Origin of the sequence: Novipirellula artificiosorum, from assembly GCF_007860135.1 — a bacterium.
In the GTDB taxonomy this organism is placed as follows: Bacteria; Planctomycetota; Planctomycetia; order Pirellulales; family Pirellulaceae; genus Novipirellula_A; species Novipirellula_A artificiosorum.
Genome location: NZ_SJPV01000008.1, coordinates 82,274 through 437,847 on the forward strand (window position 1 = coordinate 82,274; position 355,574 = coordinate 437,847).

Here is a 355,574-nt window from a genome sequence, read left to right on the forward strand (position 1 = left end):
CGTAAATCATCCCGTCAACTCGGCGCCAAGTTGGCTCGATCGAGTCTCACCGCCCCCATCTCGACCAAAAGTGAACCGCTGGCCGTTGACGCTGCGCACAGCCTCCACACCTTCCGCGAATGTTTACTTTGAGAAGAAAGCAGACTGCGCACGTTGGAGTGGTAGGCTTTAGCCGATTCAGCAAGGATCCAGCACGCAATCGGCTAAAGCCTACCACTCCAATGATTCATCCGGGCTAGGGGACCGGGCGATCATATTCGACGCCGCTGGGATTGCTGCGATCAATTTCATCTGGCCAAACGAAGTCGCCACCATATTCTTGGCGGTGCAGTTGCTGCGGATCTTTGGTAGGCCGCGCCAGACGCATCGCGTTGAGATCCAGCCAGAGAATGATTCGGTCCAAGTCTTGCTGTGAAAAGGCGCCTGCGTGCAGAGCAGCCTGATGCGTCGGATTCATGAGCGCTTTGCCCATTCGAGATTCATTGAAACCAAAGCGGTAGGGAGTGGAACGGTAACCGCCGTAGGGGCCGATTCCATCGTTGTTGTTGCTCGAATCGAACCACCAGATGTAGTCGGAAAGTCGGTTCGTTTGACCTGGATCGGGAACCACTGGCTCGTTGTCGTTATAGGCATAGTCGGTCAATGCGATGTCCTGTTGTCGATGGCATTCAACGCATGATTTATCAAAAACGGGTCGGACAAACCCAAAGGTCATCGGGACGACGCCCCCCACATCCGGTTCCAAGGGGGAAGGGTCGCGTTGGAAGGCCATCGGGATTGCCTCGCCGCGTGGCGCGGCTTGCCATTTGTCTTCATGACAACCGACACACATCAGTCGCTCGCCAGGATGGACGTAAGTGAGCGACCGCATGGTTTGCACCGCAACACCGTTCTCGTCTAGAAGTTGGAACAACAGCCCCTTGTTGACCGGAGCCTCGCAGTACACGCTGCCGTCCTCCTCAACGGGCACGGTTCCCATCGAGGCGCGGCAGATACCTCCTTCACTCCATCCGGTGGAGGGGGCCTCGATGTTGCCGACTCCCCATTTGCGTGGAAAGAGCTGAACAATGCGCATCTTTGCGATCTTCACATCTTCCGGCCAATCAAAATCGGTCTGCCGGACATTCAGCACTGCCAGGGTGGCTCGCTGATGATCGGAAGCTTCAGCACGTTCACCTTGCCAAGTTCCCATCGGATGTTCAGGAGGCTTGGGGGTGGCACGCAGCGGTCGGGCCGTTAGGTAATGCCCACCCGCATTCAGATTGCAATCGCTAATCAATTCCCTGTTCCCGAATACGTCCAGCAGATAGAGACGCATGTTGGTTTCGTTGTCATGTTCTTGAAGCGAACCTGCTTTCCGATCCGAGATAATGCCCCAAGGAACAAGGAAAAAATCCTCACTCAGAGGCCACGGATCGAAATAGGCGGAATGGGGTCGTATCGGTGTGTAACGAATCCCCTGGTACAACCCCCGTTTTGAGTAGTCCCCACATTCCGAGGCGAACGGCAGGCAATCGGGCGTGATGGTTTCCACCTGAGACACTCGGTAGTCATCCCGAATGCCTGTGTTTATCAAGATAGGAATGCCATACGGGGGTGAATGATGCGACGAGGCAATGGCGATGTATTTGCTCGAATCTGGAATCGCTCGCATAAAGTACTCGGCAAAAGGCCGATCGCCGCGTCCGTCCACGCTTGTGCTCCAACTGCCATGCGGAAACGCGTAGTTTCCGTGAGGCGAGCGAGGATCCCTGCCGTCGGGAAAGCACCGCCACAGATTGTGTGCTGCGGAAAAATCGCGGTCGATGTAATCCCAGCGCATGTAGATCAGCATCCCGTCGTTGTCGACCGAGGGATACCGTTCATTCGTTTCATGGAAGCTCATTCGTACGACGTCGCTGCCGTCGGCCTTCATCGAATACAACACACATTGCTTCGTCGTATCGTTATTGTTGCAACGCACCGTGATTTCGGCGCGAGTCGAGACAAAGGCGATTCGTCCATTCGGGAGCCAGATCGGGTCCAGGTCTTCATACTTCCCCTCGGTCAACAAACGCAACTGGGTACCGTCCGCATTGACCGATGCAATCCGGTGAATTCTCGATTGACGGTGAACCCAGGCAAAAACGATTTTTGTTCCGTCATGGGACAGATCAAACGAGCGGACCGCTCTGCCTAAGTCGAGCAATCTCTGCCCTTGCCAAGGACCGTTCTCGAAACGTGAATCCTGCAGCAGATTTCTAACCCGTGTACGACCGCCCTGAAGTCCCGAAAGCACGTAGAGACCGCCTTCATCAAGGACCGTCGTGCCCCAGCATTCCTGGACATGGCCGTAGTTACTGGTCCAGCGGTTAAACAGAATGTCATCAAAATTCAGAAGTGGGTTGCTCAACACGATCGAGCGATTCAGACGACGCAGTTCCAGGTAGAGGCTTTTGTCGGCATCTGCATCCTTTTCCCCTTTGGAACGGGCAAACGTAGACGCCTTTTGGCGAAACCGTTCATACTGCTGCTGCAATTCATCAAGTTGTGTCCCCATCTCTGATGCATTGGGCGTCGCTTGGCGGATGGCATGCAGTTTTTCCAGCAGGGCTGCGGTGCGCCGCAGTTGCACATCCAGCGGACGACGGTCATTGACCCAAATATGTGCATGACGATTGGCAACGTTGTTGGCTTGGGTACTGGCTTGGGCACCAGGCGTGAACAAGCCCGCCTCGCCGCCGCCATCGGCAATCAACCCCTCCAGGTACGCATAGTCTTGCTCCCAAGATGCTTGGAGCTCGGCTGGCGAAGGCGTGAGGTCTTGATTCGGCAGTTGGCTTTCGCTTGCATCGGCCGCGCCACTCAGGAAAGCGATCACAATCCCGACGAGACAGGTTCTCATTGAGGTAACAAGAACTCGCCCGATTACTGATGAAGTCTGCATTCAAATGTTCCCTTGTTCGTTCCCATGTCGGAGCCCTGCACTTCGGTCACCCGTAAACTGCGATTGCGTTCAGAGTCACTCGGTTTGGATTGGACCGATGTAATCTTTCGCGACCACGACATCGTCAAACCAAACGCGATTGACATGTCCCGCCGTGCCTTTGGTGATGTACAAGTACAACCAGACGAAGTTCACGTTCAACGCTTTCGCGGTCCGAAAGCGGAAACCTTCAAAAGGATCACCGCCAGGCGAAGTTGCAAAATACTCGCGGTCGCCAGTTTTTGGATTCCAGCGAACTCCCTCGCCTTCTTGCCCAGGGTTAAACTTATCGAAAACCCATTTGCCACTTGGAAATCCTTTGCCCAAGTGGCTGACCGGTTTTCCTTCGATCCAGAGTGCCAACTCGCCGTTGGTCTCTCCGACATCGTTCATTCGGACCATCACTTCGATGCAAGTCCAATGTCCGCGAAGCACGCTCAAGGAATCGTCTTGAATGAACTTGTTTCCCCAAGTCTGGCCGCGAGGTGGGCTGCCTCGCATCTCGCACCAATAAGCGTAGTAGTCCCAGGTCCAAGTCTTGCCGAAGGGCTCAATGCCGACCCAGAACGATTTGTCGCCCGCGGTGGGTTGCCCCGCGCGGACCGAGGGCCATGCGGTCGAAGGGTTGTTGCCGCCAACACAGGTCCCGAAATGATGCACAGGTTCACAAGCCTCGTCGAACTTGACGTACATCCGCGTGTAAAGTTGATCGTAGCCGTCATCGAGCCTTCGATAGAGATCGGCTCCGGTTCCTGTTTCGGCCGTCTGACTCATCAACAGCGACTGCTTGCCAGAACTTGCAGCCGGCACATCGTCACTGATCGACATGATCTCGGGGTTGCGTACGGTTTCCCATCGCTGTCCGATCGCATCCAGGTCGCGCCGTTCAAAGTTCTCAGCGAACACAACACTCGGGTGTTTCTCGATTCCCTGATCGCGAGCATACTGTGATGCGATTCCCACGCCAGCGGCGATCTCCTGCGCAACACCGTGACCTGTCAGTGCCACCGTAACCGTCACGGCGACCATCGAGATTTCGAGCAGCAAGTGCCTGGAATTCGCTTGGGTAAGAAATTGCGAGAATGTCTTCATCGAGAGCGTTACCAATTAGGGGGCTACCGCGATCCAGTTCGAAACGACTTCATGTGCGAGCTGCGGGCAGGGTGTCGGACTCACGCTTGGCAGTCAAATGCTCGGCACGACAGTGCCCCGCCCCAACTGCCTGCCGTACAAAATAGATCGGGATGCCTCAGCGCGAGTGACACAGAACCTGCGCCGCCCATCGAGAATCCAGCGACAACTCTTCCGGACGCATTTGCCTTCGTCGGATACGACCAGTCAATCAATGGAATCAGTTCATCAACGATCATCTTTTCCACATCGCCGCGATAGCCACTCATTCCGCCATTCGGATTGACCCATCTCACTTCACGCTCTCGCTGTGCTGGAGCGTTATTTGTGAGGAGAAGCGTGGCCAGGATGAGAACGAAGGTTCGCATGATTGAACGACCTTGTGGTGCGGTGGGTCGGAGTGGCGGAGGGAGGTTCCATTCTATCTTGCGCGTAGGCTAACATACAGTAGGCCTGCATTTCTTCGCATTCCCTGACGGATTCAATGCGCGGCCATTGCTCCAAACTCCTCGGGCAGTTGCCAACGGCCAAGCGGCGAGGCGCGACGGACTGCAGATGGGCAAGGCCATCTGCGTCAAGGTCAATCGCAAGAATGCGGGCCCCCGCCTGCAAAAAAACAATCGACAATCGCACGTCCGATGCCTTTGGCCGCACCGGTGATTGCTATGGTTTGCTCTTCGAATGGGGGATTCATGATGTGTTGAGTCTCTATGCAAACCGATCGATCCAAAGACGGCCCTCGCGATCGGGAAGCCTGGTCCTTTGCGAACAACGACTGGCCGTCATGCACTTGATCAATCGTAACACATAAGTGGCCACCCAATTCTTAGCTGCAACAAATCGCATAGGCGTGAGCGCTGTTGCGGTAACGACACAACACCGGTGCAACGTCATGCTAGCGATGAGCCATCGAAGCGTTGAGGCGGCGGAAAGCTGCAATGCGATCAAGCAGCGTCATTCTGCCGCACCCCGATCCCCTCTTGATGTTAGCATTTCATTGGCGAAGAAAACTTAACGAAAAATATACGAAACCGTGTGTGTGCTGCTTTCATTCTTGCGCGGGAGCACTACATTGAAGTTTAGTGAAAAGAACTAGCATGAATGTCTCGCATTTCTGAACCGCTCATTTCGCAAACCAGGCAAGGGGCTTGTACCATGCCAAAGGAAACCGCCGCGGTCATCGAGCAAATTGCTCGTCAATACGACCATGATCCCACACGGTTGATGGATGTGGCCCGTGCCGTCCACGGACGACTCGGGCATCTCTCAGAACTTAGTATCGGCCTGATCGCCCAAAGCTTGGGGATTCATCGCGCCCAAGTCCGTGACATGGTCAGCTTCTACGCATTCTTCTCGCGTTCCCCACAAGGCAAGAACGTTATCCGCGTCTGTACGGCCGTTGTGGAACGCATGCAGGGCGCGGACGAGTTGATCGAAGCCTTCGAGAAGGAGCTCGGTGTCTTTCTCGGTGAGACGACCGAGGATGGGAAGATCACGCTCGAGAAGGCTTCCTGTATCGGCTTAAGTGATCAAGCTCCCAGCGTACTGGTTAACGGCATTGCGTTAACCAGTCTTCAGCCCGAGGATGTTCCTGGTATCGTTGCTGCGATCCGGGCGGGCGAGGAGATCGATACGCTGCCGCAAGCACGTGTGCGGAAGAATTTGCGGCAGAGTGGCCCCATCTTGCTTGGACCGTATGACAGCGGTGATGCGTTAAGGAAAGCGATTCGCAAATCACCAGCCGAAATCATCATTGAACTCTACGCCTCACAGGTTCGAGGCTGTGGTGGCGCGGGGTTCCCCACGGCTGCCAAATGGGAAAAGTGTCGAGTATCCGAAGGGAGTGCTCACTACGTGATCTGTAATGCGGATGAAGGGGAGCCGGGGACCTTCAAAGATCGCGTCATTTTGATGGATAATCCTGAGCTAATGTTTGATGGGATGACCATCGCTGGGTACACGATCGGTGCCGAAGAGGGGATGATCTACCTGCGTGGCGAATACGACTATCTGCGTGGCGATTTAGAGCGAGCGTTAGCCAACCATCGCCAGCTCGGGCTGCTGGGACGTAACATTTGCGGTCTCGAAGGTTTCAACTTTGACATCCGGATTCAAGCGGCCGCGGGTGCCTACATCTGCGGTGAAGAATCGGCATTGATTGAATCGCTCGAAGGCAAACGTGGCGCTCCGCGCGACCGGCCACCTTTCCCCGTTGAAAAGGGCTACAAAGAGCAACCGACGCTGGTCAATAACGTCGAGACTTTCTGCTGTGCGGCCCGCATTCTCGAAAACGGAGGCGAATGGTTCTCGCGTCTGGGGACGGTCGAGAGCAAAGGGACGAAGCTGCTGAGCATCTCGGGCGACTGCCAATTGCCGGGAGTCTATGAAGTCGAGTACGGCATCACGGTTGAAAAACTGTTACGACAAGTGGGGGCGGAGGACGCTCAGGCGGTACAGATCGGCGGTCCCTCGGGCAGTTGCATCGGACCGAAAGATTTCTCTCGGCGTATCGCCTTTGAAGATCTCGCGACGGGCGGATCGATCATTATCTTCGGGCCCGGTCGCGATCTTCTTGAGTACATGTATCAGTTCGGTGAATTCTTTGCCGAGGAATCTTGTGGCTGGTGCGTTCCTTGCCGTGTTGGCACGACCCTGCTGTTGAAGGAGATGCGTGCGGTCCTTGATGGGCACGCAACGCACACCGAGTTGCAGGCAATGCAAAAGCTGTGCGGGACGATCAAGACGATGAGTCAGTGTGGCTTGGGGCAGACCGCACCCAATCCCATCCTCAGTACGCTCAAGCAATTTCCTGAACTGTACGAGGCTCGACTGCAATCGGGCGATTACTTCCCACGCCTGGATTTGGCCAAAGCGGTGAGGGCGGGCTGCGCCAGCGCGGGTCGCGAAATGGTTCAACTTGAGCCACACGCCTCCAACGGGAATGGCAAACCATGTGATCCCGACCCAACACCGAAATCGGAGGGAGTCCAACGATGAGCGATAACACGATCACCTTCACCATCGACGGAAAGGAAGTTCAGGGCGTTCCGGGTCAAAAGATCATGGAGGCTGCGGACGCGGCCGGAGTTTACATTCCCCGGCTTTGTCACCACAAGGATCTACCGCCGCGGGGTCATTGCCGGCTTTGTGTGGTCAAGGTAGATGGCCGACCCAAAAGCTCCTGCACCATTCCCATCGAGGACGGCATGCAGGTCGAGAACGATACGGAGGAACTCAATGAGCACCGCCGCATGGTTTTGGAAATGATGTTTGTCGAAGGGAATCATTTTTGTCCCTCGTGTGAATCGAGCGGCAATTGTGAACTCCAAGCCGAGGGCTATCGGCTCGGGATGATCACGCCAACGCTTCCTTACATCGAGAGCCACCGCGAGATGGATGCAACGCATCCTGATATCTTCGTCAACCGAGATCTTTGCATCCTCTGTGGTCGTTGCGTGCGTGCCTCGGCGATCCAGGACGGTAAGACCGTGTTTGCTTTTGAGGGACGGGGCATCCACAAGGTGATCACCGTCAATGCCGAACATGGTCTGGGCGAGACGCTGATGGATGTCGCGGATGCTGCCGCCAGCGTCTGTCCGACGGGGTGCCTGCACACGAAACGCCTCGGCTACACCATCCCCGTTGGACAACGCAAATACGATCACCGTCCGATCGGATCGGACATCGAACAGGCAGCCCACTGACGCACCAAGCAGCAAAAGGGAACTTCCATGTCCAAACCGACGATCGCCACAGGGCACTTTACCGGCTGCTTCGGCTGTCACATGTCGCTCCTTGACATTGATGAACGCATCCTGCAGCTAACCGAGTTGGTCGAGTTCGACAAGTCGCCCATTAACGACAAGAAACGGTTTGATCGGATGGTCGATATCGGGCTCATCGAAGGGGGCTGCAGCAACGATGAGAATGTAGAATTCTTGCAGATGTTCCGAGACAACTGCAAAACGCTGGTTGCGGTTGGCGCTTGCGCCTTGACCGGCGGTGTACCAGCCATGCGCAACACCGTTCCGCTGCGCGAGTGCCTCGAAGAAGCATTCCTTAGCGGCCCGTCGGTTGTTGACGGCATTATCCCAAACGATCCCGACTTACCGGTTCTACTGGATCGGGTCTACCCGGCTCATGAAGTGGTCAAGATTGACTATTTCCTGCCGGGATGTCCACCATCGGCTGATGCAATCTGGGCTGCGGTCGTGGCTTTGCTCGAAGGGCGTGAACCGACGCTCGATTACGAACTCCTGAAATACGATTGACCTGAAAGGCTGAGACGATGACCGCAGCGACGCAACAAGGCACTCGAAAAATCGTGATCAATCCAGTCACGCGAGTCGAAGGGCATGGCAAAGTCACCATCCAGATGGATGAGGCCAACCACGTGCAACAGGCACGCTTGCACATCATCGAATTTCGGGGCTTTGAACGCTTCGTCCAGGGGCACTTCTATTGGGAAGTCCCGGTCCTGGTGCAACGTCTCTGTGGCATTTGTCCGGTCAGTCATCATCTTGCCGCGTCTAAGGCGTGTGACATGATCATTGGCGCTGATCCGATCACGCCCACCGCCGAGAAAATTCGTCGGTTGATGCACTACGGGCAGACCTACCAGTCTCACGCACTGCACTTTTACCATCTCGCCTCGCCCGATTTGCTGTTCGGATTCGACGCGCCGGTCGCGCAGCGCAATGTTATCGGTGTCATTCAAGCACATCCTGAGATCGCCAAGAAGGCTGTGTTGATGCGGAAATTCGGTCAGGAGGTCATCAAGGCCACGGCGGGTAAAAAAATTCATGGCACGGGCTCGATCCCCGGTGGCGTCAACAAGGTTTTGTCGCAAGAGGACCGCGACCGACTTGCCGCAGAGGTCGATACCATGATTGAATGGAGTGTTGAAGGCCTGCAACTCTGTAAGGAAGTCACGCGTGCGAATGCGGAAAAACTACTCCCCTTTGGCACGTTTGAATCCAATTTTCTCAGCATCGTTCGCGAGGATGGTTGCTTGGACTTGTACGATGGGAATCTCCGCGCCAAGGATGCAGACGGCGAGATCATTTTCGATCAGGTCACTCCATCAGACTATCTCGACGTGATTCGAGAAGGGGTCCGCGATTGGAGCTACATGAAGTTCCCCTTCATTCGTGATCTGGGCCAGGAAAAGGGATGGTACCGCGTCGGGCCGCTCGCACGGATCAACAACTGCGACTTCATCGACACGCCGATCGCCGAGGCCGAACGCCAGGAATTCATGACGCTTGGCAGCGGGCGCCCGATTCATGCAACCATGGCGTATCATTGGGCGCGCATGATCGAGTTAGTCCATTCGGCTGAAAAGATGCGTGATCTCTTGGCGGATCCCGATGTGCTCAGCGGTGAACTGACCACACAGGGCGAGCGTTGCGAAAGCGGCATTGCGATTATCGAAGCCCCACGCGGCACGTTGATCCATCACTATGACGTCAACGACGACGACCAGGTCGTCAGGGGCAATTTGATCGTTTCCACCACGCACAATAACGAAGCGATGAACCAGGCCGTCCGCGTGGTCGCCGATCAATACCTCGAAGGACAGGCTGAAATCAGCGAAGGGATGCTCAATTCGATTGAAGTGGGGATCCGGGCCTACGACCCCTGCCTCAGTTGTGCCACGCATGCGTTGGGCCAGATGCGACTGTGTGTGCAACTGATCGGTCCCGACGGGACGATCCTCGACGAGCGTTCTCGCGAATGAACCACCTGCCTTCCTTGATCATGGGATGCGGCAACCCCGAACGTGGCGATGATGGGTTGGGGCCGGCGCTAATCGATCGGCTGGCGAGGCTACACCGCTCGGATATCGAAACCGACGCCGACTATCAGCTCAACATCGAGGATGCAGCCGCCTTGGTGGGCCGCCAACGTGTCCTGTTTGTCGACGCCAGCGTCTCGGCTCCCGAGCCGTTTCTGCTTGAGCCGCTCGAGCCGACCTCCGAGATCGCTTTCACCAGTCATAGTGTCACGCCTGGAGCCGTGTTGGCCCTTTGTCAGGATCACTTTCATCACAGCCCTGAGGCTTGGGTCATGGGCATTCGCGGCTACCGATTCGAGATGGGTGACGGGCTCACCTCTGCGGCCCAGGCAAACCTTGATGCAGCTTTCGCACACGTGATTGAATTGCTGGATCGCTGGAAGGTGATCTCTCCCGAACCATGAAAACATCATGTCATGGTAACAAGCGACGTTGCGAGTCGAGCCAATCGAGCCAATCCTGCATCCCTTCTCCCGTCTTCGCGGAAACGCGTAAGACCTCCATCGAGGGTCGAACTCGATCAACACTCGCTCGCGCTGCCGGTTCATCAAATTCCACGGCGTCGGCAAGATCCATCTTGGTAATCAGGGTGGCATCCGCGGTGTTAAATATCGTCGGATACTTAATCGGTTTGTCCTCGCCCTCGGTGACGGAGAACAAAACGACGCGAAGATTCTCCCCGAGATCGTAACTAGCAGGGCAAACAAGGTTGCCCACATTTTCGATGAATAGAAAATCTAGCGGTACATCGCGCCAAGCCTCAATCGCCTCGCGAACCATCTCCGCTTCCAAGTGACAAAGCGTTCCGGTGGTGATTTGTTTCACCCTTGCTCCGCTGGTCGCCAATCGCGCAGCATCGTTTTCGGTCGCCAAGTCACCGACGACCGCTGCGACTCGAAAGGGACCATTCAGCATTTGCAGCGTCTGCTGCAGCAACTGCGTCTTCCCCGCCCCAGGGCTCGAGACCAAGCTAACAACGAAACACTTTTGCTCGGCAAACTGTTTACGAAGCTCCCTAGCAACCACATCGTTCTGTTTTAGAATCTGTGTCCGAACTTCAACTAATCGTGTCATGCAGATCGTCCTTCACCTCAAGTGCTGAAATTTCCATTTCGCGTCCGCCAACAATGCTTCCTGTCATCCTACCACACTCGCAACATCGAAGATCATTAATCGACACGGCTGCTCGGTGACCACCGCATTGGGGACAATCCAACATCAACTCGGTCTCTTCGATGACAAGAGCTACATTTGGAAACGAGGATTCGCGAGCAATCTCATAGGCTGGTTCAAGCGCTTCCCGCACGACTCCTGACATCGGTCCAAGTCGTATGTGAATTGCGACCAGTTCGGAATCGGGGTATTGATTCATCGTTTCTTGAGCCACTTCGAGAATGCTCAATGCGATCGAGAGCTCATGCATTTCAGGGCTCCTGGAATCCTTCGAATGAATTGAATAAAGAACGAGCGAGAAAGGCAAAAACTTGCGTCGTTTGATTCAACAGATTGGGGGGCATGTCGCCATGGTACCAGAACTGCAGTCCTGGCGATTTTCACCGCCATGCCACTGCGAGTGCTCTAGCATATCCTGGGAAGCTGCTCGCCAACGGGTATCGAAACGATCCGCTTTGTCCCCACCGCGGTACGGGAAACCACGAGTTGGTTGTCATCTTCGACCACGTGGCCGACGATCGCCGCGTCGCAACCGAGTGGATGAGCCCTCATCGTGTTCAGCACTTGATCAGCGTCGCTCTTTGCGACAATCGCAATCAGCTTCCCCTCGTTTGCAACCAGCAAGGGATCGAGCCCCAGGAACTCACATGCCGAGCGAACCGGCTCTTTGATCGGAATGCACTCGTCATCCAGTTCGATGCCACAACGGGATGCTGCAGCAATTTCGTTCAAGCTCATCGCGACACCACCTCGCGTGGGATCTCGCATGGCGCGAATGTTCGTTGATGTGTCGAGCATTTTCTGAACCAGATCCGCTAGCGACGCACAATCACTCAAAATGGGACTCTCAAAATCTAACCCTTCACGGACACTCATGATCGCAACACCATGATCTCCAACCGATCCGCTAAGGATCACGGCATCCCCCGGTTTTGCTTGATCAACAGCGATCTTGCGTTCTGCTGGCAAAACGCCGATGCCCGATGTATTGATATAGCATCCATCGCCGTGCCCGCGCTCGACCACCTTTGTATCGCCGGCGATGATCGCCACGCCTGCGTCTCTTGCCGCACGTCCCATGTCCTTGGCGATGCGAATCAATTGTTCCATCTCGAAACCCTCTTCGAGAATAAAACCAGCGGTCAGATACATCGGACGCGCTCCGCTCATCGCCAAATCATTGACGGTTCCATTCACGGCGAGATCACCGATGCTGCCGCCAGGAAAAAACAGCGGCTGAACAACAAACGAGTCGGTCGAAACGGCAATCCGTTGGCTGGGCAAACAAAGCGGGGTGGAATCACTCAGAAGCGTGACATGTTCGTTGGCAAACGCTGGTGCAAAAATGTGTTCGATCAGCTCTGCGGATAGTTTTCCGCCGCCGCCGTGAGCAAGAATGACTTGCGGATAATCTCGCAGTGGCACCGGACAAAGTGGCGATGCGATGTTCAACGTGGAAGGCTTCATAAGGTCCTCGAGTCAGCGATAACCCGAGACTCCGGGAATCGAGTGTTGGTGTGGCCGGGATGGATACGGAGCGAGGGTGACGCCGATTGCGAACCTGCTGCCTAAGGATGCACGAATCGTCCGTAATTGTAATACGCCGCACAGGCTCCTTCACTCGATACCATGGTTGCACCGAGTGGGGTCCTTGGCGTGCATTGCTTTCCGAACGCTTCACACTGGTGCGGCTTCAATGCGCCACGCAGCACCTCACCAGCACGACACGCATTGGATTCCTCGGGTGCAATGTCTTCAACCGCGAATCTCCGCTCCGCGTCAAACTCAGCGTACTTGGGTTTCAGGCGCCAGCCGCTTTGAGGGATCACGCCAATCCCCCTCCAAGCACGATCGGTCGTCTCGAAAACCTCATCAATCGTTGCTTGAGCCACCTCGTTACCGGCTTCGGTGACGACTCGCGGAAAGGCGTTTTCGACATGGGACTGACCGGCTTCGAGTTGGACCACGGCTCGGCGAATTCCGTCGAGCAAATCCAGCGGTTCAAAGCCGGTCACCACAATCGGAATGGAATACTGGCTCGCGAGGCGATGGTACTGATGAAACCCCATCACACTGCATACGTGCCCGGCCGCCAGAAAGGCCTGCACACGATTGCCTGGCGAATTCATAATGGCCTCGATTGCCGGCGGAACCAGCACGTGCGATACGAGCACCGAGAAATTATGGATGTCTTGCTGCTGAGCGATCTTGACCGCCATCGCGTTCGCCGGTGCCGTCGTCTCGAAACCGATTGCCAAAAAAACGACTTCACGCGTTGGATGTTTGCGAGCCAATTTGACAGCGTCGAGTGGCGAATAGACGATCCGCACATCACCCCCACCCCCCTTGATACGATAAAGGTCCGAAGTCGTACCCGGCACGCGAAGCATGTCTCCGAAAGAACAGAACAGGACATTGCGTCGGGCTGCAATTTCAAGAGCCTTATCAATCACAGAAATCGGAGTGACACAGACCGGGCAACCGGGCCCGTGAATCATCTCGATGTTCTGCGGCACGATCTGATCAATCCCATTGCGAATGATCGAATGGGTCTGACCACCACAAACCTCCATGATGGCCCAATTACCCTTACAAATCCGAGCAATCTCAGCAGCCAGTTTCAGAGCCTTTGCCCCGTCACGGTACTCGCTCAAATGCTTCATGAATCCTCTCCACTGACACGCAGATCCTCGAGTTCATCGTCCAATAACCCGAGTTCCGCAAAGGATTCCAACGTCGCTTGTGCGGACTCCTCATCAATCTGGTGGATCGCGAACCCAACGTGGACAATGACATAATCGCCGATTTGAACCTCGGGCAGGTAGACCATGCAAACCTCCTTGACCACACCGCCAAAGTTCACTTTGCCCATCGGCGTGTCGTTGTCGGCGTAGAGCGATTCGATTTGTCCCGGAACAGCTAAGCACATAATGGAAAATGATGGTGTGGGCGGAAAGGAAGCGACCAGTCCATTTGATTGTAGGGCAGTTGGCTGCACGCGACTATCCAAAATCCTCGCAATCAACTTGCCGTCCTATCCACGCCTGCCCCAAAGCGAGGCCGCCGTCATTTGGGGGGACCGTGGTGTGCGTTAAAACCTCGAATCCCTCGTCAACCAACCGTCGCCGAGCCAGTTGCGTCAGCAGTGCATTTTGGAATACCCCGCCCGTCAGCCCGACTTGATTGATCGCGGTTGCTGTCCGAGCCTTGATGCTGATTTTCACAATGGATTCGGCAATCGTCAGGTGAAACCTCGCCAAGATTTCGGACGCGGGACGTTGGTGATGAAGGTCAGAAACGACTTGCTCGATCAGTCGCCCGGAATCGACCTGTGTGACATCCGCGTTGATTACAGCAATCTCATAGGGCTTTATGGATGCTGCGTGTTCATTCATTGTGACGACACGTTTATCGGATCGAACCACACGATGGCCATCGTGCAGTGGCGAACAGGCTGAGGGCACACCCTTTCGAAAAACATCGCTCGCGATGGCCTCGGATTCCATGGCTGCTTGGCCTTCGTAGCTCACTTGATGACGTACACCACAAAGCGAAGCGACGGCGTCAAACAACCGCCCCATACTGCTGCTGGGGACACAATGAAAGCTTCGCTCCAGTTGTTGTTGAAGCAGCCGTCGCTGCTGCGGAGGAATCGATTTCACGCAGCGCAGCGAATCAGCCCAGTCGATTCCAGCTTGAAAGAGGTGAGCCAGAGCCATGCGGGCTGGATAGCGAATGCAGGCATCACCTCCGGGTAGTGGCACATAGGACAGATGAGCATACCGCTGAAAAGCAAATGCGTTTGCGATCAGCCACTCGCCACCCCAGATCGCACCGTCTGTTCCATAACCGGTGCCATCAAAACAGACACCGATGATCGCAGTTTCCGGTGCGACGGAATGCTCGGCGAGCAGTGAAGCGACATGGGCATGGTGGTGTTGTACTTTCCGCAGTGGCACGCCATGTGTTTTTGAAAAACGTTCTGCCCAAGCAGACGACAAGTATCCGGGGTGCATGTCGGCGACGACGATTTCAGGTTCAACTTGATACAATCGCAGCAGATGATGAACCACTCGTTGCATTGCCAGCAACGTCTGTTGGTTGCCCATGTCGCCAATGTGTTGGCTGAGAAAACACTGGGTCCCTTTTGTTAGGCAAACGGTTGCTTTGATCTCTGCACCCACGGCAAGCAGCGGAAGTCCGTCCGTAGGCAATGTGATCGGCAGCGGCGCGTATCCGCGCGATCGTCGGATCGGGAGTGATCGATCCTCGACAACGCGAATCACGGAGTCATCGCAAACCGTTTCGATTCTCCGGTCATGGAGCAAAAAAACATCAGCGATCCCCTTCAATCGATCCATCGCGTCATCGTTTTCGAAGGCGATGGGTTCGTCCGATTGATTACCCGAGGTCATGACCCAGACTTCCCCCCTGTCAACCAACAAGGCATGCAAAGGCGAGTAGGCCAACATCACACCGATGAAGTCGTTTCCCGGTGCGACGGATTCGCACCAATCATGAGTGTCCGGCTGTCGCCGCAGCAAGACAATTGGACGTTGGCGGCTGACTAACAGGGCACGTTCGGTATCGCCGAGAATCGCAAACCGCTCACAGGTGGCCAAATCGGCAACCATGACCGCAAAGGGTTTTGCGGCGCGGTGCTTTCGTGAGCGTAACTTGTTGACCGCGACTCGGTTGTGGGCATCGCAGGCCAAGTGAAAACCGCCGACGCCCTTGATGGCGACAATTCCGCCAGCGGCGACCCTTTGTTTGACCATTTCGATGGCATCGTCATCTCGGCAAACCGATCCTGAGTCCCCAGGAACGAACCATACCGCAGGCCCGCATTCGGGACATGCGTTTGGTTCAGCGTGGAATCGCCGATCCGCCGGATCGCCGTATTCATCGCGGCACGTAGGGCAAAGGCGGAAATCGGCCATGGTCGTCGCATCACGATCATACGGCAAATCGGTGATGATGGTGTACCGTGGCCCACAAGCAGTGCAATTGGTAAAGGGGTATCGGTAACGCCGGTTCGTCGGATCCTCGAGCTCTGCCAAGCAATCGGAACAAATGCTCACATCCGGAGACACCAGTGCCAGAGGATCACTTTCTATCTGACAGGTTTCGATGCGAAAGGTCGATTCATCGCCCTGCTTCTCGATCACCTCATGACACACATCGCTGACGATGGACAAGGGGGGGGCTTCCGCTTGGATTCGATCACAGAAATGCTGCAGCGTGCTTCGGGGGCCCTGGATCTCGATCAAAACGCCAAGTGAATCGTTACGGACCCATCCTGCGACTCCTTCGGTTCGTGCTAAATGCCAAACAAAGGGCCGAAACCCTACGCCTTGCACCACTCCTTTCACACGAACCCGCCAACGTTCGACTTGCACCATTGACCTCATTGAATCTCGGTTGTCCCGCAAGCATTGTACCCGATCTTTCGCTTCCCGCCTTTGGTCGTGACGGTGTCTCCCCGCCGCAGTTGGAAATGAGTGGCTGTGTTCGGAAGCCACAGCCACTTCAAGACTACGCAAATTCAAAGTCCGAGTTGCCCCAAGGAACCTCGGTTTCGGCGTCACAGTGGATCACCTGTAGCGTGTAGAATGGTGGAATAATAAAACGGCTATTGTTGACAACGAATTGGCAAGCTCGCTAGTAACAACCCACCACGAAAAGGCTAGTAATACTACGATGTACCGTAAAACCAAGTTAAACCTCACTGCATTGCCAAGTCGCTGCATTGTATGTTGGGCAACAGGGGTGGGCTTCTTTTTGGTAGGGGTGGGCTTCTTTTTGGTGGCTCTTCTACCCGTGGCATTGGTCGCCGAAGAGCCGCACCAAGCCACACGGCCGCATCCACAAGTCGAATCCTCGCTTGCTAAAATTCAATCGACGGTTGCGAAAGGACCGTTCAAAGCGGAATGGTCGTCCTTGGAAAACTATGAAATCCCACAGTGGTACAAGAACGCTAAGTTTGGAATCTTCATTCATTGGGGCGCGTACAGCGTTCCCGCCTTTGGAAGCGAATGGTATCCGCGGCAAATGTACATTGACGCCGAACGTCGCGGTGACAACTTCTTCCAACACCATCTTGAAACCTATGGCCCACAGAAGTCATTTGGCTACAAGGACTTCATTCCACAGTTCAAGGCCGAGCATTTTGATGCGAGCTCGTGGGCAAAGTTATTTAAAGAAGCGGGTGCTCGTTATGTGATCCCGGTTGCCGAGCACCATGACGGATTCCCAATGTATGATTGTACTTTCACCCGTTGGGACGCCTCGGAGATGGGGCCAAAACGAGATGTGATTGCCGAGCTTTCCAAGGCCGTGCGTCAAGAAGGCCTCAAGTTCGGCGTCAGCAGTCATCGAGCATTCAATTGGGTCTTTTATGTACGTGACGCATCCTTTGATAACGCCGACCCGCAATACGCCGACTTGTACGGCCGCCCGATGCCTTTTCTGTTCAATGAAGATGCTGCCGACTACCAGAAGAACTTTCCTCCGCAGGACCAGCAGTTCAAAGATGACTGGCTCGCTCGCTCGTGTGAGTTGATTGACAAGTATCAACCCGATGTATTTTGGTTCGACTTTGGGATCACACCGAGGCTTGAGGGTGACACTTACGCGAAGAATCCTTTCGCTGACCACTTAAAGCAATTTGCAGCCTATTACTACAATCAAACATCACCCAATCCGGAAGGGTTGGGAGTCATTAATTACAAATGGGGGGCGTTCCCGGAAAAAGCTGCCGTGCTGGACAAAGAACGTTCGAAAATGGCGGAGATCCGTAAACCGTTCTGGCAGACCGACACGGCGGTGAGTTCAAGTTCGTGGGGCTACACAAACAACCAGCGTTACAAGACGCCTGATCGTTTGATCGACGATCTTGTTGACATTGTGAGCAAGAACGGTTGTTTGCTGCTCAACATAGGTCCGCGTTCGGACGGCACGATTCCTGAGGAAGACCAAGCGATTTTGAAAGCGATCGGAGGCTGGCTCAAAATTAATGGCGAGGCGATCTATGACACAACCTATTGGAAGACATTCGGCGAAGGACCAACGGCGGTTTCGACGGGACATATTTCGGAAGCAAAGGATCAACCTTTCGTCGCCGAAGACCTGCGTTTTACAGCTCGCGGCGAGATCCTCTATGTCACGGGCTTAAAGTGGCCCAGTGACAATCGGGTCACGGTTACGTCGCTCGCGAAAGACGCTGAGTTTTTCCCCGGTCGTATCGATTCCGTTTCCCTGTTGGGTACCGATCAGAAACTCGATTGGACACGCGACGAGCAGGGCCTCACGGTTCAACTGCCGTCCGAAAAACCATCAGAGTTCGCCTATGTCTTGAAAGTGACAAAGTAGGGATCAAAATGAAGAAATCAGCAATTCAAGTCGGAGCCGTGCTGGTGGTGTTGGCGTTACCGCACATCGCCAGTGCAACAAATATGAATCCCGACAAACCCAACATTGTCGTGATCATGGCGGACGACATGGGATACGCGGACACTGGGTTTACCGGCGCGACGGATATTCAAACCCCGAATCTCAACGAGCTCGCCGCGAGCGGCGTGACCTTTTCCAGCGGATATGTGACGCATCCCTATTGTGGTCCACGCTGTGCGTGATCAGTTCTTCCTCGATTCCATTCCCAAAAAGGCAACGTCGGGTGGCTACCAACCTACGCCCATTCCGACGTTCAAGTAAGGTTCTTCCGCAGAATCGGTGAGTCACCGAATACAAGCTGACGACATTCTGCTCACCTCTCTCCCAACCGATGCTTAGTAGCGATAGTCTGCACCGTCTCGGCTGCGATCGCAACTCGCTTCAAGCTCAGCAAGCTTCTCGCTCAGTTCCTTGGCTCGGTCTGGCAATTCGGTGCAAAGGTCATGCTGCTCGAAGGGGTCGCTGCTTAAATCAAACAGCCGTACGCGTCCATCCTGCTTTGCTTCTTGAAGTAATTTCCAATCACCTGAGATAATCGCTTTGCCATCGATTCCTTGATGAAGACGACGGTAGCCGAAAAACAAGTCTTTGCCACGATCCGTCACTTTACCTTGAATCACTTGTAGCAAATCGATCCCATCGATCGGCCGTTTGTCTTTGTCGGGCATGACAAGACCGGCCAGTTTGATGATGGTTGGGAAGTAATCGACGGTCGCGCAGCGGGTGTCGGTCGACGTGCCTGCTGGAATCACACCGGGCCACTCTGCGCATGCCGGCACCAATAGACCACCGTCATACATCGTATGTTTGTGTCCGCTAAACGGCCCCGCCGATGCGACTCCTTTTTTTGCCAGTCCATCGGATGGACCATTGTCGCTACAAAAGAAAACGACGGTGTGTTTCTCGATTTCAAGATCACGCAACTTTTCACGCAACCGGCCAATCTGCTCGTCCATTGCTGTAATACAGCCGTAGTAGTTTTGTCTCGTACGACCCGATTTCGCGTAGAGCTTTTTGAACGCTTCCCCGGCGACAACGGGTTCATGCGGGGTGTGGAACCAAACGGTCGCAAAAAATGGCTGGTCTTTGTTCGACTCGACGAAGGGGATCACGCGATCCATGATCACGCGACTGTCATCACCGTCCAAGTTGTCTTTTGCCTCTTGTCCGTTGTGTACGTACGGAAAGCCACCTTTCCAAGGTTCGCCTTCCTGCCCGCCCCAACTGTCCCAGCCACTGGGTGTGACCGTCGGATTCCAAGTCGGAACCGCGCTCGTCGTCGCGAAGTATTCATCGAATCCATGGTGTGAGGGTGGCGAATAGAAACCTCGCGTGCCGACTTCCTCCGGCTTCACCCAACCGATATGCCACTTGCCAAAGAAACCCGTTTGGTATCCCTTCTTCTTCAGCATTTCGGCAATCGTGATTTCCCCGACGCGCATCCCGCCGGTATGGGCTGCGAGGATTCCGAAACGAAAGGGATAGCGTCCCGTCAAGCAACTGCCACGCGTTGGCGAACAAAGCGGCGCTGCGGCATAGAAGCGATCGAACCGAATGCCATTGGCTGCCATCTGGTCCAAGTGTGGCGTCTGGATCTGATCGTTGCCGTTGAAACCGACGTCGCCCCATCCTTGATCGTCACTCATCATCAGGATGACGTTGGGCGAGGGCGCTGCTGCATCGGCGGACATCGAGCCCACGAGCATGACGACGCCAAAACCGAGCATGCTGAGCACGCGGGACGTTGGTTTTGATAAAGATTGTATCGTTTGGATCACATTTCACCTCGTTGAGAGTTTCTTTTGCATCGGTCTGATCAAGCCACACCACTTTGAGTCTTTTTGCCTCCGTCAACGCACAGCGTTCTACGATCTTGACAAATTTCGCTGGAGCCCAGGCGTCTGACGCGGCAACACGAAAAATCAATTTGCTCGTCAAACCCTACTGGGATCACTATGTCGCAATAGGATCCGATCCAAATCATCGATCCTTAATGGCTTGACTAAGTGGTCATCGAACCCCGCATCGAGTACGGCTTGGTGGTCAGACGCCTGTCCGTAGCCAGTCAACGCAACCAGATAGATACTCATCGTGGATTGTTTCTTTCGTAACTGACGTGCTATTTCATAACCGTCAATTCCAGGCAGCCCAATGTCGACCAATGCCAAGTCCGGCATCTCTGACTCAATCAATCGCAATCCACTCGGGCCGTCCTCGGCACTTTTAACGCTGAATCCTTGAAGCTGCAAGATCCCTTCAAGCATCTCACGCGCGTCCTGGATATCCTCAACGACAACAATGCTGTTGATGTTGCCTGTTCTTGAAGCGGCTGTGATGGAGGGTGACGCCACTTCGGCCGGATCGGGCGTGAGGGTCAGCGGCAGACGAACGCGAAATTCGCTACCGCGACCCTGACCGTGACTAAAGACTTCGACGGAGCCGTCATGCATTTCGACAATTGCTTTGACAAGCGTCAAGCCAACACCGATTCCGCCTTGACTACGTTCGAGCGTATTGTTGGTCTGGACGAACATCTCAAAGATTTCAGGGATCATCTCGTTAGCAATCCCGACACCCGTGTCTTTCACGCGGATTTCGACCTCGTTCGCGTCGCGGCGTATCGTCAGTGACACTTTGCCCCCGGCAGGCGTGTACTTGCTTGCGTTACGTAACAGATTCACAACCACTTGTTGCAAGCGAACCGGATCCCCGTCAATGAACAGCGAACCCTCGTAGCAATCGAACGACAATTCCAATTCATACTGTTTGAAGGAATCCTCAAGGGCACGAACCGCCTCTTGCACCGTTTCGACAAGATCAAAGGTCTTTCGTTTCAATTCTATCTTGCCTAGCGTGACTCTTGATACGTCCAGCAAATCATCGAGCAAGCGTGACATTTGATCCGATTGTTGAATGACGACCTCGGTGGCTCGTTTTTGATTCACCTCACCTTCCGTCGTGGCGGCGATCAACCGTGCGGCATTGACGATGGCACCAAGTGGGTTGCGCAGTTCGTGCGATAGCATCGCTAAAAACCGATCACGTTGACGGACGGCATCGCGAATTTCGTCTTCCGCTCGCACTCGGTCACTGATGTCTCGGGCAATCACCGAAGCGGCGACCATGTCACCACGATCATTTCGTATCGGCGAAATCGATACGGCAACATCAACCGTCACTCCGTCCTCACGTAGGTGTTGAGTTTGTATGCGCTGGACGGTTTGTGAATTCGTCAAGCTGTTCAACACACCCAGGACTTCTTTTCGTTGGTCCATGTGGACAAGCAGCGATAGATGTTGGCCGATAATTTGCTTGGTCCGTCCATACAGTTGTTCTGCTCCGGCATTCCATGAGCGGATCATTCCAGCTGAATCCACGCGGAAGACTGCATCATCGGATTGTCGAACAATGTCGGAAAGCTCTGCGAGTTGCGACTCCGCTTGCCTAAGACTCGTAATGTCAATCAGAGTCAAAACGACTCCATCGACTGAACCTCGTGAAACATACGGCAAGATTCGCATCAAAAAGATGTACCCCTTACGGTCACGGACCTCGCGTTCATACGGGGCTTCTGACCGCAGTACTTGTCTGATTTCTTGAACAAGTTGATCGTTATCGAGGTTGCAAGTGCAATTCTCGATTCCTCGACCAACATTTTGACGTATCCCGCTGAAGATTCGAGTGATGTCAGGCGTGAATTTGCGGACTTTCAATTGGCGGTCAAGAAAGATCGTGTCGACATGAGTGCTGTTAAGCAGGTTGTCCATGTCATCGGTCAACTCTGTCAATTCTGCGATCTTGCGTTGGAACTCCGCGTTCGCGGTCAACAGTTCTCCCTTGACGCGATGCAGCTTTTCGTTCGCATGTTGCAATTCTTGGTTGGATGCAACCAATTCTTGATTGGTCGATTGCAGTTGTTCAATTGAGGCCTTCACACGCGCGTGTGCGCCGCAAAGTTCCTCCTCGCGTGCGGCAACATCTTCCGTTGCGGCAAGCTCGACTTCGGGTTCAGCGGCCGACTGCGGTGGGGTTTCGATACCGTCCCGGACATCGAACTCGATTAAGAACGATTTCTCGGAAGTGGCTGGATCCTGCAGTGGCCGAACCAATAGCTTCAGATTCAGTGGACCATCAGGACGCTCGAGGCGAAGGCCCGCAACGTTGACCGTTGTCTGCTCTCGCTTGGCACGCTGCACCGCGGTGACAAGAGGAACACGGATGTCGGCGTGAACTTGATCAGCGACATTGTTCGAGACCCGGCTGCCGATGGGCCGAAGGAATTGAGTCGCACCGGCAAAAACATGCAGTATTCGATTGCTCTCGGAAATCAACATGCTCGGAGGCATGTGGAGATTCAAAAGTTGATCGTAAGTATTCAGCAGCGGCAGATTTGCGTCGGGCCGATCCAACGCTGCCTTTGACGGATCCGAGAGCGAGTCTAGAAATACCTTTTTCGAATTGATGCTCGTCACCCTATTATCCAAAGAATGGATTGGCTTACCCCGTTCCCATCTTATCAGATCGCACTGGCGCCGATCAGGGCAGGTCTTTCGCCCTGGGGAGCTTCACGCCGCGGGCAGTGCAGCAAGCAACTCACGTCAAGTAGGGAACCCGTTTCGCCGTGTGGTTAAGAATGCTGGTGGTCGGGTACCCGCGAAAAATGCGTCGAGCCGTCACCGCATTGTTAGCATTGAGCCAGAATGTAAGCTTCGCTGCTTTGCCGGCTTGGCTGCCTGGATTCGCCGAAGAGGGTGTGGCTTAGTTCGAAGCCAACCTTTGTATCGCAGCGGCTGGTTGTTTCCATCTGGCGTAGCCGACATAGCCTTTTAGCCACTGGTTGAATCCGAGTCACATGGTAGAAAGGAGCGGTATTGAAACCCGAAGGAACAACATGGCAACGGAAATCGAAAGCCCAGCGCAGGGGAATACTTCCAGGAAGACCCAGAAGACGGTTGTTTTCTTGGTCGTTGCGGCCATCGTGGTCATTACGTACACGCAGTTGGGTGACCTGTTGAGCCTTGAAAACCTCGCCAAGCACGAAACCGGGCTCCGTGAATTCCAAGCCGATCACCCGATCCTGGTCTACGGAGTCGCGTTTTTCGTTTACGTCGTCGTGACGGGGCTTTCGCTCCCAGGCGCCGCCGTGTTGACGCTCGTCTACGGTTGGTATTTCGGACTGCTGCGCGGTGTGGTGCTCGTTAGCTTTGCGTCGACCGCGGGAGCAACGGTGGCATTCTTGCTGAGCCGGTTCCTGTTTCGGGATTCGATTCGGAAGCGATTCGGCCAGCGGCTACAGAGTTTCAATGAGGCATTGGAAAGGGAAGGTCCCTTTTTCTTGTTCACCATGCGACTCATCCCGGCGGTTCCGTTCTTTGTCATCAACGCGGTGATGGGATTGACGCCGATCCGAACTCTAACGTTTTGCTGGGTCAGTCAATTGGGGATGCTGGCAGGGACAGCCGTTTACGTCTATGCCGGCTCAAGCGTCCCCGACCTTCAAACGCTTGCGGAGGATGGCATTGGTGCCGTTTTCAGTCCGATCCAACTGGCTCAAATCATCATCGCATTTGCAATCCTTGGCATATTTCCTCTGATCGTCCGTTTGACCATGAAATGCATCAAACGGCCCAGTTCAAGCAAAGGCGTGAAGGCGCAAAGGAAACCAAGTGACCATGAGTGATCTCACCCAACTCCAGCCCTACGACGAATACAATCAACAACTCGAAGCGAACGTCCATCCTCCGCGTTGGAGCAACCCGACGCCATCAGGACGCTACAACTTGGTGATCATTGGGGCGGGTACGGCCGGTTTGGTGACCGCCGCCGGTGCGGCGGGACTCGGTGCGAAGGTCGCCTTGATCGAGCGCAGCTTGATGGGCGGCGATTGCCTCAACGTCGGATGTGTACCCTCGAAGGGAGTCATCAGCGCGGCCCGTGTGGCGGCGACCGTCAAGGTTGCAAGTGCGTTCGGCGTCGATGTACCTGGGGGAGTGAACGTCAATTTCGCTGCTGCCATGGAAAGGATGCGAAAGCTGCGAGCCCGCATCAGCCCAAACGATTCGGCGATGCGGTTCCGCGATCTTGGCATCGATGTCTACTTTGGACAAGGTCGTTTCATCGACTCCAGCACGATGGACGTCGAGGGTACGAAGCTGAACTTCAAGCGAGCCGTTATCGCAACCGGCGCCCGAGCCGCCGCCCCACCGATCGCTGGACTCCAACACGTCGAGTATCTAACCAATGAAAGCGTCTTCTCGCTGACCGAACTGCCGCGACGATTCGGGGTGATCGGTGCGGGCCCCATCGGATGCGAAATGGCACAGGCGTTTGCCCAGCTTGGCTCCGAAGTATTCCTGACCCTGTCCAATCGCGGCATCTTACCTCGCGAAGATCGAGAAGCAGCCGAGATCGTGCGGAAGTCGATGTTGCGTGACGGTGTGAAGCTGCTTTCCTTTGGGCGATCCGTCGAAGTCAAGAGCGAGGAGGGGCTGCGACTTGCGGGCCAACTCAACGGCGAGCGCCACGAGCAAACGATCGACAAATTGTTAGTCGCCGTGGGTCGCGTTCCCAACGTCGAACATCTGAACCTTGAAGGTGTCGGTGTCGAATTCGACAAAGCGGGCGTAAGAGTCAACGATCGAATGCAAACGACCCACCCACGCATCTATGCAGCGGGCGATATTTGTTCGCCTTATCAGTTCACTCACGCTGCGGATTTCATGGCTCGCATCGTCATTCAAAACGCCCTGTTCAAAGGCCGTAAAAAGTCGAGCTCGCTCACGATTCCTTGGACCACCTACACATCCCCAGAGCTGGCCCATGTTGGACTGAACGCTATCGACGCCAAGCAGAAGGGAATCGGCATCGACACGTACGTGCAGCACTTTAGCGACGTGGACCGCGCCATCCTCGAAGGGGAAGACGAAGGATTCGCAAAAGTTCACGTCAAGAAAGGCACGGATCAGATATTGGGAGCCACCATCGTCGCTCGTAACGCTGGCGACATGATCTCGGAAATCACACTGGCCATGACGCACGGACTCGGCCTGTCCAAGATCGGTAGCACCATTCATCCCTATCCGACGCAGGCCGAGGCCATCCGCAGGCTTGGCGATCAATACAGCCGGACCCGGCTCACCCCATGGGTCAAGACGTTGTTCAACAAATGGCTGGCGTGGACCCGCTGATCAAACCGCCGGTTGGAATCTCACCAAGCCGCTGGTGAAGTCGCCGATGCTATGTTGGCCCGCCCCTTTATGAGCGGCAAGACGCTAGCCAGCTAGGGTATCGCATGAGCAAACGAGATCGCATCATGACGCTGAAGCATGGCCAAGGTTTCACGGCAAATGTCGTAACGAGTATCATCGTGATCGGAGCCAGTCGCTTCGGCTTGCTCGCATCGTCGCCCCATGTTCGTTGTGGAGCGTTGTGCAAAATTTTTTGGAAACAGACAGGAGGGTAGGTGTGTCACAAGTACTCAACGCAACGTTCCCGTACTACCTTGCGAACGAGCCGATTGCCGCGAACGCGGAACTCGCGGTCACGGACAAATACACGGGTCAAGTTGCCACGCGCGTTGCGATGGCAGACAGCATGACGATTGATCGAGCGATCGCAGCTGCGGTCGAAGCGGCAACGCCGATGCGCCGGATGCCACCGTATGAACGCCAGGCTGTGTTGAACCACTGTGTGTCGCGTTTCACGGAGCGGTTTGATGAATTGGCCATGTTGCTCTGCATCGAAGCGGGAAAGCCGATCAAGGACAGTCGTGGCGAGGTTGCCCGCTTGATCGACACGTTTCGTATCGCGGCCGAAGAGTCGGTGCGGATCGGCGGTGAAGTCATCAACCTGGAAATCGCTCCTCGCGCCCGAGGCTATCGCGGCATGTTCAAACGGGTGCCGATTGGACCCTGTTCGTTCATCTCTCCATTCAATTTCCCGCTGAACCTGGCGGCTCACAAAATCGCTCCCGCGATCGCTGTCGGTTGCCCGTTTGTTTTGAAGCCTGCCAGTCGCACACCTCTCGGCGCCTTGATCATCGGTGAGGTTCTCGCGGAAACCGACTTACCCAAAGGAGCGTTCTCGATTCTCCCCTGCCACCGTGACGGAGCCGATTTGTTCACAACCGACGATCGGCTGAAGCTGATCAGCTTCACGGGCTCACCAGCAGTCGGTTGGGATTTGAAGGCTCGTGCTGGTAAAAAGAAAGTGGTCTTGGAACTTGGAGGCAATGCGGCCTGTATCGTTGACGCCGACGCGGATTTACAGGACGCAACGGAGCGGCTGATCGTCGGCGCTTTCTATCAATCGGGCCAAAGTTGCATCGGTGTTCAACGTATCTTGGCCCATGAACGCATCTATAGCGAACTGCGTGATCGCCTCGTCGAAGCCACCCGCAAACTGGTGGCCGGCGATCCCAAGGATGAAGCGACCTTCATTGGACCTATGATTTCGGAGACGGAAGCCGCTCGGCTCGCATCGTGGATCACAGCGGCGGTCGATGCGGGTGGGAAACTTCTTTGTGGCGGAAAACGAGACGCCGCCATGCTCGATGCGACACTGCTCGAAGATGTCCCAACCGACCAGGCCGTTTGCAGCCAAGAGGCATTCGGTCCCGTCGCGGTACTCCGTCCATTCAGCAACTTCCAAGATGCGATCAACGAGGCAAACAATAGTGCGTTTGGTTTGCAAGCGGGCCTGTTCACACGAGACCTCTACAAGATGCAATACGCCTGGGACGAGTTGGAAGTTGGCGGAGTGATTGTCGGTGATGTCCCTTCGTGGCGAGTCGATAACATGCCTTACGGCGGCGTCAAAGACAGCGGTCTGGGCCGTGAAGGTGTTCGTTTCGCCATGGACGACATGACGGAAGTCCGCAATCTCGTCATCCGAACTCCGCACAACAACACTCTATGATGTTCGATCACGGTCGCCGGTGATTCCGAACCGAGAAAGTCGTCCATGACGACGACGCGGCCACGCATCTCGTCGTGGCGAGCGAATGGCGGTGTGCGACCCGCCGTATAATCTGTTACAAAAGGATCCCGATACGGGATCGTCCGATCCAATCGAGCTTCGAGCTGGTAGGAAGATAAAAGTGGCGCAGTCCAGCCAATCCCCCTTGAACTGGAATTTTGATCGATGCAGTTGACCTTACTTCGACAGAAAGCGGAATTGGCCAACGCAGCCGTCCAGCGAGAAATCCTGGAGGGTGAGTTCACGCCACGACGGCAACCTTACTTCGACCAGAAACTGCGTGACAGCGGGCTTGATCCGTTGCGGGCGACCGGTATCGAGGTATTGCAAATCAACGTTGGGAAAGTGTGCAACCAGACTTGCACGCACTGTCACGTTGATGCTGGGCCGGACCGCCGTGAGGCCATGTCGCGTGAAACGGCCGAAGCCGTCATCGACGTGCTCGCAGCCACCGACATTTCGACACTCGACATCACTGGCGGTGCGCCGGAAATGAACCCGAATTTTCGTTGGCTGGTCGAGCAGGCCGCGCGGCTGGGTCGCCGTGTGATCGACCGCTGTAACTTAACCATTTTGATGGCAAAGGGTTTCAAAGACTTGCCTGAATTTCTTGCGGAACATGGCGTCGAAGTCGTCGCCTCGCTGCCATGCTACCTAGAAGAAAACTGTGATCTGCAGCGTGGAAACGGTGTTTTTCGACGGTCCATCGACGCCTTGCGGCGTCTCAACACGCTCGGTTACGGCCTTCCCGGATCGGGACGCAAATTGTCGCTGGTTTATAACCCGATCGGCAGGACGCTGCCGCCACAGCAAGACGAGTTGGAAGCGACGTATCGTCGCGAGTTGAAGTCGCGTTACGAGATCGTATTCTCGGAATTGCACACGATCACGAATCTACCCATCAGCCGATTTCTGGATGACCTGTTGCGGGCAAACAAGCTTGAGGAGTACTTGCAGACGCTGATCGACAACTTTAATCCGCTGACCGTCGAAGGTGTGATGTGTCGTACGATGTTGTCCGTTGATTGGCAAGGCCGGCTATTCGATTGTGACTTCAACCAAATGCTGAACATCGGGCTGGAGCAGGGGATGCCCCAATCGATTCACGATTTTGACGCGGCGTTGCTTTCCACGCGGGCCATCATGTCTGGCCGCCACTGTTTCGGTTGTACTGCTGGCAGTGGATCGAGCTGCCAAGGTGCCGTCGTAAACGTCAAGCCGAAGGCGTCCGCAGATCACTGAGTCGTTGGCCATCGTCCTCAGACGGTTGGGCCGAGCGAGGCCCTCGGGTGTGCTTTTCTTTTTGTCACTCGGGTGCAGACAGGTCGGCACGTGGCATCTGAGTCTGACTTTGCCAATCGTTGTCGTTCTGCTGGATCATGTCGGGGAAGTAGCGGTAATAGTTGCCGTACGTAAACACATTGTTGCTGCTACTCTTTTCCTGGCCCATCGCCTTCATCCGATTTCTGGCTTCGGCCTGATCACCAATCAGCAGCATGTATTGGTTCTGCGAGAGGCTCTCACCTTCACGATCCAACAGCGAGAGTTGGATGTGGAATTGTGTTTCCACTTGCCCGGCAATCTTCCAATGGATTTCCGTCAACTCGCTCGAGCTGTCCTTGCGAATGTGCGCGACCTCCATGCTCTGTTCGTGCAATCGCGTGCTGTTTTCATCCAACACCTCTAACTTGATCTTGCAGTCATTGTATTCCTGGTACGTGTCATTCACGATCCATACTTTGCCAATGAAGGTTTCGTCCTGCTTCCATCGGCGACGATCAAATTGCAGGTTCACAAGCAACGGTTGATAACCTCGCTGCACATAGCGGTAAGAACGTTTGGGCTGTTGATAGTTGTCGACAATCGCCCATTTCATATCGGGCCAATAGGTAATGAAGTGGCAAAGGGCGATGCCGCTGCAACGTGGTTTCGCTCTGCGAAAGTGTTCCACGGACAGCTGGAAAATGGTCCCCTGCGCGTCCTGCGTTGCAGCGACGAATTCTTCCAAGGAACCTGTCCGTTGGTCCCCGAACGTATCAAAGTTCTGCATCCGGAGCCGATGGAAATCGGCCCAATGATGCCCCCAACTGGGGCCGGGCGGCCAGAGTTCGTCCTCGGGAATGAACTTCTTGAGACTCTCAACCGACGGCACCGAGGTGATGGCAAGTTCCGGGACAATCGGAAAATCCAGGCTGCTGTACCAATCCTCCATCAACCACTTTCCCATCGAATAGAAATAGGAAAGAGCATGGACGGCCTCTTTCGGCTTATAACCTACGCTCTGAGCGATCGGGCACGTGAGCGGTGAATCGGGAACGTAGGGGAGGTCCACGTGTTGTTGCAAGCGACGTCCGAGTTCTTCCAGAAATCGTTTTGTGAATTGCGGATCGGACGCGCGTAAGAAGGCCTCTTCGCCACCTTCGATCAGAATCAAACTGGGATGATTGCGACGTTCCTTGATCGTCGCTTCGGCCTCGGCATAGATGCGTTCGACAAAGGCCTTCTCTTGCGAAATGTTGGCGGTCCCCAGCGGAATCACGTCTTGCCAGACGGTCAGTCCTACCTCGTCACAGTATTGATAGAATTCGGGGATTTCCGGCGGGTGCCAACCAAAGATACGGATGTTGTTCATGTTGGCGGCCTTGGCCAAGTCGATCAGCGTCTTGTATTCCTTGGGCGACGTGCGTCCGACAAAAATATCAGGTGGTCCACCCCAGCAAGCCGATCGAATGAAGTGATTCTTGCCGTTGAGCTTGACGGTTCGCGGGTAGCTGACTTCGTCCCTGGTGAAACCAGGATTCCAGTCCATCTTGATTTGGCGAATACCGAACGTCGTTTTCGACCGGTCGTGGACCTCGTCACCTTCTTCGACACGCAGTTTTGCTGTGTACAGGTTGGGTTTCCCCAAATCCCAAGGCCACCAGAGTTCAGGCTGGTCAATAGGAATCGAGGTCTTCAAAGTCTGCAGCCCCGGTTCGACGCTGGCCTGGATCTTGCCCGTGTGTTGGGGACCAGAGAAATTCTGGCCTTGCAGTGTGATCGGTAGGGAAACATCACAATTCCGGTCACTATGATTTTCCAACGTCACTTCAACCTCAACATCGGCTGAGCCGTCTGCGTTAAGCTTCGATTTGACATAGAGGTCGTCGACACGAACCTTCCCCGTCGCAACCAATCGCACGGGACGCCATATCCCAAACGGCACCAAGTCTCGCCAGTAATCACCGAACCACGGCGTCTTTAGCCCTGCCACTTTGTGATTGACCTGAGGAGGTGGATCCAGCTTGACCATCAGCATGTTACGGCCCTTGTGCCAGTCTTTGTCGGCATCAATCAGGTGGCTGACGTCAAAGGAGAATGGCGAGAACATCCCTTCGTGGCGTCCCAGGGCATGACCGTTGAGCCAGACTTCACAGCCGTAATCCACGCCGTCGAATTCCAGTCGCACAACCTTGCCGGACAGATCTTCGCTGACGTTGAATTGCAACGAGTACCACCATTCGTCGTACATCACCCACTGGGCCTTGACGCTATTGCGGCCAAAGTAGGGATCGTCCAGAGCGCCGGCCTTCCAAAGGTCCGTGTAAACATCGCCCGGGACTCGCGCTGGCATCCAAACCAATGTTTCAATGTCCGCTTGGGGCAATTCGTGTAGTCCCTCGCGGATCCCCTGACCGGGACGCATGCGTTTGAGCTTCCAACGATATCCGCTCAGATCCTGAACCAGCTGACCTTCACTCTTGACTTGATCCCCCGCTCCGGGCTGTGCCAGAGCCGAGTTGGAACTCGCAAACGAAGCGAGCACGATCCAACAGCAAAGATTTCTTCCCATGATATTCTCTCTCATTCCTGCCAAGTTCATTTCTTCAGCAGTCCTCGATGCGACGTCAACGCCTCTGCTAGTCAATCAGTCCAGTCAATCAGTATAGGTTGTCGTGCTCGACAAAGGCATCGTCCAGGCCATCCCGAGTGATTCACGCTCGACCATCTGCGGCAGAGAGTTCATCTTGCCGCTTCTCGCCCAACAAGCCAAGGGAAATCCTCCGAGAAAGCGAAATCGTCGTGAAGTCTGCCCCGCGTGCGTTTCAGTCGGTTGAACCGATTCTATCGCCATCCGCTTGCGAACGGTGCCTTTCGCCGAGGGAAAGTTACCATCGAGTGCGTTTTTCATGTGAGAATCATGAGCATCCGATCGAATGCCGTTTTTATCCAAATCCATGTATTGTCTACGGCATGCGAGTAAAATGGAGGCATCATTCCGTAACACCGATTCTGTGGCGATACCGGATCTGTGGTGCAAATGCTGGGTTCACTACACGCTTGGTGAATAGCGAGACTCACAATCATGTCCTTCCACTCTGTCCTCCACTCGACCGCGATTCGTCTGCTTGGCGTTTGCCTGTTGTCGGTCTTCGCAGCCAGGCTGGACGCACAAGAGAACCCGCAGCGAATTGAACCGATCAAGTTGAAGCCGGACGACGCTCCTCGACGCGGGCTTTCGAAAGTGGTCGCGGGTTCTCACGTCAAGGTATTTATCCCCAGCTTGCCCTATCTGTACACGTCGCATTCGATCAACGGTGCCCTGATCAAACCCTCGGACCATGATCAGGGTTGGGAGTATGACATGGCGGTTTCTCATCAGCAAATTGATGAGACGACCTATGAGTTCAAACTGCGGCAAGGCGTCAAGTTTCAAGATGGATCGCCTTTCAACGCAGACGCCGTCGTCATGAACATGGATGCCTTCAAGGAACAACCGGTGACGTACAGCAAGATCAATCAAGTGTTTGACTTCGCCGAAAAGATCGATGACGAAACCGTTCGGTTTCATTTGACGGAAAAGTACGGCTGTTTCATGAACGATCTGATTTGGATGCAGTTCTACACGAAAGAGTATCTCGATTTGAACGGCGGTTGGAACGGAAAGGCCAGTTGCCCGAATCTGTCGCGGGCTGGTCCTTACGGTTTGGGCCCCTATGAGTTGACCGAGGGATATATCGAAGGCGATCGACATAGCCCCAAGGCCGTCTTGAAAGCGAATCCCTACTACTGGGACCCAAGTTATCCGAAGGTTGAGACGATCACGGTTTACACTCAGTTGGATACGCTGCGTGCGAAGAATGCCGCATTGTATGAAGAAGGAATGGTCGACATTGCGTCAATCCCGCCTGAACATAAAGTGGAGACGATTCTTTCGCCTCATGCCAAGCTTGTGGTGTCGCCGTCTAACGACAACATCGCGATCCACATCAACATGATCAACGGTAATCCGCGTCTCCGCGAGACGGCTGTCCGGCGTGCCTTGAACGAGGCCCTCCACCAACAGAATTTGCTGGTCTTTGCTTTTGAACGCGAGGGCGTGTTGTCGCCCACGCTGGCGTCGCCCCACTTCCCCGGCGTTCGGGAAGTCGCTGAGAAACTTCGTCCCTACTCTGAAGTCGAATCCCCCTACTCCCAGCGGAAGAGGGCGGAACTGCAACGCATCCTGCAGGGCTTACGTTTGAAGGTACTCACGCAGGATCGTTTTCTGTCGATGTGGCGAGGCATCGAAACACAGCTCGGATACGTTGGGGTGACACTGGATGTCAAAGTCGTTTTGAGCGAGAAGGAAATCTTCGAACCTCTTTTGTCGACCAATGCCGGCCAAAACGAGGAGCAATGGGATTTGCTTGTTTGGGGAAACGATGATTGGTTTTTTAATCATCCGTTCACCGCATTCTTTGTTTACCGGACCCACAATGTTTGGAGCACGGTTTACCCCGATTCGATCATGGACGAGTACATTGAAGAGATGTTTCGCGCCAGCGTCGGCACTCCGGAGTTCGTTGACATTTCACGAAAGATCATGCGCCGCGCCTACGACGAGGCCTACATGTTGTTCGTGCCCACACCGCACAAGGTCTTTGCGGTAAATAAAGAAGTGGTATTTCGGCCCTATAAGATGGCTTGTTTTCCGTTGTGGAAGGTCCAAGTCACTCCGGATCATTGGTCGCTACGCAAGGGAACCATGGACGAGTCCATGAAACAGCCGGTCCAAATTACCCGGATTCAAGTCAAAGAAGGTGGATCGTGAGAAAACGGGCTTTGTTATTGAAGTTGCTGTTGTTGGTCTGCATCCCGGTCATCACGCTCATTGGGATGGGAATCTACGGGATGCTGATCACGCGATCTACCTTTTCGGATGCAGAAAATGTGCAGCGTGCAACGCTGGATATTTCGGGCCCCTTCAACCAACTCCGTCAACTTAGCTTGTTGATGGTGATCGCGCCCAACGAGGAACTACAGTTCGATTTCGATCAGCAGCAACAGACGGTCACCGCTCAGCTTGATGAAACCATCGATCTTTGGTCATCCGATTCTGGAAGCCTGCAAGGGAAAACGGCCTTTAAGGATTTGGCTGCAAGTTGGCAAGAGTATGTGCGGCTGAAGGATTTTACGGTTGAGAAAGTGAGAGAGGACTATCGCGAGGAAGCTTTCATCAACGCCATTGAAGCGGAGCAACAGCAGTTCGTCGACGTCGGTACGAAACTCAAAGCATGGACCGATGCAAAGATTCGCGATACCCGACAACGGTACGTTTCAGCGTTGTGGGTTTACGGTGCGATCGTTGCGTTGGTCACGCTTTGTGTTGCCTTGATTGGCATGGTGACGGCACGGCGGATTTTTCGTCCGATCGAGGCGTTAAAAAACACGGCCACACGCATCGCTCAGCAGGCCGAGTCGGGGGCTGACACGGAAGCCATGCAATCGCAAATCGACGTCACTTCTCAAGATGAATTGGGACAACTGGCTTCCGCACTGAGCCAAATGGTCGAGACACTGCGAACGGCGTTGCAAAATATTTCCCTCGAGCAGAGTCAAACCGAAGCCATTCTCAACTCGACGGCCGACGGCATCATCACCATCGGCCCAGGGGGGAATGTTCATGGATTCAATGCCGCTGCGGAACGTTTGTTGGGTTATGGACGCCAGGAAACAATCGGCCGAAGCATTTCGCAACTGCTGCCGGAATTGGATCGTCGACGTGGTGATGATTTCTCAAACGGGCACTATGGGGGCGAGCGAGAAGTGGCGGCGGTGACCAAAGGGGGTGAGCGAGTCCCGATCGCATTGCGCGTCAGCCGAATGGAAGACCAGGGTGAGCGGCTCACGATCGCGACGCTCCAAGACATCACTCAGCGAAAACAGGCCGAAGCGGATCGGCTTCGGATTTCGGGTGCCATCCGAAATGCAGTCAATCGACTTTCCGAGGCTAGCCGTCACATCTTGTCCTCCACCGAAAGCCAACTCTCGGATACACAACAACAAGCCGCAGCGGTCACGCAAACACTGACATCGATGGCCGAGGTCGCGATGACCTCGGAACAGGCGGCCGAACGGGCCGATGCGGTCGCCGAGTCGGCGCGTCGCTCAGACGAAGTGGGGCGGGCAGGACGCGAAGCGATCGAGAATTCGATTCAGGCGATGGGGCTTCTGCAACAAGAAGTCGAATCAATCGCCGAGACCATTCTGTCGTTGGCAGAACAGGCTCAAGCCATCGGTGAGATCACCGCGACGGTCAACGACATCGCGGAACAAACCAACGTGCTGGCGCTCAACGCCGCCGTCGAGGCGTCGCGTGCCGGTGAGCACGGCCGAGGCTTCGCGGTGGTCGCTAGCGAGGTCAAGTCGCTTGCTGGCGAGGCGAAAAAAGCCACCGCACAGGTTCGACACATTTTGGGTGAGATTCAAATGGCGACCAATAACTCGGTACTTGCCACCGAACGGGGGACCGGGGCGGTGACGGAATCGAGTCAGGTGATAAAGCAAGCGGGTGAAACGATCGCGTCACTGAACAAGACGCTGACCGATTCCGCACGGAACGCAACACAAATCTCGGCATCCGCCCGCCAGCAAATGATCGGCATTCAACAGCTCAACGAGAGCATGAAGGATATCGAAGACGTCGCCTCACGAAATGTCACTTCGATCGAACAAATCGAACAGGCGGCGAAGAACTTAAGAGAACTCAGTGACGAACTGGAATCATTGACGGCTCAGCATGCTCCCGATGCCTAGCCCCATGGCGTGAGATGCCGCCAGACAGAACCCATTTTGCGTGATCGCAGTGTCTTGATCGATTATACTCGTTTATAGCAGTGAACCACCAGCCCGAGATCAACGTGCGCATCGTCTACAAACTACTGCTAGCGACTGCTCTACCGGCAGCCCTTATCTGGCTGGTTGGAATCTATGCAACGAGTGTCAGCCAGGCTAGTTTGCACGATGCGATCGAAGCGAATTCCGTCACGCGCGCACGTGAGGTCATGAATGAGATTGATTGGATCATTCAGACCCGGGCCACCAACTGGCAGGCGTATTTGAGGTCCGAGCTCGTTCGCAGAACACTGTTGGAATCGAATGAAGAGTTCGCTGCCCAGCCTGATCCGCAAGCAGTGATCGATCAGCGGGATCAAGCGTGGCAATCGACGCCTGACGGTGTCGAAACCAGCCTGATGCAGCAGTTGTTGAACAACGACTTGGCGCGGGATCTACGAAACCGACTGATCGATCTTGATCAATCTGCGGGCTATCCGGTTTTCGGCGAGGTCTTCCTGACGAACCGTTTCGGCGCCAATGTTGCTCAGACCAGCCGGACATCGGACTATCAACAGGACGACGAACTATGGTGGCAACAAACCGCCGACGAAGGGGTCTTTATCGGTGATGCCGCCTATGATAACAGTGCCGGTCAGTATTCGATTGATCTCTGTTTGCGATCGGTAGACGATGAAGGCAAACTGATGGGTATCTTGAAGGCGGTGATGAACATTCGCGAAGTGGTGGACATCGTCGACGACACGGAACATCGCAGTCAGACTGATAGTCAGTTGATCTTGTTTAATCGTCAACATGCCATCATCCGCAGTTCTAACGTGTCGACACCAGAAATAGAGGACGGTTCTGCGTATTTTTCGGGTGTTACGCTGGCCCCTGACACGACCGAGTTCACGACCAGCTTGATGGATCCGGACACGGGGGAAGAACTGCTCTGCGCCTTCGCGATCTCACGCGGCCACGGCGACCTTGGCGGGATTGGTTGGACGGTGTTGGAAGCGAGAAAGCACTCGGCGGTCTTCGCACCCGTCGTTCAATTGCGGAGACGGATCATTTGGCTCGCGATCCTTGCAACCCTCATTGTGGCAGCCACGGGCTGGTGGATTGCTCGTTCGATAACGCGACCGATCGGCAAAGTGCTCGAGGGTACCACTCGGATTGGGCAAGGCGATTTTGATCACCGCATGGCAGTCAAAAGCAACAATGAAATAGGAAAGTTGGCTTCGGCTTTCAATCAGATGACGAACAATTTGCAGCAGAAGATGCAGCACCTCAAGGAACAGGAAGACGTGTTGCGTGTTCAGAATCTAACCCTTCTGTCACAGAGCAAAACGCTCGCGTCTCAGGAAGAAATGCTCGCTGCCCAAAAAGAGAGAGACAGGTTGTTTCATGCTGTGGGTGACGCCGTACGTCGATTGAATGCGGCCAGTGATGACATTCTGGAAACAACCTCAAACCAAGCGAGAGGGTCGCAAGAACAAGTTGCTGCGGTTTCGCAAACCGCTGGAACCGTCTATGAAGTCGCACAGATTGCCCATCAGACTTCGGAGCGGGCCAACCAAATGGTCATCGAAGCGAGTCAAGCCGAAGCGGCGGCCCAAGAGGGTCGCGACGCAATGTCAAAATCGATCCATGCGATCCAATCGGTCCGTACGCAAAGTGAGTTGACTGCCCAGACGATTCTGTCGCTCGCGGAGCGGGCACAAGCAATTGGTGAGATGACCGCGACCGTCAATGACATCGCCGAACAGACGAATGTATTGGCACTAAACGCAGCTGTCGAAGCTTCACGAGCCGGCGAACTCGGCCAAGGATTCGCGGTTGTTGCCAGAGCCGTCAAGGAACTAGCGGGCCAGTCGAAAGAAGCGACCGGACAAGTCCGCAGGATTCTCTCGGAAATCCTGAAAGCAACTGGAGAGGCTGTCGCGTCGACCGAAAAAGGCACGATCGCTGCCGGTGAAGCTGGCAATATCGCTGCAGAGACCGGCCATTTGGTCAATCGCTTGCTGACAACGATTTCAGATTCGGCACGCAGCGCGACGAAAATTTCGGAATCGGCAAGCGAGCAAGCATCCGGTGCGATCCAATGGAAGGAAGCGATGTCAAGCATCGAGTCGGTAGCGGTAGACAACGCGAAAGCGCTGGAACAAATTGAACAGGCCGCGATGGATTTGAGCAACTTGAGTGCCGAATTGGCAAAGCTCACCGCAAATACAACGATGCTGATCGACCAGGATACCCGCAAACTTTAGCATCTCATTGTGGTTCGATGCGGAATCACGAGGCATTCACCTTCGCGATTTGAAGGAGATGCGTGGCGATATCATCGAGTGGAAGCACCCGGTTGATGACGGTTTGCTCAATCGCTGCCTTGGGCATCCCGAAAACCACGCAGCTGGATTCGTCTTGGGCGATTGTGTACCCACCGAAATGATGGATGCGTTTTAGGCCAAGCACGCCGTCGCTTCCCATGCCCGTCATGATGATACCGATAGCGTTCTCTCGATACGTTTCAGCAACCGAGGCGAAGAGGTGAGTTCCGGCAGGCCGGAAACCGTCCATCGGCGGAGAGTCCGACAGACAAACTCGTTTTGCGCGTGACACGCCTAGATGATGGCCATGCGGAGCGATGTAAACCGTGGAGGGCATTAGGCTTTCGTGGTCCAAAGCGACTTTTACATGGAGCGGAATCACACCATCAAGCCAGCGAGCGAACCCCTCAATGAAACTCGGGACGATGTGCTGGACAAGCAGAATGGGAATCGGAAAATCCACCGGCAGCTCCCCAAGCACTTTAGCCAGCGCCGGTGGCCCGCCGGTTGAAGCGACGATCGCGATCACCTTCGAACGTAACGATGGGTCGTCAAGGGGAAGAGCTCTGATTGTCGATTGCTCGCTGGCCCGCTGGGAGGTGGCCTTTGGCGATGTGACCCCGCGGCGATGATGTCGAATCACTGCAACTTCTGCCATCGCCTTTACGGTGTCGGCGATCTCCTTTGCCAAAACATCAAAATGGGGGTGCAGAGGTCCGAGCGGCTTCTCCAACACCGTCAACGCGCCGGCGCGAAGTGCCAACATCGTTGTTTCAACTTCTCGAGCGCGAGCGCTTGCCGAGATGATGACAATCGGCGTTGGAACGTCGATCATGATTTCTTTCGTTGCGTCCAATCCATTCATGTCCGCCATGTTGATGTCCATCGTGATCACATCCGGACGCAACAACTTGGTCTTCGCAACCGCTTCCCGTCCGTCTACAGCAAACCCCACGACCCGGATTTCAGGGTCCGAGGTAAGAATCGCATCCAGAGTCTGTCTCGCCGTTGGCGAGTCATCGACGATCAATACATTTGGCATCCGTCACACTTAAACAAGTTGTTCCAATGTTTCAAGTAGAACCTTCTGGTCAAATGACCCCTTAACAATGTATGCGTTTGCACCCACCGCGATGCCTCGCTCCTTATCTTGATCGGACCCTCGGGCGGAAACCAGGACGACCGGCAACTCGGCCGTTGCCTCTACGGCTCGCAGTCTTTCTGTGAGTTCGAAACCGCTCGCACGCGGCATATCGACATCGCTAACGACTGCATCAAAAGTGTGCTCTTGGGCTATCTCCCAAGCTTCCTGACCGTCCGCAGCCATCATCACGATGTATCCGGCCGTTTCGAGGATGTTCTTTAGCAATAACCGTGTTGTCATCGAATCATCCGCAAGCAAGAGCTGTCTGCGAATGCGTTTGGGTGGTGCTGTGGGTACGATTTGCGAATGATGCGTTTGAAGCCCCAAGGCGGCGCGAACTAAGTTCGCTGCATTGATCACCAGAGCGATTCTACCGTTGGGAAGTAACGTGCATCCGGAAAAATAGCGGAGACGCCGGATTCGAGGACCGGGGTTCTTGACCAGAACCTCGCTCTCGGACATCACGTCGTCAACCGCGATGGCGACCCGCTGTTCACCTGCAGCCATCACAACGGCAAGCCTTTTGTCGGAGAGGTGGCTTTCGGACTCTCTCCCTTGTAAGCCCAGGATCGTCTCGAGTGCAACCAAACGGGTGGGGGATTCTCGAAGGATCAGCGTGTCACAGCCCGCTGATGATTTTAAATCCGAGCCTTCGAATCGAACCAATCGGCCAACGGAGGTTGTTGGAATTGCGTAAGTCTGATCGGCAACTCGAACCATCATGCAGCGGATGGTTGTCAAAGTCAGCGGCACCATCAGTGTGAAACGGGTTCCCAAACCCACTTCAAAGGAGACATCCACGTCGCCATGCAATGATTCCACCTGGCTATGGACAACATCAAGCCCAACCCCACGACCCGAAATGTCGGTAATCACCTTCGCGGTGGAGAAGCCCGGCGCAAACACCAACCTCGCCTGCTCGCGTGGGTCTTCGGGCACCTCGATCGCTCGCTTGCGTGCGACCGAGCAGATGCGTCCAAGGTCAAGCCCTGCCCCGTCATCCTGCACACGGACTTCGACTTGGCCGCCACGGAGCGATGCGGCAACCGTGATCGTTGCCTCCTTGGGTTTGCCAGCGGCAGCACGAACCTCGGACGCTTCGATACCGTGGTCGACCGCGTTCCGCACCAGATGCATCAATGGATCTTTCAGCCCTTCTAGCACCGATCGGTCGACTTCAACATCGGCGCCCTCAATTCGCAACGTCACCTGCTTGTTGCTTGATTTTGCAATGTCGCGAACGGCCCTCTCGAGACCGCCGCAGGCGTCGAGAAACGGCAACATGCGGACATGGTAGATCTCATCGTCCAACAAACCGCAGGTTTGCCCGAGCAAACGATTGTCCGCTTCCATCGCACTGGCAAGCTGGTCGACCTTGGTAGCAATCTCTGCGAGTCGAATCCCAAACTGTTCGGTGCGCGGCGACGCAGAACCCGCACCATGCAGCCGATGAGCGACTGCAGCATCGCGATCCTTGTTGGTAGATTGGAAATCGAACGCTTGACGCTGTGATCGGTCGCCGCTACGAGCGGGCTTTTTTCGTTGCGATGCCCTCCAAAACGACTTCAGGTCCGACATCATGTCACGCAGGTCGCTAGCGTCCTTGGCACGCATGTTTAGTCGCCCTCGAGCCACCAGCAATTCGCCATTGTGAGCCAGTAAGGCATCCAGCTTTTGAGCAGGGACTCTTATCGAGGCCACTTTTTCCGTCGGGTGTGATTTCGAATGCGACGGAACTGACCGCTTCGGCGTGGCCGCAACGTTGGTACCGGCTGGCACCTGCTTCTCCGGTTGCTTTCGATGCCGAGGCTCATCGCCCCCATGGTTTGCGAGGTTTGCCACAGGCGGCTCGACAGGCTTGTTGGGTCGTCCTGTCGATCCTTTGAGAGACCGGTCATCGGCGGGCAAATCCGCTGCTGCTTGGTTAGAGAGTGGCTGGTCCCAGTTGGACAAAACCACTTGGATTGGAGACGATTCCATACTCTCACCCCGACTCAGTCGATCGCCAGCATCGGAGATCGCATCGGTCACGACGAGAATCCGTGAGACCAGATCGGCATCAGCGACCGTTTTGCCATCGCGAACCTCCGACAACAGATCCTCCAAACGATGGCAGACTTCCTGGACTTCACCTAACTTCACCGCTCCGGCCGCCCCTTTCAAACTGTGCGTGACGCGAAACATTTCGGTTAACGCATCGGTGCTTGCTTCGGGCGACTCTGCTTTCTCCATCGCGAGTGCTTTCTCCGAGAGCGTTGTCACGTGCTCGCCTAATTCCTCAATAAACACAGGTAACAGCAAATCCAACATCGACTCTTCGCGGTTGCCAGCGGTTGAACTCGGGGGGACATCGAGCGGATTGGAGTCATCCTTATTCGCGTTCGGCGGACCGTCTGTCAGCACATGCTCGTTCATCGCGTCACTCGCAAGACGCTTTAAATCGGGGATCAGATCGTTCAGTCGCACTTCGTCAATTGGCTCGCCCAAACGCAATTGTGATCCAATCTCTTCAAACGCATCCATGGTCGCGAAAACCGTTGAAATCGCATCTTCGCTTGGCATGGATTGTTGTTCGCGGCAGCTTCCAAATATTTCCTCCAATAGGTGGCATGCGTTCCGGATGGGTTCGACGTTGGCCATTCCTGAAACGCCCTTCAATGTGTGAATCACACGGAAGATGTTGGTCATCGCCTCGGCTTGTTGGCCTGGATCCGGTCGCTTCTCTAAGCGGAGTAACTCACGGGTGATGTTGCTGATGTGCTCATGGAGTTCCTCGATGTAGGTCGCCATCAAGCATTCCGCGATTTTTTGTTTGTCCATGATGTTGATGCTCGCTAACTACGGGTGAACTTCCGTCAATGACGCGAGTTCGTTGCTCAGACCACTCAGGTTCTGAGCGGCTTGTTCGATCTGCACCAGCGCTTCCACACTACGCTGGGAAACCGAATCGATGTTACGAATTCCCTCGTTCAGTTGGCCGACACCCGCAGCTTGTTGGTTCGCCGACGCCGATATTTGAGATGCCATTTTCGCGGACTTCGCGAGCGTCTCGGAGAGTGCGTTGATTGTGTCTCCCGCTTTCGTGATGACGTCACCGGCATCGCCCACGGTTCGCGTGCCATGTTCCGTGGAAAGCACGGCCGCATTGGTTGCTTGTTGAATCTCACCCAGGATGGTTCGCACCTGTGCAGTCGCGCGCTTGGATTGTTCGGCAAGCGATTTGACTTCCGCTGCAACGACGGCGAATCCTTTTCCGTGCTCCCCTGCCCGCGAGGCCTCAACGGCTGCGTTGAGCGCCAACACATTTGTCTGTTCGGCGATGTCATTGACGGTTGCCGTGATTTCACCGATCGCTTGAGCACGGTCGGCCAACGACAGCATGTTTTCTGCAATCGATTCAACCTGATTCTTGACATCGTTCATCGCGGCGATGGAATCCTCAATCGCTTGCAGCCCGTTGCTACCCACGTCTTGGGCATGCTTGGCCGCCTGTGCGACTTCGCTGGCACGCTGCGCCGCCTGTGCTGCGGTCTGCGCAATTTCTTCCGCTGTTGCGACGACTTCAGCAACCGTCGCAGCTTGCTCTTGCGAGCCGGTTGCCTGCTCACTGGTTGTCGCAAGTATTTGTTGACTCGCGCTGGCCAGTCGCTGGACGGCCCCGCGAACTGCACTGGATAACTGATTGCGTTCCAATTCGTTTTGCTTCCGTTCGGAAACGTCTTGTAGCGTCGCGATGTAAAGCTGCTCGCCAGCGTAGTTGATCTCGGCGACCCGGAGTGCGATTGGGATCTTCAATCCATCGCGATGCAGGCCCGTCACGTGGGATTCCGAACCAAGGCTGCGAACCTCACCGGCCACCAATTTGCGTGATTCACATGTTGCTCGGTTGTCAAAAATCTGTGGGCTAAGAATCGATGAATTTTGTCCGATCAATTGAGATGCCGTGTATCCAAAAAGACTGGTCGTAGAAGCATTGGCCGACAGCAGTGTACCTTCGCGATTGATGGTCACGATCGCATCGGCCGTCGAGTCCATAATCGCATTGGTCCGGGCCTGCTTGTCCTCTGCGTCGGTAACGGCGTTTCTTAGTTTTTCCGCCATCAAACGGAACGAGGCGTCAAGCTGTCCGACCTCGCCAATTCCTCGAATCGGAGGAATATCCGCCGCCAGCTCTCCCCCAGCAATCTTATCTGCGGCTCGCGAGAGCGTGCCCAGAGATGCGGTCAGCACGCCCGCCGCAAAGTAGCCCACCAACAAGACGCCCAACAGTACCGACAGTCCAAACCATAGAAAGTAACGGCGAAAATCGGCAACGCTGGCCAACGCCTGCTCCGCAGGCTCGCTGGCCGTCACAACCCAGAATCGCGAAGGGTCAGCGGTTTCGAGTTGAAGCCGCTGAAAGGTTCCCAACACTGCCACGCCGTCGGGTTGTGAATTCCCAGGAATAGACTCTGCATAAGAATCGACTTCCGCTCCACGTTTGTCACGCAAGATCGCAGCTCGCACGGGATGTCGTTTATCAAATCGATCGTTGCTGAACGGTTTTGCGCTGGAAAGATCACTGCAATACACGAACTGCATGGTATCGTCGATGACCTCAATCGCATGGGGCGACGCCGCACGGCCGGCTCGATTGGTCTTGCTTGCGGCTGCAAACACTTTGGCGGCATCGACCACGATGACGAAGATTCCTCGAACTGCCGCAGGGTTTTCGCTTGACGCTTCCGAAAAGAAAGGGGCACAAATTCGGAACAAGGTGTTTCCATCACGAGTTCGCTCCACAGGCGTGACATGAAATTCGCCCTGATCAAGTTTGAGCCCGCGGCGGAAGTATTGCTCACCAGCGATCGCCGCCAAGTTCTCGGTATCCACATCGTACCCCGTCCCTCGGGCTCGGATACGAAGCACGCCGAGTCCGGCACGATCAAAAACGTCGCACTCGATACGTTCAGGGTTGCGTTCCATTTGCGCCGACACGATTGTGGCGAGCCTTTGAATCCAATCCTCGGTTGTCGACCCCTTTTCAACCGGGTCCGTTCCTGGATCCTGAGCATTGTCCCAACATCGAATCATACCTGGCAGCGGAGGGAATCTCGGAATCAGGACGGCGTCCGCGGCCGTGTCGATCAAGACCGAATCAAGGGCTCCTGCAATTTGATGGGTATGCGACATCATTTGGTCGAGAGTCATTTGCGTCACAATCTCGCGATTTCGCTGATACGCAAACGAGCCAATCATGGACATGGCAACGACAATCGCGATTCCAAGTAAAACGCAAATTTGCCAACGCAATGAACACCTGCGAATTCCATCCATCAAAACCATGTTGTTGCCTCACGTAAAACTGCGTGGTCGCAAGGGAGCAAGCGACCGGTCGGAACATCAAGGTCATGCAAAGGAAAGTGACGAACCCAAAGCGGATACAGGAATTGTTCGCTGATCGCGAATCGTGGGCCGACGTGGGGATTTGATCTTCGTCTAATCGGATTGGTCAACATACAACTCCTCGCAACTGAGAATCGCTTCACCGTTAAAAACCATCAAGCCCTCATGGGTGCAACCAATCATCAGCTCTCGATGCCCGCCGACAACCGCAGCAGGTTCGACCAAGTCTGCTCGCTGCAGAATCCTCACATGTTCGATTGCATCCACTGCGATTCCAAATTCGATGCGATCGATTCCAAGCACCAAGATCTGAGAGTTCGAAGCCTGTTTCCCGGGGATTCCCAGAAATGCTCGCAGGTCGACAATGGCAGTCACTTCACCACGAAGGTTGATCAGCCCAATAAAGTGGGCTTCGGATTGAGGGATCGGAGTGATTTCACTTGGTCGTGTCAATTCCAATACGAACTCTGTTTCCACCGCATACATTTCATCGCCGAGCCGGAACCCGACAACTTCGATCACTTCGGTGGAGTCCAAAACTTTTTCGGGCACGCGTGCCAATTGCCGAGCCCGGGCTTCAAGCACCCGTGCCGAATCAATCGAGGAAAGGTCCTCCGCCCGATCTAGTTTCTGCTGCGCTTCTTGCAAACGGAGCTTGGCGGCATTCCAATCGAATGGGTCGTTTGAATCGGCATTCTTGGCAATCATGAATTCACTCCCGTCGCCTTACTGATCGATTCTTGCCAAACATGCATTCACGTCTGCGATGATCTGCGTTGCAGTTGCCCGATCCGAATAGGGGACCATTTGATCGGGCGGAATTCGCTGACACAGTTCTCTGGCGTTGAAAAAATGTTTGCGAGCAGCATCCAATTGTCCTCTCTTGTGTTGGATTGAGCCACAAAGAAAATGAACCATTATGGCGGAACGGTCCAAAAACAGGGCGCGTTGCACCGCCAGAAACGCTCCTGTCGGACTGCCGGTGGTCAACAGCAACTTTGCCTGTAAAAAATGCAATTCGGCGACGAGTGGGTTTTTTTCGACGGCTGTCGAGCAAACTTCGAGTGCCGCTTCTTGGTCCGAGCGAGAAAGAGCTTGGATTTGACGGACAATGGAGTCCGAACCCCTTGGCGTGCTCGATGCAGGTTGGGGTGGCGGTGGCGGTTCCCTTTTCGCTTTGTTGGTCAACCGAGGAGCCGCTGATGGATCTGCCTTGGCCGATTTCATGTCGGGCAGCAAAGTCAGTCGGCGCTGATAGAACGAGCCGAACTCTGTCATGGTCGGCACAAAGTCCGCCATGTCGGACAATATCGGGTCACCGGAGGCCGTGACCAACCAACCACCAGGCCTCAAACATCGAAACAACCGGTCGGCAATTGCAGCGTTCGTGCTCGCGTCAAAATAGATCAGCACATTTCGACAGAAGATCAAGTCCAAGTTCTGTGTTCTCGACGCGCCGCTTGGGTATCCATCCGATGCAAGGTTCAATTGAGCGAATTGAACCCGCTTTCGAATGAGTGGATTCAGACGCAAGCAATCGTTATCGCATTGAGTGACGTAGGGCCCGACATGCGACATCGCCTCGCCTCGGAAAGACCAACGTCGATACGTTGCCTCGCGAGCGTTTGCAATCGCCTCACGCGAAATGTCAGTTCCGAGAATGGAGGCAGGCTGGTGCGTCTCCTCGCAAACGATAGCGAGTGAGTAGGCTTCTTCACCCGAAGCACAGGCCGCAGACCAAGCGTGAAGCATGGTTTGATCACCACGACGCATCCGCAACTCGGGGATCACTCGCCTGCGAACAAACTCAAAGTGCTTGGGTTCGCGAAAAAAATAGGTCTCTCCAACCGTAATCTCTTCGACCAATTCGTGGTAGATCTGCTGGTCATGCTCGATCAACCGAGCGAATTGGACAGGGGATCGAACCTCCACTCGGTCCATCACTCGCAAGATCGTCGCCCGGATCGCATCGGTCTGATCCGAGCGGAAACGGATTCCTGTCAGCCGTTGAACCGTCTGAAGCACTAACTCCAAATCGCGATCGGTCAGCATCGAAGTCATTGCATCGAATGCCCCGTTGAGGTGCCGGACGATGAAAGGGACAGCAATTCAGCGAAATGGTTTTGAGTAACCATGTTTCTTAGATTGATAACGGGAACCAGCCCCACGTCCGTCTTGGTGATGAATTCGATGTTGCTCGGCGGGTCAGCCACTTCGGATTCAATCGCCGTCACGTTGCCGCCGCCCTCGGAGTCGACCTGGGCCAATTCAACCGCGCGGTCAACATGCAACGCAATGACAAGTCCCCCGGCGTCAACCACAATAAAGTGATGCGAAGGGTGTAGCCGAACCGTTGGCAGTCCCAATAGATGACGGGTGTTCAAGACTGGCAGCACCTTGCCACGGAGATTGGCGACACCAAGCAACACCTCTGAGGATTGGGGAACGACTGACAACGCTACGGACCGCAAAACTTCCACGACGATCTCCGAGCGAAGTCCGAAGTAGTGATGATCACATTCAAAGAGGAGGATTTCTGTAGCCAATCGATATCTCGTGCTCGCCGAATTCGTTACTCCTTCCATTCTATACGAGATCCGAGGGGCGGTTGGAAGATAATTCGGTGGATCCTCAGCCTGATCCTCGTAACGACCCAACCTACGGCGGTCTTCACGGAACAGGGTTCTCAATGGATCGATGAAGCCATCGATTGCAAGGAGTTGGAAAACCAACGGACGGAACGGATTCGGCAAAGGGTCGGTGAAGAGGCGTTTTCGTTGGATCACCTCCGCTGAGGCGAAACGGCTACAATAGGAGCTTCATCTTTCCCGGGCGACATTCACGCGTCCCAAACATCAATACTCGGACCTGGCTGAAAAGTACAACGTCCGTCCTCGCTTGAATGGGTGCGCCTTGATTGAAGTGATTGATTTCGTTAAACGCTACGGAGACCTTGTCGCCGTGGGAGGCACGTCGTTTTCCGTTCCGGCAGGCGCGGTTGCTGCGCTGGTCGGCCCCAACGGTGCCGGCAAAACGACAACGATTCGGACGCTTTGTGGGATACTCCGTCCAACCAGCGGACGGCTGCGGGTTGCGGACGCGGATCTCGCAAGCGAGCCGCTTCTGGTCAAGAAACGCACCGCCTACGTGCCGGATGATCCGCCGCTGTTTGACACGCTTACGGTGATCGAGCACCTTCAATTCATCGCGTCCGCCTATCGGGTGATGGATTGGCGAGCCGATGCAGACCTGCTTCTGCAACGGTTTAACCTAAGCGAAAAAGCAAATACACTCGCCTCGGAGCTTTCGCGTGGAATGCGTCAAAAGGTGGCCATCGCCTGTGCTTACCTGCGACAGCCAAATGTCTTATTGCTGGATGAACCGATGACGGGATTGGATCCTCCAAGCATTCGCACACTCAAGCAGACGATTCGCGAACAGTCGCAGCGGGGGGCCACGATTCTTGTTAGTTCGCACTTGCTGTCGTTGGTGGACGATCTTTGTGACTTCCTGGTGCTGATCCGGGGAGGCAACGTTGTTTTTAGTGGGCCAATGATAGAGGCTCGTTCACAATTTGGCGGAGTCAGTGGGTCGCTGGAGGAAGTGTTCTTCCGATTGACGGGAGAGTCCGAGGACGCAGAAGTCGGGGCAGTGAGCGATGATTGATCCCGCGTTGACGACTTTGATGCGAATGCTGATGCGTGCGGGGCTCCGCCAAGCGGGACGATTGATCAGGAAACCGTCGGGAGCCATCTTGACGCTGGTGATGCTCGTGATGGTGTCGTTCGGACTGATTCCTAGCCTTGTGTTCGCATGGACTTCGGAGGATCCATCCCATTCGATTTTTGCAACGCTCTTGACCGGATCGATTCCACTTGTGATGTATGCGATGGCCGCGGCGATGATCGTCACGGGGGCTGGCGACTCGCTTTTGGAACTCAGGCCGCCGGAACTGCAGTTCGTTCTTGCCGGGCCCTTCACGAACTCACACATTCTTTCTTATCGGCTGCTGACATTGTTGCTCGGATGGATCCCACTTAGCGCGTGTCTTTCGCTTTTCATGCTGCCCTATTTCGGCAGCTTCCTGGGTGGTTTTCTTTGTCTTGCATTGGGTGGACCGTTCATCGTCTTGATCAGCTTTCAATACACGCTGGTCAAACCCAACCTGTCATCGGTGACGATCAAGGCGATCCGTTGGATCTCGCTCTTGAGTCTGTTGGTTGTTGCACTTGAGACATCAAGAAGCCTTTGGAACGCGGATGAAGAGTACTCCGTTGCGATGATCTCCCAATCGATCAATGATGGATGGGTGGCCCAATGCGTCAGCGTTCCTTTTCTACCTTTCGCAAAGTTGCTACACGGCGAATTCAGCGTACGCCTTTTGCTCAATGCGTCCATTTGCACCGGATTGGTTGCTTTGGTTGCACTCTGTTGCTACCAGACCAACAGCGGTTTTGCCGAGCTAGCCGTTGAAGGGGTTGCCAGACGACAAAAGAAGTTGGAACGAATTCGAGGCGGAAATGTATATGGGGTTTCCTCGCGCAAAATGGAACGCGTGCGGCGGGTTCCCGTATTTGGATGGTTTGGTGGTGTCGGACCGGTCGCTTGGTCACAGATCGTCATGGCAATACGTCGTACGGGACGGTTGATTCCTGCTGTCGTCTTCGTTGGCGTGGTCGCAGCGGTGTTAGCCGCCACGTTGATGCGTGTCGATCCCAACGTACTCAGTTCGGTGCAGCGGTCCTACGCCGTGCCGATCGCGCTCGCCGCATCAGCCTATTTGGGATTCCTGATTACGATGACGGCCCAAACCGGGTTTTCTGCAAACCGACGTTTGCTGACATGGTATCAAATGCTGCCCATCCAACCGATCTCCATCGCCATCGGAATGGTCGCTGGAACGGGCCTGCTGTTGGTTGCCCTTCAATTGGCGCTTTGTCTTCCCGCCCTCGTCGTGACATCGCAATCCTGGATCGAGTGTGCGTCCCTTTTCTTTGCCGGTGTCGCGTTTAGCATTGCATTTGCTTCGACCATCAATTTTGTCTCTGCGACCACGGGTTTGCGGCCAATGCCCCAAGGGACGCCTGATGTATTTCAGGGCGCGCGCGCAATGATCTATATGTTCGTGCTTGCGATCGCGCTGATTCCGACAATCCTGTTCGGGGGCGTTATGGCCGGCCTCGCAGGCGCGATGTTGGGTTTGTCGTGGACCGTTTGCTCCATCGCTGCCGGATCGGCCATGTTGAGCCTTCAACCGATCCTCTGGTGGTTCGCTGGCGAACGTTTCGTCCAAAGCGAACTCGACGGTGACTAGCTGGGTAACGCCACTTTCCTCTTCCTACAAGCTCGACGAGGGTCAACCAGCCCAAGCCGATCCATCCGACGAAAGGACACGCTTCACCGACTGTTGCCATCGCTAGCGATCGTGCTGCGTTTCAATTCCGAAATGGACTCGAACAGGGCTGACCTTCGACGGTCCCATTCTGCTGCGTCAATCGCCTTTGCCGTTTCGGTCACGCGCGGATCGACCGCCCACATCTCTGCAAGAAGCGCTTTCGCTTTCTCAACGGCGGCGGCTTGCTCAGGCCCAGCACTCTCGATCGCGTTTTCCAGCGTCGTGATGTACTGATGGTCGGTCACTCCCTCACGAAGATTCTCCCAGTCCAACGTGCTGACCATCTCCATTTTGGTTGGGTGGGGTGCGGCCAATGCGAAATAGGGAGCCAAGCGTTCGCCTTCGCGAACACCCACCAAAGCATCTTGGTCGCCCCAGAAATAGGTCCAGTGCATTTGTGCATTCAGTGGTGTTTGCCATAGCCATAAACCGTTGCAGATTCGGGCGTATTCCGGAGTCACATCGGTTCGCGTGATGTTGTAGTACGCCAAGCCCACGCCGCCTTTGCTTTCAAGTCTTTCTCGCAACGTCTGGTACGTTCGTTCGTCGTTGTCGATCCAAGTGTCGAGATTTCGGCCGTGAAAGAAGGGTGCTTCGACGAGCGGTTCGACCAACCGCCACTTGTCCTCTTGCCTTGGGTCAAACGTCAAACCGATGGGATTGTCCGTATATTCTCGGACGATGTTCGCTGTATACATCCATGGATCGAGACGCTCGCCGATAAAGACTTCATCGCTCCAAAACAGGACCAACGATTTCGGTTTGAGCGCAAACTTCTTTTCCAAATCTCTGACTGCCGCCGCACCACGGCTAACGGCATCACGAAATAGCATTTCTTTGGCCTGCAGCGACGGGATGTCGATCGCATGGGGTTCCTTGAACTCCACACCGATCGTGCGGGCAAGTTGTTCGACCGAGAACTTGATCGCATAAGGCGGGCTCATCGAGTGCTTCATTTGCATCCGAAGCGAATGCTCTGCCGCCTCGGTGATGGGCTGGCCAGACGAATCGAAAACGATTCCCTGCCAGAACATCACAGTCCTGGCGCCATGGGCGGCCATGTCCGCGAAGACGATCTCGGCCCAGCGAGGATCGGCATCGTCGAGTGAGCCACGCTTGATGTTCAGAAACGCTCCCGCTCGCTCCGCAGGTTGGTCCAACTTAAAATCACCGACCGACAAGTTGATCGGAATCGTCGAGACGAGTTGGTCTTTTGATTTCAAAACAAGATCACCTGAATACTCTCCGCTTTGGGTGTCCTCTGGAATGTCGATCTTCACAGTGATTAACCGAAGCTGCCCACGGTGGAACACCTTCGGCGGCTCGTTCCAGACAAACCGCCACACGAACAGGGCGTCGTCTTGTGGCCCCTGGTAGTGGACCGGTTTGAGCATCCGTTGCACCCAACCGATCGAAATGCGATCACCATCGATCACCCCTTTTCGACCTGATAAACGGGTCAGTTGAAGATCGGGGTGATCAAGCATTTGATTGGCAAATAGCGAGACCGCTACCGCTTTGGTTTCCCCCTTCGCGGCGTGCAACAAGATCGACTGGACCAAGTCGGCACGACCAGGCTGCTCTCGCATGTTCGGTGGCTCGGTGATGGAGCCATGGATCCAACCGACGGCGTCTCTTCCAAGAGGGCCTGTGAAATCCGGTTGGAATGGGTCTCGACGTTGGACGGTTACTGGGGCGACATTTTCAAGTTGGTTGGTGATCGAAACCTGGCCGTGCATCTCGGTATGCTTGGGTGACAAGATGCTGATGACATGTTTGCCGCCAGGAACGTCGTCGAATACGTAGACGCCATGAGCATCGGTTCGTTCAATACGACCGAAAGCCTTCACGGGAACATCTTTCAGCGGCTGTGCATCCCCATCGATGAGTGTTCCTCGCAGTGTGTGCGTGTTTTCACCTGCGAGATCGTCCTCAGCAAATTTGAGAATGCCAAAACGCTTCGGCCTGTGAAACTCACCACCCGTGGATGACCAAGCATTCCAGTTCCGCTGGCCCGGTACCTCCGTACGACAAACATTCGCACGCCATAAGGATCCCGGCGTGGGGAAACGGATTCCGAGATCCGAGAGGGGAATCTTCACCTCGACATTCCAGTAGTCAAAATGGTGGTACCCACCGACGATTACGCCATCCGCATCCCAAGCGGTTTCGTTGCCCGGGCCTATCCACTTGCGATCGTAAATGCCGCCTGCTGGATTGACCGCGATTTGATAGTAGGCATCGCCCGAAGTCGGAGGCTGCAGGAAAATCTCAATGCTATCGCAGCGGTGAATCTCTGGGGCATCATGTCCACTCGGTCCGTGGTGATGCGATTCCTGGCCTCGTTCCACCGCGCGAACAAACAGATAGAGGTTCTCGGTGTCATGAGCGATTTGAAACTCGGTCGCTTGGGGTGCCCTGCCTCCTGAAATTGCGTTGACGAGGAGGTTTTGTTTGCCGTGTTGCCATACGGGATCATCGGGTTTGCCATCGATTTTCACTGCCGTGTCGATCTTCGGAACGGTTGCTTGTGGTAAACCGAATCGTGAGGCATCACCGTCGACTTGACGAAACTCGCTCGTGTGCTCGTTCGGAACGGTGCGGCTACGGACCGTGTCGTTAAAAAGCCCGACGTTGTCAATCTCGATTGTGCCCGCGTCATAGAGGAAAATCGAAAGCAGCACCGAATCGACCTTTGATTCCGCAGCGATCGTGAAGGAATAGACCGCGGCTGTCCACGTGTCGACGATGGGTTCTTTGTTCCGAGTGGAGCTGTAGACGTAGTATTTGCCGCCGGCTTGGTTTGGAAGATTGTTTCCATCCGCGTCACGAAAGATCACACGCAACGAGGGTGATGCCCAGCGCAGATCGTAGAGTGGCATGTACCAAGCTCATCAAGCTTATCGAGCAGTCGACCGATGGATGCGTCTAAGTGCTCGATTGCAGCCAGATACATCGCGTTGTGAAAACCCACCTCGGGAGCACCTTGGTCACGATACTTCTTTACCAATTCGGGCGGTGCGGAAACCTTGTTGTGCAGTGTGTGGTGCGACAGGTAGTAGAACCAACGGCGGTCTCGATTCGCTTCGAAAAACTCACAAGCCGAATCGGTTAAGTGATCCACCCATTTGTCCCCTTCGTTCTGTGATCCCTTGTCTGGCCGATGGAGCTGCTTCCTTTCCATACAAACCTTCGGCTAACCGCGTGAGCACTTCGTTCACATTCGATTCCGGATCCTGCGAAAAGGCTTGAGCAATGGATAAGTTGGGCAATGAACCAAACCTCTTTGGGCAACTGCTGAATGATTTCCGTTCCATCGCCATGCCCTCGCCATCCCCAATCCCAGACCATCACTTTGGCCGATGGGTTTGACCGATGCACCCCATTGGTGATTGCTGTATTCACTTCGGCAATGATCTCCGCATCGGTACGGTCTCGGCAACGTGAACTCCTTGATGTCGGCAATGAACTGAAAGGCCGGTTCGTGCGGTTGGTTCAGCGATGGTCCAAAGTGTTCTGCGACCACTTGTTTGATTTCGGCAGCTCGTTGCTTCGCCGATGCGCTCGGGTTCTCCCAACGCACCGGAGCACATTTTGGTTTGAGCGAACCGAGTTTAATGAACAGAAAATCGTCTTCTCTCAAGGAAACGGCTAAGTCTTCAGCGGTCCTATCGAGGAGTATCAGGATCTGTTCGTAGGGCAGCAGGTGCCAATTTCGGCGTAAGATCGTGATGTACCCGCGATCTCGCCAATCGGGAAGCACCTTCTCGACTCGTTTGAGTCAAACATGGATGTTAGCTTGGTAGCGCCACTTTGTGTACGATTCACCGTCATTGGCTGAATCAATCTCGGTCGGAGTCTGGCTTGCACTTCCAGCCCCGGATGCGCTCACGCGATCCGGCCAATGGCTGAAATGCCTGCGGCATGAAAGATAACACAAATCCATCCGTCATTTGATTGACAGTGTAATACGTTGAACTTATGTGTTTGCGCGATTATTCGGGCTAGGATCTCGAGAAATGGAATACACCCTGAGCATTCAACAAATAGCGTGGTTTTTGGCCGGTTCTATGAAAGCAATTTGCCGTCTGCTATAAAAGTGTTTCCTTCCGAGTGAACGTAGATGCTTCCAGACAACGTTCCCAAGTCTCCCGCCCGCTAACGGTCCAACCACGTTAGGATTCGATTATGGATGGCCGCCAACGTCTCGATGCCACATTGAATCATCGGCAACCGGATCGCGTGTGTGTTGATTTTGGAGCAACCTTTGTCACGGGCGTTCATGTCGCCGTTGTCGACAAACTCCGTAAAGCCGTTCTTGGTGATCCCGAGTACCGAGTTCGAGTCATCGAACCGTATCAAATGCTGGGTGAGATTGATGACGAACTTCGTGATGCACTTGGTATTGATGTCGTTGGACATTTAACACGAAAAAGCATCTTCGGTACGGACGAGTCGGACTGGAAACCGTTCACCATGTTCGATGGCTGCAAAGTCCTGGTGCCTCACAACTTCAATACGACCGTTGAACCCGGTTCGGGTGATCTGCTGATTTATCCTGAAGGCGATCGATCCTGCGCACCGTCGGGGCGGATGCCGAAAGGCGGCTATTTTTTCGACTCCATCATCCGCCAACATCCGATCGATGAAGCGACGTTGGACCCCAACGACAACTTGGAAGAATTCAAACGGTTTGATCAACAGGACGTGGCGTTTTACCAACAAGTCAAGCATTGGTTCGATCAACGAAGCCAAGCCGGCAGCATCGTCATCGTTCCAGGCTCTGCCATGGGCGACATCGCTTTGGTTCCCGCGCCGTTTTTGAAAGACCCCAAAGGCATTCGCGACATTGCCGAATGGTACATGTCAACCGCAATGCGGACCGATTACGTCCATGCCATCTTTGAAAAACAATGTGAAATTGCGTTGGAGAACATCCGCCAAATGATTGATATTCTGGGCGACAGCGTGCAGTCGGCCGTCATTACGGGAACCGACTTTGGGATGCAGACCGGCGCAATGATTTCCAACGCCAGCTACCGCGATCTGTTTCAGCCCTATCACAAAAAGATCAACGATTTGATCCATCGTGAAAGCAACTGGAAAACGTTTATCCATTCCTGTGGCAGCGTATGGACGCTCATTCCCGACTTTATCGAAGCGGGCTTTGACATTCTCAACCCGGTACAGTGTTCTGCGGCCGAAATGGATCCTCGTCGGCTAAAAGCGACCTTTGGTAACGACATCGTTTTCTGGGGTGGTGGAGTTGATACGCAGAAGACACTTGCCTTCGGTACACCCGACGAGGTCTACAACGAAGTTCGCGAGCGAATCGAGATTTTTAACGACGGAGGCGGGTTCGTCTTCAATGCGATCCACAATGTCCAAGGTAACGTGTCGATTGAAAACGTTCGAGCGATGTTTAATGCGATCCACGACAGTTGACACCCACGACGGGCCCTTAAGATCCGATGCAAACGCAAGCACCCAAGTCAAAGATTGTCTCGAGCGACCACGGCAGTCTGTCTTACCTCATTCGCATTGTCCTTGTCGCGACGCTCGGCGGGCTGTTATTTGGCTATGACACGGCCGTTATCGCGGGCGCGATCGGCTTTCTACAAACCCACTTTGAACTGAACGCAGCGATGAAGGGCTGGGCCGCGTCGAGTGCGCTCGCCGGTTGCGTACTTGGGGTGCTTTGTGCCGGTCCGCTCAGTGATCGCTTCGGAAGGCGAAAGACGTTGATCTTCGCCGCGGTCATGTTCTTTGTCTCTGCGATTGGGACTGCCGTTCCTCGTACGCTCACGGAATTCGTCGTTTTTCGATTTCTCGGCGGAATGGGCGTCGGAGCGGCATCGATGACAAGCCCCATGTACATCGCCGAAATCTCGCCGGCGCGATTACGCGGACGGATGGTCAGTATCAATCAATTCGCGATCGTCTCGGGGATGCTTGTCGTCTATTTTGTCAATTACTTTATCGTCGCCTATGGGGAAGGCATCGGGGGAAATTGGAATGACAGCCAAGCTTGGCGGTGGATGTTCGGTTCCGAAGCGATCCCCGCAGTGGCTCTTTTTGTCTTGCTTTTTTTCGTCCCTGAGTCGCCGAGATGGCTGATGGAAAAGGGACGCGAGGAACAGGCGAGGTCCATTTTGACCCAAGTCGACGGGAGCGATAACGCGGAGAAGGAGCTTGGCGAAATTCGCAGAACCGTTGCATTGGAACCGACCCGTTTGTCTGAATTGCTGACGTCCCGACTGCGAACCGTGTTGATGATCGGAATCGCCCTTGCCGTTCTGCAGCAAGTCACAGGAATCAACGTGTTTCTGTATTATGCACCTGAGATTTTCAAGAGTGTCGCGGGGGCGAAAGCAGACATTGCGATGTTGCAAACTGTCGTTGTCGGTGCCGTGAATCTTGGGTTCACCGTCGTTGCGATTTGGTTGGTGGATAAGGTGGGGCGAAAACCGCTGATGATCGTCGGCACAACCGGGATGGGGATTTCGCTGCTTGCACTCGGGTGCGCCGCCTGGTTGGATCAATTGTCTGCTTGGGCTTTGATCTTTATTCTTGCTTACATCGCTAGTTTCGCGCTGTCGGTCGGGCCAGTCACCTGGGTCATCCTGTCGGAGATTTTTCCAACCAAGTTTCGAGGCCGAGCACTGTCCATCGCGACCGTTTGGCTGTGGGTCGCCAATTTTGGCGTGAGCCAGACGTTTCCAATGATGGATGAGAATCCATGGTTAGTGGAGACGTTCAACCACGGATTCCCATTCCTGCTTTATGCCGCGTTCTGCGTCTTGTTGCTGGGAATCGTCCTGTTTGCGATTCCCGAAACGAAGGGACAAACGCTCGAGCAGATTGAAAAACGCTGGCTCGGTTGAACGTCGTTACAAGCGATTAAGGGAAAAGCCGACGGCTCGAATATCCGGCACTGCGAGAACCAAGATTCTGAGCTGACAATCATGCTTTCCTGAGATTTCGGTTGGCTTCTCAGTGAGTTCCCAGCAGCGAATGGAAGGGGAACACCAGGCTTGCGTCATATAGAAACTTGCCCCCGAAACCCAGCAACACGACTCCACAGACGGCAGAGACCACAAATTGGGCACGCTCCCCAAAGATCTCGGAGCCTTTGAATCCCGCCATGGACAAGACTTCCAACCATCCCAGGTCGCATAACCAGTGGACGATCGTGAACAGCGCCAAGACGACGATGCCGAGCGTCAATGCCTCGGTTGCCAGGGTCAGCCCCACCGTCGCCCACCAGACCAGGAAGTAAGGATTGGCTGCGGTTAGAACGATACCAATGACCAGAGGATGTCGTTGAACGGGAGCTTCGACGAGGTTGTTCTTCTGTCGGAGGCTCAGGAGAAGTTGCAGCCCCATCAGCAGTAGTACCGCTCCACCCGTCAGACCAATGACCGCCCTTGCCGTGGGTGAATCAAGAAAGTTGGAAGCGCCAAAGACGAGCAGCAGAATGAGCGGAACCTCGACGACGGCGTGTCCAAGGGCAATCATCGCCCCAGCGTGTCGATGCCGAGCACCTGCGGCCAATGTCGCCGCGGTGATAGGCCCTGGAGCCATCACGCCCGAGAGAGAGATCGCGATTGCGGAAACAAAGAAGGTCAACATGGTCCCGTCACATCGTCCCTTCCAATCGCTGGCTGCGAGTGGGGTCTCGGCCAATACAAACAAGGCCCTGAGATTTCCAAGATCACTTTAGCAAGAATGCTAATTGTCTCGGGGGTTTCCGGGGTACGCAAGGGGCATCCGTCGACTCTCGACAAACCGGCTTTCCGCGCGAGGGCGGTATGTGCAATTCGGACTGGTCTCTCCGCTGGGTGGCCATTTCTTGTTTACCGATGAAATCGAAGTGTTTCGCGGTCCTGCTCACTTGCTCGACCAACCGGCATCGACTCTCGCGGTGACGATGCAGCAGCTCTACCGTACCCTGCGAATTCGCCATGCTACGCATCGGCGATTGACCACCGATGCAGACGCCGTAGAAACCGCGATTCGCCGGGCGGCATCACTTGCTCGCCCGCAACAAAAGGAGCTGCTTGATCGCGTGCTTGTGATTCAATCGCAAATCCAGGAACTCGATGCCGCAAAAAAGCTTCCTCGTAACGCCGTACTTCCTTTGAACCCAACGCACGCGGATCTGTATTCCGTCCAGGCCGATTTATGGCGGCGACAGAATCACTCACCCTTATCGGTAAGTGTTCCTCCAACATGGGATCCAGTGGATCCACTCACTCCGCCGCCCGACGAGCCAGTGAGCAAGATCGAAGTGCATTCGATGCGGGGTGAGTTCCGTGCGGCGGCATTCAATTTGTTCAATAGCACAGCCGAGACGATGGATGTGCAATTGCAGATCGCGGGTATGCCGGGTGGTACGGCGCCGAGCTACTTAACACTGCATGAAGTCCAGTGGACCGACACTTCCGAAAGCCAACCCGTAGCAGCTGCGTTGCCACTGGCAAAACGGTCCGCCGATGGATGGACGGTATCGGTGTTGCCGGGATTGGTGCGTCAGGTCTGGCTTACGTTTCATGTCACCGACTTGCCAGCGGGAACCTACCAAGGTCGCGTTGAGGTTCGTGGTTCCGAAAACCCCTCCCAAACGATTCCGTTGGAACTTCGTGTCTGGCCCGTTGAGTTCCCCACACAAACAACTCTGTTGGTGGGTGGTTGGGACTACAGCGACGATGATGCTCACTTCGGAATGACAACCAAGAACCGGCAAGCATTTCTACGGCACTTGCAAGCACGGTTCGTCAACGCCCCCTGGGCAACCGCGACGGTCCTGCGATCGTTCACGATCGATCCAAACGATCGTAAAAAGATCACGCTCGACACCGCGCAAATGGATAAGTGGATCGATCGATGGCCTCCTGCAAAAGCCTACATGGTGTTCTTGTCGGTTGCGGATTACACCGGTGCCATTCGTGCCTCGATGGGGAATACCGAAATGGGATCGGCCGACTTCAATCAAAGCGTTGCAACCTGGATTTCTGCATGGGTACGACATCTTCGCGGCAAGGGAATCTCGCCTGACCAGTTGGCGATCTTGATCCTTACAGCTACTATCGTTTGCAGGCATGGAGTGCTTGGCAAGAAGGAGCAACGGGGTCTTTTTTCTGGGCGTTCGGTGACAACAGCAATGCATCAAGTTGGAATGAGTACTTGGCTACCAGCGGTCCGTACACGCCGCTCTTTATCGACGACACGAACGTTACAGCGGGGAAGCAAATGGAAGCGATCCGCGAGAGCGCCGAAGACTACGAGTACTTGGCCATGCTCCGCAAACGCATTGACCAAGCGACTCATGATGGTCGTCAAGACGAAGTCGTGGTCAACGCGAAGAGGGTTCTCGCCAAGGCGACACGTGACGTGCTCCATGCAGAGAACGCTGACCGACTTCGTTGGCATGAATCCAAAGATCGCGGCATCGCCGATCGCGTTCGCGTGGAACTACTCGAGGCGATCAGCTCCCTCTGAATAGCCGGATTTGCTACGCACGACTAACCCAATCCCTAGGACTCACAAGAATTGGGAGAAGAAGCCCTTAAAACCGGTTCAATCGGAAGTGACAAGTTTCACTTGTTGACCGTGGCACTATGATGATGCGGAGATCCGCATGCTCCCGTTCAACGGATCCATCAATCGCCCTTCGCTACCGGAGTGAATTCCATGCACCGTTTCTTAAGGTTTTCGGCCATCGCCCTGTTTATGATCTGCGTGACGATTCATTCGGGCCAAGATGCGAAGGCCCAATATCCGTCCGTACAAGCTGTTGCGCCTGCGGTGGTTGGTTATGTCCCAGAACGTCGCGGATTGTTTGGGTGGAGGACCACGTATCGACCCGTGATTGCTCCGGTCTCGGTCGCAGCCCCGGTGGTGACAGCACGCCCCGTCGTCGTTGCACGCCCCGCGATCGCCTCGCCACCTGTCACCGTCCGATATGCACCCATGCCAGCTCCGGTAACAAGCTACTACGCACCACCAAGCGTTGCTGCGCCGGTGAGGTCGTACTACGCACCACCGACGGTTGTTGCCCCGGTGAGGTCGTACTACGCACCACCAGCGCCCGTCTTGGTTCCGTTAACGCCATCGATCCCGGTGCTGGGGTATTAGTGTTGTATTTCGAAGCCCCAGTGTGAATGCGCTGCGTTTGATGCCACCGAGCGACTTCACCCAAGTTCCTAAACAAGAAGAACGGCCTGATGACATTGTGTTGGTTCCGGATCTCCTGCGTGTTTGCACCAACGTTGATGGCGTTGGCACTCAGTCTTTCCGCGATGGCGGTGGAACCTGAGACAACATCAGACCCCGACACGTCGGCTCATCCACTTGCTTCAACCATCCGCTTTGCGAAATCGCACAGTCAGTACATACGCGAAGCTGTCCAGGACTATTCCTGCTCAATTGCAAAACGCGAGCGGATCGATGGTGAGTTACAGCCCTACCATTACATTCGAGCCAAGGTTCGCTGTGGCCAACGACAGCAGGATCGTCTGGTGGAACCCATGGCCGTCTTCTTGCAGTATCGGGCGCCGAAGCATCTGAAAGATCGCCGCGTCCTCTACATCGAGGGCAAGAACGATGGGATGATGCTGGTGCGAAAGGGCGGGAACGTCATGAAGTATTTGCAGCTGACGGTCGATCCAGACAGCAGGTCGGCGAGGCGGGATAGCAACTACCCCATTACAGACTTTGGTTTAGACAGGGTGATCGATCGTCTTGTAGGGCAAGCCGAAAAAGACATCGAGAACGACCCCACGGCTTCAAACACGCAGGTGTCCTACTTTCGCAATGCAAAGGTCAAGGACCGAGTTTGCACTCACATTCGAGTGACTCATCCCGCGTCGGGTGATGGGTTTGGTTTTCACACAGCCAACCTCTACATCGACGACGAATTGCATGTGCCCATTCGGCTCGTCGTCCATGGCTGGCCGACGCGTGCCGATGAACCGCCACCACTGAACGAAGAGTACAACTACATGAACCTACGGCTAAATGTCGGGTTGACGGACGCTGATTTTAGCGAGTCACATCTCGAGACCCTGCCAAGCCAGCCTTCAGAGTGGGCGGCCCCATAACAGACGCGTCTGAGCAATCGGGGTGATGGATCCATCCAGCTCCGGTCGATCAACCGACTGTTTGGATTGAGGCTCTGTTGCATTGAGGGCGTTGCTTCTCGCGATACTCGGCTTCGCATCTCGCGAGAGGTCATCAAGGGCTAGTATTCCGCCGCAGCTCAATTTCCGGGAAGGGCCGTTTCCTACCGGCCACACTCTCAATTGATTTGGCCGGTGGGAACCGGCCCGACTCCGAACGCCTACTCGCAATCCAAGCCGAGTCGGAATACTAGTGGCACCTGTCATTCTCGCCTTGGTGTTGTTTCCAGTACAACTTCCAAGGGGCCCTGCTGATCATCTTGCTTCCAATAGGAGTGACGAAAAGGAAGTGAGAATTGGATGCCGTTTTTTTCAAATGCCTCGAAGATAGCCAGATTGACCTTCTCGTTGAACGCCTTGAATGCCCAGAGATCCGGAGGCCCGTACCAGTAGATCATTTCGATGGTGAATGCACTGGGAGTGATGTCCCCAAAGAAGACACGCGGTGGATGTTCTGGATCCATTCCCTCGTGGTTTTCTAGCAGGGCACGGATGCGATCAACCGCCATTTCGACCTGCACACGGGACGTATCGATCGGGATGTGCAGTTCGCTCGAGCGGCGAATAAGCTCTCGTCTGGCGATATTCTCGATCTCCGCGTCGGCCATCTGGTCATTTGGAATCGAAATCAGGTGACCGGCTAGCGTTCGGATCTTGGTGCTGCGAAGTCCAATTTCTTCGACAAATCCGTCGTGTCCTTTGACCACAATGCGCTCGCCAACTCCGTAGGGTTTGTCGAGTAAAACAGCGACCGTTCCGAACAGACCTTTCACCAGACCTTGTGCTGACAAGGCAATGGCCAATCCGCCGATGCCCGCACTGGCGATCAGGGTGGTGAGCGGAAATCCGAGATAACGGCCGCCTTCCAGGAATACAATGACGGCGGCAACAATGCCGAGCACGCGAAAGATGATCCGGATCAAGTTTGCATCCAGACTTCCAGGTGCCACCTGCGGCAGCGCAACCATTGTTTCCGCTGCCCGGCTACTCACACCCACGATCAGTCCCAGGATACCGAACAGGAAGGCGAGATCGGAGCAAAAGTTGACCGTATAGATAGCGCCGCCACGGACACTTAAGTACTCCCACACGAAATACTTAAAGCCAATGGGGATCAGCGCTGCGACAACAAAGAATCCAAAGCTCAACCAATATTGCGGCAGGCTGTGGCCACGCGCACGCTGGCCCCGACATCGTCCCCAGCGAAAGAAAAGCAGCATCAACGTCAAGCAAATCGGGATCATCAACAGCACACTGATCCATTGCCAAATCGACATTCCAAATTCACGTCGTTGAAACGACTTCGGCATCCATTCCACCAAGGCAGCGACGACCGGATTGCCAGGACTTGATAGCCAAAAATCGTAAAATCCATCGGAGACCGCCGGCTCGTCCGATCGGTAGGCGTGCATGCGTACTTTTTCATAGAGTTCAGGCGCACGGGATACCGTTTCCGCAGAGAACAGGAATTCACCGCGACGAGGACCCTCTTGCATTTTTGAAATCGCAATTTGTGTACGGGGAACCTGCCAACGAAACAGCGTCTCCGCTCCTTCGATCGATTCAACGGATTCGATTCCGGGAATCTGCTCCGCGGGAGGAAGCGGAATACGATCGAGAACTTCTTTGAGACAAACGGCTGCCTCCGCGTCATAGTAATCACGCGAGTAGTCAGGCAGTTGGCTGCGATCCAAGCATGAAATAATCCGCTGACCAAGCCGTTGAATCTCTGGATCGGCTCGTTTGATATACCGTTGTTTTTGGATCAGCAGGTAAAGTTCGTTACAGGAATCGAGAAATAAGGTGAGCGTACCGCGCGGGCTCGACGTGTCGGTCGACTGCGTTGGTTGCTTCTTGGTCGCAGCCGTGTATGCATCATAAAGACCGGGTGATACGCTGCGTCCAGTGTCTCGGTACGGCAGGCGTTTTGCCACCCTATAGAACTCAGCTGCCCGGCGCACCGTTTCCGGAGTAAACAAAAATGTATTTGGTCGAGATCTCTGCTCCGGACTGGCGATTGCAAGGCGAGTGCCGGGTATCTGCCATCGAAACGGCGTCCCGGCTTGATCCAATTCCGGTCCCGCCGTCGGGATATCCACGTCGTCCGGCAAGTCAATGCGGTCAAGTACTTCCTTGAGGAATAAAGCAGACTGAATGCCCGCGGTACCACGAAGTTCGGTTGGTAGCGCGCCTAAATCGAGGCAGTCGAGAATCCGTTCCGTCGTCGGCAAGACCTCTGTCTCGCGTTCTTCCACAACCGCCCCGTCAATGACCAGTTGTTGGAGTTCATTGCAGGAGTCGATCAGGCTATTCAAAGTTGCGGATGGAGTTGAAGTGTCCGATGGTTCCAGCGGGTGCGGGAGCATTGCTTCCTGAGCACGACCGATGTCAGACAAGAAAGCGATACACAGAACCGTGACCCCAAAGCGAATCATCGTATCGACCTCCGTATTGAGCAGGCCGCCTCGGAAGCGGCAGACGAAGTACTCACCTTATCATCTTACACTACTTCAGCACGCGGTTTGTCTCCGTCTTCAAGATCCGGCAAAACTACGGAAAGGACACTCCTTTTCTAAATCTCACGTTCCCAACGTCGATTGAAAGGGTCTTGCAGATAGTTGGCGACCTTTTCAATGAGTAGGATTCCGTATGAGGGCGTCAACGCGGTGGCTTTACAAAATGGGGCCTAGAGTGGCGAGCGTGTTATTGAAAAGCCGTCGCGCGAGCGACCACGATTCCACCGTTTCGCGAGTGACGGGCCGAGCCTGAGAGAGGTACTCCTGCTGGCGCGCTCGCACCTTGTTCGTCATCTCCGGATCGTAAAACAGGATGTTATTTTCGTAGTTGAGATCGAAACTGCGACGATCCATATTCGCTGAGCCGATCAGCGTCATCTCGCCATCCAAAGTCAAGGATTTGGTGTGCAAAAGTCCGCCGACGTATTCGTAAACTTCCACACCCGCTTCCAGCAATTCCGGGTAGTAACTGCGACTGGCCCCAGCCACGATCCACGAGTCGTTCTTGGCGGGAAAGATGATGGTTGTCTTGACACCTCGTCGGGCCGCGGCGCAAAGCGAATTTTGCATCGTCTCATTGGGCACATAATAAGGCGTCGAAATCGTCAGTTCGTGTCGGGCCGCATGAAACAACGATGCAAAAACTTCGGGCATCGCCGAGTAACGCACGGTTGGTCCGGTGCCAATGACTTGGGCGGGAAAGCCCGAATCGGGCGCGGCAATCGGTGATCGTAGAAGGTCGTCGATGTCTTCGTCTGCGTAACTCATCCAGTCGGTGGCGAACAAATGTTGGTTCTGTCGGACGATCGGTCCCTCGAATCGCAGCACGGCGTCTACCCAGGGAGCGAACTTTGCCTTGACCAAAAATTCCGGGTCGGCACAGTTCTGGCTACCACAATAAGTCACCCGCCCATCGATCACGAGAATTTTGCGGTGGTTTCGCAAGTCGATGCGACCATGAAACGGACGCAACAAGGGATTGCCGATCGGTAAAGCCCGGGCGACGTGAACGCCCGCATTCTGCATGTCCTTCCAATGTTGCGAGTGAACCATGGTCCGCGACCCCAGATCGTCGGCCATGGCACGGCACGTTACTCCCCGGGCCGCCGCGCGCTTCAACGCTTCAACGATTTTTAGCCCGTTGTGGTCCGGCAACCAAATGTAGAACAACAGGTGCACGTGGTTCGTTGCGATATCGATATCCGACACCATCGACTCGATCGTGGCATTCGAATCAGCCATCAAGCTGGCCGAATTCCCCCCGACGACGTCAAATCCATTGATGGATTGGCCGGTCCGAAACAGATGTTGGAAACGCTCGGGCACTTCCGTTCGGGCGTTGTTCGCATCCTCCGGGCAGACCGCGGCAACGGCCGGCATCTGCTGAATCACTTGCTTCATCCGTTGAATTCGACGACGACCGATGTTGGTCTCGCCGAACAGCAGGTAGATCAGCATTCCCAGAAAAGGCAGCGCGGCGATCACGGAGATCCAAGCAATGCGAGACGCTGGGTCACGGTGTGGACGGGTCATCACGCGTACGATCAGTAGCACTTCGATCAGAAGGTGGACGATGATGCCAATTGTGCTTGCGTTCAATGATTCACCTCATAGGATTCACCTCAAATCGGTTTCGTAATCCTACTATTCTTCACGCAATCGAGCCTCCTTGATAGGTGTCTCGAGTTGAAGTCTGTCGGGTCGAATTGCCGCTGGGTACCGCCCCAGGCAGAAGTCGGCTGGCAGCAAAGCGGAACCGAAGAGCCACCACAGCGACAGACAAACGTCAACCGCCCCTTGATCAAATCCAAGCTGTGCCAAACAATCAACCAACCCAAAGGAGCCCAATATGTCTACACCTGAATTTGTCTATCAAGAATTGTTCGAGTACGGCGACGATGACACGCAGTATCGACGGTTGACGGAAGATTTCGTCGATGTCGCAAACTTCGACGGTCGTGAAGTGTTGCAGGTCAAGCCGGATGCGTTGACGCTGCTCAGTCGACAGGCGTACCACGATATCAACTTTTTTCTCCGTCCTGCTCACCTGCGACAAGTTGCCGCTATCCTGGATGATCCCGAAGCTTCGGACAACGATCGAATGGTCGCGCTAACGATGCTCAAGAACGCAGATGTTGCCAGTGCAGGGGTGTTGCCTTTCTGTCAGGACACGGGCACGGCGATCATCATGGGCAAAAAGGGGCATGCGGTCTGGTCACAAGGTGATGAAGCGGCACTGGCGCATGGTGTTTACCATGCCTACACCGAAAACAACCTTCGCTATTCGCAAAACGCTCCGCTGACGATGTGGGACGAAGAGAATACTAAGACCAACCTCCCCGCCCAGATCGACTTGGCAGCGTGCGATGGTGACAGTTACAAGTTTTTGTTTGTTGCCAAAGGTGGCGGTTCCGCCAACAAGACCTACCTGTATCAAGAAACGCGTGCCATTCTGAATCCCAACACCTTGGTTGATTTCTTGTCGGAAAAGATGGCATCGCTCGGCACCGCAGCATGCCCGCCGTATCACTTGGCTTTTGTGATCGGTGGCAGCAGCGCGGAAACCAACCTCAAGACGGTCAAGCTTGCCTCGACCAAGTACCTCGATAACCTGCCCACGACGGGCAATGCGCTTGGGCGGGCTTTCCGTGACGTCGAGCTTGAAGCCGAAATGTTGAAAGCGGCGCAGAAGTGCGGGATTGGTGCGCAATTCGGCGGCAAGTACTTTGCAATCGACGTTCGCGTCATTCGGTTGCCGCGTCACGGTGCGTCCTTGCCCGTGGGCATTGGTGTTTCGTGCAGCGCGGACCGGCAAGCCAAGGGCAAGATCACACGAGACGGCGTGTTCTTGGAACAGCTTGAGTTCGAACCGTTGAAGTATATCCCCGAAGAGCTGCGCCACCGCAAGGACGAAGGAGCGGTTCGGTTGGACTTGCGGCGACCGATGGACGAGATTCTGGCTGACCTCAGTCGCTATCCCGTTCAGACACGTCTGCTCTTGTCCGGGCCCATTATCGTTGCCCGCGACATCGCCCACGCAAAACTCAAAGAGCGTTTGGACTCGGGGCAGCCGCTGCCAGATTACCTGAAGCAGCATCCGGTGTATTATGCTGGGCCCGCAAAAACGCCTGTGGGATTGCCAAGCGGATCGTTCGGCCCAACTACTGCAGGGCGGATGGACGCCTACGTGGATCTGTTCCAAAGCAATGGTGGTTCTTTGGTGATGATCGCGAAAGGCAACCGAGGCCGCCAAGTTACCGAAGCGTGTCACAAGCATGGCGGTTTCTACCTCGGAAGTATCGGTGGCCCCGCAGCGATCTTGGCGAAAGAGAACATTCGCAAAGTCGAAGTCGTGGAGTTTGCGGAATTGGGGATGGAAGCGGTTTGGAAGATCGAAGTGGAAGATTTCCCTGCCTTCATTCTGGTCGATAACAAAGGCAACGATTTCTTCGAGCACGTCGGCACCGGTTGCGCCCATTAGTGCCAGAAACCGTAATTTCCGTCCTGTTTGTGAACCAGCGGCTCATCTCCCTGTCGCACGGGACCCTTGTGTCTCTAAGGCACATGCGCGCCTGTGCTGATCCTGAAAGGGATCTCAGAAGGTAGCCGGGGGTCGCTGCGATGCGGCGCACCCCCGGTACACGTAACAGCCAACAGGCCCGACCCTGGAAGGGTCGAAGATCACGGATCGCTGCGACCCTGTCAGGGTCGGAAGGGAGAGTTTTTCTCGTTGGCCGTTGGTATCGCTGCGCTTAACCAACGGCTACCGTCTGCGATCCCTTCCGGATCAATTACCCACCGTGCCAACAATACCGTGTCGATAAGCTGGTGCTGTGACCGGACGGTACTTATGGTTCCTGACACTAGCCGCCGGTTGCGCCCCTGAAACGCCGGCAGGCGGAACGGCGGATCACGTCGATCGAGGACCGTCGATTGTTGGCGGTTTCGCCATCGGCGGGTTATGCTGAATTCTGATAGAATGGTGGCGCGCGATCTCCCCGCGTCCGCCACAGCACTTCCCACCTACATCCCTATCCCCCATGATGCTTCGGCCCCCCCCATTTCCAGTGCGTTGGTTTCTGCCTTTGGCTATGCCGGTCCTGGGGGCGTTGTTGTTGTTGTTGTCGCCGCTCAACGGCTATGCGCAACCCAACGCCGACCAAGCGATCGATTCGCTGCAGCGTGAATGCACTGCTCTCGGATTGGCGATTGATGATCTTGTCGACACGTTCGGAAGTCGTTATTCGGGTGGCCGGAACTACGCGGCACGCTGCGAATCGTTCCAAGGGGAGTTGATGCGGATCACGGACCCGCCAAGTGCCGAAGCATTGGAACGATTGCAGGTTGTGCTTGCTCAATTGCGTCGCGACGCGTTATTGGCAAATCCGCTGGTTCGCGAGCAACCGATCCTGTTCGTCACAAGGCATCAATATGCAAAAGATCATCACAACAGCGCGACGATGTTCCAAACGGGCGAAATCAACGAATCGAGTTTTCGAGGGGGCGGGACACTGAAGACGATTGATTTGGCCCACAACGAACAAGTCACCACCTTGATCGATTTGCCCGAGGGAATCGTTCGTGATCCGGAGGTTCACTTCGATGCGAAAACCATTTTGGTGTCCCTCAGACAGAATCCAGATGACGACTACCATCTTTTTGAACTGTCCCTCGATGATCTAGAAAAACGACAACTCACCGCGGGTGCAGGCGTTTCAGACATCGACCCCGTCTACCTTCCGGACGGGCGAATCCTGTTCAGTTCCACGCGCGAGCCGAAGTACTGTCAATGCAACCGCCACATCATGTGCAATCTGTTCACGATCGATGCGGAGGGTCGGAATCTCGATCAAATCGGGCACAGCACGCTTCACGAAGGTCACGCTTCACTGCTTAGTGATGGGCGAGTGCTTTACGATCGCTGGGAATACGTCGACCGCAACTTTGGTGATGCCCAGGGACTTTGGGTGGTCAATCCAGACGGCACCAATCACGCGGTCGTTTATGGCAACAACACGGCCTCGCCCGGCGGAGTCTTGGAAGGACGCGGTGTCCCCGGTACCGACTATCTTCTGACGACGTTTTCTTCATGCCATGATCGCCCTTGGGGAGCATTGGCGTTGATCGACCCCAGTCGTTCCATGGATGGAAAGCAGGCGGTGCTGCAAACCTGGCCCGCATCCGCGATCGATTTGGTTGACGTCGGCAACTACGATACGTTCAAAAAAGTGCATCCCAAGTACGAGGATCCCTATCCGCTTTCCGCTCACCATTTCTTGTGTTCTCGAATGGTGGGTGACACAGAGGAAATGGGAATCTATTTGCTGGATGTGTTCGGCAATGAAGTGTTGATTCACCAGGAAGGCCCCGGTTGCTTCGATCCTATGCCGCTTGCACCGCGTGCAATGCCAGCAGCGTTGCCGTCACGAATCGACGTGACCCAACAGAACGGCACCTTTTATGTGGGTGATGTCTATGTGGGCTCGGGAATGGAACAGATCCAACGCGGGACCGTGAAGTGGTTGAGAGTGATTGAGGTACCGGAAAAGCGATACTGGACTCATGAATCATGGAACGGCAGCGGTACGCAAGCACCGGCGATGGCGTTTGACGATTTTAACAATAAACGCATTCTTGGGACGGTTCCCGTTGAAAGCGATGGTAGCGCCTACTTTTCTATCCCAGCGGACCGGTTTGTCTATTTCCAACTGCTTGATGCCGACGGGATGATGGTCCAGTCGATGCGCAGTGGCACGATGGTGCGTCCAGGAGAAACAACCGGTTGCGTCGGATGTCACGACAATCGACATCAAACGCTTGCCCCCGGCAGCGAACGAATTGCGATGCAACGTCTGCCAAGCGAACTGATTCCGTGGTATGGTCCGCCGAGAAATTTCAGTTACACGCAAGAGGTCCAACCGGTCTTTGACAAAAACTGCATCTCCTGTCACGACTATGATCAAATCGCTGGCGATCCGTTGAACCTTGCCGGCGATCGTGGCTTGGTCTTCAACACTTCGTATCTTGAACTGCGCAACAAGAACATGGTCCGTACGGTCGGTGCGGGACCCGCGACGATCCAGTCGCCGAAAAGCTGGGGGGCTCACGCGAGCCGTTTGGCCGAGGTGCTTCGACAGGGGCACGGTACCCCGGAGATCGACTCGACCTATCAGCTTGATCCCGAAGCGATTGATCGCGTGATCACATGGATCGATATCAACGCACCTTATTACCCGCAATACGCCAGTGCCTATCCGAAGAATCGATATGGCCGATCTCCATTGACTCGAGACGAGCTTTCGCGGCTTAGCGAATTGACTCAAATGGACCTCTCGAAGCAGGAAAATGCGTCGCAGATCAGCTTCACACGCCCGCAGAAAAGTCCTTGCTTGGCGGTGCTTCGCCAGCGCGATGCTGCGGGCTATCACGAAGCGATCGAGTTGATTCAAGAGGCCGCAAGGCGGTTGACCGAGCGGCCTCGTGCTGACATGCCTGGATTTCGTTTGGGCGGTATCGATGCGGAACGTGAGCGCAAGTATCAAGCGAGCCGACTTCGTGATTCCACGTCCCACGTCTCCTCGGCGTTGGGCACGCAAGGACCGTAGTCACCGTTCCGTATCACCGTTCCGTATCACCGTTCCGTATCACCGTTTCGAATCACCGTTTCGTCTAATTGTCTGCACCGTCGACCACACAAAATGGAAGCGGTCCGAGGTGGATCGCGTCAACCACGATTCAGCAGCCGTACAATTGGCTCAACGGAAGTGTCGCAAATCATTACTCTCGTGCCGCAAAACCTGCTCGCTTTCTTCCTCTGAGCTGGCGACAATCCTAGGTCCATCCGGAAACAGCCAACCCGCTTCAACTCCTACCCAGCAACGCGATGTCCCCCCTCCTCAACCTTCAACTTGCACTGCTCTTGGCGGCCGTTGTCGGTATCGCTGGCCAGACTACGGCAGAGGAGGCAAAACGTCTGCCGAACCTCGTTTTGATTTTCACGGATGATCAAGGCTACCAGGACCTTGGATGTTTTGGGTCCGCAACGATCAAGACACCGCATTTGGACAAGATGGCGGCCCAAGGTTTGCGGCTCACAAGCTTCTACGCCCAACCCGTGTGTGGTGTATCGCGTGCGGCGCTGATGACAGGATCGTATCCCATTCGGATCGCAGAACCGGGGAACATCAAACGACTGCACACCGTACCGCATTCAAAGGAAACGACGATTGCAGAAGTCCTAAGAAGGGCCGGCTACGCCACGGGGATGATTGGTAAATGGCACCTGGGCTTGGACCAAAAGGGCGTGCCCGGTGGCATGGATCCCGAGACCACACCCAATGCCCAAGGCTTCGATTACTTCTATGGCACGCCGAAGTACAACGGGTACACCGTCTACGTCGATGACGTCGACATGCGAGTTCCCATTATGCGGAACCAGGAAGTCGTCGTCGAGGCGGTCGAAGACTGGGATCACATCACTGCGACTTACACAGACGAGGCGATTCGCTGGATCGAGGCACACCAACAGCAGCCCTTCTTTTTGTACCTCGCCCACAACATGCCTCACATTCCTCTCGGTGCATCGGAAAAGTTCAAGGGCAACTCCGATGCGGGTTTTTATGGCGACTGCATCGAAGAGATTGATTGGTCGTGTGGAGAGATCCTCAAGACGCTGAAGCAGCTTGGCATCGACGACAACACGTTGGTGGTGTTTACTTCCGACAATGGCCCTTGGGTGGAAACGACTCGTGCAATGGAACCCCGCGGCGAAGCCTTCATTCCTCGCGATCACTCGGGTAACGCGGATCCGCTGCGCGGTTGGAAAATGTCGGCATGGGACGGTGGTTGCCGTGTTCCCTTTATCGCGCGTTGGCCCGGCAAGATTCCCGCTGGGTGGGAATCCGATGAGATGCTCAGCACGATGGATTTGATGCCTACGTTTGCGTCCCTCGCGGGCGCAATGCTTCCGGATGTCGACTTAGATGGAAAAGATGCAACCGATTTCTTGACCCGAAAGATAGAACAGAGTCCCCGAGACGAATACCTTTACTACTCAGGGTGTTTGTTGACGGGGGTAAGAAGTGGTTCGTGGAAATTGGTCTTGCCAAGATCCGAATCACCGGCGGGACTGGGTTGGTGGGGCCGGATGATCGAAGAGGTGCCCGACCCACTGCTTTTCAATTTGGACGACGATCCTGGTGAAGTGTCCAACGTCGCAAACGATCATCCCCGTATCGTCGCGTCGCTGATGAAACGAATCGAACGGGCGCGAAGCGAACTGGGCGACATCGATCATCCAGGGAGCAGCGCTAGGAGTTTTGACGACGGCCCCCGAAAACTGCAACGGCCCCTTCACTAAGGCAACCGACCAATCCCCCCCCCAAAAAAACCCGTAGATGGGTTCACAAGGAAAACGTTCATGAGCTATCGCTTCGCACTGCCTCTAATTCTGCTGCTCAGCGTGACGAGTTTGCGGGCCAGCGAGAAACCCAATATCGTTTTCTTGTTCGCGGACGACCAGTGTACCTATTCCGTTGGTTGCTACGGCAATCGGGATGCAATCACGCCCAACATGGATAAGTTAGCGCGCGACGGTTTAGTCTTCCACAAGCATTACAATACGACAGCGATTTGCATGGCGAGTCGTGCCAGCGTATTCACCGGAATGTATGAATACAAAACGGGCTGCAACTTTAGCCATGGCGATATGCATCAGGATGTGTGGCAGAACTCCTACCCAAAACAACTGCGACAGGCCGGGTATCTGACTGCCTTTGCCGGCAAATTTGGGATTGTGGTTCAGGGCCAAGGGCTGTGCGAAGAAGACTTTGACTTTTGGGGTGGTGGTCCGGGGCAGACGGATTACGAGACGGCCAAGAACAAGTCGATGCAAGCGTACGCTCAGCAGTACCCCCATTCAACCTTGTCGTATGGTGCGTTTGGGCAGGATGTGATTCGCGAATCGGTCAAACAACAGAAGCCATTCTGTCTATCGATCAGCTTCAAAGCGCCCCACAAGCCTGCAACGCCGGATCCACGGTTTGACTCCATCTACGCAGGCAAAACCTTTGTCAAGCCTGAAAACTTTGGACGAGCATTCGGCGATCACCTTTCGCCACAAAGCAAGATGGGCCGTCAATACCCTCGTTTTACCGAGTGGCACTACGACACCGAGTACGATGGCGAGATGGCAAAGTATCATCAACAAATCTACGGAATTGATGTAGCCGTTGGAATGATTCGTGACGAGTTAGCCGCACAAGGTATCGCAGACAACACGGTTGTTATCTACACCAGCGACAATGGATACATTTGCGGTTCGCATGGCTACGGTTCCAAAGTCTTGCCGATGGAGGAATCGTCTCGTGTGCCACTAATGATCTACGACCCACGCAGTCCAAGCAGTGGTAAGCAGCTCCGATGTGACCAATTGACTGGGAATGTCGATTTCGCACCGACCCTTCTCGAGCTGGCTGGCTTGCCCATTCCAGCGAACATGGATGGAAAAAGCCTCGTTGGGCTATTAGAGAATCCACAGCAAGGAGGACACGATCAACTCCCTTTCATCAACGTATTTGGTCCAGTCGCGACGCACAGCTTGAGCTGCCTGACGAAGCGATACAAGTACACCTACTGGTGGTATGGAGACAAAACCATCGAGCCGGTCGAAGAGCTGTTCGACACTCAGGAGGACCCGCTCGAATTGAAAAACCTGGCAAGCAGCCCTCAACACCGCGAGATACTTAAGGCGATGCAAAAGGGATACGACCAGGAGCTGGCAAAGTGGAAGAATCAGGCTGTGGATTACAATGACTATCGGCGCTACGGTACGCTTTTCGATCGGAACATCGCCATGGAATCGAAAACTCAACTGATGGCGGTTCCAGCAACCGATCGAAACGCTCGAAAACAACGTAAAAAGTAATAGGTTTGATGCTCAAAACACATTGTGGAATCCTCTTCTGCATGGTCGCCACCTGGTTCATCGTAGGGCGGGTCGATGCGACACCTCCGCCCCATTCCCTGCCTAATGTGGTCGTTATTTATACCGATGACCAGGGCTACGGAGATGTCGGTGCGCTGAATTCGAACGCGAAGTTTTCAACGCCGAACCTGGATCGCCTTGCTCGTGAAGGAATTGCCTTCACCAACGCACATAGTGCGGATTCCGTTTGCACACCTTCTCGCTACGGTTTACTCACCGGACGTTATCCATGGCGCACGACGAGGAAACGAGGCGTCATGGGGGCCGAGGGAGAATGCTTGATCTCGCAGGGACGCATGACGTTGGCATCACTATTGAAAAAACATGGCTATCACACTGCAATCGTTGGCAAGTGGCATTTGGGGATGGACTTTCCTGGAACGGAAAGGAATCGTGACTGGTCTGCGCCGATCAAGGACATGCCGCTCGATAAAGGGTTCGACTATTATTTCGGTATTCCGGCCTCGCTGAACTATGGGGTGCTTGCCTGGTTTGAGGGACGGCATGCCAAAGTACCACCGACCATGCTGACGTCGAAGAAGAAGAACGATCGTCACGTCGACTACCGCATCATGCCGCCTTACGACGAGATCCCTGCGCGAAGCAGCGAGAAAAAGGTTGCTGGCTTTGAGGTCGCACCCGATTTTATTGACAATCAGTGTCTGACGCGATTCACCGACAAAGCCATCGATTGGATGGAGGGCAAGGTGAGCGACGCAAACAACGGTAAACCGTTCTTCCTTTATTTGCCCTATACCTCGCCGCATTATCCGGTCTGTCCCTTGCCAGAGTTCCATGGCAAAGGTGATGCCGGAGCCTACGGCGAATTCGTGGTGGAAACGGACTACCACGTGGGGCGCGTCCTCGATTTTCTCGACCGCAACGGGCTCGCTGAGGACACGCTAATTGTCTTCACAAGCGATAATGGGCCAGAGAAGTCATGGACCCAACGGCTATCCGATTATGGTCACGATAGTCGAGGGGGTTTCCGAGGCGGCAAGCGTTCCGTCTACGAAGGCGGCCACCGGGTGCCGTTGCTCGTTCGTTGGCCTCGCGGAATCGCACAACCTGGGAGAACATGGAACAAAGCGGTGGGGCAGGTCGATCTTCTCGCGACGATTGCGGATTTGATCGGCGAGCCGTTGCCGCAGGATGCGGGAGAGGACAGCCAAAGTTTTGCGAGCGTCTTGTTGGATGCGAAGCGTGACTACAAGCGTCTACCGCTCGTGAACCATGGCAACGGCGGTGGCGGTTATCGATATGCGGTTACCGATGACAACTGGAAGTTGGTCCTGGCGGATAGCAAAAACGCTGCCGAACTCTACAACCTTGAAAACGATAGGTCCGAACAGACCAATCTGGCCTCGGAATACCCCCAAACCGTCGCTCGGCTAACGATGCAGGTTAACGAATTGATCGCTCGCGGACGAACCACTCCTGGCGCTCCCCAAGCGAACGACACCGAGTATTGGGAAGACCTGAAATGGATGACTCCAAGCCAATACGACGAATTGGTAAAGAAGGCAATGCAGGAGGTCCATCCGTGAGCTTCATTGAATCGGCGAGACGACACAATAATAGGTTTTAACATGACATCCGATTTGAAGGTGCGATTGCTGCTGGTGGCGCTTTTGTTGCCCGTCAGCCTCGCGGCTGCGAGTGGTAACTATACCTTTAGTTGCTGGAAGAATGGATGGAGGAAGAATGCGGAGGATCACAGTGCCGATGTCTTCGTCCTCGAAACCCGACATTATGGATTTGCGTTGGATGTCGCTGACTTCCGTAACGTGGGACTGGGAAGGCTGAGCAATCCGCCGGCTTATGAAGAAGCATTGCGGCGTCGTGCCGAGGAACTTGAATCGTTGGCGCCTGCGGACTTGTTGATTGAAATTGAAATCGATGGCACTTCCTACCGAGCCAAAACGTGCGCGGCCGGGCAGACCGACGCCGTCAAACATTTGGCGTCTGTCCGTTTGTGGGAATCGGGGCGTTTCGTTCAGCACTACGACTTTCTTCAGCTCGACTTCCGCGACGACCAGGGGCATCGTCTGGATTGCGAATCACGTTTGGATCTGGTGGCATGGCCCGAGAGCCTGACGTTGAATCTGCACGTGTCCCCCAAGTTTGACCATTCCCGTGCCACGCTGCGACTCGCGTTAAACAGCGAAGTAGGCAACTGGGCGCAAGAAACGAAGATCGATGGCCCGTGGAACGTGGGCCAGGAAAAGGGCGTGTCGATGACCTGTGCGGTTGCGTCGGTGAATCAACTTCCGAAGCCAGCCATTGCGGTCCGAACAGAGAACGGACAGTCAATCCCGGTTCACTTTGACGACGAAAAAAACTGTTACGTCGCCACGGCTAAACGTCTGAAACGAGATTGGGAAACCGGATACACCGACATCCGTCACTATGATGACTTCCTCGTTTCGGTCGCGGGATCCCGTTCCAACCAAACGGTCCCCTTCCTTCTTGATTTGCGTCCGCCAGCGAATGTGACCGGTGTCTGTCCGATCCTATGCGATCAAGAGGGGTGTCCGTTAGGCATACCGGTACAGTTGAGTAAGAACTGGCATTACGAACCGATGGGTAGCTACTTGATGGCCTATGCGATGTTGCCGGCCGACAAGTCCACCACCTATCGGCTACGCGTCGTGTATGGTTTTTATGGGACGTTGCCGTCCGCCAGTCACGCGCAACTCAGTCTGGTGGGCTACAGTAAGAGTGGTGGCAACGGACGCTGGGACCAATTGGCGATTGGTTGCTGGGGCGAGTCGATCTGTTTTGATATGGACATGAGTCTCGTGGATGTGGCGATTACCGATACTCGAATGCTGATGGCTCGTCGGGGCCTTGAGGGAAGAAAATGGAGTTGGACGAATGCCGGTTGGGGCGGCGATTGGTTGAACATCGAGGACGATGGCCAGGCGAAGTACTTTCAAAACAACTTGCGGACGGCCTATCTTTCGCAGGGCCCCTGTCTGACGAATGTTCAACACGAGGGGTACTATGGCGCGAACCAGGAAGTGGATTTTTCGGCAGGGATCCAAACCTTGCGAACGGATGATTACTGCCGCACGTTTCAGAATCTAAGCTACACATTTAAGGGTGATGTTTCCGCAAAGAAGATTTCGCTATTCAAGCTTGGCCGAACGCACGGTTATCAAACGCCGCAAATCGCCTATGGCAATCTCGACGGACTCGTTGAACAGAGGGCGTTTTCCGAGTCCGTCGACCAAGCCCCCGTCTTTTTGGAAGCCTTCGAATTGCCAGGCGACGCCCCGCATTGGGTCGCGTTGACGGGAGCCGCGGAGGCGTCTGCCAGAAATCCAAAACCGAACGGCTACCGTGCTTTGATCATTAGAAAGTACAAGGCGGTCCTCGGAGCAGAAACCTACAAGAATCCGACACTCCGCGTTCCGGTGCACCAATCCAAACCGGCCAATCTTGATATCGAATTGCTACCCCCCCGGGGGATTTCCCGATTTCGCAGGGGGGATCGCATTGAATTGGCCGTGGAACTGATCACGCTGCCGCGTGAAGCGGATGACTACTATGGCCCCAATGAAACCTTCCGCAAACATCTCACGGAAAATCCGAATTCTTGGAAAACGACCTATCGCGAAGCCAAAGGCAATCGGCTTGACGTAACCGTCACTGGCGGGAAGGAACTCCAAAACTATCCGCTCGTCATTCAGGTGAACAAGCCAGAAGTGAGCGTGGCAATCAAGGGTGGGGTCGGCGCGGTTCCGATTTGTTTTGAAGGTTTGGCGAGCTGCGAGGGCGTTCGTCTGCATCGCATTGTCAATGGCAAGCGGATCCTTTTCGATCAGGCGGTCCATGGCAATGATTTCTGGCAGACGGATTTCGATATCGCATCGGGAACTTACAACATGACGTTCAATCTCCCTTTGGATGAATCGAAGGAGTCGGAGTGGATCTTAACGCCATAACGCCATCCGTTATCGCTGAAAGACCACTCCACACCTCACTTCTCGGACCAGCTCTCGGCGTACGGTCGTCCCCCGATTTTTTTGGTGGCGGGGGCTCGCCAAAGCGGAGATAGCAAGCAAAACGCTTCAAATTGCTGTCACCGACCACGTCACGCGGCATATCTCGAGGGACATCGATTTAATTACTGCAAGGCTTGTTTCATTGATCATGCCGAAGGGATGTTCGATATATAATTTGCGGAACTCTATTTACCGCGAAGCGGTTTGACTCCAGAGCCCAGGGTCGACGCACAGCGGCGCACCCTGGGGGGCCAAGGTGTCAACATCGTGATCCTACGCCGCAGGCGTTGTACAAAGACGCCGGCGCCGATTGGCATCATTTTGCGGCGTCGATGCCGTTCATTGTAAAACCTCTTCGAGGTATGCCGCGTGACGTGGTCGGTGTCCTAGGGTGCGCTCTGCGGCTTCGCCGCGGAGCGACCCTAGGCTCTGGAATACAACGCCGTTGGCGTAAGAGCATTCCCCAAACCCAAGATCTATTCAATCCATTAGCAAGCATCATTGTGACACACAGATCGAATCATCCCGCTCGGTGTTGGCAAGGCAGTTCCGCAACTTATAAATCGAACGTCCGCCGCGGCTCCACATGCGTATTCTTATGTTTACACTACGCTAATGTGCACATCCTTGACCGTAAGCCGGCGCGCCGAACGTAGAAACCCCCACGAAAATCGATACGGCTCCGGAACATCGATTCCATTGCGGTAGGACGGTGGGATTCGAAGTGCGAAGCGTTTGTGAGGTGGTCAGTGGACTTTGCGTTTGCCGCTAACGGGCTTTAGGAGTATCCTAAATGTTATGAAGCCGATTCTTGCCTTGTTGTTGATCGTCACTTTGTTGGCGTGCCCGCTACGTTGCCTTTCGTTCCACGCGGGTATTGTGATCGAGCAGACCTCTGCCGTTGAGTCCACTGCTTGCTGCGAGAGTTGTTGTTGTCGTGCCGAGGGTGAATCGCCGGCTCCCGACCGACCCGTTCCTTGTCATCCCGGTGATTGCGATTGCCAGGATTGCATCTGTCAGGGTGCTGTTGTTGAGGCGGATGTCGAGCTCCCCGCAACGCGAGTCGTTTGGTGTGGGGGGCGCCAAGATGGAGCGGCTTATCAGGCTGCCTCGGTTTCCTCCTTTTGCCCTGCGGAATACTTGCCAGACGCTTTTAACCCGTTTTCCAGCGGGCGCGCTGCGCGCATCGGTCTGCAATCTCTGCTGATTTGATTCCGCTTTCTTAGCACTCTGCGTCGAGCGTTTCGCATCGTCCTCTTTCGCTGCGGACGTTGCTTTTATTCCTGAGGTAGCGGAACTCGTCAAGAGTTTCGTCCGCGCAGGAAAACGAAAGTCACGCACGACGTTCGCTAACACCCGATGCGTCACTTATAAAATCGACGTCCTGCGCGATGAACGACTTGATCGCAGGCTCCGACGCTTGTCTCGGGTTTGATTCAATTGTCAGCAAAAACCAATCTCCGTTCCGTGGTTGTGATTCAATCCTATGCTGCTTCCTTGGGAATACGGTGTTCGCAATTTGGCCCGACGGCCGGTGCGGACGGCATTGACGCTCGTTGCTTTGTCGACGGTCGTGATGTTGGTCTTCGTTGTTGTCGGATTTATCCGCGGGCTGGAACGATCGCTGGCTGAGAGCGGTGATCGCGAGGTCGTGCTTGTGTACTCGGTCAACTCAGAAGAGAACATTGAGAATTCGTCCATTGCTGCTCGCACTCCAACGCTGCTAACGGCAAGTCTAGACGGCACGGTCGAGCGTTTTGGTGTCATACATGTCTCCCCCGAAATGTATTTGGGAACGCGTGTGTCGACGGGACAAGGTGAAGGTGGGTTGGGCTTGGTTCGCGGTGTCACTCAAACCGCACCGCTGGTTCGCCGGTCGGTCCAGTTGATCGAGGGGAATTGGCCAGGTGAAGGCGAGGTGATGGCAGGACGATTGGCAGCTGCGAAGTTGGGCAGCCAGGATGCGGCACTGGCAATCGGCAACCGGATCACAATGGAAGGACAAGATTGGACGATCAGCGGACGATTCGTTGCGGGGGGGGCTGCGTACGAGTCCGAACTGTGGTGCCGATTGAGCGATTTGCAAATCGCGACCCAACGCCAGGATTTGAGTTTGGTAGCGATGTTGATGTCGCCGGGAAGATCGCCTGCGGAAGCTTCGTTGTTTTGCAAAGAGCGCACGGACTTGGAACTTCGAGCGATCCGCGAAACGGATTACTATGCATCGCTTCAACAGCACTACAAACCCGTCCGACTTCTGGCTTGGTTCGTCGTCCTGCTCGTCTCGGGCGCAGGCGTGTTTGCGGGGCTGAACATGATGTATGGCGCGATTGCGGGGCGGACTCACGAGATTGCGACGTTGCAGGCAATCGGATATCGTCGCCGCGCGATCTTGATCAGCTTGATTCAAGAGGGCGTTTTGTTGGCAGCGGCCGGTTCGTTGCTTTCCGGTGCGATTGCAATCACGGTGCTCAACGGCATGGCGGTGCGATTCACCATGGGCGCATTCACAATACGAATTGACAGCACTGCAATCTTGATCGGATGCGGCGTTGGCTTGTTGCTAGGAGTCTTGGGCGCGCTGCCACCGGCGCTGAAGGCTGTTCGTGAATCGGTGGCGATCGGTTTGAAGGCAGTCTGAGACTCTCTCGTCGAGTGACGAGAGTCGAACAGGACGCTCATGCTGTCCGTTTTCTCATTTACAAAGAGCGATAAAGATGAAAGTATTGGCAGGAAAGATAGTATTGGTAGGAAAGGTTGCACCGTTTCTTGGTTTGGTCCTTAGCGTAATCGGGTGTGGGCAGTCGAAAAACACACAACACGCGGTCTCCCCCGAAAAGGTGTCGCGATACGTTGTTGAAGCCGAGCCAGACGGGGCCGTTGCCGTTGGAGAAGCACGGAAAACGGTGCAGGGCGAGCAGCTGATCACGTTGATTGGTACGATCGGCGGATCCTCCGAACCCTTTGTCGAAGGCCTCGCAGCTTTCACGATCGTCGACCGCAAGGTCCCCTATTGTTCAGCGGACGAGGGTTGTCCTACCCCGTGGGACTACTGTTGTACTCAGGACCAAGTCAAAGACAACATTGCGACCGTCAAAATCGTCGATCAAGATGGCATTCCTGTTGCTGAGGACGCACGGGAATTGTTGGGCGTCATAGAACTGTCAACGGTTGTCGTCAAAGGAAAAGCCGAACGTGATGATCATGGCAACTTGACCCTCGCAGCCAGTGAAGTGTTTGTTAGGGAATAGCCGAGTGACGCGAGGTCACTCACAGCTTTCAATTCACGATGCTTGTTTCTCGACTCCCCCTCATGCAGAAATCGAAAATTGATCTTAGCCAACTCGCCCTGGAACGCAGTGGCTCCGCCGAATCGTCCGCTCGGACGCTACGACCCAGGCGGTGGTTTTCGCGTTACGTTTTGCCCGTCGCCATCCTGCTGGGCTTTGTTGCCTTGCTCGCTGCTGCGGGGGGCCGGCAGTGGTTACCCGCACCGTCGGTGACGGTCACGCCCGTGATCGTGAAGCGGACCTCGCTTCAACGCGCGGGAACGGCACTTTTCCAAGCCCCAGGTTGGATTGAACCTCGCCCCACCGCGATTGCGATTGCCTCGCTGGCTCCGGGCGTGATTGAGGACCTCTTGGTAGTCGAAGGCCAATACGTTGAGGCTCAGGAACCGATCGCCCAATTGATAGCGATCGACGCGGAGTTAGAGTTAGAGCAAGCCCAGAACTTGCTCGCGATCCGTGAAGGGGAACTCAATCGTGCGAAGGCCGAATACGATGCGGCACGGGTTCGCTTGGATAACCCGGTTCACTTGCAGGTTCAGCTCGCCGATGCGCAGAGCAGCTTGGCCAAGGCGCTCACCGAGCTAGCGAAGTTGCCGTTTCTGATTGAAGCCGCCAAAGCAAAGGACAAGTTTGCCGCTGACAACGTGGAGCGGCTGCGGGCTGCCGGAGATGCAGTCGCCGGTCGGATGCTGCTGGAATCTGAAAGTGAATATGCTGCCGCACACGCTGAAGTCCAGGAGTTGCAACAGCGCGGTCCAAATCTGAATCGCGAGACGGAGGCGTTACAGGACAAAGTCGACGCGATTGAGAAGCAATTGCGATTGTTGATTGAAGAGACACGGCAGTTGAACGAAGCCGAAGCGAAGGTCCAATCTACAACGGCATTGCGTGACGAGGCGAAATTGAACGTGCGTAAAGCCAAATTGACATTGGATCGAAACACGATCCGGGCACCTGTGGCCGGTCGTATCTTGCGTCTCGTTGCTGCCCCCGGAATGAGAGTGATGGGACTCGATACGACCGCAGGCCAGAGTTCCAGCACGGTGGTCGAAATGTACGACCCCGCGAGATTGCAGGTGCGGGCGGACGTCCGTTTGGAGGATGTTCCGATGGTGACACGTGGCCAGCCCGTCAAGATTGAAACCGCATCCTCCAATGGCGTGATTCAGGGGCGTGTGCTGCAAGCGACCAGTTCGGCGAATATTCAGAAGAATACGTTGGAGGTGAAAGTTGAATTGATCGATCCGCCGACGACGGTGAGTCCCGAGATGTTGGTGAGCGCGACGTTCTTGGCGTTGAGAATTGAACATGCGTCGAACGAGGCAACGGAAACCGAAAGAATCTTTGTACCACAACAACTGATTCAATCTACCAGTTCAGGTGCCTTTGTGTGGATCGTCGACGGAGACCATATCGGCTGGCAACGTTCCGTTGAAAGGGGGCCGTCGAGCGGTGACGGATTGGTGGAGATCCAATCTGGTCTGAAGGTAACGGACAAGCTGATTGCCAGCGGTATTGATCAGTTGACGTCGGGGCGCCCGGTGGTGGTGGTTGGCGACGATCAGGTATTGGGGATGAACTGAATGGCGATCGCGGACCAAAATCGAAAAACAGAGGAGCAAGGCATGGCATTGGTCGAACTTCGCGGCGTTTGCAAACGTTTCTGCAAAGGCGACGAGACCATCACGCCGCTGGACGAGGTTGATTTGGACATTGACGCGGGTGAATTCGTGTCACTGATGGGACCGAGTGGCACCGGAAAAAGTACGCTACTGAATTTGGTCAGCGGCATTGACCAACCGGATTCAGGAACGATCACGGTCGCCGGTACCGTCGTGACGCAATTGTCGCGCGGCAAGCTTGCCGATTGGCGGGCTGCGAACCTTGGCTACATCTTTCAGACACATCACCTGATTCCCGTGCTGACGGCTTACGAAAACATCGAGTTACCGACGCTCTTGTTGAAATTGACATCGGCGCAGCGTCAGCAACGTGTTGAACTGGCACTCGAAGCCGTTGGATTGTGCGACCGAGCCAATCACTATCCGCGGCAGCTTTCTGGTGGACAAGAGCAACGTGTCGGAATCGCTCGTGCGATTGTTGCGCACCCGAAGATTGTCGTAGCGGACGAACCGACCGGCAGTCTGGATGCCGAGACGAGCGAGCAAGTGCAGGACTTATTGCAGCGTCTCAACAAGGAACTCGACATTGCCTTCTTGATGGTCACGCACGATCGCGACGTCGCGAGCATCGCAACGCGTCAGTTAACGCTGGATCGCGGAAAGTTCATAGAAACACGATGATCAAATACGTTCTCCGCACGCTCTGGCGTCATCGCACGCGTACGCTGTTGACCCTGACGGGCACCGCGGTGGCGATGTTCGTCTATTGCCTTGTGGGTTCGGTGCAAGAAGGATTGCATCGGCTAACAACAGGTGTCGACGCCGATCGCAGTTTGATCGTCTTTCAGGAAAACAGATTCTGTCCGACCAGCAGTCGTTTACCCGAAGACTATGCCCGAAAAATCAAGAACGTGCCGGGTGTTCGTGAGGTGATGCCGATTCAGGTGTGGACAAACAATTGCCGAGCAAGTCTTGATATCGTTGTTTTCAACGGAGCGAACCCCGAACAAATCCAGAAGACCCGGCCCCTCAAGCTAACGTCTGGCGATTGGAAACGGTTTTCCTCGCAACGAGATGCGGCGATCGTTGGTCGCAATGTGGCACAACGGCGTGGGCTAAGAAGCGGCGACACCTTTTCGATCGGGGACATCTCGGTCCAGGTTGCAGGCATTTTTGAGTCGATGGTCCCTTCGGAAGAAAACTTGATTTACACTCACCTCGCGTTTTTGCAATACACGCAGGGACTTGACGCCGCAGGACGCGTCACGCAGCATGAAGTGTACTTAACGCATGATGCCGATGCCGATCGTGTTGCTGCGGAGATCGACGAAGCCTTGCGAGCAGGATCGGTGGCCACCAAAACGCGTCGTAAAGGTGCGTTCCAAGCGAGTACGCTGGCTGACCTGGTTGATCTGATCGGCTTTGCTCATTGGCTCGGCTATGCCTGCGTGGGGCTGGTCCTGTCCTTGGTCGCGACCACGACAGTGATGAGTGTTCAAGATCGGATCAAAGAGTACGCGGTGCTCCAAACCATCGGTGTCCGACCGCTGCATACGATGGGTTTGGTGTTGGCGGAAAGTACCTTGCTGAGTCTGGCGGGCGGTGTGTTTGGAACCGCACTTGCAATGAGCATGTTGTCGCTCGGCGGTTTTGCGATGGGTGCCGAAGGAGCGACGATCGCCTTTCGCCCTTCGGTTAGCCTCACCATGTCGGCCACGATCGTATCGCTCATCGTAGGTGTCATGTCTGGATTGGCGCCGGCAATCCAAGCCGCAACGGTTCCGATCGTCGACGCACTTCGACAGCCGTGAAGAAAAACCAGATGGGACGATTTGCATGGACAACCTGCCGGCTCGCAGCGGGTAGAATAAAAGTCTCGGGACATCGAGTGCATTGCAGAGCAGGCTCGTTCAGCGTTTGCTAACCTTTTGAATCATCGGAAACCAGGAGAATACATTGCGTCCTGAAACAATCGATTCGCAACCACGTCGGCAGTTTCTCCGCACCCTTTCGGCCGCCGGCGCCGCGGTGTCACTCCAGCAATTCGGTTTTCTTCGTCGCCTTCCACAAGTGTCTGCGTCAGAAACACAGCTTGCCCCCAACGCCGTTCAGTTTTCAGCGGACATTGAACCGCTGGTCCGACTACTCGAAGAGACACCTCGCGACCGGATCGTCAGCGTGTTCGCGGCGAAAATTCAATCCGGCACGAGTTATCGCGAGATTTTAACGGCGCTGCTGTTGGCCGGGGTCCGAAACGTCCAGCCGCGACCGAGTGTGGGTTTCAAGTTTCATGCGGTCTTGGTGGTTAACTCCGCTCATCTGGCCAGCCTTGCTGCACCCGACGGGGATCGATGGCTGCCAATTTTCTGGGCATTGGACTACTTCAAATCGTCGCAGGCTCAGGACGAACGTGAAGGTGACTGGACCCTGGCGGCGGTTGACGAATCAAGGCTTCCACCTTCCCATCGAGCCCGTCAAGCTTTTCGTGAGGCAATGGACGCTTGGGATGTTGAGGCAGCAGATGTCGCCGTGGCATCACTTTGTCGGTCCGCGAGCGCGTCGGCTGTGTTTGACTTGATGGCCCACTATGGATGCCGCGACTATCGCAGTATCGGACACAAGGCCATCTACGTGGCCAATGCCTTCCGAACGCTGCAGTGCATCGGTTGGCGTTACAGTGAACCGGTGCTGCGGTCGCTCGCCTATGCACTGCTGAACCACAGCGGTGAACCCAACCCGGCGACCAGCGACCTCGCCGCCGATGCGGCCTGGAAAGTCACCCAGGCGAAAATCGATGCCCTCGACGAGCAAGCGGACGGTGGTCGTGTTGATTCGGCAGCGACCTTGTCGTTGCTGGATACACTCCGGACTGCCACACCCAGCGAAGCCGTCGCGGCAACGGTGGAATTGTTATCACGCGGCGTCGCATCGCAGTCGATCAGCGACGCTCTCTTTTTGTCTGCCGCAGAGATGCTGTCGCAGCAACCCGGCATCATCTCGTTGCACGCCGCCACGACGACGAATGCGATGCAATTCGCTTATCGCACTGCCCACGAAGAACCAACACGCCGCGAGTTGATGCTGCAAAACGCAGCTTTCATTCCCCATTTCCGAAAATCCATGGAGTCACGCGGCGAAGTCGGCCTGGCACGAATCGATGCCACGGTCGAAGAAACGCCGCAACAGACACCACTTGATGTCGATGAAATCTTCACCCTCGTTTCGACGAACCGTAATCAGGCAGCGTCGGCCATGCGATACTATTTGAACGCCGAGGGACGTCCAGAAAGGTTGATCAACGCGGCGCAGCGGCTTGTTTTCCTGAAGGGAACCGATTCACACGACTACAAATTTAGCTCGGCAGCGCTCGAAGATTACTACGCCGTCTCGCCACCCTTTCGCAACGCCTATTTGGCGAGCGCCGCTCACCTTTTGCACGGCAGCGAAGATCGCGACAATGGTTTGATTGCGCAAGTCCGGAGTGCATTGGAGTAGGTTGTTGGCGAAGGAGCCAAGCGTACCGAAATAGTGGTCGTACCTTGGCTTTCTCGTTTTCTTGCGGTTTTCGTTTTTGTCCCCGAACAACGCATCCTGTGCGTCAGCAAGCTAGCCCTCTGGGACGGCTTCCGTTTTCTCGGGGGCCGTCCAAATGCGATAGCGAACGTTTCCATCCTTCGGAACATAGATAACCACAGGAATTCGACTGTTGTAGGGGATCATTTTCGACGTCGAAACAAATTGCTTGCTGCGAGGTGTGCCTGGTGGTACCGCCATCAGCGTTGAAGCCGCGGGTCCAAAACTTGTAACTTCGTAATAGGTGAACCCCCAACCTTCGAGCGGTCTTGCTTCAATCGTTGCACCCAAGCGGACCTGGTTGACGCCGTCGGTCAGCATGTCCTTGCCAACGAAAATTTCTACTCGAAAGTTGCCTTCCTCGTCTCGTTCCTTGTGCGGCAGCTGGAGCACGTATCGCAAACCACCCTGCTTGGCAGGCGGAAAAGCCTTTAAGTTTTGGTGGTCCTCGGCACAAGCAGCCGAAACGGGCAAGCAGAGCAATGCTGTGCAGAAAATTGTAAAGACTTGTCTCATGTTTTTATCCGAATGAATCACGGGGATCTCCCAGGGAATGGGCGGTTGAATACGTTTCGATGATTACACTTGCTCGTGTCAGCAGCATGGGAACGTCGCTCCCACCCCAAGAAGACGACTTTGACGAAAGCAGCGCCGACCTTATCCTATCGCGTCAAAAGGGCCCTACGACACGCTTGTCAGCGCTCCGCTGCATCAATCGATGATGCCGCATTGGCGTCCCGCGCGAGCGAGAACATCCAGGGCGAAGTCGAGATCCGACTGCTGATGCGTTGAAGTGATGCAGGTCCTCAAGCGAGGGGCGTCCATTGGAACGGCTGGGTAACAGACGGGAACGACCAGCAATCCTTCGCCCCGGCAAAGATGTGTAAACGCCATTGTTTCGTCGTTCGATCGAGTCATGATGGGAACGATCGGTGTTTCGCTAGCGCCCGTGTCGAACCCGAGGCGTTTCAGCCCAGCGTGATAGTACTCGATGTTCTTCCAAATTTGTGCCACACGTGACGGTTCACGCCGCAGCACCTCAAGTGCCGCGATCGCGACGTTTGCATAGACAGACGGCAATGCACCGCTGAAGATGTAACCACGGGCATGATGCCGTAAATAGGTGATGATCTGGCTGTTGGCCGCAACGAAACCACCGCTGCCAGCGAGCGACTTGGAAAGCGTGCCCATTTTGATGTCGACATCGTCGGCATCGAGCCCAAAATGCTCCTGAATCCCCGCGCCGGTCTTTCCCAGCACACCCATGCTGTGGGCTTCATCCACCATCAAAAGTGCATTGTTCTTTTTGCAGATTTCAACGACGCTCGGCAAGTCGACGATATCTCCCTCCATGCTGAAGATCGCGTCCACAACGACCAAAGTGCGGCGGCCACCGCTGTGGAGCAACAGACTCACCAAGTCATCCATGTCGTTATGCTTGAACTCTTTGAAGTCAGCCCCCGACATGCGGCATCCATCGACAATACTTGCGTGGTTTAGCTTGTCGCCGACGATGTAGTCACCGGGGCCTACCAACGCCGAAATCGTGGCGAGGTTGGCAACATAGCCGCTACTGAAGACAATTGCGTCGTCGGCTCGCATCCATTGGGCAAGTCGGAATTCGAGATCACAATGATTCGACGTGGTGCCGGTCAAGAGACGCGAACCGTGGTGCCCCGTTCCAAAATCGAGGATTGCGTCTTCGGCGGCACGATTGAGTTCCTCGTGGCCCAGCAATCCAAGGTATTCATAGGAAGAAAGCATGAGCATGCGTTTCCCTTCGCACTGCACCCAGACACCATCATGGGCGCTGATTTCCGGCTCGAACGGGTAAACCCCCTGCTCCTTTGCGGTGTTGACCTTGCGGTTCAAACGCGTGTAATAGCTAATTGGATCCTCCGCGATCCAATCGCCCTCACTTGGATCGGCGGGGCAATCGGGTTCCGTCGCCGCCACGCTGCCCAGGCCATTGCTAGACAAGTTGCCATGTGACACGGCCCCCGATGCTGAAACCTCTGGCAAGGAATCGAGGTGTGCAGCAAGATCACGAATGGAGTCAAGTTCGTAGAGGAGTTCGGGATTCATCCGTTTCTGGAAAGCATCCTCGATCTCTGCGGTGATCGAGATGGCACCGAGTGAATCGATCGCCAGGTCTAAGAAGGGCATGTCATAATCGATCGCTTGAAGGTTCATCGACATTTCACGCCGAAGCCATTCGCGTACGATCTTTTCAATGACTTCACACGATGTCGGTTTGGTCATCGCGATCTCTTTTCTTATTTGCCCCAAAGCCGTGCCCTCGAAGATAAGTACTCAATTTCGTCGTAGCGAAGGCCGAGTTCTTCGCAGATAAGGACCGGCATTGTAGCAACTTACGGTCCGTTTACGAGGGACAAAAGCGGTCAAAGGTCAGCAATTGAGAGCGATTCCAAGCGGTGGTCTCCGCCCGGAAATCAGGATGATTTCTGCGTAAAGAGCCGGTAACAGAAGTCCTTTCGGTTGTGGCGGCCTTCACTCCAACTCGCTAAAATCCCTGACATACACAATGCGGATGCGAGTCGGGGAAGGTTTGCGTGCTCCGAAACGCAAAGATCTCTGGTGCTTTTCAGGAGTTTGCTCGATACTGTGCTGAGTCGCGAATCGACTCGAAGTATCGAGAAAAACCTCACACCTTATCGTTTCATGCTTGAAGAGAATTCACCATGCGTGCGCTCGTGACAGGGGCCAGCGGTTTCATTGGGCCGCATCTCGTTAAGCAACTCAATCGCCTGGGGATTCACGTTCGATGTCTTGTCAGAGCGACTTCGGATTTGAGTGCACTGAGGCAACTCAACCCGGAGCTTGCTTACGGCGACCTGATGGATCCGGCGTCCCTAGCGTCAGCCACCTTAGGGTGCGATGTGGTTTACCATGTTGCGGGTCTGACGAAAAGCGTTCCCGCAGAAGTCATGTGGCGAGTCAATGAGATTGGGGGCCGGAATATCGCGCAAGCGTGTGCGAACCAGGGAACTCCCCCGGTGCTGGTTGTTCTGTCTTCCCTTGCAGCAATGGGTCCGGCAGGCCGGGAAAGGCCGCTGACCGAATCCGATCCTGCGAAGCCCGTTTCCAAATACGGCATGAGCAAGCGGAAAGGTGAGATTGCCGCGTTTGAATTCGCAGATCGTGTGCCGATCAGCATTGTTCGCGCGCCGATTGTTTTCGGCGAAGGTGATCTCGATGGATTGAAGCTATTCAAGTGCATTTCGAGTTGCCGATTGCACATGTTGCCGACGATGCGCAACTATCGGTTCTCATTCATTCATGCAACGGATTTGAGCAACGCAATGATGTTGGTTGCCCAGAAGGGGAATCGCATTTCGCAGTTGCAGTCGGACAAGGGAATCTTCCTTGCAGCTGCAGAGCAGAATCCAACCTATGGCGACTACGGACGCATGATCGGTAGGGCGATGGGGATCAAACGAGTGGTTACTTTGCCGAACCTTCCAACGACGACTTGGTTGATTGGCGCTTGCTGCGAGTTGTACGCCCGCGTTAGCGGACGAGCGCAGATCATGAATTGGGACAAGACCCGTGAGGCACTTGCCGGATCTTGGGCGTGCTCGGTACAGCGACTCCAAGCGGAGGTTGGGTTCCATCCTGAATTGCCCTTGGAAGAAAGACTGAACCAGACCGTCCGCTGGTATGTTGACCAAGGCCATCTGCCAAAACGCGCAATCGTGAACTGCACGGCTGATTCAACTGCGGGTTCCGGTGCTTGATCAACCGAGCCTCGCCACCAGCAGATTGGTGAATCTTAGGATTCCGTCGTCGGTGGGTGCGACAAAAGAGCACACTTGCCCTGCAATGCTGCTACGACGAGCAGAGGACAATCCAAAACCGCAATAATGCAACCGTTTGATAGAACTTGCATTTACGGAAGGAATAGCTGTGGACCGTCGTGATTTTACCAAGCAAGCACTGCTCTTCGGTGTGGGGGCTCAAGTAACGTTCGCCGACTCAGAGGCAAAGGCACAAGCTCCGCTCAGTGAAGCGATGTATGAAGAACCACCGAAGAGACTGCCCGTGCGGAACGTCGATGTGGTCGTCGCCGGTGGCGGAACCGCGGGTGTGTTTGCGGCGATTGCAGCAGCTCGCAGCGGTGCCAAAACCATGCTGATTGAATCGAAAGGCTATTGTGGTGGTATCGCCGTTGAAGGGGGGACGGCCATCCATAGTTTCTTCAATCTTTGGAAGGCCTTTGAGAATTGCGAGAAGTTGCAAGTTGTGCGAGGGATCCCCTCGGAATTTATGGATCGGTTGACAGCGATGGGAGGAGCAAGTGGCTATCCCGAAGTCGAAGTCGGATACAACTATGATTCCGTCTGTACGAACGTCGATACCGAAATGTACAAACTGCTGGCCTTTACCATGTTGGAAGAGGCCGGTGTCTTTGTCGCCGTCAACACCATGCTGACGGGTGCCATTGTGAACGAGGGTCATATTGATGGCGTGATCACGGAGAGCCGATCAGGCCGCGAGGCCGTGATGGCGAAGAGTTTCATTGATAGCACGGGGTATGGCGACTTGAGTGCTCGAGCCGGAGCTAAGTACACCGAACCTAATGATTACGCCTGCTGCAACAGCTTTGGCATGGGCAACGCCGACATCGGCGACTACTATCGATTCCTCAAGTCGCATGACTCCGTTGGCCAGGTCTGTCGCGACACACGCAGCGACGAAGAAGATCGCTTCTTCCGCATGGGGGCTGAGAAACTCGATATCCCCGGGCTGGTTGACGAAGCCAAGAAGATCGGCATGTCGATGGTCACCACAACCGTGCGTGACAACTATCTGATGTACATCAAGTGCAATTACAAGGTCCCGGGCAGCGTGCTAAACCGAGACGACGTGGCCAAAGCCGAGATTGAAATCCGCAAACGCATGGGCAAGGCCGTCGAGCTTTATCGCAAATATGTACCTGGTTTTGAGAACGCCTTCATTGCACGTACCAGTCCCTCGCTGTGCATCCGACGCGGACGTTGCATCGAATGTGACTATGACCTGTCGAACGAGGAGATCAGGGACGCCACCCACTTTGACGATGACGTCTATAGTTACAGTTTCCACGACATGGGTTGGAAAGAACACATCCGGGACGGCGGCTCTTTTGGCATGCCCTATCGAGCATTGTGTGTGAAAGGGATCGATAACCTCTACGCCGTCGGTATGCTGGTCACGTCCGATCACAAGGCCCATATGTCAACACGCAATACGGTCAGCTGCATGGCAATGGGACAAGCGGCCGGCACGGCAGCCGCGCTGTGTGCAAAACAAGGTGTCCGTGCACGTGAACTGGATTACGTTGACCTGAGGCTGGCACTCGAGAAGGCAAACGTGTATTTCGCCTTCTAAACGAAAGCCTCTCGCGTCTAGGCATACCACTCTCGTTTGCGGTCCTTTAAACGCTGCAACACGTCCAAGGTGATGTTGACGTCGTTGACGATCTGGAAATCGAACATGCCGACACAGATGAAATCTGCGCCGTGCTTGAAGGCCCACTTGAATCCGTCTTCAGGGGCGATCGCACCTGCGGCAAGCACTTTGAAGCCCATCACGGGGACCTCGGCCTGTTCAACGAAGGCGATGGTCTTTTCTTGGAAGGGACAAAAACAGTTGTCATGGAACTGATTGTGATCTGAACTTCGTGCCCCATCGACTTCGAACGGTTTGCGGTTCTCTCGCGGATGCGCGGACCAATAGTTATCGTGATGCATGGTCTTCATGTAGTAGTCAGGGATAATGCCCTGCTCTCGACACTCGATCAAGGAATCGACGGTGTGTGCTCCCAGACCCGCGACGTAGCCTTGCTCGCGAATGGTGTCGAGCATCAACGCGATCTTGTCGTACTTCTTATCACGGACCAGCCAATCACACCAATTGCCTTGTACTTGGATGATGTCGACACCGAAGTCGATGGCCTTGTTGATGTTGACCAGATAGTCATCGGTTTTCTTGTCAGGAGCGACCTGGCAAATTACCTTGATTTTACCACCGGTAACCTGCTTGTACTTTTGCATCAAGGCATTGGACGGGAAACCAATGTTGATCGCATTCACGCCAGCTTGCTCGGCCAGCATCAGGGTTTCAAAGATCTTCGCTTCGGTGTTGTAGGCTCGGAAAAGTGAAGGCACGTATCGCAAGTCGCGAGAGTGTGCCCAACCACCAATCAGGTTGCCCCCTAATACCAAACGGCTGATGCGATGATCGCCCAGCTTGCCTTGATCCAGCTCGCCTTTGAGTTCGCTCAGGTCGGCAGCACCAATCTTGATCGTAGCGCCGGACATGGCATCGACGTCCTCTGGCTTGCGCTGGTGGAAGGCCCCCCACCCCATCACGCCCAGAGCAGGCAATGTCACCAAATTCTTCAGGGATTCTCGGCGTGACGAAACGGTTGCAGGAGCGATGGATTCAAGAGGATCGGACGTCGTTCGCTTGAAGAACGAGAGCAGGAATTCTTGCAATCCGTAGCCCTCTTCTTTGATCAAGACCAGCGCCAACAGGGTCAGTGCTTCGATGAAAACCTTATTGACAATGAACAGGTTGCCGTCGGTGGCTCCCATCACGGTCCCACCGAACGGTGGATAAGCAAAGTAATAGAGAGTCAACAACAAGACCCCGAAAACCGATGCAAGTCGCGTGGCAACTCCCAGGAAAAGAGCCAGCCCAATGGCAATCAGACCGTACACATTGGCTGGATTCACAATGGCCATCAATGCTTCGGAGCCAGCGAGCCAGTGATAAAATCCCGCAAAAGGACCCGTTGCATGAGCGAGGTAACCGGCTGCGGTCCAATCACCCGCCAGCCATTTTGTGTAACCTTCGTATAGAAAATGCCACCCAATGGCCATTCGCAGGAGGGTGACAGCCAATGGTTTGCATTTTGCGGTGTTCATGGTCACTCGATCCTAGGCGGGACAAACGGGTGCGAGGACCTAAACGGTCAGCGTACCGCCCCATTTGATAGGATCTATCTTAGCCGATCGGCACAGCGGGAGCCATGCATATCCAGCGGAACGCGGGGGCAACAAGACTACTTTGGGGCCTGGACGTTGAACGCAAACAGCAGATCACCGTGGCGAACATAGAGTCGGCCGCCGCAGACAACCGGATGCGCCCACGATTTGCCCTTACCCCCAGCGGGAATCGTGAACTCACTGATCAATTCGTGGCCCGTCGGAGTTGGCTTGACCAATCCCATGCGCCCACGATCTTCCGACAAGGTGTAGAGTAAGCCGTCCGCGCAGGTGAGTGATCCCTTCCCCACACCACGATCGGTATACTTGGTTTCGCCCGTTTTCCAATCGAAACAGACCCAATTTCTACTGCTGTCGGCACCATAGATGTATCCATCCAGATGAATCACCCCACCGTGATGGTTGTCCATGTCTTTGGATTCCCAGGCTCTTGTGGCGGTGATCTCGCTGCCCGTCGCCGTGAGCTTGACCATTTCGGAACCGGCCTTGTAACCCGAACTGATGAAGACTTGGCCGTCAGCATAAACGGGTTTCAAGGCATTGACATCGTATTTGGTAAGGTGCTCATAACGGAAAAGCAACTGTCCCGTATCGGCAGCGACACCGACCATCGCCTGGCCGCTCATGGCCAAAACGATGCGTCGACCCGCGAATTCCACGATCGTGGGAGTCGCATATCCTGCTTTGTCGTCGACGGCTTGCGCAGCCCAAACGGTCTCACCCGTCATCTTGTCCAACGCAACCACACTTCCTTGGGAGCCGAAGGGACAGCAAATGAGGTTGTCACCATCGATGATCGGAGATTCTGCCAGCGCCCACTTGATGTTCTCTCCCCCAAACTCTTTGAGCAAGTTCTTGCCCCAGAGCTGTTTACCCGTTTGGGCATTGAGGCAAACGAGATCACCCAGCGGCGATTCAAAATACAGGCGGTCGTTGTCAAGGGTTGGCGTTGATCGCGTGCCTGGGAACGACTGCGTCCAAGCGGGGCCGCACTTCGACTGCCACTCGATTTCGCCGTTCAGGTTCAGCGCGAAAACAACCGTCTGGTCCTCAATGTTTCCGGCCGTATAGATCAATCCGTTTGCCAAACTGACACTTGAATAGCCCTCGCCCATTCCCTCGGCTTGCCAAAGCAGTTCGGGACCTCCCTCAGGCCACTGGCTCAACAATCCCGTTTCGGTTGAGATATTGTCACCGATGGGGCCGTGAAATTGTGGCCAATACGGCTGGTCGTCGCTCGCGAAGGTGAAGTTGACTAGCAGAATCTGCGTCACAACAAATCCGGCTATCCATTTCTTTGAGAACTGCATTGGGAAGGCTCCTGGGGATATTTGAGGAAGGTTCCGGTACCACAGTGCGAGTCCAAATCAACGAACAAACAGGCCCAACGCTTGCGAAAACCGGCAAGGCACGATTGTACTTGCTCATGGCATCCTTCGGCAAGCGTCAGCCTCGATCCGTATTGGCCAAAGTCTTGTTTTCGTGCGACGGCGTTGTCTCCCGGTAGAGGCTCGCTACCGCAGGTCACGCCGCCCTAGAGCATTTCCAGGTATGAGATAGGTTCCCACAGGCAAGGGAGGTCAGGTAACAAGAGTGCGAAGCACCCTTCGGGCCATTTGGCTGTTGCTACCTGACCCCTTTTCCGATTAGCTCACATTATTTGCAAAAATGCTCCAGGGATCAAAAGTCGCTGAGATTGTACTTGAGACCCAGTAGGACCACAGCAGATCCGTAGAAGGCTGCAAAGGCAAACAGGGTCAGCGAAAATTCGGCCAACAGAAAAACCGGTCTGTTGCGAGTGGTCATTACACGACTGAAGAGCAAGATTGGGCACGAGGCGGCGAACCCGCACAAGAAGACCCATTCGGTCACCAGACTGAGCCGCCGACAGGCATAGTAGTATGCGAAGCAGACAGCAAGAAAGAGGATTGCGACGATACGGTCTTGCCACTTTTTCAGTCGCGTTGTTGGTTCCTTCCTCCTGCGCATGGCCGATTGGTAAACAGCGATTTGAAAAGCAAAGAACAACGTGACCGGCCAGGTGAAGACAAAGTCTCGCGATGCAAGACTGGCGACGCTCCCGACGATTAAGCCAAGCACCATCGCAGTCGCCCAGAACCACCATCGAATACGGTGGCTTGATAACGAACGTTTGCATCTCCAAATGAGGCAAACGAACAATCCAGCGCTGCCAAGAATCGCAAGAGAGCTCAAGAACCAAATTCGCAGCCACCGATAGGTTGGTGGGTCCATCGAATAGTCTGGTTCGACGCCGAGAAGGGATGCAAGGTCGACCACACTGGATTGCGGAAGATCGCTGACCGACAGGGGCTCGCCGCGTGCGACCGTTGCCATCAAGGCTGGCTCTCCGATGTAAATACAGACTGCGCGGGTGTGATTCCGGAGGAAGAGACGGCCTCGATCGAGTGCAGGCGACGTCCAGCAAATATCACCCTTGATCGCTGGCGTCCGCGCCAGCTCAACGTATTTGTCGGAATCAATTTTGGCGAGGATCAAATCGCCCAGATCATTCAGCACGATCAACTTGCCATCCGCCGCGATCAGACTTGCTTGCCCTATGGTTTGACGCCGCTTGTTCTCCTCGTAGTCGGTACTGCGACGAAGCTTGGCGTCACCGTTGGACCAAGAGGTTTTCCCGGAAAGCCAAGTGATGGAGCGAAAGGCTCCGCGTGACGGTCGATGCGCTTTCGATTGTGCTTCAGCTAAGTCGAATCCGTACAAGTGCTCGTCAACAAGAACGCTAGACGAGACGTCGTTCGACATCACCAAACTGTCCCAAACACGCTCGAACGACGCATTTTGGCCACCGCTGAGCCGCAGCAATTGTGAGCCCGCTTGGAAGGGGGCAGAGGTCCACAGGTACGGCTCGCGGAAAATTGGCCATGCAGCGTGTTCGTCGTAACCATTCGACAGGTGTTGTCGCCATAGTTCACGACCGGTGCCCAGGTCGAAAGCGGCCAAGTCGTTTTCCAGATAACCGATCACCTGGCGATGACCGTCAACGGTGATCGGAAGTGCGGGCGTGTAACTTGCAGAGGCGTCGCCCGATGCCCAAAGGATGGAACCATCGGCCGCGTCGAGCGCCACCATACAAGCACCTGCTCCGCCAACAGGCATAATCACTTTTCCATCGAAAACCGTCGGAGAACAAGCGTATCCAAAATCAGTCCCCTTTCCATCAAACTTCGTCTTGAGTTCCTGCTGCCAAATCAGTTTTCCGTATTCATTCAGGCAGCCGACGGCGCCCAAGGGAGTTGAGAAGTAGATGCGGTTGTTGGCGATCGTGGGGGTGCTTCGAGGGCCCGGGTAGAGTCCAGTAGCCTCGAACGGCCAATCATACCGGTAACGCCAAATCGGCTGGCCATCGGAAGCATCGAGACAGATCACGAATTGCCCAGCCAAAGATTGATACTGTGTGTAGGCGCGATTGTCTTTTACAACCCACGATGAATACCCCTGACCAAGCTCGGTTACCCACAGAACAGGCGGACCATCGTCAGGCCAAGAGTCCGCGAGCCTGGTTTCTGACGAAATTCCGTCGTAGTTCGGGCCACGGATGTGTGGCCACCCTGTGTCTACGACGTCAGCGTCGAGGAAGGGATTGTCGTGCGTTGCAGGTTCTTGACCCGAAAGGATGATGGGTAGGATGCAGTGCGCCGCAAAGATTAGCAATCGGTAGGCGTGAACGCGACACATTTTAAAAACCAACATTTCGCGGCTGAGCTTTTCTTTCAGCATACACGCATGGGTGTGTCCGTGCTCGGCAGCCCCATTGGCATCGATTAGAATTAATCGATGACACATTTTGACGAGACAATCGCCGGCCCCCCTCTACCACCGTCCGACCCTTCACCTAACGCTTGTCAAACGTGCGGAACCAAACTGGCAGCGAAGTTGGTCAACGGTCGCTGTCCCGAATGCCTGCTTGCACCAACATGGGTCGAGCCCAAGAAATCGTCTTCGCTGGATTCAGACATCGCAGAAACGATGGAATCGAAATCCGCGGGAAGTGGCGTGGACGAGCCAACTCCTCTCGAACTCGGCTCAAAAGCAAAATCATTCGGCAATTACATTCTATTGGAAGAGATTGCGCGAGGCGGGATGGGAGTGGTCTACAGGGCGCGACACCAAACGCTAGGTCGAGAAGTCGCTTTGAAGCTGATCCTGAGTGGCCAATTTGCTTCCGACAGCGACATCCGACGTTTTCAATTGGAGGCGGAATCGGCGGCCGCATTGGATCACCTTGGGATCGTCCCCATTTATGAAATCGGCGAACAAGACGGGCACCATTTTTTTACGATGAAGTTGATCGAAGGTGGTTCGCTCGCCGATAGGATGACCGAGTTTCAAGGCGACATTCGCAACTTCGTTGATCTACTTGCCAAAGTTGCCAGCTCGATTGACTACGCACATCGTCGGGGGATTCTGCACCGGGACATCAAGCCAGCAAACATCCTGCTCGACCGCCAAGGCGCCCCCGTGGTCACGGATCTTGGTTTAGCAAAACACATGCAGGCCGACAGTGACTTAACGGGGACCGGTGCGATCGTAGGGACGCCAGCCTACATGCCGCCCGAACAAGCAACCGCTTCCAAAGAAATCACAACCGCCGCGGATGTCTACTCACTTGGTGCCATCCTTTATCAGGCATTAACCGGCCGCCCACCTCACCAAGCGGAATCGGCGGTCGCGACGCTGATGCAAGCAGCCAAGGGCGACATCCAACCGCCAAGTGAGAGAAATCGCAACGTTGATCGAGTGCTGGAATTGATCTGCATGAAGTGTTTGTCGCGCGATCCAGATGACCGATACGCATCAGCCGGTGCCTTTGCCCAAGACCTTCGGCATTGGCTTGCCGGCGAATCGGTTTCAGTACGAGCAAAATCGTTCACGTCGATCTTTGGCGACCTCGTTACCAACCAGCTTCGATCCGCTATCGGTGCCATGCTATTTGGCGTCCTCGGTGGCATCTCGCTGGGCTTGCCCATCTACACCTCGTTCGCCAACCGGTTCTTCAGCAATGAAGGAGCAAGGTTCCATATCGGTCGACTTCGCGAAACGCTGCCAGGTGTCGACCTACGAGATCCCTGGTGGCTGTATCCTCCCTCACAGCTTTTTGGCCCTATCGCACTGCTCGGTATCCTTTTCTGCTTGATACTGGGAATTCTCATCCAGCGAGTCGTGCGTCCCAAGGACATCCGCCAAGCGGTCGCGATCGGCTTGGTTGCGGGATTGCTGATGACGATTGTCGAGTTTGGCATGTATGGTATTTCTGCGAATTGGCAAACCTTCGCCGTGGCGAATGCTGGACAGATCGAAACACTGGCTGATGCTGGCTTCGCAGGTCCAAAGGAGCGTCAAGAAGCCGTCGAGGAATTGCACCAGCGGTATCCAGACTTGCGAGCCTTGCCGGATGATCAGAAATCTCAAACGATCGCCCAACTCATCTCGACCCAAATCATGATTGCCAGCCCCCCGGTCGCGGTGAGTTGTTTGTCGGGATGCTTGATATTCGCCACGGTTTTTTGTCTGTTTGGAACGGTCCACGCCCATCGACTGGATCACACCGATTTTCATTGGGCGAACCGACTGCTTCGCTATTTGGAGGTGATGCTGCTGCTCTTCGCCGGCGGGCTGTTCGCCGCCATCTGCGTTTTTGCGTTCAACGGCATGCTTGACGACGGCGACCATAAGGTCCCCCTTTCCCTGCAGTTGCTCGGGCCCCTTGGTTTGTGCATCCTTGCCGTGCTGCCGGGCTGGTTGCACGCGCGGTGGTACCTGCGATGGAGCGGCTACGCCCTCCTCTACGGCATCGTGCTCATGGCATAGATAGTTGCACGAGCCCTGCGCTGACAGAAATTCGATTCCATGAAAAATGCCGGCCCCGTATCGCCGAGGCCGGCATTCATCAATTACATCTGCTTCGCTGGACACAAACTACATGTTGATTTCGTAGCCCTTGCGGTATTCGCGAGACAGGAACGAGTTGGCTTCGGCGTCGCCGATGATTTCTCGCTTGGTGGGGTCCCAATTTAGCTCGCGATCCAAACGCATGGCAATGTTAGAAAGGTGACAGATTTCGAGCATGCGGTTGTGCGACCATACGTCCGAGATCGGTTGCTTGCGTGCCTTCATTCCCTCGATGAAATTGGCCGTGTGGTTAGCGCTTACCTTTCCGCCATAAACCTCCTCGATCGCTCCTTCGGGAAGCGGATTGGACTCAAGATCCTCAACCGGTTTGCCAACGATCTTGCCGCGGTTGACGAAGAATCGCCCTGCGGTTCCTTCGAAAAGAATCCCATTGTCACCTTCGCTGGTGATAATCATTTCGACATCATTGGGCATCGCAACTTGGATATTGAATTGGGTGGCGACGTTGTACTGGTCATCCACCACTGGGAATCCATTCTTGTACTCGACCGGCAACGTGTAATCGAGCGGCGTTACTTTGCTGGGGCCTGTGTCATCGGCTCCCAGAGCCCAGGTCGCGATGTCCACATGATGGGCACCCCAGTCGGTGAGCTTACCACCAGAATACTCGTGCCAGTTTCGGAAGGAGTAGTGGCAGTTGCTGTAGAGCGGCACGCCTCCACCATAACCCTCTCGCAGTTCGGGGAGAGCACGGTAATCGACTTTCGGTGCCGGACCGAGCCAGAATTCATAGTCGAGCTCTTCAGGCACAGGAACCACCGGAATGACGGGCGAAGCCACCATGCCGTTAATGCCGCACGTCACTTTCTTGACCGTACCGATCCGTCCCTGCTTTACCAATGCGATGGCCTGAAGGAATCTCTCATCACACTCAGAACGCTGCATGGTTCCGACCTGGAACACACGACCGGTCTCTTTCACAACCTTCTCAAGCAACTTGCCTTCCGCGATCGTCAGCGTCAACGGCTTTTCACAGTAGACGTCTTTTCCCGCGTACATCGCTTCGACCGCAATTTTGGTGTGCCAATGGTCGGGCGTGGCAATCATCACCGCGTCGATGTCTTTGCGATCGAGTACCTTGCGATAGTCTTTGTAAGCATCGGGGGCCTTGCCCTGCTGCTTCTTCGTCTTCTCTACGTTGGCTCCGAGGACGTTCGAGTCGACGTCGGCGAGTGCCGCGAAATCCGCAAAGCGGAACGACTTGCTGGTGATGGTCCATCCCTGGTTGCGAAGGCCGATGGTCGCGAAGACCGGACGTTCGTTCGGTGACTCCGCACCGAAGGCTCGGTTTGCTGCGGGGTACAGCATCGTTGCGGTCCCTGCGGCAGCGACGCCCTGGAGGAAACGGCGGCGTGAGGTTTGGCGAGACATTGACATCAATGGAAATCCTCTTGGGGGGAAAACAGACCCGAAGTCTATTGGGGTAAAATGTAAGCCATTTTAGGATAACCAAAGTCGTCGCCGTTTGCACTCACCGGTCCTTTGGAGACCAGGGCAATCCGTTCTTGATCGATAGGCGGTGAGCGACGATCCATCTGAATCATCGTCACATCGGCCCGATATTCTGCTCGTCACCCTTCGGTAAACACGCCTCCCCCGACGGAAAGTGGACGTCTGTCTCAATCCGATCCCCCCCTGCAAACCGCCATCCCGATGAGGCGGCCCCGGGGCAGAGCGGATTCATTTGCGACCGATGAGGATACCTGGGATCGCGAACCGTCAGCCATCGTTGTTGACGCGATTGTAATTGGGCGATCCAAATCGAACCGCGACATGCACCTGAGCCTCGATGTAGTGGTCGAGTTCACGGCCAGGTGGACAAACGAGGCGTGCCGCAGCAAGCGAAGCGATTCGCTCGACATGGTCAAAAGCCAGTTGCTCGTTGGGCGTTAGCATGATCTTTAGCCAAGTGGACGGAAGTGCTCGGTTGCCGCCAGGCTCGAATTGCAGTTTCAGTTGCAGGCGATTGCGGCGTTGATGGCGGCTTGACCTGTTTTCCTATCCGTTGGTTCGATACCAAGCCTACTCTGTGCCTTGTTCTGCGGCACCTTTGGCTGCGGCACGTTATACTCAACACTCAATCCCTTCGTTCAAGTTCTCTGGTTCCAACCACGGTTAGGCAAATCGCCATGATCTCAAATCCGCTGCCTCTTCTATTCCCCCTCTTGTTTCTGACGTTTTCGGCAGCGACTTGCTTTGCTGCGGACGCGCACAGTATCGCTCGGCTTGGCGGCCAAATGGACGCGAAAGCCAAGACGACGGTCGAGCAGCAAGTCGCGAAGAATCCACAAGATATTGAATCACGGACCAAGCTGCTCGGATACTACTTCATGAACGGGCGAATGGATCCTGATGCCAAGTCCGAAAAGCGACGTCATGTGTTGTGGTTGATTAAGAACGCGCCGGAGTCGGAAATACTGGGGCTACCCTACAGCCTCCTTGACAAGCATCTCGATCCCGAGGGATACGGCAATGCAAGGGAGGCTTGGCTGAAGCTGACCGAACAGTCGAAGAATCTCCAAGTGTTGGCGAACGCCTCGCAATTCTTCTTGCTTGGGGACCGCTCCATCGCAGAAGAGTTACTGCGGAAGGGCCAGCGACTTGATGCGGAAAACCCAAGTTGGTCCAAATCGTTAGGGCAGTTGTATTCGCTGGGGCTCTTCTCGGTGACGGACCAAGGACAACGTAAACAGCTTGCCGAGAAAGCATTTCAGCAATTCGATATCGCTTACCATCGCTCCTCGACGATTGAAAAGGATTCGTTATTGGAAAGCCTTGCCAAGTCTGCCTTGGAGGCTGGCCGGATGGATGACGCCAAACGGTTTGCGGAAGAGATGCTCGAAAATGACGAAGCGGGCTGGAATCGAGGAAATCGAATCCACCACGGAAATCTCACTCTTGGTCGCATCGCGTTGCGTGAAGGCGACGTCAACGAGGCGAAATCTCGCCTGCTCAGCGCCGGCAAGACGCCGGGGTCGCCTCAATTGAATTCTTTCGGCCCCAATATGCAGCTTGCCAAAGAGTTACTCGAACAAGGAGAGACCGAAGTCGTGCTCGAGTACTTCGCTCTTTGCGATAAATTCTGGAAGTCGCCACAACGCAAACTTGAGCAATGGATCGAAGACGTCAAGGCGAATCGCACGCCTCAATTTGGAGGCAATCTCGCTTACTGAGGGACAAACTCGCTACCAACGACTACGGCTAACCATCAGCGACGTTCGTTGGCTTGCAAGCGTTTCCTCCAATTTCGTTTCGCAATTGCTGCAGATGAGCAATCTTCTTTTGCATGCTTGCGATCTCTTCATCGATTGAGGCAACGCTACGGAGATCGATGGGCATCAGCAAGGCGTCGCTGCGAGATTCCATCCTGCTAATCCGGTGCAAGATCGGGATCACCAGCGAGATGGCCGCCGCTACAATCGACATCGCAGCAACAAAACGCCAAACCCCTTCCGAGTCAATCTCTGCAAAAATGATGACAGACAACAGTGCGGCCAATCCAAAGATGATCTGAGTCCCGATAAAGTAGACCCACCGAAAACGTCCGGCTAACTTCGCGATCGACAACAAGCAAACATGCACGGTCGCGACTGCAGCGATGCAAATCACGATGGCTGACTTCCAGAAGAGTTCGGACTGAAGATCGCCCCACATCCCCAGCAGCAACATCACGGCGGCAATCCCCGTCATGACCAGCCCTGACCGGGGCAGCAGGTTCATGCCAAACGGTGTCTTGGACAAATCACAAGCCAATCCACACAAACTGGATACAGCGATGATCACCGTCGTCAGCATCACGCGCACCTCGAACCACCCCCATGTGTTGCGAAGCACAAGGATGATGCCGAGAATTGCACCGGCAATCACTGAAACAATCAGAGCATAGAGCAGCGGCTTCTTGAAACTCGGTGACTCGGACATGGAAATCGTTCCAATTTATTGGAGTATGGCCAGTGAACCGGCTGTCCAGCTAGAGCCCACTTGAATTCGAAATGCGCGCGGAAATCGGGAATCGAAAAAAGGAGTGACCATTGACCGCGTGCTACTGCCATGAGGTAGCGGCGAATGGTTCGGTTCTAACCGTTACGAATTGGAAACCTACTTGTCGGGAGATTGAGTCAGGGTGATCGTTGTCGCGATCGTTTCACCGTTGCTGACGATGCTGGAAACCATGGCGAGTTCGCCGAGCGGAATATGGAGCAATGAGTCAACTTCCGACGTCCCGAAGGTCGGTGTCCTGTCATCAGGAATGTCGCCGACAACACGCGAGGATTCGTATTTGAGTTGTATACGAACCCTGTCGTTTTGGGCGGTTGCCAAAACGTGAAGTATCGTGCCAACTTCCATCGTTTCCATTACCTTTTGCGCGGGATGGCTGCCATTTGAAATGATCCCGGTTACCACAGGCACTCGACGTGTGAATTGGGCGGTCGCTTCAACACCGTCCGCGACCGATAAACCAACGGACTGCAAGTGCGTAACGGTTTCACCTTGCGGACCTTGCTTCAGCATCTGCAGAACCTCGGCTGTACGGAGCGAACCGAGTCGCGGCGTCGTGATTCGATATTCGCTGACACTCACGAAATAGCCATGCGGGGCACCGATCTGTGGCGGTTTCATCGGTGTCCGATCCGGATCGCTGGACTGGCCGATTGCCTCGCACGTCAGGATCGCTAAAGCGAGAAGAGAGACTGTCAGTCGATTCATGGAAAGCTCAACTTGATTGTTGGAAGTGACGCCGATACCGATAATCGCTCGGTACAAATTCGAACATCATCATAGCACTCTGCTCCTGGCAACGCAGCCAAAACCAAGACCGGTACGGTATTCCAGCGAGCCAAAACCCGCAGAACCGACCGACAAACACCCCAACGCAACGGCCCGATTGATCCCGCCCCCGCGTGAACCTAGATGGACCGTCAGCATTAAATTTTCAGGGTAGTGGATTTCGCCAGAAATCCGTAACTCAAATGTTCTTAGGGACTTCTGGCGAAGTCCACTACGCGCCAACTCGCAGTTTTAACCTTGACGGGCCACTGGGTAGGGCTCGTCTTCCGCAAATCAGCCTCTCCCATCGCTCACGGTTTTTGGTTCTTCGAGAACCACTTCAGCAGCAACTTTTGTCGATCGGTGGGCTGCGTCTTTGATTCGTGATCGTTCGGGTCGTCATTGTGTTCGACACTCCATCCGTCCCATTCGCGGTAGGCGTGGTAAGTCCAGTCCCAATCATATTCTTCGAACAAGTCGATACAGTCCGACAGGTACTGAGCCGCACCGGGTGCCCAGCGGATTGCACTGAACTCGCCGACGTAGATATGCACGTTGTACGCCAACTGAAACTCACGCACCGGCTTCAATACGGCGCGCAGTGCCTGTTGATTCCATTGTTTGCCCTCAATCATCCCTGGGTAGGCGATTCCGGTCACCTCGTTTTGGACGCCTTGGTGAGTGAACGAGTGCGGGTCGTAAAGATGAACTTGGTAGATAACCCGAGGTACATCGACCGGTTCCAAAAATGGGTAGCCTCGAGCCGAGTCCCACTCGCAAGCTTCGATAAAGATCGGCACATCCGAATCGATCGTTCGAATGGCTTTTGCCGCTCGAACTTGCGTCCCCAAGTAATCGGGTACCCCGGGTGGCGATGGATCATTTTGTACCGGCTCATTGACGAGGTCATACCCCCACACCGCCGAACGTCCCTTGTAACGCGAGGCGATCTTTTCCCACAGCTTGACGTAATGATCTTGGTAGATGGGTTCATGGAAAATCGCTAAGTCACGATTTTCATATCGGCCACCGGGAGGGGAGTGCATATCGACAACCACTTTGATTCGGTAGCGCTGGGCAGCCTCGAGCACCTGGTCAAGGTCGGCCAATTCCGCATCGATCCAGCGATCGTATTCGTCGAGTTCGCGATCGGTTCCGGCTTGGTTCCAATTGCGAGTGATTTGCCAGCGTATCACGTTGGCGTTCCAGTCTTCGGCAAGGGTGCGTAGATCCTGGTCACGAAACGTATTGGGTGACATCACGCCACGCAGCCGCGGTAAGTGGTGCCCCTTGAATACAGGACCCCGATTGAGGGATGGCGTGGGCCGCCTCGGCAATGGCTTTCGGAAGACTCGAATCTGAATCTCGTCAAAACAAACTCGGCCGCTACTGCCTTGCAACCCCAACTGAATCACCCCTCCTTCGGCGTCGGGGGCGATGGTTGAAAGGAATCCCAGGTGTCGCCAACCGAATGTGCCGTGGACATTTTGTTCATTCTGCCACTGCGGGCCATTGGATTCCGACTGATAGTGCAGCATGAACTTGACGCCCAAGTGGGGCTGGTCGGGCTGCGTCACCTCATCCGCTTTCGCCATACAATCAAATACCAATTGATAGCCACGATAGGGCGTCAAATCAAACGGCATTGTGATCATTCCCGATCCCGTGCTGCTTTCCTTCGGAACGGTGATGCAAAGGGACGTCGAATCTCGCAGGCCCGGTTCCCATTTGGCAAAGTCCGCATCGGACCAAACAGCTTGCTGGTCCGTTGTTTCAAAGTTCATTTCGAACACCACGTCGCCCGGTTGCGGCGATGGAGACGGTTGGCCGTTGGCAAGCGAAACGCAAAGGAACACCAACCCAAACGGAGCGAGAAGCGAAGGAGCGAAACGTCGTAGGGCGGTACGGCGGCAGCCAAGCGAGCATGCGTTGAAAAAGAGGCTTGGAGTGAATGTTGTCATGACGGGGGGCGTGGAGTGAGTGGAGGGAAGGGGGTGGGAAGGGGGTGGGAAGGGTGAAATGCTATTCGATCATTTTGATCAACCGATCGTCGGTTCCGATCAGAACGCGAATGGAAATCCGATTTGGCCAAGCTCGCTGCGTTGTTTGTCTCGATCTCGGATTTTCGTGGCTTTTCGTTTGACCCAGCTTGGTGCCATGTCGCGCACATGGTGATAGGTCAATTCGGGATTCTCAGCATAACGGTGCAGGAGGTCCAGCATCTCGGCGGTGGAACGTTTTGTTGGCGCTGTCCAAGGATCGATTCCTTCGTCGCAAAGGAACAGTGGTTGGCGATGGTGACCGTGCTCCATTACATACGTTGACGCTGGCCGCATCAGAAACGCCATCGTGTGTTGCTCGTGACGATGATCCGGCGACTTCCAAACGCGATAGATCCCTGCGACATGCAGCAAGTCGCCCTTGGGACGTTGGAAGGACACCTCGCTACCAGCGGTTGGTCCCCAATAACAGGGTTCGCGGAAGGAGTTCAGCGGAAGCACGCATCGGGTTTCCCTGAATGCGTCTTTCCATGGCCATTTTCCGGCAGATTCGATCCGAGCATTATTGAGTGGCCGTTTCGGGTCCGAGGGAGTTGGGCAACCGGGTGGCGAGAAAGAGAACTGCATCGGACGGAGTTCACGCTGCCCCTGGGCGCTGCTCATCACAGCGGGGGCGATGCTACCGGGAAAGACATCGTTGGCCGGATCTCCATACGCTCCCGCATCGCCAAACAACGAAGCCTGATAGCGATTTGCGAGTTCAAAGGGCGAAGTGCTGATGGAGTACCGATTGCACATTGAATCATCTTTGATCACAGAACAGCGTTAGCTGAAATCCAAAGTAAAGATAGGGGCAACGCACTAGGATCGCCAGCGCCGCCGATCTAGAATGCTGGTCAATAACCTACCCGAAATTCTTGGAGCAAACTACGATGAAGACCACCCGCCGCACGTTTTTGGCATCCGCTGCCGCCGCTGGCACCGTCGCTGCGATCACCCATCGCGATGCCGTCGCCGATGAAACGTCCCCGTTGAAGATCGGCGTGATTGGCGTGGGATGGTACGGCATGGTCGATGCGAAAGCTGCCTTGAAGGTTGGCGGAGTCGAGATTGTCGCAATTTGTGATGTCGATCGTGACCACTTGACGAAGTCAGCGGATGAGCTTGAGAAACTGCAAGGGAAACGGCCTGCGGAGTATAAGCTCTACGAAGAGATGCTGGAAAAAGCGGAGCTCGACGCCATGATCATCGGGACGCCGCCTCATTGGCATGCCTTGCAATTGCAAGCAGCGCTGGATTATGGGCTGAACGTTTACTGCGAAAAACCGTTGTCGTACGACGTTCGCGAAGGCCGGGCGATGGTGGATGCCGTCGCAGCCAGCGGCCAAGTGGTTCAAATTGGTTTTCAGCGTCGCCAAAGCAAAGCGTTTCAACAAGTCAAGGAGTACATCGAGTCAGGAAAAGCGGGCCGGATCGTTCAGGCCGAGGTTCAAATTCACTATAACGCTGGTACCGGCGACGCAACGCCTCAAGATCCACCCACCTCACTCGATTGGGACTTGTGGTGTGGTCCCGCGCCAAAAATCCCCTACAGCCCCCAGGTGGGGCACAAGAAATGGCGGCTGGAAAAGACAACGGGCCACGGTCACATGGTCGATTGGGGCATTCACAACCTTGACGCGACGAGGATGATGCTTGGCCTCTCGATGCCGAAACAAATCAATGCATCTGGTGGTCTCTACCAATACGCAGGCTCCATCACAACGCCGGATACGATGACGGTCAACTTTGAGTTTGATGAGTTACCGGTTGTATGGCGGCATCGATTGTGGGGTGCTACCGAATATGATGCGGATACGACCAATGGCGTTTTTCTGTATGGCGAGAAGGCGACCATTTTTGTTGCCGATCAACGCTGGGTGGTGATTCCCAAAGGGAAGTCGGCCCCGCGAGAAGTCAACGAAGTCAAAAGCGATATGGGAACGCTTCAGATGGCGAACTTCTTGGCGGCAGTTCGCGGTGAAGAAGAGTTGGCATGCCCGATCATCGAAGCCTTCAAATCAACGGCGATGGTTCAATTGGGCATGATTGCCTACGAAAGTAATTCCGTGGTCCGTTGGGACGAAGCGTCCGAGCAAATCGTCAACAATGAAGCGGCAGCGAAGTTGCTGAAACGTGAGTACCGTGAACCATGGAAGCATCCCCACGTCACCTCGTAGGGAACGATCCGAACAGGCATTTCGGTCGACCGCCTCGGCGCAACGCAAATGAACGACATCAACCCTTTTGAACCTTCGCTCGAACAGGCGGATGCCGAACTTCACGACGAGTCAGCGTCGGCATCGAGGCAACGCAGCCTGGTGGCGTTGTACGTGCTTACCGCGGTATGTGGCGCTGTCCAGGTCGTGACTTACGAAAGCTCGGCGATCCACTATCTGTTCTCGCTATCGATTGCACTTGCGGCAACGAGTTGGGCGGTTGCGGATTCGCGGATTCGAGGTCGACGATTCATTGGAATCCTGCGAGTTGTCTATCTGCTTGTTTGGCCCCTCGCTTCACTCGTTTACTTGCTGTTGACTCGAAGACTGCGAGGGTTGGGATGGTGGGGACTCAATGGAGCTGCTCTGTTCGCTACACTGATGTTGACGTTTTTCTCGATGTACTTCTTGCTTCTTGCGATCGGACGATTGGACCTGGTTGATCCTACGCTGTTTGAATGAACGCCAACGCCTCGCAGCCATTCCCTTGACGCGTGCTTGAGAACCCTTTCACCGGATGCTATTTCTGTTCGATGGCATACAAGCGTTTGAGCGTGGCAACATACAGCACGCCGTTCGCCGCGACGGGGCTGGTGTGAATCGGTGAATCGAATTGGATGTGGGCGATAGGTTGCTTCACTTTGTCGGCAGCGAAGATCCAAAAATCACCGGCGCGCGTCCCGACGTAGACCTTTCCGTCTGCGACGAGCGTCGAGCCCCACACTTCGCGTCCAATATCCTCGGTCCAGTAGGCTTCGCCGGTTTCCGCATTGATGCAGTGTAGCTTTCCGCCGCAATCCGCTACAAAAACCATGCCCTTGTAGACCGACGGCGTCGAACAGACGTGTTTTTCGAGAGGATAGGTCCAAAGACGCGCAGAGTGGGTGACCTCGCCTTGCCCCGTCGCATCGACGCAGACAAGCCAGGCCTCGTTCTTCCCCCACCAAATATCACCTCCATAGGTCACGTACAATCGCTCACCGTCGAGAACCGGCATGCTTTTGACGTTACTTGGGCTCACCTTGCGATTCCGCAAAAAGCTGTGGATATCCTGTTTGGGAGCCTCGGGGTCGCAATCGAAACGCCATGGTCGTTCCAATGCCACAGGTGCCGACGGGCCGCCACGGGGGTCGAGTGCCTTGAAGCCGTACAGGATCCCGTCACCGCCCGCGAAGAAGGCAAGCCTTTGGCCATTGATCTCGCCCATTGCAGGTGATGACCACGTTGAATGAAAAATCTGAGGCCCAATCCGCTCGACATCTTGTGCCACTAAGCGTCCCGTGGATTTGTCGAGCACCACCAAACTGGGTGCTTCCGGCGAACGAATCACTTTGTGCGTGTTGTCAACGCCGTTACATGTGTTGACGTAAAGATTCTCACCATCTATCAGCACGCTGCAGTGGGAACCGTCATGAGGATAGGATCCGACTTCGGCAAGCAAATCAAACATCCAAATGATGTCCGCATCGATGCTGGTCACATCCATGGGTCCGGTGTCAGAATCCAGCGATACCATGTGCTTGCCTTCATCGAGATAGGGGCCGTCGTTGCCGTTCGACTGACCATGCAGGTCGAGGCACACCACCTCAAAACGATTCGTCATCGTGTAGACACGGTCTCCTTCGATCGTGGGTGGAGACGACATGCTGATGTTCGGCCAATCTTTGAAGATGTCGCCACCTTCGATGCGGGGAACGACCAATTGCCAATCCATGCTGCCGTCCTGCTCGTCTAAGCAGAGCAGCACGCTGCGGTCCCCCACGTGTCTGGGGTCGCGCGGTTCGGCATTGTTGGCTCCAATCAAGACTTTTCCAGACGCGATCGTAGGCGAACCATAGCCGTGGGTCCCGAGCGGCGCGGACCACTTGATGTGATGACCTGTTTCCGGATCGAAATCGGATGGCAAGCCCGTTTCATCCGACACCATGTTGCGAGAGTGGGGACGCCCCCATTGAGGTTGATCTTCGGCCCGCCCGACCAGGGCGAAAGGGCTGAGCGAACAAATCGACGAAACAAGCATCACTCGGAGACTTGCAGAGCAGAGCAGCCAACGCATGGTGGGGAACCCCTTGAAGGTGGCTCTTCGGTGGTTGCGAAAGAGCGGTAGGAGGGCAATCGATCGGGTCAACGATCAATTATAGCGACTCGTTTCTTAAAGGGGTACGCGGATCAACCGGTACAATCCAGCTCCGTGAGATGGGATTTCCATCGAGAAACGGTCGCTGTGTTCTCCCAAATCGGTCCCAGACCACAGATCGCGGACACGATGATTCCCCGACAAATTCTCAGCCGAGAATTCGAATTCGACGTCGAGGTCGGTCTCGGTCAGGTTGAACAGCGCAAGGTACTTGTCGCTGGTTGCGGCATCATCCGCGATCCAGACCACATGAGCGTCATCGCGGGCCACTTGGTGGTTGTTCAAGCTCTGTTGGTTCACCGCGATCACTTCGGGATTGCTGATCAGCCGTAGCGAGAGTGGATCACTCTCCGGTAAATGCCCTCCGAACATCAGCGGCGATCGAAAGATGCACCATAACGTCATGAGCGTGAATTGTTCCGCTTCGGTGAAGTTCGTAAACCGAGGTTCTCCGACCTCACCGCGAATCCCCACCCTGCCCAGTGGCAGCATGTCGGCATCAGGCCAATGTCCAGCGGTGACATAGGGAGCCCAAGCCGCACAACGATCGAACTGTTTTTCGAGCGCCGACCAATCGTCCCAAAAATCAAACGAAATACGCCACATGTTCGCGTGGCGGCGAAGATGATTGGCATTACAGATTCTTGCCGCACCGGGCGACAAACTGAGGGCGATGGGACGTTGGGTCTTCGCGATTGCCGCGGCCAAACCTTCGATTTCATCAGTATGGTACGGTTCCTTGTTGCCTTCGCCATCCCAAGAATTCATGTCGTCCGCCTTGATGAAGTCAACATCCCAGGACGCATAGAGTTCCGCGAGCGAGTCGTAATAGGCTTGCCCGCCAGGACGAGTCATATTGATGCCGTACATGTTCGGATACCACAAACAGACATCCGTCGGAACGGCAACGTCGGCCGCTGTCTCGGTGCTGTTTTTGATAGGCGACTTCCGATCCGCAGCTTGCCATGGCAAGCCACGCATGATGTGAATGCCGAATTTGAGCCCCAGTCGATGAACGTAATCTGCCAGCGGCTTGAATCCGGCGCCACCCGCAGAAGAGGGGAATTTCTTAGGATCCGGAATCAACCGCCCGTAGTCGTCGATCCGCTGATCGAGCCCGAAGGTTTTGTAGGTGTCGGTTCGCGCGTCGGGAGCGAACCAACACAAATCGACGACCACGTATTGCCAACCCAACTGCTTCAGATGCTTCGCCATGAATTCAGCATTCTGACGGACATCCTCTTCGGTCACGCTGACCCCAAAACAATCCCAACTGTTCCACCCCATCGGTGGCGTCGCGGCAAAATCACGAAGGCTCATCGATATTTCCTATCCCGATTTCCGGGCGTTTACAGCACAATACTAAACAACACAACAAACCCAATCATCGACAGCAGGCTAATCGCCCACCATAGCGTGACACTCGAATACCAATGATCGCCGAGTCCACCACCGAGTCGCAATTCCTTCCAGTTGAACGTCAAGTCATCGGAAACGTTTTCTCTCGGCGGTGGTGCCGTGATCATTGCCGATACGGCGCAGACCACCATGCACAGTGCCCAACAAATCATGCCTTGGTTAGCAAACGGGATCATCCAAGACGGCAACGCGAGCCAATCCGGTACATCCGCCCAGCCAAGCAATTGCTCCTTGAACTCCAAAACCTTCAGCAAAATCGCGAAGACGAACGTCACGATACTTGCAACCAAGGCATCCGTGCCACTGACTCGACGCCACAATGCTCCCAATAAGAACGTTGCAGAAAAGGGGGGGGCAAAGAAAACGTAGAGTGCTTGGATCCAAATGAACAAGTTCACTTTGGTAACCGTTGCCAGTAAAATGCCAACCAAGATCGAAATCGCCAGGATCACAGCACCTGCCACTTGGCCGACGACGACTTCTTCCTTCTCGGTGGCGTTCTTGCGAAAGAACATTTTGTAGAAATCCATCGTGAAAATCGTCGACGTTGAATTCAGCACCGAGCAAACGGTTGATTGAATGGCTCCGAAGAGTGCGGCCAACAGCACGCCTGTTAGGAAGGTCGGCACCAGTTGTTTGATCATCAAGATGTAAGTGGCATTCACCGCATCGCTTTGCTCACTAAAGCTGCCTTCCATCAAAAAATCAGGCTTCATGGCGAAGAAGATGAGTCCAGGGACCACGACAATAAAGGGAAGAAGTAGTTTAAGGAAACTTGCGAACACCATTCCCATTCGAGCATGGTACATGTCTTTCGCAGCCAACACTTTTTGGATCATGTGCTGGTTGATCACCGTGTACCACAAACCAATGTAGAAGAAGCTGAAGACCCAGTGCGTCCAGGGATTGGAATAGTGATTGATGGGCTGTAGCACGAGCAATCGGTCATAGCCATCGCCCGCCTCGGCGCCTTGCAGAATGTTTGGCACATTTTCGCTGATCCAATCGGCTGCCCAGGGCACGTCACCGCGATTGACCTCCAACATTTTGCCGACACCCGCAATCATGCCATCACCATCGCCGAGGTGGACCAGACCCAGGTAGGTGACGCTTAAGCCCCCGCTAATCATTACCACGATGGTCAACACGTCCATCAAGGCGATCGACTTCAATCCGCCCCAAATGGCCCAGATCCCTGATGCAATTCCGATTACGATCACGGCGGTAACACGGTCAAAGCCAAACAGCTCCACCAGCACCAATGCGCCACCATAAATGACTGGCCCCATGAACGCGACGACATTTACCAACAACGTCACCGAGGCGAAGATGAATCGCATCGATTTGTTGAACCGTTTTTCAAGAAATTCTGGCGCGGTGTAGACCTTCGACGTTAACAGATAGGGAATAAACAGCCAAATCAAAAAACTGAAGGCGATGACCGTGCTCCATTCCCCCGTTGCAACGCAGATCCCATAGATGACGGCGGCGCCAATCAGCCCAATAAAGTGTTCGGTCGAGATGTTTGCAGCAACATAAGACGATCCAACGACGTACCATGGCAAGGAACGGCCCGCCAGAAAGTAATCGGCGGCCGTCTTGTTCTTTTTTCGTCCCGCAAAGTAGCCAATCAAGCAGAGCCCGAAAAAGTAGCCGAAGAAGGCCACGTAGTCCCAAGAGGTCAAGGAGAACTCGATCGCGGCGAAACAGGGCAGGGGCAGCGGAACAGGCATGGTTCGGAGATTCGATGAGGGAGGAGGGATTGGCCTTTCGACTGCAACGGGCACGTTGAAGCGTGAACTCCAGCGATCACTCTTTGAGGGTTGCCGGCAAGAAAATATCGCCATCGGCGTCTTGCATCTCGAACTGTTTCGAAATCTTGCCGTCGGAAAGTCGCTTGTGTGGCGTATCGAACGAGAACACGGCTTTCTCATTTCCAAAATGGTTGTACACCACCACGCCACCTTCAAACGATCGCTCCGCGACTCGGTTCTTTGGCATCTTCTTGCGTACGCAGTCGTTCAAGGGGCGTCCTAAATCGACGTTCCAAAAGTCGTACCAGTTGTGCAAGTGATCGGGGGTCTTCAAAGGGTTGGGGTCCGCGTACAAAAGGTAACCGTTGCTGTGCGTCAATCCCAATGTGGTTGCCGCTCGCATCCGTCGCAAATCATCACGGGATCCCCAAACCTCTAAGCAATTGATTTGAGGATTCTGGAAGTGTTCTTCAAAGAAGATCAATCCATCTCGCAGGTCATCCCATGAGGTGTAAAACGACGCCTTCGGTGCTCCGGGGCCATTCGGGTTGCATTCCATGAAAGAACCATTGATCAGATCCTTGTACTCTTCTCCATCTTTGACATCGTCGTGGATGTTGACGATGATCAAACCGTCTTGCCCAATCTCGGTTCGTACCCTCTTGATCAGGTCCAGTCGACCGTTCCAATCAAGCATGATGCCGTCGTAGACACCTGAATCGAGAGCGATTCGGCATTGGCGGGAAACGTTTGCGCGAAACGCCTCATTTTCGTAGTCCAGCATGAAGTAAGGTTCGGGGCCCCCAAGCCAACCCTCGACGCGGGTGCCGTTGGGATGGCGTTTCCAAAACGGGCTGTCTTCGGGTAGAAAACTGCCCGGCGCATCGCGCCATCGAACCTCCAACAAGAAAGCCATGTCCGGGTTCATCTTGAGCATCGCGGCGCGATTCGCAATCGCCTGTTGCTGACTCTCGGCGGTGAACCCCGTCGCCAATCCACCATGTTTGTGGTCCCAAACCGCACCGAGAACCAACTTCACGCCGTATCCGAGTTGGCTGACCGGCTCTTCCCAAATCAGGTCGTGCTTCGCGGCGGCTTTCAAGCGCTCCTCCAGTGAATCCTGTGGCCAGGAGGGCATGTCTATCGGGTTCCAAGCCTGGAAAACCGAAGGAAACGATTTTTCGGTCACGCGATGGCCAACGGATCCAGGTTCGGGCGGCCCCGTTTGAGCAAGCGATGCGGACGCCGTCAAGGAAAAGAAGATGCCGGTGATCCAGAGGAGTGGTTGCTTCATGTTTGAATTCCATGGGATGGATGAGGCAGGGGACGCGGCGGGGTACCCACCGGATTCAACGGCGTTGCGTCAACAGGTCATTTTTGAGCGAACGGGTCTCAGGATAAGGCAGCTCTCTCATCGCAACAAGTCAATATTGCGCAGAAAAATGTCATGAATGCGGAGCGATTGAAATGCGTCACGACGCGTCGTTACTTGCTTGTCGAGATCGCATCCGATACCTTTGCTTGTTCCCACCCCTGAGCGTTGCGAGCTGAATCCCCAAGAGGTCCCCCGCCATGAACGCTTCGAATGACTTCCGTGCAAGCGAGGGTTTGCACGCCGCCTCGAAGGCAACCCTGTATGCGGAACGCTTTGCCCGCTACACGACGGCGATGCGGAACGAAATGCCCGATCGTGTTCCGATTCGACCGTTTGTCGCCGAGTTTACCGGCGTCTATGCAGGCTACAACTGCCAAGAACTCACACACAACTACGAGAATGCGTTTGATGCAGCTTGTCAATGCGCGTCGGGATTTGAGTGGGACGCCGTGGTTGCCAACATGGTTTACGTCTGGACCGGTTTAGCGCAATCGATGGGACTGAAGTACTACGCGATTCCTGGGATTGATATTCCTGCCGAAACGGGCTTTCAGTATCGGGAACCGAAGCAAGACGATGCGTTCATGAAGGCGGACGAGTACGATGCCTTAATCGAAGATCCCACCGGTTTCCTGTACAACGTCTGGCTGCCTCGCGTTGCGGACTCGATTGTGCCAATCGGACAACCGAGCACGACGCAAAACAACCTGGCTTTGGTCAAGACCGGGATGGCGATGATGCAGTACTTCACAGCGTTTGGGCCTCAAGTCGATCGATTGCGGACGGAGTGTGGCACCGTGTCGGCGATCTCAGGCATTTTGAAGGCTCCGATGGACATTCTGGCCGACAAACTGCGAGGCTACTTGGGATTGGTGGACGATCTGTTCGAGCGTCCCGAAAAAGTCTTGGCTGCTTGCGAGGCGTTGGCACCGCATCTTGGTCATGTGGCGAAGGCGACCGCGGATCCGAACAAGGGTGTTCCGGTGACGATCTGGATGCACCGCGGTGGAGTTCCGTTTGTGTCACCCAAAATATTTAAGGAGATCTATTGGTCGACGCTCAAACCGATCATCCAGGATCTCTGGTCCGAAGGGTTGCAAACGTTGTTTTACGCCGAAGGCAGCTGGGACTACCACCTCGAATCGTTCGCGGAATTGCCCGATCGCAGTATCATTTACCATGTAGATCAAGGAGACATTTTCAAGACGCACGATGTCTTAGGCGATAAATTCTGCTTGAGTGGTGGTGTGGCAAACACGCTGTTGTCGATGGGGACGCATGACGAGATCCGTAAGCGTTGCAAGGAGATCATCGATCGTGTGGCCCAAGACGGTGGCTACATCATGGACGCAAGTGCCATCGTGCAAAACGATGCGACGGTGGATCGAATGCGTGTAATGACCGAGGCGACACTTGAATATGGCGTTTATTCGCGCGGTCATAGTGCCGCCGAGTTGAAGGCTGGTGGCCCCAAGCCGCTAGCCGAAGATGCAAAACCAGGCACCTTCTTGCCGCCTCCCCCGGTCGGCCATCTGCAACCGGGCGAGTGTTTCCCGTGGGACCAGAAGCGTTTAGAGATCGGTACCATCCAAGGCGATGAAGCGATCTGCAAGCAAACATGGCAAGAAATGGATGCGCTGAGCAATATGTTCATCTGGCAATTGCTACTGTCGTTCTAAATGCGACTTTCATTCCGTCGCATCGATTAAAGAACACGCGCCTGGCGGACCGTCAGCATTAAGTTTTGGGGTAGTGGATTTCGCCAGAAATCCGTGACTCAATTGTTCTTAGGGACTTCTGGCGAAGTCCACTACGTCCCGAGTCGCAGTTTTAACCTTGACGGTCCACTAATCTGCCGAGGGCTTGATGCGTCGGCCCACCATTCCGGTAACGACGGATCCAAGGACCAAGCAGCAGAGCCCTCCGGCAACGGTCACGCCCATGACGGCCAGTCGATCGCGAACTTGAACCTGTTTCCAAGCTTTGCGAATGTCGGCTTTGGTTTGTGGGTCGAATACCAATTCGGTCGCGTGCTCGTGCAGCAACAGGTCCCCTTGGGTCACTTCGCCATCGTAAGATCGCCGCACCAACTGCTCATCAATCCATCGGTCGGTGACAGGGAAAAAATCGAACTGATTGCCGGCGTCCACTAATCCGCGAACGTAGGTTGACACTGCGGCGTGCTGCATCAAACGTAAATCCTCTTCACTCTGCTGGACGGTCTCGGCAGGCGTGGAAACCACCACCCAACGGTCGACCGAGCCATCGCGGGTCGGCGGATCGCCAAGCCAATCAGGGCGGTCCTCGGGATAAGTGATTTGGTCCAACGGGGCGACGGATAGCTCCACCGATTTCGGTGTTTCCTGGGTGACCGCATCGACCGCCTTGGCTACCGAAGAACCCAACAGAGCGATCATCACAATCACGATCCAAGGCAGATCGCCACGCAATGGCCGACGTAACTCTCGAAAAAACGACTCGAAAAACGGACTCATACGACACCTCCTGCTTGGCCAATCGGCTCGCTTGCTGGCGAGGAACCGGGTGTTGACGGTTGCCGCAATTTGGAACGTTCCGCGACGGTGGATTTTCGGGTCGGGTTGATCCAAGGTGCCGATAATTGGATCGCGATCGCGATACCGCCAGCGACTAACATGCCCGCGGGCTGCGGAATTGGCAACACTTGATGGATCGCCCATTCGACGACCACGGCAACGGCGACGCCCCATAAGCTCAGTCGTCGCCGCCGTAGCGGATCGACGGGCTTCCACCACCGCAGTGAAGCGAACAACAACGCAAAGTGTGCGACCATGGCCGATGCCCGAGGGATTTCATGACCCATGTACAAGGCTTGAGGTAGCGTGGTCGAGTCAATCTCGCGGGCCAATCCAACATCGAGCGGCAGCATCAAGAACTGATTCACAGCGTAAGCCGTAACGCCGACGCCAGCGCCAATCCCAGCGAGAGCCACTCGTCTTGGCAAGCTTTCGCCCTCGTCGCGTTCCCACAGTTTCCCGAGCCCCAAAATGGCTAACGAGGCAATCATCACGATCGCCATGATCGAGCCGTAGGGGGCGAGGGTGAAGGCATCGACATCACCACTGCGAAGCCCGATCACACCGGCGCCAATTCCGAGGACCAACGTTGTCAAGATGGCTGTGATCCACGATGTGCTGAGTTCCGCAGCGCGATGTATCGTATGCTTGGCTCGTAGATCGGTTCGCATGTGAGCACGCCACTGCGATCGTGTCAGCGGTCGGCTTGGAACCGCGTGGGCAGAGGCCAGCCGTTGCGCCTGAGCATAGGTGGGTTGTTGGCTGACGTGTAAGATCATCTGCCGCACGATGTAATACGGAACATAGATGAATCCGATGAGGGTCAGCAGAGGTAATAACCAATGGGTGTTGATGATCAAAACGAACACGGCCACCAGCATCAAGAATGCTTTTGCCCCGGGCGAATGATCGAGCGATTGCCACCATCGCTCCAAATCGGAAAGGCTATCCCGAACCGCTCGTGCAAACGGTTCATCCCGGTGTCGGGTTTGCGGGCCCCGGTTCGGCACGGCTGGATGCGTTGGAAGCGTGGGGGTAACGACGGCTGGTTCGGCGTGACTCGGATCGGCCACGTCTTTTGTGGCACGATGTTCTCGGGCATTAGCGAGGGTCGCTTGAATGGGCTCTTCGATCGCGTTGCTCCCCCGCGGCTGGATTCCGATCGCGTTAGCGCGGCCGGGCAAGGCAACTCCGATGGCGTCGGTCATTTCGACAATTCGCTGGTACCGTTTGGCCGGATCCTTTTCCAAGCACTTGGCAATCACCGTTCGATATGGCTCGGCAATGCGAGATAAATCAGGGCTTGCCGTCATGTGTTTGACGATGATCTCGTGGCAGCTTTCGCCGTCGAAAGGTACCGTTCCCGTCTGCAATTCGTAGAGCACGATCCCGAGAGCGTAGATGTCGATTTCGCGACCATACTCACCGCGACCGATCTCAGGTGCCATGTAATGGAACGTGCCGACACTTTCCGTGTGACCGCCGCGGTGCGATGCAGAAATGAATTTGCTGAGTCCGTAGTCACCAACCTTGACGATGCCTAAATCGTCGAACACATTGCCTGGTTTGAGGTCGCGATGAACCAATCCGGCTCCATGCAGATGATCGACTCCGGCCGCGATCGCAGTGAACCAACGCCGAACTTCGGGTTCCGTAAGACCGTTGGGGGATTCGTCGAGAACCTGTCGCAAGTTCTTTCCAGCGACATACTCCATCACCACCCAAGCTTGGTTCGACTCGTCGCGGCAAATGTCATAGAGCGCCACCAAGTTCGGATGCTTTAGATTCAGACAATGGGAAACGCCACGCAGTTCGACATCCAGGTTGCGTTGGATCCGTTTCAAGGCGACTTCTTTGCCCGCGTCGCTGACCGCGAAATAGACCTCGCCAAACCCACCGATCCCGATGCCACGACGTATCGTGTAACGGGGCAAGGGGGTCGATCCGGGAGGATAAGCAAATGACATGGTTTTTGAGTGTGGACTCGCCTGGCTGGCGTGGGTTTCCTCGAGTGACGGTGAGCCGCTTCGACTGGCCGAAGCGGCGGTGGCCAAAGTGTCGGGGGCCGGCGCGACGCTGGATGGCTTGGCATTTCTTAGTTTACCGAGAAGAGCAGTCATGATTCGATGTTTCCTCGTCGAAAAACAATGATTTGAGGCATCCGGCTGTTGGTTCCAGGCACCATGCTGGTCGCGGGCGGGCGCGACATATCGGCCGGAATCGTTTTTCCCGGCATTTTTGCTGCGCCAACCCATGCGATTCCCAAATGCTGTGTTATTCGTCTTCGAAAGTAGCTCGTTCCAACATCATGGCGATCGAACCAAATTTGGCTCGCTCGCCAAGCGGCAAAACCCGCAATTCTCGGTCGGCAACCGATTTTGCCATCCAAACGTCGTCGCGCCGGGTCATCACGACTTTGTCGGTTTCCGCCATCCAATGCCCGCGAGCGTGGCAATCGTTCGTGGATCCCACCAACAACGCCTGCTCCGCCAAAATCACGGCGTCGACGTGACCGGTGAACCGGTGGGGTGGGCGAAGGGTCAACACACCGGTCGGGCTCAGCGGACTCGGTTGAACCAGGTTCATTTCCGCTGCCCCGTCAATCGGCAGCGATCGTCCGCTGCTGACCGCAATCCTGTCCGTCTTTTGTCCTTGCGACCAAGCTTGCCAAAAAAAACAGTCCTCGCTGCGTGAGAGGGTTCCCGCGTGGCTGGGCCAATCCGTGGCAACGCAGATGTCGGTCTTGGTTTTCTCTCCGTTCGATGAAAGCCCGCCAAGCCGACCGGTTGGCCCACCCACAGTCCAGCGGTCGCCACTGAGGATCAGGAATCCTCCGCAGCCATCGACCCAAAGCCTCCAACGATTCGCTAGAGGCTTTACGGTAATTTGTTCGTCCATCACTGACACGGAATCAGCCTTTTCGGGTGTCAAGCATTGGGGAATAAACAACGGTCGTTCGCGGAAAAGGGAGTCGCCCTTTTACCGAAAACGCTCAGTCAAGCTGGATCGAGACCAGTGAATCGGCCTTGTTGTCTTGGCCAAAGTACGAGGTGATTTCATCGAGCAGGTTTTCGTCGCTCGGTTCGTCCAGGTCAATTTCGCCAAAGTACTCCACGTCGACGCTCATCGTCTCTTCGGCCACGTCGATGCGTGTTGCGATCTCGTCGAGCAGGTTTCGCGTTTGTGACAATTGGCTGTCGTCGAGCGACAATTCGCTGCTCGTTTGAGCGACTCGGAGTGCTCCAAGACGGGCTTGCAGATTCTCGACCTCGACTTCCAATTGACGTTTTGCGTTCAACATCGCATCCATCCGCTCGTGAGCTGCGCTGAGCGTCTGCTTGCGAGCGGTCAACATTTGGTCCAACTTTTCCGCGGTCGCTTTCCGCGTTTTGAAGCGTTTGAAGCGATTGTTCAAGTCGCTTTTGACCTGAACCGACGTGTAGGTGCGACCGGCGTAGGTGTAGACGGGGCTGTCATTTCGAAGATCGTCGCTGAGTCGTTCGATGTCCGATTGCGTCTTGGCTAACCGCTGTTCGGTTTCGTTTCTCTGGGTTTCCAATCGCGCGACTTCGACTTTCTCCATCGCAATGCGCCGTGCGTTGACTTCGATTTCCGGTTTCAAATCGGCAATCATCTGGCGCGCACGTTTCAGTTCCCATTCCAAGGGCATCGAATCCGACGCCGAGCTTCGCAGCCAGTTCACGCCGCAGCGGGCGTAGCTGAACAACGGTGTGCCCATCGCCATGGTGGAAAGCAGTGCAGCAGCACCACCAGCAAGAATCATTTTTTTAAACATCGAGGAGTCTCCCCTAAGAACCAAAGTGGCTGATCGAGCGGAGCGGAGTGCCCATTTGCATCCACAATCCAACCCATACACCCAATGATTCGCAGGGAATTCCCGATTCTTGGTAAAGATTTCAAAAAAAGATTCTCTTGCCGACCCTGAGAACCTATCCGAAAAGGGGTCTGACCCTTTGTCGACCGACGTTTCGATTGCTCAACAACTCGTTGTTTTCCAATGGAATCGCTACCGATACGCTCAGACCAAGAGAGGGTCAGACCCCTTTTCGGATAGGTTCTAAGGTTGGACCTTTTCGCTGCCGTAGGGACGGGTGCTAATCACCCCTTCCTCAGGGCTGCTGGCGCTACCGTAGAGTTTTCGCGGGATACGGCCCGCCAAAAAGGCTTCGCGGCCGGCAATCGCCGCATGTTTCATCGCTCGGGCCATCCGCACGGGCTGTTTCGCGTAGGCGATGGCCGTATTGAGCAGCACACCGTCGGCGCCAAGTTCGAACGCTTCACTCACGTCGCTCGCCGTACCTACCCCCGCGTCGACAATCACAGGATAATCCGGATCATCCTGTTTCAGGTATTCCATGATGATTCGAAAGCTGTTGGGATTGAGCATCCCTTGGCCGCTGCCGATCGGGCTGCCAGCCGGCATCACGCTGGTCGCACCAGCCGCCTTAAGCTTTTGGGCCGTGACGGGGCAATCATTCGTGTAACACAACACCTTGAACCCTTCGGCGGTCAACTCTTTACAGGCAGAAATCGTTTCGACCGGATCAGGCAACAGCGTCTTGCTGTCACCGAGGACTTCCAATTTGACCCAATCTGCACCTGGATTGCCGAGCGTCTTGAGGATTTCACGTCCCAATTTTGCGGTCCGAATCGCATCCTCGGCCGTGAAACAGCCCGCCGTGTTCGGCAGCAACGTGTAGCGATCCAGGTCAATGAAATCGAGGATGTTTTGGCCGAGCCGATCGTACAGCCGCTCGCGGCGAACCGCCACGGTGACGCACTGGCTGCCGGATTCGGACAGCGAATCTCGCATCTGCTCCATCGTGTCGTAGCGGCCGGTTCCCACGAAAAGCCGACTGGTGAACGAGTGGCCCCCGACGGTCAGTGTGGAATCAGGTGTGCTGAGATCGGTTGGGGGGGAGGTAGCCACGGCGGAAATCTTTGCGGAGGAGGGTGAGGGAAACGGAAAGCGGCAGGATACCAGATGGACCAAAGTTCGAAAAAGGAGGCCAAGACGACTCGACCCCACATTGATTATGATAACGTCCTCCGCTTCGATTCCCCCGCCGCATTCTTGAGGTCACCTTGATGTTGCCACGTCCCCGCCTGGTCCTGCCCCTGCTCGTCGCGATGACCGCGATGCTGCCCGATGTCTCGGCACAGCTTTCGGCTCCAGCATCGCTGTTGAAACCCGTCCTTGAGGCCGACGGAAGCGCCGGCTTCAAGGCGATGCAAAGTCTTGGCTACACGCCACTGTTTAACGGCAAGGATTTGAGCGGATGGCGCAACCCCTACCCGCATGGTGAAGCCAAAGTTGTCGATGGTGAAATCCATTTGACGGGTAACGACAAGTTCTTTTTGGTCACGGAAAAACAGTACACCGATTTTCGCGTCAGCGTCGAAATCCACCTTCCCGAGGGCCCTGCGAATTCGGGGGTGATGGTCCGATGTCATGTCGATCCGACGGAGAAAAAAGCAGTCTTCGGTTACCAAGCAGAATGTGACGGGTCCGATCGTCGTTGGTCGGGTGGCCTTTATGATGAAGCGCGCCGAGGATGGATTTGGCCCAGCACACCTGGGCGGTCGGAAGAGGTGTTCTTATTGCACGAAGAAAAGTCAAAAGAAGCGTTTGCACAGCCCGCCATTCGCGATGCACTCAATCGTAACGGTTGGAACCGTTTTGTGATCACCTGCATTGAGGATCGCATCTCGATCGAAGTGAACGGCGTCAATACAGTGGACTTTCGAGACAAAACCGACGCCGCAGGTTACATCGGTATCCAACATCATGGCGAGGATGGACAAACCTACCGATTCCGCAATCTGTTCATCAAAGAACTGCCGATCGTTCCTGCATCCAAAACGGTTGATTTGACCAATCAATCACCGGTGAGTATCGAAAAGATCGATGATAGCGTTACGTTGGTCGATTTTGGAAAAGTGGCTTTTGGTAACCTCTCCCTCCGCAATCCGGAAACAGGGCCCTACACCGGAACCATTCACTTCGGTGAGAAATTGAAGGAGGGGCGAATCGATCGCAACCCACCGGGGACCGTGCGTTATGGTGCCAGCAAGCTAAACGCCGGATCTGGCGGACAAGGTACATCGATCGTGGCAGCACCGGTCCATCCTCGCAACATCGAGCAAACCGGATCAAAGGGCTCGCATCCCCCAGCCGCATTGACGCCCGAGTCTTGGCAGCCCGTGATGCCATTTCGGTGGGTCGAAATCGAAGGATGGCCAGGCGAGCTGAAGGCGGAAGACATCACGCGACGCGCTGCATTTGCGAAGCGCTGGAACGAGGACGCAAGCTCCTTCGAATGCTCCGATCCCGTCTTGAACCAGATCTATGGCTTGTGCAAGTACAGCATCAAGGCCACGACGTTCGCTGGCGTTTATGTTGATGGTGATCGCGAACGGATCCCCTATGAAGCCGATGCCTACCTGAATCAGCTCAGCCACTATGCGACCGACGACCACGTTGAAATGGCGGCCGTCACCTTTGATTGGCTGATGGAAAACGGTACTTGGCCAACGGAGTGGGCGCCTCACATGGTGTTCATGGCCCACGCCGAATGGATGGACAAAGGCGATGTCGATTGGCTTTCGGCCCGTTATGAGTTGCTGAAGACAAAAACATTGCTTCAGCGCAGTGCTACCGACGGCTTGGTTCGCAGTGGCAAGCTCGACCAAACCAAGAATGACATCGTCGATTGGCCCAAAGGCGAACGAGATGGGTTTGTCTTTACTGAAATCAACACCGTGGTCAATGCGTTTCATATCGAAGCGATGAAGCGAATGGCTGAATTAGCGCGTGCGGTTGGGAAAGAAGCAGATGCAAAGGCCTTTCAAGACCGTGTCGCAGTTGCCAAAGCCGCATTTCAGAAGACGTTGTTCGACCCACATTCGGGTCTCTATCGCGACGGGATCGGCACCGACCACAGCAGCGTCCACGCCAACTTTATCCCTTTAGCATTTGGGTTGGTGCCGGACGAGAATGTCCAGGGCGTGGTCGCGTGGCTTCGTGAGCGAGAGATGGGTTGTTCGGTCTATGCCGCTCAATATCTTCTCGACGCCTTGTTTGCTTACGGCGCGGAAGCCAAAGCAGTCGATTTAATCGTGGCCGATGGTGATCGCAGCTGGAAACACATGCTCGACAGCGGAACCACGATCTCTTGGGAGGCTTGGGATCTGAAATACAAACCCAACCAAGATTGGAATCACGCCTGGGGAGCGGCGCCGGCGAATTTGTTGCCTCGCCATATCCTCGGCGCACAACCGGCCGAGGCGGGTTGGACCACCGTGACCATTCGTCCTTGCCCCGCGGGACTAACGTTTGCCAAGGGCAAGGTTCCAACAGCACTCGGCCCGATCGAAATCGACTGGACAAACGAGTCCTCGTTCCAACTCGATTTGAAGCTCCCCGAGGGAATGGCAGCCAAGGTCAATCTCCCCGCGACCCACGGCTCATCGGGGGTTTGGGTTGGTGGAGAACAAGTCGATGCAACTCGAGCAAAGGGGCGTTGGCTGCTTAAGCAGGAAATCACCGGAAGCAACCGCATCGAAGTGAAATGAAGGATCTCGCTTCGACCGGTCACCCGGTTCCAAGAAGCATCTGTTAACCTCGAACCCCTCGCAGCCAAACCGTGAATAGAATCTCAGCGATCACATGCCTGTCGTTGTTGGTCATCGCATCCCTGTTGCCGCAACCCGTTTTGGGCCAGGCTTTGGAAAGCCAGTTCAAGTCGCCGCCGCAGTCGGTGCATCCCGAGACGTGGTTCCATCTGATCGGAGGCAATGTCAACAAGTCGGCGCTGACGACGGATCTCGAAGCCGTTGCAAAGGCGGGATTCCAAGGGATCCAGCTTTTCCACGGAAAGGGAAGCCCATGGCCGGAGGTTTCGCCACAGATTGAAACGCTCAGCGCTCCCTGGGATGACATGATTTCGCACGTCGGGGACGAAACAACTCGATTGGGTCTGCGATTCACGATGCAGAACTGTCCGGGGTGGGCGATGTCCGGGGGACCTTGGATCACGCCGGATAAGGCAATGCGTCATCTGATCAGTAGCCGAACGACGGTGCAGGGTGGTCAACCGGTTTCCTTGCAGCTGGCCCGACCGCAACCAAGTGACGAGCCTTGGCGCGATTACCGCGACGTTGCGGTGATCGCGTTTCCCACGCCACTTGATGATTCCGGTGAAGACTTGAAGCCCATCGCTGTCGACAGCAATCGCGATGCATCGGGTTGGATGGCGTTGTGGAAGCAAGCCTCTCCAAAGCCCGTCACGATCGATCCCGGTGAGGATCCAACATGGCTTGAGTTGAGTTTTGCTGAGCCAACGCACTTGCGTTCGATCGAACTGCCACCCGTTGAATTGTTGATGAAGCGACGGAATTTTGACCCCGCGACTCGCATCGAGCTCGATGCCTTTGTCGAGGGGCAATGGCAAGCCGTTGCGAAAAGGGATATCCCACGGGGCAACTGGCAAGATCGCCAACCGGAGCACCCACTCGTGCTGGCGTTTCCTGACACGCGGTCGACACGGTTTCGCTTGACGTTTGTTTCGCAGCATCCGCTGGAGCTCTCGTACTTGCGATTGTTCGCGACGGCTCGAATCCATGATTGGCGTGGTCAAGCTGGTTATGCGCTGCGCAGCCTCGACCGCAGTGCGCCGCCGGTTCAAGACCCCGCCAGTTGGATCGCGTCGGATTCGATCGTCGACCTTTCCGAGAGGCTGCAAGCGGGCGGCCAGATGAGATGGAACGCACCGCCCGGGGATTGGACGATCCTGCGATTCGGCCACGTCAACACCGGAGTGAAGAACAAACCTGCGCCTCCGGAAGCGACTGGCTTTGAGTGCGACAAGCTTTCCACCGCCGGTGCCGACCAGCACTTTGCCGGCTACATCGGCCGCATCACAGCAGCTGGCGGACCTGCCGACGGGCAGTTGAAGGGGATGTTGATCGATAGCTGGGAATGTTACACGCAAACCTGGACCCCCTCGATGGAACGTGAGTTCGCTGCGCGATGCGGGTACGAGCTGCGATCGTGGTTTCCGACGCTCGCTGGCTACGTCGTTGAGGACCATGAAACCAGTGAGCGGTTCCTGCGTGATTGGCGAAAAACCATCAGCGACATGTTGGTGCAAAACTACTTTGGGCGACTCGCGGAACTTGCACGTCAGCGTGGACTCCGTCTTTCTTTTGAAACCGCACTGGGCGATGTGTCGCCCGGTGATATTTTGGAGTACTTTAAGTCCGCGGACACCCCAATGTGCGAGTTCTGGCAACCGAACGATCCGCACCAGGGAGGTCTTGAGACGAAGCCGATTTTGCCCGCGGTGTCTGCGGCACATCTGTACGGAAAACAAACCATTGCCGCTGAAGCGTTTACCAACATTGGCCTTCGCTGGGACGAGCACCCGTACCGACTGAAACACATGGCGGATCGTCATTTCACGTACGGAATCAACCATCTCATCTTTCATACGTACACGCACAACCCGCGCACCGATGTCGTTCCGGGAACCTCATTTGGCGGTCGGATTGGCACGCCGTTTTTGCGAGGCCAAACTTGGTGGCAGCAGATGCCACGGTTTACCGATTACATCGCACGTTGTGAGCTGATGCTCCGTCAGGGAAATCCCGTGGCGAGCGTCCTCCGCTATCTCGGCGATGACGTCGATCACAAACCGCGTCAAGATGCACCCTTTCCAATCGGTTACAAGCAGGACTACTTGAACGCCGATGCACTGCATCATCGGATCAGCGTCCGAGAGGGTGAGCTTGTCTCTCCGGAAGGTATCCGTTGGCGTGTGATTTGGTTGCCGACCGAAGAATGCAAACGGCTTACCACGGCAACCCTCAAGCGGCTGCACGAGCTGATTTCCCAAGGTGCGATCGTCATCGGAAACCCACCCGAATCAAGCCCAACCCTTCGCGACGCGTCCCCCCTTCGCGACGCAGAGGGGAAGCAAGACGACTTCGATTCGTGGGTGCGCCGATTGTGGGGTGATGCAAACGCCAAGACCGGTGACCGAACCGTTGGCGCCGGCCGATTGCTTTGGTCCCCGCAAATCGGGTCCACGCAAAACGAAGCCGCATCGTTTCAAGAGTTGCTCTTGCGATTGGAGATCCCTCCCGATGTTCTCGGGACGCTGGATGCGACCTGGTGTCACCGACAAACCGAGACCTCGGAGATCTACTTCCTCGCCGCCAATCGTGCACGGGGTCTGGATCGCAATGTTCAGTTTTCCGCAGTCGGTCGCCCCGAGTGGTGGGATCCGATGACCGGCGAGACGACCAAGATCGAGGTCTACCAACAAACATCGTCTCACACGACGATCCCACTTCATTTGCCCGCTGCGGGAAGCCTGTTTGTGGTGTTTCAAAACAGCAAAAAGCAGCCTGTGGCAACGCGGATCGAGCACGATGATGACGTGGTTGTCGATGCCAAGACGCCGGTCGATTCCAGTCCTCCGACGAATGAGTTTCCGTTTGGGCTGCAACCGGGTGACGAGCTTCAACCTTGGGTCGACCCTCCATCCCCGCAACCTCGTGTGTTGGATGAGCACCATTTGTTGGTTTGGGAAGACGGGCAATACCGAGTTGTTTGTGACGACAAGCCCCTTTTGACCACGAAAGTCAGCGGACTTCGTGTGCGCGAAGTTGCTGGGCCTTGGAAGTTGGATTTCCCGGCTGGCTGGGATACGCCAACACAAGTGGCCATCGAAGGCGTGAAGCCTTGGTCCACCCTCGATGACCCTACGGCTCGAGCGTTTTCAGGGTCGGCCATGTATCGGGCCCCGTTGAATGTTGAGGCGTCCGAGTTGGGCAGACCCCTGCAATTGGACTTGGGGCAGGTCCATGTGATCGCGGAAGTCTCGATCAATGGGAAACAAGTCGGCACGCTCTGGGCTCCGCCCTTCCGAATGGACATTGCAGCGCACGTCCACGAAGGCGAAAACGTGCTTCAGGTCACCGTGACCAATCCCTGGCATAACCGACTGGTATTCGACGCTAACTTACCCGCCGAAGAACGCAAGACGTGGACCTACCAAGCCCCGGACAAGAACGCGTCCCTGCTACCAGCCGGTTTGAGTGGGCCGGTGGTGGTTCGCGTCGGGCAAGTGGTCGAGTTTTAGCCCGGATGATTCGTTGGAGTGGTAGGCTTTAGCCGATTGCGTGCTGGATCCTTGCTGGATCGGCTAAAGCCTACGACTCCAACGTGCGCAGTCCGTTTTTTTCTCTATCGGTGTAAGTTGATTGCATACGAAGGGTTACGGGAAATAGGTTTGGACTGATGAATAACCCGGGCTAGTCTTCTTCACGGAGTTGTTCGAGTCCGCGTTTGGCTTGTTCGACGGCGGGGGCAGCCCAGGGCTGATCCGCATGCAAGTCGACAATTCCCTCCAGCGTGGTTCGCGAGGTTTCGGCAGGGGCTTTGCTGAGAATTTCTTCGATGCGGTTGATCAATTCGGTTGCTCGCGGATCGACATACACTTGCGGGGATCGTTTCTCCAATTGATCAAACTCGCTCTTCGCCAAGTGGATCATTTGCTGCAACGAGTCCTCTTTTTGAATCGTATCGCTGTCATAAATGGCAAGCCACTGTTTCAATCGTTCCCGAGCATGGTGTGGATCCTGTTCGCGTCCTTTCATTGCGTCGACAAACCCCTGCTCGACGGCCGTCAGCGGCGTGATCCCGAGCTTGTTCTGAACGTCCAAGCGACGCAGAACTCGTTGCAGGTGTAGCGAATCATCGAATTGCTGGACGAGATCCGAGCGTGGGTCTTCCGGAAAGCGGCGTAGGAAAAGGTCGATCTCGGATTGTGCTTGTAGTAAGTCTCCCGAATCTCGTTTGGACTCGATGGCTTGATACAGATCGTCAGCCGAAGGTTGCTGCGTTGCTTTGAGAAACAAGATCGCACAGGCGATCAGGACGGCGGCCATCGATGACACCGAAATGGCGGTCTTCCATCGGTCAGCGGGCGTTGCGTCCGCTGCGATCGGTCGACGCGATGGGTCGTGTCCAGCATCAACCGATTGGAAATGGGTCTTGATCTCGGTTGGTTCTGGCGCTGCGACTGGTGATGCTTCGAAGTCTTCGTCGTCCGGACGAACGGTCGCGTCGGTATTGCGTGAATTGACCGTGACGGCGGCATTGGCACCGGGGTGTGCGGCGCCCCCGTTGTTCACCACGGGTGTGACTCCCTGATCGTGGCCCGTGGTTGCGTTGTTGGTTGATGCGTTGTCCGTGGGATTGGAGCGATTCGAGTTCGTATCGAGTGCATTCCGTTGCATGCTCGACTCCAATCCCTCGTCGCTTCGAGTCTTCGACGAATCAAGTCGCATCGTTTGCTCTCGCTGCAACCCAGCACGCATTGCTTTCAATCGGTTCATCACCGACAAGGCCGTCGGCGGTCGGTCAGCAGGATCCTTTTCAAGGAGTTGATGAACCAGTTCCACAAGCGCATCGGGAAGGGACGGATCCACCAGATCTAATGGCGTGACGGGATCGGTGCGAAGAGCCTTGATCACGGCGGTAACGTTTTTGCCTTTAAAGGGAGGCCGGCCGGTGAGCATCGCGTACATCACGCTGCCGAGAGCGTAGAGATCGGTCCGCACCGTCACGCCATGGCTATCCGCTTGCTCGGGTGCCATGTAGTCTGCGGTCCCCAACACGCTTCCCGCCAGCGTTTGCTCCCCGAAACCAAACAATTTTGCGATCCCGAAATCGACCAATTTGATGGAGTGATCGAGAGTCAGGAGCAGATTGGCTGGTTTCAAGTCGCGATGAATCACGCCGATGTCATGGGCGTGCTTTAGCGCCGAACAGATTTCAATCGCGATATCGATGGTCGATTGCCAATCTATCTTTTTTTCTCGGCGGATTCGCTGCTGTAACGATTCGCCTTCGACCAGTTCCATCGAATAAAAAAGTTGCCCCTCTTCTTCTCCGTAGCCGACCAAGCGAACGATGCCCTTGTGACGGAGTCGCTTGAGCGTTTCGACTTCCGCAGCAAAACGGCGCCGGAATCGGGGTTCATCCGCAATGTGTTGTGAGATCAGCTTGACGGCAACTTTTTCGCCTGTTTTTGCATGCACGCCTGAATACACCGCGCCCATTCCGCCGCGACCGAGAGTTTCACCGATACGGTAGGGGCCAAGGAACTCGGGTGATGTCATGGCGTTAGCATTTTCAAAGGGGAGAAATGGCCGTGTTCAAGAAAAGGGGGCAACGCGTTTTCCCCAGGGGTACGGGGTGCATTATAGGCGACACGTCTGGTTCACGTCATCTCGCCGGACCGTGGACTTGGGAAGCTTGAGAAAAGCCTGGAAAAAGCCCGGAAACTGCGATTCTACTTTTCCGCTTCAATCCGTAAGATCCCGGTCATGAATGCAATCCAATCGATCTTCCGCAGTCAATCGTCTCGTGGCCGGTTTGCGCTGGCCTGTTTGAGCCTGTTGCTGCTCTGGCTCGCACAACCGCCGTTGAAACTTTGGCCGCTCGCGATGGTCGCCTTGGTGCCCTTGCTGAGTTGGATCGCCACATTGACAACGCTCTGCCGGCGAGACGTCTTCGCCATCTGGGCCGTCTCGGCATGCTACTGGATGGTGTCGCTACAAGGAATTCGGCATGCGCACCCGATCATGTACGTCAGTTTGATCCTTTTGGCGGCGTACCTTGGTGTCTACGTGCCTCTTTTCGTACTGCTCTGTCGACGTCTTCTTCGTCTTCACCTCCCGCTTGCCCTTGTCGCGCCGGTTGTGTGGGTTGGGTTGGAGTGTTGGCGGAACTACTTTGCGACCGGGATCTCCGCTGCAATGCTCGGGCACACTGTCGTCGATGTTCCCGCATTGATTCAAATCGCAGATCTGTTCGGCTCCTACGGCGTCAGTTTCCTGATCGTGTCGATCAACGTCGCCATTTTGTCGATTCTGACGAGAATCACTGCCCCGGACACCCCGTGGTTTGTCCCCTGTGCGACGGGGGTGGGTCTACTGTTGGCGACGCTTGTTTACGGTCACCATCGCTTGGGCGAGACGCCAACCGACGAGCTTGCGACGTTTGCGCTGATCCAAAGAAGCGAACAAGTGGAGTACCAACAGGACGCTCGCCGCGAAGATGAGATCTATCGAAACTATGCGGGTGAATCGATTCGTTCGCTCGAACAATCCCGCACAGCGGTAGACGTGGTCGTCTGGCCCGAGTCCATGTTCACCGGCGGATTGCCTTGGATGATGATGGACACGGACGCCATCGTTCCGCCTCAATTTCCTGGGCCGCCATCCGATTTCCCGAGTGCCGTGGAAGGGAATCGCAGGTACTTTCTTGATCGCACAGGCGATGTCATGAACCTGCTGGAGTCAGCGAATCCCTCGCATGCAGCACCGCACTTGGTGGTCGGTTGTGGGGTGGTTCATTATGGCGATGTGCCGAGCGTTTATAGCGGCATGATTCATGTTGCACCGGTTTCGGAGTCGTCGCCAGAAGTAAAACAGTGGTACGGCAAGAATCATTTGGTCATGTTTGGCGAATATGTTCCACTGATTCATGCGATTCCTGGGCTTCGGTCGCTTGTCCCCGATGGGTTGATGGTCACACCTGGGGACGGACCGACCGTGTTTGAGGTGGACGGAACGAATGTGTTGCCGCTGATTTGCATCGAAACCGCGGTCGAACGAGTCGCAGTCGATCATCTCCGTCGCTTGCGAGCCGAACAGACACCAACCGATGTGATCGTCACCGTCACCAACGATGGTTGGTTCGATGATTCGAGCGTGATCGAGCATCATCTCCGCTGTGCTCAAATGATCGCCGTCGGAACCCGCCGACCGGTGCTGTCGTCAGCCAACAATGGCCCAACGGCTTGGATCGACAGTTGCGGCCGAGTCGTTGAAGGATTGTCGATCGGAAGCAACGGAGCCGTCATCGCAACCCCGCTTCGCGACGCTCGGGTATCGATCTATTCGCGAATCGGGGACCTCCCTGCGAAAGGGTTCGCGCTGCTGTGCCTGATGCCGGTGTTGGGAGCCGCCGTCGCACGCGTGCGCAAGGGCGAATTCAAGTTGCGTCCAACCCTTTTGTAATCACTCGAGGATCAAGCGGAAAATAAGTGGCACGGGCTTCCAGCCTGCGATGGGAAAAACACAGGCTGGAAGCCTGTGCTACATTGCAAATCTGACACTTGTTTTCCGCTCGATGCGAACACTTTACAGCACCGATTTTAACAAACCGACGAGCTGACGCGAAAGCTGGGCCAATCGCTTCTGTCCCAATTGGTTGTAGAACGCCTTGAGGACCGCGGCGGCGTGAGCTTCGTCGAGATGCGTGACCAGTTGTGGGATCACTTCGTCGACGACGCTTGTGTCCGCCGGATGCGTGTTTCCGGTGTAGACGCATGCATACCCGTCGACCGAATCGCCGAGCAATTCACGCGTGTACTCCACTGCGGCAGCCATGGACTCCTCTTTCAACCGATGCGGGGTTCGCCAATCGTAGGGTGGATCCCACTCTTGAACCGGACGTAACAAGTCGATGTGAGTCAGTACGGCGATCACCTTGGGCGGTCGCAGTTGCTTGTTTGTTTTGTAGTACTCCGAGAACTGCTGTACCATCTTGACATCCGCTTGGCGCGCCGGGGCATTTGCAGCGAGCACCAGCAAAACGATATCGGCGGCCACGACCGCGGTTCGAATTTCGCCTGCCTGTGCGGCGGACGTATCTGCTTCGCTGTAGCCGGGGGTGTCAAGCAGTGTGAGCTGATTGGTCGATTCGGGAAGCGAAAACTGATAACGTCCGACTTCGCGAGTTTTCGGCATCACACTGGTAGCGGCCAATGGGTCATGCGTTAACGCATTGATCAAACTGGACTTTCCCGCCTTGACTTGCCCCATCACGGCAATCGTCGTTTCGGCGTCTTCGAGCTTCAAGAACGCGTCAGCATCCCCACCACCGACATGAATGCCGCTTGCCATTGCTCCAAACTTCGATCGATAGACTTTCGACCCCGCTCTCAGCCGACCGCTATACATCTCGATCAAATAATAACCGAGCTGTCGAAGGTATCGCTGATAGAAGCTGCGCACCAATTCGTTCTGGAGCTGTACGACCACTTGCCCCGATTTGCGCCACAAAGGATACGCCAACAGCTTGGTGGGATTCAAAATGGCCGAGGCAACGTAAACGATCTTTTGGGCCGTGTCGAAATGGGTCGCGAAAGTGGGGACTTGCGTCAATTGCCCCATCGTTGCCATGTCACCGCCAGGAACGTTTTCGAGTACCCACGATTCGAGGTCTTCGACAGCCATATGGATCACCGAAAGGATTTCCACCAGCGTCAGCGGGTGCAACAGGTTGTCACCGACACCCGCATGATAATGAGAGGCCAACCGCTCGGCCAAGATCCTTGCATCGGAAACAAAACGATTGAAATCGGCGAGGGTGTGTGAATTGACGTCATCGACTTCCGTTCGAAATTGCTCGACGACGGCAATGGCGTCGGTATCGGTGGGGGTCCAGAAATCAGCAGCCTTCAATGGCTTGCCTGCGGCGACTCGGTTCAATCGTGGTCGTGGCCAGCACTTGCCAACGAGCCATGCGGATATCCAAAACAATGGCAGCGTCGCGACGATCCATTTGAGCCAACCGGTTTGATAGACCGCTACCAAACCCATTCCGACGTAGCACAAAAGCGGCAGGGTCCAAAGCAGAAACAGGACCGCGATCCGGGGGCTGATTGAAGGCAACAGACTCTTGCGGAGTCGCTTCAGTCGGCTTTCCATAATTCATGCCCCCGTTTCAGTTGTTCCACAAAAACATCACGCAATTGATCGGGATCGGGGAGATTCCCTTCACGAAGGTCCGCAAAATACCAATCCCACGACATCCCCAGCGCGTAGGTGAAGGCGAATGAGCTTGCGGCCCCCGCAGCCATGCCAACAAATGGGATGAACTTAAGTGCTCCGCGCAGTGCAAACCGAACGGCGATTCGAGATCCCGCCGCACTGCTGAGCACCGCCCAGCGTGCAGGAGTGATTTCTTGTTCATAGATTCGGGCGACCTTGACCGCCAAGTGGGCTTGAATCGCGAGCACCGCAGGGATGTCGACCCAAGGGACGGGCACCGCACCCGCGGTAGCCGCCATCGCACTGGAGGCCAGAATCTGGCGTCGAGAGTTCTTTTGCCGCAAACTGGTGGGGTCACCGTCGGTGTCCTTCAACGCGAGCAGCGCTTGGCGGTATGCATGCGGCAGTTGCGCGAGGATGGCGTCCTTCAGTCGCCGTCCCCCAAAGTTTGGATCGGCGAAACCGTCTTCGATTCGTGTCAAGTCAACGGGGACGATCCCATCACAGAGCCCAGCAAACTGCTTGGTCTTTTCATCCACCAGTGATTGCAACGAAGACGGCAAGGGAGACATCGAGTCAAAGGGATCCGCACCCTCCGACACATCAACCCGTCCCGTCGCCTCGTGCAGGCAGGTCAGCACCAAGATGACTGGACGCTCAGGTGCATCCTTGCGAATTCTACGCAACGGTTCGATCAAAGAATCGAGTGCATGGTCAGCGACCCGAGTGGTTACAATCATCAATTGAGTCGACTGCGAAAAACGACGGAGGTCATCGCGCGGGTCGTACCCCGCTTCGGCGAGTCCTCGGGTATCGAGGAAGCTCAACAGCGGTTCCAACGAATCCGGAAAATCAAATCGCCGTGAGGTCTTCGTTTCGGGACGATAGCCTTCTCCGATCGAAGCTTCTTCGGCACCGGTTAAAAACTGAACGATGGAGCTCTTGCCGCTGCCGGTCTTGCCGAACAGCCAAATCGAAGGTATCGGTGATTTCTCTCGCAGCTCATCGATCTGTTTCGCGTATGTTTCGTCGTCGCTAGGACCCTTGGAACGCAGGTTCCACCATGAAAATGCCATTGTGTTGCTTAAGCCGTTCTAAATCATTTGGCTTGGTCGGATTGATGCGACGTCAAGAAGTCGACCGCGAATTTTCGGGCGTCCGCGTTGTTCATCAGAAAACTGTGTAGCACGGGAACCGTGTGGAAGGCCTTGCTACCCTCAAGCGAAGCTTCTTCGATGCTGACCACAAAATCGCTCGCACCGTCGACCAAAGGGTTCTGGACCGAGTTGTCCGAGACGTCGCCTGCGATGATGGCAAACGGAAACGGCGGTGTCCCCAATTTCTTTTCGAATGTTTCCCATTCGGGGCCAAGCTCCAAGCCACCTTTGCCTGTGACCCAACCATACAAGCTGTTCGTCGACAACCGGCGAGCAATTGCAGCTCCGTTGTTCGGTGGGCCAAGCATGACCATCGCTTCGCAACGTGGCAAAATCCCTTTCGGATCACCGTCACGCTGAAGATCGCCAATCAGGTGCCGGACCACGATGTTGCCCATGCTGTGCCCGACAAAGTTGATACGCGTTTCGTTCGGCAAACCCTCGACCACTTCACGAAGTGCGGCGGCATGCTCACCGATCGATTCACGCGTGCTGGCGTAGGCAAACCGAATGATCTCGGTGTCGCTCTGTTGTAGCAAATCGTGTTCGAGTGATTTCATCGAGTGATGGGTTCGCATCAGCCCATGCAGCAGCAGGGTGACGCGTCTTGTTTCCGTCTTCGAAACCGCTTGTTCGGTCAAACAGGTGTCACATTCCGCTCGCGTGCCCCACGTCAAACGGACGTCGTCGGGGTCGAGTAGACGCCAATGCTTGGTTAACGTGTTTTGTTGGATGCGATATCCGTGATCCCATAGGTGGTCGGTCCACCACTGGGTCCCCCCCGCGGTTTTGTTTAGCAAGTTCATTGGATTGGCAAACCCTGTTTCGTCCGATTCGTCTTGTTCGTTTTGTTCGTTTTGTTCGTTTTGTTCGTTTTGTTCGTTTTGTTCGTTTTGTTCGTTTTGTTCGTTTTGTTCGTTTTGTTCGGGGGGATTCTGCACCGTGTGCTCCGTCAGGAAGGGATTGAGAGTCGGCTGCTGCGAGTTCAGTGCGTTGGGCACCAGCAGGAGAATCAAAAGGATCAGCGGGTAGATTCGGTGCATGACATTGGAGCGTTGGAGTTCGGAAGGTTGGCGTAAGTGGCTAGAGCCCATCGTTCCCGCGATTCTTCGCACAGCGAGTCCTGTAGCCGTTGTCACCGAAATTTGTGTTATTTCAACACGATTCTAGCGACCAACGGGAGCGGGCAAACGCAATTCGAGGGGTAGCTCGCTTCGCTGCGGCCGTGCCGCTTTAAGGTGTTTTAGCAGGTTTATCGCTCGGCGTTCGCCACGATGTAGCCGAGAAACTCTTGCTCGGTCACAATCCGAATCGGACCGCCTGCGGCTTGGTAAGCGTTGGCGGTTTCCTCCTTGACGCTGAGGGTTCGACCCGCCACGGCGGTCTGCGGTGCACGATTTCCTACCACCAGCATATCGGTTTCCTTGGTGACCTTGTTTTGGCATAGGCCTCCTAATCGCGATGCCAACTGCTCGGCATCTTGGCGGTCGAGCGATGCCAAATGGCCGGTAAAAACAATCGTTTGCCCTGAAAGCGGGCGAATGAACTCGGCACGGACCAGCAGCCGCTGCAAATCTAACAAGGACTGCAAGCCGCTCGATTCATCCTCACTGGGTTGGGATGCAGTGGGGGGCGGCTTCATCTTCCTCGGGCTGCGCAGCTTCGCAGGGCCCTTTTTGCCCCATGGACCCGCCGTCCCACGCGACAGTTTTAGCGACTGCTCCAATTGCTCGAGCGTTGAAACTTGACGAGCAATCCCGGCGGCGAGCAAGATTTTGGCGCAGGCGATGGAATCTTCCAATGCATCATGATGGCGGAATTCGACGCCAAGCCAATCCGATAACGGCTTCAGCCCAAATCGTGGCCGTTTCGGCCAAGTTTGCCGAGCGATCGAACGGGTGCAGGTGTAATCCAGGTCAGGGACCGCCAATCGGTGGCTCTTCAAGCACGCGCTGAGCACGCCAATGTCGAACGCCGCATTGTGAGCGACCAAGCAACGTTGTCCGGGGCCCTTAGCGCCGAGACCCAAGAACGCCGCCATGCTGTCCCATTGGTCGGCAAAGTTGCCTTCATGCTCGACGTCATCGGGGACGATCCCGTGGACCTCGATGTTGAAAGGGCTAAAGTAGAAGGGTTCCGGCCGAATCATCCACATTTTCGAGTCCGAAATGACGCCATCGCGAACGACCACGGCTGCTAATTGGCAGGCGCTGTCGGGCCTTCGATTAGCGGTTTCAAAATCAATGGCGATAAAGTTAGCCGCGAACGTCATGTCGAGATTTTATGACTGAAGCAACGTGATTGTCCATGACGGATTGTAGCGAAACGAATGTCCAGCTGGCTCTCCAGCGACTGGTTGACCCCGCGATCCGCGTCCTGCGAATCCGCGAAGTGGGCGGCGGTTGCATCAGTGCGTCGATGCGAGTCGACTTGGATCCAGACTCGTTCTCTGCCTCAACGGTTTTTGTGAAAACAAATTGTCCCGAATTTTGCGACAACTTCCTCTGCGAATGCGACGGATTGGACTCCCTATCGAGTGCGGAAGCGATCACGGTGCCCCGCCCGCTTGCATCGGGGGAAGCAGTCGGTGGATCATGGCTGGTGACACCGTGGGTCGAAACGGGCTCACGGCCTCAGTCGTTTTACCCTGAATTCGGCCAACAATTGGCACGGCTGCACCAGACCACCGCGGGGGACCCAATCGGATGGCCGCGAGATAACTATTTGGGGGCAGCGAAACAGAAAAACGGAACGGCTGCGACAACTTGGCCCGACTTTCTTTCTGAAAATCGCATCGGTTTCCAACTTCGCTGGGCGGTGGATCAACGTTTGGCGGATCACCGGTTAAAAACCGACTGCCAAGCGATTGTGGACAAAATGGGGGACCTGCTCAAGGGGCGGCGGGAAGAGACGTCACTCTTGCACGGCGATCTGTGGAGCGGCAACTACCTTTGTGACTCGGCTGGGCAACCGGTCCTGATCGATCCAGCGGTCTATCGAGGATGTCATGAAGCCGAATTCGGCATGATTCGGCTGTTCGGGTCTTGTCCCGAATCGTTTTACGAAGCCTATCAACAAACGTGGCCGATGAGGGATGGTTGGCAACGCCGAACAAGCGTCTATGTTTTATATCACTTACTGAATCATTTGAACCTTTTCGGCAGCGGCTACGCAGGGCAATGCCGAAGCGTTGCCGCCGAAGTGTTGCGGGCGACTTGATTGATGGAGCGACGGACCGTTCACGGGCTGCCTACTTCCGAACGAATTCTTGAGAGACCAGCATTATGCTCGCAGCGCGGGTGATTCCTTGTTTAGATGTTCACGGCGGTCGTGTGGTGAAGGGGACCAATTTTGTTAACCTTCGCGACGCGGGCGATCCGGTGGAAGTCGCTCGGCGCTACGAAGCCGAGGGGGCCGATGAATTGGTGTTCTTGGACATTACGGCTAGCCACGAGGATCGCGACATCATTCTCGATGTCGTTCGTCGTACGGCCGAGCAGGTGTTCATGCCGCTGACGGTCGGTGGTGGCATCCGCACGATCGAGGACGTGCGTGCGTTGCTGTCGGCGGGATGCGACAAGGTATCGATCAATTCAACCGCATGCAAAGAACCCGAGTTTGTTCGCCGAGCCGCCGACCGTTTTGGCAGCCAGTGCATCGTCGTGAATATTGACCCCAAGCGAGTGAAGCGGGATGGCGAAGAATTCTGGGAAGTCCACATCAATGGGGGGCGAACGCCAACGGGGCGTCAGGCAGTCCAGTGGGCCAAGGAGGTCGAGCAACTTGGGGCAGGCGAAATCGTGCTGACCAGCATGGATGCCGACGGAACCTGCGACGGTTATGATTTGCCGATCACGTCGGCTGTCAGCGAGGCGGTGAATATCCCAGTGGTCGCGAGTGGTGGGGCCGGCTGTCCTCAGCATTTGGCCGATGCGATCAAGATTGGAAAAGCCGACGCCGCCTTAGCGGCCAGCATTTTTCACTTTGGCCAGTACACGATTTCGGAAACAAAACAGGTGATGCGAGAGGCAGGGATTCCGGTCCGATTGCCGTCACCCGGTTGACCAAAATCATGGGCAATGGGAAGTTTGTAGCAATTGTTGAACCCACGTTTCCTTCACTATGGTCAAGTCACCGTGTCTGACATCGTCCCTGTAAAGAATGCTCTGATTAGCGTAAGCGACAAACTTGGCTTGGCCGATTTTGCCATCGGGTTGGTCCAGTCCGGCGTCACGATCTATAGCACCGGCGGCACACGAAAACACCTTGAAGAATCCGGTGTGGCGGTGAAGGACATTGCCGAGTACACCGGATTCCCCGAGATGATGGATGGCCGCGTGAAGACGCTGCACCCCAAAGTCTTTGGTGGAATCCTTGGAATGCGTGACCGCCGTGACCACACCCAGAGCATGGCGGATCACGGAATGGTTGCTTTCGATGTGGTCGTCGTGAACCTGTATCCGTTCGAAGCCACTGCGGCACGCGTCGGTGCGACGCGTGAGGAATGCATCGAGCAGATCGACATCGGTGGCCCCAGCTTGGTTCGCGCGGCTGCAAAGAATCAAAATGACGTGGCGATCGTGACAAGTGCTCAGCAATACGGCGACGTCCTCGAACAGATGCATTTGTTCGGAGGAACAAACATGGAAATACGGCGGCGATTGGCTGCCGAAGCGTTCGAGCATACCGCCTGCTATGACCGCGCGATTGCGGACTACTTGCGTGGCGATGCGATGACGGGCGAGTTCCCCTCGTCGATGCATCTTTCCCTTTCGCGAAAAACTTCGCTTCGCTATGGCGAGAATCCACATCAACGAGCGGCGCTCTACAGCGACGCGTCGGTCAAATCGGCAAACTTGGTTTCGGCGCGCCAAATCAGTGGCAAGGAGTTGTCGTACAACAACCTGCTCGACCTCGACGCAGCGTTAGAAATTGTTCGCGGATTCGCTGAGCCGGCGGTGTCGGTGATCAAGCACAACAATCCCTGTGGTGCAGCAACGGGACCGAAGATCGCCGCGGCTTGTCAAAAAGCGATGGCAGGCGACCCGCTCAGTGCTTTTGGTTCCGTATTGGGGTTCAACCGAACGGTGGATGTCGAAACCGCGGAATTGTTGTGCGAGCCTGGTTTATTCTTGGAAGCGATCGTCGCACCCGATTTCGAAGCGAGTGCGGTGGGGTTGTTGACCACGCGGCCGCGATGGAAAGACAACGTACGGCTGATGCAAGTGGGACGACTCGACGGCACAGGGCCGGCGATTCAGCGACGATTCATCAGTGGCGGGATGTTGGTCCAAGATGCCGATCGCATGACCAGCGCCCCGCTGCAGTGGAAAACCGTCACCAACACGCAAGTGGGCGATAAGTTGTGGGACGACATCTCGTTTGCCTGGGAAATGGTTCGCCACGTCAAGAGCAACGCAATTGTGTTGGCCAAGGACGCGTCACTGATCGGTGTCGGCGCAGGACAGATGAGCCGTGTGGACAGCGTCGAAATTGCGATTGATAAAGCGGGCGACCGAGCGAGCGGTTCGGTGTTAGCATCCGATGCGTTTTTCCCCTTTCCGGATTCGATCGAAGCCGCCGCCGACGCGGGAGTGATTGCGGTGGTCCAGCCCGGTGGATCGCGACGGGATTCCGAGGTCATCGACGCTTGCAATCAGCATGGCATTCCCATGGTCTTGACCGGTCGGCGGCACTTTAAGCACTAATGTCCATCCTCGACAAAATCATCACCGAAACGCGTAACACGATTGCTCGCGACAAAGCGGTTCAATCGGAGCAAGAGCTCGAGGCCGCGATCCAAACGTTACCCCCATGTCGTGACTTTCTGAGTGCCTTGGCTGCGGGTGAGTCGGTTCAACTGATTGCGGAGGTCAAGCGAGCAAGCCCATCGGCCGGCATGATCCGCGAGGACTTTGATCCGGTCACGATTGCGAAGCACTATGCGGATGCCGGTGCCGCTTGCATCAGCGTGTTGACCGACGAGCCTTTCTTCAAAGGTTCACTCGAATTCTTGCGACTTGTCCGCGCAGCCGTGGATCTTCCGGTACTCCGTAAAGATTTCATCGTCGATCGCTATCAGTTGCTGCAAGCTCGGGCGGCTGGTGCCGATTGCGCGCTGTTGATTGCAGAGTGCTTGTCGCCAAACGAATTGAAGGAACTGCACGAGCAAGCCGTCGCCATCGGGCTGCAAACGCTGATCGAGTTGTTCGAGCCGTCGAACTTAGACGCTGTGTTGGCGACCGGGACACCCTTGGTGGGAATCAATAACCGCGATTTGAAAACGTTTCAGACCGATTTGAATCATACGATCCGCTTGCGAAAATCGATCCCCAACGACCGGTTGGTGGTTGGGGAAAGTGGCATTCGAACGCATGCCGATTTACTGCGTCTCGGTGCCGCAGGGGTCAAAGCGGTGTTGGTCGGCGAGTCGTTGATGCGGAAGCCCGATGTCGAGCAGGCGACGCGAGAGTTGCTCGGGGCGTAGCCGTCGGCAATCCTTCGAGACGGTTCTGGGGAGACTCAGGCGGCCAGCCTTGGTGACGGTACCGATCCTCAATAAACGGATCTTCCGCAGATTCGGTGGATCATCGCGTGGCTTATCGAAAAATTGGCTTATCTAAAAATTCTGTGGGTGAGGCCAAAACAATCGCTCCACCTTGCAACTCGCAGCGATTCCCCGAAAATGAGCCTCTTCTATCCAAATCACTCCTTGCCCCCTGGCCCCTCGATGCCTCAACCACGTCGCGCACTCTACGGTTCCCTCGAATGCATCGTTGTGGATGGAGGAGAAACGCCGACGATTCCGGTGATTCTCTGTCACGGGTACGGGGCACCGGGGACCGATTTGGTCGGGTTGGCCTTTGAATGGATCTCACTCCTCGGTGACGACGCCGGTGCATTTCGCTTTGTCTTTCCCGCCGCGCCGTTGTCGCTTGCTGAAATGGGGATGCCTGGGGCGCGAGCTTGGTGGCCCATCAACATGGCCCAGTTGGCTGACGCGATCCAAGCGTCACGCTTTCGTGACATGCACGATCACGAACCTGACGGAATCACTGCGGCACGTGAAGCTCTGTGCCAAGCGGTCCGCGAAATCAAGGCGGAACTCGGAAGTGATGCGAATCCATTTGTCTTGGGTGGTTTTTCGCAAGGTGCGATGTTGACGCTCGATGCGTCATTGCGCGGATTGCCCGAGTCGCCGGCGTTGCTGTTGCTCTACAGCGGAACCGTCATTTGCAAGCCGCTATGGGATGCCACGCTTGGTCGGCTTGGGGACACGCATGTTTATCAAGCTCACGGAACGCTTGATCCCATCCTGCCCTTCGAAAGTGCGGAAGAGCTGTCACGCATGCTTATCAAGGCTGGCATCGATGCAGAATTCCACTCCTTTGATGGCCCCCACACGATCGATACCGATTCGATCGCTCGAACCGCCCAGCTGCTGCGTGATTTGCTCTAGCTGCTGACGTCAGGTGTCCAATCGATGAGCGATCGCCGATCCAGATCCCTACGGATGATCTTGCAAGCCATGCCTGGCAGCAACAACCGGGCGAATGCCGACATCGTGATTGCAGATTGGTTGTACGTTAGCATCGCAGCATAGGCTTGCGTTTTCGCGTCCGTCAAACCTCGCATGCAGCCTGCGACCGTTGCCCGATTCGCAATCGATTCGTCTTTCTGTATCTGTTCGACCAAGCGATCCGTTGCCAAGCCCAATTCACACTCGGTTTGCGACAACGATTCGGCAAGCGTACGACTATTTGAATCGTCGCGTAGCTGAGCGAGCGCTCGAGAGGTTCGTTGGCAGAAAACGGAAACCCGTGATTGTGTCGAGGCCTCGAAGTCACTTGGCAAAGAATCAAGCAGGTGCTCAATGATCAGATGTTCTTTGGCGATCGCATCGGCCAGCCCTTTGAATGCCAGATCACATCGCCGCTCCATTTGATGAATAGAATGGCAGGTCCAAAGGAGCCATCCGACGAAGACGCATCCCAATATCGCGATCAAGAGAATTGCGACTTCCGCCACGTTGTACTCCAATAGTGAATAGGGCGTCATCGCCTTGGATGCGTTTCGATTCCAGCAACATCGTTGCGCACCTCGGTAGGGACGCTACAATACCGCCAAGCCTCTACTTTGTTCAATCCTCTAAACATTTGCTCATTTCTTTCGAAATAGCGAATTGCTAACCACCCATCCGTAGTAGTACAGGTCTGTCACATCGCATGAATCGAATCGTCGGCCGTCGTCCCGCGCCAAGCGAAACCCCTTCCGAGTACCAGCAAGCCTTGATTGCGAAACTGGATGGCGATTGCGTGCTCCAACTGCTCGAGAGTCAACTTTTTACCCTCTGCGAGTTAGCCAGCAACGTCTGCCCCGAACAGGTGGATAAAATCCATGCTCCCTACGGTTGGACGATTCGTCAGGTGGTTGAGCATTGTGCCGATGCAGAACGGGTCTTCGGATATCGCATTTTGCGATTTGCAGCAGGCGACACGACGCCGTTGGCGGGTTGGGACGAGAACACGTATGCAGATCGTCGCTTCGGCTTAGGGAACTTTGGGCATTTGGTCAGCGAAATGGGCTCGTTGCGTCAAGCCAACCTCTTGCTATTACGGCGAATCACGCCCAAGGCATGGAATTCCAGCGGGACCGCCGACAACCAAACCGTCTCGGTGCGCGGGCTGGCGTGGCTTGCTGCCGCCCACCTTGATCATCACATGCGAATCGTGGCGAAACGATGCGAAGTGGAATTGCCAACGCGACCGATCGACGCTCACTAGACCAACCCAGTTGGTTGTCGTATTCCGTTGAAGTCGAAGCCATCGGTTTTTCCGCCCTCGCTACGCCGATCGTTGCAACTCACCGCCACAGAGGCTTTGATAGAAGCGGTTCTGCGTGATCAGTTCGTCATGGCGTCCGGCATCCGCAATCATTCCACTTTCGATCACCACAATGCGATCAGCCATCGACAAACTGGTTGGGCGGTGCGTGATCATCACTCCGGTGCGATCAACGAGGAATTTGGCCAAGGCTTGATGAATCAGACGCTCGCTTTCCAGGTCGATAGCGCTGGTGGCTTCATCCAGAATCAAGATATCCGGTTCGCGCAAAAACGCTCGTGCCAAGGCGAGTCGTTGCATCTGGCCGCCGGACAGCCGCATGCCGTGCCCTCCCAGCATGGTTCCATAGCCATTCGGCGTTTTGCGGCGAATGAAGTCATCTGCGAAAGCCAATTTTGCGGCCCGGACGACTGCATGCGTGTCGGCCCCCGGCGTCCCGTAGCGAATGTTGTTTTCAATCGTATCGTCAAACAACACCGTGCGCTGTGTCACCAACGCAATACGGCGACGGAGGTCTCGCGTCTTCATTTCGTTGATCGGCGTATCATCGAGCAGCACTTGGCCGCTTTGTGGGTCATCAAACCGGCACAACAAGTTCACGATCGTACTCTTCCCGCTGCCATTGGGTCCGACCACCGCAATGGTCTCGCCTTGCCGAATCGTCAAGTTGACACCCCGCAAAACCGTCGGACCCGAGGGGTATTGGTAGACGACATTCTGCAGTCGGATTTCCTTGTGCGGCCGCGGCACCGTTTTTCCAACCGCCGGTTCCGTAACGCGAATCGGTTGGTCGATGATTTCGTAAACACGGTCGGCTGCGGCGATGCCTCGTTGCAAGCCACTCCAAACATCTTGCAATTTTCTGGCGGGATCCGATGCACCGATCAGCAGCGCAAAGAACGTCAAGACCTCGCTCATCTTCAGCGGTACGGTGCTCATGGGAATCCCGAAAATCGCCGTTTTTTGTTTCACGACCAAGTAGCCTCCCGCCAGAACCGCGAGCCCGACAATCGTCATCCCCAACAATTCGCTGACACTGCGCGCCGCAGTGTTGTAGAACGCCATCTTCATCGATTTGCGGAAATAGGCGGTGATTCCTCGATGGAACTTGGCCCGCTCATAAGCCTGTGTGTTGAACGCTTTGACGACGCGGATGCCTGCATAAGAATCGTTCAGCATTCCATAAATCTGACTCATCTCTTCCATCGCTCGCCGACTGGCACGGCGAATCGCCCGGCTGAGGTGATGCATCAACAATGCCACCAACGGCGTTACGACCATGACCAGCAACAGAAGTCGTGGGCAAACGAACAAGGCACCGCCAAGGCAAACGGCCATCTTAAGAGGTTCGCGAAGCAACCGGCCCATGAGAACGCCAACCCCACCCGAGACGTCGGCCGCGTCATTGGTCAAACGGGATGTCAAGTTGGCCGATCCATTTTCGCCGAACGAGTCAAGATCCAACCTCAAGGTTTTCCGAAAAAACTGACCTCGCAAATCGACCGACGCTTTCTCAGCAACATATTGAACCAACATCAAGTTGACGAGCAGGGCGACCAGTTTGATCGCGGTACCGCCAATCAACAAAACGACAATGACGAGCAGGGTTTTGTATGCGTCCGATGGGGCGTAGCGATCTACGTACGGTTTCGCCTTGACGAGGTATTTGAGCGTTTCGGCATAAGCGGTTTGTTTTGTTTTCGCCGTATCAATCTTCAGTTCGATTTTTGGTTTCTCGTCGGGCTTGGCAACGACGAACTGAGCCTTCAGGTCAGCGGCTTCTGCATCCAATGCCGCAATCAATTCTTCTGTTTTCTTGATTTCCTTGTCGACGTGCTGCGGAATGCTATCGCCAGCGAAAACCACTTCGACGATCGGGTACAGGGTTCCGATATTGGCGCCCCACAAGACGGCAATTACGACCGATGTCAATACAATCCCTAGGAATGACCACCGTCGGCGTGCGGCTAGAAGAAGTACGCGGCCAAAGTTTTTCATCGGTAGTTCGTCGTCCCTGACGAGAGTAAGTGGAATCGTCGATCAGTCGAATAATGCATTTCCGATGCACTTGTAGCCAAGTTCAATGTCTCGGGCTAGATGAATTCCCTCTCGGGAAAGCTAGCAAGGTCATATTCGCGGCGATTTTCGTTTTCCGTCCACTCCCGCGCTCCGCCTCGTAGGTGATAAATTTCAAATTTTGCGAGAAAAGGGCGACTTGGCGTGAACGGGTAAGCTAGCTTTTCTAATAGCGATGTCGTCCGTTATCTCGTGTTCGGCCAACGGCTCAACCGGCCGCGACCGATACGGTGGAAAAAGCGGCCGCATCCTACCACTCCTCTCTTCTCTTCTCCACAAAGTTTGGAAATACCGATGATGCGAATGGCAATGCGCATGGAAAACTTGCGCCAAATGGTCGTTATCGGGGGGCTCTTTTCCGTACTCGCCGTGGCTACTCTTGGCTCAAGCAAGGCATCCGACCCTTCGATTTTCAAAGTCGAAGAGGTTTGGGAAATGGTGGTCAATGAACCTGACCCGGCGAACATCTCACCTCAAATTACCTTTTTTCTATCCCCGAGCACCGACATCGACGATTGCTACTTTCAGTTGCAAATGAACTACGAGGCTGATGACGACTTTTCCGGCGGTGGTTTTCATGTCGGTGCCATCGACCACGGCAAAATGATTGATGAAGCTCGAAGTGGCACCCATCGCGTGCTGGCCACAAAGGGAGATCACGTCCGTTGGACAAACGTCGTTGCGGTGGTTAACAACAAATTGCTATTCGCCGTCAAGGATGGACTTGGAGCAGAATGGGGTGGCTTTGGAGGTCCCGAATATCTCGTTACGATTCCGTCGAGTCCGGTCACCGATCTGTCCGCATATGACCCTCAACAAAGCCTCGATGCGATTGATATTGGTTTTGGTGCAAATCGGATCGATAGAGTGACGTTAGTTGAAGTTCGCGTGTTCTACTCCGATGGGCACGCCCTCACCTTGCCGATCAATCGACAACCTTAAAAACGTTCGGTTGTCCAACTTTTCTCCCTCCTTCTCAAGCCAATCCATTGGGGCAATATCAATGCATGCGCTAACCTCGTTTCTTCGTCTCTACTTTCATCCCGCCGACGGCGGTGAAGGCTCGACCCTCCAGCGTAAGCGGTCCCCCGACCAACGTCGAGGTTCGGCCATCGTGCTGGGATTGTTTTTGACTGTCGGACTGATATCGCTTATGGCGATTGTTTTGGACTTCAGCTACATCCACGTTGCGAGGACCGAGATGCAACGAACTGCCGATGCGGCTGCTTTGGGGGGGTGTTGGGAAGTATTTGACCGCCAGGTCAGCGGAGAGGTAGCGACGGATCTTGAAGCGGCTGCTCAAAGCGAAGCGAACCAGATCTCGAATGTGAACCTTGTCGGGCGAGATTCGCTACAGCTGTTGAGCGAAGATGTTGAGGTCGGAACCTATGGCATTGACAAATCGTGGGATACATCGGAACCGCAGAACTTCAATGCGGTTCGAGTGGCTTTGAAACGCCATGGTGAAAGCAATCGTGAGTTGCCGCTGTTCTTCGGGGCATTGACTGGACGCGATACGCAATCGTTGGAAGTCACGGCGACGGCAGCGATGCTCAGCAGCATCCGTGGGTTCTACGCGCCTTCGAGTCATGAGGAGCGCTTGGAGATTCTGCCGCTAGCGTTAGACCGGCCCAGTTGGCGTGCCGCTTGTGCCAAAGCAACTGAAGACAATTACGCATATTCCAATGGCCAAGTCGTTCCCGGGTCGGATGGCATCTTCGAGACCAATCTGTATCCCAAAGGGACGGGGGCACCGGGAAACCGTGGGACGGTGGACATTGGCGGAGAGGACAACAGCACCAATGATTTGTCGCGTCAAGTGCTGCATGGTATTTCGCTCCAAGATCTGATTGATCTGAACCGGCCGCTCGAATTCGATGACAGTGGTGTCTTGCTACTCAATGGGGACACGGGCATCAGCGCCGGAATCAAGGACGAACTGGCCACCTTGATTGGCAAGACTCGCATCATTCCGATTTATGTCTCGGTAAGCGGCAACGGGAACAATGCCATGTTTACGATCGTCCAGTTTGAAGGCGTCAGGATTCTCGACGTGAAGCTAACCGGAAAAAAAGACGACAAGGTCGTGATTATCCAGCCGACCAAGGTGATCGCGCGGAATTGCAAAATCGATTTCACCGGAAAACACACCAGCAGCCATTTGGTGGCTCCGGTGATGCTGGTGAACTAACTCTTTTCTTTCGACATCAAGCCCATCACGCTTTACTGGAGTACATTTCGATGCTGACGAGAGTCGCCTCCGTTGTGGCGAGAAGACGAAAATGCCGAGGGACTTCGGCGGTGGAATTCGCCCTGATTGCTCCGTTGATGATTGCCTTTACCTTCGGAATTGTCGAGATCGGACGACTAAGTCTCGTCAAACAATCAGCCACTCACGCAACGCGTGAAGGAGCTCGAGTTGCAATCCGCCCAACCGCGACCGGGGGGGACGTGATTGAAGCGGTTCAAAAAGAACTCGCGATCCTAGCGATTGACGGTGCGGCGATCGAGGTCGAACCAGCGTTGGTCGAAGAGGCTGCCCCGGGATCCCTGATCACCGTTCGTGTCCGAATTGGCATTGCATCGGTTAGTTGGGTTCCCGGGTTCCTTGACTTTGGAACCACCGATCTGGTCGCGGAGTCCTCGATGCGACGTGAAAGCACCAACTAGCCAAAACGGTTGGTGGCGGCGTAGAATCTCCGTAGTTGATTCCTCTTGGACACATCACGGCTAGAGACTCTATGACGCGACGACGACGGACTCTGATGATCACGACGTTCTGTCTGTTTTTTTCCCTCGCCACATCCTGGTCCTGTGCGGAAGATTGGACACAGTTTCGAGGGTCCGATTATGGTCGGACGGCGGAGGTCGATGTCGCCCAACAGTGGGATTCCGGCGGCGTGGCTTGGAAAACTCCGCTTCAGGGACGAGGAGCATCGAGTCCCGTTGTGTTCGGCAATCGCATCTATTTGACTGCCTACACCGGATACGGCATCGATCCAGAGTCACCTGGAAACGCAAGCGACTTGGTTCGCCATGTCTTGTGCATTGGCGTTGAAGACGGGAATCTGATTTGGCAACAGTCGGTGCCAGCAATTTCGGACAAGAACGAGTTCAACACCTGGGGCGTGGGTCTTCATGGTTACGCTTCAAGTACGCCCGCGGTTGACAACACCGGTGTCTACGTTTTCTTTGGAGCCAGCGGCGTTTTGGCTTTCGACCATCAAGGAACCCAACGTTGGCGTGCCGATGTTGGATCGGGGACCCATGCGTTTGGTTCGGGGACGTCGCCGGTCCTCCACAACGAAATGGTGATTGTTAATGCGTGTGTCGAAAGCGGTGACCTCGTCGCATTGAAGAAAACGGATGGCAGTGAGGTGTGGCGTCAATCGGGAATCGACGAAGCGTGGAACTCCCCGGTGATCTACAAAGCATTGGATGGTTCGGACGAATTAGCGGTGACCATGAAGAAAAAGATCATGGCCTTTAATCCGAACACGGGTCAACCGCTTTGGACCTGCGACGGAATTGACGATTATATCTGTCCTCACATCACCGTCGAAGATGGCATTTTGTTTGCCGGCGGTGGCCGTCGGAGTCGCACCCTTGCGATCCGCAGTGGCGGACGTGGCGATGTGACCGATTCCCATCAGTTGTGGGATGTCGCAAAGGGATCGAACGTCTCCTCAGCGGTTTATCACGATGGCTTTCTCTACTGGGCCAAGGAGAAGAGCGGGATTCTTTACTGTGCGGACGCATCCACAGGAGAAATCCAATATGAGCAACGTATCGATCCATCGCCCGATTTGATTTACGCTTCGCCGTTATGGGCCGATGGGCGTCTTTACTATGTCAGCCGCAAGAACGGCATCTTTGTGGTTGCAGCAAAACCTCGCTTTGAGTTGCTTTCCCATACGCAACTTGACGGTGACGATTCCGCCTTCAATGCTTCTCCCGTACCGCTGCCCGGTGGTGCTGTGTTGCTGCGTAGTGACAAATTTTTGTACCGGATCAAGCCCGCCACTTAGGCAACAGCATCGATCAGGCTGTGAATCGCATCGATCAACTCCCGCATCGATTGATATCTCGCGGAGGGTTGTTTTGCGGTCGCGCGGGCAAAGATGTCGTCTGCGATTTGAGGAATGCCAAGCCCTGGGGATCGTTCACACGGAGGCGTTGGTGCTCGGGAGCAGATGTTGTCGAACGTTTCTTCTTCGTTTATCCCGCGAAAGGGCTCGGCAATCGCCATCGCTTCGTAAAGGCAGACGCCTACGGAGAAAATGTCGCTGCGTTCGTCAATGTTCTTGTTGCCGATTTGTTCCGGCGACATGTAGGTGGGTGTTCCAATCAATTGTTGAGCGGGCGTGAGCGGTGAGATCTCGAAATCGCCATCGCGATGCCGGACCGATCGGATGACGGCCCCGAAATGGCCTGATCTTGAGGTTGGCAGTAGGGTGTCCGAGTTGTCCAGCGCTGGTAGCCCCCATACTTTGGCGGATCCCCAATCAAGCAAGGTGACTTCGCCAAAGTTTCCGACGTAAATGTTGGCAGGTTTGACATCGCGATGCACGACGCCGCAGGCATGAGCGAACGACAGTGTTTGGCAGATCTCCGAGATCACCTCAAGACGCCTTTTTAACGGGTACGCGGCAACCGTGTCCTGTTTCCGTTGCGCGATGCCTCGTAAGACGTCAAAGAAGCTTTCGCCAGAAATGCGTGCCATTGTGTAGTAAATGCCAAGTTCTTCATCGTCGCCGACATCGTAAACCGCAACGGTGCCTGGATGCTCGATTTGCGCCGTGACACGTGCTTCGCGAAGCAACCGCCGGCGGAATGATGGAAGGGAGCGATGTTCCGGTAGCAGCATCTTGATCGCAACCGAGCGACCGATGATCTGGTCAAACCCGGATTGCAACATGCCATTGCCGCCGCGAGCCATCGGTCGACGATCGCGATAGCGAGCCAATCCGGTGGGGATCCGCGAAGGGACAATGGGCGAGTCATCGAGCGTGATCATCGAGTCCCCCTTCTCGGCCGATTAGGGCTTCGTTTCGCGGATACAGTAAAGCGTCGGTCCGGTGCGTACTAAAATGCTTCCCTTCGTTGCAATGGCAGCATATTGGATGGGGCCAGCAAAACTCGCTGCGGCTGCTCGCCGCTCCTCGGTTGCCTCCTCTGCCATCGGCCCGCGGACTCGCCAATCGACTTCCATTTCCCACTGACCCTCCATGTGATTTACCCTGATAGCCAAGTTCGATTCACGCGCAGCCGCTTCATCACTACCTTGTCGTCCGGGTGATGCCCCCAAACCAAACTTCGCTTCGATGTCGCCATAGTCTTTCGTCAAGGATCGTTGCCACCGGGTTTGTCCGGAATGATCGATCGAGACGCAATCACCACTCTCAAAAAATACGTAAACTCCATTCGAATCCACAGCTGGCGTCGGAGCCGCACGACTGGTGTAGTAGCTGTTCTTGACTTGAGTCGACGCGGCAAACGATTTGGTCCAGAGCGTGTTGCCATCCGTGATACGAATGGCAGTGAGGTGAAACTGTTCTTTGTTTTCACCTTCCACGCTGGTGACGTAGACGCGATCTTGCCAAAGCACGGGGCTCGATTGCCCGTAACCCGGAATCGGCGTTTTCCAAGCGATGTTCTGTGTCGTTGACCATTCCATTGGCACCTCGCCGGCATCGGTAATGGGGCGTCCACCATTTAGGAAACACTCCCAATCCGCTTGGCATCTGCCGAGGTCCGTCGTCAAGCAGCCAAGCAGACATGCAACGAAAAGTCGGTAGGCGTTCGTATTCATCAAAGGGGTCTCGGGGGGCAAAGTCAAAGGTGATGGACATTTTAGCGAGGAATCTGAGCCATGTGCAGCGTCAGCGTGGTCGCATAGCTGGTGTAGTCGTATTCGTTCGATTTTTCGTCTTCCGCATCGTGATGAGCGACGACCAAGTAGAGGTTGCCTTGGGCAGGTGTGAACGTTGCAAACCCGTTTTCATCCGTCTTGCGTTCATGAAGGGGGTCAAAGCCCTCGGCCAATTCGGTTCCTTGCGGGATAAAACTGACAACCGTATTGCTAAGCGGATGGCCGTGCAGCAGCAATTGCACCTTCACCGTCTGCCCAGCCACGGTGCTGTTGAGAATGCAGGACTTCACGACCAACTCGATCGGTAATCCGATTGGCTTTGATGCGTTCATCCCACAAACCGGTTTGTCAAGCGAATCGGCTGCGGTAAACACTGCCTTTGCGGTCCTAATCGCATGCACCGCACGGGTGTGCTGCATGACTCGGTCGATCTCATGTGAAACACAGTAAACGCCGGGTGACTTGGGGACAAAGGTCGTGGTCCAGTAGCCTTGTTTTTCATCACGAGCGGTGCTCGACATGCGGTCCTTCAACGAGGTCACGGTGCCATCGGGACCGACGACATCAAACGTGACCCAAGCAGGGTCAACGATTCCGGATAGCTTGAAATCGCGGTGATTGTTGCCAAGGTTTCCAAGTCGTAGATCCGCATGAATCACATCGCCGGTGCGAACAACGGCTGTGTTGGTGTTGACCCACGTGTCGTGAGCCGAGGCTTGCGTTGTCAACAACAAAAGGGCGGCAACGTTCGGTATCGCTTTGAAAAAATGTCTCACGACTTCTGAACTCAAAAAGCAAGGATTTGGAATAGGAAACTGGGTGCAAATAAGTCAGCAGCTATCACTCGAAGTCACCCACGACGTTCCCGTCGTTGATAGCGCCAAGGTTCTGCCAGAGTTCGTGGTCAATCGATTCGGTGATGAAGTGGACCGATCCATCCACCATCAACACCGTCGCGCCACCGACATGTCGACTGCGGGCGCTCTTCTGTGCGGCGTAGCGCGAGTAGCAGTCATTTTCACGTGCGTTCGGTTCACGGTAGTGGTGATAGCCGGTATCGATTACGGCTCCATCGGCCCACCGTTTACCGCGATCGAAAACGACGGGCGAGGCATCATTCAAACACCAGCTGTCGTCGATGGATTGTGCTGCCGCATTCCAGACGGATGCCAAGACACCCTCGGATCCAAAGTTCGCTTCGCCGCGAGTGGTGCCGGGCAACCCGGATCCAATCAGCGTTTCCGCGAAGGCAGCTGTATTTGATGTGCCATCGAGAACATCGCGAAACTTTTTACGCGAGTCGGTGAAGAAGAGCCCATCGCCATCTTCATAACCACCCCCGTTGTTACCGGTTCCGTTATTGGCCACATAGTTGGTCGCTCCCCAATCTTCATCGATTCGAACATGAACGTCGCTGGGGCAAAGGAACGTTGCGACGGAGGCCGAAACTTCGTTGGCGAGGTCTGGATGCGTGATCACACCTGGCGGTGGTCCCATCGTAAAGAGGTAGAGCGGTTTCTTTAGATCAATCGCATTGTAGATACTCGATTGTTCCAAATAGGGCGTGAGCAAGGCGAATGTGGACCAGCGATAGAACGATTGCTGGTTCGCCGGGACGGGCGCTTTGGCGTTATCACGTTGCGAGGGGAAATGGTTCTGAGTGTCGTGGTGCATGTGAAGCGCCAAACCAAGCTGCTTCATGCGATTGCTGCAGCTCATCCGGCGCGCTGCTTCGCGAGCCGATTGAACGGCCGGCAGCAACAAGCCGACCAGTGCGCCAATGATGACGATGCACCAAGGTAATCCGCCCCACGATGCCGATTGCCCCGCACACTGAATCAGCATGCTGGTCAAGACGTAGTCGGTCGATCGCGAACGTTCCGACGTAGGGAGGGGGCCGTTAACCGGTTCCTTCGAGCAACACGAAGACGTTGGTTTTGACGCTGCTTTTTCAGTCGGTATTGGTTTGTTTCCGCAACACCCGCCACAGCAGTTACTTTCGACTGGAGCAGCCATTTTGCCATCAAGCAGAGCCGACACTGGCGGTGTGACGTCGTTCTCCCTCGCCCAACGAAGTTTCTCTGTGGCGGTTGTCGGGAGAAATCGTGGCAAGGATGCTCGTATCCCAAAACAAAAAAACGCAGCACGCCAAACTTTGGCGAGCTGCGTTCGATCGAAAGGTGGCTGCTCTGCCTTACGGCGAGAAGTGGAAGGCTTCGGAATAGCCATAGCCGCCGAAGGCCGCTCCGCTGACTGCCGAGGCACCCGATTCGTGGTAGCCGCCAAATCCAACACTGTAGGCACCGCTGTTGCTGATCGCCTGGCCACCGAAGATGGCGTTGGAGTTTGCCGACCCATTCGCGATACCGACGCCGTAGTCGACGGCGCTGATTGCGGTGTTGTTGGCTACCGCCTGGCCGCCGTAATAGCCCTGGGCCAGAGCCGAGCCATTGGCGACGGAGTAACCACCGGTCGTGAAGGCACCACTCATGCTATTAGCGTTGGCGTTGCCATAGGCTCGAGCGGAATCGTTTGCGATCGCGACACCGTAGTTGGAGGCCGCGACGGCGTTGCTGTTGCTGCGAGCGTTCCAGCCATTGGCGACACTCTGGCCGTTGGCGATCGCCACACCGCCGTTGCTCGCCGCGATCGCGTTGCCGGTCGCATAGCCGCCGTTGTATCCCGACCCGGTCATGTTGGCGCTGGCGAAGCCGCCATTGGATGCCGCGGCTCGTGCGTTGAGTCGGACGTTACCGGAGCCCGAGGCCGATGATCTCGCCACCCCTCCGGTGGAGTAGCTGCTCGAGGAAACTTGTGCCGATACGTCCGATGCGACGAGCGAAACGGTCAAAGCGGCTGCCAAACAAGCGAAGGTGTTGAAAAAGCGTTTCATGGAATTGTCTCCGGAAAGGATCCTGCGATCGAGTGCAAGATGAGGGTTTCGAGGCGACCGAATCAAACATCGATGCCGGCCAACGATGTACTGGGCGAGACTGATCCGCCCGAGGGGACAAGAAAATTTTCAAACCCGGAGATATTTCGAGGGAGGCCCTCTTGGTTCGCGAATTGCGACACCAACGAGAGGAATCACGACCGACTTGGACTCCGAAAGCGAGGCTGCTGCAGCCGAAACCACGACCTGTTTCCACCGCCAACGTGCAGGGGTCAGCGAGTATGATGGTGGGGCAGACCAGACCACCAACTTTCCCACTAGACGCTCAGCGATTTCCCCCTCTTGTCCAAGACGAAGCTCGAAATGACAGCGACCGATTCTGGCAGGCCGAGCTTTGCCGTATTGGCGGGCGTTTGTGCGCTATTGCTGGCGGGGATGTTGTTTGGTGCTTCGTTGTGGGTCTTGGCCGCGATCGCCGCGGCCATCTTGCTGGTGGCTAACGCTTATCTCGCCAAGACATGGTCGACGTCGGTGGTCGCGGTACGCAGTAGTGGTGACGTCGAGCTTAAGATCGGCTCACGCGTGGACGTGCAGATCAACTTGACCAATCACAGCCGATTGCCTGTGTTGTGGGTCCTGGTCGAGGACCTGCTGCCTCACCGTGCGACGATGTTCACACCGCCGGCGCTTGCCGTTGACGGAGACCGTATCCAAGTGATCATGCTTTGGGCTGGGCAGACGAAGGCGCTTTCGTATCAGATGACCTGCAATCGTCGTGGCTACTTTCAAATCGGCCCGACTGTGTTGGAAACGGGGGACTTGATGGGATTGTATCGTCGCTATCGAGTGGGAACGCAGCCCCAATACATCACTGTGTTACCCAAAATCGTTGCCCTGTCGACTTATGAAGTGGGCTCGCGGCGACCGATTGGTGAGATCCGGATGCGAGAAAACGTGATGGACGACCCAACGCGGCTTCGCGGGATCCGACGCTATCAACCCGGTGATCCCATGCGCAGCGTGCATTGGGCGGCAACGGCTCGGACGGGAGTGCTTCACAGCAAGATTTACGAACCTTCGTCGATTGCGGGAGCCACCTTGCTGCTCGATTTACACATCGACACCAATCCAAGAATTCAAGAACCGGTGCGAAGTGATTTGGCGATCACGGCCGCAGCGTCGATTGCCTATGCATTGCACGACGCTGGAGAGCCATTCGGGTTGGCAACCAATGGCCGCGACGCCGCCGACCGGATTCGCACCGAAGGTTGGGTGGGAGACTATCGGGTGCGTGACGAAGTCACGTCGGCAGCATCGATGCAAAGCGAGAGCGACCGGTTGCGACCGATTTTGCAACCCGCCTCACGCGGCCCCGTTGCGCTCCGTGAAATGGTCGGCACGCTGGCTCGATTGGAGCGGACCGATGGATTAACGTTGCCTGAACTGCTCACCGAAAGCGAATCCAAAATATCCAGCGAAACCACCGTGCTGATCATCCTTCAGCAGTGTCCGGAAGCATCGCTGGCATCCATTTTGGGGCTGGCCAAGCGAGGGTGGGCCGTGGCGGTGATTATCAATACGCATGATATCAATGACTATTCGGCCATGGCAGGGCCGATGATCGCTGGTCGCATCCCCACGTTTCACCTTGCATCCGAAGAGGCAATTATGGATGTCTGCCGACAAACACTCACTCGCTAGTGCTATAGTAGCACGAGAGCGTTGTGGACACCGAATGCGGTTCTGGTTGATCGAGAAGGAGGTCCGAAAAGATCATGTTACCACTGAATCAGTGGATTATCGTCTCCATGATACTTGCGTTGACGATGTTCGTTGGCCGAGCCTTTGATTCGTGGCCGACCGTCTTCGTGCTATTCGTCCTCGCCATGCTGGGGCTGAGGGTTGCCCATGGGCGTGAGCGACGGACGTTGGGCCTACGACAACGCATTGAGGGTCCGCCACGCCCTGCTGGGGGCTCGTGGCGCCGTTCGTTCGTTTTGGTCGTCTTGTTCGGATTGGTGTTGGTCGTTGTGGTCTCGGCGACTCGATGGGTTCCCTACCTAACCAGAGCGTCGTTCAATCCGTTGGACTTGGGGGCGGATGTTCTCGCCCATGCTGCGCTGACCACGATTTTGATCCTGTGGGTCATTGGCGGCGCTCAAGGACATCCGGTGATGTTGGGGCTGGGGATGTCGATCGTGTTACTGACGGTTGCGGTCGGTGGGGCCAGTCAATCGATCACCGGGCAAACCACCGTTGCATTCTGTGTCTGTACCGGCTTTCTGTTTTCCTCTCAAGCGATCCTTGGCAGCGGGAAGCTGTCGGATCCCAACCGGTCAGTGGCGTTTACAGAGCAGTTGACTTTGCTACGGAACTCACGTTGGCGTCGAGTTTCACTTTTGTTCTCCGCTTTGACGCTCTCGTCGATCTTGATCACGACCGGAATGGTCGCCCGAGCGACAAACGATTCCTTGCCGGATGTGCAGCGTTTGCTTCAATCGTCGCTGAAGGATTCACTTGATCACGCGGTCGATCAGTTGACGTTTTCAGGAACGCGCTACGTTCGTGGCGCAACGCTCGGGGCGGTCCGTCGAGATATGATGAGCAACCCCGAAGAGATTGCGTTGCGAGTGTTCGCGGATCAATCGCCTGGCTATTTGCGGGGCACCGCATTCGATTTCTATTCGCGACGTAACTGGTATCCCGCATCGCGTCATACACTCGATGCAGAATACTTTTCGCCCGACATGGACGATACCGCAGTCGAAGCGAGGGGAAGGGCGACCACGGAGTTACGAAGCGGATCCCGTTCGGAATTGCGGCGATTCCAGATTGAGGGTGCACCCAACGATGTGATCGGTACGATTGAAGTACGCAACATCCCGATGAAGGGAAATACGGTTTTCATGCCGTTGGCATCCAATTGGATCGAAGCCCGAAGCGGCCGCGTGACCCTCAGCCGAAATCGGACCGTGCGTCATGGCGTCAACGTTTTGAGCCCCTACGTGCTCGGCGTTGCGCGCACGTCGGAAACGGATGCAATGAGTGAGACGCGGCGGCGAACGCTATTGTCGATACCCGAAAACCTACGAGCGGTCGTTGAGCCATTGGCACAGCGTCTTTGCGAGGGTGTCTCGGAACCCCGCGACAAGGCGAAACGCGTGGCCGCTTTTTTTCAGTCAACCTTCTCGTATTCCCTCGATCTGCCCCAGTTGTCGCAGTCTCAAGATCCGATCCGCTACTTCCTTGAAAACGAGCACCCCGCGCATTGCGAACTTTTTGCATCCGCCACGGCAATGTTGCTTCGCGCCGAAGAGGTTCCGACTCGTTACGTGACGGGCTATGTCGTGAGTGAACTTCACGAGGACCAAGTGTATTGGGTCGCTCGTAATCGTGACGCTCACGCTTGGGTGGAAGCGTACGACGAAAGATCGCAAGTTTGGTTCCCTGTCGAAGCGACCCCCGGGCGCCAATACCGGACCGTTACGGTCGACGAGAGCCAATTGAGTGATACCTACGCGAGCGGTCAGGATGGCGACGACGAAGCGGACTTCGCCCAGTCATGGCTCTCGTCGACTTGGGCATTCCTGGCTACGCTTCGAGCCAGCAACCCGTTGTTGAAGGTTTTTCAATTTGCCCAGGGGCCGTTGTTCTTGCTCGTTTCGGTTTTATTGTGGAAACGATATCAGATCGCCAATGCTTCGTCGGCAAATCCCGTCGACATCCTCAGTCGTAAGATGTTGCGACAAGTCGATCGCCGAATGAAAAGGGCTTCACTGGTTCGGCAAGGGAATGAAACGATGCATCAGTTTGCGGCTCGCATCGAAAACACTTTCCCACCGTCGAAGACTCCGGTGCAACCGTGTGTTGACGAGGTTGCGGATTGGTACCGACGATTTGCGGAGGCTCGTTATCGAGGCGAAACTCCAGAGCCCTTCACAGGGGCACCCCCGAAGTTTCGAAAGTAACCCGGCAAGGCGCCGACGTAGCGGCTACAGTGCGTGCAGACGTGCGAGTTCACGGAAATCGTCGCGCCACAGGTTGGACAAGGACGCGTTACCGGGTGCCCAAGGGATGGTGGAGGTGGCAGCGGTTCGACGGAGCCGAGAATTTGCATCACACCCGAATCCGTGATCGCAGCCGATTGTGGCCGCTCGAATAGAAACGTCTCCCTGCAACGCGGGCACCTGACCCTTTTGCCTAAGAGTTCTATCCCCCCTCGAACGTGGTGTCCCGATGGACACTGAACTTCGATTTTCTCTGAATGCATGATGGTCTCCCTAATCCCGTTTGGTTACGTAGCGTCCGTGCCCTGTCGCGGCCTCTGTTTTGAACCCCTAACGCACCAGCCTGGTTTCGCACTATTCTGTTGTTTCGATCAGATCCCCGTTCTTGAAGGAAGAAGGAAGAGAGATGAGTTCAACCATGCGATGTTTTTGGGTCGAAAAGAGCGAATCGGGCGAGATTCGTGCTGAGGTGACCGAGAAACCCTGTTCGGTGCTCGACCAGGCGAAAAGTGATGCACCGCGAGTCCGGATCCGCGTCAATCTGTCCTCACTCAATTACAAGGACGCGCTGGCAGCTACGGGACATCCAGGGATTGTGCGGCATTTTCCCCATATTCCGGGCATCGATGCGGTTGGGGCCGTCGTCCACAGTGATTCCAGCGACTTCTCCGTGGGGGAGGAAGTCCTTGTCACCGGCAACGATCTAGGCGTGGGGCACTTTGGGGCTTGGGCGGAAATGATTGATGTTCCGGCTGAGTGGGTGTTACCCTTGCCCAAAACCCTGTCGCCGCTCGAAGCCATGACGCTTGGGACCGCTGGATTCACTGCGGCACAGTGCGTTCAAGCGTTGATCGCCCATGAAATCACACCCGACCGTGGCAGCATTGTTGTGACGGGTGCGACCGGCGGAGTGGCGAGTGTGTCGATTGAGATTTTGCGTAAACTCGGCTACTCAATCACCGCCGTCACGGGCAAGCAGGAGCATCACCAGGCTCTGCTCGATCGTGGCGTCGACCAGGTGGTGACTCGCAGCGACTTTATCGATCAAACCAAGCGACCTTTGCTCGGTGGGAAATACGCGGGCGGCGTCGACACGGTGGGTGGGTCGATGCTTGAAACCGTCTTGCGATCGACCGCGTACCGTGGATGTGTGACGGCATGTGGGCTTACCGGTGGCGCCGACCTAAATATAACCGTCCATCCCTTCATCCTTCGTGGGATCACGCTCTGTGGCATCGATTCGGCAATGTGCCCGCTGCCCAAACGCAAAGTCATTTGGGAGAAGCTCGCCGGTGAGTGGAAGCTTGCGGGGCTCGAATCCTTGGCGACCCAAGTTCCGCTCGAGCAGACCCCGGCATGGGTACAGCGGATCTTGGCCGGGGGCGTATCCGGACGCGTGGTCGTCGGGCTTTAAGGATCAAATCGCCGATTTGCAACACTTGCACATCCGTTCGTACTACAATGCGAGGTGGTCAGCCATTTCTCTTTGCCAAGCGACTGACTTTTGGCGATCGATTGCTTGAGAGGACCGTGTCGATCATGAACGCGCAACGTCCCCCCACCCCGCTGCGACCACCGCGAGAAGAGATTCGCGTGTTGTTGGCGTTTGTCACCAAAAGCGACGCGTCCGATCTTCACCTCAAAGTCGGCTTGCCGCCTTTCATTCGTATCGGCGGGCACCTTCGTCAACTCGACACACCGCCACTGCCATCCTCGGAGTACATTGCCGAGATGATGGCGGAGTTGATGCCCAAGTCACGCTTGGAAGAATACAAGGAACTCGGCAGTGCCGACTTTGCGGTGTTAGCGGAAAGCGGTGATCGATTTCGCGTGAACGCGTTCCGATCGGACAGCCAGATGCATGCTGCACTGCGTCGGGTGCAGTGCAAGATTCCTGACTTTGAAAAACTTCGACTTCCGCCGATCTATGAGCGGACCATCGCGCTGACCCATGACGGATTGGTCTTGGTCAGCGGCGTGACGGGCAGTGGAAAGAGCAGCACGTTGGCCGCGATGCTTGATCACATCAATTCGCATCGGAGCATGCATGTGATCACGATTGAAGACCCGATCGAGTTCCGCTTCGTTTCACGGAAATCGATCATTTCCCAAAGAGAGATTGGCATCGATGTTCCGACCTATGCTCATGCGCTTCGCTATGTGGTGCGTCAAGATCCCGATTGCATTCTGATCGGTGAACTCCGCGACAAAGACACGATCCTTGCCGCCTTGCAAGCTGCCGAAACCGGTCACTTGGTTCTCGCATCCATGCACTGCAGCGACGCAGAACAATCGTTTAGCCGCATCTTGGAGTTTTTTCCGCAAGCGGAGCATGCGTTTATCCGATCGTCCCTCGCGAATAGTTTGCGGGCGATCATGGTCCAACGGCTTGTTCCCGGCGCTGTCGAGGGTGAGCGTTTCCCCGCGACCGAAGTTTTGCTGAACAATTCGCTGGTCCGAGAAAAAATCCTGCATTGCAAAGATGACGACATCCCTGCGATTTTGAACGTTTGCAAGGACGAAGGGATGCGAGATTTTACCCTCTCCCTTTGCGAGTTGGTCAACGCGGGATCGATTTCGAAAGAAGTTGCAATGGAGTACGCGCCGCATCGCGAATCGTTACTCTCGTTGCTGAAGGGGATCGATACCGCCGGAGCCGGATTGGTTTCTCGCGTCTAGCATCGTGCGGGGCGGGCTCGCTTGCCCAACCCCGATCTACCGAAACCCAAAGCACGTCGCTTGCGGCTTCGGCTAGTCTTCGCTCACCATGCTGCCCCACCATGACGGATCGGGTTGCCAATCGGGTGCAAGCATGGCTGCGTGACTTCGCTCGAGATTCGCCTTGTTGGCGGTTTGAATACGATGGAATTTCGCTTCGGTCTTCTCGGGATCGTAGCGTGGATCGGGTTCGGGAAGCTTCGCCTTCACCGCCTGAAGCCATTCATCCAACTGCTTGGCCATCGACGCGGTCCGAACGGGCATCGCGAGCGACAAATCACTGGTTTCATAGGGATCCTGCTCTAAGTTGTAGAGTTCGTTACGACCATCCTCGTAATAGTGGATCAACTTCCATTGCCCATCACGGAAAAGCGAACTCGGCTCGCCCCCTTGATTGTCATAGTGCGGGTAGTGCCAATACAGCGGACGAGGTTGGATCGAACCGTTTTCGAGCAATGGGACCAAACTGACTCCATCGACATGCTGTTCAGGTTTCGAAGGAACACCACAAAGGTCGAGCAAGGTCGGGTAAAAGTCCGCGCCCGTTACGGGGGTATCACAGCTGGATGCTTTCGAAATACGTTTGGGGTACTTGATGTAGAACGGTTCGCGAATCCCGCCTTCCCATTGCCGCCCCTTGCCACCTCGCAGTGGCAAGTTGCTCGTGGCGTAAGCGTCGCCGGACGATACCCCACCGTTGTCACTGGTGAAAATGACAATCGTCGATTCGCTGAGCCCCGCGGTGTCGAGAGCGTCAAGGACGTGGCCCACGGATTGATCCAGCGTTTCCATCATGCCGGCATAGATCGGATGGTCTTGGACTTGGCGGACAGGCAAGGTGCGGTCGACTTTGAATCGCGATTGGCCAGCGGGCAACTTCGGAGCGGCCTTGCGATACTTTTGCCAAAGTGCTTGGGTGGTTTGAACCGGTCCATGAACGCTGTAGAACGACAGCATCGCGAAAAAGGGCTGTTCTCGATGGGTCTTGATGAACTTTGCGGTTTCGTCCGCTAACCGAAGCGGCAGCGATTCACCGTCGGGACCATCGGTCATGAGCGGATTTTTATAGGGTGAGAAATATCCTCCCGGAGGGCTGCCGCGATCATGACCACCCACGTTGATGTCGTAGCCGTGGTCGGTCGGCCAGGAGCCCTGCCCGCCCAGATGCCACTTGCCGGCAAAGAAAGTCCGATAACCGGCTTCCTGCATCGCTTCGGCAATCGTCACATCCTCGTGCGGTAAAGCGTGCAAGTACTCGGCTGGCAACAACCGGTCTTCGCGTTTCCATTTCAGCCCCGAGGCCGCCCCAATCCACTGGGTGATCCCATGCCGAGCAGTGAATTTGCCTGTCTGGATACTCGCACGCGAGGGGCTGCAAACACGGCACGTTGCGTAACCTTGAGTGAACCGCATTCCATCGCGTGCCAATTGGTCGATCCGCGGGGTGTGATAAAAACGGCTGCCTTCACCCGAAAGGTCATGAAGCCCTAAGTCGTCAACCAAGATGAACAGTACGTTGGGACGCTCGCTTTCGGCGGCAACGGCACTCACGTTGCATAACAAAAGACTGAGGCAAAACATAACACAGCGTGGCATGGTTATTTCCAAACAAGCGGATGGATGGCAGGAACGAGATGTGCAGGTCGCAAGTCAATGCGTCGCGGGCAGGACCGACAATGGTGGCCGGTGCGGATTCTATCTTACACCCTTTTGCCCGCCACCGCTGACGTTTTTTCTGGCACTCGGTCAGGCTCCATCACCGCTCGGAGCCAACAACTGAGCAACTCGATCCACCAGCGCAGAGGGGTGGTCGTGAGTGTACGCGACCTGCTCCGATTGCTTGGTCGCCAAGACTTTGAGTTGACATTCGCCCTCTGCCCATTCGGTCCCACCCGCAATGATTGCGATCGTGAATCCGTGGGCATCGGCATATTTCAACTGGGCCCCCAGCTTCCGCGGTTCAGGATACACCTCGACGGCAATTCCCGCCGATCGCAATTGGTGAGCCAACCGCAAGTAGTCGTCACGATGGTCTTTGTCGAAATAGGTCACCAAGACGGGCGCCGGGGTGGATGCGGTGGGCAGCAAGTTCAGTTGCTCCATTGCCGCAATCAACCGATCGAGCCCGAGCGACGCTCCGATGCCCGGCAGATGCTGTTTCGTGTACAGGCCGGCTAAGTTGTCGTACCGACCACCGCTGCAAACGCTTCCAATCGTGGGCAAATCATCGAGCGTCGTCTCAAAAATCACTCCGGTGTAATAGTCCAGTCCACGCGCGATCGAAACGTCGAGCCGTAACCGTTGCTTGGGAACACCCGACGCGAGCGAGCCTTCGTAGATGTCTCTTAGCCGCGCGATTCCCGTCATAGCCGTTTCGTTGCCACCACTGATTTGGGTCAACGTCGCGAACACGGAATCGGCTTCTCCGGTGCAATCTGCAAGCTGCAAAACGGCATCCGCCTGCTCGCTCGTCACGCCAGCGGCCGAGATCATTTCGTCGGCCGTCTTCTTTCTGCCAATCTTTTCTAATTTGTCCAAGCTGCGAAGGACTGCGACGCTGCGGTCGGCAAGATCCAAATGCTCAAGCAGCCCGGTCAAGATGGCGCGATTGTTAATGCTGATGGTAAACCGATCGAATCCAATCGTTTCGAGCAAACGATTGATCACCGCGACCGCTTCGATGTCCGCTAACACCGACTCGGTACCAATCGTATCGAAATCGCATTGAACGAATTCGCGATAGCGACCTTCTTGCGGTTTTTCACCTCGCCACACTGGCGCGATATGGTAGCGTTTGAAGGGAACTCCAAGCGATCCAATGTGCTGCGCTGCAAAGCGAGCCAGAGGGACCGTCAAGTCAAAACGCATGCCCACGTCACGGCCACCGTTGTCGGTGAACCGATAGATCTGGCGATCCGTTTCCTCGCTACCTTTCCCCGTCAAGATCTCCAAATGCTCCAGCGTTGGGGTGTCGATGGGCGCAAATCCAAAGGAACGAAACACTTCACGCGCCGTTTGCATCAACTGTTCGCGAGGGATCATCACGGCTGGCAGGTAGTCGCGAAACCCCTTCAGCGTTCTCGGTTGGATCAGGGACATTGGGTGTTCTTGCAGAGAGAGTGGGGAGAAAGAAGGAAGTCCGATGACGCGGACGCAGCCAGGGTCCGTCCTTTGACGTTCGCGAGTTTTAGTGGACCGTCAGCATTAAATTATAGGGTAGTGGATTTCGCCAGAAATCCGTAACTCAAATGTTCTTAGGGACTTCTGGCGAAGTCCACTACGTCCCAACTCGCAGTTTTAACCTTGACGGTCCACTAGGCGATCGGCAGCGCCGTCGGACGTCGGCTGCGAAGTCGATCATGTTTCTTCGTGTTCGGATCGGGAAATTGTCGGCCGAACAACGCATCGGCGTACTCGTCAAGTTGTTCGGGGGTTTCGAAATACTTCTCGTAACACCAGTCGTCTTCGAATTCGCACTCGTCGGTCGTGTAATCACGGCAAATTTGTGGACGGGTCTCATAGATCCCGCATCGATGATCCTGTTGCAAATGCTTGCAGGTGGTGTACACCAACAGGTACCAAGTTTCGCCTTCGACAAACACTGTGGCGTGTTCGTGCAGCAAGTACCAGCGGATAAAATCGAAGTCACGACGAGTAACGGGTTCATCGATCGCCAGTGCGAAGTAATGACAACATTTCGCGCTACAATGTTCGCAGAGGTTCGCATCCTTGGGGAAATCTCGACGGCGGCGAATCGTGGTTGACAAAGCGGCTTGGGACACGTTCGGAAGATCCTGAAAAAGCAAGTGGTGGTTCTGTCGCACTGGAAAATGCAGTAAAAACTAGCATCGCCAGCGTCGTTGGCAAGGTATCATCCTTCGGAGTCGGATTCAGTGGAAGTCGTCATCACCGCACTTGGGCCAGATAATTCAGGATTGGCGGACCCGATCATTCACCATGTGACGGGCCGCGGTGCCCGTATTTCTGAAATCCAAATGTATGACCATGACGAGGAGCAACTGTTTGCGATGCTGTGTCGGATCGATGTTCCCGATGCGGAACTCGACAAATTGACCGATGCGATGCGCCAAATTGGCGAAGTCACAGGGCTTGCGATTCGCGTCTGGAGCAGCGAGCGACGAGCGGCACGCCCTCGATTGGCTGTCTGCGGTACGTTTCTCGAACACACTCCGCGAGCCATTTTGCAGGCCGTTCGGGATGGAATTATCCACGCAGAAGTTCCCGTCCTGATCTCCAACCGCAAGAAATTGGCTCCACTGGCCCGTGAGTTTGGTGTGGACTTCGAAATGATTGGCGACGCACAAGGTGCCGCGGATGATCATAAAATGGTTGCAACACTCGATCGCCACGATATCGACTACGTCGTTCTCGCTCGCTACATGCGAATTCTACCTCCGTCGATCTGTTGGCAATTTGCAGGTGGGCGAATCATCAATTTGCACCACGGCTTGCTACCGGGTTTCCCCGGCTTTCGCCCCTATCACGACGCGTTCAATGCCCGAATGCTCACCTATGGTGCGACTTGCCATTTCATCATTCCGGAACTTGACGCAGGGAATCAAACGATCAATCAGCGTACCTTCTCGGTGGCTCCGGGAACTCGAATCGAGGAGGTGATGCGGATCGGTGAAAGTGAGAACGAGCCGGCCTGTTTAGTGGAAGGCGTTCGTCGGGTGGTCGACCGCGAAGTGTACTTGCATTTTCACCGTGTCGCTGCCCGAAGCAAACCCTAATCGCTGCATGCGGTTGCCCAGTGGCCTTCGGCTGAAGTCCCCTTACCGAAACGCCCCCTTACCGCAAACGCTCTGGCATCTGGCTGTAGCGATGGACCATCGCCGCACTCGTACGGACCACAAAGTCGAGGTCACGCGGATCGTTCTTCAACAAATGATCCGCACCGGGAAGGGAAAGCAAGCTGCAGCAGGGAGTGGAGGCCTCCCCTTGGGATTGATTGATCAGCATCATGATCCGCAGTGCATGATCAAAGCCCACCGTTTCGTCGATCGGCGAATGCAGCAGCAGGGTTGGCAATTTGATGCGACTGATCCGGCTGGCCAGGTCGTATTGGCGATAGTTATCGACCATTTGTTTGCGAATCGTCCATGCCACGCCGCCGATGGTGACCTCCCCCATGCCATCGATATCGATCCGAGGGTTCATTTTCGTCAAACGCACCGCCAAGTGCCATGTGTCACTCGGCGATCCAAGCGAAATTACACTGCGCAGGCTCGATAGAACCGGTTCGGCGGCATCGTCAGGGTGATTCGATCCGGCCAAAGCCAAGGATGCGGCGCCTCCGAAGCTGTGACCATAAAGGGTGGTGACTGGCCCAAGTTCGCCAGCAGCAAAACGAATGGCGGCACGCAGATCCTCCAGATTGGTTGCGAAATTCGTTTGCGAAAAATCGCCACGACTGCCACCAATTCCCGTCATATCGAACCGCAGAACAGCAATCCCCCTTTCGGACAGCCCTCGCGAAACGCGAACAATGGCTTTCAGGTCCTTGCTGCACGTGAAGCAGTGACTCAGTACGACGACGGGGACTGGATCGGTCGTATCGGGGCGATCGATGATTCCCGCAAGCGAATCTCCCATCGCACCTTGAAATTTGACACGATAGGACTTGCGAACCACTTGCAAGCGATTGTCACGCACGTCGACTAAGAACCGTCGCTGAGGTTCTGATTCGGTGCCGTGATTCGGCCCGCTCGAAACGCGTCGGCCATGGCCATCGGCACTTTGGCTTCGGCCAGCACCAACTGCGACCGGTTTTCGGCGACCTTCGCTTTCATTTGCTGCTCTTCGGCAATCGCTTCAGCGCGACGACGTTCCGCTTGAGCCCGGGCCACCCGCGTGTCCGCTTCCGCCTGGTCGCTTTGCAGCCTCGCTCCGATGTTTTCACCCACGTCGATATCGGCGATGTCAATCGAGACGATCTCAAACGCCGTCTGTGCGTCCAACCCACGCGACAACACGACTCGTGTGATCAGGTCGGGGTTTTCAAGGACTTTGAAATGATCTTCCGCAGAACCGATCGAGCTGATGATGGCTTCCCCAACTCGCGCGATGATGGTGTCTTCGGTTGCGCCACCGATCAATTGTTCGATGTTCGTTCGCACCGTCACCCGGGCGCGGACTCGAAGCTCAATCCCGTTTCGCGTGATCGCGCTGAGGGTCGTCTTTCCGCTTCGCGAAGGATCAGGACAATCGATCACTTTGGGATAGACACTCGTTTGAACCGCATCAAGAACGTCACGGCCAGCCAAGTCGATCGCAGCAGCTTGATCAAAATCGAGTGGGATCTCTGCACGATGAGCCGCGATGATGGCGTGAATCACGTTCATCACATTCCCACCCGCCAAGTAGTGAGCTTCCAATCGTTTGGTGCTGATCCCATCTCGACGATTGATGCTCAACCCCGCTTGTGCCGACATCACCTTGGCTTGCACGATCACGTTGGGGTTGACTTTGGTGAAGTGCATTCGGATCAGGCTCACCAAGCTAACATCCGCCACCGACATGTAGGCCTGGAACCAGAGTTTGCCGTAGCGAATGAAAAAGAACCCGAGGACCGCCAGCAAGAAAAGGACGAATAGCGAACCGGCGAGCGTGACCACTTGCCACGGACTCGCCTGAGCCGTGACCAGCAGATTGGATTGGCCGTTGACGAGGAGGACGTGAAAAGCCAAGGCGGATGGCATCATCATGGCATGTTCGGGGAGAAAGGGTTAGCGATTTTTGTTCTCGATGCAACGCATTCCTGAGCATATGATCATAGGGTTTCCTAGCGGCGTTGCAAGTAACACAGATCACGTCATGATCGACGCGAGCGATTTCCCGCTGGCGGATTCGCACTCCGCTTGCTTCAAATCCGACAAGGCCCGCCAGGCAGGGTGGTTGTTGTTCGGCTGCGATTGGTGAGCAAGCGATAGAATTTCACCGAGATCAATCAAATCAGCGGGGCGAGCCAGCGTCAAGGCATCCCCCTCGCCCGCCCCCTTGGAAACACAACGCAGCAACTTGGCTTCGACCAACAGCGTCGACATCTCATGGACCACGCTGCCGCCCAGTCCGAGCCGATCCGCTAATTCCTGGAAATCAACGGCATCGCCGCTCGAAAACGCCTCGGCGACCTCGACCATGATGGGTAGCATCCAATCCGGATCGCCATGCAGCAGGCCCGATTCCTTCCAATCCTTCTGGCCAGGACGCCGCCCACGTAGTGTTTGTAGCGTATGAGTCAGGATCAATCCAAATAGGAAAATCCACCACGTCACATAGATCCAAAATAGAAACAACGGGATTAGGCCTAGCGATCCGTAAAGCGCGGAATAGGGAAGTGCTGTGGCAACGTAGATTTGAAAGATCAGCTTTGCCGCTTCCCACAAGATCGCGCCGATAAACGAGCCAATCATCGCCGCACGAACTGAAACGTGCGTGTTGGGCATGAGCGCATAGAGCAAAAACAGCAGCACCCAACTGGCAACGACCGACAAGCAATGGCTTAAGAACACTCGCACATCCGCTCCAATGCCAAATGTTGAAACCCACTCCACCGCCTGCCCCGAAAGATACAAACTGATCGCAAGCAATCCGCTGCCCAGTGTGATGATCGACCAATGAATCGCAACGCGAATGTGCAGGGGGCGATGCGTGGGAGCTTCAAAGATCAAGTTGAATATCGATTCGGTTGCATTCGCTAAGGCGATGGCCGCATAGATGAATAGCAGCAAACCGATCACTCCGATCGATGCAAAATCGAGGGAGGCAACTTTGGCCGTCGCTTCCCGCAAGGCACGGCGAATGCCAGCACGTGTTTGTTGCCGAGAGGCTTCCTCAACCGACGTTTTGTCGACTTCCTCGTTCGCCACGGTTACGGAATCGGTCGGCACCGATCCCGTGTCGGCTGGCAACGGTTGGGACGAGATGGGGCGGGATGCCTCGATGGTATCCATCGTCCCTTCCGACGCCGGTTCGCTACCGACTGAGTCGCCGGTGGCCAACTCCTGCACGATGGGATGGATAGGATGGGTGTATTGAACCGGAATGTCGGGAACGCCAAAGAAGGAATACAGTTCGTCTTCTACTTTTCTTTGGACGTCCTCCAAGCCGCCCACGATCCGAAACATCACCAACCCCAGCACGACAACGGGGATCAACGAGAAGATGGTTCGGTACGTGAGTTCGGCTGCCATGCCCTCCGCCCGATGCCGAATGAGCTGACGCCAACAATGCGCCGTCAACTCCCAGGCATAGCGAAGTTGGTGCTGGCGCCGACTCAACTCATCACGAGGTCGCCGGACCGCGTCGGAAACGTATTTGAAGAAATGTCGCAAACGAAAACCTCGCAATCGCAAACATCGAAAACGTAATCGTACAACGTCCGTTGTAGCAGGGGCTGTCTTGACGCACGGGCGCCCCGTGGGTGGAAAGTATTGAAACAGAGATTTCGCTTAGAGCGAAGACACACGGTTTGCCGTTCACGCCCGAGCAGTGGTGAAGTCAATTAGGCACGGCTATCCAAACGGGGGGGCAAGGAATCGGACGCCGCGACAAGCGTCGGTGTGGTGGGCGGTGGCATCGGTGCCGATTTGGATGCCTTGGACGACGGATGCGGAAACGAAAAAAACCCGCGAAACCTAGGTTTCGCGGGTTCTGGTTTGACGCCGATTGGCATTGGAAGTGACCCCTACGGGACTCGAACCCGTGTCGCCGCCGTGAAAGGGCGGTGTCCTAGACCGCTAGACGAAGGGGCCGTCTATTTTTGCTTCACATCCTGCTCGGAGCCCAACGATTTTGGTGTCGGCACTGCCTGGCTGTGAGGGACAGTTTTTAGCGAAGAAGTGCTGGTCTCGTCAAGGGTTCGCGTCACGAGGATCGTTGATCTGAGCAAAAAAAAACAGAACAACCCAACGCGTCGGGTTCGAGGGCCGCGATTTGCCGTGTTTTGAGGTCTCGTCCGGTTGCTTCCGAAAGATCACCGCGTCGTTCCTCAGGGAAGCAGCTGGAATCGATACAGCCGCAGCGAGTAGGCGTGAGCGAGCCCAAAAGAGATCAAGCACCCTTACAGAGAGCGGGTAACTTGATCGATTGGAAGGTTCAAGATTCTACTTGAGCGTCTTGCGCATCGCCGGATTCAATACTTCGTTGAATCGCATCATAGACTTCGCGGCGGTGCACCGGCACTTCTCGAGGTGCTTCGACCCCCAATCGCACTTTGTCCCCGCGTATTTCAACAACAACGATTTTGATATCGTTATTGATGATGATGCTTTCGTTTTTCTTTCGAGATAAAACTAACATGTTTCCAGTCCTTTCCTAACCGGCCTTGAATCTCAAACATTTCTTTTGCCTACAGTCCCGGTTTTTTCGGTGGAAGATCGAACTCCCGTCATCACCGCCGTAGGCCGGTTGTGTCTGCAGGATCGCTCCGTGTAAGCCCGCTTTCCTGACGCAATAAACTCTAAGTCAAAAATGGCTAAGGTCAAGGAAATATGCCTTGACAAACTCGCTTTTTTGACCTTTGAGGCCCTGTCTCACCACTCAAAATCGCTATTTTCCCTAGCTCTGCCGGAATCCTTGGGCAGGAAAGTTAAAAATACACGCGTTTTCAAAGGTGCCTTTTTGTCCACACTCGTGATTACATCGAGACACTCGGATTTCAAGAAATCGGAACAAAAGGGGCTTACCCTTCGTCATAGATTCATATAGACACCCTTTCACAAGCTCACTTTGGGCGAGCATCCGGTTTTCAAGCGACGGCGACCATGGTCCACGCGATCCACCCTACCGATGATTCTCAGCACCGCACCCGCAGTGCTTCGCGGCATTGTTTTACTCCCAACGGTGCGACGGCCATGTTGCCGCTAGTGGGTCGGATTCTTGCCGATGCAGCGAAGCTGAGTCAATCGATCGAGAACCAGCGACTTCAGCTGAACGGGCTCTACCCTTTTCGCGAGACGATCCCGCGGAACTTCTACGACGACGAGTTGCACGACATTCGCAGGACGATCGAAGCTAGCGAATCAAGGCTAAAGGCGTGTCATGATGAATTGGCAATGCTGGGGGTGGTGGCACATGTTCCGTTCGACGGCTCTGTCGATTTCCCTGCCATCGTCAATCGTCAGCCTGTGATGTTGTGTTGGAACCCGAACGACGCTTCGGTAGGATATTGGCATGAAGCCGGAGCTGCGGTGACGCATCGTCATCGACTGCCGGTAGAGCTGAAATCCAAACCATCCAACTGATTCGGCCGGCACGCACACGGTGAGCGGTCGATTGTGGAAACGGGGCTATCGATGAAACCAAGCGACAAGGAAGAGCTGCTCTTGACCGGCGCTCGCTTTAATGTTCATGCGATGAACTTGGTCGGCAGCGACGGGAAGACGTACGTGCGCGAAGTGATTCGCCATCCTGGTGCGGTCGTGTTGTTGCCGATGCTCGATTGCGACACGGTGGTGATGATCGAGAACCACCGCCCGACCGTTGCGGAAACGTTACTGGAGCTTCCGGCGGGGACACGCGAGCCAAACGAGGCGGTTGAAATCACTGCTGCTCGAGAATTAGCGGAAGAGACAGGCTATGTTGCTGAAACGTTAACGCTGCTACACGAATTCTATTCTGCGCCAGGAATTTGTGACGAACGCATGTTCTTGTACGTTGCGACCGGCTTGACTGCGGGCGAAAGCCAACGCGAAGCGACGGAGCAAATCGAGAATCGAATCGCAGATCGTGACCAGATTCGCAAGTGGATTGCCGAAGGGAGAATCTGTGATGCAAAGACGTTGGTTGGGTTGTATGCGTTTCTCTACAACCCGCTTTGTCAAACGACCACGCCATAGCATGGCGATGTTTTAGCGGCCGAACAGTCGCTCAATGCCTTTACCCACTTGCTTCTGCAAGTAGTTTTCGGCATTGCTTTGGATCGTTTGGATGCCGAGCTGGCTGACGACTTTGCGTACCCCCGAGGAATCCAGGCTTGGCCGCGAGAGAGTTCCGTCGACGGGCAGCGTCACCGGTTGACCGGCTAAGCCGCGCAAGTCGCTGCCGAGCCAACGCTCATCAAGCGGAATCTGTGCGACAAGATCGAGACGGCCATCGAGCGTCACATTGCCGCTGGTGACAACATTCGCTCGGTCAATATCAAAGTACATGCGTTTGTGGTTGACGACACCGTGATCCAAAACGAAGTCGACGGTTTGGGCCGGCATGCGGATCAGCGTGGAGGAGGCTGCGGCGGTCGTTTGTGGAGAAGTGGCTTGTGAAAGCGCCCTCAATTGCTGCATGCCGCCAATGATCTGGCTGCCCATCGGCCCCGCATCCATCTGCAAAGCTTCAATGTTCAATCGGCCGACGACGCGGCTCTGAGAGGGAGCATCGAAGACGACAATCGCTTCGTCGATTTCGGCTCCGAGTGTCCCCTCGATGCGGGTTGCTTGGCTCGCCAGTGGCGCAAGGTACTTTAGCCATCGATCGGTCATTTCAGGTGTGACCCGTACCGACTCGGCAATTCGGCCGGGTTCGATCCGCATCCAAAGCGGGCCGGGCCGATAGTTTACATCTCCTGCGAGGTTCAACTTGCCACGGCCCACCGGAACGGCGGATCGTGAAACGAACACGGTCGTCTCGGTCAAACGAATCGGAATGGTGGCTTCGCCAAAGTCGACTCCTGCGACCTGACCGGATTGCCATCCCAAATGACCAGAAATGTCCAACGCGATTTGTCCATCCGGTTTGCGAGAGACGTTGATTTCAATGGGCGTTTCATGCACCCCATACACGTTGAGCGCCACTCCGGCTAAGGGGCTGACTCGGGTGGCGACTTCATCCATCTTGATCCGCGCCGGCCCTTTCATCGCCAGGCTGCCCTGTTCGGCATTCCATACGGCATGTCCGGATAAGTTTGTGGCGAACCAATCCGATGCGACTTGTAGCGAATCGGTAACCAGCTTTCCGGTCTTGGGGTCCAGCGCCACAACGCCGTTGACCTTGACGTTCGGCTCCGCCCAAACGACATGTGATGCCGCAGCGGTATTGCGTTGTGGTCCTTGTTGCATCGCGGGAACAAGGGGGCCCGTTCGCTGAGCCGCCGCACTTGCGGTTGCCGGCTGAACGATTGCGAACCGTTTCCCGACCAGCTCGGTTTCCACCCGCAGCAGGTGATCCTGTTGGCTGATGATAAACCGTCCATCACAATCGCCCATCACCAACCAATTTTCGGAGTCAACTGATTGTCCGCTACGGTATCCAACGGAAGTCATGGTGGGCATCGGTTGCGAGACCATTCGCTTTTTGACACTGCTCTGAACGCGTTGCAGCATCGCTTTCCAGGCGATTTCAAGGTCGGTGTTTTCGGCGGTCCATTCGCCCTGAACCGCTGCCGAGACCGCGTCCCCCTCGACGGTCATCGTTTGGCATTGCAGTTCGGAGGTGATCCAGTTGTAGTCGCCTTCGAATTGCAGCTTCAACCAGGGTTGCCCCAAATCGAGCTCACCATAAGCGATGCGTGGTTCGGTCAAGTTGACAACGGTTGCCGTCAAGCGACCGTCACCGGAGGCAGAAACATCGGCGCGAGCGTTCATCGTAAATCCGCCATCAAGACCATGCACTTCAGCGGGCATCCAGGGTGCGAACGTATCCGCCAAGTTCTCGAGTCGTCCCTCGCCTTGGATGCGGATGGGAAATGCCGCGTTCGCATCGGGATCGAGGATGGCTTGAACCAACTCCGCACGCAGGCTGAGACCAGGACTCGAGAGCGTCGCGTGGGCAACATCGAGCGAATCGAGTCGCGCTGCGTTCCACTTCCCCACGGCGTCCACTTCAACACGGAGTGATTCTTGTCGCAATTGCTTTCCGCTTGGCATCGCAATCGACAATTCACGTGCGTCTGCGGAGCCAATCAAACGCCACTCGTTCTGTCCGGACGCAGCCCACTTGATGGTTCCGCGGGCCGATCCGGCCAGCGTCGAATCGGGAATGTCTACCATGGGGCGAAGGGTGTCGGCGAGACGACCAAAATCAACCTCGATGTCGGTCGATCCGGTTTGGAGGCCTCCTTGGCCGGATGCCGTAGCGAACGAGCTGCTCAGGTTAAACTGTTCTGCGCGGATTCGCTCGCTGTCACTCGAAACGATCGCGGTCAATTCGAGCGGTGCGACCATCACGGGTTGGCCGTTCGAACGGCCACGAATCGCATCACTTCGTAAGCTCAATCGACGCCGGCGAAGATGGTCCGAAGGCAACGATTCGATCACGGCGACGATCCGGCCCGAGACGAGTTCGGCTTCACGACGGATCGGCAAGACCCCCGGCATGGCACGGTCAAAGGACGCCAGATCCAATTCCGCGCTCGCGACGCCTTCGAGGGCATCGAGCCAACGTAGCGGGTTGTTGCTGGCGCCGACCAGGGTGATGGAGGTTGAGAACGCGCCGTCAAGCTGAATCGAAGCGAAATCCGTTGTAGCGACCAAGCCATTCCCGATCACATAGCTGTCCTTGATTTGCAAGCGTCCGTCCAATGTGGCCAGTTTGTTTGTCCATTGCTTGCTGCTGGATTGTGGATTGGCGGCGGCAAGGTTTCGAACTTGGAATTGCTTGACCATCGCCTCGATCTTGCCATCGGCAGCTCCTTGAATCTGGATGCTTCCGGTGGCGTCGCCGGTGAGCTGAGCAGGGATTTGCGCGGCCAAGTCGGTGAAGCGGCGCCGCAGCAACGAGGAAACCGACAAGGGGAGCGAGTCGGCAACGATCTCGAACTGCCACACCGAATCGGAGGAGGTCACGCCACGTGCCGCGGTATCGAATGCGACCGATCCCTGTAGCGATCCTTGACTTCCGCGCGGTTCCGCAAGCACGCCAGCAAAACGGGTTTCAACTTGATTCGCAAGCCATTCCATTTCGGTGCTCGCCTGAGACAAGATCCAGGTTTCCTTCGTCACCGTGTCGGTTACCGCCATCGTCAGTTCATGGACGTTGACCGTCGCCGTGATCGCCTCACCGCTGCTTGGCTGATCCCAGAACAGCTTCAGGTCCTGTTCGATCGAGCTCTGGCCGTCCTGAATGCTGCACTGCACGTCAACGCCACGCAGCGATAGAACACCGAGTTCGCTCCCCGCTTGGTTGACCAAGTCCATGACGGTTAGCTCGGTATCCAGTTCGGCGATACGGATCGTGCTTCCTGCTTGACGGCCGGTCAAGGTCAGGTCACTGATCCGCAACGGCGTGATCCAACCCACCCGCAGGGCTCCCACCTCCGCATCCACACCGTATTGAGCGACGACGCCTTCGGCAAGGGATCGGCCGATGGGGGAATGGCTGATCAGGCTTGGGCCGGCAAGTGCAAGCAAGGCAATCCCAAGCAGGGTGCCGATCCAATAGAGACGCCGTCGCCGACTTTGGTTGTCACGACGTTGTCTGGTTTGTTGTCGTTGTGAACGCTCGATGGAATCAAATCGGTAGTCGTCGTTCTTCACGGTCACATCCTTGCAGCCGATTGCATAGCGAGAGAAGAGAATCTGGTTGGCAGTCTAGCGAAATTGAGTCGATCTCACCAAGATCGCTTTTTCGCACCCCGGTTGAAGGGTTCCACAAAAAAAGCCCCCGCCAAGTGAGTCACTGGGCGGGGGCCGACGTTTCGTCATGGAGCGAAGAGAGCGTTGCTTATCGAGTCGGATCGTATCCGGTTTGAGCGATCTCTTCCTCTTCTTGGATGATGATCCGTGGTGTGACCATCAACATCAAGCTGCGAGCGTCACGTCCCGTTGCCACGTTGCGGAACAAACGGCTGACGTAAGGAATCTTGCTGAGGAACGGAACGCCTCGCTCCGAACGACCCTCGGACAATCGCTTGATCCCGCCAAGCAGAATCGTACCACCGTCAGGAACACTCACCGTCGTGCTCACCGAAGTGAAGGCGAACGTCGGTAGTTGGACCGTGGTGCCCGAAACAAACTCGCTGGAGGCATCTTCGCTTATCGAGTCTTTGTCATCAACGACACCGTCGCCGTTGGTGTCCTCATTCTGCTCACGGCTGGAACTGCTCGTCGAGCGGCGTCCTTCGAAGGTGAAGGTATCGACATCACCGATTTGGCTAAAGAACGGAACGAGCGTCAATCGTACAAATCGTTTATCATCGCTGACGACGCCTTGCACGCTTAGCTGGGTTCCTTCGTTGAGCACCATGATGACGGGTTGCTGTGCGACGGCGAAGTCACCCACAACCGGCGTGATGCTGGTAACGAACGGTCGTTGCGTTTGATCCTGGATCGTCGCAATTTGACCATCGAACAGCGTCACTTTGGGAGCTTGCATGACGTTGTTTCGGTTGTCGCCTTGCGCGGCTTGCAGGAAGAAGAACGCTTCGATGTCGCTGAGGATCGCGAAGCCAAGCGTTGAGAACGATCCAGCGTCCGCATTGCTAAACGGTGGCGTTGCACCAAAGCTGTTGTTATCGAATTGGATGTCCAAATCAGCTGTTGGCAATCCGCTCAGTCCGTTGAAACCAATCGTCACGTCGGGACCCCCATCATCGGTCGGAAGGGCTTTAGCGTGGTCGTCGAATTGGACATCAAAGTCGACACCGATTTGCTCAAAGAAGGTATCCGATAGGGTAATGAAGCGAACCTCGATGGTGATTTGCAGGTTCTGCAGTCGACGCAATGTTGTCAGCAAGGCCTCGATCTTGTCATGCACTTCGCTGGTCGTGCTGATCACCAGGCTAAGGTTCTGAGGATAGGGAGCCATCGTGCTGGTCCCACCCAGATCTTGCCAAATCGTGGGTTCGACCGTTTCTTGAATCAATTGCATGAGCGATTGGAAGTCGGCCATCGAGTTTCCTCCTTGCCCGCCTCCCAGCGGACTCGGGTTACCGCCGAATCCGTTGCTGACGCCCATCGGGTTGTATTGGCCAAGCATATTTGGATTCATGCTGCCGGGCGACGCGTTCCTCGACATCCCTGAGCCCAAATCCATTGCCGAAACCGGCATGATGTGAACATCGGTTTGAGGGTTGGTCATTTGGTACGCGGCACGGAGTGCTCCCGCCATCCCGTCGTCATAGCTGGCGACAAAGTTTGGAATTGGAGTGACCAAGTCCGTCACACGATAGGTTCTTGGAAAGACCTTCGAACGAGTCGCTTCGACGCTGGTGATGTTCAAAACGTCGTTGTCGATCATGTAGGTCAGTTCAAGCTCGCCGAGGATAATGCTGAGGGCACTCTTCAGCGGAATGCTCTTTTGCAAACTCAAATTGACAGGCGTATCCACCGTGACGCGAACCGCGGAAAGCGCTCGGTTGTCCATCACGATCGGTACACCGGTCATGGCGGACAAGTCTTCAAGCACTTCGTGGATCGGACGATTGTTGTACTTGACGTTCACATCGGTGGACAACGCTTGTTTGATTTCCTTCTCGCGAACACTCAGTTCCGTGTCCGCGTCCGTACCGGCTGTGCGCCGTCTGGAAAGATCAGCCCAGCCTTTTACGTCGCCGAATTCAAAGTCTCGGTCGGGATGCAGGCCAATCGCAGCGCGTTCGACTCCAAGCATCTGATTGAGAAAGATATCTTCTTTCTCGTCACGAATCTCTTGGTCCATCAAACCGCGAACTTGCATTCGAGCATTGTGGAACATGGTGATCGCGATGGGGGAACCAGGCTTTAATTCTTGAACCTGCTTGGCGATGATCTCTGCTTCGTTGAAACGTCGCGCGTCAATCAGCTCGTTGAAGTTTTGAACCAGGTTCGCAATTTCATCATCGATACGAGCTTCTTGTTGAGCTTCGGTGGCCAAGTCGGTCCGAACCGATTCGTTTTGTAGGTCCAGATTGATTTGGGCGCGATTGGCTTCAACGTATTGCTTCTGGTCACTGAGGGCTTTGGTCACCATCGAAGCGAGTGAGCGTTTTGCCGCATCGTCCACGTCCGATCCTTCGACCCGGCGCCGGAGCGTTTCAAGCTGGTCGAGTGCGTCCAGTGGAGCCGATTCGTGTTGGCCGCTTGCGGCCGCCAATTCGGCGGTCACTTCGCGATACAATCGTCGCGTCTTTTCTTGGTTCTCCAATGCCGCCTTGTCAATCGCGGTCATCGGTTTGTCCGATTCCGATGACATGGCCGAACCAAGACGACTGGGTTGAAGCAGCGTCAGTTTGTCTTTCAGTTGGCGGCGCGTATCCAAATCCAACGTGGATTCGTACTTCCATGCTTCCGAAAATTTATCGCGAGCGAGCTGTTGGTTACCGTCGCTTAAAGCTTGCAAGCCCTCGCGGTAAATGTCTGCGGCGTAGGTGGAAGATGTTGGGGACGCAGGCAACGGCGTTGGCGTTTGGTTCTGGACCTGCATCACTTGACTTCCCAGGCCGCCATTTTCCATCGCACCGGGGTTGAATACCGTTTGAGCGACGCCACCGGGCGCGTTGGGGTCGATCGTGCCAAATGCTTGTTGGACGCTGCCTGTGTTGGTCCCGCTGGTCAAAGCGATGCCGCTACGACGAGCTGCGGATTCGGCATCGAGCAGCAATTGCCAGACACGGGGTTCGCCGGCTGCAAAGTCCTTTTCTGCGACACCCAACGACTGGGCTTGGCGAGCCAAGGCCACTGCGGTGGACGCGTCACCCCGGTCGAGTGCGGCACGGCCAATTGCGATGAGTCGCAACGCCTCGCGTTTTAAATCGTCCGGACGGGCGGCTGCCGAAGCACCCCCTATGGGCTGAGCACCGGAGACCAAAGGCAAACGCTGCATGGTGGTGGAGGGGAGGGTTGGCAGTGGACCGGTTGGTGGCAGAGCCAACAAGTCGCGATCAATTCCTGAGGCAATCAGTTCGCTGCGGAGCGTTTCAATTTGCGATGCCAGCTGTGGAGTCTGTGCTCCCAAGGCTGCCGCATGTCGAAAGAGTTCGACGGACCGAGTGTAGTCCCTGCGGGTCATCGCCGACCGGACTTGGGGAATCAATTGCTCGGCCGACGTCATGCCTTGATGAGGCGAGGCGGTGGTGCCGGGAGGCAGGGGAAGTTGGGCAGAGACGCTCGTCGTCAATGCAAACAGGGTCACAAACGTGAGACGTTTCACGGTGACGAGACTGGTTGCACGAGTGGCAAAATCTGCACACGGGCCGTTTGCGGTTAAGAGGCGGTTCAACGCGACTCTCCTTCTTCGCGGTGAGACTTCAATGATAACGGTCGCTCCGAAATTGAGTTACTTTGCAAGCATCTCAATCCCAGCTTACCGGCTGTGAATAGGTTCCACAGGCGTTCAACGCATTGCCCAAAAAGCGGTCCTGCAATGGATCGCATCCTGCAATCTTTGCCATCGAGTTTTCGGGTTTGGGTTGGGAATAGTCAGTTTTCGATTCGGCTGTCAACACTGATTGTGCTCCGAGTCAAAAAAAATTGCTTCCTGCTTCGCCTGGACCTTTCCTTACAGGCCGACGACCTCCAAGGAGGAGTGGTGGTTTGCCTCGCCCTTTGGGAGAGGTCGAGCGCAGCGAGGGAGAGGGTTTCTTGGCACCCAATGGACTTGCTCCCTACGACCCCTTTCGAATCGGTGATACTTTCCATCGGTCTCCAAACCCCCACCGATTCGTCAGGCCACCGTGGGGGACTCTTTTCTAAGAGACCATTGGACACTGGAGAAATACCTCCAAAAACCTCGAGTCTGGGTTCCGCGAGCGTTTCCGTCGGATGACCCAAAAAAGTCAGATCAATCGGGAGTGTCCAGATAGGGATCCTGGCCGATTTCCCTTTGCATCTTCTTACGTTCCTTTTCGTGGTGCATCAGCACCATGCGGTCACGGAAATGCTTGCGTTCGACCTTGCGCTGGGCTTTGCGGAACAAATTGGCCTGTTTGTCGGCCGATCCCTGTAGCACTTCGCCTTTGTTCTTGAGCCGCTCGGCCTTATCGGGGCCGAGGCCGCTTTTGAGAATGTCGTCGTCGAGAGACAAGTATTGACGGTAGGAACCACGATCGCCTTGACGCCCGCAACGGCCGATCAATTGGCGGTCGATCCGCGCGGCATCATGAAGTTCGGTACAAATCACGTGCATCCCGCCAAGTTGCTCAACGTCATCGGCCAACTTGATGTCGGTACCGCGACCGGCCATGTTGGTCGCCACGGTGACTTTGCCATTGCCACCGGCCGCCGAAACGATTTCGGCTTCTTTGGCCACGTTATTGGCATTGAGCACCTGATGTTCGATCTCCAGTTCCGTCAACATGCGAGACAAGATCACACTCTTGTCGATCGACCGTGTTCCAATCAGAACAGGCCGTCCTTCGGTGTTGATTTGTTGGACCTCTTTGGCAACCGCTTCGTACTTTGCCAGCATCGTGCCGAAGACACGGTCGGGCAAACGTTTGCGTTTGGGCGGTCGGTTGGTGGGAACCCGTATCACCGGGGTCCGATAGATCCGGCGAAGTTCCCGAGCGCTGGTGGCTGCGGTACCGGTCATGCCGGCAAGGTTCGGAAATCGCAAGAACAAATCCTGAACCGTGATGCGTGCGGCTTGGCCCGTTGGAACGCTGATCTCGATTTCTTCCTTGGCTTCGATCGCTTGATGGATTCCGTCTCGCCATTTTCGACCTTCCGCCAATCGACCGGTGAACTCGTCGACAATCACAATTTCGTCAATGCCTTTCTCATTCGGACGAACAACGTATTGCCGGTCGAGCAAGAATTCTCGATACACTTTCACCGATCGTTCGATGTACTCGTAGAGGTCCACCAACCCCATCGTGCGAACCAGATCATTTTTCGGCAAGGCACGCACCTTTTGCCGACCTCGGCTGGTCAGTTCGTACTGCTTTGTGTCGTCGTCAATTTCAAAGTGCTCGTCCAATTCAAATTCCGCAGCGTGAATCGAAGCCCAGCGATACGTTTCGACAATCTGGTCACGGACGGTGTCTTCGATGCTGCCAATGATCAGCGGCGTACGGGCTTCATCGATCAGAATGCTGTCCGCTTCGTCGACCAGGCAGAAGTGCATCCCTCGCATCACCACTTCATCGCCGCCACCCGAAAAACCACCGCCGCCGTCGCCGAGCATCTCGGTTTGCAGTCGGTTTTGAGCGCGCAGTAGCAAGCGATCGCGGAGGAAGTCGAACCCGAATTCCTTGGCCGTTCCGTAGGTCACCGCACACCCATAGGCGACACGCCGATCTTTTTGCTCATCGGGAGTTTGAATGATGCCGACGCTGACGCCAAGCATCTCATAGAGCGGTTTCATCCATTCCGCATCACGTTTGGCCAAGTAATCATTCACCGTTGCCAAATGGGCCCCCTTGCCCACTAGCGAATGCAGGTACATGGGCAGCGTTGCCGTTAAGGTTTTTCCTTCGCCCGTTTGCATTTCGGCGATACAACCTTCAAACAATGCAATGCCACCGATCATCTGCACGTCATAGTGACGCATCGACAGGGCCCGACGGCCCGCTTCTCGGACGAGTGCATAGCCTTCGGGAAGCAGGGCCGATAACTTCTCGCCAGCCATGGCTCGATAACGCAGCGCCAAAGATCGTTTGCGCAGCGACAAATCGTCCTCGGTTTTGAGGGTTGCTTCGAGCTCGTTGATCTGGTTCAACTTCCGCCGCCAGCGCATCATCCTTGGACTGATGCCTTGACGCGAAAACGGCGACAAGGCCTTGTGATTTCCACCGATGTGCCGGTCGCTTGTGGCTGGTGAACTTGGCGAAGGTGGAGGGATGATGGGATTGAAATCGCCGGAATCGACCAATTCGCCTTGCACGACCGGCTTGGTGGGCGGACTCGACTCGGGCAGCGATTCCAGGCCGCCTTGAACCTGCAGGCCGCCTTGATTCCCCAAGCCGTTACCTGCCTCATTGAGCTCGTCACCCACAGGGGGCATTCCCAAGAACGGTTCGATCTTGGGCTCGGTTTCTCCAGTAGCCATAGCGTTTTCTTCGCGTTTTTTTTCGGTCATAAGCTCGTCAGTTTTCTCCCTCACGCACCCGATCCGCGTGAAACATCCATTCTAACGTTTAATTCAGTGATGTTAGTGAAACTTTGCATGCTTTCTGGATCAAGCTAGGCAGTCTGGGATGACTTTTCTCGGTGTTCCGGCGGTTCTACATCTGACGGTGAATTCAGTCGATCGAGTTATACCAGTCAATCCTGTGTTCCCGGACTGTACGAGATTTCCTATGAAAACGAATTTACGAGGCCTGACCCTGACAGCGTTGTTGCTGTCTGCCTCAAACATGAGCTTTGCTCAACAGGGCGCGTCAACGAGCATCGGTGATCTTCCTGGTTATGATGAAGATGCCTACTTTGCTGAGGAAGCGACCTACGCTCAACGAGTCAGTCCGGTTGCGCCGGCCGCTCACACCGATGAGGATGCCCACGTTACGGATCAGGGCGCTTACGTTACGGATGAAGTGTACCCAACCGCCGCATCGGAGGAAGCACCACAGCTGTACGCACCCATGGATTCGAGCGAGTTGCAACCGGTTGGATTCTTTGATGGCAGCTTGCTTGGGATGAACCAATCAAACTGCGATCAAGTTCAGGTATGCGAAGCGGGCTGTGACGGCGGTTGCAGCAGTTGTCGCGGTAGCAGTTTGAGCAGCCGACTAGGGCTTGGAAACCTATCCGGTTGCGGCAGCAATTGCTGGGGGACCTCCGAGGCCTTGTTGTGGTTCACGCCTGATCGTGATATGCCGGCCTTGATTACCGTCAATGCACCGGGTGGAGACCCAATCGGTCCAACCGCGACGACCGTCTTCGGCGACGGGATCGATGGTGATCTGACGGCTGGTTTCCGCGGTGACTATGGTAAGTACGTGACCAAGAACATCGGAATCGGTGGCCGTTTCTGGATCGTCGGAGACCAGACCGAATCGTACAGCAACGCCAGCAATGGTGACATCACGATCGGTCGCCCCTTCTTTGACACCAGTGACTCCTTCTTTGACTCGCCCAACCCCGGTGAGAACGCCCTGTTGATTGGGCACAACGGAGTGGGTTTGCTGCCGCTCGTGGATGGCAACATTCAGGCCGAAAGCAAGCTACAGATGTGGGCCGCAGAAGCCTACGCACGGATCAACTTGGGCTGCAGTAGCACGAGTAAGCTGGAGTTGCTCGGCGGCTATTCTCACTTCAGCATTGACGATTCGTTGTACATGCACAGCCAAAGCTTTATTGGTGGCTCGGCTGCCGCATCCAGCTTCTACGACTTCACAGACGCCTATGAGCTTGAAAACCGTTTCGATGGTGGTCAAATCGGATTCGAAATGAGCAAGACACGTGGCCGTTGGACCGCTCGATCGTTGACCAAGGTTCACCTTGGGAACATGAGTCAAAGTGCCAAGGTACAAGGGACGTCGACCTTCGGAACTCCGTTCCCTGCGACCACGGGCGTTGGCGGAGCGTTGCCATTCGACAGCTACGTTGATGAAGATCGCGACGTGTTCACCTTCATCCCTGAAGCCAACTTCAAGTTGTCGTACCAGTTCCGACCGAACGTGGCATTGAGTGTAGGTTACTCGTTCATGTACTTTGACAACGTGGCTCAGGTCGGCGATGTGATCAACCCGATCTACGACGGCCCGTCACTTGGTGACCCGGCCCAATTCGGCGGCCAACCGTTCAAGTTTGACGATTCGAGCCTCTGGGTTCAAGGCATTGATCTGGGCGTGGTCATCAATCTCTAAGCTACCGAGAAACGTGATTCAGTACGAAGCCTGATACAATAACGTTGGCCCAGCGGCTCCGGCAAATCGACTTTGGTCCGGAACACCGCGCCGGAGTCCGCTAGAAGAGTCAAAACGAAAAAGGCGTGAAGAGGAAACTCTTCACGCCTTTTTTTTCGTTCATGGGAAGTTACTGGCGACTACGAATCTTTGTCGTTCGATTCGCCTTCGCCAACGCCGGCGCCCACTGCCTCTTCGGAGGACTCGGGCAGACCACGCTTCTCGCCTCGGAACGTCAGACGCGTTGTCTTGCCGTTTTCGTCCTTGAAGGCATCGATCACGATGGTGTCTTGACCTTCGAACGCGCCGCGTAGCAATTCTTCGCTGAGCGGGTCTTCGATTCGCTGCTCGATCGCTCGACGCAGCGGGCGTGCCCCATAATCGAGGTTGCTGCCCTTTTTGACCAAGAACTCTTTCGCGTCGTCGGTCAAGATGATGGCCAAGCCGCGATCGGCCAAACGCTCGCGAACCTTCGATAATTCGTAATCGATCACCGACTTCAGATCTTCGGCGGTCAGATGACGGAAGATGATCGTGTCGTCCAACCGGTTCAAGAACTCGGGGCGGAAAACGCGTTCGATCTGGTCCATCACTCGGCTTTTCATCGAGTCATAGCTGGCGTCGCCATCCGGTTTTTGGAAACCGAATGCCGATTCGTTCTTGATCGCCTCGGCCCCCGCGTTGGTGGTCATGATCAAGATCGTGTTTCGGAAATCGACGTTGCGTCCGAACGAATCGGTCAACCGTCCCTCTTCCATGACTTGAAGCAGCATGTTGAAGACGTCGGGATGGGCCTTTTCGATTTCATCGAACAGAACCACCGCATACGGTCGGCGGCGAATCTTCTCGGTCAATTGGCCCCCTTCCTCGTAACCAACGAACCCGGGAGGTGCACCGATCAGCCGGCTGACGTTGTGCTTTTCCATGTACTCGCTCATGTCGATATGCACCAATGCGTCGGCGTCGCCGAACATGTATTCCGCCAGTGCTTTGGCAAGTAACGTTTTGCCGACGCCCGTCGGGCCTGCGAAGATGAACGATCCGGTCGGTCGTTTCGGATCTTTCAAACCGCTGCGACTGCGGCGAACCGCCTTCGCCACGGCCGTGACGGCTTGTTCTTGGCTGACGACTCGCTTGTGCAGCTCTTCTTCCATCTTCATCAACCGCATGCTGTCTTCGGTCGACAGTCGCGTGAGCGGAATGCCCGTCATTTTGCTGACCACTTCCGCAATGACTTCCTCGTCGACGATGCCATCGGTTTGCTGGCTCTTCTCTCGCCATTCTTGCGTGATTTGGTCTTTCTTCTTGCGAAGCTTTTCGGCCTGATCACGAAGGTTGGCTGCTTTTTCGAAGTCTTGGTTTGCAACCGCGTCTTCTTTTTCCTTATTCAGCTTTTCCACTTCCTCGTCGATTTCTTTCAAATCGGGTGGACGAGTCATGGTGCGAAGTCGAACCCGAGCCCCGGCCTCGTCGATCACATCGATTGCCTTGTCGGGCAAGCAGCGAGCGGTGATGTAACGTTCGCTCATCTCGACCGCAGCAACGATCGCGTCGTCCGTGAACTGAACGCGATGGTGTTCTTCGTAGCGTTCACGAAGACCCTTCAAGATTTCGATCGTTTCTTTCTTGCCGGTTGGCTCGACGATGATCTCTTGGAAACGACGTGCCAAGGCGTTGTCTTTCTCGATGTACTTGCGGTACTCGTCCAGTGTGGTTGCACCGATACATTGAATCTCACCACGTGACAGGGCAGGTTTCAGTACGTTGGCCGCATCGATCGCTCCTTCTGCCCCTCCGGCGCCAACGAGCGTGTGCAGTTCGTCGATAAACAGAATGGTGTTTTTCACTCGCCGCACCTCGGTCATAACGGCCTTGATGCGTTCTTCGAATTGACCACGGTACTTGGTGCCCGCGACCATCATGGCGAGGTCCAAAACGACGATACGCTTGTCGGCGAGAATTTCGGGGACTTCGCCCGAAATGACTTGCTGTGCAAAGCCTTCAACGATCGCCGTTTTTCCCACGCCTGCCTCACCCAACAGAACGGGGTTGTTCTTGGTTCGGCGACAGAGGATCTGAATGGCGCGTTCGATTTCGTGTTCGCGGCCAATCACTGGATCCAGCTCGCCCTTCTTTGCCAACTCGGTCAAGTCGCGGCCAAAGCTGTCGAGAGCAGGCGTCTTGCTCTTGCCACTCTTGCCTGAGGGGCTGCCGCCGCTCTCGCCATCGCCACTGCGCCCGCCTCGCTCACCGACTTCGGCACCTTCGAGCCCGTGCCCAAGCAAGTTCAAGACCTCCTCACGCACATCCTCAAGCTTTAAACCCAGGTTCATCAAGACTTGAGCCGCAACGCCCTCCTGTTCTCGCAGCAAACCAAGCAAAATATGCTCCGTACCGACGTAGCTATGATTCAAATTGCGAGCTTCTTCCATCGAATACTCGATGACCTTCTTCGCCCGCGGCGTTTGTGGCAACTTGCCTACCGTGACCATTTCGGGCCCGCTTTGAACCAGTTTTTCGACTTCGAGCCGAATCTTCCGCAAATCAACCTCCAAATTTTTGAGGACGTTCGCGGCCACGCCACTCCCCTCTTTGACAAGGCCGAGCAGGATGTGTTCGGTGCCGATGTATTCGTGGTTAAACCGTTGAGCTTCCTGATTGGCCAATTGCATGACTTTTCGGGCACGGTCGGTAAATCGTTCGTACATTTCAAATTTTCTCGTTACGCAGGCTGTCAGACTGGCGACTCATGGATCGCGACTAACGTTAACTAGCAAACCGTACGCCACATCCGCTCTGGCGCACCACAATCGTGTGGAACATGGGGCATGGAAGACCAACAAGTCGCGATGACTGTCTGGTTCCTCACTATTCTACCGGTTAGGTCAAAACCAGGGGATAGGAGACAGGAGGGCGATAAACGCCAAAACACGTCAACTGACAAGAAACTGCGAGAAAAAATGCGAACAAGTTTTTCCGTGGAACGCCGCGAGGCATTCCACTTTGCGCAGTTTTAAGGAATGTCGGGGCGAAGCGACTACGCCACTTGCTTCGTCGCCTCTGTCATATCGGCAGCGGTGACAGGTTCGTTGGAGGAGCCGCTTTCGGCAGCCACGCCGCCCTGCTGTTCCTCTTGTTTTGTAGCGATTGCACGCTGTAACCGTCGACGCTCGGTCGCAATTTCGACCCACCATGCGTCGGCAACTTCCAATCGACCGATCTCACCGAGCAACGTCTCTGCGTCTGCGAGCCGCGATTGATGTCGGTAGACCGCTGACAACATGATCAAGGAGGGTGGGTCACGAGGTTCAATTGCTAGCACTCCCGTCAGCAATTTTTCGCAGCTTCGCCAATCCGCCTGCAAGTAAGCCAAGTGAGCCTCGGTAAATCGGTCCGGCTCTTCACTGACCTGGCGTGGATGGATCAATTCGGGCAATTCACGGATTCCGCGGACGACGTAGTAACCCCACACGACCAGTCCGACCAACGAGCCCATCCAGAACAATCCTCCAGAGATCCAACGGGGAAAGACCCAGCCCGTGATCAGGAAGAGGTTGAGCGCAATCGCGAACCCCACCGCCAGCGGCAGTGACTTCAATCGGCCCCGCCACCAGATTTCGGGCAATCCGGGCCACAAACACGATAGATAGAAGCTCGAACCCATAAACCGTTTCTAGCGGGTTTTCAGGATGGGAATCAAGGACAAACCGAAATCCAAGCGAACGGCTAATGGGAGAACTGCGGAATCTTCATCAATTCGCCGTCTTTCAAAGCCGATTGGTGTGCGACCACGCCGGCAACGGTCATGTTCAAAGCACTTGTGATATCGACCAAGGGTTTTCTGTTTTTGAGAATCGCCGTAACAAATTCTTCGGTCAGGTGTCCGTGTGATCCACCGTGTCCCCCCGCCGAAACGCCTGGGGGCAGCGGTGGTCTGGCCAAATCGGGAAGTGCTTTTTCCAGTCCTTGGTACTGCCCTTCCAATGACCCTTTCTCTCCCCGTACTCGGCCTTTTTCTCCACCGTAACCGGGTGTATCCCAGCTGACGGCCATCCGTGCCATACCGCCCTCGTTGGTGCGGAACAAAGCGACCTCGGTGCCCAGTGGATTTCGGTAGCGATTATTTTGGGGTTGAAAGGCTTCGCGAGTACTGGGAATCCCCATACAAGAAACCTCCGTAAAGCTGTTGCCGGTAACGCCGACGTAATAGGCATTCGAGTGGGTTGGGTACCATTGTGGTGGCAACCCGATTCGCCACCCTTTGTAAGAGTCGATCTGTTCGATGGAATCGTGATAGTATTCGCCTTCACAATAAATGAGTTTCCCAAACCCACCGGCATTGTAGATCTGTCGCATGGCATAAAGATCCTCGTGAAAACACGATGTTTCAAACATCATGTATTTTTGGCCCGATGATTTGACGGCGGCGAACAACTCGTCCGCCTCTTCGAGTGAACCGAACACAGCGGGCACCGCACAGGCGACATGCTTACCGTGCTTGAGAATTTCGATGCAATGCTTTGTGTGGCTGGGAGCATCGGTCGCACAGAAGACCGCTTCAATCGTATCGTCCTTGACCAACTCCTCAAGCGACGGATAGGTCTTGTCGCAGCGACAAGCCTTCGCCAGTTCGGCACACCGCTGCGGAATCAAATCGCTCACGGCGACCACTTCGACATTGGGATGATCTTGAAATCCAAAGGCTGCACCAAAACGACACACGCCGTAACCGACGATTCCCATTCGGATCTTCCGGTTCGATACGGGTTGCCATGCTTTCGACGGCGTCGTCGTTGGCTCGGTCTCTTCAAATCCCGGGATCGTCGCGTTTTGTTGGGCGCTGAGGGATCCGCTGGTACCCGCAGCGATACCGAGGCCAAGGGTTTGTAAGAAAGAACGTCGGGAGGGAGTGACCTTCATGGCGCAAGACCTTCGTTGGAGAGGGAGGTGGTGATCGTCATTGCGGGACGCGCTGTGTCGATTTGGTATGATAACGCATGGATCCGATACCCGCCGCGACACCCACCCCACGGACAGGCAACCACAGACCATGCCCCACTTCCACCTCCGACTTCTGGCCAGCACGCTGGCCTGGATCTTGACGCTCACCGTCCCACTGCTCGGCTTGTTTGCGGCCGATCCGATCAAACCCTACGAAAACAACCCTCGCTATTGGCAGTACCAAGGCAAACCCATTCTGTTGCTGGGCGGAAGCAACACGGACCATCTCTTTTTGATGGACGACCTGGAAATGCACCTCGACGAGATGCATGCGGTTGGAGCCAACTACGTCCGAAACACGATGAGCCAGCGTGAGGGTAAGGAACTCAAGCCGCATCAGTTACTTCCCGATGGCAAGTTCAACCTCGATCAATGGAACCAAGCATACTGGGACCGTTTTGAGAAGATGCTGAGGTGGACCGCCGAACGCGGCATTATCGTGCAGATCGAGGTCTGGGATCGTTTCGATTTTTCGGTGGACCATTGGGAGACCAGCCCCTGGAATCCGGGGAACAACACCAACTACACCTATGAGCAAATCGGTTTCGCCGTCCATTATCCAAAGCACCCCAGCCAAGACGCACAGCCCTTTTTCCACACCATCAAAGGAATGCCGCGGTATGACACCAAGCTCGAACAAGTTCGGGCGCATCAAGAGGCTTTCGTGGCCAAAATGTTGTCCTATAGCCTTGCCCATCACCATGTCCTTTATTGCATGGACAACGAAACATCCACGCCTGCTGCGTGGGGGCAATACTGGATTGAGTTCATCAAAGCCAAGGCGGCTGAAAAGGGGGTGTTCGTTTGCACAACGGATATGTTCGACGACGCATTTGAAGCCGAAAAGGCGAAGCATACTCCGCTCATCTTCGAAGACCCGAAGCACTACATGTTTGCGGACATCTCGCAGGTGAACAGCCGGAATTTCGATGATACCCATTGGGAAAGGTTGCAATGGCTTCTGAAGCAAGTGAATCGGCACCCCCGCCCGAGCAACCACACGAAAATCTATGGCAGTGGCTACATGAGCTTTGGAACGGGTGGGCCAGAGGATGGTGTCGAACGCTTTTGGCGCAATCTTCTCGGCGGCTCGGCAAGCGTTCGGTTTCACCGACCTGATGCTGGCAACGGACTGAATGACTTTGCCAAAGGGAGTATCAAAGCCGCACGTCTACTTGAGAGCCAAATCAAGCTTTGGAATGTTTCGCCACGGATGGACCTGCTATCGAATCGCGAGCCCAACGAGGCCTTCGTTGCGGCGAAAGAGGGGCAGAGTTATGCACTCTACTTTACCCATGGTGGGTCCGTAGGACTTGATCTGTCGAACGCAAAAGGGACCTTCGAGGTGACGTGGATCAGTGTCGCGATGGGGATCACGACACAGACGTCCGCTGCGGGAGGCTACCGCCCAATGAAAAAGACGATTCAGGGCGGTGGTGTCGCCACCCTGACCGCACCCTATAAAGGCGGTTGGGTCGTTGCGATCGTGAAGAAATGACTCAAGCGGACTCGTCGCGATCGATTGTTGCTTCAACCGCTAAATGGAAAACGACCACGAACGATCCTCTCCCAATCGGGCCCCTAAGAAGATGAAGGCGTCGCTCTCCAGCTAAGCATCGAGCGGAAAACAAGTGTCGGATTTGCAATGTAGCACAGGCTTCCAGCCTGGTTCTCCTCCATCACAGGCTGGAAGCCTGTGCCACTTCATTTCCGCTTGATCCTAAGCCTCCGGCGGACTCTTCGTGGGTGGCTCAAAATTGAATTCTTGCCATTTGACGTTCTTATCCATCGGCTCGATTCGCATCACCAGCAACCCATTCTGATACAGTCGCACCGTTCCGGTCGATTGGCTCACAACGACCGAAATGGCCTTGGTCTTTTGGCTGATTGCGGCGGCGGCCCAGTGTCTTGCCCCAAGCCCCTTGCTCATCGTCAGATCTTCGTGCGAGACCTCCAACATCTGGCGGCTCTTCTCGATCACACCGTCACTGTTGATGATAAAGGCTCCATCCAATTGAGCGACTTCCTTGGCGTCTTCTTGGACCTTCTTATCGAGCAAGTTTCGCTGTTTGCGGTTGTAACCCCGGAAGGGATCCACACCGCTGTCGTTGGCATGTTCCAGGACACGCCGAGTATCCCCCACGACGAACAGTGTTCCGACGGGTTTCCCTTCGCGACCTTCCCGGCCGATTTGAGCGGCCAGATCGATCACCGCTTTGATCGTCTTCAGCGGCACACGGCTCTCAATCGATTGCAGGTCGCGGACGGTCAATTGGCGCATCCGCTCATCAATTTGCAGATGGCTGATGGAATCGAGGCGTCCCTGCTGGAAACCGCTGTAAAGCGCGATCACTTCGCCATTGGTGCGAATGTACTCGTCCGCAGCGGACTCGAGCAGTGCGTGCTGCAGACGCTCCAACAATGGAGCCTTTTCCTTGTTCAGTGCGAGTGGTTTTAGACCGGCCTCCGATGCCCCCTCGAGGTCTTCTGGCGAATCGACCGCGACGATGATCGGCTTTTCAAGCGGCTGCGCCATCTCGGCAATCCGCTTCCAATCCGTCGAACCATCCAACAACATCAACATCGCGTCGGCACCTCGATCTTTCAATAGAGCGATGGCCGCGCGAATCATCGCAGCGTTGTGTTTGGTGAGGCGTTGGGTCGCCATAGCGGGCGATCCTCGAAGGAAAAAGGGGATCCAAGGAAAATAGAACCAGTGAATCCCAAGTATTGACGACAGAGCCGAAACCGGCAAGCAGATCGGCTGCGAATTCTAGCTTTTCGGAGCGATCTTTGTCTCCCTTAGCGTCGGTTTGACCGCTGCCCTTGCGCCACGGCGGGGCGTTGCCACGCCGCACCTGACTTGTAGGCTCGTTCGTAGAACAGCGCCAAGGTCCGAAGCGCGTGCCCCTTGGGGCCAATCTCCCATTCGTGATCACGATCGTTCCACATCGACGCCAGCAGGAAGCGAACCGCCTTAACCAGCCGAGGGTCTTGCAGTTCCGAGTCGGGAACGTTGGTCAAGATCCATTCCGTAATGTGGCCCGTCGTTTGAATCTTGCGATCCAAGTCGCCATTGTCGCCGCGGCTTTCAAACCAACTCGTGCTCATCGAACCATCGCGATTCTGCAAGGTGTAGGCGTAATTCAGAAAGTCTCGCGTGAACAATTCGGCTCGACGCCATTGGCCCGAAATGGGCTTGCCCTCGACACGGCGTTTACGAAGTGCGTGATCGTACGCCATCAAGCGATGCGTTCCGCCACAGGTCCCCCCCACGATCGGCTGAGATAGCTCTTCGCGAATCAATCGCTCAAAGTCCCAACGCTGACCGTCGGCCCCGATCCACGTCGTATCGGTGTCTAAGTAATGTGACAACGCAATCAAGTTGAACGTCAGCTCGTCGCCGCTTTCGCAATCGGCCATTTCCAAGTTCACGACATCCCGGACCGAATATTTTTGGCGGCCGACGTACAGCGGGTAGTCGATCGGAACTCCGGTCAAGGCACAAACCGTTAGAAACTGCGATTGGTGGCCCTGCAGCCCGATGCCACTTTTGACCTCCAAACCGCCCCGTGGCCCCGGGCCGAGCAGCCGCTGGCCCCGACATGCGTTGTTACCCGCAATCCAGGCAATGGCACTGTATTCACGGTTGTTGGCAAGGATCTTCGTATCGATTCCCCAAACCATCATGGCATGCATCATGCCCCAATTGCTTCGACCGTTGGCGATCTCGGTTTGCTGATAGTAGTACTGCAAACACCGTTGAATGGGCACACGCATCTGCTGCACCGATGTCGAGAGCCGCAGCGGTTCGGTCGGTCGGCCTGTGTAATCACGGATCACCGGTCTTTCCGGCTCGGCAACTTCGGGTTCCGCGATCGCATCCCCCGCACTGAATTGATCTCCCACCGAATGACGCGTGACTGCCTTTGAGCTTTCGACCGCAATGCTCTCTCGTTTCGGCGATTCAACGCTCTTGGGTGTTTTGATTGCCGTCGTTTGGCTTCCGACCGAGCGTGGTGTTCCGTCGCGATCGATGCGAAGTCGACGAACCGCGACCTCTTCGGTCGATGCCTGCGCCTCGTCATCCCTGCTGCTCTCGGCAAGGTCTTTATCCCCGCGGCTCTCGGCAATCTCTTCTTCGGGCGACTCGGAAGCGTTTTGAGGAGCCTCGTAGCTTTCCAGCGTCGGAAGTTCTTGCTCCGCTTGCATCGTTTCGCGTGTTGCTGCCAATTCGTCTTCGCTTGGGGGCATCAAAGACAATTCATCTTCCGCCTCAACTTCAACTTCCGCTTCAACGGCATCGCTGACGCTCTCGTCGCTCTTCGGCGACTCCACCTCGACTTCCGCAAAGGAATCGTCCGTTGGTTGCAACGCCGCGGCGGATGGCTCTGCCTTGACGGGCCCTTGCTTGGTGACGATTGCGGGCCTCGGTTGTGTCGTCGGTTGCTGGAGCGTCGGGACCGATGCAATCGTCGATTTTGCACTGGGCGCCGGTTGAGCACTGGGCGCCGGTTGAGCACTGGGCGCCGGTTTTGCAATGGGCTGGGGATCGGTCAAGGGCTGTCGACTCGTCATCGCATCACGAGCGACCCAACCATCATTCAAGACGGTTGCGGTCGTCGCTGGCGGCTGGATTGGATTGCGTGAAGGTGCTGGTGCCGTGGCCGCCGCTTGGGGCGAGCGAGGCGGAAGCGACGGCGGGTCGGACGCAGCTTGCGGTGCCCGCAACGGGCGCGGAGACGGTGACGTTTGCCCGAGCTCTTCAGGGGTCTTTTTGATCGCATCGATCAGCCATGGCCGGCGCGCAATCCGAACCTCTTCGAATTCGATCGCCGGATTCGATGCGGGGAGCAGTTTTAACTCCGGTGCGGATTCCGCAACTTCCAACGGTGACTCGTCAGCAAGGATGCCGCTCTGTAGACCAGCGAAGGAGCAGGAGGTTGCTAGCAAAAATGCGAGGTGGGATCGCCGGCGGGGGCGATAGGTTCTATTGGTCACGAATAACTCCGAGGTGCGAGTGAGCCTAGGAGAGCTATCGGAAATCCACCGCGCCGAGTTCACTCAGAAACTCACTTGCAGCGCGGTACCGCAAGGTTCGTGACCCTGTCTGTTGCGTTGGTGAGAAGTTGGAAAGAATAGGAAGGAAAACGGCGATTCGCTAAAGGTCGAAATCGTCAAGTGAATCGATCAATTGATCCAACGGATCCTTTGGCTTGCTGGCTTGATCGGCTTGTCGTTTCTTTAATTTCTCATCTAGACCAACCGCGTCACGGCCCGTCAGAAGCAGTTGCTCATCCCTCTCGCGAGCAGCCGTTGCAATAGGATCGTCGCTTCCACTCGGTGCGCCAAACAATTGTGAAAGGTCGATCTTGAATCCTTCTTCGCCGTCCACTTCGGCACCTGCGATTGCAGGTGCTTTGTGTTGTGGAAAAATGATCGCGTTCTCGGGACACACTCGACTGCATGCCGGACAACCTTTTCGACAGTTGTCAGGTTGTTCCACCAAGATACTCTCAACGCCATCCACGCCGTAGACGCCGAACAAACAGAAGTCGATGCACTCCATGCAATTCGTGCAGCGATCAAAGTCAATCACCGGGTACCAACGCCGCGACGTCGTTTCATTGACTTCGATCAACTGTCCCCCCACGATGGGCAACTGTCCCGCCGAACCTTGCGAATCTTCGGATGCTTTTGCGAGTCGGATGATCCGTTGCATTTCGTTGAGGAACGTTGTCGCCTCGTCGGCGAGTTTCAAATCCACACAGTGAATCGATCGATTGGGGCGTGGATAAAGGTGACTTACGCGATCTACTACGTCTGCATCAGGTTCCCCCTGATAGGACTCGCTGGGCAAAGCCTGATCGTCGTCCTCGGTCTCCTCAAGCAAGACTTCACCGACTTGTCCTTGGATGCCATTTCGATCGAGAACCCAGTGAGCCGCGCGCGAGTAAATCCACGAAAAGACAATCAGATCGCCATCGATCTCTGACAGCTGGCGATACGAGTCGCTGGATTTGGGAAGGTCATAAAGATGAGGCAGCACGATACAGTCGACACCGTCGATTTTCGTCGCTGCTTCTGCGATCGCTTGCTCCATCGCACGCTTGTCCGGATTGCGAGATTGCCCGCGCGAAATGACAACGGTGATCGATGCTTTTTGAATGGCTGAAATCATAGACTCTTGTCGCGGGGTGAGGTTCGACTACCAGTTGAGCGGTTCAAGCCATGCTTGTTTTGCCGTTTTCAGCTCCACGTTCAGCAAGGTTTGATCCGCCGAACGCACCACGAGGTTTTCGATGGATTCTATTGTACCTAGGCGGCGGGCCGTCACACCCGATTCTGAAAAATGCCTTTCAAAAGCGGTGGCATTTTCGGGGGTGACTTCACACAAGAATCGGGTGTTCGATTCGCTGAACAGGATCTCGGTCGCGGACAAACCGGAATCGGCAAACAACTCCAGTTCCAAGGTCATGCCCAGTCCACCCGCCATCGCCATTTCTGTCGCGGCAACCGCCAAGCCACCTTCACTCAGATCGTGGCACGAGCGGACCCATCGATTCTTGATTGCTTGGTACATCGCATCGAATGTTATCTTGGCCAGCGGCTGATCCACGGTTGGAACTTGCCCGCCCGAAATCCCGAGTTCCAACAGCAAGTGCGACCCCCCCAGTTCGGACTTGGTTTCACCAATCAGGAAGACAGCATTGCCGGCTTGCTTGGCGTCCATCGTCACCGCATGGCCAACATCGTCGATTTGCCCCATGGCGCTGATCAGCAAACTAGGAGGAATCGCGATCGTCTGCCGTTTTCCATCACTGTCGCTGTAGCTGAACTCGTTGTTCAAACTATCTTTACCGCTGACGAAGGGGGTGCCGAGGGTCATCGCCATGTCTTGACATGCTATCGCCGCACGTACCAGCGAGCCGAGTGTTTCCGAGCGATCCGTGTAGCCCCAGCAGAAATTGTCGAGAATCGCAATTTGACGGGGATCGGCTCCGACAGCAACCGCGTTGCGAATCGCTTCGTCGATCGCCGACGTCGCCATATGGTAGGTATCAAAGTCACCGTAATGCGGGTTCATCCCACACGACATCACCAAGCCTCGACGACTTTGCAGTCGCGGTTTCACGACCGCAGCATCACTGGGCCCATCACATTGTGGACCGACCAGTGGTTTGACGACGCTGCCGCCTTGGACCTCGTGATCGTATTGGCGAATGATCCAATGTTTGCTGGCGACGTTCAGACTGCCCATGACCTTGAGCAGTACGTCGGCATGTCCCTCCGCATCAAGCGAAGGCAAACAGGCCGCTTCGGTTGGCCGTGGATGGTAGACGGCATCGCGGATGATCGGCGGGCGTCCATCGTGCAGAAACGACATCGAAACATCGCCGACAACGTGACCCTGATAGGTCAGTTGCAGCCTTCCGGTGGGTGCGAATCGACCGAGGATTGCTGCTTCGACTCCCTCACTTTCACAAAGCTCGCGTAGCTCATCCCACGATTCCGGCGGCACGGAAACGACCATTCGCTCTTGCGCCTCCGAGATCCAAATTTCCGTGTAGGTCAAACCGTCGTACTTCAGCGGTGCCTTCTCCAGCCACACTTCCGCACCGATCTTTTCCCCCATCTCCCCTACGGCGCTCGAAAAACCACCGGCGCCGCAATCGGTCACCGCGTTGTACAAACCACGGTCACGGGCTTGCATCAATACATCAAGGACCATCTTTTCCGTGATGGCGTTACCGATTTGAACGGCGCCGCCCGAAAGCGACTCGGACTCGCTGGTGAGTTCGGCCGAGCTAAAGGTCGCGCCATGAATCCCATCACGCCCCGTGCGTCCACCAATCGCGACAATCAAATCGTCGGGCATGACTTCCTTCTCTTCCATGCCGATGGGAATCATTCCCACGTTGCCGCAATAGACGAGCGGATTGCCGAGGTACCGCGGGTCGAAATAGACCGCGCCGTTGACCGTGGGGATGCCCATCCGATTCCCGTAATCTCGCACCCCCGATACCACACCCTTCATCACACGACGGGGATGCAGGACTCCCGGCGGCAAGGTTCTGGGGTCGGTGTCTGGCGGCGCGAAGCAGAACACGTCGGTATTGCAAACGGGCTTGGCTCCCATCCCCGTTCCCATCGGGTCGCGGATCACGCCGCCAAGCCCGGTATTCGCACCGCCATAGGGCTCCAGTGCAGACGGGTGATTGTGTGTTTCCACTTTAAAGCAGACGTGAAATTCGTCGTCGAACGTCACGACACCCGCATTGTCCTTAAAGACGCTGACGCACCAATCGTCTTCACCAAGCGATTTGCGAATCGACTGCGTCGCCGCGAAGATCGTTTCCTTCAGCATGTTGTCATATTGACGCTCATCGGCTTCGGGAGTGCCGTCAGCGCCAGGGCCACGGTAGTGGATTCGCCCTGCCAACGTCTTGTGACTGCAGTGCTCAGACCAAGTCTGGGCAATCGTTTCCAGTTCGATATCCGTTGGATCACGTCCGATCGAGATAAAGTGGTCACGAATCGTCTCCATTTCGACAAGCGTGAGGTAAAGCTGCCCATCACGCGAGAGCTTTTCGAGTTGCTCTCCCTCGAGTTCAAGGATTGGAACGGTCACCCGTTGAAACGCGTGGGGTTGGCCCACGTCGAGTTGGTCCATTTCGAGCGGACCCACGACGACTTGCTCGATCGAGTCATTCGAGAGGGCGCGACGGCAGATCGAATCAAGCATGGCATCGTCAACGTCACTCAGCCAATACTTGCGAAGAGTCCGCACCGCGTGAACGTCAAAACCGATATCGCGGGCTGCCGCAATCGTACTGGCAGCAACAGGATCCATCACTCCCGGTTTCGGCAACACATTAACGAGCGTCATGTTTTCGCCTGGGGGCTCGTTGAGTGCGTCTTGACCGGCAATCGCGACCACCGATCGCTCGGTGACGCTATCGGCCAACAAGGTTTCGGCCAACTGGATTGCTTGATCGTGAGCAAAGTCGCCTTGGACCAAAAATCCGCGAGCAAAATCAACCTTCAGTGAATCGTGCAGCCCAAGCTCATGAATCTCTTCTTGGGTCCGCAGAGCTTCACGGTCGGTTTGTCCGTCCGCAGGGTAAATATCAATCTGCCAAAGCGGCATCGTCGCGTTCCTCAAGAATGGTAAACAGTGTTTCTAGCTATCGTGCTTGATCTCGAATGCTCTTGGCTTGCTGAAGCCAACGCAATAATCCAACGTCGTCGGAGTCTTTCAGCATCTGCTGCAAATCGTCGATCGAACCGGCGAGTTGTGCAAGTTGCCGTCGGATCGCTTGGCGATTTTCTTGGCAAATCGCCAACCACATCCCCGGATCGCCTGCGGCAACGCGAGTGATGTCGAGCCACCCGCTGCCGACCAGGTTTGCGGAATCTGCAGCAACCAAGTTGGCAACCGCCGACGATGCCAAGTGTGGCACATGGCTGACGGCTGCCAAGTGGTCGTCGTGTTCTGCGGGCGTCATGGTCACGGTTCGCGAGCCGGTCAATTGCCAAAACCGTTCCGCCCGCTTGAGTTGTTCGACCGAGGTTTGCGGATGCGGAGTTAAAACGGTCATCTTGCCACGAAAAAGGTCGGCACAGGCATAATCCGCCCCCGTCTTTTCGCTGCCCGCGATCGGGTGAGCTGCGACGAACTTCTGGATCGCGTCGTGGTCTTTTGCAACGGCATCTACAATCCCTTGCTTGGTGCTGCCGACGTCGGTGATCAGACAGTCTGCGGGCGATGCAGCGGAAGCACGCAAGGAAAAATCGGCGATATGGTTTACGGGCGTGGCCACCACCACGACGTCCGCATCGCGGCTGGCGGTCTCAATCGAATCGGTTCCCGAATCGATCACGTGGTTCAGCAGCAAGGATTCGCGTTTGCCAGGATCGCGGACGACACCGGTGACATGAAGGTCTTTGATCGTGGCACGTACCGATTTTGCCACGCTCGCGCCAAGCAGCCCAACGCCAACGATTGCGATTCGACGGGGCCAATCATTCACGGCAATCGATGTCCCATCTTTTCTCGTTTGGTTTCCAAGTACTTCTTGTTGTAAACGTTTGGATCTGACACGATCGGGACTTGATCCACCACTCGTAAATCAAAGCCTCGCAAATTGAACGCTTCCGTCTTCTTGGGATTGTTGGTCAACAACCGGATGTCGCTGAGTCCTAGGTCCTTCAAGATTTGCAGCCCAATTCCATAATCCCGCATGTCTGCCTTGAACCCGAGCGCATGGTTGGCTTCCACGGTATCGAGCCCTTTGTCTTGCAACGCATAGGCACGGATCTTTTGGGCCAACCCAATTCCACGTCCCTCTTGAGGCAAATAGATCAGAGCCCCGCGACCCTCGGCACTGATCATTTCCATGGCCATGTGTAATTGATCGCCACAATCACATCGTAGCGAGGCCACTAAATCGCCGGTAAAACAACTGCTGTGCATCCGCACCAAGGGGGCGATTCCGGGTGCGGTCAAATCGCCACAATACAGCGCAATCGGTTGCTGGGCTTCGTATTCCACCGAGTACACCACGATCCGAAAATCGCCGTACATCGTTGGCAGAGACGTTTCGGCAGCGCGACTGATTAATTTCTCGCTGACGCGGCGATGCGAAATCAATTGCTCGATGCTGATGATTTTTAGGTTCCGTTGCCTGGCGATCGCCGCCAAACCATCTCGGGTCGCCCGGTCGCCCGTTTCGTCGAGCACCTCACAAACGACCCCTGCTGGTTTCAGCCCTGCCATTCGAGCCAAGTCGACCGCCGCTTCGGTGTGCCCGGCCCGTCTCAGCACCCCACCTTGCTTGGCGAGCAAGGGGTAAACGTGCCCGGGGCGAACAAATTCGCTTGCGCTCGCGCTGTCGGCTGTCATCCGCAGGATCGTCTCACTTTTTTCCCGTGCTGTGATCCCCGTTCTGGCCGTACGGATGTCGACCGGCGTCATGAAGGCGGTTTTCAGGGGGGCGTCATTGTTGGCGACGATCGGTTGGAGTTCCAGTCGCTTGCAGACGTCAGGCAAAATCGAAACACATAGCTGTCCACGGCCGGACAGCATGAAATTGACCACCTCTGGAGTCGCTTTTTCCGCAGCACAGACGAAATCACCTTCGTTTTCGCGATCTTCGGCATCAACGACGATGATCACTTCGCCGCGACGGATCGCCTCGACCGCTTCCGGGACAGTGTTAAGCTCAATGGCCATGGGGAACTTTTGGTACGCTTCGTTTACAAAGCTGTGGGAAATTTGACGGATCAACGAGTCGACAGTCTCCTATTATACGTCTGAGGGCGAAACCCTCCCACCGCCCAAAAAACGCTTCCATCGAACAGGATTTGAACCCTTGCCAGCGGTTTTACGAAAACGATATCCCCTGCGATTTCGGCGCCTCCCTTTCTGTTTTGCCTTCGCATGCTTATTGGCCTTCGAAAGCTGGATGGTCGGCCAAGCTGTCGCCACCGATCCCTCTTACGAGCTTCGCGCATTTCCAGACCAGCGATACAACCAACGCGTGGATGGCAACGCGGGCCTTTGTGATGTTCTTTTGCCCCCTACCGAGCCACCCACGGGTGGCTACCCAACCGTTCTGGTCGTCCATGGTGGCGGATGGGTCAGCGGCAGCAAATGGACCATCTCGGGCTACTCGCGATTCTTGGCAAACCAAGGCTATGCGACCGTCACGATCAACTACCGGCTCGCTCCGCAGTACCGGTTTCCTGCTCAGCTCGACGATCTCCGCCAGGGGTTGGTCTGGATTGCCAAGCATGCCGAAACCTATCACTTCAACCTTGATTGCGTGGGGCTGTTTGGCTACTCGGCGGGCGGTCACCTTGCGCTACTGTTATCCGCCTTACAAGACGAGCCAACCGAAACGAAGGTGGCTACCAGCGAGTGGAAAGCAAACGATCCTCGCTGGATCGCTTTACCGGCGATCCTCGCGACCTGTGTCGGTGGCCCCCCCTGTGATTTCCAAGACTTGCCACTGGACAATACAACGCTCGCCTACTTCCTGGGCAGCTCGCGGCGCGAGAACCCCAAAGTCTACCAGTTGGCTTCACCGATCGCTCATGTTTCCTGCAAAGACCCGCCCGTCCGAATCATCCACGGTGAAACCGATGCGATCGTTCCGATCCAAGGCAGTGTCGCATTCTCCGATGCAATACGAAACGCCGGAGGGCAATGCCGATTGACAAAACTCCCCGGACAAGGGCACCTGATGACGTTTTTGAACCCGAAAACAAGCGAGGCGGTCCGGGAATTTTTTGCTGAAGCACTCACTGCGAATGACTAAGCGATTGACCACCAAAAGATGTTGGTCGTCGGCACCTGTCGCCAAGTGGGACAAGCAATGACGAAAAATACCGGAAGGTGTATACTCGAACCAACGATCACCTGAAGCGTCGTCGGGAAATCGTTACTAACCGTTGTCGACTCGAACCATCACCTCTGATCAGGTTTTCATGAGCGCAAGATTTCGACTGATTCTCGTTGCAGCCTTGTTGTTTTCAGGATGCAATAAGCGAAATCCGGATACCCCGAGCGGCGGTTCCTCTGGCGCAGGGAGTACCGGTCTCAACGAGCACCACGTCCCTGCGGACGCTGGGCAAGCCCCTAATCTGAGCGATCTGATTCGCTCGCCACAGCCGGAGTCATCACTGGACGGGGAAGCATCGGCCATCGAACCCGAGGCTTCTCCGTTCCAGTTTGAAAACATTGCTGCCGAGGCTGGAGTGCAGCATGTCTATGAGAACGGTGCCACGGGCGACTTGATGATGTCCGAAGGCTTCGGGGGTGGCGTCGGTGCGTTGGACTATGACTTGGATGGGAACTGGGATCTGTTTTTCTCCCAAGGGGGCGACGCGACGAAACCGGCGGGACCTTCGCAACCGTCGGTAGGACTGTTTCGAAACCAATCGCAGTTGGCGTTCCGCAACACGACCAAACAGGCGGGGTTTGGCCGATACGATTACGGTCAAGGCGTTGCGGTCGGTGACTACAATGACGACGGTTTCGACGATCTCTACTTGACTTGCATCGGTCCCAATGTGCTGTTGGAGAATATGGGGGATGGGACGTTTCGCGATGTGACGGTTGCCACCGAAACCGTGGATGGGTCACAGTGGAGCACCTCAGCCGCCTTTGCCGACGTCACAGGGGATGGGCTCTTGGATCTTTATGTCTGCAACTACCTCGAGTACGATCCGAAGCACCCGCTGGATTGTCGCGATTCGAGCGGTGCACGGCGGATCTGTCAGCCTCGTGAAACACCGCCGATGCAGGATGCTTGCTTCATCAACCTCGGCAATGGAACGTTTCGCGACGAGGTTGCGGAGCGAGGTCTGATTGCCGATGGCAGCAAGTCGCTGGGAGTGGCTGTCGCCGACTTTAATGTCGATGGAAAACCGGACATCTATGTTGCCAACGATACCACCGCAAACTTCTTGTTCATGAACTTAGGCGACAGCACTTTCCAAGACCGGGCACTCTTGAATGGATGTGCGGTCAACTACGAAGGACTCTACCAGGCTGGGATGGGCTTGGGGATCGGAGACTATGATGGTGATGGGCTGCAAGACATCTACGTCACTCACTATTACGATGAATCAAATACGTTGTATCGAAACATTGGGCCGGCCGGTTTTCAAGACGTCACCAGCCATCTCGGGCTGCATACACCTACGGTGCAACTTCTCGGTTTTGGTGTCGTGATGGATGATCTCGACCAAGACGGTTTACAAGACATGTTTTTCACGAACGGGCACGTTGAGTATTTCTTGGAAAACCCGCTCTTGAAAATGCCGCCCGCCGCGTTTCAATTTGATGGCAAGCGTTGGCACGATCGAAGCCGGGGTAGCGGATCGTTCTTTTCCGAAAAACATGTCGGCCGTGGTGTCGCGTCAATCGATCTCGACAACGATGGCGACACCGACTTTGCGGTGGTGCATCAAAATGAGCCTGCCGCAGTGCTGAGGAATGACTCGCAGCGAGGTCACTGGTTGAAGGTGTCACTGATCGGTCACGCCTCACCGCGTCGCGGCATTGGGGCGCAGGTCAGTGTGACCGCTGGCGATCGCGTTTTGGTTGAGCAAATGGTGGGGGGCAGCAGTTATCAATCAACCCATCAACCGATGCTGCTGTTTGGGCTCGGCGACTTTAGCGGTCACTGCGACATTGAAATTCGCTGGCCCAGTGGCGAGGTTCAAACGATCGAAGGAGTTGGCATCGATCAGGAGCACGTGATCGAAGAAGGTTTTGGGCGTATCGATGAGTCTTGATTATGAGGTTGAGTCGTTAAGCTTCGCCCGCCCCGAGGGTGGCCTGACGAATCGATGGGGGTTTGGAAACCGATGGAAAGTATCAACCATTCGAAAGGGGGCGTATGGAGCAAGTCAATTGGGTGCCACGAAACCCTCTCCCTCGCTGCGCTCGACCTCTCCCAAAGGGGCGAGGTACACCACCGCTCTCCCTCGCTCTGCTCGACTCTCGCAAAGGGCGAGGTACACCACCCCTCCCGATCGCGGGCTCGTTGTACCTCGCATCTCGGGTGGTGTCTAATGCATCTGCGGGGTAGGTGACGAGATTTCGCTCTGGTCTTTCGACAAACCGCTGCGAATGATTGTTGCCTTGCGGTTCGCGCTGGTGCTGCGAACATGGGAAAGCCTGTTGCACGGAGGTGCGGTTCATGGGTGCGGTGGCTCTCGGACTCCTCGGTCAAAAAACCGGCTCATCCGACCGAAGCGCGCGGAACCCAGACTCAAGGTTTTTTGGAGGTATGGCTCCGGTGTCCAATGATCTCTTAGAAAAGAGTCCCCGACGGTCGGTCGTCCGCCGGGAACCGATAGCACCCTTGGCGTACCGTCGACCGGGATATCCCTTGTCAAGTTGCACCTCTGCAGAGCTCGACTCCGTTTCTACCGGCAACTGCACGATTCTACCGGCAACTGTACGATAACAAGTGAAAATAGCTCCTGCCAGCAATGATGGGACACCGGAGAGATGCCTCGAAAACCTCCTGCGCACGCTTCCGCCGGATGAGCCGAAAAACCTAGGTGCGCAAGAGCCTCAGCAAGCTTACACCTTCGCAAAAATCGGACAAGCGACGTAGACCTTGTGGATCGGAATGCAACGCTGCCACGACCTGTCCAACGCATGGAACACATTCGGACCAGGAGCCAAAAAAATTTCACCGGATTAGGATGTGGGGTACAACGAGCGATCGCGGGAGGGCCCACAACGCGCGGCCAACTTTGATAAGAGGATGCATTAGCCCGGTTCTTCCGCAGGAGCAGAGTCGAGTAGGCTGATGATCAGCGGCAAGAGTTGCTTTTTACGGCTGACCACTTCTTCGAGTTCGTAGAGATTCTCTTCGAGTTCGGGGTAATTGATGTCGTCCCAACCCTCCGGTTGTCGGCTCATCAGCAGCAGGCTGCCGTTGCTGGCAATGTTGGTCACCAACAGTGCCGAGAAATCAAGGCTGTGCTCGGAAGCCAAATTTGCAAGCGCCTTTGCGAGTTCGTCTTTGCGTTGCCAGAACAAATCAAAGCCAATTTCTTCAATTTGAGAAATCGAGAATCGGCTATTCGCCTCATGGAATTCCTTGCAATCTTCACGCACCACTTCGTCGGGCGTGCAAGACCGTAGAGCGGAACCGACTTCGAAGAATTCATTCGCGTAGGCTTCCAAATCCAATTCACAAAACTGCTGGAGCCACTCTAGGAGATCTCGGTCGATCTCGGTGGTTGTGGGCGACCGCAGATACAAGGTGTCGCTAATGATTCCCGACGCCATGCACAACGCGACCGCGGGGGAAGGGGACATTTGTGCTTGGCGGAATTTGCGAGCCACCAACGTACAGGTTGACCCAACCGGTTCGAGCGTGAAGCGAATCGGATCCGACGATCTCAGCGATCCACCGAGGCGGTGATGGTCAAGCACTTCGGCGATATCGGCGTCCTCGGCTCCATTGACCGCTTGTGACAATTCATTGTGGTCAACCAAGACAATCTCTGGTTTGGGTGGATTGACCAAGTCGCTCTTGCTGATCACGCCAATCAGTTTTCCGTTATCGAGTACAGGGAAAACGGTTTGAGGTGCGCGAACGATCTGTTGTCGGGCCGTACAAACGGGCAGCTTGGCGGGCAACGTGACAAAATCCCGCTCGATGACCGAATCGACCAATCTTGCAGCTTTGATTCGCATCGTGGTCGTCGCGGTATCATACGGACTGATGATCACCGAAACGCCGCGAGCTTGTGCGAGTTGCATCAAGCCGCTGGACAGCTCAAAACCGCCGGTGACCACGAGGGCCCTGGCTCCCATCTCCAGTGCAGGCAGTTGGATCGTTGGTCGATCTCCGCTGACGACCAGCAACCGCTCGGAGGGAAAACCTTTCAACCGAGTGGTAAACCCTTCGGCGCTCATCGCGCCGACGGTCAGGATAAAATCGTCGGTGCGGTCGGGTTCAACGGCGTGCGCCAACCTGCCGCCAAGTACCGACGCGACTTTACTGAGGTTGCTGCAGACCTCACGTGAATGCAGCGGATCGACGCCCCCCTGAAACACGAGCTCCAACAGATCCAAAAGCGAAACGATGCCGACCAACCGTTCGTCGTCATCCAGCACGGGGATTGCACGCAGGGAATGCTGCTTCATCAACTGATAGACTTCGAAAAACGCGTCATCATGCCGTGCAGCGATCACGGACCGTTGGCAAACATCCTCCAATTCGGGGCGGATATCCATGATGATTCGGGGATGCGTTAAATGCGCTTTGCGGAGCGCGAACTCGGTCCGTTGGTTCGGCGCCCCGCAACTGGCAGCGACCGCATCGGGGCGCGTCGTCCGTTTTAGAAAGTCCGCGTACGCAATCGCGCTGCAAATCGAATCGGTGTCAGGATTGCGATGTCCGAAGACGTAAATCGTCATGAAAAGCTCTTTGACGCGAAGAAGACAGGTAACAGCCAAGCAGGGTGGCGGCATCGGAATCGAGGCCATCGATCAGCCAATGGATTACCACGGGGGCCTCGATGGCTATGCTTCCAGGATCGTTCGTGCTGCCTCAATGATGGCTTCCGGTTCGCTCATTCGGCCCTCGCCCCTTACCCGGCAACTTAGCCATCCGGTATCGGGACCCACGACGTGACAGCCATCGCGCCGCAGTGTAGCGATGTTACGCTGCACCGATGGTTTCCCCCACATGGAAGCACTCATCGCAGGAGCCAATAGCACGGGACACTCGACTTGCAAATACAGCGTGCTGACCAAATCGTCCGCCAGACCGTTGGCGAATTTGGAAAGCAAGTTCGCGGTGGCGGGGGCGACAATCATCAAATCCAAGTCTCGGCTGCATTCAATGTGGCCGCCTAAAGGCTGCTGGTTGCTGTCGAACGAATCCATCGCCACCGGTTTACCGGACAAGGCAGCAAACGTCGTGGGGCCGACGAACCGGGTCGCAGAACCGGTCATGGCAGTCCGCAAATCGTTTCCGGACTGCACCAATCGGCTGCACACCACCGCGGATTTGTAGGCGGCAATCCCGCCACCGATAGCCAACAAAATGGCGCGACTGCCGGTGGTCATAGATCCGATGCATCCAAATCAGGCCCGTCGGAGGACGCCTCGGCAGCAGCGGTCAACTCTTCGAGCGATTGCACCTCATTGTCCATGTTCAAGACGATTTTGTCTTGTACGATTTCCTGCAGCACGATCGACATTTTGTCGTGCGTGTCGACGTTCACCAAGGCTCGGCTGCCTTGGTTTAGCTGAACCAACCGCTTCTGGATCAGCGTGCTTAACTTAAAGCGTCCACCGACCTTGTTGACGATTTCTTCTTCTTTTAGCTCTTCGAGCATCTTTGTTTTTCCTTTTGGTCTTTCAAAATTTGGCAGATATCCGAGACGGCGCGATCGACCGACTCGTTGATGATTTCGTATTGGTAGCGATGCAGGGACTGCATTTCACGATGTGCCGTTTCCATTCGCGATGTGATGGCTTCCTCCGATTCGGTACCTCGATCCCGAAGCCGCCGTTCCAATTCATCCATGGTCCCAGGGTGAAGGAATAGCGAAATGGGGCTGAACGCTTGTTGGTCCAGTATGGCCAGTGCGCCTTGAACGTCGATCTCCAAAATTACCCATTTCCCAGTATTTAGACCAGTGGCGACCTGTTCTTTCAGGGTTCCGTACCAATGCCCGCAGCCGAAAACCTCTTTGTGTTCCAAAAAGTCGCCGCCACGGATCCGATCTTGAAATTCGCCATCCGAGAGAAAGAAATAGTCCTCACCATGCTGTTCGCCCGGCCTCGGGGCACGCGTGGTTGCGGAAATGCTCAGCTGAAGCGGCAGATCGCATTCGCTCAACAAGCGGCGCACGACCGTCGACTTCCCCGCTCCACTGGGACCGGAAATGATGACCAATCGGCCTGCGGGGGATCTGTTGTTCATTGTCGTTCTGCGGCGAAGATGTCCCGTTCGCAAGCGGCTGGCGCCAAGCTCGAAACGTCCCCCGCCCCGCTCTCTCGGGGTTACTCTAAATTCTGAACCAATTCTCGGATGCGTTCAATTGCGCATTTGATTTCAACGACGTGAGCTGAGATCTCGGTGTCGGACGCCTTGCTGCCGATCGTGTTCGTTTCTCGGAGCATTTCCTGGACGATGAACTCCAACTTGCGGCCCGTCGGCTCGGCGCCATTTTCGCCTCCGCTGCCATCCAAGACGCTCTGGCTCATTCGCAAATGACTGCCAAGCCGCGTGATCTCTTCACTGAAGTCGGACCGATCGGCATAGATTTGGACCTCTCGCAGCAAGTCGATTTTGGACACTTCGACTTCATGTTTTGCAAGTAAACGCTGTACCTTCGTCTCCAAACGCCTCTGGTAGGCTTCGACACAGCGGGGAGCAAGTTCGGCGATCTGTTCGACATGCTTTCCGATTGTTTCGCACTCGCTGCGTAGCGTTTCGGCCATGTGTGAACCTTCCTGCGCTCGCATCGCATTCAGATTCTCGATCGCGGCCATGATCGTTTGTTCGATCACTTTCCAAAGCGTTTTGTTATCCCGTTGGTCGCTTTGCGACTGGATGATCACCCCCGGAAGCAGCGCGAGTTGGGCCAAGTCAATCGTCACGTTGCTGCCGTCTCCCGGTCCCGCAAGGTCGGAGCGTGCGATGGATTCACGAGATTGCTGCAGTTGTCTCAGGTAGCCCTGCAACACCTCTTGATCAATTTGGGGGACCGTATCGGCCGGCGGCCGTTTCCATGAGATCGACAAACTGACGCTGCCGCGATGGATCAAGGAACGCGCAAGCGACTCGATCCGACTTTCGAACGCCGAGAGCGAATCGAGCGAACGCAGGATGCACTTAAACCCACGGTTATTCACCGTCCGGACCTCGACGAAGATCGTCCCCAGATCCGATGGCTGCGAAGCATGGCCTTGTCCGGTCATGCTGCGGATTTGATGGAACGTATTGGGATTCATGCGGCCGCTAATTGCCGTCTCCGGTTTCCGGGGCCGCTTCTTCCGGGGCCGCTTCTTCCGGGGCCGCTTCTTCCGGGGCCGATTCGTCGCTGGCTTCCGCCGATTCCGGTCCATCGGTGGATTCGGCTGTTCGCGACGATTCCGCTTCGGAGGTTGCCGGTGTCAGTTCGAGCGAACCTTCGCTTGACCCTTCCGGGCTGCTCAGTCCCGCATCCAAGCTGGCTGCTGGCGCTGCCAAGTCTTCGTCGCTGATCGGTGGAATGGAAATGTCGTCGGCACCACGATCACCAGGCCCCGATTCAACTGACGGGGAACTCGTGATGGTCGCGGTCGGTTTGTGTGTCCCGAGCAACCACATCGTGAATGCGCAAGTGAACGCCCAGACGGTGGCGACCACAACGGTGATGACCGTGAACGTGTCGCCCGCTTTGCTGCCGAATGCACTTTGGCCGCCAGGTCCGCCGAGAGCCCCGGTCAATCCGCCTCCCTTGCCCCGTTGGATCAAGACCAACAGAATCAGAAAAAGCGAGAGAAAACCCATCAACCAGCCCAGCAATGCGCCGGTGATCGTTCCGATGATAAAAGTGTTGGTCATTTACTTGGTCCTAATGGAAGGCGCCGCGAGTCCGTTGATCAGGCAACCCGGGGCGTTTGGAAATGAGCGATCCTTCGTCTTGAGGGAATGGCTCGTATTTTAGCCAGCGGCAATGATTCTATTAGCCAGCGGCAATGATTCCGGCAAAATCCTCGACCTTCAGACTGGCACCGCCGACGAGTGCGCCGTCGATATTCGGTTGGCTGAGCAATTCTTTTGCATTGCCGGGTTTGACACTGCCACCGTATTGAATCCGGATTTGAGCGGCGACATCTTCGCCAAACATCTTGCCGAGTTCTTTGCGGATGAAAGCATGAACTTCCTCGGCTTGCTCGGGTGAGGCGGTTCTTCCCGTGCCAATCGCCCAAATCGGCTCGTAGGCGATCACGATGCCCGCAGCACGAACTTCGTCAAGACCAGCGAGCGATCCGTTGATTTGTCGCTCAATCACTTTCTCGGTTTCGTTCGCTTCTCGCTGTTCGAGCGATTCGCCGACACAGACGATGGGAACCAAGTGACCGGCGAGCGCGGCATGCAACTTCTTGCTGACGTCCGAATCGGTTTCGCCCATCAACGTACGGCGTTCGCTGTGGCCCAAAATCACGTAGTGGCAACCCACATCGGTTAACATCGCGGCGTTGACCTCACCCGTGAAGGCGCCGTCGCCATCGGCATAGAGGTTTTGGGCACCCAATTCAACGGGCGTTCCCGCCACAGCATCATTGACTTCGGTTAAATAGACCGACGGCGGGCACAGAACCACTTGGACCGACGGATGGTCGCCCACGGCAGCGACGACCCCTTTTGCCAGCGCGACGGCACTGTCGCACCGCATGTTCATTTTCCAGTTTCCAGCAATCACAGTTTGGCGAGTCAAGGTATCAGCTCCGGTAGAGGTAAAATGGTTTTTCCAACAAGCTCGGCTAAGCCAGGCATTGGCCCGCGAGCTGACGAGATTGATCGTTTATAGGTGCCTGAGGGCCATCGCTCCTGGCTCGCGTCGGACAATCCTGAACTTCATGTTGCGCACGGTCCGCCCCAGCCCCTCGAACCGGTTCAAGACCTGGTCGATGCGCGTGTCGGTTGCGTTACGTTGCAAGATCACAGCGGGGGCCAGGGGGTGGATGTGCGTACATTTCCGGGCGTTCTGGTATCCCGGCAACGGACAAGCGGGGCAATGTAGCAGGCGACGAGCAGAATCGTCGAGGCCAATGGAGTCGTTTGGCAGCGAAAATGGGTTGATTTGTGGTCAATGGGCTCGTTTTCGGAACGAGCGAGTTTTCGCCCGCAGGTTACCAAGCAAGCAGCTGTAGAAATGCTGTTTCCAGAGCAACTCGGAGATCGTCGGCATTTGGTCAATCGGCTTGCCAGGGCCCGTGGACAGTTTTTCCGAACACTTTTTGACCTGGTGGGAGACAACTTCAAAGGTCTCAACAGGGACCCACGAGAGGTTGAGCGTATTGAGCCGAATCGATTCTCGAGATTCCGCATCGAAGCAAAAGAACTCGCCTCGGTCCGAGCAACGAACCTTTTTAATTTCCTTTTCCGTAAAAATCCGTTCCATTTCCATGCCGTGTTCCTGGCATAGACAATCGTCAAAAGTGCTTCCGTCGATGGTTGTGTTTAGTCGAATCGATTTGACCGTTTGCCTTTTCTTCAGTTCCGCGAAGGCCGACATCTCGTTGAAAGAAAAAGTGGGTTCCTGCTCGTCAAAGAACCGCTGCTTTTGTTGCAAAAAGGCTTCGTCGCCAAACAAGACGTTGATGAAGTTCAGAAACCGCAGTAGGAAGGAGGCATCGGGCACAAAACCGTTTAAACAATCTCCGTTGCACTGCTCGGTGCAGTCATAGGCATCAAACTTGGATTCATGTTCCCTCAATGAAACGAGAACCATCGTGTCAGAGTCGAAATGCCAGAATGATGGGTGGTCGTGTTCGACGAGGAAGTTGTAGACGTAGAACCACCGTTTGAATACAAACTTGAGCCAATCGACGCGGCCACGCATGTGCCGGTGCAACGGACCTTGGACCGTGCGATAAAGACGGTCAAACTGCTCGATCAGGTGACCATAGTCAAAATCACGGTAAAGCAAATGGTCAATGCCCTTGGCGGGCCCTATCCAGCGGTTTTTTTCATCGCCAAGCAGGATGATCGGCTTGTCAGGATTCGTTAGCCGAGCTGTTTCCAAGACATAGGGTAAGTAGCGACTGTTGTCGAAATGGCAAAACAGGATCGGTGAATCGGTCATGGAGTTCTTCGGACGTTCCTCTACGCGGCGCGCGAATGCGGAACGGGATTCGATTGGTAATCGAGCCGAAAACGCTTCCAAAATGGTCGTCTCTTTTTTCTCGACTCGTCGTTAAAGATATGCTCAAACGAAAATTTGTCAGCATCGGTGTCTTGAACGACATCGTCACAGTGGGTGATTTCGGCCAAGGATGATCGCTTCATGTTTGCGTACGGGGTGCCTTTGGTGGTGTGTGTTGCATTGGGACCAAAGCCAATATTGGTCACCAGATTTTCGTTGGGGTGAGCGTTCAGACCACCGAGTGACCAGCAATGAAGAAGCCACTGGAAATCCCATGTGTCGATCTTTTTTTCGTGAACCGAATCAAGCAGTTGAGTCCAGTGCTTCCGTTCTTTCGTCGTTGGAAAGACGGATTCAAGGAATCCCGATTCCCGAAGGGCCGGCCACTTGGAAATCGATAGATCGTAGTTTTGCCATGCTCGGCGCCACGTTGCCCAGCCCCAGCAGTGCAGGTACCGCGAGAAATAATAGCTTGCCGACCCACGAGCATGGCCCTGTTGGAAATTGTTTCCGCTAATCCCCGTGACTCGCGTGTCGTCTTGGTAGCGATCAAGCAGGGATTTGCAATAGGAAAAGAAGGTCGGATCGGGGATGCAGTCGTCTTCGAGGATGATCAAGCGATCGACATGCTCAAAGGCTTCGGTGATCCCAGAGCTGACTCGTCGACCACAGCCCAGGTTTTCGCTGGCATAGATGCGAACGACTTCGCAGTCCCAGTCAACGTTTTCGGCGATCCGGCGCGAAGCTTCGACCTTTTCGGCTTCACCCGGAGCGTTGGGTCGGGCGGCATCGCTGATCAAGAACAGTTTGCTGGGCCGTGCCTCGCGGATCGATTGAAAGGACTGAGCCGTTTCCGTTGGGCGGTTGAACGTGATGAACGCCACGGCCGCATCAAGCGATTCGTTCCGTGTTGGAATGGACAAAGTCGGCGAGACGGTTGCCAAACTCTGTTTGGCACTGGTTGCTTCCAAGGCAACCTGGTAGTCGTTTTGCAACAGCGACTTTCGCCGTCGCATTCGTTGCAAGATGCCCATGGCACGGCCGCGAAGCAGTTGGTTCGCTAAGAACGGGCTGACCGGACTTCGGCTGAACAGGTGCAGTCCGCCACGAGCCGAAACGAGTTGCCGACCGTACTGCTGAGCGATTGTTTGAAGTGCTTTTTCAGACCAGAGCGCTACATGTTGACCACCTTCGGTCGCGTAGTACCACCACTCGCCCGGCCGAGGTGCGGAATCGGGTTGGGCGACGGTCGAGATCAACCAATGGTCAGCCAGTTGGTCCATCTTGGCGATTTCGACTTGGGGATCCGCCATATGCTCCCAGACTTCAAACGCCGTCAAGAAATCATAGTGCTGCTGTTCGGCATCGGCCTCAAATCCTTTGGCAAACAGGTTTTGGCAATAGGGATCGAGGTGAACGAAGTCGTGTCCGAGGTCTCGCATCATTCGAGTGAACATGCCATAGCCACCACCGTAATCGACACAGCGCGATGCAGTGGGATGCAGATAGCGAAGGGTCAGCGAAGTGATCTTCGAAAACGTCTGATTGCGGCGGACTAAGCCGACATCCGTAGGAATGATCGCGTCTTGGTAGGCTTCGTCGAGCCAGTAGGGTTGTTCCGTTTGGATGAACCGGCACTCACAGCAGCGAAAATACTCGATGTCGTATTTTCCCATGATCGTAGCCGCTCCAAATGATTTGGCCGAAGCGGAACAGACGCGACAAGTTTGGGACATGGAACAAGCCATCAATATGGGTTTTCGTACATTGCTCGCTGCTGTTTAGCAAAGTTATCCGCCGGGTCGAAAGAGCGGATAATCACACCCGCGCACGCTGGGATGGGGCTTGGAGGTGACTACGGCAGACCAAGTGATGCTATCAAGAGGATGTCTGAAGTTGACACAAGGTGGTGAAACTCGATACATCCGACTTCATCGATTGAGCGTCAAGCTTCACGATCTCATTTCGTTCGCTTCCTCTTTTTACCCGTTTAGACTTTCTGCCTTCGAGCCGTTGGAACGACCCATGCAAACTCGGTATTCCCAAGAGGCACCGCCAGAACTGTGTCCACGAACATCGATACGGACACATCCTAAAAACCTAATCGCCGAAGATTTGCACGTTTTTAAGTCTTGCCTTGCTTACGACATGCCTGCGGCAACCGTGCGGGTACTGCATTCGGTCGAGGCACACGGTCGTGGCCCACTTCGTCAAAACAGCGAATACTTGGTCGAATCGTTCGTTTGCGAGGATCATGCATTCACGTGGCGTCGACGACGCGGGCATTGGCGAGCGGCACTGGAACGTCGGTTGCAAAGGAGAAGTCACCTTTCGGATCCTGTGATTTGGATCACTGACAATTGGAGTTGTGGGTACTATCACTGGATTTGCGATGCTCTGCCGAGATTGCAACTTGCGTCGCGAGCGTACGACCTTTCGAGGCTAACGCTGTTGCTTCCTTACAAATATCGACGTCACGCGTACATGGTGGAAAGTTTAAAGCCGTTCGGACTGGGGGGGGTTCGCTTCTTGAAGCGTTTTGAAAGAATCGAATGTGACGAAATGGTTTTTCCGTCACACCTCGCTGTCACCGGGAATCACGAAGAGTCGATCATTTGGGAATTGCGAGACCGAATTCTGCAATTTATGCAATCCAACGCAGTGGACCATTCAAGTGCGGCGACTCCAGTGGCAATCGGTGGTGACCGCGTTTACTTGTCACGGAGACTGGCTGGCAAGCGAAGAATTCAGAACGAAAGCGAAGTGTTGTCGGTTCTCAGGAATCATGGATTCGTCGAGTTCGTAGCGGAACAGTATGACTGGGAGACTCAGGTGCGAGTGGCCTCGAACGCAGATGTGTTGGTTGCCAGTCACGGAGGCGGGCTGGCGAATATCATGGTGATGAAACCCGGAAGCCAGGTTCTTGAAATGCGAGATGCGATTGGCCCCATCCCCAATTGCTTCTTCAATCTTGCTTCTGCGGCAGGACTGAACTACTACTACATGTTGTGCCAACGCGCCGACATGAAAAAGGACGCGCACTGGGCCGATATCGTTGTCGATTTAAAAAAGCTGGATCAAACAATTGACCAAATGACAGTGGGCTCCGAGGTGGACGCCAGCAAACCGCGTCGTATTGCTTAGCGCAGCAAAACAAGGACGTTCACGTTTGACTCGGCTAGCAAAGCAGAGGTGCTTCGAGCTTCTTGGCTTCATTGGGGATGCGACTTGGATACGGGTAACGGATCGCTTGGTGATGAGCGAAAGGTTGACGTGAAATTCAGGAATTCCTAGACTTGCCGGCGCAAGCAGCATCATTCAATGGACATGAACGAGGAGCAAAAAGTGGGAACGATTCGGCGATGGGTTGGTGCGTTTAGAAAACCACTGGCAGGACAACGAAATGCGTTCGCGCAAGAAGGCGAAGACCTAGTTTTAGAGAGTTTCCTCTTTCGGCAAGCAACGGGATACTATGTCGATGTCGGAGCGCATCACCCTACTCAGTATTCAAATACCTACTTTTTCTATCTCAAAGGTTGGCGAGGAATAAACATCGACGCCGCCCCGACAGCGATGGAGGCATTTAAGCGGCTTCGACCACGGGACACCAACCTAACCGCTGCCGTCGGCCGTCCGGGCGAAGAACGCGACATGGTTATCTTTGCCGAGGGCGCCGTAACGACCCTTTCGCCTGAATTCGCGAACCGCGTTTCACAGGAAATGGGCTGCGAGACTTTGGGCACCCAAAAAGTTAATCCTCAATCACTCGCCTCAATCTTGGATCAACACCTTCCGGACAATCAGGCAATTTCATTCTTGACGGTTGACGTCGAAGGACTCGATTTAGAAGTGCTTCAGAGCAATGATTGGACGCGTTATCGGCCAACACTGGTTTTGGCCGAGCATCATGGCGCTAGTCTGGACAACACGACGATCCAAGAGGCAATCGAATCACCTGTCGCCGCATATCTAGGTGAGCAGGAATATGAATTGGTCGCAAAGACCGCGAGGACCATTTTCTTTCGTGATCGATTGGGCATATCGTGAAAATCTTCTTTCCCGAGCCTGGCGAGGTTGAACAGTATGTGCATAACCAGGTCGGGCCCCACATGTCCGTTCATGCCCGGTTCTACGATCGGTTAAGGGTGTTCCTTCATCAGGAATATCAGACATCCGATCCTGACGAGGCAGACTATGTTTTTTTACCCATCAATCTCATTCTGTTTCAGTTCTGTAACCTGCAAAATGTTGTCTGGGAAAACACGCTGCCCGATCCTGGCCCAACCATCGAACGTACGGCCCAACGGTTTCCTGGCAAGCGTTTGTTGTTATTTGGCTCAGGTGATTTTGGGCAGCGAAAACGTAGCGTCTGGGAGTCGAAAGCATCCAATCGAGCATACCCAAACCTCTATGAAGGGTTGGACGAGCGAATCACGTTAATCGCTTTCGAGTCGACCGACGACCTTTTGCCATGCGACATCGGTGCGATCCCCTATGTGACGCAAACTGCCCCTGCGAAAATGCCGTTACTACACGCTCTGTTTCGGCGTCGAGTTGATCCGCCTGATCGAGATCTACTCTATTCCTTTGCTGGAACGCTTGCCTATCAGGAACTTCCGAGGGACCACGTTCGAGGAGGGAAACTGCTTGACATCGCTGGCCGAGGACCTGACTGGTTCGTCGGCACGGCGAAGGATGCGAGGAAACGCTACGGCAAAGTAGCGGGCTCTGACATTGGAATGCTGCGTCGGTCGACCTTTACACTCTGCCCGGCAGGCTTCGGGAGATGGTCGTTTCGACTATTTCAGGCCCCCGTGTTCGGTTCCATCCCCGTGCTCCTTGCTGACGGCTACCGATTACCATTCGCGGGCCAAATCCCGTGGCAAAATTTTTCGATCGTGCTTGCCGAGAGTAACCTCGCTGATATCAGCGGGATACTGCGAGAGATCCCCGACGAAAGGATTGAGGAGTTGCAAGCAGGAATGAAGGCGAATCGCCACCATTTCTTTGAGCAAGGAGCTCACCAGTTGATCGCTAATCGGCTTGCGTCGATGTCGCTTGACTCGCAAGGCAAGGCCGCAATGCGGGCAAGTTAGAGCAGCTTCGTTTCCACCACACGATTAACCGACGACACCTCACCCTCAAACCAACACCTCTGGCGTCGCCATGTAGAGTGCGTTGTAGACGCCAATGGATTGTTGTTCGTGAACAAAGTCGGTGTAAAAGCTGATCAGCCGATAACCCTGTGAGCTGAGAAACGCATCAACAGGGCAGTACGTGCCGTTTTCGGTTATCGGTGATGTCGGGCAATAGAACTCGAAGAGCACGAATCCGATACGGTGGCTGGCTAGCATTTCGGAGGCGCCTTGAAGCGTGCGCAGGTCCGCTCCCTCGGTATCGACCTTCAGCAAATCGATCGAATCAATCTCAAATTCCCGGCAGACCGAATCCACCGTACGCAACTGGATGGTTTCCGTTCGTTCAAAGGCTTCGCAGTCAGACGAAAGGATTGGGGATCGATCGCAGGTGGAGGCGAGCACGCTCGCGGTGTAAATGTTGATCTGTGCTTCCTGGTCGTTGTCACTGAGTCCGTAAGGCAGACATTTCACCGATCGAAGATTTTCCGTATTGGACCGCAGTTGCTCGAACGTCGATGCCACGGGCTCAAACGAATAGATCGTACGCGGGCATGCACGCAGATGAAGTTTCCGTGCTGTCTGGCCAATATTCGCACCAACGTCAAAAACCACCTCCAACGAACGGAACTGAGGGTGCCAGCCTTCGGACGCGATTCTCAGGCAGTCATCGAGCCAATCGACCCCCCATTTTTTCGTTCTTAGCAATCGATAGCCAACGGTCTTTTGAACACGATGCCCGGCACGTTTCGCCAGATTCTTGACATGATGCATGATTCTGAATTCCGTATCGGATCGTGGTGTTCTTATCGCAGAACAATAAATAGAGGGTGTTTTTGTCAGCAATCCGAAGTTGGCCGATCTTCCGCTTGCATTCTCCATCTCATAGCCGATTTCGCGATGACGGGGCAACAGGAAATGGGCAGCGAGAATTCTTGGGGGTGCGAGCTGCGTCCGCTGTTAAACGTGAGAGGAATACGTCAAAACTGCTCTGGTCTTGATGCTTCGGATTTGATTAGGTTGCTTTGCATTGGGTCGTATTGGGATGCGATCCGTTTGATTTCTAATGTACCTTGATGCCCATCGTCGACTCGGCAACTTGCGAGTCGGTTTTTTGGAGGACAGTCGTGCAAACGCTGAAAACTGCTGCCGTCGTCGTATTGCTGATGACGGTCATGTACGGGGCCTACGTCTCGCTGACCACCCCGCCGGAATCGTTGCCTCCTGAGGTCGCCGAATTGGTGCTCGATGAGGGTGGCTTTGATATCGAAAGCGGTTTGCCCGAATCGTTGGGTTCACTGGGGATCAGCAGCGGCAGTCCCGCGGCAACGGCGTCGATGAACGATTCGGCCGATGGCATTTACCGTAATGAGATGAACCAGATCGGCGGGCAATCGTACAACGTGTCGGATGGTGTCTCGGCCCAGATGTCCGATTCCGGCAGCGTTTCAGATCTGACGATCTACCAACCGGACGACGCCGCGCTGCCGCAACGAAACACGCCGGCGAGTTTCGCCTCGGCCAGCCTCAATAACACGCCCCCCAACGACGGAATGAACTATCCGTCGACGAGCATGTCGTTTGATATGCCGAATCCTAGTCAGATGGATGCCTCGCTTGACGCGGGGGGGGCACCGACGGATTTAGGGGCGACGGATATCGCCGCGTTTGATCCAAGCCTCGACAGCACACCTGCGGTGACCGCAGTCGCTTCCGGTTCTGGAACCTCCACTTCACTCAGTGACCCAGTTTCGCAAACCGGCGCCGTTGCAGGATCCGAATTCCCCGGCGGACCGTCCAAGCCCAACCTCGGTTTGACCAACGCCATCCGAACGGCGGATCAGCAATACGCAAGCGACCAACGCAAAGAAGCGCTCACGACCCTCAGCCTTTTCTACAACACCCCCGATTTGAGCGTCTCAGAACGCTCGGAACTGCTTGGCCGACTCGATCCGTTGGCAGCCGAAGTGATCTATTCCAAGCGACATTTGCTTGAACAGGCCTACCGTGTCGGCCATCACGAAACGCTGATGCAAATTGCGGTTCGCTACGAGGTACCATGGCAATTGCTGGCAAACATCAACGGAATCGAAGACCCGATCACGGTGTTACCGGGAACGGAATTGAAGGTGGTTCGTGGCCCGTTCCGCGCCGAAGTGAACCTGTCAAGCAAAGAATTGACCTTGTTCCTCGGCGATCTCTACGCTGGCCGGTTCCCGATTGCGATCGGCAACGATCCTTCGCCGAAACCAGGGACCTTTACCGTTCAAGACAAACAATCCGAGCGAACCTACTACGGCGCTTCGGGTGGTACCATCCCCTCCGGGAATCCGAACAACCCTTACGGCAACCTTTGGCTTGATCTTGGCAGCCAGCTTTGCATTCACGGCAGCCCCTATGCGACCAAGCCGAGTGAGCAGGGGTGCATCAGTGTCGCCGCGGATTATGCCGATGATTTGTACGGCATCTTGACCCAGGGTTCCTCGGTGACAATCCGCCGCTAAACTTGCTGTCCGAAACGTTTTCCGAAAGACACGTGCCAATTGGACAAGCATGAGCTACGACCGTAACGCCTTAATGGATCTTCTTCGCAGTGAGTCACTTCAGCGGGGTGATTTTACCCTCGCCAGTGGGAAGAAGGCCTCGTATTACCTTGATTGTCGAAAAATCACCTTGCACCCCCAAGGCGCAAACCTAATTGCTCAGGGGATGCTGAGTGTTATCGAATCCTCAGGCGATCTGCCGGACGCGGTGGGAGGCATGGCGATCGGCGCCGATCCGATCACGGCATCGATTGTCACCGTTGCTGGGCAGCGTGACTTGCCGCTCAAGGGGTTCATGGTTCGAAAAGAAGCCAAAGGTCATGGGACCGGGAAACAAGTGGAAGGCCCCGTCGAGTCTGGCCAACGCGTTGTCATCGTCGAAGATGTGATCACGAGCGGCGGCAGTGCAATCAAAGCGGTTGAGGCTGCTGAGGCATTTGGATTGAAGGTGCTTTACGTGATCGGCATCATCGATCGATTGGCCGGTGGTGCCGAAGCTTTTGCCGCCAAAGGACTCGAGCTCAAAACGTTGACGACCATTCGAGATTTTGGCATTGAGCCTGAATAGATGGAAACAACGCTTCATCAACAGCTGAAACGTTGTTACGCACCTGACGAATCCGACACCGAAGTCGTTTTGGGTGCGTATCGGATTGACGCGGTTCGAGGCGATGAGTTGATTGAAGTGCAGTGCGCGGGGCTCTCTGCGATTCGCGACAAATGCCACGATCTGCTCAAACGACATTCGCTTCGCGTGGTCAAACCGGTCGTGGCTCGTACACGTATCGCCAAGGCCAAGAAAGCGGGAGGGCCCATCTACAGTAGCCGAATGAGTCCGAAACGCGGTGATTTACTCGATATTTTCGAAGACCTGATCTACTTCACCCGAGTCTTCCCGCATCGGAATTTGGTGCTGGAAGTCCCGATGGTGCATGTGATGGAAACGCGAATCCCGAGCAAACGTCGGCGTCGAAGATGGCACAAGGAGTACAAGGTTCACGACGTCGAGTTGGAATCGATTTCCGAGACGCATGAATTTCGCTTGTCCAGCGATCTGTTGTCACTCGTGAAGGTCCCGCCGGGAACAAGCCAGTTCAACACGTCGGACCTCGCCGGCTGGATTGATCGACCTCGCTGGGTCGCCCAAAAAATCGCCTATGTTTTGCGGCACATTGACGCGATCGACACGCTTGACCGAAAACGCAGCGGGATCGTCTATGCGTGCAAACCGTTGCACCAAGCCGCCGCATAACGTAGCGCCCCACCCCGCTTATTTCGATGCATCATACCAATCCGCTCTTTCGAATTCGTACTCGATCTTGATGCCCAGGTAGCGGGACTTGCCATCTTCGTAGAAAAGCTCTGGAGCCCAAAAATCGTCGGAGGTCCACTGTGGGGGACAAGAGCCTCATGTCGCCTCCCGGCGCTTCAGACGCCGGTGTTTCCCAAAGGTATTGTCCTTACACCCTTCCTCTCTGGCTCCCATCTCCCCCAATTTTTGAGGTCGTCCGGTATTTAAGTTGTGACGAACACAGTGTTCAGGTATCCAACCACCCCTGCCCGCGCAGCGCTCGTTGTACCCCACATCCTAATCCGGTGATATTTTTTTGGCTCCTGGTCCGAATGTGTTCCATGCGTTGGACAGGTCGTGGCAGCGTTGCATTCCGATCCACAAGGTCTGCGTCGCTTATCCGATTTTTGCGAAGGTGCAAGCTTGCTGAGGCTCTTGCGCACCTAGGTTTTTTGGCTCATCCGGCGGAAGCGTGCGCAGGAGGTTTTCGAGGCATCTCTCCGGTGTCCCATGATTGCTGGCAGGAGCTATTTTCACTTGTTATCGTACAGTTGCCGGTAGAAACGGAGTCGAGCTCTGCAGAGGTGCAACTTGACAAGGGATATCCCGGTCGACGGTGCGCCAAGGGTGCTACNACCGCACCTCCGTGCAACAGGCTTTCCCATGTTCGCAGCACCAGCGCGAACCGCAAGGCAGCAATCATTCGCAGCGGTTTGTCGAAAGTCCAGAGCGAAATCTCGTCACCTACCCCGCAGATGTATTGGACACCACCCGAGATGCGAGGTACAACGAGCCGCGAGCGGGCGGGGAGACCAGTATTCTAGGTGAAACGAAATTTGCAAAGTCACTCCAACTTGCCGCGCAGGCAGGGTCCCCGCCACGCGCGCCACAGCAAGGGTGAGGTCCGTAAACGCCTATTGTTCAAGTACTTAAAAATTGCACGCCCCCTCGAAAATCGGGTGGAAGCAGGGAGCCAGATCGATTTCGGTTTGCTGCTTGGATAGGTTCACCGCATTTTCATCCGTCCCGTGCGAACGACCGTTCCGTTGACCGAACCTAGTCGTGATCGTGACCCGCATGAGCGTCATCATGAGCATGATCATGATGATGGATAATGTTCCCCGTGAACGACTTGCCGTTGATCGTGAGCGAAAGATTGCCCTCGGCTCCGGAATCCATCCACTCGGCCAACGGAGGTTCGGCCGAGGTGAATCGCGACACTTTTCCGATCTCCTCGTCTGGTAGCGGGTTCGCCTCGAGTTCAAACGAGCTGACTTTGCCTTTGTGTTTCAAACTGACCGTGATGCTCGGTGCATCAATCGTGACCGGTTCGATCGCAACTCCGTCAAGGACATAGACCGTGATGCCTGCGTCATCGCCAACCCATTCAGCGTGGTACTGTTCGTTGCCAAGCTCCACCAGTTCGCCACCGTGAGGCCCATGTACGGGATGAGCATCGAGGTCATCGAACTCAGGCGGCCCCCCCTCGATGGTGACTGCAATCGCGGAATCTGCGTCGTCACTCGGTTGACCGCAGCCCATAACAAATACAAACGAAAGGGTTAAGACCAAGGTGGTTGTCAGAGCAAATTTCATCGTGCCTGCTAGCGTGTTGAGGAAGAGGATCCATTTCAGCGAGAACGCCTTACGGACGCTGCAGCTTATTCGACCCGCGAATGGCGTGTCGGTAATAGCTTTCCAAGCATAACGCGGCCATCGATGTCGTGTACACCCTGCCTCCGTATCCACCCCAAACGCTTTGGGTCGGCCAGCGACCGTCGGGAAGCTGCGTGGACAGTAGCCTACGCTGCAGCGCCTCGTTCCACTCTTCCCAAGCATCGTCTTGCAATTGGTGCAGAGCGAGTGTTGCGTAGTACCAGTAGTAGTAGTTGTCTTGTCCGACTCCGGGTTTCTGCTGCAACAGCGACTGCTCTGCTTCGGCAATCTCCGAAGCGGTGATCGGTTGTCCGATCAGCAATCGGGTCGCGAGCGCTTCGGCCGTCATGGTTCGACTCGTTGCTTCACCCGCCCGATAGGTCGCCAATCCACCAACGCGTCCTGCACGAACACTCTTCAGGAATCGGCCGATGCCTTGTACCGATGCGGTCCCTGGCGGAATGCCTGCTCGGCTTCCCGCGTCCAAGACCATGGCTTGCCATCCGAGTTGGCTGAGATCTCCGGGGTCGTTTTCCGTATAACGCCAACCTCCCGTCGAAGGGTGCTGCATCCGCCGGGTGAACTGCATCGCTCGCCGTGCCGACTCCACTGCGGACGGATCCTGGGTGATCGCGGCCGCCTCACACATCGCCAGCGCTGCCATCCCGTGGCAGTAGTTGGCCTCGTAAATCGTGCCACCGCCGGCCAACGATCCATTTGCTTTTTGTTGCCCAATCAAATAAGCCAAGCCTCGGTAAACGTTGTCGGCATAGTCACCCTGCTGATGTGTGTTTCCAGCGCCAATCATCGTCAGCAGCGCCAATCCGGTGATCGCCGTTTCACATTGGGTTCCAGCGGCCGGACGTGCCATACCCAACGGTTGTCGTTCGACGCCTGCATCGCTGGAACGCGGATCCCACGCGCCATCGGCGCGTTGGTTGGCCGCCAAGAATTTCAATGCCGCAGCAACGGCGGCTTCTGTTTCCCATGTTCCACCCGTTTGAAGAAGCGCTTCCGTCTTCGCAGAGCCGACACGGTTGGCAAAATCGCTTTCGCGTTCCCCCGCGACCGTCGCCGGGTTGGCCGTACTCTCCACCGTGGCGGTTCGCACCGATGCTGGTTTGGCTGCAACCGATGGAGTTTGAGTGGCCGGTTCCTCCGTGGGCACTTCGGGGCGACTTTCGACTGGATCCGTCAGTTTCGCGAACTCCGCATCAAGGGCATTGAACAAATCCTCCATGGCGGCAGGTGGTGCGGAGGCAAGCGATTCGGGAACCACCGTTTCGCCGGCTGAAGATTCGTTGGTTACGTCGAGGGGAGATTTGACAATCGGTTCTGACGCCTCCGCAGGCGTGAGGGGGTCGGATTCCACTGACGCGATCGCTTCGCCCTGCGTCGGTTCCAAAAGGTCTGCGATGGCCGAAAGCGGCAGCGGCGCGATGTCTGCTTCGGGCGATTCCGCAGAATGGTCCTCCATCTCCATCTCGGGATCGAAGGATGATAGAGAGATCTCATCAACGCCGACCGCATTATCCGGTTCCGTCGAACTCGACGCAGCACCACCGTTGGGCTTCGGAATCATCGGAATCAAGATGACCAAGGCGACATGCAACGCGATCGACGTGATCAGGCAGATCACACCCGCTTGCCGGCCTTGCCGTCGTCCTCGGCGAAAGAGCCAAATGGTTGCAATCAGTAGGGTCACCGCGAGCAGCGCCACGGTATAAACCAACCGCGGATCCGCCCAAAGTGAGTTGGGGATTGCGACGACCAGAAGAGGAGAAGGATCGAGAAGCAATTCGGCACCAAGTTGACGTGATGATGAGGCGTTTCGATTCGTTCGTCGCTAGCCCAATCAGCGACGCATGTTGCTGCGCGCGGACAAGCCGACTTGTTCCACCCCGCTGCTACGAACCGCATGCAGCACTTCGGCAACCTGCTGAAACGAGCTTGCTCCGTCGCCTCGCACGGCGACTCGTAGCGCAGGATAGTTTGCGTGTTGGGCTCGCAGCGTCTCGCTCAGCTGTTCGAGGGTCACTGCTTGATCGTCCAACGACAAACTGCCGTCATTCCCAACCACCACGATGCGTTCGTCGGGGACTCGCGTCATCGAACGCATTTCACCGATGGACGGCACATTGACATTGATTCGGCTCTCGGCCTCCGAAAACTTGCTGCCGACCATAAAGAAAATCACGAGCAGAAAGACAACATCGATCATCGGCGTCAAGTTGATGGTCGCCTCTTCGGTTCGTTCGCGTCGAATGGCCATGGGGACGAGGGGGTTGGAGTTCACGCGTCAGCGTGTCGGGTGTCAGAGGTCACGCGGAAGCGTGAATTCCAATCTTAGGCTGCTCGCCTTTTTTTTGCGGCACTTCGCTGGGATCCTGAGTTTTCGAGTCCTTCGGCCGAGATGCAATCGATCACCCGTTGGCACAGCTTGTCGATTTCACCAAGGTATCGGTCCGATTTGCTACTGAAATACATGTAGGCCAAATAAGCGGGAATTGCTACGCTCAAACCACCTGCGGTGGTCATCAACGCGACACTGATTCCTGACGCCAGCATCTCGGGGCGACCGATCGATGCTTGGCTGCTGATCGTTTCGAACGCTTCAATCATTCCTAGCACCGTCCCCAGCAGCCCGATCAGCGGTGCCACGTTGCTGATGGCATGAAAAACTCGGAGAAAGCGTTTGAGTCCGTCGGCAACGCGGTCCCCGGCGTCCATGACCGCTTGCTCGATCTCGAACATGGGACGCCCCCATCGCCGTACGGCCGCTTGAAAAACCTCGGCAACGGGACAATCAAACTCTTCACACAACTCGGTCGCTTCTTCGTAGCTAAGTTGTCCATCTTCGACGCATTCGGTAAAGCGGCGAACGAAGGGGCGTGGAATCACGCGTCCCCGACGCAGCGCCACCAACCGCTCGAGTGACAACGCGAACACGATCAGCGAGCAGATCGCTAACGGCACCATTAACCAACCGCCCTCGGCGATCTTTGCCACAAACGCGGGTGCCTGCCACGTGGACTCGGCATCCTCGGGTTCGGCCGGTATTGGGTCGTTCGATGGAATCGTTGCCGATGCAGGGATGACGGGAATGCCACCGTCGTATTGAGGTTGTGTCGAACGGAAATTTCCCGGTTGCCCTGGGATTGGAGCCCCGGTTTGATAGCCTCGCGCCGAATTGTTTTGCGGGTATTGGGCGAAAGCCACTTGCAGGTGCGTCATCCAGACGATTGCACCGACCGCGAGAACGGCGGCAGGTATCAGACGCGACAACAGACCGGCTACATGAGTTCGCTGATGCCGTCGCAATGGGGTTTTCGTGTGATCGCTCATCGTCGTAACGTTTTGTTTGAATTCGATGGTGACCCAGGTTTCGTGGGTTCGGCTGGCGCCAGTGCGGCCAATCGGCGGCTCGCCAATGCGGCATACTGGCTATCGCTATGTCGGCTCACTAATGTCGAATAGCAAACCGCGGCGTCCCGTGTCCTCCCCAATTGTTCAAAACATTTCCCCGCTTCCGCCAGCGCCGCCGCGACCCATTCGCCATCGGGGTCGATTCCCGCGACCAACCGATACGCATCGATCGCTTCGGTGTACCGCTGCTGTAGGTAAAACGTTTCACCGATCATCCACTGAGCTCGGCCACGTAGCGATGTGTCCAGTTGACCGGTTCGGACCACCGATTCCAATTCACCACGCGCTTCGTCAAACCGCGTGCGACGAATCGACAACTCGGCTGCTAGCATTGCGACAAGCGAACGCCGGAATCGATCTTCCCCGGCAGCCAATGCTGCTGCGGCGATTCGCTTCGACGCCCCATCAACGGTACCCAGCGACGATTCGGTTTCGGCACACCGAAGCAATGTCGCGAAATCATCGACGCCACGGTGGTCGACCAATTGGGTCCACCACCGATGGGCCTCATCGCGTTGACCCATCTGCATCAGGGCTTCGGCGAACAATCGCTCCATCGTCGCCGTTCGCGATGCATCGTCGATTTCGACCGAAGTCGACTCCGCGGCCATCGCCAAAAGCGACCATTTTTCGCCTCGACCCGCCCAACGACAGGCGGATTCGCGAGCCAACGGTCCAATCCCACTGCTCGTTGGTGGTGCCAATAAAAACGCCACGAGGCGTTCGGCATCGGCCGGGGGCAGCGCGGCTAAGACGTCTGCGGTCGTTTGGCCCGTTTGATCCTTTTGCCCAAGCTGAAGCTGGCACGCTTCCCAGATTTCGGTATGCGATTCGTCCGACGCGATTCGCATCGCCATCGACACGAGGTTGGCATCGAGCGACTGGCCATCCTCTCGGATGATTCGCTCGACAACCCAGCGACGCACCGACGCGGGGATCTGGTCAACGGTTTGATGGCTGTAACTCGCTACGACCTCAGCCGCCTGTGTCGATTCGGGAAAACGACGCAACAGTTCGGCGGTCACCTTGTTCTGCAGTGGCGCAGCGTCGTTCTGCATCGGTACAGCTTCGGGCAGGGCTTTCATTTGAGTCAAGCAGGTGATCCCGGCACGCAGCGAGTTGGCGGCATCCGGGTGCGTCGGAAAGGCATCGACGAACGCCAACATGCGGTTGGCTGCTTCGATCGGCCGATCGCCAGCCAAGGCGGCCGAAAAAGCAGCCCCGAGCATTGGTTTGGCCCGTTTCTCCGATGGTGTATGCGCCATCGCCAGCTCATAAGCTTTGCTGGCAACGTCCGTTCGATTGTGATGCAAGCAATAGTCACCCAATTCCAAGCAAAGATCGACCGCCCCCTGTTTCTGCGGGACGGTCATCACCGCTGCGTCGGCCAGTGACGTCTCAAGTGCCGTGATCGCATCGTCCACTTGGTGGGTTTTGACGAATAACCAAGCGGCACTCAATCGGATCAGACTTGCTGTTTCGGCAGCCATTTGCCCCGCGGCGGGGCGATCCAATGCGGCGCAAGCGCGGCGAAAAAGGTCGCTGGCCGATTCATGGTCGCCCAGACTTTGGGACGCACGAGCGATTTGAGCGAGCGACAAGGACAAATCGACATTGAGCGGCGCAGCTTCATCAAGTTGGCGAGCCAAGGCGGCCGCTGCGGCGGTTTCTCCCTCACGGATGTGCTGGTTTAGCTTCGCAACTTGCTCCAAAACCGACTCGGTTTCCGCGACTTCGCCCGCGCGCACACTCGTCGAGCGAGTCGCGACCATACCGGCCAACAGCAAAGTCGACCCCAGGAAAACGATGCGATAAAGCATGTTTTCGAGCGAGGCGCGTCGATGCGTTCGTACCGGTGGGGCGAAGAAAACGTTGAATTTCATGCCTTCCAAATACCCCATTTTGCGAATTCACCGCAATCCCGTCTTTGCCGTCGACAAAGCCAAAAGGAACGGAAAAAGCGGCAAAAACAGAGCTAGGCTCGGGGCCAGGTTTCATCTACTCTGTAAGCAGGCATTCCTCGCCATTCACGCGTTTTTTTCTTCACTTTCGTCCGTTTTCTTGATCCCGAGCAGAATACACTTCGCATGCTGAAAGCACTCGAACTGGCCGGGTTCAAAAGTTTCGCGGATCGGACTCGTTTCGACTTTCCCGACGGTATCACGGTCGTTGTGGGGCCCAACGGTTCCGGAAAGTCCAATATCGTTGACGCGATCAAATGGGTCCTTGGCTCTCAAAGCGCCAAGAGTCTGCGCGGGAAGGACATGTCGGACGTCATCTTCAAAGGCTCGCAAACTCGCGGCCCCGCGGCATCGGCCGAAGCGACGATTATCTTTGACAACGCCGATGGTTCGCTGCCGGTCGACGCCCCCGAAGTCCACGTGACTCGACGCGTGTATCGTAGTGGAGAAGCGGAATATTTGATCAACAACGCCCCCGTGCGTTTGAAGGACGTGAAGAGCCTGATTCGTGGCACTGGGATTGGTATTGATGCGTACAGTCTGATCGAACAGGGCAAAGTCGACCGGATGTTGCAGGCGAATGCCAAAGACCGCCGAGCGATTTTTGAAGAAGCTGCCGGAATCAGTCGTTTCAAGGCCAAGAAGATTGAAGCGGAACGCCGATTGGCTCGAGTCCAAACCAATCTGACTCGGCTCGGCGATATCGTCGACGAGGTGGCGTCGCGACTTCGAAGTTTGCGGAGCCAAGCGAGCAAGGCAGAACGGTATCGCCAAGCGACCGAGCGATTGAAAGAGCTCCGGACCCAAGTTGCATGGACCGATTGGGCCGATTTGAGTCGTGAGCTCGAGTCAAGCGAACAACAGCTGGCGGGTGCGATCGAAAAGCACCGAGAGCTCGAATCGTTGCGTGAACAGATGACCGAGCAGCGGCAAGCGGCCGACATGCAGTTGCAGCAAATTGCTGACGAAGCCCGTCAAGTGGAGGACAAGCGGTCAACCTCGCTTCAGCGGATCGCCGAACTCAGCGGTCGCCGCGATGCGGACGAGGCGGCGGTCGCGGATTTGCGAAGCAATGTGGCAAAATCGTTGCGGCGAGTACGACTCTTGCAATCGCAAGCGGGTTCGGCTGCGGCTGAGTTGCGAACCGCAAACGAGCGATTGGCACAGTACGAATCCGATCTTGCCCGCGTTCGCCAACGAAACAACGAAGCGGAATCCGAGCGGGATCAGGTCCAGACGGAAGTCGACCACGTGGGCCTCCGTCGGGATCAGGTTCAGCAAAAGCATCTTGCGACCGTTCGCCGAGTGGCTGACTTGGAAGCGTCGCGGCAACGAGCCGAACAACAGATCGCCGAGGTGGGTCGGCTGCTTGCCAATTTGAACAAACGCGTTGCATCCGCCAAGGTTTCCTTGGACGAAGCCGAACAGGAAGCGATCGTGACGCGGACACGAGTCGAATCGCTCGAGCTCGCGATTGAACAAGCGGCCAAGGAAGCGGAACTTGCTGACGCGAAATTGCAAGAAAGCAAACGCACGCTCGGTCGCCGCCGCGAAGAAGTGTCGGCGCTGAAGGTTCGCCTGCAAGGCGTCAGTGAACGATTAAGTGTGTTGCAGGACCTGGATCGTCGACAAGAGGGGGTCTCGGGGGGCGTCCGCAACATCTTGGACCAACTGCGGAACTCCGAGGATCCGCTCGCGAAATCCCTGCACGGGATTGTTGCCGAGTGTTTTGAAGTCGACATTCATGTGGCACCCTTGATCGATGCGGCTCTCGGGTCGCGTAGCCAATATGTGATCGTCAGCGGCGGTGAATTGCAAGACGCGATTTTGACCGGCAAATTACAAATCAACAGCCGCGTGGGTTTGATTCGGATCGATGAATTGCCCCGTCGGCGGCCAGGTGACCGGATCCGGCTCGATGGTCTAAAAGGTGTGATCGGTCGTGGCGACCGGATGATCAAGTGCGAGCCTCGGTTCGAGCCGTTGACACGGCATCTGCTCAGCAGCACTTGGTTAGTCGATTCCTTGGCGACCGCTTTGGGCTTACGGAAATTGAGCGGCGCGGGACTCCGGTTTGTCAGTGCATCGGGCGAATTGTTGGAAACCGATGGAACGATCGTCGTCGGTCCTGCCAGCACATCGACAGGGTTGGTCAGTCGCCGAAGCCAGATCACAGCGGCAGAGCAAGAGATCAAACACTATCAGTTCCAACTCAACGAAGCCGAGAAAGAGGCCGAGCGATTGGCTTCTTTGGTCGATGATCAGGGCGCTGAACTAGGACGCATCGAGCAACGACATCGTGGCATGATCACCGATCGAGCCGCTGCCGTTGCCGAATTGCGTCACGCGCAGGAGCGACGGCAGCAATTCCAAACGGCCCACGACGAAATCGATGCCGAGATCGTCGCAACGCAGCAGATGCGGCAAACGTCCGAAACCGAATTCCAGTTGATGGGGAACCGGATCGCCGAGGGCCAACACCAAATTGAGACCTTGGAAATGGAGGCGGCCGAGGTCGACGAAATGTTGTCGGGCGCCCATTCGGCTTTGCAAAATGCCACCAGCGGGGTGATGGCGATCTCAGTGGATTTGGCTCGAGCCGAACAGAAATTTGAGGCCTTGTCGACGACGATGCAGCAGCAACGTCGTGACCAGGGCGAGCGAGAAGCAGCGGTTGCCGAAGTCCGCAGCCAGGCGGAACAAGGACGGTCACGAATTCGCGATTTGACGCTTCGGATGCTTGAAGCGACCAGCCGTTTGGCGACGCTGTATTGGGAATCCGAGAATAACACCAAGCAGTTGGCTCGCTTGGCCGAGGCGGCGGCATCCGTTCGCAGCGAGAATCGCCAGATTGTCAAAGCCAGCGAAGTTGCGATCAAGCAAACCAGTAAGGCAAGTGAAGCGGTTCATGCGATCACCTCACAGCGTGACAATGCAAAACTTCGACGGGACACTTTGGCCGATCGTCTATTAGAGGATTACGAGATTGATCTTCGTCACAGCGAGCCACCTGAAGATTTGCAAGAACCCGAAGATCGCCAATCGGTCGAGGATGAAATCGCTGGCTTGCGAACACAGTTGCAGCGGACCACCTCGGTCAACATGGAGGCCCTCGAAGAACTCGAAGGTTTGCAGACGCGGTACGATGAGCTGCACGGACAGTATCAGGATTTGACTGCGGCAAAAGATTCGTTGCAACGGATCATTGGCCGGATCAATGCCGACAGCCGCCGGTTGTTTCTTGATACGCTTGAGGCGATTCGGCAAAACTTTCAAAAGCTCTATCGGAAGTCCTTTGGGGGCGGGCAGGCCGATCTGATTCTCGAAGAAGGCGAAGATCCGCTCGAAGCAGGTGTTGAGATTGTGGCCACGCCGCCCGGAAAACCGAGTTTCAGCAATTCGCTGCTTAGCGGTGGTGAGAAGGCGTTGACGGCCGTCGCGCTGTTGATGTCGATTTTCCAATATCGCCCAAGTCCGTTTTGCGTTCTGGACGAAGTCGATGCACCCTTTGATGAGGCGAACATCGGTCGTTTTGTCACCGTGTTGAGTGAGTTCTTGGATCAATCCAAGTTTGTTGTGGTCACTCACAGCAAGAAGACGATGACCGCAGCGACAACGCTCTACGGAGTGACGATGCAAGAGTCGGGTGTCAGCAAACAGGTCTCGATCCGCTTCGAAGACGTCAGCGACGATGGCGAAATCAGCGAAGGCGAAGCTGCCTGAAGTGAGCGTCCGGCTTAGGAAGTCCGGTCACACGGAGAATAACGACCACGGAGTGTGGTCGCTGCTTTCCAGCTGGCCATGCTCATCGAATGGTCAAGGCATACCGATCCGACATTTGGCTCAGTTCCGGCGGTAGCCCTGGGAACCGAAGTCGACCGTCGTTTGCCAAGTAGACTTCACGGCCGTCGTTTGCCACTTGGTACGAGAAGGGACGATCATCGTCGCTCCAATCCGATGGAGACAATCCCACTTGGGTCAACTCGTCCAGCTTCTCTGGCCAATGCCCCTGTTGCAATTGAAACAGCTTGATGGCGACCGCGGTTCGCGTCCAGCGACGGTCAGTCGCGTCCCCCGCAAGGATATGGATCGAACGGATGAACCACCCGTTTCGGTACACCCCCGTTGGATACCCGAGTGGCTCGAGCGACGCAAAGGGCAGCGCAGTGATTGAAGACGACCGAGCGTTTCGATCTTGGTCCCGGTACTTTCGATCGAGCGCATTGCGCTCATCGGCACTGCGGAGCAATCGGAGCACATCGGTTTGCTCTGCTTCTTGCATCGATGCGAGCACGTGTTTTCTTGATGTTGCGGGGACTCCATAGGGCAAGAGGCGATGGAGTTCTTCGTCCGCCATCGGCATGCCCTCTTCGCCGCCAAGCATTCCCATCATCATCGCTCGCTCCATCGCAATGCTCTCTTCCCACCGCTGCTCAGGGTTTTCCGGTCCCGTGAGGGAATCTCGAAGCCTCTCCAGCATCGCTTCGTCGCTCCAAAAGGCAAGCTTGAGCGATTGGCGGATCAGAAAGTTACGGTCGCGTTGAAAAACCGCTTTAGAATTCTGGCTCCAGATCGACGACTGGAAAGCGGCAACACCAGCAAGGCCATCGATCAAATGCAGTGCGTCAAACGCGCGCGGCTGATCGTCTTCATAGACCGCGATGCGAAACTCATCCGCAATCAGTTCGACGAGGGAGCGAAGCCGATATCGGTCGGGAAAGTAAGTTTGGATTCCATTCACCATCGCGGGTTGCCAGAACGGTGAACCCTCTTCTTGAATCAAACCTTTGGCGGCCTCAATGATCGGTTGGGCCTCTTCGACGAGTCGCCGCTTGATCGGCAGCGCGACCCAGGGTTGACCGGGTCCGACCAGTTTTTCGGGCAGATTGTCGTCGCGGTCGGGCTCGCGCATCAGGTCGGCGAATTGCGTTTTCAAGCCGTCTGCGGCATCGATCACATCCATCCAGTCGCCGCTGTGCTCTCGCGACATCCGCTCGTCGAGCCATTGAACCATCGAGTGATCGTCAATCGGTTTGCCTGCGGTTTGCAAACTCGCCAGCTCCACACGGACTTCGGACGCAGCGATCTGCTCGCGCACCGCGCCGACAATCAGCAAAACACCGAGCAACAAAATGGGTAAGCCGACCAAGAACAAGTAGAAGGACTCCGAACGATGTTTGGAATCAGGTGGAAGGGCCATTGGATTCATCGAATGTCTCGTTGGGCTCGGGTTGTATGGCGGATACGACGCAACTTCCTAGCAGGAGCGAGATGCGTCGGTCGCAAGCTTAGAGGTTGAACTCCAGCGCCAAAGCTTTTGCTTGGGCTTCCCATGGGGCGTACCACTGTGTGGCCGGGACGGTTGTATGGAAATTGAAATAGGTGATTGGCCGATCGGGTTGGATTCCCAGTCGCAAGCGATCCGCGTAGAGTCCGTCCACGAAGGGGTGCCCTGGACCACTCACCAACTGATGCAACTCTCGGAGGATCGGTTCGACCGGTTGTCCTGTTGATCCAGCTTGAATCAATCGCAATCCCGCGTCGGCAACTCGGTCCTTCAGCCAGGGCTGCGTCCAAGCGGTGGTCGGATCGGAGGACGCCGCCCCCGAGTCGTCCCACCACGACGATGGGTAGCCACCGAAATGATGCAGTTGACGGATCCTCGACGTTTCCTGGGCCAGCCAAGATCTCAAGATCGCTTGGCGACGTGCTTCGTTTCTCGCCGATTGGTCTGCCAACATGGCCATGGCGTCTTTGCTAAACCCGCGATCTCGCAGTTCGCGAAACGATTCATTGCCGATTAACTTGGTTAGCCAAACTTCGATCAGATCCGCACGGTCCTGATCGATCCACCGCGGACTCTGACGTAAGCCTTTGACTATATCGGTCATCGAACGAATCCACTGACCGGTCCGTTCAATTTCCTGTTCGTCGGTCGGATTGGCTTCAAAACGAACCTTCTGGTAGCTGGCCAAGTGCAGCATCGTGACCAGCACATTCGAGTCGATCGACAACGCCTCCGCATCCGTGATTTCACCAGATGGCGGCCGGAATAAGTCGTAAGGATTGAACGTCCGTTTTTCGTAAAGGGCGAGTTCTTCGTCGCCGGGTCGTGGTTTAACGAGGGATCGTTGGTACGAATCGAGGTATCCTTCGATGGCATGCATCGCAATCGGCTGTGGGGCTTCCGTGTTCGGTAGCAATTTCGCCGCAGCAAGCGCCTTCGTTTTCACCTCGGTCGCAATTCGAGGGTAACTCGCAATCTTGAATGCGGGCCGAACCATTGGCACCGTGACGAACAATCCGACACCTGCGATCGAGACCAACCATGACAAGATGCCTCGATTGCCGTCCATGTAGCGTCGCATCATCAGCCACGTTGCAACCATCGGCAACGCGATCAATAGCAACAAGACCAGCCATGGCAATTCGAACATGGCCACACCGTAGGCCAACCAGTAGCTGGCAATCATTGCGATCACGGGTGCTAGCACCGACGAAACCGCCAGCATCCGAGTCAATTGGCTTATCCACTGCGAAACGCTGTAAATCACGGCTGCGACCAAGGTGACCGTCATGACCGACAACAATGGCGATTGCGTCTCTGAGGAAAACGAGCCAAGTAAATGGTACGTGACGATCCAGTACAACAATCCCGCACTCGACAGGATGCTGATGCCAACCAAATGACGACCGATCCAAACCACCGTCGGCGAGGCACCTCGATCGGCCAGAAAACGAAGCCGTGTTGCACTGCCATCGCCCGTGAAGGCAAACACGCCCAGCCAAGAAACACCGAGAATGCCGGCGAGTACGAGCAGCACCGACATTCCACGCGTTGCAACAAACCATTCGTGCTGCGCGAACACGGCTGCGCCAACCAGTCCACAAAGGATCAACGACGTGATGCCTAGCAAAACCCAACGGCTGTGGTGAACCGACTGCCACACCAAGGAACTGATCGAAAACCGATAGGGATCGCCACGATCTGCACCGACGTTTGTCGGGCGCCATGCATCGATCCACGATGAAGCTCCACCCTCCAAGATCCTTTCAGGTTCGACAGGGGCAAGTGTTTGGGTTGCGACGCGATAGGCCAATCCAGCGACAGCAACGATCGCCAAAAAGAGGATGCCGTAAAGGGAGAAAGCCGTGTTCTCAAAACGCACATGCGGCGAAAATAATCCGTTTGCAGACTCGTTGACGACTTGCAGCACGACAAAAGGCAACAACGAAATGGGGAGGATCGCCAGCAGGCCGGCAAATGTGTTGTTGAATTTCCACGTCGTGTAGAATCCGACGACCATGATAAAGAAGGATTGAACGATCAAGAAAACGTAACCGCTCGTCCCGATTGAATGGCCGTAGGAGAGCCATTCCAGCGACGAGTAGCGGGTGTTGCTTTGTGTCAACCCAACCAAAGCAATGCAAGCGATCCACATGATCACCAAACCCACGACCGCTACGGCGAACTTTACCAAGATCAATCGTCGCGGATGGGTCGGTAGTGAAGCCAACCACCACAACGTCTTCTGCTCTTTCTCTTGTCCCACCAACACTGCTGCGGCACCAACGGCGAACAACGCGGGCAAGATGAAGGGAATCAATTGGCCAGCATATTGCATTGCCAACGTATCACTCGACAGCCCAGCCCACAAAAAGACCAATAGCAAACCGACGCCGAGTAGAATCAACACCAGTGGCAGCAATTGTCGCGATTCTTTCCAAACTAATCCGCGTAAGGCTCCATCGTTCATACTTGACTCCCCGTGGCGAGGCTCGGTTCGGCGGTTTCGGATTCGTTAGGTATCGGTCGGCTTGGCCCCAAGGACCCTTTGGTGTACGCGATAAAGATTTCCTCGAGCGACAAGGGCCTTTCGCTGGTGCCAACGACACCGTCACGTGACGTGAACAGCGAGTGCATCTCGGCAGTGAACCCGCGCACGACGATGCGTCGTTGTCGGCCATACGTTTCCTCGCAAAGCGTTTCGACCGATTCGGGCAACTTCGGAAGCGCCACCAATGGATCGTCAAGGTTGACGGTCAACTCGATCATCGAATCCTTCAAGTCGACCAGCGGGCAACACAGTCGCAACTTGCCTTCGTGCAGAATCCCGATCGTATCGGCCACTCGCTCGACTTCCGAGATCTGGTGACTCGACAAAAACACGGTTCGCCCCGAAGCGGCCCGATCGATCATGCTTTCAAGGAAATCACGGCGCACCATGGGGTCCAGACCCGATGTCGGTTCATCGAGAACCAACAGCGACGGATCATGAGCGAGGGCAAGCGACAAAGCGACCTTGGCACGTTGGCCTTTGCTGAGATTGCGAATCTTGCGATCGAGCGGAATTTCATAGCGAAAGACGCTTTGGCGATAGGAGTGATGAAAGTTTCCCCGGTAGAACGAAGCTGCAAACCATCCAATTTCAGCAACCGTCATCCAGTCATACAACGCGGGAGCGTCGGACACATATCCGATTTGGCGCCGTACTCCGATCGCGTTGGAAACGGGGTCCATGTCACAGACCCGGCAAGATCCCGACGTTGGTTTTTGAAATCCGGTCAGGATGCGGATCATCGTGGTCTTGCCCGCTCCGTTTTCACCCAACAGTGCGAAAACGGTTCCGGGCTGAACCGCCAAGTCAACGCCGCGAAGGGCATCGCATCCGCGGAAACGCATCGTCAAGTCGGTCGTGGTGATGACGTGATTCATGGTGATTTGCTGCGAAGAGGATCAAACGGAGTTCGTGAAAGAAAAGTGGCACGGAGCGGAGGCTAGTCCGGTACGGGCGTCGCAATCGTGGCGACCTTCCCATCAAGTTGATTAATCTTGGATTCGACGATCTTGCGAATCTCGTCGGCGGTCAATCCGCCGTGAAACGCTTCGCTGAGCACGCCCGAGATCCGCTCGGCAATGACCGTTTTGCGTTCGCGCCGACACGGATCGACCGCGCCGGAGCAAACGACGACGCCCCGGCCACGCAGCGTTTCAATCACGCCATCGGATTGCAGTTCCTGAAACGCCCGAGCGACCGTATTGGGATTCACTGTCAATTGTTGGCTCAATTGACGAACGCTCGGCAGCAACTGCCCTGGCCGCAGCGTCTGCTCGGCGATGGCGTACTTGATTTGGCGGACAATCTGCAAATAGATCGCGACGCCATTGGATGGATCGACCGTAAAAAACATTGAACATGTCCCGTCACGTTTCTATCGTTCTGGTGTACTAGATAGATAGTAAGGCTCCGGCAAGCGAGAGTCAAGTGATTTTTTAAGAAATTTGCCACGCCTCGGTGATCGTCACGACCGTCTACGAGGTCGTGCAGTGGATCGAATCAGCAATCGCCTAGCACCACGACGTGGTTGTCCGGCGTTGGAAGGATTTCAACGATAGAGCGCGCCAATGGCGATTTGGCTCCACGTTTCCAATCGATCGATGTCCGCTTTCAGTTCATCGACACGGACGAAACCACCCTCGGCTAAGTCGGCTTCGTTGCTCTTCACATCGGGTGACTGCAGCACGAACCGATGCACCACGCCGAGGTGGACTTTGCCGACGTCGTTGGAGGGATCGTAGAGCAGTCCCTCGATGGTTTCCTGATAGTTTGATCCAAGCTGGATTTCTTCGGCCAATTCACGGTGCATTCCGGTCGCATAGGGATCCGCTCCCTCCGCAGCATCCTCGCGGCTGATGTGCCCGCCGATACCGACACTTCGTTTGGCGTGCAGTCGCTGCTCACCACCACCGCCACCACGCGTGTAAGTGAACAATTTCACCGCGCCGTCCTCACCGGTCCACTCCAACAACACGTAGGGAATCAACTGCTTGAAGCTGGGGTCGGTTTCCATCGCCCCACGTGGTTGAAATGAAAGCTGATCGCTTGACAACAGGGGCTTCAAAAACCGATCCACGTCGGATTCAAACCCGTTGATGGCTCCAATTTCAAGAATCACCGACTCGGGAATCACCAGAATATGTTCTTCGCTTGGCATCGATTGGTACTCAGGAAGTGTCAGTAGGGAAGATCTAGGCAGAGAGCGTTAAACGATCAACATTGCGTCGCCATAACTAAAGAAGCGGTACTCTTCGCGGATCGCGATTTGGTAGGCTTCCATGATCAGATCGCGGCCAGCGAAGGCGCTGGCCAGCACCAATAAACTGCTGCGAGGCAAGTGAAAATTCGTCATCAGGGCATCGACGGCCTTGAAGTCGTACGGTGGCTTGATGAAGAGATCGGTTGACCCAGTCCACGCGTTCAATCCGCCATGGTTGCCCGCCGCCGCACTTTCGAGCACTCGGACACTGGTCGTCCCAACGGCGATGCACCGTCCATGCTCACGTCGCTCGTTGATCGTGTTTGCCGTCGCGGCATCGATGCTGCCCCACTCGCTGTGCATCGTGTGGTCTTCGAGCCGATCGACCGCGATCGGCCGAAACGTGCCAATGCCGACATGCAGCGTCACTTCGGCAATCTCGGTGGCCCCGTCACGAATGTGTTTCAGTAGCGGCTGGGTAAAATGCAATCCTGCAGTCGGTGCCGCGACACTGCCGCGACGGTCGGCAAAGACGGTTTGGTAGTTTTCGACATCCGCATCCACCATGTGGCCATCACGAATGTAGGGCGGAAGCGGGATGCGACCATATTGTTCGAGCCAATCAGCCGGTTCCGTTGGCGGCAGGGAGGCGTCGCCAGCCCGCATTCGAGGCGTGACAATCAGGTGTCCTTCGTCGGTACGTGAGACCACGACCAGCAGCATGCCATCGCGTCCTTCACGGTCTTGAATCGTTAACGTCTCACCAGACTTCAACGATCCGCGTGTCTTCGTCAACACTTCCCACGCTCCTGTCGCCGCATCGGCTTGCAGGAACAGTCCTTGCCAGCGGCCACCTGTGTCCGTGCGATAACCGACAAGCCGAGCGGGGATCACTCGCGTGTTGTTGAGGACCAACGTGTCGTCGGCGGTGAGCAGTTCGGGGAGGTCTCGAACATAATAATGGTCAATCGATTGGTGTTTTCGATCGACCAGCATCAGCCGCGCGTCGCTGCGCGTGGCCAAGGGCTCTTGCGCGATTCGCTCGCGTGGTAGCTCGTAGTCGTAAAGCTCTATATCACTCATGGGCGAAAGTCTAGCAGTCCGCCGTGAAGTTGCACAGTTCCAGCCTCGGCCAATGGCAGCGGCGCACCACTACGGACTTGGCGGTGTGACCTTCATGTGTTCAAAGCCTTTTTGTGTCGCCATTCGGCCTCGACGCGTTCGGACGATCAGTTCGCTCCGTAACAAGAAGGGTTCCACCTCGTCTTCAAGCGTATCGCTGCTGACGTTCATCGTATGCGCGATCGCTTCCAAACCAGCGGGGCCGCCAACGAACACTCGCATCAACGTGTCCAAATAACCGCGGTCTTGTTTGTCCAGGCCGAGTTCATCGATGCCGATCATGTCGAGTGCCGCCACAGCAATCTTGGCATCGACTTTCCCTTTTGCTTTACTCTGCGAGTAGTCTCGCAGCCACAGCAACCGGTTGTTGGCCAGCCGCGGGGTGCTGCGGCTACGGCTAGCGATCACTTGGGCGGACCCGTCGTCGATGGGGACTTTCAATTTCACGCTATTGCGGCGGACGATCTCGCACAATTCGGCGTGATTGTACCAGCCGAGATGCTCGCGGATTTGGAATCGATCTCGCAGAGGCGCACTCAGCATTCCCGCTCGCGTCGTCGCTCCGATCAAAGTGAACGGTCGCAGCTCGTAATTGAGCGTCCTTGCGCTAACCCCTTCGCCCAAAATAATGTCGATCCGAAAATCTTCCATTGCCGTGTACAAGTACTCTTCGACCGGCTTGGGGATACGGTGGATTTCGTCGATAAACAGAACCGCTCCTTCGGACAGATTCGTCAAATAGGGCAGCAAATCCTTGGGTGCTTTCAATCCGGCACCGTTGGCCATTTCCACCGTGGTGCCCATTTCGGTCGGAATGACCGTCGCAAAGGTCGTTTTTCCTAAGCCGGGCGGACCATCGAAGAGGATGTGCCCAAGCGGTTCGCCGCGACCTTGAGCCGCATCGATCGCGATTTTCAGACGCTCGATCACGTCGCGTTGACCGACCATTTCGTCCATTCGCCGCGGCCGCAGCGAACTGTCGTGCTCCTTCGGCATTAACGCTTCGGTAGCGGACTCGGGATCGGTTTGTTGGTAGACTGCTTCTCGGGCCATAGGTATCAAACTCCGTTTGCTGATCGCTCGGTGCCACACTTTAGCGAGTTTTCACTCGGCAGCGTACCGCAAATTGTTCCACATGGACCCGCAAATCGTTTCTCCATCCTTTCCTCCGCAACCCCGTCAAGGATTATGTCGCTGCAAATGGCCGACGATCGTCCTCTCGCACCCTCCCGATCGGTTTGTCGATCGGCCCATTGGCAAGGGTTCACGCAGATGGCCGAGTACGAAAAGCTGGTGATTTCCGAAGCGGAGGGCTGTTGGCTGACGACCACGACCGGCCAGCGTTTGTTCGACGGCGTCGCCAGTTTATGGTGCAACGTGCATGGTCATCGCCATCCGAGCATCGACGAGGCGATCCGAAACCAGCTCGGCCGCGTCGCTCACATCACCACATTGGGCATGTCCGCCGACATCACCGAAGCGCTTGCGGAGCGAATCGTCGAAATCACCCCTGGGGATCTGTCGCACGTTTTTTTCAGCTCGGATGGATCGTCATCGGTCGAAGCCGCATTGAAGATGGCCCTTCAATACTGGCACCAACGCCAAAACCCGCGGCCAAAGAAAACGCGATACTTGGCAATGTCATTGGCGTACCATGGTGACACGACCGGTGCTGTCTCGCTTGGCGGGATCAAGTACTTCCACCAGCTTTTTGCCCCGATTGTCTTCACGCCGATCCGTGGACCGTTGCCGTGTAGTTACCGATTGCCGGATGGCGTTTCGGTGGACGAAGCGTGTGATCACTATGCCGCAGAAGTCGAGACCCTGCTGAAACAGCACCACGAAACATTGGCTGCGATTGTGATGGAGCCGTTGGTTCAAGGGGCGGCGGGAATGATCACGCACCCGTCGGGATTCTTGTCGCGTGTCCGCCAATTGTGCGATCACTACGAGGTGCTGTTGATTTGCGACGAAGTCGCCACAGGCTTTGGACGGACCGGACGGATGTTTGCCTGTGACCACGAATCGGTCACACCGGACATCATGACGATTGGCAAAGGACTCACGGGTGGCTACTTGCCGATGGCCGCCACCGTGGCTCGGCCGCACCTCTTCGAAGCGTTCTTGGCAGCAACAGCCGAGTCGAAACAGTTCTTTCACGGACATACGTTTGGCGGAAACCCGTTGGCTGCCGCTGCGGCGATGGCATCGATCGATTTGTTCAGCGAAAACAATCTGTTAGAATCGGTGGAGCAAAAAGGAAGGGTCTTGCGTTCGAGTTTGGCTGGCATTGCCAATCATGCCAACGTCGGTGACATCCGCGGCCGAGCGATGATGGTCGGCATCGAATTGGTCAAAGACCGTGAAACGAAAATGCCGTTCGATTCGGCCGAGCTTGTCGGCAAACGTGTTTGCCAGCGGGCAACCGAGCTTGGTGTTTGGGTGCGGCCGCTTGGCGATGTCGTGATTTTGATGCCGCCGCTAATCGCAACCGATGAAGAGTTGCAAAGGGCAGGGGCCGTCGTCTGCCAAGCGATTGGTGAAGTGCTTGAGGGCGAATCAACAGGCGGGAAATACGTGAGCGGATTGCCATGACGACCAACGAATCCAATGCAGACAACCAACCCATTGACGTCAGTGATCCTGCTGTCGTTGCGCAGTATGAACCCTACTTGAGGATGCTGGCGCACGTGCGGATGCGTCGGGCGCTACAAGCCAAAGTGGGGGCGTCGGACATTGTTCAACAAACGATGATGCAGGCGGTCCAGGCGATCGACCAGTTTCGTGGGGGGACCGAAGCGGAGTTTCGCGGCTGGTTACGACAGATTTTGGCGAGATGCCTGTGCCATGTCGATCGTGACTTGCACCGCGACAAACGCGACGTCCGGCGCGAGCAATCGATGGAGCAAAAATTGGCCCAGTCCTCCATGCGATTGGAAGGACTGCTGGCCGGCGACGGCCCCACGCCAAGTCAAAACGTTGCACTCGGGGAAAACGTCCTACAGGTTGCGATGGCGATCGAGCGACTTCCCGACGCCCAGCGTGAAGCGGTTCGATTGCACTATTTGGAAGGAATGAAGCTCAGCGAAGTTGCCGTGGAGCTAGATAAAACCACGGGCGCGGTCGCGGGATTGTTGCATCGCGGCATGAAGACGCTTCGCGATCAATTGGGCGGACTCGGGCCGTGAGGGATCAGGCCGAGAATGACCTACAACGGGCGGTCGCGAGATTGGCCGAACGGCTTGAGAACACACAATCTCGAATCGTATTTGCCGAAAGCTGTACCGCAGGATTGGTTTCGGCCACGTTAGCGTCCGTGCCAGGTATTTCACGCTGGCTTTGTGGGTCCGCCGTCGTGTATCGAGAGGCGACCAAGTGCGAATGGCTTGGGATCACGCCAGAGACGCTGAAGCAGCATACGGCGGAAAGCGGTCCGGTGACCGAGCAATTGGCGATCGCAGTTCTCGAGAAAACACCGGAAGCCGATATCGCGGTTGCCGTCACGGGTCACCTCGGTCCGGCAGCCCCTGCGGAATCCGATGGTTGGGTCTTCATTGCGGTGTCTCGGCGAAACCAACCAACCGCCGAGGGGTTTGCGAAGTCGTTTTTCTTGGTCAGTCAAGAACGAGTCGAGCGGCAACGAGAAGTGGTGGCATTGGTCCTTGCGGAAGCACTGGCCGCCCTCACTCGCGGGTAACGCACGCTTCAACCAACAAATCCTCGATCGCGCGTGTTGTCTTCGCGACGTCGTGATGCTCTCGCACATACCGGGTCGCGGCAGCGGTTCGTTTCTTCGTTTCGGCTGGATCCGTTGCGAAGTCCAAGATCGCACTCGCCAAAGAGGGCGGATCGTTGGGTTCAGCGAAAAACATCGTCGGTTCGTCCTTTTGCAGTTCGATGGTGCCCCCCGATCGAGTTGCGATCACGGGAAGCCCAAGAGCCATCGCTTCAAGAACCACATTGGGCATGCCTTCAAAGATCGACGGTAACACCAAGGCATCGGAGTGCCTCATTCGGTCGATCGCGGCAGGGTCGTTGCCAACGAAGTCGATTTGCTGACGATGAATGGACTCGCGGGCCATCTCTTCCAACTCGTGTCGCAGCGGTCCATCGCCCACCATGGTGAGAGACAATCTTGGCATCGTTTCGGGCCACTTTGATTTTTCGGGCCCATTTGATTCGGTGAACGCGATGGCTCGAATCAAATCAGCATGCCCCTTTTCGGTGGTCATCCGTCCGACGCAGATCAGTTGAATCGGATTGGCTAACGACCGATCCACGGTGGCCGTGGTTTCGTCCGTTTTCCCAAACTCCACGGGATTCGGTATCACACGGACAGAGCCCGAATGGAGTCGATAGTAGCGTTCAGCTGATTGGGCCGCCGCGCGACTGACCGCGACAAGGACGGCTGCTTTTTTGTAGGCGTTGGCCAATCGCCAGCGTTTGAAACGCACAAAACGCTGTTCCACCATGGGCAACGCTTGGTGAGGCGGGCTGACCATTGTTGAAACTCGGGGGATCCCCATCCGGTCGCAGGCTGGCCCCGCGACAAGCGTCATATGAAAGGTACGGTCGTAAACCGCCTCAATCCGGTTCTCGGCCAAAATGGCCCGAAGATGCGAAACCTGTTGGTTCATGATCCGGCCCGGATAATACAAGCCGCCCCGGCCAACATGGTCATCGAACGAGTGAACAGGGACATCACTTGGAATCTGGCTTAGCAGGTTGCCTGCCCGCTCGGTCAGATACAAATGCGGCTCGATGCGAGTCCGATCAACATGTTGAAGTAGCAGCAAGGTTTGTCGTTCGCTACCGCCACCCCGCATCGAGCTGATCATGAAGAGGACGCGTTTGGGCATTTGGGATTGCATCGGGCGAGCAGATGATTGAAGTTGATGGCCGATCTACAGTCTAACGTTTTCGTTCCCCAACGTCGTAGCCCATCATGAATCCACGATCGATCCCACAAATCGAACTGCATCGGTACCTCGGTGCCCAATGTGTCAACGAAAAGCAGACGCGTTTTCTCGTTTGGGGAAACGAGGCCGAGCGGATCGAAGTCGAGTTGCCCGACCAAGGCCTTCGTTTCCCCTTGGCCAAAGACCGATACGGCTACCATCACGGCGTCATCGATGATTGTGACGCGGGTCAGCGCTATTGGCTTCGCATCGATGGCGGTCCACGCCGACCCGATCCCGTTTCGCACTATCAACCGCTCGGCGTCCACGGTCCAAGCGAAGTGGTCAACACGACCTTCGATTGGACCGACGCCGAATGGAAACCGCCAAGCACCGACGACTTGATCCTCTATGAATTGCACGTCGGTGCCTTTACCGATGAGGGGACCTTTGCCGCAGCAATCGATCGGCTCGATGAGTTGGTGGAACTGGGCGTTACGGGTATCGAATTGATGCCGCTCGCCGAGTCGGCCGGTCGATGGAACTGGGGCTATGACGGAGTGGGGCTGTTTGCCCCGAGTCACAACTTTGGTTCCCCTCACGATTTGAAACGACTTGTTGACGTGGCGCACCAGAAAGGGTTGGCCGTGATCGTTGACGTCGTCTACAACCATGTCGGCCCCGAGGGCAACTATCTGGGCGATTTTGGTCCCTACTTCTCCTCGGCACATTCGACGCCGTGGGGTGAGGCGCCGAATTTTGATGACCCCGATTTTGGGGAAGACGTTCGCCGGTTCATCATCGCCAACGCCATTTACTGGCTCGATACATTTCATTTTGATGGGCTCCGCGTCGATGCGATCCACTGCACCCGGGATGATTCGGATCCCCATGTGGTTGCCGAAATGGCCGCAGCGGTTAGCGAATACTCCCGTGCCAATGCTCGCAACGTCTATTTGATTGCGGAATCGAACGTCTACGATCCCGAAATGCTTATCCCGTTGAACAAAGGTGGGATCGGCTTCGATGCTGCCTGGTGCGACGATTTCTTGCATAGCGTCTTCGCGACGCTTCGTCCCGGCGAACAACTTTCGAATCGGGCTTATTACCCTGAAACCGACCTCGCACAGACGCTCTCGAAGGGCTATGTCTATGAAGGGACGCTGCGAACGACTCGCCACCGCAGTGAACCCTTGAACCGAGTCAAAACGGATGGCTTGGTCTATTCGATTCAGAACCACGACTTCATTGGCAACCATCCACTTGCCAAGCGGTTGCATCAGTTGACGTCGCGAGAGACTCAAAGGGCTGCTGCCACGCTGCTGATGCTGACACCCGCGATTCCGATGCTGTTCATGGGTGAGGAGTTTTGCTCGAATCGACCCTTCTTGTTCTTTGTTGATTTTGGGGATCAGCGGCTGCGTGATGCGGTCGTCAAAGGTCGGCACAACGAATACCCACAACACGATTGGTCGCAAGGCATGCTGCCGACGGAACCGGCGGCGTTCGAAGCGTCCAAATTGGAACCTCGAAACGAGGGCGACTTGGAGGTATGGAAGTACTACCAATCGCTGATCGCTCTGCGAAAGGCATGGCGAGGCTCGGGATTGCTGTCGGATGAAAATCTTGAATCGGAATACGATCCCGAGACGGGGATTTTTGTGCTTCGCTACCACAACGATGATGAAACGGCGACGGTTTTGTCGCGGTTGTCGCCTGCCAAGCGAGATGCGCCGGCCGCGATCATCGCACCGTCAGGTGAAAGAATTCTCGATTCGCTGCCGGGTGCGACGCCGGACGATCAATTGCTGATCAATCACGCCAAGGTCTTCATCGAACGCCGAGCGTTGTAAGTCTTCACTTGACAGATCACTGCCGTTTGGAATAATCGGCGTGTTCGGTTACTTCTTTCTACGATACCGTCGGGTTTGCATCGTCGAGCCCCGTCCATGTCTTCGTCTTCGCCATCGAGAAAGCTTCGCCGCCAAATTGCGTGGGAAGCGGCCCGTTTGATGTATTCTCGCGAGGTTGCAGAGTATTACGTCGCGAAACAGAAAGCGGCCAAGCGAGTTCACAAAGGCTGGGTCAAACCCTCCGATTTGCCCAGCAATGCAGAGATCCGCGAACAAGTTCAATTGCTAGCCCGATTGAACGAAGGGGCGGACCAGCATAGCCAGCGGTTGCGGGACATGCGACTTCGCGCCGTTTGGTGGCTCAAGAAACTGATGCCGTTTCATCCCAAGCTGATCGGCAGTGTATTGACGGGTAGCATTCGCGAAGGATCCGACATCGACGTGCATGTCTTTGCCGCCAATGTCCACTCGATCACGCTGCTGCTTGACGAGCTTGGCGTGTTTTATGAGATGCAGCGGAAGCGTGTCGTCAAGAACAACGAGCAACGAGTCTACACCCATCTGCATGTCAAAGATGTTTTTCCAATTGAGTTGACCGTCTACCACCCATCGCAATTGGGATTTCGATTCCGCAGTTCGATCACCAACAAAGCGATTGAGCGTGCTGGCTTGAGCGAGCTCGAAAAGCTGATCGCGATGGAACATGGTGTCGATCCCGATCAACAGACCGATCGGCTGATCCAAATGGATACCTTGCCGGATCGGAGCGAAGTCTTCTTGGCGTTGTTGGTGCCACTTGAAAACGTACGGCAAAGTCCCCGCTATCATCCCGAAGGTGATGCCTTGTTTCACAGCATGCAGGTCTTTGAGTTGGCCAAAGATGTGATGCCCTACGATGAGGAATTTCTGCTGGCGGCGCTTCTGCATGACATTGGCAAAGCGATCGATCCCGACGAACACGTCGCCGCGGGGCTCGAGGCGCTCGAGGGTTTCATTTCGGAGCGAACCCGATGGCTGATCGAGCATCACATGGAAGCCCACAAGTTAGCAGACCACACGCTCGGAGCGCGGCGACGGAAAAGGCTCGCCGCACATCCATGGTTTGACGATTTGCGTCTACTTGGCCAATGCGATCGTGGCGGTCGCGTCTCGGGGGCCCTCGTCGGATCGCCCGAAGAAGCACTCGACTACATCGAACAAATTGAAGAGATGTTTGGTTAACGCGACAAGTGACCAACGAGCGGTCGAGGGGATCAACATCGGGTCTGATCCCGTCAGGGCTCGCAGAGGGTAGCCGTGGGCTGAACGCCAGCGATGGCCACGGACAATGGTAGCGCCACGCCGATCCTGGAGGGATCGCAGAGGGCAGACGGAGGTCCTGCGACCACTCCGCGGTCGGTGTGCGTGGGGGACGCCTCCATGAGTCCGCGATAGCCTCAAACGGAAAGGCGGAAATCCTTGTCTGTTTTGCTTGTTTGCAAACAGGAATTCCACCGGCGATTGAAGATTCCAATCAAACGGATAGCCCGAAAAATAGGTTCCCGCAGGCAGAATGCTAACCATCGATTGTTGAGCGTTTCTTGCATTCGGCTGATAAGTGAGGAACGTCATTTGATTTTGGTGGGGACTTAGTCTTCGAGCAGCCACCAGGAAGGTGTCGCAGGTTGGGTCCGTGAAAATCAAGTCAGAATAGAAAGGGCCAGTGATTTCTATTGCCCGCTCGCGATGCTGCGTATCGAGTTCGTCGACCCACTTTGCCGTGGCTGCGTCATAGACTTGGATCTGTCCATCAAGGAATCCGGCGAGAAAGAACCGAGATTCCTCACTGCATCCCAACGCCGTGACCGGACCGGGGATCGACGTGATCACCTCACAAGGAAGTGGCGGAAGAGATTGGCCGTACCGACTCGCCTAAAGGCTAAGCTCCAACGTGCGCTGGAGTTCAGGCTTCAGCCGCAAGCGGAGCGACGATCTGTCTACTCCGCTTTGTTGTCTTCAGACGTCTATTCAGGCCCACGTCTCCGGTTTGAAAAGCCGAGTTCCGGATAGAATACAAGGACGGTATAGGAATATTAGTTCGCCGGTTCAGCGACAAACGGCAAAAGCCGGTGTGTGCTCAGGTCTCGATACCATGCATTTTCCGGCGGTGTTAGCGTGAAGGTCGATGCGGGAAGCGGCCGGGTTCGTAGTTCGCACTGCTCCGTTGTAACGTGGTAACTCAAATGGTACCGGTCGTTAAAGAAGCTGAACCGATTGACCGTCAGACGCGAAACGTGATCGTCGGCCGTGCTGGCGGCGCCGGCGTACTGAATCTTTGCCGTCTGCACCAACTTGCCATCAATAAGGATCTCCATTTCGTTCACGCGATATTCGTTCTGAAGGTCGCAGTGAACTCGCGTCTTGCTATTTCTCATTCGGTTGCCTTTCAAGTACTGGGTATCGATCATCGGTCCCCAAGTGCCATCAAGTTGGTACCAGGTGAAATTGGAGTGAATCAATAGGTTGGGAAATGATGGTTCATAAATGAGCGTCCGTTCAATCGGGTCGCTGCGATCTTCCGGGGGAACCGTTTTGCCGGTCAATTGGAAATTTGCGTCATCGAGCTCGATCGAGTTCGCCTGGGTGATCGCCGTTCCGTTCAGTTCATAGGTCATGGAAACGGCGCGGCAAGCACGATTTTTCCAATCAGACAACGCGCGATCAAGCGAGGAGTGTTCCTCGTCGGCATGGCAAAACGAACCAGCGAGGAGGGTCAAGCCGAGCGGGAGGAGGAATCGCGAAAGGTATGCGGCGAGATAGGGTGGGATGTTCATTTTGATGCAGTTCATGGAGAAGGCTCCGTATAAACGCGGCGACAATCGCAACATTGGGCGCTGACCGTAACAAGTCCAAGCAGCAGAGTTCCGGCAATCATTACGGTCGCCACATAGACGCTTGTTCCCACGCGGACTCCTTCGCCGAGCAATTTGTCTAGCACGGTCAGGTCGATGGGTGGGTCGGGCATGTCGCCTGCCGTAGTGGAACCGACAAGCGATTGACTGGCGGCCGAGGCCGTAGAACTTGCCACTGCGGTGACCGTGGCCGCTGCGAAGGCGAACACGGGGACGACACCACGGCTGCGAAGCCGCCGCGCGAGGATTTTTTTGCCTCGTTGCAGCCGCCCACGAATCGAACCGGTCGAGGTGCCAAAATCGTTCGCCACTTGTTCGAGCGTGCGGCCTTCGTAAACATGCATCACCAGGGCGCTGCGATAGTGCTCGGGCAAATCGGCGAGTTCTTCATCGAGCACCATCGCTTCGTGCCGTCGTGGCAACTGCTCAAATGGATCCAAGAACGTTGAAGTGGGTTCGACCATCGGCTCGGTCTCTCGTTTAGCGATTTGGCATGCCGCCACCGCGGCTCGCTGGGCGACTCGGTGCAGCCATCCACCGATCCGCTCGGGATGGCGGATTTTCCTAGCATTTTTTGCGAGATACAAAAATGTCGACTGGAAAGCGTCGTCGGCATCCGCATCGCAGCGGCATCGGCGCCGACAAACGCTCAAAACCATTGCGCTGTACCGCTGGATCAGAACCGCCAACGCCGCCCCTTGGTGATCGCGGTCCCAGGCGTCGAGCAAATCCTCGTCGGACGCTTGGGCGAGCAGGGCACGTTTGGCGTCAGACAGCCCCTTCGGTTCGTTTCTTTCAAGGATTTCCATTGCATCTACTAGGATAGAGCGGCGAGACGCCAAAGTCGCGCGCGGAAAATCAAAAAAAGGACACGTCTCCTCTCTGGCTTCCTTGTCCCCCGATTTCCAAGGTCGTGCAGGTTTTAACTTGTTTTTCCGTGGGAGCTTAGCGATGTCACCTCCACCACGTTGAGGTCGTGCAGTTTTTAAGTCGTGACTAACACAGTGTTTAGGTATCCAGCCACCCCTGCCCGCGCAGCGGGAGGGGTCGAGCGCAGCGAGGGGGAGGGCCGGTATAGAAACCGTGCTGGAATTTCATGTTGTCATCGCAGCCTGTCTTCCCTCTCCCTCGCTTAGGCTCGACTTCTCCCAAAGGGAGAGGTAAATCTTGTAAGTCTTTTTCAATCAACAACTCAATAACTGCATGACCTTTGGCGGGATGGACAAGTTCACGAAGCATTTACCGCACGGCTGGGCTGCAAGGCGGCGATCAATTGTGCCATCAACCCCATCCCCATTTGATAGATGACGCGATAATCACCCCGCTGTAACGATTCGCCTCCTTTGTTTGATTGCGCCACGCCGTCGAGAAATCCATCGGGGGTTAGATGATGCTGCAGGCCAGACAGTGTTTTCGTGGCGGCGGCGACTGCATCCTGCTCGAGCCAGCCCTGATGGGCGGCGATCGCGAGCGCCGCAGCGATCCCGGCACTGCCACCCGTGTCGGGAGCAAGGTTCGGCTTGTCGGCAAACACGCTCCACAGCCCGTCGTCACGCTGCATCTCAATCGTCCATTGTGCAAACGGTTGCAGCATCGTCACCAAGTCCGCAATGTCCTCTCGATCCTTGGCCACTCGAAGTGTGCGCACCAAGCCTAACATCTGCCAAGCGATCCCACGTGCCCAGTTTCGATTGCCACGAGTTCCTTCATCACTCAGCGTTCGGTCGAATGCCGTGCCATCAAACAGCTTTTGCTGCCGGATACGTGATTGTTCCAGGGCGATCCGCATCAGCTCGTCCGATCCACGTGCTTTGGCAACCTCCGCCATCGCGTAGCCGACTGTGTAGGCACCTTCGCTGGTCAGAGTCCCATCGCTAATCTCGCCATTGTCACGACGACGTGATCGCCAAAATTCGATGGCAATCTCCAACAGCGGGCTATCCGGCTGTGTCCGCGCCAGTGCTGCGAATGGCAGCGAGCCTTCGATCCCGTAGACGCGCCCATCCATTGGATTCGAGCGAGGACCGTCATAGATCAGCGATTCGTTTTGAATAAACATCCCCAAATGCTGATCTGCCGACGCTCTCAAATTGTGGTACGGGGGCATTTCGGACAAATCGAGTAGCCCGTCCAGCACGCATCCTTCCATCCACCCAAACGATTGGATCACCGCAAGCGAATTCATCCTGGCCAGGTACTCGTCCTGAACACGGGACGTACCAGGAGTGAGCAGATGCGGTCTGAGGGTCACCGGTAAGGAATCGCCGGCACGAAAGACTTCCAAGTCACTTCCCTTGGTGACTCGAAGTCCAATGCCCTCGCTTCGAATGTCTGCGGCATCCATCGGATCTAAGGCAAGCTGATGCAATTGAAACTGGGCTGGAAATCGAATGGACATCGTGCCGAGCACGCGCTTCGATTTCGGCAAAAATGCTTCGATGATCTTTTCGTCACGCTCGTCGAGTGCGACGGCGATTCGCAGGTGGGTCGGTACCTTTCCTTCTGGAAAACTCGGCCAAGACAATAACAATGGTTCGCGACTCGGACTGGCAATCGTTGCTGTCGTCCAACCAAACGGCGCTCGCTGCGATGAGGGAACCGAAACCTCGGGAGCCGAATCGATCGTTGCGGGGTAATGCTTTGATGCCAGCGGTTGAAATGCCCAAAGTGGTCGCATCGATGTCAGCATGGCTGAGCTCATGCCGCTGAACAAAAGAAATTGTCGCCGTTTCATTGGGTGGGTTCGTGGGTCAGGGTGGGATGCCGTCTTTTCAGCCCCATGTTACTTGATCGGGGCTCGCCATGTGGAGGCCGCAAGGCCGTGATCGAGCGATCAAAACGCCTGCGAGTGGGTTCCCTACGGAAAATTTTGGAAGAACGGTTATAGGCGGTTTTTGCCTTTTGGATTACGATCTTGGCCGTTTGCGGGCTGTGCCACGTCCGCTGCCTTTCACCCTCAATTTCCCAGTTCTGCTATGACTGCGTCCGCAAAAAACACACCCGCCTCGCAACGATTGGCCTCGGTTTCGACCGCTCCACCCGATTCCATCCTCGGCTTGACCGAAGCGTTTTTGGCCGACACGAACCCCAATAAAATGAACCTCAGCGTCGGGGTTTATAAGGATGCATCGGGTAAAACTCCCATTTTGGAATGCGTCAAGGAAGCCGAGCGGCGGTTGATCGATGACGAATCGACCAAGGGCTATCTCGGAATCGATGGATTGCCGGCGTACCGGGAACACGTTCGTCAACTCGTGTTTGGTGACCGAGTCGAGGCCGATCGGATCGCGGTGCTGCAGAGTCCAGGCGGTACAGGGGCTCTGCGTGTGGCGTCGGATTTCTTGGTGACTCAATTGTCGCCGATCCGGATCTGGATGTCCTCGCCGACCTGGGCCAACCATCCAGCGATTTTCAATGCCGCTGGGTTGCCGAGCGATACCTACCGTTATTTGGGTAGTGATCGAACATCGTTCGACGTCGATGCGATGATCGAAGACCTGGACACCAAGACATCGCCTGGAGACGCGATTCTGCTGCACGCTTGTTGTCACAATCCGACCGGGATCGACCCGACGCCAGACCAATGGAAGCAGATCGCCGAAACGGTTGCGATGCGTCAACTCTTGCCGTTGATCGATTTTGCCTATCAAGGATTCGGGGACGGTTTGACCGAGGACACCTTGGGGCTGTACACGCTTCTTGATGCGGTCGACGAAGCGATCGTTTGCACATCCTTTTCGAAGAATTTTGGCCTCTACAGCGAGCGTGTCGGTGCGGTTTGCTTGATCGCGGCCGATGCGGGTGCCATGAAAGCATCGCAGAGCCAATTGAAAGCAATTGTGCGATCCAATTACAGCAATCCGCCACGGCATGGTGGTGCAATCGTGGCCACCGTGTTGGACGACGCCAAATTGACCGATCAGTGGAAGGGGGAAGTCGAGCAGATGCGTCAGCGAATCACGCGGCTTCGAACCGATTTTGTCACGACCATGAAAACGACGGGACAAGGGCACGATTTCTCGTTCCTGCTTCCGCAGCGTGGGATGTTCTCGTTCAGCGGTTTGACGCCGATGCAGGTCGACCAACTCAAGCAGAAGCACGGCATTTACATTGTCGGCAGCGGCCGGATCAATGTTGCCGGCATGAGTGAGGAAAAAATGCAGCAGCTTTGTGACGCGGTCGCCGCGGTTTTGGAGTCGTAAATCACGCGATTCTCGGCGGAACAGACGCTCGGACTTCAAGTTTTTTATTTTTAGGCCCTTTGCCGTTGAGCCGAGCAGGCGATAATGCTTGGACGAGCAACGAGATCGATGGCGGATGCCGACTCGGGTTGTCCATTGATCTCGTAGCGAAACCTTTTCAGATCGAATCTCACTCTACTTTTCGAAAATTGGAGAACACTGCATGTCACGTTTGTTTTATGGATCGATGTTGGCGTTTGCGATGATTGCCACCCCGGCGCTGGCAGACGAATCCGCAGCAACCTGCGACGATTCCTGCTTGAAGGCAGGCGACTCGATCGGTGCCTTTTACGTTACCAAGGTTGCGGGTGCAGAAGACGATGGCGTCGAGCAGGGGCAAGAACTCTGTTACCGCTGCCGGTACGGTTCGCGTCCGATGGTGATGGTGTTTGCTCGCGACACCGGCGGTAAGATGCCTGAGTTGTTGAAGCAATTGGATTCGGCAGTTTCAAAGAACGAAGATGCAAAGCTGAAGGGTTTGGTCACCTTGTTAGGTGATGACGCAGAAGCCTTGAAAGCGAACGCAGAAAAGTTGGCAGCAACAACTTCGGCCAAGCACGTGCCTTTGGTGGTTGCAAAGGATTCGAAAACCGGCCCAGCCAACTACAAAATCTCGCCCGAGGCGGTGATCACCGTCGTTGTGGCCAATGATAGCCAGATCATCTCGACCAAGACCTTCGCGGCCAACGAGATCGACATCGCAGGAATCATGAAGGACGTTCAGGGCATGTTGAACTAAGCGGTTTGACCTGCGACATTGCGAATCAACGAACAAGCCGGCCGATAAGGTCGGCTTGTTTTGTTGGTTTTCAGCCTTCCGCTGGGTTCGAAGACGCGGAAGCGATTTGCAGCGGACAATCCTTGTCAATCGACTCGCCTCGCCGGTAACGGATGAGCAGCTGCTTGGATCGCGCAGCGAGCATGCGGCGGACCTCTCTCCGCTTGCCCTTGACCCTCGGGATGACCATCGAATCGTAGGCGGTGGTTTGATGCCGCATCCAGGCGATCACAGCCGCTTCGGCCCGTTGGTCGACCGAGATACGCTTGGTTCGAGCAACGGTGCCACTGCCGACGGGAGTCGCATGGGTGGTGATGGCGCGAGCCATCCGTGCTGCGGTATCCGCATACCTGGGATGGAAGTCAAGAAAGTTCAAAACGGAGTCATAAAACTCATCGACATAGGCAGCTTGTGTTTTATCGCGACGCTGCTTGTCGGCAGCTTTCCGTTTGGCGTAGCTTTCCGTCGATCGCTCTACGTCCAATTCACCGCGAATCCGCCCAATCGTATCGGCCGAGGCCCAGATTCCCTTTGAAAACGTGCGCCGACCTTTCCTTTCCTGTACGATCCAATGGTCTCCGGCAGCCTTCACACGTCGTGTCAGGGCTGCGTCGCCGGGGGGAAGCAATGCCCAATCGGCAGGTGGCCGATGGACATTGCCTTCGCTGTCACGGACGGTGTCGACGGTTGATCCTGGAAGAAACGTCTGGTTGCTCATCAAAGGGTTGGCTAAGCTGGGGGAGAAGCGAAAGACAAAGCGTCCGACCCTATTAACAAAATCACAGCTCCGCAAGAAAGAGTGTTTTTATGTACCTGCGAATGGCCCGTCGATTTCTCATGGAAACCGATAAGCGGCTGCTGGCGAAAGCCGCGTGGACGCTGGGCGTTCGAGGCCTTTGGAGTGTCCACAAGCACAAACGTCGGTTAAAGCGTGGTGAATTCTTTCCACCCTTTATCTACTTGTCGGTGATCAATAGTTGCAATCTTCGCTGCCAAGGGTGCTGGGTCGACGTCGGTGCGAAGCAGCATCGGATTGAATTGGACGCAGCAAACAAGGTGATCGCGGAATCGAAGGCGATGGGCAACTGCTTTTTTGGGATCCTTGGAGGAGAGCCCTTCATGCACAAAGATCTCATGAAGATCTTTGAGGCGAACCGAGACGTCTATTTTCAGGTCTTCACGAACGGTCACTTCATCACCGACGAGGTGGCCAAAGAACTTCGCCGATTGGGCAACGTCACTCCGCTGATCAGTGTCGAGGGTTCGGAAATCGTCAGCGACACACGGCGGGGGCGTGGTGGCGTGTATAGCGATACGATGAATGGGATCGAGGCGGCGCTGCGAAACAAATTGCTGGTGGGGGTTTGTACCAGCGTCTGCAAGACCAACATCGACGATCTCGTGAGGGACCAATGGGTCGACCGCTTGATCGAGATGGGCGTCATGTATTGTTGGTTCCATATCTATCGACCCGTGGGACCCGAGCCGAACCCTCAGTTGGCGCTTTCGAGTGAAGAGCAGCGTCGCGTGCGTCAATTCGTTGTCGACACCCGAGTCAACAAGCCGATTATCGTCGTCGACGCGTATCATGACGATGCGGGTAACGCGTTGTGTCCGGCCGTGACCGGGTTTACCCATCACATCGGTCCATGGGGTGACATCGAGCCCTGTCCCGTCATTCAATTGGCCAAGGAATCGATCCATGATCAGCAGTCGCTTGCCGATACGTTCAATCAGTCCGAATTTTTGCGAGACTTTCGTCAAGTCACTGCGGAGCACACTCGCGGATGTGTGATCATGGAGCGTCCCGATCTGTTGGTTGATCTGGTGGAAAAGCACGGAGCCCGTGACACCACCGCACGAGCAAAAGTGATCGAAGAGTTGAAGGCGATCTCTCCACGACGGAGCCAATACCAACCGGGTGACGAGATCCCAGAGCGGAGTTTCGTTTATCGCTGGGCCAAGAAGTACGCCTTCAGCGATTTTCAGACCTACTCAAAACACTTTGACACCGCCAAGTATCGAGACCCGGATGCGGCGCGGGACGAGGCAAAGAGCGAAAGTGACTTGCCGATTTTGTGAGGGCTAGCCCCGAAAGCCGCTCTCGGCCAAACGCTGTGCAGCGGTAGCGTAGCGCCTGTACTGGGCCTGGTCGCCCAGTTTCTTGTAGAATTCGGCGATACCGGCAAGGATCACGGGAGAATTGGGATCCAGCTGCAGAGCACGTTCGAGCCACGGCTCGGCTTCATCCCATTTGTATCTCAGGTAGCCTTGTGCAATCGCGGTGTAGAGATTGGGATCGGGCGGTTGATTGCGTCCTTCGAATTCCAGCCGCGTCAACTGATCGAGCTGAGCTCGCCCGTTGAGGTACTTGTCCATCAACTCGGTTGATCTCGCCAAGTTACCTCGCTCGGATTCGGCGGTTGCCATCAAGTAGTTCAGCGAAATGTCGTCTGGGAATTTGGGAAGAATCGGCTCAATGACCTCGATGATTTTTCCACTCTTGTTCTGTTTGGCATACTCGGTCGCCAATAGAAAACGGGTAGCAAAGTTCATCGGCACCTCTTGGACCAGTTGTTCCAAGTCCGTGATGACCGGATCGGTTTCACCCATATCCAATTGGATCTTTGCTTTTTCCAGACGGGCTTGCAGCAACATGTCAGCGCCCACTGCGGATAGGTCTCCCAGGTCGACGAAGTCGCCTAAGCGTGAAATCACCGATTCGTATTGAAGTTTGGCTTCGCTGCGTTGTTCGAGCACGTTGAGCGTACGTGCAAGACCGCTAATCGCGGGCAAGAAATCGGGATTGATCGCAAGGGCTTGTTCGAATAACGGTCGGGCTGCTTTATCATCGCCATGCTCGCTGAGCAACTGGGCCTTCAACCAATAGGGCTCGGGGCGGTCCAAGGATTGGTCGATCCATGCATCGGCGACCTCGATGGCTTGTTCGTAATTGCCAAGGACGGACAACCCAATGATGTAAGCTTGTTGACGATCGACTTCCGCCTGAGTGAGTTGTTTCCTGGGGTCAATGCGCGTGTCCGGCGATATACCGGCTCCGCTTTGCAGTTGCAACAGATTGCGTTGTGAGGCAATTGCGGCAGGTGAATAGCCGAGATTCTCGGCGACGACGAGCAATCGCTTGGCTTGATCGACATCACCTTCACGGCTTGCGACCCTCGCTAGCCCGAACGTCGAGTGCGACTTCTTCCATTCCCAGCGACTCGCCTTTTGAAACCAATGATTTGCTTTAGCAAGGTTGCCATTGGCAAACGCTCGCTCGGCCCGTAAAAACTGAGCCCGATAAACTGTCCAGTATCCGCCAAGACCTGCGATCAAAAAGACGGCCGCGATCACGCCGATCTTCCGCGACAAACGCCACTTCGTTGATGGATGCTCCGATGATGTGTGGCTAGATCTCTCTTTCGATTTCATCGTGGCTCCTCTGCGTCGATCGGTGCGGTTTCGGAATCCGAAGTCCCTTGATTGAGATAGACCGTCAACTCGGTCCGGGGTTGATATTGGGTGTCACAGGGAGGAACCAGAAGGTCCATGGCTCCATCCCCATTCCAATCCAATGCCATGCAGGTTGCTGCCTCGCAGACATTCAACAAGATGCTGTGCCGGACAAAGCGATCGCCATCGATTTGTTCGAACCATGCGATCCCGTCGAACGTGTCCTCCGCATAGCGACCGACCTCTTGCTTGCTCAGCAGTGCAACGGCGGCAACATCGAGGTCCCCATCGCCATCGAAATCGGCGGTCGTTGCATGATAGCAACCGGGCATGGATGCGATCAGGTGCGGCTTGAATGGAAAGTTGCCCTCGTTTTCGAGCCAAAGCACTTCATGAAATGGTTTCGCAAACGTGTCGTCAAAGGTGTCGCCATTGGTGTAGAGCACGTCCAAGTCGCCGTCGCGATCAAAATCGACGACCTCCATGCTGCTTGATCCGGATGCGGGATCCCCGGTCGTGTGAATCAGTTTGGTTTGATAGCTTCCGTCGCCCAATTGATGGTGCAATTCCACCATCTCGTATTGTTGGGTCACCAACGACAAATAATCGACCCGTCCATCTTGGTCAAAGTCAAGAATCGGCAACGCAATCGTCCCGGGTCTCGGATCGGTGACAGACCATTCAAACCGTGGCATTCCTTGCTCGATGGCCGTGTTGATCCCAACGGAGATGTCGCCAACAAAGTGCAGTCCAAAGTCACCGATCAACAAGTCCTGGTCCCCATCGCCGTCGTAATCGATCGGCCGCGCCTCGGCGACTCGAGCCAAGCCGAGTCGCAACGGCAAGCGTTTGAGCGATCCGCTGCCATCGTCGCGTAGCCACCAAACACTGCCTTGCCGCTCGGGTTGAGGATTCAACGTGCCCAGGTCGGCGACGACAAAATCGGTCACACCGTCGCGATCCAGGTCGGCCGGTTCGATGTGGGCAGGATGAGCCAAGCGAGCAAGTTGCTTGACCTCGATCGAAGCGAGCTCCGCACGTTGCTCCGAGGCAGGTGGAAGTTCGAACTGGGCGACCAGGCCCGTCCACATGTCCGTCAACAGCAAGCCAGCCGAAAGGTCGTCCGCATCGATCGGGACGACACTCGAAACCGCACTGAGCGAATCGCTGATTGGCCATGGAATCGCCAAAGCGTCGAAACGCGTGTCCAGGTTGCGTTCCGGAATCGGGATCTGAACTTCCTCAGGTGCAAGATCGCGGAAAAAGGCAAGGGTCGCATCAAAATCGGGCGGCGTCAGATCCGTGCGGTGGGAATCTCGATAGATGCGAAAGCCAAGTTCAACTTGTTCCTGCCAGCGGTCTTTCGCAAACCGATTGGGATTGGGGAAGGGATGGCAATCGCTACAGAACAAGGTGATCGCAACGGCATCGGTCGGTGCTTTCGCAACCGCACTTCGCTTCGCCGCCCCGGTTCGTGAAGCGGTCTTCACGTCCGATCCGCCACAGCCGATCATCAGGCACGAAACCAGGCCGATGATTGTCAAGTCCAAGCACTTGTCCATGGAAGTTCACATGCAATTTTGGAAACACAGTATAAAATGCTCTGATAGAATACCGAACAACCGAAAACCGTACCAAAGCCGTCCACGCTATCGTACCAGCATCGTGTCGAATCGAACAAGGAAATCACTCGGATGCAGTCCCCGCTGGCTCTTTTGTGCACGCTGTCGCTGACCGTAGGCTTGCTCTGTGGTGGGTGCAGCAGCGAGGATGCGCACTCGACCGCCGTCGACACGTCGACTTCGCGTTCAAGCGTTGCCAGCCGTCCCGACGATCGGTCGCTCGAAACCCCCAATTCGGCAGTGGAGCCAAGCGACGATGCCAAGATCGAAAAGCTCACCCAGGCACTGGAAAAACAAGGATCCAACGCTGCCTTTCACCATGAGCTTTGGCGACTGCTGAACCGCCAGGGGCGCCGCTACGAAGCATCGCTGCATGCCGACATCCTGACCGCAGCCGGGCAAGCGACGTTGGACGAATCATTGTCGCTGATTCGGCGCCATCTGGCCTATCCGCCGGAGCCGCCGATCACCGCAGCGGACTCCATGGTGGCATCGAGTTTGGCACAGGACGAAGTGGAGCAAGGGCTTGCAGCCGCACTTCGCTATTTTAGCCGCCGCCAATATGCTGCCGCCCAGCTTGCTCTTGAATCGGAAGCGTCCGCAGGATTCCAATCCGCCGCCGCGGAGGCTCTTTATGGTCGGATTCTCGGTGAGTCGTCAAAGTTCGACGCGATCCCTGCGTGGCTCCTCAACAGCGATAAAGCATCGCGAGCCGAACCCAATTTCTGGGCTGCCGTCGGGATCTGGCTCGCCAGCGAGCAAGAACACAAAGCAGCGATCGGTGCAACGCTGGAGGCGATTCGGCGAAACCCCACCGACCGAGTCAGTTATCAACGCATCGCCGCGTGGTTTCGGTCGATCGGCGAGATGGAGGAAGGAGAACAGTTTTGGCATCGAGGCTTGTTGCTCAGTGAGGCCGAGATCCTGAGCGAATTGGATAATCCTGGATTCGATCTGTCAGCCCACGCGGACCAGCAACGGCAATTGGCGATGCGAATCTTGAAACTTGGCCGGCCACTCGAATCGTTGCAGTGGACTCTCCGATCACTCAGCACCGCCAATGTGGCGCAGCGACGGCAGGTGCTTGAGCAGATGAACGACTTGCGGATGAGGCAAGACTTGCAACAGACACTCACGGAACACCACTTCATTGCCCTGAATCCCAACGATTTTCCCTATCAACCCGCTATCACCGCTCGGCTTCGCGAGGCCTTGGTCCGGAGCAAAAGCCCTCAGCAACAAACCGATCCGATTTCGAAATCGCAGGACGATGCCCCGTTGGCCAAGCAGATCAACCCGGTTCTCGACGAAGTCGCGGCGAAGGTTGGATTGCTTTTTACGTTGCTGCCCAAAGACCCCGAAGACGATTCGCCGCTACGGATGCACGAAGCACTCGGATCGGGCTTGGCGGTGATTGACTATGACCTCGACGGGCGACCCGACGTCTATTTTGGGCAAGCGGGATGCAGCCCACCTGACCTGGAAACGGATCATTCCAATGTCCTGTTTCGGAACTTGGGTAATCAATTCGTTGCCACGACCGAAATGGCTGGCGTGATCGATACGGGCTATGCGTGTGGTATCGCAGCAGGCGACGTCAACCAAGATGGTTTTGCTGATTTGTTCGTCGGTAATCTTGGCGTCAATCGGTTGTACATCAACAACGGAGATGGCTCGTTTTCGGAACGTACCGAACGAATCGGTTCTCAACGTGCCTCCTATTATGATCGGCTGGTTGAAAAGCTAGGTCAGCAGCCCTATCTCGAGGGCCTCTACACGATGTCTGTCGCCATCGCGGATGTTGACGGTGATGGTCTGCCGGATCTGTTCGAATCCAACTACGTTGAACTGGATGATATCTTCGTGCGAGCGAAGCCGGATCGTGAAGGGCGGGTTTTCCAAAAGACGCCGCGGATGTGCTTTGCGGAATCGGATCGCGTCTTCTTGCAACAACCGGGCGGTACCTTTAAGGGGCAAGCGATCGATCCGGCGGTGGGAACCCCTGCCAGTTCGTTGGGTGTGTTCATTACGGACTTCGACAGCCGTGGTGGCAACGAAGTCTTCGTTGGTAATGATGCGAGGCCAAATCATTTGCTGCGAAGGAGCAAGGACGGCCAATGGAGCAATCTGGCCGATTTGCTGGGGATCGCAAATTCGTGCGAAGGGGTCAGTTCTGCGTGCATGGGAATTACGGGGGGTGATTTTGATCGTAACGGGACACTCGATCTGTTTATCTGTAACTTCGCGATCGAGCCAGCAAGCTTCTATTTGCAGAACCCGATGGGGACCTTCACCGACCAACCTGCTCGTTTTGGCCTCGATGTTTTGACTCGCTCCTTGCTAGGTTTTGGGTGTAAAGCAATCGATTTGGACCGCGATGGTTGGCTCGACTTGGTTCTCACCAATGGGCACATCGACAACCTTCGCGACGGTCCGTATGAAATGCCCCCCCAATGTTTGATGCGCCGCGGGAAGACCTTTGAACCCGTCCGGCCCGAGGCGACGTCGGACTATTGGGCTGGCGAATACTTGGGTCGCGCGATGGTGTCACTTGACTACAACCAAGATAAGAAACTCGATCTGTTGGTCAGCCATGTCAGCGAACCCGCCGTCTTGTTAGAGAACCAAACGATCAGCAACGAGAACATGCTGCAGTTTGAGTTGGTCGGCACGGAAAGCGAACGGGATGCCATTGGGGCGATCATTACGGTCACCTTCGATGGAAAGCAACACAAACAATGGGTCATCGCCGGCGATGGGTACCTGTGCACGGACGAACCCGTGTTGGAGATTTCGCTCGGCGACCCTGCCAACTTCGAGTCGGCCCAAATCGATTGGCCATCGGGTGCAACGCAAGTCTTCTCGGAGGGTCTGACCCTTGGTCACCGCTATTTGATCATCGAAGGGGAGCCACCGTTCTTGAGATTCTAGAGCATTTTGATCTTTAACGTAGCCACCGTCGCCAGATGGTGGACCACGTTAAATCGCCCACGACGTGGCCCTGTCCAGCTAAGGCAACCACGAAAGCTTCGACAGGACGCCGAAGCCGTTTCATCGATTTGCCTGAGACAAGTCACAGGTGCTTCGAGCACTCAAGAAACACCTGTGCTTGGTCTCTGGGATGGCGTCTACTCTTGACCACCGGCTCCGAACATGCTGTCGAGCGTATCGCCGCCGCCCGAGCTTGGGGTTTCCCCCGTGCCAAGGTCACCGGGGGCCGTTTTGGCAGCCGGTCCCGGCTGAGCAGAATCGGTCGCCGTTTCGTCCGCAGCGTTCAGCAGTGGGAAGCTCTCTTCCAAACTGGCAACCGGTGCTGCGGAAAGCTCTTCGAGTGCTTCGCGACGATAGTTGACTTCGCCTTCTTGGAAAATTCGGAAACCGGTACCAGCGGGAATCAAGTGCCCCAAGATCACGTTTTCCTTCAAACCAACCAGCTTATCGACTTTGCCGGCCAACGCTGCTTCGGTTAGCACCTTCGTCGTTTCTTGGAACGACGCAGCGCTAATGAAACTGTTGGATTGGACCGCCGCTTTCGTGATCCCCAACAACTGCGTGCTGGCTGTGGCAAACTTGGGTCGCTTGCCCTTTGCAAGCGTTCCCCCTAAAGCTTCGATTTCTGCGTTGGCTTGCTCGAGCGCATCCTTCGGGATGATCGTGCCTTCGCTGTAATCGCTATCTCCAGGATTCGAGATCTTGATGCATTTGGCGAGATCTTGGTTTGCCTTGCGGAACTGGAATCGGTCCATCACCAAGCCTGGCAACAGATTCGTGTCACCCGGGTTTTCAATCTTCACCTTACGCAGCATTCGAGCGATGATGATTTCGCAATGCTTGTCATTGATTTCCACACGTTGAGACTGATACACCTGTTGGATTTCATGCAACAGGTATTGCTGAACGGCTTCTTCGCCAGAGACCCGCAAAATGTCATGCGGAACAAGCGGACCATCGACGAGTGCCTGCCCGGCTTTGACGATGTCTCCACTGTGGACTTGGAAGTGCTTTCCGTGAGGCACCAAGTGCTCGCGTTCGATGCCGGATTCGCTTCGTACGACGATCGTTCGCTTGCCACGTTTCTTTTCGGCAAGGATTTCGACCTCGCCGTCGATTTCGGAAATAACCGCAGGGTCCTTCGGTTTTCGAGCCTCGAAAATCTCCGTGACTCGCGGCAACCCCCCCGTGATGTCCGAGACACCGCCCGTTTCGCGTGGCATTTCCGCCAGCACCATACCGGGTGTGATCTTGGTGCCTTCCTTGGACATGATGGTTGCCCGTTCGGGCAAGTATTGAACATCCAGTGCCTTGCCTTCGTTGTCTTCCACCACAATTTGTGGGTGCAAGTCACCCTTATGGTCGACAATCACCATCCGGATGTTACCGCTCGGTTCACGTTCTTGACGCATCGTTTCGCCTTCGACGACGTCCTCGAAGCGAACCTTGCCTTCGACTTCCGACAAAATCGGGATTGAGTAGGGGTTCCATTCGCAGAGCACTTGGCCGTCTTCGACGGTGTCGTTTTCTTCGACCATCAGCATCGCTCCGGTGGGCACCGGATAGCTCTCGATTTCACGACCGCGGTCATCGACCAGCGAGATTTCGCCGTTTCGGGTCAGCACAATGCTGTGGCCTTCGGTGTTCCGCACCGCTCGCATGCGGGTGAACTTGACGATCCCCGCTTTCTTGCTCTTGATGTCGGACTCTTCCATCTGCTTACTGACGCTACCCCCGATGTGGAACGTCCGCATGGTCAACTGGGTGCCCGGTTCACCGATGCTTTGTGCCGCGATGATCCCAACCGCCATACCTTCTTCGACCATCGAACCGGTCGACATGTCCATGCCGTAGCAGCGACGGCAAACGCCTAAGGGGGCGTCGCAAGTCATCGGCGTACGCACTTGGATCTTTTCCAAGCCCATCGCCTCGATCTTGCGAGCAATCTCAGGTGTGATCATTTGGTTTTCCGCAACGATCACTTCGTCGGTCACTGGATTGACGATCGATTGTCGGCTGATCCGACCATTGATCGAATCGACCAAGCTGACTTCGACCTTTTCCCCTCGGTAGACGACTCCCTTGGTAATCCCTTGGGTGGTGCCACAGTCGTCCATCGTGATGACTACGTTTTGGGCCACGTCCGCAAGCTTACGTGTCAAGTAACCGCTGTCGGCTGTCTTGAGTGCGGTGTCCGCCAAACCTTTCCGAGCACCGTGCGTCGAAGAGAAGTACTCCAACACCGACAAGCCTTCGCGGAAGTTTGCCTTAATCGGCGTTTCGATGATCTCGCCGGTTGGCTTGGCCATCAAACCACGCATCCCCGCCAATTGTCGAATTTGCTCGATACCACCACGAGCACCCGAGTGTGACATCAGGAAGACCGGATTAACGTACCAGCCGCCTTCGCGGATGTCGTTTTCCATCGCAGTCATCATGTCGGTCGTGATCGACTCACGTGCTTTGGTCCATTCGTCAAGCACTTGATTGTAGCGTTCCTTACCGGTCATCAAGCCGCGGTCATACGCTTTCTTGTGCTTCATGACCTCTTTCTCAGCGTCCTTGATGAACTGCTGTTTCGTATCGGGTGTGACGAGGTCGTCGGTCGCGAAGGACAAGCCGCTGCGGGTCGATTCACGGAAGCCCATCTGCATCATGTCGTCGAGCAGGTGAATCGTTGCCTTGCGGCCCAAGCGTTGGTAGCAATCGCTAATCACCTTGGCCAAGTCGCCACTTCGCATCGGGTAGTTGTAGAAATCCATCCCCGTGGGAAGCATTTCGTTGAAGCGGACACGTCCAGGGGTTGTATCGATGACTTCGCCATACTTGGCGGAATCGTCTTTTGTTTTCAGTCGTTGGAACTTGGGCAACCGCATCTTGATCTTCGCGTGAACGTTCAAGATTTCTTGCGAGGTGGCCAAGTCAACTTCGTCATAGCCAGAAAAGACCATGCCTTCACCGCGACGATCCGGCAATTCCATTGTCATGTAGTAACAACCCATCACGATATCCTGCGAAGGACTCATGATTGGCTTACCGTTGGACGGAGCGAAAACGTTGTTGGTGCTCATCATCAAGGTGTGAGCTTCGACTTGCGCTTCAATCGAAAGCGGCAAGTGAACGGCCATTTGGTCACCGTCGAAGTCAGCATTGAAGCCTTTGCAGACCAGAGGGTGCAGGTGAATGGCGTTGCCTTCGACCAGCGTCGGTTCGAAGGCTTGAATCCCCATTCGGTGAAGTGTCGGTGCTCGGTTCAGCAGCACAGGATGGTTGGTGATCACCTGTTCGAGAATGTCCCAAACCTCTTCGTCCTTGCGTTCAAGCATCTTCTTCGCCGATTTGATCGTATCGGCGTGCCCGAGTTCTTTGAGGCGTCGAATGATGAACGGTTGGTACAGTTCCAACGCGATCTTCTTCGGCAAACCACATTGATGCAGCTTCAAGCGGGGCCCCACCACGATCACGCTTCGTGCCGAATAGTCGACTCGTTTGCCCAGCAGGTTTTCGCGAAAACGCCCCTGCTTGCCTTTGATCATGTCGGTCAAAGACTTCAGTGGCCGATTCGATGACCCGAGTACAGGCCGCTTACAACGGTTGTTGTCGAACAACGCGTCAACCGATTGCTGGAGCATTCGCTTTTCGTTACGAATGATCACTTCCGGAGCATTCAAATCGACCAGCTTGCGCAAGCGGTTGTTGCGATTGATGATTCGGCGATACAAATCGTTGAGATCGCTGGTCGCAAAGTTGCCGCTGTCCAACAGCACCAACGGGCGCAGATCCGGAGGGATCACTGGAATCACGTCCAGTACCATCCACTCGGGTCGGTTGTCGCTATCGCGGATCGATTCGACGATCTTCAAGCGATTGATCAAGTCCTTCTTTTTCTGTTTCGATCCCGTTTCGTGGAGATCCACGCGAAGTTGGTCGGACAACTGGACGAGGTCGAGTTTGTTGAGCAGTTTGCGAACCGCTTCGGCACCCATGTCCGCTTCAAACGCCTCATTACCATATTGAGCCCGTGCGGCTCGGTACTCTTCTTCGGTCAACAATTGCCGGGGTTCAAGTTCCGTTTGGCCGGGTTCAATGACGACATAGTCTTGAAAATAGATGACCTTCTCGAGTGAGCTGGTCTTCATGTCCAACAGATTGCCGAGCCGTGACGGCATCGCTTTGAAGAACCAAATGTGGACAACCGGCGCGGCCAATTCGATATGGCCCATCCGTTTTCGTCGCACGCGACTGTGGGTGACTTTCACTCCACAGCGGTCACAGATCATTCCCTTGTACTTCATGCCCCGGTACTTTCCACAAGCGCATTCCCAGTCCTTTTCAGGTCCAAAAATTCGCTCGCAAAACAGACCGTCTTTTTCGGGGCGATAGGTTCGGTAATTGATCGTTTCGGGCTTTTTGACTTCGCCGAAGGACCAACTCTTGATGTCTTGAGGTCGCGCCAATGAGATGCGAACCGATGCGTAGTCGTTAATGCGATCGTAGTTGCTAGTTTCGCTAATCGACATGTTATTGAGGCTCCTAGCTAGGACTTTTAGCTGATGGCGGTGTTGGCTTGCTGCTGGTTGGAGGGCCAAAGTCGGAAGACTTCGGCTAGTTGTGATCATGACCGAGGTCTTGTCGACGTCGGTAAGGGGCTTGTTGCTGAAAGCGAATCGCTGACCGCAGGTCGCTTGCCTAGATCGGTCGTTTTTCGAGTTGCATGTTCAACGCGAGACCGCGGATCTCGTTCGTCAGTACATCGAAACTCGCTGGCGTACCGGCTTCGAGCGTGTTCTCGCCCTTGACCATCGACTCGTAGATCTTCGTTCGACCTTCGACATCGTCGCTCTTGACCGTCAACAACTCCTGCAAAATGTAGGCGGCACCATAAGCTTCGAGTGCCCAGACTTCCATTTCGCCAAAGCGTTGGCCACCAAAACGAGCCTTTCCGCCAAGCGGTTGTTGCGTGATGAGCGAGTACGGACCGGTGCTACGTGCGTGAACCTTGTCATCGACCAAGTGATGCAGTTTCAACATGTAGATGTAGCCGACGGTGGTTTCTTGTTCCATCGGTATGCCGGTTCGACCATCGGTCAAACGGATTTTGCCGTGAGCCGGTAACCCTGCTTCGGCAAGCGCCTGGTTGATGTCCTCTTCGCTTGCTCCGTCGAAGACGGGAGTGATCGCTTGGAAACCAAGCTTTGCCCCCGCCCAACCGAGGTGAGTTTCCAAAATCTGTCCCACGTTCATCCGGCTCGGAACGCCGAGTGGGTTGAGCATGATTTGGATGGGGGTTCCATCCGGCAAGAACGGCATGTCCTCGATCGGCAAGATCTTGGCAATCACACCCTTGTTACCGTGACGCCCCGCCATTTTGTCACCGACGCTAATGACTCGCTTCGTGGCAATGTAAACCTTCACCATCTGCAACACGCCGCTACGAAGCTCATCGCCCCGCTTCATGCTGTTGAGCCGGCGATCGCGAGCATCGATGGACGCTTCGACATTCGACCATTGCTGGTCGTAGACCTTTTGGACTTCTGATTTCTTGTCGGCCGATTTGACTTGGTCGAGGATATGGTCGATCCGGAAATTGATCGCCCGCTCTGCCACAAACTTCGGGTCCTGTCCATCGGCCAGCGGTGTGCCGGTCGCATCGGACAGCTTGACCCCCGCCGCCTCTTCAAGCTCGCGTACGAGCGACTCAAAGGTGCTTGCGACTTCGGTGTTGCCTTCGCTCTCGACCTTCTTAAGATCCGCTTCGAATACCTTTCGCTCATCTTCCGAAAGACTCATTCGACGCGAGAACTTTTGGGTGTCGATGACAATCCCTTCGATCCCGGAAGGAACTTCAAGCGAATCGTTTTTCACGTCTTCGCCAGCACGCCCGAAGATGGCGTGCAACAATTTCTCCTCAGGAGTCAGTTCCGTCTTGCTCTTGGGGCTGACCTTCCCGACCAGAATGTCACCTGGTTTGACGTAGGTTCCGACGTTGACGATCCCGGTTTCATCTAAGTTTCGCAGCGCCTTTTCCGATACGTTTGGAATGTCCCGCGTGAACTCTTCTCGACCCAGTTTGGTTTCGCGGATTTCGACATCGAAATCTTCGATGTGAATCGACGTGTAGGTGTCGTTGCGAACCAATTCCTCACTGATAATGATCGCGTCTTCGTAATTGAATCCGTCGAACGACATGAAGCCGACCAACACGTTTCGTCCGAGCGCCAATTCGCCGTTTCGAGTGGCTGCACCATCTGCGATGATCTGGTTCTTTTCGACCTTGTCACCGACGTTGATGATTGGCTTTTGATTCAAGCACGTTCGTTCGTTTAGGCCTTGGTACTTCTTCAGCTCATAGTGATCGCTGCCAATTTCGATTCGCGTCGAATCCGCATAGGTCACCTTGCCGGCTCGACGAGCACGCACCACCATCGCACTGTTGCGTGCCACTTCGCGTTCCATTCCGGTGCCAACAATCGGCGGCTCCGCAACCAACAACGGCACCGCTTGCCGCTGCATGTTCGATCCCATTAACGCGCGATTCGCATCGTCATGCTCGAGGAATGGAATCAAGCCGGCGGAAACACCGACCATCTGGCTCGGTGCGACGTCCATGTAATCGACCTGCTCGGGCTGAACGATTTCAAAGTCGCTGCGGAAGCGGGCAATCATGTTCGGACCCGCAACCAAAGCCCCGCCGACCACTTCGGTATCGGCCGGAGCGACGTACGATTCGCTCTCTTCATCCGCGCGAAGCCATTTGACCTCGTCAGCGACTTTGCCGTTTTTGATCAAGCGGTAGGGCGTCACCAAGAAACCGTAGCTATCGACGCCAGCATAAATGGCTAGCGAACTGATCAGACCGATGTTGGTGCCTTCCGGAGTCTCAATCGGACAAATACGACCGTAGTGGGAAATGTGGACGTCGCGGACTTCGAAGCCTGCGCGTTTTCGGTTCAAACCACCCGGACCGAGGGCCGACAAACGGCGTTCATGCGTCAGTTGGCTAAGAGGGTTGGTTTGGTCAACGACCTGTGAGAGTTCGCCACGACCGAAAAAGAAATCGATCGCCGCCGAAACGCTCTTTGGATTGATCAGGGAACGAGGGGACATATCCTGAGCATCCTTGATGCTCATCCGCTCTTGAACCGTTCGGCGAAGCTTCAAGAAACCTTTGCGAAGTTCTTCGCAGGCAAGTTCGTCGATGGTTCGAAGGCGGCGGTTCCCCAGATGGTCGATGTCATCAATCTCGGCGCCCGAATCGGGGTCGAACAAGTTGATCAAGTATTTCATCGCCGAGATCATGTCGTCGGGACGCAGCGTCATTTCCTCTTCGCTGATCTCCATCCCCAGTTTGCGGTTCAGTCGGAAACGCCCAACCTTGCCCAAACGGTAGCGGTTCTCGTCAAAGAACTTTTCCTGGAACAGCGTGCGTGCCTTTTCGAGCTGCGGAGGGTTGCCCGGACGGAGCCGTTGGTAAATCCGCAGCAGCGCCTCTTCGTGGCTGGCCGTGTTGTCATCCATCAACGTATTGAAGATCAGCGGGATCTTTGGCGATTCCATGCAGTCGACGCTTTTGACGCCGGCGGTACAAATGGTCTCGGCCACTTCCTTCGTGATCTTGTGGCCCGCTTCGACAATGATCTCACCGGCACGATCCGAATCGCTTGAGTAGATCACGTCGTCGACAGCAATCTTGCCTTCGATCTTCGCAGCGCTTTTGCCGCTGCTGATCTTGATGGTCATCGTCTCGTAGAAGGCGGAGAGCAAATCCGCGTCGGTGGAAAAACGCGGGTCCATCGCGCGAAGCAGCGTGGTCGCGGCAAACTTACCACTTTGGTCGATGCGGACCGTCAAGGCGTCCTTCTTCGTGACATTCACTTCGATCCAAGACCCCCGCTCAGGGATCACGCGGCAACTTGGCAATTTGCGGTCCGTTGTCGTGTCTTGTTCGAGAACAAAGTCGACGCCAGGGCTACGGTGCAATTGACTCACCACGACCCGCTCGGCACCGTTGATGATGAACTCACCTCCGCCCATCATGATCGGCAAATCGCCTAAATAGACTTCCTCTTCGACCGGTTCTTCGCGGTTGAGTCGCAACCAAATCCGTAGCGGACGGCCATAGGTGAGCCGAAGCTGACGACACTCCTGACTGGTATAGCGAGGTTTCCCCAATTCATAGTAGAGATAGTCCAGCGTGATGTTGCCGTCATAACTGGCGATTGGGAAAATCTCTCGCAACACGCCTTCCAAACCGGCTGCGTCACGCTGCAGCGACTCAGAGTCCGCCTGCAGGAAATCTGCGTAGGAGGCCGTTTGAAGCTCGGTCAGATCGGGAAGATCAAAGGTAGAAAGTCCAGTTCCAAAGTGACGAACGCTGGTGGGTTCAAGGCGACGCTTGGTCGTAGTTGCCATCTTGAGTGAGTGCTCCTTAGGAGGCCAAATTTGGCGGCCCGGATGAAATGAGGTTGCGTTTTACACGAAACGTTTTTCGATCAAACGGTGCCGAAGCGAATCGCAAATACACAAAAAGGCCAGTCGAGACGTTGAGCGCAAACCTTCAGACGCGAGAAAGTACTCGGGCCGAGGAATCAAGAAATTGCCGCATCCACTGGGCCAACAACACCAGAAAAGCGGTAAAACGGGGAAGATTTTGACGCGAAACGCAACAGCTAGGCCTGTGATCACTCTGAAACCGTAACAGATTCTCTGGATGTGGAAAAGGGCATCTCCGATAATTTGGCCCGGTTAATGCAGGAGTGGAGATTCGGACGCGGTTCGGTCCGCCGTCCGAACAGGAACAGCCGCCTTGGGACGGAACGCAAACCCTTCACTCAGCGAGATTTCCGACGACCGAGTGGCTTGGCGACGGCCGATTTTCCGCTGCGACCGACCCGATGCACCCAAACGGCGTCAATCGCTAGCGGGGGGCGAGAATTTGCGAAAAAGATTCGACAAATTGCCGGCTCCCTTATCGCGTCACCGTCCCCAAGTTCCACCACCACCGTTGCGGTTCGAGTTGCCCGCCCCGTTGCGGGGGAATTCTCCGATCCTGCCCTTCACGCTGACGCTCGCCCGGCGAGACTTCCGGGCCGAGGTCGGCGATCGTGATGGTTTCGGGGATGGTCTCGCCGAGGCGGACCAACACGCCACCGCTGGCCACAAGAATATGGTGAATTTTCCGGCCAAGTCGCGTCTCGTGCAGCACCGCCATGGTTTCAACTTGGCCCGGTACCGCCAAGGTCCACGGACGGTCAGAACCGAGTCCGGCAATCTCGTTGGTCAGCGAATGTTGCGGGGCGGTGGTTGCATACCGACGAGATAGTTCTGCGATGGCCGCGGTACGAAAGACCGACTCCAAAGCACTGTACATAGGATACTCGTCACAGATCGATTGCCAGTGCTCATTGAATTCGGCGACCCACTGATCACTCGCCGGATCGGTCGTCAAAACGCCTCGCTGACCCGTCGCGAGTGCCCGCTCATTCTGGCCGCTCAGACGAACCGGTCGCCCGCTGACAAAAAACACATGCTGCGAGGGATCGCAGAGTACTTCGTGCGGCGATGCGGTGAACCAAAGCCGAAGTAACAGATTGTGGGGTGGGCCAGCAGCCAGATTGGAGTCGATTGCGTCGAGGTAGTTGCTGGTCGCCTCGGGCATGGCACGTTCGCCGAGCGCCAATTGCTTCATGTGACGGTCCGCTTTGACCATCAAGTAACTCAGCATCGAATCCGCTGCAGTTCCAAACACCTCGACTCGCTGCATCCCGATCGCATCACGCAAATGCCCCGGAGCCTCACGGACGGGGATGTCGTTGCTGCGTATCTTCACCGCAAGCGAAGCCGCTTGTTGCAATCCGTCGGTGGTCGGATCGATGGTGCAACCAAAGGGTGCCTGTCGAATTGCCGACTCGAAACAGGCTTGCAAGAACTCGAGCCGTAGCGTACTGCGACCGGTTTTCTTGTCGCGGAACCAGCCTCGATGGTTCTCGATTCCGCCTACGGATCCGGCCAACACGATGTCATGGTCGTCTGAGAGAAACACAAGTTTCACTTCCGAAAGCCCTGCTAAGCAGAGAATCGAATCGGACAGCGGAGTCCCGGAGGCTTTCCGTTGGGCGTGCTCATTTGCCAGCCGTCGCAGCGATACAAAACGAAGATCGGCTGGTTGTTGCCATGCAACAAGATCAGCCGGCTCCGTGCGACGTGGTTGCATCACCCCGGCGGCTTGGTTGGCCAAATCGGTCAATTCGTCCGTTTGGTGTAGCTGAATCGTGTCCTTCGAGTTGACCCAAACGCCTTGCGGGTAGGGCGCCATCGTGCTGGTACCGCCCAGGTCTTGCCAAATCGTTGGCTCGACCGTCTCCTGGATCAACTGCATCAGTGATTGAAAGTCTGCCATCGAATTACCGCCCCGCGGGTCACGCTCGTTGGACGTGGCGTCCTGCGTCACAGGTTCCGAACGCGTCGATTGCGCGAGCAGGATCGGACTCGAGATCCATAGGACGCTGCAAAACGCAAGGCAGAGTTGGCCGATTCGTTGAACGCTCATGTTTAGCTCCATCCCCATTTGAAGGGTCCTCGCCCAAGGGCCCTACGACAATCGACCGGCAGACGAGTAAAATACCGGCTTCGTCCATTGGTTCTCGCATCCCCCACTCAACAAAACAAGCAAAATCACCGTGAATGTCTCTGAATTTCTGGAAAAGAACTTTCGCCACTTCAATGCACGCGAATTGCTTAGCGCTGCGAAAAGCTACCGAAGCTTCGTTTCGAGTGAGCAAAATGGCAAGATGATGGTGACCTTGGCCGGTGCGATGAGTACCGGGGAGCTTGGTATTTCGCTTGCTGAGATGATCCGCCAGAACAAAGTCCATGCAATCACCTGCACCGCGGCAAACTTGGAAGAAGACATTTTTAACCTTGTCGCCCACGACGAATACCGCATCATCGAGGATTGGCGGGCGTTGTCGGTTGCCGATGAGGTCGCGCTTCGCGACGAAGGGTTCAATCGCGTGACCGATACTTGTATCCCGGAAACGGTGATGCGGCACATCGAGCGGAAATTGTTGGTGCTGTGGCAACAAGCTGCCGACAGCAAGGCGATGAAGATGCCGGCGCAGTTCATGTTCGATTTGCTCGACGATGAAGACCTCGTCCAGCACTACCAAGTTCCACGAGAGCATAGCTGGGTGGCCGCAGCGAAAGATGCGGGGATTCCCGTTTTTGTGCCTGGTTTCGAAGACTCGACCCTCGGCAACATCTACGCAGCTCGTGTTTACGAGGGTAAAGTCGCCAACCACCAAGCGATCGCTTCCGGCACCCAACAGATGGAACAGCTGATCCGCTGGTACAAAGCGACGTCACCGCAAAACCCGATCGGTTTCTTTCAAGTGGGCGGCGGGATCGCGGGTGACTTTCCGATTTGCGTGGTCCCGTTGATGATTCAAGATTTGAAACTCGACATCCCGTTGTGGGCTTACTTCTGCCAAATCAGTGATGCGGTCACCAGTTATGGTGGCTACAGCGGGGCGGTACCGAACGAGAAGATTACCTGGTGCAAGTTGGAACCCGAGGCGCCAAAGTTCATGATTCAAAGCGATGCGTCGATTGTCGCGCCACTGATCTTTGCCTATGTGATGGGAATATGATCTTTTACAGTTCTGTCAAGGCTTGAATGTGCCTCGGTCCGGTACCGCAGCATCCACCGATCAAAGTTGCTCCGATTTCGACCCAGGTTCGAGCGTATTGTTGGTACTGGGCGATGCCCGCTTCGGTGAGCGGTTCCCAGCCGATTCGCTCTTGCAGGGAACCGGCGTTGGCGTAGACGCCGATTGGGACGGCGATTCCCGTGTTCGCGATCGCTTGGAGGAAACGAGCGGATTGGCTTGCCGGCGTGCAGTTGACCAGAACCGCCGCGGCGCCGGCCTCGACCATTTGCAATGCGGCCTGGGCCATTTGCGGTGGTGTCATCAAATCGGTATTGGGTCCGGCCGTCAGCGCAACCCAGGTTTCCAAGCCGGTTCGGACAGCTTCTTCGGTTGCGATTCTCGCCTCGCGCGGACTTGGAAAGGTTTCACAAATTAAGAGATCGCACCCCGAGTCGACCAGTTGGGTTGCCATTTCACGGTGTTCGCTTCGAGGGTCCCGCGGCGACAAATCGGGACGGTAACAATCATGGATCGGGGCGATGCTGCCCGCGACACGATGGGTCTTCGGCACCGATTGCTTGGCGATTTGAACGGCTCGATCCGTCATTTCTCGCCAAGGCCTGCCGACCGCTCGGCGGCGAGTGCGAAACGTATTGGCCGTGTGAATGGTCGCGCCGGCCGCGACATAGTCGCGATGGATTTGGGCGATCGTTTCGGGGGCCATGCGAATCGCCTCGGCACTCCAACTTGGGGAATCGATCGATACGCCGCGAGCACTCAGTTCGGTTCCCAGCGGGCCATCGAGAATCGTGAGGGGTGACTCGCTCGCAGAGGGCGACATCTCATGGTTCCACTTTCGGGCCAAAATGCTCCAACGCAACCACTTGAGCACCTTTGATGTCGAGCTTTCCCGTTCCTAGCAACGGGATCCGATCCACTTCCAGGAAACTGTCGGCCGATGGGATGAATAGGTTTGGCATGCCCGCCTTGTTCAATGCCGCTCGCACTTCGTCGTAGTCTTTGGCCGGTGGCTTGAATAATACCACCAATCGCTCGCCCTTTTTCAGATCCGGAACTGCCGTGACGCAAACACGTTGACCATCTTCCTCGTCGTTGTCATCACCATCGCTAAACAATTTGGCCAATTCGTCTTCAATTCTCACATGCGGCACCATTTCGCCGCCGATTTTTGAAAATCGACTTAGCCGCCCCGTGATATGCAAAAATCCCTGATCGTCGACGTTCGCGATGTCGCCGGTGACGTACCATCCATTCTGGATCGCTTTCTCGGTCAATTCGCTCTGGTTTGCATAACCTCGCATCACGTTCGGCCCGGTCACCAACAACATGCCGTCTTCGCCGGCTCTCCGTTCTGTCCCGTCATCGGGCGAAACAATCTTTGCCGAGATTCCTGGCAAGGGACGGCCAACACTTCCTTCGAGGCGATCCGACTGGTAAACGGCATTGGAACGAGACGGTGGAATGTTGACCGACACCAATGGGCTCAGTTCCGTCGTGCCATACCCTTCGATCGGTCGAACGCCAAACTTCTTTTCAAACTCATCAAACAGATCGGCTGGCATCTTCTCGGCACCCGCAACCACCACATCGAGCGATTTGAATTGCTCGGGGGAAACCCTGCGAAGGTAGCTGCGCAAAAACGTGGGTGTCCCCAGCAACACCGTGGCTTGATAACGCTGAACCAGTTTGCCGATCTGTCGTGAATCGAGCGGGTTGAAATGGTAAACGCCCGCGGGCCCAAGCGTGTTGACCGCCCACAGCGTGACGGCGTACCCAAACGAATGAAAGAAGGGCAGGATGCCCAACACGACGTCACGGTCGTCAAGTTTGATGGCGCGCTCAATCGCGTCTACATTGTGACTAATGTTCGCCTGGCTCAGCATCACGCCCTTGGGCATTCCCGTGGAACCGCTGGTGAAGATGATGGTCAGCAGATCGTCTTTGTCGATGCGCCCGAGTCCCAACCACCAGTCGAGCACCCGTGCCGGCAGCAGCCGCGCTTGCAAGAAACCAACGACCTTGTCCAGGGTCGTGATCTTCTCTCGCAGTGAATCCAAGGCGACCGTCTTGGCATCGAGCTTGAGGTCCAACTTGCTGAGGAACTTTTCGCTTGTCAGAACATGCTTGATGCCCGTGTCTGCAATGCAATGGTTCATCACGTCACTCGAAACGGTGTAGTTCAAGTTTGCGGTGATCCGTCGATCCAGTGCCAAGGCGACATTGGCGGCCACTCCTGCAACACTCGGTGGAAGCAAGATGCCGACATACGCTTCGTCTTTCGATAACACCTCGCGGCGCAGCAGCCGGCGAAGGACCAAGACTCGGACGAGCATGTCGCGAGCGCTGACTTCGGTACCCAGCGAATCGGCACACTGAAGCCTGCGGCCACGTCGTCGCCAGACCCGAATGATTCGACGGGCAAGAACAGGAAACGCATCGCGATGTTCGATCGTCGCTCGGGCGCCCAATTGTTGGACCTGCGAGCGGATCAATTCCAAAGGAGTCCCGTTTGGCTGTGGCGTGCCGATATAGAGCGTTAAACGCCGACGCAATTGGGTTGGCCGTTTCCAGAACAGTTTGCCGCCGGAAAAACTAAACAGACTGCCCCACATGCCATCGAGCCACATCGGGACGACCGGTGCATCCGTTCCTTTGGTGATCTTGCTGATCCCCGCCTTAAATGCTTGCAGTTGCCCCGTCCGCGAGATGGTACCTTCGGGAAAAATGCCGATCGCGTCCCCTGAGTTGAGCCCCTCTCGAGCGGCTTTCAGGGCTCGACCAATCGATTTCGGGTTGGTCGCTCGCATCAGGATCGTGTCGAACCCAGCACCCAAGTACCGCGTGATCGGATGCTCGAAATTCTCGGCATCCACCACGAAACGGACATTTTTGGGGAGCATCCAGAGGATCAGAATTCCATCGATCCAAGAAACGTGGTTGCTGGCGACGACGTACCCTCCCTCGGACGGCAAGTTCTCGAGTCCGATCACTTGTTTTCGATACAGCGTCGCGAGCAGCGGGGCCATGAACCCGCGAATGAACTTTCGTGGGAAAAAGATGGCGGTCGCGATGATCAAAACCATCAAGACCGCGACAATCAGTAGGCCAATTTGCAATCCACTCACGCAGTTCTTCTCTCGAAAAAGTGTTTTCTGGGTTTAGCCAAAACAGGGCTCCCCTCGGTGGTGATCCGCGTTTCCACCCACTACACCATAAACCACCGGGGCGGTCTGTGAAATTACAGGGAGTTGCCAACCCAGAGACAGAGAGCCCGTCAGGCCGGGTCGAAACGCGAATCGAACGAAAAAAATCAATGACCCGCTTGATTGCTTGATCGGCTCGTTTTGCGGTAGTGGGATTCGCCAGAATTCCTGCGTTTTATGGCGTGATGGAATTCTGGCGAATCCCACTACGTCAGAAATCAAGCAATCAAGCGGGTCATTGAAAAAAATCAGGCCGCGTCGTTGAACAGCCGTCCGCCGCCACGCTGCCTTTCCTCGCTGCTGCCAACCCCGCCTACGGAGGATTGGTAGGTGGGCGGAGCATCGGCACCCGAAAGCAGTCGCAACACGTCACTGGAGAAGCTGGCCAAGTGATATTGGCATACAAACAGCGACAGTGCGCAATGGTGAGCCATGGAAACGGTCGCGGCAACCTCCTTGCAGCGTTGCATCAGTGCCAAGTCCGATGCCGTCCCGGTGCTCGCCAATTTCTCGATCAACGTCGTTCCTTTGGCGGGAGCGTCGGCAGCGGACAACAGCGTCTCACGCTCGGCCACCATCGATTCGAGTTGTCCAACGGCAGCGACCCATTCGCTGATCTGGTCCGGCAACGCGGACAGATTGACCGCAGACGTACGGAGTCGAGCTTGTGACAGAGACATTTCAAGGGTCCCTGCGATCTGTTCCAGTTGGTCCACATACGTGGAAACGCGATCAAGCCAGGCGGTGTGTGTCATCGAGGTGGCGAGGGTGAGTGAAATCGGTTTCTGACAGGAAGCTTGCTGATGACAGTCACGCCGCCCTACGGCAAGCGGTTCATCTGAAAAAGCTCAAACATTGGATCGGCGAGGGTGCTGGCAGAGGATTCGGTGAGATCCTCGACGATCAATTGGTCCATTTGTTTCTGAAAGACCTCTTCAGTGCGCCCCCCATGAAAGTAGGCTGGTTTGCCGACGGTTTTTCGCATCGACGCGAGCATGCTGCCAAACATGGTCTCACCGACAAATTGAGTGAACGCTTCTTTCATTTCATCCTCGCCGCCAGCAGATGGCAATTTTGGCGTGGATGCGTGGTCGTACTGGGACCGTAGCGTATCAAACGACGATGAGGGAATGTTCATGGAAAGCCTTTGACACTATTGGAATACAACTTCGCCATACAGATCGCCTTTGCGTTTCAGCGTCTTGATGATCGCGATCAGATCTGATGTCGGGACATCCAATGCGTTGAGTGCATCGGCCAAGTTTTTGAGTTTCGCCGTATCTTTTTCACTCACTTTATCATTGACTCCCACCAAGCCACCGACGCCGCCCGCTTCGATCCGCAAGTTGCGATGCGTGACCAAGACCGGCGCGACTTCAACATCTTTGCCGATGACCACAATGCCTTCGCGTTCGTTGATGACCACACGGGACGAATGGCTTGCCAATTGGATCTGTAGATTCAGAAGCAATGAGATGAACTTGATCGGATTCTCGCGGTACAGCGACGGAATCTGCACCCGGACGTGCAATTGGTCAATGGCCTGGGCTCCCCCCTGTGTCGCCGCAGAGGAGGAATACCGATTGGAAAACCGTCCGGATTCGCCGAGGGTCAGTGCCAGTAAACCGTTCACCTCGTCTTCGATCCGCTGCGTATTGTCAAAGCTCGCGAAATCGCGATCGAGGATCAAAGTGATCTGCCCATCTTGCTCAAACGCAGCCGGTACGGTCGCTTCCATTTTTGCACCGCCTTGGATCGTCGCGGTCGTCGCCGGTCCCTCAAGGGTTAGCCGCATGGGGCCTTGCGCAATCGCATACACCGTTGGGTTATCCGCTCGAGGCCCAAGCAAGGGCGTCATCATCAAGTAGCCGCCTTCGAGGCTTTTGGCGTTGATCGCGTTCACCGAGACGTCAAGCAGATCGCCGTTTTGGGATCCGACGGCTGGGATTCTTGCAGTCACGAATACCATTGCGACATTTTTCGCGTCACCCACGTCACGGAGGTCGAGTTGCCCTAAGGAGTCGAGCGCCATGGGGCCACCCATCAATTGCATCATTCGAGAAAGCGCTCGCGCCGTGGGAGCCGCATCACTGTCGCCCGTTCCACGCAGGCCCACGACCAACCCGAGTCCTTGCAGCGTATTGATTTCTTGGCCTTTGAGACGGCACATGTCCCCCAGCCGTAAACTCGCAGCTTTACCGGATCGCTGAAAACCCATGCAACCGACGAACACACAAACGACGGCCAGGATACTCCAAGGTCGTGATGAAAGCGTCTTGCTATTCGTAAAGTTCATCCGTATCGAAATCCTAAAAGGGTTGCACGCGATCGAACCATCGGCTGAACCAGCCACGTTTGTATCCGTCTCGCAAATGCCCCTGATCTTCCTTGCGGATTTCGAGATCAATCACATCGCGACTGAGCACGGTATTGTCGGGAGCGATATCTTCCGCACGACAAATCCCCGACATCGATGTTTCCCAAAGGTTGTCGTTCACTCGGATCGTCTTGCGAGCTTCGAGCACAAGGTTGCCGTTGGGCCGGATGTCAACAATGGTCGCGGCGATATTGAAGGACAACGATTCTCGTGATTCGACCGACGACTCACTGCGAAATTGATTGTTTGATTCGGTCGCAACACTCGGATCACCGCCCTCTTGTGGGTCCGGTCGCAAGCTAAAATCTTCCAACTGAATCCAATCGCTGACGATCGCTTCGTACATGGTCCGCTTGCGGCTGTCCGCACTCCCTTCGGCCATCATTCGCGTGATCTCGTCGATGCGAATCGCAATGATGTCATTCTTTTGAAAACGTCGTAATTGTGGCGGCGGCTGGTACGTCCAACTGACGCCACTTAGCATCGTAGGCGGAGCGCCCGGATTGCCTTGCGTCATCGACCGAGACGGTGGCTGCGGTGTGTAGGCGTCGTTGGAGGATTGCAGCGGCTGCATCGTCGCGGTTTGTCCGGGCGCCGAATAGGCAGACCCTGAATAAGCAGGGCCCGTGTGCTGGGGCAGCGGTTGCCGTAGCAGCGAACTGTCTTGGGCAGCGGCAATGGGCATTGCCAACAACGCAGCGCAAAGCAGCAACAGGATGGATTTGAGTTCGCTCATTCGTTCTTACTCCGTCCTGGGGGCACGAGTGACGATTTCAACCAGTCCGCTGCTGACAACACGTGCGACAAGACGTTTACGAGGATCGAGTGTTTCGATTTCAATCAGATCGGATTCCGAGCCATCACATTGGGCTTTTGCATTGGTCGTCACACTGATGGCTCCATTGATAACGCGGACTTCCAACAGGTCACCGCGTCGAACCAAGGTGGGTTTGCCGACGCTGCCATATCGAATCGGTTCGCTCGCACGCAGACTGCCCTTGCTTTCGGTGCCAATCAGATCGGAGACGTCGGTGTAGTACGCATCGTCCCATTCGGCGAGAGGAATCGGTTGCTTGGTCAGGTCGCCTGGACCAAGTCGGACGCCGCTCCGAATGCTTCGGGTTGGCACGATCGCGACAGGGTTCGCGACGATCGTTGCAACCAACTCGGCTTCGATCGGCCCTTCGAGTCCCAGCGAGACGACTCGCAAGACAACCTCGCCTTCTTGGATGCCCGAAACGAAGGTTGCCTGCTGGATTCCTCGAGCCCGCACGAGCCCATGCATTGCAGGCTGAGTTGGATCGATCGTCAACTCGTAACGATCTTGAAAATCCCGGTCGTCGCGATCGATGGTTTGCTTGATCCAGCGGATGATTCGCTCGGCGAACGCGAGATCAATCGCGGGCGTGTCCGCATCCACTGCGACTCGGTATTGGGTTTGTTGTACCGCTTGTGATCTCGATGGGTTTCCCTGTTCATAGTGAACCTGTGAACGATTGGATCCAACCCAATGGATCGTTCGTGGGGTCGCTTCGGTATGCTCAATCACCTTACTCAAACGGTCTCGATCGACCTGCATCGGTGTTCCATCCACAGGAACCAAACCAACGGCGGTCCGGGCCAAACGTGGCCAACCCGGCGTGTTCGGATCGAGTGGCACGATGACGTCGCTGAGTCGCACGATTGGCGACTCTACGATCACGTCCGGCTTCATTCGAAACGTCCACGAAGTGTCCTGGCCAATCGTCGTGTTTTGAGTGGACGGTTTTCGCACGGGGACGAGCGAAGCGGTTTGGGCAAACGTGTGCGGCGTCACACCGAGCATGCCGAATGCAGCGGCCGCGATCATGGCCCAGGATCGATTACGAGCATGCATGAAATTCAAAGGAAAGCTGTCACGAGTAAGAGGGGGTTCGATTAAGATCACGCTCTCAAGACGGTTGCGTTTTGCAACGAACGTAAAAGAAGCGTGCTAAGCAGCGAGCACCAAGGCCTGCGTTAGAATCGTCTTAGATTCGAGATATTCTGCATCACTTGATCACCGGCTTGGATCGCTTGGCTGTTGAGTTCAAACGCTCGCTGTGTGGTGATCAAGTCAATCAATTCTTGAACGGGTTCGACGTTCGATGCTTCGAGGTTCCCTTGCACCAACGTACCAAGCCCTTGTTCACCTGGGTTCCCTGAAATCTCTTGCCCAGATGCATCGGTTTGCAAGTACATGTTTTCGCCCATTTTTAGCAACCCATCGGGGTTAATGAACTGAGCGAGCTCAATTTGCCCGACGGTTGAAAGTTCCGCATTGCCCGGTTGCCGGACCATGATTTCGCCACTGCCGTTGATCGTTATGGCTGAGGCGTCTTGAGGAATCGTGATCGGTGGTTCAAGCAGACGGCCCGTTTGCGCGGAGCCAATCACCAGTTGCCCGTTAGCATTGATATCGAGATTTCCTGCTCGTGTGTACATCGTGTCTTGCGTCGATGGATCGATCGTCTTCAAATAGCCGGAACCGCGGATCGCAACGTCAAGTTCGCGACCGGTTTGTTGAAGCGTTCCTTGGCGTTGGTCGGTTTGGGTGCTCGTCACTCGCACGCCAAGTCCGACTTGGGTTCCAACTGCGGTTGGGTTCTGGCTTGCGTCTTTCACGCCCGGGTAGACTTCCGTGCGATAGAGCAAATCCTCGAAATTGGCTCGGTCTTTCTTGAAGCCCGTGGTGTTGATGTTTGCCAAGTTATTGGCAATCACATCCAATTTGGTTTCCATTGCCCCCATGCCGGTGGCAGCGGTGTACAGCGATTGAACGCTCATCTGAAACTCCGTTTCAATCCATTGAATTTTGGTTACGACTGCAACACACGGCTGATCAGCGTGCCCATCACACTGTCTTGGTTTTGGATCATTCGCACGTTCGCTTCGTACGCACGTGATGTCTCGATCAATTCCACCATCGCCATCGTCGGGTTGACCGACGATTGCTCGACCTCCCCTGCTACTACCTTTCGCTGGTCGCCGGGGACAAGATCAAAGTCGGCAAGCGGTTTGAACAAATTGCCACCGACGTGAGAAAGGTCGCCGAGGCTTTTGGGTTTCGCTAGCATGATCTCGAAACGATTGCCACCCTGTTGAATCCGCCCCTCGGGAGCAACGTGATAGGGAACACCCGGTTCAATTTGGATCGCTCGGCCGTCGCTGCCGAGTACTTGATCGCCGGCGGGATTGATCATTCGGCCGCGAGAATCAAACACGAACTCTCCCGCTCGCGTCATCATTCGTTCGTCGCCACGCTGGACGACAAAAAAAGAATCGGCGTCATTGATCGCAAAATCGGTTTCATTTCCCGTCCATTTCAGCGGGCCTTGATCGAACTGGGTCTGGGCATGCTGGATCGTCACGCCACCTCCAATGTCGTCCGCACCCCCGAGACCGGGTTGCACGTCGCCTTCTTCGATCAATTCCGCGAAGCGTGCCTGCAGAATGGTTTGCTGAGGCTTGTAGCCGGGCGTTTGCGTGTTGGCCAAATTGTTGCTGAGTACCTGCAATCGGTGGCTCTGAGCATTCGCACCAGAGGCCGAGAGATAGACACCGTAGGGCATAGGTCACCAGAATGGATCGGGATCGAAAACGATTTACCTAGAGCCCCCGATGTTGGGGTAGCACTTCCATCGCGGTCGAAGCAAGGGCAATCGGTGAAAGTCCGTGGTCGTGGGGGGGCGTCTCGTTTGGCCGATCGGATCAAATCAGCGAATCGAGCTCTTCGGTCAACGTCTTGAATCGCTTGAGCGTCGTCGCCACCGGTTCGGGGCTGGTCATGTCGACGCCCGCGTCACGAAGCAGGTCCAGCGGATCCTTGCTGCATCCGCCCGACAAGAACTGCAAGTAATCGTCTAGTTCCTGCGGACCACCTTCGAGCACCCGTCGCGAAAGCGCCACTGCGGCGCTGAGCCCCGTAGCATACTTGTAGACATAGAATGCTCGATAGAAATGGGGAATACGAAAACACTCGCGTTCCAATTCCTCGTCGACGACGAAGTCCGGTCCAAAGTAAGCGTCGAGCAATTCACGATAGACACTTCGAAACGCTTTTACCGTCAACGGTTCACCCGCTTCGGCCATTTCATGAGTGATCTTTTCAAACTCCGCGAACATGGTTTGACGCACGACGGTCGCACGAATCCCATCAAGTTCGTTATTGATCAGGTAGGCTCGCTCGTTATCGTCCGTCGCATGCTTGAGCAAATGGTCCGTTAACAGCTGCTCGTTGAACGTGCTGGCGACTTCGGCCACAAAAATCGTGTAGTTGTAGTACTCGAAGGGTTGGTGCCGTGCGGAATGCCAACTGTGCATCGAGTGGCCGGCTTCATGGGTGAGCGTGAAGACATCGTTGAGCACTTCTTCCTTAAAGTTCATCAAGATGTAAGGGTCGGCATCAAAGGTGCCACACGAGAAAGCGCCGCTCTGCTTACCTCGATTGGGGTAGCGATCCGACCAACGGCCGCGCAAGCCCTCTTCGAGAACCCCCAAATACTCCGAGCCAAGCGGGGCGAGAGATTCGAGGATCACCGCAACGGCTTCCTCCCAGCTGTGGTGCTTCTTGATATCGCTCAGAATCGGCACGTACGTGTCATAGTGGTGGATTTTGTCGATGCCCATTTTTCGGCGTCGAACGTCAAGATAGTGGTGGACGTTGGGCAGCGAATCTCGAACGGCGGCAATCAAGTTGTCATAAACATCGACCGGCACGTTGTCGGGAAACAACGACGATTGCAGGCTACTTTCATAATTCCTTGCCCGGGCGTAGTAGACGTCTCGCTGGATGTTGCCGCCAAGGGTCGCAGCGAGCGTGTTTTCATGTTGGGAGAACTGCTGATAGTATTGATGAAATGCCTTGCGACGAACTTTGCGATCCGGGCTGATGAGCAATTGGCCGAACGTCGCGTGCGACAATTCGATTTTGCGGCCGTGATGGTCCTCGATCTCGCCAAATCGTAAATCGGCATCGTTCAATTGGCGAAACGCATTGCTGGCGGCCGATGCCATTTCTCCCTGCATCGCCAACAACCGTTCTTCGCTATCGGACAACGTGTGCGGCCGATAGCGGAGCAGTCGTTCGAGTTGTAAGCGATAGAGCGAAAGGGTTTCGTCATCCATCAACTGTGACATCCGTCCTTCATCGACCGACAGCAACTCGGGACGCATAAAACTGGCGGCTTGCCCTGCTCGAACGGCCAGGTTTTGAAAACGCATTTTCATCCCCTGGCTGTGGCTGTCTCCCTGGTCTTCGGTGGTCTTCAAGAACGCATACGTCCCAATTCGCTCCGCCCTACGATCAAAGTCACTGTCAAATGCGAGCGCTTCAGCCAAGACCGTCGCCGATTCCGCAAGCCGACCACGATAAGTCTCAAAAACGGCAATCTGTTCCTCTAATTTCTTGAACTCCGTTTCCCACGCCTGATCGTTCGGAAAGAGGCTAGACAGATCCCAGCAGTATGCTGGATTGACATCGGTTCGGGCCGGCAGCGTCTCGGTCGTCATGAATTCAATTTGGCTTGAAAAGAGGAAGAAAAGGGCCCAAGTAATCAAAAGATCAGCAACTTGGCCGTTTGGCGGTCATTGTAGCGAACAAGACCAAAATGGAACGCCCCACCCACAAGAACCGGGGCGTTTGAGAAGACGTTGCCCGTTCAATCTTCCTGATCGAGCAACGAGCGGTGGATTTCCGGCCGTTTGCGAGATTGATATCGAAGCGTTCGGATCGCGTCGAGTCCAGCCAACAGGACGATCGTCATCAAGCTTAACGCAACACATGCCCAGGCCCCCATCCAAACAGTGCCGGGCCCAGCGATTGCCGCAACGATGGAAAAAAAACCAGACATCCCAAAAATCAGATGCACCCAGCGACGCGAACGTCGGCGTCGCGAAAGGTATTGACGATCCAATTCACCGTCGAAGGACTCGTGTTGCCAGCCGTGTTGGTCGTTGAAATGCAACCAAACCGCAAAGCCAATCAAGGTGAAGCCAATCAGAACACTACCAGCAAACATGGGGGACCAACCAAAATCGTTCAATCGAAGCGGGAACCCCCAATCATCGGCTAATCGAGGGCTCGCGCCAACAACGCCCCGATCATGGCAGCGCCAAGGCTACGAGTTTCCACTCGCTGGCCACTTGGGATCGTGATCACTCGCCCACCACGCGCATCCGCCGACTGCGGACCGAACCGGTACGGTGAGGCATCGCCATAGGGCAAGGGCGTCCGTCGCAGCGATTCGTATCGCATCGCCGAACTTCCGTAAGGCTGACGATCGGAATCGAAGCCAGAATAATCACGCGAACGTGGCCTCACGGGACTTACGGCAGCCGATGGGGCGACCGGAGACAAACTCGGTTGTCGCTGAAAAATCGGTTCTCCGTACGTCGGGTCCGTGGGTACCGGCCCAGTGGGCACAGGCTCAAGGTACACAGGCTCTGCGGGCAGAAGTTCACGTGCCTGAGCGGAGTCGCTGTAGCTTCTGTATTCATACTCAGCAAATCGGAACCGGATCGCAGCGGCGTACTGAGTGTATGCACACTCGACCTCTTGCCAGCAAACCGCCAATTCAGGGTTTCGCGGGTAGCAGGGGCGTCCAAACAAGGCACTGCGCACGGTCTGATGAAGCAGCTGGATTTCTTCCCATCGATACAGCAACCGGTTCAAATCGCGTGCGTGCCTCGATTCACTTCGCAATCGGCTCGTCGCGTCCTCCAATCGGTCGACCAGACGCTTGTCATCGCGATGGACGTATCGTAGCCGCAGCACGTCGCGCTCGAAGTGGACCACGGCATCTCGGTAATCATCCGCTGCTCTGTACAGTGTCGGCTCATGGCCTGCCTTGGCAAAGGCAGCGACGAACAGGGTGGTCGACAAAAAAACAGATGTCATTTTTAGGAAACGGTGCATGGTCGGTCAGGGCTTTCATGGGGGGGAAAACAAAATGGGAATTTGGTCGATGTGAACGACACTCTCCTAACCTTGCATCAATGATGCCAAAACGGCATTCCACGCGATCCTGATTGGAATTGCACCGTGAAACACGGTGTTTTCTTTCCGAATTACGTATAGAGTGTGGTCATTTGAGCGCTTTCAAACCGACAACACTCCGGTTCGTTCTGATACGAGAATTCGTCTTGCCCAGAGGATCCGGCTGGCGGTATAGCTAGTTCGGCAAAACCGTTTATCAGACAAGTAGACAAGAAATCGCGAAATTTTACCCTCAAGGACGATGGGATGAATGTACGGCTCTCAAGCTTAGTGGCCCTGGTTGACGGCAAACTGATTGACGGCACGGCAGTGGGCCATCGCGATTCGCTCTGTACCGGGGCATTTCCGCTTGGCGACGAATCGAGTGGTCAGGTCACGATGTTGGACGATCCGCGGCGCGTCAGCCAATTGGCGGATTCCGATGCGGTAGCGGTCGTCACAGCGACCGAGTTGCCGTCCGCGCCGATGGCGCAGCTGGTCGTTAAGAATCACCATGCTGCGTTTTCCAAAATCGTCTCGTTCTTTCGCCCACCCCTTACGCGTGAGTTGCCCCTTTCCGGGGCGGATCGGTCGGCAACGGTAGCGGAATCTGCTCACGTGCATCCCTCTGCGATCGTCGGTGCAAACGTCACCATCGGCCAACGCACGCGAATCATGCCTGGCGTGGTGATCATGCCTGGCTGTGTGATCGGCGAGGATTGCGTCTTGTTTCCGGGTGTCACCCTTTACGAATACACTCAAATTGGTGACCGGTGTGTGATTCATTCGGGCACGATTCTTGGCGCCAACGGCTTCGGGTACCGCCAGGAAAACGGTCGACACATTCCGACCGCACAACTCGGCTTTGTCCAACTCGACAATGATGTCGAACTTGGGGCCTGCGTGACGATCGACCGAGCGACCTACGGACGGACGCGAATTGGTGAGGGGACGAAAATCGATAACCAAGTCATGATTGGCCACAACTGCCGTATTGGTCGTCACAATCTGCTGTGTAGCCAGGTTGGAATCGCCGGCAGTTGCACGACGGGTGACCACGTGATCTTGGCCGGCCAAGTGGGATTGAAGGATCACATCCATTTAGGAGATCGGACGATTGTCGGTGCCCAAGCGGGCGTGATGGAGGATTGCGTAGGGGATCAGGTTTATCTCGGATCCCCGGCAACGCCGCAACGAGAACAGATGCAAATCATGGCAGTGGAGCGTCGATTACCAGAGATGCGACGTGAACTCAAAACCTTGCGGCGGGACATGGAACGTATTGTCGACACATTCGAACCGGTGCCCCCAGCAGAGCCGATCGACCGCCGCAGCAAACGAGCGGCGTAAACGATTTCGGCTGCACCCACTTTTTTGAAACCAAGAACAGCTTACCGATCATGCCACGCCCCGAAACAAAGCGAATTACGCCACCGCCGATTGGATTGATTGCCGGATGGGGGCGTTTTCCGATTGAGGTTGCTCGTGCGATTGTCGCTGGCGGTGGCAACGTCTGTTGCATCGCGATTCGGGGTCACGCCAGCGACGAGCTCGAAGCCATTTGCGAAAGCGTCAAATGGTCGGGTGTGGGTCGAGTCGGCGGCCACATTCGGCACTTTCGTCGTAGTGGTGTTGAGCAAGTGGCCATGGCGGGGAAACTGTTTAAGTCCGACTTGTTGTTTAGCGGTTCGCTATGGCTACGGCATTTGCCTGATCTTCAGTGTTTGCGAACGTTCGGCCCGTTGTTGTTTGGACGCAAACGGGACGCGCGTGATGATCGCTTGTTGTTGGCAGTTACGAACACTTACAACCGTAGTGGGCTGCAGGTTTGTGCCCCAACCGATTTTGCACCGGAGTTACTTGTGAATCATGGCATGTTGACGGGACAACGTCCCAACGCGGGTAGGTCGCGAGACATTGAAGTGGGGTGGCGTGTTGCTCGACAAATGGGTGGCATGGATATCGGGCAATCGATCACCATCAAAGACGGTGCGGTCATCGCCGTGGAAGCCATCGAAGGGACCGATGCATGTATCGATCGGACCGGTGAATTGTGCCGGCGTGGTGGGTGGACGCTTGTGAAAGTGAGCAAGCCGAACCAAGATATGCGCTTCGATGTTCCGACGATTGGTCCACAAACGGTCGATCGAGTCCACAAAGCGGGCGGCACGACGATTGTGATCGAAGCCGACAAGACGATTTTGGTGGATCGTGACGAGACCCTTGCGAAAGCGCGCCAAGCGGGAATCGCGATCGTTGCGATGAAGGAAAGTGATTTTCAATGCAACCGAGTCGAAGCGGCCTGACGTCTCCGCTGATCGCGCTGACGCGTCCACCGGCAAAGCTCAATCTGTTTCTCGAGCTGTTGCGAAGACGAGAGGACGGTTACCACGAGATTGACACCATCATGGTCCCCATCGATTGGTCGGACACGCTGAGGCTACGTCGGATCGAGCGTTGCGGAATCAACCTTTCGGTCAACTGGTCTCCCTCGATTGAAATCGTCGCCGCTCGATTGGGCATCGACGCCAAGTCCGAGCCCGACCGGTTCGATCAGGTCTTGGCGATCCCCACCGATGGACGCAATTTGGTCCACCAGGCATTGGGCCGATTCCTCGATCATTTTGATGTCAGTGGCGGGTTTCAGTGTGAGTTGGTCAAATCGATTCCAGCCGGTGCAGGGATGGGCGGGGCGAGTAGCGACGCCGCCGCGGCGCTGCGATGTGCGGCCCAGCTACACGGGATCCCCCTCAATCACCCTGATCTGTCCCGTTTGGCATCGGACCTTGGAAGCGACGTGCCCTTCTTTCTTGGAATCGATGGCCAATCCTGTCTAGCCGCGAGAGCCACGGGGCGTGGAGAGAAGGTTGCCCCTATTGGCTTCTCTTCGCAAATTGACGTCGTTGTCGTCTTTCCTGCGATCAGTTTGTCGACCGCTCGGGTTTACTCTCAGGCGACCGTTCCGAGCGATATTGAGACGCCAGACCGATTGATTGATGCCCTCCAGGGTGGGAAGTTGGAGGGGATTGCCGGTGGTATTTTGAATCGGTTACAGGGACCCGCCTTAAAAATAGCGTCTCAAATTGAGGAAATTCTAGAATCGATGTGGCGTTGTGGGCTGATAGGGTGTCAATTAACGGGAAGCGGGTCGGCATGTTTCGGCTTCGTACCGTCGCGAGTGGATTCGGTGCGAGCAGCAGAATGGCTTCGCAGCCAGTTGGAACCGGGGGCCATCGTCACTTCGGCCCGTTCGGTCCCCGTGCCGTCGTTGATCGAATTGCATCAAAGCGCATCGCATTGAGATCGCTCAGGATGCGAGTCGATTCGGATTGAGCCAAGTTGAACATTATCAGAAGCATCATTCGCCGAGTCGGACTCTCGAGGTCGCTTCACTCAAATCGGGCGCTCACGCCCAACGGTTAGGGAGGGTTGAACCGTGGAAATTACTGAAATTCGTATCAAGCTGATGGAATCGTCCGAAGATCGACTGCGAGCGTTCTGCTCGATCACGATCGATGGGTGTTTTGTCGTCCGTGACCTGAAAATCATCGACGGTGCAAACGGTCCGTTTGTGGCAATGCCAAGTCGGAAATTGACGGGACATTGTCAACGTTGCAGTCATAAGAACCATTTGCGTGCGACGTACTGCAACCATTGCGGGGTCAAACTGCAAGTCGACGCCGATCTGGATTCACCTCAAAAGCTTTATGCTGACGTCGCCCATCCAATCAACAGCGAATGTCGCGAGAGCATTCAATCAGCAGTGATCGAGGAATTTGATGCCGAACTTGCCCGTTCTCGCGAACCGGGGTACCGGTCTCGATACGACGATGATTTTGGTTACGAGGAGGGCGACTCGACCGAAACCGCAATCATCGATAGTGACGAGTCGGAAACCGAGGGCTCGAGCGGTCCCCGTCGACCGCACTTTCTCGATCCGCCGACCCGAGAGCGTGTCAGCATCGAGGAGGACGAAGACGATTTCGGTGCAGGGATTTTTTAGCGGCTCACCTTGGATCTTGCCCTGCTGATGTTGCCATTGCGATGACCCACCCTCCGCTTCGACGACGCCCGCCTCAGATTAGCCTCGGTTTTATGATGCTGATGATGCTGATTTTTGCATTGATCTCGGCCGGGATTCTTTACGCCTCGCGAGTCCCGGCGGTGCGAGATGAGCTCAGCCTGTTGATCAAGGGAACACCTTCCGGAGCGATCGGCAGCAGCGAGGATGGCCGCTTTGCCCATATCGTCTTTATCCTGTTCACGTTCACGTCGCCGTTAATCCTTGCCGGCGTTTTGTCGAGTGGCATGGCGGCGCTTCGGTGGTTCCAGCAGCGTGGGTGATGCGAAAGCAATCGACGTATCCGACTTGGCCGCGGCCCTCGGCAAATGGACCTTTTCGGCTGACGAACTGACCGAGTTGGCAACGTCGCTTCGACGCAGGCACTCAAGTATTCTGCGGCTTCGCCCCGAGCTTGTCGCCGCTTCGCTTGAACTGTCGCTGGCGCCGATCGAGTGGTACTCGTTTGGCTATCGGCCGACCGATCCCTTGGCTCGACCGTCGCGATGGTTGCCCTTTGCCGCTGGCGACTATTACCTCCAAGATGCGGGATCGCTGCTAGCGCTTGCTGCCGCAGAACTCGATTCTCAGCGATGGCATCCCGCCAATCTTGTTTGTGATTTGTGTGCAGCCCCTGGTGGTAAGGCATCCGCCGTTGCCGAACAATTGGGGCCCGCCGGTTTCTTGCTTGCCAACGAACCGATCCGATCTCGCCTTCCCGCATTGGTTCACAACCTCGCTCGTACCGGATCGGATCGGTTTGCGATCAGCAGCAGGGACCCCGCCGATTTGGCGAGTGAGTTGCCGGGGTGTTTTGATCTCGTCTTGGTTGACGCCCCGTGCAGCGGGCAAGCGCTGTTGTCACGAAAACGCCAATCCACGACGGCGATGCAATCGAGCCAGATTGAGCATAGCGCGGCACGGCAGCGTCGGATTTTGTCGTCCGCCAAGTCGCTGCTTCGCCCCGGGGGACGGCTCGTCTACAGCACCTGCACGTTTGCGACCGCTGAGAACGAAGATCAGGTCAACTGGATGGTCGATGAACTCGGCATGACGGTGGACCCTGTCGACCGGTTGCAGGCGTATGCATCGGATCTCGCTCCGGCCAGCTACCGATTGTGGCCACATCGACATTCGTGTGCTGGCAGCTTCGCCGCATCGCTGCGTCGAGGAGACGAGGCCGTCGAACGGAGAACCTATCGGACCCAACCATCGGTCAAGGTTGAGAGGGACCTTCGCCAGTGGTTCGACTTTTCCGACGAGGCACATCGTTGGTTCGGTTCCAATGCGAACCTCTATGCGATTCCGAGTGATGCACCCGAGTGGGTCGAACGCGTTGCCGATCAAGGTTGTGAAATCGCCTATCGTACCGGCAAGGTTTGGAAACCGTCGCATGCCGCTGCCTTGCGCCGCAGCGGTCCGCTACGCAGCCAACAAGCGATCGATGTCGACGCGACCCAGGCTCGATCCTATTTGGCGGGATCGCCGATCCCGTGTACCCTTCGCGGATGGAGCGTCGTTCGGCTCCATGGGCGACCGCTCGGTTGGATTAAATCGGACGGGCGAACGGGAAAGAACCATTTGCCGGCTGCATCACGATTCGCGAACCTCGACAGCGGTCGGTGATTTCCTGCGATGGCCAGCGAAAATCGCCCGTGCACGCTTGAAGCGGATCAACAAAAAAAACACCGTGCGTCCCATGGGACACCCGGTGCGATAAACTTCAATGAAGGAATCGAAAGATCAGCATTTCAGCCGATCAAAGCGACTACTCTCCAATAACCTGCACGTTTTCCGCGCGCGGGCCTTTGGGGCCTTTTCCAACGTTGTACGAGACAAGTTGACCTTCTCGTAAATCGTCGTAGCTGACGCCTTCAAGCGCCGAACTGTGAAAGAACATGTCGGTACCGGTGTCGGTTTCAATGAATCCGAAACCTTTGTCAGTAATCCGCTTGATCTTGCCTTCTGCCATCTTCTCTACCCAATACTCTCTAAACAGGAATGCGCTTTGGCCAAGTGAAACGCTCACTGACCGCGACCGCATTTGGAATGGATCAAGACCCATTCCGATACAAAATTGCCCCCCTCACGCTATCTATGTCAAAAACGACGTGGACAGGCATGTGGGGAGTATACCCTAACCAACGCTGGTTAGGGCCCTCTAAACTCGCCCAATATGGAATCCTACGAAAATTGCAGGATTTTGGACGAGAAATTGGTTCCTTCTAAGTGCTGACTTCGTCGTTGACGTCGTCTGCATCGGTATTTTCTAGCTCGCTGAGGCCTGTGCTGGCTTCAGGATTTTGTTTTCGCTCAAGCCGCCGTTTCCGTTTTTCATCGGCTTTGTACTTCTTTTCCATTTCGCGTTGTCGCTTGGCGAAAGTATTTTGATTCTTTGCGATTGCGTCTCTCCTTGGCGGTCGATGGTTTGGAATGGATTCACGAATTTATCAATTGGAGCCACTAACTGGCTTGGACGACGCTTGCTCGTCGCTGCGTCCCTTTGCGTCGTGGCTTTCGTTTCCGGTTGCCCCCCGACAGCGATTCGCTGCCGGCTGCAGCCCGCTTCGGACGACTCGGTGCAGAATCGGCCCGCTGCGAGCCGAAACGGCGTTGGCCGCGTGTTGGTTTTGAGGCGTGTGGTCGGCGCGATCCGTGGTGGGTACGCGAATCCGCTCTGGATGGCGGATTTGGTTGGCTTGGATCGAGTGGGATCTTTTGGCCAATGAACTTTTCGATTGCGCGAAGCTCGTCGTATTCGGCTTCGGAACAAAAGGACAAAGCGATGCCTTCGGCGCCTGCGCGCCCCGTACGTCCGATGCGATGAACGTAGCTTTCGGGCTCTACCGGGATGTCATAATTGATCACATGCGTCACGCCATCGATGTCGATTCCTCGAGCGGCAACATCGGTCGCCACCAAGACTTGAACCTGTTTTCGCCGAAATGCCTCGAGCGCACGTTGACGAGCACTTTGCGATTTGTTGCCGTGGATCGCGACGGCTCGGACGCCATCTTTGGTCAACTTTTCAGCCAACACGTTTGCACCACGTTTTGTACGAGTAAAGACGATTGCACGCTCGGCGCCGTCGCCTGCAAGCACCTTTTGTAACACACCCAGTTTGCCATTGCGTTCAACAAAAACCACTCGCTGCTCAATCCGTTCGACACTCGTCGTTTTCGGAGTCACATTGACCGAAATCGGATCGTCAAGCAACGATCGCGAAAGCTCAACGATTTTGGGTGGCATGGTGGCCGAGAAGAACAACGATTGACGGTCCCGGGGCAACTTGCTGATGATCCGCTTCAAATCAGGCAGAAAACCCATGTCGAGCATGCGGTCTGCTTCATCGAGGACAAACATCTCGAGCTGGTCGAGTTCGATGAAGCCTTGATTCATTAGGTCCAGCAATCGTCCTGGGGTCGCTACCAAAATATGGGCACCGCGGTTCAGTGCACGGACTTGATTGCCTTGGCTAACGCCACCGTAAACCAAGACTTGGCGAAGTCGCAGGTGTTTGCCGTAAGTAGCAAAGCTCTCGCCAATCTGTATGGCAAGTTCTCGCGTCGGCGCCAACACCAAGACCAGTGGGCGATTCGGTGAAGCTTTGCGTTTTTGGCGTCCCAGTTCGTCTAGGATGGGCAGGGCGAACGCGGCGGTTTTCCCGGTGCCTGTTTGGGCACATCCGAGCACATCACGCCCTTCGAGGGCGGCCGGAATGGTTTGCGATTGAATTGGCGTGGGAGTGGTGTATTTCTGGTCCGAGATTGCGCGTTGAAGCGGCGCGATCAGGTCAAGTTCTTCAAAAGTCGTCAAAGGTGATCCTTCAATCCTGGCGATGACGGTCCCGCTATCAAAGGCGGAGCACCGATTTCGCACACAAGTTAAGCCCTGCCGCGAATTGCGCAGTCATAGGCCGGGGGGTTTCATAACAGGTCGACACCGATCGCAACGCAGGATATCGCGTAGAGCGATCGGAGCGAACGAATCGATTTTGCCACACACAGTGGCAACTCTGGACAAACAAGAAAGTCACAGAATCCGGTGCGTCCTTGATGACGCCGGCAGCTTTCCAGAGCGGTCAACACAACCGATAGTTGGCAGCAAAAGGTGCAGCAATCGAAACCGCTACGTTTTGAATTGAGGTGTGTGAGTGTCCAGGTTACTCTGTTAGAAAACCCCAATTTCGCCAGGAAACACGGCCCATTTGCGCCGTGCTACTCGCTTATTCCCAGCTTTCGTGTTGACTCATTTCCGATAGAAAAACAGCCAACGTTCAAACGAAGTGTACTCCCCTGCGGGAATCCTGCCAAGTGGTTTTTCCACGGATTCCCTTTTTGCAGCGGTGCTTGGCGAAAAAAGGCTCGTCCAGCGACTTACCCTGTCCCACCGTTGACGCTTGAATCGGAGCACCTAGTTCCTACTCCACTCCTGTCTCCTGAATTTGAACCTCGAGCGCGAAGTCAGGGGCGATGGAGAAGTAACCGCTGAGGGGGGGCTCCGTTTTGATCCATACGTCATCGATCACACCGCTGGCTGCTGCTTGAATGTCCAACTGCCACCATCCCACTTGCTCTGCCGAAACCTCGATCCTCTGACGGTCCACGGAGATGATGCTGCAATCAAAGCTGGCCACCTGCTGACCGCCTGGATCTCGTAGCATCGCACTGGCGGTTTCGCCGGGTGGCGAGGCTTCCAACGAGAGAGGAAATGAAGCAGTTTGATCGGGCACATAGAAATACAGAGGCGTTACTTTTCCAAGCAGGTGCAATCCTTGGTCGCTCAGCTTACCATCGACCGCCCATGCGGCTCCCGAAACGGTCACCATCAACGAGGCGGTGTCGGCGGAGATCACCAGATGGTAGTAGTCCGCCTGATCGGACTCCCATCCAATCGGTTCCGTGTCACTCACTAAGCCGCTGGCAACCTCCGATGCATCCTGACGATACACTGCATAGTGGACCAGCTTGCCGCGCTTCGAAACGCGACTGAATTTCAATTCGACACGGTCATCGCCCAGGGGACGGAGCACAAGGTGTTGGTCTCCACGCAACTGGAAGGGCTTGATCGGATCACGGTGCTTTGCTCTTGGGGCAACTGTCACCTGGAACTTCGATCGGACACTCGGTGGGGGGTCGTTCACCATGGTAGGGCTGAGCGCAAGCGAACCGCGGTTCGCCGAAAGGAATGCTGAGAACGCCTGGTCCGAGAGGTGAAAGGTTGATTCTTCGGCAGCCTCTAAGACCCCTTGTTGACGCAGGTTCCAGTGCAACACAGTCAGGTTGTCGCCGATCATGCTCAAGCGAACTTTGGCATCGGAGTCGCGCACCTTTGACTCTGCCGCTCGGTAAAGTTTTTCAATCGCGGCAAAGTTTTTCGCATAGATGTCACGCATCATGTCGGTCGTCAGTGTGTAGCGTGCCTTGGGATACTCTCGATAGTGCCGAGCCACTTCGCGATCAAGCAGGCGGAATAGTTGATTGATATCATCGCCACCGCCTTCGTAGGCTTTTGCACAGTACTCGTCGAACAAGGCTTCAACATCTGCTGCCGGGTTCCAGGCTAATCGAGCCAACAAGTAATTCAGCGGCGCCGCCCGTCCCCATGCTTCGATGCCGTAAACATAGACGCCTTTCATCTTGGCTCGTTGCAAATTCGGATAGATCAACTTCAAAATCTCTAAACCGGGCGGATTCAACGCCCCGGCTTCGGTTTCAATATGCATCGGCAAGTCATAGTACGACAGGTTGCTGGTGACCTGCGTCCATTGTGAAAGCAATTCTCGCCACTGCTGCTGAAGTTCCGACCGCGAAAGTGTGAACCCGTAATCGAAACTTGGCGCCCAGGTCAGAAAGACATTGGGTTCGAGCTTGACTGTTTTTTTCGGAGGGAAAACGTAGTCGGCATAGACATAACCGGCCAGGATTTTTCCTGGATACTTCTTGCCGACCCTTTTTGCGACGCCGTTGTAGAACGCCAAAATCGCAGGGGTAACCGAAAGGTCTCCGTTTGGGTCCGTTTCATAAAGCGCTGAGCACCGGTCGCACTGGCAATAGCCGGCGGAATCCGAAGGCGACAACGAATAACAGCTTGCCGCAGGTTTCTGGTCAAAGTACTTGATGGCCGCGTCGGCATAGGCTCGTATCAAACCAGGATTCGTCGTGCACAGTTTGTATCGACCCGTCGGCGGTATTCGCACGCCGCCCCGTTCAGCAAACCAATCGGGGTGTGCGTCAAAATGCGATGCGGGGATCGTGCGGCGCCAATTGTGTGAATGATTCAAGTACAAACTGGCGCCAAGACGTTGCTGCATGCACCATCGCTTCACATCCGCTCGATGCTGCTGTAGGTAAGGAACACGGCGATTGAGCAATGCGGGAGCGTCACGGAGATCGGTTTCGGGGATCCATAGATCCGCCGACTTCGGTACATAGTCGCCGTGTTCACCCGGCATCAGCCAGCGCACGCCGAGAAACCGCTCCAAGAAATCGTAGGTTGCGTTGAGCGAACCGTTCGACGTGCCTCCGTTGGGAGTCAGTTGTCCCGCCTCGCAATCGCGACCGACCAGAAAGACATCCGAATCCCTTGTCACGATTCGATAGCCTTCCCATGGAATCGCCGCAAGCGAAACTCCGGCTTGCCGTGCAGCCAGATTGTCGCCAATGGATATCATTTTATCGCCGGGACGATTGACGATTGGCAGTTCCGCACCAGTAACTTTCAGCACGTAGTCCTGCATCTGTGACGCAGCTAACGCTACCGAGGAAGGAGCGTCCGCTTCATGATAGATGACGTAGTCACTCGTTCCCGCGTTAACCAGGTGCACTGACGCGGGATGGGCCTTGGTGGTGAGCAGCAGCAACACTGCGAAGACGCAGAACCGAGCGTTCATGTTTAACCTGTTTTAAAAATAGTTTAACACGGGAAATCAGATGGCGGCGTTTTTGTCTTGGCGACGTTTTTGTCTGAGTTCGCGTGGGAGTGTCGATTCATTCGCCTACTGCCCCGTTTGCAACGTAGAGCCTACGTGGCGATGGACCCACTGCCATGCTCGTTCTCGTTCGTCACTGGGTTTGAGCAACCATCGATCGGTGTGGGGTGCGGCGGCGGTTTCGTTGGGGAACGCTCCGAAAATGTGATGAACGTTGACGTCGAGAAACGTAAATGCATCAAGCGAGCAACGTGACCGCAGATAGTTTTGGATTGCTTCGGTGGTGCCTGCTTGGCAAACCAAGTAAGGCCGTCCCGCAACTCGCTCGAGTCGTTGTTCCGCCGCAAGGCGATAGTCCTGCAGCGGAGACCCCCAATTTGTTTTTCGCCATTCTCGTTCGCCGTCAAAGTGATCGTGCGTTACAAAGCCGCACCACAATTTCGCGATTCGATCATCATGCAGTCCGATCAAGTTGACCGCTATCGCACCGCGAGAAAAACCACAGAGCAAAACTTGTTGGGGATCGCCACCGAAACGCTGACAGATGCGAGGTACGTTCACGAGCGCGTATTCGACCGTCGCGTCGATATCGCCCCACCATCGGATCGCGTTCTTTTGATGATCTTTGTCGACGAAGGGCAAAGTGATCCAAATGAATTGCCCGCTCGAAAGCCCAAAGCCAAGTCCAGCATCTTCGACCTTGCCGGTCGAAAAGGATTGGGGGAAATGGTTGCCCGTGTATTCGACGATGACCGGATACCGGCGACCCTGGTTCACCATGTCTTGGCTCCAATTCGATGGCAAGTAAACCATGTGATGGACCGCAGTCCCCAGGTATTCCGGGGGCGTGATAGGCACACGCTTTCCAGATTCTGGCGGGACCTGTGCTACGCTTGGCAACGCCAACTCTCGACTGGCGTCTTGTGAGAACGATTGGCCATGAAAGCTTGCGAGGGAAAAGCCCACAGCCAGAATCGAGAATTCCAACACATGTCGGGCCTGGCACAATTGCATGGTTTACCTATTGGGATCTTCGCTCGTACGAAGTAGGCACCCGGGGCCTGAAATTCATTTCACCTGACGACGAGTGCGGGACCGAGGGTTTACAAGGACCCTATCTTACACAATGGGCGAGACAGATTCAGCAGGTTGATCGCGCAAGACAGCCAGCCCCCTCAGGAGTGATCCACGGGCAAGCGAAAAACGGAGTAGAAAAGACCGTTACTACGGTTTGCGATTTGCGACGAGTGTCATCTGGCCAAGCACTTCCGTACGCGAGTAGCGGACCTCAGCGAAACGCTGCATCCACTGTTGTCTTTCGTACGCCGAAGGTACGTACCCGATCACTTCGGTAAACACTCGCTCAAGCCAGGCGTTGTTATTGTTGCCACAACGGTCAAAGTACTCTTGGGTTGCCATCAATTCATTTGGCAGCCGGCTCATGCGATACTCGGGATCTGGCACCGAGTGCCAAGCCGCCAATTCCATGGGCGTTGGATTCCTGCTGAGGTATCGCTGATAGGCCGCGGTCACTTGCGTGGTGATGTTATCATAGGAGGCGTAGCCCGCTGCAACGACACCGCCGTTCGGTTGACCAGCAAATGCAAAGGATTTTGGAGCCAAAAGTAGCTGTGCGGTATTGGGATTGCCCTGTGTCAACACGTACGTCGGTTGAGGGGTCTCGTAGATGGTCTTGCCGTTGTACGAGATGAAGGCACGCAGACGATAACGATCGGTGGCAGTGATGTAGCTCGGATCAAAATTGATGGTGAACGGAATCGCTCCTTGAGAGATCGACGGTGCACGGAAGGTTTGTTGCCCATTGCGAATGGCAAAGTACGGTCGCGTTTCGTTTTCTAGCTGCACTGTGATGATCGAGTTCGCCGGCACGCTGCCGTTCTGCACGATCAAGCTCCCTGACAAGCCGCCCTGATGATCGTCAAGCTGAACCGGGATTGTCCGCAATTGCCCCGACCTACGGTACTGCACCAGCAAGCGGACGCGACCCGACACGTCGGCATGATGATTCAGTTCTTCGGCAATGTCAAAGATTTTGGAACCAACCAAGCCCACTTGATCCCCGTTGACACAAACCACAAGGTCACCAGGAACCAGCCCCATGCGGGCAGCTGCAGACCCCGGTGCCACCGAATCGATTGCGACGCCGACTTCGGTGTTCTTGCCGGTCACGCCGAGCAGCCAAGCTTTGTTCGGCCCACTGCTTCCCGCCCAACCATCGCCATTCCAGCCGTTACCATTCCAGCCCTCGTTCCATCCGCCGCCATTCCATGAGGCTGATGTGAAGGAACCGCTTCCTTCGAAGCCTTGGCCGCTCGCGACCGGAGGGGAAATCATTGCCATCACCAGTGAAAACGCAAACGTAAAACGAGTGAGTTGGTTTGGGATCAGGCAGTTCATGATGAGATTCCTTGGAGCGGATTCGTTCAAACGTTGATGATTTGAAGGCACGGGAGAAGGCCTTCGTGGTAGGAGAGAGAGCGAGTTGGATTAGGAGTTACTTGTCCGAACCGTCGGATTTCTGTTCCAGTTTGGCTCGTTCGCCACGCAGCGTTGGCGGATCAAAAGGAAAGAATCCGGCTAAAATGCTTTGGCTTTGTCCGGCTTGGTGTAATGCGTAGCGAACGAATTCTCGATTCGCGTCCGCGCGAGCTCCGGTTTGTCCGAGATCGAGGACAAGCGTCAGCGGGCGAATGAGCGGATAGCGGCCCATCAGAACCGAGTGATCGTCACAAGGAATGATTGTGTCGTTTGCTTGCAAACCGAGAAGCCGCAAGGAGTGGCTACCACACTTTAAACCACAGATTCCAATCGCGTTTTTGTCTTCTTCGAGTGCTTGAACGACCTTTGCGTTGGATGCATAAGACGCTTTGGCTTCACGCATCACTTGTCCACCAAAGACATAGTTCTGCAGGAAGATCTGGGTTCCACTGTTCTGGCCACGTGCGATGATCTCCACCGGTTCGTTCGCGATTCCTCCGCTGGCACCGAAGGAACTCCACACCATCGGCTCGGACGGCGTCTCGCCATCGGGAACGCAAAAAAGAGTTAAGAATTGTTCGCGGTTGATCGATTTAAGCGGATTGCTTTCGTTCACAAAAACCCCTAACGCCTCTCTCGCAACCATCACTGCCGCGGGGTTTTCAAGTCCCGCCAACTTCAGTTTTTCGAGTTCCTCCTCCGAGACAGGTCTCGAGAACATACCGATACTTGCTGGGTTCTTGGTCAGGCGATCCACCGCCGTCTCGGAGCCTTCGGCGGAGATCACGACAGTTGCCTTGGGGTGGAATTTCTTAAATCCGCCGGCCCATCCATGGGCTAAAGCATCCATGCTGGTGGAGCCGAAAATATCGACTTCCGCACTAACTTCCTGTCCAGGTAGATAGGGCGTGATCGAATTCAGCAGAGAACGAATTTCCTGGACCGAAAACGATGTAGACGACTCGTCGCCTCGGCAGTTAATGGGTACGGAAAACGAGAAGACGGCGAACAGAAGGAGTGGGACAGCAGGCGTCTTAAACAAGGCGTATCTCCGGCGATTGAAATTCGAGGGGGCAGGGATCATAGCCGACGCGATTGAGTTGGCAAATAGCAGTTTGAATTCCCCGCGTGGAGGTTCTTCTGGACGAATCTCGATTCCCTTTGCCGCGTTTAGCAAGTAGGATTGCGCCCGGCCCAAATGCTTTAACCATTGCGTATCCAAGGACGGAGTGCTTTGTCATGCTGACTCGCAACGATTGCTCGAGAAGAATGGATTGCCAATGGATTGCGCGATCCGCCGTGGCTGCGTGGCTGCTGTTGGTGCTCTCCTCAATCACGGCTGGAACGGCCGTTTCGATGGCTGGACCTTCAGCCCGTTCGGCAGCGAGTGATGAACGTCAGATTGTTTCGGAGGAACTTCTCGCTACAGTGAAACAGTGCGACCAGAACGTGGTTCGTTTAGGTCAACAACTTGAGGTGATCGATGCCGTGGATGTCGCCACACGAGCTCGACTTCAACAGGAACTGGAGCTCTGGAACCAGCTGGCGTTGGTCGTGGCGGAGCGGACCACGTTGCACGACGACCTTGCCATGGATCAGGCCCAACTCGATGACGCCGTGCCTCCGTCACCCTATGGTGCTTCGCAACGGATGTCGTTCCTGGAACTGGATGATTGTCGAAATCAGTTGCAAACGGCGAAAAATGAGCTGGAAGCGATTTCCATTGAGCGACAATCTGAAAAAGTGATGCTGGATGAATCGCGACAAGCATTTCGTATTGCGGAGCAAGTAAGGCGTCGTGCGTTAGAACGATTACAAATCGCGACACCTCGTGAGCTCCCCGAGCGTGAGCGTGAGCATCAGCTGGCATGTCTGAGAAGTCGTGTCGCTGAAAGCCAGCTCAACCTTCAACGCGAGCGGATTGCCCGGTTTGATTTAGAACAGCAACTCGGCGAGCGAAAACGATCGAACTTGCAGGCGACGATCGCCACGCATTCTGAACAGATCACGTTCTCGCAGGCCGAGTTGGACGAGCGATTGAAGTTGATCGACAGCTACATTGAGAAAATTGAAAGCCAAGTCAGGGCAATTGATTCGCGAAGAATCGAGATAGGGTATCAAGCAAAGCAAGGCGTGAAGGAGCAAACCGTTTCAGCTCTCGAAAACGCTCGTGAGGAGAAGGGATTACTGCAACGATTGCTGTCCGAGGCGGAGGCAACCAAGAAGTGTTGGCGGCGACGATACGCGTTGGTGAACTCTCGTCCGTCCGCCGTCGAGATCGCGGACTGGCTGGCAGAAGCGATTCGAGCAAAAGAACACATTGAGTTACTCTCGGACCAGCTTCGATTGCGAAGCGATCTCCGCACCGAAGCAATTGCCCCCCTACTGCGTCGCCAGCTCCGTGGGGATTTCCGCGACGGCAACGCTAGCGACGTGGACGAGCAAATCGAGGAACTGCAGCGGATGGTGGATGTTTACGGGAGCATCGAAGTGGTGACGAGCGCAAATCTCCGTGTCTGTTCGCGCTACATCGAAGAACTTCAGAACCGCCAACACGAGTTTGCATTTTCGGAATGGTGGCCGGTAATGCGGCAAGCCATCGGGTCTGTGTGGAATTACGAAGTGATGAGTGTGGATGACGCATCGATCACCGTTTCGAAAATCTGTTGTGGGCTTGGCCTGTTCCTGCTTGGTTTCTTTTTTTGCCGCTCTGCTGCCGCCATCATTGCCAATCGAGTCTTGCCCCGTCTCGGGGTGAGTCCTTCGGCGGTCTCGGTCTTTCGAACGCTGATCTTCTATGCTTTCCTTGTGACGTTGAGTTTGTTTGTGTTGGATGTCGTGCACGTTCCTTTGACCGTGTTCGCGTTTCTCGGAGGCGCTATTGCGATTGGAGTGGGCTTTGGCAGCCAAAACCTGATGAACAACTTTATCAGCGGGCTGATTCTATTGGTTGAGAGACCGATCCGAGCGGGCGACTTGGTCAAAATCGATGGCATCAGCGCCAACGTGGAGCACATCGGCGCTCGCAGCACCCGAGTCCGTACAGGCGAGAACCTTGAGATTCTGATTCCCAATAGTAAGTTCCTCGAAGCGAATGTGACCAATTGGACCCTTTCGGATACTCGCGTGAGGACGTCGATTACGCTAGGTGTTGCCTATGGATCCCCCGTTGCCAACGTGATTTCGGAACTCGATCGCATTGTTCGACGACACGAATTAGTGATTCAAACGCCCGAGCCAATCGTGCTCTTTCGCGATTTCGCCGATAGCTCTCTGACGTTTGAAGTGCATTTTTGGATCCACCAGCGACGCATCATGGAAGGTAGGATCGTCCGCAGCCAATTGCGTGTCGCCATTGATGAAGCGTTTCATGCTGCGGGAATCGAGATCGCGTTCCCTCAGCGTGACGTTCATCTCGATGTGCGTTCGCCCATTGAAGTCAGAATGGAAGCGAACCCAATCGCCCACCGACGGGATGACCGTATCCGAGAGGCAGCTTAAGCAGCCGTTCGTGCCGCGGGGGGGGGAGCTCGAGCATGTCTCGAACAGGCGAGCATGTCTCGAGCAGGAACATCAAGCCGGACTGGATGAAGCATGAACCGGTCCGTCTTGTCAAACGGATGCCCCCTGTTGTCGACCCGATCCCACCGTGTCGACCGATCGAGGGCTATGCTAAGCTAACGGGGGAAGTTGTTGAGTAACGCATCAAGCTTGAGGAGACGATTTTGGAGATTTGGCCAGCGATTGACCTTCGGCATGGCAAGCCGGTTCGGCTGCGTCAGGGTGATTATGATCGCCAAACGGTATTCGGCGACGATCCCGTTGCATTCGCGCAGCGCTGGCGCGACGCGGGCGCCAAACGGTTGCACTTGGTTGACCTCGATGCTGCCCGAGGGGACGATGCGACGTTGAATCGTGCTGCGGTAAAAAAAATCGTCGAAGCGACTCAATTGCAATGCGAACTCGGGGGTGGCGTGCGTGATGAGCAAGCGATTGAAGAGTTGTTGGCGCTCGGGATTTCACGTCTGGTGGTCGGCTCGGCTGCGCTGAAGAAGCCCGATTGGTTTGCCGAGATGTGTGACAAATACCCTGGGCAACTTGCCGCGGGTATCGATGCCCGTGACGGCATGGTGGCGACGGACGGTTGGTTGGAAACCAGCAGCACACCCGCGGTGGATTTGGCGCAGGAACTGCGAAGTCGTACCGACAAGATTGCCGCGATCATCTACACCGATATCGCTCGCGATGGCATGATGCGTGGCCCCAATTTCGAGGGGCTTGCGCAAATGGCCGCCGCAACGGATATCCCGCTGGTTGCGAGCGGTGGCGTGACGACCCTGGACGATGTTCGCAAATTGGTGATGGTCGAAATGCCTGCCGCCATCGTAGGCCGTTCCATCTACGATGGGGCGATGAAACTCGAAGAGGTGCTCGACGTGGCTGGCGACCGCTAGGGCGGTGCCTTGCAGATTCGTTTCACTTGCCCTCCAACGGGCACCCATGGGGTGGCTACCGCTTGGAAAGCCGACGTTCAAGTGCCCTGCGAGACAGAGGCATGATGTCGGCAGCACCACCGGGATTGAAAATCAAGTCATCACGGCTTGGCGACGCATCGGTGTTCTCGTATTGCACCAAGTAGGCGCCGACTTGCATCCCGCCATGTTCATAAACGGGCGGCCAGAACTCTTCGCCACGAATTGCAAGCGTTTTCGCCAGCAACCGGGTGGCTCGTCCCGAGAAGCCACTGAGCACCATGTCAAGTCGTCCGAGCGCTTCGCGGTAGATGTAGAAGACCAACGCTGCGTCGTTGCTTTTGCCACCCGCGTATGCCCAAGTGCCGTCGTCCTTTTCGTAGTAAAACCCTGGCTCCGGCGCATCCTCATTCTTGCTCAATCGCATCCCCGCCGACGCAGCGCCCGGTTTCGGATCGCTGTCTCGGTACCGCAAGAAGAAGGGGCACGAACGCGCTGACACGTCGTCCACGTCGTCCTCGGTGACAAAAGGCGTGCATCCGAATGCGTCCGAGAACAGCAATTCAACAACGGGGTTGCTTTTGACACTGCCAATGCAAACGATGCCGCGGTCGTTTTGCGCTTCCACAAAACCATCGAAGACTTCGGTGGCCCGTTCACGAGCTTCTTCGAGTGTGACTTGACCCGGGCTCCAAACCAACGTTTGCTGCAACCGATCCGGCATCGGCAACTCGGTCGTTTTGCCATCTTCGCCTTCGGAGGATGACTTGTGTTTGGCGGCACCGCCGAGCGTCGAAACGCCGTTGAGCAGTTCACCAAAAAGCACGGAGTCGCTGGCGACGACCGTCGCGTTCTCGGGCGAATCTCCATCATTTTGCCGGACACCGACGACGATCTCGATATCACTGCGACGAGCGAGGAGCTCCCAAAAGTTCTCGGCGTTGACCGCAAACAAAGCGCCAGGCAATTGGTCGGCGGTCGCATAACCGTGATCAATCAAGTAATCGCAAAGCCGTGAAAGTGCATCGAGTGGTATGTATTTTGCTTCATTTTTCAAAAGTGATGCGACTTGATGTCGATCAAGTCCGGTATGTTCTACAATCGACTTGATCGTCCCAGGACGCTTGCGTCGGTCCGGAGTATGGCCAAGTAATTCCGCCAAACGGAATGCGTATCTCATTGTTCAGTGTCGAAAAGGAGGGTACGGGTGAAAAGTCGCGAGTCACCATTGTAACAAGAAGTGGAGCCGTGTTTGCCGTTGTAGCCCATTTCCATTTGTGCGGTGATCACTCGTTACACCAATGAAACATTGGAAAAGCGATTTTGCATAGTTTGGGCAATTTTGTCACCTCCATTGCGGTTCCGGTTGCGGTGAAGTCGTGGGTCCTACCGATCAGCCGATCGAACCAGCACCCACAGCGAGAGCGATTTCGCCACGTTTTCATTTATCCGATCCATTGCCGGGCTATAATAAGAATGTATCCGAAAAGGGGTCTGACCCTTTGTCGACCGACGTTTCGATTGCTCAAAAACTCGTTGTTTTCCAATGGAGTTTGCTACCGATACGCTCAGACCATGAGAGGGTCAGACCCCTTTTCGGATCGGATCTAAGTCATGCCCCGCTTTTGTCTACCTTTTCCCCTCGAGCCCTATGTCGTTATCCGCTCCCCCCACGCCGGGACCGACACCCGCTTCAGCCCCTAAGGCGAAGTCGTTTGACCCTGTCGCGTCGCTGCTGGACGAGCGGATTTCTGAGGCGCAAAACGCACTGTGGTGGGCCGAACTCGTTCGCGGAACGCTCAAAACCGTGCTGGGATCGTTTGCTGCCATCGGTGCATGGGTGATTTTCGACCAGTGGGTGTATTCGCCGGGTTATTTGGGCCGAGTCCTGTTTTTCTCACTACTCGTCGCTTGGATGGTCAGCCGGTTTTTCTATCGCATTCTGCCCGTCCTTCGCAGCACGATTCGACCCGAGTATGCCACTCGATCGATCGAGCGGGACAACCCCGATATGCGTCAGGAGTTGACCAGCTATGTGACCCTTCATCACCAACAAGATGATTCCGCACTTCGCGGCAAAGTGATTCGTAGCGTTGGCGCTCATGCCGCCAACCGGCTCCGTCAGCACGACGCCTTGCCGACTGAGGCCACGGGCACACTCACGTGGTGGATCGCCACGGCATTGATGATGGGCGTCATTGTGGTCTATGCATTCGTGTCCCCCAAAAGTAGCGTCCAATCCGCCCGGCGACTGTTTTCCCCCATCGCTTCGATCGCACCTGCGAAACGCGTCGCCATCGCCGACGTCGTGCCGGGCAACCGCGACGCAATCGCTGGCCGTTCTGTCGCTGTTTCCGCCAGGGTCAATGGCCTTAGGCGGGACGAGCCGGTGTGGTGTCGTTGGCAGTTGGCTGATCGGACCGACGAAGTGGAATTGCTCTATGACGCAGAGAGCGGACGGCACTTGGGAGAGATTTCAATTGACCATTCCGTCTCGGGGGTCGTTCCTTACTGGCTTGTTGCCGGTGATGACCAAGCGGGCCCTTTCCGATTGCGTGTTCAAGATGTTCCGGTCGTCGCGATTGAGTCGATTCGTTATGCCCCGCCCGCGTATACAGGCACTCGGCCTCATACCAGTAGCAGTGCGGCGATCACGGGGGTCGATGGAACCGTGGTCACGATCCGTGCGAGAACCAATCGAGCCGTCGAAAAAGCCTACGTCCAATTCAACCCAAAACCACTTGGCGACTCGGTCAACGCGACCGCAGGCACGATGGAAATGGCAATCGATGATATGGGGATGCTGGTGACGGCGTCGTTCCCGCTGCGCCGCGTCAAAGAACGATCTGCGGCGGTTCAGCTCGAGAGTTATCGGATCCAAGTGTCGGATTCGGGGGGGCAGACCAATCCCACGCCGATCGTCTATCCGATTCGTGTGATCGCTGATCTGGCACCAGAAATCACGATCGCGCTGCCTCAGCAATCACCCAAGGATCTTTCGATCGAGGATCAACAGGTTTTCGAAATCCATGCCGCCGATGCTGATTTTGGGCTGAGCAGGATTGACTTAGAAATTCGTCGCGGGATCGATGTTTTGGCACGACCAACGCTTTGGCAAAGTGACGTTGGTGCGAAAGGCAATCAGATCGCCATTTACCGTTTTCGCCCGATTGAACATTTCTTGCGAGTGGGGGATGCCGTCCGAGTCGTCGCGGTTGCCAAGGACAATCGCCGTGACGAGAACGACTCGAAGTTGGAACCGAACGTAACCAAGACCGATCCGGTCGAACTGCGGATCACGATGAGCCAACCGCTTCCAGATCAACCTGACGCAAGTGATGGTGTGTCCGCGGCTGACGATCAACCGGCGGTGGATCCCTCCTCGAAGGAGCAGCAAGGTGAATCGGGGGGCGGTGCGTCCGGTGGTGGCGAGGGCGCAGCGGGCCAACAGCAGGCAGGTGATCCGCAGTCAGGCGAATCAGGAAGTGGGGGCTCTGGCAATGAAGGAGAGTCGCAGCCGTCGTCGCCCCCTCAGAATGGCTCGGATGGATCGCAAGACGCGTCCGAAAACGAGTCGCAACACGACGGTCAGGGCGGTGGTTCGAGCAATGGCGGCGATGCGGGATCGGATCGTTCCCATGCCGAGTCGAATGCGTCAAACCAGGATCAAGACGGCAGCGGTGATTCGACCGGTGAACCCTCGATGGGTGAGGAATCGCCCGCTGAGGATGGAGGTGAAACGACACCGGACGACGGATCGTCAAACCAGAATGGTACGGGGGCGAGTGATTCCGATTCGAGGGGACCTCCGTCGCAAAATTCCAATGCCTCACCGTCCGACCCAAGCTCAGGTGGCCAACCCTCCGGCGACCCGCTCTCGGACAACGGATCATCGCAAGCTCCGAAGCACGATGGCGAGACCATTGAACGAATTCGTGATTACCTCGAAAAAAAACGCCAAGAACAGGCTGGCGGTCAAGCAGCCAAAGAGGAATCGAACCAACAAGGCCGGCCAGAAAACGATCCCGCCGCGACGCCCGATACGGAAGGGATGCCCTCCGAAGATGCTGGGACCGAGCAAGGTGAACCGCCCTCGGATCCCCGTTCATCCGCCACAGAGAACGCCAGTGGCACGTCGGGCGACGAAGGACAGCCGCGACAACGAAATGGAAACGCCAGCCAATCAAGTGAATCTGCCAACTCGGCTCGGACAGGTGGCGACACCGCGGACGCAAGCCAGCAGTCCGACTCGGGTTCCGCCGATGCGGCGCAGGACAGCGAACAGGGAGACAGCGAACAGGGAGACAGCGAACAGGGAGACAGCGAACAGGGAGATTCCGGTCAGGAAAGCGAATCGCCGGATGCAGGTAAACCGTCGGGCAGTGACTCGTTAGAAAAACCGGATCAGCCGAAGGGCGATTCGATGGCCCACGATCCGCAGGATCCATCGCCACCAGGTCAGTCAACTCCGAATCCATCGGCTGACGAGTCCTCGTCGGCTGGGGCGGATGCCGCCTCGGGGAGCAACACCGCAGCTGCATCCGCCGAGGGTGCATCGCGTGAACCAGCGGAAACGTCCGAGAATAGCCAAGCCGAACCGAGTGAATCGGACGAGCGAAGTGAGGCGTCCCGATCGCAGGCCAACGAGGGTCAGAGCACGCGATCCGACCCACAATCCGACGAGCGCCGCTCGGAAGACCCCCGTGCGGCTGCTGCGATGCCATCTCAAGGCTCTGGTGGAGACGGGGCGGGAACCGAGGGGGGGGACGAAACGAACGATCCGCCCCCGCCGCCTGATCCTGTCGATCTTCAATATGCGAAGCAAGCAACCGACATGGTGCTGGATTATCTCGAGGAAACTCGCGACGAGCCGGATCAAGCGTTACTCGAAGACTTGAATTGGACCGAGCAGGATCTGCGGCAGTTCGCCGAAAGGTGGAAGAAGGTGCGTAACCTCGACCAAGCAAATCCAATCGATCCACAGACTCAGCGGGATTTCAGCGAGACACTCGAAAGTCTTGGGATACGCAAGCCGGGAAAGACGACCAGTCAGCGCCGTGAGCAAGCGGATGCACTACGAGGCCTAAAGGATTCTGGAAATCGCACACCGCCACCGGCCGCGTACCGCGATGCATTCGAAGCATTTCGTCGCGTGATCGGTCGGCAGACACCGTAGTTCGGCAGACACCGTCGTGCGGTGCGACCACAAACGGAGCGAGCTACCGTTCCGGTCACGTTGGTCCTCCGTTCAGCCCGCCGTGGAGCAGGTTCGGGTCACTTCTTCGGCCAAATCATGGGCGAACTCAGCAGGCTTTAGCGGTTTGGAGAACCAATGGTCGACACCGGTGTGCCCCATCGGCAATTGGAGCGTGGCCTGTTCGGCTCCACTGACCGCAAACAGTTTGATCCCTTCATACTCAGGATTGCTGCGGATCGCAGAAACGGTTTTGGGCCCATCCATCCGCGGCATGTTCATGTCGAGCAGGACGATGTCTGGGCGAGCGTGAGATTCCAAGTACTCCATTGCCGCCACCCCGTCTTCGACGGCATCCACTTGGTAGCCGCAAAGTTCCAAGAACCCAACCATCAATTGACGTTCGTTTTCATTGTCTTCAACAATCAGCGCGCGACAGGTACCGTCCGCTTTGATTTCGCGGCGAGTTGAAACGGGTTCGGCAGCCAATCGATCAAGATCCGCCAGTGAGTCGACGGCTCGTGCCAACGTCTTCTCCGCGTCACTGACCCGGCCCAGATCCAATTGGCGTTGCAGCAAATGCAAAGCGAGACTCGCCGTGTTCAGCCGATTGCGAAGCTCGTGCCGTGCCTGACTTGTCGCCTGTGCCTCGGCCTCTTTCTCTGCCTGGGGACTTTGTCCCAATGACCCCGTTTCGGCCATTTCCGATTCGGGCAACTCACCGCGAAGCACACGGATATCGCGAGGAGCATCGACACCCACGCGGACGGTTTTGCCGTCGACACGGAGAATCTCAATCGAAATACCGAGATTCGGGAAACGCAAGCTTTGATTCTTTTTGCGAGAAAGTACGAGCATAGAAGGGTCTCCATTCCGAGGCGCTCAAGTAGAAATCGTCTCTGCGGTGTATCCCCAGAGATGCCTGTCGACCCGCAACACGTCTAGCAAATGCACTAACGTCTGTGATACTTAACGATCGACAAGGCAAGCGCCCGACATCTTGTCGAGCACGTCCACGAGACGCACAACAGAATCCTTCCCCGCAGCTTGCCATCTAACCGAGTAAAGATATCGCATCGGTGGAAACGTGCAAATGCCAGTTTTTCAAGTATTGATAAAAACCAAATGCTAGCAACGGTTGCAGGCTTGCCTAACGAAAGTCCCGCGATCGTTGGTCGAGCTTGAAGGAATGCTCCGCCAGATCGGAAATCCGCCCCACAATCACATGAATCACTCCTTGCCGGTTTTCAAGCTTGCCATCGACCAACCACGCGTTGCTGGATTGGGCGATCCGGTAAAAGTTCTGCCAAACCGCGGCAAAGAACACCAAATTGATCGATCCGGTTTCATCCTCGATCGTTACGAATGTGATCCCCTTGGCGGTTCCTGGTCGCTGGCGGATCAAAACCAAGCCAGCGACGCGGACATGACGTCCGTCACGCAAATCGGGTAGCTCTGCTGCGCAAACGCAGCGTTCCGCTTTGAGCTTGTCCCGAACAAACGAAAGCGGGTGAGCTTTTAAGCTCATGCCCGTGGTGCTGTAGTCCGCCTGCACCTCCTGCTCCGGCGACATTGGGACCAACTCTTCGGGGATGGCCTCGTCATGCACTTCTTGCATCTCGAAAAGTGGCCGCGGTTGTGGTTTTTTTTCTTCTGCAAGCGACTGCCAAATGGCGGCGCGGCGATCCCCCGCAATCGATTGCAAGGCATCGGCATCCGCCAGCGTTGCGACGATAGCGTTGCTGATTTGCGTTCGCTTGACGAGTTCCGAAATGCTGGAAAAGGGGCCCTGCTCAGCTCGGTTTTTCAAAATCAACTCGGCCAACGATTGGTTCAGCCCACGGATCATCTGCAGCCCCAATCGGATCGCATGCTGAGACCGATTCGGATCCGCTCGGAGCGTCGACTCCCAATCGCTTTCGTTGATGTCGACGGGCAATGCTCGCACGCCATGTTTTTTTGCATCTGCGATCAATTGTGCCGGCGCATAGAACCCCATGGGTTGGCTGTTCAGCAGGGCCGCACAAAAGGCGGCGGGATAATGACGTTTTAAGTAGCAGGATGCATAGACAAGTAACGCGAAGCTGGCGGCATGTGATTCGGGAAAACCGTATTCCCCGAAGCCGCGAATTTGGCTGAACACATGTTCCGCGAACTGCTCGCTCAGTCCCGTTTCCCGCATCCCTTCAAGCAGCTTGATTCGAAATCGATCGATCACACCGGGGCGTCTCCAGGCCGCCATTGCGCGGCGAAGTTGATCCGCTTCACCGGGCGTGAATCCAGCTGCGACGACAGCCAGTCGCATGGCTTGTTCCTGAAAGATGGGGACGCCCAGCGTTTTCTCGAGAACACCACGAATGCGGTCGTTGGGGTAGACAACCGAATCAGGGTTTTCGCGAGCACGCAAATAGGGATGGACCATATTGCCTTGAATCGGTCCAGGTCGCACGATAGCGACTTCGACCACCAAGTCGTAGTAACATCGCGGCTGAAGTCGCGGCAGCATGCTCATTTGCGCGCGGCTTTCAATTTGAAAAACGCCGATCGTGTCGGCAGCGCAAATCATGTCGTATGTCGCTTTGTCGTCTTGTGGGATCGTTGCCAGCGACAAGGACCGATCATGATGCTTGGCAACCAGTTCGAAGCAGCGCCGAATGGCTGACAGCATCCCTAGCGCTAACACATCCACTTTCAAGATACCAAGATCGTCCAAGTCGTCTTTGTTCCACTGGATCACCGTGCGGCCTTCCATTGCAGCGTTTTCGATGGGGCACAATTCACACAAATCGCCCTGCGTCATCACCATGCCACCGACATGCTGAGACAAATGCCGCGGGAAGCCAACAAGCGTTTGCACCAGATAGACGAATCGTTTTCCGATTTCGGTGTCGGGATCGAGGCCTGCGCTGCGGCAGCGGTCAGCAAGATCGCCTGTTCGATTGAAACCGCTGACGTATTTCGATAAAGAATCAATCTGATCGGATGAAATGGCTAACGTTTTGGCGACCTCGCGAACGGCACTGCGAGTTCGGTAGCTGGTCACCGTTGCAGTCAACCCCGCACGATGGCGTCCGTACTTTTCGTAAAGGTACTGCAGCACTTCTTCACGACGCTGGTGCTCAAAATCGACATCGATATCAGGAGCCTCATTTCGCTCGCGACTGATGAAACGTTCGAATAGCAAATCGCTTTGGCTCGGGTCCACATTGGTAATGCCCAAGCAATAGCAAACGGCCGAGTTCGCGGCTGATCCGCGCCCTTGACACAGAATGCCTCGCTCGCGGGCAAACCGGACCAAGTCCCAGACGGTCAAGAAGTACGATTCATAGTTCAGCTCCTCGATCAATCCGATCTCATGGCGAAGCGTTTGCAGCACCTTTTCGGGAACGCCATCAGGCCAACGTTGTTTGGCACCTTCCCACGTCAACCGTTTCAAGTGATCGATCGGGGTGATCCCGGCGGGTGCGACTTCGACCGGGTACTCGTAGCGAAGTTGGTCAAGCGAAAAATTGCATTGCTGCGCGATCTCGATCGTGCGGGCAACCGCATCGGGCCAATCGCGAAATACGTCGGCAATTTCGATCAGCGAGCGCAGGCCATGCTGGCTGTTGGCGAACCGCTGTTGGTGAACCTGTTCGAGAGTCACGCCACAGCGAATGGCCGTGACGCAATCGTGCATCAACATCCGTTCGGCCGAGTGATAATGAACATCACCAGCCGCCACCAGCGGCACACCGCTTGCGAGCGATAGCTGCTGCAGTCGATTCGCCTTTTCTCGATCGTCGACACCACGAAGCAATTCCAAAAGCAGATACGCTCGGCCCGCAAAGGCATCCTGGAAGGGGCCTCTCAGAAAGTCGCTGTCGCAACGATCGGTTGGTATCACCGCAGCGATGAGCCCCTTGCTGTGTTCGGCAATGTCTTTCCACGCCAAATCGCAAGATCCCTTTTCCGCTCGCATCCTTCCAAGCGAGATCAACCGACACATGCGGCCATAGGCTGCTCGGTCAGTCGACCAGGCCACGATCGGCGGCGCATCGGAGGGATGAAGTTCCGTGCCGACAATGTACGGAATCCCTTGTTCTTTTGCCGGTGTATGGCCCCGCACAATGCCTGCCAGCGAAGCACGATCGGTGATCGCGATTCCTGCATACCCCAGCTCCGCTGCGCGCTGGACCAGCTCGTCGGGATGCGAGGCGCCTCGCAAAAACGTGAAGTTGCTTTTGCAATGCAGTTCAACGTACTGCATCTTCATAGCTGCCTTGGCAAGAGCATGAGCTTTTCGTGCAACCGCATTTCCCAAAACAAGATTCGGTTTGTTGCGGATGCGTTCTTGGGCGAAGGGGCGATCGGCAAAGTATCCATCCTTTTCGAAAACACGTGTTTAAAGGAGGTCGAGTTGCGCGAGCCAGATCATGCTCCAGCAGGCAATGCTGATTCCGTTCAATAGCGATGCAAGGATCAATCTTCGCTGCGAACGTTTCGAGCGATAGGTCCCCGCAGGGACACTCAGCGTGACGTAAATCGAATAGAAATTGACGAGCGGTGGGAGTACGAAAAAACCAACGATTGACGAATAAAAGGCCCGTCGAGTTTCCTCTTCGATCCGCGCGGATTGGTCGATAGGAGCCGGATTCTGAGCGTTGCGCGCATCGTGTCGGTCACCCACATCCGCAGGGGGAGCGTAGGGATTCTGAGAATCTGCTGTCGCGGCAGCCAACGGGGCTGACTTCACGAACTCGCTTGAGAAAGCGGACCTTTCCAAGACCGGAAGACCACCCTCGATGCGGCCCGCTTGATCCTGATCATCCCGTTTCTTGTTGCAGCTCCAACAGACCTCGAATGCGGGTTCATTCTGCTCGTCACAACGCGAGCAGATCCAAGGCGTGGCCTGATCAAGCAGCAGTTCATCGGCCTTGAGGATTTCGATGGCCCTCCGGTAATCTTTTTCAGCGACCTCGACGCGAGGCATCCGGTTGGTTGGCGCGCCGCCCAACCCTAATGCCGTCACCGGATCGGTCCCGGTCACGATCGACGAAATGCCTTCGGTCGCCAAGCGATTGCGGATCGTTTCCGCCGAAAAAGCATCCGCGCAAACGCGGACAATGCACATCGAATGCTGCAAGTGAGATCTCCTTAGACCTCTCCGGCTACTCGATCCCGAGCAATTCGACTTCAAAGATCAACACCTCATTGGGGCCGATCGCACCTTGGCTGCCGCGCTCGCCATAAGCCAATTCGGATGGGATGTACAACATCCATTTGTCGCCGACTTTCATCTTTTGAAGTGCCATCGTCCATCCCTTGATGACTTGGCCAACACGGAACTCGGCCGGAGTGCCGCGTTGGACGGAGCTGTCGAATACCGAACCATCAAGCAGTTTGCCGGTGTAATGGACCTTGACCGTGTCGGATGCGGTTGGTGAAGCGCCATCCCCTGCTTTGATCACCGAGTATTGCAGTCCCTCGCCAAGTTGCTTGACCCCTTCCTTCTTGGCGTTCTGTTCAAGCCATAGCTTGCCTTTCTCTTTGTTCCGCAGCAGCATTTCTTCTTGGCGTTTTCGGAGCAGGGCTTCGATCTTGCCTTGGACGCCCTTCAACTGCTCGTCGGTCATCGCCGGTTCCGTGTCGTTAAGCCCATCCGTTACGCCTGCGACCAACGCTTTTAAATCCAAATCCTCGGCCTGGAATCCCTGCGATCCCATTTGTTGGCCAATGGAAACCCCTAAGAAATACCCCATCTCTTCCGAGACGGTGTTGTATGTTCGTGCTGCAGTTTCTTGTGCCATGAGGGACCCTGTTGTCGAGAAAAGGGTGACAAGAGCCAGCCCGGAAAAAAGAGAAGGGATACGCTGCGTCATTTTGGAAGTCCTATTTTGCAAAGTACATGTTTAAACGCGGAGTATACCGGCACAACCCAAATCGCGTTAGGACGGCGCCCCCGGAAACGCTCAGCCCCAAAATCGAAGCTGGCCTAAAAATCGAAGCTGGAACCAAGCACTAACCCTTGGGCCCAAAGATCGTGGCCAAAAGGATCACGCCACCAATCAACAATGCCAACGCAACCAAGCGTCCCCAGCCGATTTGCGGTTGCTCGCGGCCTCGCAGTCGATCGGCGATTTGTTGCTGCAGCAGCAGGCGTCCTCTTTCGGTGACCGCGTCGGCACCCACGTCGGATGATTGGCCGTCCGAACTGCGTTCGACGTGCAAGTCATACTTCTCGCCCAGTTGAAGCATGGCCCCTTGGACCTTTCTCGCATTGAACGGCCGATCCTCGGGGTCCTTTTCGAGCAATTGGTCGATGATCGCGTCAAGTTCCTGCGGGCATTCAGGAACCAATTCTCGGACATGCTGAGGTTTCTGGCGGAGATGCTGCTCGAACAATTGAGCGAAGTTTTCTCCCAAAAACGTTTTTCGCCCGGACAGCATTTCGAACAGACAGCACCCCAAGGCGTAGAGATCGGTCTTGCCCGAAATCATCGCGTCGCCGGTGATCTGCTCCGGCGACATGTACGCATGGGTTCCGACGGTCAATCCGGTGGCGGTCAAATCGCTGCTGGTCAGATCGCGAGCAATTCCAAAGTCCCCCAATTTGACATCGGCCGACTTGGTGAGAAAGAGATTGCCTGGCTTTAAATCGCGATGAATCACACCGTGATTGTGAGCACACTGTAGGGCAGAGCAGATTTGGCGAGCGACATCCACGACCACCTGCCATGACAAATGGCCATTGGCTTCGAGCAGTTCCTTGACCGTGCCGCCTTCCACCAATTCCATGATGTAATACAGCAGCCCGTCATCCGCTTCGCCGCCGCCGTAATAGCCGATAATGTTCGGATGTTGAAGCCGCTGTAGGATCGTCATTTCCCGCTGAAAACGAGCGCGAATCAACTTGTCGCTACTGATCCCGGGATGCAACTTCTTGATCGCGAAACGCTGGCCCGTACTCGATTCGATCCCTTCGTAGATCGTTCCGACGGTTCCGACACCTAGAATGGCCCCGAGTTCGTAATCTGCGATTTGGGACGATGGCACGTCGAAACCTCAGCAGGCAGTCGAAAAAGCAAGCGTTAAGCCGCCTCCGCAGATACTAGGCGCCGATTTTCTCGATCTTCACGCGAGTATGAATTTGACGATGGCCGGTTCGACGCTTGCTGTGCTTGCGACGTCGGAACTTCTGGATGAAGATTTTCTTGTCCTTCTTGGGGCCGATGACCGATGCCGTTACCGTCGCGCCATCGACCGTCGGCGAGCCGAGTTTCAGCCCTTCGCTGCCGCTCAATGCGAGCACTTTGTCGAACGTAATCTCAGCGCCTTGGGAGAGGTCACGAAAATCAATATCGACCTCCATCCCAGGTTCAACGCGGTATTGGCGGCCACCATCAACAACGATAGCGTACATAGATGCACTCACAGTGGAATTCAAACGGTTTGCAGTTTGTCGAGCGGCGCAGTGTATCGGCGGACCGATCCCAAGTACAGGCCTCGGGAACAGCCGATCGAGGAATTTTTGCCGAATTCCGCCGCGTGAAGCCGGGGCCCGTGAAGCCGGGGCCCGTGAAGCCGGGGCCCGTGAAGCCGGGGCCCGTGAAGCCGGGGATTGCACCCTGCAACTTCCCTTTCCCTGCGATTCCCTCGTAACGGAAAAATAGGATTGGTTCGCACTACCGGTCTGTTTTGACTATTCGGCACCGGATTGGACAAGTATCCTTAGTAATAACCCCCCAGAGGGGGCGATGATGCGAGGGCCGAGACTAGACTGGGCCATCAGGGACAAAGCACTAGCTTCGGCTCCTCGGATTTGTGTACTTTTGGGTTGTTTGTGTATTTTGGGTTTGAGCGGACTCGGGTTCGTTCACGTAGCTCAGCAACCTCGTTTGGCCAAATAGAAGGCAAGTGGAATGTGTGGAATTGTCGGATACGTTGGCAGCGACGAAGCAGGCGAATTCTTGATCGACGGGCTGCGGAGACTCGAATATCGAGGCTACGACAGTGCCGGGGTGGCCATTCATGGTGGGGCGACATTTAGTATCACACGATCGGTCGGCCGGATCGATTCGCTGGCGGCTGAACTCGGTGCCACGATACCGTCCGGTTCGCTCGGGCTGGGGCACACCCGGTGGGCAACCCATGGGCCGGCAACTCTCGAAAACGCTCATCCGCATCTTGGGGGTAGCGGCGAAGTGGTCCTCGTGCACAACGGTGTGATCGAAAACTTCCAAGTGCTCAAAGATGAGCTGATCCAAAAGGGTTACGTGTTCGCTTCCGCAACGGACAGCGAAGTGATTGCCCACTTGATCGCGGAAGGCTTGAAGCAGACACCCGCCAACGAAGAACAACCCAATTTGCGTTACCTGGCTGCGGTCCAATGGGCCGTGTCTCGGCTCCGCGGCACCTATGGGCTAGCCATCGCCTTTCGCGATCATCCCAACTTCATGATCGCCGCCCGTTTCGGCAGCCCGTTGGTGATTGGCGTTGGCAGAGGCGAGTACTTTGTTGCCAGCGACGCGTCCCCCTTGGTTGGACGAACCGATCGGATCGTTTACTTGGCCGACCATCAATTGGCAGTTCTGACGCCCGAAGGCTTCTCGGTGCTGCACCGCGACCAAGGCAAAGTGAGAGTGGATATTCGGCCGCTCGAGACCGATTCGGGGGAAGCAAGCTTGGAAGGCTTCGACCATTACATGCTCAAGGAGATCTATGAGCAACCGGAATCGATTCGAAACGCGATGCGAGGCCGATTGGATGACGAAAACGCGACCGCGGTTTTTGGTGGGTTGAACCTCACACCGCAACAACTTCGCTGTGTTGAGAGGATCATTTTGACCGGCTGTGGCACAAGTTGGCATTCGGCGCTCGTCGGTGAATACTTGATCGAAGACGTTGCTCGGATTCCGGTCAGTGTTGAATATGCCAGCGAGCTACGATATCGCAACCCACCCATTGAAAACAACACCTTAGTGTTCGGCATCACGCAAAGTGGCGAAACCGCGGATACTTTGGCCGCGCTACGCGAAACCAAACGCAAAGGCCACCGAACGTTGGCGATTTGTAACGTCGTCGGCAGTTCGATTGCCCAGGCGGCGGACGGTGGAGTCTACCTGCATGCGGGACCAGAAATCGGCGTGGCCAGCACCAAAGCTTACACATCCCAATGCTGCGTCTTGGCGATGTTGGCGTTGTACTTTGGGCGTCTGCGTCACGTCAGCTTCGAAAGTGGCAAAAGGATCATCGACGAGCTGCGGCAACTGCCGGCGGCGGTCCAGCAAGCCTTGTCGTGTGACGAGCAAGTTCGTGACGTTGCCAAGAAATACCAAAATGCTTCGACCGTCTTGTATCTAGGCCGGCAATATAACTTTCCCACTGCACTTGAGGGTGCACTGAAGCTTAAAGAAATCAGCTACATCCATGCCGAAGGCTATCCAGCCGCCGAGATGAAGCATGGGCCGATTGCTTTGGTTGATGAACAGACACCAAGTGTGTTCATCATTCCGCGCGGCACGACCTACGACAAAGTCATGGCCAATATGGAAGAAGTCAAGGCGCGTGGTGGGCCGGTCATTGCATTGGCAAGCCGCGACGACCCACAAGTCGAATCGCTGGCGGACGACGTCATCCATGTCCCCCAGGTGCCTGGGTTCACACAGCCGATCGTGAATGTCATCCCGCTTCAACTCCTTTCCTATCACATTGCACTGCTCAGGGGCTGCGATGTTGACAAACCACGCAATTTGGCGAAAAGCGTTACCGTTGAATAGCCCTCATCTTATCACGGAGAAATCATGAACATGAAGAAAACCACCTTGAGTGAAAACTCACGTAAGGCACTGATGATCAACATTGGTGAAACCGCAGGCCGCGAGATTGCCGATTTGATCACTCAAATGGCTGCTGAGATTGAAGAACTTCGACGCAGCAAAGTCAGTGTGACGCGGATCGTTCCCGGTACCATTGAATCGGTGACCATGGTCGAGGAACCTGTCTAGCAACGTCACGGCGATACCGGCTGGCTCCACGATTTCGAGAAAAAGCAATATGAAAACTCATCTGGTCACCGGTGCAGCCGGATTTATCGGCTACCACCTTACGCTTCGTTTGTTGCGGCGTGGTGAAACCGTCGTCGGATTTGATAACGTCAACGACTACTACGGCGTCCAGATCAAACGCGATCGTTTGTCACAGCTTCACGCCTTTGATGGCTTCACCTTTGTCGAGGCGGATTTGGCGGATGCGAAAGCACTCAACGCGGTCTTCGCTCGACATGATTTCGACCGAGTCGTTCACTTGGCCGCTCAAGCTGGGGTGCGTTATTCGATCGAGAACCCGCACGCCTACGTGACCAGTAATTTGGTGGGATTCATGAACGTGCTGGAGGCTTGCCGGCATGCGAAGACACCGCATTTGACCTATGCCAGCAGCAGTAGCGTTTACGGCGGCTGTACCGCGATGCCTTTTTCGGTTCATGACCGCGTCGACCATCCGCTCAGCCTCTATGCGGCGACAAAAAAGAGCAATGAATTGATGGCTCATACCTACAGCCATCTGTATCGGCTGCCGACCACGGGGCTGCGTTTCTTCACGGTCTATGGTCCTTGGGGACGTCCCGACATGGCGTTGTTCTTGTTCACGAAAGCCATCTTCGAGGGCAAGCCGATCAACGTTTTCAATCATGGGAAAATGCGACGCGATTTCACCTACGTTGACGACATTGTGGAATCGGTTGATCGTGTTTCCGAGCAGGTGGCCCAGCCGAATCCCGATTGGGACAGTGATGCCCCCGATCCGTCCACTAGCCAGGCGCCCTACCGAGTCTTTAACATTGGCAATCACTCGCCCGTGGAATTGTCGCGATTCATCGAAGTGATCGAAGAACAGATCGGCAAGAAGGCAGAGAAGAACTACATGCCGATGCAGGACGGCGATGTTCCAGCAACGTATGCTGACATCGAAGCCCTTGAAAAGGCGGTGAATTTTCGCCCTGCGACGTCGATCGAAGAGGGAGTCAAACGCTTTATCGATTGGTACCGCGAGTACTACAAGGTGTGACCCCCTCTTGAGCCGGAATTCCGCCGTAGACCGGAACAAGGAAACGGGGCCGTGAGCCGATCGAGTTTTGGACTGCGGTGAAGAAAAAATTCCCGATGTTTACGTCAAAGTGAACTCGCAAGACCACGCGCGTGTCATGCACCGCGTCGGAGTGACCAAGTCGATGTTTCCCAAGCGAAATTCTGCGATCCGTTTAGGGACATCGCTGGTTGCCGGCACCGATGATGCCCTCGCCCGAGCCGCGAAGTTGCGGTAAATTAAGCTGTTGTCCCCCAAATCACCCCCCCATTGCCCTTTTGTCCCCAACACCTTGCATGCTCACTGTGCCCACTTTTTCAACTGCGCGAACCGAAATCGCGGGACTCGCGATCACCGAATTGGTCCGCACCTTCGGGACACCGTTGTACGTTTACGATCAATCGGTGATCGACCAGCGAATTTCCGATTTATCGGCGTTTGACCGAATTCGCTATGCGCAAAAGGCCAGCAGCAATCTTGCGATCCTTGATCGGATGCGACGGCAAGGGGTTGTGGTTGACGCGGTCAGCGCAGGGGAGGTTCGTCGAGCCATCATGGCTGGCTTCTCACCCGATCCCGCGAAGCATGAGATCGTCTACACGGCGGATATCTTCGACCGCGAATCCTTGGAATTGGTCGTTGAGCATTCGTTGCATGTCAATTGTGGTTCGCCTGACATGATCGGCCAATTAGGAGCACGGCGCCCAGGAGCCGAAATCACGCTGCGGATCAATCCTGGCTTTGGCCACGGGCATAGCCAAAAAACCAACACCGGCGGTGAGCAAAGTAAGCACGGAATCTGGCATGAGCAAGTCGATCAGTGCCTGCTCGAGGCCGATCATCACGGCATGATGATCACGGGCTTGCACATGCACATCGGTTCCGGAACCGATCTGGAACATCTCAGTGCCGTCTGTGAATCGATGGAACGGGTGGCGATGAAGGTGGGCCGAACCGTGCGAACGATCAGCGCCGGCGGCGGCTTGCCGGTTCCCTACAAGCGTGACGAGACGTATGTCGATTTGGCAAAGTACTTTGAGTTATGGGACGCGACACGTGACCGACTCTCCAAAGCTTTTGGGCATCGAGTGGAACTGGAAATTGAACCAGGACGCTATCTCAGTGCCGAAAGTGGTTTCTTGATTGCGGAAGTTCGCAGCGTCAAGAAAGTTGGCAACAATCTGTTCGTGCTGGTCGATGCCGGTTTTAACGATCTCGCTCGCCCGGTGATGTATGGTGCCCATCATCCGATCTCCGTTTGCGGCGCTCGCGGTGACGTTTCTTCTCGCGAAAGCGTTGACGTGATCATCGGAGGACCGCTGTGCGAATCGGGTGACATTTTCACTCAGCGCGAGGGTGGCTTTGTCGAAAGTCGCCCGCTGCCGATGCCGTTTGTCGGGGACTTCATTGCAATCGAAAACGCTGGAGCCTATGGGTTTGTGATGTCTAGCAATTACAACAGCAAGACGCGAGCCGCGGAGGTGCTGATTGAACAGGGGCAGCCCAAGTTGATTCGCAAGCGAGAAACCTTCGACGATCTCGTCCGTGGCGAAGTGATTCCCGATTAGGGCATCGGGACCGCGTCGAACTCGTCCAACGTGATGCCTGTGTCGACGTCGGTTTCCAGCATCTTGACTCGATAGCCCCAAAGGTTGGCCACGTGCCGAAGCGTTCGATTGCATTCCTCTTTGTTGAGCAGTTTGCCATTTCGAACGCGATGCGTGAGCACCAAGCGACGGCTGCCTTTTAGGTCGCAATCGGTCACTTCGATGTCGGGTTCTTGATTCGACAGATCATACTGTGACGCCAATTGGCGGCGAATGTCACGATAACCCGAATCATCATGAATCGCATCGACGGTAACGAATCGCGACTCGGCTCGGTTGCCGACTAAAAACAATCGCATTTCGCGGATCAGTCGGGGGCTGAGGAATTGAAGCACGAAGCTTTCATCGCGAAACTCGGCCCAGGCATTGCGAAGGGTCGTCATCGCATCGCCGTTGCCGGCAAATTCAGGAAACCATTGGTGATCTTCGTCATCCGGGGCATCGCAAATCCGCTGAATGTCACGCATCATTGCGAAACCGAGCGCGTACGGGTTGATCCCGCTGTAGGCTTGGCTGTCAAACGGTGGTTGCGTGACGACGGCCGAATGCATGTGCAAAAACTCTAACATCGCGCCTTCGTCAATCTGTCCGCGGTCGTACATCCGGTTCATGATTTCGTAATGCGTGAACGTGGCACAGCCTTCGTTCATCAACTTGGTCTGACGCTGTGGGTAAAAATATTGCGCCAAACGGCGAACAATCTCCAACACCTCTCTTTGCCAGTCCTTCAGCTTGAGTGCGTGTTGGGCAAGAAAGCCAAGCAGGTTTTCTCGCGGCAAATCCAACGCGGCCCGTTCGATTTGCGTCTTCTGATTTGACTCACGGACGGATTCGGAATCGCTCGCGTTGCGGGCACTGGGTACCGTCCGCCACAAATCATTGTAGTTCGCCTCGAAGTGATCACGACGTGCCTTGGCCTTCTGCTCTTGAGCGGCGAGCGATTGTCTTCGCGGCGCATACCGGTCGACCCCCTGAGACATCAAGGCGTGAGCCGAATCGAGCAAGCTCTCGACCGCCTCGATTCCATAGCGTTGCTCACATTCGGCGAGGTAGTTCTTCGCATAAGTCAACTCGTCGAGCACCCGATCGGCCCGTGTCCATTGACGAAACAGCTGGTTGTTTTTGAAAAAATGGTTGTGTCCGAATGCCGCGTGGGCAATTACAAGTGCTTGCATCGTGGCCGTGTTTTCTTCCATGATGTAGGAAACACAGGGATCCGAATTGATCACCAATTCGTATGCCAAGGATTGAGCCCCTTTACGGTAGAGCAATTCCTCACGGGCAAACTTCTTGCCAAACGACCAATGCCGGTACATCAGCGGCATTCCGATTGCCGCATAGGCGTCGAGCATCTGTTCGGACGTGATCACCTCCATCTGATTGTGATAGACGTCGAGTCCAAGTTCATCCAGTGCGACCTCTTCGATCGCATCATGAAGGCGTCGAATCAGATCAAAGTTCCACTCCGAGCCGCGATAGAGAAGTCGTGTTGGGTTCATGAATTTTCCAATCCAAAGCGACCTATCCGCGAAGGGTGGCATGGCCAAACAGGTCGTGGAAAACCGGGAAGATTTCCGATGCTTCAATGACTTCGGCGCGGGCAAAGTTTTTGTGTCGTTCGGTCAGCGGCGTGTAACCTTCCCACAAAATACTGCTGCCCGGAAAGATCTCGTCGCCCACTTCGATGTACGCATAGTATTGGCACAACGGCAAAACGTGCTGTTCGAGTAACTCCAACGTGTGTGGCATGTCATAGTCAAAGTTGTGACCGTCGGACACTTGAGCGGCGTAGATATTCCAGTCCTCAACCGGGTACCGGTCACGAATGACCTTCAACATCTCTTCGAAAGCCGATGAGACGATGGTTCCGCCGGTTTCTCGGCCGTGGAAAAAGGTGTCTTCATCCACCTCGCTGGCCGTGTACGTGTGCCGAATGAAGACAAGCTCAACAGCACCGTAATGGCGATTCAGGAAAAGGTGCAACAGCATGTAAAAACGTTTCGCCAGATCTTTCAATTCCTCCGTCATCGATGCGGAGGTATCCATCAAGCAAAACATCACCGCTTGCGTCGTCGGACGCGGCACGCTTTCAAACTGCCTATATCGCAGGTCAACGGTGTCGAGGTACGGCACGCGCTGCAGGCGGATCCGTTTCGAATGGAGTAGTGAAGTGATTCGCTTGACTTCTGCATCATCGGCTTCGAGTTCCGCCTTGTGAAGCAACGCTTCGAGTTCCGCCATTTCTGATTTGGAGGGGCGTCCGAGTGCGATCCGCCGCGACAAGCTGCGCCGCATCGTTTGCCGCAAATTCATTCGCTGAGGCGCACCCTCTTTGGAATACCCCGCTCGAACGCGCGCCGGAGACGTCATCGACTTGAGCTTCTTTTTTGCCAGATTGGGCAGTTCCAGATCTTCGAAAAAGAGGTTCAAGAACTCGTCTCGCGTTAACACGAACGAGAAATGGTCTTCGCCGTCTCCGTCCGGACTTCCCTTTGATCCCCTTCCTCCACTCGTGTCGGGTTTGGCGATCCGATCGCCTTGTTGATATTCCTGATTGCCCGGCAAGACGTAATCACGATGGCCAGCGCCCGCGTCGTGATGAAACGAGGGTTCCCGCAAATCCTTGCTGCGGATCGAGACCTCTTGGCTCCCCTCCAAATCCGCGATCTTGCGGGATCGTAACGATTGATTGACGGCTTCTCGAATGTGTGACTTCATCCGCCGCAGAAAACGCTGGCGGTTTCCCAGACTCTTCGATTTTGGGTTGCGGCGGCGGTCAATAACGTGCATGGGTCTCTTTTGATGACAGATGACAGATGACAGATGACAGATGACAGATGACAGATGACAGATGACAGATGACAGATGACAGATGACAGATGACAGATGACAGATGACAGATGACAGATGGCAGTGTCTTCTAATGCTCTACCCCGATTTGCTCACTCGCATGTACCAATCGACCAGTCGCCGAACTTGGCGTGGTGTGTAGCCTCGCTGGGTCATCCGATCGACAAATTCATGATGCTTTTGCTCGGCATCGCTGTCTTTCTTTGCACCAAAGCTGATCACCGGCAGCAGCTCTTCGATTTGGCTGAACATTCGTTTTTCAATCACATCACGAATCTTCTCGTAAGAAGTCCAACTCGGGTTTCGCCCGTCCTTCTTGGCTCGGGCTCGTAACGCGAACTTGACAACCTCGTAACGGAAATCCTTGGTATTCGCGATGCCAGCGGGATGCTCGATCTTTTCGAGTTCCCCGTTCAGTACCTCGCGATCCATCAATTGTCCGGTATCCGGATCCTTGAAATCCTGGTCATCAATCCACGCGTCTGCGTATGAGATGTAGCGATCGAAAAGGTTTTGACCATAGCTATGGTACGATTCGAGATAGGCTTTACGAATCTCATTGCCGATGAAGTCGGCGTAACGCGTGGCCAATTCCTCCTTCACGAACTCGATAAAGCGTTTTTCGACGTCTTCGGGCAATTGTTCACGGCGGATCGATTGTTCCAACACATACATCAAATGAACAGGATCCGCTGCCACTTCGGCGGTATCAAAGTTAAAGGTTTCCGACAGTATCTTGTAGGCGAAACGGGTCGAGACACCCTCCATCCCTTCACTGACTCCCGCCGCATCATGGTATTCCTGAACCGTGCGAGCTTGTGGGTCGGTGTCCTTCAGCGATTCGCCATCGTAGACTCGCAGTTTGGCGTAAAGGCTGGAATTCTCGTGTTCCTTCAAACGTGTCAATACCGAGAATCTCGCCATCATCTCAAGCGTGTCCGGAGCACAGGGTGCCTCGCCGAGCTCGCTGTTGGCGATCAGTTTGTCGTAGATCATCCGTTCTTCGCTAACGCGTAAACAGTACGGTACTTTGACCACACAGATTCGATCCAAAAACGCTTCGTTGTTCCGATTTGCCTTGAAACTTTCCCATTCTGATTCGTTCGAGTGAGCGACGATGATGCCTTGGTAGGGCATCGCCCCGACATTCTCGGTTCCCACATAGGTCCCATCCTGTGTCGCCGTCAAAAGCGGGTGCAGCATTTTGAGTGGTGCTTTGAACATCTCGACGAACTCCATCAAACCTTGCGTGGTTCGATTCAATCCGCCTGTGTAGGAATACGCATCGGCGTCATCTTGGCCAAAGTGTTCGAGTTTGCGAATATCGACCTTGCCAACCAAAGAAGAGATATCCTGGTTGTTTTCGTCCCCCGGCTCTGTTTTCGCAACACAGCAGCGGCGCTGTTCCGACGGCGTGACGCGCACAACCGAGAACTTGGAAATGTCGCCACCGAATTCATCGAGACGCTTAACGGCCCACGGGGACATGTAACCCGGCAATCGCCGCTGAGCAATTCCATATTGGTCTTCCAGCAGCGAGCCCATCGTGGCGCGGTCGAAGAGCCCAAGGGGGCTCTCATAGATCGGGCTGATTTCGTCGTCGGCACACAAAACATAGACCGGTTGCTTTTCCATCAAACGCTTGATCTCTTCCGACAAAGAACTCTTGCCACCGCCAACCGGCCCGAGCATGTAGAGAATCTGTTTGCGCTCTTCCAGACCTTGGGCCGCATGCCGGAAATAGCCGACGATCCGTTCGATCGTTTCCTCAAGTCCATAGAAATGGCGAAACGAATCGTACGTCTTGATCGTCCGGTTCATGAAAATGCGACCGAGCCGCGTGTCTTTGGACGTATCCACCAAGGTCGGTTCACCAATGGCGTTCACCATCCGTTCGGCCGCTGAGGCGTACAGCAACGGATCCTTGCTGGCCGTCTCGAGATACTCCTTCAGCGAAAGCTTGACCTGCTTGCTCTTTTCGTACGTTTCGCTGTACAGCGCCAATATGTCGTTTTGGTTCGTCATCGTTCACAGACCTGTGTGTCGAGATCCTGCACAAACCCAAGACGTCCATGCCGATTTGGCGAATCACAGTCTTCACGACCATGAGGGCCACGCCAGCGGAGGGGTTCTCGTGTCGGCGAAAGAGGAGGGCGGGATCGAACTTGTTCCCTCATTATAGGATCGTGCTGCAACAGACCCCAAACATTTGACCCGGGATTGGTCTGAGTGCGCAACCGCAAGTCTCGATAGGAAAAGAGTTTGCGAAAGACCAGAAAATGGAGGATTTGTTGTCTTTGAACAATCGGTTTATGGCGTTTCGTCTTGCTTGCTGAGTTCCAACCTGCCCGCGATCGCCTGGGCGACTTGTCGATCCGGTCCGAGATACTGGGAAAGATGGATCGTAACGTCCGGAAACTGATCGCGAACTTCGTCAACCTGTTGTGCAATGGCATGAAACAACCGCCCCTCAAACAGCAAATGAGGGTGAACCAAGATCGACTCGCCGGATTGTCTTGCCGTGATGGAGGTGGCGATTTGCTTCAGCACCCTTGGCAATCGTGGTTCGGCCATCGCATAAAAAGCAGTCGCTCGATTCGTCACAGCAAGCCGGTTCGCGACGATTTCACTCAACACACGCATGTCGGCTTGAGCACATGGGTCATAGCTGCCGCGACCGACCATCACCAACGCCATCCGCTCCGCGGGCCGTTCCATTGCATCGATGCTGTGTTGCAATCGGTCGCAGACCAATTCGATGATTGCGGGATGTCGCGAGATCGGACGCGCAAACGAAAACGAAACCCCAGGCGTCGTCGCTTGGCATTGTTGCACCAAACCGGGAATGTCACTCTTGGCATGCCCGGCAGCAAACAACAACAGCGGTGCAACCCGCACATCCGTGACACGCTGGCGGCCAAGCCGATCCCAGCCCTCCGCAATGCTTGGCGATTGAAATTCCAACAGGCATGGCTCGACCGGAATCGACGGCAACTGCCGCTTTAGTAGCTCGGCAAGCTGAAAGAATTGCTCGGTCCCAATGGAATCACGGGTCCCATGACCGACGAGCAGGACGCCAACGTTTCGTTTGGTCAAGCGAGAATTAGCTAGTTTGCAACGTCGGATTTTGCAAAACCTTCTTTTGCAAGCTTTGCAATCGCTTGGTCGACGTTGAAACCGGGATGAAAGTGCACGATCACTTGACGGTTGTCGATCACGCCTTCTTCCTGCTGTTCCGCCAATTCCACCTCTTCGACTGCTTCGGAGCCTTCGAGCAATTCCTTGACTCGCGGGTAACACGAAAAGGGACAATGCATGTCAGGAACTTCAAGCGTCAATTCGCCCTCGGTGTCCATGACCCGGGCACTGGTCAAGACGGTGCCCGCGTCGGTGGTCAGATTGGCCCCCGCGCCCTCGCTGCCGACCTGGGCAGGCATTTTGGCGATCGCGACGATGATGATGACCGCGGCCAATGCCGCGACGGAGTAAGCGATACCTCGCATGTTTCTGTCTCTTGTTTTATGGGAAAGGAAGTACTAAGCGCTGAGTTTGACGTTCGGATCGTCGGCGATGATGACGCACACCTGAACAGCAGGTGCGCCACGATCGTGCCATACAAAGGCAGGACCTTCAAGCCGCCCATTTTTCCAAACTTCGTCGTTTCCAATATCGGGTCGGGGTTAGGAATGCGTCAAGTCCCGCGTTGAGGATCAAAACGTGGCTCCACGAGCAGGATCTGCCAAGCATCCGTATCAAGGTATCAATGTCGTTTCCGTTTCTTTTGCCGTCAAATCCTCCGCAATGGAATCGGATTTGGTCCTGGTTCCGGATCCTTTCGCCGACTTTTCTCGGTTGCTGTTTGCAGGTAAACGGTTAAATTTCTAGTTATGACTGCTACTACCAATCCGCTGCCGACCATTCGCCAATTGCCTCCCAACTTGGTCAACCAAATCGCCGCAGGCGAGGTGATCGAACGTCCCGCGTCGGTGGTCAAGGAACTGCTGGAAAATAGTGTTGACGCCGGAGCATTTCGGATCGAAGTGACCATCAACGGCGGTGGCAGCGAGTTGATTCGGATCAGCGACGATGGTTGCGGGATGACGGCCGAGCAACTGCCTTTGGCCGTGGCCTCGCATGCGACCAGCAAATTGCCTGACGAACAATCGCTTTTCCACGTCGACACGTTGGGATTTCGAGGAGAAGCATTGGCGTCGATCGGAAGTGTCTCACAGTTAACGATCCGTAGTCGCACGGTCGATGACGATTGTGGCTCGGAACTCAATGTTCGCGGCGGAATCGTTGAATCCCCTCAGCCTTGCGGATGCCCCGTCGGCACGGTGATGGAGATTCGCAATTTGTTTTTCAACACCCCCGTTCGCCATCGATTCTTGAAGACCGCACAAACCGAACGGGGGCACATCATGGAAGCGTTCACGCGAATCGCCCTGGCCAACCCGAAAACTCACTTTGTGATGACGTCCAACGACAAGAACGTCTACGATTTGCCGCCGACCACGCGCTGGTCCGATCGAATCGAGGCCTTCTTTGGTGGCGAGATCGCCGAGGCGTTGATTCCGATCGAGAACGATGATGGCCAAATTCGCATCAATGGTTACGCCTGCGACCCATCGGTCAGCCGCGGAAACAACCGGATGCAATATTTGTTTCTCAATGGGCGCCATATTCGCGACCGGTCGCTACAGCATGCACTCGGCGAAGCCTATCGCGGGTTATTGATGGTCGGTCGTCACCCGGTTTGCTTCTTGCAAATGGAAATGCCAGCGGAGATGGTCGACGTCAACGTGCATCCGTGCAAATTGGAAGTGCGATTCACCGATGGCGGCCGAGTCTACGGTCGGCTGTTGCAAACGTTGCGATACCAGTTCCTGAAAACCAACATGACGCACCGTGTTGGACCGCCTCCGGCTTCGGAAGTGGTACCGGATCAGGTCATGACCGCGGGCGAGAGTGTGTTGGGTTTGCCTCAGCGGACTGAATCCGAACAGCGACAAGAAGTCATCCATTGGGCAAGAACCGGATCGACCTCTTCGATGCCATCGCCCACTTCAACCGTTTCCCCTTCACCGTTCCCCTCGCTGACGGTACCTGGATTCCGCCCTTATCCTGGTACCCGAGGCAACGACCTCTCCAGCCCTGCGGCGGGCCCTCCCACCGAATCGCCGCTGTCATCCGAAGCAACCCGTTCGGTGGATGCGACCTTAGCCTCTGATCCGCAGCCTGCGTCGGGAAATCACCAACTCGATCCAACAAGCGATCCGCGCCCCGTCGTGTGTTACCTGGGATTTCAGGTTCACAATCGGTACTTGGTCACGCAAGATGAGAAGGGGATGGTCGTCATCGACCAGCACGCATTGCATGAACGTGTGCTCTACGAACGGATCAAAGACAAGGTACTCGGTAGCGACGAGAGCTTGGAATCGCAGAGATTGTTGGTTCCTGAGCCGGTCTCGCTGACCCCCGCGGAGCGGACGGCCGCTTTGGATGCAAAGGAGACCTTGGCTCGAATCGGTATCGAGATCGAAGATTTCGGCGGTGAGACGATTCTCGTTCAATCGTATCCGGCGATGCTTGGGAAGACGTCACCGGGCGATATGCTCCGCACCGTGTTGGAATCGTTGATGTCGGCCGGCAAGCAGCCCGACGCCCAGGATTTACTCAATCATTTGCTCAGCACGATCGCTTGTAAAGCAGCGGTCAAAGCAGGGGATCCGCTCACGCGAGAGGAAATCACGGCGCTGTTGGAACAACGCGATCTGTACCAAGACACGCATCATTGTCCCCACGGTCGACCCACGGCGCTGTTCTTCAGCCGTGACGAACTGGATCGGATGTTTGGCAGGCTTGGCCCCCGGGGGCGCGCGAAAAACGAGACCCGATGATCGCCGACTGCTGCCACGACCGTCCTCAGCCGACAGAGGATCAAATCTTGGCGGGAGTTTTGGTTCGAGAATGAACCCGCCCGGCAAACCAACTGTCTTTACCGGTGGTTTCTTCCTATGTTTTTGATTCGAGCCTAATTTCGTCGGTTTGGCGCGCCGGTTGCCCCTCTGTCTCCGAGTAACCCCTTTGGGAGTGCCAAATTGGCAGTCCCCTGACCTCTCTCCGAGCGAACTCATGACGGAAAATCTGACTGGAAATCTTCTGGTTGCTTCCACCTTGGTGGCGGACCCGATTCTGTCTCGTGGTGTCTGTCTGCTGGTTCACGATGACGAAGACGCCGTGATTGGCATCATGTTGAACCGACCGATGCAACCGAATCCCAAAGCGCTCATCGCGATGCTGAACCAGCTGCAAGAGGATTCCACGGATGAAAAGGATCCCACCGAAGAAGGTGGATCGGCGGTGGAAGCACGAAGCAAAGCGACACCGAACCCTCGGTTGGGGGAACGGAATTCGTCCGACCCCTCATCGATGATTGCAGCGGGGGCGAAGTATTCGCCGTCGGGGATGGTGCATTTTGGGGGGCCTCTGTCGGGGCCCATCGTCGCGATTCATCAACTCAGCCAATACGCTGAGGCGGAAACGGGGCAGGGGATCTACGTGGCGGCTCAGAAGCAACATCTCGAGGACCTGGTGAAACAGCAGCCTGGGCCTTACCGATTGATCGTCGGGCATTTAGGATGGGAGCCTGAGCAATTGAGCGCGGAGATGGATGCCGGGCTTTGGCACGTGGTTCCTGCAACGGCGGAAATCGTCTTTGAGAATTCCGAGCAAATGTGGCCTCGGTTGATCCGCCGTGCGACCTCACACTCACTGGCACGCTGGATCGGTGTCAAAGATCCAGGGCACCATGCCGAGTGGAACTAGTGGAACGTCAAGGTTAAAACTGCGAGTTGGGACGTAGTGGACTTCGCCAGAAGTCCCTAAGAACATTTGAGTTACGGATTTCTGGCGAAATCCACTACCCTAAAATTGAATGCTGACGGTCCACCAGCACTTCCGCGCAACTTGGTTTTCGGTTTGTCCACGGAAAGGGGGTCCCCCTTTCCGATCAAACCGCCTCGCTTCAGTTTAGAGATTGAAAAAAAGCACGAGCAGCCCGTCGAGAGACGTTTGGAGAAAAGAGCGAAATGGGGCGACACGACGATGACGACGAAAAGAAGATTCCTTATCGAATTCAGAAACGCCGTTTGGGTACGATTCGGTTTATGAATCCGGAGGGCGAGTTCGGGTTCATCGACGCCGAGGATTTTCGCGACGACGTTTTCTTTCACCGCACCGTCTGGTTGGGATGGGCAAGAGGCACTCCCGAGAAGGAGATGCCGCCACAGGAAACGATGTGGGTCGAGTTCGAACTCGATGATGAGTATTTTGAAAAGGAAGAACGTTTACGTGCCAAGTCGGTGAGGCTGAGTCGACGTCCGGAAGGAAAGAAACTCTCAGGTCGCGACGCACCCCATCTGGTGATCAAGCACCACCCCAACGCTCGCAAGAAACGGCCAACGTGGCGAGGCTAGTTTTTCCATTTCCAGGTCTTGCGAATTTGTTCCATGGTGGCGTCTACGTCTGTGTCGCCTTTCGCCGCGGCCATGACCAGGTAGGCTTTGCCGCCACGGAACAGGATCGTTAAGCTTTTCGGCTTGTCCAAGGTCGTGCTCGATGTTGTGACGCAAACGCCATCGACGCCATCGAAGCTCTTGGTTTTCCCGTCGACCGTGCCCCCATTTTGTTTGGCGAAGGCTTCTGCGAGTTCCTTCGGGCTTGGAGCACTGGGATTGCCGACGTCCACTTTGATCATGGCATCGGATTTTTGCCATACTTTTCCACCGAGCAGCAGCATCGCTGCCGTTTTGCTGCGATCGGTTGAGACAGCATTCCAACCATTGGGAACCGAGAAAGTAAAATTCCCAAAGTCGGCCGACGGGCTCATTTCGGCTGAACGGGTTCCGGTGGGTTTTGTCGTGTCAACAACCTTGTCGTCATCTTGATCGTCCTCGGCTTTTTCCGGCAAACGCCCGCCGTTCTTTCGGGCGGCAATCAGATCGGCGTCAAGATCTCGTAACTTCGCCGGGTTGATGTGCTTGGACAACAACTCGCGAGTCTCGCTAAACATCTCGTCGATCTTTCGACGTTGGCTCACGTTTCGCGACCCCAATGCCTTCAAAAACGCCGTTTGCTTTTTCCCCATGTCATCAGCCAACCGCTCACTCGTTGGTTGTTCGCGAAGATCGTTGAGCAGATTTTCAGCTTCGGCAATCTCCCCATTGCGAAGCCTTAATCGAATTCGTGCGGCAAACAATTCGCGAATTGCGATCAAGTCAATGATCGCGTTGCGAACGCCATGGATGTACGCTTCGGCTTCAAGACGCATGTCATCCCCACGAAGGTCGGCCACTTCGAGGGGCGTTAGCCCAGGGACGATCGGGAGCCGAGCCAAAATCGCGCCACCGTTCTTGACATACATCAAACGCATCGGCTTGTCGGACCTGCCGACTTCAAGACGCCCGTTCCAATCGGTTCGACCGATCAAGGAATAGACGCCCGTTTCGAGATCCTTGTCGTAGATTTCATAGCCGATCAGCGGAAAACCCTCGTCACCTTGGGCATGCAGCCGAACCACGGTTGCATCGTCAACCGGACGGACTCGAATCGCCGTTTTGAAGGTTCGCCGATTTCGCCGCCCTTGCAACGTGATCGGGCGACCGGCGAAATAGTCCATCTCGACTTTCGAGTGATTGTGAACGACCTCGGTCTCCTGCTGCTCCTTCTTCGCGTCGACCTCCGAGTCCTCCTGCTCGACACCTGAGGCTTCCTGCTCGGGCTCCAAGTCCTGCTTCGGTTCCTTGACCAACAAATAGGCCCAATCGATGGGACCAATCAGAATGGGATTTCCATTCCGGTCGTCCTTGCGAATCATCGGTTCCAAGGCGTCACCGGGATGGATCATCGCCGGCGAATTCGGATCTAAAATCAACCCGCCCGCTCGAATTAATCCGCGAGCACTCCGTCTTCCCGCGTCTTCAATTCGGACCATCGGACCAAATGCATCGGTCAACGCATCCCCCACGGCAGCAGGAATGTCGGAGCGTTGCAAGCAGGTGTGGGTTGCGACCGTGCCGAAGTGGCGCATCAACGTATCGAACTCGATCGCACTGATTTGGGTGGGCACGTCTCGGGTTTGAATTCGAACCACAAAGATCTTGTCATAAGCCGCAACGGCATCCATGACCAAGCCACTTTGTGGGATCGGGATGATTTTGGCATCCGGATTTTCTAACGTCATCGCCATCCCTCGCGACACCAAAATCGCCTCCGTCGCTGGATCGGACCAGCGGTCGCGCACCGTGATCGTGTCGCCCTCGACCGCTTTCAATCGAGACTTGACTCCGTCGATCGTCGGATTGCCAATTTCTTCGGCTCGACGCTCTACCTCGTCAATCCTTCCGCGCGTGGCGAGAACGTTTTGGCAATAGTCTCCGACGTTCGCAGCAATCCGCAAACGCACGGCATCGGGGTGGTCTCGTTTGACAGCGACAACCGGATCCGATGCCGAAATCTCTTCGAAACGCATGGTGGAAAGATTGCGAACTGCCGCCGTCTTGACCGACGGTGGCGCATCAACAATGTCCATTTCCCAAATGGACATAAAATCGCGATCAAGGAATCGACGCAAATCGGCTTCGATCGCGGTCGTATCCAGGTCGGGGTTGTCCGAGACGACCCAAACAAGAACACGGTAAGGAGAAAAATCCCAGGGCTGTTCATCTTCCAACGCTTCAAGGTCAGCTGCTTGGGCTGCGGCGTCAGCCTGCGATGGTGTTGCAGCGGTGTCCACCGCGCGGGCGATCGACGAAGTCAGTACCACCACGCAAACCAGCGAAAACGCCCTGCGCAAGCAACCCGTGATGCCACGTACGTCTTTCTTCCCTACCGATGGATTGATCATTGCCAGCGCCATTTCCCTGCGTTTTGATAAAGCGAAACGATATCGCGGCCGATCCCCAAAAGATTTCTGCGATAGGCGTACGAATCGACCATTTGCCAAAGCGGCAAAATCGGCAGCTCATTGTTTGCGATGAAGTGCAGGATGAGCAGTTGGTCACGTACCTCACGCCAGTTGCGGGCTTCCTCAAGCCGGCGTAGCCCCAAACCAACCAATTGATCCTCGCTGCCGGCAAGTCCTTTTGGGCCAAGTAATCGGCGTGCATCGATGATCGGTTCCCACACGGCAGCAGAGACATAGACCAAATCGGCTGTGTCCGGGTCGGGGTAAGTACGACCGACCGGCAACTCGACCAATTCGACTTCCAAACCGAGCAATTGCCATTGAGTTGAAATCGCTTCGCATGCCACACGTGAAAGATTGTCAGCCGGAAAGGCCAATCGCAGCGGTGTCATCGCTGGTAGCTCTTCCTTTTTCACCTCCGCGCTGCCCTTCATTTGGCTCTCGTTCACCGTGATCAACAACTTCGCCAATCGCGGCTCATAATTACGAGGAAGGATCTCGCGATCGTAAGCGTAACCCAGCGGATCGTCCGGTTCGATGCCTGCCGGGAACGGTCCCGAGACGACCTGGCAACCTGGCGATTCAAGGCCTTCGAGCAGTTCGCCTTGTAAAATGTCCTGGCGGTTGATTCCGTACAGCAGCGCCCGCCGAAACGTTGGCTCGGCGATGTAAGGATGGTCTGAACAGGGGACCAACATGTGGACCGTCGGGAGCGGATAATTTTGAACACGAATGTCTCGACTTTTTCGCAGCCGAACCGCGTCGGCTGGGAACAATTGATCGAGTACATCCAATTCACCTTGCAGCAACAGTGACACGCCATCACTTGCCGAAGCGGTGCGAATTTCAACGATCTCTTTGATTTGTTGATCGTCTTTGGGTTTGCGAGCAAGCACGTAGCGAACGAGGTCGTCCGAGGTCTCATCCCGTCGATACGCACCGGTCGGATCGCCCGGTTTGCCGCCAACCCAACTGCCATCCACTGGGATTTGCAACAAGCAAGTTGGCAGCACGTGAGATCGTCGCAGCAGACATTGAATTTGTTTGGGGCCGTCGAGGCCGATCGCTTCGACCGCCGCTGCCCACGCCGAGAAATAGTCCGGCGAATGCCGTTGGGCTCGTTCTGTCAATACATCGGCTAAGTAATAACCTTCAATCCTATTGAGCGGATCTTCCAGTTTTTCGGGTTCAATCATCAGATCCAATTGCCGTCGATCGGGCGTCATTTCGGTGTCGCCAAAAATAAACTCGTATTCGCCTCCCTCGGGGCCGGCACCTTGGACTTCAAACAGCGTTCGATAAACCAGTCGGCCGGCTCGTCGAGAAGCCCAATTGTCGATTCGAGTGGGGTCGAGGACGGTGGCAGATTGCAGCACGCCGACTCGCACCAAGGGATAGATCTGATCGATTTCTCGAACCAACGCTTGGCCACCGACAATATCCGGTTTGACCGCAATGCTCTCGCGAGCGAGCGTTCGAGCTAGACGGTAATCCTTCGCGTCCCTGGCTTGAATGGCTGCATCACGTTTTTCTTCCGCCATTTGCTGGAACGTACGGCTCCATTTTCCGATCGATGTCAACTTGTCCGTTGGGTATTCCTTTTCAAGACGACTCAGCATTTGTTGAGCGAGTTCCAAACGATCCTGCTCGACCAGCTTCGCCATCAAACGGTCGGTCACACCACTCAGTGCACGCAGCACTGCGTCGCTTTGATACTCCGGTGCATAGCGTCGTAGCTCTTCAAGCATTGCGAGCGTTGCTTCAAAATCTCCTTCTTTCGCTCGTTTGATGGCGTCTTTCCAGAGGAACTCGGAGCGAAGCTTTCGTAGTCCGGGTCTTTCAGGGTAATCGCGAATCAAAACGGACAAGAAAGGGAAGGCGCCTTGAAAATCCCCCTTGGCGATCAGGTCGTCCGTTTCTCGTTCGAGTCGTACCTCCCAGAAATCAATCTTTTCGATCTCTTCCCATTTTGCGGTGAACGACTTGGTGTCGAGTCCCACGATATCGAAGCGAAGCGATCCTTTTGGGTTGCGCGGCATCCGTCGCTGCGGCAAGTCCAACAACCGGGCTTTGACCCATCCTCCACCCGCCTTTTCGGTAAAGAAAATAAGGTCGTGTGGATCTTCTTGTAACAGTTCCAAGCCGACGCGATCCGGAACTCCGGATTCGGCATAGTTGATGATTTGGGCCGATGCGGGCAACGCCTGTACGACCCCAATCGCAAGCGTGGCGACGAGCCAAGCCATTTGTAGGCGACGTCGTTTGGCGATGCGGTTGGTCAAGTTGCAGTGGAAAGTCACGATGTTCCCCCGGGAAAGATTATGGTTGAGATGGAACATCGGTGATGTAAACGACCCCCTCGCCACCTGGAACGAGTAAGCGATCGTTCACCTGCAGCGGTGATGACGAAATCGGTTGCCCGATGTCCGCCCTGCCCTTGATTTCGCCCGTCGCAGGATCGAAGGCTACCAGCCAACCTTCCTTTCCAGCCAACAGCATCACGTCACCCACTTGGATGGGTGCCGCGACTGGCTCTCCTTTTGGAAGTTCCAATTCAAACCGTTGTTTTCCATCGGCACCGAAGGCTCGCAAAACGGAATCGTTGGTCACCAACACGCAGTAATCGTTCGCTGCAACGGGCCCCCAGACGGAACGTCCATCGAGCAAGATTTTGAACGTTTCACTTAAGTCCGCGAAGCTGTGACCGACGACGAAATCCGCTGATGGTCCTGCGACCGTGGCAACCAGCGTATCGCCGACTGCGGCGACCGGACCCAGGAACGGGTTGTCGATTTTAACCTCGTCAAGCGGGCGAACCTGATCACCGACGCGAATGCGATAAAGAAGCTTTCGGCTATCCGCGATGACGACTTGATTGGGGTCACCCGGCAACGCCACCGGTTGGCTCCATTGCACGATGCCTTCGGGGGCGGCAGCCGGTTGAAATGGGCTGCCCTTCATCGCTCCGGTTTGCCAATCCATCAAAACGGCTCGCCCCGTGTTGAGCGGAACAAACAACCCGCCCCCTGCGACAATCGCCGCGTTCGCATTCTTCACCGTGTTCGGCTTTCCCGATCCAAAACCTAACTGCAAACGTCGGAGCTTTTCGCGTTTTCGCGACGGATCCAATACGATCGCTTCGCCTGAACCCGTTTGGTTGAGCATCAAGACCCGTGAATCGTCAATCCGGATGGGTTTTTCAAAACGCATCGCAATCCCAGTCCCACCCGGGTTTTCGATCGGGCCTTGTTGCGTTGAACCCGTTGCCAACGATTCTCGATCGAGCTCAAACAACGTCGCTTGGGTCGTGATTGCGTAGAAACCACCCCCATTGGGCACGGGCGTGATCATGGCGATTGGCACTCCCACGTCCGTTCGCCAAATCTCTTGGCCCGATTTCGCGTCGGCAGCAGTCACTCGGATGGCCGAGGTACCACGTAGCACTCGCGCGTGAACCAAGGTGTCATTGCTGGCGAAGGGTTGGCCAATGAAATTGTCCGCTGGGTACTTAAACCAATCTTGAACCACACGACCGGTATTGATTTGAAGCTCGTAACGACCAATTCGTGTTCCCGTGACCCACATTTGACTCTTGCCAACCGCCATCTGAGTCGACGTCGGCTCGTCGTACGAGGCAACCTGTTCGGCGACCACACGAACCTGTTCGCGTTCGGCCCCGGGTTCGACTTCGAGCACCATGACTTGCCCACGGTCCGTTAACACAATCACCCGACTTCCTTGCACAATCGGTCGGATCTTGACGTTACCGGTCACTCGAATCGTGGCTTGCGCGGGTTTAAGTTCGTCGCCAGTTTTGTTGGTCCGCAAAATATGGATCCGGGCGTAATCGGATCCCGCGTTCTCAAACACGAAGAGATGTTCGTACAAGGGAACCGGTGGCACCGAAATGGTGCCCTCCGCGTGGCCGATGTAATAACTTTCCAGGCAAGAACCATCACGACTGTTGAGCACGTACAGATTGCTGTGGTTGCCGGGAAGGTAAGCACGATTGACTCGCGGATCGACCCCCGGCCCCGTGTCGAGGGGTTGGGGGATCAGCGTTGCCCATTGAGCTTCGCCCGAATCGCTATCGAGCGCCGCCAACCGCCCCGAAACGCTCGAAACGAAAATGTCGTCGCGTTCGGCAATCGGCTCACTGAACGGCTCCCCAATTTTCGAACGCCAGCGAATCACGCCATCTTGGCCGTCGCAGCGTTGAACTTCGAGCTTCTTCGACTCGCTCAGCAGGACCCCCGACCCATCATCGAGTCGCACGGGCAAATGATCTTGGCCATAGCCGACAAATTTGCGCCATAGCAAACGTCCCGTTTCCCCATCGAACGCCAACATCGATCCGCCCGCATCAAGGTACAAGATTTCACCGTCCAAATCGGCGGCTTCCTCTCCTTCGACGGTCGTCAACACGATCGAGCGATTGGTGCTTTCGGGCTCCGACTCATCCACGAGTTCGGGAAGATCGGTCGCAGGCTTGACCAGGGCTTGTTGAATCTCGCTCGCCTTTTGAATCAATACCATCAACCGATCGTTGTTGTACAATTCAGGGAACTCACGCAGCAAACCGAAGCGAATGTCGTAGGCTTCCTCGGTCTTTTTTTCATCAAGCATCTTCTGCATGGCTGCAACCGATTCGTCCAGCCGAATGTTGCGATTGATGTCACGGCGGACGCGGTCGCGTTCTTCGGTGACGGCTTGGATTTTTCCGGACAACGTTGTCTTCATCGACCCGGTCATGTAGTTTGCGTTATCCATCAACGCCATTTGATCTTCCAGCCGGCCAAGCAACCGTTCTTTCTCGCTGGTGTCCTTGGCCTTGGCCGCTGCGTCCGCAATGTTCTCGGCAATGTCGACCAGCAGTGCAGCCAAGTTGCCGCGTTCTTGGTTCAAGCCCGGTTCCTGCTCGATCGGTGGCAGCTTCTCCTTTGCCAGATCAAGGGCACGCGTCGGATCGGACATGGTTTCGGCACGATACAATTCGATCATCACCAATCGCGTCCGAGCAAGTGACGAGTACTGGTTCCCGTCACCAAAGGTATCGATGAACCCAAGGTAACGTTCTTGAGCGGGAACGAAATTCTGGGCATCGTACAAACCGTTGGCTTCGCTGATGTACTCGTCCGCGCTTTGCCGAGTCAGCATGAAATACAAGCCAACGAACGAAAGCAGCAGTGCGATAATGATCCCGGCATAGCCATAGATCTTGAACGAGTCCCAAACCGATTTATGCTGCATCGGTTTGTGCTTTTGACGCACAGGCCGTGACGGGGGTGGTACGTCGGCTGCGGGGATTGATTCGGCGGCAACCGGCTGGGCAACCGGTTCGGCGTAAACTTCCGCGACCGGTTCAGCTTCGGCAACGGCTTCGACCACTTCTTCCTCATCGTCCTCGGGGACGATTCCCAAGTCGTCAAAGCCAGCTGCGGCCTCTTCGGATTCCTCCTCCTCCTCGTATTCACCGCTACGGATTTCGCCAATCAACTTGGTCGCTTGATAACGTGTCAGTTGGCCGTTGTCGACCAACAACTTTGCGACCGCCTCAGGCGTCACACGCGTCCCCTGCTCAAGCTGTTCACGCAGCGCTTCGATGATTTCCTGATCGAGCAGTCCGCGGCGTTCGAGCCGATCGATCAATTCGTTTGCAAGCATGTTCTAAAGTAGTTTCAGTGGATGAGAATGAATTTGCGATAGAGAGAAGCACGTCAAGCGTTGGGTTAATCAAACTCCTCGACCTGCATCACTTTCAGTTCCGTGAATCCTGCGATCGTGCCCGCATCCATGGCGTCGACAAGGTATCGTAGTTTTGCCAATTCATGAACCTTGATATTGAGCGTCATGCCCTCGTTGACGGCCGTCATCGCTTCGCGAAGTGCGAGTGTTAAATTCTGTTTGCCTGGCGTTTCGCGTTCCCAATCGACCGCCAAGACCAAGAAGGATCCTCGTTCATCGACTTGGACTTCCACCGAATCGAGCGGATCGTCGATATCTTCTTTCGGCGTCACGCTGGCCTGGTCCGTTTGTTGCCGAGGCATCTCAATGGATTTCTGCAAGCTAAAACTGGCGGTCACCATAAAGAAGATCAGCAACAGGAATGTCACATCGACCATCGGGGTCATGTCGAGGTCTTCGGTTTCCCGTGGCTTGCGGCGAGGAACTTGGTCGCTGTCTTCGTCGTCCGCCAAGACGGGCGTCGAGCCCGTTGCGAAGACAGGAATCGAAACCGATTCCACCGGCACCGCGGAGACCGGTTCCTCTTCGATGGCATCAACGATTTCGTCAAAGTCCTCCGTTTCTGAGGGGATCGCCGCCAGCACCGCCTGATCGGCTTCGGGCACGTGCACGGCGGTGTCACAGTGCGGACACCGGACGCGACGTCCGGCCAAACGATCATTCACATTGTGAACACTGCCGCACTGGAGACATTCAACTTGAATTGCCATCGTCTAATCCTCCTTCACCGCGATGTAGGTTTGTTCGATGTCCTCGAACGCATCGCCGATGACCTTTTGGATACGTGTCACTTGCCCCACTTGAACATCTTTGTCCCCAAGAATCATCACGTGGTTCTTATTGCGGCCCTCCGACTTTTCAAGTTCATTCGTGACGTAATCGACAATTTCCGATGCTTGCGTCGCTTCATCACGACTGAACTGGGAACCATCCAATCGCTTGACGATCACTTCGTCGGCACCGCCCGGTTCGATAAAAATCACAGCCGAATCCTTTGCGGAAACGGCTAAACCATGTTCGGCTTCGGGGATCGTTCCAATTTGTGTCGGGTCCATTCTGGAGGCAACGACAAAGAAAATCAAAAGCAAAAAGACGATGTCGATCATCGGCGTGATGTCCATCTCTTCTTCATCACGCTTGGCGCGTGGCAGATGAAAGTCCTCTTCCTCGTTGTCGTCTTGGTCGATCAGCGAAGGATCGGTCAGTGGTGCACTGCTCATGGTATTTCGGCCCCTACTTGGGTGATTGCATCGCCGAGGATGCGGTGGGGTCGGTGGATGCCGCCGCTACCGGTGCATTTGCTTGGTTCGGGTTTCGCGACAAGGCTTCGCGGAAAACGGTCATGAAGCGGCCCAGCCCCGATCCGACCAGATCTTCCATCTTGGCGATACGAATGTTGACGTTGGCGGTCAAAATCATCAGCGGGACGGCAATCGCCAACCCACACGCTGTCGTTCGCAGCGCGATGTTGATGTTACCGGCCAAGTCGGAGGGGTTCACGTTCGCCGACGACGCCAAGGTATTGAATGCTCCCATCATCCCGAATACGGTCCCGAACAGCCCAATCATCGGAGCGGACTTGATCACGGTGCTGACCCAGCTCAGCCGATACTCCAAGTCGCTCATCACGTCGCGTTGGAAGCGGTCCATCACGAATTGTCGGGCTCGTTTGTAGCCGAGATCACGGTGGTGCATCGCCATTTCGACGATTTGAGGGATCGCACGGGCATCCCCGTCACAGTATTCCGCGACCCCTTCAAAATCACCTGCCGTCACCATCTGCTCCACGTCATCCATAAAGACATCTTGTTCGTCTTCATTCTTAAATCGTTTCTGGCTCACGCGGGTCCAGACCACCACGATGCAATACAGTCCCCACAGGGCCACGCCCGCAAGTGCGCCGTAGGTGGCGAAGGAAATGACGTCAAAAACAGTTAAAGCGGCAAAGAGCATCGAGAATCTCTTCTTTCGAGTGCGAAAGATAAGGGGAAACGAGAGACGAAAACACGGCAAGCCAACGCGGCCCTGCCACGAACAGGCGGGGCCGTTCTAACAAGAATTACCCAGCAAGGACGTGAATTCCAGCCATATCCTAACGAATGGAAGCTTTTTTGGGGCGAGGACAACGCAACAATTCTTGTTGAAAAACCAATCCAAGGTGGATTTGTAAGAGTCCGACGATTTGTTCGAGCTTGATGGGAGGTGGCAGCCTACTTCGGTGATCCGTCGAAAGTCTTGCCCACAACGATTTTGTCGCTGAGCGGCTGATCACCCATCGCGAACAAGCCGACCAACGTTTTGACTATCGGACCTTCCTCGATTTTCGGTAACGCTGGTCAATCACTTCGAACTTGAATCCGTTGCCATCCGCCTTACTTTCGAAGATCGTCTTTGCAACTTCGGTGATCGATGGGTGTCCCTTTGCGGTCGCATACTCGATCTCGATTTGGGCAAGCTGGTTTTCAAGCTGTTCGGGGATGAACTTTAACATTTGCCGGTTTGGCAGGGGGATTGCGGCTTTTTGAAGCAGCTGGCGGTCGTACTGCATCAAGGGGCTGGGCGTGGTCCACATGAAATACAGCCGCTTTTCGTTCTCGGTGTCTACAATTCGACGTTTTTGCGGGGATCCCGCTAGGTTGCCTGCGACATCGACCCCTTGGATGGAACCGCCAATGGCACCGAGTTCAATCTTGTAGAAATCAAGCTGGCCGGCATAGTTCGCCAAACTGGTGGCATTGAAATTCAATCGCCACCGTTCGCCTCGCGGCACGATGTCCGCCCCTTCCCCCATCGGTCCCGGCGGGCGGCTGTCGCCACGCCCCGACCCCAGCGTGTCCCCCGACAAGCTGGTGTTCATGGTGTCGAGCGAGGCGGCGATGTTGCTGATCGCATCGGTGACCGCCTGGATCGTGTCTTGTAGCGTTGGTTCAAGCAGTTCTTCCACCTCTTCGGCACCCGGCGGCTCAAAGTCCCGCTCGAAGCCTTCGGCATTTTCACCACGACCCGCGGGGTTTTCAATGATCGGCTTGATCGGCTTGGGCGGGAACTCCAACCGGCTGAAGACCCAGATCAAAAACATCATCAACACAAAGGTGCCGATGAACAAGATCAACGCCATGAACAAACTCGTCACCGCGTCAAAGCGACTGGTGCGCAGCTTTTCACGCTCCAGCAAACGTTCGGTCCGACGCTGATCGATCGATTCGGTTGGCTGCTCGTCGGTTTGGACGCCGGAAGACATCGTTGGCCTGTGTTTTTTAGAAGGGAATGGGTTGGTGGACCGGGCGTGAGCCGGCCTTGCAGTCCGTCAAGGTTCGTCAACGCGAACCCTGCGTGAAGACTACAAATCGTAATCCAGGAACACGTATCCGGGGTCCATTCGGCGGTACCAAGCTCGCCACTGACGTTGGGCCTCGGTCACGTCGGCTGGGGTCGCCTCATCCGGCATCCCGAATCCTTCGAACCGTCGTGAGATGAACCGCAGTCCGTCGCGAGCATACCGTGGCACCATCGGATCGGGATCGGTGAGTGCGAAAATCAGCGTCGGAACCACGCGTGGATCGTCACTTTGGCCGAGCAACCGGGCCGCAACCCGGCGTGCCTGCCACGATTGGCTGCCGCGGACCAAGCGTTCCATTCGGTCGATTTGGGCCGCTCGCTGTTTCGGATCGGTTGCCAATTTTAGGTTTTCGGGAATCGATTTGCCTTCGATCTGGTCCGCCCCATCGGATTCCAGCAACGCCAACATCGAATTGACCTCCGCCGCGACCGGTTTACCCTTGATCTGGGTCCCATCGACGGTGATTTGAGTCGTGTCTTTTGGCAAATCTCGGCTGCCAGCCAAGGATCCGCTGCTGCTCAGCGCGATGGCTTTTTGCGTGCTTCGAATCAGGAACAGGACGGCAAAGGACGTTTCCACCGAACTCGTCACATAGGAAGTCCAACCCCCGTCGGGCCGCTCGGTCGATTTCAAGTACTCCACGCCCGACAAGAACCAAGGGGGGCTTGGATCCGGCTTTTTTCCCAACGCAACCTCGCGAAAACTCTCGTATCGTTCGAGCGAGTAGAGTTGGTAGTAGGGCCACTGGGATCTCAGCTTGCCCGGGTCGGGCGAGTTTGAGCTGAGGTAGGATTGGCAATTCTCAATCGCCGACAACAGCGGGGCTCCCGAGACGGACGGTCGGCGAACATTTCGGTTTCCGAGTTCGTCATCCGGGATGTAAAGTTTCACCGCTTTGGGGAGCCCGGGGATTTTGGGGTCATTCCCTGACAAGGCATCACCCCAGACCCGCAAAATATCGGCGCCAATTAGCAGTGCACTCCCGCCTGCGACCGCCATCGATGCCGTAACCCCTTGTTGACGAATCCGGGTTCCGGGGACTCGGGGTTCTTCGCCTTGGTAAGGCCATCCCCCCTCCACATCCTGGACCCGCATCAACCACGCCAGCGTTCGTGGCACGGTGTCGTAGTCGATCCGGACGCCGGAATGATCCATCGTCCACAGGGCCAGCATCGCATACTGTGTTTGGGAGACGTCGCCGGTTTTTTCGTGATAATAGCCATAGCCGCCGCTCGGGTATTGGATGCGTTTCAGGAAATTGGCGATCTTTTCCAATTCGCTGCGATATTGGTTTTTGTCGACTTCGGCAAACAGCATCGCAGCAACGCTGACGGTGTAGACGGTCTTGCTGATATCTCCGCCGGGGTCTTCTTCGCCTAATTTGGTGAGCAGCGTTTTTGCGGAAGCAATCCCCTGCTGGACGACGGGGTGATTGGGATTGTGTTTGACTTTCATGTGGGCGTAGCCGATCAACGCATGCTCGCCATACCCCCCGGCCTGAACTCCCGCAAACCCGTACCGCGTACTTTGTTGGTAGTTGTCCTCGATGTGCTTGATACCGCGATCGACCAGTCTTTGGACGTCGGGATTGTCGAATTCCGCATCCACCTGAGGCGTCGTGAAGACGCAGCACGCGGCGGCCAATGCAGCGCAGAGCAGGAATCGGACGTTGGGGGCGGTCCTGCGGTCGTCGCCGCAAATGGCCCGGCGGGCAAAGCCCCAGCGAACTTTGAACATGGCAGAAGGGTCTTGTTCGAGGACGAGAACGACGGCACGTTTCAAGGCGACGTGGACTCCTTTTTTCTTTTTTCGTCGAACTTCATCATACCCTTGCACGAATAGGATGGAAGATAGTAACCTTTGCGATAGGGGAAACGAAATTGATTTCGGTTCCCGTTTGGTCAGATAGCTCAGTTGGTAGAGCACGGCCCTGAAAAGGCCGGTGTCCGCGGTTCGAGCCCGCGTCTGACCACTACCTTCTGCCTATGGCCCGTCGCCACGGAGTTTTGCTCCCTCCTCGCACCGCTATATGGCCTCTCTTGACAACGAATCGCCTGATCCTTCTGTAGTGGGCCACCGGCCTACGGCGGATTCGGGTGATTGGGATCTTGTCATTCGCCCCGATTCGTCGCTGTTGTCCTTACGGCTTGGGGAAGTTTGGCGCTACCGCGATTTGTTGTACCTGTTCACCCGACGCGACATCGTTGCGTTCTACAAACAAACGATTCTTGGCCCGCTTTGGTTTTTCATTCAGCCGCTGTTCACCACGCTTGTTTACGTGTTGGTGTTTGGCAAGATCGCAGGTTTGTCGACTGACGGGATTCCGCAAGTGCTGTTCTACCTGTGCGGGATCACCTTCTGGAACTATTTTGCCGAGTGTTTCAGTAAGACGGCGACCGTTTTCAAAGACAACGCCCACATTTTTTCGAAGGTCTATTTTCCCCGTCTGATCGCTCCCCTATCGATCGTGCTCTCGAATCTGGTGCGGTTTGCCATCCAGTTCGCACTGCTTTTGGCTTTCCTGGCTTGGTATCTCCTGGCGGGCCAGGTTGCGCCGAACGCAACGGCGCTTTGGTTACCGGTTCTCGTCCTGATCATGGCAACCTTGGGCTTGGCGATGGGCATGCTTTTTTCAGCCATGACGACCAAGTACCGTGATTTGGTGTTCCTGCTGCAGTTCGGTATCCAGCTACTCATGTATGCGACGCCCGTCATTTACCCCTCCTCGGAAATGCCGCCGCAGGTTGCTGCGGTTTTGCGGTGGAACCCTTTGGCCCCCCTTTTTGAAACGGCACGTTATGGGTTGCTCGGTGCCGGCGAGCACGACTTGGGTCGACTAGGCTATTCCGCGTTATTTTCCGCCGTGGCACTGCTGTTTGCCACGGTGGTTTTCAATCATGTTGAGCGCCGTGTCATGGACACGGTCTAAGACGGATCTCCTTTCCCGACGCAGTTGCATGTCGCTTGCCATTCAATTTGAGAACATCTCGAAGCAGTACCGGCTCGGTGAGATTGGGACCGGAACACTTTCGCACGATTTGCACCGAGCCTGGGCTCGCCTGCGTGGGAAGCCCGATCCGTTTGCTCAGGTCGGGAGCGAAGATGCGACTGGGCCGAAGCAAACAGCTGGGCCGAAGCAAACGGACCAGTATGTTTGGGCGCTTCGTGACGTCAACCTTGACGTGGCTCAAGGCGAGATTCTTGGAATTATCGGCCACAACGGTGCGGGCAAGAGCACGTTGTTAAAAATGCTTTCTCGGATCACCTCTCCCACGACCGGCACCATCAAAGCGAGGGGGCGGATCGCGAGTTTGTTGGAGGTGGGGACGGGATTTCATCCCGAACTGACCGGCCGCGAGAACGTTTTTGTCAATGGCGCGATTCTCGGGATGAGTCGTCGGGAAATTGCCAGGCAACTTGACCAGATCGTTGATTTCAGTGGCTGTGAGAAGTATCTCGACACACCCGTAAAACGCTACAGCAGCGGGATGATGGTACGGCTTGGTTTTGCGGTCGCCGCCCATCTGCCCTGTGATACGCTGATTGTCGATGAGGTTTTGGCGGTTGGGGATGCGAGTTTTCAGGCTCGTTGCTTGAAGAAGATGAACGAGTTGTCCAATGAATCGTCTCGCACGATTCTGTTCGTCAGCCACAACCTCAACGCGGTTCAATCGCTTTGTACCTCGGCAGTGCAACTCGATGCGGGGGCGATTGTTTGCCATGGCGCGACCGATCAAACCATCACCCACTACCTTTCGAGCATTCAGCGACGGCCGGATCGCATCCCGCGAAAAACGCCCGACACGGATGCGTACATTGCCGAGGTTCGACTACAGAGTGACGAGACAAACCGGCCGGATTGCATTGGGTTTGAGTCGCCGGTGCGATTCCAGCTTCGCACGGTCTTACGGCGTCCGCTTCAGCACACGCATCTTTTCTTCGAAATCCACTCGCCACGCGGGTTGGTGTTTTTGTCGTTTGATACGGACGAATCCCCCAACCTGCTCGATCTGCGACCCGCCGGCGAGACAATCTATTGCGTCGAGATCCCTGCGAGAGTCTTGAAGCCGGGCCACTATTCGGTGACTGCGGGGTTGGGCGTGCCACAGGGCGAACGGCTTGATACGCTACCGGATGCCTGTTCGTTCGAAATCTCTTTGACCGAGGGCAACGAATCACTGCTGAGCTACGCGGCGCACCGCCCGGGGCTGGTCGCCATTCCCATTCGATGGATGATAGACTGATGGTCACACACCTCGGTGAACCAACAACCAAGCGATCGAACCAATGAACAACACATTTGAATTTGTGGCACTGCTGCCCATCAAGGCGCATAGCGAACGGGTCAGCGGGAAGAATTTCAGGGACTTTGCTGGAAAACCGCTGTTTCAATGGATTTTGGATTCGTTGCTGTCTGTCGATCGAATCGATCAGGTCGTGATCAATACCGACGCCCGTGAAATGCTCCTCGAGCATGGTTTGGTGGAATCCTCGCGAGTGTTGCTTCGAGATCGCAAGCCAGAAATCTGTGGCGATTTCGTCAGCATGAACCGTGTTTTAGCCGACGACATCGAAAACATACGCGCGCGGACCTATCTGATGACGCACGCCACGAACCCACTGCTGAGTGCTGCGACGATCAATGCGGCGCTGGATGCTTACGAACAAGGGGTCGCAGCCGGAACCGCCGACAGTTTGTTCACGGTCAATCCGTTTCAAGCGAGGTTTTATCGAGCCGATGGCTCGGCGATCAATCACGACCCGAATAACCTGATTCGCACACAAGACCTTGAACCCTGGTACGAGGAAAACTCGAACCTCTATCTTTTTTCCCAACCGAGCTTCGCGAAGACCAACGCGCGTATCGGTGCAAAGCCGATGCTCTTTGAAACGCCAAAATTGGAGTCCTTTGACATTGACGATTCCGAGGGTTGGGATTTGGCCGAAACGGTTGCCAAGGGGCAATGGCGGAGCGAGAACTCGTGATCGGGTTGTCGCTGGACATGCGATACCAAACCTTTCTTGTCACTGGTTCGTAAAACGATCAGGCTCGTGGCCTCTCCCCTTAACCTGCTAAAGGCTTTGCTTTGATGGATCGTACCGACAGCCAACATGTCGCACAGGTGCTTGTGACCTGCCCCCCGATGCAACGCGCGATCGCTCGCTACCAAGCGATTCTGGAAAAAAATCGAATCGAGGCGACTTGCCCCGAAATGGTTCAGGAGCTGAGCGAATCCGAACTGATCGCGATGTTGAAGGACTACGATGGTTGGATCATCGGTGACGATCCTGCGACCGAACGTGTGTTTCGGGCAGGTACCAATGGCCGGCTGCGGGCGGCGGTGAAATGGGGCGTCGGGGTTGACAACGTTGACTTCGACGGAGCGAAGGCGTGTGGACTGCATGTCCAAAACACGCCAGGCATGTTTGGCGATGAAGTGGCCGACGTGGCAATGGGTTACGTGATTGCTTTAGCTCGTCACACGTTCGAAATCAACCATGGAGTCCATCAAGGACAATGGCCGAAGCCGACCGGGCTCAGTTTGCGTGGTACCACCGCGGCAGTGCTGGGATTGGGTGACATTGGACAAGCAACCGTGCGGCGGTTGCTGGTCAGTGGCGTCAAGCCGTTGGTTTACGACCCCAACGCCCAGACACCTGTGGATCTGCAAAATCAAGTCGAAAGGTTGGAGTGGCCTCGCCGAATCGGGGAGGCCGATTTCTTGATCGTTTGTTGTGCGATGAACGCTGCAAACCGCGGACTCATCAATGCGGATCTGTTGAGGCAATGCAAGCGAGGCGTTCGGATCGTGAATGTTTCGCGAGGTCCCTTGATCGATGAATCGGCATTGTGCGATGCACTGGCGAGCGGCCAAGTGCAGTCAGCCGCCTTGGAGGTGTTCGAGCGAGAACCGTTGCCGTCGGATAGCCCGCTGAGGCAGTTTCAGCATTGCTTGTTTGGCTCCCATAATGCATCCAACACCGCGGAAGCGGTCGATCGGACGACTCACAAAGCGGTCGCGTTGCTGGTGGAACAATTGAAGCAGCCGTCTCGATAAGGTGAAAAAGCGAGCGAACGAAATGAAACGAATTGCGGTCTTGATCGATCCCGAATTGCCGAGCGAGACGCGCGCCGTGGTGCGACGAGCCGCCGAGAGTGCTGCATCGTTGCAGGTTGCGAGGTTCGATTGCTTGGAACGCTCGCCGAACCGGGTGGGAGTCAGCATGTTGCCGCTGTGGTACGACGTGCTGCTGACCACGGGGGGGTACGATGATGCGGCCACGACTTTTCCGGCTCGTCGACGCCCACACTTTTCCGTAGACCCTCTGACGAATCCCCTCGCACAATGGGGCTGGTTTCAGGGGATGGATGCGATTCGTCCTTGGGCGGAATCGGACCAGCGAGAGAATCATGAACGATTGCGGCGTTGTTTCGATCAGATCAAAGCCGATCCGTTGTCAAAAGCCTATGTGTTTGGAACCGGTCCCTCGCTCGATCTTGCGTACTCCCACGATTTTTCAGACGGGTACCGTGTGGTTTGCAATACGATTTGCAAAGATCCGGAATTGTTCTCGCATCTTCGCCCTGATGTGATTGTTGCCGGCGATGCGCTCTACCATTTTGGTGATTCGGGTCATGCGGTTGCATTTCGAAACGACTTACATGATCGGATGAAGGAAGGCACGACCGTCTTTTTGTATCCCGATCTCTTTCGGTTTCGCATCCAAGCTGAGTTTGCGGATGTGGCGGATCGATGTGTTGCGTTACCGACGGGCCAGGGGATCGATTTCACGAGGGACATCGCGGAAACCTACGAGTTTGCGGCGACCGGCAATGTGCTCGGCCAGATGTTGGTCCCCGTAGCCTGTTCGCTCGCCAAACAGGTTCATCTGCTCGGATTTGACGGTCGCAAGCCCAACGACAAGCATTTTTGGGCAAACTCAGCACGGGTTTCTTATCCAGGGATGATCGAAACGATGCGTGGCGAGTATCCTGCGTTTTATGATCATCATGTCCCCGCCAGCAACCCGCTCAAGTATGTCAATGCGGTCCAAGGGGACGCCCTATCCGAAGCGTTTGACCATGCTGAAGGCGCGGGTTGGCAGTTTGCGTTACTGAGTCCATCGACCTCGCCTGCGCTCGCGAATCGGCGGTTGATTCCGATTGCCGAATCTCGCTGAACCTCCAACACGAAACGTCGTCCATCATGAGTATTGAGCAGATCAAGCATTTGGATCAAACGATCGCGATCATCATCCGATCCGATTTTCGCTCCGAGGGAATTGAGTTCTTCACGCCCAGCATGTTTTCCCAACAACTTGGCTACATGAACCGGCCGACGGGGCATAAGATTGACCCGCATGTTCACAATCCGGTCGAGCGAGAAGTGCTTTGGACCCAAGAGGTCTTGCTGATCCGATCGGGCAAGGTTCGCGTTGATTTCTATACCGATGGGCGACACTACCTGGAAAGCCGCATCCTGTTGGCTGGCGATGTGATCCTGCTGGCCGCTGGCGGTCATGGTTTCGAGATGCTTGAGCCGAGCGAGATGATCGAAGTCAAACAAGGGCCCTATTCAGGTGACCAAGACAAGACACGCTTCGATCCGGTTTCGGAGGAGAAAATTAAGTTGCCGCCAACCGATAGCGAATCATCGTGAGCGATACGTTTGCTGCTTATAGTCGCTACTACGACCTGTTGTACAAGGACAAGGATTACACTGCCGAAGCGGCCTACATCCGCACGTTGTTCGATCGCTTCGCCTGGGGGGCTCAGGATAGTTTGGAACTTGGTTGCGGAACAGGCAAACACGCTTGTCTGCTTGCCGAACAGGGCATCAGTGTTACCGGGATCGACCGCAGCGCTGAAATGATCAAAGCCGCCATATCACGCGCGGCAACGGTCACCTCCGTGGCAAGCGGAAAGTTGCAATTCCTGCAAGGCGACGCCAGAACGGTTGAACTGACGCAGCGATTCGAAACCGTTATGTCGTTGTTTCATGTTGTCAGCTACCAAACGGCGAACGACGATGTCACGGCGGTCTTTCGTACGGCATCGAATCATTTGAAACCGAATGGAATCTTTGTCTTCGATGTCTGGTACGGCCCGGCAGTGTTGAGCGTTTTGCCGAGCGTCCGGGTCAAACGTATGGAGGACGATGCGGTCAGGGTGCTCCGAATCGCGGAACCGACGATTGACGTCAATCGAAATCGGGTGGAGGTTTGCTACACGGTCATGGTGACCCGCAAAGCCGATGGCCGAACGGAAACATTCACGGAAACTCACCCAATGCGATACTTCTTCGCACCCGAATTGGCATTGTTCGCGGATGCGGCAGGGATGGAGCTCGTCCACAGCGAACAGTGGATCGACGGTGCGACGGCATCCTCCGACACCTGGGGCGTCACCTTCGTGGCGAGGAAAAGGTTAACACCATGATTCCGGTGAACACGCCGTTGCTTGACGGAAATGAAAAAAAGTACCTGCTCGAGTGTATCGAGACCCAGTGGATTAGCAGCGAAGGACCGTTCGTGAAGCGATTTGAGGATCAATTCGCCGCCACGGTTGGGCGCAAGCATGGGATTGCCTGTGCCAATGGCAGCGGCGCATTGGATATCGCGGTGGCCGCTGCGGGGATCGGGCCAGGCGATGAAGTGATCCTGCCCACGTTCACGATCATCTCGCCCGCTGCATCGATTGTAAGAGCAGGCGGTGTGCCTGTGCTGGTCGATAGCGATCCGAACACTTGGAACATGAGGGTTCAAGCGATCGAGCAGAAGATCACCTCCAAAACCAAAGCGATCTTAGTCGTCCACATTTACGGGCTCCCCGTCGAGATGGATGCGATACTCGCGCTGGCGGAGCGACACAACTTGATCGTGATTGAGGATGCGGCAGAGATGCACGGTCAAACCCACCGGGACCGCCCCTGCGGCAGCTTTGGTTTGATCAGCACGTTTAGCTTTTATCCCAACAAACATGTGACTTGTGGCGAAGGGGGCATGGTCGTATGCGATGACGATCGGATTGCCGAGCGGTGTCGGAAATTGCGCAACCTGTGCTTCGAGCCTGAGCGACGATTTGTCCACCATGAACTGGGTTGGAATTACCGGATGACCAACATGCAGGCGGCGGTTGGACTTGCACAGCTTGAGAAGTTGCCACAGCATGTGCAGCGAAAACGCGAAATGGGATTGCGATATCAGCAGCGACTTGCGGACGCATCGGAGATTCAATTGCCGCTTACTCGCAATGACGCTGCTGAGAATATCTATTGGGTGTTCGGGATCGTGATATCAGATGCGGTCGCTTTGACTCCGGAAGATCTTGCCGCAGGCCTAGCGAAACGAAAGATCGGCACTCGACCCTTCTTTTGGCCAATGCACCAGCAGCCCATCTTTGAATCGATGGGGTTGTTTCAAGGGCAGTCTTTCCCCGTAGCGGAACGATTGGCTCGGCGTGGTTTGTATTTGCCGAGTGGACTGGGAATCAAGAATAACGAAATTGACGAAGTATGTGATGCGGTCAAGTCGATCTTGTCGGGTGCTTCGCGTATCGATGGGTGAGTCAAGATGAAGATTGGAATTTACCCGGCCGAATACTCTCGGAAATTGGGAGGAAGCGCTCGTTTTGAGTTTGAAGTCGTCAACGCGATTGCGAAAGCCCAAAACGGCAAGCATGAATTCTGCATCCTCGGTGGCACGGATCGTCGAACGGTCGATCTTCCTCATGTCGAGGTTCCGCAACCGGTCCCTGTCACTCGGACGAGTTTGCTGCTTCAACGGACCGGTTTCGCCAAGGATCCATCGATTGCCATTCGAACCTCGCTGCAGGCGGCTGGAATTGACTTGGTGTTTTCCGCTCACCCCAGCACGCTGTGCGAAGACGTTCCCTACATCGTTACCTGTTGGGATCTCGAACATCGAGTGCTGCCGTTTTTTCCCGAAGTCTCTCATCAGGGATGGACCTGGAAAAATCGTCAACAACATTACCGTACCGTTCTACGCCGTGCCGCGGGCGTGATCACGGGAACCCAACGCGGCCAACAAGAGATCGAACGCTTTTTTGGTGTCGATCCCGATCGGATCTCGATCATCCCGTTTTTCGTTCCACAAACGCTCGTCGCATCGGAGTCGATCAAACCCGATTGGGCTCCTGAGTCACCGTTCCTGTTTTATCCTGCCCAGTTTTGGCCTCACAAAAACCATGTGACAGTGCTTCATGCTCTCAAACGGTTACAAGACAACGGTCATAAGAATTTGACCGTTGTATTTTCAGGGTCGGCGAACCTTGATCATTATTGTACAAAACAGTACGTGGCGGACACCGCCGAAAGTCTCGGCGTGTCCATTATGACACCAGGGTTTGTCAGCGATGAGAACCTCCGCTGGCTCTACGAGCATGCCCAAGCACTCGTCTACGCAAGTCTTTTCGGTCCCGACAATTTGCCACCTCTTGAAGCGATGAGTTTGGGCTGTCCCGTTGTTGCATCGGAGGTGTCTGGAAGCAAAGAGCAATTTGGGGATGCGGCTCTGTTGGTACCTCCCGCGAATGAGAATGAAATGGCGGCGGCGATTGATCGATTGCTGAAAGACCAAGCGGAGCGGACGCAATGGGTTGAGCGGGGACGCAAATGGGTCGAACACTTGACGATGGATCACTATGTCCGCGAGTTGTTCGAGTTGTTTGACCGATTCGCCACCTATCGACGTTGTTGGCCTTCTACCCGATGAGCAGTGAAGGTCGATACACAGCGATGCCAATTCTTGCAGCCAAGTCTGATTCGACGCCACGGATAACCGTGGTCACGCCTAGCTACAATCAAGGCGACTTCCTTGAACAGACGCTTCAATCCGTCCTGCAGCAAGACTATCCGAACTTGCAGTACATCGTTGTGGATGGTGGCAGCAGCGACCAAAGTGGCGAGATCTTAGACAAATACAGCGAGCAGATCACACAGGTGATTCGAGAACCCGACGAAGGGCAATCGGATGCCATTTGCAAAGGGTTGAATCTGGCGGATGGCGATTTTTTCAATTGGATCAATTCGGATGACTTGCTAATGCCGGGCGCTCTTCATGAACTCGCGGCCAATTTTACCCCCGACATCGACTTGTACACGTTTCCGGTGTCGGTATTTGGTCAGGACACCGAATCGTACCCGATGCGAAATGAGAACCTCTCGGCGAAGGCAATCCTGCGTTCGGATCGCTACTCGTTCTGCCAACCCGGGCTTTGGTTTCGCACCGCGATGCTTCGGGGATGTGGTGGGATCGATCGATCGCTGAACTATGGATTCGATTGGGACTTGCTGATCCGCTACCTCGCGGCACATCCGCGGGTTCATTACAGTCAAGCCGTCGGTGCAGCCTTTCGATTGCATCCCGATTCCAAGACCGTGGTCGAGTTTGCGAAGGACGACGTGCAAGCCAACCGGTTCTTGATGGAGTCGGCTCAAATTCGTGACAAGCTCGAGTCGGCTCTGTCGCCGAAATTGGCATCCGCCTCGCGGCTTGGCCGCCGTCGGCAACCGTGGAACGATTACCTGATCAAAACGCTTGACGATCGAGACCGGTCGCCGCTGGGGGCGGCCTGCGAGATCTTTTGGCGATCGTTAAAACAACCTCGCGTTGCCTGCTCGACACGTTCCCTCGGGGCGCTCGCTCGATTGCTTTCACGCTACGTGCGTCCCAAATTCTACCAAGCATCGCGGGATCAATAACGAACGCGTGGACGAGGCCACGAGTCCTGCAACACGGGACTCGTGGCCTCGTCCACTTCTATGAAATGTTTGCTGCTGTCAAGTGACTGTTGTGTTGGGGTGGTTGTTGATTGAGTTTGCGTTTAAACGATCCGGTTCCCCATTCTTCTATCCGAGCTCTGATGGCCCAAGT

At 55.5% G+C, this 355,574-nt stretch carries 258 protein-coding genes and 2 tRNA genes; 111 read left to right on the plus strand and 149 right to left on the minus strand.

What is annotated here, in order from left to right; genetic code table 11:
- Positions 1–235: 235 nt before the first annotated feature.
- The 3 genes from Poly41_RS20820 to Poly41_RS20830 form a co-directional block, all read right to left on the minus strand.
- Positions 236–2,884 carry an HzsA-related protein gene (locus Poly41_RS20820; RefSeq protein ID WP_197231490.1) on the minus strand — a complete coding sequence of 883 codons (2,649 nt, stop codon included), beginning with the start codon at positions 2,882–2,884 and terminating at the stop codon, positions 236–238.
- Positions 2,885–3,001: 117 nt separating this feature from the next.
- Positions 3,002–4,057, minus strand: coding sequence for a hypothetical protein (locus Poly41_RS20825; protein WP_146528667.1), 1,056 nt, complete (start codon positions 4,055–4,057; stop codon positions 3,002–3,004).
- 80 nt (positions 4,058–4,137) lie between these two features.
- On the minus strand, positions 4,138–4,464 hold the full coding sequence (locus Poly41_RS20830) for an alpha/beta hydrolase-fold protein (RefSeq protein ID WP_146528668.1): 327 nt from the start codon (positions 4,462–4,464) through the stop codon (positions 4,138–4,140).
- A gap of 787 nt (positions 4,465–5,251) precedes the next feature.
- Between Poly41_RS20830 and Poly41_RS20835 the strand changes: the two genes are divergently transcribed.
- The 5 genes from Poly41_RS20835 to Poly41_RS20855 are packed head-to-tail and all read left to right on the plus strand — an operon-like array spanning position 5,252 to position 10,297.
- On the plus strand, positions 5,252–7,093 hold the full coding sequence (locus Poly41_RS20835) for an NAD(P)H-dependent oxidoreductase subunit E (RefSeq protein ID WP_146528669.1): 1,842 nt from the start codon (positions 5,252–5,254) through the stop codon (positions 7,091–7,093).
- A complete protein-coding gene (locus tag Poly41_RS20840) occupies positions 7,090–7,800 on the plus strand; it encodes a 2Fe-2S iron-sulfur cluster-binding protein (protein WP_146528670.1) in 711 nt (236 codons plus the stop codon). Before Poly41_RS20835 ends, Poly41_RS20840 begins: the two co-directional genes overlap by 4 nt.
- A 27-nt stretch (positions 7,801–7,827) precedes the next feature.
- The gene (locus tag Poly41_RS20845) at positions 7,828–8,367 is read left to right on the plus strand and encodes an NADH-quinone oxidoreductase subunit B family protein (RefSeq protein ID WP_146528671.1); all 540 of its coding nucleotides are present in this window, start codon (positions 7,828–7,830) and stop codon (positions 8,365–8,367) included.
- A gap of 17 nt (positions 8,368–8,384) precedes the next feature.
- On the plus strand, positions 8,385–9,836 hold the full coding sequence (locus Poly41_RS20850; RefSeq protein WP_146528672.1) for a Ni/Fe hydrogenase subunit alpha: 1,452 nt from the start codon (positions 8,385–8,387) through the stop codon (positions 9,834–9,836).
- Positions 9,833–10,297: a hydrogenase maturation protease gene (locus tag Poly41_RS20855; RefSeq protein WP_146528673.1), complete on the plus strand. Its 465-nt coding sequence runs from the start codon at positions 9,833–9,835 to the stop codon at positions 10,295–10,297. Before Poly41_RS20850 ends, Poly41_RS20855 begins: the two co-directional genes overlap by 4 nt.
- 10 nt (positions 10,298–10,307) lie before the next feature.
- Here the strand turns inward: Poly41_RS20855 and hypB are convergent, their stop codons facing one another.
- The 6 genes from hypB to hypF all read right to left on the minus strand — a co-directional run bounded on the left by hypB (position 10,308) and on the right by hypF (position 16,468).
- Entirely contained in the window at positions 10,308–10,967 is a 660-nt protein-coding gene (gene hypB / locus Poly41_RS20860; protein WP_146528674.1) for a hydrogenase nickel incorporation protein HypB, read from the minus strand.
- On the minus strand, positions 10,951–11,316 hold the full coding sequence (locus Poly41_RS20865; protein WP_146528675.1) for a hydrogenase maturation nickel metallochaperone HypA/HybF: 366 nt from the start codon (positions 11,314–11,316) through the stop codon (positions 10,951–10,953). Before Poly41_RS20865 ends, hypB begins: the two co-directional genes overlap by 17 nt.
- Positions 11,317–11,471: 155 nt before the next feature.
- Positions 11,472–12,533: a hydrogenase expression/formation protein HypE gene (hypE, locus tag Poly41_RS20870; RefSeq protein WP_146528676.1), complete on the minus strand. Its 1,062-nt coding sequence runs from the start codon at positions 12,531–12,533 to the stop codon at positions 11,472–11,474.
- A 101-nt stretch (positions 12,534–12,634) separates the two neighbouring features.
- Entirely contained in the window at positions 12,635–13,729 is a 1,095-nt protein-coding gene (gene hypD, locus Poly41_RS20875) for a hydrogenase formation protein HypD (protein ID WP_146528677.1), read from the minus strand.
- Positions 13,726–13,995 (minus strand): HypC/HybG/HupF family hydrogenase formation chaperone, encoded by a 270-nt coding sequence (locus tag Poly41_RS20880; RefSeq protein WP_146528678.1) that lies wholly within the window; start codon positions 13,993–13,995, stop codon positions 13,726–13,728. The genes hypD and Poly41_RS20880 overlap by 4 nt, the downstream gene beginning before the upstream one ends.
- A gap of 73 nt (positions 13,996–14,068) precedes the next feature.
- Entirely contained in the window at positions 14,069–16,468 is a 2,400-nt protein-coding gene (gene hypF, locus Poly41_RS20885) for a carbamoyltransferase HypF (protein WP_146528679.1), read from the minus strand.
- A gap of 403 nt (positions 16,469–16,871) precedes the next feature.
- On the opposite strand from hypF, the gene Poly41_RS20890 reads away from it, so the two are divergent.
- Together Poly41_RS20890 and Poly41_RS20895 are read left to right on the plus strand one after the other, a co-directional pair.
- Positions 16,872–18,437 carry an alpha-L-fucosidase gene (locus Poly41_RS20890; protein WP_231615817.1) on the plus strand — a complete coding sequence of 522 codons (1,566 nt, stop codon included), beginning with the start codon at positions 16,872–16,874 and terminating at the stop codon, positions 18,435–18,437.
- An 8-nt stretch (positions 18,438–18,445) separates the two neighbouring features.
- Positions 18,446–18,700, plus strand: a complete 255-nt coding sequence (locus tag Poly41_RS20895) for a sulfatase-like hydrolase/transferase (RefSeq protein ID WP_231615818.1) — start codon at positions 18,446–18,448, stop codon at positions 18,698–18,700.
- 153 nt (positions 18,701–18,853) lie between these two features.
- Here the strand turns inward: Poly41_RS20895 and Poly41_RS20900 are convergent, their stop codons facing one another.
- A complete protein-coding gene (locus Poly41_RS20900; RefSeq protein WP_146528944.1) occupies positions 18,854–20,245 on the minus strand; it encodes a sulfatase-like hydrolase/transferase in 1,392 nt (463 codons plus the stop codon).
- A 207-nt stretch (positions 20,246–20,452) separates the two neighbouring features.
- Positions 20,453–22,990, minus strand: coding sequence for a PAS domain-containing protein (locus Poly41_RS20905; RefSeq protein ID WP_146528681.1), 2,538 nt, complete (start codon positions 22,988–22,990; stop codon positions 20,453–20,455).
- Positions 22,991–23,409: 419 nt separating this feature from the next.
- On the opposite strand from Poly41_RS20905, the gene Poly41_RS20910 reads away from it, so the two are divergent.
- Both Poly41_RS20910 and Poly41_RS20915 read left to right on the plus strand, forming a co-directional pair.
- Positions 23,410–24,198, plus strand: a complete 789-nt coding sequence (locus Poly41_RS20910; RefSeq protein WP_146528682.1) for a TVP38/TMEM64 family protein — start codon at positions 23,410–23,412, stop codon at positions 24,196–24,198.
- The gene (locus Poly41_RS20915) at positions 24,191–25,705 is read left to right on the plus strand and encodes a mercuric reductase (RefSeq protein ID WP_146528683.1); all 1,515 of its coding nucleotides are present in this window, start codon (positions 24,191–24,193) and stop codon (positions 25,703–25,705) included. Before Poly41_RS20910 ends, Poly41_RS20915 begins: the two co-directional genes overlap by 8 nt.
- Positions 25,706–25,797: 92 nt before the next feature.
- Here Poly41_RS20915 and Poly41_RS35440 read toward each other — a convergent pair whose 3' ends face one another.
- A complete protein-coding gene (locus Poly41_RS35440; RefSeq protein WP_261344905.1) occupies positions 25,798–25,929 on the minus strand; it encodes a hypothetical protein in 132 nt (43 codons plus the stop codon).
- 53 nt (positions 25,930–25,982) lie between these two features.
- On the opposite strand from Poly41_RS35440, the gene Poly41_RS20920 reads away from it, so the two are divergent.
- Positions 25,983–27,434 carry an aldehyde dehydrogenase family protein gene (locus Poly41_RS20920; RefSeq protein WP_146528684.1) on the plus strand — a complete coding sequence of 484 codons (1,452 nt, stop codon included), beginning with the start codon at positions 25,983–25,985 and terminating at the stop codon, positions 27,432–27,434.
- A gap of 225 nt (positions 27,435–27,659) precedes the next feature.
- Complete coding sequence (arsS, locus tag Poly41_RS20925; protein ID WP_146528685.1) at positions 27,660–28,736, plus strand: arsenosugar biosynthesis radical SAM (seleno)protein ArsS; 1,077 nt, start codon at positions 27,660–27,662, stop codon at positions 28,734–28,736.
- Positions 28,737–28,800: 64 nt separating this feature from the next.
- On the opposite strand, the gene Poly41_RS20930 is transcribed toward arsS, so the two are convergent.
- Positions 28,801–31,326, minus strand: a complete 2,526-nt coding sequence (locus Poly41_RS20930; RefSeq protein ID WP_146528686.1) for a glycoside hydrolase family 2 protein — start codon at positions 31,324–31,326, stop codon at positions 28,801–28,803.
- Positions 31,327–31,410: 84 nt separating this feature from the next.
- A complete protein-coding gene (locus Poly41_RS20935; RefSeq protein ID WP_146528687.1) occupies positions 31,411–31,665 on the minus strand; it encodes a hypothetical protein in 255 nt (84 codons plus the stop codon).
- Positions 31,666–31,839: 174 nt separating this feature from the next.
- Here Poly41_RS20935 and Poly41_RS20940 point away from each other — a divergent pair, with 174 nt between their 5' ends.
- The 3 genes from Poly41_RS20940 to Poly41_RS20950 all read left to right on the plus strand — a co-directional run bounded on the left by Poly41_RS20940 (position 31,840) and on the right by Poly41_RS20950 (position 37,843).
- Positions 31,840–33,567 (plus strand): ABC transporter substrate-binding protein, encoded by a 1,728-nt coding sequence (locus tag Poly41_RS20940; RefSeq protein WP_146528688.1) that lies wholly within the window; start codon positions 31,840–31,842, stop codon positions 33,565–33,567.
- Positions 33,564–35,552 carry a methyl-accepting chemotaxis protein gene (locus Poly41_RS20945; protein WP_146528689.1) on the plus strand — a complete coding sequence of 663 codons (1,989 nt, stop codon included), beginning with the start codon at positions 33,564–33,566 and terminating at the stop codon, positions 35,550–35,552. Before Poly41_RS20940 ends, Poly41_RS20945 begins: the two co-directional genes overlap by 4 nt.
- A gap of 80 nt (positions 35,553–35,632) precedes the next feature.
- Positions 35,633–37,843, plus strand: a complete 2,211-nt coding sequence (locus Poly41_RS20950) for a methyl-accepting chemotaxis protein (RefSeq protein ID WP_146528690.1) — start codon at positions 35,633–35,635, stop codon at positions 37,841–37,843.
- A 25-nt stretch (positions 37,844–37,868) separates the two neighbouring features.
- On the opposite strand, the gene cheB is transcribed toward Poly41_RS20950, so the two are convergent.
- From cheB to Poly41_RS20965, 3 genes are read right to left on the minus strand one after another with little or no spacing between them, the layout of a single operon-like run.
- Positions 37,869–38,945 (minus strand): chemotaxis-specific protein-glutamate methyltransferase CheB, encoded by a 1,077-nt coding sequence (cheB, locus tag Poly41_RS20955; protein ID WP_146528691.1) that lies wholly within the window; start codon positions 38,943–38,945, stop codon positions 37,869–37,871.
- 9 nt (positions 38,946–38,954) lie between these two features.
- Positions 38,955–41,867: a hybrid sensor histidine kinase/response regulator gene (locus Poly41_RS20960; RefSeq protein ID WP_146528692.1), complete on the minus strand. Its 2,913-nt coding sequence runs from the start codon at positions 41,865–41,867 to the stop codon at positions 38,955–38,957.
- An 18-nt stretch (positions 41,868–41,885) separates the two neighbouring features.
- On the minus strand, positions 41,886–44,291 hold the full coding sequence (locus Poly41_RS20965) for a methyl-accepting chemotaxis protein (RefSeq protein ID WP_197231491.1): 2,406 nt from the start codon (positions 44,289–44,291) through the stop codon (positions 41,886–41,888).
- Between Poly41_RS20965 and Poly41_RS34220 the strand changes: the two genes are divergently transcribed.
- On the plus strand, positions 44,284–44,487 hold the full coding sequence (locus Poly41_RS34220) for a hypothetical protein (RefSeq protein WP_197231492.1): 204 nt from the start codon (positions 44,284–44,286) through the stop codon (positions 44,485–44,487). The two genes, Poly41_RS20965 and Poly41_RS34220, sit on opposite strands and share 8 nt — an antisense overlap.
- Positions 44,488–44,525: 38 nt before the next feature.
- On the opposite strand, the gene Poly41_RS20970 is transcribed toward Poly41_RS34220, so the two are convergent.
- Genes Poly41_RS20970 through Poly41_RS20980 form a run of 3 tightly spaced genes read right to left on the minus strand, consistent with a single transcriptional unit; the run spans position 44,526 to position 46,978 of the window.
- A complete protein-coding gene (locus tag Poly41_RS20970; RefSeq protein ID WP_146528694.1) occupies positions 44,526–45,140 on the minus strand; it encodes a chemotaxis protein CheW in 615 nt (204 codons plus the stop codon).
- Between the two features lie 18 nt (positions 45,141–45,158).
- Positions 45,159–46,493, minus strand: coding sequence for a CheR family methyltransferase (locus Poly41_RS20975; protein ID WP_146528695.1), 1,335 nt, complete (start codon positions 46,491–46,493; stop codon positions 45,159–45,161).
- Positions 46,490–46,978 carry a chemotaxis protein CheW gene (locus tag Poly41_RS20980; protein WP_197231493.1) on the minus strand — a complete coding sequence of 163 codons (489 nt, stop codon included), beginning with the start codon at positions 46,976–46,978 and terminating at the stop codon, positions 46,490–46,492. Before Poly41_RS20980 ends, Poly41_RS20975 begins: the two co-directional genes overlap by 4 nt.
- 367 nt (positions 46,979–47,345) lie before the next feature.
- Here Poly41_RS20980 and Poly41_RS20985 point away from each other — a divergent pair, with 367 nt between their 5' ends.
- Positions 47,346–48,098: an ABC transporter ATP-binding protein gene (locus Poly41_RS20985; protein WP_146528697.1), complete on the plus strand. Its 753-nt coding sequence runs from the start codon at positions 47,346–47,348 to the stop codon at positions 48,096–48,098.
- Entirely contained in the window at positions 48,091–49,746 is a 1,656-nt protein-coding gene (locus tag Poly41_RS20990; protein ID WP_146528698.1) for a putative ABC exporter domain-containing protein, read from the plus strand. Before Poly41_RS20985 ends, Poly41_RS20990 begins: the two co-directional genes overlap by 8 nt.
- A gap of 83 nt (positions 49,747–49,829) precedes the next feature.
- Here Poly41_RS20990 and Poly41_RS20995 read toward each other — a convergent pair whose 3' ends face one another.
- Genes Poly41_RS20995 through Poly41_RS21005 form a run of 3 tightly spaced genes read right to left on the minus strand, consistent with a single transcriptional unit; the run spans position 49,830 to position 53,590 of the window.
- Positions 49,830–52,709 carry a carbohydrate-binding family 9-like protein gene (locus Poly41_RS20995; RefSeq protein ID WP_146528699.1) on the minus strand — a complete coding sequence of 960 codons (2,880 nt, stop codon included), beginning with the start codon at positions 52,707–52,709 and terminating at the stop codon, positions 49,830–49,832.
- On the minus strand, positions 52,664–53,011 hold the full coding sequence (locus Poly41_RS21000) for a sulfatase-like hydrolase/transferase (RefSeq protein WP_146528700.1): 348 nt from the start codon (positions 53,009–53,011) through the stop codon (positions 52,664–52,666). Before Poly41_RS21000 ends, Poly41_RS20995 begins: the two co-directional genes overlap by 46 nt.
- Positions 53,012–53,044: 33 nt before the next feature.
- Positions 53,045–53,590: a hypothetical protein gene (locus Poly41_RS21005; RefSeq protein WP_146528701.1), complete on the minus strand. Its 546-nt coding sequence runs from the start codon at positions 53,588–53,590 to the stop codon at positions 53,045–53,047.
- 425 nt (positions 53,591–54,015) lie between these two features.
- Between Poly41_RS21005 and Poly41_RS21010 the strand changes: the two genes are divergently transcribed.
- Positions 54,016–55,272 carry a uroporphyrinogen decarboxylase family protein gene (locus tag Poly41_RS21010; RefSeq protein ID WP_146528702.1) on the plus strand — a complete coding sequence of 419 codons (1,257 nt, stop codon included), beginning with the start codon at positions 54,016–54,018 and terminating at the stop codon, positions 55,270–55,272.
- Positions 55,273–55,298: 26 nt separating this feature from the next.
- On the plus strand, positions 55,299–56,711 hold the full coding sequence (locus tag Poly41_RS21015; RefSeq protein ID WP_146528703.1) for a sugar porter family MFS transporter: 1,413 nt from the start codon (positions 55,299–55,301) through the stop codon (positions 56,709–56,711).
- 109 nt (positions 56,712–56,820) lie between these two features.
- On the opposite strand, the gene Poly41_RS21020 is transcribed toward Poly41_RS21015, so the two are convergent.
- Positions 56,821–57,522, minus strand: coding sequence for a LysE family transporter (locus Poly41_RS21020; protein WP_146528704.1), 702 nt, complete (start codon positions 57,520–57,522; stop codon positions 56,821–56,823).
- A 118-nt stretch (positions 57,523–57,640) separates the two neighbouring features.
- On the opposite strand from Poly41_RS21020, the gene Poly41_RS21025 reads away from it, so the two are divergent.
- From Poly41_RS21025 to Poly41_RS21035, 3 genes are all read left to right on the plus strand, one after another.
- Entirely contained in the window at positions 57,641–59,332 is a 1,692-nt protein-coding gene (locus Poly41_RS21025) for a hypothetical protein (protein ID WP_146528705.1), read from the plus strand.
- A 188-nt stretch (positions 59,333–59,520) separates the two neighbouring features.
- Positions 59,521–59,964: a hypothetical protein gene (locus tag Poly41_RS21030; protein ID WP_146528706.1), complete on the plus strand. Its 444-nt coding sequence runs from the start codon at positions 59,521–59,523 to the stop codon at positions 59,962–59,964.
- Between the two features lie 89 nt (positions 59,965–60,053).
- The gene (locus Poly41_RS21035) at positions 60,054–60,929 is read left to right on the plus strand and encodes a DUF1571 domain-containing protein (protein WP_146528707.1); all 876 of its coding nucleotides are present in this window, start codon (positions 60,054–60,056) and stop codon (positions 60,927–60,929) included.
- 281 nt (positions 60,930–61,210) lie between these two features.
- Here Poly41_RS21035 and Poly41_RS21040 read toward each other — a convergent pair whose 3' ends face one another.
- Positions 61,211–63,442 carry a mechanosensitive ion channel family protein gene (locus Poly41_RS21040; RefSeq protein WP_146528708.1) on the minus strand — a complete coding sequence of 744 codons (2,232 nt, stop codon included), beginning with the start codon at positions 63,440–63,442 and terminating at the stop codon, positions 61,211–61,213.
- Positions 63,443–63,679: 237 nt separating this feature from the next.
- Complete coding sequence (gene cls / locus Poly41_RS21045; RefSeq protein ID WP_146528709.1) at positions 63,680–65,122, minus strand: cardiolipin synthase; 1,443 nt, start codon at positions 65,120–65,122, stop codon at positions 63,680–63,682.
- 250 nt (positions 65,123–65,372) lie between these two features.
- Here cls and Poly41_RS21050 point away from each other — a divergent pair, with 250 nt between their 5' ends.
- The 13 genes from Poly41_RS21050 to Poly41_RS21110 all read left to right on the plus strand — a co-directional run bounded on the left by Poly41_RS21050 (position 65,373) and on the right by Poly41_RS21110 (position 85,925).
- Positions 65,373–67,004 carry a fumarate hydratase gene (locus tag Poly41_RS21050; RefSeq protein ID WP_146528710.1) on the plus strand — a complete coding sequence of 544 codons (1,632 nt, stop codon included), beginning with the start codon at positions 65,373–65,375 and terminating at the stop codon, positions 67,002–67,004.
- Positions 67,005–67,563: 559 nt separating this feature from the next.
- Positions 67,564–70,128: an HzsA-related protein gene (locus Poly41_RS21055; RefSeq protein ID WP_146528711.1), complete on the plus strand. Its 2,565-nt coding sequence runs from the start codon at positions 67,564–67,566 to the stop codon at positions 70,126–70,128.
- Between the two features lie 278 nt (positions 70,129–70,406).
- Positions 70,407–71,882, plus strand: coding sequence for a sulfatase family protein (locus Poly41_RS21060; RefSeq protein WP_146528712.1), 1,476 nt, complete (start codon positions 70,407–70,409; stop codon positions 71,880–71,882).
- A gap of 60 nt (positions 71,883–71,942) precedes the next feature.
- Positions 71,943–73,448: a sulfatase family protein gene (locus tag Poly41_RS21065; RefSeq protein WP_146528713.1), complete on the plus strand. Its 1,506-nt coding sequence runs from the start codon at positions 71,943–71,945 to the stop codon at positions 73,446–73,448.
- A 41-nt stretch (positions 73,449–73,489) separates the two neighbouring features.
- Positions 73,490–75,055 (plus strand): sulfatase family protein, encoded by a 1,566-nt coding sequence (locus tag Poly41_RS21070; RefSeq protein ID WP_231615848.1) that lies wholly within the window; start codon positions 73,490–73,492, stop codon positions 75,053–75,055.
- A gap of 42 nt (positions 75,056–75,097) precedes the next feature.
- Entirely contained in the window at positions 75,098–77,458 is a 2,361-nt protein-coding gene (locus tag Poly41_RS21075; RefSeq protein WP_146528715.1) for a hypothetical protein, read from the plus strand.
- Between the two features lie 858 nt (positions 77,459–78,316).
- Entirely contained in the window at positions 78,317–78,730 is a 414-nt protein-coding gene (locus tag Poly41_RS21080) for a hypothetical protein (protein ID WP_146528716.1), read from the plus strand.
- 274 nt (positions 78,731–79,004) lie between these two features.
- Complete coding sequence (locus Poly41_RS21085) at positions 79,005–80,159, plus strand: ABC transporter permease (protein ID WP_146528717.1); 1,155 nt, start codon at positions 79,005–79,007, stop codon at positions 80,157–80,159.
- A gap of 76 nt (positions 80,160–80,235) precedes the next feature.
- A complete protein-coding gene (locus Poly41_RS21090; protein WP_146528718.1) occupies positions 80,236–80,769 on the plus strand; it encodes a hypothetical protein in 534 nt (177 codons plus the stop codon).
- A 62-nt stretch (positions 80,770–80,831) separates the two neighbouring features.
- Positions 80,832–82,391 carry an HlyD family efflux transporter periplasmic adaptor subunit gene (locus Poly41_RS21095; protein WP_146528719.1) on the plus strand — a complete coding sequence of 520 codons (1,560 nt, stop codon included), beginning with the start codon at positions 80,832–80,834 and terminating at the stop codon, positions 82,389–82,391.
- 42 nt (positions 82,392–82,433) lie between these two features.
- Positions 82,434–83,111, plus strand: a complete 678-nt coding sequence (locus Poly41_RS21100) for an ABC transporter ATP-binding protein (protein WP_146528720.1) — start codon at positions 82,434–82,436, stop codon at positions 83,109–83,111.
- Entirely contained in the window at positions 83,108–84,241 is a 1,134-nt protein-coding gene (locus Poly41_RS21105) for an ABC transporter permease (RefSeq protein ID WP_146528721.1), read from the plus strand. Before Poly41_RS21100 ends, Poly41_RS21105 begins: the two co-directional genes overlap by 4 nt.
- A gap of 145 nt (positions 84,242–84,386) precedes the next feature.
- Positions 84,387–85,925: a hypothetical protein gene (locus Poly41_RS21110; RefSeq protein ID WP_231615820.1), complete on the plus strand. Its 1,539-nt coding sequence runs from the start codon at positions 84,387–84,389 to the stop codon at positions 85,923–85,925.
- 111 nt (positions 85,926–86,036) lie between these two features.
- Here the strand turns inward: Poly41_RS21110 and Poly41_RS21115 are convergent, their stop codons facing one another.
- Together Poly41_RS21115 and Poly41_RS21120 are read right to left on the minus strand one after the other, a co-directional pair.
- Positions 86,037–86,519: an ecotin family protein gene (locus Poly41_RS21115; RefSeq protein ID WP_146528722.1), complete on the minus strand. Its 483-nt coding sequence runs from the start codon at positions 86,517–86,519 to the stop codon at positions 86,037–86,039.
- Between the two features lie 195 nt (positions 86,520–86,714).
- Positions 86,715–88,265 carry an aminotransferase class I/II-fold pyridoxal phosphate-dependent enzyme gene (locus Poly41_RS21120; RefSeq protein ID WP_146528723.1) on the minus strand — a complete coding sequence of 517 codons (1,551 nt, stop codon included), beginning with the start codon at positions 88,263–88,265 and terminating at the stop codon, positions 86,715–86,717.
- A 440-nt stretch (positions 88,266–88,705) separates the two neighbouring features.
- Here Poly41_RS21120 and Poly41_RS21125 point away from each other — a divergent pair, with 440 nt between their 5' ends.
- Together Poly41_RS21125 and Poly41_RS21130 are read left to right on the plus strand one after the other, a co-directional pair.
- Positions 88,706–89,761: an NAD-dependent epimerase/dehydratase family protein gene (locus Poly41_RS21125; RefSeq protein WP_146528724.1), complete on the plus strand. Its 1,056-nt coding sequence runs from the start codon at positions 88,706–88,708 to the stop codon at positions 89,759–89,761.
- Between the two features lie 169 nt (positions 89,762–89,930).
- Positions 89,931–91,394, plus strand: a complete 1,464-nt coding sequence (locus tag Poly41_RS21130; protein WP_146528725.1) for an FAD-dependent oxidoreductase — start codon at positions 89,931–89,933, stop codon at positions 91,392–91,394.
- Positions 91,395–91,411: 17 nt separating this feature from the next.
- Here Poly41_RS21130 and Poly41_RS21135 read toward each other — a convergent pair whose 3' ends face one another.
- The 3 genes from Poly41_RS21135 to Poly41_RS21145 all read right to left on the minus strand — a co-directional run bounded on the left by Poly41_RS21135 (position 91,412) and on the right by Poly41_RS21145 (position 96,841).
- Complete coding sequence (locus tag Poly41_RS21135; protein WP_146528726.1) at positions 91,412–92,935, minus strand: DoxX family protein; 1,524 nt, start codon at positions 92,933–92,935, stop codon at positions 91,412–91,414.
- Positions 92,936–93,072: 137 nt separating this feature from the next.
- Positions 93,073–94,326 (minus strand): PQQ-binding-like beta-propeller repeat protein, encoded by a 1,254-nt coding sequence (locus tag Poly41_RS21140; RefSeq protein ID WP_146528727.1) that lies wholly within the window; start codon positions 94,324–94,326, stop codon positions 93,073–93,075.
- 370 nt (positions 94,327–94,696) lie between these two features.
- Complete coding sequence (locus tag Poly41_RS21145; RefSeq protein WP_146528728.1) at positions 94,697–96,841, minus strand: outer membrane protein assembly factor BamB family protein; 2,145 nt, start codon at positions 96,839–96,841, stop codon at positions 94,697–94,699.
- Between Poly41_RS21145 and Poly41_RS21150 the strand changes: the two genes are divergently transcribed.
- Positions 96,833–98,866, plus strand: coding sequence for a serine/threonine-protein kinase (locus tag Poly41_RS21150; RefSeq protein WP_146528729.1), 2,034 nt, complete (start codon positions 96,833–96,835; stop codon positions 98,864–98,866). The two genes, Poly41_RS21145 and Poly41_RS21150, sit on opposite strands and share 9 nt — an antisense overlap.
- 108 nt (positions 98,867–98,974) lie before the next feature.
- Here the strand turns inward: Poly41_RS21150 and Poly41_RS21155 are convergent, their stop codons facing one another.
- Both Poly41_RS21155 and Poly41_RS34225 read right to left on the minus strand, forming a co-directional pair.
- Positions 98,975–100,345, minus strand: coding sequence for a Gfo/Idh/MocA family protein (locus Poly41_RS21155; protein WP_146528730.1), 1,371 nt, complete (start codon positions 100,343–100,345; stop codon positions 98,975–98,977).
- A 342-nt stretch (positions 100,346–100,687) separates the two neighbouring features.
- Positions 100,688–100,864: a hypothetical protein gene (locus tag Poly41_RS34225; RefSeq protein ID WP_197231494.1), complete on the minus strand. Its 177-nt coding sequence runs from the start codon at positions 100,862–100,864 to the stop codon at positions 100,688–100,690.
- A 233-nt stretch (positions 100,865–101,097) separates the two neighbouring features.
- On the opposite strand from Poly41_RS34225, the gene Poly41_RS21160 reads away from it, so the two are divergent.
- Positions 101,098–102,141 carry a tetratricopeptide repeat protein gene (locus Poly41_RS21160; RefSeq protein WP_146528731.1) on the plus strand — a complete coding sequence of 348 codons (1,044 nt, stop codon included), beginning with the start codon at positions 101,098–101,100 and terminating at the stop codon, positions 102,139–102,141.
- 28 nt (positions 102,142–102,169) lie between these two features.
- Here the strand turns inward: Poly41_RS21160 and Poly41_RS21165 are convergent, their stop codons facing one another.
- The 4 genes from Poly41_RS21165 to Poly41_RS21180 form a co-directional block, all read right to left on the minus strand.
- Positions 102,170–102,889, minus strand: a complete 720-nt coding sequence (locus Poly41_RS21165; protein WP_146528732.1) for a hypothetical protein — start codon at positions 102,887–102,889, stop codon at positions 102,170–102,172.
- Positions 102,890–103,066: 177 nt separating this feature from the next.
- The gene (locus Poly41_RS21170; protein ID WP_146528733.1) at positions 103,067–103,675 is read right to left on the minus strand and encodes a type II and III secretion system protein; all 609 of its coding nucleotides are present in this window, start codon (positions 103,673–103,675) and stop codon (positions 103,067–103,069) included.
- Between the two features lie 371 nt (positions 103,676–104,046).
- Positions 104,047–105,696, minus strand: a complete 1,650-nt coding sequence (locus Poly41_RS21175; RefSeq protein ID WP_146528734.1) for a glycoside hydrolase family 5 protein — start codon at positions 105,694–105,696, stop codon at positions 104,047–104,049.
- 99 nt (positions 105,697–105,795) lie between these two features.
- Positions 105,796–106,533, minus strand: coding sequence for an SOS response-associated peptidase (locus Poly41_RS21180; RefSeq protein ID WP_146528735.1), 738 nt, complete (start codon positions 106,531–106,533; stop codon positions 105,796–105,798).
- Positions 106,534–106,667: 134 nt separating this feature from the next.
- On the opposite strand from Poly41_RS21180, the gene Poly41_RS21185 reads away from it, so the two are divergent.
- Positions 106,668–107,954: a Gfo/Idh/MocA family protein gene (locus Poly41_RS21185; RefSeq protein ID WP_146528736.1), complete on the plus strand. Its 1,287-nt coding sequence runs from the start codon at positions 106,668–106,670 to the stop codon at positions 107,952–107,954.
- Between the two features lie 48 nt (positions 107,955–108,002).
- Entirely contained in the window at positions 108,003–108,455 is a 453-nt protein-coding gene (locus tag Poly41_RS21190) for a hypothetical protein (RefSeq protein WP_146528737.1), read from the plus strand.
- A 58-nt stretch (positions 108,456–108,513) separates the two neighbouring features.
- Here Poly41_RS21190 and Poly41_RS21195 read toward each other — a convergent pair whose 3' ends face one another.
- From Poly41_RS21195 to Poly41_RS34230, 4 genes are all read right to left on the minus strand, one after another.
- Positions 108,514–110,049: an outer membrane protein assembly factor BamB family protein gene (locus tag Poly41_RS21195; protein WP_197231495.1), complete on the minus strand. Its 1,536-nt coding sequence runs from the start codon at positions 110,047–110,049 to the stop codon at positions 108,514–108,516.
- 96 nt (positions 110,050–110,145) lie between these two features.
- Positions 110,146–111,450 (minus strand): glycoside hydrolase family 27 protein, encoded by a 1,305-nt coding sequence (locus Poly41_RS21200; protein WP_146528738.1) that lies wholly within the window; start codon positions 111,448–111,450, stop codon positions 110,146–110,148.
- A 29-nt stretch (positions 111,451–111,479) separates the two neighbouring features.
- Entirely contained in the window at positions 111,480–113,282 is a 1,803-nt protein-coding gene (locus Poly41_RS21205; RefSeq protein WP_197231496.1) for an SLC5 family protein, read from the minus strand.
- A 76-nt stretch (positions 113,283–113,358) separates the two neighbouring features.
- A complete protein-coding gene (locus tag Poly41_RS34230; RefSeq protein WP_197231497.1) occupies positions 113,359–114,597 on the minus strand; it encodes a hypothetical protein in 1,239 nt (412 codons plus the stop codon).
- A gap of 278 nt (positions 114,598–114,875) precedes the next feature.
- Here Poly41_RS34230 and Poly41_RS21210 point away from each other — a divergent pair, with 278 nt between their 5' ends.
- Positions 114,876–116,357 (plus strand): uroporphyrinogen decarboxylase family protein, encoded by a 1,482-nt coding sequence (locus Poly41_RS21210; RefSeq protein WP_146528740.1) that lies wholly within the window; start codon positions 114,876–114,878, stop codon positions 116,355–116,357.
- A 168-nt stretch (positions 116,358–116,525) separates the two neighbouring features.
- On the opposite strand, the gene Poly41_RS21215 is transcribed toward Poly41_RS21210, so the two are convergent.
- From Poly41_RS21215 to Poly41_RS21235, 5 genes are all read right to left on the minus strand, one after another.
- The gene (locus Poly41_RS21215; protein ID WP_146528741.1) at positions 116,526–117,173 is read right to left on the minus strand and encodes a hypothetical protein; all 648 of its coding nucleotides are present in this window, start codon (positions 117,171–117,173) and stop codon (positions 116,526–116,528) included.
- Entirely contained in the window at positions 117,170–119,353 is a 2,184-nt protein-coding gene (locus Poly41_RS21220; RefSeq protein WP_197231498.1) for a serine/threonine-protein kinase, read from the minus strand. The genes Poly41_RS21215 and Poly41_RS21220 overlap by 4 nt, the downstream gene beginning before the upstream one ends.
- A 154-nt stretch (positions 119,354–119,507) precedes the next feature.
- Positions 119,508–120,131, minus strand: a complete 624-nt coding sequence (locus tag Poly41_RS21225; protein ID WP_146528743.1) for a hypothetical protein — start codon at positions 120,129–120,131, stop codon at positions 119,508–119,510.
- A gap of 94 nt (positions 120,132–120,225) precedes the next feature.
- On the minus strand, positions 120,226–121,029 hold the full coding sequence (locus Poly41_RS21230; protein ID WP_146528744.1) for a hypothetical protein: 804 nt from the start codon (positions 121,027–121,029) through the stop codon (positions 120,226–120,228).
- A 282-nt stretch (positions 121,030–121,311) separates the two neighbouring features.
- Positions 121,312–122,184 carry a thiazole synthase gene (locus Poly41_RS21235; RefSeq protein WP_146528745.1) on the minus strand — a complete coding sequence of 291 codons (873 nt, stop codon included), beginning with the start codon at positions 122,182–122,184 and terminating at the stop codon, positions 121,312–121,314.
- Between the two features lie 158 nt (positions 122,185–122,342).
- Between Poly41_RS21235 and Poly41_RS21240 the strand changes: the two genes are divergently transcribed.
- Both Poly41_RS21240 and Poly41_RS21245 read left to right on the plus strand, forming a co-directional pair.
- Complete coding sequence (locus Poly41_RS21240; RefSeq protein ID WP_231615821.1) at positions 122,343–124,829, plus strand: family 78 glycoside hydrolase catalytic domain; 2,487 nt, start codon at positions 122,343–122,345, stop codon at positions 124,827–124,829.
- Between the two features lie 71 nt (positions 124,830–124,900).
- Positions 124,901–128,401 (plus strand): glycosyl hydrolase, encoded by a 3,501-nt coding sequence (locus tag Poly41_RS21245; RefSeq protein WP_146528746.1) that lies wholly within the window; start codon positions 124,901–124,903, stop codon positions 128,399–128,401.
- A gap of 172 nt (positions 128,402–128,573) precedes the next feature.
- Here the strand turns inward: Poly41_RS21245 and Poly41_RS21250 are convergent, their stop codons facing one another.
- On the minus strand, positions 128,574–130,445 hold the full coding sequence (locus tag Poly41_RS21250) for a serine/threonine protein kinase (RefSeq protein WP_146528747.1): 1,872 nt from the start codon (positions 130,443–130,445) through the stop codon (positions 128,574–128,576).
- Between the two features lie 207 nt (positions 130,446–130,652).
- Here Poly41_RS21250 and lnt point away from each other — a divergent pair, with 207 nt between their 5' ends.
- Positions 130,653–132,350 (plus strand): apolipoprotein N-acyltransferase, encoded by a 1,698-nt coding sequence (gene lnt / locus Poly41_RS21255; RefSeq protein ID WP_146528748.1) that lies wholly within the window; start codon positions 130,653–130,655, stop codon positions 132,348–132,350.
- Positions 132,351–132,473: 123 nt separating this feature from the next.
- Here the strand turns inward: lnt and Poly41_RS21260 are convergent, their stop codons facing one another.
- From Poly41_RS21260 to Poly41_RS21275, 4 genes are all read right to left on the minus strand, one after another.
- On the minus strand, positions 132,474–134,045 hold the full coding sequence (locus Poly41_RS21260) for a GTPase family protein (RefSeq protein ID WP_146528749.1): 1,572 nt from the start codon (positions 134,043–134,045) through the stop codon (positions 132,474–132,476).
- Entirely contained in the window at positions 134,030–135,184 is a 1,155-nt protein-coding gene (locus Poly41_RS21265; RefSeq protein WP_146528750.1) for a YcjF family protein, read from the minus strand. The genes Poly41_RS21260 and Poly41_RS21265 overlap by 16 nt, the downstream gene beginning before the upstream one ends.
- Positions 135,185–135,207: 23 nt before the next feature.
- Entirely contained in the window at positions 135,208–136,308 is a 1,101-nt protein-coding gene (locus Poly41_RS21270) for an esterase/lipase family protein (RefSeq protein WP_231615822.1), read from the minus strand.
- A gap of 209 nt (positions 136,309–136,517) precedes the next feature.
- Positions 136,518–137,537 carry an exonuclease domain-containing protein gene (locus tag Poly41_RS21275; RefSeq protein ID WP_146528751.1) on the minus strand — a complete coding sequence of 340 codons (1,020 nt, stop codon included), beginning with the start codon at positions 137,535–137,537 and terminating at the stop codon, positions 136,518–136,520.
- Positions 137,538–137,572: 35 nt separating this feature from the next.
- Here Poly41_RS21275 and Poly41_RS21280 point away from each other — a divergent pair, with 35 nt between their 5' ends.
- The 5 genes from Poly41_RS21280 (at position 137,573) to Poly41_RS21300 (ending at position 142,724) form a co-directional block, all read left to right on the plus strand.
- On the plus strand, positions 137,573–138,484 hold the full coding sequence (locus tag Poly41_RS21280; RefSeq protein WP_146528752.1) for a fructosamine kinase family protein: 912 nt from the start codon (positions 137,573–137,575) through the stop codon (positions 138,482–138,484).
- Positions 138,485–138,549: 65 nt separating this feature from the next.
- Positions 138,550–139,329: an imidazole glycerol phosphate synthase subunit HisF gene (gene hisF / locus Poly41_RS21285; RefSeq protein ID WP_146528753.1), complete on the plus strand. Its 780-nt coding sequence runs from the start codon at positions 138,550–138,552 to the stop codon at positions 139,327–139,329.
- 72 nt (positions 139,330–139,401) lie between these two features.
- Positions 139,402–140,973, plus strand: coding sequence for a bifunctional phosphoribosylaminoimidazolecarboxamide formyltransferase/IMP cyclohydrolase (gene purH, locus Poly41_RS21290; protein ID WP_231615823.1), 1,572 nt, complete (start codon positions 139,402–139,404; stop codon positions 140,971–140,973).
- Positions 140,973–141,752: an indole-3-glycerol phosphate synthase TrpC gene (trpC, locus tag Poly41_RS21295; RefSeq protein ID WP_146528754.1), complete on the plus strand. Its 780-nt coding sequence runs from the start codon at positions 140,973–140,975 to the stop codon at positions 141,750–141,752. The genes purH and trpC overlap by 1 nt, the downstream gene beginning before the upstream one ends.
- A gap of 243 nt (positions 141,753–141,995) precedes the next feature.
- Positions 141,996–142,724, plus strand: a complete 729-nt coding sequence (locus Poly41_RS21300) for an alpha/beta hydrolase (protein WP_146528755.1) — start codon at positions 141,996–141,998, stop codon at positions 142,722–142,724.
- Here Poly41_RS21300 and Poly41_RS21305 read toward each other — a convergent pair.
- Complete coding sequence (locus Poly41_RS21305; protein ID WP_146528756.1) at positions 142,721–143,323, minus strand: hypothetical protein; 603 nt, start codon at positions 143,321–143,323, stop codon at positions 142,721–142,723. The genes Poly41_RS21300 and Poly41_RS21305 overlap by 4 nt on opposite strands.
- 167 nt (positions 143,324–143,490) lie before the next feature.
- Between Poly41_RS21305 and Poly41_RS21310 the strand changes: the two genes are divergently transcribed.
- The gene (locus Poly41_RS21310; protein ID WP_146528757.1) at positions 143,491–144,048 is read left to right on the plus strand and encodes a DinB family protein; all 558 of its coding nucleotides are present in this window, start codon (positions 143,491–143,493) and stop codon (positions 144,046–144,048) included.
- A 60-nt stretch (positions 144,049–144,108) separates the two neighbouring features.
- On the opposite strand, the gene Poly41_RS21315 is transcribed toward Poly41_RS21310, so the two are convergent.
- On the minus strand, positions 144,109–146,040 hold the full coding sequence (locus Poly41_RS21315; RefSeq protein WP_231615824.1) for an ABC transporter ATP-binding protein: 1,932 nt from the start codon (positions 146,038–146,040) through the stop codon (positions 144,109–144,111).
- 438 nt (positions 146,041–146,478) lie between these two features.
- Here Poly41_RS21315 and Poly41_RS21320 point away from each other — a divergent pair, with 438 nt between their 5' ends.
- From Poly41_RS21320 to Poly41_RS21335, 4 genes are all read left to right on the plus strand, one after another.
- Entirely contained in the window at positions 146,479–147,126 is a 648-nt protein-coding gene (locus Poly41_RS21320) for a hypothetical protein (protein WP_146528759.1), read from the plus strand.
- A 61-nt stretch (positions 147,127–147,187) separates the two neighbouring features.
- Entirely contained in the window at positions 147,188–148,375 is a 1,188-nt protein-coding gene (locus Poly41_RS21325) for a pilus assembly protein TadG-related protein (protein ID WP_146528760.1), read from the plus strand.
- A gap of 50 nt (positions 148,376–148,425) precedes the next feature.
- Positions 148,426–148,854: a TadE/TadG family type IV pilus assembly protein gene (locus Poly41_RS21330; RefSeq protein ID WP_146528761.1), complete on the plus strand. Its 429-nt coding sequence runs from the start codon at positions 148,426–148,428 to the stop codon at positions 148,852–148,854.
- 71 nt (positions 148,855–148,925) lie between these two features.
- Complete coding sequence (locus Poly41_RS21335; protein WP_146528762.1) at positions 148,926–150,212, plus strand: outer membrane protein assembly factor BamB family protein; 1,287 nt, start codon at positions 148,926–148,928, stop codon at positions 150,210–150,212.
- Here Poly41_RS21335 and Poly41_RS21340 read toward each other — a convergent pair.
- From Poly41_RS21340 to Poly41_RS34235, 5 genes are all read right to left on the minus strand, one after another.
- Positions 150,209–151,201, minus strand: coding sequence for a serine/threonine-protein kinase (locus tag Poly41_RS21340; protein ID WP_231615825.1), 993 nt, complete (start codon positions 151,199–151,201; stop codon positions 150,209–150,211). The two genes, Poly41_RS21335 and Poly41_RS21340, sit on opposite strands and share 4 nt — an antisense overlap.
- A gap of 21 nt (positions 151,202–151,222) precedes the next feature.
- On the minus strand, positions 151,223–151,996 hold the full coding sequence (locus Poly41_RS21345; RefSeq protein WP_146528763.1) for an outer membrane protein assembly factor BamB family protein: 774 nt from the start codon (positions 151,994–151,996) through the stop codon (positions 151,223–151,225).
- A gap of 41 nt (positions 151,997–152,037) precedes the next feature.
- Positions 152,038–152,832 (minus strand): DUF4198 domain-containing protein, encoded by a 795-nt coding sequence (locus Poly41_RS21350; protein WP_231615826.1) that lies wholly within the window; start codon positions 152,830–152,832, stop codon positions 152,038–152,040.
- A gap of 64 nt (positions 152,833–152,896) precedes the next feature.
- Positions 152,897–153,901 carry a DUF1559 domain-containing protein gene (locus Poly41_RS21355; protein WP_197231499.1) on the minus strand — a complete coding sequence of 335 codons (1,005 nt, stop codon included), beginning with the start codon at positions 153,899–153,901 and terminating at the stop codon, positions 152,897–152,899.
- Positions 153,902–154,250: 349 nt separating this feature from the next.
- Entirely contained in the window at positions 154,251–154,949 is a 699-nt protein-coding gene (locus Poly41_RS34235; RefSeq protein WP_197231500.1) for a hypothetical protein, read from the minus strand.
- A gap of 363 nt (positions 154,950–155,312) precedes the next feature.
- Between Poly41_RS34235 and Poly41_RS21360 the strand changes: the two genes are divergently transcribed.
- The 4 genes from Poly41_RS21360 (at position 155,313) to Poly41_RS21375 (ending at position 161,635) form a co-directional block, all read left to right on the plus strand.
- Positions 155,313–156,650, plus strand: a complete 1,338-nt coding sequence (locus Poly41_RS21360) for a DUF58 domain-containing protein (RefSeq protein ID WP_146528765.1) — start codon at positions 155,313–155,315, stop codon at positions 156,648–156,650.
- A 74-nt stretch (positions 156,651–156,724) separates the two neighbouring features.
- The gene (locus Poly41_RS21365) at positions 156,725–158,917 is read left to right on the plus strand and encodes a transglutaminase-like domain-containing protein (RefSeq protein ID WP_146528766.1); all 2,193 of its coding nucleotides are present in this window, start codon (positions 156,725–156,727) and stop codon (positions 158,915–158,917) included.
- A 445-nt stretch (positions 158,918–159,362) separates the two neighbouring features.
- Complete coding sequence (locus Poly41_RS21370) at positions 159,363–160,370, plus strand: YhdH/YhfP family quinone oxidoreductase (RefSeq protein ID WP_231615827.1); 1,008 nt, start codon at positions 159,363–159,365, stop codon at positions 160,368–160,370.
- 125 nt (positions 160,371–160,495) lie between these two features.
- Positions 160,496–161,635, plus strand: a complete 1,140-nt coding sequence (locus tag Poly41_RS21375) for a type IV pilus twitching motility protein PilT (RefSeq protein ID WP_197231501.1) — start codon at positions 160,496–160,498, stop codon at positions 161,633–161,635.
- A gap of 72 nt (positions 161,636–161,707) precedes the next feature.
- Here the strand turns inward: Poly41_RS21375 and Poly41_RS21380 are convergent, their stop codons facing one another.
- The 3 genes from Poly41_RS21380 to Poly41_RS21390 form a co-directional block, all read right to left on the minus strand.
- Positions 161,708–163,270 (minus strand): sulfatase, encoded by a 1,563-nt coding sequence (locus Poly41_RS21380; protein WP_197231502.1) that lies wholly within the window; start codon positions 163,268–163,270, stop codon positions 161,708–161,710.
- 150 nt (positions 163,271–163,420) lie between these two features.
- The gene (gene hisS, locus Poly41_RS21385; protein ID WP_146528962.1) at positions 163,421–164,767 is read right to left on the minus strand and encodes a histidine--tRNA ligase; all 1,347 of its coding nucleotides are present in this window, start codon (positions 164,765–164,767) and stop codon (positions 163,421–163,423) included.
- Positions 164,768–164,988: 221 nt separating this feature from the next.
- Positions 164,989–165,456, minus strand: a complete 468-nt coding sequence (locus tag Poly41_RS21390) for a YkgJ family cysteine cluster protein (RefSeq protein ID WP_146528768.1) — start codon at positions 165,454–165,456, stop codon at positions 164,989–164,991.
- A gap of 111 nt (positions 165,457–165,567) precedes the next feature.
- Here Poly41_RS21390 and Poly41_RS21395 point away from each other — a divergent pair, with 111 nt between their 5' ends.
- Positions 165,568–166,428, plus strand: a complete 861-nt coding sequence (locus Poly41_RS21395; protein ID WP_146528769.1) for a formyltransferase family protein — start codon at positions 165,568–165,570, stop codon at positions 166,426–166,428.
- Between the two features lie 58 nt (positions 166,429–166,486).
- On the opposite strand, the gene Poly41_RS21400 is transcribed toward Poly41_RS21395, so the two are convergent.
- The 5 genes from Poly41_RS21400 to csrA all read right to left on the minus strand — a co-directional run bounded on the left by Poly41_RS21400 (position 166,487) and on the right by csrA (position 170,998).
- Positions 166,487–167,350 carry an alpha/beta hydrolase family protein gene (locus Poly41_RS21400; RefSeq protein ID WP_231615828.1) on the minus strand — a complete coding sequence of 288 codons (864 nt, stop codon included), beginning with the start codon at positions 167,348–167,350 and terminating at the stop codon, positions 166,487–166,489.
- Positions 167,351–167,355: 5 nt separating this feature from the next.
- Positions 167,356–168,402, minus strand: a complete 1,047-nt coding sequence (gene floA / locus Poly41_RS21405) for a flotillin-like protein FloA (RefSeq protein WP_231615829.1) — start codon at positions 168,400–168,402, stop codon at positions 167,356–167,358.
- A 102-nt stretch (positions 168,403–168,504) separates the two neighbouring features.
- Positions 168,505–170,031 carry a YihY/virulence factor BrkB family protein gene (locus Poly41_RS21410; protein ID WP_146528770.1) on the minus strand — a complete coding sequence of 509 codons (1,527 nt, stop codon included), beginning with the start codon at positions 170,029–170,031 and terminating at the stop codon, positions 168,505–168,507.
- A gap of 347 nt (positions 170,032–170,378) precedes the next feature.
- Positions 170,379–170,451: transfer RNA gene (locus Poly41_RS21415), tRNA-Glu, on the minus strand.
- Positions 170,452–170,794: 343 nt separating this feature from the next.
- Positions 170,795–170,998 (minus strand): carbon storage regulator CsrA, encoded by a 204-nt coding sequence (gene csrA / locus Poly41_RS21420; protein WP_146528771.1) that lies wholly within the window; start codon positions 170,996–170,998, stop codon positions 170,795–170,797.
- A gap of 464 nt (positions 170,999–171,462) precedes the next feature.
- On the opposite strand from csrA, the gene Poly41_RS21425 reads away from it, so the two are divergent.
- Complete coding sequence (locus Poly41_RS21425) at positions 171,463–171,942, plus strand: DUF2203 domain-containing protein (protein ID WP_146528772.1); 480 nt, start codon at positions 171,463–171,465, stop codon at positions 171,940–171,942.
- A gap of 51 nt (positions 171,943–171,993) precedes the next feature.
- Positions 171,994–172,536 carry an NUDIX hydrolase gene (locus Poly41_RS21430; protein ID WP_146528773.1) on the plus strand — a complete coding sequence of 181 codons (543 nt, stop codon included), beginning with the start codon at positions 171,994–171,996 and terminating at the stop codon, positions 172,534–172,536.
- A 12-nt stretch (positions 172,537–172,548) separates the two neighbouring features.
- On the opposite strand, the gene Poly41_RS21435 is transcribed toward Poly41_RS21430, so the two are convergent.
- From Poly41_RS21435 to Poly41_RS21445, 3 genes are all read right to left on the minus strand, one after another.
- Complete coding sequence (locus tag Poly41_RS21435) at positions 172,549–176,166, minus strand: hypothetical protein (protein WP_146528774.1); 3,618 nt, start codon at positions 176,164–176,166, stop codon at positions 172,549–172,551.
- Between the two features lie 187 nt (positions 176,167–176,353).
- Positions 176,354–179,827 (minus strand): type II secretion system protein GspD, encoded by a 3,474-nt coding sequence (locus tag Poly41_RS21440; protein ID WP_231615830.1) that lies wholly within the window; start codon positions 179,825–179,827, stop codon positions 176,354–176,356.
- Between the two features lie 561 nt (positions 179,828–180,388).
- Positions 180,389–182,596 carry a preprotein translocase subunit SecA gene (locus tag Poly41_RS21445; protein WP_231615831.1) on the minus strand — a complete coding sequence of 736 codons (2,208 nt, stop codon included), beginning with the start codon at positions 182,594–182,596 and terminating at the stop codon, positions 180,389–180,391.
- Between the two features lie 250 nt (positions 182,597–182,846).
- Between Poly41_RS21445 and Poly41_RS21450 the strand changes: the two genes are divergently transcribed.
- Positions 182,847–184,355, plus strand: a complete 1,509-nt coding sequence (locus Poly41_RS21450; RefSeq protein WP_197231503.1) for a BBP7 family outer membrane beta-barrel protein — start codon at positions 182,847–182,849, stop codon at positions 184,353–184,355.
- 179 nt (positions 184,356–184,534) lie between these two features.
- Here the strand turns inward: Poly41_RS21450 and Poly41_RS21455 are convergent, their stop codons facing one another.
- From Poly41_RS21455 to Poly41_RS21465, 3 genes are all read right to left on the minus strand, one after another.
- The gene (locus Poly41_RS21455; RefSeq protein ID WP_146528776.1) at positions 184,535–187,102 is read right to left on the minus strand and encodes an ATP-dependent Clp protease ATP-binding subunit; all 2,568 of its coding nucleotides are present in this window, start codon (positions 187,100–187,102) and stop codon (positions 184,535–184,537) included.
- 329 nt (positions 187,103–187,431) lie between these two features.
- Positions 187,432–188,058 carry a tetratricopeptide repeat protein gene (locus Poly41_RS21460; RefSeq protein WP_146528777.1) on the minus strand — a complete coding sequence of 209 codons (627 nt, stop codon included), beginning with the start codon at positions 188,056–188,058 and terminating at the stop codon, positions 187,432–187,434.
- 62 nt (positions 188,059–188,120) lie between these two features.
- A complete protein-coding gene (locus tag Poly41_RS21465; protein ID WP_146528778.1) occupies positions 188,121–189,314 on the minus strand; it encodes a Gfo/Idh/MocA family protein in 1,194 nt (397 codons plus the stop codon).
- A 130-nt stretch (positions 189,315–189,444) separates the two neighbouring features.
- Between Poly41_RS21465 and Poly41_RS21470 the strand changes: the two genes are divergently transcribed.
- On the plus strand, positions 189,445–190,893 hold the full coding sequence (locus tag Poly41_RS21470) for a DUF6298 domain-containing protein (protein WP_146528779.1): 1,449 nt from the start codon (positions 189,445–189,447) through the stop codon (positions 190,891–190,893).
- 222 nt (positions 190,894–191,115) lie between these two features.
- Here Poly41_RS21470 and Poly41_RS21475 read toward each other — a convergent pair whose 3' ends face one another.
- The 6 genes from Poly41_RS21475 to ribA all read right to left on the minus strand — a co-directional run bounded on the left by Poly41_RS21475 (position 191,116) and on the right by ribA (position 200,631).
- Positions 191,116–192,063 (minus strand): diadenylate cyclase, encoded by a 948-nt coding sequence (locus Poly41_RS21475; RefSeq protein ID WP_146528780.1) that lies wholly within the window; start codon positions 192,061–192,063, stop codon positions 191,116–191,118.
- Between the two features lie 134 nt (positions 192,064–192,197).
- Entirely contained in the window at positions 192,198–194,396 is a 2,199-nt protein-coding gene (locus Poly41_RS21480) for a hypothetical protein (RefSeq protein ID WP_146528781.1), read from the minus strand.
- 160 nt (positions 194,397–194,556) lie between these two features.
- Positions 194,557–195,576, minus strand: coding sequence for an ATP-binding protein (locus tag Poly41_RS21485; protein WP_146528782.1), 1,020 nt, complete (start codon positions 195,574–195,576; stop codon positions 194,557–194,559).
- Positions 195,577–195,603: 27 nt separating this feature from the next.
- Entirely contained in the window at positions 195,604–198,546 is a 2,943-nt protein-coding gene (gene purL / locus Poly41_RS21490) for a phosphoribosylformylglycinamidine synthase subunit PurL (protein WP_146528783.1), read from the minus strand.
- 37 nt (positions 198,547–198,583) lie between these two features.
- Positions 198,584–199,429: a prephenate dehydrogenase gene (locus tag Poly41_RS21495; protein WP_197231504.1), complete on the minus strand. Its 846-nt coding sequence runs from the start codon at positions 199,427–199,429 to the stop codon at positions 198,584–198,586.
- The gene (gene ribA / locus Poly41_RS21500) at positions 199,426–200,631 is read right to left on the minus strand and encodes a GTP cyclohydrolase II (RefSeq protein WP_146528785.1); all 1,206 of its coding nucleotides are present in this window, start codon (positions 200,629–200,631) and stop codon (positions 199,426–199,428) included. Before ribA ends, Poly41_RS21495 begins: the two co-directional genes overlap by 4 nt.
- A gap of 232 nt (positions 200,632–200,863) precedes the next feature.
- Here ribA and Poly41_RS21505 point away from each other — a divergent pair, with 232 nt between their 5' ends.
- Positions 200,864–201,718 carry an alpha/beta hydrolase gene (locus Poly41_RS21505; RefSeq protein ID WP_146528786.1) on the plus strand — a complete coding sequence of 285 codons (855 nt, stop codon included), beginning with the start codon at positions 200,864–200,866 and terminating at the stop codon, positions 201,716–201,718.
- A 169-nt stretch (positions 201,719–201,887) separates the two neighbouring features.
- Positions 201,888–203,702 carry a CRTAC1 family protein gene (locus Poly41_RS21510; RefSeq protein WP_146528787.1) on the plus strand — a complete coding sequence of 605 codons (1,815 nt, stop codon included), beginning with the start codon at positions 201,888–201,890 and terminating at the stop codon, positions 203,700–203,702.
- Between the two features lie 988 nt (positions 203,703–204,690).
- Here the strand turns inward: Poly41_RS21510 and Poly41_RS21515 are convergent.
- From Poly41_RS21515 to Poly41_RS21555, 9 genes are all read right to left on the minus strand, one after another.
- Positions 204,691–206,352, minus strand: a complete 1,662-nt coding sequence (locus tag Poly41_RS21515) for a putative manganese-dependent inorganic diphosphatase (RefSeq protein WP_146528788.1) — start codon at positions 206,350–206,352, stop codon at positions 204,691–204,693.
- A gap of 105 nt (positions 206,353–206,457) precedes the next feature.
- Entirely contained in the window at positions 206,458–207,006 is a 549-nt protein-coding gene (locus Poly41_RS21520; RefSeq protein ID WP_146528789.1) for a flavoprotein, read from the minus strand.
- Positions 207,003–207,278 (minus strand): DNA-directed RNA polymerase subunit omega, encoded by a 276-nt coding sequence (locus tag Poly41_RS21525; RefSeq protein ID WP_146528790.1) that lies wholly within the window; start codon positions 207,276–207,278, stop codon positions 207,003–207,005. The genes Poly41_RS21520 and Poly41_RS21525 overlap by 4 nt, the downstream gene beginning before the upstream one ends.
- Positions 207,263–207,868, minus strand: a complete 606-nt coding sequence (gene gmk / locus Poly41_RS21530; protein WP_146528791.1) for a guanylate kinase — start codon at positions 207,866–207,868, stop codon at positions 207,263–207,265. The genes Poly41_RS21525 and gmk overlap by 16 nt, the downstream gene beginning before the upstream one ends.
- Positions 207,869–207,948: 80 nt before the next feature.
- A complete protein-coding gene (locus Poly41_RS21535) occupies positions 207,949–208,902 on the minus strand; it encodes a YicC family protein (RefSeq protein ID WP_197231505.1) in 954 nt (317 codons plus the stop codon).
- A 7-nt stretch (positions 208,903–208,909) separates the two neighbouring features.
- Positions 208,910–209,497 carry a preprotein translocase subunit SecG gene (gene secG / locus Poly41_RS21540; RefSeq protein WP_146528793.1) on the minus strand — a complete coding sequence of 196 codons (588 nt, stop codon included), beginning with the start codon at positions 209,495–209,497 and terminating at the stop codon, positions 208,910–208,912.
- A gap of 121 nt (positions 209,498–209,618) precedes the next feature.
- Complete coding sequence (gene tpiA / locus Poly41_RS21545) at positions 209,619–210,374, minus strand: triose-phosphate isomerase (protein ID WP_146528794.1); 756 nt, start codon at positions 210,372–210,374, stop codon at positions 209,619–209,621.
- Between the two features lie 372 nt (positions 210,375–210,746).
- A complete protein-coding gene (locus Poly41_RS21550; RefSeq protein ID WP_146528795.1) occupies positions 210,747–211,745 on the minus strand; it encodes a hypothetical protein in 999 nt (332 codons plus the stop codon).
- A 20-nt stretch (positions 211,746–211,765) separates the two neighbouring features.
- Positions 211,766–213,481, minus strand: a complete 1,716-nt coding sequence (locus Poly41_RS21555) for a class I SAM-dependent methyltransferase (RefSeq protein WP_197231506.1) — start codon at positions 213,479–213,481, stop codon at positions 211,766–211,768.
- 349 nt (positions 213,482–213,830) lie between these two features.
- On the opposite strand from Poly41_RS21555, the gene Poly41_RS21560 reads away from it, so the two are divergent.
- The 3 genes from Poly41_RS21560 to Poly41_RS21570 all read left to right on the plus strand — a co-directional run bounded on the left by Poly41_RS21560 (position 213,831) and on the right by Poly41_RS21570 (position 216,901).
- Positions 213,831–214,949 (plus strand): glycosyltransferase family 61 protein, encoded by a 1,119-nt coding sequence (locus Poly41_RS21560; protein ID WP_197231507.1) that lies wholly within the window; start codon positions 213,831–213,833, stop codon positions 214,947–214,949.
- 177 nt (positions 214,950–215,126) lie between these two features.
- Complete coding sequence (locus Poly41_RS21565; RefSeq protein ID WP_146528798.1) at positions 215,127–215,852, plus strand: FkbM family methyltransferase; 726 nt, start codon at positions 215,127–215,129, stop codon at positions 215,850–215,852.
- Positions 215,849–216,901, plus strand: coding sequence for an exostosin domain-containing protein (locus tag Poly41_RS21570; RefSeq protein ID WP_146528799.1), 1,053 nt, complete (start codon positions 215,849–215,851; stop codon positions 216,899–216,901). Before Poly41_RS21565 ends, Poly41_RS21570 begins: the two co-directional genes overlap by 4 nt.
- A 45-nt stretch (positions 216,902–216,946) precedes the next feature.
- Here the strand turns inward: Poly41_RS21570 and Poly41_RS21575 are convergent, their stop codons facing one another.
- The gene (locus Poly41_RS21575; RefSeq protein WP_197231508.1) at positions 216,947–217,714 is read right to left on the minus strand and encodes an FkbM family methyltransferase; all 768 of its coding nucleotides are present in this window, start codon (positions 217,712–217,714) and stop codon (positions 216,947–216,949) included.
- A 353-nt stretch (positions 217,715–218,067) separates the two neighbouring features.
- Between Poly41_RS21575 and Poly41_RS21580 the strand changes: the two genes are divergently transcribed.
- The 3 genes from Poly41_RS21580 to Poly41_RS21590 are packed head-to-tail and all read left to right on the plus strand — an operon-like array spanning position 218,068 to position 220,735.
- The gene (locus Poly41_RS21580) at positions 218,068–219,444 is read left to right on the plus strand and encodes a L,D-transpeptidase family protein (protein ID WP_231615832.1); all 1,377 of its coding nucleotides are present in this window, start codon (positions 218,068–218,070) and stop codon (positions 219,442–219,444) included.
- A gap of 49 nt (positions 219,445–219,493) precedes the next feature.
- Positions 219,494–220,051, plus strand: coding sequence for an orotate phosphoribosyltransferase (pyrE, locus tag Poly41_RS21585; RefSeq protein WP_146528801.1), 558 nt, complete (start codon positions 219,494–219,496; stop codon positions 220,049–220,051).
- Positions 220,052–220,735 (plus strand): hypothetical protein, encoded by a 684-nt coding sequence (locus Poly41_RS21590; protein WP_146528802.1) that lies wholly within the window; start codon positions 220,052–220,054, stop codon positions 220,733–220,735. It begins immediately after the preceding gene.
- A 1,095-nt stretch (positions 220,736–221,830) separates the two neighbouring features.
- Here the strand turns inward: Poly41_RS21590 and Poly41_RS21595 are convergent.
- The 5 genes from Poly41_RS21595 to Poly41_RS21615 form a co-directional block, all read right to left on the minus strand.
- On the minus strand, positions 221,831–222,370 hold the full coding sequence (locus Poly41_RS21595) for a hypothetical protein (RefSeq protein ID WP_231615833.1): 540 nt from the start codon (positions 222,368–222,370) through the stop codon (positions 221,831–221,833).
- A 49-nt stretch (positions 222,371–222,419) separates the two neighbouring features.
- Positions 222,420–224,228, minus strand: coding sequence for a prenyltransferase/squalene oxidase repeat-containing protein (locus tag Poly41_RS21600; protein WP_231615834.1), 1,809 nt, complete (start codon positions 224,226–224,228; stop codon positions 222,420–222,422).
- 57 nt (positions 224,229–224,285) lie between these two features.
- On the minus strand, positions 224,286–224,702 hold the full coding sequence (locus tag Poly41_RS21605; RefSeq protein ID WP_146528803.1) for an ExbD/TolR family protein: 417 nt from the start codon (positions 224,700–224,702) through the stop codon (positions 224,286–224,288).
- A gap of 74 nt (positions 224,703–224,776) precedes the next feature.
- The gene (locus Poly41_RS21610; RefSeq protein ID WP_146528804.1) at positions 224,777–225,775 is read right to left on the minus strand and encodes a MotA/TolQ/ExbB proton channel family protein; all 999 of its coding nucleotides are present in this window, start codon (positions 225,773–225,775) and stop codon (positions 224,777–224,779) included.
- Positions 225,772–227,739, minus strand: a complete 1,968-nt coding sequence (locus tag Poly41_RS21615; protein WP_197231509.1) for a tetratricopeptide repeat protein — start codon at positions 227,737–227,739, stop codon at positions 225,772–225,774. The genes Poly41_RS21610 and Poly41_RS21615 overlap by 4 nt, the downstream gene beginning before the upstream one ends.
- 204 nt (positions 227,740–227,943) lie before the next feature.
- On the opposite strand from Poly41_RS21615, the gene smc reads away from it, so the two are divergent.
- Positions 227,944–231,540, plus strand: coding sequence for a chromosome segregation protein SMC (gene smc / locus Poly41_RS21620; RefSeq protein ID WP_146528806.1), 3,597 nt, complete (start codon positions 227,944–227,946; stop codon positions 231,538–231,540).
- 82 nt (positions 231,541–231,622) lie between these two features.
- Here smc and Poly41_RS21625 read toward each other — a convergent pair whose 3' ends face one another.
- The 7 genes from Poly41_RS21625 to ruvB all read right to left on the minus strand — a co-directional run bounded on the left by Poly41_RS21625 (position 231,623) and on the right by ruvB (position 239,973).
- Positions 231,623–233,026: a hypothetical protein gene (locus Poly41_RS21625; protein WP_146528807.1), complete on the minus strand. Its 1,404-nt coding sequence runs from the start codon at positions 233,024–233,026 to the stop codon at positions 231,623–231,625.
- Positions 233,027–233,105: 79 nt separating this feature from the next.
- Positions 233,106–235,574, minus strand: coding sequence for an ABC transporter permease (locus Poly41_RS21630; RefSeq protein WP_146528808.1), 2,469 nt, complete (start codon positions 235,572–235,574; stop codon positions 233,106–233,108).
- The gene (locus tag Poly41_RS21635) at positions 235,571–236,533 is read right to left on the minus strand and encodes an ABC transporter ATP-binding protein (RefSeq protein ID WP_146528809.1); all 963 of its coding nucleotides are present in this window, start codon (positions 236,531–236,533) and stop codon (positions 235,571–235,573) included. The genes Poly41_RS21630 and Poly41_RS21635 overlap by 4 nt, the downstream gene beginning before the upstream one ends.
- A gap of 62 nt (positions 236,534–236,595) precedes the next feature.
- Entirely contained in the window at positions 236,596–237,009 is a 414-nt protein-coding gene (locus Poly41_RS21640; protein ID WP_146528810.1) for a GntR family transcriptional regulator, read from the minus strand.
- Between the two features lie 195 nt (positions 237,010–237,204).
- Positions 237,205–237,813 carry a phosphoesterase gene (locus Poly41_RS21645; protein ID WP_146528811.1) on the minus strand — a complete coding sequence of 203 codons (609 nt, stop codon included), beginning with the start codon at positions 237,811–237,813 and terminating at the stop codon, positions 237,205–237,207.
- Between the two features lie 48 nt (positions 237,814–237,861).
- Positions 237,862–238,938 carry a tRNA preQ1(34) S-adenosylmethionine ribosyltransferase-isomerase QueA gene (queA, locus tag Poly41_RS21650; protein WP_146528812.1) on the minus strand — a complete coding sequence of 359 codons (1,077 nt, stop codon included), beginning with the start codon at positions 238,936–238,938 and terminating at the stop codon, positions 237,862–237,864.
- A gap of 69 nt (positions 238,939–239,007) precedes the next feature.
- On the minus strand, positions 239,008–239,973 hold the full coding sequence (gene ruvB / locus Poly41_RS21655; RefSeq protein ID WP_231615849.1) for a Holliday junction branch migration DNA helicase RuvB: 966 nt from the start codon (positions 239,971–239,973) through the stop codon (positions 239,008–239,010).
- Between the two features lie 204 nt (positions 239,974–240,177).
- On the opposite strand from ruvB, the gene bioA reads away from it, so the two are divergent.
- The 3 genes from bioA to Poly41_RS21670 are packed head-to-tail and all read left to right on the plus strand — an operon-like array spanning position 240,178 to position 242,674.
- Positions 240,178–241,572, plus strand: a complete 1,395-nt coding sequence (bioA, locus tag Poly41_RS21660; protein ID WP_231615835.1) for an adenosylmethionine--8-amino-7-oxononanoate transaminase — start codon at positions 240,178–240,180, stop codon at positions 241,570–241,572.
- Positions 241,569–242,165, plus strand: coding sequence for a sigma-70 family RNA polymerase sigma factor (locus tag Poly41_RS21665; RefSeq protein WP_146528815.1), 597 nt, complete (start codon positions 241,569–241,571; stop codon positions 242,163–242,165). Before bioA ends, Poly41_RS21665 begins: the two co-directional genes overlap by 4 nt.
- Positions 242,162–242,674: a CinA family protein gene (locus tag Poly41_RS21670; protein WP_197231510.1), complete on the plus strand. Its 513-nt coding sequence runs from the start codon at positions 242,162–242,164 to the stop codon at positions 242,672–242,674. The genes Poly41_RS21665 and Poly41_RS21670 overlap by 4 nt, the downstream gene beginning before the upstream one ends.
- Here the strand turns inward: Poly41_RS21670 and Poly41_RS21675 are convergent.
- Complete coding sequence (locus tag Poly41_RS21675) at positions 242,661–243,836, minus strand: glycosyltransferase (RefSeq protein ID WP_146528817.1); 1,176 nt, start codon at positions 243,834–243,836, stop codon at positions 242,661–242,663. The genes Poly41_RS21670 and Poly41_RS21675 overlap by 14 nt on opposite strands.
- An 86-nt stretch (positions 243,837–243,922) precedes the next feature.
- Between Poly41_RS21675 and treZ the strand changes: the two genes are divergently transcribed.
- Positions 243,923–245,728, plus strand: coding sequence for a malto-oligosyltrehalose trehalohydrolase (gene treZ / locus Poly41_RS21680; protein ID WP_146528818.1), 1,806 nt, complete (start codon positions 243,923–243,925; stop codon positions 245,726–245,728).
- 96 nt (positions 245,729–245,824) lie between these two features.
- A complete protein-coding gene (locus tag Poly41_RS21685; RefSeq protein WP_146528819.1) occupies positions 245,825–246,949 on the plus strand; it encodes an HD domain-containing protein in 1,125 nt (374 codons plus the stop codon).
- 851 nt (positions 246,950–247,800) lie between these two features.
- Here the strand turns inward: Poly41_RS21685 and Poly41_RS21690 are convergent.
- The 3 genes from Poly41_RS21690 to Poly41_RS21700 form a co-directional block, all read right to left on the minus strand.
- A complete protein-coding gene (locus Poly41_RS21690; RefSeq protein ID WP_146528820.1) occupies positions 247,801–248,556 on the minus strand; it encodes a hypothetical protein in 756 nt (251 codons plus the stop codon).
- Positions 248,553–249,428, minus strand: a complete 876-nt coding sequence (locus tag Poly41_RS21695; protein WP_146528821.1) for an RNA polymerase sigma factor — start codon at positions 249,426–249,428, stop codon at positions 248,553–248,555. The genes Poly41_RS21690 and Poly41_RS21695 overlap by 4 nt, the downstream gene beginning before the upstream one ends.
- A gap of 419 nt (positions 249,429–249,847) precedes the next feature.
- Entirely contained in the window at positions 249,848–251,353 is a 1,506-nt protein-coding gene (locus Poly41_RS21700; protein WP_146528822.1) for a glycoside hydrolase family 88 protein, read from the minus strand.
- 241 nt (positions 251,354–251,594) lie between these two features.
- Here Poly41_RS21700 and Poly41_RS21705 point away from each other — a divergent pair, with 241 nt between their 5' ends.
- On the plus strand, positions 251,595–252,821 hold the full coding sequence (locus Poly41_RS21705) for an amino acid aminotransferase (RefSeq protein ID WP_146528823.1): 1,227 nt from the start codon (positions 251,595–251,597) through the stop codon (positions 252,819–252,821).
- 202 nt (positions 252,822–253,023) lie between these two features.
- The gene (locus Poly41_RS21710; RefSeq protein ID WP_146528824.1) at positions 253,024–253,599 is read left to right on the plus strand and encodes a hypothetical protein; all 576 of its coding nucleotides are present in this window, start codon (positions 253,024–253,026) and stop codon (positions 253,597–253,599) included.
- Positions 253,600–253,669: 70 nt separating this feature from the next.
- On the opposite strand, the gene Poly41_RS21715 is transcribed toward Poly41_RS21710, so the two are convergent.
- Positions 253,670–254,356, minus strand: coding sequence for a DUF2293 domain-containing protein (locus Poly41_RS21715; RefSeq protein ID WP_146528825.1), 687 nt, complete (start codon positions 254,354–254,356; stop codon positions 253,670–253,672).
- Positions 254,357–254,457: 101 nt separating this feature from the next.
- On the opposite strand from Poly41_RS21715, the gene Poly41_RS21720 reads away from it, so the two are divergent.
- Positions 254,458–255,720, plus strand: a complete 1,263-nt coding sequence (locus Poly41_RS21720) for a radical SAM protein (protein ID WP_146528826.1) — start codon at positions 254,458–254,460, stop codon at positions 255,718–255,720.
- Between the two features lie 3 nt (positions 255,721–255,723).
- Here the strand turns inward: Poly41_RS21720 and Poly41_RS21725 are convergent, their stop codons facing one another.
- Together Poly41_RS21725 and Poly41_RS21730 are read right to left on the minus strand one after the other, a co-directional pair.
- Positions 255,724–257,073, minus strand: a complete 1,350-nt coding sequence (locus Poly41_RS21725; protein WP_146528827.1) for a tetratricopeptide repeat protein — start codon at positions 257,071–257,073, stop codon at positions 255,724–255,726.
- The gene (locus Poly41_RS21730; RefSeq protein ID WP_146528828.1) at positions 257,070–258,656 is read right to left on the minus strand and encodes an FG-GAP repeat domain-containing protein; all 1,587 of its coding nucleotides are present in this window, start codon (positions 258,654–258,656) and stop codon (positions 257,070–257,072) included. The genes Poly41_RS21725 and Poly41_RS21730 overlap by 4 nt, the downstream gene beginning before the upstream one ends.
- Positions 258,657–258,788: 132 nt before the next feature.
- Between Poly41_RS21730 and Poly41_RS21735 the strand changes: the two genes are divergently transcribed.
- Positions 258,789–261,647, plus strand: coding sequence for an FG-GAP-like repeat-containing protein (locus Poly41_RS21735; RefSeq protein ID WP_146528829.1), 2,859 nt, complete (start codon positions 258,789–258,791; stop codon positions 261,645–261,647).
- A 197-nt stretch (positions 261,648–261,844) separates the two neighbouring features.
- Here the strand turns inward: Poly41_RS21735 and rpoC are convergent, their stop codons facing one another.
- The 3 genes from rpoC to Poly41_RS21750 all read right to left on the minus strand — a co-directional run bounded on the left by rpoC (position 261,845) and on the right by Poly41_RS21750 (position 272,256).
- Positions 261,845–266,227 carry a DNA-directed RNA polymerase subunit beta' gene (gene rpoC / locus Poly41_RS21740; protein WP_231615836.1) on the minus strand — a complete coding sequence of 1,461 codons (4,383 nt, stop codon included), beginning with the start codon at positions 266,225–266,227 and terminating at the stop codon, positions 261,845–261,847.
- Between the two features lie 169 nt (positions 266,228–266,396).
- Entirely contained in the window at positions 266,397–270,119 is a 3,723-nt protein-coding gene (rpoB, locus tag Poly41_RS21745) for a DNA-directed RNA polymerase subunit beta (protein ID WP_146528830.1), read from the minus strand.
- 556 nt (positions 270,120–270,675) lie between these two features.
- Positions 270,676–272,256 carry a DUF1598 domain-containing protein gene (locus Poly41_RS21750; RefSeq protein ID WP_197231511.1) on the minus strand — a complete coding sequence of 527 codons (1,581 nt, stop codon included), beginning with the start codon at positions 272,254–272,256 and terminating at the stop codon, positions 270,676–270,678.
- 130 nt (positions 272,257–272,386) lie between these two features.
- Here Poly41_RS21750 and Poly41_RS21755 point away from each other — a divergent pair, with 130 nt between their 5' ends.
- On the plus strand, positions 272,387–273,355 hold the full coding sequence (locus Poly41_RS21755; protein WP_146528832.1) for a deoxyhypusine synthase family protein: 969 nt from the start codon (positions 272,387–272,389) through the stop codon (positions 273,353–273,355).
- A 4-nt stretch (positions 273,356–273,359) separates the two neighbouring features.
- Here Poly41_RS21755 and Poly41_RS21760 read toward each other — a convergent pair whose 3' ends face one another.
- The 12 genes from Poly41_RS21760 to Poly41_RS21815 all read right to left on the minus strand — a co-directional run bounded on the left by Poly41_RS21760 (position 273,360) and on the right by Poly41_RS21815 (position 285,872).
- Positions 273,360–274,196, minus strand: a complete 837-nt coding sequence (locus tag Poly41_RS21760; protein ID WP_146528833.1) for a homocysteine S-methyltransferase family protein — start codon at positions 274,194–274,196, stop codon at positions 273,360–273,362.
- Between the two features lies 1 nt (position 274,197).
- Entirely contained in the window at positions 274,198–276,501 is a 2,304-nt protein-coding gene (locus tag Poly41_RS21765) for an AMP-binding protein (RefSeq protein WP_231615837.1), read from the minus strand.
- 326 nt (positions 276,502–276,827) lie between these two features.
- Complete coding sequence (locus Poly41_RS21770; protein ID WP_146528834.1) at positions 276,828–277,334, minus strand: hypothetical protein; 507 nt, start codon at positions 277,332–277,334, stop codon at positions 276,828–276,830.
- A gap of 65 nt (positions 277,335–277,399) precedes the next feature.
- On the minus strand, positions 277,400–277,717 hold the full coding sequence (locus Poly41_RS21775; protein ID WP_146528835.1) for a rod-binding protein: 318 nt from the start codon (positions 277,715–277,717) through the stop codon (positions 277,400–277,402).
- A gap of 15 nt (positions 277,718–277,732) precedes the next feature.
- Entirely contained in the window at positions 277,733–278,797 is a 1,065-nt protein-coding gene (locus Poly41_RS21780) for a flagellar basal body P-ring protein FlgI (RefSeq protein WP_146528979.1), read from the minus strand.
- Positions 278,798–278,888: 91 nt separating this feature from the next.
- Positions 278,889–279,692, minus strand: a complete 804-nt coding sequence (locus Poly41_RS21785; RefSeq protein ID WP_146528836.1) for a flagellar basal body L-ring protein FlgH — start codon at positions 279,690–279,692, stop codon at positions 278,889–278,891.
- A 6-nt stretch (positions 279,693–279,698) separates the two neighbouring features.
- Positions 279,699–280,832 carry a flagellar basal body P-ring formation chaperone FlgA gene (flgA, locus tag Poly41_RS21790; RefSeq protein WP_146528837.1) on the minus strand — a complete coding sequence of 378 codons (1,134 nt, stop codon included), beginning with the start codon at positions 280,830–280,832 and terminating at the stop codon, positions 279,699–279,701.
- Positions 280,833–280,954: 122 nt separating this feature from the next.
- Positions 280,955–281,761 carry a flagellar basal-body rod protein FlgG gene (gene flgG, locus Poly41_RS21795; protein WP_146528838.1) on the minus strand — a complete coding sequence of 269 codons (807 nt, stop codon included), beginning with the start codon at positions 281,759–281,761 and terminating at the stop codon, positions 280,955–280,957.
- Positions 281,762–281,793: 32 nt separating this feature from the next.
- Positions 281,794–282,546 (minus strand): flagellar hook-basal body protein, encoded by a 753-nt coding sequence (locus tag Poly41_RS21800; RefSeq protein ID WP_146528839.1) that lies wholly within the window; start codon positions 282,544–282,546, stop codon positions 281,794–281,796.
- Between the two features lie 139 nt (positions 282,547–282,685).
- Complete coding sequence (gene pepF / locus Poly41_RS21805) at positions 282,686–284,485, minus strand: oligoendopeptidase F (RefSeq protein WP_146528840.1); 1,800 nt, start codon at positions 284,483–284,485, stop codon at positions 282,686–282,688.
- A 149-nt stretch (positions 284,486–284,634) separates the two neighbouring features.
- Complete coding sequence (locus Poly41_RS21810; RefSeq protein ID WP_146528841.1) at positions 284,635–284,994, minus strand: hypothetical protein; 360 nt, start codon at positions 284,992–284,994, stop codon at positions 284,635–284,637.
- A gap of 50 nt (positions 284,995–285,044) precedes the next feature.
- Positions 285,045–285,872, minus strand: coding sequence for a hypothetical protein (locus Poly41_RS21815; RefSeq protein ID WP_146528842.1), 828 nt, complete (start codon positions 285,870–285,872; stop codon positions 285,045–285,047).
- Between the two features lie 345 nt (positions 285,873–286,217).
- Here Poly41_RS21815 and lpxD point away from each other — a divergent pair, with 345 nt between their 5' ends.
- The 6 genes from lpxD to Poly41_RS21845 all read left to right on the plus strand — a co-directional run bounded on the left by lpxD (position 286,218) and on the right by Poly41_RS21845 (position 291,636).
- Positions 286,218–287,300: a UDP-3-O-(3-hydroxymyristoyl)glucosamine N-acyltransferase gene (gene lpxD / locus Poly41_RS21820; protein WP_146528843.1), complete on the plus strand. Its 1,083-nt coding sequence runs from the start codon at positions 286,218–286,220 to the stop codon at positions 287,298–287,300.
- A gap of 50 nt (positions 287,301–287,350) precedes the next feature.
- Positions 287,351–288,256 (plus strand): LpxI family protein, encoded by a 906-nt coding sequence (locus Poly41_RS21825; protein WP_146528844.1) that lies wholly within the window; start codon positions 287,351–287,353, stop codon positions 288,254–288,256.
- Entirely contained in the window at positions 288,232–289,251 is a 1,020-nt protein-coding gene (locus tag Poly41_RS21830; RefSeq protein ID WP_146528845.1) for a 4-(cytidine 5'-diphospho)-2-C-methyl-D-erythritol kinase, read from the plus strand. Before Poly41_RS21825 ends, Poly41_RS21830 begins: the two co-directional genes overlap by 25 nt.
- Positions 289,252–289,386: 135 nt before the next feature.
- On the plus strand, positions 289,387–289,953 hold the full coding sequence (locus tag Poly41_RS35745) for a SpoVG family protein (RefSeq protein WP_146528846.1): 567 nt from the start codon (positions 289,387–289,389) through the stop codon (positions 289,951–289,953).
- A gap of 41 nt (positions 289,954–289,994) precedes the next feature.
- On the plus strand, positions 289,995–290,294 hold the full coding sequence (locus Poly41_RS21840) for a hypothetical protein (RefSeq protein WP_146528847.1): 300 nt from the start codon (positions 289,995–289,997) through the stop codon (positions 290,292–290,294).
- Entirely contained in the window at positions 290,287–291,636 is a 1,350-nt protein-coding gene (locus Poly41_RS21845; protein WP_231615839.1) for a methyltransferase RsmF C-terminal domain-like protein, read from the plus strand. Before Poly41_RS21840 ends, Poly41_RS21845 begins: the two co-directional genes overlap by 8 nt.
- Positions 291,637–291,778: 142 nt before the next feature.
- Here Poly41_RS21845 and Poly41_RS21850 read toward each other — a convergent pair whose 3' ends face one another.
- The 7 genes from Poly41_RS21850 to Poly41_RS21875 form a co-directional block, all read right to left on the minus strand.
- Entirely contained in the window at positions 291,779–292,039 is a 261-nt protein-coding gene (locus Poly41_RS21850; RefSeq protein WP_231615840.1) for a cold-shock protein, read from the minus strand.
- Positions 292,040–292,235: 196 nt separating this feature from the next.
- The gene (locus Poly41_RS35445) at positions 292,236–292,370 is read right to left on the minus strand and encodes a hypothetical protein (RefSeq protein ID WP_261344906.1); all 135 of its coding nucleotides are present in this window, start codon (positions 292,368–292,370) and stop codon (positions 292,236–292,238) included.
- Positions 292,371–292,473: 103 nt separating this feature from the next.
- Positions 292,474–293,826: a DEAD/DEAH box helicase gene (locus tag Poly41_RS21855; RefSeq protein ID WP_146528849.1), complete on the minus strand. Its 1,353-nt coding sequence runs from the start codon at positions 293,824–293,826 to the stop codon at positions 292,474–292,476.
- 604 nt (positions 293,827–294,430) lie between these two features.
- Complete coding sequence (locus tag Poly41_RS21860; RefSeq protein WP_146528851.1) at positions 294,431–296,902, minus strand: DUF4838 domain-containing protein; 2,472 nt, start codon at positions 296,900–296,902, stop codon at positions 294,431–294,433.
- Positions 296,903–297,007: 105 nt separating this feature from the next.
- Positions 297,008–297,955 (minus strand): alpha/beta hydrolase family protein, encoded by a 948-nt coding sequence (locus Poly41_RS21865; RefSeq protein ID WP_146528853.1) that lies wholly within the window; start codon positions 297,953–297,955, stop codon positions 297,008–297,010.
- A 210-nt stretch (positions 297,956–298,165) separates the two neighbouring features.
- On the minus strand, positions 298,166–299,359 hold the full coding sequence (locus Poly41_RS21870; protein ID WP_146528855.1) for a YbaY family lipoprotein: 1,194 nt from the start codon (positions 299,357–299,359) through the stop codon (positions 298,166–298,168).
- Positions 299,360–299,456: 97 nt separating this feature from the next.
- Entirely contained in the window at positions 299,457–300,482 is a 1,026-nt protein-coding gene (locus Poly41_RS21875) for a PstS family phosphate ABC transporter substrate-binding protein (protein WP_197231512.1), read from the minus strand.
- Between the two features lie 197 nt (positions 300,483–300,679).
- On the opposite strand from Poly41_RS21875, the gene Poly41_RS21880 reads away from it, so the two are divergent.
- From Poly41_RS21880 to hisA, 3 genes are read left to right on the plus strand one after another with little or no spacing between them, the layout of a single operon-like run.
- The gene (locus Poly41_RS21880; RefSeq protein WP_146528859.1) at positions 300,680–302,941 is read left to right on the plus strand and encodes a mechanosensitive ion channel domain-containing protein; all 2,262 of its coding nucleotides are present in this window, start codon (positions 300,680–300,682) and stop codon (positions 302,939–302,941) included.
- Positions 302,942–302,976: 35 nt separating this feature from the next.
- Positions 302,977–303,141 carry a hypothetical protein gene (locus tag Poly41_RS34240; protein ID WP_197231513.1) on the plus strand — a complete coding sequence of 55 codons (165 nt, stop codon included), beginning with the start codon at positions 302,977–302,979 and terminating at the stop codon, positions 303,139–303,141.
- Positions 303,142–303,165: 24 nt separating this feature from the next.
- Positions 303,166–303,894: a 1-(5-phosphoribosyl)-5-[(5-phosphoribosylamino)methylideneamino]imidazole-4-carboxamide isomerase gene (gene hisA, locus Poly41_RS21885; protein WP_146528861.1), complete on the plus strand. Its 729-nt coding sequence runs from the start codon at positions 303,166–303,168 to the stop codon at positions 303,892–303,894.
- Between the two features lie 55 nt (positions 303,895–303,949).
- Here hisA and Poly41_RS21890 read toward each other — a convergent pair whose 3' ends face one another.
- Positions 303,950–305,092 (minus strand): helix-turn-helix domain-containing protein, encoded by a 1,143-nt coding sequence (locus Poly41_RS21890; protein WP_146528863.1) that lies wholly within the window; start codon positions 305,090–305,092, stop codon positions 303,950–303,952.
- 471 nt (positions 305,093–305,563) lie between these two features.
- On the opposite strand from Poly41_RS21890, the gene Poly41_RS21895 reads away from it, so the two are divergent.
- The gene (locus Poly41_RS21895; RefSeq protein ID WP_146528865.1) at positions 305,564–309,088 is read left to right on the plus strand and encodes a hypothetical protein; all 3,525 of its coding nucleotides are present in this window, start codon (positions 305,564–305,566) and stop codon (positions 309,086–309,088) included.
- Between the two features lie 72 nt (positions 309,089–309,160).
- Here Poly41_RS21895 and Poly41_RS21900 read toward each other — a convergent pair whose 3' ends face one another.
- The 6 genes from Poly41_RS21900 to rplU form a co-directional block, all read right to left on the minus strand.
- Positions 309,161–309,964, minus strand: coding sequence for a response regulator (locus Poly41_RS21900; RefSeq protein WP_146528867.1), 804 nt, complete (start codon positions 309,962–309,964; stop codon positions 309,161–309,163).
- A gap of 292 nt (positions 309,965–310,256) precedes the next feature.
- Entirely contained in the window at positions 310,257–313,355 is a 3,099-nt protein-coding gene (locus Poly41_RS21905) for an error-prone DNA polymerase (protein WP_146528869.1), read from the minus strand.
- Positions 313,356–313,490: 135 nt separating this feature from the next.
- Positions 313,491–314,231 carry a putative signal transducing protein gene (locus Poly41_RS21910; protein ID WP_146528871.1) on the minus strand — a complete coding sequence of 247 codons (741 nt, stop codon included), beginning with the start codon at positions 314,229–314,231 and terminating at the stop codon, positions 313,491–313,493.
- Positions 314,232–314,256: 25 nt separating this feature from the next.
- Complete coding sequence (locus Poly41_RS21915; RefSeq protein ID WP_146528873.1) at positions 314,257–314,895, minus strand: FKBP-type peptidyl-prolyl cis-trans isomerase; 639 nt, start codon at positions 314,893–314,895, stop codon at positions 314,257–314,259.
- Between the two features lie 211 nt (positions 314,896–315,106).
- Entirely contained in the window at positions 315,107–316,141 is a 1,035-nt protein-coding gene (locus tag Poly41_RS21920; RefSeq protein WP_146528875.1) for a serine/threonine protein kinase, read from the minus strand.
- Between the two features lie 55 nt (positions 316,142–316,196).
- A complete protein-coding gene (gene rplU / locus Poly41_RS21925) occupies positions 316,197–316,508 on the minus strand; it encodes a 50S ribosomal protein L21 (RefSeq protein ID WP_146528877.1) in 312 nt (103 codons plus the stop codon).
- Positions 316,509–317,007: 499 nt separating this feature from the next.
- On the opposite strand from rplU, the gene glmS reads away from it, so the two are divergent.
- From glmS to lysA, 4 genes are all read left to right on the plus strand, one after another.
- On the plus strand, positions 317,008–318,864 hold the full coding sequence (glmS, locus tag Poly41_RS21930) for a glutamine--fructose-6-phosphate transaminase (isomerizing) (protein ID WP_146528878.1): 1,857 nt from the start codon (positions 317,008–317,010) through the stop codon (positions 318,862–318,864).
- 24 nt (positions 318,865–318,888) lie between these two features.
- Positions 318,889–319,092, plus strand: a complete 204-nt coding sequence (locus Poly41_RS21935) for a hypothetical protein (protein WP_231615841.1) — start codon at positions 318,889–318,891, stop codon at positions 319,090–319,092.
- Between the two features lie 49 nt (positions 319,093–319,141).
- Complete coding sequence (locus Poly41_RS21940) at positions 319,142–320,152, plus strand: NAD-dependent epimerase (protein ID WP_146528880.1); 1,011 nt, start codon at positions 319,142–319,144, stop codon at positions 320,150–320,152.
- A 314-nt stretch (positions 320,153–320,466) separates the two neighbouring features.
- Complete coding sequence (gene lysA / locus Poly41_RS21945; RefSeq protein WP_146528882.1) at positions 320,467–321,738, plus strand: diaminopimelate decarboxylase; 1,272 nt, start codon at positions 320,467–320,469, stop codon at positions 321,736–321,738.
- On the opposite strand, the gene Poly41_RS21950 is transcribed toward lysA, so the two are convergent.
- From Poly41_RS21950 to Poly41_RS21970, 5 genes are all read right to left on the minus strand, one after another.
- Positions 321,735–323,276, minus strand: coding sequence for a SpoVR family protein (locus Poly41_RS21950; protein WP_146528884.1), 1,542 nt, complete (start codon positions 323,274–323,276; stop codon positions 321,735–321,737). The two genes, lysA and Poly41_RS21950, sit on opposite strands and share 4 nt — an antisense overlap.
- A 22-nt stretch (positions 323,277–323,298) precedes the next feature.
- Positions 323,299–324,567: a YeaH/YhbH family protein gene (locus tag Poly41_RS21955; protein WP_146528886.1), complete on the minus strand. Its 1,269-nt coding sequence runs from the start codon at positions 324,565–324,567 to the stop codon at positions 323,299–323,301.
- A 138-nt stretch (positions 324,568–324,705) separates the two neighbouring features.
- On the minus strand, positions 324,706–326,652 hold the full coding sequence (locus Poly41_RS21960; RefSeq protein WP_146528888.1) for a PrkA family serine protein kinase: 1,947 nt from the start codon (positions 326,650–326,652) through the stop codon (positions 324,706–324,708).
- 285 nt (positions 326,653–326,937) lie between these two features.
- The gene (locus Poly41_RS21965; protein ID WP_146528890.1) at positions 326,938–327,723 is read right to left on the minus strand and encodes a sirohydrochlorin chelatase; all 786 of its coding nucleotides are present in this window, start codon (positions 327,721–327,723) and stop codon (positions 326,938–326,940) included.
- Positions 327,724–327,734: 11 nt separating this feature from the next.
- Positions 327,735–328,130 carry a heavy-metal-associated domain-containing protein gene (locus tag Poly41_RS21970; protein ID WP_146528892.1) on the minus strand — a complete coding sequence of 132 codons (396 nt, stop codon included), beginning with the start codon at positions 328,128–328,130 and terminating at the stop codon, positions 327,735–327,737.
- Between the two features lie 384 nt (positions 328,131–328,514).
- On the opposite strand from Poly41_RS21970, the gene mutL reads away from it, so the two are divergent.
- The 3 genes from mutL to Poly41_RS21985 all read left to right on the plus strand — a co-directional run bounded on the left by mutL (position 328,515) and on the right by Poly41_RS21985 (position 332,105).
- Entirely contained in the window at positions 328,515–330,527 is a 2,013-nt protein-coding gene (gene mutL / locus Poly41_RS21975; protein ID WP_146528893.1) for a DNA mismatch repair endonuclease MutL, read from the plus strand.
- A 235-nt stretch (positions 330,528–330,762) separates the two neighbouring features.
- A complete protein-coding gene (locus tag Poly41_RS21980) occupies positions 330,763–331,455 on the plus strand; it encodes a YqgE/AlgH family protein (protein ID WP_146528895.1) in 693 nt (230 codons plus the stop codon).
- 263 nt (positions 331,456–331,718) lie between these two features.
- Positions 331,719–332,105: a cold shock domain-containing protein gene (locus Poly41_RS21985; protein ID WP_146528897.1), complete on the plus strand. Its 387-nt coding sequence runs from the start codon at positions 331,719–331,721 to the stop codon at positions 332,103–332,105.
- On the opposite strand, the gene Poly41_RS21990 is transcribed toward Poly41_RS21985, so the two are convergent.
- The 8 genes from Poly41_RS21990 to Poly41_RS22025 form a co-directional block, all read right to left on the minus strand.
- Complete coding sequence (locus Poly41_RS21990) at positions 332,102–334,534, minus strand: hypothetical protein (RefSeq protein WP_146528899.1); 2,433 nt, start codon at positions 334,532–334,534, stop codon at positions 332,102–332,104. The genes Poly41_RS21985 and Poly41_RS21990 overlap by 4 nt on opposite strands.
- Complete coding sequence (locus Poly41_RS21995; protein WP_231615842.1) at positions 334,531–336,894, minus strand: ABC transporter substrate-binding protein; 2,364 nt, start codon at positions 336,892–336,894, stop codon at positions 334,531–334,533. Before Poly41_RS21995 ends, Poly41_RS21990 begins: the two co-directional genes overlap by 4 nt.
- A 19-nt stretch (positions 336,895–336,913) precedes the next feature.
- Positions 336,914–340,258, minus strand: coding sequence for an outer membrane protein assembly factor BamB family protein (locus Poly41_RS22000; RefSeq protein WP_146528901.1), 3,345 nt, complete (start codon positions 340,256–340,258; stop codon positions 336,914–336,916).
- Between the two features lie 65 nt (positions 340,259–340,323).
- Positions 340,324–341,049 (minus strand): biopolymer transporter ExbD, encoded by a 726-nt coding sequence (locus Poly41_RS22005; protein WP_197231514.1) that lies wholly within the window; start codon positions 341,047–341,049, stop codon positions 340,324–340,326.
- 3 nt (positions 341,050–341,052) lie between these two features.
- Complete coding sequence (locus Poly41_RS22010; protein ID WP_146528903.1) at positions 341,053–341,559, minus strand: ExbD/TolR family protein; 507 nt, start codon at positions 341,557–341,559, stop codon at positions 341,053–341,055.
- Positions 341,560–341,572: 13 nt separating this feature from the next.
- Complete coding sequence (locus Poly41_RS22015) at positions 341,573–342,292, minus strand: MotA/TolQ/ExbB proton channel family protein (protein ID WP_146528905.1); 720 nt, start codon at positions 342,290–342,292, stop codon at positions 341,573–341,575.
- Positions 342,293–342,641: 349 nt separating this feature from the next.
- Positions 342,642–343,580 (minus strand): hypothetical protein, encoded by a 939-nt coding sequence (locus Poly41_RS22020; RefSeq protein WP_146528908.1) that lies wholly within the window; start codon positions 343,578–343,580, stop codon positions 342,642–342,644.
- A gap of 99 nt (positions 343,581–343,679) precedes the next feature.
- Complete coding sequence (locus Poly41_RS22025; protein WP_231615843.1) at positions 343,680–345,461, minus strand: prenyltransferase/squalene oxidase repeat-containing protein; 1,782 nt, start codon at positions 345,459–345,461, stop codon at positions 343,680–343,682.
- A 117-nt stretch (positions 345,462–345,578) separates the two neighbouring features.
- On the opposite strand from Poly41_RS22025, the gene Poly41_RS22030 reads away from it, so the two are divergent.
- From Poly41_RS22030 to Poly41_RS22080, 11 genes are all read left to right on the plus strand, one after another.
- Positions 345,579–345,651, plus strand: a tRNA-Phe gene (locus Poly41_RS22030).
- Positions 345,652–345,708: 57 nt separating this feature from the next.
- Positions 345,709–346,608 carry an ABC transporter permease gene (locus Poly41_RS22035; protein ID WP_146528912.1) on the plus strand — a complete coding sequence of 300 codons (900 nt, stop codon included), beginning with the start codon at positions 345,709–345,711 and terminating at the stop codon, positions 346,606–346,608.
- 28 nt (positions 346,609–346,636) lie between these two features.
- Positions 346,637–347,923: an ABC transporter ATP-binding protein gene (locus tag Poly41_RS34245; RefSeq protein WP_197231515.1), complete on the plus strand. Its 1,287-nt coding sequence runs from the start codon at positions 346,637–346,639 to the stop codon at positions 347,921–347,923.
- A 43-nt stretch (positions 347,924–347,966) separates the two neighbouring features.
- Entirely contained in the window at positions 347,967–348,665 is a 699-nt protein-coding gene (locus tag Poly41_RS22045) for an acylneuraminate cytidylyltransferase family protein (RefSeq protein WP_146528914.1), read from the plus strand.
- A gap of 104 nt (positions 348,666–348,769) precedes the next feature.
- Positions 348,770–349,738, plus strand: coding sequence for a phosphoglycerate dehydrogenase (locus tag Poly41_RS22050; RefSeq protein ID WP_197231516.1), 969 nt, complete (start codon positions 348,770–348,772; stop codon positions 349,736–349,738).
- Between the two features lie 22 nt (positions 349,739–349,760).
- A complete protein-coding gene (locus Poly41_RS22055) occupies positions 349,761–350,861 on the plus strand; it encodes a hypothetical protein (protein WP_146528916.1) in 1,101 nt (366 codons plus the stop codon).
- Positions 350,862–350,887: 26 nt separating this feature from the next.
- Complete coding sequence (locus Poly41_RS22060; protein ID WP_146528918.1) at positions 350,888–351,340, plus strand: cupin domain-containing protein; 453 nt, start codon at positions 350,888–350,890, stop codon at positions 351,338–351,340.
- A complete protein-coding gene (locus Poly41_RS22065; protein WP_146528920.1) occupies positions 351,337–352,119 on the plus strand; it encodes a class I SAM-dependent DNA methyltransferase in 783 nt (260 codons plus the stop codon). The genes Poly41_RS22060 and Poly41_RS22065 overlap by 4 nt, the downstream gene beginning before the upstream one ends.
- The gene (locus tag Poly41_RS22070; protein ID WP_146528922.1) at positions 352,116–353,246 is read left to right on the plus strand and encodes a DegT/DnrJ/EryC1/StrS family aminotransferase; all 1,131 of its coding nucleotides are present in this window, start codon (positions 352,116–352,118) and stop codon (positions 353,244–353,246) included. Before Poly41_RS22065 ends, Poly41_RS22070 begins: the two co-directional genes overlap by 4 nt.
- A 6-nt stretch (positions 353,247–353,252) precedes the next feature.
- The gene (locus Poly41_RS22075) at positions 353,253–354,413 is read left to right on the plus strand and encodes a glycosyltransferase family 4 protein (protein ID WP_146528924.1); all 1,161 of its coding nucleotides are present in this window, start codon (positions 353,253–353,255) and stop codon (positions 354,411–354,413) included.
- 23 nt (positions 354,414–354,436) lie between these two features.
- Positions 354,437–355,402 (plus strand): glycosyltransferase family 2 protein, encoded by a 966-nt coding sequence (locus Poly41_RS22080; RefSeq protein WP_146528926.1) that lies wholly within the window; start codon positions 354,437–354,439, stop codon positions 355,400–355,402.
- Positions 355,403–355,574 lie beyond the last annotated feature (172 nt).

Excerpts from the sequence above, each read along its gene's own strand:
- Poly41_RS21170 (WP_146528733.1), bottom strand. The coding sequence starts at position 103,675 with ATGAATCGACTGACAGTCTCTCTTCTCGCTTTAGCGATCCTGACGTGC.
- Poly41_RS21690 (WP_146528820.1), bottom strand. The coding sequence starts at position 248,556 with ATGAACTGCATCAAAATGAACATCCCACCCTATCTCGCCGCATACCTT.
- mutL (WP_146528893.1), top strand. The coding sequence starts at position 328,515 with ATGACTGCTACTACCAATCCGCTGCCGACCATTCGCCAATTGCCTCCC.
- Poly41_RS21665 (WP_146528815.1), top strand. The coding sequence starts at position 241,569 with ATGACGACCAACGAATCCAATGCAGACAACCAACCCATTGACGTCAGT.
- Poly41_RS21175 (WP_146528734.1), bottom strand. The coding sequence starts at position 105,696 with ATGACAACATTCACTCCAAGCCTCTTTTTCAACGCATGCTCGCTTGGC.
- Poly41_RS21825 (WP_146528844.1), top strand. The coding sequence starts at position 287,351 with ATGCCACGCCCCGAAACAAAGCGAATTACGCCACCGCCGATTGGATTG.
- Poly41_RS21685 (WP_146528819.1), top strand. The coding sequence starts at position 245,825 with ATGTCTTCGTCTTCGCCATCGAGAAAGCTTCGCCGCCAAATTGCGTGG.
- Poly41_RS21735 (WP_146528829.1), top strand. The coding sequence starts at position 258,789 with ATGCAGTCCCCGCTGGCTCTTTTGTGCACGCTGTCGCTGACCGTAGGC.
- Poly41_RS21115 (WP_146528722.1), bottom strand. The coding sequence starts at position 86,519 with ATGAGACAAGTCTTTACAATTTTCTGCACAGCATTGCTCTGCTTGCCC.
- Poly41_RS21515 (WP_146528788.1), bottom strand. The coding sequence starts at position 206,352 with ATGACGATTTACGTCTTCGGACATCGCAATCCTGACACCGATTCGATT.
- Poly41_RS21450 (WP_197231503.1), top strand. The coding sequence starts at position 182,847 with ATGAAAACGAATTTACGAGGCCTGACCCTGACAGCGTTGTTGCTGTCT.
- trpC (WP_146528754.1), top strand. The coding sequence starts at position 140,973 with ATGTCCATCCTCGACAAAATCATCACCGAAACGCGTAACACGATTGCT.
- Poly41_RS22035 (WP_146528912.1), top strand. The coding sequence starts at position 345,709 with ATGGCCTCTCTTGACAACGAATCGCCTGATCCTTCTGTAGTGGGCCAC.
- Poly41_RS21375 (WP_197231501.1), top strand. The coding sequence starts at position 160,496 with ATGAACGCGCAACGTCCCCCCACCCCGCTGCGACCACCGCGAGAAGAG.
- Poly41_RS21100 (WP_146528720.1), top strand. The coding sequence starts at position 82,434 with ATGGCATTGGTCGAACTTCGCGGCGTTTGCAAACGTTTCTGCAAAGGC.
- Poly41_RS21985 (WP_146528897.1), top strand. The coding sequence starts at position 331,719 with ATGGGGCGACACGACGATGACGACGAAAAGAAGATTCCTTATCGAATT.
- Poly41_RS22015 (WP_146528905.1), bottom strand. The coding sequence starts at position 342,292 with ATGCTCTTTGCCGCTTTAACTGTTTTTGACGTCATTTCCTTCGCCACC.
- Poly41_RS21510 (WP_146528787.1), top strand. The coding sequence starts at position 201,888 with ATGAGCGCAAGATTTCGACTGATTCTCGTTGCAGCCTTGTTGTTTTCA.
- Poly41_RS21935 (WP_231615841.1), top strand. The coding sequence starts at position 318,889 with ATGAACATGAAGAAAACCACCTTGAGTGAAAACTCACGTAAGGCACTG.
- Poly41_RS21215 (WP_146528741.1), bottom strand. The coding sequence starts at position 117,173 with ATGAGTCCGTTTTTCGAGTCGTTTTTTCGAGAGTTACGTCGGCCATTG.
- Poly41_RS22050 (WP_197231516.1), top strand. The coding sequence starts at position 348,770 with ATGGATCGTACCGACAGCCAACATGTCGCACAGGTGCTTGTGACCTGC.
- ruvB (WP_231615849.1), bottom strand. The coding sequence starts at position 239,973 with ATGCCGAAGGAGCACGACAGTTCGCTGCGGCCGCGGCGAATGGACGAA.
- Poly41_RS21195 (WP_197231495.1), bottom strand. The coding sequence starts at position 110,049 with ATGCGTTGGCTGCTCTGCTCTGCAAGTCTCCGAGTGATGCTTGTTTCG.
- Poly41_RS21750 (WP_197231511.1), bottom strand. The coding sequence starts at position 272,256 with ATGAGCGTTCAACGAATCGGCCAACTCTGCCTTGCGTTTTGCAGCGTC.
- Poly41_RS20880 (WP_146528678.1), bottom strand. The coding sequence starts at position 13,995 with ATGTGCTTAGCTGTTCCGGGACAAATCGAATCGCTCTACGCCGACAAC.
- Poly41_RS21070 (WP_231615848.1), top strand. The coding sequence starts at position 73,490 with ATGGTCGCCACCTGGTTCATCGTAGGGCGGGTCGATGCGACACCTCCG.
- Poly41_RS21960 (WP_146528888.1), bottom strand. The coding sequence starts at position 326,652 with ATGACGAACCAAAACGACATATTGGCGCTGTACAGCGAAACGTACGAA.
- Poly41_RS21815 (WP_146528842.1), bottom strand. The coding sequence starts at position 285,872 with ATGACATCTGTTTTTTTGTCGACCACCCTGTTCGTCGCTGCCTTTGCC.
- Poly41_RS21220 (WP_197231498.1), bottom strand. The coding sequence starts at position 119,353 with ATGACTGCTCTTCTCGGTAAACTAAGAAATGCCAAGCCATCCAGCGTC.
- Poly41_RS21260 (WP_146528749.1), bottom strand. The coding sequence starts at position 134,045 with ATGGAAAGCCGACTGAAGCGACTCCGCAAGAGTCTGTTGCCTTCAATC.
- Poly41_RS21010 (WP_146528702.1), top strand. The coding sequence starts at position 54,016 with ATGGATGGCCGCCAACGTCTCGATGCCACATTGAATCATCGGCAACCG.
- Poly41_RS21200 (WP_146528738.1), bottom strand. The coding sequence starts at position 111,450 with ATGAGCCTTCGTGATTTTGCCGCGACGCCACCGATGGGGTGGAACAGT.
- Poly41_RS21800 (WP_146528839.1), bottom strand. The coding sequence starts at position 282,546 with ATGCCCTACGGTGTCTATCTCTCGGCCTCTGGTGCGAATGCTCAGAGC.
- Poly41_RS21470 (WP_146528779.1), top strand. The coding sequence starts at position 189,445 with ATGCCCCACTTCCACCTCCGACTTCTGGCCAGCACGCTGGCCTGGATC.
- Poly41_RS21370 (WP_231615827.1), top strand. The coding sequence starts at position 159,363 with ATGAGTTCAACCATGCGATGTTTTTGGGTCGAAAAGAGCGAATCGGGC.
- pyrE (WP_146528801.1), top strand. The coding sequence starts at position 219,494 with ATGAGCTACGACCGTAACGCCTTAATGGATCTTCTTCGCAGTGAGTCA.
- Poly41_RS22045 (WP_146528914.1), top strand. The coding sequence starts at position 347,967 with ATGAACAACACATTTGAATTTGTGGCACTGCTGCCCATCAAGGCGCAT.
- Poly41_RS21160 (WP_146528731.1), top strand. The coding sequence starts at position 101,098 with ATGATCTCAAATCCGCTGCCTCTTCTATTCCCCCTCTTGTTTCTGACG.
- Poly41_RS22000 (WP_146528901.1), bottom strand. The coding sequence starts at position 340,258 with ATGCTTGCAAACGAATTGATCGATCGGCTCGAACGCCGCGGACTGCTC.
- queA (WP_146528812.1), bottom strand. The coding sequence starts at position 238,938 with ATGAGTGATATAGAGCTTTACGACTACGAGCTACCACGCGAGCGAATC.
- Poly41_RS34230 (WP_197231497.1), bottom strand. The coding sequence starts at position 114,597 with ATGAAGCAACCACTCCTCTGGATCACCGGCATCTTCTTTTCCTTGACG.
- treZ (WP_146528818.1), top strand. The coding sequence starts at position 243,923 with ATGAATCCACGATCGATCCCACAAATCGAACTGCATCGGTACCTCGGT.
- Poly41_RS34220 (WP_197231492.1), top strand. The coding sequence starts at position 44,284 with ATGGACATGGCAACGACAATCGCGATTCCAAGTAAAACGCAAATTTGC.
- Poly41_RS21430 (WP_146528773.1), top strand. The coding sequence starts at position 171,994 with ATGAAACCAAGCGACAAGGAAGAGCTGCTCTTGACCGGCGCTCGCTTT.
- Poly41_RS21705 (WP_146528823.1), top strand. The coding sequence starts at position 251,595 with ATGACTGCGTCCGCAAAAAACACACCCGCCTCGCAACGATTGGCCTCG.
- Poly41_RS21730 (WP_146528828.1), bottom strand. The coding sequence starts at position 258,656 with ATGGACAAGTGCTTGGACTTGACAATCATCGGCCTGGTTTCGTGCCTG.
- Poly41_RS21270 (WP_231615822.1), bottom strand. The coding sequence starts at position 136,308 with ATGCACCGAATCTACCCGCTGATCCTTTTGATTCTCCTGCTGGTGCCC.
- rplU (WP_146528877.1), bottom strand. The coding sequence starts at position 316,508 with ATGTACGCTATCGTTGTTGATGGTGGCCGCCAATACCGCGTTGAACCT.
- Poly41_RS21710 (WP_146528824.1), top strand. The coding sequence starts at position 253,024 with ATGTCACGTTTGTTTTATGGATCGATGTTGGCGTTTGCGATGATTGCC.
- Poly41_RS21485 (WP_146528782.1), bottom strand. The coding sequence starts at position 195,576 with ATGATTTCAGCCATTCAAAAAGCATCGATCACCGTTGTCATTTCGCGC.
- Poly41_RS21185 (WP_146528736.1), top strand. The coding sequence starts at position 106,668 with ATGAAGACCACCCGCCGCACGTTTTTGGCATCCGCTGCCGCCGCTGGC.
- Poly41_RS21340 (WP_231615825.1), bottom strand. The coding sequence starts at position 151,201 with ATGATCACGCTCGATGACTCGCCCATTGTCCCTTCGCGGATCCCCACC.
- Poly41_RS20990 (WP_146528698.1), top strand. The coding sequence starts at position 48,091 with ATGATTGATCCCGCGTTGACGACTTTGATGCGAATGCTGATGCGTGCG.
- Poly41_RS21590 (WP_146528802.1), top strand. The coding sequence starts at position 220,052 with ATGGAAACAACGCTTCATCAACAGCTGAAACGTTGTTACGCACCTGAC.
- Poly41_RS21040 (WP_146528708.1), bottom strand. The coding sequence starts at position 63,442 with ATGATTCGCTTTGGGGTCACGGTTCTGTGTATCGCTTTCTTGTCTGAC.
- Poly41_RS21335 (WP_146528762.1), top strand. The coding sequence starts at position 148,926 with ATGACGCGACGACGACGGACTCTGATGATCACGACGTTCTGTCTGTTT.
- Poly41_RS21180 (WP_146528735.1), bottom strand. The coding sequence starts at position 106,533 with ATGTGCAATCGGTACTCCATCAGCACTTCGCCCTTTGAACTCGCAAAT.
- Poly41_RS21560 (WP_197231507.1), top strand. The coding sequence starts at position 213,831 with ATGCAAACTCGGTATTCCCAAGAGGCACCGCCAGAACTGTGTCCACGA.
- Poly41_RS35440 (WP_261344905.1), bottom strand. The coding sequence starts at position 25,929 with ATGGGGCGACGATGCGAGCAAGCCGAAGCGACTGGCTCCGATCACGAT.
- Poly41_RS20895 (WP_231615818.1), top strand. The coding sequence starts at position 18,446 with ATGAAGAAATCAGCAATTCAAGTCGGAGCCGTGCTGGTGGTGTTGGCG.
- Poly41_RS21165 (WP_146528732.1), bottom strand. The coding sequence starts at position 102,889 with ATGTCCGAGTCACCGAGTTTCAAGAAGCCGCTGCTCTATGCTCTGATT.
- Poly41_RS21250 (WP_146528747.1), bottom strand. The coding sequence starts at position 130,445 with ATGACATCACCCGAGTTCCTTGGCCCCTACCGTATCGGTGAAACTCTC.
- Poly41_RS22060 (WP_146528918.1), top strand. The coding sequence starts at position 350,888 with ATGAGTATTGAGCAGATCAAGCATTTGGATCAAACGATCGCGATCATC.
- lysA (WP_146528882.1), top strand. The coding sequence starts at position 320,467 with ATGCTCACTGTGCCCACTTTTTCAACTGCGCGAACCGAAATCGCGGGA.
- Poly41_RS20840 (WP_146528670.1), top strand. The coding sequence starts at position 7,090 with ATGAGCGATAACACGATCACCTTCACCATCGACGGAAAGGAAGTTCAG.
- Poly41_RS22010 (WP_146528903.1), bottom strand. The coding sequence starts at position 341,559 with ATGAGCAGTGCACCACTGACCGATCCTTCGCTGATCGACCAAGACGAC.
- rpoC (WP_231615836.1), bottom strand. The coding sequence starts at position 266,227 with ATGTCGATTAGCGAAACTAGCAACTACGATCGCATTAACGACTACGCA.
- Poly41_RS21785 (WP_146528836.1), bottom strand. The coding sequence starts at position 279,692 with ATGAGCGAACTCAAATCCATCCTGTTGCTGCTTTGCGCTGCGTTGTTG.
- Poly41_RS21700 (WP_146528822.1), bottom strand. The coding sequence starts at position 251,353 with ATGAAACGGCGACAATTTCTTTTGTTCAGCGGCATGAGCTCAGCCATG.
- Poly41_RS21880 (WP_146528859.1), top strand. The coding sequence starts at position 300,680 with ATGCTGACTCGCAACGATTGCTCGAGAAGAATGGATTGCCAATGGATT.
- floA (WP_231615829.1), bottom strand. The coding sequence starts at position 168,402 with ATGATGATGCCATCCGCCTTGGCTTTTCACGTCCTCCTCGTCAACGGC.
- Poly41_RS20965 (WP_197231491.1), bottom strand. The coding sequence starts at position 44,291 with ATGTCCATGATTGGCTCGTTTGCGTATCAGCGAAATCGCGAGATTGTG.
- Poly41_RS21865 (WP_146528853.1), bottom strand. The coding sequence starts at position 297,955 with ATGCAATTGTGCCAGGCCCGACATGTGTTGGAATTCTCGATTCTGGCT.
- hypB (WP_146528674.1), bottom strand. The coding sequence starts at position 10,967 with ATGACACGATTAGTTGAAGTTCGGACACAGATTCTAAAACAGAACGAT.
- hypD (WP_146528677.1), bottom strand. The coding sequence starts at position 13,729 with ATGAAGCATTTGAGCGAGTACCGTGACGGGGCAAAGGCTCTGAAACTG.
- Poly41_RS21940 (WP_146528880.1), top strand. The coding sequence starts at position 319,142 with ATGAAAACTCATCTGGTCACCGGTGCAGCCGGATTTATCGGCTACCAC.
- Poly41_RS21140 (WP_146528727.1), bottom strand. The coding sequence starts at position 94,326 with ATGCAGTTCTCAAAGAAATGGATAGCCGGATTTGTTGTGACGCAGATT.
- lpxD (WP_146528843.1), top strand. The coding sequence starts at position 286,218 with ATGAATGTACGGCTCTCAAGCTTAGTGGCCCTGGTTGACGGCAAACTG.
- Poly41_RS20940 (WP_146528688.1), top strand. The coding sequence starts at position 31,840 with ATGTCCTTCCACTCTGTCCTCCACTCGACCGCGATTCGTCTGCTTGGC.
- Poly41_RS22080 (WP_146528926.1), top strand. The coding sequence starts at position 354,437 with ATGCCAATTCTTGCAGCCAAGTCTGATTCGACGCCACGGATAACCGTG.
- Poly41_RS21720 (WP_146528826.1), top strand. The coding sequence starts at position 254,458 with ATGGCCCGTCGATTTCTCATGGAAACCGATAAGCGGCTGCTGGCGAAA.
- Poly41_RS21360 (WP_146528765.1), top strand. The coding sequence starts at position 155,313 with ATGACAGCGACCGATTCTGGCAGGCCGAGCTTTGCCGTATTGGCGGGC.
- Poly41_RS20820 (WP_197231490.1), bottom strand. The coding sequence starts at position 2,884 with ATGAGAACCTGTCTCGTCGGGATTGTGATCGCTTTCCTGAGTGGCGCG.
- Poly41_RS20830 (WP_146528668.1), bottom strand. The coding sequence starts at position 4,464 with ATGCGAACCTTCGTTCTCATCCTGGCCACGCTTCTCCTCACAAATAAC.
- Poly41_RS21980 (WP_146528895.1), top strand. The coding sequence starts at position 330,763 with ATGACGGAAAATCTGACTGGAAATCTTCTGGTTGCTTCCACCTTGGTG.
- Poly41_RS21015 (WP_146528703.1), top strand. The coding sequence starts at position 55,299 with ATGCAAACGCAAGCACCCAAGTCAAAGATTGTCTCGAGCGACCACGGC.
- hypE (WP_146528676.1), bottom strand. The coding sequence starts at position 12,533 with ATGAAGCCTTCCACGTTGAACATCGCATCGCCACTTTGTCCGGTGCCA.
- Poly41_RS21535 (WP_197231505.1), bottom strand. The coding sequence starts at position 208,902 with ATGAATCCCAATACGTTCCATCAAATCCGCAGCATGACCGGACAAGGC.
- Poly41_RS21000 (WP_146528700.1), bottom strand. The coding sequence starts at position 53,011 with ATGGAAAGGAAGCAGCTCCATCGGCCAGACAAGGGATCACAGAACGAA.
- Poly41_RS21030 (WP_146528706.1), top strand. The coding sequence starts at position 59,521 with ATGCACCGTTTCTTAAGGTTTTCGGCCATCGCCCTGTTTATGATCTGC.
- Poly41_RS21905 (WP_146528869.1), bottom strand. The coding sequence starts at position 313,355 with ATGCAGTACGTTGAACTGCATTGCAAAAGCAACTTCACGTTTTTGCGA.
- cheB (WP_146528691.1), bottom strand. The coding sequence starts at position 38,945 with ATGCCAAATGTATTGATCGTCGATGACTCGCCAACGGCGAGACAGACT.
- Poly41_RS20915 (WP_146528683.1), top strand. The coding sequence starts at position 24,191 with ATGAGTGATCTCACCCAACTCCAGCCCTACGACGAATACAATCAACAA.
- arsS (WP_146528685.1), top strand. The coding sequence starts at position 27,660 with ATGCAGTTGACCTTACTTCGACAGAAAGCGGAATTGGCCAACGCAGCC.
- ribA (WP_146528785.1), bottom strand. The coding sequence starts at position 200,631 with ATGGCCATTGAGCTTAACACTGTCCCGGAAGCGGTCGAGGCGATCCGT.
- Poly41_RS21380 (WP_197231502.1), bottom strand. The coding sequence starts at position 163,270 with ATGCCACGCTGTGTTATGTTTTGCCTCAGTCTTTTGTTATGCAACGTG.
- csrA (WP_146528771.1), bottom strand. The coding sequence starts at position 170,998 with ATGTTAGTTTTATCTCGAAAGAAAAACGAAAGCATCATCATCAATAAC.
- pepF (WP_146528840.1), bottom strand. The coding sequence starts at position 284,485 with ATGACGACCGAGACGCTGCCGGCCCGAACCGATGTCAATCCAGCATAC.
- Poly41_RS21075 (WP_146528715.1), top strand. The coding sequence starts at position 75,098 with ATGACATCCGATTTGAAGGTGCGATTGCTGCTGGTGGCGCTTTTGTTG.
- Poly41_RS21210 (WP_146528740.1), top strand. The coding sequence starts at position 114,876 with ATGAACGCTTCGAATGACTTCCGTGCAAGCGAGGGTTTGCACGCCGCC.
- Poly41_RS21080 (WP_146528716.1), top strand. The coding sequence starts at position 78,317 with ATGAAGCCGATTCTTGCCTTGTTGTTGATCGTCACTTTGTTGGCGTGC.
- Poly41_RS21630 (WP_146528808.1), bottom strand. The coding sequence starts at position 235,574 with ATGAACGATGGAGCCTTACGCGGATTAGTTTGGAAAGAATCGCGACAA.
- Poly41_RS21060 (WP_146528712.1), top strand. The coding sequence starts at position 70,407 with ATGTCCCCCCTCCTCAACCTTCAACTTGCACTGCTCTTGGCGGCCGTT.
- Poly41_RS21310 (WP_146528757.1), top strand. The coding sequence starts at position 143,491 with ATGAATCGAATCGTCGGCCGTCGTCCCGCGCCAAGCGAAACCCCTTCC.
- Poly41_RS21445 (WP_231615831.1), bottom strand. The coding sequence starts at position 182,596 with ATGGCTACTGGAGAAACCGAGCCCAAGATCGAACCGTTCTTGGGAATG.
- Poly41_RS21970 (WP_146528892.1), bottom strand. The coding sequence starts at position 328,130 with ATGCGAGGTATCGCTTACTCCGTCGCGGCATTGGCCGCGGTCATCATC.
- Poly41_RS22075 (WP_146528924.1), top strand. The coding sequence starts at position 353,253 with ATGAAGATTGGAATTTACCCGGCCGAATACTCTCGGAAATTGGGAGGA.
- Poly41_RS21085 (WP_146528717.1), top strand. The coding sequence starts at position 79,005 with ATGCTGCTTCCTTGGGAATACGGTGTTCGCAATTTGGCCCGACGGCCG.
- Poly41_RS21365 (WP_146528766.1), top strand. The coding sequence starts at position 156,725 with ATGTTACCACTGAATCAGTGGATTATCGTCTCCATGATACTTGCGTTG.
- Poly41_RS20850 (WP_146528672.1), top strand. The coding sequence starts at position 8,385 with ATGACCGCAGCGACGCAACAAGGCACTCGAAAAATCGTGATCAATCCA.
- Poly41_RS21150 (WP_146528729.1), top strand. The coding sequence starts at position 96,833 with ATGACACATTTTGACGAGACAATCGCCGGCCCCCCTCTACCACCGTCC.
- Poly41_RS20995 (WP_146528699.1), bottom strand. The coding sequence starts at position 52,709 with ATGCCACTCTACGATCTGCGCTGGGCATCACCCTCGTTGCGTGTGATC.
- Poly41_RS21155 (WP_146528730.1), bottom strand. The coding sequence starts at position 100,345 with ATGTCAATGTCTCGCCAAACCTCACGCCGCCGTTTCCTCCAGGGCGTC.
- Poly41_RS21265 (WP_146528750.1), bottom strand. The coding sequence starts at position 135,184 with ATGGCATTTTCATGGTGGAACCTGCGTTCCAAGGGTCCTAGCGACGAC.
- Poly41_RS20930 (WP_146528686.1), bottom strand. The coding sequence starts at position 31,326 with ATGGGAAGAAATCTTTGCTGTTGGATCGTGCTCGCTTCGTTTGCGAGT.
- Poly41_RS21105 (WP_146528721.1), top strand. The coding sequence starts at position 83,108 with ATGATCAAATACGTTCTCCGCACGCTCTGGCGTCATCGCACGCGTACG.
- Poly41_RS34240 (WP_197231513.1), top strand. The coding sequence starts at position 302,977 with ATGTCTCGAACAGGCGAGCATGTCTCGAGCAGGAACATCAAGCCGGAC.
- Poly41_RS21635 (WP_146528809.1), bottom strand. The coding sequence starts at position 236,533 with ATGAATCACGTCATCACCACGACCGACTTGACGATGCGTTTCCGCGGA.
- Poly41_RS21610 (WP_146528804.1), bottom strand. The coding sequence starts at position 225,775 with ATGAGCGATCACACGAAAACCCCATTGCGACGGCATCAGCGAACTCAT.
- Poly41_RS21990 (WP_146528899.1), bottom strand. The coding sequence starts at position 334,534 with ATGATCAATCCATCGGTAGGGAAGAAAGACGTACGTGGCATCACGGGT.
- smc (WP_146528806.1), top strand. The coding sequence starts at position 227,944 with ATGCTGAAAGCACTCGAACTGGCCGGGTTCAAAAGTTTCGCGGATCGG.
- Poly41_RS21625 (WP_146528807.1), bottom strand. The coding sequence starts at position 233,026 with ATGAATCCAATGGCCCTTCCACCTGATTCCAAACATCGTTCGGAGTCC.
- Poly41_RS22020 (WP_146528908.1), bottom strand. The coding sequence starts at position 343,580 with ATGTCTTCCGGCGTCCAAACCGACGAGCAGCCAACCGAATCGATCGAT.
- Poly41_RS22070 (WP_146528922.1), top strand. The coding sequence starts at position 352,116 with ATGATTCCGGTGAACACGCCGTTGCTTGACGGAAATGAAAAAAAGTAC.
- Poly41_RS21840 (WP_146528847.1), top strand. The coding sequence starts at position 289,995 with ATGACCCACCCTCCGCTTCGACGACGCCCGCCTCAGATTAGCCTCGGT.
- Poly41_RS21645 (WP_146528811.1), bottom strand. The coding sequence starts at position 237,813 with ATGCCAAGCGAAGAACATATTCTGGTGATTCCCGAGTCGGTGATTCTT.
- Poly41_RS21455 (WP_146528776.1), bottom strand. The coding sequence starts at position 187,102 with ATGTACGAACGATTTACCGACCGTGCCCGAAAAGTCATGCAATTGGCC.
- Poly41_RS21870 (WP_146528855.1), bottom strand. The coding sequence starts at position 299,359 with ATGAACTGCCTGATCCCAAACCAACTCACTCGTTTTACGTTTGCGTTT.
- Poly41_RS20855 (WP_146528673.1), top strand. The coding sequence starts at position 9,833 with ATGAACCACCTGCCTTCCTTGATCATGGGATGCGGCAACCCCGAACGT.
- secG (WP_146528793.1), bottom strand. The coding sequence starts at position 209,497 with ATGACCAACACTTTTATCATCGGAACGATCACCGGCGCATTGCTGGGC.
- Poly41_RS21520 (WP_146528789.1), bottom strand. The coding sequence starts at position 207,006 with ATGACCACCGGCAGTCGCGCCATTTTGTTGGCTATCGGTGGCGGGATT.
- Poly41_RS21355 (WP_197231499.1), bottom strand. The coding sequence starts at position 153,901 with ATGCTGATTCAGTGTGCGGGGCAATCGGCATCGTGGGGCGGATTACCT.
- gmk (WP_146528791.1), bottom strand. The coding sequence starts at position 207,868 with ATGAACAACAGATCCCCCGCAGGCCGATTGGTCATCATTTCCGGTCCC.
- Poly41_RS21280 (WP_146528752.1), top strand. The coding sequence starts at position 137,573 with ATGACGGATTGTAGCGAAACGAATGTCCAGCTGGCTCTCCAGCGACTG.
- Poly41_RS21300 (WP_146528755.1), top strand. The coding sequence starts at position 141,996 with ATGCCTCAACCACGTCGCGCACTCTACGGTTCCCTCGAATGCATCGTT.
- Poly41_RS20935 (WP_146528687.1), bottom strand. The coding sequence starts at position 31,665 with ATGAAAAACGCACTCGATGGTAACTTTCCCTCGGCGAAAGGCACCGTT.
- flgA (WP_146528837.1), bottom strand. The coding sequence starts at position 280,832 with ATGCATGCTCGTAATCGATCCTGGGCCATGATCGCGGCCGCTGCATTC.
- Poly41_RS21065 (WP_146528713.1), top strand. The coding sequence starts at position 71,943 with ATGAGCTATCGCTTCGCACTGCCTCTAATTCTGCTGCTCAGCGTGACG.
- bioA (WP_231615835.1), top strand. The coding sequence starts at position 240,178 with ATGGCCGACGATCGTCCTCTCGCACCCTCCCGATCGGTTTGTCGATCG.
- Poly41_RS21460 (WP_146528777.1), bottom strand. The coding sequence starts at position 188,058 with ATGGGTTCGAGCTTCTATCTATCGTGTTTGTGGCCCGGATTGCCCGAA.
- Poly41_RS21550 (WP_146528795.1), bottom strand. The coding sequence starts at position 211,745 with ATGACCGATTCACCGATCCTGTTTTGCCATTTCGACAACAGTCGCTAC.
- Poly41_RS21465 (WP_146528778.1), bottom strand. The coding sequence starts at position 189,314 with ATGAAGGTCACTCCCTCCCGACGTTCTTTCTTACAAACCCTTGGCCTC.
- Poly41_RS20975 (WP_146528695.1), bottom strand. The coding sequence starts at position 46,493 with ATGACTTCGATGCTGACCGATCGCGATTTGGAGTTAGTGCTTCAGACG.
- Poly41_RS21275 (WP_146528751.1), bottom strand. The coding sequence starts at position 137,537 with ATGACGTTCGCGGCTAACTTTATCGCCATTGATTTTGAAACCGCTAAT.
- glmS (WP_146528878.1), top strand. The coding sequence starts at position 317,008 with ATGTGTGGAATTGTCGGATACGTTGGCAGCGACGAAGCAGGCGAATTC.
- hisF (WP_146528753.1), top strand. The coding sequence starts at position 138,550 with ATGCTCGCAGCGCGGGTGATTCCTTGTTTAGATGTTCACGGCGGTCGT.
- Poly41_RS21915 (WP_146528873.1), bottom strand. The coding sequence starts at position 314,895 with ATGGCACAAGAAACTGCAGCACGAACATACAACACCGTCTCGGAAGAG.
- Poly41_RS21205 (WP_197231496.1), bottom strand. The coding sequence starts at position 113,282 with ATGCCTGTTCCGCTGCCCCTGCCCTGTTTCGCCGCGATCGAGTTCTCC.
- Poly41_RS21605 (WP_146528803.1), bottom strand. The coding sequence starts at position 224,702 with ATGGCCATTCGACGCGAACGAACCGAAGAGGCGACCATCAACTTGACG.
- Poly41_RS21090 (WP_146528718.1), top strand. The coding sequence starts at position 80,236 with ATGAAAGTATTGGCAGGAAAGATAGTATTGGTAGGAAAGGTTGCACCG.
- Poly41_RS21725 (WP_146528827.1), bottom strand. The coding sequence starts at position 257,073 with ATGAAATCGAAAGAGAGATCTAGCCACACATCATCGGAGCATCCATCA.
- Poly41_RS21860 (WP_146528851.1), bottom strand. The coding sequence starts at position 296,902 with ATGAACGCTCGGTTCTGCGTCTTCGCAGTGTTGCTGCTGCTCACCACC.
- Poly41_RS21345 (WP_146528763.1), bottom strand. The coding sequence starts at position 151,996 with ATGAATACGAACGCCTACCGACTTTTCGTTGCATGTCTGCTTGGCTGC.
- Poly41_RS20900 (WP_146528944.1), bottom strand. The coding sequence starts at position 20,245 with ATGCTCGGTTTTGGCGTCGTCATGCTCGTGGGCTCGATGTCCGCCGAT.
- Poly41_RS21760 (WP_146528833.1), bottom strand. The coding sequence starts at position 274,196 with ATGTCGCCCTCTGCGAGCGAGTCACCCCTCACGATTCTCGATGGCCCG.
- Poly41_RS35445 (WP_261344906.1), bottom strand. The coding sequence starts at position 292,370 with ATGGAAAAGAAGTACAAAGCCGATGAAAAACGGAAACGGCGGCTTGAG.
- Poly41_RS21190 (WP_146528737.1), top strand. The coding sequence starts at position 108,003 with ATGAACGACATCAACCCTTTTGAACCTTCGCTCGAACAGGCGGATGCC.
- Poly41_RS21305 (WP_146528756.1), bottom strand. The coding sequence starts at position 143,323 with ATGACGCCCTATTCACTATTGGAGTACAACGTGGCGGAAGTCGCAATT.
- hypF (WP_146528679.1), bottom strand. The coding sequence starts at position 16,468 with ATGGTGCAAGTCGAACGTTGGCGGGTTCGTGTGAAAGGAGTGGTGCAA.
- Poly41_RS21095 (WP_146528719.1), top strand. The coding sequence starts at position 80,832 with ATGCAGAAATCGAAAATTGATCTTAGCCAACTCGCCCTGGAACGCAGT.
- Poly41_RS21595 (WP_231615833.1), bottom strand. The coding sequence starts at position 222,370 with ATGAAATTTGCTCTGACAACCACCTTGGTCTTAACCCTTTCGTTTGTA.
- purL (WP_146528783.1), bottom strand. The coding sequence starts at position 198,546 with ATGCCGCTTTGGCAGATTGATATTTACCCTGCGGACGGACAAACCGAC.
- Poly41_RS21770 (WP_146528834.1), bottom strand. The coding sequence starts at position 277,334 with ATGACACACACCGCCTGGCTTGATCGCGTTTCCACGTATGTGGACCAA.
- Poly41_RS34235 (WP_197231500.1), bottom strand. The coding sequence starts at position 154,949 with ATGAAACGCTTTTTCAACACCTTCGCTTGTTTGGCAGCCGCTTTGACC.
- Poly41_RS22055 (WP_146528916.1), top strand. The coding sequence starts at position 349,761 with ATGAAACGAATTGCGGTCTTGATCGATCCCGAATTGCCGAGCGAGACG.
- Poly41_RS21475 (WP_146528780.1), bottom strand. The coding sequence starts at position 192,063 with ATGGCGACCCAACGCCTCACCAAACACAACGCTGCGATGATTCGCGCG.
- Poly41_RS21135 (WP_146528726.1), bottom strand. The coding sequence starts at position 92,935 with ATGAACACCGCAAAATGCAAACCATTGGCTGTCACCCTCCTGCGAATG.
- Poly41_RS20835 (WP_146528669.1), top strand. The coding sequence starts at position 5,252 with ATGCCAAAGGAAACCGCCGCGGTCATCGAGCAAATTGCTCGTCAATAC.
- Poly41_RS21555 (WP_197231506.1), bottom strand. The coding sequence starts at position 213,481 with ATGGGAAAATACGACATCGAGTATTTTCGCTGCTGTGAGTGCCGGTTC.
- Poly41_RS20825 (WP_146528667.1), bottom strand. The coding sequence starts at position 4,057 with ATGAAGACATTCTCGCAATTTCTTACCCAAGCGAATTCCAGGCACTTG.
- Poly41_RS21615 (WP_197231509.1), bottom strand. The coding sequence starts at position 227,739 with ATGAAATTCAACGTTTTCTTCGCCCCACCGGTACGAACGCATCGACGC.
- Poly41_RS21225 (WP_146528743.1), bottom strand. The coding sequence starts at position 120,131 with ATGGACGAACAAATTACCGTAAAGCCTCTAGCGAATCGTTGGAGGCTT.
- Poly41_RS21810 (WP_146528841.1), bottom strand. The coding sequence starts at position 284,994 with ATGTTTGCTGGTAGTGTTCTGATTGGCTTCACCTTGATTGGCTTTGCG.
- Poly41_RS21950 (WP_146528884.1), bottom strand. The coding sequence starts at position 323,276 with ATGAACCCAACACGACTTCTCTATCGCGGCTCGGAGTGGAACTTTGAT.
- flgG (WP_146528838.1), bottom strand. The coding sequence starts at position 281,761 with ATGAGCGTTCAATCGCTGTACACCGCTGCCACCGGCATGGGGGCAATG.
- Poly41_RS21775 (WP_146528835.1), bottom strand. The coding sequence starts at position 277,717 with ATGAACATTCCCTCATCGTCGTTTGATACGCTACGGTCCCAGTACGAC.
- Poly41_RS21525 (WP_146528790.1), bottom strand. The coding sequence starts at position 207,278 with ATGCTCGAAGAGCTAAAAGAAGAAGAAATCGTCAACAAGGTCGGTGGA.
- Poly41_RS22005 (WP_197231514.1), bottom strand. The coding sequence starts at position 341,049 with ATGGCAATTCAAGTTGAATGTCTCCAGTGCGGCAGTGTTCACAATGTG.
- Poly41_RS21575 (WP_197231508.1), bottom strand. The coding sequence starts at position 217,714 with ATGCATCATGTCAAGAATCTGGCGAAACGTGCCGGGCATCGTGTTCAA.
- Poly41_RS21565 (WP_146528798.1), top strand. The coding sequence starts at position 215,127 with ATGGACATGAACGAGGAGCAAAAAGTGGGAACGATTCGGCGATGGGTT.
- Poly41_RS21900 (WP_146528867.1), bottom strand. The coding sequence starts at position 309,964 with ATGCTCGTACTTTCTCGCAAAAAGAATCAAAGCTTGCGTTTCCCGAAT.
- Poly41_RS21145 (WP_146528728.1), bottom strand. The coding sequence starts at position 96,841 with ATGTGTCATCGATTAATTCTAATCGATGCCAATGGGGCTGCCGAGCAC.
- Poly41_RS20960 (WP_146528692.1), bottom strand. The coding sequence starts at position 41,867 with ATGGACAAACAAAAAATCGCGGAATGCTTGATGGCGACCTACATCGAG.
- Poly41_RS21695 (WP_146528821.1), bottom strand. The coding sequence starts at position 249,428 with ATGGAAATCCTTGAAAGAAACGAACCGAAGGGGCTGTCTGACGCCAAA.
- Poly41_RS21230 (WP_146528744.1), bottom strand. The coding sequence starts at position 121,029 with ATGTTTAAAAAAATGATTCTTGCTGGTGGTGCTGCTGCACTGCTTTCC.
- Poly41_RS21240 (WP_231615821.1), top strand. The coding sequence starts at position 122,343 with ATGTTGCCACGTCCCCGCCTGGTCCTGCCCCTGCTCGTCGCGATGACC.
- Poly41_RS21050 (WP_146528710.1), top strand. The coding sequence starts at position 65,373 with ATGTCTACACCTGAATTTGTCTATCAAGAATTGTTCGAGTACGGCGAC.
- Poly41_RS21780 (WP_146528979.1), bottom strand. The coding sequence starts at position 278,797 with ATGGGTTTTCAGCGATCCGGTAAAGCTGCGAGTTTACGGCTGGGGGAC.
- Poly41_RS20970 (WP_146528694.1), bottom strand. The coding sequence starts at position 45,140 with ATGATTGCCAAGAATGCCGATTCAAACGACCCATTCGATTGGAATGCC.
- Poly41_RS21895 (WP_146528865.1), top strand. The coding sequence starts at position 305,564 with ATGTCGTTATCCGCTCCCCCCACGCCGGGACCGACACCCGCTTCAGCC.
- Poly41_RS21675 (WP_146528817.1), bottom strand. The coding sequence starts at position 243,836 with ATGCCCAAACGCGTCCTCTTCATGATCAGCTCGATGCGGGGTGGCGGT.
- lnt (WP_146528748.1), top strand. The coding sequence starts at position 130,653 with ATGAATGCAATCCAATCGATCTTCCGCAGTCAATCGTCTCGTGGCCGG.
- Poly41_RS21715 (WP_146528825.1), bottom strand. The coding sequence starts at position 254,356 with ATGAGCAACCAGACGTTTCTTCCAGGATCAACCGTCGACACCGTCCGT.
- Poly41_RS21125 (WP_146528724.1), top strand. The coding sequence starts at position 88,706 with ATGCGTGCGCTCGTGACAGGGGCCAGCGGTTTCATTGGGCCGCATCTC.
- Poly41_RS21955 (WP_146528886.1), bottom strand. The coding sequence starts at position 324,567 with ATGCACGTTATTGACCGCCGCCGCAACCCAAAATCGAAGAGTCTGGGA.
- Poly41_RS21120 (WP_146528723.1), bottom strand. The coding sequence starts at position 88,265 with ATGACCAAACCGACATCGTGTGAAGTCATTGAAAAGATCGTACGCGAA.
- Poly41_RS20845 (WP_146528671.1), top strand. The coding sequence starts at position 7,828 with ATGTCCAAACCGACGATCGCCACAGGGCACTTTACCGGCTGCTTCGGC.
- Poly41_RS21890 (WP_146528863.1), bottom strand. The coding sequence starts at position 305,092 with ATGAGATACGCATTCCGTTTGGCGGAATTACTTGGCCATACTCCGGAC.
- Poly41_RS21330 (WP_146528761.1), top strand. The coding sequence starts at position 148,426 with ATGCTGACGAGAGTCGCCTCCGTTGTGGCGAGAAGACGAAAATGCCGA.
- Poly41_RS34225 (WP_197231494.1), bottom strand. The coding sequence starts at position 100,864 with ATGCTAACGCCCAACGAGCAACTGGCTTTTGACCATGTCGAGCGAATC.
- Poly41_RS21830 (WP_146528845.1), top strand. The coding sequence starts at position 288,232 with ATGCAACCGAGTCGAAGCGGCCTGACGTCTCCGCTGATCGCGCTGACG.
- Poly41_RS21055 (WP_146528711.1), top strand. The coding sequence starts at position 67,564 with ATGATGCTTCGGCCCCCCCCATTTCCAGTGCGTTGGTTTCTGCCTTTG.
- Poly41_RS20865 (WP_146528675.1), bottom strand. The coding sequence starts at position 11,316 with ATGCATGAGCTCTCGATCGCATTGAGCATTCTCGAAGTGGCTCAAGAA.
- rpoB (WP_146528830.1), bottom strand. The coding sequence starts at position 270,119 with ATGGCAACTACGACCAAGCGTCGCCTTGAACCCACCAGCGTTCGTCAC.
- Poly41_RS21640 (WP_146528810.1), bottom strand. The coding sequence starts at position 237,009 with ATGTTTTTTACGGTCGATCCATCCAATGGCGTCGCGATCTATTTGCAG.
- Poly41_RS21320 (WP_146528759.1), top strand. The coding sequence starts at position 146,479 with ATGATGCGAATGGCAATGCGCATGGAAAACTTGCGCCAAATGGTCGTT.
- Poly41_RS34245 (WP_197231515.1), top strand. The coding sequence starts at position 346,637 with ATGTCGCTTGCCATTCAATTTGAGAACATCTCGAAGCAGTACCGGCTC.
- Poly41_RS21325 (WP_146528760.1), top strand. The coding sequence starts at position 147,188 with ATGCATGCGCTAACCTCGTTTCTTCGTCTCTACTTTCATCCCGCCGAC.
- Poly41_RS21035 (WP_146528707.1), top strand. The coding sequence starts at position 60,054 with ATGACATTGTGTTGGTTCCGGATCTCCTGCGTGTTTGCACCAACGTTG.
- Poly41_RS21425 (WP_146528772.1), top strand. The coding sequence starts at position 171,463 with ATGGTCCACGCGATCCACCCTACCGATGATTCTCAGCACCGCACCCGC.
- Poly41_RS21505 (WP_146528786.1), top strand. The coding sequence starts at position 200,864 with ATGGTCGGCCAAGCTGTCGCCACCGATCCCTCTTACGAGCTTCGCGCA.
- Poly41_RS20910 (WP_146528682.1), top strand. The coding sequence starts at position 23,410 with ATGGCAACGGAAATCGAAAGCCCAGCGCAGGGGAATACTTCCAGGAAG.